The sequence below is a fragment of the Streptomyces sp. NBC_00483 genome (assembly GCF_036013745.1).
In the GTDB taxonomy this organism is placed as follows: Bacteria; Actinomycetota; Actinomycetes; order Streptomycetales; family Streptomycetaceae; genus Streptomyces.
The window spans coordinates 334,331-795,703 of sequence record NZ_CP107880.1; the positions used below are offsets into that span (position 1 = coordinate 334,331).

Genomic DNA, 461,373 nt, shown 5'->3' on the forward strand with positions numbered 1-461,373 from the left:
TTCCAGTTTCCGTTTGAGTGCCAGGCTCGCGAAGACGTCGTCCAGCAAGGAATCGGCGCTGAGTACGTAGACCCATTCCTCGCTGGGCAGGTGTTGCCCGTTTACGTAGGACGAATAGTTTCGGTACATGCTGGCGAGCATGGCAAGGGTCACTGAAATCCAGCTGAGAATCCACTGAGACCGCGACGTCAGCCAACTCCGGTGACCTTCGGATAAGTTGACCCAAAATAGCGTCCGCCTGATGGAGGGTGTGCGACAAATGAGCCGACTGCCGAACATATTGCAAGAGCGCGCAGAGGACCCCGAGACGACGGAGCTGGCGCTGACTGCCGTTCAGAAGTACGCGGACAACCCCAGCGCATTTCTGGCAATGAACGTCGGCAACAAGATGTTCATCGGCGACGGAGGCACACTCGTCGCCTACCGGGAGGCGGGGCGCTTCTTCGTCCAGTTCGGCGGCGTATTCGGGCCTCCGGGGCAACAGGCGGCGGCACTCCAGGATTTCAAGGAATATGCGCGTGCGCGAAAACGCCTGATCGTCAGTATTCAACTGCAGCGCGCCGACGCTGCATTATATGCGGCTGCGGGGTTCGTCCTCAATCAGGTGGGGGCCTCCTACGCGGTCCGGCTGCCCGAATTCACGCTGCGCGGCACACGGTTCATGAAGCTGCGTAACAAGATCTCGCGGGCCAGGCGTGACGGACTTGACGTCCAGGAGGTCTCGTTCGCGGAACACCAGGACAGTGTCGAGCGGATCGACGAGGCGTGGCTGCGCGGGAAGGGCAGGCACGTCAAGGAGATCGAGTTCCTGGTCGGGGAGACCGGCGGGCCGGTGCAGCGGCATCGGCGGTTGTTCCTGGGGACGCTCGACGGCAGGCCGCTGGCCTATATTTCCTACGCTCCCGCGTTCGGATCCCGCCCCGGCTGGCTGCACGATCTCAGCCGGCGTCTGCCGGAATCCGGGCCCGGGGTGATGGAGGCCATCAACGCCACCGCCCTGGAGACGTTCACGCGTGAGCACGCCGAGTGGCTGCACTTCGGGTTCACGCCCTTCACCGGCCTGGACGCGGCGCATGAACTGACGCCGAGCAGCGCCCTGACGGGAAAGCTCCTGCGATTCCTCGCGGAAAAGGGGGAGCACGTCTACCCGGCTGCCAGTCAGCTCGCGTACAAGAGCAAGTGGGGTCCGCAGTTGGTACTGCCCGAGTATCTGGCCTTCGAGGGTGGCGCCAGTCTGCGCGCCGTATGGTGCATCCTCCGGCTGACCAAGTCCATCTGAGTCACTGTCACATCCGAGCTCGCCCCTCAAGCACCGCGCAGCAGAGCCCCCTCCTGATGAAGGATCTGCCTGAACCTCCGTCGCATTCCCGGGCCCGGCTCGATCCCCAGTTCCGCGTCCAGGTTGTGCTGGACCCTGCGGTAGGCACTGAGGGCGTCCGCCTGCCTGCCGGAGTGGTACAGGGCAGTCATGAGCTGTTCGCAGAAGCGCTCGCGCAAGGGGTGCTGGGTCAGCAACTGCTCGAGTTCCGGGATCACTTGCCAGTACCTGCCGAGCCTCAGGTGCGCCTCGACGAACAACTCCCGGCCCATCAACCTGGTTTCCTCGAGCCGGGTATATGCGATGCGGCAGATCAAGCCGTCCCCTGTATCGATAAGGGCCGGCCCCCGCCATTCGGAGAACGCATCGGCGAGCAGCTTGATGGCGAGTTCGCAATCTGCGTTCAGGCGTCGACCGGCCGCCTCCACGGCATGCGAGAAGCGCAACGCGTCGACGTCCGCCGGGTCGACATCGAGTAGATATCCGGAGCGGGTCGTACGGATGACATGACGGGCTTTTTGCTTGCCGGTCTGTTCGGTGAGGACACGGCGCAACCGTGCGACATGTGATTGCAGGGAGTTGTCCGCGGTTTTCGGAGGTTGATCTCCCCAGAGTTCGTCAAGCAGATCAAGTGCCGGTACCGGCGTGCCAGGTGTGAGAGCCAGTGCCGCCATAATCGTTCTGAGCTTCTCTCCCGGCAGCTGGATGGGAATGTCTTCCTCGATCACATGGAGCGGCCCAAGTAGCCTTACCTGCATGCGAACCCCCGGTTTTTTGCCACGTGAGAAGTGACTGACGTGTGTTCTCGACCATACTTCGTAGTGCGGGCGCACCCGGATTGGTATGGGACACACTTCGGTTCGGTCCGATAGGGCTGCGGTCGGGCCGGTGGGTTCGAATACTGGGCTTGAACTCATGAAGCCTCAGTAACGGGCGTTTCGGGTCGCGTCGAGGTGGTCCGCCAGGCGGTGGATGACCGCGGCGGCCACACTCCGGCCGCCGGCCGTGGCGGCCCGCGTCGGTACGTCGACGTACAGCGCGCCGTGCCGCAGAGCGAGGTCGCGGGTGCGCTCCGCCAGGATCCGCCGCCGTCGCCGCGGTCCGCTCCGCTGCTCCTCGGCCGACGTGGCGGACAGGCCCGGTCCGTACGGTCCGAGGGTGAGCACATCGGCCCCGGAGCTCCGGAGCGGGCCCACGATCCTGCTCAACTCCGCCTCGACGGCGTCGATGTCGAAGGGCTCGCGCGCTGCCTCCCGGCCGCTGGCGACGACCGCGGCCAGGTCTCCTCGGAACGCCAGCGCACGGGCCAGTTGGCCGGCCCGGACCTGGGCCGTCGAGGGTTCGTGCCGACCCAGGTTGAGATAGGCGAGGTCCGGCCGGACCGACCTCAGCGCCTCGGCCACATGGTCCGCCCAGTGCGGGTCGCCGCAACCGCGGGCGGGCCCGGGGCCCTCGGCGCCGCCGTCGCCCAGCACGATGAAGCGCCGCCAGGGCATGCGGGCGAGGGAGGCCGACTTGCAGTACTGCGGGTCGTGGTCGGAGACCGTCACGGCTGTGGTTCCTTGCCACCGACGGCATCAACTTCGAGCGCGGACGCGGCAGTTCGCACGGCATGCGGCGCGGGGCGGCCGCGGCGCCGGGCGAGGCCAAGGCCCAGCAGACCCGCGACGGCAGCCGCGGCACAGCAGAAGAGCACCACATGTCGGTACGGGGCAGGGTCGGACGAGGTCGCCACGGGCAGGATGGCGGCCACCGCCGCGATGCCCAGGGCGCCACCGATCTGCCGTACCGCCAGGTTGAGTCCGGTGGCACCGGCGAAGTCCGCCGGCTCCACGGACAGTGCCGCCACGCTGGACACCCCGGTGCTGACGGCGCCGATGCCGGCTCCGGCCAGCAGGCCGACCGGGATCCACATGCTCCACAGGGCGGGCTGCGAGGAGAGCGTCAGGCCCAGCCACAGTCCGGCCGCCACCAGCGTCAGCGCGCCGCAGAACACCACCAGGTGCGGGCGGCTTCGGCTCAGGGAGCGTCCCACCATCGCCGCGACCCCCGCGGACAGCAGCGCCCCCGGCGTCATCGACAGACCGGCCGAGATCCACGGGTAGTGCCAGACGTTCACCAACAAGAGCGCCCCGACCAGGAGCCAGGCGTACAGCGCCGCGCCGAAGAACAGAGAGACGAGGTTGGCCAGCGCGAACGGCCTGCTGCGCCACAGCCTGGTCTGCAGGGCGGGCCGCGGGTGTCGCCTGGCGCGCAGCAGGGCCCATGCCGACAGGACGAGGCCCCCGACGAGGGAGCCCAGCGTGCGCGGGTCGTCCCAGTGCCACTCCCGCCCCTGGGTGACACCGAGCACGAGGAGCCCGGTGCCGGCCGTGAGAAACAGCGTGCCGAACAGGTCGGGAAGCCGCTGCCCGCTGCGTGCCGGTGCGCGAACCGCCCTGATCCCCGCGAGCAGGGCGAGGCCCAGGGGGACGTTGACGAGGAACACCGAGCGCCAGCCGGCCGTGTCGATGAGGATGCCGCCGAGGCTGGGCCCCGCCGCGGCCGCGGCGGAGGCCGCGGCGCTCCACAGCCCGATCGCCGCCCCTCGGCGCCACGGGGCCACATCGGCGAGGAGCACGGCGAGGGAGGCCGGGATCATGGCCGCCGCCCCCAGTCCCTGCAGCCCCCGTGCGACAAGGAGCGCCGGCAGAGCGGGGGCCGCGGCACACAGCAGCGAGGCGAAGGTGAACAGGCCCATGCCGCAGACGTACAGACGGCGCCGCCCCAGCACGTCGGCGAGGCGTCCCGCGGGGGCGAGGCACGCGGCGAACACGATGGCGTACAACGAGATGACCCAGGTCAGGTCGGTCACCGAGGCGCCGGGAAAGCTGCTGTGCAGGTCCGTCATCGCGAGGTTGACCACGGTGGCGTCCAGGATCGACAGGAAGATCGCGCCCGCCGCGAGCGTCACCACGACCGGGTAACTCGGCTGCCGGGCAGCCGAATCCGGGTTCCGGCTCATGCGTCTCCACTCCTTCGTCGTACGTCCCTCGATGTACGTCCCTCGATCGACGGCCGCTGTTCGCCCCAATCTCGCAAGCTCCGGGGGCCGGCGCTGGCAGGAATTCGCCGCCACCCGTACTCCTTGGCACACCGGGCCAGAAGCGGATCCGCGCCCACCACCACCGGATGGCCCACGGCACGCAGCATCGCCAGGTCGGAGGCATGGTCGCCGTAGGCATGACAGCGGTCCGCACGGACCCCGCGCGCACGGAGCAGGGCGCGCACCGCGGCGGCCTTCTCCTCGCCGAGCATCGCGAGGTCAAGACCCCCGGTCAGGACGCCCCCGATCGACTCGGGTCGGGCGCAGAACACCTCGTCGGCGCCGAGCCACTCCGCGAGGGGATCCAGGCAGGGCGCGAAGGACCCCGAGACGAGGACGACCGTCTCACCGCGGCGCCGGTGCTCCCGCAACGCCGCCACGGTGGCGGTCAGGAACAGGCCGCCGGCGCGGGTTTCCTCGGCGAACCAGGCACGGCCCTGGGCGGCGAGCTCCCGGGCATCGCAGCCCGCGTAGAGGCGGTAGTACGCGCGCGTCAGCTCGGGCCGGGACGCACCGCGCGCCGCGAGGGTCCGCAAGCCGCGCACCGCCTCGTCGAGGGCGGGGCGCGACCGTCCGGCGACCCGCAAGTGGTGGCGCAGGAAGCGGGACATGCTGTTGACCGAGATCAGCGTCTCGTCGACGTCGAAGAACGCGACGGCGGGCGGAGCCGAGGACATGGACGGGGACGAGGATGGGGACGGGGACGGGGACGGGTGCGCGTCCGGGGGCGCGGTCATCGCGTGATCAATCCCAGGCCACGGGCATTTCTTCCACACCCCCGAGGAGCGCGAAGTCCTTCCAGCGCAGCTGCTGGGCCGGCACCGCCAGCCGCAGCCGCGGGAACCGCTCGAACAGGGCGCGCAGGCCGACGGAGAGTTCGAGGCGGGCGAGACCTGCGCCGATGCAGAAGTGCGGGCCCTGCCCGAAGGCCATCTGGGTGCGCTTCTCGCGCTCGATGATGCAGCGGTCGGGCTCCGGGTAGACCTCGGGGTCCCGGCTGGCGACGCCGACCGAGGCGAGCACCGCCGAGCCCTCGGGGATGACCGTGCCGCCCAGCTTCACGTCGCTCGTCGTGATCCGGATGGCGGTCCCGCCGCCGGGGACGTTGAGCCGCGCCAGCTCTTCCACGGCGTGCGGGTAGAGCGCGGGATCCGCGCGCAGCAGCGCGAGTTGGTCGGGATTGCCGAGCAGGGTCGCCGTCCCGGCGCAGAACACGGTCACCGTGGTGTCATGCCCCGCGAGCAGCAGCAGCGCGCCAAGGCTGACGATCTCTTGCTCGGACGGCTCGCCCTCCTCGTCGAGGATGTGCACCAGGGCGCTGATCAGATCGTCGCCGGGTTCCTCGCGCCGGTGGCCGATCAGCCGGGCGAAGTAGGCCCGCATGTCGTCGTTGGCCCGCTGGATCTCCTCGGGCGGGTACTTGGTGAGCGACATGAACCGGTCGCACCAGGCCCCGAACTTGTCGTAGTCCTCGAACGGGACGCCGAGGATGCGGCAGATGACGCGCAGCGCGAGCGGGCGGGCGTACAACTCGAGGAGGTCGCCCGCGGGCGGGCCGGCCTCCATGGCGTCGAGCAGCTCCGCGGTGACCTCCTCCACGTACGGCCGCATCCGCCGCACGCGCTGCGGGCTGAAGGCCCGGTTGGCGAGTTTGCGGATCCGGGTGTGCCGCGGGGGATCCATGGTGATCATGCTGTCCGGGTCGGGCTCGACCACCTGCGCGCGGGCGGCGCCGGGGCGGAACAGCGCCTCCCTGCTGAACCGAGGGTCCGACAGCGCGGTCCGTACGTCCTGATGGCGGGCCACGAACCAGGCGGGGTCGCCGGTCGCAAGGGTGATCGGGCACACCGGCTCCTCGCGCAGCGCCTGTAAGTATGCGTCGGGCGGCACGAGGGGGTCGGTCCGCTTCGTGGGATAGGCGAACCTGGGTATGGGGCGGGAAGTTGTGTGGTCGTCAGGTACGTAATCGTCGTTAGGCGCGTGGTCGCACATCGTGCGATTCCCCCTTCTGGCGTTCTGGAGCTCTGGCGCTCTGGCGCTCAGCGGATCGAGGCCGGATTGGCTTCGGCTGTGGGCAGCGGTTCGGACAGTGTTCTGGTCACTAGCGCGTCGACCTGGCGTGCGGTCAGCGAGGCGAGCCGGTCCAGGCCATTGATCACCTCGGTGGAGGTTCCGGACGACGCGAGCTTGGACCGGACCAGTTCACGGTGGACGTGCCTCGTCTCGGGGCCGGCCGCCCCTTTCGGCCGCCCGCACGAGGCGGTGAGCACCCGGCCGTCGCGCAGGGTGATCCGCAGCCGGGCGCCCACCGCCTTGTCGGCCTTCTGGAAGGTGGTGCTCGGCGGTCCCGCGATGTCGGCGGTGGCCGTGATGCCCTCCCCCATGACCGCCACGAGCCACCGTCTGCCGTTCTCTCCCGCCTGCCGCAGCGCCTCGCCCAACGGGGCGGTCCCGCGGAGCACTTCGCGGCTCAGCCCGGGGTCGTACTCCAGCCGCACCCGGTCCGCGAGGGACCAGCGCAGACGGTCCGCGGTCGCCGGCTCCGCGAGGTCCGCCGGTACGACGGCGCCGGTGGTGAGGGCGGTTGCCACGTTGTAGGCGACGGAGACGTTGAGCGCCATGATCGCCGACCGGTCGCGGTCCACATACGGGGCTCCGTCCTGGTCCATGGCGATGGTCAGCCGGGCCGCCGAGACCACGATCTCCTCGATGTCGTGGAGGTCTTCCCGGGAGAGCCGGGCGTGCAGCTGGGAGGCGCAGTCGACGGCCGCGTCCACGTACGCCCCCGCCGGATTGAGCTTGAAGGTGAGCGTCTCGGTGTGCCAGCGCGTGCCGAGTCCGGCCGTGACCGCCTCCGGCGACGGCACGTCCGAGAACTTGGCGAGCAGGCCGCCAGGGTGCTCCAGGATGTCCTCCGCGCCCCGCAGCCCCGCGGCCGCCGCGTCGCAGGCATCCAGCGCGGTCCGCACCGGCGTCGCCGCCGAGAGAACCTTCGCCTCACTGCCGAGCAGCGCTCTGCGCAGCGGCCATGGCGGCATCGCGAGGGCCAGGCCCCAGGCGTTGGTCCACATCCCGGCCGGGGCCCGGGCGCCGTGCAGGCGGGCCGCCACGGCACCTACGAGCTGGGTGTACGAGGTCCCCTGCCCCCGCAGCGGACCCAACGCGCAGGCGGCGGTGACCCGGGCGGCGCACTCGTTCGCGGCGACGACCGCCGTGAGCAGGGTCCGCCCGTTGAGCCGTTGCACCCGCCGGAAGGCCAGCGGGACGCCGACGGAGGCGTGGGTGACATGGCCCGCGTACATGCTGTCCTCGTAGTAGAGGCACGAGGACAGCGCGGCCATGACCTGCGCCGCCTGGCAGGGGTCGGCCATGAGCGGGGTACCGAAGGCCCGTACCAGCTTGTGCCCCAGGGGGTGCGCCAGGCTTGCCCGCAGCACCGCGAGATGCGACATGACCTGGCTGGTGGCGTACTCCTCGATCCGCCCGGGCAGATCCGCGTGGCGCAGGCCGGCGGACCACTCGGCGAGCTGCCGGGTGAGGGAGGGTACGCCGGGCGCCTGGCCGGGGCCCTGGCCGAGGTCGGTTGTGCCCGGCGTGCCCGTCGCGGTCACGACCGGCTCCAGGACAGGCCGCGCCGCGGATGTGTCGTGCGGGTGAGGTAGCAGGCGACCGTGTCGACGTCGTCGTGACTCAGGAAGCTGTGTCGGTCTGTCCCGGCCGTTTTGTACACACCTCGCTCCTTCCGAGAGCTGGGAACGCACCGGCGGTGCGACGGAGTGCTGTCTCATCGTTCAGGCCCCGGGTGGTAGCGCCCTGAAATTCCGCTGACACGGACAGCTCAGGCCCACTCCTGCCGGCGAGACCGACACTGCCTGGGACACGGCACCGCGTGATGGCGCTTTTCCGCCAGCGGGCACGGACACCGGATGCCACCGTCGATGACGTCGTCGTCGACGACGACCAGGGCACCGGGCTCAGGAGGGGATGGGGACGTGGAAACGATCCAGATGACGGAGAGGAACGACCCGCATGTGGTGTCATCGGCCGAGGGAGCGGCACTGCTCCGGGGCGCCCCGTGGTCCCGGCTGGTGATCGTCGGAGACAGCGTCGCCCGGGGCGTCAGCGAGTCGCGCCCCGGCTACCGCACCGGCCCCTGGTCGAGCCTGGTGATCGCCGCTCTCCGCGAAGTGCGGCCGGAACTGGAACACCTCAACCTGGGTCGGCGTGAACTGGTGACCGCGCAGGTACGCGAGACTCAGCTGAAGTCCGCGCTGGCTTTCGGACCCGACCTGGTGATCGCGCTGTGCGGGGGGAACGACGGCCTGCGCAAAACCTTCGACCCGGATGCCGCGGAGGGCGAACTCGAAGCCCTCTTCACCCCGTTGCGTACCGCCGGCACGCTGGTGACCGCCGGCTTCTTCGACATCATCGGCAACCCGTACTTCGACGCGCGATACCGGGACGTGGCCCGTGAGCGCCTGGCCGTCCTGTCGCGGAGGATCCGATCGGTGTCGCAGCGCCTGGACGCCGTCCACGTCGACCTGCACAGCCACCCGACCGAGCGCGACGAGTCGATCTGGAGCACCGACGGCATCCACCTCAACGCCCGAGGCCAGGCCGTCCTCGGCACCGAGATCATCCGCGCCCTGGGCACCCGCCTGGGCAACGCCTGAGCCCTGTTGACGGGCGGCGGAGTCCTGTTGGACGACGACCTGCCCATTGGGCTGCTTGACCACCGCCGCCCACAGCGTGTTCGCCGCCGGCCCGGATGAGCGCGGCGACGAGCGCGGCTGCGGTGCTGAAGTACAGCCGGAGACATTGATGCCGTCGCGGACGCTTCGAAACAGTCGGAGCGCTCACCCCGACGGCACGAACGTTTTCGGTGTGCGGCTCCCCCAGGATCCGTCAGCACCCCGGGGCGTCGACGTCCGACATCGTCAACCTGCTGCGGGCCGAGGCGGAGGAGGCGGGGGACGTCACCTCGATCTGCCGGCCGGCCTTCGCCCCGTACTGGGCGAAGGCCGGTGTCGGCGCGGAGGTCCTGCCCGTCCCCGCCGGACTGCCGTGCACCGGGCTGTGGGCCACGCTGTCGGAGCACTGCGCGAGAACCCCGCGGACGTCGGACCGGAAGGTCGTCCTCGCCGACTACGACCCTCGCCTGGGGTATCTGAGCGTGTGCCGGCTCGACACGGCAGCGGCCTGAACCGGGCGCTACCTATGGTCATTCATCGGTGAATGTCGATAGCGTCCCGCGACTTCTCCCCCCTCCTTCTCGCTCCTTCCCGCTCCTTCACGCCCAGCCGTCGCACCCCCGGAGGTCCGTATGTTTTCCCTGGCCACGCAGGAAAGAAGGGGCGTGTGGCGCACCATCTCGGGCCTCGCCGTCCCGCTGTTCGTGGCCGAGTCCCTCAATTTCGCCGTCCAGCTCGGCATCGTCGCCATCCTGGGGCGTATAGGGGGCGACGCCATTTACGTTCGCTCCCTGTATCAGCCTGTCAGCCTCGTCGTCCTCGCCGTGACCGTGGGCTTCGCGGTCTCCAACCAGGTCGCCGCCGCGATCGGCAAGGGGGCGGGGCGTCCCCGGGACGTCATGGCGAACGCCGCCAGCCTGGCCAGGGTCTGGCTCGGGCTCGGCGCGGTCCTGTACCTGGCTCTCACGATCGCGGCTCCCCTGCTGACCGGGCTCTTCCATGTCGACGCCGAGCAGCGGGACACGTTCGTCTCCTTCCTGCGCTGGACCAGTGCCGCCAGTCTGCTGACCATCGGGGCGGAGCTCTGCGCGTCCAGCCTGCGCGGCTACGGGTACGTGCGGCACGCCACCCTGCTGGTCGTCTGGACGGCGGGCGTACGGATCGGCCTCGTGGCCGGCCTCGGGCTCGGCACCGACATCGGGATCGCGGCGGTGCCCATCGCCGAGGCGACAGCGGGTCTGACCGGTCTGGCCATGGGCCTGGTGCTGCTGCGCCGCACCGAGCTGTGGCATCCGCAGGCCGCCCTGGTGTGGCGGCGCGAAGTCTTCACCGACCTGCGCCGCATCGGCGTGCCCATCGCGATGTCGCTCCTGGTGATCTCCGCGTACAACCTCGCGGTCATCGGCGTCCTCGGGAACTACGGCCCGGACGCCGTGGCCGGGTTCACGGTCGCGTCCACCGTGCAGAACGTCGTGCTGCTGCCGGGAATAGTACTGGGCACGGCCACGGCGATCACCATCAACCAGCAGCGCGGGTCGGGCGATTGGCAGCGCATGCGTGCGTCGATGCGCGGCGGCATCGAGGTCACCGTCATGGCCTACGTGGCGATCGCGTTGCTGGTGTGGTCGGTGCACGACCCCCTGGCGCGGCTGATCGGCGGCGACGCCGGGGTGGCCGCGGCCGCCGGCAACTACCTGGGCGCCGTGGCGCTCACCTACGCCGTCCAGGGCCCCGTCCTCACTTCACTGACCGTCATGGAGGAGACCGGCGGCGGCTTCCGGGCCATCGTGCTCAACACCATCTACTTCGGCCTGATCGTCGCGGTCAGCAGCGCGGCGGCACACGCCACCGGCAGCGCGGACGGCTTCTACGCCGCGGTGGCGTACTGCAATCTGATCGGGGTGAGCGTGCCGTTCATCGCTGTACGGCACATTCGAAAACTGTCGGCCGAGGGCAACGCCCGGGCCGCTGCCACGACGGGCTGAGTCTCGGCGAGGCCCGCCGGGGTCAGAGTTCGGACGGAGCGAGGACGATCTTGAAGGCCTCGCGGCGGTCGAACAGGTCGTAGGCGTCGGCGGCCGCGGACAGCGGCAGCCGGTGGCTGATCAACTCGGCCGGGTCAAGCCGCTTGTGACGCAGCAGCGCGAGCACCGGCTCGCGGACGTCGATCGGGTCGCCCACGACGAAGCGCACCGTCAGCTCCCGGGCGAAGGCCGTGCCCGCGGGGAAGGCGGCTTCGGCATGGTGCACGCCGACCGCGGCGACGGTGGCCCGAGGAGCCGCGGCACCGACGGCGGTGGACAGGGCAGTGGGCGACCCCACAGCCTCGATCACGGAATGCGCTCCCCACCCTCGCGTCAACTCGGCTACCGTGTCGGCGAGTTGCTCCGGGGCGACGATCCGTCCGGCACCGGTGAAGCCTTCGCGCCGCCCGGCGTCGCTGTCGGCGAGGACGACTTCGGCGGCCCCCGCGAGCCGGGCGCAGGCGGCCGCGAGCACGCCGACCGGGCCCGCCCCGACCACCGCGACGACGTCGCCGGGCCGCACCCGCGCGCCAGGACGAGGAAGGCGATCCACCGCAAGGGCTCGGAGAACGGCTGGATCACCGTGGCCACTGCCGCTCCTCCCACGACAGCGGTCACCGCGTAGAACGCATCCGCCGTCGTGGCTCCGATCGCTGCCGCGGCTCCGACCCGGAAGGAGGTCCGGGCCGTCAGATTGATCATCAGTACGGCCACGGCTCCCACCGGGATCGCCAGGCCACATGATCGATCCCCGGCTGCAGGCGTTGCGCGTTCTGCGTGCAGCCCGACCACCATGCACTGGCCGACCGTGAAACCGTACGTCTGCCGGATACCGCCCAGGAGACCTGGATCCAGGCCGGGGACCCCAGGGACCAACACCCGGTCCTCCTGCATGCCGCAGCCGCCGCGGGGTTCACCCCGCGAGTGACACACAGCGCGATCGACTGGACTGCCGTGGCCGCCCTTGTCGCCCACGGCCACGGAATTTGTCTCGTCCCCCGACAGGCACCGCTCCCTCAGGGACTGCCCCTCCGACGCGTGCCCTTGGCAGGCCCGACGACCCCCGTCCGTCGGCTCCTGGCCTGCGTCCGGCCCGGTAGCAGGAAACAGATCGCCATCGCGCGCGGCCTTGACGCGCTCCAGGACGCTGCCCTGAGGGCTGCCCCGTAACGGGTGCGGTGCCGTCTCAAGACCACTGATGAACTGACCCTCGTGGAGCCGTGGTCGGCGCCGAGAACGATTCTCGACGGCGCCTGAACCCGAGGCATTACATAGAGTTCGCAAAGAAGCGACTCAGCTGCGGAATCCGACCCCTGCCGACTGGCACAAGTCCAGTAGCGTCACCTCCGCATTCGACCATGCATGCGGACGTCGGGGGAGACAGTCATGGGTAATCTGCTGTTCAACGTGACCACGGCAGCGCTCATGGTGCTGATGTTCAAGGCGGGACTGGCACTGCTCGGCCCGGATTCGATCCCGCAGCGGCGCCTGCCCTGGGCCGCCATCGCGGTGTTCGCGGTGGCGCTCGCCGGTGTGGTGACCCAGCTCTGCTGGGCGGGGGCCATGGACGCCTTCGACGCGGATCCGGGCAAGTCCGGCTGGTGGCGCGTGGTCACGTCTGTGTTCATGCAGAACGGCGGCTTCCTGGGCGGGGCTTGGAACATCGCGACCCTCGCCGTGGTCGCTGCCCTCGCACAGTGGTTCTGGGGCGGGCCCTTGATGATCGGCCTGTTCGTGGCCGGGATCCTCCTTCCGCAGCACATCGACTCGCTGTTCATGGAAGCGAGCCGCAGCACCGATCCCCGTAACTTCGCGGGCAGTTCGGGAGCCACCTACTTCCTCGCGGCGACCCTGGCCGCCGGTCTGCTGCTGCGCGCCAAGGACCGCAAGGACCGGCTGCTCGCTGTTGCGGCACCCGTGCTCGGGCTGGTGATGTGGTTCGCCCAGGAGAACGGACACGGACTGGTCGTGGTGTACGGGTTCGCACTGGGCGCCCTGGTGTGGGGAGTTGGGCACCGGATGATCCAACCCGACCTCGATTCGCGGAAGACGCCGCGCCTCACCATGGGTTCCCTGGCGGCGACGATCCGACGCTAGCCCGACGGGACGCCGGCCGGGTGCGACCTGTGCCCGCCGCCACGAACCGCTTCCTGTTGCCCGATGAACGAAGGACTCAAGTGAATCCGCCCCTTGCCCGGACGGGCCCCGGCACGTCCACGAGCAGCGTTGCCCGTGCAGTGACCGACATCCTGCAGCCGCGCAACGTACTCGTGGCCGGCATGCTCGGGATCGGAGCGGTCGCGGGTGGCCTCGCCGGCATGGCATGGGGACTTCTCGGCGCGCTCTGTGCGGGAGTGGTGCCCGCCGCCTATATCGAGTTCGAACGGAAACGCGGAACATGGGGCGACCGCCATGTGGTGGACCGCAAGAAGCGGGCGCCCATTTTCCTCGTGATTCTGGCGTCCGTCGGGACCGGCGCGCTCCTGATGACGCTGGGGCAGGCGCCGTCGGACGTCATCAGGGCCATGGTCGGGTTGTGGCTGATGACCGTTGTCCTGTTGAGCGTCAACACCGTCTGGAAGATCTCCGTCGACTCGGCGGTCGCATCGGCCGTGGTCGCCCTGCTCGCCGTCGTGCACAGCCCTTGGTGGCTGGCGGGGTACGCCGTGACGGTGTTGGTGTGCTGGTCCCGAGTGGCTCTGCGCTATCACACGGCGTTGCAGACTGTGGCAGGTGCGGCCCTGGGTGCGCTGACCACGGCCGCGTGGATCGGAGCCTGACCCGCTTCCGGGGGCGCGGCCTGCGTCCGGAGCGGTCCGGCGCGCGTCCCGTCCCGCTCCCCCACAGTTTGGTACCTTTCACTGGACACACAAATCGATCGGATGTTCGTTTACTGGGATCTCCGAGACGTCCGGTGTCGGCAGTAGGCGCTCACGTCTTCCGACGTGCGGCGTGCCACACAATCGGACCGGGTGAAAGCTCATGGCGGGAACCGACCACGAAAAGGCGCTGGACACCGCGCTCGCACAGATCGAGCGGAAATACGGCAGGGGTGCGGTCATGCGCCTCGGCGAGCGGCCCAATGAGCCCATCGAGGTGATCCCTACCGGATCGACCGCGCTGGACGTGGCGCTCGGTGTGGGCGGTCTGCCGCGTGGCCGTGTGGTGGAGGTGTACGGGCCGGAGTCCTCCGGCAAGACGACCCTGACCCTGCACGCCGTGGCCAACGCGCAGAAGGCCGGCGGCCAAGTGGCCTTCATCGACGCCGAGCACGCGCTCGACCCCGAGTACGCCAAGAAGCTCGGCGTCGACACCGACAACCTCATCCTGTCCCAGCCGGACAACGGTGAACAGGCTCTCGAGATCGTCGACATCCTGATCCGCTCCGGCGCGATCGACCTGATCGTGATCGACTCCGTCGCGGCCCTGGTGCCACGCGCCGAGATCGAGGGCGAGATGGGCGACTCCCACATGGGCCTGCAGGCCCGTCTGATGAGCCAGGCCCTCCGAAAGATCACCAGCGCGCTCAGCCAGACGAGGACGACGGTCATCTTCATCAACCAGCTGCGCGAGAAGATCGGCGTGATGTTCGGCTCGCCCGAGACCACGACCGGTGGTCGCGCGCTGAAGTTCTACGCCTCGGTGCGGCTCGACATCCGTCGTATCGAGACCCTGAAGGACGGCACGGACGCGGTCGGCAACCGCACCCGCGTCAAGGTCGTCAAGAACAAGGTCGCGCCGCCCTTCAAGCAGGCCGAGTTCGACATCCTCTACGGGCAGGGCATCTCCCGCGAGGGCGGCCTGATCGACATGGGCGTGGATCACGGCTTCGTCCGCAAGGCCGGCGCCTGGTACACGTACGAGGGCGACCAGCTCGGCCAGGGCAAGGAGAACGCCCGCAACTTCCTGAAGGACAACCCCGATCTCGCCGGCGAGATCGAGAAGAAGATCCTCGAGAAGCTCGGAATCGGGGTACCGGCGAAGGCCGCAGTCGCCGAGGGCACGGGCGCCGTTCCGGTCCCTGATGCCGCACGGACCTCGGCGGGAAACCCCGCCTGACAGGCAAGAGCGCGGCCCGGCCGGGGCCTCGACGACCGCGTCAGGATCCGATATCCGGTGTGTCCGGGCAGGCAGGCCTCAGGTCACCTGCGGCGTTCGCGGTCCCGTCGGTCCTGGCGCAGTTTGCGGCCTCGGCGCTGGCGCCGGTATCGGCGGTCCCAGCGGTCCTCGCGGTCCCGGTGGTCCCGGTACTCCCCGTAGCCCTCGTACCGGGAATCGTTCCGACGGCCCCAACTCACGTCGCTGTCCCGGCCGTAGTGGACGTACGCGATGACCAGAACGACCGCGGCCACCCACCACAGAGAGTTGAGGAAGCCGAGCCCGAACAGGACCACGAGGAGGACGAGCAGCAGGACCAACATGGTGGGCCTCCCGGGCGTGGAAATTCGGGTCATCGCTGCCGGGGACCGGGGCCTCACTCAACAGCGTAGCCCCGCCCGCGGGTTGCGGATACGGCGTGCCGTCACCACGTATCCGTACGACGTAGATGGCCACTTGACACCTGGTCAGGGAATGTGGAGCGGGCTAGCGTACGTCGTGCCGCCCCAGCCCCCGGCAGCACCGAACAGCTCTCGCGCCCTCGCTCTGGGGGCGCACCGTGCGCATCGCTGCCGGAACCCGCCGCGTCACGAGCGTGGCCGTTCCCGTTGCCCGCACTCACCGGGTGATCCCGGCACGGCCTCGATGCGCTCCAAGCGGGCACCGTTGCGCTGCCCGCCGCATGCACGCATCTGACCAGGCGGTACGCATGATGTACACGCTGATCGTTCCAGCCGTGACCCCCTTTGTCCTGCTCGCCACCGTCATGGGCCTGTCCTGGTGGGAGGACCGCGTCCTGCCGTCGGCCGAACCTGCGGAACCTCCCGTTGAGCCTCCGATTGCCCCTGCGGCCCCGGCTTCACTCCCCCGGCCCGCCGGCCTCAACAAGCCGTTGACAGGGGAAGTTGCCAGGCGTTGACTGACAGCACGGCGTAGGGCCATGCCACTCCGGATCCACCGGGCGACGCATTCCACCTCCCCCGCTTCGCCCGGACCCCGCGGAAACACGGACCACTCCCGCGATCTGGAGGCCCGGCGATGTTATGGATCCTTCTCCTTCTGCTGATCCTGGTGGTCTTTGGGTTCGGCTTCATGATGCAGATCCTGTGGTACGTCGCGGTGGTACTTCTGGTCGTCTGGCTCGTCGGCCTCCTGATGCGCGGGCGTGGGCACAGCGGTGACCGACGCCGGTTCGGCCGCGGCCGCAGCCGCGTCTGATCCGTCCCAACACCCCGCCCTGCCCGCCGAATCGGCGGACGGGAGACGCCTTCCGACGCTGACCGACAGGGATTGTTGGGCATGCAGCAGAGCGGCCAACGGATCAAGAGCCAAAGAGGGCAGCCATGTCCACCTTCGTAGTCATCGCCGTACTCGTCATCGCGGCGGCAGCCCTGGTCGTCATCGGGCACGGCCGAGCCCGCGGCGGCGGACGCGGCCTGAAGCATCGTTTCGGACCCGAGTACGACCGCTCCGTCGCCCTCCACGACGGCTACGTCCCCGCGGCCGAGCGGGAGCTCGCCGAGCGGGTGAAGCAATACGGCCCCCTCAAGGCGAAGCCGCTGGCACCTGAGGCACGCGAGCGCTACCAAGCTCAATGGGCGGAAATTCAGTCACAGTTCGTCGAGTCGCCGCAGACGGCTGCCACCAAGGCCGACGCGCTGCTGTCGCACCTGGCCGAGGAGCGGGGCTTCCCTGGCGGTGAGCAGTTCGAGGAGCAGATGGCTGCGCTCTCCGTCCATCACGCCCACTGTGCCCACGGCTACCGCAGCATGCACACAGCAGCCCGCAGCCGGGCCGGCACCGAGGAAATACGCGAAGCCATGCTCGAAGCCCGCAGCCTCTTCGAGGCCCTGGTCTCCGAACAGCCGACGGACCCGCCCCGGAGCCGTCCGCAATCTCCCGACCGCGGCCACGCGCCGTGGGCACAGGGCCGGCGCCAGGCGAAGGGAAGCGGCACAGGATGATGTACGACCAGGAACGCGCACGACAGCCCCAGAGCAAGAGCCCGGATCCCGCGAAGCGATACGCCCCGCAACCGCCCCGAACCGAACCGGCTCACGCACCCCATGAGCCGCCCACCAGCGCCGACGACCTCACCACGCCCGGCACCCCCGACCCCGCACTGCTTCCTCGGGACCAACGGGACGAGCTCGCCATGCGGCTCCGGCAGGCCCTCAACACCTTCGTGGACAGCCCGCACCGGGCGGTGGAAGAGGCCGACAGCGTCTTCGCCGAAGCCATCACGCACCTGACCGAAACCCTCGCGGAGCGGCGCCGCGTCCTACGCGCAGGCTGGCAGGACCAGGACACCGAGGCGCAAACAGAGGAACTACGGCTCGCACTACGGCAGTACAGGAAGATCACCGAGCTATTGCTGCGCATGTAGCGCCCGCCGGCCAGAGCGCGGAACCCGCTCGACTGCGCTGCCGTCTCCCTGCGCCGCGGCGCGAGCCCCCCTGTCGTTCGCGAAGTTCAGCCGTGTGGCGTGCCTGCTACCGGTTGGCCGCGAGGAAGTCCTCCAAGATCTCGACGAACCGCGCCGGCTGCTCCTCGGCCGGGTAATGGCCGCAGTCGTCGAGAACGACCTCCGTGACGTCGCCGGCCGCCAGCCGCATCGTCTGGGCGGCATTCGCACCGCTCCACAGCGCGCCGCCGAGAGCGAGCACCGGCAGCGTCAGCCGGGTCTTGCTGCGTTGCTCGTTCTGCGCGATCGTCTCGTCCAGCGCTCGGTAGTACGCGAAGCTCGCCCGCAGCGCGCGAGGATCCGCGGCGATCGCGTCGACGTAGACATCGACGGCGTACGCGGGGATCGCGGTCGGCGTGGCGGCCTTGGTGGCGAACTGCCAGCCGAAGAAGAGCCGCTCCCGCCCCCGGACCAGTTCCTCGTTGAGGCCGGTGAGCCGATTGAAGCCGAACTGCCAGAGCCTCAGGTTGGCCGCGTCCGGGCCGAAGAACGGCGGGGACGGCGTGAGGCCGGGGATCACTGCTTCGAGGATGGCGAGCCGGCCCACCCGCTCGGGGTGATCGGCGGCGAGGGCGTATCCGGTCCACGTACCGATGTCGTGGCCGACCACGTCGAACCGGTCGTGCCCGAGCGCGGCCATCAACGCGACCAGATCGGCGGCCAGCGTGCCCGCGTCGTACCCGTCGTCGGGCTTGTCGGAGAGCCCGGCCCCGCGCGAGTCGACAGCGACGACGGTGTGCCGGCGGGCGAGCGCGGGCATCACCTCCCGCCAGGCGTACCAGGTCTGGGGCCACCCGCCGACCAGCAGCAGCGCCGGGCCGTCCCCACCGGTGACCGCGTGCAGCCGCAGCCCGTTCACCTCCACGAGCCGGCTGGTGAAGACGTCGAGGAATCCGTCAGGCAGTCGCAGCGAACCTAAGGTCGTCATGCCGGCGACCCTACCCATCTTTGAACGATCGGTACAAGATGTGTAGGCTGACGAACCATGGCAGGCCGCAAACAATTCGACGTGGACGAGGCGCTACGACGCGCGATGCACGTCTTCTGGCGCTGGGGCTATTCAGAGGCCTCGATCGATCGCCTGACCGAGGGCACGGGCCTGGGCCGGGGCTCGCTCTACGGCACCTTCGGCGACAAGAGCGCCCTCTTCCGGAAAAGCCTTCAACGGTACGGGCAGACGTACCACCCGCTGTACGAGCAGGCACTGTCCGGCCCCCACCCGAACCCGAGCGCCGTTGTGGCCGCCTACCTGCGGGTCACCCTGAACCGCATCGCCGACCAGGCGGTCCCTGACGGCTGCCTGCTCACGGTGTCGGCAACGCAGCTCCCGGCCCTCGACGCGGAGGGCCGGGCGATGGTCCGCGCCATGATCGACGGTTTGCGGGCGATGCTGGAGCAGGCGTTGCTGGCGGCGGGGGCCGGCGAGCAGGAGGCGGCAGAGCTGGCGTTGTGCACGCTGGCGACGAACAAGTCCCTGGCGGTGCTGAGCCGCGCCGGTTTCTCGGGCGAAGACCTGGCAACCGTCGCGGCGGCCGCGGCCAAGAATGCCAAGGCTCTGCCGAATCGACCGGCCGATCCGTCGGGGCCGCGATAGGCAGGAACGGCTCCGTCGCCGATGGACCTGCAGAGACCTTGGGGCAGCCGGCAGCCCGGCAGGAAGTGCCTCGGCACAGCCTTCATGGGGGCCGCAGGAAGTCGCATGTCCACGTCTCCGGTATCACCCCTCGCGACGGGTCGATCAGTCCTGCGCCACGTTCGCCGCGGCCACATTCTCGATCACGCGGCCGAGTTTGGTCTGGGCCCGGGTCAGGTCCTGGATGCGTGCGGCGATGCGGTCGCGTTCGACGATGAGCTGGTCGAGCATGGCGGGGGTCGCGACGCCGGTGCTCACGCACGGCAGGAGTTCGACGACGGTACGGCTGGAGAGGCCGGCCGCGAAGAGGTCCCGGATGAGCTGGACCCGCTCCAGGGCTTCGTCGGGATAGTCACGCTGCCCACCAGCCGTCCGCGCCGATTCCAGGAGCCGCTGCTCCTCGTAGTAGCGCAGGGCCCGCACGCTGACCCCCGACCGCCTGGCGAGCTGTCCGATGCGCATGACGCAGGTCGCCCCCTTCCCGCTCGTACCTCACGTTGACGTCAGGTCAAGGCTAGCAATACCGGCTCCGGGGGCACTGATGCAGGCACTACGCCCGACTCTGCCCCCTCTACAGCCGGGCGGCAGTTTCGGGTTGCACCTCACGTCAACGTCAGGTTCTAGAGTGGCGAACGCCGGACGAACACGTCGTTCCGGCCCGTCAAAGTGAGGCAGACCATCATGCGCGCAGCCCGGTTCCACGCATACGGCGGAGCGGAGATCCTGGTGATCGAGCAGGCCCCCGATCCCCACCCCGGACCCGGTGAGATTCGCGTCCGCGTCGCGGCGGCCGGCGTCAATCCCATCGACTGGAAGCTGCGCTCCGGCGCCCTGCACCAGATCTTCCCCCTGGATCTGCCCGGCATTCCCGGGCGCGACGCCGCCGGTGTGGTCGACGAAATCGGTGACGGGGTGCAGGGGGTGAGCATCGGCGACCGGGTCTTCGGGCTGGGCGGTGTCACCGGCGCGACCGCGGAGCTGCTCATCCTTTCGGCCTGGGCGCACACCCCCGCCACGTGGAACGACGAGCAGGCCGCGGGCGCCGGTCTCGCGTCCGTGACCGCGATGGGTGGCTTGAACGCGCTCGGCTCCCTCGCGGGGCGCACCCTCCTCGTCGAGGGCGCCGCCGGAGGCGTGGGCAGCGCGGCGGTCGAGATCGCGGTAGCGCAGGGTGCTGCCACCGTGATCGGGACAGCCAGCGAACGCAACCACGAGTTCCTCACCTCTCTCGGCGCCGTTCCCACCACCTACGGCCCCGGCCTCGCACAGCGCCTCACCACCCTCGCTCCGCACGGTGTCGACCTCGTGCTCGACACCGCGGCCTCCGGCTCCCTGGACGACCTCGTCGTGATCGCGGGCGACCCGAAGCGCGTCGCGACGGTCGCCGACCAGGCGGGCGGGCAGCGCCTGGGCACGCATGTGGCCCACGCGGTGAACGACTCCACTCTTCTGTCCGCGGCGGCGGAACTGGGCGGGCAGGGCCGCTACACACCCCGTATCGAACAGGCCTACCCCCTGGAGCGGATCGCCGACGCCCACGCGCACGCCGAGCGCGGACGCACCCGAGGAAAGATCGTGATCCGCATCTGAACAGGGCCGTCAGCATCTGCATCCGAACAGGGCCGTCAGCCCGGCTTGACCGCCAGCGTCGCGAAATAGTTCGACATGTATTGAGCCGATGCGTTGGATTGGTGCGGCGCTTCCGCGAAGCCGGTGAGGACGAACCCCGCGGCGAGTTGTCCGCCGATCTGGTCGGTGAGGGTGTGGCTGTATTCAAGAGGGGCGTCCGCGCCGAACTTCGTGGCGCGTTCCTCGGCGGAGTACTGCGTGACGTCGCTGTAGGGCAGTTTGTGCACGACGAACAGCTCGCCGCGCTCGTCGAGCGCCTCGTGGTCGAACAAGTACGCATCAGGGTTGAGGAAGCCCACGAGCAGGGTTCCGCCCGGCCGCAGGACGCGGAAGCACTCACGCCACACCGGCGCCACGTCCGGTACGAACAGGTTGGAGACCGGATGGAACACGACGTCGAATGTCGCGTCGCCGAAGGCGTTGAGGTCACGCATGTCGCCCAGGACTGTGCGCAGTTCGAGTCCGTCGCGCGCCGCCACCATCCGGTCCTGGCCGAGCTGGCGGGGTGAGTTGTCGAATACGGTGACCCGCGCTCCTGCGGCGGCGAGGATCGGACCTTGCTGACCGCCGCCGGAGGCCAGGCACAACACGTCCTTGCCGGTCAGGTCCGTCGGCAGCCAGGAGCGGTCCACCGGCTCGCGCCCGATGAGAACAATCGACCAGTCGCCCGTGCGGGCGCGCTCGACATCCTCGGCACTCACCGGCCTCGACCACTCGTTGCCCTCTTCGACACACTTGTCCCAGGCTGCCCGATTGTGGGCAACGGGGTCGACATCCATGTCCTGCACGTTCAACTCCCCCTACAGCCAAGCGAACACCTGCGGCACTGACAATTCGGTGCCGCCGGCCAACACGATCGCAGGGTGCGGGCTCAACGCGCCGGTGTTGCGGAGCATCTGCTGGAGCGACGAGGTGCGCAACAGCAACCTCAGCCCGTCGTCCAGTGACGGAGCTTCTCGGGGTTGCGCACGACCCAGATGCGCTTGATCTTCTCGTCTGTGACCTCGAACGCGAACACCGTCACGATGACGCCGTTCTGTTCGGCCACCACACCGGGCGTGCCATTGACCGTGCGTTCCAGGAACGTCATGTCGTCGGACCTGCGGCGGGCGATTTCGATCCAGGCGTGCGCGATCTGCTCGCCGCCTTCGATGGGGTCCAGGAAGGTGGTGGCGAGGCCGCCGCCGTCGCCGACCGCCACGGCGTCGGGGTCGAGCAGGCCGATCAGGGTGTCGATGTCCTTGGCCTCCCACGCCTGCTTGAAGTCCCGGATGATGCCGGCCTGTTGGGTCGCCGTGGTCGCGGAAGGCTGTGCGGCCCTGATCCGGCGGCGGGCGGAGGAGGCCAGCTGTCGGCAGGCCGCCGGGGTGCGGCCGACGATCTCGGCCACTTCCGCGAAGGAGTAGCGGAAGACGTCGTGCAGGATGAACGCGACGCGTTCGGCCGGGGTCATCGCTTCAAGTACGACCAGGAAGGCCAGGTTGATCGACTCGTCCAGGGTGATCCGGTCGGCCGGGTCGGCGGCCGCGCCGCTGTCGGTGTGCCCGGGGAGCGGCTCGGGGAGCCATTCGCCCACGTAGGTCTCGCGCCTGGCTCGGGCCGAGTCGAGCACGTTGAGACAGATGCGACTGGCGACGGTCGTCAGCCAGGCGCCGGGCGACTCGATGGCGGCCTGCTGCCGCGGCGACATGGCGTACCAGCGGGTGCAGGTCTCTTGCACGGCGTCCTCGGCCTCGGCGAGGGAGCCAAGGAGACGATAGGCAAGATTGAGCAACTGGCGCCGCTCGCTCAAGATCGCGTCGAGTCCTGGGGTGGTCATCGTGACGGCTCCCTCGGTCGTGTCTGCCTTCACCTGAACGACAAGACAGCGCGCCGGAATGTGAGGCCGCGGTGTCACCTCACATTCCGCGGGGCTGTGCTGTCGAACTGTCCGGACGAACTCGCGAGCCAGACGGCCACGTTGTCGCGGCAGCACCCCAGGGAGACACTATGAGCCTGTTCCGGCTTGACGCCAGCATCCTTCCCGGCACCTCGGCCGGCGCCGAACTGGCCGACATCGTGGAAGCGGAGTGGACCGCAGCCCACCCGGACGAGCCGGTGGTGCGCCGCCACCTGGGCACCGATCCGCTGCCCGCCGGCGCCTGGGTGCAGGCCCACACCGGCGCTCTGACACCTGAGCCCGACCGCACGCCCGCCCAACGTGACGCCCGCCTGCTCGCCGAGTCGCTCGTCGCGGAACTGGAGGCCGCCGAGGCGGTGGTGCTGGCCGTTCCGCTGTACAACTTCGGCGTCTCGCAGCACTTCAAGACCTGGGTCGACCTGGTCATCTCCGGGGCGCCCCTGGCCTGCCCGGTACTCAAGGACAAGCCGACCGTCCTGGCCACAGTGCGCGGTGGCGGCTACGCCCCCGGCACTCCGCGCGAGGGCTGGGACCACTCCACCCCGTACCTCAGGCGCATCCTCGCCGACGTGTGGCAGGCCGACCTCACCGTCGTGGAACGCGAGCTCACCATCGCCGCCTCCCCCGGTATGGAACCCCTCGGAGACCTCGCCGCGGACCTCCACGCCAAAGCCCTGAACGCCGCTGGAGAAGCCGGCCGCGACATCGCCACCACGAGCACCTTCCGGTGAGCTGCTCGGCGCAGAAGCCGGGCTTCTTCCAGGGGACTTGGAAGGGCGCCTGACCCGCTGCCTCTACGTCGTGAAGAAGTCGGTCAGCGCGCGGCCGATCCGGTCGATCTGCACGGGGGCCTTCGTCCTCGCCCGGGCCGGACTGCTCGACGGCCGCCGCGCCGCCACCCACTGGCGCGAATCCGCCCGGCTCGCCGCCGCCTTCCCCGAGGTGCAGGTGGACCACGACGTGCTCTTCGTGGACCACGGCGACGTAGCGACCAGCGCGGGGACCGACGCGGGAATCGACCTGTGCCTGCACCTCGTGCGGTCCGATCACGGCGCGGCCTACGCCACCGAGGTCGCCCGGAACATGGTCCTGCCGCCGCACCGGGAGGGCAGCCAACTCCAGTACGCAGCAGGGCCCGCACCGGCCAAGGCGGACGAGTCCCTGGCGCCACTGTTGGAGTGGGCCGCCTCCCGGCTCGACACCCGACTCACCCTCGACCGCCTCGCCGAACACGCCGGGCTGTCCAGCCGGACCCCCGCCCGACGGTTCACGGAACAGCTCGGTACCAGCCCCGGACACTGGCTGCTCGGCCAACGCATCGACGCGGCACGGGCGTTGCTTGAGCAGACCGACCTGCCCGTCGAAGCCGTCGCCACCCGTGTCGGACTCACCTCGGCGGTCAACCTGCGCCGTCACTTCCGAGCGCAACTGGGCACCACGCCCGGCGCCTACCGACGCACCTTCAGGCAGACCTGACGGTGGGGCACCCCTGCCACAACCTCTGGGAGGCGCATCCATGCACGCCCTGATCAGAGGAGAGCCGTCGGCCGCCGTCCTTCTGTGAGTTGCGGCCATTTCCGATCGCTTTCCCCTTCGTCGTCACGCCGTGTGGCACGAGCCGTCAGACTGTCCGCCATTTCCTGGTGACGGGTGGGCAAGGGCCGAGGGGACGATGTGACCACGCGGAAGCAGCACACGGGGAATCTGCCCGCGGCGACGCCGGAGCTGATCGGGCGGCGGCCCGAACTGACGGAGATCCGACGGCTGTTCACGGATGCGCGCCTGGTGACCCTGACGGGGGTCGGTGGGGTGGGCAAGACGCGGCTGGCGCTGCAGTCCGCGCACGAGGCGCAGCCGGCCTACCGGGACGGCGCGTGGTGGGTGGAGCTGTCCCCCGTGCGATACGGATCCGTGCTGGCGCTCGCCATCGCCGAGGAGTTGCCGCTGGCGGATCAGACGACACGTCCGATGATCGATGTGCTGGTCGACTATCTGGCCGAACGCGAGATGCTGCTGGTACTGGACACTTGCGAGCATCTGGTGGGTCCCTGCGCGCTTGCGGTCGAGGCATTGCTACGCGGGGCGCCTGCGCTGCGGGTTCTGGTCACGAGCCGCCGCCCGCTGGGCATGGTCCAGGAGCAGACGTTGACCGTCGCGCCGCTGGCCGTGCCGGAGAGCGACAAGGATGTGGCCGGGGCGGCGACGGACGCGGCCGTCCTGCTGGCTGCCCGCGCGGCCGAAGTGGCGCCCGGTTTCGCCGTCACCGATGCCAACCGGCCGGACCTGGTACGGCTGTGCCGGCGCCTGGACGGCCTGCCGCTCGCCATCGAGCTGGCGGCCGCACGACTGCGCGAACTGTCCCTGGCGGAACTGACCGAACGCCTGGAGGACCGTTACGCGGTGCTGAGCAGCGCCGAGAAGGTGGCGCGCGACGCCGCCCCGCCGTGGCACCAGGCGCTGCGCACCGCGATCGGCTGGAGTCACGAACTGTGCACCCCGGCGGAGCGACTGCTGTGGGCACGCCTTTCCGTCTTCGCGGGCGGCTTCGACGCCGAGTCGGCCCGGCAGGTGTGTGCCGACGCGCATCTGCCGGGCACCAAGATCCAGGTCCTCCTGGACGCGCTCATCGACAAGTCCATCCTGAATTGGCAGCCGTCCGGGAGCACCGAGCGATACCGGATGCTCGACACCATCCGTGAGTACGGTGCCTGGTGGCTGGAGGCCATCGGCGAGCGCGACGACGGTCGCCGCCGCCACGTCGGCCACTACACGTCGCTGATCCGCCACTTCGCCGACCGCTTTCTCACCTCCGAACAGGTGCCGTTGTACTGGGGACTTGTCCCCGATCGGGAGAATCTCCGCGCCGCCCTCGGCCATGCCCTCGACGACGGCGGCAACGAGGCCGTGGCGGTGACAGCGGCGATGTGGGCGTACTGGGTGTGTGCCGGGCAGCCCCGCGAGGCGGGCCACTGGATGGACCTGGCCCTCGAGCACGCCTCCCGGCCGTCGGTCGACCGGTTCACGACACTGGTGTGGAGCTGCACCTTCGCGACGTACCGGGGCGAGCACACGGCGGCACTGCGGTTCGCGGATGCGGCGCAAGAGGACGCCGACCGGCTCGCCGACCGGCGACTTGGCGGATACGCCGCCATGAGCCGCGGGATTGCGCTGGCCTACTCCGGCGAACCCGGCTCGGGCCTGGATCTGCTGCATCGGGCGACGGAGATCTTCCGCGAGGTCGACGACGCCTCCGGCACATGTCTGGCTGCCATCCGCCGTGGGATCGCCCATACGATGGGCGGCAACCCCGGCGCCGCGCTCGCCGACTTCGACGAAGCACTCGACCTGTTCGGCGAAGGCAGTGAGGAGAGCTACTTCACGGCGTTCATCCTCACCGCCAGCGGCATCGCCCACATTCTCTTCGGGGACACCACCGCTGCCGACCGGGCGGGGCGCCGGGCCCTTGAACTTCAGTACGCGCGCGACGACTTGCTCGGCCAGGCGGCCTCGCTCAGCGTGTTGGCATGGGTCGCCGCCCAGGACGGACGACACCCCCGCTCGGCCTGGCTGTTCGGCGCGGTGTGCGCGGTGGAGGAGCTGGCGGGCTCGGCCCCGTTCGTCGGCAACCCGAAACTGGGAGCATTGCACGCCCAGTTCCATGCCGCTGCGCGGCAGGCACTCGGCGACCAGCGCTACGAGGCGCTGCACCGCCAGGGCGCTGAGCAACCGCGGCCGGCCGCGGTGCACTTCGCTCTGAGCAACCACGACGCGCCTCCCGCACCCTGACGGAACGGTCGGTCCGCTTCGAGGTACTCGACCGCCGCGAACGACCACGCTGAGCAATCACCTGCGCATGCAGACCCGCCGGACGCGGGCCGCTCTTCTGTGCGTCTTGTGTTGATCCATTACCCCGTCAGCCGATGTTCGTTGGGCTTGGTGACCGTTGCCCTACTACGAGGAGTCACCTGCTCATGCCTGAGGAATTCGTACGTCGGATGCACTTCAAAGGGTTCGACTATGACTGCCGCATCGTCGAGAACCCCGCTCCTCGGACAGAGCCCATCGTGCTGCTGGGCGGTTCCTTCCAGGACATGTACGCCTTCCGGCGGTTGGAGAAGCCCTGGACGGAGGTCGCGACGGTCATCACCGTCGACCTCCCGGGGTCGGGCAAGGCCGACGACCTGCCGGCGGAGTACGGCTTCGACTTCCTCGCCGAGGTGCTGGGCGATCTGCTCGGGCAGCTGGAGTTGGACGCCGTGAATCTGTTCGCCGCTTCGTACGGCGTTCCCATCGCGTACCGGCTGGTCCAACGGCGGCCCGAGCGCGTCAAGCGCCTGATGCTCGCCGGGGCTTCCATGGAGTACCCGGCGGAGTGCCGGACCGCGCTTCGCGCCATGGTCGACAGCCTCGCCTCCGGAGACATTTCGAGTGCCTATGGCCGGGTGACGGTCGAGGCGCTCATGGCGCACCCGGACCGTCCCGTCCGCAAGCGTGCCGTGACGGCCCGGCTGCTGGCCTGCACGATGAGCGCCATCACCGAGGCCGATGTGCCCCGGCACGTCGCCATCCTGGAGCGCGTCCTGGCCACTCCCGGCCTTCCGCCCGGTGGGATCCCCGACGTACCGGCCCTGTGCTTCACCGGTGAGTACGACGAGTTCTCCACCCCGGACCGCGTACGCGAAGTAGCCGCAACGATTCAGCAGGGGCAGTTCGCCCTGATCCGCGAGTCCGACCATCTGCCCAATCTCGAACGGGGCAAGGAGTTCTCGCGGCTCATCGCGGACTACTTCACCGACCAGCCGATCGACACGCTCGACTTTCTGACGTCGATCGAGCGTCCGGCTCTGGAAAGGGTGCCTGTCGGCGCCGCGTCGTAGCGTGGGGCTTCGTACGGCGGCGCGGCGAGATGGGAAAGGCTTGCTGCGCCATCTCCCTTTGTTCTCAGTGCAGTTCGGGAACGTTTGAGACGCTCAAGGTGTGAGGATCGCCCGGCCTCGGATGCGGCCGGCTTCCAGGTCGTCCAGCGCGTCCTGGAAGCGGTCCAGGGGGTACTTGGCGGTGTGCAGGCGGACGCGGTCCTGTGCGGCCAGGACCATCAGTTCGCACAGGTCGTTGTACGAGCCGACCAGGTTGCCGACGAAGTTGATCTCGGCGGAGATGATGTCGATCGTCGGGACGTCGATGTTCTCGCCGTAGCCGACCACGTGGTAGTCGCCGGCCGGGCGCAGCATGCCGACGCCGTCCTTGGTGGAGCCGCCCTCGCCGACGAAGTCGATGACCGCCTCCACCCCTTGCCCGCCGGTCAGTTCGCGCACCCGGTCGACGTGGCCGCCGTCGGCGACGATGCCGTGGTCGGCCCCGATGGACGTGGCCAGGGCCACCGCGTCGGGATTGCGGTCGACGACGAGGAGCTCGGCGGCGGTGAGGGCCTTGAGCACCTGTACGCCGATGTGCCCGAGCCCGCCCGCGCCGATCACCACGCAGCGGTCCCCCGGCCGCAGCCTGCGGGCCGCCTTGGCCGCCGCGTGGTACGCCGTGAGCCCCGCGTCGGCGAGCGCCGCGACGTCGGCCGGTTCGAGGGAGTCGTCGATCCGCACCACGCTGCGCGCGGAGGTCTTCAGGTACTCGGCGTAGCCACCGGCCGTATCGATGCCGGGGAATTGGTTGTTCTCGCAGTGCACGTCGTCGCCGGCCCGGCAGGCGCGGCAAAGACCGCAGGTGATCAGCGGGTGCACGATGACCTTGTCGCCCTCGGCGACGTTGGTGACGGCGCTGCCGACGGCGTGCACCCAGCCGGCGTTCTCATGGCCGATCGTGTAGGGCAGTGTCACGCCGGACTTCTGCGCCCACTGCCCCTCCAGAATGTGGATGTCGGTGCGGCACACGCCGGCGCCGCCGATCCTGACGATCACGTCGAACGGGCCGGTTGCCTCGGGGGCCGGGACCTCGGCCATCTCGAGGTTCTTGCCGTAGCCCACGACCTGGACTGCCTTCACGAGACGTTCTCCTTCGATTGGTCGTCCGTGGCTTGCGGATAGCGGGTGCGCAGCAGCCCCCGGCAGAAGTGCGCGTTGCCGTCGATCGACACCCGGACCGCGCGGGCAAAGCGCAGCCGGAGCGGGATCTCGCCCGGCGGGACGCGTCGCCCCTCCTCGTCCACCAGTACCGGGTCGGACGGTGCCACGCCAAGGCCGAGCGCCTCCCGACGCCGCAGCAGCGCACCGGATGTCGGCGCCTCGGGGAGGTCCCCGAGGACCACGTCGTGCAGGTCCTCCTCGGTGAGGTCGGGGTTCTCGCGGAGCAGGCGCGTCAACGCCCGCTCCATCGCGGCGACATGGGCCTTGCGGCGGAATGTCAGCCGGAGCGCTTCGAGATCCTTCTCCGCCTCGGCGCCGAACGTGCCGCGGTAGCCCGCGTCCTCGGCGAGCCCGCCGTTGATCAGATCCGAGTCGTGGTGGTCGTCGAGCAGCACGACGACGTCCCGCGTCCAGGGCAGTGCCGTCAGCGCGTCCTTGGAGTCCGAGGCCATCAGGTACGCGAAGTTGGGCGAGCAGAACGAGGTGGGGAGCCTGAGGCGGACGGTGAGCGCCCCGTCGGGGGTCAGTGTCACGGAGCGTACGAAGCCCAGGTCGGTGATCGGCTCGTCCAGCTCCGGGTCGAGGACCGTGTCCAGCGCGGCGCGGGCGGAGCGTTCCCGTGCGTCGACGGTCATGTCAGGCCACCGCCGGTTCGGTGACGCCCAGTCCGGCCGGGACCTCGATGTCGTACATGGCCGCCGCGTTCAGCCCGAGGATCTTCTTCTTCTGCGCCAACGTGATCGGCGCGTATTCGGGCGTCATGTCCTCGGGGATCTGGAAGTCGACGAACCGCTCGATGAGCCAACGGGGCGTCCAGAGCGCGTAGTCGCTGGAGAACTGGATGCGGTCCTCGTCCAGCCAGTAGAGCAGTTCGCCGATGATCTGCGCGAAGTACCGGGGCCTGGTGTGGATGAAGGGGATCGCTACGGCGAGGCCGGCGTGCACGTTGGGTTCCTGCGTGGCGATCCAGCAGAAGTCCTCGAGGCGGGGCAGTCCGCAGTGCTCGACGACGAAGTTCATCTCGGGGAACTGCGTGGCCACCTTGTCGACGTCCGCCACGTCGAAGGCGTCCCGGTCGAGCGGACGGATCGTCGGCCCCTTGTGGACGTGCACGTTGTTGATGCCGAGTTCCTGGCACACCTCGAGATAGCGGTACGTCCACGGATCGTCGAGCTTGTATCCGCGGCTGTCCCCCTTCCACTCGGCGGTGTACAGCTTCACGCCCTTGAGCTGGAACCGCTCGGCGTCGCGCCGCAGTTGGTCGAGCCCCTTCTGCTCGTACCGGGGGTCCCAGGAGTGGTTGTACGTCAGCTTGTCGGGGTGCTTCTGGGTGAGCGCGAAGGCTTCCTCCGTCTGCCCGAAGCCGCCTCGGTAGAACGCTCCCAGGCGCGCGGGCTGGAAGATGGCGTGGTCGACGTACCCGTCGACGAAGAGGTCCTTCATCAGGCGCTCGCCGCCGTAGTAGAGGTACTCCTCGTACGTCCAGAGTTCCGATTCCGGGCTCAGGTTGCGGTGGTAGTCGTAGAAGCAGTCGATGAACTGCTTGCCGTGGATGTTGAGTTGGTTCTCGGGGCGCGCGTCCCAGAGCGCGATGTGCGCGTCGACGATGAAGTAGTTCTCGCCGTCCTTGGAATACATCTGTCCTCCTCGGGTCCTCGGGTCGGGTTCCTCGGGTCGGGCCCTCGGTTCCTTGGTTCCTTGGTTCCTTGGTGCGCGTCAGGAGAACTGGATGCCGCCGTCGATCATGACGGACTGTCCTGTCATGTAGTCCGAGTCCCGCGAGGCCAGGTACGAGACGAAGGACGCGACGTCCGAGGGCTCCTCGACGCGGCCGAGCGCGATCGCCTCCGCGTACTTCTTGATGGCCCGGCCCTTCTGCAGGCCCTCCTCCTGCGCGAGACGCTCGTCGATCAGGTCCCACATGTCGGTGCCGACGATGCCCGGGCAGTACGCGTTGACGGTGATGCCGTGCTGCGCCCACTCCATGGCGGCGGCCTGGGTCAGTCCGCGTACGCCCCACTTCGACGCCGAGTAGGTGCCGAGCAGCGCGAACGGGCGGTACGCGACGATCGAGGCGGCGCCGATGATCTTTCCGCCGCCGCCCTGGGCGATCATCTGCCGTGCGGCGGCCTGGTAGGAGAGGAAGACGCCGCGCAGGTTCACGGCCATGATCTGCTCGAACTCGTCGAGCCCGGTGTCGAGGAGCGGAGTGACCCTGGCGATACCGGCGTTGGCGACGTAGACGTCGACCCTGCCGAAGCGGGCGGCGACCTCCTCGACGAGCGCGTCGGTCTGTTCCTTGCTGGACACGTCGGCGTGCACGGCGAGGGAACGGCGGCCGGTCTTCTCGATGCCGGCGGCCACCTCGTTCAGTTCCTCGCTCATGCCGGGGAGGTCGGCGACGGCGACATCGAGTCCGTCCGCGGCCAGCCGCTCCGCGATGCTGCGGCCGATGCCGCGGGCGGCGCCGGTGACGATCGCGGTACGGGGTGCGTTGTCGGCGGAGGTCGCGGAAGTCATAGGAGGCTCCTGTGCTCGACGGCGGGCGACCGCACCGGTTGTGCGGCGCCGACCATCAGCGTGGGGGCCGGGGGCTCCGTCGAGTTTTTCAATGTGGAACACAACGGGCCCGGCTCCTGTAGCAGTGCACGGAAAACGCACAGGGAGTCTTGGCGAACAGCCGGTTGTCGGGTACAAACACGTTCGTAATATGGCGGAAACACGCCCATCGGAGACGCCATGCTCAGTGACAGCACGGAGCGGGACCGGACCATCGCGCGAGCGCGCCTGCAATTCCTCACGCATGCGGAACCGCCTGCGCAGATCGTGCCCGAGGGCATCCGCAACTCCTGGCAGCGTTCCAAGTACCTGGGGGTCGGCACGGACGAGGTGGTCGTCCCCTACCAGCCCGATTACGACCGGGAGAGCCGCCTTGTCCGCGCCGCCGCGCCCGTCCTCGACCGGTTGGAACGGACGTTGGCGGGTTCGGACGCCTCGGTGATCGTGACGGACCGCAAGGGCTGGGTGCGCGACCGCCGCGTCGGAGAGAAGCGGCTCTCGACGCATCTGGACCGGGTCCATCTGGCCCCCGGCTTCAACTACGCCGAACAGTTCGTCGGCACGAACGGCATCGGGGTCGCCCTGGAGGAGCGCCGGCCCAACGTGGTCCTCGGCACCGAGCACTTCAACGAACGCCTGCAGAGCGTCTCTTGCGCGGCTGCCCCGATCCGCAACTCGGTCACCGGGCGAGTAGAGGGGGCCATGAACCTGACGTGCTGGAACGGCCCGGCGCGCACGCTCATGGCGGCCCTGGTGCAGGAGGCCGCGGGCGACATCGCGCGCGTGATGTACGAGTTCAGCAGCTCGCACCAGCGTGCGCTCCTGGAGGCGTTCCAGCAGGTGAGCCACTACGGTGACCGACCGGTGCTCTGTCTCGGCCACGATCTCGTACTCGCCAACTCCGCCGCCTCCGCGCGGCTCACGGGCGACGACCACCGCCTGCTGCACGAGGCCGCCGCCGAACTGGGACACGCGCCGCGCACCCGCCAGGAGGTGCAACTGACCGGCGGGGAGACCGTGTTGATGCGCTGCCGCCAGGTCGACAGCTCGGCGGGCGCGGCCGGGTACCTGCTGGAGCTGGCCTTCGCTGACGTCCCGTCCGGCGGCCGACCCCGTTCCGGCTCCCGTACGCGGACGGAGCAGGACGCGACCCGGCCGTGGCCACTACCGGGCCTGGCCGGGACGGACCCGGCATGGAACACGGTCTCCCGTACGACGTCCCGCTGCGCCCGCGAACGGACGCCGCTCCTCCTCCACGGCGAGGCAGGAACGGGCAAGTCCGCGCTGGTCGGCGCCGCGCACGCGTTGACCGGCGCGACGTCGGCCCCCGTCGTCGTGGATGCCACGGCCACCGGGGCGACCGACACCGGAACCGACCTGCCGACCGCGCTGCGACAGGCACCCACGGGCCCGGGCCGCGCCCTGGTCCTCCGGAACGTCGACGCCGTGTCCCCCGAACAGGGACCCGCCGTCGCCCAGGCCCTGGAGGCCGCGGCGGCCCAGGGCACGTGGATCGTGGGCACGCTCCACCGGGCACAAGGCGTACCCGAGCCCCTGAGGCGCTGCTTCGTCGAAGCGGCGGCCGTTCCCGCCCTGCGACACCGCCTCGCAGACCTCCCCGCCCTGGTCGACCGTCTGCTGCTGCGCATCGGCGCGGACGTCGAGTGCGCACCGGAGGTGCTGCCGCTGCTGCGTCGGCACGACTGGCCCGGCAACATCCGGCAACTGGACGCCGCCCTGCGCGAGGCCGCGGCGGGCCGCCGCACCTACCGGATCGAACTCCGCGACCTGCCGCCGTCCCTGCACAGCGCGGGCGGCCGCTCGCTCAGCGCCTGGGAGGCGTCCGAACGCGACACCCTGGTCCAGGCCCTGCTGGCGGCGGACGGCAACAAACTGCTGGCGGCGCAGCGGCTCGGCATCTCGCGCACAACGATCTACCGGAAGATGCGGGCCTACGGGATCACGCTTCCGGCAGGCGGCTGAAGCGGGCCCTGGTTGCGGGTCAGCCCCCGCGCCGAACCCGCGCCGCCTTCCGAGCCTCGGCGAGCTTGCGGGCCTCGTTGGTCTTGCGGGAGCCGCGGGTGCCGGAGCCGGTGGTGGAGCCTGCCCCGGAGCCGGTACCAGAGCCGGAGGTGCTCTTCGGGTTCTTGGTGCTGCCGAGGCCGCGGAACGGGGTGTTCTGGTTCTTGGGGCGCTGGGCGGGGCCGCCGTCGAGGGGCTTGCCGGAGGGGGCCTTGGCGCCGGTGATGCGGCTCAGCTCCGCCTCGCCGGACCGTACCTTGGTGACCTTCGCGGTGACGTCGGCGTCCGCCATGACCTGGCTCGTCTCGCGGCGCTGGCCCGACAGGACCAGGGACACGACGGTGCCGGAGCGGCCGGCGCGGGCCGTGCGTCCCGCGCGGTGGAGGTAGTCCTTGGGGTCGGTCGCCGGGTCCACGTTGACGATGAGGTCGAGGTCGTCGATGTGCAGGCCGCGCGCGGCGACGTTCGTCGCCACCAGGGCGGTGACCTCGCCGTTCTTGAACTGGGCCAGGGTCCGGGTGCGCTGCGGCTGCGCCTTGCCGCTGTGCAGCGCGGCCGCGGCCACTCCGCTGCCCCGCAGGTGCTTGGTGAGCTGGTCGACGCCGTGCTTGGTGTCGAGGAAGAGCAGGACGCGGCCGTCCCGTGCGGCGATCTCCGTGGCGACGGACCACCGGTCCGGGCCGTGCACGACGAGGACGTGGTGCTCGATCGTGGAGACGGAGCTCGACGAGGGGTCCACGGAGTGCTCGGCCGGGTCGCGCAGGTAGCGCTGCACCAGCTGGTCGACGTCGGCGTCGAGGGTGGCGGAGAACAGCATCCGCTGCCCGTCGGTCCGCACCTGGTCCAGGATCTCGGTGACCTGCGGCAGGAATCCCATGTCGCACATCTGGTCGGCCTCGTCCACAACCGTGATGCCCACCCGGCCGAGGCGGCAGCCCTTGCGCTCGATCAGGTCGTGCAGCCGGCCGGGCGTCGCGACGACGACCTCGGCGCCGTCCCGCAGCGCGGCGGACTGCCGACCGATGGACACGCCGCCCACCACGGTCGCCATCCGCAGCCGCAGCGCCTCGGCGTACGGGGTGAGCGCCTCGGTGACCTGCTGCGCCAGCTCCCGGGTGGGGACCAGCACGAGGGCGATGGGTTCCTTGGGCTGTGCGCGCCGCCCGGCGATGCGGGCGAGCAGCCCCAGGCCGAAGGCGAGCGTCTTGCCGGATCCGGTGCGACCACGGCCGAGGACGTCCCGTCCCGCAAGCGCGTTCGGCAGCGCCGCCGCCTGGATGGGGAAGGGCTTCGTCACACCCTGCTCGTCGAGCGTGCGCAGCACCGCGGCCGGAAGACCGAGCTCCGCGAAGGACGTCACGGGAACGGGAGCGGTGCCCGGCGCCTCGTCCTGCCGCCGGTCGTCGTCGGCACGTGCTGATTCGCTCACAGAGAGCCTTCCTGGCGAAGATGGGGCCGTACCGAGGAAGGCGCGGCGGGGACGCGGCGGCCGGCCGACGGCACCCGACGGGACACCGGCACAGCTGCGCTGCAAACGCTCAACGCTAGCACGGGCCACCGGGCGACCTTCACCCGTCGCCCTGGCACCCCTCCGCTGCCCCGTTTCAACTCCGGTACCCACTTGGCGAGTTGAAGCGGTGCCACGTACACGCGCCGGATAGGGTCACCGAAGGTGGGTGGGACACGACGGGGGGCTCGCGTTGGATCGCCTGACAGAAGCAGGTCCGGGCCGTGGTGGCCGCGACGGGACCGTCGCCGAGCCGGCCCGGGTACTGCCCATGGCGCTGCGCGTCTGGCTCTGGCCGATCGCGTCCCTCGCCGCGCTGGTGGTCGTCGCGCTCGGAGTCCTGTACGCCGGGGACAGCGCGCCCGGCAGGGTGGACAGCTGGATCGTCGCCCCGACGGCGGACAGCGTGGGGCAGCCGTGGCGGGGCATCGCGCTGGTCATCGACTTCCTGGGTGGATTCGTGGGATCGGCGGTGCTGGTCGCGGCCGCGGTGACGGGTTGCCTGCTACTGCGGCGTCCTCGCGCGGCGGTGCTGGTCGTCGCGGGCGTCGCGCTGACCGTGGGGACGGGGACGCTGATCAAGCCCCTTGTGGGGCGCACCATCCACGGCCCGGAGAACCTGTCCTATCCGAGCGGGCACACCGCGTTCCTCACCGCGCTCGCCCTTGTGCTCGCCCTGCTCGCGGTCGGCCGACTCGGTCTCGGCGGAGCGGCGGGCACGGGGCTGGTGCTGGCGGCGGCGCTGGTCGCGGGCGCCGTCATGGGCTGGGCGCAGGTCGCCCTGAGCGCGCACTACGCGACGGATGTCCTCGGCGGCTGGTGCACCGCGCTCGCGGTGGTACCGGTGACCGCGTGGCTGGTCGACCGGGCGGCGGACGCGACCCGGCGCGACCGCCGCTGAGACATCACGTCACACCACGCCAGATCACGTCACATCACGCCACACCACTTCACGCCAGGGGCCGGAACACCGGCTTCACCGGCCGCCCGCCCAGCCACGGTGTGGGGTCACCCGCATCAAGTGCCTTGCGGTACACCGCACATGCCTGCGCCACCACGTCGACCGTGCGGTCGATGTCGGCGTCGTCGAGTGCGCTGCTCACCACGAACGACGGCGCCAGCACCCCGCCCGCGAGGAGTTGGCGCAGGAACAGGGTGCGGTACTCCTGCGAGGGCTGCCCGTACTCGTCGAGGGTGGCGAAGACGAGGTTGCTGGCCCGGCCCCGGACGACGACGTGCTCACCGACGCCCGCGCCCGACGCGGCCCCGCGCACACCGGCGGCCAGCCGCTCGCCGAGGGCGTGCAGCCGCGCGGTGATGCCCTCCTCGACGTAGGTGCTCTGCACGGCCATCGCGGCGGCCAGGGAGTGCGTTTCCGCGCCGTGCGTGGTGGACAGCAGGAACACCCGCTCGTGCGGATGACGCAGCCCGCCCCGCTCCATGAGCGCCCGGCGCCCGCCGAGCGCCGACACGGCGAACCCGTTGCCCAGCGCCTTGCCGAACGTGGAGAGGTCGGGGACCACCCCGTACAGGCCCTGGGCGCCCGCCTCGGACCAGCGGAAGCCGCTGATCATCTCGTCGAAGACGAGTACGCAGCCGTGCCGGTCGGCCAGTTCGCGCAGGCCCGCGAGGTAGCCGGGCGGGGGCTCGATGTGGCCGGCGGGTTCGAGGATCAGGCAGGCGATCTCGTCCTGGTACCGCGTCAGCAGCTCCTCCGTGGCGGCCAGGTCCCCGTAGGGGAACGACACGGTGAGCTCGGTGGTCGCCGCCGGAATGCCGGCGGGCATCGGTGTGGTGCCGATGAACCAGTCGTCGACAGAGAAGAACGGCTGGTCACCACAGATCGCCACCCGCGGGCGCCCGGTGACGGCGCGGGCGAGCCGCACCGCCGCCGTGGTGACATCTGAGCCGTTCTTCGCGAACTTCACCATCTCGGCGGTCGGCACGGTGGCGAGGAAGCGCTCCGCGGCCTCGGCCTCCACCATGGACGGCCGGACGAAGTTGCCGCCGCGGTCGATCTCCCGCCGCGCCGCCTCGTTCACGCGGGGGTGGGCGTGGCCGAGGCTGACCGACCGCAGCCCGGAGCCGTACTCGATGTAGCGGTTGCCGTCGATGTCCCACACATGGGCGCCCCGGCCGTGGCTGATGACCGGGGCCAGGTGTTCGGGGTACTGGTCGTCGCCCTTGGCGTAGGTGTGCGCACCGCCGGGGATGAGGGCGTGCAGCCGCTCGTTGGCCACCCGCGAGCGGGGCAGCTGGAACTCCTTGGTGTCTGCCGTCTCTTCGGTGGTCACGTCGGTCTCACCTCCCTTTGTGCTCGAGGATTTCGGCGAGGCGTGGCGCCTCCCGGTCCCGCTGGGACATCGATGTGACCGGCAGCGGCCAGGGGATGGCGAACTCCGGGTCGTCGAAGGCGATCGTCACGTCCTCCGAGGGATCGTGCGGACGGTCGATCCGGTACGAGGTGTCGGCGGTCTCGGTCAGCGCCTGGAAGCCGTGTGCACACCCCGACGGGATGTACAGGGTCACCTGCGTGTCGCCGGACAGCTCGAAGAAGGCCCGATTTCGGTACGTCGGCGAATCGGGCCGCAGGTCCACGACGACGTCGAAGATCTTCCCGTACGAGCAGCGCACCAGCTTGGCCTCGCCGGCGCCGGAGCGCAGGTGCAGCCCGCGCAGCACGCCCCGGACCGAGCGGGACACGCTGTCCTGGACGAAGGCGCCCGGGTCGAGGCCCACCGAGCGGAGCACGTCGACGTCGAAGGTGCGGCAGAAGAAGCCGCGCTCGTCGGCGTACGGCGTCGGCTCGAACAGGCACGCGCCGGCAATCTCCGGGACTGCGCTCACCTTCATGACGTCTCCCGTGTGGTGTGGGTACGGCCCGTCGGCCGGAACAGGGCCGCGGTCAAGGCGGCGAACTGGCCCTCGACGCGGCGGGCGGCGTCCTGGTTCCGCTCGGCGAGCGTCTTCCGCACCTCCGTCGATCGCCGCTCCAGCTCCCGGAACTGCTCGAGCAGCCGGTCGGCGTCGATGCCGCGAGCCGGGTGGCAGTACGCGCCGACTCCCATCAGCTCCATGAGATCGTCGCTCTTCGTCGAATAGCTGACGGCGAGCGTCGGTGTGCCGACCTTCAGCGCGCTGACCAGGTTGTGGTAGCGGGCGGCCACCACCGTGTCGGCAGCCGCCACCTCTTTCATCAGCTCGCCCAGCGAGGCCGCCTCGGCGACGGTGACCAGCGGCGAGTCCACGGCGTCGAGGATCGCGAAGGCCACCGGCCGGTCGAGTTCGTCCCCGGTGAGCAGCCGGACCGGCCTGCCGTCCTCGACCAGGGCGCGGACGAACCGGGTCGTCCCGTCGAGGTAGCGGCGGTGGATCTCCTCGGCCCGGTCGCGCTCGTCGTTGCTGCCGTGGAAGGCCATGACGCCGACGCAGACCGTGCCCGGGGAGTCCGAAGGCGTGCTCGGCGGCGTCGGCAGCGCGAAGGTGAGGTCCGGGTAGACCCCGTCGCGCTTGGTGTCCACGCCCATCGCCTGCATGGCGTCGCGGGACACGGTGCCCCGGAACGACCGGTATCCGGCCAGCCGGGCCGACCAGCGCACCAGGGTCCGGGTCGCCCGGTGGCCGATCTCGGAGGAGCCGACGCTGACCAGCGCGACCCGGGTACGGAACAGCCGGCCGCCGGCGCAGAGCAGGAACAGCGAGTACGGGAGGCCCCACGGCCGCAGGGGCAGCGTGGTCTCCAGGACGCCCGTGCCCGGGACGATCACCACGTCGTGCCGGCGCACCCAGGCAGCGGTGCGGACGACGTCGACGAGTTTGCCGAGGCCCTTCCCCGCGATCGCGCCCGCGCTGGACGCGGTCCGGTACTCGCCGCGGTACCAGTTCAGCCGCGTCGCCGGGATCCCGTACCGGCTCGCGACGACATCGGGGACACCGCACATCGCGTCCACGGTCGCGTCCGGATGCTCGGTGCGCAGAAACCCGAGGATGGCTTCGAGCGACGCGTCGTTGCCGTGGTTGCCGGAGCCGAAGAGGCCGAACAGCCCTACGCGCACCGGGGTTTTGGCTACGGACATCAGGACTGCCTCTCTTCACGACCGGCGACGACTGCGTCCACGGAGACCTCGGACTGGTCCGGGTCGACCGGAGTGCGGTCCTCGACGCGCTCACCGGTGCCCGGCCGGGTCCGGTTGGACATCCACGCGGCCAAGTGGCCGTAGCACGCGCGCCGGTCGGCCGCGGACAGCGGCGCCCGCCGGATCGCCGATACGAAGCCCAGGACGTACTCGGCGAGCAGCCGTGGTGTCGGGTGCAGTGGGCCTGCCCTGCGCGGGTCCAGGTTGACGCACCGGGAGCGCTTGGAAGGGTTCGCCCGTTCGGCACGGGTGGGGTGGTCGCGGCGGAAGTACAGCAGCTCCGGCACCTGGTGGAAGGGCCCGTTCAGGGCGATCTCGGCGACGAAGGTGCGGTCCGCGTGGTGGTAGCTGTCGAGCGGCTTCACCCGGCGCAGCGCGTCGGCCCGCAGCACCCCGTAGAAGTCGTCGCCGCCGGGCTCGAACAGCAGGCTGCGGAAGCGCTCCGGTGGGCGCGGTGAGTCGGTGGCGAGCGTGTACTCGTAGGGGACCTTGATCTTGCCGTCGCCGTCGATGACCGCCTGGTCGGCGTGCGCGAGAATCATTTCGGGATGCTCGTCCAGCGCCTCCACACAGCGCCGCAGCAGGTCACGGGCGTAGAGGTCGTCGTGCGAGGCCCACTTGAACAGCTCGCCGCGGGACTCGGTGAACACATAGTTGTGGTTCGGCGTGGCACCGACGTTCCGCGGCAGCCGGATGTAGCGGATCCGGGAGTCCTGAGCGGCGTACTTGCGGCAGATGTCCTGCGTCGCGTCCGTCGAGGCGTTGTCGGAGATGACCAGCTCGAAGTCCTCGTAGGTCTGGCCGAGCAGCGCGTCCAGCGACTCGGCGAGGTACTCCTCGCCGTTGTACACGGGCAGGCCGATGCTCAATCGGGGATGGGCGGTCATGTGGTCCTCACTTCACTGATGGTGTTCTGGTGGCGCTCGCGCAGGGCTGACCGCAGTTGCAGCCACCACACGGCCGAGGCGACGAGGTTCGCGGCGGCGACGCCCCAGGCCGAGCCGGTCGTGCCGGCCAGGGCCGCTCCGCCGAGACCGCCACCGACATAGCAGGCGGAGGCGAAGATCTGGCAGCGCAGGCTGCGCCGGGCCGCGGCGAGCGCGCGCAGCCCGGCTGCCGCGCCGACGCCGAGGCCCGCGCCCGCGACGCCGAGCGAGATCGGCATGATGAGCTCGGAGGACCCATACCAGACGGCCCCGAGCACGTGTTCGCCGAGATGGTCGGGCACCAGCAGCAGCGCCCCGCCCCACAGCAGCGCGGCGGCGGCCAGCCCGCCGCCGAGCAGGAAACAGAACCTGGCCAGCCGGTCCGGCGCCTGCCGCAGCACCCGTGCCGCCTCGGGGACGGTGACCAGCGAAAGGCCCATCAGCACGGCGAGGAACGGGCCCATCAGAAGCTCCGCGCCCCTGACCACGCCCACCGCGCTGACCGCGACGATCAGGCCGAGTCCGTACGCCCGCAGCAGGCTCGCGCCGCTGACGCCTACGTTCTCGAGCAGGTACCGGTAACCGAGGTCGCGCTGCTCGCGAAGCCACGCGCGCGCCCGGGCGGGCCGGGGCAGGATGCCGGCCTGGACGCAGCCGTACGCCCCGGCGACCACGGCCGCCCCGCCCCAGGCGAGTACGAAGCCGGCCACGCTGCCCGCGCGCGCCGCCAGCACCAGGGCCGGGATGAGCGCGACGCCCCACACCACGTCGTTGACGAACGCCTTCCGCCCGGTGCCCGCGGCGAAGAACGAGAACCGCCACGCGTCCTGCAGCAGCAGCCCGGGCAGCACCACGCCGAGTGCCACGAACGCGGCCCCCACGCTGCCGCCGAGAGCAAGGCCGACCACTACGGACCCCACGCCGATGGCACCGCCGACGCCGAGCGCGGTACCCGTCGAGCGTGCGGTCGCCGCGCGCCAGGACGCCTCCGGCACTCCGCTGAAGCGCACGACGAGCGGGTCGGTGGCGAGCCCGCGGGAGACGTTGAGCACCACGCCGTAGGTCACCCAGACCAGGCTGAACGCGCCGAACGCGGACAGCCCGAGCGAGCGGGCCACGTACATCCCCACCAGGAAGTTCGACATGCTGGAGGCGGCCTGGTCGGCGAGTCCCCAGGACAGCCGTCCGACGATGGCCCGCCTGGCGCTCGGCCGGTCCTGCCCGGCTCGGGCCGCCGTTGCCGCCATCTTCTCCCCCTTGGTGGTCATCGGAGTCATGCCTTGACCAGTCCGGCAGCGCCCAGGGCACCGGCCGCGGCGGCGACGGTGTCGAACGGCAGCCCGGACCGCTCGGCGACGTCGAGCAGGCTGTGCTCACCGTCGGAGAGGTTGAGCACCCAGAGCATGGCCAGCTGCGCCTGCTGGGTGTCGCTGCGCCCGCCGAGCGCTCCGTACAGCCCGCGGCGGCCCAACTGCGGTTCGCCGTACGGGCTGAGGTTGAGGTAGCTCCGGTTGCGGTCCAGGAGGTGGAACGCCTCGCGGCAGACGTCGAGCGTGTCCGCCATCGCCTTCGGGGAGACGAAGTCCAGGTTGTCCGCCGAGGTGTGGTACTCGGGGTATCCGGCGTACGGGGTCCTGGTGAGCGAGCCCACGCCGAGGTTGAACCCGGGCGAGCAGTACTGCCTCTCGTCGTAGCCGTACGGCGTGAACTCGGTGACCCGGTGGGGTCGTTCGGAGTCGGCGAGCACGTGCCGCATCACGCGGTCGATCTCCGAGTCGCCGCGCCTGCTCTGCTTGTACGTGAGCCCGCCCCGGTCCCCCGCACAGGCGAGCACGAGCCCGTGCTTGACCCGGTCCACCCGCTCCTTGTTGCGGGCGAGCCAGGTGATCGCGCCGATGGTGCCGGGCGCGAAGATGAACCGGTAGGTGTAGTACGGAGTCTGCTCCGCCAGCGCGCGGGCCAGGAACGTCGCCACCGCGATGCCGGCCAGGTTGTCGTTGGCCAGCGACGGGTGGCAGACGTGACAGGAGACGATCACCTCGTCGGTGACCTGCCCGGGGACCACGTGCTCGGCGTAGGTGAGATGGCCGTCCTCCAGCGTGGAGTCGACGCACACCTCGTAGTCGCCGTCGGGCATCGCGTCCAGGGTGTCCTGCGCCAGGCAGAAACCCCATTCCGGCTTGTAGTAACTGGTGCGGTACGGCACCCAGTTGGGGTGGTCCGGCAGGGTGTGCAGGTGCTCGCGCAGCTCCGCCAGCGGCAGGGTCTGCGACACCGGAACGCTGTAGCCGAGTACGTGCAGGCTGGACGCGGCGAAGTCGACGACCCGGTGCCCGGAGCTGTCGGCGATGTACGCGTCGCGGATGTTCCACTCCTGCGGCACCGTCCAGTCGAGCACCTGGGTTCCGGTCGGCACCTCGTGCACCTGGAGCGGGATGTACTCGCCGACGATGTCCAGGGTGGCGCGCACGCCGTCACCCGTGATGCTCCGGCAGAGCGGGTAGAGCCGCTCCACCAGCTCGTACATCTCGGCGCCGGCCGGACCGGCGTCGGCCGCGGTCATCCGCGCCACCGCAGGGTGTCGTCCACGGCGCCGGACTCGGACGCGGCACGCAGCACGGCCAGGCGGGTGAAGCGGCGGTCGAAGTCGTCCTTGGTGAGCCCGAAGTTCCGGTAGGCGTCGCAGAGTTCGAGTGCGCCCCGCTTCACGTTCCACTCGCAGTCGAAGCCGGGTATCGCGGCGCGGAAGCGGGCGAAGTCGACCCGGTAGGAGCGCGGGTCGGCGCCGTTCTCCCCGGTGATGCGCACCTTCGACCCGGACACCGCCTCGGCGACCTGCTCGGCGATCTCGGCGACGGTGACGTTGTTGGTCTCGCTGCCGATGTTGAACGCCCGGTCGTGCACCGCCTCGCGGGGCGCGTCCAGCACGGCGGTGAAGGCGCGGGCGATGTCGGCGGCGTGCACCAGCGGGCGCCACGGGGTGCCGTCGGAGAGCACCAACACCTCGCCGGACAGCAGGGCGTGGCCGACCAGGTTGTTCAGCACGATGTCGGCGCGCAGCCGGGGCGAGAAGCCGAAGGCGGTGGCGTTGCGCATGAAGACCGGGGTGAAGTCGTCGTCGGCCAGCGCGTGCAGGTCGTCCTCCACCCGCACCTTGGACTCCGCGTACGGGGTCACGGGGCGCAACGGGGCGTCCTCGCCGACGAGTTCGTCGCCGCCCGCGGCTCCGTACACCGAGCACGTCGACGCGTAGAGGAAGCGCTTGACTCCGGCCTCGCGGGCGAGGCGGGCCAGGTGGACGGAGGCGTGGTGGTTGATGTCGTAGGTGAGCTCGGGTGCCAGCGAGCCCAGCGGGTCGTTCGAGAGCGCGGCCAGGTGGATCACGGCGTCCACCCCGGCCACGTGTTCGGCGGTGACGTCCCGCAGGTCCACCCGGTGGCCCGACGGGTCGTCGGGTGCCGGGCCGAGGACGCAGTCGGCGAACAGGCCGGAGTCGAGGCCGACGACGTCGTGTCCGGCGTCCTTGAGGACCGGGGCCATGACGGTGCCCAAGTAGCCCTGGTGTCCGGTCAGTAGTACGCGCAAGGTTCAATCCCCCAGAGTGAGAGCGCCCGGTGTGGGGGCGCCCAGGTCGAGCGTGAGCTTGGTGACGGCGAACGCCTCGGCGTAGCGCTCGTGGCATTCGATGCCGCGGATCCGGGCGAGGCCGAGGAAGGCCTCGCGGTCGTACCAGGGCCGGTGCCGCTGCGAGGCATAGTGCTCCTGCAGCAGCCGCACCTTCTGTTCGGCGATCTCCGGTGTGAGCGGCTGGTACGCGGTCATCCGGCCGAGATCGCCGTCCCACTTGACGATCTCGTAGCCGAGCACGAGATGGTCGCGGAACGCGGTGGGTATCAGCTGCGCGAGGCCCCGGTGGTCCTGGTGCGCGTCGTCGGTGCGCGGGGCCAGGACGAGGTCCGGGTCGGTCCCCAGGCGCAGTTCCTCGACCGCGGCCTTGGCCTCTTCCCAGTGGGCGGGAAGTCGGCCGTCCGGCAGCTTGTGCACGGTCAGGCGCAGATCGGCACCCGGGCAGAAGGCGGCGAGCGCGGCCTGCTCCTCCTGCTCGCGCTCGCTGCCGCCGCCGGAGAGCACCAGCGCGTCGACGCGGATGCCGGGCCGTGCGCGGCACAGCGCGAGGAGTGTGCCGCCGGCTCCGATGGCGATGTCGTCGCAGTGCGCGCCCACCGCGACGATCCGGTCCAGGGGCCCGCCCCCGAATCCGATCACGCGCTCACCCCCATGGCGTCGCGTTCCCAGATGGCCCACGGGCGCTCGCCCCGCGCGTAGCCGTCGTCGAGCGCGGCCCGCTCCTTCACGGTGTCGGTCGGCTTCCAGAAGCCGCGGTGCTGGTGCGCCACGAGGCGGCCCTGCTTGGCGAGTTGGGCGCAGCCGTCGGCGACCAGGTCCCCGTTCTCCGGTATGTGGTCGAAGACCTCCTGGCGGAGCACGAAGTAGCCGCCGTTCTCCCACAGCGGCATGTCGCTGACCGCGGTGATGCCGCCGACCAGGCCGTCCTCGCCCAGGTCCACGCAGTGGAACGAGGACTGCGGCGGCACCACCATCATCGACGCGCCCGCGTCGCGTACGGCGAAGTTCTCGATCATCTCGGGCAGCGGGGCGTCGGTGAGCACGTCGGCGTAGTTGGCGAGGAACATGTCGTCGCCGTCCAGGTGGTGGCGCACCCGGCGAAGCCGCTCACCGATCGGTGACTCGATACCGGTCTGCGCGAACGTGATCGTCCAGTCGGCGATGTCGTTCGACAGCAGCTCCGTGTGCCCCTTGCGCAGCACGAAGTCGTTGGACGTCGTCTCCTCGTAGTTGAGGAAGTAGTTCTTGATGTGGTGCGCCCCGTAGCCGAGGCACAGGATGAACTCCTTGTGCCCGTAGTGCGCGTAGTAGCGCATGACGTGCCAGATCAGCGGGCGAGGGCCGACCATCGCCATCGGCTTGGGCACGTCGTCGGCGGCGCCGCTGCGCATCCGCATCCCGTAGCCGCCGCAGAACAGAACGACCTTCATACGGCTACCTCTTTCGTGGGCTCCTCGACAACGCTCAGTTCCGGGACGGGAAAGACGAGCCGGCCGCCCCAGTCGTGCACGTAGGACAGCTGCTCGACCAGCTCGGCCCGCAGGTTCCACGGGAGGACGAGGACGTAGTCCGGCTTGTCGACGACGATCTGCTCGGGCGACAGGATCGGGATGCGGGTGCCCGGCGTGAACCTGCCGTGCTTGTAGGGGTTGCGGTCGACCGTGTACGCGAGCAGGTCGGGGCGGATGCCGCAGTGATTGAGCAGCGTGTTGCCCTTGCCCGGCGCGCCGTAGCCGACGACGGTCTTGCCCTGCTCGGCCGCCTCGATGAGGAACTTGAGGAGGTCGCGGCGCACCTTGGCCACCCGGGCGGAGAACTCGGTGTATCCGGACAGCTCCTGGAGTCCGGCGGCCTTCTCGCGGGCCAGCACGTCGATCACCCGCTGACTCCGTGCGCCCGCCACCTCGGCCGGCCGGGCCCACAGCCGGATGGAGCCGCCGTGGGTGGGCAGCAACTCGACGTCCACGAGGGCGAGTCCGCCGCTCGCGAGCGCCCGGATCGCGGAGGCGACCGTGTAGTACTGGAAGTGCTCGTGGTAGATCGTGTCGTACTGGTTCTCCTCGATCAGGGTCAGCAGGTGCTGCACCTCGATGGAGACCCAGCCGTCATCCGCGACCAGGGCGCGCAGGCCCTGCGTGAACCCGACGACGTCGGGGATGTGCGCGTACACGTTGTTGGCCACGACCAGGTTCGCCGGGCCGTGTTCGGCGCGGACGGCCGAGCCGGTCTCCGGGCTCAGGAACTCCGTGAGCGTCGGCACACCCCCGTCGCGCGCCACGGCGCCGACGTTCACCGACGGCTCGATGCCCAGGCAGCGGATCCCCCGGTCCACCACGTGCTTCAGCAGATACCCGTCGTTGCTCGCGACCTCGACCACGAAGGCGTCGGAGTCCAGTCCCACCCGTGCCGCGGCGTCGGCGACGAAGGTGCGCGCGTGCTCCACCCAGGACGTCGAGAAGGAGGAGAAGTACGCGTACTCCTTGAACGTCTCCTCCGGCGTGATCAGCGGCGGGATCTGCGCCAGCCAGCACTCCGTGCAGACCCGCAGGTGCAGCGGGAACGTGGGCTCCGCCACGTCAAGTTGGTCCGCGGCGAGAAAGCTCTCACACGGTGGCGTGGCCCCGAGATCGACGACGCTCGCCAGCGTCTCCGAGCCGCAGAGTCGGCATCGTGTCATTTACTGCCCCCCATTGTTTCCGTCCCCCATTGACTGCTACCGACCCGCGATCGCGGTGCGGTACTCCTCTTCCAGGTGCTCCAGGCCGACGGCCGGGCTGAAGTACTTCTCGTAACGGCGCCTGGCCGCCTGGCCCATCTCCCGGCCCAGGTCCGGGTCGTCCGCGATCCGGCGGATGCAGGCCGCGAGCGAGGTGTGCTCGTCCGGCCGGTGCAGCAGCCCGGTCGCCCCCTCCTCGACGAGTTCGACGAAGGCGCCGTGACCGGCGGCGACGGCCGGGACCCCCGCCGCCATCGCCTCCACGACCACCAGGCCGAACGCCTCCAGCCACGTCGAGGGAGCCACCACGGCGACCGACCGCGCGACGACCTTCCGGCACTCCGCCGGATCCAGCAGGCCGGCGTAGTGCACGTCGTCCCGGCCCGCCGCCCAGGCGGTCACCTCTGCTTCCAGCGGCCCCGCCCCGGCGATCACGAGCGGCACACCCACCCCGCCGCTCGCCGCGACCTCGTCCCACGCGGCCATGAGCAGCCGTATGCCCTTGGCCTCCGCGAGGCGGCCGAGGTAGAGCAGATGCTCGCCTTCGCCCACTCGGTAGACACCCGGGTCCGGCACGAAGTTGTGCTTCAGCGCCAGCCGTTCGGCCGGCATGCCGGCCCTCACCAGGACGTCGCGCTGCGCATCGGAGATGCAGAAGAACCGCTGCACGCCGGACCACCACCGCCGCCGGTTGACCGACAGGCTGAGCGCGAGCGGCACCGTCGCGAGGCGGGAGCCCCGATAGCAGCCGTGCCGGACGGCAGGCAGCGGTGTCGAGCCGACACACTCGGTGCACGGCCGGCCGTCCCGCTGCAGCGTGCCCGGCGGGCAGACCTGCGTGTAGTTGTGCAGGGTGGCGACGACGGGCACCCCGGCGTCGCCGCAGGCGGCGATGACCGCGGGCGACAGCAGCGGGAACACGTTGTGGACATGGACCACGTCGGGGCGCGAGGCGCGCAACCGGGCGGTGAGCTCCTTGCGGACCGACGGATTCCACGGCACGAGGAGCGGCACCGCGGCCTTCTCGAGCAGGGGCATCGCGGCGATGTCGTCGCTGCGCCGCTCGAACACCTCGACCCGGTGGCCGGCCGAGCGCAGCAGGTCCACCTCCCAGTCGACGACCCTGTTCTCCCCGCTCGGCTGTCCCGAGGAGTAGCGGTTGTGCACCACGAGGATGTGCATGCTCAGCTCACCTCCGATCCGCGGGCCCAGCGCGGGACGCGCCGTCGGGGTACCGCGGGCGTCGAGAGTCGAGGGGCTTCGGGCAAGGACGGCTCCGTGGTCTCGGTGGGTGCCGCCAACAGCGCGGCGGCCAGGGCCAGATGCAGCAGATACGGCGAGGCGTCGCCGAGGCCCGCCTCGGTGTACGACGCGATCAGGCAGTAGCTGATGAGGAAGATCGCGCAGGCCCTCTGCAGCGACGGCGGCCGAAGCAGCGCGACGCCGCCGAGGACGAGGACGAGCACCGCGACGAGGATGACGCCCATCAGTCCCTGCTCGTGGTAGGCGGCCAGCCAGCTGTTGTCGATCGGCAGCCCGCCGAACGACTTGTCGCCCAGGCCCACTCCGAAGAACTGCTCCGACTTCGTCCGGGGCGCCGCCAGCAGGGCGTCCCAGACCTTGGCCCGACCGGTGAGGCTGGTGAAGTACTCCTGGGTCTGTCCGCGCAGGAACCACGCCTGGAGCGCGGAGGCGAAGCCCACCGCGGCCACCACGCCGCACAGCACCGCCCAGGCGAAGAACCGGCGCGCGGCGGCGCTGGTCAGGAAGAGCGAGCCGATCGCCAGCGTCAGCCCGATGACCAGGCCGAGCATGGCCGTTCGGGTGTGGGTCATCGCGAGCAGCACGAACGACGGCACGATGACCACCGCCGCACTGGCCCGGTCGGTGCGGCGGCCCACCAGGAGCAGCACGGTGAGCCCGATGATCACCGCGGAGTACTGCCCGATCTGCGGCGGCGTGAGCGGCCACAACGCGCCGACGAGACGTCCGCCGTACACGTCCGGCATCGCCGCACCCGGCGAGACGACCAGGCCGACGGCCACCGTGCCGAGCACCACGGAGTAGGTCCGGATGTGGTGCCGGACGAACGTCAGGCTTCCGTCCCACCAGCGGCTGAGCAGCCACAGCGTGGCGACGAACAGAGCGAACCGGGCGCAGCGGAACAGCGCACCGAAGCCGGACTCCAGGTGCAGGCTGGAGATCAGACTCGGCACCAGGAGCAGGGTGAGCAGGAGCACGTAGGCGCTGGCGCGGATGCGCAGCCGGAGATTGACCGCGAGTGCCAGCGCGAACGCGGCGACCAGCGCGCCCATGGTGACCATCTGGACGAGGGAGCGGGGCAGCGGGATGACGGTCTCCGCTCCGGTGGAGCCGAGCGTGTTGAGGACCAGCAGTCCCCAGGCGACGCCGACGGCTTTCGGCGTGCCGGCTCGGCGCGGGTCGGCGCCGGGCCGGGTGACCGCCTTGTCCGGCACGTCCGGCGGCGCGGCGTGCCGCAGGTTCCCGGACATCTCAACCACCGGCCCGTTGCTCGAAGGTGCTGCCCACGTCCTGCTCGGAGGACGTGCCCTGCCACCGCCTGAAGTCGAACACCCGGCTCACGTCTTCGGAGACGAATTTCCACGGTCCGACGTAGACGTTGTCGTGCCATCGGTTGTGCTGGTCGCGGGTGACCGCCCGGGCCACCTTCGAGCCCTTGTACGGCGACCAGTCGGGATAGGTGCCGTAGTTGGCGAGCACGGCCATGCGGTCGCACTTCTCCTTGCACTTCATGACGGACTTCTCCAGGACGAAGCGGTTGTCGTGGATGTCCACCCGCTGGGTCTTCCAGCGGCAGTCGGCGTAGAGCGGCGCCTTGGTGATCGCCGGCCTCGCGCAGCTCTTGGTCTTCTTCACGAGCAGCGTGCAGCCACCGGACGAGGTGTTGGCCGGGCTGTTGCAGAACCGGTCGGCGTTCTCCCACAGGGTGATCCCCGACCAGTTGTTCTCCAGCACGTTCCCGTAGATCTCGAGCTTGTCGGTGCGGGCCTTGATCCGTGGTTCGCCGCCGGACTCGGACACGTAGACGGTCGCGAACGGGAAGCTGTCGCCGCCCTTCGACTGTTCGCGACCCTCGACCCAGTTGTTCCGCCGGATGGTGTTCTTCTTGATGATCGCGTTGTAGCTGGTCTCATAGATCAGCGCGGCGCCGTCGTTGTCCTCGATCACGTTGTTCTCGAGGAGGAAGTCGTTGTTGTTGGTGTCGGCCCACAACCCGGTTCCGCGGTTGTCGTGCACCCAATTGCCGCGTATGTCAGCGCCGTTGACGGCCCAGAACTTGACGCCTCCGGTGCAGCCGCAGCCCTCCCGCCGGCTCTCCCAGTCGCCGGTGTTGTTGCCCACGATCTCGTTGCCCTCGAGCACCAGGCCGGTGATCCGGCCGGTGGGCTTGTACGCGTTCATTCCGTACTGGCCGTTGTCGCGCAGGCAGTTGTCGCGGACCCGTTGGCGGATGCCCGCCATCAGTCCGGCGCCGTCGTTCTTCTGGATCGTCGAGTGCTCGATCACCCACCCGTCGGCCGAGTCGTGGTTGACCACGCCCTGGTCCTGCGGTGCCACGAAGCGCTGCACGGTCAGGTAGCGGATGGTGACGTCGCGGGCGTTGCCGCCGAACGCGTACTGGTTCTTCTTCCCGCCGTCGAGCACCGCGCCCGGCGCGCCGAGGTAGCGGTTACCCGCCTTGGGGATGACCTGGGAGTAGCGGTCGGGGTCGAGCCTGTGCTTGCCCGGACGCAGCCAGAACGTGGTGTGCGCGGGGTTGCTCTTGGTCTTCGCCGTCAGGTCGCCGACGACCGAGGGGTCGACCGTCACCGCGCCCGCCGGCGCCTTCGCGGCCCCGGCCGGGGGCTTGGCGCACACCCGGGCCACGGTCGACGGGGCCACGGCCCCGGCGCCGGTCGGCGAGACGCTCGGCTTGTCCTCCGTGTCCGGCGTGCCGGTACAGCCGGTCGCCGCCAGCAGGGCCAGCGTCACCGGCACCGCCGGTAACGCCCAGTGCCGCCACGTCATCCTCATGTGTCCCCTCCTCCCTCGTCGCGGAACCTCAGCACGGTGGTGAACTCGCCTCTGTCCTCGGCGAATCCGGTGCCCACCAGCGCGGTGGTGGCTTCCTTGCGGCCGAATCCGGCGGAGTACCACCCCAACGGCGGGGCACTCTCGCCGCGGTGCGCCCGCCAGGACAGCTCCCCGGGCAGCTCGAGCACCGCGGAGCGCCCCTCCCCGTCCCGGATCCAGGTGAGCACGGCCCGGTTTCCCACCAGGTCCGCGGCGATCGCCGGGCCGAGGTGGAAGGCCAGGCGCACGTCACGGCGCGGGCCGCGCACCTCGTCGACCACCGTCAACTCCCGGCTATTGGCACCCAGTTCCACGCTGCGACGGTGCACGGAGGGCCGGTAGCCGTCGTGTTCGGCGGACCAGCGGGTCGCGCCCGCCTCCAGCACGCGGCTGCGCGCATGCCGGATCCACAGGAACGGCCCGCCGGAGACGGACTGGTCGGCGTCGTCGATCTGCACGGTGTTGTGGCCGAGCGTCGACCGGAAGTACCGGCGCCACTCGGGCTGCCCGTGGTAGCAGTACGTCCCCGGGTCGGCCAGCACATCGACCCCGTCGTGCCTGACCTCGACGGACAGCGCGTCGGCGTGGGCGTGCGCGGCGATGGACAGGAAACCGTGCGGGCCCGCGTCGCAGCGGCACCAGACCTCCCCCGCGGGCCCTTCGCCGCGCAGGACGGTGAGCCCCGCGTCGGCGAAGTGCGCCGGACGGACCGCCGGTCGGCGCACGGACCACGCGGAGGGCTTGATGAGCGCGGCGAGCAGCGGGGTACGCACGTCGGACCCGGTCACCGCGGGCCACCAGTCGAGCCGGCCGAACACGGCCTCGCCGGTGGCCAGGAGCGAGGCCCAGCGGTCGGTGCCCGCGCCGTCCACGATCAGACCGTGTCCGTCGTCGGCGTCGCCCTGGCGCGGGGGCCGCAACCGGCTGTCCACGACGGCGGCGAGCGCGTCGGTCATCCGCAGCAGCACGAGGCGTACGGTCGCGGGGACCGGCACGTTCGCGGCGTCGGCCTCGGCCAGCGCGGCCAGACCCAACTCCAGTACGAGCCCGTGGTATTCGGTGGCCAGCTCGCGGTTGAGGCCGGAGAGGAACGTGTTGCTGCGCAGGTGCCGCTCAAGGGATCGCAGCGCACCGGTCCGCCAACTCGCGGACGTGGGGAACCAGTCGAACGCGCAGGACGCGGCGAACTGTCCGGCGGCCTCGGCGATGACGTGATTGTTCGCCGAGGAGCCCCGGCTGGGGAAGGCGGCGAGCCAGCGCTGGTGGTGCCAGATCTGGTTCAGCGCCATCGGGTTGTCCTCGAACAGACCGGCGGCGCCCTGCCATCCGTCGAGCAGCCGGCGGATCCACACCCACGAAAGGAGTCGGATGCCCAGCTCGATCCCGCTGACCCAATGCACGCCGCGCAGCGGCGGGTTGGCCGCCCACCACGACCGCAGGTGGCCGGCCACGCGCTCGGCGTACCGCTCGTCCCCGGTCATCGCATAGGCGGCGGCGAGCACGGTGAGGTACTGGTGCCGGGACGGCTCCCAGATCTGCTTGATGTCCCCCACCGCGTCCTCGTTGCGGTACGGCACGTCGAAGGCGTAGCCCCACGGGGCACGGCGCCCGGTCTTCGGGTCGTACCACCAGTCCGGGTCGACGAGGTCGTCGCGGACCACGCCGAAGTACTCGATGTGCCCGGCCATCAGCCGGTCGGCCTCGGCGATCAGGCGCTTCGCGGCGTCCGGCGGCACGGCGGCGGTCGCCCCGGTGGGCAGCACCGCGGTGAACCGGGCGCCGGTCACGCTCGGACACTCCGGCCGCGCCGACCGCCACCGCCGCCTGCGCACGGCGTCGGCCGCCCGGCCCGCGACCTCCTGCGGCCCCATCCGGGAAAGACGCCGCAGGTACCAGCCCGCACTCATGGTCATCGCGGCCCCGCCAATGTCACCGGCGCACCACTGGCCAGGCCGGTCCCCACGGCGAGGGTGGCCGCGGTGGTGGCGACGAGCGACTCCAGCGGCACCGGCATCGGCCCGCCGGACCGAACGGCCCTGACGAACGCGGCCAGTTCGGCGTTCTGCCCCTTGTCCCGCGCCTTGGGGAGCCGCGAACTGACCCACCGCTTGCGGCCGTAGACCGAGGCGCGGACGAAGTCGTCGAGCCGCAGCGCCCGCCCGTCGGCGACGAGGTCGAGCGTCTCCTTCGGGAAGGCCGCCGGGCCGGTGGTGACGTAGCTGATGGTGGCGGTGGACCCGTCCGGGTAGCGCAGGACGACCTGAAGGTCCTCGTTGCCGGACGGGGCGACCGTGTAGACGGAGACCGGGTCGGCTTCGAGCAGCCAGCTCGCCGTATCGATGAAGTGCCCGCCCTCACCGGCGAACCGGGAGCCCTGGGTGCCCTGTTGGAGGTACCAGCTGCCGTGGTCGAGGCGGCCCGCGTTGACCAGGTAGCGGAGGTTCGCCGGTCCCGTCCTGGCGCCGAACCGCTCCTTGGCCTCCCGCAGCAGGGGTGCGAACCGGCGGTTGAAGCCGACCTGCAGCCGGTCGTTGCCGGACTCCTCCACAGCGGCCAGCACGTCGGCCAGTTCGCCCTCGGTGAGGGCCAGGGGCTTCTCCACGAACACGGCCTTGCCGGCGAGGAGCGCCTTGCGGGTCAGTTCGGCGTGCGAGCTGTGCCGGGTGACCACGAACACCGCGTCGACGGACTTGTCGCCGAGCACGGCGTCGAGGTCGGTGGTCGCCTCGCCGAAGCCGAACTTCCGCTGCGCGTTGGCCGCGGAGAGCGCCGTCGTGGTGACGACCGTGGACAACTCGACGCCTTCGCGCTGCACGAGGTGCGGCAGCAGCATCGACGTCGCGTAGTTCCCGGCGCCGACGAAGGCGAGGCGCACCGGTGTGTTGGCGGGCCTCGCAGGCGCGGTCCTCTTGGTGGACACGGACACCGCGGGCACGGTCACGGCCGGGGCCTCCGCCTCGGCCTCCACCGTCTGCTCGGGGTACTTGAACAGCACGGCGACGGCCTTGAGTTCGCCGTCCTTCAGGCTCTGGTACGTCTCGACGGCGTCGTCGAAGTCGGCGACGTGGGAGACCAGGGGCTCCACGTCGACGCGGCCGAGAGCCAGGAGGTCGAGGAAGCACGCCAGGTTGCGGCGCTCGGTCCAGCGCACGTAGCCGATCGGGTAGTCGCGCCCCTCCAGCTCGTACGACGGGTCGTAGCGACCGGGGCCGTAGGAGCGGGAGAAGCGGACGTCGAGCTCCTTCTCGTAGTACGCGTTCCACGGCAGGTCGAGGCGGCACTTGCCGATGTCGACGACCCGGCCGCGGTCCCGGCAGAGCCGGGCGGCCAGCTCGACGGGCTGGTTGCTGCCGCCGCCGGCGGCCAGGTACACCTGGTCCACACCGTGCCCGCCGGTGAGTTCGGCGACGGCCGTCTCCACGGCCGGTGACTCCGGATCGCCGCAGGCCGCGGCGCCCACGCGCTCGGCGAGCTCGCAGCGCACCGGGTCGGGGTCGGCGCCGACGACGCGGACTCCGGAGGCGGCGAGGAGCTGCACCACCAGCTGCCCGATCAGGCCGAGGCCGATGACGAGCGCCACCTCGCCGAGTTGCGGCTCGCCCTGGCGGACGCCCTGCAATGCGATCGACCCGACGGTGCCGAAGGCGGCGTGCCGCGGCGCGAGGCCGTCCGGCACCCGTGCGTACAGGTTCTTCGGCACCCAGTTCAGCTCGGCGTGCAGCGCGTGCTCGTTGCCGGCGCAGGCCACGACGTCGCCGACCGCCACGTCGTCGATGCCGGCGCCGACCTGTTCGACCACACCGCACAGCGAGTAGCCGAGCGGCGTGTAGGAGTCCAGCTTGCCCATCACCTTGCGGTAGGTGGCGGGCAGGCCGTTGCTGGCCACGCTCTGCATGACCTTGGCGACCTGGTCCGGGCGGGAGCGGGCCTTGCCCACCATCGACATGCCGGCCTCGGACACCTTCATCAGCTCGGTGCCCGTGGAGATCAGCGAGTAGGAGGTGCGGACCAGTACACCTCCTGGCTTGCACCCCGGTACCGGCACGTCCAGTACCGCCAACTCGCCGCTCTTGTAGTTCTGTACAACCTGCTTCACCCGAACTCCTCTGAATTCCTAAGCCGTTGACCGAGTGCTCTGGCCGGACCCAGAGGTCGCGTCGCGATACCAGTACTCGAGCGTCAGTACGTGCCACAGATGCTTGGAGAAGTCCCGCTGTCCCGAGGCGTCCTCGGCGACCATCCGCCGCAGCGCGTCGCGCCGCAGGAACCCGGAACGGACCAGCTCTCCGTCGTTGATCACTTCGCGCACCAGCGGCGCCAGATCCCGGCTCATCCAGGCCCGCAGCGGGGCGCTGAACAGACCCTTGGGCCGGTACACGATCTCCTTGGGCAGGATCGAGGTGGCCGCCTCCTTGAGCACGGACTTGCCCTGCCTCCCGACGATCTTGCGGTCGCCGGGGAAGGCGAACGCCGCCTTCACGACCTCGACGTCCACGTACGGCACCCGTACCTCGGTCGACGCGGCCATGCTGGAGCGGTCGGTGTACGTGAGGTTGAGGCCCGGCAGGAACATCCGGGCGTCGGCCAGGCACATCCGGTTGACGAAGTCGTCGAGTTCGTTGTCCTCGTACACGTCCGCGTGCTCGGTCAGCACGTCGTCGACCGTTGCGGCCAGGTCCGGATTCAGCAGCGCGAGCAGCTCCTGCTGGTCGTACATCGTGTAGCTGCGCCGGAACGCGGTCTCCTCCGGCAGATCGGCGAAGGACAGGAACCGCTTGGCGAAGCGCACCGACCGGAAACCGCGGCGCGACGTGGCGACCGGCAGCCGGTCCACGGCCGCGGACACACCGCGCCGCAGCGGCCGGGGCACGCGCTGATAGCGCAGCGCGATCATGTTGGCCAGGTGCTTGCGGTATCCGGCGAACAGTTCGTCGGCGCCCATCCCCGAGAGCATCACCTTGACGCCGGCCTCGCGGGCGGCCTGGCAGATCAGGTACGTGTTGATCGCGGCGGGGTCGCCGATCGGCTCGTCCAGGGAGTACGTCATCTGCGGCAGTAGGTCGAGGACGTTGGGCGCGATCTCGATCTCGTGCAGGTCGACGCCGAACCGCGCGGCGACCTGCCGGGCGTAGCGCAGGTCGTCCGGCATCGCCTCGAACTTGGCGTCCTCGGCGCGGAATCCGATCGTGTAGGCGGAGATCCCCGGCTGTTGGCGGGCCGCGATCGCGGTCAGATAGCTGGAGTCGAGGCCGCCGGAGAGGAAGGTCGCCACCGGCACGTCGGAGAGCAGGTGCTGCCGGGTCGAGTCCTCGACGATGGCGGCCAGGTCCGGCAGCTCACCGCTCAGCGCCCGCTCCCGGCCCTCGGAGGCGACGTCCTTCAGGTTCCAGTACCGGCCGCGTTCCACCTGCCCGTCGGGCCGGAACCTCATCCAGCTGCCCGGCGGCAGCTTCTCCGCCTCGCGGAACGCGCACCGCGAGTCCGGCACCCAGTAGTAGAGCAGCGAGGCCACAAGCGCCGCGTCGTCCACCTCCAGCTTGCCGCCGGTCGCGGCGGCGAGCGCCTTCAGCTCGGAGGCGAACACCAGGCCGCCGCCCCGCCGCAGCAGGAACAGCGGCTTGATGCCCAACTGGTCGCGGGCCAGCACCAGTTCACCGGTGCGCTCGTCGAAGACGCCGAACGCGAACATGCCGCGCAGCCGGGGCAGGCAGTCCGTACCCCAGCGCCGCCAGGCCTCGAGCAGCACCTCGGTGTCGGAGGTGCCACGGAAGCGCACGCCGGCGGACTCCAACTCGGCGCGCAGCTCCGGGGCGTTGTACAGCTCGCCGTTGTAGGTCAGGGCGAGCCCGTCCGAGACCATCGGCTGGGCGCCGGTCTCGGACAGGTCGATGATGGCCAACCGACGGTGTCCGAGCTGCACTTCGCCGTCACCGGCGGGGTGGCCGTAGCGGCCCGCCCCGTCGGGACCGCGGTGGGCGAGGATGTCGGTGAGCCGGTCGGTCACGACCTTCCCGTCCGGCCATCTGTACGTACCTGCGATGCCACACACGTGCTACCTCGTCTCCCCGTCGTTGTCCGCACCCTGTCCGGCCCAGACCGGCAGCCGCTCCGAGGGCAGCTGGCCCGTCCCGTTGTGCCGGGCCGGCCGCTCGGTCCTGCCGCGCAGCGCGGTGTGCACCCCGTCCCACAGCGTGCCGTCGGTCCGGTCCCGCGGATCGGGGTCGATCAGCACCACACCGAGCACCGGAATGTGCTGGTCCGCGAGCTGCCGCGCCACCGTGTGCAGCCATGCGGCGCTGCCGCGTCCGGCCCGCACGACGAGCACGGTCCGGGTGCCGAGGTACTGGAGGTCGGTCCACGCGGTGCCGGGCGCCACCGATCCGACGCCGATCCGGCGGTCCTGGGCCGACGCGGCCGCGGCCTGCTCGCCGGTGACCACGGCGGGGTCTCCCGGCCGCGGGTGATGGTTCGCGAGCTCCCGGCCGGGCAGGCCGTCGACGACAAGGACGGGTCCGTCCTCCGTCATCGCCCGCGCGAGGTCCAGGGCGATCGCACTCGCGCCGCGCGCACAGCCCAGTTCGAGCAGCGACACCGGTTCCGCGGAGCCGCGCAGGGTGCGGGCGAGGTGCGCGGTGAGCCGGGTCCGGGTGGCCCGGTTCCGGCGGCGCCGCCACAGCCTGCCCGACCGGCGGGGCAGCTCTGCGATGACCGAGGCACCCAGGTTGGCCGAGATGTCCCGGCGCAGCACGGGGCGGTCCGCCACCACGGCGGTGACCGCGGCGAGCGCGAGCCCGAGCGCGAGCCCGAGGGCAAGACCGATCGCGGCGTTGGTGACGATGGACTTGGGCAGGGAGTGCCGCAGCGCGCGCGGCGCGTCCACGATCTGCGTTCCTGCGGTGACCTTGGGCGTGCCGGTGCGCGCGTCCGCGGCCCGCTCGTCGAAGTCGGCGATCCGCGAGTTGAGTTCGGACCGGCGCGCGAAGAGCGACTCCAGGCTCGCCGACGACTTCGGGTCGGTCACCGCATCCGGAGAGCGGCCTCCGATCTCCTTGTTGACCTCGGCGAGTTCGGTCTGCATGCGGTCGCGCTGGTCGAGCAGGGCTTGGGACTCGGCCTTCGCGCTGTCCCGCATGCGCTGCACGTGATCGGCACGGAACGCGTCGGCCAGCGCCTTGGCCCGGGCCACCGCCTCCGCGTCGCTGTCACCTGTCACATCGATCTGCAGCAGGTTGTTGGTCACGCCGGTGCCCCGGTAGTCCTTCATGAAGTCCTCGGCCTTTACGGAGGACTTGAGGTCCTTCAGGGCCTTGTCGGCGATACGCGTGGTCCGCAGCACCTCGACATCGGTACGGATCAGCGTTCCGGTGTCGTTCGGCTGGTCCTCCGCGTGCGCGACCAGCAGTTTGACCACCGCACTCGGCGGCGGGGGCAGCACGACCGCCATCGCGGCGCCGGCCAACAGCCCGAGCAGGGCCATGGCGCCCCAGAGGCGGCGGCGCCTGCGCACCGCCACTACCAGTGCGTGCAGGTCGAAGAGCGGAGTGGCTGCCGACGACTCCAACGTCTTGCTCGTCGTCACGCTGAACCTCCCGTCACATGGCCGCCCGCCGCGAGCGCCGGAGCGGCCTGGTCGGGCGGTTGCTCGACGGACCGCGCCGGACGGTCCTGGACCGGTCCTGCGACGACGATGCCGACGAGTTCGTGCCTGCCGTCCGCACAGGCCTGGGCGATACCGGCGAGTTCCTCCGCGGTCCAGTTGCCCGCGCTGAGGACGACCACGACACCGGACTCGGTGCCGCGGTCCGGCACGGTCGGCCGATCCATCGGAACCACCACGGTCCGCAGCAGCGGGTCACCCTTCGCCTCGGCGACGAGCTGCCCCGCGGCCCGGAGGGCGAGTTCGTCACCGTCCGGCACAACGGCCAACAGCCCCCGGGAGGAGGCGAGTTGACTCCGGAGACGGGCGCACACCCGCCGGTAGCGGGTCCGCCTGTCGGCCTCGTCACCGGACCTCTGCGGGGTCGGGACGTCCCACCGGTTGTCCATGTCGAGCAACCGGCGGACGCCGGCCAGCGCTCCACCGCCCTGCGACCGGGGCGCCCGTAGTGTGCCGGGCACGTCGACGGTGCCGAGGAGCGTCGAGCCGAGCGCCGCGGCGATCTCCGGTTCGGTGCGCAGTCGGCGATTCATCCGGGCGGCCGTGAGATGGGCGATGACCCCGACCAGCAGGAACAGGAGCGCCCCGCCGACGGCGAGTTGCGTGGTGGTCGGCGGCGCCTCGCCGGTCGGCGGCGCGGAGAGACCCATGACGACCGGTCCTGCCTTGTCCGTCGCCGGGCTGGTCTCGTCCAGCTTCTTCATGGCCTCCTCCAGCGAGGTGCGCATCTTCTCCAGCTCGGTGCGGACCTGCACACCCTCCACCGTCTGTCCCGGGTCGGCCTCGTCGGCCAGCTCGGTGATGCGGCGGTTGGTCTTCTGCACCTCCTTGCGCAGCGCATCGGGTCGCGCGGCCGCTTCGGGGCCTGTTTCGCCGCTGGCGATCCGCGCGGCGAAGGCGACGTACTGCTCGGCCACCCTGTCGGTGAGCCGCTGCGCACGCTCCGGGGTGTCGGCCGCACCCGAGATGGTGACGATGTTCCCGTCGGCGGGCTTGACGGTCACGTCGTCCCGCAGCTCGGCGCCGTCGACGCCCGGCCAGCGGAGCTTGTCGGCCGCGCGGTCGAGCACGGACGAACTGGTCGCGACGTCCACCTGGGTCAGCAGCTCGCGCTCTTCCCACGCCCCGGGCAGCAGGACCGACGCGGACGTCGTGTACTTCGGCGGGAACACGGCCGAGATGCCGTATCCGACGAGCGCGCCGAGCACGGCGAGAGCGGCGAGGAGCCGCCACCGCCGACGGAATATCTGCCCGATCGTGACCAGGCGTATCGTGTCGTCGCTCACCTGCGCCGCCTCCTCCCTGTCCGCACCGGGCCGTCCTGCGACACCGGAGCGCGGTCACGGCAGGCAGCGGCGTAGGCAGCGAGCAGCGACTCTTGCGAATTGCGCCAGGAGAGCGGACCGCTGATCCGCTCCTGGCCGATCTTGCCCATGCGGGCCCGCTGCTCCGGATCGTCCAGCAACAGCGCGATGAGTCCGGCGAATTCGGCCTCGTCGTTGGCACGCGCGTAGACCGCCGCATCACCTGCGGAGACGCGCGCCTCGCGAAGATCGAACGAGACGATCGGCCGGCCCATCGCCATGTACTCCAGGACCTTGTTCATGGTCGACACGTCGTTGAGCGGATTGCGCGGGTCCGGAGAGAGGCACACGTCAGCGGTGGACAGGTAGCGCACCAGGTCCTCGTCCGGAATGCGCCCGGTGAACTCCACCTGGTCGGAAAGGCCGAGCTCCTGGGACAGCTCCACCATCGCGTCGAAGGCGTCGCCCGAGCCGACGAACACCGCGTGCCAGTCGCTCCGCCCGAGTCCGTCGCGCAGCTTCGCGAGGGACCGCAGGGCGTAGTCGACACCGTCCTGCGGGCCCATCACGCCGAGGTAGCACAGCAGATGGGGCTTGCCGCGCTTCAACTCCGGCTCGGGCGGCACCGGTTGGAACCGCTCGATCTGGGGCGCGCTGCGCACCACGAACACGTCGTCGGCGTGCCGGCCGCCGCGGCTCAGCGCGACGTCCCGGTAGCTCTCGTTCGTGGCGAGGACGATGTCCGCGGCCCGGTAGGTGCGCCGCTCCAGCGCGCACACGGCGCGATAGAGCAGGTCCTCGCCGCGGTCGAACCGGGAGAGGTACAGCTCGGGCACCAGGTCGTGCTGGTCGAAGACGAACCGCGAGCCGCGCCGCCTCAGCCACCGTGCCGCCAGGAACAGCAGGTCGGGCGGGTTGCAGGCGTGGACCACGTGGACCGGGCCGACCTTGCGGGCCAGACGGGCCGTGTGCCACAGCGCCGATCCGTACTCCCGCAGGTAACCGGCCGGTCCGCCGGTGGCGGCGCGCAGCGGGTAGCGGTGGATCCGCACCCCGTCGATCACCGCTTCCGGCTCCGTGTCCCGCTTCGTGCCCTGCGGACAGATGACGTGCACGGTCCAGCCGGCGTCGCGCAACGTCGTGCACTCCTGCCACACCCGCCGGTCGAACGGCACCGACAGGTTCTCCACGAGGATCAGTGCGCGCCGGCCGTGCCCGCCGCTTCGGGTCGCGTCACTGATCGGGTCACCAAGCAAGGCCCACGTATCCCGGTTCGGTCCGGCGCGCCTCGGCGTCGGGAAGGCGGACGAGATCGACGACCACCGGGCCATCACCCTGGGGCAGCGCCGCCAGGACGGCCGGATCCCGGGTCCCGACCAGGCACACCTCGGCGTGCTCGAGCACCTCGTCGACGGAGTCCGCGAGCAGCTGCGCGAGGTGCGGCAGCCGGTTCTCGATGTACTCGCGGTTCGCGCCCATCAGCCGGGACAGGCTCACGTTGGCGTCGTAGATCTTCAGGTCGTACCCCTTGCCGAAGAGCCGCTCCGCCAGCTCCACGAGCGGGCTTTCGCGGAGGTCGTCGGTGCCGGGCTTGAAGGACAGGCCGAACAGGCCCACCTTGCGCTTGCCGGTGCGCTCGACGAGCTCCACCGCGCGCTGCAGATGTGCGGAGTTGGAGGCCAGTACGTGGGACAGGATGGGCACCGATACGTCGGCCCGCTGCGCCGCGTGGACCAGGCTGCGCAGGTCCTTGGGCAGGCAGGAGCCGCCGAAGGCGAAGCCGGGCCGCAGATAGGCGGGGCTGATGTTCAGCTTGCGGTCGGCCAGGAACACGTCCATCACCTGGTGCGAGTCCACGCCCAACGCCTGGCACACCGCGCCGAGTTCGTTCGCGAAACCGATCTTGAGGCCGTGGAAGGAGTTGTCCGCGTACTTGATCGCCTCGGCCACCGGGACCGGCACCCGGAACACCTCTCCGGGCAGGCCCTCGTACAGCGCCGCCACGACGTCACCACTGGCCGGGTCGAGCTGGCCGATGACGGTCTTGGGCGGGTCGAAGAAGTCCCGCACACTCGTGCCCTCGCGCAGGAACTCCGGGTTGACGGCGACCCCGAAGTCCACGCCCGCCGTGCCGCCGAGGCTCTTCTCCAGGATCGGCACCAGCAGATTCAGGCAGGTGCCCGGCAGCATGGTGCTGCGGAACACGACCGTGTGCCGCCCGTCCTCCGCCTTGCGCTCGGCCAGCGCGGCGCCGATCTGCTCGGCTACCCGCTCCAAGTACGTCGTGCACAGGCTGCCGTTGGCCTCCGACGGCGTACCCACGCAGATGAGGGACACGTCGCTGCCCAGGATCGCCTCACGGACGTCGCGGGTGGCGCGCAGGGCCCCGGTCCGCACGACCTCGGCGGTGAGTTCGCCGATCCGCTCCTCGACCACAGGCGCTCTGCCGTCGTTGACCAGGTCGACCTTCGCCTGGTTGACGTCCACCCCGATGACCTCGTGGCCCTGGCCCGCCAGGCACGCGGCCGAAACACAGCCGACATAGCCGAGCCCTAAGACGCTGATCCTCATGACCTTTACTCCCCCCAGAGCAGGCCCTTGTGGCCTGCCGTCCATGCGCCGCCGTACGGCGACGCCCCCCTCGTTTCAGTAAGCCCCGTGCCCGTGGAGCACGGCGCGCAGCGTCTTCCACAAGATCACCGTGTCCAGGGCGAGCGACCAGTCCTCGACGTACCGCAGGTCGAGGCGGACCGCCTCCTCCCACGGCAGGTCACTGCGTCCGCTGATCTGCCACAGCCCGGTGAGCCCGGGCTTGACCAGAAGTCGCCGCCGGATGTCCGGGTCGTACGCGGCGGACTCCTCCGGCAGCGGTGGCCGCGGGCCGACGAGCGACATCGACCCGGTGAGTACGTTGAACAGCTGCGGAAGCTCGTCGAGCGAGTACCGGCGCAGCACTTGTCCCACCCGGGTCACCCGCGGGTCCCTGCGGAGCTTGAACAGCAGCCCCGAGCCCTCGTTGCGCTCGGCGAGGCCGGCCCGCTCCCGGTGGGCCCCGACGACCATGGTGCGGAACTTGAGAATGGTGAACTCGCGGCCGTCCTTGCCGACCCTGCGCTGGCGGTAGAACACCGCACCGCGGCTGTCCGCCAGGACGAACAGCCCTATGACCGCCATCAGCGGTGCGAACACCAGGAGCAGGACCGTCGCACCGAGCCGATCGACGACCTCTTTGATCACCCGGCGCCCTCCGGTGAAGGCGGGCATGCTCACGCGCAGCAACGGAATCCCCAGGACCGCGTCGACATGCAGTCGCGGTCCTGCCACCTCCATCAGCACGGGGGCCACGACCATCTCGGCGTCGCTGCCCTCGAGGTTCCAGGACAGTCGTTGCAGCCGGTGCGGTGTCCAGTGCGGGTCCGGGGTGACCGCGACGACCCGGTAGCCGTCGCGGGAGACGTGGCTCGCGACGTCCGTCAGTGGGCCGACGACCGGCACCCCGTCCAGCTGGTCACCCTCGAGCCCGCGGCTCTCCGACAGGCAGATGGCCTCCACCCGCCACCCGATGTGCGGGAACTTGCGGGTCCGGTTGATCAGGTCGCGCACGGTGGCCGGGCTCCCGGCGGCGAGCACCGGTCGCAGGCAGCGTCCTAGCTTGCGCTGTCTGTGCAGCCAGAGGCGGAGCAGATATCGCGCGGTCATGGTGACGAGCGCGATCGCGGGGATCGCGACGAAGATCCAGAGCTTGATGTTGCGCGAGGTGAGGGCTATCCCGCCGAGCGCCAGCACGACGGTCGCCATGAACAGTGAGCGGCCGAGCCGGCGGAATTCCTCGGCACCCTGGCCGAGTACGGCCGGAGCCCACGATCGGCTCACCGCGAGCGCTCCCAGCACCAGTAGTTCGGTGCCGAAGGCGAGGATCTTCCACTTCTCGTGCCAGTTGGCCGCGTCCCGGACTCCGAAGAAGCCTCCGAAGGCCGCCACCACCACGGCCGTGGCCACGGTATCGCTGACGATCACGATACGGCGGTACCGCTGTTCCCAGTCGCTCGCGGGTCGACGGAGTGCCCCGTTCGCCGGGCGCACGCGCCCAGGCGGAAACGGGTTGATCAAGTCCCCCTGCTGTACAGCCCCGTCCGGGTCGCCAGCGGGCTCGACGTGCTCGCTCAACACGGTAACTCCCCCCTCGGAAGGCCCCCCGGCCTCCCGCGCTGTTCCCCTCCTCGGGAGGCCCCCAGCCCCCCGCGCCGCGCCGCTCCTCCCCCACGAGAGGCCCCCGCCTCCCGCACATGACATGCCCGGCTGTTTCAGCGCTACTTGAGCATTCCGCCCATTCGGTTCAGTCTGCGGCGGACTCGCATGCTCTGCTCCACACTCGACGCTCGAGGTACGCGGAAGTCCGCGGCAACCCCGGATGCTCCCCGCACCCAAGGTCCCTCTCGGGCACCAAGAAAATGATCACCCCCCGTTCGGCTCCGGAGACGCGGCTGTCAACTGCCCGTCGAGCCGGACCTATAGATCGCCATTTGTCGCCTGGTGTCCCAGCATGTGAAGCACGGTCAATCTAGACCATTGAACCGGTCCATAGAGAGGGATGTGTGGAATTTGTGGTCACCGTTTGAAGCGGGACATGCGGACCGGCCACGGCCTGCGGATTCCCTGGCGACGGAGACATTCCATGTGACCTGCGACGACGGCCCCACCCCCGGCCACGGGGACCGGCGATTCCAGGACGTTCCGGAACCGCGGATCGCGATCAACTCGACCCTGTTCGGCCGATGTTGGTGGTGCACACGGGGCTGCGGGTGCGAGTACGGACCCCCTGGGTCAATACATACGAAAGCGCCCGCTCCGACCATCCGTCGAAGCGGGCGCCTTCACAGGAGCGTCACATCTGTGGCGCCTGCTCGATGAAGGTGTCCAGCACGCCGTCGGCCACCTTGATCGGTCCCTGCGGCCGGGTGGTGTCGGGGATGGTGGTGATGGCGGCGGCCCGCTTCGCCAGGTCGGCCGCCTCGGCGAAGTCCGACTCCCCACTGCCCGAGCCGAGTTGGGCGCGCAGCCCGTCGAGGGTGGCGTTCAGGGAGTCACCCCACAGGGCGAGGGCGTCGAGCCAGGGCTTCGTCTGCGCCAGGAAGGCCGGATCCTGCACTCCGGCACGGATCTGCTCGGGAGCCCCGGCCAAGAGGTCGGCATAGCCGGCCAGCTTGCGCAGGGCCGCCCGCCGCTCGGCCTTGGACCCGCCGTCCCACGCCTTGCGGAACCCCGCGAGGCGCGCCGCGAGTTCGGGCGCCTGCGGCTGCCAGTTCGTGTCGCCGAAGGTCGGCGCGAGGTGCTGGGTGTCGAAGAAGGCCAGCAGGGCCCGCGCGGTGTCCCGGTCGCCGCCGGCCAGGTAGTCGGCGGACGCGCGCCAGGTGCGGTCGGGGTCGTAGTTCTCGTCGTTCCAGGCGAACGAGGCGCCGCCGAAGAGCGCGACCTTGCTCGGCGCCGCCTGGTTCATCGGGTTGAGCACGATGCCGCTCAACTCCTTGTGCAAGCCGGCTTCCCGCTTGTCGTACGGGGCCATCAGGAGCCGGCCCGCGGTCTGCCCGTAGTCGTTCACCGGGTAGTTGTCCCAAAGGAACACCTTGCGTCCCCACACCGTGGACGCGGCCTTGGCGTCCGCGAGGCTGATGGAGGGCGGCACGACGTCGGTGCCGGTCCACTGCACGACGACCTTCGGGTCCAACTGCTCGCGCAGCACCGACTTGTACGCGGAGTCCGCCGTGTCGGAATACTCGGTGGGCACGAACTGGAGCGGCTTGGCGCCCTCATGCTTGTCGATGAAGTCCTGCTGCACCGCATTGAGCAGATCGGCCTGCGCCTGCCCCGCGGCGGCCCGGCCCGGCGCCCCGTACTTCGCCTGGTCGGCGTCGCAGTTCCACTTGGTGTAGCTGATGTCGTCGAGCGCCACATAGAAGCTGCGGGCCCCCTGCTCATACAGCGAACCCAGCTTCTCCTTCAGGGACTTCACGTCGTCGGGGTCGACGTAACAGACGGACAGACCCGGGGAGACCGCGTACGTGAAGTCGACATGGTGGGCTGCGGCCTGCTTGATCAGTTCGCCCAGATCGGCGAGCTTGTCGGCGGGATAGGGCGTACGCCACTTCTCCCGGAGGTACGTGTCGTCCTTCGGCGTGTAGATGTACGTGTTCGCCTTGACGTCGCCGTAGAACGCGAGTTGGTCGACGCGGTCGCTGTGCGACCAGGGCGCGCCGTAGAAACCCTCGATGCTGCCGCGCAGCGGCATGCTCGGGTAGTCGGTGACCGAGACGGCCGCGATGCGGTGCGCCCCGGTCACCAGCTGACGCAGCGTCTGGGCGGCGTAGTAGACACCGTCGCCGTCGTTGCCCGCGAGGACAACGATGTCAGAACCGGCGGCGCCCCGGGACGCGAGGGAGTAGCCCTCCGGGTTCAGGGTGTCCGGCACGGTGCCGCCCGCGGCCTTGAGCGCGGCGGCCACCGCGGTGTCCTTGATGGAACCGGCCACCACGGTCAACACACCACGTGCCGGAGCCTTCTTGACCGCGTCGCCGGCCTTGACGATGTCGAGGGAACGGGCCCCGGCGGCGGACAGCGCCCGCTTGATCACGTCGATGCTCGACGCGTCGACGCCGTCACCGAGGACGAGCCGCACCCGGTTCGGCACCCGCAGGTCGGCGCCCGCCGATCTCATGTCCTGCGGGGTGGGCGTGACAACGGGCAACCTCGCCGCCGAGCCGGCACCGACCGCGCCCGGCGCACCGTCGAGCGCCTGGGCGGGTACGGCGACCGCCCCCAGGGTCAGCAGGAGCGCGGCGCCAACGAGAGCGGGGCGGGAGACACGAGGGAGACAGGACGAATGACGTTCGGGCATACGGGACACTGCACCTCCACGGAAGCGGACCCTCGCCTTCGGGCGGGGGCACGTGGTCTAAACCACCACCCATCCATGGCGGTGTCAAGATCCCGTAAGCGATGGGGAGTTGCTTCACGGCTCCTCGGGACCGTCCTCGTCCAGTTCGAACCACACCGTCTTTCCCTCCGGCTCCGGGCGGAGGTTCCAGCGGTGGGCCAGGAGGTCGAGGAGGACGAGGCCGCGGCCGGAGGAGGAGAGTTCGCCGGGGGCGCGGCGGCTCGGCACCTCGTCGCTGCGGTCGGAGACCTCCACGCGCAGCCGACGGTGGCCCTCGGCGCCGCTGATGTCGGCGCGCAGGACGGCGGCCTGCTCGGTGTGGATCAGTACGTTGCCGAGGAGTTCGGAGACGAGCAGCAGGGCGGTGTCGACCTGTTCGGGGCGGGCCCAGTCGTGGAGCAGGCCCTGGAATTCGATGCGGGCGTCGGCGATGCCCTGGGCCTGGTCCTGTTCGAGGGTGAACCGCAGATTGCGCCCGGGCCGGTCCGCGTGGTTGCCGAGCGGGTCGCGGCGCAGGAGCAGCAGGGCGATGTCGTCCTCGGTGAAGGAGGTCACGGGACGGTCGCCCGGCTGCGTGGACTGCGGGGCGACGACCGCGTTCAGGAGCCGGTCGGCCATGCCGTCGATGTCGTCGGCGCCGCCAGGTGTCAGCGCGTTACGGACCCGGAGCCAGCCGGAGTACATGTCGTGGCCGCCGGACTCGATCAGGCCGTCCGTGCACAGCATGAGGATCTCGTTCTCCCGCAGCGTGAGAAGGCTGACCGGGTAGTCGTCCTCGCCGAGGTCGAGCCCCAGGGGCAGCCCGCCGCGCACGTGCTTGAGCAGGCAGGTGCCGTCCGGCAGCCGCAGGACCGGGTGCGGGTGCCCGGCGCGGGCGATGCGCAGCGTGCCCGTCGCGGGGTCGGCCTCCAGGTAGATGCAGGTGGCGAAGCGGCCCTCCCCGAGGGATGCCAGGAAGTGGGAGGCGCGGACGAGGACGGCGTCGGGGCCGTGGCCCTCGGCGGCGTAGGCGTGGATGGCGGTGCGCAGTTGCGACATCAGCCCGGCGGCCTGCACATCGTGGCCCTGGACGTCGCCGATCACCAGGCCGAGGCGCCCGTTGGGCAGGGTGATGCTGTCGAACCAGTCGCCGCCGACCATGAGCCCGCCACCGGTGGGTACGTAACGGGCGGTGACGGTGACCCCTTCGGGACCCGGGCCGATGCGGCCCATGCTGCTGCGCAGGCTCTGCGACAGGGTGCGGTCCGCCTGGCCGTCGTAGGTCTGCTCGATGCACTGGCCCAGCAGCCGGGCGAGGGTCACCAGGAAGGTGCCGGTGCCGCCGGTCGTCTCCACCGGGGCGTCGAAGGCGGCCATCCACACGCCGGTGAGCTGGCCGTACGTGGTGAGCGGCAGGAACGCCCACGACTCGTACTGTGCCGGCTCCGCGTACCCACTGGCGGAGGGGAACCGCTCCCGGTAGTCCTGCGGCGAGGGCAGCACCACGGGCCGCCCTGTTCTGGCCACCTGGGCCGCGGGGTGGGCCGTGCGCAGCGGCAGCCGGAACGCGTCGGCCTCGCCGTCGCTCAGGCCGAACTGGCCTACGCAGTGCAGCACTTCACGGTCCGCCCGGAAGACCGCCTGTCCGCGCAGCGGGAACGTGTCGTCGGCCAGCTGGGAGATCAGCGCGAGGGCCTCCCCCAGTGACGCGACGCGGGCCAGCGCGTGTCCGGTGACGAGCAGGTCGGTGTCGTGGTGTCTCGTACCCGTACGCCGCGGAGGCCGGTCCGAGCCCGTGCCCGGCCCCCCGGAGGCCGGTCCGGCCAGCCGGTTGAGCACGTCGACCTGGCGAACCTCGGCGTCGTACGCCTCTGGTTCCTCGTGCTCCTCGGGCTCCTCTTCGGGGATTCCGCGCTCGCGCCCGCCACCCACCTGCGGCACTCCCCTCGGCTCGACGCACTCCGGTTTCACCCCATCGTCCGACGATCGGCCGTGCCGCGCCTGCTCTCGCACGCCATGCGGGCGACCACGCCGGGCGCGCGACCGGGCCGGAGCCCGTCCGGGCGCCCGGACGCGCCTGTGTCACCAGGAGGACTTGGTGACCCCCGGAAGGTGTCCCGCGTGCGCCTCCTCTCGCAGCCGCACGCGGGAGAGGCCGAATTTGCGCAGGTGCCCGCGCGGCCTGCCGTCCACGCTGTCGCGGTTGCGGACCCGCGTCGCGCTGGCGTCGCGCGGCTGCCGGCGCAGTTCGGCCAGGGCCGCGGCGCGCTCGGCCTCCGGGGTGCCCGGGCGCCGGACGATCTCCTTCAGCGCCGCGCGGCGGACGGCGTACCGCTCGACGATCGCCTTCCGCTTCTCGTTCTTCGCGATCTTGCTCTGCTTCGCCATCAGACCTTCCCCCCTCGCGCGCGGATCCGCGCGACCGCGGCCTCGACGCCGATGACGTCGACGGTCTTGACTCCCCTGGCGCTCAGGGTGAGCCGCACGCTGCGGCCCTCGCTGGGCAGCCAGTAGCGCTTGCGCTGGATGTTCGGGTCGAAGCGGCGCGAGGTGCGCCGGTGCGAGTGGGAGATGCGGTTGCCGAAGCGCGGTGCGGCTCCGGTCAGTTGGCAGTGGGCGGACATGCGGTCCCTCTCCGTTCGTCCTGTGTCGTGCGTGACCATGGCCCCGTTATTGAACATGGAAACCATTGCCATATAGTAGCGGCATGGCACGCAACGAACTGCGCCCGATCGTCAAACTCCGCTCCACGGCAGGCACGGGCCACACCTACGTCACCCGCAAGAACCGCAGGAACAACCCGGACCGCCTGGTCCTGCGCAAGTACGACCCCGTGATCGGCCGGCACGTCGACCACCGCGAAGAACGCTGAGCGTCGGCCCCCGCACAACCACTCGAACCACTCGCACCACTTGAAGCACTTGAAGCACTTGAAGCACTTGAATCACCTGGAGTCCGCCATGAAGCCCGGCATCCACCCGACCTACCGGCCCGTTGTCTTCCGCGACAAGGCCGCCGGATTCGCCTTCCTGACCCGTTCCACGCTCACCACCGACCGCACGGTCGAGTGGGGGGACGGCCAGACCTACCCCGTGTACGACGTCGAGGTCTCCTCGGCGAGCCACCCCTTCTACACCGGCACCGCCCGCGTCATGGACACCGCGGGACGGGTCGAGCGCTTCGAGCGCCGCTTCGGCCGCCGAGGGGACCGGTGATGGGCGGCCACGACCGGCTGCCCGTCGTGATCGTCGGCGGCCTGCACAGCGAAGCGCGCCGGGAGGTGGTGCGGGGCCTGCTCGACGCGGTGCCGTCCAGCGTGGCCCTCCACCACGACCTCGGCACCGCCCCGTCGGGGACCGTGACCCGCACGATCCGGGACTCGTCCGGTGAACTCGGCCGCGGGGAGGCGCCGTTGGTCAACGACTGCGCCTGCTGCGCCCTGCGCGAGGACCTCGTGCCGGAGCTCGAACGCCTCGCGGCCGACGGGCTGACCCGCCTCGCCGTCGTGGAACTGTGGGACTCCGTCGAGCCACAGGCCATGGCGGATGTCGTCGCCGCGCACGGTGCGCCGGCGCTGCAGCTGACCGGCGTCGTCACGGCCGTCGACCCCGCGCTCGTCCTCCCCTACCTGGGCAACGGGGACGACCTCGCCGAGGCCGGACTCGCGGCGGCCGCGAGCGATCAGCGTACGGTCGCGGACACCTGGGCCCGGCAGCTGGAGTACGCCTCCGTCGTCGCCGTCACCGAGAGCCCGGAGGCGGACGAGGAGGACCGGGCCCTGCTCGCCCAGCTGCACCCGACGGGGCGGCAGGTGCCGGCCCGGTCGACCGAACTGGCCCGGCTCGTCCTCGCCGGGTTCGACGTCGAGGCGGCGCGCACCGCCCAGCACCCGGCCAGCGCCCGGCTGCCGCAGGAGGCGGAGGAAGCCGGGGTCGGCACCCTCGTATGGCACCGCCACCGGCCGTTCCATCCGCAGCGGCTGTTCGACGCCCTGGAGGACCTGTGCTGCGCCGCGGCCCGCAGCCGGGGGCGGTTCTGGCTCGCCGACCGGCCCGACACCCTGCTGTCCTGGGACGCGGCGGGCGGCGCCCTGGGCGTCGACGACTGCGGGCCCTGGCTGCACTCACTGCCCGACGCCGCCTGGGAGTTGGTGCCGCCCGAGCGGCGCGCGGCGGCGGCCATGGACTGGCACCCGGAGCACGGCGACCGCTGCCAGCACCTCGTGTTCACCTCCCCCGCCCTCGACCGCGAAGGACTGACCGCGCTCCTCGACTCCTGCCTGCTCACCGACGACGAGTACCGCGCTGGCCCAGCCGGTTGGAGCCGGCTCCCCGCCGCCTTCGACCCGCTCCTCGACCCCGCACGCTGACCCTCCGAAAGGAAGAACCGACATGCCCCGTTCCCGTACTCCGCGCAAGCCCGCCAAGCCGCGCCCGAACCCGCTCGACGCGGCCGGCATCACCTACGTCGACTACAAGGACACCGACCTGCTGCGCCAGTTCATCTCCGACCGCGGCAAGATCCGCAGCCGCCGCGTCACCCGCCTCACGGTGCAGCAGCAACGCCAGGTGAGCGCCGCCATCAAGAACGCCCGCGAGATGGCACTGCTGCCGTACGGGAACAGGTGACCGGGGCGGCCGCGGCGCCACTCAGCCCTCCGACGCTGCCAGCCATGCCGGCGTGGCCACGGGATCCGTGCCGCCGATCCCTCAGTACGTGAAGGGAACGCCGAAGCGTCTCGAACTCCGGTGTGCCGGCGGCGGTCTGCGCGGTGGCGGTCGAGGCGTGGGGAAGGCCCGTCGCCTCGGCCACCGGCAGGGCGTCCATGTCGGCGCGGAGCAGCACCGTGGGGCCCTCGCCGCCGCGCAGCACGCGGATCAGGCCGATGCCGCCGACGCCCTCTCCTCAAGTCCCTTGAGGACGGTGTCGGTTGCGCGGGTCACGAAGGGGTCCCTTCACCTGGGGGCGTCCCTTCAGTACAACCCGGCCCCGGCACCGCCGCACGCTCACTCCTTGTAGTCCGGCGCGATCCGCTCCACGAGCCGCAGCAGCGCGCCCCAGGCCAGGTCGTACGCGATGTCGTCCTCGACGTCCGAGGACGCCTCGCCCTCGCCGGTGAGCTGCTGGGCGGTGTACTCGCAGACCTGCTCGGACGGGATGATCAGCTGTCCGCCCGCCTGGGCGGTGACCTGGATCTCGCAGGCCTTCTCCAGGTAGTACATGCGCAGGAACGCCGACTTGGCGCTCTCCCCGACGGTCAGCAGGCCGTGGTTGCGCAGGATCAGCGCCGGGTGGGTGCCGAGGTCCTCGACGAGGCGCTCCTGCTCGGCGAAGTTGAGGGCGACGCCCTCGTAGTCGTGGTAGCCGACGCGGTTGTGGAACTCCATCGACATCTGGTTGACGGGCAGCAGCCCGCCCTGCTGCGCGGCGACGGCACAGCCGGCCTTGGTGTGCGTGTGCAGCACGCAGTGGGCGTCCGGGCGGGCCTTGTGGATCGCGCTGTGGATCATGAAGCCGGCCGGGTTGACGGGGTGCGGGCTCGGCTCGACCGCGTTGCCGTCGAGGTCGATCTTGACGAGGTTCGAGGCGGTGATCTCCTCGAAGAGCAGGCCGTAGGGGTTGATCAGGAAGTGGTTGTCCGGACCCGGGATGCGCTGCGAGATGTGCGTGAAGATCAGGTCGGTCATGCGGAAGTGCGCGACCAGGCGGTAGACGGCGGCCAGTTCGCGGCGCAGGCGCAGCTCCTCCTGGGCGGCGTCGTCGGCCGTGACGGGGGCGGTGAGGGTGTCGGTCACGCGAGTGCTCCTTGCGTACGAGAGGCGTTACGAGGGGTGGGGTCGACGACGGGGGTGTGCGGGCGTCCGTTGGCCCACCAGGCGATGACGTTGCGCGCGGGCTCGGTGACGTAGGCGCGCAGCGAGGCGTCGGAGAGGAAGGCGCTGTGCGGGGAGAGCAGCAGGCGCGGGTGGCTGCGCAACCGGTCGTCCGGCGCGGGCGGTTCGACGGGGAAGACGTCGAGGGCGGCGCCCGCGAGGTGGCCGCCGTCGAGGGCGGCGAGCAGGGCGTCCGGGTCGACGAGGTCGCCTCGCGAGACGTTGACGAGGACGCTGCCGGGGCGCATGCGGGCCAGCAGATCGGCGTCGACCATCCCCCTGGTCTGCGGGGTCGACGGGACGTGCAGCGACAGGACGTCGGCGCGCTCCACGAGCGTGTCCAGGTCGAGGCGTTCGACACCCTCGGGCCAGTCCGTGGCGCGCGGGTCGTGCGCGGCGACCTTGCCGAAGAGGGGCGCGGCGAGGCGGGCGAGGGTGCGGGCGATGCGGCCCATGCCGACCAGACCGAGCGTCAGCTCGCTGGCCCGACGCGGCACTTCGTGCAGTTCGGTGTTCCAGCCGCCGGAGCGGACGACGGCGTCGGCCTGCGGGAGGCGGCGGGTCAGCGCGAGCGCCTGGGCGAGGGCGTGCACGGCGACGTCCTCGGTCGCGGAGTGCGGCAGGTTCGCCAGCCAAAGACCGCGCCGCTCCACCTCCGCGACATCGATCATGTCGTAGCCCGCCGACATGGTGGCGATCATCCGCACCTTGGGCGTGCGGTCGAGCAGGTCCGCGTCCACGCGCGCGTACCCGACGATCAGCGCGTCGGCGTCGTACGCGGCGGCGCCGATCGCCTCCGGGTCCCGGCTGCCGACCACCCGCACCTCCCAGCCGGCATCGACGAGGAGACGGACACCCGGCTCGGGGTCCAGCTCCTCGGTGTCGCTGATCACGACGACGGGTCGCGGCACACCATCCTCCAGGGCACTCATAAATGATTCGATCGACTTACGGGAACGAAACCTACGTTTCGACTGCCACACTTGTCCAGACCGAACGAGACGGTCGCCCATCCGGTGACCGACAATGATCGGGCGCCCGGCCGGTCCACGGCCTGGCCGCAACCGAACCGCCGAGGGGAACAGCACGTGGATCTCGACGAGACCGACCTGCGCATCGTGCGCGAGCTGCAGAGCGACGGCCGCCTCACGTACGAGACGCTGGCGCAGCGGGTGGGCCTGTCCCGGCCCGCGGCACGGATGCGCGTGCAGCGGCTCCAGGAGTCGGGCGCCGTACGGGTCGTCGCGATCGTGCACCCGGCTGTGCGCGACCTTTCGGCCTCCGCACATCTGGCGATCGACACCGAAGGACCCGCGGGCCCGGCCGCCCGCGCGATCGCCGCGCTGCCCGAGGCGCCGTTCGTGACGCTGACGAGCGGGCGGCGCGCCATCATGACGGAGCTGCGCACGGCGGGCTTCGGCGCGCTCGACCGGACCATCGAGGAGATCCGGAGGCTCCCGGGCGTACGCGCGGTGGACGCACTCGTCGCGACCCGCCACGTGAAGGACCCCTACCTCCTCACACAGGAACCGACCGTGAGCGCGCTCGACGCGATGGACGAGCGGATCCTCGCCGAACTGGAGGAGGACGGCCGCCTCGCGTTCGCCGAACTCGCCGCGCGCGTCGGCCTGTCGGCGGGCGCGACCCGCGCGCGCACCCTGCGCCTGTTGGAGGGCGGGGTCGCCAAGGTGGTGGCCCTGGTCCGCCCCGACGTGCTCGGCATGGGCTACCTGTGCGGGTTCAGCCTGCGGGTCGACGGCGCGGCGGCAGACGTCGCCGAACGGGTCGCCGCCTTCGAGCGCGTGACGTTCCTGTCGACGTGCCTGGGCGGCGCCGAGCTGGTCGGCACGATCACCGCGGAGTCGTTCGCGGCGGTGCGCACCACGCTCGAGGAGATGCGTGAACTACCCACCGTGCGGGAGGTGGAGAGCTGGCTCCACCTCGAACTGATCAAGGAGCGCTACGACCTGGGGCCGCGCACGGACTGACCCTGGGGACGGGCCATGCGGACCGATCACACGGATCGACCACAAGGACCGACCACGCGGACCGATCAACGGTCCGTACCGGGACGCACAGTCGATACGTAACCCAACCGGCGATTCGACTTTACAAACATTCTTGGCCGGACCCTCTGGTCAATCAGTCGTTCGCTATCTATGGTTCAGCGAGCCGAATCGTCTGTCGGCACACCCCCGTACGTTCCCGGTCGAAAGCAGGCCTGCCATGCCCCGCTCCCCCGAGCACACGCTCCTCGTCACCGGCGCCGCCGTAGCCGCCGCCGGCACCACCGTCCGGGCCGAGGCCCTCGCCGTCCGCGGCGAGCGCATCGTGCACGTCGGCACCGTCGAGGAGGCCCGCGCCGCGCTCGGCGGCCGGGTCGACGAGGAGCTGACGCTCGACGGCGGCCTCGTCCACCCCGGCTTCGTCGACGCCCACTGCCACCCGGTCATGTACGGGCAGGCGCTCGCGTGGGTCGACCTGCGCCCCGAGCGCGTACCGGACATCGACACGCTCGTCGAGGTGCTGACCGAGGCGGCCCGCGAGCTGCCCGCGGGCGTCCCGGTGCGCGGCTTCGGCTACGAGCACCGGCGCCTCGCCGAGGGCCGCCACCCCAGCTGCCACGACCTGGACCGCGTCGCCGACGACCGCGAGGTCTACGTCATGAACGCCTCCGGACACGGCGGCGTCGTCAACTCCCATACGCTGCGCACCTGCCGGATCACCGCCGGCACGCCGTCGCCCGAGGGCGGCAGCATCGGCCACTTCGAGAACGGGGAGCCCGACGGACAGCTGTGGGACGCCGCCTGCGACCTGCTCACCGGGCCTGCCGGCGTGAAGATCGGCAACCACGGACCGAACTTCCACCTCTCCGAGCCCGAAGACATCATGGCCGACCATCTGCTGCGCGCCCAGGAGGTGTTCCTCGCCGCCGGTGTCACCACGATCGGCGACGCGCAGGTCTCGCGGCGCGAGATGGAGACGTATCTGCGGGCGCGGTCGGACGGTTCGCTGCGCATGCGTGTGTCCGCCTATCTCACCTCGGCGTTGCTCGACACTGCTCTGGAGCTGGGCGCTGTGCGCGGCTTCGGCGACGACCTGTTCCGCATCCAGGGCGTGAAGTTCTACGCCGACGGCACGCTCGGCGGCTGGACCGCGTACTTCCCCGAGGGTTACGCCGCCGACTGCTGCCACCACGGGCAGCTGTACCACTCGTTCGAGGAGTACGCGGAGATCGTCCGCCGTGCCCACGCCGCCGGTCTGCAGACCGCGACGCACGCCCAGTCCCCGTACGCCATCGGCATGGTGCTCGACGCGATCGAGAAGGCGCAGGCCGACCGGCCGCGTAACGACATGCGTCACCGCGTGGAGCACTCCGGTCTGCCGACCGACGAGCAGATCGAGCGGATGGGCGCGCTCGGCGTCGTCCCCGTCATGCAGCCGCAGCACCATCTGCGCACCGGCGACGGCACGTTGACCGCGATCGGTGAGATGGGGCACCGCTACAACCCGGCGGGCCGCTGCCCCGGGGCCGGTGTGCCGGTCGTCTTCTCCTCGGACGCGCCGGTCGCGCCGCCCGCGCCGCTGGAGGCGGTGTCCGCGGCGGCCACGCGGCGGACGGTGCTCGGCACGGTCCTCGGTGACGAGTCGCTGCGGCTGCCGGTCGAGGCCGGTCTGCATGCGCACACTGGGGCGGCGGCGAGTGCGCTGCACCGTGAGCACGAGGTGGGTGCGCTCGCGCCCGGCATGCTCGCCGACTTCTGCGTCCTCGATGCGGATCCGCTGACCGTGGCCGCGGATGAGCTGGCCGGGATCCGGGTGCGGGAGACGTGGATCGGCGGCAGCCGGGTGTGGTCGCTTCGCGGGTAGCCGGGGTTGGGGTCGGGCCGGCCGCGCCGTGGTTGGCCCGGGCCCCATGGCGCGCCACACCGTGGCTGGGGTTGCGCAGTTCCCCGCGCCCCTGAGGGCACCGGCCTGCGCCACCCCGCAACTCTTGGTCGCCCTCACCCCGCATCTCAGGGGCATACCGCCCCACGTTTGAGCACGTCCTGTCCCCGACCGCACTCATTCGCCGGAGGTCCCCTTGACGGACCGCACCACGTCCCGCTCGCCGCAGAGTCCGTTCAGGACGGCGTTCGCCGCTCTGTCCGGTACGTCCATCGAGTGGTACGACTTCTACGCCTTCGCCACCGCCGCGGCGATCGTGTTCAACGACGTCTTCTTCCCCGCCGATATGCCGACGGCACTGAAGACGATCTCGTCCTTCGCGACCTTCGCCGTCGGCTTCCTGCTGCGTCCGCTCGGCGGCATCGTCTTCGGGCACATCGGCGACCGCGTCGGCCGCAAGAAGACGCTCGTCATCACGCTCCTGATGATGGGCATCGCCTCGTTCGCGATCGGCCTGCTGCCGACGTACGACCAGGTCGGCGTCCTCTCCCCCATTCTGCTGATCACGCTGCGCCTCATCCAGGGCATCGCGATCGGCGGCGAGTGGGGCGGCGCCGTGCTCATCGCCGTCGAGAACGCGCCCAAGGGCAAGGCCACCTTCTTCGGCTCGTTCGCCCAACTCGGCTCGTCCGTCGGCGCGTTGCTGTCGACCGGCATGTTCAGCCTCATGAACCTCTTCGGCGACTCCGCGTTCAACAGCTGGGGCTGGCGCGTGCCGTTCCTCGCCTCCGCGGTCCTCGTCGCCATCGGCCTGGTGGTGCGCACCAAGCTGGAGGACTCCCCGGTGATGGACGACATCCACGCCGCCGAGGCCGAGAAGGACACACCGAGCCGGCTGCCCGTCGCCGAGGTGCTGCACAAGGACTGGAAGACGGTCCTGACCGGCGTCTTCGCGCTGGCCACCGCGACCGGCGGCTACTACGTGGTGACCAGCTATCTGCTCTCGTACGGCACCGGCTCGCTGCACCTGTCGGAGTCGATGCTGCTCAACGGCCTCTCGCTGGCCGCGTTCCTGGAACTCGTGGTCACCCCGCTGCTCGCGCTGCTCGGTGACAAGGTGGGCGCGCACAAAGTCGTCGTCGCGGGTCTCGCCGGTGTCGTACTCCTTTCGATCCCGCAGTTCATGGTGCTCGGCGGCGGCAGCGTCGTGCTGATCTATCTGATGATGCTGGCGATGCGCCTGGTGATGTCGGCGCTGTACGGGCCGATGGCCGCGATCCTGGCCGACGGCTTCGCCCCGCACGTGCGCTACACCGGCATCTCGCTCTCCTACCAGGTCTGCAACATGATCTTCGCGGGCTTCGCCCCGGTCGCCGCGGTCTGGCTGTCGTCCCTGGCCGGCGGGGCGTACTGGCCGCCGGCCGCCGCGCTGATGGTGGTCTCCGCCATCGGCATCTGGTGCACGCTGCGGCTGCGGGTCCACTTCGAGCGCCGGGTCGCGGCCGTGGACTCGACCGCGACCCAGGAGAAGGTGCCCGTCTAGTAGCGCTGGGCCTTCGCCACACTCGCCTTGAGATGCGGCTCGGGGGGCTTGGTGCTGATCGCCAGCGGCTGCGCCCTGTCCCCCGCCTTCAGGTCCTCGGCTCCGACGACCTTCGACTCGACCACCTTGCCGTCGGAGTCGCTGAAGTCGACCTGAACCGCGTACGAGGCGGTCTTGTCGGTGGTGTTGGTGATGTGGACGACGACGGCGCGCACGCCCTTCGTGTCCGCGAGGCGCTTGCCGGTGAGCTCGACGTCGCGCACCGCGTTGCCCTGCCCCTCGGCCTTGTCCAGCTGCTTGGTGAACTCCTGCCGCTTGCGCTCCAGGTTGGCCGAGACGGATGCCTCGAACGAACTGGCCCGCGCCGAGGCCGACTTGGCGACCTCGGAGGTGGAGGCCTTGATCGACGCCTTCTTCGAGGCCAGCGCCGAGGGCGGCGTACCGGAGAACCTCGACGCGTCCGGTGAGGTGGGCCGCGCGCTGGCGCTCGCGCCCGTGTCCTGCTCGTTCCCTGAGCCGCATGCCGCGAGCGCCAGCACACCCGCCAGCGCGCAGGCGATCGGCGCGATCGTCGTCCGCCCGCGCATCAGAACCTCAACACCGCGGCGACGCGCCCGGCGTCCGCGAGGGTGTCGTCGGGGACGAACACCACCTCCGCGCCGGTCTCCAGGGCGGACTCGACGACTTCGTCGACGATGTCGTGCACGGCGTCCAGATCGTCGTCTGCGGCCGGTTCCAGGTGGCCGTCGCCGGCCCGCACCGTGATCCGGTAGTTCTCCTCGACGACGAGGCGGCGGATCCGGCCGTCCTGGGCCTCCTGCCACACCTCGTCCACGCCCGCCGCGTACTTCCGCTCGCCGCGCGCCTGCTCCAGTTGATCGAGCGCCTCGGCGACGACCAGCCGCGCCGCTTCGTCCCGGGCCGGGGCCACGGCCTGCGCGACCTCCTCCGGGGTGCCCTGCGCGAGCCCGCCGACCGACACCTCGATCGCACCCTGCGCGGCGCTGCCGACCTCCGTCAAAAGGGTCAGTGCGGCCGACTCGCCGGTGACGTAGAGCGGCCTCGGTTCCTCGCCGAGCACATCGCTCAGCTCGGTGTCTGCGTCCCGGAAGAACTGCCGGGTCTGCTCGTCGCGGAACGTGCTGGGCAGGTCGCCGACGCGCTCCTTGCGTTCGGCGTCCGGGTCCTCGAGGCTGCGGGTCAGCGGGAAGCCGTGCTCCGTGTTCTCGGTGACGCTGTCGCCGCGGCCGTCCCACAGCGTGATCCGGTCGGCGGCCAGGGCCAGCACCCAGTAGGGGCGCCGTGCGGCGTCGGCGGCGACCAGGTTCCGGGTCAGGAAGGTGTCCGCGACCACGACCCGCTCGGGGACCCTGCGGTCGACGACCCAGGCATGGTGCTCGCCCGGCGCCGCGAAGACGATGAGGCCGTCGCGCACCTCGGCGGGATCGACCTCCTGGACCGCGGCCCGCAGCTGCGCGACGACGTCCTCCTGACGCTCCTTGGTCACCGCGGGATCCGCCCCCAGCTGGCGCTCCGCCTCGCTGACGAGGTTGCCGAGCCGGACCGGGTCCTGCTCGTTCTCCGGTCGTCGCCGATGGGTGGGCATCGCCAGGGACACGGCGGGATAGGAGCGCGGCTCGCGCAGCTCCCGAAGGATCACCGGGGTCAATGAGGATTGCATGGCTGCTTGTCCTTCTCCTGAGACGGCTCGCACCATGCTGCCCACAACTCGCACAATCGGCCATTTGGAATGAACACCTTGTGACACCGGAACGCCCCCAAAAGGTGCACCTCTCAACATGTTGGTAGAAAACTGTTCCCCGAGCGTCCCAGCTCCCCCGCACCGCAACCGAAGGGGACGTGATGGAGCAGCAGGTCTCTACGGAGTCCCAGACCTCCCCACCGCCCGCGAAACTGGCCCTGTTCACCCTCACCACCATGGTCATCGGCTCCATGGTCGGCGCCGGGGTGTTCTCCCTCCCTGCCCGTTTCGCCGAGCAGACGGGGGTGGCGGGAGCGCTCATCTCCTGGGCGATCGCCGGTACCGGCATGCTCATGCTCGCCTTCGTCTTCCAGTCCCTCGCCGTGCGCAGGCCCGATCTGGACGCGGGCGTCTACGCCTACGCCAAGGCGGGCTTCGGCGAGTACGTCGGCTTCTTCTCCGCCTTCGGCTACTGGGCCAGCTCGTGCGTGGGCAACGTGACGTACTGGGTGCTGATCATGTCGACGGTCGGCACGATCTGGTCCAGCCTCGGCGAGGGCGACACCGCGCTCGCCGTGATCCTCTCCTCCGTGGGCCTGTGGGCGTTCTTCCTGATGATCCGCCGCGGTGTGAAGGAGGCCGCGGCGATCAACAGGATCGTCACCGTGGCGAAGGTCGTGCCGATCGTCATCTTCGTGATCCTGGCGCTCGTCTTCTTCGATCCGAGCGCGTTCGCCGAGAACTGGGGCGGCGCCGACTACGCCGGCTCCCTGTTCAGCCAGGTCAAGGGCACGATGCTGGCCACCGTCTTCGTCTTCCTCGGCGTGGAGGGCGCCAGCGTCTACTCGCGGCACGCCAAGCGCCGCGAGGACGTCGGCAGGGCCACGATCCTCGGCTTCCTCAGCGTCTTCGCCATCTTCGCCTCCGTCGTGATCGTCAGTTACGGGATCATGCCGATGAGCGAGATCGCCGAGCTGCGCCAGCCGTCCATGGCGGGGGTCCTGGAGGAGGCGGTCGGCACCTGGGGCAAGGTCTTCATCAGCGTCGGCCTCATCGTGTCCGTGCTCGGCGCCTATCTGGCCTGGACGCTGATGGCCGCCGAGGTGCTGTTCGTCGCCGCGAAGGACGACGACATGCCGCGCTTCCTGCGCCGCGCCAACGCCGCGGACGTGCCGGTGCCCGCCCTGCTGATGACCACGATCCTGACCCAGGTCGTGCTCGTCGTCACCGCGTTCTCCGACGACGCCTTCAACTTCGCGCTCGACCTGACCAGCGCCCTGTCCCTGATCCCGTATCTGCTGGCGGCCGCGTTCGCCGCGAAGATCGGCATGCGCGCCGATCCGCTCACCGCGGGCGGCCGCACCTCGAACCGTGAACTGACCATCGCGTGGGTGGCCGTGATCTACACGGCGTTCCTGCTGTACGCGGCGGGGCTGAAGTTCGTCCTCGTCTCGCTGATCTTCTACGCCCCCGCCACCATCCTCTTCGTGATGGCCCGCCGCGAGCAGGGCCGCCGCCTGTTCTCGCCGCGTGAGTTCGTCATCCTCGCCGTCTCCGTCATCGGCGCGGTGATCGGCATCGTCGCCCTGGCCGCCGGCTGGATCAGCCTGTGACCACCCGTCCCACCCCCGCCCCGGGAGGCACCCCGTGACCGACCCCGACAGCTCCGCTCCCGTCCCGTACGGCGTCCACTCCGAGGTGGGCCGGCTGCGCAAGGTCCTCGTCTGCGCGCCGGGGCTCGCGCACCGCAGGCTGACCCCGACCAACGCGGACGACCTGCTCTTCGACGACGTGATGTGGGTGGAGAACGCCCAGCGCGACCACGCCGACTTCGTCAACAAGCTGCGCGGGCGCGGCGTCGAGGTCGTCGAACTGCACGAGCTGCTCGCGGAGACGATGGCGATCCCGGAGGCGAAGTCCTGGCTCCTGGACCGGAAGATCGTCGCCAATCAGGTCGGGCTCGGCCTGATCGACGACACCCGGGCGTTCCTGGAGGACCTCGATCACCGGCAGCTCGCCGAGTACCTCATCGGCGGGCTCGCCACCACCGATCTGCCCGACGACTACCGCTCCCCGTACGTGTCCCTGGCGCGCGAATCCACCGGTGTGCGCGAGTACTTGATGCCGCCGCTGCCCAACACCCTCTACACCCGCGACACCACGTGCTGGCTGTATGGCGGCCTCACCCTCAATCCGCTGTACTGGCCCGCGCGGCACGACGAGACGCTACTGATGAAAGCCGTGTACGAGTTCCACCCGGACTTCGCGGGCTCGACCGTGTGGTGGGGCGATCCCGAACAGGACTGGGGGCAGGCGAGCTTCGAGGGCGGCGACATCATGCCCGTCGGCAAGGGCGTCGTCCTGATGGGCATGAGCGAGCGCACCTCGCGGCAGGCCATCACGCAGGTCGCTGCCTCCCTGTTCGAGCGCGGCGCCGCCGAGCGCGTCATCGTCGCCGGGATGCCGAAGCTGCGCTCCGCCATGCACCTGGACACCGTCTTCACCTTCGCCGACCGCGACATCGTCACGCTCTACCCGAAGATCATGGACGCGGTGCACACGTTCTCGCTGCGCCCCAGCGACAAGGCGCCGGGCCTGGAGATCACCGACGAGGGCTCGGCCGCGTTCACCGACGTCGTCGCGAAGGCCCTGGGCATCGGCGACCTCCAGGTGATCGAGACGGGCGGCGACGTGTACGCGTCCGAGCGCCAGCAGTGGGACAGCGGCAACAACGCGGTCGCCCTCGAACCCGGCGTGGTCTTCACCTACGACCGCAACACCCAGACGAACACGCTGCTGCGCAAGGCGGGTGTCGAGGTCATCACCATCGTCGGCGCCGAACTCGGCCGGGGGCGCGGCGGCGGCCACTGCATGACCTGCCCCATCATCAGGGACCCGCTCGACTACTGAGAAGGACCCGGGACCGGTACCGTCGACGCCATGGAGAAGGGCACGCTCCATACGCTGCTCCGCGCCGTGGCCCTCGTCGTGGCCGCTGCCGCCACGCTGACCGTGTGCGTCACGGCCACCGTCCGCGGCACGCTGCTCGACCCCGGCTTCCACGCCGCGGTCCTCGACGAGCAGCACGCCTACGACCGGCTCTACAACGAGGTCCTGGTGGACCCGGAGGCCTCCCCGGTCACCCGCGACCTGCTGGCCCGGCTCGCGGTGCCGGAGGCCCAGATCACCTCCAACATCAAGCTGGTCCTGCCGCCGGACACGCTGCGCGACCTGACCCGGCAGCAGATCGACGCGGTGGTCGGCTATCTGAACGGCGACCGTGACGACCTGCGCCTCGTCGTCGACCTGCGCCCGGTCCTCGCCAATCTCGACGGCCTCGCGCACACCTACTTCGGCGATCTCGTCGCGGGCGTCCAGAACCGGTCCGAGCCCGACTTCGACCGGTTCCGGGCGACGCTCGCCGACGAGGTGCGAGAACTGGCCGCCGGGCGGGCGCCCGAAGGCCTGCCGCAGCTGCCGCTGACGCCGGACCAGGCGGGCCGCGTCGCCGACACGCTGCTCGCCCTCGTACCGGCCGGGGAGCGCGCGGAACTGCGACCGGAGGTCGAGACGGCGCTCGCGGACGGGGACGTCGGCACCGCGCTCGCCGCCGTCGCCCCGGCCACCGTCACGGACCGCGTCCAGGGCGCCGCGGCCCAGCTCCGGACGCTCGTCGACGGCGGCACCTGGGACCTGACCGACACCCTCGAGGCGTCCGGCAACGATCTCTCGGGCCTGCACGAGGCGCGCCCGTACACGGCGGTCGGCCTCGGGGTGCTCGAAGTCGTCGCGGCGGTACTGCTGTTGCTGTCCCTCACGGCGCTGTGGCTGCTCGGTCCGCAGCAGCCGGGGCGCCGGCTGATCCTGCTCGGGATTCCCTTGGTGGCGGGCGGGGTGCTCGCCGCGCTGGCCGCCTGGGTGACGCGCCTGGTCACGGACGGGCAGCTCGTGGCGCCTCCCGACTCGTGGCCGCCGAGCCTCACCCGCCTCGTCGACGACGTGCAGCGCGCCGCCGTCGGTCACCTCACCAGCACGGCGCTGTGGGCCGCACTCGTCCCGGTACTCGCCGGAGCGCTGCTCGCCGGGGTCGGCCTACTCGCCCGCTCGGAGCGGGTGGGCCGGGTCCCGCGGGTGGCGCGGGAGCGGCTCGGGTCGCCGCGGCGGGCGGTCGGCCTGGGGTTCGGGGCGACGTGCCTGGCGGTCGCGGGGATGGTGCTGATGCCGCTGGCCGCCTCCCCCGCGGCGGCCCGCGAGTGCGAGGGCAGCACCGAGCTGTGCGACCGCCCCTATGACGAGGTCGCGTATCTGACCTCGCACAATGCGATGTCGACGACCGCCGACCACTTCATCGGGCCGCTGCAGGACCCGCCCATCAGCACGCAGCTGGACCACGGGGTGCGCGCGATGCAGCTGGACACCTACCGCTGGGAGACTCCCGAGGAGATCACCGAGCGTCTGGACAACTCCGACTTCACGGCCGAGCAGCAGGCGCTGGTGAGGTCCGCGGTCAACCGGATCAATCCGCCGCGCAAGGGGCTGTGGCTGTGCCACGCGGTGTGCAGGGCCGGGGCGATCTCCCTGGTGCCGACGCTGCGCGAGATCGGCGACTGGATGAAGGACCACCCGAACGAAGTGGTCACCCTGATCGTCCAGGACGCGATCTCCGCCGAGGACACCCGAAAGGCCTTCCACCAGGCCGGGTTGGACAAGCTGGTCCACCGTCCCGACGCCGATCCGGCGAAGCCCTGGCCGACGCTCGGCGAGATGATCGACAGCGGCCGCCGCCTGGTCGTCTTCGCCGAGAAGGCGGACACCCCGGCCTCCTGGTACCGCAACTTCTACCGCTACGGCATGGAGACGCCGTTCTCCTTCCGCTCCCCGGACCAGATGAGCTGCGTCCCCCACCGCGGCGGCGACGACAAACGGCTGTTCCTCCTCAACCACTTCATCACCAACAACGGCGGCAGCCGCATCGACGCGGGCGAGGTCAACGCCCGCCGCTACGTCCTCGACCGGGCGCACCGCTGCGAACGCGAGCGCGGCAGGCCGGTGAACTTCGTCGCCGTGGACTACGCGACGATCGGGGACGCGCAGGGCGCGGTGGACGCGCTCAACGAGGGCCGCTGACCGGCTCCGGCACCGCCGCCGGGACCACGATCGCCTCCGCGTGATAGTTTCGCCGAGCCAGTCGTACCTTTGTGTGTTTTTCTACGCACACGGGTCAGGGAATCCGGTGCGAACCCGGAACTGACGCGCAGCGGTGAGGGTGACGGGCGGAGCCACTGCCACTGGGTCGGCACATCGACCCGGGAAGGCGCTTCGCGCGGACGACCCCGAGTCCGAAGACCTGCTGGCGGCCTCCAGTGCCGCGTGGCACGGGGGCGGACCGTAGGCCGGCTCCGCGTATGAGCCCTGGACGCGAAGGAACTTCCGTGCTGTTCGCACGTCAACTCCGCCGATGCGCACCCCTGTTGGCGGGCGCCCTGCTGCTCACCGGGTGCGGCACGACCGCCGCCACCGAGGACGGCGCCGACAAGGGCGGCGGTGTCACGCTCGACAACTGCGGCAAGAAGGTGCGGGTCGAGCACGCCCCGCGTCGCGCCGTCGCCCTCGACCAGGGCTCCGCCGAGATCATGCTCTCGCTCGGCCTCGAGGACCGGATGGTCGGCACCGGCACCTGGACCGACCCGGTCCCCAAGGACCTGGCGAAGGCCAACGCGAAGGTGCCGCGCCTGGCCGACCGCTACCCGTCGTTCGAGAAGGTCCTCGGCACCGAACCGGACTTCGCCGCGGCCTCGTTCACGTACACCCTCGGCAAGGGCGGTGTGGCGCCGCGCGAGGAGTTCGAGAAGCTCGGCGTGCCCACGTACCTCTCCCCCAGCGACTGTGCGGGCAAGGACAACGGCGGCGACGGTGACGGGGTGCGGACCAAGGCCCTCGGGCTCGACGTCGTGTACGGCGAGATCCGCGATCTGGCGCGCGTCTTCGACGTCGAGGAGCGCGGCGACAAGCTGATCGACAAGCTCAAGTCACGAGTCCGCACCGCCACTTCGGGGGTCGACGCGCACGGCGTGGACGTCCTGTACTGGTTCGCGAACTCCGACTCGCCCTACATGGCGGGCTGTTGCGGCGCCCCCGGCGTCGTCACCAAGGAGCTCGGGGCGCGCAATGTCTTCGACGACACGCGTGCGGAGTGGCCGCAGGTCAACTGGGAGACGGTCGCGGACCGGGATCCTGACGTGCTGGTGATCGGCGATCTGACGCGCCGCTCGCAGTCGGCGGAGTCGGCCGCACAGAAGATCAAGTTCCTGGAGTCCAACCCGGTCACCAAGCACATGACCGCCGTGAAGAAGAAGCGGTACGTGCGCCTGAGTGGGCAGGCGATGAACCCGACCATCCGCACAGTCGACGGCGTGGAGAAGGTCGCCGCGGGGCTGCGCGAGTTCGGCCTCGCCCAGTGACGGCTCGCACGGTTCCGGCTCCTGCGGTGACGGCGGCGCCCCCGAAGGCTTCTTCGCGGGTCTCTCTTCGCGCCACGCTCGCCTGGGCGGCCGGTATCGCCGCGCTGTGCGCCTCCGTCGCCTTCGCCATCACCCTCGGTCCCGCGCAGATCCAGGTCGGTGACGTGTGGGCTGCGGTGGGCGACCGGATGGGTCTGGCGACCTCGGATCTCTCGCCGATCCGGGACGGCATCGTATGGAATCTGCGGCTGCCGCGGACGCTGCTCGCGGCGGTGTGCGGGGCGGGGCTCGCGGTGTGCGGCACGGTGCTTCAGGCGCTGCTGCGCAATCCGCTGGCCGATCCGTTCGTGCTCGGCGTCTCGTCGGGCGCTTCGACCGGGGCCGTGCTCGTCGTGGTGCTCGGGCTCGGCGGGGGCGCCGTCTCGGTGTCCGGTGGCGCGTTCGTCGGCGCCGTCTGTTCGTTCGCGCTGGTCCTGGTACTCAGTCACACGCTGGGCGGCAGCACGGACCGGGTGGTGCTGTGCGGGGTCGCCGCGATGCAGCTGTTCTCGGCGCTGACCTCGTTCGTCGTACTGACTTCTGCGGACGCGGAGACGACGCGCGGCGTGCTGTTCTGGCTGCTCGGCTCGCTCAGCGGAGTCGGCTGGACCGAGGTGTGGATGTGCCTGGCCGTGCTCGCCGTCACGCTCGTGGTGTGCCTGGCCTACGGGCGCACCCTCGACGCGTTCGCCTTCGGCGCGGAGGCGGCGGCCTCTCTCGGCGTGCGGGTGGCCCGCACCCGGATCGTGCTGCTGTGCGTGACGGCACTCCTTACGGCGGCCCTGGTCAGCGCGGCGGGGGCGATCGGCTTCGTCGGCCTGGTGCTGCCGCACGCGGCGCGCGCCCTGGTCGGTCCGGGGCACACCCGGCTGCTGCCGGTGACGGCGCTCGCGGGAGCGGTGTTCCTGGTGTGGGTGGACACGGTGGCGCGGACGGTCCTCGAACCTCAGGAGGTTCCGGTGGGTGTGGTGACCTCGTTGATCGGTGTGCCGGCGTTCGTGCTGGTGCTGTACCGCGGGCGGGGTGTGCGGTGACGGCGGGGCTGCGCGCGGAGCGCGTGTCGTGGTCGCCGGGTGGCGCGCTGGTGCTCGACGGGGTGTCGGTGGCGCCGGAGCCCGGGACCGTCACCGGCGTCCTCGGCCCCAACGGCTCGGGCAAGTCGACCCTGTTGCGCCTGCTGTCCGGGGTGCTCGCCCCGGCCAGCGGCGTCGTCACGCTCGACGGTGACCCGCTCGCCTCGGTGGGCCGCAGGCAGGCCGCGCGGCGCATCGCCATGGTGCAGCAACAGTCCGACGCCCAGGTCGAGTTGACCGTCGCCGACGTCGTACGCCTGGGCCGGGTCCCGCACCGCCGCGCCTGGCAGCCCGCGTCGGCGGCGGACGAGGCCGCCGTGCGCTCCGCCCTGGAGCGCAGCGGGCTCGCCGACCGGGCGCACCGCCTGTGGCACACGCTGTCCGGCGGCGAACGCCAGCGGGTGCAGATCGCGCGGGCGCTCGCGCAGGAGCCGCGCGAGCTGCTGCTCGACGAGCCGACGAACCACCTCGACATCCAGCACCAGCTCGAACTCCTCGACCTGATCGGCACGCTGGGCATCACGTCCGTCGTCGCCCTGCACGATCTGAACCTCGCCGCCACCTACTGCGCGCGGGTCGTCGTGCTGTGCGAGGGCCGGGTGGTGGCGGCCGGGGAGCCGGGCGACGTGCTGACCGAGGAACTGATCGCCGACGTGTACGGGGTGCGCGCCGAGGTCACCCGCCCCGGCGCCCGCCCGCACATCCGCTATCTGGGCACGACGTCGCCGGACTGAGTCACCCGGACCGCCTCACCCTCACTCGACCCGCGTCACTCGAAGCGCTCGGTGTCCCCGGCCCCGCGCCGTACGATCTCGGCCTCCCCGCCGGAGAAGTCGATGACCGTGGTGGGCACGGTGCCGCAGTCGCCGGAGTCCACGACGGCGTCCACCTGGTGGTCGAGCTGCTCCTTGATCTCCCAGCCCTGGGTGAGCGGCTCCTCCTCGCCGGGCAGCAGCAGCGTGCTGGACAGCAGCGGCTCGCCGAGCTCGGCGAGCAGGGCCTGCGTCACCACGTGGTCGGGGATGCGCACGCCCACGGTCTTCTTCTTCGGGTGCTGCAGCTGCCGCGGCACCTCGCGCGTCGCGGGCAGGATGAAGGTGTAACTGCCGGGCGTGGCCGCCTTGATGGCGCGGAACACGTCGTTGTCGATCTGGACGAACCTGCCGAGCTGGGCGAAATCCTGACAGACCAGTGTGAAGTGGTGCCGATCGTCGAGCTGCCGGATGGTGCGGATCCGGTCGACTCCCGCCCGGTTGCCGAGCCGGCAGCCGAGCGCGTAGCAGGAGTCCGTGGGGTAGGCGACAAGCGCGCTGTCGCGGATGCCGTCGGCGATCGCGGAGATCAGGCGCGCTTGCGGGTTTGCTGGGTGCACGTCGTAGTACCTGGCCATTCGGCGAGCGTACGTGATCGGACGCGCCACGCCGGGGTACACGAGGGGCGAATCGGGCGCGTACGCGCGACAATCCCGACACCGGACCACCCTGCCCTGGCCCTCGCGCGCCCACGGACCCATACTGGTCGCGCCCCGATCACTCACAGAACGACTCCATGGCGAAGAAGAACTCACTCCCGACACCCGTCCCCGACACCGCCTGGCTCGGACGCGGACGCCACCTCGGGCCCGATCCCGAGCGCGACGTCCGGCGCAACCTGATCGCCCTCAAGGCGGCGGGTGTGCTCGACGACTTCCTCGACCTCGATCCCGAGGACGCGGCGCGGTCCACCGTGCTGCACCCGCGCGCGGAGGAGGCCGGTCCAGGACCCGGCGCCCGCCGGGTGTTCGAGGCGCGCTGGCGCGTCGCCGAGAACGTCACCGTGCGCGGCCAGCTCACGACGTACGACCCCGACACCCGCGCCAAGGACTCCGAAGGCGTCACCTGGATTCTCGCCGCGGAGGCGGAGCGGGCCTGGGAGCTGGCCTGGCCGTCGCCCGCGCCGATGTTCTGGCCGGACAGCGACCGGGTGCCCTGGGACCACGACACGGTGGCGGGGCTGCGCCTGCGGGCCCCGAACCACCTCCCCAAGGACGACGACGCGCTGCGCCGCCTCCTCAAGGACTGCTCGCGCTCCAGCTGGTACGTGCATGTCGTCATCCACGAGGCGATGACGCCGGACGCCCGCGGCCAGCAGTCGATCACGCAGCATCTGCCGCCGAGCCTGCAGCACCGGGTGATCGAGCACCGGGCGACGCCCGACCAGGCGCAGATCGTGGACTTCGGGCTGCGCAAGGACTTCAAGGCCGGGATGCCGCGCGGCGGCGGCATCGTGCTGCCGACCACGCCGCCGCACCCGGACTATGCGGCGGACCGTTTCACCGTGCGCAGCGTGTTCCTCGACGGCAGCGAGCCGACCGAACTGATCGACCGGATCCGGGAGTTCACCGCGTTCCCGCGGCCGCTGACCGACGAGGCGCAGCAGGCCCTCACACGTCTGCGCGACGGCTGGCATCTGCTCACGCCCGACGAGGAGCTGACGCACGCGCAGGACATGGTCACGAAGTACGCCGAGGCGCTCGACGCGATGACCAGGTCCCGGGACAGCTACCGCGAGGCGGCCGAGGCGGCACGCGCCGCGCTCGCCGAGGTGCCGCGCGGCGACGCCCCGGCGCAGGCGCCGACGGACCCGGACGCCAAGGACGCCTCACCGTTCGGCACCCTCGGCAAGGCGTTCGGACGCTTCCGGGGGCCGCAGAAGTAGGTCCCCGACGGCATTGATGGCCAGTCGGTCGGGCGCCCGCACGGGGCGGGCGCCCGCTCCCCTCACTCCTCCTCTGCCTCCGCCGCGCCCGGATCGGACATCCGCAGCGCGATCTCCTGCAGCAGCTCACTGGAGTTGACGTCGATGCGGCCCTCGTCGTGGACCTTGGCGAGCTGCGTGAAGAGGAACGCGAACGCCTCCACGAGCGACACGCTCGCCGGCATCAGCGCGGCGATGGCCAGTTCGGCCGCCTCCTCCGCAGTGGCCCCCGACGGGATCTCGATGGTCGGGAACACCTCCGACACGAGCCGCCCCAGTTGCGTCAAGTCGGTGTCGAGTGCCTCGCCGTCGCTGAGCCTGCGCACCATCTCGTGCGTCTCGGTGAGCACGCCGATGGCCCGCAGAATGATCTCCCTCTGTTCCATGTGGGGAGCTTATGCCGGGGTCCGTGTCGCGCGTGCAACGTGGTCGCAACGTCCCACCCCTTTGACTGGGTGACATGACCGACGTACCCCGCGTGGAGCTGACGGACGCGGCCGCCGAGCTGGTGCGGCGGCTGCACGAGGCCCACGGTCCGCTGATGTTCCACCAGTCCGGTGGCTGCTGCGACGGCAGTGCACCGATGTGCTATTTGGCGGGCGAGTTCCGCACGGGAGCCTCCGATGTGCTGCTCGCCGATCTCGTGGTGGAGGGGGTGGCGGAGCCGGTCTCGTTCTGGATGTCCAAGAGCCAGTACGAGGTGTGGAGCCATACGCGGCTCATCGTCGACGTCGTCGAGGGACGCGGCAGCGGCTTCTCCCTCGAAGCACCCGAAGGCGTACGTTTCTTGATCCGTTCCCGGTTGGTCGGTACCTAGCCATCGACGTGCGACCCCGCGTCTGCTGAACTCCCCGCATGCAGACGAGAGTTGGCAAGCGAGGCAGAAGAGTCCTTGCGGCCCTCGGGGTCGCTTCGATGCTGGCCGGTGCCGCCCTGACGGGTGCGGCGCCGGCCGGCGCCGCTTCGGGCGAGCGGGTCGCTCCGGGCGTCACGTACACGGAGTTCGACGTTCCCGCCGCCAAGGGCACCGCACACGCCCATGTCCTCACCGTCGATCTGACCGACCCGCGCGTGCGGGTCGACCTCCTGCACCCCGGCGCGGTCGGGGCCCGCGCCACCGTCTCCTCGATGTCCGACACGGCCGGCGCCGTCGGCGGGGTCAACGGGGACTTCTTCAACATCTCGGAGACCCAGCATCCGGGCGTCGAGGTCACCGGCGCCTCCGTCGGCCCGGCCATCACCCGCGGGCACACGCTCAAGGCGGCCGTGCCGGACGGGCAGCGCTTCGGCCCGGCCCTGCCGCCCGGCACCTCCACCCGGGACGTCCTCGGCGTCGGGGTCGACCGGCGGGCCCGCCTCGACAGCCTGGAGCTCGACGGCTCGATACGTACCCGGGACGACCGCATGCCGCTGGGCGGGCTGAACCAGTACGCGCTGCCGGTCGGCTCGGTCGGGGCGTTCACGTCCGACTGGGGCAGCGTGTCGCGGGTGCGTGCCACCTGCGGCACCGACACCCAGCGGGCGGCTCCCTGCACCACGGACACGTACGAGGTGACGGTGCGGCACGGGCGCGTCGTGTCGTCGGCCGACACACCCGGCAGCGGTCCCATAGCGGCCGACACCACGGTCCTGGTCGGCAGGGAGGCCGGGGCGCAGTGGCTGCGCAAGCTGTCACCGGGTGAGCCGGTCGCGGTCCACCACCGGCTCGTCGCCGCGCGCTCGCACATCCCGTACCGCTTCGCGATCGGCGGGTATCCCGTGCTGCGGGACGGCGCACCACTGCCTGGCCTGGACGCGACGACGTCGGCGGTGCGCACGGCGGCGGGCATCGGGGACGGCGGCCATGAGCTGATCCTGCTGGCCCTGGACGGCGCGCCCGCCTACCGCACCGGCATGTCGATGACCGAAGTGGCCGCCACGATGCGGTCCTTGGGCTCGGACGACGCGTTCAGCCTGGACGGCGGCGGTTCGTCGACCCTCGTGGCACGCGCACCCGGCGCGCCCACGGTGTCGGTCCGCAACCACCCAAGCGACCCGCCGGAGCGGGCGGTCGCGAACGGGATAGGGGTATTCTCGGCCAGGAAGTAGCCCACAACGGACGGTCGCCCGGACGGAACCGCTGAGGTTCGTCCGGGCGACCGGGGGGGGGCGCAGAACACCACTGTCCGGTCGTTCGTCATACCGGACTCCGACTGCACCAGCTTCGGGTTGTCTTCAATTGCCCGGCATGCTGAGCCGGTTGCCTCACGGGCTGAGGCTGCTGACCAGCCCCGCGGTGGAATTGATGCCGTCGTGGATGGTCGGCGCCGCGTCGGTGCCCGCGAGCAGGAAGCCGAGCAGGACGCAGACGAGCGCGTGCGAGAACTTCATCGCTCCGTTGCGCAGGAAGATCACCGCGACGATGAGCAGCAACAGCACCACGGAAATGGACAGAGACATCGCCGAACCTCCTCCGCCACGTCAACACCGTGGCTATCGGCCGCAAGTGTGACGCAGCGGAGGGCGCCGACCGGGGCATGACCTGTCCCCCGAACGGGTGTTAACCCGGGGTCACCGGCCGGAACCCTTGCCGTGAGCTGCGGCGTGCACCTTGTCGTGCGCCTCCAGGAACGCCCGCAGCCCCGCGAGATCGTCCGTGTTGAGGTGGTCGACGTCGGCGGCGATCAATTCGGCCCAGACGGCGTCGCGTTCGGGCCCGGCGACATCGGGTGTCTCCCAGAAGCGGACGCGCTGGCCGCGCGCGTGGGCGGCGCCGACGATCCCGCGCAGCTTGTCGCGTTCGGCGGCGGGCATCGGCCCGCTCCCTCGCCAGGCGAAGTTGTTGGCCCAGTTGTCGCTGATGAGCGGGATGAGCGAGGCGGGCGCCGCGCTGCCGAGGTCGGTGAGGCGGCCGTCGTAGAAGGCGCTGCGCCTGGCCTGCGCCTCCATCGGCGGGCGGGCGGCCCGGTCGCCGGAGACGACGACGGTGACGGCTCCGCTCCGCACGCGCCCGCGGTCGTACGTGGTGAAGAGGCGGCCGTAGCGGCGCAATTGGCGGTCGAGTTCCTGGTACGTCGCCGCGCCGTCGGTCTTGATGTCGACGAGGAGCTGCAGCGGGGTGCGCCAACCCCGGTACACCGAACCGTGGTTGGACTTCACGCGGGCGGCGAGCGGGGCGAGGTAGAGGGAGTCGAGGGTGCGCGCGGGGTCGAGGTCGACGGGGTCGTGGGCGACGAGGAGGTCGCCGTTCACGAGGTAGATGTCGGCCTCGACGCTGTTGAACCGCTGGTCGAGCGCGTCGAACAGGGGTCTCGGGTGCTCGTAGTCGTTGTGGGCGTGGGCGCGCCGCAGGGGCGCGGGGCCGCGCTTGGCCGCGGCGGCCTGGGCCAGGTTGGGGGTGGTGACACCGACGGCGAGCGCGGCGGCGAGGGTACCGAGGGCTCTGCGGCGGGTGGTCGGGGCCATGCGTGCCTCCCGTGGTGGGCCGGTGGGACACGGTGAGTATGCGGGGCGCGGGTCATCAAGGGGCAGAGGTGTGACGGGAGTTGGCGCGACTGGCACCCCCGGTTCACCGCGGGGCCACCACAACCCACTGGTCACGGGCGTGCATGATGACGGGGGCGGGCGAAGGATCGACGGAAAGCGAAGGGAGTCGGCCGTGCGCCAGGTGGAGTGCGTGGTGGAGGTGCTGCGGGAGGTGCTCGGGCCGGATCTGGTGGCCGCATACCTCTACGGCTCGGCGGTCTCCGGCGGCCTGCGCCCCCACAGCGACGTGGACGTGCTCGCCGTGACGGGCGCTTCCACGACCCCCGACCAGCGCGCGCATCTCGTCGGCGGGCTGATGAACCTGTCCGGTGCGGGTGCGGCACACGGCCCGGACCGTCCGGTGGAGTTGACGCTCGTACAGCTCGCCGATGTGCGGCCCTGGCGGTTTCCGCCGGTGCGGGAGTTCCAGTACGGCGAATGGCTCCGGGACGCGTACGAGCGCGGAGATACGCCGCGGCCCGAGGCGGACGAGGACCTGGCGCTGCTGGTCACGATGGTGCGACAGCGCGGTGTCGCCCTGTTCGGGCCGCCCGCCACCGAACTGCTCGATCCGGTTCCGGAATCCGATGTGCGCCGCGCGACCGTGGCCGGGATCCCGGCGCTCCTCGAGGAGTTGGAGACGGACACCCGCAATGTGGTCCTGACACTGGCCCGCGTCTGGGCCACCCTCGCGACCGGCGAGATCCTCTCGAAGGACGCGGCGGCGGACTGGGCCCTGGCTCGACTCCCGGAGGAGAACCGCGCGGTGCTGGCGCATGCCCGCGCGGTGTATCTGGGCGAGGCGGAGGAGTCGTGGGCGCGGCTACGGACCCGGCTGCGGCGCGACGCGGAGGTACTGGTCGCCGAGGCCGAGCGAGTCACGTAGCCGCCGCCCGCCTCGTCACGAACGGCTCATGCGCCGGCGTCGTCTCGGAGCGTCAGCTGCTGAGTGCCAGCCTGATACCGAAGACGCCGATGACGGTGCCGGTGATCCGGTCAAGCGGCCGGCGTGCCTGGGGGATGAACTGAGGCAGGACGGCGACGTAGAAGACGCCCATCTTCGGGTTCAGGAGGCCGTCGCTGCTGCTGTCACCGCCACAGACAGGCGAACCCGCCTACGCCCCCACCAGCTCCCCCCACTCCACCGTCCGCCCGCACCACCGCTCCAGGAGCACCCGGTCGTGCCCCACGGCCAGCAGCCCCGCCCCGGTCTCCCGCCGGTAGTCCTCCACCACGCCCACCAGCGCGGCCGTGGTCGACGCGTCGAGCATGGCGGTCATCTCGTCGCAGATCAGCCAACGGGGGCGCAGGGTGAGGGCGCGGGCGAGGCAGGCGCGTTGGAGTTGACCGTCGCTGACCTCGTGGGGGCGGCGGGTCAGGAGGTCGGTGGACAGGCCGACCGTGTCCGCCAGTTCGCTCACCCGCGCCGCGTGGTCGGCGCCGTTCGCGCGCAGGGGTTCCGCGATCAGGTCGGAAAGGCGCAGGCGCGGGTCGGCGGACAGGCGTGGTTGTTGGAAGACGACGCCGAACGCGGTGCGTTGTGCGCGTGGGGCTCGGTGGCGCCAACCTTGGGCCGGTTCGCCGTCGATGACGACGTGCCCATCGTCCGGGGCGTGCAGCAGCGCCGCGACGCGGGCGAGGGTCGACTTGCCGCAGCCGCTGGGGCCGAGGAGTCCGACGCTCTCGCCGGGGCGGACGGTCAGGGTCACGTCGCGGACGACCGGGGCTCGTCGGTCGTAGCCCGCGGTGATGGCGTGCAGTTCAAGCACGGGTGGCCTCCTGGTGGGCCGGTACGGGGTGGTGGCAGGCCACGCCGTCCGTGACCGCCGGCATCGCCGCGCACAGGCCGTCGGCGCCCGTGCAGCGCGCGGCGAACGCGCAGCCCTCCCCCAGCGCGCTCAGTTCCGGTGGCATCCCGGGGATCGGGGTGAACTCGCGGTCGGGCAGGGCGTTCAGGAGGCCCCGTGCATACGGGTGGCGGGGGCCGCGCGCCCCGAAGAAGGCGTCCGCGTCGGCCAGTTCGACGATGCTGCTCGCGTACATCACCGCCACCCGGTCCGCGATCCGCTCCGCCGCCGCGAGGTCGTGCGTGATCAGCAGCAGCGCCCGGTCGGTGCCGATGTGGCGGCGCAGTTCCTCGACGGTCCGCTCGACGAGGTCGCGGTCGAGGCCGGTGGTCGGCTCGTCGGCGAGGAGCAGCGGAGCGTCCCCCACGAGGGCGAGCGCGGTCGCGGCGCGCTGCGCGAGTCCGCCGGAGAGTTCGTGGGGGTAGCGGTCGAGATGGTCCAGCGGGAAGGCGGCACGCTCGGCTGCCTGCCGGACGGCTTCCTGCAGCCGCGGGCCGCGACGCGGCACGCCCGCCAACTGCCTCAGTACCTCGCCCAGTTGTGAGCGCACCGTGCGGACCGGGGTGAGGTGCGCGGCCGGGCTCTGCGGCACCAGGCCGATCCGGCGGCCCCGCACCGTGCGCGCGAGCGTCGCCTCGTCGGCCGCCATCAGGTCGAGGTCGCCGAGGCGCGCCGAGCCCGCCGTCTCCGCGTTCTGCGGCAGCAGGCCGAGGAGCGCGGAGGCCAGCACCGATTTTCCGCAGCCGCTCTCGCCCACGAGGGCCAGGCACTCCCCCGCCCCGAGGTCGAAGGAGGCGTCGCCGACGGCCCGTACGTACGCGCCGTCGCGCATCCGGAACCGTACGGACAGGGAGTCCACCGAAAGCACCGTGGTCACAGGGTCAGCTCCGATCGGCGGCGGGGGTTCAGGCGTTCGCGCCAGGCACCCGCGAGGCCCGCGATGGCCAGCGTCGGCACGATGATGAACAGGCCGGGGAAGAGGGTCGGCCACCAGTCGCCCGCGAGCAGCGAGCCGCGCGCCGTCTGGACGAGCGTGCCGAGGCTGGCCTGGTGGGTGGGCAGGCCCAACCCGAGGAAGGACAGGGCGGATTCGTGCCAGATCGCGTGCGGGACCATCAGCACCGCGGCGAGCGCCGCCTGCGGCAGGACGCCGGGCAGGAGGTGTCGGGCCGTCACCCGCCACCGTGACGATCCGCCGGAGATCGCCGCGTCGACGTAGGGCCGTGAGCGCAGCGACAGGACTTCGGCGCGCACGATGCGGGCCGTCGACAGCCAGTGCGTCAGGCCCACCGAGATCACGACCGGCCAGACCCCCGGCCGGAACATCGCCACGATGAAGACGCCGAGCAGCAGGTGCGGCACCGACGAGAAGGTGTCCACCACGCGCATCACGCCCCGGTCCACCCAGCCGCCGAGCGCGCCCGCGAGCGCCCCGACGGCGGTGCCGATGACGGTCGCCACGACCGCGGCCACCACACCGACGAGCAGCGAGACCCGCAGCCCGTACACGCTGCGCAGCAACAGGTCGCGGCCGACGTCGTCGGTACCGAACGGGTGCGCCCAGGACGGTGGTTGGAGCTTCGCGGCGAGGTCGACGGCCTGCTGGTCCAGTTGAGTCAGCGGCGGCACAAGCAGCACGGCGAGGACGACCACGGACACGATCACCGCGGACGTACGTATCCGCCACGCGCGCGTGGAGCGGCGCCGCACTCCGTGCGTGCGCCATTGCGGGGCCTGTCCTGCCACTGCTCGGGCAGCGCCAACTGCTTGCTCAGCCATCGAAGCCCACTCTCGGATCGGCGATGCCGTACAGCAGGTCGGCGGCCCAGTTGCCGGCGAGCACGGCGAGGGTCGCGAGGACGGTGACGGCGGCGAGCAGCGGGAAGTCCACGGACGTGGCCGCCTGCACGGTCGCGGCGGCGATGCCCGGCCAGCTGAACACGGTCTCCACGAGCAGCGCCCCCGTGATGAGTTCGGGCACCCGTGACCCGATGAGCGTGAGCACGGGCAGCATGCCGGAGCGCAGCGCGTGCCCGAACAGGACGGTGCGCGGCGCGAGTCCGCGCGCCCTGGCCCCGCGCACGGGGTCCTCGTCGAGCGCGTCGCCGACGCCCTGACGGACGTACAGGACGAACCACGGCAGCTGCGAGACCGCCAACACACCAGCGGGCAGCGCGAGATGGGACAGCACCTGCCCGGCGGTGATCGTCGAGGAGCCCGTGTCGGTGAGCCCGCCGGCCGGCAGTACGCCGAGTTTCAGCGCGAACAGCCACACGGCGAGCAGGCCGAGCCAGAACGGGGGCGCGGCCTCCAGCGTGTACGCGAGCGAGGTGACGGCCCGGTCGAGCCAGCCGCCCTGCCGGCGCGCGGCCAGGACGCCGAGGAGCGTGCCGAGGACGACCGCGACGAGGAACGCGGTGGCTGCCAGCAGGACCGACCAGCCGAGCCGCTCGCCGATCACCTGGGCGACCGGCTGCCGCATGACGGCCGAGTCGCCGAGGTCGCCGGTGACCGCGGACGTGAGCCAGTCCCACCAGCGGGCGAACAGCGGCTGGTCGACGCCGAGATTTGCCCGCAGCTGGTCGAGGTTCTCCTGTGACGCGGTGAGCCCGGCCGTGCCCGCGTACGCCTTGACCGGATCGAAGGGGGAGGCCGCGGCGATCGCGAAGACGCCGAAGGTGACGGCGGCGAGGACGGGCACGGCGAACGCGATCCGCCGGCCCGTCAGGCGCGCCATCGGCCCCCAGGGGAGCCGCCTGCTCATGCCTTCCAGTCCTCCACGTTCCACCACGGCCCAGAGGCAAGACCGTGGTCGTGCGGCTCGACCTGCGTGGAGAGGTCGCCGAACTTCTTGTCGACTACGTAGAGGTGGTCGATGTGGGTGAGGAAGGTGTAGCCGGGGTCGTTCACGAGTGCGCGCTGGACGGTGTCGTACGCGGCCTGCCGCTTCGCCTTGTCGTCGGTGCGGCGGGCGTCCTCCAGGGCGGCGTCGACCTTCTTGTTGTCGTAGTGCGCCATGTTGTTGAAGCCGTTGCCCGCGAGGGAGGACTTGAGCAGCGAGTACTGGTCGAAGTCGGGGTCGGCGGGCGCGCCGCCGCCCGCGAGGACCGCGTCCTTGGGCATGCGGGGCATGATGACTTCCCAGGTGCCGCTCTCGACCTTGACGTCGATGCCGAGCTTCTTGGCGTCGGAGGCGTAGGCGAGGGCGTGGTCCTGGCGGAGCTTGTCGCCGGCGAGGTACCAGAGCGGGAAGGCGGCGCGGACGCCGTCCTTCTTACGGATGCCGTCGGCTCCGGTCTTCCAACCCGCCTGGTCGAGGAGCTTCTTGGCCTTCGCGAGGTCGTGCTCGCGCTCGGTGCCCTTGGTGAACCACGGGCTGTCGGTGGGCACGGGCCCGTAGGCCGCCTTGCCCGCGCCCTCCAGGATCTGGTCGACCATGGCCTTGCGGTCCACGCCGATGTCGAGGGCGCGGCGGATGTCGGTGTCACCGGCCACCTTGTTGCCGGTCGGCAGGGTGACGACGCGGTAGTCGAAGGAGTTCGCCGCGTAGGTCTTCTTGGCGGTGTCGGCCTTGAAGGTCTTGGCCAGGTTGGGCGGCAGGATGGCGCCGTCGAGGTCGCCGGAGCGCAGCCGGGTGGCGCGCACGTCGTCGTCCTTGATGATCGCCATGGTGAAGTTCTTGATCTTCGGTGCGCCGCCCCAGTAGTCGGGGTTGGCCTTGAAGACGAGCTTCTCACCCTTCGACCACTTCACCAGCTTGTACGGGCCCGTGCCGATCGGCCTGGTGGTGAACCTGCCGTTGTTCACATCCTGTTGACCCGCAACGTGCTGGGGCGCGATGGGCAGGACGGTGCGCTCGGCGAACGGCGCGTAGGGGTACTTGAGGTGGAAGACGACGGTGTCGTCGCCCTTCGCCTCGACGTCCCGCACGGCGTCCAGCTCGGCCTTGGAAGCGTTGTTGGTCTTCTTGTCGAGGATCGTGTCGTAGGTGAAGACGACGTCCTTCGACGTGAACGGCTTGCCGTCGCTGAACTTCACGCCGTCGCGCAGCTTGTACGTGTAGGTGCGGCCGTCGTCGGTGACCTTCGGCAGCTCGGCCGCGAGCGCGGGCTTGAGCTTCATGTCGGCGTCGTGCGTGAGCAGTCCGTCGAAGATCTTCGAGTTGCCGTCCTTGCCGTAGCCGAGGAGCGGGCTGAGGCTGTCGGGCTCGTAGGCGATGCCGACGACGGCGCTGTCAGTGCCGCCACTCTTGGCGTCGTCGTTCGGCGCCGCGCAGGCCGCAGCGGCCACCGCCAGTGCGGTGACCGCTGCCCCTGCTGTCGCGCTCCGTGCCGGCCTGGCCACGTGACCCACCCCTATTCAAGATCAGCCGTTATTGCGAACGAGTCGCAATAATGCCATCTCGTCAAGGAGAGGTAAAACCCCGGCTGTGAAGTTGTGTGCGTAGCGGCTTCCCTCAGGGAGCGCGCAGGTCGACCAGTTCGGCCAGCTCCTCCCGGTGCCGGCCCGCCGTGCCGAGCGCGATCGAGTCGGCCTTGGCGCGCTTGAGGTATAGGTGGATCGGGTGCTCCCACGTCATGCCGATGCCGCCGTGCAGCTGCAGCGCCTCCTCGGCGGCGTGCACCGCGACGGGTGCCGCGTACGCCTGGGCGACGGCGACCGCGATGTCCGCGTCCTCGCTGTTCGCGGCGAGAGCGTCGGCCGCATTGCGCGCGGCGGCGCGGCTATTGACCGTTTCCAGCCACAGCTGGGCGAGGCGGTGCTTGAGTGACTGGAAGGAGCCGACGGGCCGGTTGAACTGGTTGCGCTCCTTCGTGTAACGCACGGTCTCCGTCAACAGCCAGTCCGCGAGCCCCAGTTGCTCGGACACGAGCATCCCTGCACCGGCCCGCAGCGCCCGCCGCACCGCCGTCGCCGCACTGTCGGTCAGCTTTCGCCCGGCGGCCCCCGCGAACGTCACGGCGGCCAGCGGACGCGTACGGTCCAGCGAGACCTGCGGCTCGACGGTGACACCCTCGGCGCCCGCGTCGACCGCGAACAGGCCGCTCGCGGTGGGCACGAGGAACACGTCGGCGGCGCCCGCGTCCGCGACACCGGTGACGCGGCCGGTCAGGGCCCCGCCCTGTTCTCGTACGTCCCTGAAGTCCTGCCCGGGCGCGGCCGACAGCGGCACGGTGAGCACGCCGATGGAGCGGCCGGAGGCGAGCGCGGCGAGGACGGTGGCCGCCTCGTCGCCCTCGCAGGCGAGCAGCGCCTCCGTGGCGATGACGGCGCTGGTCAGGTACGGCACCGGGGCGACGGCGCGGCCCAACTCCTCCAGGACGACGGCCGCTTCGCGGTGCGAGGCGCCCTGGCCGCCCTTGTCCTCCGGGACGAGGAGCCCGGCGAGACCCATCGTCTCGGCGAGGTTCTTCCACAGCTCGCGGTCGTGCGGCGCGTCCGTGTCGACGCGGGCGAGGACCTCGGTGGCGTCGCAGTGGTCGCTGAGCAGGTCGCGGACCGCAGAGCGGAGCGCTTCCTCCTCCTCGGAGTAGAGGAGGTCGGGTTCGGTGTTCGTGGTGGTCGTCGTGGTCATCGGGCGAGGTCCTTCCAGGCGACGTCCTTGTCGGTGCGCGGCTCGGACGGCAGGCCCAGGACGCGCTCGGCGACGATGTTCAGCAGGATCTCGCTCGTCCCGCCCTCGATGCTGTTCCCCTTGGCGCGCAGATACCGGTAACCGGCATCGCGGCCCGCGAAGTCGACGATCTCGGGCCTGCGCAGGGTCCAGTCGTCGTACAACAGCCCTTCCTCGCCGAGGAGTTCGACTTCCAGGCCGCTGATCTCCTGGTTGAGGCGGGCGAAGCCGAGCTTCATGCCGGCGCCCTCGGGCCCGGGGTGCCCGGCGACGAGCTGCTGACGCAGCCGCTCGCTCGTGAGGCGGGCGACCTCGGCCTCGACCCACAGCTTGACGAGGCGCTGGTGCAGGTCCTGGGTGCGCAGTTCGGGGCGCTCGCGCCAGGTCTTGGCGACGATGCCGACGAGCCCGCCCTCGCGCGGCACGCGCATACCGCCGATGGAGACGCGCTCGTTGTTGAGGGTGGTCTGGGCGACCCGCCAGCCGTCGCCGACCTCGCCGAGCCGGTGGGCGTCGGGAATCCGGACGTCGGAGAGGAACACCTCGTTGAACTCGGCCTCGCCGGTGATCTGGCGCAGCGGCCGGACCTCGACGCCGGGGTCGGTCATGTCGCACACGAAGTACGTCATGCCCTTGTGCTTGGGCACGTCCGGGTCGGTGCGGGTGACGAGGATCGCGAAGCGGGCGTTGTGCGCGTTGGACGTCCACACCTTCTGGCCGTTGACGACCCAGGTGTCTCCGTCACGGACGGCGCGGGTGCCCAGTGCGGCCAGGTCGGAGCCGGCGCCCGGCTCGCTGAACAGCTGGCACCAGACCTCCTCACCGACCCAGAGCGGCTTGAGGAAGCGCTGCTTCTGCTCTTCGGTGCCGTAGCGCAGGATGGTGGGGGCGGCCATGCCGAGCCCGATGCCGTTGCGCCGCGGGTTGTTGTCGGGCGCGCCCGCGGCCGTCAGCTCGGCCTCGACGACGGCCTGGAGGGCGCGCGGCGCGTCGAGACCGCCGAGGCCCTCGGGGTAGTGCACCCAGGCGAGTCCGGCGTCGAAGCGGGCGCTGAGGAAGTCCTCGCGGGACGTGCTCGCGGGCGGATGCGCGGTGAGGAACTCCTTTGTGCGGTCCCTCAGTTGGGCGGCGTCGAGGCTCATGCGACGGCTCCTTCCTGCTGGCGGGCGTTCAGACCCGGCACCACCACGACGCGGCCCGTCGTGACGCCGTCGGCGACGCGCTGGACGGCGGACGCGGCGTCGCTCAGGTCGACGCGCTCGCTGACGAGGGGCTTGATGGCGCCGCTCGCGGCCAGCTCGGTGAGCTTCTGGTGGCAGTGCGGGATGAGCTTCGGGTTCTTGGTGGCGTACAGGCCCCAGTGCAGCCCGAGGATCGAGTAGTTCTTCACGAGCGCGTGGTTGAGCGCGGCGGTCGGGATGGCGCCGGAGGCGAAGCCGACGACGACGATGCGGCCCTCGAAGGCGACGACCTTCGTGGACTGCCGGTACGCGTCGCCACCCACCGGGTCGTAGATCACGTCGGCGCCGTGGCCGCCGGTGGCCTCCTTCACGGCGGCGATGACGTCCTCGGAACGCCGGTCGATCACGACGTCGCAGCCGAGCTCGGCCGCGACCTTCGCCTTCTCGGGGCCGCCGGCGACGCCGATGACCCGGGCGCCCGCGGCCTTGCCGAGCTGTACGGCGGCGCTGCCGACCCCGCCCGCGGCGGCGTGCACGAGGAGCGTCTCGCCCGCCTGGAGGTGGGCGCGCTGGTGCAGGCCGAACCAGCCGGTCTGGTAGCCGATGTGCAGGGCGGCGACCTCGGCGTCGTCGAGCGAATCGGGCGCGGGCAGCAGGGACTTCGCGTCGGCAACCGTGTACTCGGCGAGGCCGCCGCGCGGCAGCGTCGGGTTCGCGATGACGCGGCGGCCGTCCTCGGTCTCACCGCAAATCTCCACGCCCGGCGTGAACGGCAGCGGCGGTGTCACCTGGTACTGCCCCTTGCACAGCAGGGCGTCCGGGAAGTTGATGTTGGCGGCGCGCACCTTGAGCAGAACCTGCCCCTCACCGGGCTCGGGACGCTCCACCTCTTCGAGGCGCATCACCTCGCTCGGCTCGCCGTTCTCGTGCACTTGCCATGCCTGCATGCGGAGCCTCCACGGGACTGCTTCGTCAAACCGGGTTCGGCCGCATACTAAGCGGTCGCTTGCCGATCTGTGAATCCCCTGCGAGGGTCACTGGTCCCTCTTCCGCGCGGGCCGCGCACGTACGTGCATCCGCTCCCCCTGCGGCCCGAACAGCACGAGGAACTCGGCGGGCCCCTCCCCCGTCGACCCGAACCAGTGGGGCACGCGCGTGTCGAACTCGACGACCTCCCCGGGCTCCAGCACCACGTCGTGCTCGCCGAGCACCAGCCGCAGCTTGCCCGAGAGCATGTACATCCACTCGTAGCCCTCGTGCGTCTTCTGTTCCGGCTCCAGCCGACGCTGCGGCTCGATCACCTTGTACGCCTGGAGCCCGCCCGGCTTCCGCGTCAACGGGATCATGGTCCGACCGCCCCGAATGATCGGCTTCGCCTGCACCCGTGGGTCCTCCACGGGCGGGGCGCCGACCAGCTCGTCCAACGGCACCTTGTGCGCGCGGGCGATGGGCAGCAGCAGCTCCAGGCTGGGCTTGCGCAGGCCCGACTCCAGGCGGGACAGCGTGCTCACGGAGATGCCGGTGGTCTCGGAGAGACCGGACAGGGTGGCGCCGCGGTCCTTGCGCAGCGCGCGCAGTCTGGACCCCACGCCGGACAGGACGGCGTCCATGCTCGCGTCGGACTGCTCGTCTTCGTGGTGCTGATGGCCTTGCCGATTCATGAATCCATTGCAGTTTCGGCAAGCTTGTTTGTCAATACGGCGAGAGCGGGTGCACCGTCGAGAACAAGGCATTCCACGGTTGTGAGGCGGTCACCATGCAGGCACAGGTCAAGCAGGACACACAGGACACCTACGAGGTCGTGATCGTCGGCGGCGGAACGGCGGGCCTGACCGCCGCGCTGATCCTGGGCCGCTCGCGCCGCTCGGTCCTCGTGGTCGACGCGGGCGAGCCGCGCAACGCGCCGGCCGCGCACATGCACGGCTTTCCGTCGCGGGACGGCATGCCGCCCGCCGAGTTCCTGGCGGAGGTGCGGCGGGAGGTCACCGAGTACGGCGTCGAGCTGGTACGGGACCGGGTGACGGCGGCCGAGCCGGACGGGGCGGGCGAGTTCGAGGTGACGCTGGCGGACGGCGGCCGGGTGCACGCACGACGCCTCGTCATCGCCACCGGCCTGGTGGACGAACTCCCCGACATCCCCGGCCTCGCCGAACGCTGGGGCGACGATGTGATCCACTGCCCGTTCTGCCACGGCTACGAGGTGCGCGACCGGCCCATCGCCGTCCTCTACCGCAAGGCGACGGGCATCCACCAGGCCCTCCTCTTCAGCGGCCTCTCCTCCGACGTGACGCTGTTCCTGAACGGCGCGGACGAGGACGACCTCCCGGACGAGCACTGGCAGACGCTGGCGGCGGCCGGGGTGAGCGTGGTGAGCGGCAAGGTCCACGGCATCGAGGTGACGAACGACCGGCTGACCGGGGTGCGCCTCGAAGGCGGCCGGGTGTTCCCGCGCTCGGTCCTCGTCGTCCCGACGGTGATGGTGCCGCGCGACTCCCTGCTGAACGCGCTCGGCGCCCGCACGAAGGACACCCCGGCAGGCCCGTTCGTCGAGGTGGACCCCACCGGCCTGACCAGCGTCCCGGGCGTCTGGGCCGTCGGAAACGCAACCGGCCCCGCGGAACAGGTCGTCAACGCGGCAAGCGCGGGCTACCGCGCCGGCGTCACACTCCACGCCCAGCTCCTCCACGCGGACCTGGAGCGTGAGGTCGCGCGACGCCGCGCCGGGGTGTTCTCACCGGAGGGCGAGCGCGCGGTGGCGCGGGCACGGCGGGAGGCGGTGGGGGCGTGAGCTCCCCACGACTGCCCGCACGGCGCCGTTCAGAAGCAGCCGGGTCTCACGGACTCGGCTGCTTCTCCGAGGTCACCTCAGTGTGGGTCGGCCGTTGTGTGAACGCCCGCAGCGACAGCCACACCGCGACAAGGAGGCTCGCGATACAGAGTCCGAGGGCGACGTGGTAGCCCACCTCGAACGCGTTTCGAGCCGTGGCCTGCATACGCGAGGGGACTTCGTGGAGGTCTCCCGTGGCGATGGAGCGGGATTCATCGTGGGTGTGTCCGAAGCGCGACGCGGCCCAGTCGTGGTGAGTCGCTGTCACTCCGATCGCGGCTACGAGCGCGAGTCCTACGGCGGTACCGAGCTGGCGGGAAGAGTTCAGCACGGCCGAGGCGGCGCCGGCGACGGACGCGGAGACGTCACGCATCGCCACGTGGGTGATCCCGGGAACGAGCAGTCCGAATCCGACTCCGGCGACCAGGTAGCCCATGCCGGCCACCCCGAAGGGCGTGGTTGACGTCAAGGTGCTCAGCACTGCCACACCGAGCGCCCCCGCCGCGCAGCCCGTGGTGACGAGGGCCCGTGACGTGAAGCGTTGACCGAGTTTGCCGGCCAGTTGCGCGGCGATCAGGAACGGGACGTTCATCAGCAGCCACGACAGGCCGGTGTGAAGTGCGGACCAGCCGCGCAGGTTCTGGAACATCAAGGTGACGTAGTAGAGCGTGCCGCTGAAGGCAACGTAGCCGGCGAAGTAGATGACACAGGCGGCGATGAACCCAGGGTTGCCGCGCACGGCTCTCGGCACCAAAGGATCGTCGGCCCGGCGTTGCCAGAACACGAACGCCCCGAGAACGAGCCCTCCGGTGGCAAGCGGCACCAGCGTTCGCGCGGGCTCCCAGGGGACATCGGTCGTGGTGATCAGTCCGTACGTCACAGCCGCCAGGCCCACCGACGCGAGCACGACGCCTCGCACGTCAAGCGGTCTCGGCTCGGAGGTCACGGCGGCTCGCGGGACCGTCAGCAGAATCAGGACGACCGTCACGACGATGATCGGGAGGTTGACCCAGAAGATCGTTGACCAGCCCAGTACCGACAGCAGCAGGCCGCCGACGATTGGGCCCGCCCCGAAGCCGATGCCGCCGATCGCAGCCCACCAGCCGATCGCGCGACCGCGCCGTTCCGGCGGGTAGATGTCTGTCAGCACGGCGAGGGTGAGCGCCAGGATGGCCGCTCCGCCGGCTCCCTGACCGACCCGCGCCCACACCAGCGCCACGGGACTGGGGGCCAGCGCCGCTCCCGTGCAGCAGAGGCCGAAGACGACGAGACCTGCCAACAGAACGGGCCGGTGGCCGAGCCTGTCACCGAGTGCGCCCATCAAAGGGATCAACGTCGCCAGGCCGAGGGCGTAACCGCTGATGATCCACTCCAACGCGCCGGGGGCGGCCCCGAGCTCGCGCTGGATCGTCGGGAGGGCGACATTGACGATGGTGACATCGAGCTGGATCACGAACCCGGCCAGGCACAACGCCAGCAGCGCCATCCGTTGTCGTTGTCGTTGTCGGGCATCTAGCGTCGGGACTGATTGGTTCGGGGCCATCACATCGTGCTCCTGTCACGTTCTCGCTCGTACGCGTGTCAAAGGCACTGACACCCCGCAACACGAGGACGTGACCGATGGACCCTGTGGAACAGCTCAGCCGACACTTCGAGGACAACCGTCAACGCCTGACTGCCCTGGCCCACCGGATCCTCGGCAACAGCGCTGACGCGGAAGACGCGCTCCAGGACGCCTGGGTCCGCCTCAGCCGCCCCGGTGCCACCGATCTGTCCGCCGTCGCCAACCTCGACGGGTGGATGACCACGGTCGTCTCACGCACCTGCGTCAACAAGCTCAGGGCCCGAGCCGCGCGCCCCGAAAGCCCGACCGACTCCATCGGGCCCGTGCTCCACGTGCGCCCCGACCACGAACCGGGCCCAGAGGATCGGGCTCTCCTCACCGAGCAGGTGACCCTGGCGCTTCATGTCGTCCTGGAGAGCCTGACGCCGCCCGAGCGCCTCGCGTTCGTGCTGCACGACTCCTTCGGGACGCCGTTCAGCGAGATCGCCGCCATCCTCGGCAAGTCGACAGAGGCCACCCGCAAGCTCGCCAGCCGCGCGCGTCAAAGAGTGCACGCCGTGGATCCGACCGATATCGAGACCGACCCGGCACGTCAACGCGGTGTGGTCGACGCCTTCTTCTCCGCATCCCGCGACGGCGACCTCGACACGCTCCTCGGCCTGCTGCACCCCGAGATCACATTCCACGCCGACGGCCGGGCCACCAGGCCTGCCGCGACCGCCACGATCCGCGGCCCGGAGAACGTGACACGGCGCGCAGCGGCGTTCGCCGTCCCGGAGGCCACCTTCAGGCCCGTCACGGTGAACGGCAGCGCCGCGGTCGTCGTCCACACCGGCGACCGGCCCGTTTCGGTCATGGCCTTCGTGGTTTCGGGCGCCCGGATCGTCCAGATCTACTCACTGCTCGATCAGCCACGCATCGACCAGCTGGTCAACAACCTCAGGTAGGCCCACGCGGCTGCGCCTGGTACGTCAGCCGACCGCGCCGACCTCCCCCTCCCACCTCAGCAGGTCCCCCGGCTGGCAGTCGAGGACCTCGCAGAGGGCGGCGAGGGTTGTGAAGCGGACTGCCTTGGCGCGGCCGTTCTTCAGGACCGCGAGGTTGGCGGGGGTGATGCCCACGCGGTCGGCCAGTTCACCGACGGACATCTTGCGTTTGGCCAGCATCACGTCGACGTCGACGACGATCGGCATCAGATGACCTCGTCCAGCTCGGCCCGCAGCCCCGTCGCCTCGACGTCGCGCGCGACCGCCTGGGCGAGCAGCACGCGCAGCACGAGCACGATGAGCGCGACCCCGAGGATGGCCAGGCCGATGCCGCCCATGATGAGGGTGACGCCAGGGTCCTCCCGCTGGCCGGGGGCGTTGACGGCGGTGACCGTGAACCAGAGGACGGCTGCCGACACGATGGCGCCGATCACGCCGTCGACGTAGCGGAACGCCGCATCGGAGAACACGGTTCCGCGACGCACCATCGCCACCAGCCGCCATACGCAGACCAGGGCGACCTGGGCCGTCACCATGCCCAGGATCGTGATCACGCGCAGCGCGGTCAGCGGGAGTGTCCCGTCCTCCGGGTCGTTCCCGCTGATCAGCACCCACGCCATCGACGCCTGGACGAACACGGTGCCGGCGAGCACCACCACGAGTACGGCGCGCAGCGCACGCACGGTCAGCTTTCCCATGACCCACCATTCCATCGAGTTGCGATGGGAATCTATCGATTTTCGATAGATGGAGCAAGGGGGTGGAGCGCGGCGGATCCGTCAGGAATCGAGAAGCGCGGAACGGGGGGTTCGGATCTAGCCTGCTCGTCATGGACCTCACCATTCACACGAGCTTTCTGCCGCACGTCGACCCGGACGCCTCGCTCGCCTTCTACCGCGACGTCCTGGACTTCGAGATTCGCAGCGACGTCGGGCAGGGGAAGATGCGCTGGATCACGGTCGGCCCGGCAGGTCAGCCCGGCACCTCCATCCTGTTGGCGCCGCCGGCCGCCGACCCGGGAATCACCGAGGACGAGCGCCGCACCGTCGCCGAAATGATGGCCAAGGGCACCTACGGCTGGATCCTGCTGGCCACCCCGGACCTCGACGCCACGTTCGAGAAGGTGCAGGCGGGTGACACCGAGGTCGTCCAGGAGCCGACCGAGCAGCCGTACGGCATGCGTGACTGCGCCGTCCGCGACCCGGCGGGCAACCTGGTCCGCATCCAAGAAGTGCGCTGAGCCGCGAGGAGAGAGGAGGGAGCGCCCTATGTGTCAGCCCGAGTGGCGACGTGCGCGGGTCGAGGCGCAGCGCCTGGCCGATCTCGCGCGGCTGCGCCGCGTTCGTGACCGGATCGACAGGGAGTACGCACAGCCGCTGAACGTGGAGGCGCTCGCCCGCGGTGTGCACATGTCCGCCGGACACCTCAGCCGCGAGTTCCGGGCGGCGTACGGCGAATCGCCGTACAGCTACTTGATGACGCGGCGCATCGAGCGCGCGACGGCACTGCTGCGGCGCGGCGACCTCAGCGTCACCGAGGTCTGCTTCACGGTCGGCTGCGCGTCGTTGGGTACGTTCACGACTCGTTTCACGGAGCTGGTCGGCATGCCGCCCGGGGCGTTCCGGCGCCGCGCGGCGGACGGCCCTGCCGGCACAGCCGTCGATCCCGCGAGTACGGCCGGGGACGCGGGGCCCGCGGTCACCGTGGAGGGGATGCCGGCGTGCGTCGCGAAGCAGGTGACCAGACCGGTCAGGAATCGAGAAGCCCCGGACAAGGCCCGGCGCCTAGCGTGAAGGACATGGCAAACACCGCTTCCACCGCAACCGACACGTCCCTCGCGTCCGTCACCCTTGAGGTGGCCGACCTCGAGGCGGCCCGTAGCTTCTACCGCGCCTTCGGCGTGGACACGTACATCCGCCTGCGGGCGTCCGAGGCGCAGAGCGACGGATTCCGCGGCTTCACCCTGGCGCTCACGGTGTCCGGACCCGCCACCGTCGACGGCTTCATCGCCGCCGCCGTCGACGCCGGCGCCACGCTGCTCAAGCCCGCCACGAAGTCGCTGTGGGGCTACGGCGGCTTCGTCCAAGCACCGGACGGGACGCCCTGGAAGGTCGCGACCTCGGAGAAGAAGGACACAGGCCCGGCCACCCGCGAGATCGACCAGGTCGTCCTGCTGCTCGGCGTCGAGGACGTGAAGGCCACCAAGGAGTTCTACGTCGACCGGGGCCTGAGCGTGGCCAGGAGCTTCGGCGGCAAGTACGCCGAGTTCACCTCCGGCGGCTCCAACCCCGTCACGCTGGCCCTGTACAAGCACCGGGCCCTCGCCAAGGACCTCGGCGTCCCCGCCGACGGCACCGGCTCGCACCGCATCGTCCTCGGTGGCGCCCCCGGCCCCTGCACCGACCCGGACGGATACGTCTGGGAGGCGGCCGCGGAGTCCACGGCGTCCTGACGCCCGGCCCCGAACTCCCGCCCCGGCCAACCCCTTTGCTGCTCCATTCCTGTACGAGAGGACATCCGACATGCCGCACACGAAGTCGCCTGCCGAGAACTCCGCCACGACCGCCGAGCAGTACAACGGGTTCACGGCCGAGGAGCGGGCCGCGATGAAGGAGCATGCCCGGGAGCAGAAGCAGGCGGCGGCGCGGCGCGGCTCCTCCCGGGCGGACAAGGAGGCGGCCGCGGAGCAGGACGTCCTCGCGAAGATCGCCGAAATGCCGGAGGAGGACCGGCTCCTCGCCGAGCGGATCCACGCCATCGTCCGGACCGCCGCTCCGGACCTCGCACCCAAGCTCTGGTACGGGATGCCCGCCTACGCCAGGGACGGCAAGGTCGTCTGCCACTTCCAGAGCGCGCACAAGTTCAAGTCGCGGTACGCCACGCTCGGATTCAGCGACCAGGCGGCGCTGGACGACGGCGCCATGTGGCCGGCCGCCTACGCCCTCACGACGCGACTGACCGCCGCGGACGAGAAGCACATCGGCGAGCTCATCAAGAAGGCAGTGGGCTGAACCCGCTGCCCTCCACCGGCATCCGCCCCGTCGCCGGCCGCCGGCATCCGCCCCGCCCGCGGGCGTCCCGCAGACCAACACCTGCGCGGCCATGGAAGGTTGAGCGTTCAGGGGGTATCCATGTGCGCCATGACGCACTCCTCGCCCGCCCCGCGCGGCCTCCCCGCCCCTCCCCCGCTCGGCACATCCGCACTGCCCCCGGGCACGTACGACGACCGGCTCGTGCTGGTGACCGGGGGTGGTACGGGGCTCGGGCGGGCCGTTGCCGCGGAGTTCGCGCGGCTCGGCGCCGGAGTGATGATCGTCAGCCGGAAGGCGGAGCATCTGGCGCCCGCGCGCGAGGAGTTGCAGGCGATCGAGGGCGCGGGGCTGATCACTGCGGCGACCTGCGACATCCGGGACGCGGCCCGGATCACGGAGGTCTTCGACGCGGCATTCGCGGCGCACGGCCGGATGCCGGACGTCCTGGTGAACAACGCGGCCGCCAACTTCCCCGTTCCGGCAGAGGAGTTGTCGCCGAACGGCTGGCGCTCGGTCATCGACATCACGCTCAACGGAACGTACTTCATGACCCGCGAGTTCGGACGCCGGCACCTGGCGGCGGGCACACCCGGTTCGGTGATCGCCGTCGGCGCGTCGTACGCGTGGACGGGCGGGCCCGGCTACGCGCACAGTTCGGCGGCGAAGGCGGGCGTGAAGAACCTGGTGGAGACGCTCGCCGTGGAGTGGGGACCGTACGGGATCCAGGTCAACGGCCTGGTGCCGGGCCTCATGCCGCACGAGGACATGACGCCCGACATCCGCGACAACCTCGACCGCGCCGAGGACCCCGCCGCCCGCCAGCCCGCGCTCCGGGTGGGCGCGCCACGGGAGTTGGGGTGGGCGGCGACGTTCCTCGCCTCGCCGTACGCCCGTTTCGTCAGCGGCCACACACTGGTGGTGGACGGCGCGAACTGGCAGCGACGCGGTCTGGTCAACGCGCCGGTGACGCCGGTGCGGGAGCAGATGGGTCGCGGCCCGTTCGAGGCCGGTTGACGGGCCAGGCGCGCCGTGCGGGACTCAGCCGATCCGCTGCCCGTACACGTGGTCCACGGCCATCACCATCAGGACCCGACGGTCGGACACCATCACCGACCGGTACTCGTCCCAGTCCGGGTGCTCGCCGGCCGCCTTGCGGTAGTACTCGACGAGCGCCTCGACCTCGGGCCCCTTGGGGTCGGTGCCTGGACCCACGAGTGTCACGGCGCCCTCTGCGGTGGCCCAGGCCCGGCCGTCGGAGGCCGTCACCTCCAGCGCGGCACGGGGGTCACGGCGCAGGTTCACGGTCTTGGCGCGGCCCTCGGTCATCGACACGCACAACGTCTCGGTGTCGGGGTCGAAGAACGGCTGGACCGGCGAGAGTTGGGGCCTGCCGTCGGCCTTGATCGTGGCGAGGACACCGAGCCTGCTCTCGGCGAGGAGGGTGCGGGGGTCGAAGGGCGCGGATGTCATGGTCACCTTTCGGGCGGGTGGACGGACGCTATGGCGTCGACGCGATCCGCCGACACCCTTGCGAACATCTCACGCGCCCCGGTATTCCGGCGGCCTGCGCCGCGCCTTCGCCGTGAATCCTTCGGTCGCGTCCTCGGAGGTGAGCGTCAGCGCCGCGCTCATGGCGACGCGGTCGAGCGCCGCGTCGAGCCCGGCATCCGCGTACGCGTCGATGTCGCGCTTGACGGACTGCACGGCGAGCGGCGCGTTACCGGCGATCTCGGCGGCCACGTCGCGTGCGGAGCGCTCCAACTCATCGACCGGCACGACCTGTTGGAGGAGGTTCAGCCGGTGGGCGGTCTCCGCGTCGATCCGCCGCCCGGTCAGCGCGAGGAACTTCGCCCACCCGGCCCCCGCCTCGCGCGCGATCCGCAGATCCCCGCCCGCGTCGACGGCGACCCCCAACTGCGCCTCCGGCAGCGCGAAAACGGCGTCGTCGGCCGCGATCCGCACATCCGCCATGAGCGCCAGCTCGAACCCGAAGCCCAGGCAGTACCCCTGCACGGCCGCGACCACGGGCTGCGGCAGCCGCGCGAACGCGGCGAACCGCTCGTGCACCCACCGGATGCCTTCGTAGTACGCCCGGTGCCGCGCGGAACCGCTCTCCCCCTCGATGCCCCCGCCGGGCGCGGTCACATCGATCCCCGCACAGAAGGCCCGCCCCTCGGCGCGCAAAAGCACGACACGTATCCGCTCGTCGAACCGGATCCGGTCGGCCATGACGCCCAGCTGCCGACTGGACTCCCAGCTCCAGGCGTTGAGCTTGGCCGGACGACACAGCGTGAGCACACCGACGCCGCCCTTCTCGACGTCGAGGCGCATCCGCCGCTCGTCCCCTTCGGGGATACGGGTGTCGGTCGTGTCGATCATCCGCGCAGGGTAGCGGCGCGGGGGCACATCCTGAAGACCCGTCAGCTCCCCAACTCCCGCAACCGGCCGGGGCGTTGCTTGCAAAGAAACCCTTGCAAGGCTTTCTTTGCAACGTTACCTTTGCATGCATGACCGAGCCCGAGCCCGCACCAGCACCAGCACCAGCACAGCCGAAGGTCCGCAATCTCGACGCCCGCTCCCTGCGCGGGCTCGCCCATCCGCTCCGTATCCGCCTGCTGGACGCGCTGCGCTTCGGCGGCCCCGCCACCGCGTCCCAACTCGGCGAGAAACTGGGCGAGTCCAGCGGCGCCACCAGCTACCACCTGCGCCAACTCGCCGCTCACGGGTTCATCGAGGACGCGCCGGAGCACGGCAAGGGGCGGGAGCGCTGGTGGAAGTCGGCCTACCAGGGCCTGCGCTTCGACGACGCCCTGCTGACGGACGAGAACCCCGAAGTGCGCGGCGCGGCCGATCTCTACCTCCACGAACTGCTGACCACACACAACCGCGACCTGTCGACCTGGCTGGGCAACCGTCACGCCTGGCCCGAGGCGTGGAACAGCACCTGGGACCTGAGCAGCGCCACGCTGAACCTCACCCCCGAGCTGACCCGTGAGCTCGTGGAGAAGCTGCACGCAGTCATCGACACCTTCCGCGACCGGGCCGCACCCGAGGGCACCGATGAGGCGGCGCAGGTACGCATCCACACCCATACGTTCCCGCTGACCACAGAGTGAGAGGTCGCAAGCCGATGCACACCGACCCGCACATGTATCTGTTCCTGTACCACACGCGCACCTGCGAACTCCGCGCCCAGGCCGACACCCACCGTCACCCACGCACGACCGGTCGATCTTCCCGAGGCCTGCGTACGCGGGTGGGTTGGACGCTGGTCGAGGTGGGCCTGAAGCTCGCCGCACCGGCAAGGTCGGCGAGCGCCACACCATAAGCCCGGCATAGCCCGGCATAGCTCGGCGTCGAAGCGTCAGGCGCGGAGCAGGTCGGTCGAGACGGCCCAGAGGCGCTCGGCGGCCGCGGGATCGAGTGCCCATTCCTTGACGCCGTGCGGGTGCTGCGCGAGTTCGGCGTCGTTCGGCACGGTGTACGCCTCTTGCCCATCGTCGAGGTAGTGACCCCCGGTGTGGGCGAACTGCGGAGCGACCGCCGCGACGATGCTGGTGGCGGCCCCCTGCCCGACAGTCTTGTACGTGAAGGTACCGGCGGCCTCGGCCGCGTCGAGCGACGCTTTCTGCTCGGGCGTGAAGTTCCGCTGCAGCCCCGTCGCGACGCCCCCTGGGTTCACCGCGTTGGCCACGATGCCGTCGGATGCCCAGCGGCGGGTCACCTCGACGGCGAAGAGCGAGTTCGCCGTCTTGGACCGGGCGTAGGCGAGTTGCGGATCGTACGCGCGGCGCTCGAAGTGAAGGTCGCCGAAGTCGACTCCGGCACGCATGTGCGCCGTGGAACTGACCGAGACGATCCGCGCCCCGTCGCGCTCGACCGCTCCCCGCGCGAGGGCGCTACGCAGCCCTGTGGCCAGCGCGAAGTGACCGAGATGGTTCGTCGCGAACTGCAACTCCCAGCCCTCAAGCGTGCGTTCGAGCCCACCAGTGACCACACCGGCGTTGTTGATCAGCAGATGAAGCGGGCCGTCCCAACTGTCGACGAAGCGCGCGACAGAGACCCCGTCCGCAAGGTCCAGCCGGACCACGCGCGACCGAACGCCAACCGTCGACTTCGCGAACCTCTCGGCGACGGCCTCACCCGCGGCCTTGTCGCGGACGGCGAGCGTCACCTCCGCCCCGGCGGCGGCCAGCACACGCGCTGTCTCCGCACCGAGTCCAGAGGAAGCCCCTGTCACGACCGCGCGGACACCGGCGAGGTCGACACCGCGCAGCACCTCTTCCGCGGTGCTCGAGGCGTTGAAGGGAGTGGTGATGAGGACGGGAGCATCCATGCGACCGACTATACGCACTGGACTGGATTTGTATAGTTCGCTTACCGCTCCTACGCTCACCCCATGAGCACCCCCGACGCCGACCGCCGCACACTGGTCCTGGACTCCGCCATGGCCACGTTCGCGCGCTTCGGATACCGGAAGACCTCGATGGACGAGGTGGCACGCACCGCGCATATCTCCCGGCCCGGCCTGTACTTCCTCTTCTCCTCGAAGGAGACCCTGTTCCGCGCCGCGGCCACCCAGACCCTTGAGCGGGACATCGCCGCGATCGAACACGTCCTGGCCGACACCGACCGCCCCCTCGCCGACCGACTCGTGGACGCGTTCGACCGGTGGGCCGGCCGGTACGTCGGCCCGATGTCGCGCGACGTAACAGCGGTCATCGAAGACAACCCCGGGCTCCTCGGCGAGATCACCGTCACCGCGCCGCGACGCTTCGAGGAACTGATCACCGACGCGATCACCCTCGCGTCACCACAAGGGGCCGCCACCCCCATCGCCCAGACCTTGATCAGCACGTCGATCGGCCTCAAGTACCAGGCAGCGTCACGGGAGTTCTACGTGGACCGGATGAGGACCGCCGTCGCGCTTCTGGTGCGCTAGACACTCCGCTAGGCGCCCCGTCAGCGACCCACGCACACACCAGAGTAGACACTGTCTACCCACATCGGGTAGACAGTGTCTATGCAGCCGAACGACACCGCCTCCGGCGGCCTCCGCGAGCGCCTCATCGACACCGGCGTGACACTCGTCGACGCGGAGGGCGCGGCCGCGTTGTCGCTGCGCGAGATCGCCCGCAGGGCGGGGGTCTCGCACGGCGCGCCCCGCCGCTACTTCCCCACCCACCTCGAACTGCTGTCGGCGATCGCCCGACGCGGCTTCACCGACCTCGGCGAACACGCCACGCGGGCGCTCGCCGATGCCGGGCAGGACCCGCGCGCCCAGGTGACCGCCCTGTCGCGCACCTATCTCGACTTCGCGGCGCGGCACCGCGGCATGTACGAGCTGATGTTCCGTCACGATCTGTTGGAAAGCGGCGAGTTGGGGCTGCGCGAGACCAGCCTTCCGCTCTTCAAGGTGTTCGCCGACCTGGTGGCGGCGGCTCGCCCGGACGCGGAACCGGCCCTCGTGGCGGGCGCGTTGTGGGCGAATCTGCACGGTGTCGCCCAGCTGTGGGGCTGGGGCAGTCTCCAACTGGCCGTCGCCGTCGTGGACATCGAGCCGCTCCTGGCCTCGGTCCTCGACGCCCACCTGGGCCCGGCGCCCCGGTGAACGGCCATACGCGACGGCGCGTCACGCTCGCGGGCAGCGTCGTCGGCGCGGTCCTCGTCGCACTCGACGGCACGGTCCTGACCATCGCCCAGCCCGCGCTTCAGGACGACCTCGGCGCCTCCCTCGCGCAGGTCCAGTGGACCAGCACCGGCTATCTGATCGCGGTGGCGAGCCTGCTGGTGTTCGCCGGGCGGCTCGGCGACCGCTACGGGCACGCCCGGCTCTTCGGATACGGGATGCTCGGGTTCGCGGCGGCCTCCGCGGGGATCGGTTTCGCGCCGGACATCCGCTGGGTGATCGCGCTGCGCGTGCTCCAGGGAGTGTGCGGCGCGCTGCTGCAGCCTGCGACGCTCGGCATGCTGCGGGCCGCGTACGACGCCGATTCGCTCGGTATGCCGATCGCTCTGCGCACCAGCGCGATCGGCGTCGCGGCGGCCGCGGGCCCGCTGGTCGGCGGGGTACTCACGGCGCAGCTGGGCTGGCGCTCGGTGTTCTTCCTCGGCGTGCTGCCGGCGGTGGCGATCGCGGTGCTCGTCCTGGTGGTACGCGACCGGGCCGCGGAGGCCGGAACACGCGCCGTCGGGCTCGACCCGGGCGGTGCGCTGCTGCTCGCGGTGGCGCTGGGCTGCCTGGTGGCGGCGCTGGCCGCCCTCCCGGGAACCGGTTGGTCGGCGGGCACGGTGTTGCTCGCGGCCGGTGCGGGGACGGCGGTGGTGGCCTTCGTCGTGCACGAACGCCGCGCGACGGACCCGCTGTTGTCCCCCGCGCTGCTCGCGTCCCCGGCCGTCGCGCCGGCGCTCGGCATCCTGTTGACGGCTTCGGCGGCCCTGTTCGGCACGCTGTTCGTGGCCACGTACTTCTTGCAGGACGTGCTCGGCCTCGACCCGCTCGGCACGGCGCTGCGGATGCTGCCCGCCGCCCTGTGCATGGTGCTCGCGGCGCCGCTCACACCAGTGCTGCTGCGCCGCTACGGGTCCCGGGCGACGACGTCTGCCGGGATGCTGGTCCTCGCGGCGGGGGTGTTCGGCTTCGGTCGCCTCGACACGTCGGCGTCTCAACTGGCCATCGGGGCTTGCGCGTTGGCGATGGGCACGGGTTTCGGCACGGTGATGGTCGCCGCGACGGAGTCCCTCGTCCGCCGGGCCGACCTCGGCGCGGCCGGCGTGGCGGGCGGCCTCCAGCAGACGGCGATGAACGTGGGCCCGACGCTCGGCGTGGCGACGGCGACGACGCTGCTCGCCTCCGGCGCGGACTTCGTGGCGTCGATGGGCGTGACGCTGACGGCGCTCGCGGTCCTGGTGCTCGCGGCCGGTGCCGCGGCGGTGCGACTCCCCGACAGGGCGCCGCGGGCAGCGGCCCGGGCCCGCACACCAACGCCGTAGGAGAAGCGGGGGCTTGGCTCAGCCGGAGACAGGCGTACGGGACAGCGCGGTGCGCAGCGCGAAGACGCCGAGCAGGCCGCCTGCCGTGAACCGCTGGGCGGTCATGGCGCGGGGGCGGGCGGCCAGGAATCCCGACACCCGGGCGGCGCCCAGCATGATCAGGGCGTTCACGGTCATCCCCACGATGATCTGTACGCCGCCGAGTTGGAGCAGCTGCCCCCAGGCAGGACCGGCGTGCGGGTCGAGGAACTGGGGCAGCAGCGCGGCGTACATGAGCGCGATCTTGGGGTTGAGCAGGTTGGTCAGCAGCCCCATCGAGAACAGCCGGGCGTCGGAGACCGGGGGCAGGTCCGCCGCCGGAGCGAACGGCGAGCGGCCGCCGGGCTTGAGCATGCTCCAGGCGAGGTAGGCCAGGTAGGCGGCTCCGGCAAGCTTGACCACCAGGAACGCCACCGGCACGGCGGCGAACAATGCGGACAGGCCCGCGGCCGCGGCCAGCAGATAGGCCACGAATCCCACGGCCGTCCCGCTGAGGCTGACCAGGCCCGCCCTGCGCCCTTGGGTGATCGCGCGGGAGGCGAGGTGGATCATGTTCGGTCCCGGCGTGAGGGCCATGCCCAGTTCGATCAGGGCCACTCCCCCGACTGCGGTCGCACTGATCACCGGTCACCCTCCTGGTCGCTCGTCGGGCACCGGACGTGGATCGGGGCACCCGGGTGCCGGGGACGGCTGGGACGCATGGCCGGCAAGCCACCCGAACACCCGTGCCATAGGTTACGCGACCAGGCGAACCCGCCGGTCAGACCCTCAGGGCGAGATCCCGCCGGTCAGGCCGTCAGCGCGGAATCCCGCCGGTCGGACCCTCAGGGCAAGGTCCCGCCGGTCAGACCCTCAGTGCGGAATCCCGTCGATCAGTTCCCGCGCCCCCTGCCGCAGCAGCGCCACCGCCACCGACATCCCCAGCGTCGCCGGGTCCAGCGGGCCCGCCCACTCCTGCGCGTTGAGCACCCGCTTGCCGTCGGGGGTGAACACACAGCCCCGCAGCGACAGGTCGCCGGAGCGCTCGGCGCGGGCGTAACCGGCGATCGGTGAATTGCAGTGGCCCTGCAGGACGTGCAGGAACATGCGCTCGGCCGTCGCCTCACGCCAGGTGTCGCGGTCGCCGAGACCGGTCACCGCCTCCAGCGTCGACTCGTCGTCCTCGCGGCACTGCAACGCCAGGATCCCGGCGCCGATCGGCGGACACATCGTCTCCGGCGAAAGGGTCTCCGTGATGACGTCGGTGCGCCCGATGCGTTCGAGTCCCGACAACGCGAGCAGGAGCACGTCCGCGTCGCCCGCCGCCATCTTCTCCATGCGGCGATTCGCGTTCCCGCGCATCGGGACGCATTCCAAGTGCGGGTGGGAAGCGGCGAGTTGGGCCACACGGCGGACCGAGGACGTGCCGACGCGAGTCCCTTCGGGCAGCTCGTCGAGGGTGCGGCCCGCCGGGTCGATCAGCGCGTCCCGTACGTCGTCCCGCTTCAGGTACGCGCCGAACGTGCAGCCCTCGGGCAGCGGCCGGTCCGCCGGGATGTCCTTGAGGCAGTGCACCGCGAGGTCGGCCTGCCCGTCGAGCAGCGCCCGGTCGACCTCCTTGGTGAAGGCACCCTTGCCGCCGAGCTTCGACAGATCGCCCATCCACTTGTCGCCGCTGGTCGTGACCGGCACGACCTCGGTCCGGATTCCGGGGTGCAGCGCGGCGAGCTCGGCGCGGACACGCTCCACCTGGGCCAGCGCCATCGGCGACGAACGGGAGACGATACGGATCAACTCGGCTGACATGCCGACACGATAGCCCCTTTGGTGATGCGGGGATCGCCACCCCCGCTTGTCGCGAGCCGCACTCAGCGGGGCTCGGCACGCCGCGACCAGCCGCGCTCCTCGCCCTCGTCGATGAGCCGTCGCCCGGCCTGCCACAGGGACGCGGACGCCTCCCCGATCACCGCTTTACGCGCGCGGACGTCGTCGGCGGTGACGCCCGGGGTGCGCCATGTACCGCCACGCGCCATCCAGTTGAGAAGGAGGGGCTGCAGCCGGTCCATCGCCTTGGCGAATGCCGCCTCAGGGGTGCGCCGTTCCTCGAACTCGTCCCACAGTGCCCTCATCCGCCTCCCCTGGTCCGCCGGAAGCAGGCCGAACAGCTCATCGGCCGCGGCGCTCTCCCGCTCCTGTTGATCGGCGCCCGCGGCACTGTCGTACAGAGGTGTGTCGCCGGCGTAGATCTCCACCAGGTCGTGCAGGAGCACCAGCTGGACGGTGTGCCCGACGTCGATGGGCCGGTCGGAGTGCTCGGCGAGGACGACCACCATCATCGCCAAGTGCCACGAGTGCTCCGCGTCGTTCTCCCGGCGGTCCCGCCGCGGCCAGCGGTGACTGCCGGAGGACGGTCTTGAGCTGATCGACCTCTACGAGAAAGGTGAGTTGGTCCCGCAGCCGTTCGTCGAGGCCTTCGGGAAAGGGCGTCTTGTCGGCAAGCAGGCTGCGGCGCTCATCACTCATGCCTTCATCGTGGCATGCACGGCCCGGCCCGCGGCGCCCCGCCGCTCGCCCGCGGCCGCTTGGTGGACTACCGGCCGAACACCTCGAACGGCACCGCCGGCTTCCCGCCGAACCGCTCCGCCGTCGCCTGCGCGTTCCCTGTCAGGAAGGTGCGGCAGTACGTCTCCGGGTCCTCGTCCGTCAACACCTCGATGTACGTACGGTGTTCGAGGAGGGAGCTGATGGAGCGCTCGAGCCCAGCCGTGGCGTCGACGGCGTGCGTGGGCTGTGCGGAGCCGGCGATGGCCACCCACCGCACACCGTTCCACGGCTCGAGGCCCTGCTCGGTCAGCTCGGGGAAGATCCACCGGTTGCCCGCGTCCCCGGCCGCGTCGAGCGTGGCCCGGCCGACGGCGACGTGGTCGGGCGTGTTCCAGGCGACGCCGCCCCACGTGTCACGGTGGTTGAGGGTGATGACGAGTTCCGGGCGGTGGCGGCGGATCGCGGCGGCGACGTCGCGGCGCAGCGCCGTGCCGTACTCGATGACGCCGTCCCGGTGGTCGAGGAACTCGACCGTCTCGACGCCGACGACCGCCGCGCTCGCCCGCTGCTCCTGCTCGCGCAGCGGACCGCACTTGGCGGGTTCGAGGGTGTCGATGCCGGCCTCACCCCGAGTGGCGAGTACGTAGGTGACCTCACGGCCCGCGTCCGTCCAGGCCGCGACGGCGGCGGAGCAGCCGTACTCCAGGTCGTCCGGGTGGGCGACGACGGCGAGGGCGCGCTGCCAGTCCTCCGGCATGGGCTGCAGCGGGGCTTCGGTGCTGGATCCGGGCAGGGTCATACGGGCATCGTATGGCCCTGCCGGAAGTATGGCCCTGCCCGACGCCAGGGCAGGCCCTACGCCTCGCCGCGCGCCATCGCCAGCAACCGGTCGAGCACCCGCGGCCCGCCCGCGCGCAGCCCGTCGTGCTCGAACTCGTTCGTCACCCACGGCCGAAGGCCCCGGATGGTGCGGGCCGTGCGCAGGGCGTGCTCCGTGTCCACGTACATGTCGTCGTGGTAGACGGCGGCGACCGCCGGGACCTCGTTCGCGGCGAGCCGCGTCGGGTCGTACAGCGGCGCCCAGTCGGTGCGGGCCGCGACCCGCTCCGCGACCTCGCGCAGCGGCCGCAGTGCCGGGTCGGAGTCGAACTGCCACGGGTGGATGGTCTCGCCGGTGAACAGCAGCGGACCGCCGCCCGCGAGGGCCTTCTCCCCGTCGAACTGCGGGAATTCACCGCGTACGCGCTCCGCGGACCAGTCGGTGGCCCGGCCGCCCTGCGCGTAGATCGCCTCGTGCAGCACGGCGTACAGCGGGTGGGAGCGGTAGGACAGGGCGCCCGCGACCTGTTCGCAGAACGCGTCCGACAGCTCGCGCCCACCCGGAGTCCGCACGAACGCGTCCTCCAGCAGGTAGTGCAGCCGGTCGCTGCCGTCGCCCGCGCCGAGCCAGATGCCGAGGGACTGGAAGGCGGGCAGAGTCAGCCGGTAGCCGTTCGGCAGGACGGGCTCGTGCTCGAGGACGTACGCGGCGATGTCCCGCGCCCGTTCGACGTCCATCGGGTAACGGGCGTAGTGCGCCCGGACCTTGCGCTCGACGCGGGGGTACGCGGCCCGGTAGACGTCGTCCGCGTGGCCGTCGAGGGTGGGCAGGCCGCCCGTGACGATCGCGGTCTCGAGGCCCTCCGGCGCGGACGACAGATAGCGGACGGCGCAGAAGCCGCCGAAGCTCTGCCCGAGGATCGTCCAGGGCGCGCCGCCGGTGACCTCCCGGCGGATGAACTCGCAGTCGCGCACGATCGAATCGGCACGGAAGTGCCCCACGTAGGCCGCCTGCCGCTCGACGTCGCCGCGCAGCGGGAGGGTCTGGCGGTTGACGGTGGCGGAGGCTCCGGTGCCGCGCTGGTCGAGGAGGAGGACCCGGTAGTCCTTCAGTGCGCGGCCGAGCCAGGCCGCGGGGCCGGAGAAGCGGTTGGCGCCGAAGCCGGGACCGCCCTGGAGGTACAGCAGCCACGGCAGGTTCTCGTGCGCGCGCCCCGGTGCGACGGCCTCACGCGCGAAGAGCTCGATGCGCTCCCCGTCGGGAAGATCGTGATCCAGGGGTACGGAGAACCGGCGGTCGGTCAGGACGACCCCGGCCTGTCGATAGCTGGCGGCGCTCAATGCGGCTCCTGTGCGGCGGTGCGGACGGTACGTCCGCCCAGTTCAGCACATGCCGATGGTGCAGGTGGGCGCTACCCCCACAAGGCGTGCCCGCACGGTGTGCATGCGGTCGGGTGTCCTGAGTCGGGTGTGCCTGACACGTACGGCACGGGTCACGCCGAAGCGTCGGGCGACCCGCCGTGAGGCGTGCCGGACAGCGGCTCCAGGACGACCACCGTGGTCTCGAACGACCGCTTCGCCGCATGGGCATCCAGGTTCTTCTCGGTCTCGCGCCAGCGGTCCCACAACCGCGCCCGCTCGTCGCCCGTCGCGGCGCGCCCTCGTACGACCCGCCGGCCGTTGACCGTGTGGACGATCGCCTCCGGGTGTGCCCGCAGGTTGAGCCACCAGGCGGGCTCGCCCTCGCCCCATCCGTTCATCGCCAGCGTGACCAGGCGTGGACCGTCCTCCACGTAGGCGACGATGACGCCTCGCAGGCGGCCGGTGCGGCGGCCCGTGGTGGTCAGCCGCAGAGTGCCCCACTTGTTGAGGCGTGGCTTCCACAGCCCGACCCTGCCGCCGGAGGCCCGGTAGGCACCCCGGTGCACCGACCAGGCCAGGCGGATGAACCAGCGCGGCGGGAGCCACGGCGCTTTCGTACGGCCCTGGGCCGGCATGTCGGCCTCCCCACGCACGGTTGGCGGCGGTTCCGAAGCACGCTAGCCACGGCCATCGGAAGCGGATAGAGCCGAACGGCCCACAGGCCCTAGCGCGCGCCCAGGCTCGATCCGCGCACCACCAACTCCGGCTGCAGCACCACCCGTCGGTGCTCGTGCGCACGCTCCGGGTCGTCCGCCGCCTCGATCTCCTCCAGGAGGAGGTCCGCAGCCAGGGCGCCCATGTGGACCGCGGGCTGTCGCACCGATGTGAGCGGGACCGCGGCCGCCGCCGCGAACTCGATGTCGTCGTAGCCGACGATCGCGATGTCGTCGGGCACCCGGACCCCGGCCGCGTACAGGGACTGCAGGACGCCGAGGGCGAGGAGGTCGTTGGCGCAGAAGACGGCGGTGGGGCGCTCGGTGAGGCCGAGGAGGCGGGCGCCCGCGTCGCGGCCCGCTGCCACGTCGAGCCGTTCCGTCGGGAGTTCCCGCAACGCGGAGGACGGGAGGCCGGCTTCCTTCAGGGCGCGCTGGGCGCCCTGGCGGCGGTCCTGGACCTGGTTGAGCGTGCGGGGGCCGCTGACGTAGGCGATGCTGCGGTGTCCCGCGTCGATGAGGTGGCGCACGGCGAGCGCGCCGCCGTTGACGTCGTCGACCGAGACCGAGCACTCGGTGGCGCCCTCGGCGACCCGGTCGACCAGGACGAACGGGATGTCGTGCCGGCGGAAGGCCTCCACGGTGGGGCCTGTCGCCTCGGCGGGCGTCAGGAGGACTCCGCGCACCCGCTGCTCGGCGAAGAGCGACAGGTACTCGGCCTCTTCGGCGGGACTCTGCGCGCTGTTGCACACCATCACCCCGAGCCCGGCGTCGCGCGCGGCACGCTCGGCGCCGCGCGCGACATCCACGAAGAACGGGTTGCCCATGTCGAGGACGAGCAGGCCGATGATGCGGCTGCGTCCGGCGCGCAACTGCCGCGCCGACTCGCTGCGGACATAGCCGAGCCGCTCGATGGCGGCCTGCACGCGGGCACGCGTCGCGTCGGCCACGGCCTCGGGCCGGTTGATCACGTTCGAGACCGTGCCCACGGACACCCCCGCTTCGCGGGCGACGTCCTTGATCCCCACGGGCTGTCCCATCGGGTGTGGTCCTCCTGGTGAGCTGGTGCGGCAGTCGGAGTGTACGTGGCGGGGCCCGTCCGGTGTTCGACACATCGGACGAGTGGGTGAATCGTTTCGGACTCGACTACCTCCCCAACAGGCGCGACGTCCCTCCCCCTGCCTCCATTCACCCAGCATGTCGCACCAGTAGGCCAGATACGCCTCATACATACCTCATGCACGCCCCTTGCCTCTCGCGGCGCGGACCTGAATCGTTTGAACCGGAACGCCTTCACCGACGAAGGGACACCCCGAGATGCGCAGCGACATACGTCGCAGAACCGTCCTCGCCGCGAGCGCGGGCGCGGTGCCCGTCATCGCGGCCGCGGCCCCCACCGCCGCCGCGGCCCCCACCGGACCCGCCGCGCTCCCCGCTCCACCCGCTCTCCCGAACGGCGCGGTCACAGGACTCACCACCGAGCACCGCACCGACCCGCTCGGCACCGACGCCACCCGCCCCCGCTTCGGCTGGCGGCTCGGTTCGCGGAAGCGGGGCCTGACCCAGGGCGCGTACCGGATCCGGGTGGCGTCGAGCGCCGCGCGGCTCGCCCGCGCCGACGTGTGGGACAGCGGCCGCGTGACGTCGTCCGACTCGGTGGCCGTGCGCTACGACGGTCCCGGACTCAAGCCGTCCACCGGGTACTTCTGGTCCGTGACGGTGTGGGACGCGGACGGCCGGGAGGTCGGCGCCTCCCCCGCCGCCCGGTTCGAGACCGCCCTGCTGAGCAGCGACGGCACCACCCGCTGGGACGGCGCGCAGTGGATCGGCATGAAGGGCAAGAAGCCCAACTCGGCGGGCGCGCCGCTGCTGCGGAGCGAGACCGCACTGCGCGGCAAGGGTCAGGTGCGCGAGGCGCGCCTGTACGTGTCGGCGCTCGGTGTCTACGAGGCGTACGTCAACGGCGAGCACGTCACGGTCCCCGAGGGCGAAGGCCGCACGGCCGAACTGCTCACCCCGGGCTGGACCAACTACGACACGAGCGTCAACTACATGACGTACGACGTCACGGAGTCGGTCACCCGCGGCGGCGGCCGTGCCGTGACGCTCGCCGCCGTGCTCGGCAACGGCTGGTACAACGCGCGCGTCTCCGAGGGCAGCAAGTACTACTCCAAGGACGGCAATCCGCTCGCCCTCAAGGCCAAGCTCCTGATCCGCTTCGCCGACGGCAGCACGCAGAGCGTCGTCACGAAGCCGGGCGCGGGCTGGAAGGCCACCGACACCGGCCCCTACCGCGCCGACGACATCTACGACGGTCAGACCTACGACGCCCGCAAGGAGCTCACCGGCTGGACGGCGAGCGGCTTCGACGCCTCGAAGTGGTCGGACGTGGAGGAGGTCGGTTACGCCGCGAAGTACCCGGACGCCAAGCTGACCGCCTACCCCGGCGAGACGGCCCGTCTGATGGAGAAGTGGGACCGCACCCCTCAGTCGCTGACGGTCTACTCCGAGGTCACGGGCGAGGAGTCGAGCGCCAACGGCAAGGGCCGCATCGTCCCCGACCCCGCCCGCTCCACCGACGGCAAGCCGGGCCCGGTCCCCCTGCGCCCCGGTGACACCGCCGTCTTCGACCTCGGCCAGAACATGGTCGGCGTCCCCCGCTACACGCTGCGCGGCACCGCCGGAGCCGAAGTCGTCGTCAGATTCGGCGAGATGCTCAACGACGACAGCAAGGGCGCCGACGGCCCCGAGGGCTCGCTGTACCGGGCCAATCTGCGCTCGGCGAAGGCCACGAGCACATACGTCCTCAAGGGCGCGGGCAGCGGCGAGACACACCAGGACTCGCTCACCTTCTACGGCTTCCGCTACGTGTCGGTGGAGGTGACCACGAAGGACGCCGAGGTCACGGTCTCGGACGTGACCGGCAAGGTCGCCACTTCCGCGATCCGTGAGACCGGCAGCATCACGACCAACGACGAAGACATCAACCAGCTGATCAGCAACGTCCATTGGGGTCAGCGCGGCAACTATCTGTGGGTGCCCACCGACTGCCCGCAACGCGACGAGCGGCTCGGCTGGACCGGCGACACGCAGGTGTTCTCCAGCACCGGCCTCTACAACACGGACTCGGTCGCCTTCCTCAGCCACTTCGAGGACATCCTGATCGAGTCGCAGAAGACGTACGGCGTCGACGGCGCGCAGTTCACGGCGGTCGCGCCCGGCAACCGGTACAACGCGGCGGAGCCGTGCAGCGGTTGGGCGGACTGCGGGGTCGTCGTGCCGTGGACCGTATGGCAGATGAGCGGCGACCGGACCATCATCGACCGCAGCTGGGACGCGATGGTCCGCTACATCGACTGGATCAAGAAGAAGGGCGGCGACAGCTACGCAGGACAGGGCGCGATCTTCGCCGACTGGCTCGCCTTCCAGAACACCGGCACCCAGCTGATGAGCGACGTCTACTACGCGTACAGCGTCCGCCTGATGGCACAGATGGCGAAGGCCACCGACCGCGCCGCGGAGTCGAAGGCGTACGAGGACCTCTTCACCCGCGTCCGCCGCGCCTTCATGGCCAAGTACATCGTCGTCGACGGCGACAAGATCACCGTACGGTCCAGCCTCGGCGGCAAGCCGGTCATGGGCGGCGACCCTGAGGACAACAGCCAGTCGGCCCTCCTCTGGGTCCTCAAGCTCGGCTTCTACGACACCCAGGCCCAACGCCGGGCGCTGGTCGGCCTGTTGGCGGACAACATCGGCAACGACGCGGCGTACAAGGCCGCCCACCCCGACAGCGCCCGCGTCGACTACGCGGAGAACACCCTGTCGGTCGGCTTCCTCGGGGTGAATGTGCTGGCGCCGGTCCTCACCGACGAGGGCCGCCCCGACCTCGCGTACAAGCTGCTGCACCAGGACGCCATGCCCTCATGGCTGTACTCGGTGAAGAACGGCGCGACGACGATCTGGGAACGCTGGAACTCCTACTCCAAGGACGACGGTTTCGGCCCGGTGGAGATGAACTCCTTCAACCACTACTCGTACGGCGCGATCATGGAGTGGATGTACGCGTACATGGCGGGCATCGCCGTCGACCCCGACCACCCCGGCTTCCAGCGCTTCCGGCTCCAGCCGCACGTCGACCCGACGGGCGCCATCACCCAGGTGTCGGCGCGGCACATGTCGCCCTACGGCGAGATCACCAGCGAGTGGGAGCTGGCCAAGGACGGGACGTTGACGTTCGAGGCCACCGTGCCCGCCAACACGGAGGCGACGCTGAGCCTGCCCAGCGTGTCGGCGTCGTCGGTGCGCGCGGGGCGTACGCCGCTCGCGCAGGTCGAGGGCGTGCGGGCGGCGGGCTTCGCCGACGGAAGGGCGACGTTCCGGCTGCCTGCGGGGCGGTATCAGCTGACGAGTTCGGTGCGCTGACGCGGTCGGGTTCGGTGCGCTGACGCGGTCGGGCTCGGTCCGCTGACGCGAGAGGGCGGGCTCTCCTCATCCTCCGTGGGCACTCGGTGGAGGACGCCAGGAGGGCTCGCCCCGCCGCGACCGCCTTCGCCATTCGCCGGGAGTGGTGCCGTAGGCCTCGCGGAAGCGGCGCGAGAAGAAGGCGGGATTGCCGAAGCCCCAGCTCCGGGCAACCGCCTCGATCGTGCGGTGCGCATGCGAGGGCGCCGCGAGGTCACTGCGGGCGCCCTCCAGTCGTCGGCGGACGATCCACTTCTCGAGACTGAGCCCGCCGTCCGCGCACAGTCGGTACAGCGTCCGCACGGACGTGTTGTGCGCCCACGCGATCCGTTGCGGGGTGAGATCGGGTTCCCTCAGATGGACGCGGGCGTAGGCCAGGACCCGGGTCAGGAGGGTTTCCGTGGCGACGGCGCGGCGGGTGGCGTCGTCGCCCGCGACGGACACCACCCAGGCCCGGACGAGTTCCAGGGTGGCCGAGGCCAGGGCGTCGGCTTCGGGGCCCGTGGCGACGCGGTCGGCGATGCCGTGCAGGCCGTGCACGTGGTTGATCAACAACTGGCCGACGGGGCTGTGTTCGAGCGTCGGGATCGCGGCGCGGATCGCCTCTTCGGGCAGCCCCAGGCGTTCGGTGTCGAACATCAGGGCAAGCGTGCTGCCGAGGCCCGACCACCAGTACTCGTACCCGGCGGGCATGTGTTGCAGGGTCGCGCTGTTCGGGCCGATGCGCTGGTGATGGTCGGTCCAGGAGAAGCCGCCGGATCCCTGGCGATGAATGTTGATCGCGACGGTGTCCAGAGCATCGCGTCGCGCCTGCCGGGGTGAGCGGGAGACGCGCATCCCGGTGCCCTGGGTGTGGAAGAGCGTCAGTGGGCCGAGGGGCCAGAGTTCGAGGCGTTGCCAGACCGTTCCCTCGGGCTCCTCCACCTCGACGGAGGAGACACCGCCCGCACCGGCGGCCACCGCTTCGAAGGCCCCGATCCGGTCGCCGACCGGAAGGTCGCTTGTGTCGAGGACGAGCACAACGCCTCCCCTGCCGGCAGCGGCCCGTCGCCGCCCGAGGCGCCAGTGTCCGCCGCGTGCGTCTTGCCGGGCAAAGGTGAATGTACGCAGCACAGGCCTGCGCTCACGCCTCCTGTGGCGCACGGTGCGCCAGGTGCGGAGGTCGCGTGCGGACAGGGTCGTGGCACGCAGAGGACAGGCGCCGGCAGGCAGGGGCAAGCCGACGGACGACACCCGTGGCACGCTCCCACACAAGTCCTTCACAACTGCGGGGTGCGGCGAGAGGTGCTGGGTATGACCTTCCACGGCCGGTCCGATGAGCGCGGACAACTCGACCTCCTGGTCGCGGACTTGCGTCAGGGGCTGAGCGGCGTCCTCTTCCTGCAAGGTGACGCGGGGATCGGCAAGAGCGCACTGATCGACCACGTGGTCACGGAGGCGGCGGACCTTCGGGTGCTGCGGCTGGCGGGGATCGAGGCGGAGGCGGGGTTCGCGTTCGCCGCGCTGCAACGGCTGCTCGTCCCGTTCCAGGACGAACTCAAGGAAGGTGGGGCGTTGTTGCCGCTCCAGCAGGAGGCGCTGAAGGTCGCCTGCGGGCTGGCCGACGGGCCTCCGGCGGACCGGTTCCTGGTGGGGCTCGCCCTGCTGGCCTTTCTCGCGGACAAGGCCAAGCTGCGTCCGGTGCTGTGCTGTGTCGACGACGCCTGCCTCCTCGACCGGGACTCCCTGGAGGTGTTCGCCTTCGTGGGCCGTCGGCTGCACGCCGAGGGAGTCGGCTTCGTCTTCGCCGCCAGGTCCGGTTTCGACATCCCGCCCGGTCTGCCCGTCGTCCCGGTCCCCGGCCTGGTGGAGCCGGATGCGCTGGAGCTGCTGCGGTCCGTGGCGGACGGTCCTCTCGACCCCGTGGTCGGGGCCCGCATCGTGGCGGCGACCGGCGGCAACCCCCGGGCGCTGAGCGACCTCGGCCGGGAACTCTCCGCCGAACACCTCGCCGGTTCGCTGGCCCTGCCCGAGCCATTGCCCGTGGGGAGCCGACTGGAGGAGCACTACCGGCAGCAGGTACGCGGGCTGCCCGACGCCACGCGCATGTGGCTGGTGCTCGCCGCCGCCGAGCCCAGCGGTGACCTTCACTATCTTGCGCGCGCGGCGCACCTGTTGGGTATCGCGGCGGACGCGTCGGGGCCCGCCGAGGACGCGGGGATGGTGGTGTTGCGCGCCGCCGTGGAGTTCCGGCATCCGCTGGTGCGCCCGGCCGTGTACGGGGGTGCCACGAGCGTGCAACGGCGTGCTGCGCACCGCGCGTTGGCGAATGTCACGGACCGTCCGGACGACCGGGATCTGCGGGCCTGGCATCTCGCTGCCACCGTGCCCGGCCGTGATGCCGCCGTGGCGGACGAGGTGGAGCGTGCCGCCGACCGGGCCGCGACACGCGGTGGGCATGCGGCACGGGTGACGTTCATGGCTCGGGCGGCGGAGCTCTCGCCGGACGGCGGTGCCCGGGCCGGGCGGTTTCTCGCCGCCGCCGAGGCCGCCGTCGCCGCCGGAGCGCCGCTGCAGGCCGATGTGCTGCTGGGGGCGGTCGACGTCGGTCTGTTGAGCGAGGCGGGGCGATCCGGCGCGCTGCTGGTGCGGGCCGGTGTCGTCGACGGCCTGGGCGGGCCCGATGCCCATGCGCGGGCGTCGGCGCTGTGCCTCGCCGCCGCGTCCGCGTTCGGGGATCAGGAGCCGGGTCGCAAACGCCAAGCACTGCTGCACGCCGCCGAGTTGACGTTCACCGCACGGCACCGTGCCCCCGCCACGACGGCTGCCGAGATCGCGCGCGCGGTGGACTCCCTGGCGGCATCCGGGCCGCTAACGGGCATCGACGAACTGCTGCGCGGCTTCACCGTCCTGGCCGGTGACAGCTACGAACAGGCCGTCCCCCAACTGCGCAAGGCTCTGACGTCGCTGCTCGCACCGGACACTCCGGACGACGTGGTACTGGGCGGCTACGGGCTCGGCGCCTGGTTCTCCACCCTGTTGTGGGACCACGACGCCCGTACCGCCCTGTTGGAGCGCGCCGATGGCATCGCCCGCCGGCGCGGAGCCCTGGGACACCTCGACGCGATTCTCTCCTGCTCCGCCATGGCCGAGACCACGCTGGGACATCTGGCGGCCGCCGAGGCACTGGAGGCCGACGGCCGCCAACTCCGGGCGGCGATGGGCAGACCCGCCGCCCAGCCACAGCCTGACCGGAATGCCGAACTGCTGGCCTGGCGTGCCGCCGACAACGGCCCGCGGGAAGTACTGCACCGGGCACTCGAGGACGCGCGCACGCGCGGCGACGGAGCGCTGGAGTCCCTCGCGCACGGCGGCGTACTGATCCTCGCGCTGGGAAGCGGGGACTACGCCACGGCCCGCCCCGTGGCAGAAGAACTCGTCCGGCCCGATGCGCTCGGGCTGTACTCCCGGCACCTGCCGGCGGTCGTCGAGGTGGGCGTGCGCTGCGGGGACCGCACGCTGGCGACCGCGGCCCTGCGCATCCTGGCCGGCCGGGCCACAGCCGCGGGCACGCCGTGGGCGCTGGGGCTGCTGGCGCGCTCCCGGGCCCTGCTCGCCGGGGCGGGGGACGCCGAACCGCTGTACCGCGAGGCCGTCGATCTGCTGTCCCGGACGAACGCCGAGGCCGACCTTGCCGTCGCCCACCTGTTGTACGGCGAATGGCTGCGCCGGCGAAGGCGCCGCAAGGACGCACGGGCGCCCCTGCGGACCGCCCTGACCATGTTCCGCACCATGGACGCGGGCGCCTTCGCACAGCGTGCCGCACGCGAACTGGCCGCCACCGGCGCGCACTTGACCAAGGTTCCCGAAGGGGCACGGGAGCCTCTGACCTCCCAGGAGTTGAAGATCGCCCACCTGGCGGCGCAGGGCGCGACCAACGCCGAGATCGCCACCCAGATGATCATCAGCGCCAGCACGGTCGACTACCACCTGCGCAAGGTGTTCCGGAAGTTGGACGTGCCCTCCCGGCGCCGGCTCGCCGAGGCCCTACGCGCGTGACCGCGCCCACTACGCGGCGCACGTGATGCGGCGACCGCCCGGACCGGCGAACCATCGAAGCGTCACAGCCAACCCCTCCTCGGTCGGGAGCAGTTCATGCCCTACGTCGCCACATCCGACGGTGCGCAGATCTTCTACAAAGACTGGGGTACGGGCCGCCCCGTCGTCCTCAGCCACGGCTGGCCCCTGAGCTCCGACAGCTGGGAGGCCCAGCAGCTGTTCCTGGCCACTCACGGCTACCGCGTCATCGCCCACGACAGGCGCGGCCACGGCCGCTCCACGCAGACGTGGAGCGGCAACGAGATGAACACCTACGCCGACGACCTGGCCACGCTCATCGACACCCTGGACCTGCGCGATGTCACCCTGGTCGGCTTCTCCACCGGCGGCGGCGAGGTCGCCCGTTACGTCGGCCGCCACAGCACCGCCCGCGTCGCCCAGGTCGTCCTCGTTTCGGCGGTGCCGCCGTTCATGCTGAAGACGGCCGACAACCCCGGCGGCGTTCCCATCGAGACCTTCGACGCCATCCGGGCCGGTTCGCTCGCCGACCGCTCGCAGCTCTACCGCGACCTGGCCGACGGCCCGTTCTTCGGCAACAACCGGCCCGGCGCCGATGTCTCCCAGGGCATCCGGGAGGCGTTCTGGCGCCAGGGCCTGCAGGCCGGGCACCGGAGCGCCTACGAGTGCATCGCGGCGTTCTCCGCGACCGACTTCCGCGCCGACCTGGACGCCATCGACGTGCCCACGCTGGTCATCCACGGCGACGACGACCAGGTCGTGCCCTTCGAGGTCGGCGGCAAGGCGTCGGCCGCCCGCATCAAGAACGCGACGCTGAAGGTCTACCCGGGCGCTCCGCACGGCATCACCGACACGCACAAGGACCAACTCGGCGCGGATCTGCTGGAGTTCCTGAACTCCTGAAGCGGCTCCCGAGCCGCCGCCGCACCGAGCCCGGCACACGGTTTCTGCACGGCCCTTCCCTGCCTGCCCGCTTCAGAAGGAGTCACCCATGAACCCCGGTCATCCTCCGCGCCGCCGTGTCCTCGGCGGCGCGCTCGCGGCCGGCGCCGCGAGTCCCGTCGGCGCCGCCGGCACCGCATCTGCCACGTCCGCCGGAAAGGCCGCCGGCACCAAACCGACGGTCGTCCTCGTGCACGGAGCGTTCGCCGACGCCTCCGGCTTCAACGCCGCCATCGGGCTGCTGCACAAGAGCGGCTTCCCGGTGATCGCGCCGGCCAACCCGCTGCGGGACAGCGCGGGCGACGCCGCGTACATCTCCAGCGTGCTGGACACCCTCACGGGACCGGTGATCCTGGCCGCCCACTCCTACGGCGGCATCGTCATCACCAACGCCGCCCGCGGGCACGCGAACGTCAAGGCCCTGGTGTACCTGGGGGCGTTCGCGCCCGACGAGGGCGAGAGCGCGCTGCAACTGGCGCAGCAGTTCCCCGGCAGCGAATTGGGGGCCGCGCTCGTTCCGCGCCCCTATCCGCTGCCCGGCGGCGGCGAGGGTACCGACGGCTACATCGCGGCCGAGAAGTTCCAGGCGGTGTTCGCGGCCGATCTGCCCGCGGCCGAGACGCGTCTCATGGCTGTCACGCAGCGCCCCGGTTCGGTCGAAGGGCTCAGCGGCCCGAGCGGCGCGCCCGCCTGGAGAACCATCCCTTCCTGGTACCTGATCCCGACCCAGGACAAGGTCATCCCACCCGCCGCCCACCGGTTCATGTCCAAGCGCGCCGGCAGCAAGGTGACCGAGATCCGCTCCTCGCACGTCGTCATGACCTCCCACCCGCAGGCCACCGCCGACATCATCAAGTCCGCCTACGCCGCGACTCGTTGAAGGGCCACTCGTGAAACCCGACACGATCGTCCTCATCCACGGCTTCTGGGTCACACCCCGAAGCTGGGAACACTGGATCACCCACTACCAGACCAAGGGCTTCCGGGTCCTCGCGCCCGGCTACCCGGGCTTCGGGGTGGAGGTGGAGGCCCTCAACGCCGACCCGGCCCCCATCGAACAGCTCTCCGTCCCCGCGATCATCGCGTCGCTGGAGAAGCTGATCGACGGCCTCGACACCCAGCCGATCCTCATGGGGCATTCCGCGGGCGGGGTGTTCACCCAGATCCTGCTTGACCACGGCTACGGCGCCTGCGGCGTCGCGATGAACTCCGCCCCCACCGAGGGCGTCGCGGTCATCCCCCTGGCGCAGGCCAAGGCGACGTTCCCGGTGCTGAAGAACCCCGCCAACCGGCACAAGGCCGTCGGTTTCACCTACGACCAGTGGCGCTACGCCTTCACCAACACCTTCCCCGAGGACCAGGCGCGGGCGGCGTACGAGCGCTACCACATCCCCGCCTCCGGCCATGTGTTCTGGGGCAGCGCGCTGGCCAACATCCACCCCGGCCACGCCGACTCGTACGTCGACTACCACAACGACAAGCGGGCGCCCCTGCTGTTCATCTCCGGCGAGAACGACCACTTGATGCCTCCGAAGATCCAGCGCTCCAACGCCAAGCACTACAAGTCGGGGGCCCTGACCGAGATCATCGAATACCCGGGCCGTTCCCACCTGATGCCGGCGCAGGACGGCTGGGAGGAGATCGCCGACCACGCCCTCGAGTGGGCACTGGGGCACTCCTGACCGCGAGGCGCGGGTCCGGCAGCCCCCATCAGCGCGGCACCTTGCAGGACCCCCGCACGACCAACTCCGGCTTCAGCACGACGTGTTGATGCCGATGGACGGGTGCCTGTTCCCCCGTCTCCTCCAGGAGCAGCCGCGCCGCCGTCGCGCCGAGGGTGACGGCGGGCTGGCGGACCGAGGTGAGGGGGACCGTCGCCGCCGAGGCGAATTCGATGTCGTCGTATCCGATCAGTGACATGTCGTCGGGGACCCGGACCCCGGCCGCGTAGAGGGACTGGAGGACGCCGAGGGCGAGCAGGTCGTTGGCGCAGAAGACGGCTGTGGGGCGGTGGGCGAGGCCTAGGAGGCGGGCGCCCGCGTCGCGGCCCGCCGCCACGTCGAGGCGGTCCGTGGGGAGCTCGTAGAGGTGGGTGGCGGGGAGGCCCGCTTCGGCGAGGGCCTTGTGGGCGCCCTCGCGGCGGTCCTGGACCTGTTTGAGCTGGGGCGGTCCGCTGACGTAGGCGATGGAGCGGTGGCCCGCGTCGACGAGGTGGCGGAGGGCGAGCGCGCCGCCCGTCACGTCGTCGACCGCCACCGAGCAGCCCGGTTCGTCGCCGGCGACGCGGTCCACGACGACGTACGGGATGCCGTGGCGGCGGAAGTCGCGGAGCGTGGCGCCGCTGGGGTCGGCCGGGGTGATGAGGGCGCCGCGGACCCGCTGTTCGGCGAACATCGACAGGTACTCGGCCTCCACGGCCGGGCTCTGCGCGCTGTTGCACACCATCACCCCGAGCCCCGCCTCGCGCGCGGCACGTTCGGCGCCGCGCGCGAGGTCCACGAAGAACGGGTTGCCCATGTCGAGGACGAGCAGCGACACGATCCGGCTGTGCCCGGCCCGCAGTTGGCGGGCGTACTCGCTGCGTACGTAGCCGAGCCGGGCGATGACCTGCTGAACGTGGCGGCGGGTGGGCCCGGAGACCCGGTCGGGCTGGTTCAGGACGTTGGAGACGGTGCCGACGGAGACCGCCGCCTCCCGGGCGACGTCCTTGATGCCGACCGTCGCCCGGCCCGGGGCGCGTTCACGCAAGGTGGAAGACCTCGGTGAGCGGGCGCATCGCGGCGTCGGGCGCCTGCCCGTCCAACGCCTCGAAGAACTCGCCCATTTCGGCCTGCCACCGGGCGTTCACGTCGGTGGCGTCCATCGCGGCGCGCGCCTTGTCGAAGTCCTCGGTCTCCAGGTAGCCGACGAGCAGTCCGTCCTCGCGCAGGAAGAGCGAGTAGTTGTGCCAGCCGGTGGCGGTCAGGGCCTCGCGCATCTCCTGCCACACGTCCGCGTGTCGGGCGCGGTACTCGTCGATGCGGTCGGCCTTGACCTTGAGCAGGAAGCAGACCCGTTGCATGTCACTCATGTCCCTTGCCCCGCTCAGAACTTGTAGTCGTCGATGTTCTTCTTGTTGAAGACGGTCGGCTTGCCGAGGGTGACGACGCCGTCCTTCTCGATCGTGTACTCACCCATGTCCCCGGCCTTGAACTTCTCCCCCGCCTTGCCGGTGATCTGCCCGGACTCCAGGGCGACCGCGGTGTGCGCGGCGAGCGCGCCGAGCTTCGCCGGGTCCCACAGCTCGAAGGCCTCGACGGTGCCGTTCTTGACGTAGGCGCGCATGTCGTTGGGGGTGCCGAGGCCGGTCAGCTTGACCTTGCCCTTGTACTTCGAGCCGGACAGGTACTGTGCGGCCGCCTTGATGCCGACCGTGGTCGGGGAGATGATCCCCTTCAGCTTCGGGTGCTCCTGGAGGAGGCCCTGGGTCTGCTGGAACGACTTCTGCGCGTCGTCGTCCCCGTAGGCGGTCGTGACGAGCTTGATGTCCTTGTAGGCGGGCTTCTTCAGCTCGTCCTTCATGTACTTGATCCACGTGTTCTGGTTGGTGGCCGTCTGGGCCGCCGAGAGGATCGCGATCTCGCCCTTGTTGCCGATCTGCTTGGCCATCTCCTGGACCTGGGTGCGGCCGAGGTCCTCGGCGCTGGCCTGGGAGACGAACACGTTGCGGCAGTCGACCTTGGTGTCGGAGTCGTACGTGACGATGCTGACGCCGTTCTTCATGGCCTGCTTGAGCGCGGTGCACAGGGCGCCCGGGTCCTGCGCGGACACCGCGATGGCGTCGGCCTGCTGCTGGGTCAGGGTGTTGACGTAGGAGACCTGTCCGGAGGTGTCGGTGCCGGAGCTGGTGCCGACCTCCTTGTACTTCGAGCCGAGGTCCGCGAGAGCCTTCTTGCCGCCGTTGTCGGAGGTGGTGAAGTACGGGTTGTTGACCTGCTTGGGCAGGAAGGCGACCGTGAGGCCCTTCTTGGTCTTCGCGTTGGGGTCGGCCTTGCCCGCGGCGGCGGACTTGGCGTCGCCCTTGTCGGAGTCCGACTTGGTGGTGCCGCCGCAGGCGGAGGCGCCGAGGACGAGGGCGGTGGTCACGGCGAGGGCCGCGGTGAGCCGGCGCGTCTTCTGGGACATGGCGGTTCCTTACGTGGGGTGGGCGGGAGTGAGTGGTACGGGTGGGCACCTCAAGTGACCGCGGTGACCGTCCTCTTGCGGGACCTCGCCTGCGCGATCTGACGGCCGACGCGCGGCGCGAGCACCGAGATCACGAGCAGCACACCCGTGACGACGATCTGCGACTGCGCGGAGACGTTGAGCAGGCTCATCACGTTCTGCAGCGTGCCGAGCAGGAACACACCGGCGATGGCGCCACCGAGCGTGCCCTTGCCGCCGTCGAAGTCGATGCCGCCGAGCAACACGGCCGCGATGACGGAGAGTTCGAGCCCGGTGGCGTTGTCGTAGCGGGCGCTGGCGTAGTGCAGCGCCCAGAAGACTCCGGTAAGTGCGGAGAGCAGTCCGGTCGTCACGAACATCGACAGCTTGAGCCGCTTCACGCGCACACCGGCGAACCGGGCGGCCTCCTCGTTCGCGCCGGTCGCGAAGAGGGAGCGGCCCATCCGGGTGGCGTGCAGCACGACGATCGCGATGGCGAGGAGGACGACGAAGGGCAGGGCGGCGTACGGGATGAACGTGTCGCCGATCCGGTTCGCACCGAAGTCCAGGTACTGGGAGGGGAAGTCGGTGACCGAGTCCGAGCCGAGGACGATCTGCGCGATGCCCCGGTAGGCGGCCATGGTGCCGATGGTGACGGCGAGCGACGGCAGGCCGAGGCGGGTGACGAGCAACCCGTTGATGAGGCCGCAGACCACGCCGAGCAGCAGGCACAGCGGGATGATCGTCTCGATGGCCATGCCGTTGTTCCACAGCGCGCCCATCACGGCGCCCGACAGGCCGACCGTGGAGCCCACCGACAGGTCGACCTCGCCGGAGATGACGAGCATCGTCATCGGCAGCGCGATGATCGCGATGGGCAGTGTGTTGCCGATCAGGAACGACAGGTTCAGCGCGTTGCCGAAGTTGTCGACGAACGCGAACGAGCAGAGCAGCAGCACGATCAGCAGGGCGCCGACGGCGGTGTCCCAGCGCACCGAGTGTTTCAGGGAGTCAGGCATGGCGGGCGCTCCTCATCTGTGCGGCCTGCTTGCGCAGCACTGCGGCGACGCGCAGCGCGACGATCCGGTCGACGGCGATGGCGAGCAGCAGCAGGATTCCGTTGATGGCGGTGACCCAGACGGAGCTGACGCCGATGGCGGGCAGCACGCTGTTGATGGAGGTCAGCAGCAGAGCGCCGAGCGCGGCGCCGTAGACGGTGCCGGCGCCGCCGGTGAAGGCGACGCCGCCGACCACGACGGCGCTGACGACGGTGAGTTCGTAGCCGTTGCCGGTGCCGGAGTCGACGTTGCCGAAGCGCGCCAGGTACAGGGCGCCCGCGAGTCCGGCGAGCGCGCCGCACAGCACGTAGGCGGTCATGATGCGCTTGCGGACGGGGATGCCGGCGAGGTTCGCGGCCTCGGGGCTGGAGCCGAGCGCGTACATCTCGCGTCCGCTGCGGTAGCTGCGCAGGTAGTAGCCGACGCAGACCAGGACGGCCAGGGCGAGCAGCGCCAGATAGGGCACGACCCAGATGCCGTCGTGGCCGAAGTCGACGAAGCCGTCGGGCAGGTCGGCGGCGACGATCTGCTGCGAGCCGACCCAGATGGAGTCGATGCCGCGCACCACGTACAGCGTGCCGAGGGTGACGACGAGGGCGGGCACCTTGCCGAGGCTGACGAGCGCGCCGTTCAGGACGCCGAAGACGGTGCCGATGGCGACGGCGTACACGACGGCGATCAGCGAACTGCCGCCGCCCTGAAGGTAGTCACCGGCGGCGAAGGCCGAGATGCCGAGCACGGAGCCGACGGACAGGTCGACGTTGCGGGTGATGACGACGATCGCCTGACCGGTGGCGACGAGGACCAGGATGGTGGCGTTCAGGAGGAGGTCCTTGACGCCCTGCTGCGACAGGAACTCGGTGTTGGAGACCTGCGTGGCGAGCAGCATCACCACGAGCACGGCGGCGACGGCGAGTTCGCGCGCCTTGAACACCTTGTCGAGGAGGCGACGGCCCGCGGTGGGCGGTGGCGCCGCGTCCTCGCGTACGGGTGGTGCGGTGATGGTCATGTCGTGCTCCTTGCGGTGCGGGCGGCGTGTGCGGGTACGGACGTCACGCGGCCCTCCCCGTGGCCGCCGCCATCACGGACTCCTCGCTCGCCTCGGCGCGCGGCAGCTCGGCGGAGAGCCGTCCCTCGTGCATCACGAGCACCCGGTCGGCCATGCCGAGGATCTCGGGCAGGTCGGACGAGATCATCAGGACAGCGACGCCTTCGGCCGCGAGCGAGGACAGCAGCCGGTGCACCTCAGCCTTCGTGCCGACGTCGATGCCGCGCGTGGGCTCGTCCACGATGAGCACCTGCGGCCCTGTGGCGAGCCACTTGGCGAGGACGACCTTCTGCTGGTTGCCGCCGGAGAGCGTGCCGACGACATCGGCGAGGCGTGCGTACTTGACCTGCAGCTTCACCGACCAGTCCAGGGACCGGCTGCGCTCCGCCTTGCGGTTCATGAGGCCCGCGCGGGAGGTGTCGGCGAAGCCGGTGAGCCCGATGTTGCGCTCGATGGACATGTCCATCACGAGGCCCTGGGCCCGCCGGTCCTCCGGCACGAGGGCCAGGCCCGCGTGCATCGCGAGGCTGGGCGCGCCGGGCTTGAGCTTCTGCCCGAGCACCTCCACCTCACCGCCGTCGAAGCGGTCGACGCCGAACACGGCGCGGGCCACCTCGCTGCGGCCGGCGCCGACGAGCCCGGCGAGGCCGACGATCTCGCCGCGCCGCACCTCGAAGGACACGTCGGTGAACACACCCTCGCGGGTCAACCGGCTGACCTTCAGGGCCACTTCGCCGAGTTCGGTGTCCTGCTTGGGGTACAACTCGTCGAGGTCGCGGCCGACCATGCGGCGCACCAGCTCGTCCTCGGTGAGTCCTTCGACCGGCTCGCTCGCCACCCACGCCCCGTCGCGCAGCGTCGTCACCCGCTGGCACAGCTCGAAGATCTCCTCCAGGCGGTGCGAGATGAAGAGGACCGCCGCGCCCTGCTCGCGCAGCGTCCGTACGACGCCGAACAGGCGGGCCACCTCGCTGCCGGTGAGCGCGGCGGTCGGCTCGTCCATGATCAGCACGCGGGCGTCGAAGGACAGCGCCTTGGCGATCTCGACGAGCTGCTGGTCGGCGATGGACAGGCCGCGGGCCGGCTGGTCCGGGTCGAGCTCCACACCGAGCCGCTTGAACAGGGCCGCGGTGGCCTCCTTGACCGTGGTGTGGTCGACGCGGCCGAGGGAGCGGCGCGGCTGGCGGCCCATGAAGATGTTCTCGGCGATGGACAGGTCGGGGAAGAGCGTCGGCTCCTGGTAGATGACGGCGACACCGGCGTCGCGGGCGTCGGCGGGGCCGTGGAACTCGACCGGGGAGCCGTCGAGCAGAACCGTCCCGGTGTCCGGGCGGTGCACCCCGGCGAGGGCCTTGATGAGCGTCGACTTTCCCGCGCCGTTCTCACCGGCGAGGGCGTGCGCCTCGCCCGCGTGCAGGCTCAGTGACACACCTCGCAGGGCGCGCACGGCACCGAAGGACTTGCTCACCCCCTCCAGGGCGAGCACCGGAGTGGTCTCCGGCTCAGGTGGCGTCATGACAGTTCTCCAGGGGTCGAAGGGCACCCGACGTGAAATGTTTCAGTGAAACGTTCCGGAAGCTAGCCACGCCCCGGCGCCCTGGTCAAGGGGTCTGAACGGCCGGAATACATCGACGTACGAAACGATTCCGTAACGCGCTCGAGTTGTCGCACACCCCCTTGACGCACCCCACCAGGGGGACTAGCTTCGCTGCACAATGAATCGATTCACACTCGGTCGATTCAGAGACGATTCAGCAGACGGCTCGCAGACCCGTGTACTCAGAGGTGGACATGCCTGACATCGCTGCCGTGAAGGCCGCACTCGCCAACCAGCGGATCGAGACGCCGTCCTGGGGCTACGGCAACTCCGGCACCCGGTTCAAGGTGTTCGCCCAGGCCGGTGTGCCCCGCACGCCCCGCGAGAAGCTCGACGACGCCGCGAAGGTGCACGAGTTCACCGGCATCGCCCCGAAGGTCGCCCTGCACATCCCGTGGGACAAGGTCGACGACTACGCGACCCTGTCCGCGTACGCCAAGGAGCGCGGTGTCGAGCTCGGCACCATCAACTCCAACACCTTCCAGGACGACGACTACAAGCTCGGCAGTGTCTGTCACCCGGACCCGGCGGTGCGCCGCAAGGCGGTCGACCACCTCCTGGAGTGCGTCGACATCATGGACGCGACGGGTTCCCAGGACCTGAAGATCTGGCTCGCCGACGGCACCAACTACCCCGGCCAGGACGACATCGTGGCCCGCCAGGACCGCCTCGCCGAGTCCCTCGCCACCGTCTACGAGCGGCTCGGCGACGACCAGCGCATCCTGCTGGAGTACAAGTTCTTCGAGCCGGCCTTCTACACCACGGACGTGCCGGACTGGGGCACCTCGTACATGCAGTGCATGAACCTGGGTGACAAGGCGCAGGTCGTGGTCGACACCGGCCACCACGCGCCGGGCACGAACATCGAGTTCATCGTGGCGCTGCTGCTGCGCGCGAAGAAGCTCGGCGGCTTCGACTTCAACTCCCGCTTCTACGCGGACGACGACCTGATGGTGGGCTCCGCCGACCCGTTCCAGCTGTTCCGCATCCTGCACGAGGTCGCGAAGAACGGCGGCTTCGACCCCGAGACCAACGTGGCGTTCATGCTCGACCAGTGCCACAACATCGAGGCGAAGATCCCGGCGGTCATCCGCTCCGTGATGAACGTGCAGGAGGCCACCGCGAAGGCACTGCTCGTGGACCGCGAGGCGCTGGGCGCCGCGCAGGCCTCGGGCGACGTCCTGACCGCGAACGCCGTGATCATGGACGCGTACAACACCGACGTGCGGCCGCTCCTTGCCTCGTGGCGCGAGGAGCAGGGGCTCGCGGCGAATCCCGTCACCGCGTACGCCGCCTCCGGGTGGCAGGAGCGGATCGCGGCCGAGCGGGTCGGCGGGGAGCAGGCGGGGTGGGGCGCGTAACCACCTCCCCGCAGTTCACCGCAGTCAACTCCTCAGGAATTTAGGACCTTTCATGGCTACGCACCCGCAGGTCGCCGCCCTCCTCGACCGCTCGAACCGGCTCGGCGCCGACCCCCGCAACACCAACTACGCCGGCGGCAACACCTCCGCCAAGGCCACCGAGACGGACCCGGTCACCGGCGGAGACGTCGAACTGATGTGGGTCAAGGGCTCCGGCGGCGACCTGGGCACGCTCAAGGAGGCCGGCCTGGCCGCGCTGCGCGTGGACCGGCTCAAGGCGCTCACCGAGGTGTACCCGGGCGTGGAGCGCGAGGACGAGATGGTCGCCGCGTTCGACTACTGCCTGCACGGCAAGGGCGGCGCGGCGCCGTCCATCGACACGGCCATGCACGGTCTGGTGGACGCGGCGCACGTCGACCATCTGCACCCGGACTCCGGCATCGCGCTGGCCTGCGCGGCCGACGGGGAGAAGCTGACCGCCGAGTGCTTCGGCGAGAAGGTCGTGTGGGTGCCCTGGCGGCGCCCTGGCTTCCAGCTCGGCCTGGACATCGCCGCGATCAAGGCCGCCAACCCGGAGGCGATCGGCTGCGTCCTCGGCGGCCACGGCATCACGGCGTGGGGTGACACGGCCGAGGAGTGCGAGGCCAACTCGCTGTACATGATCCGCACCGCGGAGACGTTCCTCGCCGGGCGCGGCAAGGAGGAGCCGTTCGGCCCGGTCATCGAGGGCTACGCGGCGCTCGGCGCGGCCGGACGCCGTGCACGGGCCGCAGAACTCGCCCCGCTCATCCGGGGGTTGGCGTCCACGGACCGCCCGCAGGTCGGCCACTTCGACGACTCGGGTCCCGTCCTCGACTTCCTGGCGTCCGCCGAGCACCCGCGCCTCGCCGCGCTCGGCACCTCCTGCCCGGACCACTTCCTTCGTACGAAGGTCCGCCCGCTCGTCCTCGACCTGCCGCCCACGGCCGAACTCGACGCCGTGGCGGAGCGGTTGAAGGAGCTGCACGCCGACTACCGCACCGAGTACGCCGCTTACTACGAGCGGCACGCGACGCCCGACTCCCCCGCGATGCGCGGCGCGGACCCGGCGATCGTGCTCGTGCCCGGTGTCGGCATGTTCTCGTTCGGCAAGGACAAGCAGACGGCGCGCGTGGCGGGCGAGTTCTACCTCAACGCGATCAACGTGATGCGCGGCGCGGAGGCGGTCTCCACGTACGCGCCGATCGAGGAGTCGGAGAAGTTCCGCATCGAGTACTGGGCGCTGGAGGAGGCCAAGCTCCAGCGGATGCCGAAGCCGAAGCCGCTCGCCACGCGGGTGGCCCTGGTGACGGGCGCGGGCTCCGGCATCGGCAAGGCCATCGCGCACCGGCTCGTCGCCGAGGGCGCGTGCGTGGTCGTCGCCGACCTCAACGCGGACGGTGCGGCGGCGGTGGCCGAGGAGTTGGGCGGCCCCGACAAGGCGGTCGCCGTGACGGTCGACGTCACGTCCGAGCAGCAGATCGCGGACGCCTTCAAGGCCGCGGCGCTGGCCTTCGGCGGTGTCGACCTGGTCGTCAACAACGCCGGCATCTCCATCTCGAAGCCGCTCCTGGAGACCACGGCCAAGGACTGGGACCTCCAGCACGACATCATGGCGCGCGGTTCGTTCCTCGTCTCGCGCGAGGCGGCGCGGGTGATGCGGGCGCAGGAGATGGGCGGCGACATCGTCTACATCGCCTCCAAGAACGCGGTGTTCGCCGGCCCGAACAATGTGGCGTACTCGGCGACGAAGGCGGACCAGGCCCACCAAGTGCGGCTGCTCGCTGCCGAGTTGGGCGGGGACGGCATCCGGGTCAACGGGGTCAACCCGGACGGCGTGGTGCGCGGGTCCGGGATCTTCGCCGGGGGCTGGGGCGCGAAGCGCGCCGCGGTGTACGGGGTGGAGGAGGAGAAGCTGGGCGAGTACTACGCGCAGCGGACGCTTTTGAAGCGGGAGGTGTTGCCGGAGCACGTGGCGAACGCGGTCTTCGCGCTGACCGGCGGCGACCTCACGCACACGACCGGATTGCACGTCCCGGTCGACGCCGGAGTCGCGGCAGCGTTCCTCCGCTGAACCCGGGGGTTTGGGGGCGCGGGGAACTGCGCACGCAACCACGTTGGGCACGCCATGTTCCGACGACGCCCGCATCCCCGGGGTCCGGGGGCCCGCCCCCGGTTTCGGGACGGGAAGGGGAGGCGGGGGCGACTTCGCCTCCCCGCCACCCACCACACCGCACACTCGCAAAGGCAACCTCATGCCCACCACTCCCTACGCCGCGATAGACCTGGGCGCCTCGAGCGGCCGGATCATGACGGCCCACGTCGCCCCGGACACCCTGACCCTGACGGAGTCCCACCGGTTCCCGAACACCCCGGTCCGCACCCCCGACGGCCTGCACTGGGACATCCTCGGCCTCTACGCGGGCATCCTGGAAGGCCTCCGCAAGACCGGCCGGGTCCGCTCCGTCGGCATCGACAGCTGGGCCGTCGACTACGGCCTCCTCGACGCGGACAACGTCCTCCTCGGCAACCCGTACCACTATCGGGACACCCGCACGGACCACACCGCCGAGAAACTGTGGGCGACGATCCCCCCGCAGGAGCTGTACGCGGCCACCGGCCTCCAGTACGTCCCGTTCAACACGATCTACCAGCTCACGGCGGCCCGCGACACCGCACAACTCAACGCGGCCCACCGCCTGTTGATGATCCCCGACCTCCTCACGTACTGGCTGACGGGCCGCCAGGGCACCGAGCTGACCAACGCCTCCACCACCCAGCTCATCGACCCCCGCACCGGCGACTGGGCCCACGACATCGCCGCCCGCGCCGGCATCGACGTGAACCTCTTCGCCCCGATCCGCCGCCCCGGCGACCCCGCGGGCGAACTCCTCCCCCACGTCCTCGAAGAGACGGGCCTCACCGGCCCCGTCCCGGTGACGACGGTCGCCTCGCACGACACCGCGTCGGCCGTGGCCGCGGTCCCGGCGACCGAGGAGAACTTCGCGTACATCTGCACCGGCACCTGGTCCCTCGCCGGCCTCGAACTGGACGCGCCCGTCCTCACGGAGGAGAGCCGCGCCGCGAACTTCACGAACGAGCTCGGCATCGACGGCACGGTCCGCTACCTCCGCAACATCATGGGCCTGTGGCTGCTCCAGGAGTGTCAACGCACCTGGAACCAGCCGGACTTGACCGCACTGCTCGACGATGCCGCGAAGGCGACCCCGCTGCGCTCGGTAGTCGACGCCGGCGACCCCACGTTCCTGCCGCCCGGCGGCATGCCGGACCGGATCGCCGCCGCCTGCCGCGCCACCGGCCAGCCGGAGCCCCGCACCCGCGCCGAGATCACCCGCTGCATCCTCGACTCGCTCGCCCTCGCCCACCGCCGCGCCATCGAGGACGCGGCCCGCCTCGCTGATCGCCCGGTCGACGTCGTGCACATCGTCGGCGGCGGCGCCCGGGGCGCCCTGCTGTGCCAACTCACCGCGGACGCCTGCGGGTTGCCGGTCGTGGCGGGTCCGGCCGAGGGCGCCGCGCTGGGCAACGCACTCGTTCAGGCGCGGGCCGACGGCGTCGTGGGCGACCGGGTCGCGATGCGCCGGCTCGTCGCCGACACCCAGCCGCTCGCGCGCTACGAGCCGAGCGGCGACCGCAGCGCGTGGGACGCGGCAGCGGCTCGCGTCCGCACCCCGTGACCAGCCCCCGCTGACGACGTACGCTGCACCCGTCCGATGATCACCCGCAGTCCAGCCGCGCCAACCGAATCCGACCGACCGAAGGGGCCCCGATGCGTGTCGCGCTCTTCCTGACCTGTGTCAACGACACGCTCTACCCGGATACGGGCCGCGCCGTCGTCAAGCTCCTCAACCGGCTCGGTGTGGAGGTCGACTTCCCCGCCGCGCAAACCTGCTGCGGCCAGCCGCACTACAACACCGGTTACCGCCGCGAGGCCGAGCCGCTGGCCACCCACTACGCCGACACCTTCGGCCCCGGTCTCGCCTCGGGTGATTACGACGCAATCATCACGCCGTCCGGATCGTGCGCGGCGATGGTGCGCGAGCTGTACCCGCGGATGGGCGAACGGGCCCGCTCGGAGGGCCGCGGCGGCCGCCTCGCGACCACGCTCGCGCCGGTGATCCCGAAGACGTACGAGCTGACCGAGTTCCTGGTCGACGTGCTGAAGGTGACCGACGTCGGCGCGTACTACCCGCACAAGGTGACGTACCACCCCACCTGTCATGGCCTGCGCTCCCTCGGTCTCGGCGATCGGCCCACTCAACTGCTCAGCGAGGTCAAGGGACTTGAGCTCGCCGAGCTGCCGGGCGCGGCCGAGTGCTGCGGCTTCGGCGGCACCTTCGCGGTGAAGAACGCGGACGTGTCCTCGGCGATGGGCACGGACAAGGTCCGCAACGCCGAGTCGACGGGCGCGGACGTGCTGTGCGCCGCCGACAATTCCTGCCTGATGCACATCGGCGGCACGATGTCCCGCCTCAAGGTCGGCATGCGCCCCGTCCACATCGCCGAGATCCTGGCCAGCACCGAAGAGGAGCCCCTGGCATGAGCGGCACTTTCGTCGGGATGCCGGCCTTCCCGAAGGCCGCGCACGACGCCGTACGCAACACCACCCTGCGCGCCAACCTGAAGCACGCCACGCACACCATCCGTGACAAGCGCGAGCGCGCGGTCTCCGAACTCGACGACTGGGCACGCCTTCGCCAGGCGGGCAAGGAGATCAAGGACCACACGCTGCACCACCTGGAGCACTATCTGGTGCAGCTGGAGGAGTCGGTCACGGCGGCGGGCGGCACCGTGCACTGGGCGCGCGACGCCGACGAGGCCAACCGGATCGTGGCCGGGCTCGTCAAGGAGACCGGCGAGTCGGAGGTCGTCAAGGTCAAGTCGATGGCCACCCAGGAGATCGGCCTCAACGAACACCTCGAGACCGAGGGCATCCACGCCTACGAGACCGACCTCGCCGAGCTCATCGTCCAGCTCGGCAACGACCGGCCCTCGCACATCCTGGTCCCCGCCATCCACCGCAACCGCGGCGAGATCCGCGACATCTTCCGCAAGGAGATGGGCAGTTGGGGCCGCCCGGCCCCGGAAGGACTCACCGACACCCCCGCCGAACTCGCCGAGGCGGCCCGCCTGCACCTGCGCGAGAAGTTCCTGCGCGCCAAGGTCGGCATCTCGGGGGCCAACTTCATGGTCGCCGAGACCGGCACCCTCGTCGTGGTCGAGTCCGAGGGCAACGGCCGCATGTGCCTGACCCTGCCCGAGACACTCATCTCGGTCGTCGGCATTGAAAAAATTGTGCCGACGTGGCAGGACCTGGAGGTCTTTCTCCAGACACTGCCGCGTTCCTCGACCGCCGAGCGCATGAACCCGTACACCTCCACCTGGACGGGCACCACCGACTCCGACGGCCCCCAGAACTTCCACCTGGTCCTCATCGACAACGGCCGCACCGACACCCTCGCCGACGAGGTCGGCCGCCAGGCCCTGCGCTGCATCCGCTGCTCCGCCTGCCTCAACGTCTGCCCCGTCTACGAGCGGGCCGGCGGCCACGCCTACGGCTCGGTCTATCCCGGCCCCATCGGCGCCATCCTCAGCCCCCAACTCCGGGGCACCGGCAGTGAGATCGACGCCTCGCTCCCCTACGCGTCGTCCCTGTGCGGCGCCTGCTACGAGGTGTGCCCGGTCGCCATCGACATCCCCGAGGTCCTCGTCCACCTGCGCGAGCGGGTCGTGGCCGGCGGCCCCGCCACCCGCAACGGCAACAAGGTCATGCTCCGCCCGGCCAAGGGCCACGCCGCCGAACGCGCCGCGATGCGCGCCGCCACCTGGGCCTTCACCCACCCGGCGGCACTCGCCACCGGCCAGCGCCTCGCCTCGCGCACCCGCCGCTTCCACCCGCGTACGGCGCCCGGCCCCGGCAAGGCCTGGACGGCGACCCGCGACCTGCCCAAGGTGCCCGCGGAACCCTTCCGCGACTGGTGGAAGCGGACGAACGGCGGCAAGGAGACGAACAAGTGAGCAGCAGAGACGTCATCCTCGGCCGGGTGCGCCGCGCCCTCGGCGGCCCGGTCGAGGCCCCGGATTCGTACGCCAAGGACATCGACCGCAGCTATCTGCGCGAACACGGCAACCGGACGACGCAGCAGACGGTGGAACTCCTCGCGGAGAACCTCGCCGACTACCGGGCGATCGTGCACCGGGCCACCAGTGAGGAGCTGCCGGCCACCATCGTGCGGCTGCTCGCCGGGCACGGGTCGCGGGCCGTGGCGGTGCCGCCCGGGCTGCCGGACGGCTGGCTGGCCGAGGCCGATGCCACGCAGGTCCATGACCGCGCCGAGAACACCCCGGCCGAGCTCGACGAGGTCGACAGCGTCGTCACCGCCTGCGCGGTCGCGATCGCCGAGACCGGCACCATCGTCCTCGACGGCTCCCCCGACCAGGGCCGCCGCCGCATCACCCTCGTCCCCGACCACCACATCTGCGTCGTACGCGTCCCGGACCAGGTGGTCTCCTCGGTCCCGCAGGCCCTCGAACGGCTGGACCCGACGCGCCCGCTGACCTGGATCTCGGGCCCGTCCGCGACCAGTGACATCGAACTCGACCGCGTCGAGGGCGTGCACGGACCGCGCACTCTGGAGGTCGTCCTGGTGAGCGGTGGCTGAAGGGCGCGGCTAGCGTTGGTGACATGATCCGGTTCGACCATGTCACCAAGCGGTACGCGGACGGCACGACGGCGGTGGACGACCTCTCGTTCGAGGTGAACGAGGGCGAACTGGTCACGCTCGTCGGCCCTTCCGGCTGCGGCAAGACCACCACGATGATGATGGTGAACCGGCTGATCGAGCCGACGTCGGGTCACATCCACGTCGAGGGCGAGGACATCTCCGGCGTCGACCCGGTGCAACTGCGCCGCCGCATCGGCTACGTCATCCAGCAGGTCGGCCTCTTCCCGCACCGCACGATCCTCGACAACACGGCGACCGTGCCCGCGCTCATCGGCTGGAAGAAGGCGAAGGCCAGGGCGCGCGCCGCCGAGCTGCTCGATCTGGTGGGCCTGGACCCGAGCACGTACGGGAGCCGCTATCCGGAGCAGCTCTCCGGCGGCCAGCGCCAGCGCGTGGGCGTCGCCCGCGCCCTCGCGGCCGACCCGCCGGTCCTCCTGATGGACGAGCCGTTCGGCGCGGTCGACCCGGTGGTGCGCGAGCAGCTGCAGGACGAGTTCCTGAAGATGCAGGCCGCCGTCCGCAAGACGGTCCTCCTCGTCACGCACGACATCGAGGAGGCGGTACGGCTCGGCGACCGCATCGCGGTGTACGGGCAGGGCCGCATCGAGCAGTACGACACACCGGGCGCGGTGCTCGGCTCGCCCGCCACCCCGTACGTCGCCGAGTTCGTCGGCGCGGACCGGGGCCTGAAGCGCCTGTCGGTCACCGAGATCGAGCCGGACGACCTGGAGCAGCCCTCGGTGGCCCGCTTCGAGGAGTCGCCCGCCCGGGCGGCCGCCCGGATGCGCGAGGACGGGGCGCGGTGGGCGGTGGTGCTCGATGAGGGCGGTGACCTGCACGGTTGGGTCGGTGTCGACGAGGCGTCACTGGCCGGTCCCGACGGCCGGGTCGGCGATCTGGCCCACCGGATGCGGGCGTGGGTGCCGGTCGGCGCGCCGCTCAAGCAGGCGTTCGGTGTGATGCTCCAGCACGACGCGGGCTGGGTCGCGGTCCTCGACGGCGCCCGTTTCCTCGGCGTCCTGACCCCGGCGAAGCTGCACGAGGCGCTGCGCCGGTCGGTGGACGCGGACGCGCAGGGCGTGGGGCGGGACGAGGTGGAGTTCGACTCAGTGGCGGACGCGTGACCAGGCGTCACGGACAGGGGTCGGCACAGACGCGGGCGCATACGCAGGGACAGAGGCAGACGTAACCCTAAGGTTGAGGTTGAGACTCCCGCCCGCGGCGGTTCATCGCCCGCAGATTTTCGTCCTGTACGTCGCCGTTGATCGCCCGGCCGGGGCGGTACGCGTCCAGTTCCTCGGCCGCCCGCCCGCTCGTGATCTCCTGCGCGGCGAGCCTGCCGAGCACCGGGGCGAGCGTCACCGCGCTGTGCGACACCAGGTGGTACAGGCCGGGCGCCGCATCCGCCTCGCCGACCAGCGGCAGCCCGTCCAGCGGCACGGGTCGTACACCGATGCGCGCGTCGGCGATCCGGGCCCCGCCCAGGCCCGGCACGACGGTGCTCGCGCGCCGGTGCAGCTCCGAGGGCAGGCCGTCGGCGGCCATCCCGTCCAGGCGCGCGTCGACCTCCCACGACAGGGCGAGCACGCCGCCGTCCGCCGTGGGCCGCAGGTCGATGCCGGGCGCCGAGAGGATCGCGGTCAGCGGCTCCTCGGCCAGCGGGGCGCTCTCGGCGACGAGTCCGGGCACGTGCCGCAGCGGCAGCCGCGCCCCGGCGAGCGCGGCGATCTGGTCGGCGGCGGGCCCAGCACAGTTCACGACGACGTCCGCGCCCCAGCTGCGCTCTCCCGCCTCCGCGCCGACGACCCGCGCGCCGTCGCGGAGCAGTCCGGTGACGCGGGTTCCGTAGTGCGCTTCGGCGCCGGCCCGTACGGCGGCGTCGAGCAGGGCGTTCACCAGGCGCGGGGCGTCGAACCAGGCGGTGCCGGTGTGCACGACGATCTCGTCGACGGTGCAGGCGGCCGGGTCGACGGCGGGCGCGAGCTCGCGCAGTGCGGATGCCGGGGCGTTGCGGCAGTCGTGGCCCCATTCCCGTACGCGTAACGCCTGTTCGAGCAGTGTGCGCTGTGCGTCGTCGCTGTCGGCCCACTGGACGAGCGGCACCGGGTGCCGCCAGGTGGGTCCGTCGAGTTCCTCGGCGAGGGCGCGGTGGCCGTCGGAGCCCTGGCGGTTCAGCCGGTAGTAGGTGTGCGGGGTTTTCAGGTGGGTGACGTCGGCGGCGAAGGTGGCGCTGGAGGTGCCGGACGCGGGCCCCGCCTCCTCCAGCACGACGACTTCGACGCCCGCGCGGGCGAGGTGATAGGCGACGCAGGCGCCCAGCACGCCCGCCCCGACGACGACGGCTCGATTCATACGGCTTCCTGTACGTGTCCCGGTTGCGGTCGGTCGGTCAGTCAGTCAGTCAACTCCCCGACTGCCCGCCGGACCGCGGCACACACCTCTCAACCGCCCTGCCGCAGCAGTCCCTTGTCCTCCAGGTAGGTCCGCGCGACGTCCTCGGGCAGTCGGCGCCAGCTGTCGACCTGCTGGTTCATGGAGGCGAGGTCGTCGGTGGTGAGGACGGAGTTGAGCTTGCCGAGCGCCTCCGCGACCTTCCTATTGCCGGCCCGCGAGCGATTGACGACGGGCACGAGGTAGTCGGCGTTCTGCAGCTTCTTGTCGTCGTCGAGCAGCACGAGTCCAAAGTCGCCGAGAGTGGCGTCGGTGGTCGTCGTGAGCACCATCTGGTCCTGCCCGTTCTGCACGGCGTTCTTGGCCTGCGTGGTGCCGACGCCCTTGGGGTCGATCCCGGTGACGTCGATGCCGTAGACCTTCTCCAGTCCCGGCTGGCAGTACGGCCGTTGCACGCACTCGTCCCCGGCGGCGACCCGCACCTTGAGGGCGGAGGCCCCGAGGTCGCTGAGCGTCTTGAGGTCGTGCTTCTTCGCGTAGGCCTCGGTCACCGCGAACGCGTTCTGGTCGACGGCCTTCCCCGCGTCCAGCACATCGAGCCCGCGCGGCGCGGCGAGGGACCGCAGGGACTTCATGGTGGCGTCGAGATCCGGCGAGCCGACGGGTTTCGCGTCGGGCCCATGGGCCTTGGCGTTGAGCCAGTCGGCGAAGGTGGCGGCGTACTCGGGCACGACATCGATCTGCCCGGACTCCAGGGCGGGCTCGTACAGCTCGCGGTTACCCACGGACAGCAGCTCGGTCTCGTACCCCGCCTGCTTGAGCAGCAGCGCATACATATTGGCGAGCAGATCGCTCTCGGTGAATCCGGCGGATCCGATGACGAGGTGCTTGCTGTCACCGGGCGGCGCGGTCACCTCACCGCGATCCTCCAGCGAGGGCCCCGTGGCACACCCCCCGACGAACAACACAATCCCGAACAGGAGAGCCACTCGACGCAACAACACGCTCATCAGGCCCTCCTCCCCCGCAGCCACCCGGGCCCGAACCGCTCGACGAGCTCGAACAACGCCTCGACCACGAGCGCGAAGACGGCCACGAGCACGGCTCCCGCCACCACCTGCGGCGTACTGGCGAGGTTGAACCCGGCGGTGATGATCCGCCCGAGCCCGCCGCCACCGGCGATGGCGGCGATGGTGGCGGTGGCGACCAGCTGCACAGCCGCAATGCGCACACCATTCATAATCATCGGCAGCGCGAGCGGCACCTCGACCCGGAACAGCATCTGCCGCCCCGTCATCCCCATGCCCCGCGCGGCCCTCACGACCTCCCGGTCGACGCCGCGCATCCCGACGTACGCGTTGGTGAGCAGCGGCGGCACCGCGAACAGCACGAGGGCGACGACGGTGGGCCCCTCGCTGTACTGCCCGAGCGGTGTGAGCAGCAACAGCACGAGCACGGCGAAGGTGGGCACGGCGCGCCCCACGTTGGCGATGTTGACGGCGAGCGCCCCACCCTTCCCGAGATGCCCGAGCACCAGCGCGACCGGCAGAGCAATAAGACAACTGATGACGAGACAGACGACGGTCAAGGTCACGTGCTGGGCGAGCCGGTGCCAGACGCCGTTGTCGCCGGCCCAATGGGCGGAGTCGGCGAGCCAGTTCCAGGAGTCGGAGAGGAGATTCACGCGCGACTCGCTCTCGTCCAGGGGGTGAGCAGCCGCCCGATGGCAAGCAGCACCACATCGGCGACGAGCGCGATGACGACGCACAGCACGGAGGCGGTGAGCACCTGGGCCTTGAAGTACGTGTTCATGCCGCTGTAGATCAGATTCCCAAGCCCTCCGTAGCCGACGATGGCGCCGACGGTCACGAGCGAGACGGCGGACACGGTGGCGATACGCAGCCCGGCGAGCGCCGCGGGCAGTGCGAGCGGCAGCTCGACGGTCAGCAGCAGCCGGATCGGCCCGTACCCCATGCCGCGCGCGGCCTGCCGGGTGTCCTCGGGCACGGACCTCAGCCCGGCGAGAATGTTCCGTACGAGGAGGGTGAGCGAGTAGAGCACGAGCCCGGCGATCACCAGCGTGGCGGACAGCCCGTACACGGGCAGCAGCAACGAGAACATCGCGAGCGACGGGATCGTGTAGAGCACGGTCGTCAGGGCGAGCACGGGCCCGGCGGCCCACCCCCACCGCCGCGCCAGGAGCGCCAACGGCACGGCGATCACCACGGCGATGGCGACAGCCACGACGGTGATCTCCAGATGCTGCACGGTGGCATCCACCAGCATGTGCCGACGCGTGCTCAGATACTCGCCGCAGATCCAGTCGTTGCGGGCGAGACAGTCGTCGGGCGGCGAAGTGCCGGACCCACCGTTCACAAGGCGCACCCGACCATTCCAGTGCCTTGCCCGCGGCTCGGCGCGCCGGGTGACCCGTACGGGCGGCGCTCCGCTTTCCCCGGGCCGCACACCTGACGCGGCGCGGCCCCGGGGCTAGGGTCTGCGTCATGAGCAATCTTGACCGCGAGCCAGTGCCCTCGGTGTGCGGCGGACGCGGCTTCGTCGTCGCGGAACCGGTACGCGAACTCCTCAGCCCGCGCCGCGTCCGGCTCGGCGGGTCCACGGAGGTGCGCAGGCTGCTGCCGAACCTGGGCCGCCGCATGGTCGGGGCGTGGGCCTTCGTCGACCACTACGGACCGGACGACATCGCGGACGAGCCCGGCATGCAGGTGCCGCCGCACCCGCACATGGGTCTGCAGACGGTGAGCTGGCTGCACGACGGCGAGGTCCTCCACCGGGACTCGACCGGCAGCCTCCAGACGATCCGCCCCCGCGAACTGGGCCTCATGACCTCGGGCCGAGCGATCTCCCACTCCGAGGAGAGCCCGCACGCCCACGCCCGCTTCCTGCACGGGGCCCAACTCTGGGTGGCGCTCCCCGACTCCCACCGCCACGTGGACCCGCACTTCGAGCACCACGGGACGCTGCCGACGGTGACGGCGCCCGGCCTGACGGCCACGGTCATCCTCGGTTCACTGGACGGCGCGGCATCCCCCGGCACGACATACACCCCCATCGTGGGCGCGGACCTCTCCCTCACCCACGGCACGGAAACGCGCCTCCCCTTGAACCCCGACTTCGAGTACGCGGTCCTGTCGATGTCCGGCGAGGCCCACGTCGACGACGTCCCCCTGCTCCCCGGCTCGATGCTCTACCTCGGCTGCGGCCGCACCGAACTCCCGCTCCGCGCAGCCTCGGACGCGGGCCTGATGCTGCTCGGCGGGGAGCCGTTCGAGGAGGAGCTGGTGATGTGGTGGAACTTCATCGGCCGCAACCAGGACGAGATCACGCAGGCGCGGGAGGACTGGATGACAGGGTCCCGGTTCGGTGAGGTGAAGGGGTACGACGGGGAGCGACTGGATGCGCCCGAGCTGCCACCTGCGCCGCTCAAGCCGCGGGGGCGGGTGCGCTGAGCTGCGCTTTTATTGCGTGATCCGCGCATGCCCGGTGGGCTCCGGGGTGGCCCACCAGCTGACGCTCCACAGCCAACGCCATGGTGGAACCTCAGCTCGTCCTCTCGACCTTGGTGCTGTGCGGCGGATTGAATACGCAGAATTCGTTGCCCTCCGGGTCGGCGACGACGATCCAGCGAAAGCCGTGCTCCTCGAGCTCTTCAGAGAGCCTCGCAGCACCGAGCCGTTCGAGGCGATTGACCTCGGAAGCCAGATCCGCTGTGCCAAAGTCGAGGTCAAGGTGCATGCGGTTCTTGCCCTGCTTTGACTCTGGGACACGCTGCAGGAGAAGGGTTGGTGCAGGAGCGGGCCCGACCAGGCTCAGGTAGGGAGGCCCGTGGAAGCCGCGCCGGTAGTCCAGCGGCGCGAGTGCGGCGAGCCAGAAGTCCGCTTGAGCTTCGGTGTCGACACAGTCCAGCGTCACAACAATCTGCATGGCGGAACCGTAGGAGGCCTGGTCCGCCCTGACGATCCATTTTTCGGCAGCACCACACCACCCGAGCGCTGAGTGCCCACGCGCAGAAGGGCCCAGGCGGTTACACGGCGGGCGCTGGTCCAGCCTCGGGAGCGGGCTCAAGGGCGCGTCGAAACAGGGTTCCCACGGCCCAAAGGCCTGCGGTCCAGCAGGCGTTGAGCATAGATGCCTGTCGGTGCCCGAGGCTCTCCGTGATGGCCCCGCCGACCGCATTGCCCAACGCGCCACCCACCAGAGATACGCCGACCATCATCGTGTACGACCTGGTCAGCGCGGCCCGGGAAGCCAGCCTGTCCAGCAGCGCAGAGGAAGCGATGGCGACCATGCCGGCCGAGAGCCCGGTCCCTCCCGCGATCAACAGCAAGACGGCCAGACCGGCGTTTTTACGGACGACGTCATGCCGACGGGGAGCGCACCGAGCACCATGGCAAGAAGCGGGACACGAAGGCCAGGAGTTCTCAGGACGTCGAGGTAGCCCTGCATGGGGACATGCCCTTCCAGCATGCCCACCCACCCGGGAGCCGGACTCCCAACGACCCACCATCGCTTCACGACGGAACGGCTGACACCCCGGGACTCTACGGTCGTTGCCGGAGCGAGCTCAATGGTGCGCGAGGACCGACAGAGCACGGTGCCTCACCGCCCCTGACGGAGTGGGGACGACGATCCCGCAGCCGGCGAGCCCTTGCCGTTCGCGGTCCTCGACCCACCGCTCCTTTAGGACGAGAGCACCCTTCAGGCCGACGCCCGTGAGCTGCGGGCGCTCCTCGGCGAGTGCTGACTACCAGTTCATGCGGCTGGGCATGCCGCACTTCTCGGCGGCATCCGTCGTGGGGCTGTCGCCCCAAGCTCAGGGCAGTGTCAGAACACCGTGTGAGATCAAGAGGTTTCGCACCTCCGACAAGGACGTGGCACACATGTGCGCCTGCCAGAGCGACTCCTCCTGGTGGGTCGTCGTCAAGCCGATCACAGTGCAGCCGGCAGCCACCGCCGCGCGTATGCCCGCGGGTGCGTCCTCCACGACCAGACATGACGAGGGGGAGACGCCAAGTCGGTATGCAGCCAAGGCGAAGCAGTCCGGCGCGGGCTTGGCGTTTTCAACATCGCTGCCGTAGACCCGAATGGCGGGTAGAGGAAGCCCCGCTGCCGCAAAACGGGATTCGACGAAGGCTCGGTCGCCGGACGTCACGATCGCCCATGGGCTGTGGGACAGATCCTGTAGCAGATCAAGAGCGCCATCGACCGGCAAGACGCTGTCTCGTTCCTGGGTCAACAGGTCGTCGAGCACCTGCCGTTCGACGACTGGGGCGAGATGGGCGCCAGCGTCCTTGACCGTGTCCTCGGGGCGCCGCCCGAAGGTGAGCTGCCACACCTTCTCAGGATCCAGGCCTCGCAGCAGCGACCAAGAGTTCCAGACTCTCCGGTGAGCGGCTGCTGAGTCCAGCAGGACTCCGTCCACGTCGAAGAGCACGGCAGAGATGGTCATCCCGGCATGCTCCCAGGTGCGAGAGCGCCAAGACCGAGTGTTGCAATCACCGGGCGACGTGGCGTTCGTGACGCCCCGTCAAGTCGAACTGTGTCGGGCGCCGGCAGCCGGAGCGCATCGGACGCAGGTCACTCGGGCTTGCCGGCGATGACGAGTTCGTTGCGGATTTGGGTGATGACGGCCGAGACGAGCTGGTGGAACTGCTCGTCCGCGGTGGGGAGTCGCAGTGTCGCCGCCTGGCGGAGGGTCGGGATGTCGAGGTCGGCGTGGTCCTCGAGCCAGGTGTCGGGGACGAGTGTGGTGCGGTCGGCTCCGGACCGGTCGGCGGGTTGCTCGACCAGGAGGGCGAAGGAGAGGACGAGCAGGGAGAGGTGGCGGTGGGCCGCGAGCGCCGCCGGGAGGTCGAGGCCGATGTCCTGCAGGAGTCGTAGGAAGCGGTCCAGGTTGAGCAGGCGGTTGGGGTGCACCGAGGTCGGGGGCGTGTCCTCGTCGAGGGAGACGAGCAGGGCGCGTGGCCAGCGGCGGTACAGCTCGCGCAGTGAGCCGGCGTAGTCGGCGACGGACGTTTCCCAGGCCTCGGGGTGGAGCGGCGGCGGGTTCCAGGAGCTCAGCACGAGGTCGACGACGAGGTTGACGACCTCCTGGCGATCCTCGACGTAGTTGTACAACGCCCGCACGGTGACGCCCAGTTCGGCGGCCAGGGCGCGCATCGTGACGGACGGGAACCCCTGCGCGCCGGCCATCTCCAGAGCCTTGGCGGCGATGAGCTCGCGGGTGAGGACCGGGCGGCCCTTGCGCGTGGTGGGGCGGCGGCGGGAGGTGGCGGGCATGGTGCCAGCCTACGACCCCGGCTTGAACTTCACACACGTTGACTTTTAGCGGCGGACCCCTTCAGGCTGGCCTGGTCACACCCGCCCACGCCCGGAGGTCGAATCCCATGCCGGCTCAGAAATCCCGCCGCTTACCGCCGTTGAGCGGGGTGCTGGTGCTCGTGATGGCTTCCACGGGGCTGGTGGTCGTCGACCTCACGATCGTGGCCATCGGACTTCCGCTGATCAGCGCGGAACTCGCGGACGGGGCCTCTGCCGAGTCCGTGGTGGTGACGTACATGGTCGCCATGGGCGCCCTCACCCAGGTCGTCGGAAGCCTGTCGGACCGGTGGGGCCGACGACCCCTGTTCCTCGCCGGAATCGCCGTGTTCACGGTGGCCTCGCTGGCCGCGACCGCGGCGCCCGATCTGCTGTGGCTCAACGTCGCCCGCGTGGTCCAGGGCGCGGGGGCGGCGGCCATCATGGTGAACGGCATCCCTCTGCTCTCCGACCGCTACTCCGGCGAAGAGCGCAACCTCGCCATCGGCGCCTGGGGCTCGTTCGCGACCGCGGCCGGACTGCTCGCCCCGACCCTCGGCGGGGTACTGGCCGACACCTTCGGATGGCGGGCGGTATTCGCGATCAATCTGCCTCTCGGGGCGGCCGCCTGGGTACTGGCTGCCCGCGTGCTGCCACGCTCACCGGCCGCGCCGGAGGCGGGGCGGTCGGACTGGCTCGGCAGCCTGCTGCTCATGGTCGGCCTCGGCACGGCGACCCTCCTGATGCTCCGCACCGGCGACGCGCCGTGGTCAGGCCGGGACACCATGACGCTACTCATCGCCTGCCTGGCGCTGGCCGCCTTCCTCGCCGTCCAACTCCGCGTGCCCGCGCCGACGCTGCACCTGCGGATGTTCGGCCGGCCCGCGTTCTCCGGCGCGATGCTTGCCATCTTCCTCTCGCGCGTCCTGACCATCGGCGGCTCGGTCTACCTGGTGCTGTACTTCTCCGACGGCCTCGACTTGAGCCCGACAGCGGCGGGCCTGCTGATGACCCCGATCTTCCTCGCCCAGATCGCCATGGGCATGGTCGCCTCCAAGCTGCTCAGTCACTGGGCTCCCGGCCTGGTGATCGGCTCCGGTTACGCACTCAAAGGCGCCGGCCTCGCCGCACTGGCGTTGCTGATCACACCTCATACCCCGTGGTGGGCGCTGCTCTTGCCGCTGCTCGCCTGGGGAGCCGGCGGCGGGGTCGCCGGCGCACCCGTCATGGCCGTCGCGGTGCGGGTCACGGCTCCTGAACGCGTGGGCATGGTCGCCGGGACCGTCTCCACCCTCGCCTCTCTCGGTGCCGGCGTCGGCACCGCGGCGCTCGGCGCGATCTTCACCCTCCATGGCGGCCACGACAGCCAGGCCGTCACCGACGGGGCCCAGGCCGTACTGGGCGCGTCCGCCGCCCTGGCGGTCGTCGCCGTGCTCACCACCGTCACGCTCATCGACCCGCGCCGCGTCCCACGCCCCGATCGCAGCCAGGCACCCGCAACATGAGGCGGGGCCGAGGCCGCAGGACGGAGAAGGTCAGGACTTGGCGGTGAGGTGCTCGGCCAGCTGGGCCAGCACCTCTCGGGCCGCCTCAGGGCCGGTGTTGAGGTAGAAGACGTCATCGTCGACGGCGATCGCCTGCTTGGCGCTGACGGCGCCGAGAGTCGGCCACAGAGCGGCCTTGGTCAGGGCGTTCGCCTTCGATGTGCCGCCTTGGACGCCGTAGAAGATCCAGTCGGCGTCGGCGCGGTCCAGCTTCTCGCTGCTGATGTCCTGGGAGGTTTCCTGGAAGGTCTGGCTGTCGGGGCGGGCGAGGCCCGCGTCCTCGGCGATGCTGCCGGTGAACGACGGGATTCCGAAGACCCGCAGCCGGTTTCCGTTCATACGCAGGAAGGAGACACTGGCCGGCTTCTTCAACTGGTGCCCCAGGGCGGCCGCGTCGGCGTGGAACTTCTTGAGGTGGGCCTGGGCCTGTTCGGTCTTGCCGACGGCGTCGGCCAGGAGGAGGAAGTCCTGCTTCCAGTACAGGCCCGTTCCTTGGGTGGCGACGGTCGGTGCGAGCTTGCTCAGGGACTTGTAGAGCCCCTTGGCGTCCTTGCCGGCGGTGTTCATGAGGATCAGGTCGGGCTTGATGTTGCCGATGGCTTCGAGGTTGGGCTCGATCCGTGACCCGACGTCGGCCACCTTGTCGAGCTGCTTGGCCTTCTTGGGGAAGGCCGACTTGAGGTAGGCGGGTACGAGGTCGGCGCCCTCCCCCCCGGGTGGAGCCGGTGGGGACGATGCCGAGGGTGACCAGTGCGTCGGCCTGCCCCGTGGAGATGACCACGATCTTCCTGGGTGCCGTCTTGAGCGTGGTCTTTCCTGCGAAGTGGGCAACGGTGCGGGGGAAGGCGCCGTCCTTCGCGCCGCTGCCCATGCCGCTGGGCATCGTTCGAGGTGCAGTGTGCACACCCGATGCCGGCGCCTTGGCCGACGTACCGGAGCCCGCGGAGTCCGTGGTGCCGCCGGAGCAGCCGGTCAGTGCGACGAGTCCCGCGAGCACGAGACCTGCTGTCAGGCGGAGGGGGAGGTGGTTGAATCTTGCCATACCGGATAGCTTAGGCTTACCTAACCGAACGGGGCGCCAGTGGGTCCCTCCGGACACACACCCCACCGCTCCCGCCCCTTCGGATCCATGGAGACCTCGACAGTCATGACGATGTCCCCACCTGCGCCCGCCCGGCCGTCCACGCCCGCACCGCCGCGCGCTCGGCGTGCCTCGCGGCGGGCGTGGGGCTGGTTCGCCTGCCTGGCGGTCGCGGCTCTGCTCTTCCTGGTCAGCCTGGGGGCGGGATCACGCGGCATCCCGCTGGACGGGGTCTGGCGCGCGCTCGTCCACCGGGACGGCACGGCCGAGAGCGTCATCGTGTGGCAACTGCGGATGCCTCGCTCCCTGTTGGCCTGTGTCGTGGGCAGCGCGCTGGGGGTCGCCGGGGTGGTCATGCAGGCAGTCACCCGTAACCCGCTCGCCGAACCCGGACTCGTCGGGGTCAACGCGGGGGCGTCGTTCGCCGTCGTGGTGGCGATCTCGGCGTTCGGGATCACTCGGGCCTCCGGCTACGTGTGGTTCGCGTTCGTGGGCGCGCTGGCCGCCGCGTCGGCCGTCTACGGGCTGACCGCGCGCAACTCCCGTACGGGACAGCACATTCGGCTGGTGCTGGCCGGCGCCGCCATGTCGGCCACACTGGGCGCCTGCACCGGCGTTCTGACCATGTTCAACAGCCAGGCCTTCGACTCGTACCGGTTCTGGGTCGTGGGCTCGCTCGAAGACCGCGGGACGGCCGCGCTGGTCGCCTCCGCTCCCTTCGTCGCCCTCGGGATCGCCATCGCGCTGCCCCTGGGCCCCTCGCTCAACGCACTGGCGCTGGGCGAGGAGACGTCCACCGCTCTGGGGCTTCGCACCAGGACTGTGCGCATCGCGGGGTTCACGGCAGTCATGCTGCTGTGCGGCGCTGCCACCGCGGCGGCGGGGCCGATCGCCTTCGTCGGTCTGGTCGTTCCGCACGCACTGCGCATGTTGCTCGGACCGGATGTCCGCTGGCTCCTGGTCTACGCGATTCCGGTCGGTGCCGCATTGGTGCTTGTCAGCGACGTCGTCGGCCGACTGATCGCTCCGCCCGGGGAGATCGAGGCAGGCATCGTGACCGCGTTCATCGGCGCTCCCGTCCTGATGTGGCTGGTCAACCGCCGCAAGGGAGTTCGTCTGTGAGCACATTGAGCACCGTGAGCACTGCGAGCCGACAGCGCAGCCGTCACCTGGTCCTATCCCTCCCCCGTGGCGGGTCGCTGCGCGGGACGCGGCGCCCCCTCTGGGCGGGGGCCATCACCGCTCTGAGCTGCCTCGTCCTGCTCGCGCTCGGCGTGTTCACCGGCACGTACCACATCGGCACAGCCGAGGTGTTCGACGTACTGGGCGGTGGTGGCAGCGCGATGGACCGGTTCATCGTCGTGGGGCAGCGGATGCCTCGTGTCTGCGCGGCACTGCTGGTCGGGGCCGGGTTGGGACTGGCCGGGTCGCTGTTCCAGAGCCTGTCCCGCAATCCGCTGGGCAGCCCGGACATCATCGGGTTCACCACCGGCTCGACCACGGGCGCCCTGGCCGCGCTGCTGATCGGCGGCGGAACGTCCCTCGGCGCGGGCGGCGGCGCCCTGTTGGGCGGTCTGGCCACGGCGCTGTTGGTTCACGTGCTGTCCGCGATGCGCGGTGCCGTCGGCGGCCGGCTCATCGTGACGGGTATCGCCGTGGGAGCCATGCTCGCCTCGGTGAACGATTTCCTGATCACCCGCGCCGACATCGAGTCGGCCGAGAGTGCCAAGGCATGGACGTTCGGCAGCCTGAACGCGATCACCTGGCCGCACGTCGTCCCCGCCGCGGCCGCCTTCCCCTTGCTGCTGGCAGCGACCGTGGTACTGGCCCGTCCGCTGCAGATGATGTCCATGGGCGATGACACCGCGGCGGCACTGGGGGTACGTGTGGATCGGATCCGCGCGCTCACCCTGCTGGTCGGTGTGGCCTGGACCGCTGTGGCCATCGCGGTGGCGGGCCCCATCGGCTTCCTCGCCCTCGCCGCCCCGCAGTTGGCGCGCCGCCTGGCCCGGTCCGGCGGTGTGCCGGTGTTCACAGCGGCCCTGATGGGTGCGCTCCTGTTGGCCTGCGCCGATTTCGCGGGCCAGCGCCTGCTCGCTCCGTTTCAGATTCCGGTGGGTCTGGTTACTGGGGCGCTCGGGGGCCTGTACTTGATGTGGCTCCTGTATCGCAAGGTGTAGCGGCGACGGCCGACGGGCGTGAGGCGCGCTGGAACGATCCGGGCCTGACCGGCCTGCCGCGGGACATTGCGCCGGCGGACCTGCATTGCGCCAGCGGTCCGGCGACCGGCTCGACTTCTGGGAGTCACGCGGCTACCACCCCATCGGCGAGGCCCGGTCCGGGCTTCGCTACGCCCACGAAGAGACGCCCGCGCCGCGCGGGGACGCGGCCCGGGCTTGACGCCGGAGCAGGTGGCGGTGCCGGTGCGCCCTACTGGTCGGACTTCTTGGTGTTGACGGCGTAGGAGTGGGCGCCGGCTCCGGCCAGGTTCCCACCGGAGACGATCAGGTACTCGTCACGGACGGGCGTGCCGTCGAGCCAGGCCTCCAGGATCTCGCGGCTGCCGGCGGCGTAGCGGGCCTGGGCGGAGAGGGTGGAGCCGGAGATGTGCGGGGTCATGCCGTGGTGGGGCATGGTGCGCCAGGGGTGATCGGCGGGCGCCGGCTGCGGGAACCACACGTCGCCCGCGTACCCGGCCAACTGGCCGCTCTCCAGGGCGTTCTGGACGGCGGCCTGGTCGGCGATCCTCGCGCGCGCGGTGTTGATGAGGTAGGCGCCGCGCTTCATGGTGGCGAGCAGCTTCGCGTCGAAGAGGTGCTCCGTCTCGGGGTGGAGCGGTGCGTTGATGGTCACGACGTCGCAGTGCGGGACCATGTCGGCGGCCGACTCGTGGAAGGTCAGGCCGAGTTCGTCCTCGACGCCCTTGGGCAGGCGGTGACGGTCGGTGTAGTGCAGCTTCACGTCGAAGGGGGCGAGGCGGCGCAGCACCGCGGTGCCGATGCGGCCCGCGGCGACGGTTCCGACGTGCATGCCTTCCAGGTCGTAGGAGCGGGCGACGCAGTCGGCGATATTCCAGCCGCCGTCCAGGACCACTTGGTGCGAGGGGAGGTAGTTGCGCACGAGGGAGAGCGTCATCATCACCACGTGTTCGGCGACGCTGATGCTGTTGGAGTACGTCACCTCGGCGACGGTCACGCCGTGCGCGATGGCCGCATCGAGGTCGACGTGGTCGGAGCCGATGCCGGCGGTGACGGCGAGCTTGAGGTTCTTGGCTGCCGCGATGCGCTCGGCACTCAAGTAGGCCGGCCAGAAGGGCTGGGAGATGACCACGTCCGCGTCGGGCAGTTCCCGGTCGAAGACCGAGTCGGCGCCGTCCTTGTCGGAGGTGACCACCAGGATGTGGCCGCGGCTCTCCAGGAAGCTGCGCAGGCCCAGTTCGCCCGACACGCTGCCCAGCAGGTGGCCGGGGGTGAAGTCGGCGCCCTGGGGCGTGGGCGCCGACTGGCCGCCGGGGTAGGAGTCGATGCGGGGCAGGTCATCCCGTGCGTAACACGTCGGGTGTCCGTCGGTGGGGTCGTCGTACAGGACGCAGAGCACCTTGGCCATGATCACGGCTCCTCGCGGGGAGGGTGGACGTGCGGGGTCGTTCCTCACAGTCCGCGTCCGGCGCCTGTGCGGTCAAAGTGAACTCTTCTATCTCCGGTGAGCCGTTGGCTATCAGTCCAGGTGGGTGTGGAGCAGGGCATCCAGCGCGTCGCGCACGCCGGCCTCCCGGGCGACCGCGAACAGGGCGCGGACCATGGGCGGTTGGGGGTTCTGCGCGACGACGGCGAGGCCGACGCGCGGGCCGCGGGCCGGTCCTGCCAGGCGCACCACGCGCATGCCGGGCGGGGTGCCGAACATGTGCAGCCAGGAGTGCGAAATGACGCTGGACCACCGGCCGGTGGCGAGGTGCGCGTACAGCCCGGCGACCGTGTCCGATTCCACGGCGGGGGCGGCGTGCGCGCCGTCGGCGGCGAAGTTCTCGTCCAGGATGCGGCGGTTGCGCATGCGGGGCGCGAGCAGACACAGGGGCAGGGTGGCCGCCTGCGACCAGCGCACCTCGGCGCGTGCGCCGTAGGGGCCGGCGGACGGGGTGAGCAGTACGTACCGCTCCTCGTACAGCGGCAGTCGGTGCATGTCGCGCAGCGCGTCGTCGTCCAGGTAGGTGAGTGCGGCGTCGATCTCGAAGTCGGTGAGGCGGCGGCTGATGTCGCGCGAGGACAGGGACTCCAGGCTCACCTTCGCGTCCGGGTGCCGTTCGCAGAACGGCGCGCTGAGCAGCGAGGTGACCGTGAGGGCGGTCGGGATGGCCCCCAGCCGCAGCGTTCCGGTCAACTCGCCGCGCAGGGCCGCAAGTTCCTGTACCAGCGCCTCACGTTCGGCGAGCACGCGGTGCGCCCAGACGAGGACGTGTTCGCCTTCCGGTGTGAGGCCCTGGTAGCGGTTTCCGCGCCGGATGACGGGCACCCCGAGTTCGGCCTCCAGTTTCCGGATGCCGGCGGAGAGCGAGGGCTGCGAGACGAAGCAGGCGGCGGCCGCCCGCGCGAAGTGCCGCTCCCGGGCCAGCGCGACCAGGTATTCCAGTTGTCGCAGCACGGTTCCCCCTACGCCCGGACGTCGGACCCTGTGCCTCCTCAGCGGCTCAGGAGCGCGGCGTGCAGGTCGAGTTTGTGGTCGAGGCGGGACAGGTCCCGTCCGGTGAGCGCCTCGACGCGGCCGATGCGGTAGTGGACGGTGTTGACGTGCAGGTGCAGCGCTTCGGCCGTGCGCGCCCAGGAGCAGTTGTGGGCGAGGAAGACCTTCAGGGTCTCCAGCAGCATGGCATGTGAAGCTGTGCCGCCGTCGGCGAGCGGCCCGAGTGCCTGCGCGTTGAAGACGGTGCGTACGTCGGCGGGGACACCGGCGAGCAGCGCCTCCAGGGACGTCAGGCTCTCGGCCAGGGACACGTGACCGACGTCAGGGGATCGGTGCCGGGCCGCTACCAGGGAGAACCTGGCCTGGGTGAGCGCGGCGTGCAGGGCCGTGGGCCGGGTGGTGAGGGTGCTGACTCCTGCGTACAGCGGGGTGTCGGGGCGGCAGCCGTGCAGCAGGGCCCAGGGCTCGCTCAGCGAGAAGGGTTCGTCGCCACCGTGTCGTACGACAGCGACCGCCTCCCCGTTCGCACTCGTTCCGGTCGCGAAGTCGGTGGACGGCAGATGCAGCAGGGCCTCCCGCAGGGCCTGTTCGGCGTCGTGGGCCGCGAGTCGGTCGCCGGCGCTCGCGGCGATGACCCGCCAGGGTCCGTCGGCGAGCGGCCCATGGGAGGCCAGAGCGCTCGTGGGCTCTCCGGTGACGAGGTCGGCCCGGTCGACCAGACCGATGAGCTCCTGCTCGCTCCCGCGCGTGGACGCGTCCCTGCGGGCACGATCGTGACGGTGCTGTCCGAGTACCTCGGCCGTCTCGCGCAGCGCACGGGGTGGCGCTCCGTCGGCCTGTGGGAGGTGGAGGTACCAGGTGTCGTAGGGCGTGCTCTCTACGGGGATGCTCAGCGTCTCGCCGTCCGGGCCGCGCAGGCTCCGGACCGCCTGTGCGGCGGGTAGTTCGGGCGCCGACGGGGTGCGGGCGATCGTGCGGCCGGTGGCGGTGAGGACGTAGGCCGGCGGGGAGCCGAACGGGGCGAGCGCGCAGGCCAGGAGGTCACTGGCCGAGGAACCGGCGGAGAGGAGACGGGTGAGGGCGGCCCGTACGTGCTCGGGCAGGGCGAAGTGAGGCGCGGGGCGGCGGCTGAGGTCGCTCCACTTGCGACGGTAGACGGCCTCGGTGATGGCCCGGAAGTTGGTGTGCGCCGGCACGGCGAGGAGCGCTATGCCGTGCACCTCACAGGAGTTGACCACGTCGACCGGGACGGACCCGTGGGTCTCCTCCCCCGCGAGCAGCGCCGTTGCCCCGGACCGGGCGAGCGCGGAGACGAAGCGTTCGGTGCGGGCCCGGGAGTCCGACGCGTTCCACCACACCAGGCCGCTGAGCACGACGTCCCCGCGCTGGAGGAAACGCGTGGGGTCGTCCAGATCGGTCGCGGTGACTCCGCTGATCTCGCGACCGAGCAGCTCGTGGCCGCCCCGGAGGAGGGTGAGGTCGAGATCGTCGATCTCGAGGAGGTCTCCGACGTGCATGTGCTGGCTCCTAGTGCGGCCGCCGGGCCCGTTCTCCCGACATCTTGCATTCGCTAGGCGAATGCGACCTGAGTCATCGTAAATGCGAGGTCCCAAAAGGAGAAAGCCTCTTGGTTGATTCACCAAATCACGGGAGGTTCCGGCGGTGGTTTTCGTGCCGCGCACCAGTCGTTTTCGCAGGCCGCACCAACTTCACTGGAGCGCGGAACACAGGCCGACGCTGGTGGGGACATGGATCTGAACACGGTTCTCGACGTGCGCGACGCACGTCTGCGCGAGCCCTGGCGGCCGGGCGACGCCTGGCTCGGCGGCGGGACGTACCTCTTCTCGGAGCCGCAACCACACCTGCGGCGCCTGATCGACCTGGGCCGGATGGGCTGGGAGCCACTACAGACGCCGCCCGACGGCTCGTTGGAGATCGCGGCCACGTGCACGATCGCGCGCCTGTCCCGGTTCGGGCGCTCGCTCGACGCTCCGGCCGCACCCCTTTTCGAGCAGTGCTGCCGCGCCTTCCTCGCCTCGTTCAAGATCTGGAACATGGCGACCGTCGGCGGCAACCTGTGCAACGCCCTGCCCGCAGGACCGATGATCTCCTTGACCGCGGCGCTCGACGGCGCGTGCCTGCTCCAGGCGCAGGACGGGTCTCGGCGGCGGGTGCGGACCGCCGACTTCGTCACCGGAGCAGGCCAAAAGGTGCTCGCCGAGGGCGAGTTGCTGCGCTCGGTGACGATTCCCGGCCGCTCGCTGCGCTGCCGCACCGCGTTCCGACAGGCGTCGCTCTACGGCCTCGGGCGCTCGGGAGCCCTCGTGATCGGCGCACTGGATCCGGTGGACGGTTCGCTGGCGGTGACCGTCACCGCCGCCACCGTACGGCCGTTCCGGCTCTGGTTCGCGCTGCCGCCCGGCCGGCGTGAGCTGCGCGAGGCCCTCACGTCGGCGATCGGCGACGCCGACTGGTTCGACGACATCCACGGACTGCCCGAATGGCGCCGCCACATGGCCTTCCACCTGGCCGAACAGATCCGCCAGGAACTCACGCAAGGCATCACGCGGGACGGTGTGCGATGAGCTACAGCATCAACGTCAACGACCAGCCCTTCGATGCCGAGCCACGACCCGGCCAGTGCCTGCGTACCTACCTGCGCGAGCGCGGCTGGTTCGGAGTGAAGAAGGGCTGCGACGCCGGGGACTGCGGCGCCTGCACCGTCCATGTCGACGGTGAACCCGTGCACAGCTGCCTGTACCCCGCCGTCCGCGCGGAGGGCCGATCCGTCACCACGGTGGAGGGCCTCGCCCGGTCCGACGGCGAACTCCACCCCGTACAGCAGAAGTTCCTCGATGCGCAGGGCTTCCAGTGCGGTTTCTGCACCGCCGGATTCCTGATGACCACGGCTGCCCTCGAACAGGAGCGGGGATCAGCACACGACGACGGCAAACTGGACGATCTACCCAGGGCCTTCAAGGGCAACATCTGCCGCTGCACGGGTTATCGGGCCATCGAGGACGCCGTACGCGGGGTGCGGCACACCGAACGCCCGTGTGCCGGCGAGGCGGTGGGCAAGAGCCTCGGCGCTCCGGCCGGCCCCCAGATCGTCACGGGCACCGCCCGCTACACCTTCGACGTCGAGGTCCCCGGGCTTCTCCACATGAAGCTGCTGCGCTCCCCGCATCCGCACGCCCGCATCCTCGCCGTCGACACCTCCGACGCCCTCCGCGTCCCCGGCGTGCGCGCCGTCCTCACGCACGAGGACGCGCCCGCCACCCTGTACTCCAGCGCCCGGCACGAGCGCCCCACCGAGGACCCCGACGACACCCGCGTCCTGGACGACACGGTCCGCTACGTCGGCCAGCGCGTCGCCGCCGTCGTCGCCGACAGCGAACAGGCGGCCGAGGAAGGCTGCCGCCGCATCGAGGTGACGTACGAGCAACTCCCGTACGTCACCGACCCCGAGGACGCCATGCGTGACGGCGCACCGGTCATCCACGCCGGCAAGGGCCCCGAGGCACGGATCGCCCGTGTCGAGAACAACGTGGCCGGTGAGGTGCACGGCGAGATCGGCTCGGTGGCGGACGGATTCGCCGAGGCCGCGGTCGTCTACGAGGACACCTTCCGCACCCAGCGCGTCCAGCACGCCAGCCTCGAAACCCACGGCTGCGTCGCCTACTTCGAGCCGAAGGACGACGGCACCGGCGAACGGCTCACCGTACGCTCCAGCACCCAGACCCCGTTCCTGACCCGCCGCGCGCTCTGCGCCCTCTACGGGCTTCCGGAGGACGAGGTCCGTGTCGTCGCCGGCCGGGTCGGCGGTGGTTTCGGCGGCAAGCAGGAGATGCTGACCGAGGACATCGTCACCCTCGCCGCGCTCAAGCTGCGCCGCCCCGTCAAGCTCGAGTACACACGCGCCGAGCAGTTCTACGGTGCCACCACCCGCCACCCCTTCACCATCGCCGTCAAGGCCGGAGCCCGCGCCGACGGCACGCTCACCGCGCTCCAGATGCGCGTCGTCTCCAACACCGGCGCCTACGGCAACCACGGCCCCGCCGTCATGTTCCACAGCGTCGGCGAGTCCTTCGCCGTCTACCGCGCCCCGCACAAGAAGGTCGACGCCTACTCCGTCTACACCAACGGCGTGCCCGCGGGCGCCTTCCGTGGCTATGGACTCGGGCAGGTCACCTTCGCCGTCGAGTCCGCCATGGACGAGCTGGCCCGGCAACTGGACATGGATCCCCTCGCCTTCCGCGAGAAGAACATCATCGGCCCCGGCGACCGCATGATCACCCCGATCGGCGAGGAGGAGGACCTGCACATCGCCTCCTACGGCCTCACCCAGTGCCTGGGCATCGTGCGCAGGGCCATCGCGGAGGACACCAGCGGCGAGGAGGCACCGCCGGGCTGGCTCACCGGTCAGGGCACGGCCATGGCGATGATCGCCACCACCCCGCCCGGCGGCCACTACGCCGACGCGACCGTCGGTCTCCTCGCGGACGGCACGTACGACATCGCCGTCGGCACCGCCGAGTTCGGCAACGGCACCACCACCGTCCACAAGCAGATCACCGCGGGCGCCCTCAACACCACGGTCGACCGCCTGGCGATCCGCCAGTCCGACACCGACGTGGTCCGCCACGACACCGGCGCCTTCGGCTCGGCCGGCACCGTCGTGGCCGGCAAGGCGGTCATGCTCGCCGCGGAGTCCCTCGCCGGGCGCCTGCAGACGCTCGCGGCCCGGCACACAGGAGTGGCCCGGCACCTGTGCACGCTCGGCGCGGAGGCGGTCGACTGCGCGGGCCGCACCGTCACGTTGAAGGAACTGTACGAGGCGGCCCTTGCCACCGGGACGCAGAGCGAGATCACGGCCGACGGCCACTGGGGCGGCACCCCGCGGTCCGTCGCGTTCAACGCCCAGTGGTTCAAGGTCGCCGTGGACCCGAACACCGGCGAGATGAAGATCCTGCGCAGCGTGCACGCCGCCGACGCCGGCAAGGTCATGAACCCGTTGCAGTGCCGCGGCCAGATCGAGGGCGGAGTCGCCCAGGCGCTCGGCGCCACCCTCTTCGAGACCGTACGCCTCGACGAACACGGCAAGGTGACCACCGCCGCCTTCCGCCGCTACCGCCTTCCGCAGTACGCCGACGTGCCACGCACCGAGGTCCACTTCATGGAGACGACCGACGCCATCGGCCCGCTCGGAGCGAAGTCGATGAGCGAGAGCCCCTTCAACCCGGTGGCCCCTGCCTTCGCCAACGCACTGCGCGATGCCACGGGTGTCCGCGTCACCGAGACACCGATGACCCGCGACTGCGTCTGGCTGGCGATGGACCGGCAGGCGGGACCCTGAATCGGCTCACGCCTTCGATGGAGCAGCCACGCTCAGCCGAACGGCCCGTCGCTCGCGAAGACATGGTCGGCGAAGTGCTTGCCCATCCGGCGGTATGCGGCAGCTGTGGGGTGGAGGCCGTCGGCCAGGTCGTCCACCTCGTCCGGGCCGAGCAGTTCGCGGCCGTCGAGGTAGTAGAGGTGGGGGTCGTGTGACCTGCGGGCCTCCACGATCCGGGCCAGCTCGGCGCGGACCACGGTCAGGGACAGCGCACCGGTGGCGACATCTCCCGGGTCGCCCAGGGCTTTGATCTTCCCGTCCGGTCCCATCGTGGTCGGGCCGGGGGTCTCTTCGAAGGCGGGGCAGCTCACCGGGGACATCAGCAGGAGCGGGGTGTCCGGGTGGCCGTCGCGGATCGTGTCCAGGAATCCGTGGACCGCCGGGCCGAACGTCCGCGTTCGGAAGGCTGCCTGGCTCACGATGTTGATGCCGACCTTGAGGCTGATCAGGTCGGCGGGTATGTCGCGGATCGTCCGGGCGACGTACGGGTCGAGCATCGCGTTGCCCGCCTGGCTGAGGTTGATCACCTCCACCCCGCCGAGCGCGGCCGCCACCACCGGCCAGGTGCCGGTCGGGCCGTCGGCCTCGATGCAGTGGCTGATGGAACTGCCGTGGTGCACCCACCGGCGGCGTCCGTCCGGCAGCGGCGCCAGCACCTCACCGTCGGCGCGCAGTGCCACCAGTTCCGTGGGGGTCTGCTGCGGCAGCCACAGCTCGACGTTCTTCATGCCGGCCGCCAGCCCGGTGAACCGTACGGTCCCCGGCTCGCCCGCGATCAGTTGCTGCTCGGCCCCGGGGCCCGCCATCCGCATCACATTGCCCACCGGGGTCTGACGGCGTCCGGCCGGGGCGCCGTCCACCACGAGATCCAGCATCCCGGTCGGGCGCGGCTCGGGATCGGTCTCGAGCTGTCCTGTCGAGGTGAGTACCTCGAGCTCCAGCTCAGTGGCATCGGTGCGGAACACCAGCCGCACCCCCGAAGGCATCACGGTCACTCCATAGACCGTTGGGTCCTGGTACTGCTCCGTGGTCCAGGCGGGCAACCGGCGCGGCATCAGCCCCGCCTTCGTGGTCTCCAGATCCAGCGCACCCCGGAATTCCACCGGCCCACCCACCAGAGGCACCGCCCGCACCGCCACCGTCACCGCTCCTGCCTCAGGTCGAACATCCCAGGTCCGGATTGCCGACATGAACCTACTGATCATCGACGTTCGATGACAACCGGTCGGCCTTCTTCACTGATGACCGCCGTTGTCACTCAGGCGTCGGCGGCCTCGCGCAGGACATCGCAGGTGTTCTGCAACTCCTCCATCAGTCGCGTGGCTTCGACGATGAGGACGCCGTACGGGCGGGAGACGTCGGCCAGTGGCAGGTCGTATCGGTCCGCCGTGTCCATGACCTGTTGCAGTGCCTCTTGCGCCACGCCGGCCGCATCCAGCATCTCCTGGGCCTGTTCGGTGAGCGTGTCGATGTCGAGTTCGGTGATGACATGGGCGATGTCTCGCAGGCGGAGGGCGAAGTCGGCGTACGCCTTGAAGGCCGGGGCGTAGGTGTAGGTGTTCTCCGTCTCACGCCACTGGTCCAGGCTCCGGGTGAGCGAGGCAAGTTGGTGGACAGCCCGTTCCATCGCGCTCAGGACCTGGCGAAAGCAGCCGAAATCCAGGTAGCTGCGATGGGCCGGCAGCAACCGCCGCGGGTTGAAGGGCAGACTGTTCTCCGCCGTGTGCAGCCCTGCCCGGGCCTGGCCCACCGCATCCTGCGCCCGCTCCCCCGCCCGACGCCACTGCGCCGCCCGATCGGCGTCCACGTCACCCTCGCTGAGGCCGTCGGCCAGATCACCCAGCAACGACTCCATCTCGGCCGCCAGGACGTGCAGCCCCTGCTCGGCGCTGCGGTAGCGCAGCGGCGGCGCGATGCACAGGTTCACGACCAGACCCACCCCACAGCCGATCAGGACCAGGACGATGATCTGCCCCAACTGACGCGCCCCGTCGGTGCTCGTCGTGGCCGCCGCGTAGGTGGAGAACGCGAAGAACGCCGCTGTGGAGACCTGGGACCGCTGTTCACCCAGCGCCGGCCACTGGCTCAGAACCAGCGCAATGATGGCGACGACCGCGAAAGCGAGCAGGTCCGGTCCGGCCGTGAACCCGATCGCCGCCTGTACGGCCACTCCCACGACGACCGCCGCCACGTACCGCAGCGTCTGCCACACCGACGTGTGCAGCGTGACGTTCATCGTCAGCACCGCGGAGAAGGGTGCGAACGCCGGCGACGTCGCGTTCATCAGGTCGTACGCGATCCACCACGCCAGGGTCGCCGCCACCACACGCTTGACGACCAGAAGGACGGTGTGGCGTTCATGCCCCGCCGACCCCCACGCCCGTCCCAGCCACGCTCCGACATTCCGCATTCGACCCACCACACACTCCAGCTTCCCCTCGGTTTCCGAGCCCCGCACGCGGTGGGCGGGGCCCAAGATCAGGTAACCCGCAATGGCACCTATGAATCACCGTGCACTGGTTAGGTGAATCACTGTGCACCCGGTCAGGCCAGGCGGATGCCCGGCCACCGGCCCGTGTCGGCCAGTTCCCTGGTGACCTCGACGATGCCGCGGCGGACCGCCACCACGGTGTCTCGTGGCTCATAGCTGTCGGTGGCCGTGCGTACCGCGATGTGGCGGCGCAGCGCGGGGTCGATGATGCGGCGGACGCCGATGCGGTGCTGGGCGCCGTGGACCGCGACCACCGAGCGCGGCAGGATCGTGCAGGCCTCGCCGCTCTCCGCGATACGGATCAGCGTGCCGAGGGATTCCACGTCGCCGACGTTCCTGGGCACCAGCCCGTGGGCGGCGAACGCCCGGTCCACCAGGGCCCGCAGGTTGCTGCGCGCGCCCGGCGTCACCAGCGGCACCTGCCGCAGGTCGTGCAGGGACACCTCGTCCGGTCTTTCCGGAGCGGGGTCAGGGTGACCGATCAGGTACAACTCCTCCGAGTAGAGCGGGAGTTCGGCCGAGCGTGGCGCGTCGTCCTCGCGGAACACCGCTGCCAGATCGAGGCGGCCTGCGAGCAGCAGCTCGTGGACGTAGCCGCTCATCGACTCGAAGAGCTGCAGGTGGATGCCCGGGTAGTGGGCGCGCACCCAGGAGAACAGGGCGGGGGCGAGCGGCGCGGTCACCGTGGTGGGCAGGCCGATCGCGACCGGGCCGTGGACCGGCTGCCGGCCGCCGGTGATGTCCTGCGCGAGGCGGTCGAACTGCCGCACCAGTTGCTGCGCGTCCCGGTAGAGCGTCCGGCCCTGGGACGTCGGCCGTACGCCGCGCGGGCCGCGGTCGAGGAGCCGGACGCCAAGGTGTGCTTCGAGTTGGGCCATGCGCTGGCTGATCGCGGGCTGCGACACATGCAGCACGCCGGCGGCCCGGGACAGGCTACCGGCGTCGACGACGGCGATGAAGTCGCGTAGCTGGGCGATGTCCACGGTGGGGTTCGCGGCCGCCTTCCTGCTCTGATTCCCGCTCGGGTTCCGGCTCGGGTTCCTGCCCTGATTCCCGCTCGGGTTCCCGCTCTGGGGTGCTGGCCTATGACGTTGCGTGCCGTGCGGCGGGCTCGACCTGGTGGAGGATGCGGCGGGCTCGTTCGACGACAGGCCGGTCGATCATCTCACCGTCCACGGTCGTCGCCGCGTCGTGGCCTGCGTCGAGCACGCGCCGGGCCCAGTTCAGCTCGTCCTCGGTGGGCGCGAAGGCCGCCCGCACGTGCGGGAGTTGCGCAGGGTGGATGCAGAGTTTTCCGCCGAAGCCCCAGGCTCGGGCGCGAGCGGCCGCCCGGGTGACGGCATCCGCGTCACGGACGGCCGTGGTGACTCCGTCCACGGGTGCGGGCCGTCCGTCCGCCGCCGACCAGCGGACGAGGTCGGCTCGGGCCGTGTCCAGCGCCCGGTCGTCGGACACGCCCAGGTCGAGGGCGAGGTCGATGCTGCCGAAGAGCAGCCTCACGGAGGCGGGTTCGGCGGTGATGCCGTCGAGGTTGACCAGCCCTCGCGCGGTCTCGATCAACGGGAGTACGCGGACTCCGCTAGCTGCGGCCGCCTCACGCACCTGCGCCGCCGACTCGGTCTTGGGCAGCACGACAGCCGCGGGCGACAGGGTCCGGCAGGCGGCGAGGTCGTCCGCGAACTCGGCGGTTCGGGGGCCGTTGACCCGTACCGCCACCGGCACGTCGGCGTCCCGAGGCCAGGCTGCGCGCAAGTGGTCACGGGCGGTCGCCTTGTCGTCCGCAGCGACGGCGTCCTCCAGGTCGATGATGACGGCGTCGGCGCCGCTGGCGGCCGCCTTCGCGAACCGGTCAGGGCGGGAGGCCGGCACGAACAGCCAACTCACCGCCGTTTCCAGTGGGTTCACCGAGTCGGCGGTCATGCGGCACCCCGGCTGGTGAGTTCGTCGATCTCGGCGTCCGTCAGGCCCGCTTCGGCGAGGATGGCCCGGGTGTGCTCGCCGACGCCGGGCACCGGGTCCATGCGTGGGGTGTCGTCGACCAGTCCCGGCGGGGCCAGCGCGGGGATCGGTCCTGCCGGGGTCTCCACCTGGTGCCAGCGGCCGCGGGCGGTCAGCTGCGGGTGCTCCCACACCTCGGCCAGCGAGTTGACCCGGGCGTGTGCCACCGGGACGGCGGCCAGCAGCTCGACGGCCTCGGCGGCAGTGAGCTCCGCGAACCGTGCCGCGATGATCGCGCCCAGTGCCTCGCGGTGTGCGTTGCGGGCGGCGTTGCCTGCGTAGTCCGGGTGCGTCGTCAGCTCCGGGCGCAGCAGGAAGCGCTCGCAGAAGGCCGCCCACTCGCGCTCGTTCTGGATGCACATCATGACGACCTTGCCGTCCCCTGCGGTGAAGGGACCGTACGGATAGATGGTCGCGTGCGCCGCGCCCGCGCGCGGCGGCGGCTCGGCGCCGTCGTACGCGTAGTACAGAGGGAAGCCCAGCCACTCCACCGTGGCTTCAAGCATCGATACGTCGACATGGACACCCTCGCCGGTGCGGCCACGCTCCAACAGGGCGGCGAGGATCGCGCTGTAGGCGTACATCCCGGCGGCGATGTCGGACACGGAGATGCCGACCTTCGCCATCTCCTCGGCGGTACCGGTCACCGACAGCAGCCCGGATTCGCTCTGCACCATCAGGTCGTACGCCTTCGCCGTGGCGTACGGGCCGGGAGTGCCGTAGCCGGAGATGTCGCAGACGATCAACTCCGGGTGGGCGGCGTGCAGTTCGTCCCAGCCGAGGCCGGCCCGCTCGGCCGCGCCGGGCGCCAGGTTCTGCACGAAGACGTCGGCGTCGGCGAGGAGTCGGCGCAGGGCGTCCATCCCCCGGGGGTCCTTGATGTCGAGGGTGAGCGACTCCTTGTTGCGGTTGACCCACACGAAGTGGGAGCTGAGTCCGCGCACACGGGTGTCGTAGGCGCGGGCGAAGTCGCCGGTGCCGGGACGCTCCACCTTGATCACGCGGGCGCCGAGGTCGGCGAGCTGTCGGGTGGCGTACGGAGCGGCGATGGCCTGCTCGAGCGAGACGACGGTGATGTCGCGGAGGGGTTGCATGTGCGTCTTTCTCTTGGGGTTCTCTTGGGGGTGCTGCCGGCTTCTCTCGGGCTTGCTGCCGGGTCGGGGCAGCGGTCTCACACCACGAAGCTCACGGCGATGACCAGTACCAGCGAGACGACCGATGCCATCGCGGTCACGAAGGTGAGTGCTTTGAGCGCGCCTCGGGTGGTCACTCCGAGGAGCGGTTGGAACATCCAGAAGAAGTTGCTGTTGACCTGGAGGGCGAAGAGCGAGCCCGAACCGATCGCCAGCGCCAGCACCGCGGGCGGCACGGCGAGGTCGCCCATGATCGGGGCGATGATCCCGGCGGCCGCGATGGCGGCGACACCGATGGAGCCGATGGCCAGGTGCAGCAGCGCCGCGACCAGCCACACGAGCAGGATCGTCACCACGGTGGACATGCCCGCGTCGGCGGAGAAGATCCCGGAGAGCACCTTGTCGAGGCCGGTCTTGCCGATGACGGCCCCGAGCGATCCGCCCACGCCGGTGACGAGCAGGATCTGCCCGGTGCTGTGGAAGCCCTCGGTCACCGCCTGGTCCACCCGCTCGTTGGTGAGCACCCGCTTCGCCAAGGTGTACGCACCGACCAGGCCTGCGAACAGCGCGAACGCCGGGTTGCCGAGGAAGGCGAGCAGATCCGACTCCACGCCCGCGGCGTCGGCGATGGCGCCGGTGGCGATGAGCAGCAGCGGGACGACGATCGGCAGCAGCGAGAGGTACAGCGGCGGCAACGGGCGGCGGGCGCCGGGGTGTTCGTCCTCGGGCGCGGGCACGGCCGCGGTGGCGGTGGCGGCGACATCGGCCGGTTCGTCCCGCGCGTCCTCGTTGTCGGGCGCGTCCTCGTTGACGGGCACTTCGTCGGTGTCCGCGTTCCACAAGCCGAGGCGCAGCAGCCGACCGTAGAGGAACGTGGTCAGCAGCGCCGCGAGCGGGCCGAGGACGAAGCCGTACACCAGCATCGTGCTGAGCGGCACATGCAGCAGTCCGGCGACCGCCAAGGTGCCGAGGCCGGGCACCACGAACACGTAGCCGACCAGGATTCCCGCGCTCAGTGCGCCGCCCATCATGGGCAGGCCGTAGCGTCCCATGCGCGGCGCGGCGGACTTGGCCAGCGGGGCGGCGAGGACGAGTTGGACGTCCACGTAGATCGACGGGAAGACGGCGCTGAGGGCTCCGGCGAGCGCGTAGGGAAGCTTTCCCGGGCCGAGGATGCGCATCAGCTTCTCGACCAGTTTCTGCAGCGCCCCCATGGAGTTCAGCAGTGAACCGAGCAGCACGCCGAAGCCGATCAGCAGCCCCACCTCGGCCATGATGTCGCCGAAGCCGTCGACGATCGTGTTGATGGTGCCCTCGAAGCCGAGGCCGGTCGCGATGCCGAGATAGAGCGAGCCGATGACCAGGGCGATCACCGGTTCCACTTTCGGCACCAGAATCAGTAGGACAACCACGAGGATGGCTATCGCGGTATGCAGAGCTGTCACGGGGGTTCCTCTCACCACGTCGTGAGTACATGTGAGGGAAACACGGTGATCACGGTGGCGGAAGGCAGGAATCCGCGATGGGGGTATCAGGCGTCCTTATGGCGTTCGTGCAAGTCACCAAGCGCCTGCGCCACCAGCTCCGGAGTCTCGTACATCGGGCTGTGGCCGGCGTCCACGAGCGACAACCGGGCGCCGGGCACGGCCGCGGTCATCGCCTCCGCGTCGTCGACGGTCCGTACGGCGTCGAAGCGCCCGTGCACAACCGACACCGGCATCCGCAACTGCCCCATCCGCGGGGCGAAGTCGGTGGCATGCTGGCTGCTCAGCGCGTCGAGCGCCGCTTGGACCGGGACACCGTGCCCGTACTCGAGCAAGCGCTCGCGCACCTCGGGCGACGGCCTCCGGTGGAACGAGCGGTCCATGACCGCCCGTACGACGTCCGCGGTCCCGTCCCTCCGCATCGAGGCGATCAAGGACGTGACATCACCGTGGTGGTGCATGTTCGGCCCCGTGTTGATCAGCATCAGTGCGCCGACCAGATCGGGCCGGGTCAGGGCGAGTTGCAGCGCGATGGCGCCGCCGGTGGAGTGCCCGACGAGGAGGACGGGATCCTGCCCTGCGTGGCAGATCGATCCGGCGACCCACTCCGCCACTTCCTCGATGCGGTGCGAGGGCGCGTCGGTCATCCACGACAGGGCGTGCATCTCGAAGCGCTCGTCGAGCAGCTCAGCCAGCCGTTCGAAGATCAACGGTGAGCCGAAGGTGCCCGGAAGCGCGATCACCTCCCGGGCCCCGACCCGCCTCACGGCGCCCGACCCGTCCGAACCCGCGGTCTGCTGAGAGGGGATCATGTTCTGCTCCATCGTTGGACAGCGGACCGCACGGTGGACAGCGGACCGCACCGGGACGGCGGCGCCGGCGAGCCGACCCTACGAAGATCGGCTCGACCGGACAAGGGGCGGTTGCCACCCCGGTTGGCCGCCGTCCACCGCCGTCCACCGCTCAGACGGTCGCGATACCCGGGTCGCTCACCGCCGGCGTGCCGTTCTCCACGTGCCCGGCCAGACGGCGCAGCCAGCCGGTGACACCCTCGGCGCGCACCGTCAGGTCGTACCAGCGCCGGGTGCTCTTCAGGTCGACGGTCTGCCGGACCGTGCCACCGGCGGGCACGGTGTACGTCTGCACGCCGCCGCCGTACGCGTTGGTGACGGTGAGTCGGACGGCCGCGGACGTCGGGTTCGTCAGGGTGAGGGCGAGGTTGCCCGTGCCCGCGTCGTGGCGCGCGGTCACCTCGGGGCCCGCGGTCTTGTTGTCACCCTGGAAGGCGCGCAGGAAGCCGTTCGGGCCGTGCGCGGTGAGGTCGTAACGGCCCTCGGAGTAGGTCGAGTTCCAGCTGTCCGCGATCGACTTCCCGGCCTCGGCCGTGTACGTCCAGGGGCCGTCGCCGCGGCTGAGCGAGCGCACCTGGAAGGCGGCACCGGACCGGTCGCCGCCGCTGAGGGTGAGCCGGTACTTGCCGGTCGCGATGTCGGCCGCGCCGTCGACGTACGGGGCGTAGGCGAGCGGGCGGCTGGGGCGCGAGCCGGCCTCCTGACGGGGCAACGCGCCCTGTGCGGGCGGCTTCGGTACGTAGCTGGGGTGGCGGTCGCGGTCCGGCGGGGTGTAGCCGGTGGTGTCGGGCAGCTCGGCCGGGTCGGTCACCTTCATGGAGAAGTCGAAGGCCGAGGTGAGGTCGCCGCAGATGGCGCGGCGCCAGGGCGAGATGTTGGTCTCCTGCACCCCGAACCGCCGCTCCATGAACCGCAGGATCGAGGTGTGGTCGAAGGTCTCCGAGCACACGTAGCCGCCGGTGGACCAGGGCGACACGACGACCATGGGGACGCGCTGGCCAAGACCGTAGGGGCCGGCGGCACGCGTTCCACCGGGGTAGTAGTCGAGCTCAGTGTCGACGGTGGACAGGCCCTGGTCCGCGGACGCCGGCGGGTAGGGCGGCACGACGTGGTCGAAGTAGCCGTCGTTCTCGTCGTACGTGATGAACAGGGCGGTCTTGCTCCACACTTCGGGGTTCGAGGTGAGGGCGTCGATGACCTGGGAGATGTACCAGGCGCCGTAGTTCGCGGGCCAGTTGGGGTGCTCGCAGAACGCTTCGGGCGCGGCGATCCAGGAGATCTGCGGCAGCTTGCCGGCCTTTACGTCGGCCTTGAGGAGGTCGAAGTAGCCGTCCCCCGCCTTGGCGTTCGTGCCGGTGCGCGCCTTGTCGTAGAGCGGGTCGCCGGGCTTGGCGTTGCGGAAGTTGTTGAAGTAGAGGAGCGAGTTGTCCCCGTAGTTGCCCCGGTAGGCGTCGTCTATCCAGCCCCAGCCGCCGTCGGCGTCGAGGCCGTCGCCGATGTCCTGGTAGACCTTCCAGGAGACACCGGCCTTCTCCAGGCGCTCGGCGTACGTCGTCCAGCCGTAGCCCGCCTCCTCGTTGCCGAGGACGGGGCCGCCGCCCGTGCCGTCGTTGCCGACGTATCCGCTCAGCATGTAGTAGCGGTTGGGGTCGGTCGCGCCCATGAATGAGGAGTGGTAGTCGTCGCAGACCGTGAACCGGTCGGCGAGGGCGTGGTGGAAGGGGATGTCCTCCCGGGTCAGGTACGCCATCGTTCCGGTGCTCTTGGCGGCGATCCAGTTGTCGTACCTGCCGTTGGCGAAGGCGCTGTGGCCACCGGCCCAGTCGTGGTCGAGCCCGGCGATGAACTGCATGCCGAGGTCGTCCGCGTCCGGGTGGTACGGCAGGGTCTCCTTGCCGCCGCTGGACTGGTGCCAGACCGGCTTGCCGCTCGGCAGGGTGACCGGGCGCGGGTCACCGAATCCGCGGACGCCCTTCAGGGTGCCGAAGTAGTGGTCGAAGGACCGGTTCTCCTGCATGAGCACCACGATGTGCTCGACGTCCTGGACGGTGCCGCTGCGGCGGGAGGCGGGGATGGCGGCGGCGCGGTCGATGGAGCCGTTGAGCGCCGTGAGAGCGGCGGTGGCTCCGGCGATCTGCAGGAAGCGACGCCGGTTGAGTTCGGTCATGTGTGGGGGGTTCTCCTGTTTCTTCAGTGGTGACGCGTCAGAGGCTGTTGTGCCCAGAGACTTGTCAGGCAAGGAGCACGGGCAGCGCAGCACTCATTACGTCACCGCCGACCGACAGTTCGGAGACATCAAGTCGAACTCGTTCTTACGCGAATCGACACAGATGATCAAGACACTGCACCAGGCGGTCACATGCCCATCACTGGCCGACTCACGCCCCCCAACAGCCGACGATCCACTGACGCAGGGTCAGGCCTGAGGCCCGCCACCGTCCGCCGCCAAGCGGGTCAGCCACTCCCGCAGCAGGCCCTGCTCGGCCTCGCTGAGGACATCCACCTTGTCGGGCAGCGCCGCGCGCAGTGCCCGGGCCGCCGGGGCGGGGCCGGACTCCGCGGCGGAGAAGGCGGGTTCGGCGCGGGTGATGGCGGCGACCATGGACTCGCGGAGCACGGTCAGCAGCGCCGGGTCGCGGCGTTCCGCCGGGGTGGCCTGCCAGGTGATGACGGCGCCCTGGCCGGTGGCCTGGATGATCTGCGCCGCCAACTCCTCGTCGACCCGCAACCAGCCTGCCGCCGCGAGTCGGCGCACCCGGCCATGAAGGATCTCCAGGCCCGCATGGTGTGCCACGTCCGCCTCGCGGCCGGTGGCCCTGTTCATCACCGCGAAGAGCCCGGGGCGCGAGACACCGAACTCCACCACCATGTCCCAGCCACGGCGCAGCTCCTCCACCGGATCCTGCGGCGCGGGGTCGAGCTGGGCGCGCTTGCTCTCCAGGAACTGCGCGTAGCCGTGCTCGGCGACCGCCTCCAGGAGTCCGTCCTTGTCGCCGAAGAGCCGGTAGATCGCCGGTGGCTGCAGCCCGGCGGCGGCGGCGACCGCGCGGGTGCTGACCGCGTCCGGCCCCCCGCTCTCCAGCAGCTCGACGGCCGCTTCGACGATGCGGTTCCGGGGGCTGTCTGCGGCGTCACGGGTAGGCATGTATCGATGATACCGAGATATTGCTTCCATCGTTAGTTCCAGTGTTACCGTTGCAGTGATTCCACTGGAAACACGGTAGGGAGAACCCCGTGATCATCGTGACCGGAGCCACCGGAAAGCTCGGCCGTCGCGTCGTCGAACGCCTGCTGGAGCGCGTCCCCGCCGAGCGTGTCGGCGTCAGCGTCCGCGACCCCCAAAAGGCCCAGGACCTCGCCGACCGCGGAGTCCGCGTGCGGCAGGGCAGCTTCGACGACCCCGCCTCACTCGTGCACGCCTTCGAGCACGCCGAGCAGCTGCTCCTCGTCTCCTTGGACCGCACCGGCGAGGAGTGCGTCGCGGGCCACCGCACCGCCATCGACGCCGCCGTGAAGGCCGGCGTCGGCCGCATTCTCTACACCAGCCAGATGGGCGCCGCCCACGACTCGCTCTTCCAGCCGTGCCGCGACCACGCGAGGACCGAGGACCTGCTGCGCGCCACCGGCCTGCCCTGGACCGCGCTGCGCAACGGCTTCTACGCCGCGAGCGCCCTGCAGTTCCTGGAGCCCTCCCGCCACAGCGGCGACATAGCTCTGCCCGCGGACGGCCCCGTCGCCTGGACCGGCCACGACGACCTCGCCGAGGCCACCGCCGCGATCCTCACCGACGAGGGCCGCTACGAGGGGCCCACTCCTCCGCTCACCGGTCCTGCGGCGCTCGACTTCGACGCCGTGGCCGAGCTCGCCGCTCAAGCCGCCGGGCGGCCCTTCACCCGCACCGTCGTCCCCGACGACACCTTCCGCGAGCAGGCCGTGGCGCACGGTGTGCCCGCCCCGATGGCCGACCTGATGCTGAGCATCTTCGCGGCGGCGCGAGGTGGCGAGTTCAGCGCCGTCGACCCGACGCTGACCGAGCTGATCGGCCGTGAGCCCGCCGGCTTCCGAGCCCTGCTGGACGGCTCCTGGAACGAGGTGGTTGAGGAGGTTCCAGGGCGATGACGTGAGGCGCTCAACTCCCGGTGCTCTCCCGCACGATGAGCTCGTGGCCGACGACATGATCCCGCGGTGGGGCCCCGCCCGGATCGTCGATGCGGTCGAGCAGGAGTGCCACCGCGGCCCGGGCGATCTCCTGCTTGTCCGGGGCCACCGTCGTCAGGCTCGGCACACTGAAGCGCGAGGCCTCGATGTCGTCGAAGCCCACCACGTCGAGGCTTCCCGGCACGCTCACCCGCCGCTCGTGCAGGGCCCGCAGCGCGCCCAGAGCGAGGTGGTCGTTGAGGCAGAGCAGGGCGTCGGGGCGCGGATCCGTGTCGAGGAGGGCGGTCGCGGCCCGCGCGCCGTCCCGCCACTGGAAGGCGTCCACCGGGATCACGAGGTCGCCGTCGAAGGGGACCCCGGCCTCCTTCAGCGCCTTGCGGTAGCCGTCGGTGCGCAGCCGGTCCGTGCCCTGCCGACCACGCGCCCTGCCGCCGACGACAGCGATACGACGCCGGCCCCGGGACAGCAGGTGTGCGGTGGCCTCGCGCGCCGCCGCCACGTTGTCGATGGCGACATGGTCCGTGCCGCCCTCGGCGGGCCGCTCGCCGAGCAGGACCACGGGGAGGTCCCGGTCGCGGGTGGCCAGGTCACGCGGGTGCAGCGCGAGCGGACTGAGGATGACGCCGTCGGTGAACTGGGCGTCGAAGCCGTGCAGCGCGGCCAGTTCACGCTCGCGCACCCCGTTCGTCCGGTGCAGGAGCACGGTCCGGCCGCGCCGGTCCGCCTCGGCCATCACGAGCCCGGCCAGTTCGGCGAAGTACGCGACGTCGAGCTCGGGCACGGCCAGGGTGATCATGCCGGTGCGGCCCTGGCGCAGCTGTCGGCCCGCGATGTTGACCCGGTAGCCGAGCGCGTCGATCGCCTCTTTGACGGCCTCGCGGGTCCGGTCCGACACATGCTCGAAGTCGTTGATCACGTTGGAGACGGTCTTGGGCGAGACACCCGCGTACTCCGCCACGTCCTTGAGCCTTGGCCTGCCCGCCACGCCGCTCACCCCTTCCGCTCACCCCGTCCACTCCGTCCGCCGCCAGTGAGCGTATCCACCCGGCTGCACCTCTTGGCCGGATCGCCGTTGGTGGCCGACCCGCCGTCCCAGCCGCCGCGTTGACACGCCTCTGCCCCTTCCCTACCGTCCAGAAGCCTCGAGGCTTACATCGATGTAAGGAGAAGCTCATGCGCGCACGACACCGTGCCGCCCTGGTCGCCGGTCTGGCAGCCGCGTTGATCGCCCTGTTCGCCGGCCTGGTCAGCGCGACGCAGGCCACCGCGGAGAAGGCCGCGCCGACCTCCGCGCAGAAGTCGGCATCGGCCGCGGCCGCATCGAGCACCTTCCGCAATCCGCTCAATACCGGTCCTGACCCGTTTCTTTCCTACGCGAACGGGGCCTACCACCTCACCACCACCCAGGGCGACAGCATCAAGATGTGGAGCTCGCCCTCCCTGGCCACGCTGCTCGACGCCGACCCGAAGACGGTGTGGACGGACAGCGACGCCTCGCGCAACCAGCACATCTGGGCGCCGGAGTTCTACCGCTCCGGCGGGCACTGGTACATGTACTACACGGCCGACGACGGCACGGACGACCACCACCGCCTCTACGTCCTGGAGTCGGACGGCGACGACCCGACCGGCCCGTACCACTTCAAGGCGAAGCTCACGCCGCCCAACCACGCCAACGACTTCGCGATCGACCCGGGCATCCTCCAGCACAACGGCAAGCTCTACCTGGCGTACAGCGGCATCAACCAGTACCAGCACAACGGCCTCAACATCGCGCCGATGTCGAACCCGTACACCGTCTCGGGCGACGCGGTCGCCATCGACGGCGCCGGCGGCTGCCCCGAGGTCCGCGAGGGCCCGGAGTTCCTGAACCGCAACGGCCGTACGTGGATGACGTATTCGGCCTGCGACACGGGCAAGCCCGACTACCAGGTGTGGATGATGTCGCTTGCGGACGGCGCCGACCCGCTCGTGGCCGGCAACTGGAAGCAGCACGACGGACCGGTCTTCAAGCGCGCCGACGACCGCGGCGTGTTCGGCCCCGGCCACCACGCCTTCTTCAAGTCCCCGGACGGCAAGGAGGATTGGCTGATCTACCACGCCAAGACCACGTCGACGAACACCTACAGCAACCGTACGACCCGCGCCCAGAAGATCAGTTGGAACGCCGACGGCAGCCCGAACCTCGGCACACCGCTCGCCATGGGCGCCACCCAGAACCTGCCCTCCGGCGACCCCGGATCGGGCAACCACTGGATCAACGACGACGGCCGCTCCAGCGGGTCCGGCTCCGTCAAGTACACCGGCACGTGGAACTCCGGTACGGGCTGCGCGGCGCAGTGCTTCTGGAGCGACGACCACTGGAGCGACAAGGCGGGCAACACCGCGACGTACTCCTTCACCGGCACCCGGATCGCCCTGCTGTCCGTCAAGGACACCGGTAACGGCATCGCCGCGATCAGCGTCGACGGCGGGCCCGAGCAGCGCGTCGACTTCTACGGCGCGATCCGCACCGGCGAGACCCTCCAGTACCTCAGCCCACGCCTCACGAACGGCCCGCACACGGTGCGGGTCCGGGTGACGGGCGACAAGAACGCGTCCTCCTCCGGCGCGTTCGTGAGCGTGGACCGGGCGGAGGCCTACACGGACTGAGCGGCGGCGGCGACGTCGTCCGGCCGCCGCGGAGGTGGGCCCTGCGTCCACACCACCCGCAGCGTCGACGCGGAGATCCGCCAGCCGTCGGCCGTCCTGACGAGTCCGGTGTCGGCATAACCGGCGGAGATGAAGACGCTGCCCGAGCCGTCGGCCAGCACGTGGGTGCTCAACTGGGCCCGGACGGTTCGGTCGTCAGGCGCCCGCGCCCGACGACACCACAGGTGAATCGGTCCGGTCGCCCACCGAGCCCTGCGTCGCCTTCTTCGGGACCGGCTGGTCGTGGCGGAGGGCCTTCCATACGCGGTGCGAGGCCTTTTCGAGGGGGAGGACGCGGCCCGCGTCCTGCGCGTCGTAGGTGACCGGCAGGGTGACCATGGTCGTCCGGTCGGGGCTGATGCCCTTCAACTCCTTGGCGAGGCCGAGGAGTTTGTCGGCGGAGGCCAGCTCGGAGTCCGCGCTGATGCTCTTGGTGGCCGTGTCCGCCAGGGCGTAGGACTTGCTCGGGCTGCCCAGCGGGTCGACGGTGTCGGCGCGGTGGATCAGGGCCTTGATGAACGCCTGCTGGAGCTGGATGCGGCCGAGGTCACTGCCGTCGCCCACGCCGTGCCGGGTGCGGACGAGTGCGAGTGCGTCCTTGCCCTTCAGGCGGTGCTTTCCGGAGTCCAGGGAGAGGCCGCTGTTGCTGTCGTGGATGGCGTTGCGCGTGGTGATGTCCACGCCGCCGAGCTCGTCGATCATCTTCTGGAAGCCCTTGAAGTCGACCTCGAGATAGTGGTCCATGCGGACGCCGGACATCTTCTCGACCGTCTTCACGGTGCAGGCGGGCCCGCCCAGCGCGTACGAGGAGTTGAACACGGCCTTGTGCTCCGCCTGGACGTCGCCGTGCGAGGTCTTGCAGGTGGGCCGGTCGACCTCGGTGTCGCGCGGAATGCTGACGACCGAGGCCTTCTTGTGGGTCTTGTCGACGTGCAGGACCATCGCCGTGTCCGCGCGGGCGCCCATGACGCCGCTGCCGTACTCGCCGTGGGTTCCCGCCCGGGAGTCGGACCCGAGCAGGAGGATGTTCATCGCGCCGTCGTGCTGTTCGTCGGGCCGGTCGGAGCCGAGGGCGGCGTCCACGTCCGTGCCCTTGATGTTTCCGTTGAGGTGCTGCCAGGCGTAGGCCACGCCGCCGCCACCGACCAGGGTCAGCCCCAGGGCGCCGCCCGCGATCCAGCGCAGGGCGCGCTTGCGCTTGCGGTGCTTGGAGCGGCGCAACCGGGCGGGGCCGTAGGCGGGCACTCCGGGCGCCGCGGGTTCATCGGCCGGGTGCGCCTGGTGCTCGTTCCCGCTCTCGTGCGGCATGGGGTCTTCCTCACTGCTCAGTGCTACGTACTGCTCGGTGCTGGCCGTCCGGCGGCTCAGTACGCCGAGTCGACGTTGTCGATGGAGCCGTAGCGGTCGGCGGCGTAATTCGCGGCCGCGGTGATGTTGGCGACCGGGTCCGTCAGATCGTTCGCCGTGCCGGAGACGTGGTACGTGTCGAAGGTGGGCTGGATCACCTGGAGCAGGCCCTTGGACGGGGTGCCGTTCTGGGCGTTGACGTCCCAGCCGTTCTCGGCGTTCGGGTTGCCGGCGGACTCGCGCATGATGTTGCGGTGCAGGCCCTCGTACGTGCCGGGGATGCCCTTCGACTTCATGATGTCGAGGGACTCACGGATCCAGCCGTCGAGGTTGTTGGAGTAGGTCTTGGCGGACGCCGCGGTCTTCGTGGACGTGGCGGCCGTGGCGGTCTTGGCGGCCGTGCCGGTGTGCTCGGCGGCGTGCGCCTGCGTGGGGACCAGGGTGAGGGCCGCGGCGATCGCGCCGGCCGCGGCGATGCCGGAGACGGAGATCTTGCGGGTACGGGCGGTGCGGTCGGCGTTCGCCGGCGTCTGGACAAACTGCATGAGGGGTGACTCTCCATCGGTTCTACGGGGGACGGCACGGAGTGCGTCGTGAGCGGATGTCCGGTGCCGGTGCTTTCCGGAGGCTTCCGGCTGGTCCCGGCTACTCGGAACTCAGTCAGGGTTAGCGGCGCGCGACGGCGGGACGCAAAGATGTGACGTACTACCCGGGTACGAAGAACCGGCGGATCGGGCACTTCGGACAGGCTCCGGAGGGGACGCCCGCGGCGACTCTCCCGGTCGGCCGCGGCTACTACCGCGCCTAGCATGTGCCGTGGCTCATATGGGTGGGCTCACAGCCGGAGGGGTCCGCGAGGGGTTTGACCGGCTTCGCCGGAAGAGCGATTCCCGGCCGTTCACATCTCCTCCACCCCGGCGTGGGCAACCGGTCACCTGCCCCAGAGGTCTGCTGTGATGTCGATGCGCCGGACTCCGCAAGGGATCCGCTCGGGAATCCCTTCGGAAATCCCCGCGCACCGGCAGCTCAGCCACAGGACAACCGGGAGTGTGTGTGAACGGCATGAGACGGCAACGGATGCTCGCAGCGTGCGCGACGGCGCTGGCGGTGACGGGAGGCGCGCTGCTGGTGGGGCCCGCGCAGGCGCAGGCCGAGCCCCGGGCCGCGGGCTCCCCCGCGGGTGACTTCGACGGCGACGGCTTCGGCGACCTCGCGGTCGGGGCGCCGGAGGGGACGATCGCCGGGTTCGCGAAGGCCGGCTACGTCTCGGTGGCGTACGGCACCGCACAGGGCGTGCGCACCACCCGCCACAAGGGCATCACCCAGCGCACCGCGGGCATCCCCGGCACCCCGGAGGCAGGTGACCGGTTCGGTTCGGCGACGGCCGTCGGGGACGTGGACGGCGACGGGTACGCGGATCTGGTCATCGGAGCCGGCGGGGAGGCCATCGGCTCCGTCAAGGGGGCCGGTTCGGTCACCGTCGTCTTCGGCGCGAAGGGCGGGCTGAGCGCGGACGCGATCGCCTTCCACGCCCCGACACCGACGGCCCGTCAGGCCTTCGGCGACAAGCTGGCCGTCGGCGACTTCGACCACGACGGGCGCGCCGACATCGCGGTCGCGGCCGGGACGAAGGTGCAGGTGGTGAAGGGGGCCGCCCATCTCCGCGACACCCCGAAGCCGGCCATGAAGGCCCTCACGCCTCCCGGCGGCGGTGCCGGGACCGGACAGATCGCGTCGGCCGACGTCAACGGCGACGGCTACACCGACCTCGCCACCGTCGCCTACGAAGACGACGCGGCGGACGAGGGCACCCTCGGCGTTCTGGCCGGGTCGGCCACGGGCCTCACGGGCACGACACTGGGCAAGACCGGCCTGCCGTTCGCGGGCTACAGCATCGTCGCCGGTGACGTCACCGGCGACGGCAAGGACGACATCGTCGTGGACACCAGCTTCTCGGACGGCCCGGACGACTTCCTCATGCGCATGTTCCCGGGCACCGCTTCGGGGATGGGCGCGGGTGTCGCCTACGAGGGTGCGGCGCAGCCCGGCCGGGCCGGCGTCCTCGCCGACCTCGACGGCGACGGCCACGCCGACCTCGTCACCGCCGACACCACCGCCACGGACCCGGACGGGTTCAACAACGCGGGGGCGGTGACGGTCGTGCCGGGCGCGGATTCCGGCCTCGACGCGCAGGGCGCGCACACCATCACCCTGGCCACGCCCGGCGTGGTCGGCTCCAGCGAGGGCAACGACCTCTTCGGCTCGGCGGTGGCCGCCGGCGACTACGACGCGGACGGCACGGCCGACCTCACCGTCGGCGCACCCGGCAAGTACCTCGGCACCGGCGCGGTCAGCGTCATCCCCGGCTCGGCGGACGGCCCGACCGGCACGGGTTCGATCCTCTTCACCCCGCAGGACCTGGACCACCCGACGACCAAGGCCCGCTTCGGCTCGTCCCTGGGCGCAACGACCCGCCACTGACGCCACGAGGGTTCGGGGGGGGGCGCTACCCACTGGGCGCACGGCCGCCCAAGCCCCCCGGGCCTTCGTCGGTCCGACCTGGTATCGCGCTCGAAGGCGGTAGACCAGCGGTCACCCGCTCACCAGACTGGGCGGGTGACGACACCACCAGGTTCTCCCGACACACTCCAGGCCGTTCTCCTCGACTCCGGCGGCGTGCTCATGCAGCCGATCGGTGGCCGCTGGAACCCGCGAGCGGACTTCGAGCAGACGGTCCTGGCCCACGCCCCCTCGATCACGCCGCAGCAGTTCACCGCGGCCATCAGCGCGGGCGACCGCTTCTTCGCCGCCTCGTCATCGACGCCCGACTACGAGGACTACCACCGGCTGATGCTCCACCACCTCGGTGTGAAGCCGACCTCGCGGCTCTTGGCCGACTTGCGCCGCGAGGTGCCACCGTCCGTGTTCCTGGAGACGTACCCGGACGTCGAGGAGACCCTGGAGGAGCTGAGCCGGCGGGGCGTACGGATGGCCGTGGTCTCGGATGCCTGGCCCGGTTTGCCCGACCTCCACGCCGGACTCGGGATCGACCGGTTCTTCGAGGCGTACGCGATCTCCGCCGTCCTCGGCTGCAACAAGCCGGACCCTCGCATGTACCACCACGCCAGCGCCGCACTGGAACTCGAGCCTTCGCAGTGCCTGTTCGTGGATGACGATCCGGACCTGGTCGCCGCGGCCATCGAACTCGGCTACGCAGGACGTGCGTTGTGCCGTGACACGGCCGCATCGAACGTATCGGACGTGCCTTCCATCGCCTCACTGACCGAACTCCTGCAATTCTTCTGATGGCGCACGCACACGGGTCGCCTGCGGGTCACTCGCCGGCCCGCACCGCAGCACCCTGCCGACGACACAGCACAGCCCCCACCGTCGTCAGTGCCAGAAAGGCGCCCATCACCAATGCCATGGGGGCGGCGCTCCGTGTGCCGAACAAGCCGACCAGCGGCGATGCCGCGGCACCGAACGCGAACTGCGCCGCACCGAGGAGCGCCGACATTGCGCCCGGCGCCTCCCGCCCTCGGCTCTGCCCCACTGTGGTCAGCGCGGGGAAAAGGAATCCGAAAGACGCCACCGACACCAGCAGGCACAGCCAGATCGGCCACAGGCCGACGCCCACCGTTCCGGCGAGCAACAGCAGTACGACCTGACCTGCCAGGCCGACTGCCGCGCCCGCCACCATCAGCGATTCCGGGGCGAATCGACGGGCCAGTCGCCCGTAGAGCAGCGAGGCTCCCAGGTTCCCGAGCGCGTTCACCCCGTACACGATGCTGCTCACCGCGGGCGACAGCCGCAGCAGGTCGTGCAGCACGAACGTGGCCCCTGCCACGTAGGCGAAGACCGCCGCGCCCATGCAGCCCATGGTCAACACCGGTGCCAGCACAGTGGGTCGCGCCACGAGGCGCCCCGTCGCGCGCAGAGCCCCGCCGGCCCCGCCCCCGATGCGTCGCTGCGGCGGCAGGGACTCGGGGACGCCGCGCGCCAGCCCCACCACCAAGACGGCACCGACGAAAGCGAGCGCCACGAACACGTACCGCCACGGCGCCAACGCCAACAGCGCCCCGCCCAACACTGGAGCGAGCACAGGCCCCAGCGCGCCGACCCCCGCCAACGTCCCGTACACGCGGGCGAGTTCGACCCCGTGGAACAGGTCGACGACGACAGCCCGCCCCACCACCAGGCCCGCGGCCCCCGACACACCCTGCCCGAAACGGAGCACCGTCATCGCTTCGATCGTCGGCGCGAACGCGCACCCCAATCCGAACAGGGCGAACACCGAGGTACCCAGCAGCAGAACGGGCCTGCGCCCCACCATGTCGCTCAGCGGCCCCAGGACGAGCTGCCCGACGATGACGCCGAGCAGGAACGCGGTGAGTGTCACCTGCGTCCCCGCGCTGCTCGTGTCCAACGACCGTGCCATGTCCGGAAGTCCGGGGACATACATGTCCGTGGCCAGCGGACTGGCCGCCCCCAGCCCGGCCAGCACCGCCAAGAGCAGCACCCGTGAGCCGTCACCGGCCCCCGTCCCGACCTTCCGTCGGATCGCTCGCGCCCGATCGGCGATCACCGCGGCCGCCCCCGCGTGTCCGAGCGCCGCGTCTCGTCGCCGGATTCGTCTCCGCTCTCCAACTCCACGTCGATGAGTGCCAGTTGCTCCATCAGCTCACCGGCCAGTCGCAACAGTCCACGCTCGGCCGGCGAAAGGCTTCGCGCCAGCGCGGAGGCCAACCAGGCGTTGCCGTCACGGACGTGCTCCCGCAGCGCCTCCACGCCCACCTCGGTGACCACGATGTCCTGACGCCGCTTGTCGACGGCGCTCCGACTGCGCGTCACTCTCCCCTGCCGCTCCAGCTCCTGCACCACGCGGGTCAGCGACTGCGCCTGGACCCCCTCGATGGACGCCAACTCACTGATGGCCAGCGGGCCCCGGTGCTTGAGGTTCGCCAGCACCGAGGCCGACAGCCGGGTCAACGGCTCGGCGCTTCCCAGGTGTTCCGCCCTTAGCCGGGACGCCAGGCGTGAGACGCCCCAGCGCAGTTGCTCAGCGGTGGCCAGGTCCTCGTCGTTCGCAACCATGAAACCAAGCTAGGGCTTCTCACTTCAGGAGAGAAGACCGCGTGCGGACTCAGAAATACCAAGCCAATGCGTCCTACTCAATGCCTCGCGCCGAGGACCTCGTCCAGGACGCTCAGCAAATGGTCCGCATCGTTCGTGTCGAAGACCAGTGGTGGACGGATCTTCAGGACGTTGCCGTGCGTTCCCGTCGCCGAGATCAGGACCCTGCGTTCGCGCAGGCCGTTGACCACCGCGGTGGTCAGGTCCGGGTCCGGGGTCCTGATGTCGCGGTCGGTGACGAGTTCCACGCCCACGTACAGGCCCGCCCCGCGGACGTCCCCGATGGCCGGGTGGCGTTCGCTCAGGTCGTCGAGGCCCGCGCGCAGGACTTCGCCGACCCTGCGGGAGTTGTCGAGCAGGTTCTCGTCACGGATGACGTCGAAGGTCGCCTGGGCCGCGGCGATGGCGACCGTATTGCCGCCGAAAGTGTTGAAGTACCGCATGTCGTGGCCGAATTCGGCGACGGCGTCATGGGTGACGGCGAGGCCCGCGACGGGGTAGCCGTTACCCATGGGCTTGCCCATCGTGACGATGTCGGGGTGCACGTCGTGGCGCTGGTAGCCCCACATCCGCTCCCCCGAGCGCGCGAACCCGCACTGCACCTCGTCGGCGATGAACAGCCCGCCGGCCTCCTGCACCGCCTTGACGGCCGGGCCGAGGAGGTCCGTCGGGTGGGCGTACAGGCCGTCGGAGCTGAAGAGGGAGTCGACGACGAACGCGGCCACGCCCACTCCGTGGCGTTCGAGCTCGCGTATCTGCTCGCGCACATGGTCGGCGAACCATTCCGCCATGCCCTCCCGGGGAATGCGGTACGAGTCCGGGCTCGGCACGCGGCGCACCCAGGTGCCCAGCACGGCGTTCTCCCCCATGGCCGGCGAGATCCCCGCCACCTGGTCGGAATTGCCGTGGTACGCCTCGGAGGTGATGATGACGCCCTGGTTGCCGGTGCGGTACTTGGCGATGCGCAGCGCGAGGTCGTTGGCCTCCGAGCCGGTGCAGGTGAACATCGCGTGGCCGTCCGCGACCGGCCCGGTGAGGGTGGCCAGCAGATCCTCGGCGTAGTCCAGGACGCCTTCCTGGAGGTAGCGGGTGTGGGTGCACAGCGTCTGCATCTGCTGGTGCACGGCCTCGACGACGTGCGGGTGGGCGTGCCCGACGGAGACCACGTTGTTGTAGGCGTCGAGGTACTCGTTCCCCTCGTCGTCCCACAGCCGACAGCCTTTGGCGCGCACGATGTGCAGTGGTTGCTGGTAGAAGAGGCGGTAGGCGGGTCCCAGCAACTTCTCGCGACGTTCGATCAGTTGGCGGGAGGACTGGGACAGTCCCTCCGCCGCGTTCGGGTCGAACGCGTTGTTCATCTTTCCGCGGGCCTTGGTCCTGGTCTCAGGGGTGCTCATGCTCGTCCTTGGTGTGTGCGACGGGCCGGTCGTCCGCCGGCTGCTCGGTCAGAGGAACGTCGAGGAACGTCGAGGAGATCTCGTCGGGCGTACGGTCGAGGAACCACGCCAACTGACCCCATCCCGGCGCGGTGTTGCGCAGGATGTACGTGGTGTTCCCGGGGATCAGTGACGCGCGGTGCAGGGTGATGAGCGCCCGGGCAACCACTCGACCCATGACGAGGTGCGGGAGCAGCGCCAGTTCGGCCTCGGTGAGGTCGGCCGAACGCAGGTATCCGCGCAGCACGTCGCGGGCCTCGGCGAACAGGTCCGGCACCGGTCGCGACGCGGCGTCCCGTGGCAGTTGATTGAGCAGTGCGGTGGCGACATCCACCGCGATCGCGGTGCGCACGGCGTCGCCGAAGTCGATGACACCGGTGATGAATTCGGCGGTGTCGTGGTCGACGAGGAGGTTGGACGTGCTGAAGTCGTTGTGCAGCACCTGGTAGCGCAGGGCCGGCAGTTGGGGCACAACCACGTCCACGTAGCGGTCCAACCCCTGGACCAGGGCCCGGCGTTGCCCGGCGTCCGGGACTTCGTCGAGCAGTGGGTGCAGCGCCGGGAGGTGGCGGACGTCCCAGGCGCACACCCTGTCGTCCGCCGGGTGCCGGAAGTCGGCAGTGGCGTGCCGCAGTTGGGCCAGCATCTCCCCCACGCGTTCCCGTTCCGGCGCGGACGTCGCCCCGGCCGTGTCGAGCGGTGTGCCCACGGCGTAGGTCATGACGCGTGCCAGGCGGTGCCGACCCGCCCCGTCCCTCACCGGTTCGAGCAACCGGCCGTCGGCAGAGGGCAGCAGCTCGGGGACCGGCACTCCGTACCCAGACTCGTGCACGTGCCGCATCAGCTCGGTCTCGAAGGCGACTTCGTCGTCGTCCTCGTCCGGGTGGGAGACCTTGACGACGAACCGGCCGCCATCTGAGGTGTCGAGCCGGAACGTGTCGTCCTTCTCGGTCGCCAGCCGGGTCGCCGCGACGGCATCCAGGGACCACCGCGCGCGGGCCAGGGCGATCGCCTCGGCCTCGTCCATGACCGCGTGGGCCGCGGCCAGCCGTCCGCTCCCGAGGCCGAGTTGGCCGAGCGTCACGCCAGGTTCCACACCCTCGACCTGCCGGGCAACAGCGTCCGTCATGCCACCGTCCTCCCCCGGCGCGCCGGTCACCGGTGATGTCCGTAACGACGTACTCGACGTTGGTGCGCTCCTCGTACCGCTCTTACTCCTCGTACTCCTCGTACTCCTCGAAGGAATACGCCGACACGCCCTCGCCAAAACCTGAGCCAGGCAACCGCCTTGGGACAGGCCCTTGCTCGCGGCTCCGCGTCTACCGGAAGCCGAGGTCCGGATCGGTGCCGGTCAACTCTCCGCTGGCGGCCCACAGGCGAGCGGCCACGTCCGCGTCGGCCATGTGCGCGGGGACGGGCTCACTCCGCGGTGTGCCGCGCAGTCCGAAGACGCGCGGCCCCCACAGCTGTCCTCCCTGCACCTCCGGGTCGAGGACAGCCCGTACGACGGGCTGCGCTCCGGCCTCCTTGCCCTGCACCAGGAGCGCCGCGGGCAGGGCGCGCAGTCGCTGGCCAGTCGTGGTCACGGACACCGGTGGACGGGACGGCGTGAGGGAGTCCAGCGCCCCGCCGGGGTGGGCCACCACGCTGAGCGCCGTGCTGTTGATGGCACGCAGCCTGCGATCGAGCTCGAAACCGAAAGACATCTGCGCGAGCTTCGAGCGGCCGTAGGTGCGCTTGGGCAGGTACTCGTGGGTCGATTGCAGATCGCCGAGGTCCAGCCGTTCGGAGCGCGCCGCGAAGCTTCCCACCGTCACGACGCGGCCCGCGGGCGCCGCGGAGAGCAGCGGGGCCAGCCACTGGGTCAGTGCGAAGTGGCCGAGGTGGTTGGTGCCGAACATGAGCTCGTGGCCGTCGCCGGTCTCCCGCCGGGGCGGGTCGTCGAGCGCGACCCCGGCGTTGTGGACCACCGCGTCGAGACGGTCGAGTTCCAGCCTGCCCACGGCCGCCTTCAGGGACGTCAGGTCGGCGAGGTCCAGCGGAAGGTGGCTCACGTGCGCTTCGGGGACGCGCGAGCGGATCGAGGCCATGGCGGCGTCGGCCTTGGCGCGGTCCCGGCTGCCGAGGACGACGTGGGCGCCGGTGGCGGCGAGTTGCTCCGAGGTGAAATAGCCGATCCCGGCGTTTCCCCCGGTGACCAGGAAGGTGCTGCCCGAGGCGGCGGGCAGCCGGTGAACGTCCCACGGTCGGTGCTGGGATGCGGAAGACACGGTGTCGGGCTCCTTGCGGTCCGGGGCGGCGTGCTCATGGGAAGCACTCATGTACCCAGCATGCCTGGCGCTACCGACATATCGCCGACAGGTCTCCGACACACTGCGGCCCGGACTGCGACGGCAGGTGCACGGCAGGTGCACGGTCGACGTCCCAGTCCGGGCCGCTGGAGTTCCCGGCAGGTCAGCCCGAGACTTCGGCCCGCTCCTGCGAGGTCGTACCGGCCTCGGCCCCGGCCGGTACGGACTGCGGGTCCGTACCGGTCCGATGGCGCACCCACAGGACGTAGACCACGGTGAGCAGCACCAGCCAGACCGCGCCGACCTCGAGCGCCACGCGCGTGCTCTCGTGGAAGCCGAGCAGGACCAGCACGGCGACCATGAACAGGAGCGTGATGATCTGGCCGTAGGGCCAGAACGGGGCCGGGAACTTCAGGGCCGCGGACTCCTCGGCCGACATCGAGCTGCGGGCCTTCATGTGGGTGAGCACGATCATCACCCAGACGAAGACGGTGGCGAACGTGGCGATCGAGGAGATGATCAGGAAGATCTCGCCGGGGACGACGGCGTTCATCACGACGCCGAAGAGCAGGGCGCCGATCATGACGAGGGTGGTCACCCACGGCACGCCGTTGCCGGTCGTCCGACGCATGGCGGCGGGGCCGTGGCCGCGCTCGGCGAGACCGTACATCGTGCGGCCCGCGGCGAAGATGTCGCTGTTGATGGCCGACAGGGCGGCGGTCAGGACGACCACGTTGAGGACGGCGGCCGCGGACTTGAGGCCGACCCCGGCGAAGATCTGCACGAACGGGCTGCCCGAGTCGTCGATCTGCTGCCAGGGAGTGATCGACATGATCACGGCGAGGGTCAGGACGTAGAACAGGATGATGCGCAGCGGGATGGAGTTGACCGCGCCCGGGATCGTCTTCTCCGGGGACTGCGCCTCGCCCGCCGTGACACCGATGATCTCGGTGCCGCCGAAGGCGAACATGACGATGGCGAAGGAGATCACGAAGCCGTCGATGCCGCCCGCGAAGAAGCCTCCGTGGCTCCAGAGGTTGTCCAGGCCGACGTGGACGTGGCCGCTGCCGAGGCCGAAGGCGATGACCGCGACACCGACGAGGATCATCGCGACGATGGCGACGATCTTCACGAGGGAGAGCCAGAACTCCAGCTCGCCGAAGACCTTGACGCTGACGAGGTTGAGCGCGCCAACGATGACGACGGCGGCCAGCACCCAGATCCAGCGGGGCACGTCGGGAAACCAGAAGCCCATGTAGACGCCGATGGCGGTGACATCGGCGACGGCCACGATGACCATCTCGAAGGCGTACGTCCAGCCGGTGAGGAAGCCGGCCAGCGGTCCGAGGTGCCGGTTCGCGTACTCGCCGAAGGAGCCGGCGGTGGGCGAAGCCACGGCCATCTCACCCAGGGACCTGAGGACGAGGAAGACGGCGGCGCCGCCGATCAGATAGGCGAGCAGGACGGCCGGGCCGCCCGCCTGTATGGACTCGGAGGAGCCGTAGAACAGCCCCGTGCCGATCGCGGAGCCCAGCGCGATGAAGCGGATGTGCCGCGAGTTGAGCCCACGGCTCAGGCCGGCCTTTTCGGTACGCAAACGAGTGTCTCCCTCTTCGGGGTGGGGCCGGCGGACGGACTGCGGGACCTGCGGTCCGGGCCCCGATGACGCGAACGCCAGCCTGTATATGCCTGTCTATACAGGTGCGTCAAGAGGTAGTCCGGAGAGTGAGCGCACGAACAGCCCTGAGCGGTCCCGACACACGTCGGGCGCGTCCCTCGCAAGGGGACGCGCCCTGGAGTGCTGCTGTACCTCACCGGCCGACTGGGCCTGGTGCAGGCGCTATTTTAGCCTGTGACCTGGGCGTACCGTGCCCGCCCGCCGACCGCGTCAGTGCGTGGCGAACGCGCCCTCGAGGCGGTAGCGGGTACCGGGGTGGAGCAGCCGCGCGATGCTCACGAGGGCGTCCCTCGACCAGGTGCGGCGCTGGATCAGCAGACACGGCTCGGCCGGGCCCACGTCGAGGATCGCGGCCTCCTCCGGCGAGGCCAGGACCGCCTCCACGATGTGCTCGCCACGGCCGAGCGGCGCGACCTTCGACAGGAACGTGAACGGTGTTTGCAGTGTGAAGTCCTGCTGCAGGTAGCCGGGCGCGAAGGCCGGGTTGACGTACCGGTCCTCCAGTTGGAGCGGCACCCCGTCCTCGTAGTGCACGACCTGTGAGCGGAAGACCGGCTGCCCCTTGCCGAGGCCGAGGTGCGCGCCGGTCCGCTCGTCGGCCTGCTCCTCGCCGAGGGACAGCACGCGGGCCGAGTAGCGGTGGCCGCGGCTCTGCACCTCGTCGGCGATGTTGTGGACCTCCAGGAGCGCGGAGCTGGCCTTGCGCTCGGCGACGAAGCTGCCGACGCCCATGACGCGCCGGATGAGCCCGTCCGCGGCGAGCTCGCGCAGCGCGCGGTTGACGGTCATCCGGGACAGCCCGAGCGCGTCGACGAACTGGCTCTCCGAGGGCAGGGCGTCGTCCTCCTGCCAGTGGCCGTCCCTGATCTGCCGCTCGACGAGCTCCTTGACGCGCTGGTAGGCGGGCACGGCGCTGCGCCCGCCCTCTTCGTACCAACGGGCCAGCTCGGCCTGGTCCACCGTCACATCGCCCACTGTCCTCGCCATCCGCTCCCCCGCTACCGGCCCCTGCTGACTACAGGGAATCCTATGGGGGCGGTGGGGGCGTGACCGGCTGGGACCGACGTCCCCTCGCCTAGACGGACACCGCGCCCCGCACGAATCGCCGAAGGTGTGCGCGCACGGCGTCGGGCCGCTCCAGCCAGGGTTCGTGCCCGGCGCCCTCGATCCGCGTCAGTGGGAGGTCGAGCCGGAGCCCGAGTGCTACGAGGGCCTCGATGGGGCGGGGATCATCGGCGCCGCCGAGGAGTTCCGTGCGCGTCGGCAGGCACGCGCGCAGTTCGTCCAGGCGCGCGTCGAGCGGGTCCGCGCGTCCGTCCGTGCCGAGTTCGGCGTTCATGGCCCAGTTGACGGGGCGACGCCGCCGGGCGTCCTCGGCGGCCCGTTCCCACCCGCGTTCGGGATCGGCGTGGTCGGTGAACCAGGACAGCGTGAGCAGCTCGGCCTCCTGTTCCTCCGTGCGCTCCGGCACCTCTTCCAATGCTTGGCTCCGCGCCTGCTGTGCCGCGGACATCCGGCGGACTCGCTCCGCCCGGTACCCGGTGCGCCAATCACCCACGAACGGCCCGCACATCAGCAGCATCCCGGCCACGCGGTCGGGGTGCGCCAGGCAGAACCTGCTCGCCAGGTCGGTGCCGTAGGAGTGCCCGATCAGGACGGCCCGGGGCGCGTCCCACGTGTCGAGCAGCTCAGCGAGATCGTCGACGTGCCGGGCGAGCGAATGCCGCCCCTGCCACGGGGACCGGCCCGTGCCCCGCTGGTCGTACCGGTACACGGGCGCGAGGTCGCCGAGCATGGCGGCGACTTCGCCCAGATAGTCGGGCAGACCCGGGCCGCCGTGCAGCAGGACGACGGGCGGCTGCCGGGTCCTGTCCCCCAGCGCTGTCCAGCTCAGTTGGGCCTCGTCGGTCATCGACGCGAGGCCGTGCGTCTCCATCAAGGTCACCGCGGAGAACCTACCGATCCCGCTGACGCTCCGCCAAAGGTTAAAGCCCTCAGCGGACCTCGGTGAGGGACACGACCGCCAGCACCCCGTCGACGGCGATGTCGGCCTGGTCCTCGTCGTCCTGGAGCAGGACCGCGTCCAGCCGGTCGAGGCGGACGGAGTCCCGGTCCAGGGTCGCGGTGCCGTCCAGGACGAGCGCCAGGACGCGGGTGCCGGGGGCCGGTTCGAGCCGCGTCGGGCCGCGTTCGATGCGTACGTCGCCCTTCGCGTCGGTGCGGCGGAGCATGACGTTGAAGTCGACCAGGGGACCGCCGAGGAGCCGGCAGTCCGTGGTGGCGTCGCCGGAGAAGGCGAAGGGCGCGTAGCGAGTGTCCACGACGTGCTCCGTGCCGTCGACGGTGAGGGCCATGCCCGGGCCCTCGACGACGGTGATGATCCGGTCGACGCCCTCGAACGCGGAGAAGGGGCCGCTGCCCGCGACGTCGGCGAGGCTGATCCGCCACGCGAAGTCCTCCGTGCCGGACCCCTCGGGGTGGGCCAGGACCTCGGTGGTGACACCTCCGCCGTTCTTCCACGGTGCGGGGGTGCGTTCGTGTGCACGCAGGATCTGGGGTGCCATGAAGGTGAGTTGTCCTTGTCTTCGTACGGGCGGCCGGCCGGGCCAGAGCCTGAGGCCCTTCTGACGGACCCTAGCTCGCCGTACTCGGCGCTCGGGTGGCGGTGGTGTCACACCTCCGGGGTCCCGCGGGACCCCGGAGGTGTGAGGGCGAGCGACCGGGTCAGGACAGGGACCCGGTGACCGACTCGGCGGCGGCCAAGGCGCGGCCGGAGGCGACGTACTGGACGGCCTCCTCGATCTCGGGGGCGAGCCAGCGGTCGGTGCCGGGGCCCTCGACGGTCTTGCGCAGCCCGTCGCGCACGGCCGCGGTGGCCGGGGCGGGGGTGAGCGGGGCGCGCAGGTCCAGGGCGCGGGCGGCGGTGTAGAGCTCGACGGCGAGGACGCGGCCGAGGCCGTCGATGGCGCGGCGCAGCTTGCGGGCGGCCGACCAGCCCATGGACACGTGGTCCTCCTGCATGGCGCTGGAGGGGATCGAGTCGACGGAGGCCGGGGTGGCGAGCCGCTTGAGCTCGGAGACGATCGCGGCCTGCGTGTACTGGGCGATCATGTGGCCGGAGTCGACGCCCGGGTCGTCGGCCAGGAAGGCGTTCAGACCGCGGTTGCGGGCCGGGTCGAGGAAGCGGTCGGTGCGGCGCTCGGAGATCGAGGCGACGTCGGCGACGGTGATGGCGAGGAAGTCGAGCACGGCGGCGACGGGCGCGCCGTGGAAGTTGCCGTTGCTCTCGACGCGGCCGTCGAGGGTGACGACCGGGTTGTCGACGGCGCTGGCGAGCTCGCGGGAGGCGACGAGTTCGGCGTGGCCGAGGGTGTCACGGGCGCTGCCGTGGACCTGCGGGGTGCAGCGCAGCGAGTAGGCGTCCTGCACGTACGTGCAGTCCGGACCCGCGTGGCTGGCGATGATGGCCGAATCGGCAAGCAGGGAGCGCAGGTTGCCCGCGCTGTCGCCCTGGCCCGGGTGCGGGCGCATGGCCTGGAGGTCGGCGGCGAACACGGCGTCGGTGCCGAGCTGGCCCTCGACGCTCATGGCTGCGGAGATGTCGGCGGTGCTCAGCAGGCGGCGCAGGTCGTGGGCGGCGAGGACGAGCATGCCGAGCATGCCGTCGGTGCCGTTGATGAGGGCGAGGCCCTCCTTCTCCTCCAGGACGACCGGGGTGATGCCCGCGGCGGCGAGGGCCTCCCCTGCCGGCTTCTGCTCACCGTCGGCGGTGCGCACGACACCCTCGCCCATGACGGCGAGCGCGCAGTGCGCGAGGGGGGCCAGGTCGCCGGAGCAGCCGAGCGAGCCGTACTCGTGGACGACCGGGGTGATGTCGGCGTTCAGGAGGGCGGCGTACGCCTCGGCGGTCTCGGTGCGCACGCCGGTGCGGCCGGTGGCGAGGGTGGAGAGACGCAGCAGCATGAGGGCGCGCACGACCTCGCGCTCGACCTCCGGTCCCGAGCCCGCCGCGTGGGAACGCACGAGGCTGCGCTGGAGCTGGGCGCGCAGCTCGGTGGGGATGTGACGGGTGGCCAGAGCGCCGAAGCCCGTGGAGACGCCGTAGTGGGGCTTGACGTCGTCGGCGAGGGCCTTGATGACCTCGCGACTGCGGGCGATCTCCTGGAGGGCCTCGGGGGCGAGGCTCACCTGGGCGCCGTGACGGGCAACGGAAACAACTTCGTCGGCTGCGAGGGCGCCGACACCAACAACAACGGTCATGACCCAATGAAGCCGCAGGCAGGCAGGGGTTCGCGAGTCGTGCGACACGTCTAGTGTCTGGGATCCAAGACACTTGATCTGGGATCCCAGACAGATGGTTTGCGACATCTCTGGTCTACGCTCGCCCCATGAGCATCGTCCCGGCCGCCGCCCAGGTCCTGGCGGTCCTGCGCTATCTCGCCCGCCAGGCCGCGCCCGTCCCCGCGGCCGCCATCAGCCGCGACGTGGGGCTGCCGCGCTCGACGACGTACCACCTGCTCGACACCCTGGCGGCGGACGGCTTCGTGGTCCATCTGCCGGAGGAGCGGCGCTACGGACTCGGGGTCAGCGCCTTCGAACTCGCCTCGGGCTACGAGCGCCAGGCCCCGTTCCAGCGCCTGGCCCGGGCGCCGCTCGCCGCGCTCGTCGACCGCACGGGACACAACGCGAACCTCGCCGTGCTGCACGGCCGCGAGGTCATCTACGTCATCGAGGAACGCGCCCCCGGCCGGCCGCCGCTGATCAGCGAGGTCGGCGTCCGGCTTCCCGCCCATCTGACGGCGAGCGGGCGGGCGGTGCTCGCTCTCCTCCCACCCGCGCAGGTACGGGCGCTGTTCCCCGACCGCTCGGCGTTCGTGCAGCGGCACGGAGCGGGTCCGGCGACGCTCACCGCGCTGCGCACCCTGCTCACCCAGGCGCGGCGCCGCGGCTACGCGACGGAGGAGGGCGAGGTCACCCCGGGCCTGTCCTCGGTGGCCGCACCCGTTCTCGACCACCACGCCCACCCGATCGCCGGGATCGCGGTGACGTTCCCCGACGAGACGGTCGACGAGGCGGAGCAGCGGCGGATAGCGGGGCATGTGGCGCAGACGGCACGGGAGTTGACGCGACGAGTGGGCGGGGCGACGCGGGGGCCGGGGACGCCGTCGGCGTAGGGCCGGGGCGGGGCATGTGGCACCGTCGCGACGACTTTCACCGCTGGTGCACCCCCAGGCCGTCACGGCCCGGCGCGAGTTCGGGGCGCAGGACGAGTTCCTCGTCGTAGTCACCGCCCGCCTCGGACCGGTACGCCAGCGGTTCCTCGTCGGGCAGCGTCCGCAGCCGCTCCCGCAAAGCGGCGGACGTACGGGCGTAGTCAGCCGCGTCGTGCCGGTCCGCGCCGTACGCCACGAACGGCTCGAGGGGCGCCATCCCCGTGTACCAGAACGTGCCGTGCAGCAGCGGGAACAGCACCTGGTCCAGCTGTCCGTGGATGCCGCGCGGCCCGAATCCGGACGGCCGGGCCCCCACCGATGTGACGATGAGGGCCCGCTTGCCGGCCAGACCGCCGTCGCCGTACCGGCGGGCGTGTCCGTCCGACGCCTTCACACCGAAGCCGAGCCCCTGCACCAGGACCCGGTCGAACCAGCCCTTGAGGATCGCCGGAGGCCCGAACCACCACAGCGGGAAGTGCAGAACCACGACATCGGCCCAGGCCAGCTTCTCGATCTCGGCACGGATGTCGGCGCTCAACTCACCCGTCGTGTACGCGCGTTCCTGCTCGGCGCCGACCAACAGCCGCTCGCCGTCGGGCGGCCCGCCGCCGAAGTCGTCGGCGTCGACGACGGCCTTCCACTTCATCGCGTAGAGGTCGGACACCTGGTACGCGTGCCCGAGCCCGTCGAGGGCACCGAGCGCGTCGGCCATCAGGGAGCCGTTGAGGGAGCGCTGTTCGGGATGGGCGAAGACCCAGAGGATGTTCATGCCTTCGAGCGTGCGCCCTCACCCTCGTACGACATCAGTGGCCAGACGGCCATGGGGTGAAAGAATCTGGCCACCGCGGGCAGGGGTTACGCGGCCGGCTCGTCCGCCAGATACGGCGGCGCCGGCTCGTACTGCATGGCACGGCGCACCGCACGGGCGTGGTCGCGGCCGTGCAGCCGCCCGACGAGCCAGAGCGCGCTGTCGATGCCGGCCGAGACGCCCTGGCTGGTCAGCAGATCGCCGTCGACGACATAGCGGGCGTCGCGCACGACGGTGATGTCACCGAGCTCCTCCAGTCGCTCCTCGTGCTGCCAGTGCGTGGCGACACGGCGCCCGCGGGTGAGTCCGGCGGCGTGCAGCAGGAAGGCTCCCGTGCACACACTGTGCACCCACGACGCCCGCTCGGCGGTCTTGGCGATCCATCCGGTGACCGCGGGGTTGTCCACCTGGACAGTGCGCGCGCCGACACCGCCCGGCACCGTCACCACATCCAACGGCGGGTGGTCGTCGAGCGTGTGGTCGGGCAGCACGCGCAGGCCCTTCGCGAAGCGCACCGGGCACGGCCCCTCGGCGACGAGCACCGCGCGGTCGATGTCACCGCGCAGCCGCGCGGAGGTCGTGAACACCTGCCACGGCCCCACGACATCCAGATCCTCGGCATCATCGAAGACGAGCAGACCGTACACAGTCATCCTGAACTCCATCTCACAGTGCGGTAGTTGAACGAAAGCGGGCCCGGTACTCCGACGGCGCGACGCCGAGCCTGCGATGAAACGTGCGGCGAAGCGTCTCCGCCGTGCAGAAGCCGTGCCGCCGGGCGATCGCCTCCAACGGCTCGTCCCCTTCGGCGAGGGACCGCTGCGCCGCCTCCACCCGCACCTGCTCCACGTACCCGGCGGGCGTCACGCCCGTCTCCGCGGTGAAGCGGCGCTGCAGATGACGCGGGCTGAGGGCGGCATACGTGGCGAGGTCGAGGACGCTGTGTCGGGCGCCCGGGTCGGCCTGGATCGCGGCGACGGCGGCCCGGATCGGGTCGGTGGCCGGCGGCCGCGTCGCCATGGCCACGCTGAACTGCGCCTGGTTGCCCGGCCGGCGCAGGAAAAGGACCAGCTCGCGGGCGACGGCGTGCGCGGTGTCCCGGCCCAGGTCGTCCTCGACCAGCGCCAGGGCGAGGTCCATGCCCGCGGTGACCCCGGCCGAGGTCCAGACGTGTCCGTCGCGGATGAAGATGGGACCGCAGTCCGCGGCGATCTCCGGGTGCTCCGCGGCGAGTTGACGCTCGCGGGCCCAGTGCGTGGTGACCCGCCGCCCCTCGAGCAGGCCCGCCGCCGCCAGGAGGAAGACCCCGCTGCACACGGAGGCGACGCGCCGGGCCCCGGCCGCCGCCTCGCGGACCCAGCCGACCAGCTCCGGATCCTCGCGGGCCCGGTCGACACCCCGGCCGCCGGCCACCACGAGCGTGTCCACACCCGCCGGGTCCCGCTCGGCCAGGGAGTGCTCGGCGTGCAGCACCAGCCCGCTGCGCGAGCGCACCGCGCCGCCCGTGGGGGCGACGATCTCGCACGCGTACCGGCCACCGAGCCGGTCGCCGTGCTGGAACACCTCGTACGGGCCGACGAGGTCGAGCGACTGGAACCCGTCGAAGATCACGAAAACGATGCGGCGCTTTGTCACACCTCAACGTTCAGCGACCCCACCCCATGGCGTCAACGACACGCACCCCACAGATCGCGCCATGAGGGCAGTGACGCTCGGAGACGTGCCGGGCACGTCTACTCCATCAGGGAAACCGCGAACGCCACGACGATCAGCCCACTCGCCAACCCGACGAGAACGAGGCGCAGAGCGGCCTCCCGGTTCCGAGGTGGTCGGGAGCCATCACATTCGCGGGGAGGTGGCCCCTGCCCGAGCACGGGTGGATCGAGCCGGTTCGCATCGGTCGGCTCGGACTGTTCCTCTTCCTCGGCGCGCACGGTGTTGCTCATACCGGGGAAACGACACTGCACCGTGCACGGGCGCGGACCTGCCCGAACCGTTATGCCGCCCTCACCGAATCGGCACAGCCACCCGGCCCCCGCGCGACTCCGCGTAACGATCGCGGCACTTCGGCGGCGAGTGGTCCCGCGGCACTGCACGGTGTGGTGCATGTCCGATGCCACTGACCGCCGAGAAGGCGCACACGCGACGCAACACGGTGTCATCGCCGTGGAGCGCATGGACGGGGCTGCCGCGGTGCAGGCCGCAGGCGCGTTCGAGCTGGTCTATGCCGAGGCGTTCGCCGGTCCCCCGTACGACGAGTCCGAGGACGACGTCGACGCCGCCTTCCGCCGCTTCCCCGTCCAGGCCCGCAAGCGCGGCTTCCGTTCCGTCCTGGCCCGTACCGAGGACGGCGAGCCGATCGGCATGGCCTACGGCCACCCCCTCGGGCCCGACACGGTGTGGTGGGACGAGTTCACCGAGCCCGTGTCCGACGACATGCGGCGCGAGGACGGGCAGCGCACCTTCGGGCTCATGGAACTCGCGGTGCGCCGCGCATGGCGTGGACGGGGTGTCGCTCGGCGTCTGCACACGTTGCTGCTCGACGGCGTCGGAGCCGAGCGGGTGCTGTTGAACGTCCACCCGGCGAGCGGGGCGGCTCCGGCCGCCTACCGGTCGTGGGGATACCGCAAGATCGGCCAGGGTCGGCCGGGAGGCCAGGCAGCCGTGGACCTCCATGACGTGATGCTGCTCGACCTGCGCTGAACTCGACCTGCATTGAACTCGACCTGCGTTGAAGCGGATCCGTCACCTCACCGTGCGGGAGCGGCCGTTCGCTCCGGCCGCCGTTCTTCACACTCGCACCAGATCCGCGCTGACGGTCAGCTTCTCGTTCGCGTCGACCTCGTCACGCATGCGCTCGATACGGGCCCGGGTGCCGGCCAGCGCGTCCGAGCCGAGCAGGAGCCGCAACGGCGGCTGTTCGGTGTCCACGACGGTGGCGATCGCGGCGGCGGCACGGGCGGGGTCACCGGGCTGGCGACCGGAGACCGCCAGGGTGGAGGCCCGGCGCCTGCCCGCGGTCTCCGCGTAGTCCGCGAGGTGTGTCCCGGACTCCCGCATCGAGGACCCGGCCCACTGGGTGCGCAGGCCACCGGGCTCGACGAGGGTGACCGCGATGCCGAGGGGAGCCACTTCCGCGGCCAGCGACTCCGACAGCCCTTCGAGGGCGAACTTCGTGGCGTGGTAGTACCCGGTCCCGGCGAAGGCGGCGAGGCCCCCGAACGAGGACACGTTCACGATCCGCCCCGACCGGCGGGCCCGCATGCCCGGCAGCACCGCCTTGAGAACGGTGACGACGCCGTGCACGTTGGTGTCGTACAGCGCCCGGACCGCGGCGTCCTCGCCCTCCTCCACGGCGGCGAGGTACCCGTAGCCGGCGTTGTTGACCAGGACGTCGATGCGCCCGTACTCCTTCTCGCACGCCTCGACGGCGACGGCGACAGAGACCGCGTCGGTGACATCCAGCGACAGGGCGAGCGCGCGGTCGCCGTGTGCGGCGGCGAGAGCGGTCACGCTTGCCACGTCGCGGGCGGTGACGGCCACCCGGTCCCCGCGCCCGAGGGCGTGCTCGGCGAGGGCCCGCCCCAGTCCGCTGGAGCAACCGGTGATCAGCCACACGGGCGCACCCTGGCCGTCCGCAGTGGAGGTCAAGTCGGCCAACTCATCAAATGCTGCTGTGTCTTGGTTCGTCATGCCTTCAGTGCAACAGGGCTTCGGTGTGCGTGCCACGCCCCCTTGAGGGTGGCCCTCGGAGGGTCAGGCTCAAGGAGCGGCGTCGTCGTTCGCCGCCGACGGTAAAGTCCCACCTGATGACTCGCGACGACGGCAACCAGGACGACAATCGGCTCGGTTCCTTCCTGCGCAGTCGGCGGGAGCGGATCGACGCCGCTTCAGCCGGCGTCGTCGACAACACCCGGCGGCGGGTCAAGGGCCTGCGCCGCGAGGAGTTGGCGCTGCTCGCCGGCGTCAGCCCCTCGTACTACACGCGCATCGAACAGGGCCGCGACCGGCACCCCTCCCGCGAGATCCTCGAGGCCCTGGCCGGGGTGCTGCGCCTGGACGACACCGAACGCGGCTACCTCTGGAGCCTCGTGGCCCCGGCGCTCGCGTCCGCCGACGGCCAGGAGGCGGCGGATCCGGTCCGCACCGTGCGGCCAGGAGTGCTGGTGCTCCTCGAGCGCTGGGCCGACCTGCCCGCCCTCGTCGTCGGGCCCGGCCGCGACGTACTGGCCGCGACCGCCCTCGCGACCCGCGTCAACCCGGCGTGGAGCGCGGGGCACAACCTGATCGAGTTCACCTTCCTCGACCCGCGCGCCCGCGAGGTGTACCCCGACTGGGAGAACATCGCCGTCCAGGCCGTCGCGGGCCTGCGCACCACCGCGGCGGCCCGACCCGGCCAACTCGACGGATTCGTGGCGGACATGCGGGAACGCAGCGAGACATTCCGCGCCCTGTGGGACTCCCATGAGGTGTACGACCGGGTGACCGGCGAGAAGCGGCTCGCGGTCGACGGCCTCGGCGAAGACGGCGTCCTCACCCTCGACTTCGAGACGTTCGCCCTCGCCGGGCCCGAAGGGCATGTGCTGTACGTGTACTTCCCGCGCCCCGGCAGCAAGGACGACGCCGCGCTTCAGCGGCTCGCCCGACGGTTGGAGCGAGGATTCAGGCCACCGGGATGAGCGGGGTGTCGAGGAGACTCCGGTCGCCGTCGGTGCCGTGGGCCAGCGCGGCGGCGACATCCTCGTGCGGGGCGCCGAGCCGGATCGCGCTGACCTCGTCCAGCTTCTGGTAGTGGTACGGGGCGAGTTCGACGTTCAGGGCGTCGAGGTAGCCCTCCAGGTGGGCCGGCGTGCGGGGCCCCACGATGGGGATCAGCGAGGTACCGGCCCGCGCCGCACGCTGACGGAGCCAGGCGAGGGCGACCTGGACCGGGCCGGTGCCCAGCTCTTCCGCCACGGCGAGGACGGCGTCGAGTACGGCGGTGCGCTGGTCACCACCCTCGCCGACCGTGCCGTCGGCCGCGGCCCGCGCGCTGAGTCGTCCCTGCTCGCCCTGACGGTACTTCCCGGTCAACAGGCCGCCGGCCAGCGGTGAATAGAGGACGACGCCAAGACCGTGCGCTTCGGCCATCGGCAGGAGTTCACGTTCCGCGGAGCGTTCGGCCAGGCTGTACTCGGTCTGGACGCCGACCAACGGCATCCGTCCGCTCAGCTCCGACCCGACGGCGGCGCCCGCCACCCGCCAGGCCGGGAAGTTCGACAGGCCGCCGTAGCGGATCTTGCCCGCCCGGATGAGGTCCTCGAAGGCGGCCAGGATCTCCGGCATCGGGGTGACCCCGTCGGGAAAGTGCGGCATGAAGACATCGACGTAGTCGGTCCCCAGCCGCCGCAGGCTCGCCTCCAGGGACCGGATCATGGTCTTGCGGCTGTTGCCCGTGGTGCCGGGGCGGACCTCGGCACTCCTGGACCCGGTGTACTTGGTGATCACGACGTAGTCGTCGCGCTCGCGGCCCAGGAGCCCGCCCAGGACGGTCTCGGCCTCGCCGTTCTGGTAGATGTTCGAGACGTCGAAGGTGGTCCCGCCGGCCGCCACGAACGACTCGAAAATCTTCCGCGCCCCGTCCGGGCCCGCCGCTGCCGGGGCCGAGCCGAAGTTGGCCGTGCCCAGCACATACTCCGACACCCGTAGGCCGCTGTGTCGTCCGAAAGTCTGGTAGCGCATGGGATCCTCCTCGGATTCTGCGGTACGGTCGACGACACTAACACGTAAAACGAACGGTCATTCTCTTATGCCGAAGGTCAGCCAGGACCACCTCGACGCCCGGCGTCAGCAGATCATCGACGCCGCCCGCGCCCGCTTCGCCGAGCACGGCTTCGCACGCACCTCCATGCCCGACATCGTCAGGGCCTCCGGGCTCTCCACCGGGGCGATCTACCGGTACTTCAAGGGCAAGGACGAGATCGTCGCCGCGATTTGCGAACAGTCGAGCCGGGCGCTCCCCACGGAGCTGACCGCCGAGTCCATCCACGAATTCCTCGAGCACATTCGCACCCTGGCGCGCGAGGAGGGCCACGCCCGGCTGGTCGCCCAGATCTACGCCGAGGCCGCCGTCTCGCCGAGCCTCGCCGCGCTCGTCGACCGCCAACTCGAGGAACTCCGCGGGGCAGTCGTCGCGCTGCTGCCCGGCCACGAGCCGGCGCGCGCGGACCGGATCGCCGAGGCCTTCGTGGCTCTGTGCCAGGCCTACAGTCAGCAGCTTGCCGTGCGGGGCGACGTCGATCCCGCCCCCTTCACCGATGCTCTGGTCGCGATCACCCAGTCGTAGGCGAGGAGTTGGTACGCCTTCTTTCCGATCGCTCTGCTGCTGTAGCGCCCGTTGCGGCAGCGGTCACGCTACTCCTTGCATCGGCCGCACGCCTGGTCGGCCGTCCCAGTGCGATACCGACCAGGACCAGGGCCATGCCCGCGGCCTGGCGCACGGTGAGCGGTTCCCCTCCGAGCGCGACGCCGAGGGCCACGCCGGTGACCGGGTTGAGCAGGCCGATGAGGCCGACCGTGGCGGCGGGCAGGTGGCGCAGACCGGTGAACCAGGCGACGAACGCGAGAGCCGTGGCGATCACGGCCGTGTAGGCGAGTGCCGCCACACCGGGGGCGGCGAGCGGTAGGGGTCCGCCCTCGAAGACGAGGGCCGCGACGAGCAACAGCACACCCCCGAAGGTGAGTTGCCAGGCCGTGGTGGCCAGGACCCCGGCACCGGAATCCCAGCGCTTGGACAGGGCGTAGCCGATCGAGGACGAGGCGAGAGCGCCCGCCGAGGCGAGCAGACCGGAGAGGCTGGGCGACCCGGCCTGGCCGGCCAGCATCAGCACCACACCGCCGAGCCCGATCGCGGCCCCGGCCAGCGGCGCCAGCCGCGGCCGTTCGGACAGCAGGGCCCACGCGCTGAGCATCAGGGCCGCCGGAGACAGCGCCATCAGCGTCGAGGCGGTCGCCGTGGTCAGCTGGTGGGCGGCGACGTAGACGAGCAGGAAGAACACGCTGGTGTTGAGCAGCCCGAGCACCGCGGACCGCCACCACCAGGCGCCACGCGGAAGCTTGCAGGACAGGGCCAGCAGCAGACATCCGGCCGGCAGGGCCCGCAGCGCGGCGCCCCACCACGGACTGTCGGCCGGGAGGTACTGATGGGTGACAAAGTAGTTGGCACCCCAGGCCACCGGGGCGAGCGCCGCGACGGCACCCCACCGGTAAGTAGTTTCCATGGAAGCTAATATAGCTTCCATGGAAGACAACGCGTCCGGTGCGGACATGCCTCACCCGGACATGACTCCCCCGGATACCGCTCACACCGCTCACCCGGATCCCGCTCCCAAGGATCACGTCGCCCGCATCCAGGCCGCCTGGCGACAGGAACGCCCCGACCTCGACGTCGCACCGCAGGGCGTCATCGGCCGCCTGCACCGGATCGCGACGCTGCTCACGCAGGAGCTGTGCACGGTCTACGGCCGATACGACCTCAGCGAGGGCGAGTTCGACGTGCTGGCCGCCCTGCGCCGCGCCGGCGCCCCCTTCGAACGCGCCCCCGGCGAACTGGCCGCTCACACCATGGTCACCACCGGTGCCATCACCAAGCGCATCGACCGTCTGGAGCGCGGGGGCCTGGTCGCGCGGCGCCGCGCCACGGGGGACGGACGCGGCCGGGTCGTCGCCCTCACCGACGCGGGCCGCGCCCTCTTCGACCGGGCGTTCACCGACCACATCCGCAACGAACACCGGCTCCTCGCCGCGCTGCCGCCGTCCGAGGCCGCGACCCTGGAACACCTGCTGACCTCGTGGCTCGCCCAACTGGAGCCGCCCGTACCGGCGCCGGAGCGCAACCGGCCATAGGTGCCGGGCGCGCTCCGGGGCGGGTAGGGGCAGAGCATGTCGACGGCGATGGGTGCTGGGTAGTCAGCCCAAGAGGCGTCGGACTGGCGGTGTCTCGGACGTCTACCGCGCGCGCATGGGCCGCAGCTGCGGCCTGGTCTGCTGTGCGTCGTCGGCCCGGGTCGCCAGCCAGGCGGCGAGGGCGGCGGGGGTGGGCTTGTCGAACAGCTCGTGGATGGGGAGTTCCTCGCCCAGCACCACCCGCACCCGGCTGACCAGCTGAGTCGCGAGCAGCGAATGCCCACCGAGGACGAAGAAGTCGTCCTGCACGCCGACCACGGGGAGACCGAGGATCTCCGCGAACGCCCCGCACAGTGCCTCCTCCCGCTCGTTGGCCGGTTGCGGTCCGGCGCCCGCGGCCGCCGCCGGGTCCGGCTCCGGCAACGCACCGCGATCGAGCTTTCCGTTGCCGGTCAGTGGGAGGGAAACCAGCGGTACCACCGCGTCGGGCACCATGTGCCGAGGCAGGTTCTCCTGGGCGAACCGCCGCACTGCCTCGGTGCGGGCACCGGAGTCGTCGGCACTCCGGTCCTCCAGCACGACGTACGCGGCCAGGCGTGTGTCCCCCCGCGAATCCTCTCGGGCGATCACCGCGGCCTGCGTCACAGCGGGGTGTCGCGCCAGCACGGCCTGGACCTCGCCGGGTTCCACCCGGAACCCGCGAATCTTGACCTGTTCGTCCGCCCGCCCCAGGTACTCCAGGAATCCGCCGTCGGACCAGCGGGCGCGGTCCCCTGTGCGGTACATCCGCGCCCCGTCGTCGAACGGGCTGGCCACGAAGCGTTCGGCGGTCAGACCGGGTCGGCCCACATAACCGTGTGCCACCTGCGCCCCGGCCACGTACAACTCCCCCGCCACCCCCGTGGGCACCGGCCGCAGCGCGTCGTCGAGCACGTGCACCGCCGTGTTGGCGACGGGCGTCCCGATCGGTACCGTGCCGGCGATCACGGGCGCACGGTCGAGCCGTGCCGTCACGACCCCGATCGTGGCCTCCGTGGGGCCGTAGTGATTGAACACCGGCAGGTCCCCGGCCGCCTTGAGCAGCTGCTCGACCCAGCTGGGGGCGGCAGCCTCGCCGCCCAGCACCAGCGCGCACCGCGGCAGGAGCCAGCTCAGGTCGCCGGTGGCGCCCAGCGCCGCCAGATGCGAGGGCACCACCTTCATGAAGTCGATCCCGTGCCTGGCCAGATAGCCGGCCACCGCGACCGGATCGGTCGCCGCCTCGGCGTCCAGCACATGCAGCTCACCGCCGGTGGTCAGACTGGCGAACATCACAGTGTTCCCCAGGTCCGTCACGGCGGGCTGTAGCAGCGCATACCGGGCGCCGACGGATCCGAACCCCACGCGCCGCGGCGCGTGGAGCACATAGTTGGCCAGGTTCCCGTGAGTGACCACGACCCCTTTCGGCCGCCCGGTGGACCCGGAAGTGTAGATCACGTACGCCGGCCGCCCGGGCTGCGTGCCGGTCTCGAGGGCCGTCGTGGGCTGCGCCGCCAGTGCCGACACCACCACCGGGTCGTCCAGGGCGACCATGCGAGCCCTCCCCGCCGCCGGCATGTCGTCGAGGATCTCGGCGGTGCCGACCACCACCGATGCCCGGCTGTCCGCGAGCATGTAAGCAGTTCTGGCCACTGGTTGGGCCGGGTCCAGCGGCAGGTAGGCGCCCCCGGCCTGCCACACGGCGAGGATCGCGGTCACCATCTCGACGCCGCGCGGCAGGCACAGACCCACCACCGACTCGGCTGCGACACCGATGTCGCGCAGCTGGCGGGCCAGTCGGGCGGATCGCGCCTGCAGCTCCCGGTAACTGATCTCGACGCCCGAGCAGACCAGGGCGACGTGCTCCGGAGTGCGCGCCGCTTGTGCCTCGAACAGCCCCGGCACCGACAGGCCCGACGCCGCCTGGTCCGACACCGGCGCCGCGGTCCGGTTCAACTCGTCGAGGAGCTGCTGGCGTTCGGCGGGGTCGAGGACGTCCACGGCGACGAACGGAGTGCCGGGGGCGTCGGCCAGGGCCGTGACCAGGTTGTCCAGACAGGTGTTCAGCAGCGCGCAGATCCTGGTGGCATCGGCGGGCGCCAGCGCGTCGACCGTGACGTCGAAGGCGGACCCGGTGTCCCGGATGATCAGTGTCACCGGGTAGTTGGTGCGTTCCCTGGCGGAGCGCAGCCTGACTCCTTCGAGACCGAGATCGGACTCGTCGGCGGACGGATCGCGCCGGTAGTTGACGATGGAGGTGAACAGCGGCCTACGGGGTGGCACGGCACTCGCCTTCTGGACAAGCGCCAGCGGCGCCTGCTCATGCTCCAGGAGCTCGGCCAGTTGATGGCGCAGCCCGGCCAGCGCATCGGCCACACCACGCCCATCGACACCCAGGCGCAGCGGCAGGGTGTTGAGGAACAGGCCGGGCACCCGGTCGGCACCGGCCCCCGCGTTCATCCGGCCGGCCAGCACCGTGCCGAACACGACGTCGTCGCTTCCCGACTCGGCCGCGAGCACGCGGGCCCAGGCCAGGTGGAAGATCGTCGCCGGGCTCACCGCGCACGTCGACGCCAGGTCGCGTATCCGCCCGTTGAGCCGATCGTCGACCGGTCCGCCCGCGCGTTCCACCCCGGCGCCGTCACCGTGCACGTCCAGCAGCCCGAAAGGAGCGGTGGTCTCCGCGACGTCACCGAGCAGGCCGGCGAAGTAGCGTTCGTGCTCCGCGGCGGGCGTGCCCAGTCGCGCCTGAGCCACGAAGTTCCGGTACGGCAGCGGCGCCGGCAGCCGTTCGCCCCGCCCCGCCATGAACGCGCGGATCTCCTGGATGAGCACCCGCAGCGTCGTGAGGTCCTGCACCAGGTGATGGATGCGCAGCACGGCCGGCCAGCACCCGTCGCTCGGTTCGGTGAAGACGTGCGCCCTCAGCAACGGGGCCCGATCCAGCTCCATCCACGACCCGGCCGCGGCCAGCAACTGCTCCGCCGGGTCCTGGCGAGGGTCTCGCACGACCTTCTCGACCGGAAGCCCGACCCGGCGTGAGACCACTTGGACCGGCTCGCGCAGACCGTCCGAGACGAACGCGGTGCGGTAGATGTCGTGGCGGTCCATCACTTGCTGCAACGCGGCGAAGAACCCGTCACGTCGCTCCTGTGAGTCGAACTCCAGCACCGCTGACCGCAGGTAGATGTCGGGGTCGCCCTCGGCCCGCGCCAGATGGTGGAAGAGGATGCCTTCCTGCAAGGGCGCCAGGGGGTACACGTCCGCGACGTTGGCCGCCCCGCCCTCGACATGGGCGAGGACATGCGCGAGCTCCGCCTCGTCCAGCTCGACGAGCGGCAGCATGCCGGGGGTGATCTCGGTCGCGTTCTCGGGTATCCGGTTCGCCGGCACCGCCACCTGCTCCGGGCCGGAGACCGTGGCCAGGCTCGCCGGGGTCGGGGTGAGGAACAGGGCGCGTACCGACAGGGAAACCCCGCGCGTCCGCAGTTCCTCCACCAGGGTCACGGCCAGGAGCGAGTTGCCGCCGAGAGCGAAGAAGTCCTCGTCCGCTCCGACCACTTCCCGGCCGAGCACGCGGGCGAACGCATCGCAGAGGAGCTCCTCCTGCGCACTCACCGGTGCACGGCCCACGCCCGGCAACCGGCCCGGCGCCGGCAGGGCCTTGCGGTCCAGCTTCCCGTTCCCAGTCAGCGGCAGTTCGCCGAGCACGACGACAGCGGCGGGGACCATGTGGCCGGGCAGCCGGCCCACCAGGTGTTCCCGCAGCCGGTCCACGAGACCGTCCTCGGCCATCGGGTCGTGAGGGACGACGTAGGCGACCAGCTCCGCCCGTCCGGGCTCGCCCTGCGCGCCGCCCGGCCCGTGCTGACGGACGACGACGACCGCCCGGTCCACTTCGGGGTGGGTGGCGAGCGTGCCCTCGATCTCGCCGGGTTCGATCCGGAAGCCCCGGATCTTGACCTGGTCGTCCACGCGTCCCGCGAACACCAGCCGCCCGTCGCCGACCCAGCGGGCGCGGTCACCGGTCCGGTACATCCGCGTGCCGTCCTCGAACGGGCACGCCACGAACCGCTCGGCGGTCAGCCCGGGCCGGTTCACGTAGCCGCGTGCCAGTACGTCGCCCGCGACGTACAGCTCACCGGTCACTCCCACCGGTACCGGGCGCAGCGAACCGTCGAGGACGTAGAGCCGTGCGCCGTCGATGGGCGCACCGATCGGGACGTCGCCGTCCGCGAGGTCGTCGACGGACAGCCGAGTGGTGGCGACTCCGATGGTGGTCTCGGTGGGGCCGTAGTGGTTGTAGACCCCTCGCTCCCCGGCCGCGTCCAGCACCGCGCGGAGCCAGTCCGGCGACGCCGCCTCGCCGCCGAGCACCAGGGAGCGCGCCGGCACCACGCCCTCGGGTCCCGCCGTCGCCGAGAGCGCCGCCAGATGCGACGGAACGGCCTTGAGGTGATCGATCCGGTGGTCGGTGAGGTAGCCGGAGACCGCGGCCGGTTCGAGCACGGTGTCGGGGTCGAGGACGTGCAGTTCGCCGCCGAGGGCCAGAGAGCAGAGGACCATCGTGTATCCGAGGTCGGTCACCTGCGGTTGCAGCACCGCATACCGGGCGCCTTCGCCGCCGAGGTCGAGCCGCTCCCGCACCGATGCCACGTAGTTCGCCAAGGAGCGGTGCGTCACGGCGACGCCCTTGGGGGTACCGGTCGAGCCCGAGGTATAGATGACGTACGCCAGCCCGCCCGGTTCCGGCACGGTCGCGGGACCTGGTGCGCCGGGGGCGGGCAGGTCGTCGACCGAGACGGTGCGCACCCGACCTGCCGGCAGGTCCTCCAGGAGCTCGTCGGTGGACACGAGCAGGGCGGCACGGGCGTCGGCGAGCTCGAACGCGGTCCGCTCGACCGGCTGTTGCGGATCGATGGGCAGGTAGGCGGCGCCTGCCCGCCAGACGCCCAGCATCGCCGCGATCATCTCCGGGCCCGGCGGCAGGCAGAGTCCGATCACCGACTCGGGCCCCATCCCCGACCGGGCCAGGTACCGAGCGAGCCGTTCGGCGCGGGCGTCCAGGTCCGCGTACGTCATCGCACCGCCGGCCGAGACGATCGCGATGTCACCCGGTGTACGTGCCGCCTGCGCGTCGATCAGCTGCGGCACGCTCACCCGCGGCAGGTCGGCCGCGGTGTCGTTCCAGCCGCGCACGACCTGGACCCACTCGTCCTCGTCGAGGATTTCCGCGGCGCCGACCGGGGTCCGCGGCGCGGCCGTCACCATCCAGTCCATGATCCGGCGCAAGCGGCGCAGCAGATCGTCGGCAGCCTTCGGCCCGTTCCGGCCGCGGTCGACGTCCACGTCGATCTGCATCGGCGCCCGGGGCGAGCGGTCGTAGACCGCCAACCGCCGGTCCGTGGTCGGTCCTTGCGTGAGGTTGCGGACGGTCGCCTCCGCGGCACCGAACCGCGCCGGATAGCCGAAGCTCATGACGTCGACGATCAGCCCGCACAACGAGGCGCCGTCGCCGATATGGAGGTCCCGGATCATGTCCGCGTAGCGGTACCGGTGGTGCCGCAGCCCTCGGCCGACCGCGCGGCCGGCGCGGCGGACGATCTCGGCGACCGTGGTCTCGGGCGTGACGTCCAGCCGCACCGGCATGACGTTCGCGGTCATGCCCGGGGCCAGCTGTTCACGCCGTCCGGCGCGGCCCGGCACGGACACCCCGAGAACGATGTCGCGGGCCCCGGTGGTCCGATGCTCGTGGACGGCCGCCGCCGCGATGACGAGGACGGCGAAGCTCGTCTTCAAGTGGCGGGCAGCGTCCCTGAGTTCGGCGCCGTGCTCCAGGTCGAGTTCGGCGCTCGCGCGCGCCGGCCTCCCCGACCTCGCCCCACCGTCCCGTCCGGCCGGGTCGGCCCGATCCTGCAGGCCGTCCAGCGCGTCGAGCCAGAACGACCGGTCCGCGTCGAGGGCCGCGGACATCCGGTAGTCCCGGTCCGCCTCCACCAACGCCGAGAACGGCTCGAACCCACCGGCCCCGCGAGGGTCCGCACCCGCCGACAGCGCAGAGTACGCGGCGGCCACCCGGGTGGCGATCAGCGCGCCGCTGTGCGCGTCCATGATCAGGTGGTGGGCGCGGTGATACCAGAGCAGGTGCCCCTCTCCCAGGGAGAGGACGGCGCAGGCGAACAAGGGGGCCTGGCCCGTCAGATCAACCGGCCGACGCAGCTCCGCCTGCATCCATCGTTCCGCGGCGGCCCTCGGGTCGGGCTCGGCACTGACATCGACAACGGTGACGGGGAGATCGGCGGTGAAGTCGACGTAGCACCGCGGCTGCCCGTCCACCGTCCGGAAACGGAGCCGGTACGCGTCGACGTCGGCCAGCACCTGCCGCACGGCGCGGACGAAGACGTCCGGATCCACGTCTCCGTCGACCTCAAGGCATTCAGCGATGTTGTACGGGGCATCATCCGGTGCAATCTGCTGGGCGTACCAGATGCCGAGCTGAGCCGATGTCAACTCTCCAAGCACGACGTCTCCATCGGAATCTCCGCCGGAACCGACTAGCGCAATTGACACGGTCCGTTCCCTTTCGGAGGATGAATGAGCCTCGGCCACAGCGGTGTTCCGGATCATTTCAGTTCGCCATCCTGACCAGTCGCCGTTTGGGCGTCAAATGACTGTCCGTACTGTTCAGTTGCGACCCCCTCTGTTCAACTGCGGAATTCAGCAGTTGAACGCCGACACACGTTATTCCCGAGTTTCCGGCGCACGGGTACTGTCGGCGATCGTCGACTTCGATGAGAATGGATTCTGTGATGGTCGGAACCGCCGGTGGAAATGGGGATTCGGCACAGCCGGGCCGGCCTCCGCTGCCGGGGGAGATCGCCGACCTGACCGATCCGGGCAACCGGGAGGATCCGTACCCCTCCTTGGAGAAGCTGCGCCGGCGATCGCCCTATACGCCCTTCGACGGTCTCCTCGTCGTGGGGCGGCACAACCAGTGCTCGGCTCTGCTCCGTGACCAGACGATGAGCGCGGCCCGGGACCGGGCTCCGCTCTCCCCCACTCCGCGAGGGCCGCGGACACGGAACTTCCTCCACCTCGACCCGCCGGACCACACCCGCTACCGGCGGCTGGTGACCGGCGCGTTCACGCGGCGGAAGGTCGACGGCATGGCGCCGTGGATCCGCGAGATCGCGACCGACCTGTTCCGGGCCGCCGCCGAGGCCGGCACGCTCGAAGTCATCGACGACCTCGCCTATCCGCTGCCACTGCGGGTCATCTGCGAGCTGCTGGGCGTCCCGTTCGAGGATCGTCAGCTCCTGCAGGACTGGTCGTCCGAGCTGGCGACGGCGCTGGATCCGCCGCTGGGCACCACCGGACGAATGACGCCGGAGGCCGGGCGGGCCCGCGCCGGATTCGTCCACTACTTCCGGCGCCTGATCGAGGAGCGCCGGAGCGCTCCCCGGCAGGACCTCATCTCGCACCTGCTGCAGGTCGAGGAGGACGGGCACCGTCTCGATGACGACGACGTCCTGGCAACCTGCGTACTCCTGCTCAACGCGGGTCACGAGACGACCGTGAACCTGATCGGCAACGCGATCCTCGCCCTGCTGCGCCATCCCGGGCAGCTCGACCGGCTGCGGGCCGACACCACGCTGGCGCCGGCCGTCGTCGAAGAAGTTCTGCGCTATGACGCGCCGGTGCAGATGACCACTCGGGTGGCCCGTCGGCACGGCACGCTCGGCGACGCCGAGGTCCGACCGGGGGACACGGTGCTGTTCCTGCTCGGGGCCGCCAACCGGGACCCCGACGTGTATCGCGACCCGGACAGGTTCGACATCGAACGTCCCTCGCCCCCCGCCCATCTGGCGTTCTCGGCAGGCGCGCACTTCTGCCTCGGTGCCGGCCTGGCCCGCCTGGAAGTCGCCATCGCCCTCGAACTCTTCAGCACCTTCCTGATCCGGCCGCGGCTTCGGGACGACGGCGTCAGCTACAAACGCAACCTGAACCTGCGCGGTCCTTCACGCCTCCTGGTCGACTTCGACGGCGTCCACGCCGGTTGAGGATCCGATCACGCACGTCAAGAACCGCACCCAGAACCCTCTCGAGCCCCCTCGAGAGCCTGTCCGTCACGGTCCACACCCCAGTCAGTCGCGGAGGACGATCCCATGTGGCAAGCCCTGGCCGACGCACCCGATTTGGTGACGCTGTTCCGTGAGCAGGTGGCGGCCCGGCCGACCGCCGAGGCGGTCGCGTTCCTCGCCGACCCCGACGACCTCACCGGCGGCCTGGTGCGTTGGTCGTACGCCCGGCTCGACGAGGAGGCGCGCAGCCGCGCCGCATGGCTGCAGGAGAACGTCCCCGCAGGATCCCGCGTGCTCCTGCTCCACCCCAACGGACTCGAGTTCGCCGCGGCCTTCTTCGGCTGCCTCTACGCGGGGATGATCGCTGTCCCGGCACCGCTTCCGGGCCGCCATCCGCACCACCGCAAGCGGCTCGCCGCAGTCGCTGCCGACTCCGGCGCCGCCGCGGCGCTGACCACGTCCCGGGACCTGGAAGAGGTCCACACGTGGATGAAGGACATGGGGGTCACCACGATCCGCACCGCCGCCGGCGACGAGCCCGGATTCGGTGATCCACAGGCCTGGGCGCCCCCACGGCTGGACCGGTCGACGACGGCCCTGCTGCAGTACACCTCCGGATCGACCGGCACCCCCAAGGGCGCGGTCATCCACCACGACCATTTGCTGTACAACGGCGGCGAGGGCATGCGAGCGCTCCGGTGGCGCGGGCCTTCGGGCGGCTGGCTGCCGCTGTACCACGACATGGGGCTCAACGTCTTCCTCTGGCCGCTGCTGCGCGGCGACAGAAGCGTGCTGATGGAACCGCTGGCGTTCATCCGCCGTCCCCTGCGCTGGTTGCAGCTGATCGAGCGCGAGAACATGACGGTCTCGTTCGCTCCCAACTTCGCCTTCGAGCTGTGCACACGAAAGGTCAGCGAGGAGCAAGCGGCCGAACTGGACCTGTCTCGCTGGGACCTGGCCGGGTGCGCCTCGGAGCCCATCGCTCCGGACATCCTCTCCGGCTTCATCACCAAGTTCGCGGCCTCTGGATTCCGCCCGGAGACGATGGTTCCCGTCTACGGCCTTGCCGAGGCGACGGTGTTCGTCTCCGGGCACCCGGGCCGGCCACCCGTGACCCGAAAGGTGGACCTCGACGCGCTCGCGCAAGGCACGTTCACCCCTGCCGACGGAGCGGCCCAGGCGCGCGAGATCGTCAGTTGCGGCATCCCCACCGCCGCAGCGGAGGTCCGCGTGGTCGACCCGACGTCCCGGGAGGTGCTCCCGGAGAGCTCCCTGGGAGAGATCTGGTTGCGCGGTCGCAGCATCTCCCCCGGCTACTGGCAGCGGGACGACAACGCGGAGACTTTCGACGCCGTCACCGCGAACGGCGACGGCGGCTACCTCCGCACCGGCGACATCGGCGTGTTGCACGACGGTGAGCTCTACGTGCACGGACGGCTCAAGGATGTGATCATCGCGCACGGACGCAACATCTACCCGCAGGACGTGGAGCAGGAACTGCGCGCTCAGCACCCCGAGTTGGGCAACGTCGGCGTCGTGTTCGGCGGTCCTGGCTACGCGCAGGGCGACGATTCCATGGTCGTCGTCACGCACGAGGTGCGCAGCGTGCAGCACGAGGGACTGGTCGCCCTGGCGGCCGGCATCCGGCACACCGTGGGGCGCGAGTTCGGCATCAGCGTCGACAGCGTGGCTCTGCTCAAGCCCGGCAGCGTCCTGCGCACCACGAGCGGCAAGGTTCGCCGCGCGGCGATGCGGGACCTCTTCCACCAGGGTCTGCTGACCCCCCTCTACCAGGACCCTCGTTAGCGTCCCGCGGCCTTGCTCGCGACGCCCACGGGGCCACGACGCACTGGTTCACTCACCCGAAGGACTCACATGCGCGATGCCAGAGCCGACGAGCTCTACACCGAACTCCAGGGGTGGCTCTGCGGCCGGCTGGCCGAGGAGCTGGGGCTGCCGCAGGCAGCCGTCGACCCGACCGAACCCATGTCCTCCTACGGCCTGGATTCCATCAAGGCCATCACTCTTCTCGCCACGGTCGAGGACCACGTGGGATTTGAGATCGACCCCAACGCCCTCTGGGAGTTTCCCACTGCGGCCTCCCTTGCCGAGTCGCTGGTCGACCAGTTGGCCGCCCGCCCGCAATAGGGTGTGGCGCCGCGCGCAAACGCCAAACGGCCCTGCCCCGGATTCAATCCCGGGTCAGGGCCGTCTTGGCAATGCAGCCGGCCTGATTCCGCAATCACGGCCCCAAGGCCGAAATCACCTCGGCGCCTTCCCTATTGACGTTGCTGACGTGCCGGACGCGCCCCGGGCGGAGAAACGGCCGACCTTGCCGATCACATCCGCGCTGTGCGTGCGCATCGACTGCTCCAGCGCGAACTCCGCCATATAGCGCCGGAACACGTCGATGTCCTCTTCGGCGGCGTTCAGCATCTTCCGGTTCGCAGCGACAGCCGGCCCGCGCAGTCGGTCGAGGCTGTCTTCGACAGCACGGTCCAGCTCGTTCGGTGCGTGTATCTCGTCCACGAGGAGCCGGGCCTCCGGGTCGGCCGCCTGAATCCTGCGGCCCTCCAGGATGATCTGGCGAGCCAGGCGCGGCCCCGTGTACCGGGGCAGCCGCAGGTTGGCGACTCCGGGGACGATGCCCTCCTGGGCCGCGGGCAGGCTGAGGTAGGCGTCGGAGGCGGCGAGGACATGGTCCACGACCAGCAGCAGCTGCATGCCACCGCCGATGGCGAAGGAGTCGACGGCCGCGACCCACGGCTTGGCCCGGGCGGGCGAGTGCCAGGATGCGCCGTCGTCGACGCGGATGCCACGCCAGATCTTGTGCAGATACCCGAGCTCGCGGCGCAGCAGGAAGTTGTCGAGCGAGATGTCCCCGGCGTGCAGGCTCTTGAGGTTGATCCCGGAGCTGAACACCCGCTTGCCCGCATAGCGGGGATGGGTCATCTCTCCCCCACGCAGCAGGCAGATTTCGACCCCGGGGTCGAGCAGGGCCAGGTCGACCGCGGTCTCCATGTCGTCGACCTGCCGGTCGTCCTCGGCGTTCAGGCAGTCGTCGCGGCACATCGTCAGCCGGGCGGCCCCTTCGCGGCGTTCCAGCCGTACGGAGCCGAGGTCCGCCTGCCCGGTGGCGGTGAACTCGGGCAGCAGTTCCAGGGCCCGTGCCGTGGGGTGCAGTAGGGCGTCCACCAAGTGACCGCCGGAGCGCGGTGAGCGCAGGATCCGGCAGAAGAAGATGCCCAGGTCGATCTCGTGACCCACCTTCTGCGCCTGCGCCCGCGCGCGGTCCGCGGCCAGCTCGGCAGCGGTGGGGACGAGCCCGGGGAACGCGTCTGCCGCCGCGGCGGCGAGCTCGCTCAGCCGCAGGCGGCGGGTGCGGCCCGCGGTGAGCTCGGCGTAGACGGCGTCGGCATGCGTGTCGAGGAAGGCACTGCGCAGCGCCCTCATCCGCTCCGGGGGCTGCGCCGCCGACTGCTGTGCCGCGCGCGCGAGCGCCGCGCGCGCACCGGGCAGGTTCGTCCGCATCTCCCCCGTACGCGCCGGCTGCACCGGCGCCGGGACGGTGCCGGTCATGTCGCCGCCTCGGTCGAGGTCCGCCGCAACTCCCGGTCGCAGGCCGCCAGATGGGCCCCCAGCGCCTCCTCGAACGGGACGGTGTGGGCATCGAGCAGCAGCTGTCGCCTGATGGCCAGCTCCGTTCCGGCGAACCCCGCGGCGAGTTCGGCGGCCGCCGACACCGCGGCCGCGGTGTCGAGCGTCACCTCGTCGACGAGGTGCAGCTCCAGCGCCCGCACGGCATCGAGCGGGGTGCCGAACAGCACCGTACGGCGGACGGCCGCAGCGCCTGTCACCTGCTGGACGAGCCGGTGCAGCGCCATTCCGGGCCAGGTGGCTCCGTCGGCCATGACCGGCACCAACCGCAGCGAGGGGGTGGCGATACGGATGTCGGTGGCCAGCAGGGCGTCGAGAGCGAGGCCGCCGCAGTCGCCGTCGGCAACCGCGATCGTCGTCGTGGGCAGCCGCTCCAGCCGGCGCAGGGCCCTCTCCCACTTGCTGACCAGCCCCACTGTCAGCTCACCGGTCCACCCGCGGCCCGGGGTGCCGGCCAACTCGACGATCACCGGGCTGCTCCCGCCGGTGTCCTCGGCGCGGTCGCAAACGGCATTGACCGCGGCGACGGCCTCGGGCGACGGCGGTCGTCCGCCGTCGAGCCGAAGTCTCGTCGCCTCCGGCACCTGCTCCGCCCTCACCATTGGACCAGCGCCGTCTCGATCGTGGACCCCGGTCCCATGGTCATCAGCACGCCGAAATCACCCGCCCTGACGCGGCCTTCTCGAAGCAGCCGCTCGTAGGAGAACAGAAACGAACCGCTCGACAGGTTGCCGTAGTCGCGCAGCACCCCGGTGGTGTGCCGCAGATCCTGGCGGGTGAGGCCGAGGTTCATGCGGACCGCGTCGATGACCTTCTTGCCTCCGGAGTGCACGAGCCAGTGGGCGATGCTGCTGCGGCGCAGGCCCGTGTCCTCCAGGAGCCGGTCCACCACGCGTTCCACATGGGCCCCGACCACGTACGGGATGTCCGGGTCCAGGTAGAAACTGAACTTGTGCTCGGCGTCGTCCCAGTCGTATCGCATGGCATCGACCGCCTCGTGAATGAGGTGGCTGGCGAAGCCCAGCAGGCGCGGTCCTGCCGAGGAGCCTGCGCGGTCCGCCGGCAGTTCCCCGGGCATGGGTCCGGCGGCGTCGGGTGTATCGGCGAATAGGGCGATGGCGGCGGCTCCGTCACCGAAGAGGCTGTTGACGACCGCGGTGCGCATGGTCGAATCCATGACGTATGCGGCGGAGCATGCTTCGACGCAGAGCTGGACGGCGACCTGTCCGGGGTGTGCCATGGACCAGGCCGCCGTGGCGTTGAGGGCGTTCAGACCCGCGTTGCAGCCCATTCCGACCACGTCGACGCGGCTGCATCCGGCACCGATGCCCATGTCCTTGATGAGCAGCGCGCTGAGGCCGGGCGTGAGGAATCCCGTGGTGGTCACGCAGCAGAGGTAGTCGACGTCGGCGAGGTCGATGCCCGCGTCCGCAAGACACGCGCGCACGGCCCGCGCACCCATGTCGCGGCAGAGCTGCTTGTGCTTGCCGAGCAACTCGCCCTGGGATTCCTGGAGGAAGGGCTCGGCCGTACCGGAGGGCGGGAGGGTGAGGTGTCGCCGCTCGATGGCGCTGTTGAGAAACACGGAGCGGATCCTGGGATCCGTTATCCGGAAGCGGTCGAGCAGCTCGCGCTGCGAGTAGGAGGACTCGGTCACGGCGGTGCCGACACCGATGATGCGGCTGAAGTTGCCGAGGGGCTTCGGCTGGGGCTCCACAGGAGCCGGCAGGTCTCCACCGGCCGGGTGGACGATCGTGGCGGTCATCGGAAGGTCCACCCCCACATGCGGGGTTTGCTGAGCAGACGTTGTACGGGAGTGAGCACTTGTCGTCCTTTCAGTGCGAGGCCGCCGTCCTGATGAACCGCGCAAGGCGAGCGGTTCCCTCATGGATGTCGGCGTGGGAGAGGTAGCTCACGGACAGCCGGAGCGTGCGCTCCCCACCGCCCTGCGGATAGAAGTACGACATGGGCGTCCAGATGACGCCGAACTCCTCGGCCGAGCGCGCGAGTGCGGCGTTGTCGGCGAGGAAGGGGACGGTGACGGTGAGGAAGAAGCCGCCGCTGGGACGGTTCCAGCTCACGCCCAGTTCCTGCCGTTCGGCTTCGGTGATCGAGGCCTCGAGTGCTCGGAGGGTGGCCTTCATGGCTTCTCCGTAGTGGCACGCCGTGTCGACGTTGAGCTTGGTGACGCCGCCCTCGCCGGCGAGGAGCATTCCGCCGATCACGGCCTGACTGAGCGCCGAGGTGTTAACCGTCACCATGCTCTTGATCCGGCTGAGCTCGTCGGCGAGCAGGCAGGTGCTGCCCGAGGGATCCGTGACGAGCTGGTCCGCGACCGCGTAGCCCACCCGGGCACCGGGCAGGAGCGTCTTGGCGAAGGAGCCCAGCTGGACCACGCGCCGGTCGCGATCGAGCGACTTGAGTGTCGGCAGTTGCCGCCCCGGGCTCACCAGCCGGTAGGGGCTGTCCTCGAGGATCAGCAGGTCCTCGCGGGCGGCGAGCTTCAGCAGTTCGTGCCGCTCGTCCACCGTCATGACGCTGCCCGACGGGTTGGAGTGGTCGGGGATGACGTAGAAGGCGCGGGGGCGGCGGCCGCGGCCGCGTTCGGTCATGATGGCCGCTTCGAGAGCCGTGCAGCAAAACCCGTCGGCGCCTTCTTCGACCGCGGTCGGCTCGATGTCGAGCAGGCGTGCGGCACCGGTGATCCCCACATAGCAGGGGCTGGAGACGAGCAGGGCGTCGTCCGGGCCGGCGATCAGGGCACGCAGAGCGAGCAGCATCGCCTCCTGGCAGCCCACGGTGACGACGATGGACTCGGCCGGCACATCGATGCTCTCGTCCAAGCGCAGCGAATCGGCGATGAGCCCGCGGATCAGCCCGCTGGTGGGGCCGTACTGGAAGAGTGTGTCGCGGACCTGAGCTGGAGAACTGCCGGTGGCGGCCAGGTGGTCCATGTAGCGACGGATGTGCGTGAAGAGCTGCTCGGAGTCGAAGAAGCCGTCGTACGGACGGCCGGGGGCGAAGGAGATCGCGTCGGGGTAGCGGTGTGTGATCTCGTTGAGGAAGTTCATCGTGTCCAGCACCGGGTCGGAGACGCTTCCGTGCAGCTCCTCCCTCAGCAGCCCGGAGACATGCGGACGCGATCGCTCGGTGGCGGCGGAACGCCCACCAATCTCCGGGGCGGACACAGCGCTTCCCGAGACCAGTTCGGGGCCGGCGTCGGCGACCGAGGGGCAGCCGGCGAGTGTCATCGCTTCCGCCAGCTCCTCCGTCACGATGCCGAGCACGTCCGCGACACCGTCCCGCCCCGCCGCTGCCAGGCCGTGCAGCACGGGGCGGCCCATCAGCACCGCGTCCGCCCCGAGTGCGAGAGCTGCCAGGACATCGCCGCCACGCCGGACGCCGCCGTCCAGCAGCACGGCGCAGCGGCCGGCGACCTCCGCGGAGACTTCGGGCAGGACGTCCAGTGTGGCCGCGGCTCCGTCCAGTTGGCGGCCGCCGTGGTTGGAGACGATGATCCCGTCCACGCCCGACTCCGTTGCCAGGCGGGCGTCATCGGCGGTCAGGATGCCCTTGAGCAGGACGGGCAGCGGGCTGACGGCGCGCAGCCACTCGACGACGGTCCAGTCGAGAGCCGGGTCGAACGCCTCCCGTGCGTGCTCGCCAGGTGCGGAGTAGCCGGTACCGGAGAGATTGGCCGGTTCGATCCCGGGCGGCAGCCGGAAGCCGTTGCGCTCGTCCCGCAGCCGACGGCCGAGGCGGGGGGTGTCGACGGTGAGAACCAGCGCCTCGAAGCCCGCCTCCACTGCGCGTTCGATGAGGGCGCGGGTCACGCCACGGTCGCGGAAGCAGTAGAGCTGCAGCCAGAGGGGGGCCGTGGTGACGGCCGCGATGTCGTGGAAGGCACGTCCGGCGAAGGTGCTGACGACGAGTGGGACTGCGGCTGCCCCGGTCGCCGCGGCCGTGGCCACCTCCCCGTCGGAGTGGGCCAGCGTGTGGTAGGCGACGGGCGCGACTCCCAGCGGCGCAGCCCAGGTGCGGCCGAGGATCCGGGTGCTGAGGGCGGGCCGCGTCACCGCGGAGAGCACCCGCGGGCGGAGCCGGACCCGGTCGAAGGCCGCCGTGTTGTCGGCGAGCGTCCGCTCGTCGCCCGCTCCGCCGGTGACGAAGTCCCACACTTCCGGGTCCAGGCGCCGCTGGGCCAGCTCGGCGTAGTCGGCCAGGGTCAACGTGCCGTCCGCTCCGTTGCCACCATCGTTCATTCGGCGGCCAGCCGGTCGCGCTCAACCGCTTCGTACAGGGCGCGGATGTTGCCGCCGCCGAAGCCGCGGGAGCCGCGGCGCTGAATCAGCTCGTAGAACAGCGTGTTGCGCTCGTGCGGTGAGCGGCTGAACAGTTGCAGTAGATCGCCCCATTCATCGCGGTCCGCCAGCACTTGAGCCGAGCGCAGCACGTCGATCTCCGCCCGCAGCCCCGGAAGGCGTTCGGCCAGGCCGTCGTAGTAGCTGTCCGGAACGTCCAGGAACTCCACGCCCCGGTCCCCGAACTCGTGGACCGCGTGAACGATGCTTTCCACCAGGAACGCCAGGTGTTGCACCCCTGGGCCGCTGTTCCGCTCGAGGAAGGCGTCGAGTTGGCCCGTGCCCTTCTGCTGGTCGGGTGCGACGAGCGTGAAGGTGACCCGGCCCGACGAACTGCGCACCACGACGGAGTCCATGGCGTGCTCGCCGACGTCCACGTACTCGGAGGAGTAGCGGGACAGCCCGAAGGCGTCGCTGTAGAAGTCGGCGTAGCCGGCGAGCGAGCGGCCCTCCACACAGATCGCAATGTGGTCGAGCAACTGGATTCGGCCGGTGCCCGGACTGCTCGACCCGTCCGGCAGCGCGGCCCAGTCGGGCCCGCCGAACAGGCCCGAGCCGTGCGTGCGGGAAACGAGGGTGTGCACGACGCCGCCGAATCCGGAGACCGTCCGGGTGTCCTTCGTGGAAGCAGTCATCGAGGCTCCCGCAGCCACCGCCGACCGCGCGCTCTGGTCGACGTCGTCACAGGCCAGCGCGATATCGGCAATACCGTCCCCGTGCGTGCCGAGGAACTCCCAAGTGGCCGGCCCCGTGGTGACCACGAGTTTCACGCTGCCCTGCTGCAGCAGCGCGGAACTCCGGTCGACGCCCACCGACTCCGCGGTCTGCCTGAACCCCATCGATGAGACGAAATAGTCGACGACCGATTTCTTCTTGCTCGTATACAGCTCAACGTATGCGACGTCATGCACAGCCATGTATTGCCTCCCGGGCGGGCTCAATACCGATTTGGCGCGTCACCAGCGCCATTCCTGCTGACCCAAGGCCCGACGCACTATGACGTGTCACGTTTCCGAAGAACAAGGCCGTACAACTGCACAACCGTGTCCAACTGACGCGGTACGCACTTGAACACCCCCCGGTGACCTTTCGGGGATTGATGGTCACGGCAGCCGCACGCCTTGATCCTTAATGCGCCTCGGCAGGTCAGGAGGTGGCTGCGGAAACGAGGACGGCCACCGCAATCATGATCGCCCCTACGGACGACAGACGCGGTGGCCGTGGCAGCCAATGATCAACTCGCTGTGAGCGCCATTGGGTTCACCATTCGATCCATCCGTGACTCTCGCTGAATTTCACCAATTCTTGGCGGAGCTGCAAAACCTGATCCGCCGTCAGAGACGGTCCCGCCTTCAGCAGCAATTCGGTGATCTCCCTGGTGTACTCCACACCCGTGAGCACGTCACACATCGAATCGTCGCCGTCCTCCGACGTGACCGTCCCGCCTTTCCCGCTGGGCACCGACAGCGTCGGCGCCGCGGAAGCGTCGGCCCCGTCGGCGGTTTGAGCAAGCCTGATACCCGAGGCCTTCAGCCCTCGCCCACCGTCCTCGACCTCGAATTCGACCGCCAGCCCCGAGCGCAGAGACGCCTCGGGAATCAGCAGGTCGTTCACGTGCAGGAAGATGTCCTCCCCAGCACCGTCCGGAGCGATGAAGCCGTAACCCCGCGAGCTGTCGAACCGCACCACACGTCCAGAAGCCACACGTACCCCCCAACACATCTGGGCCCCTTGCCCAGCCACCATGTGCGGGGATCGTAGCTCTTGCACCGGCCCGGCACAGAAGTGCTCAACCACAGCCCGACGCGGGCCCCCTCGTTCAACACGCTTCAGCGCCGTCGCCATTCGCCGTTGCGGAGTTCCGTCGTGAGCACGTCCATCAGATCCCGGGCCACGCTCAGATGGACCAGCCCGGCCGGCTGGCCGGCCGAGTGCTCGAGGCGTACGTCCTCGACGTTGACGCCGGCGCGCGAGGCATCGGTGAAGAGCCGGGCCAACTCGCCCGGCTGGTCGCCGATCTCGATCGTCACCGTCTCGTACTGCTCCGGCAGAATGCCGCGTTTTGCGGGGATCCGGGCGCGGCCCGACCGGCCGCGACGCAGCAGGTCCTCGACCGTACGCGCGCCGCCTTCACGCTTCTCCTCGTCCGTGGCCGCCATGGCGCGCAGACCCGCGACGGCGTCGTCCATTCCGCCCGACAGCTCCTCGAGAAGGTCGGCCACCACCAGTGCGTTGGCGCCGAGGATGTCCACCCACAATCCCGGGTCCGCAGCCGCGATGCGGGTGAGGTCCTGGACGCCCGAGCCCGCGAGGCGCACTGCCCGCTCCTCGGCCCGCTCCAGGAGAGCTGCGACCAGGCTCGCCACAACGTGCGGAGCGTGCGAGACGAGGCCGACCGCCCGGTCATGCACGTCTGCCTCCATGACCACGGGCACGGCCCCGCACAGGGCCACGAGTTCGAGCGTGGTGTTCAGCGTCTCGGTGTCGGCGTCGGGCGTCGGGGTGAGGACCCAGTTGCACCCGACGAAGAGGTCCGCACGGGCGGCGAGGGGGCCGCTGCGCTCACTGCCCGCCATCGGGTGGCCACCGACATAGCGTGCGGTGTCGCAGTCCCGGGCGAGAGCTTCCTGCTGCGGGCCGGACTTCACGCTGGCCACATCGGTGTAGTGCCGCGCGACGCCGTCGGCCTGCAGACCGACGAGGACGTCGGTCACCAGCGCCGGGGGCACGGCCACGACGGCCAGATCCACGGATTGCCGCGGGGCCTCCACCGTGCCGGCGCCGAGCGAGGACGCGATCCTCACTGCGGCAGGATCCGCGTCCCGCAGATGCACAGCCACGCCGCGGGCCTTCAGAGCGAGCGCGGCCGAGGTCCCTATCAGACCCGTACCGACCACGAGAGCACTTTCCATGGTGACCGCATCCATTTCCTTGGCAGTAAACGGCTGAGGATGCTGCGGACAAGGCGCGGGGGCACTCAACATCCAATGTCCGGGCAACTGCCCTGGTGACGTGTTTCGCACCGGTTCGGACACTGGAGCGGATGATGATATTCCATTTCCTGCCGGAATCACAGGGTCCACACATTGTGATCTGTTTTCCCGCTGGCCGCATATCTCACTTGGTTGACATCGCAACACCACAAGCTAGCCTATGAAGGACGAAACAGGGGCGGGAGCGAACGGGGGTAACCGCGCTGTGGTGAGAGGTTTTCACTGGGTTGCGAGAAGCGGTCGGCCGCATTCTTTCAGTGCGTGCTGCAGGTTCCGCTAGCCACGGCCTTTCTTTTTTGGCACAACCTCTCCATTCCGGCATTCACGCGAATCCGCCGCCTACGTACATCACGTACGGGCGGCCAGTAGCTGTGTCGGCTCGCGGGTGCCTACCCCTGTCAGCTCAAACTTCACTACCGGGGGATGGTTTGAGTAGCCTTGAGCACGGAACGAACGGGATTAACCTCGAGTCGGCAAACTTATCGGCAGATGCCGAGGGGGATCTGGAGCTTCTACCAGAAGAAGTTTCGGAACTACCCATAGCGCTACTGCAGTTCAGCGAATCACCTCGCCTGGTGGGGCAGAGCAAGAAATACACCGAGCAACTCGCGCAGAGCGAGACACCATTTCCGCCCATACTGGTGAACGGGCGGAATATGCAGGTGATCGACGGCGTGCATCGCGTCCTGGCGACCATCCTCAAAGGCCGGAAAACCATCGAGGCACGCGTCGTGAATTTATCACGGAACGACGCCTTTCTGCTCGCCATCAAATCAAATACACAACACGGCCTGCCGCTGTCGCTGGCCGACCGACGTGCGGCGGCAGCGCGACTCAGCGCCTCCCATCCCCACTTGTCCGATCGCATGATCGGAGAGGCGTCCGGGCTGAGCGCCAAGAGCGTGGCCGTCATCCGGCGTTCAACTGCGTCCGGGGCGGAGTTGAACGTCCGCGTCGGCAGGGACGGCAGAGCCCGGGCAGTGGACCGGGCGGCAGGCCGGCACCGGGCCGCAGAGGTGATCGCCCTGAACCCGCAGGCCTCCTTGCGGGAAGTGGCACGCCGTGCCGGGATCTCGCCGGCGACGGCGAGTGACGTGCGCAAGCGGGTCCTCGCCGGCGAGGACGTCGTCGGCGAGTCGCCGAGGACGACCGCCATCGCCCTGGAGTCGTCGCCGGAGTCGGCCCCCGAGCCTCCGCAGATCCAGGTGCAGGAGAAGCAGGAGAAGCAGGAGAAGCAGCAGAAGCAGCAGAAGCAGCAGAAGCAGCAGAAGCCGATATCCCTGCTGAAACCGTTGCTGCACGATCCCGCCATCCTCGACGCGGACCTGGGCAGACGGCTGGTGAGCACGCTGCGGAAGAACCTCGTGGGGCACTACCAGTGGCTCGAACTGGCCGACGCCGTGCCGTCGCACTGCGGTGCCCTGGTCATCGCGCTGGCGCAGCAGAACGCGGACAAGTGGCAGGCATTCGCGCAGGCACTGGACGAGCGGGCGCTCCCCTCACCTCAACTCGCCGCAGACCAGGACGACTGCGCAGCGCCGGCGAGTTGAACCGGTACCGACGCCGCAGGACGACGCCGGTCCCCCGCTCGCCTACCGCTGAACGTGCCCGCATTTCCGTGTCCCGCCGCGGACCACCATCACCGGAAAACCAGCCAACCGCTTGCCGGTCGCGTCACCCTTTCCGCACCCCCACGCGAAATGGCAGCCGCCCACACGCGAGGTGATCGCATTGCAGCAGTTCGACACCAGCATCGTTTCCCCTGTTCCGCGCCGGTCGTCCGACGACCTCGAGGAACAGGAACATGAGCATTCCGCAGAACACGAACAGGAAATCGTCACGGTCGCGATTTCAGCGTTACGTCCGGGTGATTCACCGCGCATCGAGGGCGAGGACCGGGAGCATATCATTCGCTTGGCAGAAACCGAAGGTCCGCTGCCTCCGATAATCGTCAACAGGCACACCATGCAGGTGGTTGACGGGGTGCATCGCGTCTTCGCCGCGGTCCTGCGAGGCGATACCAAGATCGCAGCAGTATTCTTCGACGGTAGCAGAGAAGACGCCTTCTTATTTGCCGTCCGGGCCAATTCCACTCACGGTCTTCCGCTGTCACTTGCGGATCGCCGCACCGCGGCGGATCGGATCCTCGTCTCTCATGGACACATGTCGGATCGGGCGATCGCACGTGCCACCGGTCTGGGGGCCAAGACGATCGCCACCCTCCGCGGCCGCCTCGCGCCTGCCGCGCCGCAGGTGCGCGTCGGAATCGACGGCAAGGTCCGCCCGTTGAGCAGCGTCGAGGGCCGCCGGCGAGCCGCCCAGGTGCTGGCCGAACGTCCAGACGCCTCCTTGCGCGAGGTGGCCAGGTTCGCCGGCATCTCACCCGCTACGGTCACCGACGTCAAGAGGCGGCTCGCGGCCGGCGAACCTCCGGCAGGAACGCTGCACTCCGTACCCGGGGCCGACCCCCCGGTCCGGCCGGCCCCGGAGCAGGCGGCGCCGTCACGCAGCCAACGCCGGGAAGCCCCGGTGAAGATCGACCCCGGACGCGCACTGCAGATGCTGATGCGTGATCCCTCGTTGCGCCACAAACAGGTCGGCCGCGAGCTGCTGCGCCTCCTTCACCACAACATGAACGTGATGAGCGAGTGGCCGGAGCTGCTGGACACAGTGCCGGAGCACTGCACCCGGACGACGGCCGACCTGGCCCGGCAGTACGCCGAGAACTGGATGAAGTTCGCCGAACATCTCGGAAAACGTGGCTGTTCAGCAGTTCCCGCAACCTGACACGAAGGGAAAGCAATGGCACTGCAGGCGAATACGGAGACGCATGAATTTCAGGCCGAGGCCGCGCAGATTCTGGACCTCATGGCCCATTCGCTCTACAGCAACAAGGACATTTTTCTACGCGAGTTGATTTCGAATGCGTCGGACGCCATCGACCGGCTCCGGTTCGAACGGAACTCCCACCCGGAACCGGCCGGTGACGAGCAGGACGAAGCGCCGCGGATCCGGGTCACGTTCGACAAGGACGCGGGCACGATCACCATCGCCGACAACGGCATCGGCATGAGCCGCCGGGAAGTGATGGCCAACATCGGCACCATCGCCCGCTCAGGCACCGCCGAGTTCATCCGGACGCTCACCGGGGACCAGCGCCGCGACTCCGAGCTGATCGGCAAATTCGGCGTCGGCTTCTATTCCGCGTTCATCGTCGCGGAAAGAGTGGTGCTCACCTCGCGGCGGGCCGGGCTGCCCGCGTCCGACGGCGTGCGCTGGTCGTCGGACGGCAAGGGCGAGTACACGCTGGAGGCCGTCGAGCGCGCCGAGCGCGGCACCACCATCGTGCTCGAGCTGCGCGAGGGCGAGGACGAGCTGCTGAACGAACACCGGCTTCGCTCGATCATCGAGCGGTACTCGGACCACATCAGCCAGCCGATCGTGATGGATCAGGACGAGGCCCCGGTGAACCAGGCGTCGGCCCTGTGGGCGCGCCCGAAGAGCGAGTTGAGCGAGCAGGACTACCACTCCTACTACCGGCACCTCACGAACGACTTCTCCGATCCGCTCGCCCATCTGCACACGAAGGTCGAAGGACGGTACGAGTACACGCTGCTCCTGTTCATCCCGTCCCGCGCGCCGCACAACCTTTGGGTCCCGCAGGCGCGCGACGGCATACGTCTGCACATCCGGCGCGTGTTCATCCTCGAGGACTCCGGACAGCTGCTGCCGAATTACCTGCGATTCCTGCGCGGGGTCATCGACTCGGCCGACCTTCCACTGAATGTCTCCCGGGAGATTCTCCAGGGGAGCCAGGCTGTCGCCCATATCCGTTCCAGTGCGGTCAAGAGGGTCCTGAAGCTGCTGAAGGAACTGGCGGACAACCAGCCGGAGAAGTACGCCGACTTCTGGGCGCAGTTCGGCAGCGTATTCAAGCAGGGCATCGCCGACGACCCTCCCCACAGGGAGGACATCACCGAGCTCCTTCGCTTCACCTCCACCCGCTCGGAGACGCAAGCCGCCGACGTCTCGCTCAGCGACTACGTGGCCCGGATGAAGGAGGGCCAGGACAGGATCTACTACCTGCTTGCCCCCAGCCCGGCCGCCGCCGCGACCAGCCCGCACCTTGAGGCATTCCGCGCCAAGGGTATCGAGGTGCTCCTGCTGGGTGAGGCGGTGGACGGCTTCGTCGTCTCCGGCCCGCTGCGCGAGTACCAGGGGAAGCATCTGCAGTCCGTGGCCCAGGGGCCGCCCGACTTCGGCGACTTGGCGGACGAGGCCGAGAAGGAGGCCGCCGACCAGGCGGACTCCGACTACGCCGCGCTCCTTGGCCGACTCAAGGCGCACCTCGCGGGCAAGGCATGGGACGTACGCCTGACCAGCCGCCTGACGACCTCCCCCGCATGCATCGTCACCGACGGAGCGGAGACCGATTTCACCGCAGTGCAGCGGCTGCGCGGCTCAGGGCTGCCCAACCAGCCGATCCTCGAAATCAACCCCCGGCACGTCCTGGTCGAGCGGCTCAACCGCGGGCTGGACGACCCGCACCTGCCCGCCTGGGCACACGTCCTGTTCGACCAGGCGGTCCTTGCCACGGGCGCCCGGATCGAGACGCCAGCCACGTTCGTCACCCAGCTCAACGACCTGCTGATGTCGCTGGCGGCGGACGCCTCCGAACCTCCGACCGCACAGCCGTCGGACGAATCCTGACGGGTCTTGCACACTGCCGCGGCAACGCAGATCTGTGCCAATCTTGAGCATGCGAATTCTGGTGGCCGAGGACGAGCGTTTCCTGGCGGACCTGGTGGTCGAGGGACTGCACGATGAGGCAATGGCGGTCGATGTCGCCTATGACGGGGCTACGGCGCTGGAGCGCCTCGCCGTCAACGACTATGACGTACTGGTACTGGACCGCGACCTGCCCCGGGTGCACGGCGACGAGATCTGCCGCACCGTGGCCCAGCTCGGGTCGCGGGTACGCATCCTGATGCTGACCGCCTCCGGCGCGGTGCACGACCGGGTCACGGGACTGAATCTGGGGGCCGACGACTACCTGGCCAAGCCCTTCGCCTTCGACGAACTGGTGGCGCGGGTCCGCGCGCTCGGGCGCCGCGCCGGGCCGCCGCTGCCCCCGGTGTTGGAGTGCGGCGACATCAGCATGGACACGGCGCGCCGACAGGCGTCCCGCGATGGGCGCTACCTGGCGCTGTCCCGCAAGGAGTACGCGGTGCTTGAGGTGTTGATGCGGGCGAGGGGCGCGGTCGTCAGCACCGAGGAACTGCTGGAGCGGGCCTGGGACGAGTACACGGACCCGTTCACCACGGTCGTCAAGGTGACGATGAGCAAACTCCGCTCCAAGCTCGGCGATCCGCCCGTCATCGTCACCGTGCCGGGAAGCGGCTACAGGCTTTGAGCCCACATGAGCCGGTGCCAGAACGCTCGTTGGCGGGTCGGCACCACTGCGTCGCCGGCCCGCCAACTGCATGGCTCATGGGTCAGTACTTGTCGAAGAACTCCACAATCGCCTCGTTGACCGGCTCCGGGCGCTCCAGATGTCCAAGGTGCCCGCAGCCCGGAATCTCCACCAAGTCGCAGTTCGGGATGGCGGCTGCCACTTCCGCGCCGAGGTGCGGCGGTGTGACGGCGTCATCGCCGAAGGTGATGACGCGGCAGGGAGCAGTGATCCTGCCGAGCGCCGATCGGCGGTCCTGGTTGGTGTCGATCCACTGCTGGCCTGCGGCGACAGTTTCCCCGTCACCGCCGGCCAGTTCGAAGATCTCCAGCCACGAAGCCACCGTCGCCTCATCGTTGAGGGTGTCCGGCGAGAGCATGTGGAGCACCGAGCTGACCGCTCGGTACTTCGGTGGCAGCGTGACGCCGCTCTCCAGCAGGGCCCGGTCCGCCGCGGACTGCGCCCGGCGCAGCACATCCGACCGGGCGCGGGTGGCCAGGAGCACCGCGGAGCGGACCAGGTGAGGTTCGCTGATGGCGAGTTCCTGGGCGATCAGCGAGCCCAGCGAGGTGCCGAGAATCCGGCACGGTGCCAGGTCCAGCGCCTCGATCAGCCCCTTGGTGTCGGCGATCAGGTCCGCCAGCGCGTACTTGCCCGGCGGGGCGTCCGACGGCGCGATCCCGCGATTGTCGAAGGTGACGGTCGCATAACCGGCCCGGTGCAGCGCCGGCGTCTGGTACATGTCCCATGCGTGGCCGGCCGCGGCCGACCCCATGATGAGCAGGACCGTCTCGTCGCCCCGCCCCGACCGCTGGTAGGCGAGCCGAATCCCGTTGGACTTCAGAAATGGCATCGTCGCGCCCCTTTACCAGCGCCACTCGCGCTTGTTGAACAGGTGTTCCGCGTGGACGTCCTGCGCCTTGCACCAGGTGAGGAACTCCTCGATCTGCTGGATCTGGAAGGTGTCGGGCGTGTACGTCGTCGCCATGACGTGGCCCTGCCAGCTCTCCTCGCCCATGGCGTACACGTACGCCTCTCCGGCTCCGAGCTCCGTCATGATCGCGGCTGCCTGCTCGGCGTTCGAACCCGACAACTTGCGCGAGTCGCTCATCTTCTTGGTCACCGGCCGTGTCAGCAGTCCCTGGTAGAGCCAGGTCAGCGGGGCGCCGTCACACTCCATGCCCAGGAACGCCTTGTCGACGCCGCCCAGGTGCGAGCGGATGTACTGATACAGCACCGGGTCGATGCCCGAGGAGTCCGCGCCGATGAACGCCGACAGGCCGGCCAGCTGCACGAAGTAGGTCGACTTGGAGCGAATGTCGAGGTCGGAGTGCTCGCCCAGGAACGGCGTGGCCACCACCCGGGCGCCGCCCGGCAGCGGTACCTCGTCGAAGTCGTCGACCTCGATCACCGTGAAGCCCATGGACTTGAGGTAGAGACCGATCGACGGGTCGCACAGGTTGCCCCGCGACGAGCGGGGGACCACGACCGCGTCGGTGCGCGCGCGCAACTGCAGCAGGGTCTCCAGCACGATGTGGTCCTGGTGCCCGTGCGTGATCAGCGCCAGATCGATGTGATCCGGCAGGTCGTCGAGGGTGTAGCGGTCGCCGTGACGGTTGTCCGTGCTGATGAAGGGATCGACCACGACGGCGGCCTCCGGGCTCTGCAGCACCAGGCATGCGTGTCCGAAGTAGCGGATCCGGCCGCCGTTTTCGATGTGCCGGTCAGGTGCGAGGCTCGGCTCGGGGGCGAGCAGCCGGTCCAGCTGGGCGGCCTGGTCGCCGTCGAGCTCGAGCGCCTCGTGCAGGTGGGCGGCGGTCGTGCCCTCGATCCGCGCCCTCATCAGCTCGTCCAGACCGGGGTGGTCGAAGGGGATCTGCAGATCCAACACGTCGGGCGAGGGCAGCCGGGGGGTGCTGAGGATGAACGGCCGCTCCACGCCCTCGTCGAGGGAGAGTTGGACGGACTGGCGGCGCCGGTCAAAGGCCTTGCTGTGGTAGAGCAGCGGCTCGATGAGGTGCACGGACGCCTGATTGCTGGTGTCGTAGGCCAGCTCCACCAACCCGTTCAGCGCCGCCGGCAGCTTCGGGTACAGCGGTGTGAGATCGAAGCCGGTGGCGTTCTGCCGCAGCAGCTCGTCCGCCTCCGCCACGGCGGCAGCGAACGCGAGCATGTCCGCCCGCTCGCGCTTGATCGTGTCCAGCAGCTCGGCGACCTCCGTCGCACGCGACTCCTCGACGTTGACGAAGTATCCGCCGCGCAGAGCGGGGTTGCTGCTGGCCGCGATGTGCACTTGCGGGGACTGGAGGTACGACTCGAGCAGCGGCACCTGCACATTCGCCAGGTTCATGGAGGCCTGAGCGGGCGCAACGATGTGCATCCACGCATAGAACCTGTCCACCAGCGGTTCGATGATCGCATTCGATCGAAGAAATACTCGGTCTCGGCTGTCAGGCATCTGAGCCCCCCTGTACGGAATTTACGCTGCCGTTTTGCAGGCACCCGGCTCGCTGCGAACTGATTCCGCGCATACGCCTGCGCCGCACCTGGCTACTAACGCACCACAGCACCCCAGCTGCGTCAACGCCGACCGGCCTCCGTTCAACGTGCGAAACGCCGCAGTTGAACGGCTACAAGGCCGGCGCTACGGGTGGGTGAACGCCACCTGTACCGTCGGCTCTTGATGCGTCGCGAATACCTGTGCCACAGTGGATCCGCTCGTCGCTGTGGTCCCTTTTCGTCGAGGAATAAGGACAGCCTGGTGCCCAATCCATTCGAGGATCCCGACGCAAGCTATCTGGTCCTGGTCAACGATGAAGGCCAGCATTCACTGTGGCCCGTCTTCGTGGATGTACCCGACGGTTGGGAGACCGTATTCGGCGAGGCGCCCCGGGAAGATTGCCTCGAGTACATCGAGAAATCGTGGACCGACATGCGGCCCAAGAGCCTGATCGAAGCCATGAAAGCCACCGACTAGAGCGCGCCCACGGCGCCCTCGGCGTCGCACGCAAGGCCGTTCGTGATCGGCCGTCAGGTTCGCCTGGCGGCCGATTCGCGTTCCGGTCGGTTGCGAGGAGAGGGACAGGAGTACCGATGCACGCAGCAGTCGATGCCCCAAGCCTGTCGCACGATGCCCGACTGGCCACATACAGCACCGTTTCCACGGCTCTTGACCTGCACAGTGATCGAGGACTGCGCGAACTCGTGGACACCGCCGAACCACTCGGGCTCGTCGGCGGAGGGCGGCCGGCCCGGCTGGAGGTCTCCGGCACACCGGTCTTCGTGAAGCGGGTACCCCTCACCGAGATGGAACGGCTGCCGGAGCACACCCGGTCCACGGCGAACGTGTTCGGACTCCCCGCCTACTGCCACTACGGCATCGGCACTCCCGGTTTCGGGGTGTGGCGGGAGGTCACCACCCACACCATGACCACGAACTGGGTGCTGGCAGGGCAGTACCAGGGCTTTCCCCTGATGTATCACTGGCGCATCCTGCCGGACACGGGACTCAACCTTTCACGGGAGCGCGTCGAACGGGCCATCGCCTACTGGGGAGGCGGGCCCGAGGTACGCCGTCGCATCGAGGCCCTTCAACAGTCCTCGGCAAGCCTGGTGCTGTTCCTCGAATTCATCCCGCAGACACTGCAGGAGTGGCTCACCGAACAGATTCGAGCCGGTGACGAGACCGCCGACCTTGCCTGCTCTCTCGTGGAACGGGAACTCGAGGCCGGCACATACTTCATGAACGACCGCGGCCTCCTGCACTTCGATGCCCACTTCCAGAACATCCTGACCGACGGCCGGCGCCTGTACTTCGCCGACTTCGGCTTGGCTCTCTCCTCCCGCTTCGACCTGTCGCCCGCCGAGTACGACTTCTTCAACACACACAGAACGTACGATCGCGCGTACTCAATCAGTTACTTGGTGAACTGGCTGACCACGGCACTTTACGGACACAAGGGGAGTGAACGGGAGCTGCTGATACGCGCATGCGCCGAAGGGAAGCCCCCTCCGGCGGGCCCGCCGAAGGCCACGGCGATCCTGACCCGCCATGCGCCGCTTGCCACAGTCGTGACCGACTTCTACCGCAAACTGCAGAACGAGAGCCGGCAGACCCCGTACCCGCTGGAGGAGATCCGCAGAGCCCTCACGGCACGCCACGGTTGAGGATTCACCGCCTCCTTACCAGCGATCTGCACCAATGGAACCTCGGATACTGGTGACCGAGTCACCGTCCCAGGAAGCAGGTACAGGGTATGAGGCCGGTACGGGTCATGCGGCGCTTCGCCTCTGTGATCAGCGGCTCGGTGCAGGCCAAGATCACGCTGCTCTACGGCGGTGTGTTCACGATCATCACCCTCGCGGTGCTCAGCAGCGTGCAATGGCTCCAACAGCGGTTCGTCGACGCCAAGTTGAACGACTTCGTATTCACCGGACCGGTCTCCGCGATCCCCTGTCCACCGCGACGCCCGGACGTTGCCTGTTCGACCGGTCCCTACCAGCCGTCCAAGGCCAGTCCCGTCGACGCGGCGGCCGGCCCGAGCCGCAGCATCTTCGACGGGAACGAGGAACTCCACAAGGACGTGGCAAGCACCCAGCAGATCTTCGCCCTGATCGCCATCGCCGCGATGATAGTGCTGGCGTTCGCGGTGTGCTGGTGGCTCACCAGACGGATCCTGCGCCCGCTGCACCGCGTCACCGCCACCGCCCAGCGCCTGTCGCTGTCCACCCTGCACGAACGCATCGGGCTGACCGGACCACAGGATGAGCTGAAGGACCTCGCCGACACCTTCGACGCGATGCTCGATCGGCTGGATCGCGCCGTGGCGAGCCAGCGCCGCTTCGTCGCCAATGCCTCCCACGAGCTGCGCACTCCCCTGGCCATCCAGCGAACCGCGATCGAGGTCGGGCTGACCAAACCCTCTGCCGAGCGGGTCTCGCGGATCCGCGACGAACTGCTGCGCGCCACCGAGAGGTCCGAGCGGCTCATCGAGGGCCTGCTCGTTCTCGCGCAGGGGGAACAGGAACTCCTCGACCGGGACCCGGTGGATCTCGCCGCCGTAGTCACTCAGGTCGTCGGAGAGCATCTCCCCTTCGCCGAGCGGCGCGGCATCACCCTCACCACCTCCACTCAGCCGGTCGTCGTCGCAGGCGACGACACGCTGCTCACCCGCCTGGTCGCCAACCTGGTACAGAACGCGATCCGGCACAACAACGCGGGCGGTTACGTCATCGTCGACCTGTCCGCCGACGGCGGCCTGGTGGTCTGCAACTCCGGCCCGCACGTCCCTGAGGACAAGGTGGACGGGCTGTTCGAGCCGTTCCGGCGGCTGCCCGCAGACCGGACCACATCGTCCGAGGGCGCGGGCCTGGGGCTGTCCATCGTCTCCGCCATCACGCACGCCCACGACGGCACCGTGCGCGCGACGGCCAACTCCGAGGGCGGGCTCTGGGTCACCGTGACCCTACCGGCCCACGCTCCGGCGCCGTCCGCCTGAGCCTCGACTCCGCCTGCGGCCGCAGGCGGAGTCGAGGCCGGGCCTCAGGCTCCCGGTTCCGTGCGACGCGTCTCCATCCATTCGGCTATCGCCTGCCATGCCCGGCTCAGCATCTCGGGCAGCATCAGGTTGGTGTGCCGGCAAGGCAGGCCGACCGCCGCGATGGAACCGCGGACGTAGGGCTCCCAGAGCCGCAGCCGTTCGTCCGGCGTGGCGTTCTCGCCGCCGTCCTCGGCGACGACGAGCAGTAGGTCGCCGTCGAAGACACCGAGCTCGTGCCGTCGTCGCATCTCCGTGTTGTTGCGGAAGATCTTCGCGATGAGGAGCAGTTCATCCTCCGAGATACCGTCGATGACCTCGCCGATCTCCTCCCTGAACCGAGCCGCCATCTCCCGCAGCCGCAGCTCCGGGTCGTGCTCTTCGAGGGCCGGCCGCGTGGCGTTCTCGTCCTCCGTGACGCCGACGGACTCCCCGGCCCCGACCGCCTCGACAGGTCGGACCGGCTCATCATCCCGAGCCTGCGCCGGGTAGGCGTCCATGACGACCAGGGCGGCGACGGTCTCACCCGCCTCCTGCAGGCGCACGGCCATCTCATGTACGGGGATGCCACCGAACGAGAAGCCCACGAGGTGGTAGGGGCCGTCGGGCTGGACGGCACGGATCTGCTCGATGTACTCCGCCGCCAATTCCTCGATGCTGCCCGGTAGCGTCCCGTTGCCGTCCATCCCGGCGGCCTGCAGCCCGTACAGCGGGATGCCGTCCGGGACAAACCGTGCCAGCGGCCGGTAGCACCAGCTCAGGCCGGATGCGGGATGGACGAAGAAGAACGGCGGCTGGTCACCTTCGGTCCGTATCGGCAGGACCCTGCCGAGTGAGTCACCCATGGACGCCAGGTCCAGCTGGCGGACGATTCCGGCGACGGTCGGCGCCGCGAACACATTGCGCACCGTGGTGGAGATCCCCTTCTCCCGCAGCCGCGCGGCGAGCGTGACCGCCAACAGGGAATGCCCGCCGAGCTGGAAGAAGTCGTCGTCGAAGCCGACCTCGTCAACCCCGAGGACCTCGGCGAACACCTCGCTCACGACGTACTCCAGGCTCGTAGCGAGATTCCTCGTCGTGGCCGTCCCGGTGGTCCCGGCGGTGTAGTCGGGGGTGGGCAGGGCCTTGCGGTCCAGCTTGCCGTTGGCGGTCAACGGCAGCGCGTCCAGCGTGACGAACGCGGCCGGGACCATGTGATCGGGCAGCCGACCCGCCACGAAGCCGCGCAGTTCGCCGGTGGCCAAGCCGGCGTCCGCGCCCGCGGGTACCACGTAGGCGACCAGGCGCTTGTCACCCGGGGTGTCCTCCCGCGCGATCACCGCAGCCTGAGACACCTCCGGATGCGCCGACAGGGCAGCCTCGATCTCGCCGGGCTCGATGCGGAAGCCGCGGATCTTCACCTGCTCATCGGCCCGCCCGGCGAAGACGAGTTGACCGTCCACCGTCCACTTGGCCAGGTCCCCGGTCCGGTACATCCGCTCCCCGGAAACGGTCCCGAAGGGGCACGCCACGAACCGCTCACCCGTCAGACCGGGCCGGCCCACGTACCCACGTGCAAGTGAGGCACCGGCAACGTAGAGCTCGCCCGCCACCCCGACCGGCACCGGCCGCAGCGCGTCATCGAGTACGAACAGACGGGTGTTGGCGATCGGCGTACCGATCGGCACCACCCCGCCATCCACCACCTCAGCGGTCAGCTCACCGGTCGCCACCCCGACTGTGGTCTCCGTCGGCCCGTAGTGGTTGAACACCCGCCGACCACCAGCAGTCGCCACCTGGACCAATTCCCTGACCCAGCCGGCCTGCGCCGCCTCACCGCCCAGCACCACCGACCCCGCCGGCAGCAACGCCTCGACACCCACCACAGCCGTCAACGCCGCCAGATGCGACGGCACCACCTTGACGTGGTCGATCCGCTCCTCGGCCACATACCGCGCCACCGCTTCCGGATCCGTCACCAACTCCGCATCCAGTACGTGCAGTTGTCCACCCGTGACCAGACTCGCGAACACCACCGTGTTCCCTAGGTCCGTCACCTGCGCCTGCAACAACGCATACCGCGCCCCCGGCACATCCCAACCCAACCGCCCCGACACCGACACCGACACCACATAATTGGCCAGCGACCCATGCGTCACCGCCACACCCTTCGGCACCCCCGACGACCCCGACGTATACATCACATACGCCAACCCAGCCACATCCATAGCCACACCAGGCGACGCATCCCCATAACCGTCGAGGAGCGCGGTGGTTGTCGGATCGTCTACGGCAACTGTCCGGAGCTGCCCGGCCGACAGACCACTCAGCGCGTCCTGGGTGCCCAGCACAAGTTGCGCCCGGCTGTCGGCCAGCATGAACGCCACCCGCTCCGCCGGCAGTTCCCCATCAACCGGCAGATACGCCGCGCCTGCCTTCCACACCGCCAGGATCGCCGTCACCATCTCCACGCCACGCGGCAGGCACAACCCCACCACCGACTCCGGGCCCACACCCAGATCACGCAAATAGCACGCCAGACGACCCGCCCGCGCATCAAGCTCCCGATACGTGACCTGGGCACCATCAGCCACCAGCGCCACAGCACCCGGAACCGCCCGCACCCGCTCCTCGAACAAGCCGACCACGGACGAACCCGTCACCCCCGCCGCGGTGTCGTTCCACCGCACCAGCACACGGTCCCGCTCACCGGCATCAAGAACATCCACCGCGGCCAGCCGCACCTCCGGGGCCGCCGTCACCGTGTTCAGCACCCGAACGAACCAGTCCGCCATGCGCCCGGCCGTGTCCTCGTCGAACAGGTCCGCCGCCACAGTGACGGTTCCGCGCAGCCCCGCCGGACGATTCTCGTCGTCGAACATCTCGGCGATCCCGACGTTCAGGTCGTACTTCGCCGACGCCGATGCCGCCGCTCCGCCGGGCGAATCAGCGCCCGTGCCGGTGCGCGCGCCCGGTAGCTCCAGCGACGCCTCGTCGGTGTTCTGGAGGGTGAGGAACACCTGGAACAGCGGGTGGCGTGCCATCGACCGGGTCGGTGCCAGTTCTTCCACCAGGCGTTCGAACGGCATGTCCTGGTGCGCGAACGCTCCCAGGCCGGCCTCCCGCACCCGGGCCAGCACCTGACGGAACTCCGGGTCACCCGACAAGTCCGTACGGATCACGAGGCTGTTGACGAAGAACCCGACCAGGCCGTCCAGCGCCTCATCATTGCGGCCCGCTGTCGGAGACCCGATGGGAATGTCAGTACCGGCCCCCAGGCGCGACAGCGTCACCGCCAGCGCGGCCTGCAGCACCATGAACACCGTCACGCCCTCGGCCCGCGAGAGCTCCGCCAGCCTCTGGTGCACCTCGGTCGGCACCCGCAGCGGCACCCGGTGTCCCCGGTGGCCGGCCTCCGCCGGTCGCGGGCGATCCACCGGCAGCGCCAGCTCCTCCGGCGCTCCCGCCAACGTGTTCCGCCAGTACGCGGTCTGGGTCGACAGCAGGCTGTCGGGATCGGACTCCTCGCCCAGCAACTCCCGCTGCCAGAGCGTGTAGTCGGCGTACTGCACCGGCAGCGGCTCCCAGTCGGGGGCGCGACCCTGCAGCCGGGCCGCGTACGCCGTTGAGAGATCCCGGCTCAGCGGCGCCATCGACCAGCCGTCGCCGGCGATGTGATGCATCACGACCACCAGGAGCTGCTCGCCACCCGAGTCGAACAGCCAGGCCCGGATCGGCAGTTCCGCCGACAGATCGAACGCGTACCGCATCGCCTCCGCGACGGCTTCCGCCCGTTCGCCGCGCTCCACTTGGGAGACCCGCAGTTCCCATTCCAGGTCCCGAGGGTCGAGGATCTGCTGGTACGGCGTGCCGTCCACCGCGGGGAAAACCGTCCGGAGCGACTCGTGCCGGCCGATGACATCCCGCAGTGCCGCACCCAGCGCGGCCACATCCACATCGCCGCTCAGCCGGATCGTCGTGGGCAGGTTGTACGTCGGGCTCGGGCCTTCGAGCTGCGCGAGGAACCACAGCCGTTGCTGCGCGAACGACAACGGCACCCGCTCGGGCCGCGTTCCCGCCGCACGCAACGGCGTTCGGACCTGCCGCTCGCTCCCGGCCCGATGGGCGGCGAGACCGGCCACCGTCGGAAACTCGAACAGGGTCCTGACCTCGACCTCCACGCCCAGCACCGCGCGGATCCGCGACACGAGCCGCACCGCCAGCAGCGAATGCCCGCCCAGCTGGAAGAAGTTGTCGTCCACGCCCACCGACTCAAGACCCAGCACGTCGGCGAACGCCACACACAGGATCTCCTCCCGCACCGTCGAGGGCCCACGGCCCGCTCCTGAGGCGTACTCGGGGGCAGGCAGCGCCTTGCGGTCCAGCTTGCCGTTCACCGTCAACGGCAGCACCGGCAGCGGGACGACAGCGGCCGGAACCATGTAGTCCGGCAGCTGCCCGGCCACGAACTCCCGCAGACCGGCAAGGTCCATGTCGTCATCGCCATCGTCCGCGGGGACGACGTAGGCGACCAGCCGCTTGTCCCCGGGGGCGTCCTCGCGGGCCACCACGACCGCCTGCCGGACCTCCGGGTGGGTCGACAGCACGGCCTCGATCTCGCCGGGCTCGATCCGGAAGCCGCGCACCTTCACCTGTTCGTCGGCCCGCCCGACGAACACCAACCGGCCGTCCGGGGCCCACTTGACCACGTCTCCGGTGCGATACATCCGCTCACCGACGGAGTCGAACGGGCACGCCACGAACCGCTCGCCCGTCAGCCCGGGACGGCCCACGTATCCGCGTGCCACACCGGCACCAGCGACATAGAGTTCGCCTGCGACCCCCACCGGGGCGGGGCTGAGCGTGTCGTCCAGCACAAACAGACGGACGTTGGCGATCGGCGTACCGATCAACGGCTCATCACCGGGCGAGAGCGGCAGCGACATCGACGCACACACCGTGATCTCCGTCGGACCGTAGGCGTTGATCAGACGACGGCCTGGCGCCCACCGCTCGACAAGATCCGCGTCCAGGGCCTCGCCGGCGGATACCAGCGTGGTCACCGAGTCCAGGTCGGCGGCGCCGAGAGCCCTCAGGACCGCCGGGGGCAGCGTCGTATGCGTGATGCCGTGACCGGCGACCAGATCGACCAACCCGCCACCGGGCAGCAACTCGTCCACCGGCGCCATCACCAATGCCGCACCCGAGCACAGTGTCACCAGCACTTCCGACACCGCCGCATCGAAACCGGCCGAGGCGAACTGCAGCACCCGCGAGCCTTGTTCCACCGCGAACCGCCCGCCCTGGGCGGCCACCAGGTTCACGATCCCGGCGTGCTCGATCGCCACACCCTTCGGGGCCCCCGTCGACCCCGACGTATAGATCACATACGCCAGAGCGGCCGGGTCGATCGACACGTCCGGCGCGGCCTCCGGCTGAGCGTCCACAAGCGCGGACGTCGTGCGGTCGTCGAGGGCGACCAACGGCACACGGCCGACCGGAAGATCGTCCAGTAGATCCTGCGTGCCCAGGACGAGCTGCGCACGGCTGTCCGCCAGCATGAACGCCACCCGGTCCACCGGCAGCCGCCCGTCGATCGGCAGGTACGCCGCACCCGCCTTCAACACGGCCAGAATCGCGGTCACAAGGCCGGCGCCGCGCGGCAGGCACAGACCCACCACCGACTCAGGCCCCACGCCCATGCCGCGCAGATGACGGGCCAGCCGGTTCGCCGCCGCGGCCAGCTCCCGATACGTCACCTCCACGCCGTCAGCCACCACCGCGACCGCACCCGGCGCAGCCTTCACCTGCCGCTCGAACACCTCCACCACCGACGGGCCCACCACATTCGTGGCCGTGTCATTCCACCCGCCGACCAGCAGCTCGCGCTCCTGCGCATCGAGAATGTCCACCGCTGCGAGCCGCACATCAGGCGTCGTGGTCACCATGTCGAGCACCCGCGCGAACCAGCCGGCGAACCTGGCGGCCGCCGGTTCGTCGAACAGGTCCGCCGCCACCGTCACCATGCCGTGCCAACCAGCCGGCCGGCGCCGGTCATCGAGCTGCTCCACCATCGTCACGTCGAGATCGAACTTCGCGGGCACCGGCACCGAGCCGTCCACCTCAAGGGCTCCACGGCCGGTCCGCCGCCCCGGCATTTCGAGCGAGGCGCGCTCCATGGTCTGCACGGTCAGCGTGACCTGAAACAGCGGATGGCGGGACATCGACCGCTCCGGCGCCAGCTCCTCGACCAGCCGCTCGAACGGCACGTCCTGGTGCGCGAACGCGCCCAGGCTGGCCTCCCGCACCCGTGCCAGCACCTGACGGAACTCCGGGTCACCCGACAGGTCCGTGCGGATCACCAGGCTGTTGAGGAAGAACCCGACCAGGTCGTCCAGCGCCTCATCATTGCGGCCCGCTATCGGAGACCCGATGGGAATGTCGGTGCCGGCCCCGACGCGCGACAGCGTCACCGCCAAGGCGGCCTGCACCACCATGAACGGTGTCACGCCCTCGGCCCGCGCCAGCTCCGTCGCCCGCTGGTGCACCTCGGCCGACACCCGGAACGGCACGGCGTGACCGCGGTGGGTGGCCACCACCGGCCGCGGCCGGTCCACCGGCAGCGCCAGCTCCTCCGGCGCGCCGGCCAACGTCGCCCGCCAGTACCGCACCTGCTGCGACAGCCGGCTGTCCGGATCGGACTCCTCGCCCAGCAACTCCCGCTGCCACAGGGCGTAGTCGGAGTACTGCACCGGCAGCGGCTCCCACTCCGGGGTCCGGCCCCGCAGCCGCGCCGCGTACGCCGCCGACACATCCCGGCTGAGCGGACCCATCGACCAGCCGTCGCTGGCGATGTGGTGCATGACCACCACCAGCACCTGCTCCTCGGGGCCGGCCTCGAACAGCCACGCCCGGACCGGAAGCTCCGCCGACAGATCGAACGCGTACTCCGATGCCTGCCGCACGGCCGCAGGCAGTTCGCCAGGCGTCACCTGGGTGACCTGGACAGCCCAGTCGAGCTCCCCGGGGGCAAGGATGCGCTGGTAGGGCTCGCCGTTCACTGCCGGGAAGAGCGTGCGCAGCGACTCATGACGTTCGATCACATCCCGCAACGCCGCGCCCAGCACCGCGGCGTCCACCCCGCCGAGCGACACCACCACGGGAATGTTGTACGTCGGGTTCGGCCCCTCCAACTGCCCCAGGAACCACAGCCGCCGCTGCGCGAACGACAACGGCACCCGCTCCGGACGCGTCCTCGCCCGCAGCGGCGTACGCGCCTGCCCCGCTCCCTCGGCCATCCAGGCCGCCAGGCCGGCCACCGTCGGGGCCTCGAACAGCGTCCGGACCTCGATCTCTACGCCGAGTACGACACGGATCCGCGACACCAGCCTGACCGCGAGCAGCGAATGGCCACCCAGCTCGAAGAAGCCGTCGTCCACGCCCACCGACTCCACCCCGAGGATGTCGGCAAACGCCGCGCACAGGATCTCCTCCGCAGGCGTGGCCGGGCCCCGACCCACGCCAGTGGCGTATTCCGGCGCCGGCAGGGCCTTGCGGTCCAGCTTGCCGTTGGCAGTCAGCGGCAGCGCGTCCAGCGTGACGAACGCGGCCGGGACCATGTGATCGGGCAGCCGCTGCGCGAGGAACTCCCCTATGCCACCGCTGTCCACGTCTTCGGCGTCGGTGTCGGAGGGCGTCACGTAGGCGACCAGGCGCCGGTCGCCCGGGGTGTCCTCACGCGCGATCACCGCGGCCTGAGACACCTCCGGATGCGCCGACAGGACGGCCTCGATCTCGCCCGGCTCGATGCGGAACCCGCGGATCTTCACCTGCGCGTCGGCCCGGCCGAGGAACACCAACTGCCCGTCGGGCGTCCACTTGGCCAGATCGCCGGTGCGGTACATGCGCTCACCGGAACCGGCCGGGAAGGGGCACGCCACGAACCGCTCACCGGTCAGACCCGCACGGCCCACGTACCCGCGCGCAAGCCCGGCACCGGCCACATACAGCTCGCCCGCCACTCCGACCGGCACCGGCCGCAGCGTCCCATCGAGCACGAACAGCCGGGTGTTGGCGATCGGCGTGCCGATCGGCACCACTCCACCAGCCACCCCTTCCGCGGTCAGCTCAGCGGTAGCCACTCCGACCGTGGTCTCCGTCGGTCCGTAGTGGTTGAACACCTTCCGGTCACCGGCCGCCGCGATCAGTTCCGCCGTCCAGTCGACCTGCGCCGCCTCGCCACCGAGCACCACGGACCCGGCCGGCAGCAACGCCTCGACACCCGCAGCGGCCGTCAACGCCGCCAGATGCGAAGGCACCACCTTCATCGCGTCGATCCGCTGCTCGCGCAGATACCCGGACACGGCAACCGGATCCGTCACCAACTCCGCGTCCAGTACGTGCAGTTGTCCGCCAGAGACCAGGCTCGCGAACACCACCGTGTTGCCCAGGTCCGTCACCTGCGCCTGCAACAACGCATACCGCGCCCCCGGCACATCCCAGCCCAACCGCCCCGACACCGACGACACATAATTGGCCAGCGACCCATGCGTCACCGCCACACCCTTCGGCACCCCGGACGAGCCCGACGTATAGATCACGTACGCCAACCCGGCCGCGTCCACCACCACATCGGGCGAGGTCTCCCTGTACCCATCGAGGAGCGCGGCGGTCATCGGGTCGTCAACGGCGACCATCCGCACCCGGCCGACCGGGAGGTCGTCCAGTGTCTCCTGGGTGCCGAGCACGAGCTGCGCCCGGCTGTCGGTCAGCATGAACGCGACCCGTTCCGCGGGGAGTTGGGCGTCAATCGGCAGGTACGCCGCGCCCGCCTTCCACACCGCCAGGATCGCCGTCACCATCTCCACGCCACGCGGCAGACTCAAGCCCACCACCGACTCCGGGCCCACACCCAGATCACGCAGATAGCACGCCAGACGACCCGCCCGCGCATCAAGCTCCCGATACGTGACCTGGGCACCATCAGCCACCAGCGCCACAGCACCCGGAACCGCCCGCACCCGCTCCTCGAACAAGCCGACCACGGACGAACCCGTCACCCCCGCCGCGGTGTCGTTCCACCGCACCAGCACACGGTCCCGCTCATCCGCATCGAGCACCTCGATCGCACGCACCGCGATGTCAGGGGCAGCCACCACCGCCTGGAGCACCCGGGTGAACCACTGCGCGAACCGGTCGGCAGCCGGCTTGTCGAACATGTCCGCCGCCACCGTTATCCCGCCACGAAGCCCCGCCGGTGCCCCCGCGGCGTCATGCACCTCGCCGAGCGCGACCCATACGTCGAACTTCACCGAGGCCGTGGCTTCACCGCTCTGCTGCGTGTTTCCGCCGGCGGTACGGGCGCCGGACAGTTCCAGGGCCGCGTCTCCGGTGGTCTGCATGGTCAGCACGACCTGCGCCAACGGATGCCGAGCCATCGACCGCTCGGGCGCCAACTCCTCCACCAGCCGCTCGAACGGCACATCCTGATGTGCGAACGCGCCGAGGCTGGCCTCCCGCACCCGCCTCAACACCTCGCGGAACTCCGGCTCACCCGACAGATCAGTCCGGACCACCAGCGTGTTCAGGAAGAGCCCGACCAGGTTCTCCAACGCCTCATCGTTGCGCCCCGCAATCGGCGACCCGATCGGAATGTCCGTCCCTGCCCCCACCCGCGAGACAGTCACCGCCAGCGCGGCCTGCAGGATCATGAACACCGTCACACCCTCGGCACGCGCCAGCTCCACCAGACGCCGATGCACCTCCGCCGACACCCGCAGCGGCGCGACATGCCCACGATGGCTGGCCACCGCCGGACGTGCCCGGTCCACCGGTAGCGCCAGTTCCTCCGGCGCGCCGGCCAACGTGCCCCGCCAGTACTCCAGTTGCGCCGACAGCAGACTGCCCGGATCGGACTCCTCGCCCAGCAACTCCCGCTGCCACAAGGCGTAATCCGCATACTGCACCGCCAGCGGCTCCCAGCCGGGTGACTCACCCCGCAGCCGCGCCGCGTACGCCGCCGACAGATCCCGACTCAGCGGACCCATCGACCAACCGTCGCCTGCGATGTGGTGCACGACCACCACCAGCATCTGCTCACCGGAACCGGCCTGGAAGAGCCACGCCCGGATCGGCAGCTCCGCCGACAGGTCGAACGCATGCTGCGACGCCCGCACCACGGCATCGCTCAACTCGCCGGTCTCCACCTGGGTGACCCGCAGTTCCCACTCCAGATCCTGTGGATCGAGGATCCGCTGGTACGGCTCGCCGTCCACGGCCGGGAACACCGTGCGCAGCGACTCGTGCCTGTCGATCACATCCCGCAGCGCCGCGCTCAGCGCCGCGGCGTCGACACCGCTCAGCCGGATCGGCACCGCGATGTTGTAGGCCGGGTTCGGGCCTTCGAGCTGCGCCAGGAACCACAGCCGCCGTTGCGCGAACGACAACGGCACCAGCTCCGGACGCGGCCTCGCCCGCAGCGGCAGCTGAGCTTGCGCCGCGCCCTCGCCCAGGCGGGCCGCGAGCCCGGCCACCGTCGGCGCCTCGAACAACGCCCTGAGCCCGACCTCCACCCCCAACACCGTGCGGGCCCGGGCGATCAAGCGCGCCGCCAGCAGCGAATGGCCCCCCAGCTTGAAGAAGTTGTCATCGACCCCGACCGACGCGAGCCCCAGCACCTCGGCGAACACCCCGCACAGGATCTCCTCCTGCACGGTGACCGGGGCACGGCTCGTCCCGGTGTCGTATTCCGGCGCGGGCAGGGACTTGCGGTCCAGCTTGCCGTTGACGGTCAGCGGCAGCTCGTCCAGCGTGACGAACGCGGCCGGCACCATGTACTCCGGCAGCCGGGAGGCCACGAACCTCCGCACACCCTCCCCATCGATCGCGGTGGCGTCGGCGCCATCGGCAGGGACGATGTAGGCGACCAGACGCTTGTCACCCGGAGTGTCCTCACGTGCCAGCACCGCGGTCCGGGCCACATCGGGATGCGCGCCCAACACGGCCTCGATCTCGCCGAGTTCGATCCGGAAGCCGCGTATCTTCACCTGCTCATCGGCGCGCCCGACGAACATCAGCCGGCCGTCCGTCGTCCACTTGGCCAGGTCCCCGGTCCGGTACATTCGCTCGCCGGCAGATCCGAACGGGCAGGCCACGAACCGCTCGCCCGTCAACCCGGGGCGGCCCACATACCCGCGTGCCACCCCCGCACCGGCCACGTACAGCTCGCCCGCGACCCCTGACGGCACCGGCTGCAGCGCAGCATCCAGCACGAACAAGCGGCCGTTGGCGATCGGCGTGCCGATCGACGGCACATCCCCCGGCGCCAGCGGCTGCGACATCGACGCACACACCGTGATCTCCGTCGGACCATAGGCATTGATCAGTCGACGACCCGAAGCCCACCGCTCCACCAACCCCGCATCCAGCGCCTCACCAGCCGATACGAGCGTGGTCACGGATCCCAGGTCGTCGGCGCCGAGAGCCCCCAGCACCACCGGGGGCAATGTCGCGTGCGTCACCCCATGACGGGCCACCACCTCGGCCAGCCCACCCCCTGGAGTCAACTCTTCCGCCGACGCCACCACCAAGGCGGCCCCGGCGCCCAGCGCCATCAGCACCTCCCACGTCGCGGCGTCGAATCCGATCGACGCGAACTGCAGCACTCGCGCATCGCGCTCGACCGCGAACCGCTCGATCTGCGCGGTCGCCAGGTTCACCGTTCCGCCATGGGTGAGCGCAACCCCCTTGGGGCGGCCCGTCGACCCCGACGTATAGATCACATACGCCAGTCCGGTGGTGCCAATCGTGAAGTCAGGTGCGGTCTGCGGGCAGGCGTCGATCCGGTCTCGCACACGTCGGGCATCCAGCGGCGCCACGGTCACCCCGTTCAGCGCATCCGCCGGCACCGCCTCCGAACCGCCGGTCAGCACGACCGAAGCGCCGCTGTCGGCGATCATGAACCGGATTCGCTCGGCAGGCTGCCGTGCGTCGATCGGCAGATACGCCGCCCCCGCCTTCCACACAGCCAGGATCGCGGTCACCAACTCTTCCCCACGCGGGAGGCAGAGACCCACTACGGACTCCGGGCCGACACCGATCCCGCGCAGATAGTGCGCCATACGGTTGGCCGCAACGTCCACCTGCGCATACGACAACTCGACACCGTCGCCGACCACCGCCGCGGCGCCCGGAGCCGCAGCCACCTGAGCCTCGAACAGCTCCACCATCGACGAACCCACCACCTCGACCGGCGAGGCATTCCCTCCGCGCAGCAGCTGTTCGCGCTCATCGGGCCGCAGCACGTCCACGGCACTCAGCCGGGTGTCGGGCGCCGCGGTCACCAGCTCAAGGACCCCGCTCCACCGCTCGGCAAGAGCCTCCACCGAACCGGCGTCGAACAGGTCCACCGCCCCGATGACGGACCCGCGCAGTCCGGCCGGACGGCCGTCCTCGTCGTAGACCTCCCCGACCATCACATCCACGTCGCACTTCACCGACGCCGTCATGGCGCCTTCGACGCCGGCGCCCCCACCGGTCCGCACACCGGGCATCTCCAGCCCGGCCCGCTCGACGTTCTGCAGGGTCAGCGACACCTGGAAGAGCGGATGCCTGGCCATCGACCGCTGCGGTGCCAGCTCCTCCACCAGCCGCTCGAACGGCACATCCTGATGCGCGAACGCCCCGAGACTTGCCTCCCGCACCCGGGCCAGCACCTGACGGAACTCCGGATCACCCGTCAGATCCGTCCGAACCACCAACGTGTTGATGAAGAAGCCGACCAGGTCGTCCAGCGCCTCGTCGGCGCGACCGGCCACACCGGATCCGATCGGGACATCAGTGCCTGCGCCGAGCCGCGACAGGGTCACCGCGAGGGCTGCCTGCACCACCATGAACATCGTGACGCCCTCGGCCCGTGCCAGCTCCACCAGGCGCTGATGCACCTCGGCGGACACCCGCACCGGCACCGGGTGCCCCACATGGCTCGCCACCGCCGGGCGTGCCCGGTCCACCGGCAGCGCCAGCTCCTCCGGCGCATCGGCCAGCGCCTGCCGCCAGTAGCCGACCTGTGCCGCGACAAGGCTGTCGGGGTCGGACTCCTCGCCCAGCAGCTCCCGCTGCCACAGGCTGTAGTCGGCATACTGCACCGGTAGCGGCTCCCACTCCGGAGCCTCGCCACGCAGCCGCGCCGCGTACGCCGCCGACAGATCCCGGCCCAGCGGGCCACGGGACCAGCCATCGCCGGCGATGTGGTGCATGACCACCAGCAGCACCTGCTCCTCGGGGCCGGCCTCGAACAGCCACGCCCGGATCGGCAGTTCCCTCGACAGATCGAACGCGTACTGCGACGCCTGCCCCACCGCGTCCGCCAGGTCCTCGGGCGCGACCTGGGAAACCTCGAGCCCCCAAGCCAGGTCCGCCGGATGGAGGATCCGCTGGTACGGCTCACCGTCCACGGCGGGGAAGACCGTCCGCAACGACTCGTGCCGTCCGATCACGTCCCGCAAGGCGGCACCCAGCGCCGCGGTGTCCGCACCGCTCATGCGCAGCGGCACCGGAATGTTGTACGTCGGGCTCGGGCCCTCCAGCTGGTCCAGGAACCACAGCCGCCGCTGGGCGAACGACAACGGCACCCGCTCGGGCCGCGTCTCCACCACCGTCAACGCCTTGCGGGCCCGCCCCGCGCCCTCGGCCAGCCGCGCCGCGAGCCCGGCCGCGGTCGGCGCCTCGAACAACGCCCGTACCTCGACCTCCACGCCGAGAACCACACGGACCCGTGACGTCAGGCGCACCGCCAGCAGCGAATGCCCGCCCAGCTCGAAGAAGTTGTCGTCAACGCCGACCGACTCGAGACCGAGCACCTCGGCGAACACTGCGCAGAGGATCTCCTCCTGAACGGTGGCCGGGGCACGGCCCGCGCCCGTGGCGTACTCCGGCGCCGGCAGGGACTTGCGGTCCAGCTTGCCGTTGACGGTCAGCGGCAGCTCGTCCAGCGTGACGAACGCGGCCGGCACCATGTACTCCGGCAACCGCGACGCAGCCGCTGCTCGCAACCGGTCTCCGTCAAGGGCGTCGGTGTCCTGGTCCGTCGGCACCACGTAGGCGACGAGGCGCTTGTCGCCCGGGGTGTCCTCACGCGCGATCACCGCGGCCTGAGACACCTCCGGATGAGCCGACAGGACCGCCTCGATCTCACCCGGCTCGATCCGGAAACCACGCACCTTGACCTGCTCGTCGGCCCGGCCGCCGAAGACGAGTTGACCGTCCGCCGTCCACTTGGCCAGGTCTCCGGTCCGGTACATCCGCGCCCCGGACGCTCCGAACGGGCAGGCCACGAACCGCTCACCCGTCAGCCCCGCACGGCCCACATAGCCGCGCGCCACACCGGCACCCGCCACATACAGCTCACCCGCAACACCCACCGGCACCGGCTTCAGCGCCTCATCCAGCACGAACAAGCGGCCGTTGGCGATCGGTGTGCCGATCGTCGGCTTATCCCCCGGCGTCAGCGGTTGCGACATCGACGCACACACGGTGATCTCCGTCGGACCGTAGGCGTTGATCAGCCGACGACCCGAAGCCCACCGCTCCACCAGACCCGCGTCCAGGGCCTCACCCGCAGACACGAGCGTGGTCAGCGAGTCCAGGTCGGTGTCGGCGTCGAGAGCACCCAGCACCGCCGGCGGCAACGTCGCATGCGTGACGGAGTGCCGCGCCACGACCTCCACCAACCCACCACCCGGCAGCAGTTCATCGGCCGAAGCCACCACCAAAGCCGCACCGGAGCACAGCGCCATCAGCACCTCGGACACCGCCGCATCGAAACCGATCGACGCGAACTGCAACACCCGCGAGTCACGTTCCACCGCGAACCGCTCGATCTGCGCAGTCGCCAGGTTCAGCGCCCCGCCGTGGGTCGCCGCCACACCCTTCGGCACACCCGTCGAACCCGACGTATAGATCACATACGCCAGCCCTGCGGGACCCGTCACCGTCTTCGGTCGCACGTCCGAGCAGTTGTCGACCAGCATGGTGGTCATCGGGTCGTCGACCGCGATCATCCGCACTCGCCCGGCCGGCAGGTCATCGAGGGCCTCCTGCGTACCCAATACGAGCTGCGCCCGGCTGTCCGCCAGTATGTGCGCCACCCGCTCCACCGGCAGCGCCCCGTCAACCGGCACGAACGCCGCTCCTGCCTTCCACGCCCCCAGGACCGCGGTCACCAACTCCGCGCCGCGCGGCAGGCACACACCCACCACGGACTCCGGTCCCACACCCATCCCACGCAGATGGTGCGCCAGCCGGTTCGCCGCCGCATCCAACTCGCCGTAGGACAGCTCCATGCCATCACCCACGACCGCCGTCGCACCGGGCGTCCGCGCGGCCTGGGCCTCGAACAACTCCACTGCCGACGTGTCCGCGATCGGGGCGGTGGTGTCGTTCCACACGTGCAGCAGTTGCTCGCGTTCGTCGTCGCGCAGCACGTCCACCGCGCCCAGCCGGGTCTCGGGTGCCGCGGTCACGAGTTCAAGGACCCGGTTCCAGCGCTCGGCAAGAGCCTGCACCGAACCGGCATCGAACAGATCCACCGCACCGGTCACCGACCCACGCAACCCCGCCGGAGCCCCCTCCTCATCGAAAGCCTCCCCCACCATCACGTCCACATCGCACTTCACCGACACCGACACCGCCGCCGACACACCACCCGCCGACCGCGACCGCACACCGGGCATCTCCAACCCCGCACGCTCCACGTTCTGCAAGGTCAAAACCACCTGCGCCAACGGATGCCGGGACAGCGAACGCTCCGGCGCCAGCTCCTCCACCAGCCGCTCGAACGGCACATCCTGATGCGCCAGAGCGCCCAGGCCCGCTTCCCGCACCCGCGCCAGCACCTGACGGAACTCCGGATCACCCGACAGATCCGTCCGGATCACCAGCGTGTCCACGAAGAAGCCCACCAGGTCGTCCAACGCTTCATCGGAACGGCCCGCCACACCACTGGCGACCGGGATGTCCCACCCGGCACCGAGACGGGAGAGTGTCACCGCCAGCGACGCCTGAAGGACCATGAACACCGTCACACCCTCGGCACGCGCCAGCCCCACCAGCCGCCGATGCACCTCGGCCGACACCCGCAACGGCACCGAATGACCCCGGTGACTGGCCACCGCCGGACGCGCCCGATCCACCGGCAACGCCAACTCCTCCGGCGCCCCGGCCAACGCCTGCCGCCAGTACTCCACCTGCTGCGAAAGGAGGCTCTCCGGGTCCGACTCCGAACCCAGCAACTCCCGCTGCCACAGCGCATAGTCGGCGTACTGCACCGGCAACGGCTCCCAATCAGGGGCCTCACCCCGCAGCCGCGCCGCATACGCCGTCGACAGATCCCGCGCCAACGGAGCAGTCGACCACCCATCGCTCGCAATGTGGTGCATCACCACCACCAGCACCTGCTCCTCCGGACCCGCCTCGAACAGCCACGCCCGAATCGGCACCTCCACCGCCAGATCGAACGCATACCCCGCGGCCCGACCCACAGCCTCAGCCAGCTCATCACGGCCGACCTGGGAGACCTCCAACCCCCAGTTCAGATCGCGCATGTTGTGGATCTGTTGGTACGGCTCGCCGTCGACCGCCGGGAACACCGTGCGCAGCGACTCGTGCCGCCCGATCACATCGCGGAACGCCTGCTCCAACACCGCGACATCGACGCCACTGATCCGCAACGGCACCGGAATGTTGTACGCCGAACTCGGCCCCTCCAACTGATCGATGAACCACAACCGGCGCTGCGCGAACGACAACGGCACCCGCACCGGACGCGTCCCCGCAGCCCGCAACGGCATCCGCGCCGCCCGCACACCCTCCGACAACCGAGCCGCGAGCCCGGCCACCGTCGGCGCCTCGAACAACGCCCGCAGGGGCAACTCCGCACCCAGCACCGTACGGATCCGCGAAACCAGTCGTACTGCCAGGAGGGAGTGCCCGCCGAGCTGGAAGAAGTTGTCGTCGACGCCAACGGACTCAAGACCCAGTACGTCGGCGAACGCCGCACAGAGAATCTCCTCCTGCACCGTGGCCGGGGCACGGCCCGCGCCCGTGACGTATTCCGGCGCGGGCAAGGCCTTGCGGTCGAGCTTGCCGTTGACCGTCAGCGGCAACTCGTCCAGCGTCACAAATGCGGCCGGGACCATGTACTCCGGCAGCCGCGACGCCACCACGTCCCGCAGGGCGCTTGTGTCCAGGCCGGCATCGGTTTCCGTGGCCACTACGTAGGCGACCAGGCGCTTGTCCCCAGGCGTGTCCTCACGCGCGATCACGGCCGCCTGCGCCACCTCCGGACGCGCCGACAGCACGGCCTCGATCTCGCCGGGCTCGATGCGGAACCCACGGACCTTGACCTGCTCGTCGGCCCGGCCGCCGAAGACGAGCTGCCCGTCCGCAGTCCACTTGGCCACGTCCCCGGTCCGGTACATCCGCTCACCGGCAGAACCGAACGGGCACGCCACGAACCGCTCACCCGTCAGACCCGCACGACCCACATAGCCGCGCGCCACACCGGCACCGGCCACATACAGCTCACCCGCAACTCCGACCGGCACCGGCTGGAGCGTCTCGTCGAGGACGTACAGGCGCGTGTTCGCGATCGGCGTGCCGATCGTCGGCACCTCTCCTGGTGTCAGCGGCTGAGACATCGACGCACACACGGTGATCTCCGTCGGACCGTAGGCGTTGATCAGCCGACGACCCGAAGCCCACCGCTCCACCAGACCCGCGTCCAGGGCCTCACCCGCAGATACGAGCGTGGTCACCGAGCCCAAGTCGGAGTCGGCGTCGAGAGCACCCAGCACCGCCGGCGGCAACGTCGCATGCGTGATCCCGTTACCGGCAACCAGATCGACCAGCCCACCACCCGGCAACAGCTCGTCGGCCGACGCCATCACCAGAGCCGCACCCGAGCACAGCGTCACCAGCACCTCGGACACCGCCGCATCGAAACCGATCGACGCGAACTGCAGCACCCGCGAGTCCGGCCCCACCGCGAACCGCTCACCCTGCTCCGCCACCAGATTCACCACACCGGCATGCGCGACCGCCACACCCTTCGGCACACCCGTCGAACCCGACGTGTAGATCACATACGCCAGCCCAGTCGGCGACACTGTCAACTGCGGTGCGGTACTCGGCAGTTCGGCCAGCTGCGCCTGCACTTCCGGCTCATCGAGCCACACGACCGGCATGCCGGTCAGCACCGCCGCCAGGTTCTCGGCTGCCGTGTAGTCCGCCACCACCAGCTGCACACCAATGTCGCCGAGCATGAACTCGATGCGTTCGCGCGGCAGTTGTCCATCAATCGGCAGATACGCCGCACCCGCCTTCCACACGCCCAGGATGGCGGCGACCAGCTCCGGCCCACGCGGCAGGCACAGCCCGACCACCGACTCCGGGCCCACGCCGCGGTCACGCAGGCAGTGCGCCAGCCGGTTGGCGCGTGCATCCAGCTCGACGTACGACCACTCGTCGCCGTCGGCCACCACTGCCACCGCATCCGGTGCGGCGTGCACCCGCTGGGCGAAGAGCTCGATGACGGTGTCCTCCGGGCCTGCGACCTCGGTGTCGTTCCACCGGTGGAGGAGGTCCTCGCGGTCCTGGGTGGCGAGGACATCGATGCTGCGCAGCGTGGCGTCGGGCGTATCGATGAGGGAGGTGACGGTGTTCTCCACCGCGGTACGCAGCAACCGCGCCACCAACTGCGGGTCGACCGAGTCGGCCACCTCCACCGTCAGCGTCAGAGCGCCACCACTGCGATCGTTGACCGACACCGCCATCGGATAGTTCGTCCGCTCCCGTACGAACACATTGCGGATCCCGGCCATCGACTCCGGGTGCCCCGCCTCCGACTCCGCCTGGCTCGATTCCCCTGCGATATGCCGGTAGTTGAAGATGGAGGTGAACAGGGGTGCGCTGTCCGTCAGGCCGCTGGCCTGCTGTGCCACCGCCAGCGGCGCATGCTCATGCTCCAGCAGCCCGGCCAGCTGCACCTGCATGTCCTCCACGGCCTCCTGCACACCCACGTCTCCTATGCGCAACCGCACCGGGAGAGTGTTGATGAACGGGCCGATCACCCGGTCGGAGCCCTCGCCGGCATTCATCCGGCCGAACAGCACGGTGCCGAACACCACGTCGTCCTGCCCGGCCACCACCGCAAGCATCCGTGCCCAGGCCACGTGCAGCACTGTCGCCGCACTCACCCCGAGCCGCTGCGCCACATCCCGTAGCCCCGCTACGACATCCGCGTCCAGGGGAACCATCTCGGAGACCACATCAGAACCGTCGCCGCGCACATCCAGGAGCCCGAACGGGGCGGTCGTCCCGCTCACATCCGCCAACAGCTCACTGAAGAACCGCTCATGCTCGGACCGTGGCACGGCACGGCTCTGCGCCACGAAGTTCCGGAACGGCATCGCCGGTGCGAGCTCGTCCTCCCGGCCGGCCAGCACCGCCCGCAGTTCCTGCAGCAGCACGTCCATGCCCAAGTGGTCCTGCACCATGTGATGCATCCGCACTGCACCGAGCCATCGGCCCTCCGGGACCTCGGCCACGTGCAGATCCATCAGCGAAGCCCGGTCCAGGCCCATCACGGAACCGGCCATGGTCAGCAAGGCTTCGACCGCAGCCGACGGGTCCGCCGAATCGATCTCCAGCGCATGCTCGACCACTAGCAGTGCGGCCTGCCGCCACACCACCTGCACCGGCTCACGCAGCCCCTCCCACACCACTGCCGTGCGGTAGATGTCGTGCCGGTCCACCACGCGCTGCAGCGCGTGCGCAAAGTCGTCGAGGTGCTCCCGCGAAGCGAACTCCACTACCCGTACGGAGACATACGCGTCCACGCCGCCGTCCGCCATCAGATGGTGGAAGAGCAGGCCCTCCTGCAGTGGTGCCAGCGGATAGATGTCCGCCACGTTCGCCGCTCCGCCGTCGACCGCCGCGGCCACCCGGTCGATCTCCGCCTGCGACAGCTCGACCAGCGGCAACATCTCCGGCGTGATCCGCTCCGCACCCACCGGGATCAGGTTCTCGGGCACCTCCACCGATCCGATGCCCGTGGCCCCGGCCAAGTCGGCCGGAGTGGGGGCTTCGAACAGGGCCCGCACCGACACCGACACGCCCCGCACACGGAGCCGTTCGACCAGAGTCACCGCCAGCAGGGAGTGCCCGCCCAGCTGGAAGAAGTTGTCGTCGACGCCGACCGACTCGAGACCGAGCACCTCGGCAAACACTGCGCAGAGGATCTCCTCCTGAACGGTGGCCGGGGCCCGGCCCCCACCCGTGGCGTACTCCGGCGCGGGCAGCGCCTTGCGGTCGAGCTTGCCGTTGACGGTCAGCGGCAGCTCCGCCAGTGCCACGAACGCGGCCGGCACCATGTAGTCGGGCAACCGGGATGCCACGAGGTCACGCAGACCATCCGTGTCGATGTCGCTCTCACCGGGGTCGGTGTCCTGCTCCGTCGGCACCACGTAGGCGACGAGGCGTTTGTCGCCCGGGGTGTCCTCACGCGCGATCACCGCAGCCTGAGACACCTCGGCGTGGCCTTCGAGCAGGGCCTCGATCTCACCCGGCTCGATCCGGAAACCACGCACCTTCACCTGCTCGTCGGCCCGGCCGGCGAAGACGAGTTGGCCGTCCGCGGTCCACTTGGCCAAGTCACCGGTCCGGTACATCCGCTCCCCGGTCCCGAAGGGGCACGCCACGAATCGTTCACCGGTCAGCCCCGCACGACCGACGTAGCCGCGCGCCACACCGGCACCGGCCACATACAGCTCCCCCGCCACACCCGCGGGAACGGGCGTGAGCGTCTCGTCCAGCACGTACAGGCGCGCGTTCGCGATCGGCGTGCCGATCGACGGCACATCCCCCGGTGTCAGCGGCTGCGACATCGACGCACACACCGTGATCTCCGTCGGCCCGTACGCATTGATCAGCCGACGCCCCGAAGCCCACCGCTCCACCAACCCCGCATCCAGCGCCTCACCCGCCGATACGAGCGTGGTCACCGAGCCCAGGTCGCCGGCGTCAAGAGCGCCCAACACCGCGGGGGGCAACGTCGCATGCGTGATGCCATTGCCGGCGACCAGATCGACCAGCCCGCCACCCGGCAGCAGTTCCTCCGCCGACGCCATCACCAAAGCCGCACCGGAGCAGAGCGTCACCAGCACCTCGGACACCGCCGCATCGAAACCGATCGACGCGAACTGCAGCACCCGCGAGTCCGGCCCCACCGCGAACCGCTCAACCTGCGCCGCCACCAGATTCACCACACCGGCATGCGCAACCCCCACCCCCTTCGGCACACCCGTCGAACCCGACGTATAGATCACATACGCCAGCCCATCCGCATCGATCGCGACCGCCGGCGCGGTGTCCGGCTGGGCCTCGAGCAGCGCAGCCGTCATCGGGTCGTCGACGGCGACCATTCGTACCCGCCCGGCAGGCAGATCGTCCAAGGCCTCCTGCGTCCCCAATACGAGCTGCGCCCGGCTGTCCGCCAACATGAACGCCACCCGCTCCACCGGCAGCCGCCCGTCGATCGGCAGATACGCCGCGCCTGCCTTCAACACACCCAGAATCCCGGTCACCAACTCCACGCCGCGTGGCAGACACACTCCCACCACCGACTCCGGGCCCACACCCATCCCACGCAGATAGTGCGCCAGCCGATTCGCCGCCGCATCCAACTCCGCATACATCAGCTCGATGTTGTCCGCCACCACGGCCACCACGTCCGGAGCGGCAGCCACCTGCTGTCCGAATGCCTCTACGACGGACGCGTCCGCTGTCGGGACGGCGGTGTCGTTCCATCCGCGCAGCAGCTGTTCGCGCTCGCCGTCCCGCAACACATCCACAGCACCCAACCGGGTCCCGGGCGCCCACGTGACCAGCTCAAGGACCCGGCTCCAGCGCTCGGCAAGAGCCTCCACCGAACCGGCATCGAACAGATCCACCGCACCGGTCACCGACCCACGCAACCCCGCCGGAGCCCCCTCCTCATCGAAAGCCTCCCCCACCATCACATCCACATCACACTTCACCGACACCGACACCCCCGCCGACACACCACCCGCCGACCGCGACCGCACACCAGGCATCTCCAACCCCGCACGCTCCACGTTCTGCAAGGTCAAAACCACCTGCGCCAACGGATGCCGGGACAGCGAACGCTCCGGCGCCAGCTCCTCCACCAGCCGCTCGAACGGCACATCCTGATGCGCCAGAGCGCCCAGGCCCGCTTCCCGCACCCGCCCCAACACCTCACGGAACTCCGGATCACCCGACAAATCCGTCCGAATCACCAACGTGTCCACGAAGAAGCCCACCAGGTCGTCCAACGCTTCATCGGAACGGCCCGCCACACCACTGGCGACCGGGATGTCCCACCCGGCACCGAGACGGGAGAGTGTCACCGCCAGCGACGCCTGAAGGACCATGAACACCGTCACACCCTCGGCACGCGCCAGCCCCACCAGCCGCCGATGCACCTCCGCCGACACCCGCAACGGCACCGAATGACCCACATGACTCGCCACCGCAGGACGCACCCGATCCACAGGCAACGCCAACTCCTCCGGCGCCCCGGCCAACACCTGCCGCCAGTACTCCACCTGCTGCGAAAGGAGGCTCTCCGGATCAGACTCCGAACCCAGCAACTCCCGCTGCCACAACGCATAATCCGCATACTGCACCGGCAACGGCTCCCAATCAGGGGCCTCACCCCGCAACCGCGCCGCATACGCCATCGACAGATCCCGCGCCAACGGAGCAGTCGACCAACCATCACCGGCGATGTGGTGCATGACCACCACCAGCACCTGCTCCTCCGGACCCGCCTCGAACAGCCACGCCCGAATCGGCACCTCCACCGCCAGATCGAACGCATACCCCGCGGCCCGACCCACAGCCTCAGCCAGCTCATCACGGCCGACCTGGGAGACCTCCAACCCCCAGTTCAGATCGCGCATGTTGTGGATCTGTTGGTACGGCTCGCCGTCGACCGCCGGGAACACCGTGCGCAGCGACTCGTGCCGCCCGATCACATCGCGGAACGCCTGCTCCAACACCCCGACATCGACGCCACTCACCCGCAGAGGCACCGGAATGTTGTACGCCGAACTCGGCCCCTCCAACTGATCGATGAACCACAACCGCCGCTGCGCGAACGAGAGCGGAAGCCGCTCGGGCCGGGACTCCGCCGCCCGCAACGGCATCCGCGCCGCCCGCACACCCTCCGACAACCGAGCCGCAAGACGGGCCACCGTCGGCGCCTCGAACAACACCCGGACCTGGACCTCCACCCCCAACGCCACACGGATCCGCGAGATCACCCGTACCGCCAACAGTGAATGCCCACCGAGCTCAAAGAAGTCGTCGTCGACGCCGACCGACTCCACACCCAGGACGTCGGCGAACGCCCCGCACAGGATCTCCTCCTGCACGGTGGCCGGACCCCGACCAGCGCCCGCGGCGTACTCCGGCACCGGCAGCGCCCTGCGGTCCAGCTTGCCGTTGACCGTCAGCGGCAGCTCGTCCAGCGTCACGAACGCAGTCGGGACCATGTACTCCGGCAACCGCGACGCCACCACGCCCCGCAGCACGCCCACATCGATACCGATCTCGCTATCGGCAGGCACCACATAGGCGACCAGGCGCTTGTCTCCTGGGGTGTCCTCTCGCGCGATCAACGCGGCCTGAGCCACCTCCGGATGCGCCGACAGGGCAGTCTCGATCTCGCCGGGCTCGATCCGGAACCCGCGGATCTTCACCTGCTCATCCGCCCTGCCGGCGAACAGCAGCTGCCCGTCCTCCGTCCACTTGGCCAGGTCCCCGGTCCGATACATCCGCTCACCGGAACCTGTCCCGAACGGGCACGCCACGAACCGCTCACCCGTCAGACCAGGCCGCCCCACATACCCGCGCGCAAGCTGCGCACCCGCCACATACAGCTCCCCGGCCACACCCACCGGCACCGGCATGAGCGCATCGTCCAGCGCATACAGACGGGTATTCGCGACCGGCCGCCCGAACGGCACCGGACCCGGACGATCCCCGTCCACCGCACCAATCGCGACAATCACCGTCGCCTCGGTCGGCCCATACGCATGCACCAACCGACGCCCCGCAGACCACGCCCGCGCCACCGACTCACTGACCGCCTCGGCACCCACCACCATCGCCTCGACCCGCGACAGATCCTCCGGGTCCAACACCTCCAGCAGGGACGGCACCACACTCGCCGCCTGTACCCCGGTCAACTCCGCAAGCCGCCGCGGCTCCTCCCGCTGCTCCTCCGACGCCACCCACAACGTCGCACCCGACGACAACGCCACCGCCACATCCAGCACCGACGCATCAAAACTGAACGACGCGAACTGCAACACACCCACACCCGGACCCGCACCCATCACCGGCCCAAACACCGACACCAAATTCACCAACGAACCATGCGAGACCGCCACACCCTTCGGCACCCCCGTCGACCCCGACGTATAAATCACATACGCCAACCCCGACGGAACCAGCCGCACTACGGGCGCGGTACCGGGGTAATCCGCCAGCTCGTCCAGGACATTCGCGTCCACCACCACACCCACACCGGCATCCGCAAACATGAACTCCACACGCTCGACCGGCAGTTCAGAATCCACCGGGACATACGCAGCCCCCGCCTTCCACACACCAAGAATCCCGGCAACCATCTCCACACCACGCGGCAGACGAAGACCCACCACCGACTCCGCACCCACACCCCGGCCACGCAACCAATGCGCCAACCGATTCGCCCACACATCCAACTCGCCAAACGACACCTCAACGCCGTCCGACACCACCGCCACCGCACCCGGAGCCCGCGCCACGTGCGCCTCGAACAGCTCCACCACCGACGAACCAGCCACACCCGACGCCGTGTCATTCCACTCAGACAGGAGCCGATCCCGCTCTCCCGCGTCGAGGATGTCCACCGCGGCCAGTCGCGTGTCCGGGCCGCCGTCGAGCACAGTCGCCAACGCGTCGACCACGTTCGCCAGCGCAATACTCACCGAATGACCGACGCCCTCAGGATCGATGCCATCGGCAGTCGCCAGACTCACGCTCATCCCAGCGGCGCCCCGGTCGTTGACCGACACGGTCACGGGATAGTTGTTCCGCTCCTCGGCGAAGACGGTCTGGATGCCCTCAACAGGCCTCCGCTCATCGAGTTCCCCGCCGGTCGGGCCCTCGCCGGCACCGGTGATGTGCCGGTAGTTGAACAGCGAGGTGAACAGCGGCGTATTGGCCGCGACACCACTCGCCTGCTGCGCCACCGCCAACGGAGCGTGCTCGTGCTCCAGCAGCCCCGCCAGCTGATCCCGCATGGCCTCGACAGCAGCACGTACTCCCACCTGACCGGTCCACGCCCGTACCGGCAGGGTGTTGATGAACGGGCCCAGCACCCGGTCGGCGCCCTCACCGGCATTCATCCGGCCGAACAGCACCGTGCCGAACACCACGTCACCCCGGCCCGACAAGGCCGACAGCACGCGTGCCCACGTCACATGCAGCACCGTCGCCGTACTGACCCCCAACTCCCGCGCCACCCGCCGCAATCCGTCGGCGACTTCGGCTGCGATGGACACTACGGCCTCGGAGGTCCTGCTCCCGTCGCCGTGCACGTCGAGCACCCCGTACGGGGCGGTCGGCTCCGTCACATCACCGAGCAACTCGGCGAAGTACCGCTCATGCTCGGCCCGGGACACCGCCCGCGTCTGCGCCACGAAGTTCCGGAACGGCATCGCCGGCGCCAACTCGTCCGCCTGGCCCGTGAGTACCGACCTGAGCTCGCCCAGCAGCACGTCCATACCCAGGTGGTCCTGGAGCAGATGATGCATCCGCACGACAGCCAGCCACCGACCCCCGGGCACCTCCGCGGCATGCACATCCATCAGCGGCGCACGGTCAAGGTTCATCACCGACCCCGCTAAGGCCAGCAGGACATCCGCCGGGTCCGCGGACCCGCCGTCGATCTCGTGCTCGACGAACGGCAGTTGTGCCTGCCGCCACACCACCTGCACCGGCTCACGCAGGCCCTCCCACACCACACCCGTGCGGTAAATGTCATGCCGGTCCATCACCTGCTGCAACGCCCCGGTGAACGTCTCGAGCCGCTCCCGGGAGTCGAACTCCACCACCCGCGCCGTCAGATAGACGTCACCACCTTCGTCCGCCATCAGGTGATGGAAGAACATCCCCTCCTGCAACGGAGCCAACGGATACACATCCGCAACGTTCACCGCCCCGCCGTCGACCGCCGCGACCACCCGGTCGATCTCCGCCTGCGACAGCTCCACCAGCGGCAACATCTCCGGCGTGATCCGCCCTGCACCCACCGGAATCAGGTTGTCCGGCACGTCCACTGATCCGATGCCTGTGGCCCTGGCCAACCCGGCCGGCGTCGACGCCTCGAACAACGCCCGCACCGACACCGACACGCCCCGCGCCCGCAGCCGCTCCACCAACGACACCGCCAACAGCGAATGCCCACCGAGTTGGAAGAAGTTGTCGTCGACGCCGACCGACTCAAGACCGAGCACCTCGGCGAACACCGAGCAGAGGATCTCCTCCTGCACGGTGGCCGGGGCACGGCCGGCCCCACTGGTGTATTCCGGTGCGGGCAGGACCTTGCGGTCCAGCTTGCCGTTGACGGTCAGCGGCAGCTCGTCCAGCGTCACGAACGCAGCCGGGACCATGTACTCCGGCAGACGCGACACCACCACATCCCGCAGCACACCCACATCGATACCGATCTCACTGTCGGCAGGCACCACGTAGGCGACCAGACGCCTGTCGCCCGAGGCATCCTCCCGCGCCAACACCGCGGCCTGCCCGACGTCCGGCTGCGACAGCAGCACGGCCTCGATCTCGCCGGGCTCGATCCGGAACCCGCGCACCTTGACCTGCTCATCCGCCCGCCCGACGAAGACCAGTTGCCCGTCGTCCGTCCACTTGGCCAGGTCCCCGGTCCGGTACATCCGCTCACCGGTCCCGAAGGGGCACGCCACAAACCGCTCACCCGTCAGACCAGGCCGCCCCACATACCCGCGCGCAAGCTGCGCACCCGCCACATACAGCTCCCCTGCCACACCCACCGGCACCGGCATGAGCGCATCGTCCAGCGCATACAGACGGGTGTTGGCGACCGGCCGCCCGAACGGCACGGGGCCAGACCGATCCGCGTCGACCACTTCGGCCGCCACCATCACCGTGGCCTCGGTCGGCCCGTACGTGTTCACGAGCCGACGCCCCGCAGACCACGCCCGCGCCGCCGACTCACCAATCGCCTCGGCACCCACCAGCAGGGTCTCCACCCCCGACAGATCCTCCGGGTCCAACACCTCCAGCAGGGACGGCACCACGCTCGCCGCCTGTACCCCGGTCAACTCCGCCAGCCGCCGCGGCTCCTCCCGCTGCTCCTCCGACGCCACCCACAACGTCGCACCCGACGACAACGCCACCGCCACATCCAACACCGACGCATCAAAACTGAACGACGCGAACTGCAACACACCCACACCCGGACCCGCACCCATCACCGGCCCAAACACCGACACCAAATTCACCAACGAACCATGAGACACCGCCACACCCTTCGGCCGCCCCGTCGAACCCGACGTATAAATCACATACGCCAACCCCGCCCCAACCAGCCGCACTACGGGCGCGGTGTCTGGGTACTCCGCCAGCTCACCGAAGACACCCGCGTCCACCACCACACCCACACCGGCATCCGCCAGCATGAACTCCACCCGCTCAACCGGCAGTTCAACGTCCACCGGCACATACGCGGCCCCCGCCTTCCACACACCCACAATCCCGGCAATCATCTCCACACCACGCCGGAGACGAAGACCCACCACCGACTCCGCACCCACACCCCGGCCACGCAACCAATGCGCCAACCGATTCGCCCACACATCCAACTCGCCATACGACACCTCAATGCCGTCCGACACCACCGCCACCGCACCCGGAGCCCGCGCCACGTGCGCCTCGAACAGGGTCGGAATCGTCCTCCCGCCCCCCTCGACCGCGGTGTCATTCCACTCGGTGAGAACCCGATCACGCTCATCGGCGCCCAGCACATCCACCGCATGCAGACGGACCTCGGGCGCCGCAGTCACCGAGTCCAACACCCGGCCGAACCAGCCCATCAACCGCTCAGCAGTCTCCGCCTCGAACAGATCCGCCGACGCAGTCAGGCCACCCCGCAACCCACCAGGACGCCCCTCCTCGTCCAACACCTCCGACAACGACACATCGAGATCGAACCTCGCCGAAACGGTGGCCACACCGCCCGCCGTCACCTCGTCAACACCCGTGCCGACCCCGGGCAGTTCCAGGGAGGCACTGTCGATGTTCTGCACGGTGAGCATCACCTGGAACAGCGGATGCCGGGACAGCGACCGCTGCGGCGCGAGCTCCTCCACCAACCGCTCGAACGGCACATCCTGATGCGCCAACGCCCCAAGGCTCGCCTCCCGCACCCGGCCCAACACCTGCCGGAACTCCGGATCACCCGACAGATCCGCCCGAACCACCAACGTATTCACAAAGAACCCGACCAGGTCATCCAGCGCCTCGTCCGTACGCCCCGCGATCGGCGACCCGACCGGGACATCCGTTCCCGCACCGAGCCGTGACAGCGTCACCGCCAAGACCGCCTGCAGCACCATGAACACCGTCACGCCCTCGGCACGCGCCAGCTCCACCACCCGCCGATGCACCTCCGCCGACACCCGCAACGGCACCCGATACCCCACATGACCGGACACCGCAGGACGCACCCGATCCACCGGCAACGCCAACTCCTCCGGCGCTCCGGCCAACACCTGCCGCCAGTACTCCACCTGCTGCGACAGCACACTCCCCGGATCCGACTCCGAACCCAGCAACTCCCGCTGCCACAACGCATAATCCGCATACTGCACCGGCAACACCTCGAACACCGGAGCCTCACCACGCAGCCTCGCCGCATAGGCCACCGACACGTCCCGTGCCAGTGCGCCGCGGGACCAGCCATCGCTGGCGATGTGGTGCGTCACAACCACGAGCACCTGCTCATCGGGGCCGGCCTCGAACAGCCACGCCCGAATCGGCAGCTCCACCGACAGATCGAACGCATATTGCGTGGCCTGCCGCCCAGCAGCATCCAGGTCATCGGTCCGCACACGGGTGACCTGCAACGACCAGTCGAGTTCCGCCGGGTCAAGGATGTGCTGGTAGGGCTCACCGTCGACAACGGGGAACACCGTACGCAGCGACTCGTGCCGACCGATCACATCCCGAAGTGCCGCGTCCAGCACCGCGGTGTCCACGCCACTGACCCTGACCGGCATCGGGATGTTGTACGTCGAACTCGGCCCCTCCAACTGGGCCAGGAACCACAACCGCCGCTGTGCGAACGAGAGCGGAAGCCGCTCCGGTCGGGACTCCGCAGCCCGCAACGGGATCCGAGCCTGCCCCGCCTCGGTCAGGCGCGCCGCGAGACCGGCCACCGTCGGCGCCTCGAACAGCACCCGCAGCGCCAGCTCGACCCCGAGCACCGCACGAATCCGCGACACCAACCGCACCGCCAGCAGCGAATGGCCACCCAACCGGAAGAAGTCGTCGTCCACCCCGACGGCCGTCTCGAGCCCGAGGACGTCGGCGAAGGCCGTGCAGAGGATCTCCTCCTGCACGGTGGCCGGGGCACGGCCGGCCCCACTGGTGTATTCCGGTGCGGGCAGGACCTTGCGGTCCAGCTTGCCGTTGACGGTCAGCGGCAGCTCGTCCAGCGTCACGAACGCAGCCGGGACCATGTACTCCGGCAACCGCGACACCACCACATCCCGCAGCACACCCACGTCAAGGCCGATCTGGCTGTCGGCAGGCACCACGTAGGCGACCAGGCGCTTGTCGCCCGACGCATCCTCCCGCGCGATCACCGCAGCCTGAGCCACCTCCGGATGCGCCGACAGGGCAGCCTCGATCTCACCCGGCTCGATCCGGAAACCACGCACCTTCACCTGCTCATCCGCCCGCCCGGCGAACAGAAGTTGCCCGTCGTCCGTCCACTTGGCCAGGTCCCCGGTCCGGTACATCCGCTCACCGGTCCCGAAGGGGCACGCCACGAACCGCTCACCCGTCAGACCAGGCCGACCCACATACCCGCGCGCCAACTGCGCACCCGCCACATACAACTCGCCGGCCACACCCACCGGCACCGGCATGAGCGCATCGTCCAGCGCATACAGACGGGTGTTGGCGACCGGCCGGCCGAACGGCACCGGACCCGGACGATCCCCGTCGACCACCTCGGCCGCCACCATCACCGTGGCCTCGGTCGGCCCATACGTGTTCACCAGCCGACGCCCCGCCGACCACGCCCGCGCCACCGACTCACCAATCGCCTCGGCACCCACCAGCAGGGTCTCCACCCCCGACAGATCCTCCGGGTCCAACACCTCCAGCAGGGACGGCACCACGCTCGCCGCCTGTACCCCGGTCAACTCCGCCAGCCGCCGCGGCTCCTCCCGCTGCTCCTCCGACGCCACCCACAACGTCGCACCCGACGACAACGCCACCGCCACATCCAACACCGACGCATCAAAACTGAACGACGCGAACTGCAACACACCCACACCCGGACCCGCACCCATCACCGGCCCAAACACCGACACCAAATTCACCAACGAACCATGAGACACCGCCACACCCTTCGGCCGCCCCGTCGAACCCGACGTATAAATCACATACGCCAACCCCGCCCCAACCAGCCGCACTACGGGCGCGGTGTCTGGGTACTCCGCCAGCTCGTCGAGGACATTCGCGTCCACCACGACACCCACACCGGCATCCGCCAGGACGAACTCCACCCGCTCAACCGGCAGTTCAACGTCCACCGGCATATACGCGGCCCCCGCCTTCCACACACCAAGAATCGCGGCGACCATCTCCGCGCCACGTCGGAGACGAAGACCCACCACCGACTCCGCACCCACACCACGGCCACGCAACCAATGCGCCAACCGATTCGCCCACACATCCAACTCGCCATACGACACCTCGACGCCGTCCGACACCACCGCCACCGCACCCGGAACAGCCGCCGCCTGCGCCTCGAACAGCTCCACCACCGACGAACCAGCCACACCCGACGCCGTGTCATTCCACTGCTGCAGCAGGTCACGCTCGTCGCCATCCAACACATCCACCGCATGCAGACGGACCTCGGGCGCCGCAGTCACCGAGTCCAACACCCGGCCGAACCAGCCCATCAACCGCTCAGCGGTTTCCGCCTCGAACAGATCCGCCGACGCAGTCAGAGCACCCCGCAACCCGCCAGGACGCCCCTCCTCGTCCAGCACCTCCGACAACGACACATCGAGATCGAACTTCGCCGAGTTGGTGGTCGACCGATCCAGGCTCTGCGAACCCCCTCCCGCAGGCTCGATGTTCTGCACGGTGAGCATCACCTGGAACAGCGGATGCCGAGACAGCGAACGCTCCGGCGCGAGCTCCTCCACCAGACGCTCGAACGGCACATCCTGATGCGCCAACGCCCCCAAACTCGCCTCCCGCACCCGCCCCAACACCTGCCGGAACTCCGGATCACCCGACAGATCCGTCCGAACCACCAACGTATTCACAAAGAACCCGACGAGATCGTCCAACGCCTCGTCCGTACGCCCCGCAATCGGCGACCCGACCGGGACATCCGTCCCCGCACCGAGCCGCGACAGCGTCACCGCCAAGACCGCCTGCAGGACCATGAACACCGTCACGCCCTCGGCACGCGCCAGCTCCACCACCCGCCGATGCACCTCCGCCGACACCCGCAACGGCACCCGATACCCCACATGACCGGCCACCGCAGGACGCACCCGATCTACCGGCAACGCCAACTCCTCCGGCGCCCCGGCCAACACCTGCCGCCAGTACTCCACCTGCTGCGACAGCACACTCCCAGGATCCGACTCCGAACCCAGCAACTCCCGCTGCCACAACGCATAATCCGCATACTGCACCGGCAACACCTCGAACACCGGAACCTCACCACGCAGCCGCGCCGCATACGCTTCCGAGACATCACGCCGCAGCGCACCCATCGACCACGCGTCGCCGGCGATGTGATGCACCACCACCACGAGCACCTGCTCGTCGGAACCGGCCTCGAACAGCCACGCCCGAATCGGCACCTCGGCCGACAGATCGAACGCATACAGTGACGCCTGGCTCACAGCAGCGCCCAGCTCATCGGCCTCCACGCTGCGCACCTTGAGTCGCCACTCGAGCTCTCGCGCATCCAGAATCCGCTGATACGGCTCACCGTCCACGGCCGGGAACATCGTGCGCAGCGTCTCGTGGCGTCCGATCACGTCTCGCAGTGCGTCGTTCAACGCAGCCGTGTCCACCTCGCCGCTCAGTCGCACCTGCAGCGGGATGTTGTAGGTCGGGCTCGGGCCCTCCAACTGGGCCAGGAACCACAACCGCCGCTGCGCGAACGACAACGGCACCCGCTCCGGCCGGGACTCCGCAGCCCGCAACGGCATCCGAGCCACCCGCATGCCCTCCGTCAGCCGGGCCGCGAGTCCGGCCACCGTCGGCGCCTCGAACAACGCCCGGACCTCGACCTCCGCCCCCAGCACGACCCGGATCCGCGAGATCAACCGCACCGCCAACAGCGAATGCCCACCCAACCGGAAGAAATCGTCGTCCACACCGACTGTGTCGAGCCCGAGGACGTCGGCGAACACCCCGCACAGGATCTCCTCCTGCACGGTGGCCGGGGCACGGCCACTACCCGCGACATACTCCGGCGCCGGCAGTGCGTTGCGGTCCAGCTTCCCGTTCACCGTCAACGGCAACCCCTCCAACATGACGAACGCGGCCGGCACCATGTGCTCCGGCAACCGCGACGCCGCGAACTCCCGCAGACCACCAGCCTCCTGGCCGACGGGGACCACATAGGCAACCAGCCGCAGATCCCCCGGCACATCCTCCCGCGCCAACACCGCGACCTGAGCCACCTCCGGATGCGTCAGCAGGACGGCCTCGATCTCGCCCGGCTCGATCCGGAACCCACGCACCTTCACCTGCTCGTCGGACCGCCCGACGAACACCAACTGCCCGTCCTCCGACCACTTGGCCAGATCCCCGGTCCGGTACATCCGCTCACCGGCAGAACCGAACGGGCACGCCACAAACCGCTCCGCGGTCAGACCGGGACGTCCGACATACCCGCGCGCCACCCCCGTACCCGCGACATACATCTCCCCCGCAACCCCCACCGGCACCGGACGCAACGCAGCATCCAGCACGAACACCGACACCCCCGGCAACCCCTGACCCACCACACTGCCCAACACCCCATCCCCCACACCCACCCGACGATGCGTCACATGCACCGTCGTCTCCGTAATCCCATACATATTCACCAACACCACCCCACCAGCACCCTCACGCCCCCACCACCCCGCCAACCGGCCCACATCCAACGCCTCACCACCAAACACCACCAACCGCAACGCCCCCACCACAAACTCATCCACCGCCAACAGCTGATACATCGCCGACGGCGTCTGACTCAGCACCGTCACCCCCTCCCGCACCAACAACTCCGCAAACCGCCCCGGCGAACGAGACACCTCAAAGCCCACCACCACCACACGCGCCCCATGCACCAACGCACCCCACAACTCCCACACCGAAAAATCGAACGCCACCGAGTGGAAGCAACTCCACACATCCCCCGGCCCCAGACCCAACAGCCCACCCGCCGACCCCAGCAACGCCACCACATTCCCGTGACTGACCACCACACCCTTCGGACGGCCCGTCGACCCCGACGTATAGATCACATACGCCGCCTCATCCGGCGACACCACACACCCCACCGCCGAAGCGTCCAGCCCCGCCAGCTCCGCTGCCACCGACGGCTCATCCACCACCACCAACACCGCACCCTCCGGCACACACCCCTCAACCACCGCACCACACGCAACAGACGTCACCACACCCACCACACCCGCATCCCGCAGAACAAACCCCACCCGCTCCACCGGATACCGCGGATCCACCGGCACATAACCAGCCCCCGCCTTCAACACCCCCAACAACGCCACCACCACATCCACACCACGCTCCAACACCACACCCACCAACGACCCCACACCCACACCACGACCCCGCAAATACCGCGCCAAACGATTCGCCCGCACATCCAACTCGGCAAACGTCAACGCAACACCATCCCCCACCACCGCCACCGCACCCGGAGCAGCCACCACCCGCTCCTCGAACAACCCCACCAACGAACCACCCACAACACCAGCCGCCGGTTCGTTCCACCCCAACACCCGAACCCACTCATCAACCCCCACCACATCCACAACACCAAGACCCACATCCGTACCCCCGTCAAGCGTGTCGACCACGCGCTCCAGAGCGGTACGCAGCAACTGGACGATCGCTTCCGGGTCGAGCGCATCCACGGTCTGCACGCTCAGGCTGAGCCCGCCCGCCCCCCAGTCGTTGACCGACACGGTCACCGGGTAGTTGGTCCGGTCCTGGACCATGACGCGCTGGATGCCCTCGATCGACCGCTGCCCGTTCCGCTCCTCATCGACCGGGCTTTCGGCAACGACAGTCACGTGCCGGTAGTTGAACAGCGAGGTGAACAGCGGCGTGTTGTCAGTGATCCCACTGACCTGCTGCGCCACCGACAGCGGAGCGTGCTCGTGCTCCAGCAGTCCCGCCAGCTGATCCCGCATGGCCTCGACAGCGGCGCGTACGCCCACCTGGCCGGTACGCACCCGCACGGGCAGGGTGTTGAGGAACGGGCCCAGCACCCGCTCTGCTCCCTCACCGGCGTTCATCCGGCCGAACAGCACGGTCCCGAAGACGACGTCGTCGCGCCCGGACAGCACCGCCAGCACACGCGCCCACACCACATGCAGCACCGTCGCCGTGCTGACCCCCAACTCCCGCGCCACCCGCCGCAACCCGTCGGTGACCTCAGCGGCGACGGGCATGGCTACCGAGGCCACTCCACCGTCGCCACCACGTATGTCGAGCAGCCCGTACGGGGCGGTCGGCTCGGTCACATCACCGAGCAGCTCGGCGAAGTACCGCTCATGCTCGGCCCGGGGCACTGCACGCGTCTGCGCCACGAAGTTCCGGAACGGCATCGCCGGCGCCAACTCGTCCGCGTGGCCCGTGAGTACCGACCTGAGCTCGTCCAGCAGCACGTCCATACCCATGTGGTCATGCAGCATGTGATGCATACGCACCACGGCCAGCCATCGACCTTCGGGCAGCTCGGCCGCATGCACATCCAGTAGCGGCGCACGGCCCAGGTCCATCACCGGCCCCGCGAGGGAGATCAAGCGCTCCACCCGCCGCGCAGGCTCGTCCGCGTCAGCCTCAAAGTCGTGTTCTACGAACGGCAGTTGTGCCTGCCGCCACACCACCTGAACCGGCTCACGCAGACCCTCCCACACCACACCCGTGCGATAGATGTCATGCCGGTCCATCACCTGCTGCAACGCCCCGGTGAACGTCTCCAACCGGGCCCGGGAGTCGAACTCCACCACCCGCGCCGTCAGATAGACATCCCCACCCTCACCCGCCATCAGGTGATGGAAGAACATCCCCTCCTGCAACGGCGCCAACGGATAGACGTCCGCAACGTTCGCCGCTCCGCCGTCGACCGCGGCGACCACCCGGTCGATCTCCGCCTGGGACAGCTCCACCAGCGGCAACATCTCCGGCGTGATCCGCTCCGCACCCACCGGAATCAGGTTGTCCGGCACGTCCACCGAACCGACACCACTGGCCCTGGCCAACCCGGCCGGCGTCGGTGTCTCGAACAACGCCCTGATCTTGATTTCCGTGCCCAGCCTGGACCGGATCCGCGAGAGCAGCCGGATCGCGAGCAGCGAATGTCCGCCCAGCTCGAAGAAGCTGTCGTCCACTCCGACCGTGTCCAGGCCGAGGACCTGAGCGAAGATCTCGCAGAGCGCGGCCTCGGTCGCGTCCACCGGCTCCCGGCGGCGGGCACCTTCCGTGGCGTCGTCGGGGGTAGGCAGGGCCTTGCGGTCCAGCTTGCCGTTGACGGTCAACGGCAGCGCGCCCAGCGCGACGAACGCGCCCGGAACCATGTGATCGGGCAACCGACCCGCCACAAAGTCCCGCAGTTCACCGGTGACCAGGCCGCCATCGGCGTCCGCGGGTACCACGTAGGCAACCAGGCGCTTGTCACCCGGGGTGTCCTCCCGCGCGATCACCGCGGCCTGAGACACCTCCGGATGCGCCGACAGGGCAGCCTCGATCTCGCCGGGCTCGATGCGGAAGCCGCGGATCTTCACCTGCTCATCGGCCCGCCCGCCGAAGACGAGTTGACCGTCCACCGTCCACTTGGCCAGGTCCCCGGTCCGATACATCCGCTCACCGGCACCGAAGGGGCACGCCACGAACCGCTCACCCGTCAGACCGGGCCGACCCACATACCCGCGCGCCAGCCCAGCCCCCGCCACATACAACTCGCCCGCCACACCCACCGGCACCGGCCGCAGCGCCTCATCGAGTACGAACAAACGGGTGTTGGCGATCGGCCTACCGACCGGGACCACCCCGCCACCCACCACCTCAGCGGTCAGCTCAGCGGTCGCCACGCCGACCGTGGTCTCCGTCGGCCCGTAGTGGTTGAACACCCGCCGACCACCAGCAGCCGCCACCTGGACCAATTCCCTGACCCAGCCGGCCTGCGCCACCTCACCACCCAGCACCACCGACCCCGCCGGCAGCAACGACTCCACACCCACCGCAGCCGTCAACGCCGCCAAATGCGACGGCACCACCTTCATCGCATCGATCCGCTGCTCACGCAGATACCCGGACACGGCAACCGGATCCGTCACCAACTCCGCATCCAGTACGTGCAGTTGTCCACCCGTGACCAGACTCGCGAACACCACCGTGTTCCCCAGGTCCGTCACCTGCGCCTGCAACAACGCATACCGCGCCCCCGGCACATCCCAACCCAACCGCCCCGACACCGACACCACATAATTGGCCAGCGACCCATGCGTCACCGCCACACCCTTCGGCACCCCCGACGACCCCGACGTATACATCACATACGCCAACCCAGCCGCATCCACGACGGGCAACACCACATCCGGCGACGCATCCCCATAACCGTCGAGCCGTAAAGCAGTCGTCGGGTCGTCGAGGACGAGTGTCCGCGCCTCTCCGACCGACAGACCACCGAGCGCGTCCTGGGTGCCCAGCACCAGCCGCACACCGCTGTCGGCCAGCATGAACGCCACCCGCTCCGCCGGCAGTTCCCCATCAACCGGCAGATACGCCGCCCCCGCCTTCCACACCGCCAGGATCGCCGTCACCATCTCCACGCCACGCGGCAGGCACAACCCCACCACCGACTCGCGACCCACACCCAGATCACGCAGATGGCACGCCAGACGACCCGCCCGCGCATCGAGCTCACCGAAGGTCAGGCGGACATCGCCGGACACCACTGCCACAGCACCCGGAACCGCCCGCGCCCGCTCCTCGAACGCCTCCACCACGGAGACACCCACCGGCTCCACCGCAGTGTCATTCCACTGCACCAACAGCCGGTCCCGTTCCTCGGCATCGAGCACCTCGACCGTGTGCACCGCGACGTCCGGGGCAGCCGCGACTGCCTCGAGCACCCTCATCAAACGGCCGGCGATCGCCTCCGCCGAAGCGGCGTCGAAGAGATCCGTGGAAGCCATGACCGACCCGCGAACGCCCGCGGGCCGTCCCTCCGCGTCGAACTGCTCCCCCACAGCCAGATGTAGATCGAACCTGACCGGAACGGTGACCGTCTCGTTGGAGGGCTGCGTGGTCACGGGCGGCCCGCCCCTGCTGGTCTGCACGTCGGTCAGGTCCAGCGCGGAACGACGGGTGTTCTGCATGGTGAACATGACCTGGAACAGCGGATTGCGGCTCTGCGACCGTTCGGGGGCGGTTTCCTCCACCAGCCGTTCGAACGGCACATCCTGATGTGCCAGCGCGTCCAGGCTCGCTTCGCGGACGCGCCTCAGCACCTGCCGGAAGTCCGGGTCGCCCGACAGGTCGGTACGGATCACGAGCGTGTTGACGAAGAACCCGACCAGGCTCTCGAGCGCCTCGTCGTTGCGGCCCGCGATCGGGGACCCGATGGGAATGTCGGTGCCGGCGCCGAGCCGGGACAGCGTCACCGCCAGCGCGGCCTGGAGCACCATGTACAGCGTGGCGTTCTCGGTCCGGGCCAGTTCCGACAACTGCCGGTGGACGTCGGCCGGAACACGGAGCGGCACCCGGTGCCCGCGGTGTCCGGCCACCGCCGGGCGCGGCCGGTCCACCGGCAACGACAGTTCTTCCGGTGCCCCGGCCAGCGTCCGCCGCCAGTACGCCACCTGCTGCGACAACAGGCTTTCCGGGTCCGCTGCGTCGCCCAGCAACTCGCGCTGCCACAAGGTGTAGTCGGCGTACTGCACCGACAACGGCTCCCAGTCGGGGGCCTGCCCGCGCTGCCGCGCCGCGTACGCCGTCGACACATCGCGGGCCAGCGGTGCCATCGACCAGCCGTCGCCGGCGATGTGGTGGACCAGGACAACCAGAAGGGACTGCTGCGTGTCCGTGCGGAAGAGCCAGGCACGGATCGGCATGTCGGTGGCCAGGTCAAAGGTGCCCCAGGCGACCTCATCCATCGCCGCCGTCAGTTCTTCGGTGGCGACGTGCCGCACCTGCAGTGCCCAGTCGAGGTCCTCCGGAGCAAGGATGTGCTGATACGGCTCGCCGTCGGAGACCTTGCAGAGCGTACGCAACGACTCGTGGCGGATGATCACGTCGCGCAGGGCCGCGTCCAGCGCATCGACGTCCAGGTCTCCGCTGAGCGAGACGGCCAGCGGCACGTTGTAGGTCGGGCTGGGGCCCTCGAGCTGGCTCAGGAACCACAGCCGGCGCTGTGCGAACGACAGCGGAATCATCACTGATTCTCCTCACGCATTGGACGAAGTGCCGGTCGAGTCGTCTTCTCGCTGCCCAGCTTCGCTGCGAGCGCCGCCGGAGTCGGTGCTTCGAATAGGGTCCTGATCTTGACTTCCATGCCGAGCCTGGCGCGGATGCGGGACAGCAGACTGATCGCGAGCAGCGAGTGCCCGCCCAGTTCGAAGAAGCTGTCGTCCACCCGGACCGAGGCCCGTTCGAGTACCTCTGCGAACACCTCGCAGAGGACCGCTTCCTTCTCGTTCGCAGGCTCTCGTTCAGTTGCCCGGGCCGCCGTGTGCTCCGGCGTCGGCAAGGCTGTTCGGTCGAGCTTCCCGCTGCTGGTCAGCGGCAGTTCCGTCAGCTCCACGACCGCAGCGGGCACCATGTACTCCGGCAGCAGCCGTGCGAGGTGCCGACGGATGCCGACGCCGCCTTCCTCGTCGTCGTCGCCGTCGTGAGCGGCAACGATGTAGGCGACCAGCCGGGGATCGCCCGGAACATCCTCGCGTGCCATCACAGCGGCCCGGGAGACACCGGGGTGACTGCGCAGCGCCGTTTCGATCTCGGCGGGCTCGATGCGGAATCCCCGGATCTTGACCTGGTCGTCGGCGCGCCCGACGAAAACCAGTCGGCCGTCGGACGTCCACTTCACCAGGTCCCCGGTCCGGTACATCCGCTCGCCCCCGGATCCGAACGGGCAGGCCACGAACCGCTCACCGGTCAGGCCGGGCCTGCCGACGTAGCCGCGGGCCAGCTGGGCGCCGGCGGCGTACAGCTCACCGACCACTCCGACCGGCACCGGCGCCAGTTGGTCGTCCAGGACGAACACCCGGGTGCCTTCGAGCGGTGTGCCGATCGGCACCACACCGCCGGCGAGTGTCTCGGTGGTCAGCCGGGCGGTGGCGATGCCGACCGTGGTCTCCGTCGGCCCGTAGTGGTTGTGGATCTGCCGGTCCCCGGCCTCCCGCACCAGCTCGCTGACCCATGCGGCGGTGGATGCCTCCCCACCGAGCACCAACGACCGGGCCGGCAGCAGCTCCCGCGCACCGGCCGCGGCGGCCAATGCGGCCAGGTGTGAGGGCACCGCCTTGACGAAGTCGATGCGCTGCTCGTCCAGGTACCCCGCGACCGCATCGGCGTCCATCACCGCGGCATCGTCCAGCACATGCAGCTGACCACCGGTGACCAGGCTGATGAAGACGACCGTGTTCCCCAAGTCCGTCACCTGTGGCTGCAGCAGCGCGTACCGCGCTCCCGGACCGGACCATCCGAGACGGGCCGACGCCGACGCCACATAGCCGGCCAGCCCGCCCTGGGTGACCGCCACGCCCTTGGCTGTGCCCGTCGATCCCGAGGTGTAGATCACGTATGCCAGTTGTTCGGGGGCGGACGTCACCGGCGGCGCGTCCTCGGGACATGCGGCGGCCGTCAGCCCCGGCTCGTCCAGCGAGACGGTCGTGACACCGGACGGCGCCTCGAGCGATTCCCCGGTTTCCGTGGCAGCGGTGAGTACCAGGTGTGCTCCGCTGTCGGCGAGCATGAAGGCGATCCGCTCGGCGGGCAGCTTGGGGTCGATCGGCAGGTAGGCCGCGCCGGCCTTCCAGACCGCCAGGATCGCGGTGATCGTCTGGAGACCGCGGGGCAGGCACAGCCCGACCACACTCTCAGGGCCCGCACCCAGGCCACGCAGATGGTGGGCGAGCCGGTTCGCCTCCGCGTCCAGCCTGCCGTACGGCACCGGGGCGCCGTCGGCCACCACCGCTGTCGCCTCGGGATCCGCCACCACCCGCTGCTGGAACTGTTCGACGACCATCGACTCCGGGGGGGCCTTCGTGGTGCCGCTCCAACGGTTCACCAGCAGGTCCCGTTCGTGCCCGTCCAGGATGTCCACCGCGTGCAGCGGCAGGCCCGGTGCCGTGGTGACGGTCTCCAGTACCCGGAGGAACCGCTCGGCCATCCGGCTCGCGGCCGGTGTGTCGAACAGGTCGGCGGTGAGGGTCAGTCCACCGCGCAGCCCGGCGGGTCGGCCGTTCTCGTCCAGCACCTCCGTCAGCGACACGAAGAAGTCGTATCGACCTGGTGCCGCGGCGGACTCGTCGAGCACGGCCCCTCCGCGGCCGGTGTGCAGACCGGGCAGGTCGAGAGAGGCGCGTTCGTTGTTGTGCAGTGTCAGCATCACCTGGAACAGCGGGTGCCGTCCCAGTACCCGCGAGGGCGCGAGTTCCTCCACGAGCCGCTCGAAGGGGACGTCCTGGTGAGCGAGTGCCTCGAGGCTCGTTTCCCGTACTCGGCCCACCAGTTCCCGGAATCCCGGATCGCCGGACAGGTCGGTCCTGATCACCAGGGTGTTGAGGAAGAATCCGACCAGGTCGTCCAACGCCTCATCGGTGCGGCCCGCGATCGGGGACCCGATCGGTATGTCCGTCCCGGCTCCCAGCCGCGACAGGGTCACGGCAAGGGCGGCCTGCACCACCATGAACGTCGTCGCGCCCTCGGCGCGAGCGAGGTCGAGCAGCCTTCGATGGACGTCGGCCGGCACCTCCACGGGAGCCCGGTGCGCCCGGCGCCCGGCCACGGCCGGGCGAGCACGGTCGACCGGCAACGCGATCTCTTCCGGTGCCCCGGCCAGCGTCCGCCGCCAGTAGCCGATCTGCTCGGACAGCGGACTGTCGGGGTCGGACTCCCCGCCCAGTACGTCGCGTTGCCAGAGGGTGTAGTCGGCGTACTGCACCGGCAGGGGCTGCCAGTCCGGGGCCTCGCCGCGGAGCCGTTCCGCGTACGCCGTCGACACATCGCGGGCCAGCGGCGCCATCGACCAGCCGTCGCCGGCGATATGATGCACCACGACCACGAGGATGCGGTCATCCGGTCCGGCCTCGAACAGCCATGCCCGGATGGGCAATTCGGCAGCCAGGTCGAATGTGTGCTGCGAGGCCTGCGCCACCGCCTCGCCCAGGTCCTCGGGCGCCACCGGTGATACCTGAAGGTTCCAGTCCAGGTTCTGCGGGTCGAGGATCCGCTGGTACGGCTCGTCGTCCACCGCCGGGAAGAGCGTGCGCAGCGACTCATGCCGAGCGATCACATCGCGCAGTGCGGCGTCCAGCGCGGCGACGTCCGCCTCACCACTCAGCCTGATCGACACCGGGATGTTGTAGGTCGGGCTCGGGCCTTCCAACTGGTCCAGGAACCACAGCCGCCGCTGCGCGAACGAGAGCGGCACCCGCTCCGGCCTGCTCTCCGCAGCCCGCAAAGGTATCCGCGCCTGCCCCGCCTCGGTCAGGCGCGCCGCGAGACCGGCCACCGTCGGTGCCTCGAACAGCACCCGCAGTGCCAGCTCGACCCCGAGCACCGCACGGATCCGCGACACCAACCGCACCGCCAGCAGTGAATGTCCGCCGAGCCTGAAGAAATCGTCGTCCACGCCGACTGTGCCGAGCCCGAGGACGTCGGCGAACACCCCGCACAGGATCTCTTCCTGCACCGTAGCCGGGCCCCGGCTGCCCCCACCCATCTCGTACTCCGGCGCCGGCAGTGCTTTGCGGTCCAGCTTTCCGTTCACCGTCAACGGCAACTCATCGAGCGTCACGAACGCGGCCGGGACCATGTACTCCGGCAACCGCGACGCGGCGAACTCCCGCAGCCCGTCAGCCTCCTGACCATCGGAAACCACATAGGCGACCAGCCGCCTGTCGCCCGGAGCGTCCTCCCGCGCCACGACCGCGACCTGGGCCACCTCGGCGTGGGCTACGAGCACAGCCTCGATCTCACCCGGCTCGATCCGGAAACCGCGGACCTTCACCTGATCGTCCGCCCGGCCGAGGAACACCAACTGCCCGTCCACCGTCCACCGCACCACATCCCCCGTGCGATACATCCGCTCACCACCCACCCCGAACGGGCACGCCACGAACCGCTCACCCGTCAACGACGGACGACCCACATACCCGCGCGCCAACTGCACCCCCGCCAGATACAACTCCCCTGCCACACCCGGCGCCACCGGCACCAAGAACTCATCCAGCACAAACACCCGGGTATTCGCCACCGGCGACCCGATCGGCACCGGACCCTCCACCTGACCCGGAACACACGCCCACGCCGTGACATCGACCGCCGCCTCCGTCGGCCCGTACAGGTTGTGCAACTCCGCACCATCGAACGCCTCGAAGAACCGCACCTGCGTCTGCAACGACAACGCCTCACCACTGCACACCACCAGCCGCACACCCGACAGCCCACCCGGACCCGACACCAAAAACGCATCCAGCATCGACGGCACAAAATGCAGCACACTCACACCCTGCTCACGCACCAGCTGCGCCACATACCCCGGATCCCGATGCCCCCCAGGACGCGCCACCACCAACGTCGCACCCCACACCAACGTGCCAAGCAACTCCCACACCGACACATCAAAAACAACCGGCGTCTTCTGCAACACCCGGTCACCCGCACCGATACGGTAGCGATCCCCCATCCACACCAGCCGGTTCACAATGCTCCGATGCGACACCACCACACCCTTCGGACGCCCCGTCGAACCCGACGTATAAATCACATACGCCGCCTCCCCTGCATCCAGCGAAACAGCATCAAACGTGTCACCCTGCCCGTCAGCAGCCGACAACCGGGCCACCACCCCCGCGTCATCCAGCACCACCACCGGCGCCGCATCCTCCAATAGCAACGCCACCCGCTCCGCCGGATACCCCGGATCCACCGGCACATACGCCGCCCCAGCCTTCAACACCCCCAACAACGCAACCACCAACTCCACCCCACGCTCCAACACCACCCCCACCCTCGACCCCACACCCACACCCCGCGCAACCAGATGACGCGCCAACCGATTCGCCCGCACATCCAACTCGCCATACGACAACTCCACACCCTCAAACACCACCGCCACCGCACCCGGAGCCCGCGCCACCTGCGCCTCAAACAACTCCGGCAACGTCACCGAATCAACAGCAACCACCGTGTCATTCCACTGCCGCAACACCACGTCACGCTCATCGGCACCCACCACGTCCACCGCATGCAGACGCGTGTCAGGCGTCGCCGTAACCGATTCCAGCACCCGCACATACCGCTCAACCATCACTGCGGCCGAGCCCACATCGAACAGATCCGCCGACGCGATCAACGACCCACGCAACCCGGCCGGACGTCCCCGATCATCGAAGGCCTCCTCCAGCATCACATCAAGGTCGAACCGAGCCACCGACGCAGTCCCCGGCCCCTCCGGCCTGACGGCACCCGAGTCCACGTCGGCGAGCTGCACCGCATCGCGCTCTGTGTTCTGCACGGTGAGCATCACCTGGAACAGTGGATGCCGGGACAGCGAGCGCTCCGGCGCCAGCTCCTCCACCAACCGCTCGAACGGCACATCCTGATGCGCCAACGCCCCCAAGCTCGCCTCACGCACCCGGCCCAACACCTGCCGGAACTCCGGATCACCCGACAGATCCGTCCGCACCACCAACGTATTCACAAAGAACCCGACGAGATCGTCCAACGCCTCGTCCGTACGCCCCGCAATCGGCGACCCGACCGGGACATCCGTTCCCGCACCGAGCCGTGACAGCGTCACCGCCAAGACCGCCTGCAGCACCATGAACACCGTCACACCCTCGGCACGCGCCAGCTCCACCACCCGCTGATGCACCTCGCCCGAGACGCGCAACGGCACCCGACGCCCCACATGACTCGCCACCGCAGGACGCACCCGATCTGCGGGCAACGCGATCTCTTCCGGTGCCCCGGACAACTCCCGCCGCCAGTACTCCACTTGCTCCGACAACAGGCTGCCCGGATCCGACTCCTCCCCCAGCAACTCCCGCTGCCACAAGGCATAATCCGCGTACTGCACCGGCAACGGCTCCCACACCGGAACCTCGCCCCGCAGCCGCGCCTCGTACGCCACCGACAGATCCCGCGCCAACGGGCCGCGGGACCACCCGTCGCTCGCGATGTGATGCGCCACCACGACCAGCACCCGCTCATCCGACCCGGCCTCGAACAGCCATGCCCGGATGGGCAACTCCGCAGCCAGGTCGAACGCGTACCCCGAGGCCTGTGCCACCGCCTCGCCCAGGTCCCCGGGCGCCACCTGCGACACATCGAGGTTCCAGTCCAGGTTCTGCGGGTCGAGGATCCGCTGATACGGCTCGCCGTCCACCGCCGGGAACACCGTGCGCAGCGACTCATGCCGAGCGATCACATCACGTAGTGCCACACCCAGCGCTGAGGCATCCACGTCGCCACCCAGCCGTATCGTCGTCGGCAAGTTGTACGTCGCGCTCGGGCCCTCCAACTGGGCCAGGAACCACAACCGCCGCTGCGCGAACGACAACGGCACCCGCTCAGGACGCGTCCCCGCCGCCCGCAAAGGCTGCCGTGTCGGCTCCGTCCCCAGGCCCGCAATACGCGCGGCCAACCCGGCCACGGTCGGCGCCTCGAACAGCGCGCGCAGCGGCAGCTCCACACCGAGTACGACACGGATCCGCGAGATCAGCCGTACCGCGAGCAGCGAATGGCCACCGAGCTCGAAGAAGCCGTCGTCCACCCCGACCGACTCCAGGCCCAGGACCTGCGCGAAGGCGGTGCACAGGAGCTCTTCCTGCACGGTCGCCGGCGCCCTTCCGGCCCCGGCGGTGTAGTCGGGGGCGGGCAGGGCCTTGCGGTCCAGCTTGCCGTTGACGGTCAGCGGCAGCGCGTCCAGCGTGACGAACGCGGCCGGGACCATGTGCTCGGGCAGCCGACCCGCCACGAAACCGCGCAGGCGACCGGTTACTAAGCCGCCATCGGTGTCCACGGGTACCACGTAGGCGACCAGGCTCTTGTCCCCCGGGGTGTCCTCACGGGCGACCACCGCGACCCGGGACACCTCCGGATGCGCCGACAGGACGGCCTCGATCTCACCGGGCTCGATCCGGAAACCACGCACCTTCACCTGATCGTCCGCCCGGCCGGCGAACACCAACTGCCCGTCCACCGTCCACTTGGCCAGGTCCCCGGTCCGGTACATCCGCTCCCCGGCAGATCCGAACGGGCAGGCCACGAACCGCTCACCGGTCAGACCCGCACGGCCCACGTACCCGCGCGCAAGCCCGGCACCGGCCACATACAGCTCGCCCGCCACTCCGACCGGCACCGGCCGCAGCGTCCCATCGAGCACGAACAGCCGGGTGTTGGCGATCGGCGTACCGATCGGCACCACTCCACCAGCCACCACCTGCGGCGACAGCTCACCGGTCGCCACCCCGACCGTGGTCTCCGTCGGCCCGTAGTGGTTGAACACCTGCCGACCACCAGCGGCAGCGGCCCGCACCAGCTCCGTCGTCCACTCGACCGGCGCCGCCTCGCCACCGAGCACCACGGACCCGGCCGGCAGCAACGACTCCACACCCGCAGCGGCCGTCAACGCCGCCAGATGCGAAGGCACCACCTTCATCGCATCAATCCGCTGCTCACGCAGATACCCGGACACGGCGACCGGATCCGTCACCAACTCCGCATCCAGTACGTGCAGTTGTCCACCCGTGACCAGACTCGCGAACACCACCGTGTTCCCCAGGTCCGTCACCTGCGCCTGCAACAACGCATACCGCGCCCCCGGCACATCCCAACCCAACCGCCCCGACACCGACACCACATAATTGGCCAGCGACCCATGCGTCACCGCCACACCCTTCGGCACCCCCGACGACCCCGACGTATACATCACATACGCCAACCCGGCGGCATCCACGACGGGCGGTGTCACCGTCTCCGTGTCCGGGGCGTTCCACCATTCGTCGATCCACGCCACCGGCACACCCGCCGCCTCGAACGGCAGATCCGCACCGATCTCACGATCCACGAGGACGATCCGCACAGCGCAATCGGTGAGCATGAACTGCAAGCGTTCCAGCGGGAGTTGCGCGTCAATCGGCAGATACGCCGCCCCTGCACGCCAGACGGCCAGAATCGCGGTGATCATCTGGGCGCCCTGTGGCAGGCACAGCCCCACCACCGACTCCGGGCCCACGTTCACGTCGCGCAGTCGGCCCGCGAGCCTGTCGACGTTCGCGTTCAGTTGCGCATAGGTGAGTGCGGCCCCGTCGGCGACCATGGCCACCGCGTCCGGGGAGAGCTCCACGCGTCGCAGGAAGAGCTCCAGAACACTTCGGTCCGGCATCGCTTCTGTCGTGGCATTCCACTGCTGGAGCACCAGGTCGCGCTCGTCGTCGGCGAGCAGCTCCACCATGCGCACCTGAACGTCAGGTGTCTCGGTGACCGCCTCCAGCACCCGGACGAACCAGCCGGCCATCCGTTGCGCCGTCTCGGCGTGGAACAGGTCCGCCGACGCGTTCAACGCACCCCGCAGCCCCGCGGGACGTCCATGCTCGTCGAGCATCTCCGACAACGACAGATCGAGGTCGAACCTCGCCGACGCCGTCGCGACGTCACCCGTTGCCGATCCTCCGGAACTGGCGACCGCCCCGGGCAACGCCAGCGTCGCCCGATCGACGTTCTGCACGGTCAGCATCACCTGGAACAGCGGGTGCCGGGCCAGCGACCGCGACGGTGCCAGCTCCTCCACCAGACGCTCGAACGGCACGTCCTGATGGGTCAGCGCGTCCAGGTTCACCTCCCGTACCCGCCCCAGCACCTGCCGGAACTCCGGGTCCCCCGACAGGTCCGTACGGATCACCAACGTGTTCACGAAGAACCCGACCAGGTCGTTGAGCGCCTCGTCGGTGCGACCCGCCACCGCCGACCCCACCGGAATGTCCGTCCCCGCTCCCAGCCGCGACAGCATCACCGCGAGCGCCGCCTGCAGCACCATGAACACCGTGGTGCCCTCGGCCCGTGCCAGCTCCACCACCCGCCGGTGCGCCGCTGCCGACACCTCCAACGGCATCTGGTGACCTGTGTGGCCGGCCACTGCCGGGCGCGGCCGGTCCGCAGGCAATGCCAGCTCCTCCGGCGCTCCTGCCAGCGCCGACCTCCAGTACTCCACCTGCTCCGACAGGAGACTGCCGGGATCGGACTCCTCGCCCAGCAACTCCCGGTGCCACGAAGCGTAATCCGCGTACTGCACCGGCAGCGGCTCCCAGTCAGGGGCCTGCCCCGTCAGCCGGGCCGCGTACGCCGCGGAGAGGTCCCGGCCCAGCGGTGCCATCGACCAGCCGTCACCGGCGATATGGTGCACCACCACCACGAGCACATGCTCGTCCCCCGACGCGAACAGCCACGCACGGATGGGCACTTCCACCGACAGGTCGAACACATACCGCGTCGCCTGCTCCACGGCCTCGGCCAGCCGCCCGGGCTCCACCTGGAGCACGTCGAGTTCCCAGTCCAGGCCCTGCGGGTCGAGGATCCGCTGGTACGGCTCACCATCGACGGCCGGGAAGACCGTTCGCAGCGACTCGTGCCGCCCGATCACATCCCGCAGCGCCGCACCCAGCGCAGCGGGTTCCACGTCCCCCGCCAGCCGGACGACCGCAGGGAGGTTGTAGGTCGGGCTCGGCCCTTCCAACTGGGCCAGGAACCACAGCCGCCGCTGCGCGAACGACAACGGCACTCGATCGGGGCGCACCCCCGCCGTCTGCAGCGGTGTCCGAGCCTGCCCCGCGTCGGCCAGGCGGGTGGCAAGACCGGCCACGGTCGGGACCTCGAACAAAGTCCTGACCTCGACCTCCACGCCGAGTACGACACGGATCCGCGAGATCAGCCGTACCGCGAGCAGCGAGTGGCCGCCCAGGTCGAAGAAGCCGTCCTCGACGCCGACCGACTCCAGGCCCAGTACCTCGGCGAACACCCCGCACAGGATCTCTTCCTGCGCGGTCGAGGGTCCCCGCCCGGCCCCGGCCGCGCCGGCGTACGCGGGGGCCGGCAGGGCCTTGTGGTCGAGCTTGCCGTTGACTGTCAGCGGCAGCTCGGTCAGGGTGACGAACGCGGCGGGGAGCATGTACTCGGGCAACCGCGACGCGGCGAAGTCCCGTATGCCGTCGCCGATCGCTTCCGTGTCACCGTCGGCGGGGACGACGTAGGCGACCAGCCGCTTGTCACCGGGGATGTCCTCCCGTGCCAGCACCGCGGCCTGCGCCACCTCCGAGTGCGCCGACAGGACGGCCTCGATCTCACCGGGCTCGATGCGGAACCCGCGGATCTTGACCTGTTCGTCGGTGCGCCCGACGAACACCAACTGCCCATCGGCCGTCCACCGCACCACGTCCCCAGTCCGGTACATCCGCGCCCCGGACGCTCCGAACGGGCAGGCCACGAACCGCTCACCCGTCAGACCGGGCCGGCCGACGTAGCCACGTGCAACACCGGCTCCGGCCACGTACAGCTCGCCCGTCACACCCGCCGGAACAGGCGTGAGCATCTCATCGAGAACGTACAGGTGTGTGTTGGCAGTCGGCGTACCGATCGTCGGCACGCCTCCCGGTGTCAGCGGCTGAGACATCGACGCACACACGGTGATCTCCGTCGGACCGTAGGCGTTGATCAGCCGACGACCCGAAGCCCACCGCTCCACCAGGCCTGTATCCAGGGCCTCACCCGCAGATACGAGCGTGGTCAGCGAGTCCAGGTCGGTGTCGGCGTCGAGAGCGCCCAGCACCGCCGGCGGCAACGTCGCATGCGTGACGGAGTGCCGCGCCACGACCTCCACCAACCCACCACCCGGCAGCAGTTCATCGGCCGAAGCCACCACCAAAGCCGCACCGGAGCACAGCGCCATCAGCACCTCGGACACCGCCGCATCGAAACCGATCGACGCGAACTGCAACACCCGAGAACCCGGCTCCACCACAAACCGCTCGATCTGCGCGGTCGCCAGGTTCAGCGCCCCGCCGTGGGTCGCCGCCACACCCTTCGGCACACCCGTCGAACCCGACGTATAGATCACATACGCCACCCCGGCCGCATCCACGAACACACCAGGAGCAGTCTCCGGCATGGCCGCCATCTGCGCCTCGACGTGCCGGCCGTCCAACGCCACCGGCATGACGCCGCGCAACGGCAGTTCGTCCAGCACATCCTCGACACCGAGCAGGACCGGTATGCGGCTGTCGGCCACCATGAACCCGATCCGCTCCGCCGGATGCGCCACGTCCATCGGCAGATAGGCCGCTCCGGCCTTGAGGATTCCCAGCACCGCGGTGACCATCCGCGCGCCGCGCGGCAGGCAGAGCCCGACCACCACCTCCGGCCCCACGCCCAGACCGCGCAGGAAGTGCGCCAAGCGATTCGACGCGACGTCCAGCTCGCGGTACGTGAGGACATCCTGGCCTGCGATGACGGCAGGAGCGTCAGGGACGGCGGCCACCTGCCGTCCGAACACCTCCACGACGGTGCCGTCCTGGTCACCGGCGGCGGTGTCGTTCCAGCCCACGAGCATCCGTTCGCGCGCTAGCTGATCGAGCACGCTCACGGCAGCGAGCGGTACGTCGGGTCCGCCGTGCACCGTGCCTGCCAGTGCGCCGACCGCGTTCTCGATCGCGGTGCACCACAGACGGCAGACCTCAAGCGAATCGATGGGGTCGACGGCCAGCACACTGACGCGCATACCAGCCGCACCGTTGTCATTGACGGCAACGGCCAACGGGTAGTTGGTCTTGTCCCGTTCGAAGACGTACCGGACGCCGTCGATCGATCGCTGCTCCCCGGCGTCCGATTCCTGGTCGGCGGGGCGGTAGTTGAAGAGCGAGGTGAACAGCGGGGTGTCGCCCGCGATCCCGCTGGCCTGCTGGGCCAGCGCCAGCGGGGCGTGCTCGTGCTCCAGCAGCGCCGCCAACTGGTCCCGCATGTCCTCGACCGCGGCCCGCACCCCCGCCCGGCGGGTCCGCACCCGCACCGGGAGGCTGTTGATGAACGGGCCCACGACGCGGTCGGCTCCCGCGCCTGCCGTCATGCGTCCGAGCAGCACCGTGCCGAAAACCACGTCGTCGCGGCCCGACAGCACGGCCAGCACGCGCGCCCACACCACGTGCATCACGGTGGCAGGGCTCACCCCCATCTGCCGTGTCACCTGCCGGAGCGTGTCCACGACCTCGTCGGAGATCGGCAGGCTCTCGACCGCCACGTCGCTGCCGTCGCCGCGCACGTCGAGCACCCCGTACGGGGCGGTCGGCTCGGTCACATCACCGAGCAGCTCGGCGAAGTACCGCTCGTGCTCGGCCCGGGGCACCGACCGCATCTGCGCCACGAAGTTCCGGAACGGCAGTGCGGGCCTCAGCTCCTCGGGACGCCCGGCCAGGATCTCCCGCAGCTCCTGCAGCATCATGTCCACGCCCAGGTGGTCCTGCAGCAGATGATGCATCCGCATCACACCCAGCCAACGGCCTTCCTCGACCTCGGCCACATGCAGGTCCGTCAGCGGCGCACGGTCGAGGTTCATCACCGATCCCGCCAGGGCGGTCAGGCCCTCCATCCATCCTTCGGGTCCCGCGGCAGCCACGTCCTCCTCGAAGACGTGCTCGAAGACCGGCAGTTGAGCCTGCCGCCACACCACCTGAACCGGCTCGCGCAGGCCCTCCCACACCACACCCGTGCGATAGATGTCGTGCCGGTCCACGACCTGCTGCAAGGCACCGACGAATGTGTCCAGCCGGGCCCGGGAGTCGAACTCCACCACCCGCGCCGTCAGATAGACGTCGCCGCCCTCACCCGCCATCAGGTGGTGGAAGAACATCCCCTCCTGCAACGGCGCCAGCGGATAGATGTCCGCCACGTTCGACGCTCCACCGTCGACCGCCGCGACCACCCGGTCGATCTCCTGCTGCGACAGCTCGACCAGCGGCAACATCTCCGGCGTGATCCGCTCCGCGCCGACCGGGATCAGGTTCTCGGGCACCTCAACCGCTTCGGCACCGGACGCCCTCGCCAGCCCGGCCGGTGTCGACGCCTCGAACAGCGCCCGCACCGACACCGACACACCCCGCGCCCGCAGCCGCTCCACCAACGACACCGCCAACAGCGAATGCCCGCCCAGCCGGAAGAAGTTGTCGTCGACGCCGACCGACTCCACGCCGAGCACCTCGGCGAACACCGCGCAGAGGATCTCCTCCTGCACGGTGGCCGGGGCACGGCCCGCACCCGTGACGTACTCCGGCGCGGGCAGGGCCCTGCGGTCGAGCTTGCCGTTGACCGTCAGCGGCAACTCGTCCAGCGTCACGAACGCGGCCGGGACCATGTACTCCGGCAGCCGCGACGCCACCACGTCCCGCAGGGCATCCGTGTCGAGCCCTGCGTCCGCGGCCACCACGTAGGCGACCAGGCGCTTGTCGCCCGGAGCGTCCTCGCGTGCGATCACCGCGGCCTGTCCGACGTCCGGCCGCGACAGCAGCACGGCCTCGATCTCGCCCGGCTCGATCCGGAACCCGCGCACCTTGACCTGCTCATCGGCCCGGCCGCCGAAGACCAGCTGACCGTCCGCAGTCCACTTCGCCACGTCCCCGGTCCGATACATCCGCTCACCCGGCGACCCGAACGGGCAGGCCACGAACCGCTCACCCGTCAGCCCCGCACGGCCCACATAGCCACGTGCCACACCGGCACCCGCCACATACAGCTCACCCGCAACACCCACCGGCACCGGCTTCAGCGCCTCATCCAGCACGAACAAGCGGCCGTTGGCGATCGGTGTGCCGATCGTCGGCTTATCCCCCGGCGTCAGTGGTTGCGACATCGACGCACACACGGTGATCTCCGTCGGACCGTAGGCGTTGATCAGCCGACGACCCGAAGCCCACCGCTCCACCAGGCCTGTATCCAGGGCCTCACCCGCAGATACGAGCGTGGTCAGCGAGTCCAGGTCGGTGTCGGCGTCGAGAGCGCCCAGCACCGCCGGCGGCAACGTCGCATGCGTGACGGAGTGCCGCGCCACGACCTCCACCAACCCACCACCCGGCAGCAGTTCATCGGCCGAAGCCACCACCAAAGCCGCACCGGAGCACAGCGCCATCAGCACCTCGGACACCGCCGCATCGAAACCGATCGACGCGAACTGCAACACCCGCGAGTCACGTTCCACCGCGAACCGCTCGATCTGCGCGGTCGCCAGGTTCAGCGCCCCGCCGTGGGTCGCCGCCACACCCTTCGGCACACCCGTCGAACCCGACGTATAGATCACATACGCCACTTCCATCGGTGTCACCGTCACCGTCGGCGGGCTCGTCGGCAGCTCTTCCAACTGTGCCTGCAGCTGCGAATCGTCGAGCCACACAACCGGCACGCCGCTCAGCGCTTCGGCCAGGCCCTCGGTCGCCGAGTGGTCCGCCACCACGAGCTGCACACCGCCGTCGCCGAGCATGAACTCCACACGCTCGCCGGGCAGTTGACGGTCAATCGGCAGGTACGCCGCTCCCGCCTTCCACACCCCGAGGATCGCCGTCACCAACTCGGCCCCGCGCGGCAGGCACACGCCCACCACGGTCTGCGGGCCCACACCCATCCCACGCAGCCAGTGCGCCAGCCGATTCGCTGCCGCGTCCAATTCGCCGTAGGACAGCTCGACCCCGTCGGCCACCACTGCCACCGCATCCGGTGCGGCGTCCGCCCGTTGGCCGAAGAGCTCGATGACGGTGTCCGCCGGGCCTGCGGCCGCGGTGTCATTCCATCCGACGAGCACCTGGTCCCGTTCAGCCGCATCAATGACGTCGACCGCATGCAGCCGCACGTCGGGCGCCGCCGTCACGTGTTCCAACACCCGGGCGAACCAGCTCGTCAGGCGTTCGGCGGTCTCCACCTCGGACAGGTCCGCCGACGCGATGAGCGACCCCCGCAGCCCGGCCGGACGGCCTTCCTCGTCCAGCACCTCAACCAGCGACACATCGAAATCGAACTTCACCGACGCCGTGGACACACCGGCCGCCGGCGCCCCGGCACCGACACGGGCACCGGCCAGCTCCAGCCTGGCGCCGTCGGTGTTCTGCAGGGTCAGCATCACCTGGAACAGCGGGTGCCGGGACAGCGACCGCTCCGGCGCGAGCTCCTCCACCAGCCGCTCGAACGGCACATCCTGATGCGCCAGAGCACCCAGACTCGCCTCACGCACCCGAGCCAGCACCTCACGGAACTCCGGATCACCCGACAGATCCGTCCGCACCACCAACGTATTCACGAAGAACCCGACGAGATCGTCCAGCGCCTCGTCAGTACGTCCCGCGATCGCGGAGCCGATCGGCACATCGGTCCCCGCACCGAGCCGTGACAGCGTCACCGCCAACGCCGCCTGAAGAACCATGAACACCGTCACACCCTCGGCACGCGCCAGTTCCACCACCCGCTGATGCACCTCGGCCGACACCCGCAACGGCACCCGATGCCCCACATGACTCGCCACCGCAGGACGCGTCCGGTCCACCGGCAGCGCGATCTCCTCCGGCACCCCGGCCAACGCGTGGCGCCAGTACTCCACCTGCTCCGACAGTAGACCGCCCGGCTCCGACTCCTCACCCAGCAACTCCCGCTGCCACAGGGTGTAGTCGGCGTACTGCACTGGCAACGGCTCCCACACCGGAGCCTCGCCCTGCGACCGCGCGGCATACGCGACCGACAGGTCCCGCGCCAACGGAGCGGTCGACCAACCGTCGCTGGCGATGTGATGCACCACCACGACGAGCACCCGCTCATCCGGCCCGGCCTCGAACAGCCACGCCCGGATCGGCAGCTCCGCCGACAGATCGAACGTGTGCTGCGTGGCCTGCCGCACGGCCGCGTCCAGTCCCGCGGGTGCCACCGGCTCGACTCGCAGGTCCCCGTGCGGTTCCCGGGCATCGAGGATCCGCTGGTAGGGCTCGCCGTTCACCGCCGGGAACAGTGTGCGCAGCGACTCATGCCGGGCGATCACATCACGCAGTGCCGCACCCAGCGCGGCGACGTCCACCTCGCCGGTCAGTGACACGACCGTGGGGATGTTGTACGTCGGGCTCGGTCCCTCCAATTGAGCCAGGAACCACAACCGCCGCTGCGCGAACGACAACGGCACCCGCTCCGGACGCGTCTCCACCGCCCGCAACGGCGTCCGAGCCTGCGCCGCCTCGGCCAACCGCGTCGCGAGACCGGCCACCGTCGGTGCCTCGAACAGCGCCCGCAGCGGCAGCTCGACACCCAGAATCGTGCGGATCCGCGACACCAGCCGGGCGGCCAGCAGCGAGTGTCCGCCCAACCGGAAGAAGTCGTCGTCGACCCCCACCGACTCCAGCGCCAGCACATCCGCGAACACCCCGCACAGGATCTCCTCCTGCACCGTGGCCGGCGCGCGGCGCTCGGACACACCCATGGCCGCATAGTCGGGAGCGGGCAGGGCCGAGCGGTCCACCTTTCCGTTCACGGTCAGCGGGAAGCGTTCGAGCAGCACCACCGTCGAGGGCACCAGATGGGCGGGCAGCGTCTCGGCCAACGACTCCAGCAGGGACTCCGCCGATATGTCCGCGTCCTCGGTGAGCGCCGCGTAGGCCACCAGCCTCTTGTCGCCCGGGACGTCCTCGCGGACGATCACCTCGGCCCGGCCCACTGCCGGATGCCCGGCGAGCGCGCTCTGGACCTCGCCCAGCTCGATCCGCATTCCGCGGATCTTCACCTGCTGATCCACCCGGCCCACGAACGACAGCACGCCGTCCTGGCGCCACACGGCCTGGTCGCCGGTCCGGTACATCCGCTCCCCGGGCTCGAACGGGCAGGCGACGAAGCGCTCGGCGGTGAATCCCGGCCGTCCCACATACCCGCGGGCCAGCCCGGCCCCGGCCGTGTAGAGCTCCCCGGGCACACCCACCGGCACCGGGTTCAGCGACGCGTCCAGAACGTAGACCCGGCTGGCCGCCACGGGACTCCCGATGGGCACACCCCGCCCGTCTCCCGGGCCGGCCACCGGGTGCGTCGTGGTGAACACCGTGCACTCGGTCGGGCCGTACACGTTCGTCAGCGCGGTCCGCGGCAGTTCGCCCGTCACACGGTCGCAGTGCGCGGGAGAGAGCACGTCACCGCCGGCCCACACCTCACGCAGACCGGCGAGAACCTGGATGTCGGCGTCCACCACCTCGTGGAACAGCCCGGCCGTCAGCCACGCGGTGGTCACCCGGTGAGCGGACACGAAGTCGCCCAGCTCCGCCACCGACAGCTCGCCCTGCTCAGGAAGCGCCAGTGTCGCGCCGTTCAGCAGCGCACCCCAGACCTCCAAGGTGCTCGCGTCGAACGACACCGAGGCCAGCTGGCTCACCACGTCCCCCGCGGTCACCCCCACATGCCGCGCCACCCGGTCGACGCCTTGGTGCAGGATGACCACGCCCTTGGGCACACCGGTGGACCCGGAGGTGTAGATGATCTGCACCGGATGCTCGGGGCGCAGCTGACGCGGCAGCGGGCCACCGTCAAGACCGGCGAGTTCGCGGGCCGTGGCGGGATCGTCCAGCTCCACCACCGGCACGTCGAGTCCCTCGAAGGCGGCGCGCGCGGATCCGGTGGCCACCACCGCGACGGCCGCGGAGTCGGACAGCATGAACGAGATCCGCTCGGCCGGATATTCGGTGTTGACCGGTACGTACGCGCCGCCCGCCTTGAGAATCCCCAGCCACGCCACGATCAGCTCGGCGCCGCCGTCCACGGCCACAGCGACCGCCGCCTCCGGTCCCACTCCCCGGCCGGACAGATACCGCCCGAGGCGATTGGCACGCTCGTCCAGCTCCGCGAAGCTCAGTGTGAACCCGGACCCCACCAGCGCCGGCGCGTCCGGCGTCCGCGCCACCTGCGCCTCGAACAGATCCGGGACCGACCTCAGGGCTCCTTCGACCGCGGTGTCGTTCCACTCGACGAGCGCCTGGTCCCGCTCCCCCGAATCCAGGACGGCCACCGCGGTCAGCAGGGTGTCCGGGCCACCGTCCAGCGCCGTCGCGAGTTCGTCGACCACGTTCGCCAGTGCGGTGCGGAGCGAACGGCCCACCACCTGTGGGTCGATGCCATCGGCCGCCAGCAGGCTCACGCTCATTCCGGCGCCGCCGAAGTCGTTGACCGAGACCGTCACCGGGTAGTTGGTGCGCTCCCGGACGAGAACGTTGCGGATGCCTTCCATCGGCCGGCGGCCGGTCTGTTCCCCACCGGTCGGGTCTTCGGAAGTGCCGGTGATGTGCCGGTAGTTGAACAGCGAGGTGAACAGCGGGGTGTCTCCCGCGATCCCGCTGGCCTGCTGCGCCACCGCCAGTGGAGCGTGCTCATGCTCCAGCAGTCCCGCCAGCTGCTCCCGCATCCCCTCGACCGTGGCCCGCACTCCGACCCTGCCGGTCCGTACCCGTACCGGCAGGGTGTTCATGAACGGGCCCAGCACCCGGTCAGCTCCTGCGCCGGCATTCATCCGGCCGAACAGCACCGTGCCGAACACCACGTCGTCACGCCCCGACAGCACCCCGAGCACGCGCGCCCACACCACATGCAGCACCGTCGCCGTGCTGACCCCCAACTCCCGTGCCACGCGCCGCAGTCCGTCGGTGACATCGGCGGCGATGGGCACGACTGCCTCGGTCACCCCGCTGCCGTCACCGTGTACGTCGAGCACTCCGTACGGGACGGTCGGCTCGGTGACATCACCGAGCAGCTCGGCGAAGTACCGCTCATGCTCGGCCCGGGGCACGGCACGTGTCTGCGCCACGAAGTTCCGGAACGGCATCGCCGGCGCCAGCTCGTGCGCGTTGCCCGTGAGTACCGCCCGCAGTTCTTGCAGCAGTACGTCCATGCCCAGGTGGTCCTGGAGCAGGTGATGCATCCGTACGACAGCCAGCCAGCGGCCCTCGGGCACCTCCGCCGCATGCACATCCATCAGCGGCGCACGGTCAAGGTTCAGCATCGCCCCTGCCAGTGCGATCAAGCGCTCCGACGCGCCGGCAGACTCGTCCGCGTCGGCATCCAAGGTGTGTTCTACGAACGGCAGTTGAGCCTGGCGCCACACCACCTGAACCGGCTCACGCAGCCCCTCCCACACCACACCCGTGCGGTAGATGTCGTGCCGGTCCACGACCTGCTGCAACGCTCCGACGAAAGCGTCCAGACGGGCCCGGGAGTCGAACTCCACCACCCGCGCCGTCAGATAGACGTCGCCCCCTTCGTCGGCCATCAGGTGATGGAAGAGCAGGCCTTCTTGCAGTGGTGCCAGCGGATAGATGTCCGCCACGTTCGCCGCTCCGCCGTCGACGGCCGCGACCACCCGGTCGATCTCCTGCTGCGACAGCTCGACCAGCGGCAACATCTCCGGCGTGATCCGCTCCGCACCGACCGGGATCGGATTGTCCGGCACGTCCACTGTTCCGATGCCCGTGGCCCTGGCCAGCCCGGCCGGCGTCGACGCCTCGAACAGCGCCCGCACCGACACCGACACACCACGGGCCCGCAGCCGCTCCACCAACGACACCGCCAACAGCGAATGCCCGCCCAGCCCGAAGAAGTCGTCGTCGACGCCCACCGATTCCAGACCCAGGACATCCGCGAAGGCCGCGCAGAGGATCTCCTCCTGCACCGTAGCCGGCCCGCGGCCGCCATTCGCGGCATACTCCGGCACCGGCAGGACCTTGCGGTCGAGCTTGCCGTTGGCGGTCAGCGGCAGCTCGTCCAGCGTCACGAACGCAGCCGGGACCATGTACTCCGGCAGCCTCGACGCCACCACATCCCGCAGCACGCCGGCGTCGAGGCCTGTCTCGCTGTCGGCAGGCACCGCGTACGCGACCAGGCGCTTGTCGCCCGGAACGTCCTCCCGCGCGATCACCGCGGCCTGCGCCACCTCGGCACGGGCTTCCAACACGGCCACGATCTCGCCCGGCTCGATCCGGAACCCGCGCACCTTGACCTGCTCATCGGAGCGGCCGGCGAAGACCAGTTGACCGTCCGCGGTCCACTTGGCCACGTCCCCGGTCCGGTACATCCGCTCACCGGCGGAACCGAACGGGCAGGCCACGAATCGCTCCCCGGTCAGCCCCGCGCGACCCACATACCCGCGCGCAAGCTGCGTCCCGCCGATATACAGCTCCCCGGCCACTCCGACGGGCACCGGCTGCAATGTCTCGTCCAGCGCGTACAGACGGGTGTTGGCGACCGGCCGCCCGAACGGCACGGGGCCAGACCGATCCGCGTCGACCACTTCGGCCGCCACCATCACCGTGGCCTCGGTCGGCCCGTACGTGTTCACGAGCCGACGCCCCGCAGACCACGCCCGCGCCGCCGACTCACCGATCGCCTCGGCACCCACCAGCAGGGTCTCCACCTGCGACAGATCCTGCGGCTCCAGAACTCCCAACAGGGACGGCACCACACTCGCCGCCTGTACCCCGGTCAACTCCACCAGCCGCCCGGGCTCTTCACGCTGCTCCTCCGACGCCACCCACAACGTCGCACCCGACGACAACGCCACCGCCACATCCAACACCGACGCATCAAAACTGAACGACGCGAACTGCAACACACCCACACCCGGACCCGCACCCATCACCGGCCCAAACACCGACACCAGATTCACCAACGAACCATGCGAGACAGCCACACCCTTCGGCGTTCCGGTCGACCCGGACGTATAGATCACATACGCCAACCCCGACGGAACCGGGGGCGCTCCGGGCGCGGTGTCTGGGTACTCCGCCAGCTCGTCGAGGACATTCGCGTCCACCACCACACCCACACCGGCATCCGCCAGGACGAACTCCGCCCGTTCAAGCGGCAGTTCCCCATCTACGGGCACGTAAGCCGCCCCCGCCTTCCACACACCAAGAATCGCGGCGACCATCTCCGCGCCACGCGGCAGACGAAGCCCCACCACCGACTCCGCACCCACACCCCGGCCACGCAACCAATGCGCCAGCCGATTCGCCCACACATCCAACTCGCCATACGACACCTCAATGCCGTCCGACACCACCGCCACCGCACTGGGAATCGCAAGCGCCTGCGCCTCGAACAGTTCAGGCACGGTCAGCGAATCAATGGCGGTCGCCGTGTCGTTCCACTGCCGCAACACCACGTCACGCTCATCGGCACCCACCACATCCACCGCGTGCAGCCGGATGTCAGGCGTCGCCGTCACCGACTCCAGCACCCGCACGTACCTCTCGACCATCACCTCGGCCGAGCCCACATCGAACAGATCCGCAGACGCGATCAACGACCCACGCAACCCGGCCGGACGCCCCTCCTCGTCCAACACCTCCGACAACGACACGTCGAGGTCGAACCTCGCCGCTCCCGTCGTCGGTCCGTCCGCGGCCCGCGACTCCCCTGCCGTACGCCCGCTGTCCTCTACCGTCAACATCACCTGGAACAGCGGATGCCTGGACAACGAACGCTCCGGCGCCAACTCCTCCACCAGCCGCTCGAACGGCACATCCTGATGCGCCAGAGCACCCAGACTCGCCTCACGCACCCGCCCCAGCACCTCACGGAACTCCGGATCACCCGACAGATCCGTCCGCACCACCAACGTATTCACGAAGAACCCGACCAGGTCATCCAGCGCCTCGTCCGTACGCCCAGCGATCGGCGACCCGACCGGGACATCCGTCCCCGCACCAAGACGAGACAGTGCAACCGCCAACGCCGCCTGAGCCACCATGAACACCGTCACACCCTCGGCGCGCGCCAGCTCCACCACCCGCTGATGCACCTCGCCCGACACCCGCAACGGCACCCGACGCCCCACATGGCTCGCCACCGCAGGACGCGCCCGATCCACCGGCAGCACCAGTTCCTCCGGCGCACCAGCCAACTCCTGCCGCCAGTAATTCACTTGCTCCGACAACAGGCTGCCCGGGTCCGACTCCTCCCCCAGCAACTCCCGCTGCCACAACGCGTAATCCGCGTACTGCACCGGCAACGGCTCCCACGTGGGGGCCTCGCCACGCAGCCGCCGCGCCTCATACGCCTCCGAGAACTCACGCCGCAGCACACCCAACGACCAGCCGTCGCCGGCGATGTGATGCACCACCACGACCAGCGTCCGATCATCCGCCCCGGCCTCGAACAACCACGCCCGGATGGGCAGTTCGGAAGCCAGCGCGAACGTGTACCGCGAGGCCTGCGCCACCGCCTCGCCCAGGCCCTCGGACGCCACTCGCGACACGTCGAGGTTCCAGTCCAGGTTCCGCGGGTCGAGGATGCGTTGGCAGGGCTCACCATCGATGGCCGGGAAGAGCGTGCGCAGCGACTCGTGCCGACCGATCACGTCACGCAGCGCGGCATCCAGCGCGGCGACATCCACCTCGCCGCCCAGCGACACCACCATGGGGATGTTGTACGTCGGGCTCGGGCCCTCCAGTTGATCCAGGAACCACAGCCGGCGCTGAGCGAACGAGAGCGGCACCCGCTCCGGCCTGCTCTCCGCAGCCCGCAACGGCGTCCGAGCCTGCCCCGCCTCGGTCAGGCGAGCGGCGAGAGCGGCCACCGTCGGCGCCTCGAACAGCGTGCGCAGCGGCAGCTCGACCCCGAGCACGGCACGGATCCGCGACACCAACCGCACCGCGAGGAGTGAGTGCCCGCCGAGCCGGAAGAAGTCGTCGTCGACGCCGACGGCCGTCTCCAGCCCAAGGACGTCGGCGAAGGCCCCGCACAGGATTTCTTCCTGCACGGTCGCCGGCCCCCGGCCACCACCCGCTACATATTCCGGCGCGGGTAGTGCTTTGCGGTCCAGCTTTCCGTTCACCGTCAACGGGAGCTCGTCGAGCGGGACGAACGCGGCCGGCACCATGTACTCCGGCAGCCGTGACGAGACGAACTCCCGCAACCCGCCCACCTCCTGGCCGGCAGCGACCACATAGGCGACCAGCCGCAGATCCCCCGGAACGTCCTCGCGCGCCAACACCGCGACCTGAGCCACCTCCGGATGCGCCGACAGCACTGCCTCGATCTCACCCGGCTCGATCCGGAAACCGCGGACCTTCACCTGATCGTCCGCCCGGCCCAGGAACACCAACTGCCCACCCGGAGACCACTTGACCACGTCCCCGGTGCGATACATCCGCTCACCGCAACCCGCCCCGAACGGGCACGCCACGAACCGCTCACCCGTCAACGACGGACGACCCACATACCCCTGCGCCAGCTGCACCCCCGCCAGATACAACTCCCCTGCCACACCCGGCGCCACCGGCACCATGAACTCGTCCAGAACGAACACCCGGGTATTGGCCACCGGCGACCCGATCGGGACCGGCCCGTCCACCTGACCCCGATCACACGCCCACGCGGTGACATCGACCGCCGCCTCCGTCGGCCCGTACAGGTTGTGCAACTCCGCACCATCGAACGCCTCGAAGAACCGCACCTGCGTCTGCAACGGCAACGCCTCACCACTGCACACCACAAGCCGCACACCCGACAGCCCACCCGCACCCGACACCAAAAACGCATCCAGCATCGACGGCACAAAATGCAGCACACTCACACCCTGCTCACGCACCAGCTGCGCCACATACCCCGGATCCCGATGCCCCCCGGGACGCGCCACCACCAACGTCGCACCCCACACCAACGTGCCAAGCAACTCCCACACCGACACATCAAAAACAACCGGCGTCTTCTGCAGCACCCGGTCACCCGCACCAAGACCGAAGTGATCACGCATCCACACCAGCCGGTTCACGATGCTCCGATGCGAAACCGCCACACCCTTCGGACGCCCCGTCGACCCCGACGTATAAATCACATACGCCGGCTGCCGCACATCCAGCGAAGCAGCCCTATACGTGTCGCCCGAGGCATCAGCGGTCGACAGCCGCGCCACCACCCCGGCATCATCCAGCACCACCACCGGCGCCGCATCCTCCAACAACAACGCCACCCGCTCCGCCGGATACCCCGGATCCACCGGCACATACGCCGCCCCCGCCTTCAACACCCCCACCAGCGCAACCACTAACTCGACACCACGCTCCAACACCACCGCCACCGTCGACCCCGCACCCACACCCCGCGACCTCAGATACCGCGCCAACCGCCCCGCCCGCACATCCAACTCCGCATACGACAACTCCACCCCCTCAAACACCACCGCCACCGCACCCGGAGCCCGCGCCACCTGCACCTCAAACAACTCCGGCAACGTCACCGAATCAACAGCAACCGCCGTGTCATTCCACTCACCCAGAACCCGATCCCGCTCACCCCCACCCAACACATCCACCGCATGCAGACGGACATCAGGCACCGCCGTCACCGACTCCAGCACCCTTCCGAACCGGCCCGCCAACCGCTCAGCGGTCTCCGCCTCGAACAGGTCCGCCGACGCGATCAACGACCCACGCAACCCGGCCGGTCGCCCCTCCTCGTCCAACACCTCCGACAACGACACGTCGAGGTCGAACCTCGCCGCTCCCGTCGTCGGTCCGTCCGCGGCCCGCGACTCCCCTGCCGTACGCCCGCTGTCCTCTACCGTCAACATCACCTGGAACAGCGGATGCCTGGACAACGAACGCTCCGGCGCCAGCTCCTCCACCAGCCGCTCGAACGGCACATCCTGATGCGCCAACGCCCCAAGGCTCGCCTCCCGCACCCGCGCCAGCACCTCACGGAACTCCGGATCACCCGACAGATCCGTCCGCACCACCAACGTATTCACAAAGAACCCGACCAGGTCATCCAGCGCCTCGTCCGTACGCCCAGCGATCGCAGACCCGATCGGCACATCGGTCCCCGCACCGAGCCGTGACAGCGTCACCGCCAACGCCGCCTGAAGGACCATGAACACCGTCACGCCCTCGGCACGCGCCAGCTCCACCACCCGCTGATGCACCTCGCCCGACACGCGCAACGGCTCCCGATGTCCCACATGACCGGCCACCGCAGGGCGGGGCCAATCAGCGGGCAGCGCGATCTCTTGCGGTGCTCCGGCCAACGCCTGCCGCCAGTAGCCGACTTGCTTGGACAACAGGCTGTCCGGGTCGGCCTCCGCACCCAGCAACTTCCTCTGCCACAACGCGTAATCCGCGTACTGCACCGGCAACGGCTCCCACACCGGAGCCTCACCCCTGAGCCGCGCCGCATACGCCTGCGAGAACTCACGCCGCAGCACACCCAACGACCAACCATCGCCGGCGATGTGATGCACCACCACCACGAGTACCTGCTCGTCCGGCCCGGCCTCGAACAGCCACGCCCGAATCGGCACCTCCGCCGACAGATCAAACGCGTACTGCGACGCGTGGCTGACGGCAGCGCCCAGCTCGTCGGCCTCCACGCTGCGCACTTCGAGTCGCCACTCGAGCTCTCGCGCATCCAGAATCCGCTGATACGGCTCACCGTCCACGGCCGGGAACACCGTGCGCAGTGACTCATGCCGGGCGATCACGTCTCGCAGCGCATCGTTCAACGCGGTGACATCCACCTCGCCGGTCAACGGCACGGCCAGGGGGATGTTGTACGTCGGGCTCGGCCCCTCCAACTGGGCCAGGAACCACAACCGCCGCTGCGCGAACGACAACGGCACCCGCTCCGGACGCGTCTCCACCGCCCGCAACGGCGTCCGAGCCACCCCAGCCCCATCAGCGAGACGGGCCGCGAGAGCGGCCACCGTCGGCGCCTCGAACAACGCCCGGACCTCGACCTCCGCCCCCAGCACGACCCGGATCCGCGAGATCAACCGCACCGCCAATAGCGAATGCCCACCCAGCCCGAAGAAGTCATCATCGACCCCTACCGACTGCACACCCAGCACGTCGGCGAACACCCCGCACAGGATCTCCTCCTGCACGGTGGCCGGGGCACGGCCACTACCCGCGACATACTCCGGCGCCGGCAGTGCGTTGCGGTCCAGCTTCCCGTTCACCGTCAACGGCAGCCCGTCCAACATGACGAACGCGGCCGGCACCATGTGCTCCGGCAACCGCGACACGGCGAACTCCCGCAGGCCACCGACATCGACACCGATCCCGCCGTCGGCAGGCACCACGTACGTCACCAGGCGCTTGTCCCCCGGAACATCCTCACGCGCCACGACCGCGGTCTGCGCCACCTCGGCGTGCTCCTCGAGTACGGCCTCGATCTCGCCCGGCTCGATCCGGAACCCACGCACCTTCACCTGCTCATCCGCCCGACCGGCGAACACCAACTGCCCGTCCTCCGACCACTTGGCCAGATCCCCGGTCCGGTACATCCGCTCACCAGACGCCCCGAACGGGCACGCCACAAACCGCTCCGCGGTCAACCCCGCGCGCCCTACATAACCGCGCGCCACCCCCGTACCCGCCACATACAACTCCCCGGCCACACCCACCGGCACCGGGCCAAGCGCCCCGTCCAGCACGAACACCGACACCCCCGGCAACCCCCGACCCACCACACTGCCCAACACCCCATCCCCCACACCCACCCGACGATGCGTCACATGCACCGTCGTCTCCGTAATCCCATACATATTCACCAACACCACCCCCGCAGCACCCTCACGCCCCCACCACCCCGCCAACCGGCCCACATCCAAGGCCTCACCACCAAACACCACCAACCGCAACGCACCCACCACAAACTCATCCACCGCCAACAGCTGATACATCGCCGACGGCGTCTGACTCAGCACCGTCACCCCCTCCCGCACCAACAACTCCGCAAACCGCCCCGGCGAACGAGACACCTCAAAGCCCACCACCACCACACGCGCCCCATGCACCAACGCACCCCACAACTCCCACACCGAAAAATCGAACGCCACCGAGTGGAAGCAACTCCACACATCCCCCGGCCCCAGACCGAAAAGCCCACCCGCCGACCCCAGCAGCGCCGCCACATTCCCGTGACTGACCACCACACCCTTCGGACGGCCCGTCGACCCCGACGTATAAATCACATACGCCGCCTCATCCGGCGACACCACACACCCCACCGCCGAAGCGTCCAGCCCCGCCAGCTCCGCTGCCACCGACGGCTCATCCACCACCACCAACACCGCACCCTCCGGCACACACCCCTCAACCACCGCACCACACGCAACAGACGTCACCACACCCACCACACCCGCATCCCCCAACACAAACCCCACCCGCTCCACCGGATAACGCGGATCCACCGGCACATAACCAGCCCCCGCCTTCAACACCCCCAACAACGCCACCACCACATCCACACCACGCTCCAACACCACCCCCACCAACGACCCCACACCCACACCACGACCCCGCAAATACCGCGCCAAACGATTCGCCGCCCCATCCAACTCGGCAAACGTCAACGCAACACCATCCCCCACCACCGCCACCGCACCCGGAGCAGCCACCACCCGCTCCTCGAACAACCCCACCAACGAACCACCCACAACACCAGCCGCCGGCTCGTTCCACCCCAACAAGCGAACCCACTCATCAACCCCCACCACATCCACAACACTCAACGCCACATCCGCACCATCACCGGACCGGTCCACCACACTCTCGAGGGCGCTCACTGCGCTCTCTGTCGCGGTGTGGAACAGGCGAACCACTGCACCAGCGTCGACCGGCGCTACGGCTTCCACGGTCAGGCTCAGTCCGGCGGCCCCTCGATCGCTGACGGACACCGTCACCGGGTAGTTGGTCCGCTCGCGGAGGGAGACCTGCTGGATGCCGTCGACGTGCCGTTCCCCGGCTGTCTCCTCGGCCTGATCGACGTGCCGGTAGTTGAACAGAGAGGTGAACAGCGGCGTATTGGCCGCGACACCACTCGCCTGCTGTGCCACGGCCAAAGGCGCGTGCTCGTGCTCCAGCAGCCCGGCCAGCTGATCCCGCATCCCCTCAACAGCCGCACGTACACCCACCCGGCCGGTCCCCACGCGCACCGGCAGGGTGTTGATGAACGGGCCCAGCACCCGGTCAGCACCTGCGCCGGCATTCATCCGACCGAACAACACCGTGCCGAACACCACGTCGTCACGCCCCGACAGCACCCCGAGCACGCGCGCCCACACCACATGCAGCACCGTCGCCGTGCTGACCCCCAACTCCCGCGCCACCCGCCGCAGTCCGTCAGTGACATCGGCAGCGAAGGGCACGACTGCCTCGGAGGTCGTGCTGCCGTCGCCGTGCACGTCGAGCACCCCGTACGGAGCGGTCGGCTCGGTCACATCACCGAGCAGCTCGGCGAAGTACCGCTCATGCTCGACTCGGGACACGGCACGTGTCTGCGCCACGAAGTTCCGGAACGGCATCGCCGGCGCCAACCGTTCCGCCTGCCCGGTCAGCACCGCCCGCAGCTCCTGCAGCAGCACGTCCATACCCAGGTGGTCCTGGAGCAGGTGATGCATCCGCACCACAGCCAGCCACCGGCCCCCGGACACCTCCGCCGCATGCACATCCATCAACGGCGCACGCCCCAGATCCATCACGGACCCAACCACGGCCAACAGGGCATCCGCCGGGTTCGCAGACCCGCCGTCGATCTCGCGCTCCACGAACGGCAGTTGAGCCTGCCGCCACACCACCTGAACCGGCTCACGCAGACCCTCCCACACCACACCCGTGCGATAGATGTCATGCCGGTCCATCACCTGCTGCAACGCCCCGGTGAACCTCTCCAACCGGGCCCGGGAGTCGAACTCCACCACCCGCGCCGTCAGATAGACATCCCCACCCTCACCCGCCATCAAGTGGTGGAAGAACATCCCCTCCTGCAACGGCGCCAACGGATAGACATCCGCGACATTCCCCGCGCCACCAGCGACGGCCGCGACCACCCGATCGATCTCCGCCTGCGACAACTCCACCAGCGGCAACATCTCCGGCGTAATCCGCCCTGCACCCACCGGGATCAGGTTCTCGGGCACCTCCGCCGAGCCGATGCCCGTGGCCCTGGCCAATCCGGCCGGAGTGGGGGCTTCGAACAGGGCCCGTACCGACACCGACACACCGCGCACGCGGAGCCGTTCGACGAGGGTCACCGCCAGCAGGGAGTGTCCGCCGAGCTGGAAGAAGTTGTCGTCGACGCCGACCGACTCAAGACCCAGTACGTCGGCGAACACTGCGCAGAGGATCTCCTCCTGCACCGTGGCCGGCGCACGGCCCGCGCCCGCGGCGTATTCCGGTGCGGGCAGGGCCTTGCGGTCGAGCTTGCCGTTGACCGTCAGCGGCAGCTCAGGCAGCACAACGAACGCGGCCGGGACCATGTACTCCGGCAACCGCGACGCCACCACGTCCCGCAGCACGCCCGCGTCGATTCCGATCCCGTCATCGGCAGGCACCACATACGCGACCAGACGCTTGTCGCCAGGGCCGTCCGCCCGTGCCAGGACCGCTGCCTGCGCCACCTCCGCACGGGCCTCGAGCACAGTCTCGATCTCACCCGGCTCGATCCGGAACCCACGGATCTTCACCTGCTCATCCGCCCGACCCGCGAACAACAGCTGCCCGTCCTCCGACCACCTGGCCAGGTCCCCGGTCCGATACATCCGCTCACCAGACGCCCCGAACGGGCACGCCACGAACCGCTCACCCGTCAGACCAGGCCGACCCACATACCCACGCGCCAACTGCGCACCCGCCACATACAACTCCCCGGCCACACCCACCGGCACCGGCATGAGCGCATCGTCCAGCACATACAGACGGGTATTCGCGACCGGCCGGCCAAACGGCACCTGCCCCGGACGATCCCCGTCCACCGCACCAATCGCGACAATCACCGTCGCCTCGGTCGGCCCATACGCATGCACCAACCGACGCCCCGCCGACCACGCCCGCGCCACCGACTCACTGACCGCCTCGGCACCCACCACCATCGCCTCGACCCGCGACAGATCCCCCGGCTCCAACACCTCCAGCAGCGACGGCACCACACTCGCCGCCCGCACCCCGGTCAACTCCGCCAACCGCCGCGGCTCCTCCCGCTGCCCCTCCGACGCCACCCACAACGTCGCACCCGACGACAACGCCACCGCCACATCCAACACCGACGCATCAAAACTGAACGACGCGAACTGCAACACACCCACACCCGGACCCGCACCCATCACCGGCCCAAACACCGACACCAAATTCACCAACGAACCATGCGAGACCGCAACGCCCTTCGGCACCCCCGTCGACCCCGACGTATAAATCACATACGCCAACCCCGACGGAACCAGCCGCACTACGGGCGCGGTACCGGGGTAATCCGCCAGCTCGTCCAGGACATTCGCGTCCACCACCACACCCACACCGGCATCCGCAAACATGAACTCCACACGCTCGACCGGCAGTTCAGAATCCACCGGGACATACGCCGCCCCCGCCTTCCACACACCCACAATCCCGGCAACCATCTCCACACCACGCGGCAGACGAAGACCCACCACCGACTCCGCACCCACACCCCGGCCACGCAACCAATGCGCCAACCGATTCGCCCACACATCCAACTCGCCAAACGACACCTCAACACCATCCACGACCACCGCCACCGCACCCGGAGCCCGCGCCACGTGCGCCTCGAACAACTCCACCACCGACGAACCAGCCACACCCGACGCCGTGTCATTCCACTCAGACAGGAGCCGATCCCGATCTCCCGCGTCGAGGACGTCCACCTCCCGCAGAGCGATCTCCGGAGCGGCGCCGTCTAGTGTCCCGGCGAGGGCGGTGACCGTGTTCTCCACGGCCGTGCGCATCAGGCGGCCTACCGCGCCCGGGTCGATGGAGCCGTACGACTGGACGCTGATGATCATCTGCTCGCGGGCGATGTCGTCCACCGACACGGCGAGGGGGTAGTTGGTCCGTTCTTGGACGAGCACACTGCGGACGCCCTCGAACCCCTGGCGGCCGGCGTTGTCCGCACCTCGCCACAGATGCCGGTAGTTGAACAGCGAGGTGAACAGGGGCGCGTCGCCCACGATCCCGCTGGCGTGCTGGGCGATGGCCAGCGGCGCGTGCTCGTGTTCCAGAAGTGCCGCCAGTTGGCCGCGCATGTCCTCGACCGCCGTCCGAACGCCCAGTCGGCCGGTCTGGACGCGTACGGGCAGGGTGTTGATGAACGGGCCCAGCACGCGGTCGGTTCCCTCGCCGGCGTTCATCCGACCGAGCAGCACCGTCCCGAAGACCACGTCGTCGCGACCGGACAACACGCCGAGGACCCGCGCCCAGGCCACGTGCAGCACCGTGGCCGGGCTGACTCCGAGGCGTTGCGCGACGTCCCGCAGTCGAAGGACGACCTCGCCGTCCACAGGCGCCAGTTCAGTGATCGCGTCGGTGCCGCTGCTCCGCACATCGAGCTGCCCGTACGGCGCCGTCGGCTCCGTGACGTCGCTGAGCAATTCGGCGAAGAAGCGCTCGTGTTCGCCCCGGGGGATGCTCCGGGTCCTGGCGACGACGTCGCGGAAGGGCAGCGGCGCGGCGAGCCGGTCGGCACGTCCGGCCAGCATCGCCCGCAGTTCCTGGAGCAACACATCCAGGCTCAGCCGATCCTGAGCGAGGTGATGCATCCGCACAAGGCCCAGCCACCGGCCGTCCGCCACCTCGGCCACATGCAGGTCCATCAACGGAGCACGTCCCAGGCTCAGCACCGAGCCGGCCGCGGCGAGCAGAGCGGCGGCCGGGTCGCGGTCGCCAGGATCCAGTTCATGCTCGACGACAGGCATGACCGCGCGGCGCGACACCACCTGGACGGGCTCCCGCAGACCTTCCCACACCACCGCCGTGCGATAGATGTCATGGCGGTCCACGATCTGCTGCAAGGCACGCGCGACCGCGTCCAGCCGGTCGCGGGTGTCGAACTCGACCACCTGAGCGGTGACGTACACGTCGACGCCGTCGTCGGCCAGCAGGTGGTGGAACAACATGCCTTCCTGCAACGGCGTCAGCGGGTATACGTCCGCGACGTTGACCGCGCCTCCCTCCACCGCCGTGACCACCCGGTCGATCTCCTCCTGGGTGAGCTCGACCAGCGACAGCATGTCGGGCGTGATCCGCTCGGCGCCGGCAGGGACGAGGTTCTCCGGCGTCAGGAACACCTCGGCATCGGCCGCGCCCGCCAGGCCGGCCGGGCTCGGCGTCTCGAACAACGCGCGCACCGGTACGGTCACGCCCCGCGCCCGCAGCCGCTCGACCAGCCGTATCGCCAGGAGTGAGTGTCCGCCGAGCCGGAAGAAGTCGTCGTCCATGCCTACCGCGTCCAGCCCCAGCACCTGAGCGAAGACCTCGCAGAGGATCTCCTCTCGTACGGTCGCCGGGCCCCGGCCGGCGCCCGCGACATACTCCGGCGCCGGCAGTGCTTTGCGGTCCAGCTTTCCGTTCACCGTCAACGGCAACTCATCGAGCGTCACGAACGCGGCCGGGACCATGTACTCCGGCAACCGCGACGCGGCGAACTCCCACAGCCCGTCAGCCTCCTGACCATCGGAAACCACATAGGCGACCAGCCGCAGACCCACATCCCCCGGAGCGTCCTCACGCGCCAACACCGCTACCTGAGCCACCTCCGGATGCGACAGCAGGACCGCCTCGATCTCACCCGGCTCGATCCGGAAACCACGCACCTTCACCTGCTCATCCGCCCGGCCGAGGAACACCAACTGCCCATCCGCCGTCCACCGCACCACATCCCCGGTGCGATACATCCGCTCACCCGCCGACCCGAACGGGCACGCCACAAACCGCTCACCCGTCAACGACGGACGACCCACATACCCGCGCGCCAACTGCACCCCCGCCAGATACAACTCCCCTGCCACACCCGGCGCCACCGGCACCAAAAACTCATCCAGCACAAACACCCGGGTATTGGCCACCGGCGACCCGATCGGCACCGGACCCTCCACCTGACCCGGAACACACGCCCACGCCGTGACATCGACCGCCGCCTCCGTCGGCCCGTACAGGTTGTGCAACTCCGCACCATCGAACGCCTCGAAGAACCGCACCTGCGTCTGCAACGACAACGCCTCACCACTGCACACCACCAGCCGCACACCCGACAGCCCACCCGGACCCGACACCAAAAACGCATCCAACATCGACGGCACAAAATGCAGCACACTCACACCCTGCTCACGCACCAACCCCGCCACATACCCCGGATCCCGATGCCCCCCAGGACGCGCCACCACCAACGTCGCACCCCACACCAACGTCCCAAGCAACTCCCACACCGACACATCAAAAACAACCGGCGTCTTCTGCAGCACCCGATCACCCACACCGATCCGGTAGCGATCCCCCATCCACACCAGCCGGTTCACAATGCTCCGATGCGACACCACCACACCCTTCGGCACCCCCGTCGACCCCGACGTATAAATCACATACGCCGCCTCCCCCGGATCCAACGAAACAGCATCAAACGTGTCACCCTGCCCGTCAGCAGCCGACAACCGGGCCACCACCCCCGCGTCATCAAGCACCACCACCGGCGCCGCATCCTCCAACAACAACGCCACCCGCTCCGCCGGATATCCCGGATCCACCGGCACATACGCAGCCCCCGCCTTCAACACCCCCAACAACGCAACCACCAACTCCACCCCACGCTCCAACACCACCCCCACCCTCGACCCCACACCCACACCCCGCGCAATCAGATGACGCGCCAACCGATTCGCCCGCACATCCAACTCGCCATACGACAACTCCACACCCTCAAACACCACCGCCACCGCACCCGGAGCCCGCGCCACCTGCACCTCAAACAACCCCGACAACGTCACCGAATCAACAGCAACCGCCGTGTCATTCCACTCACCCAGAACCCGATCCCGCTCACCCGCATCCAACACATCCACCGCATGCAGACGGACATCAGGCACCGCCGTCACACACTCCAGCACCCGCTCCAGCCGCTGTGCGATCGCCTCGACCGAAGGTGCGTCGAAGAGGTCCACCGACCCGTTCAGCGACCCTTCGAACCCGTTCGGGCGACCCTGGTCGTCGAGGGTCTCGCGCAGGTGGAATTCCAGGTCGAACCTTGCCGCGTTCCCTGACCCATCGAGCCCCTCGGCTTGGAGGCCGGGCAGGTCGAGGGTGGCGCTCTGCAGGTTTCGCAGCGTCAGCATCACCTGGAACAGCGGGTGCCGGGACAGCGACCGCTCCGGCGCGAGCTCCTCCACCAACCGCTCGAACGGCACATCCTGATGCGCCAACGCCCCCAAACTCGCCTCACGCACCCGACCCAACACCTGCCGGAACTCCGGATCACCCGACAGATCCGCCCGAACCACCAACGTATTCACAAAGAACCCGACGAGATCGTCCAACGCCTCGTCCGTACGCCCGGCAACCGCCGAACCCACCGGGACATCCGTCCCCGCACCGAGGCGCGAGAGAGTGACCGCCAAGGCTGCCTGCAGGACCATGAACGCGGTCGCGCCCTCGGCGCGCGCGAGATCGACGACGCGCTGATGCACCTCCGCCGGCACCCGCAACGGCACCTGGTGACCTACCTGCCCCGCCACCGCAGGACGCGGCCGGTCCACCGGCAGCACCAGTTCCTCCGGTGCCCCGGCCAACTCCCGCCGCCAGTACTCCACTTGCTCCGACAACAGGCTGCCCGGATCCGACTCCTCCCCCAGCAACTCCCGCTGCCACAAGGCATAATCCGCGTACTGCACCGGCAACGGCTCCCACACCGGAACCTCACCCCGGAGCCGCGCCGCATACGCCATCGACAGGTCCCGGCCCAGCGGGGCATGGGACCAGCCGTCGGTGGCTATGTGGTGCACGACCAGCACCAGGGCCCGCTCGTCCGCTCCCAGGTCGAACAGCCACGCACGGATCGGCAGCTCCGCCGACAGGTCGAACGCGTAGCTCGCGGTCTGCGCGATGGCGTCGGCCAGAGCGTCGGGCTGTACGTCGGTCACCGTGAGGCGCCAGTCGAATCCGTCCGGATCGAGGATCTGCTGGTAGGGCTCGCCGTCGGTGGAGCGGTAGACGGTGCGCAGCGGCTCGTGGCGGGCGATGACGTCTCGCAGCGCCGCCGCCAGCGCGGGAACGTCCAGCGCGCCCGTCAATCGGATGGCAAGGGGGATGTTGTAGGTCGGGCTGGGGCCGACCAACCGGCCCAGGAACCACAGGCGTTGTTGCGCGAACGACAACGGAACGCGCTCCGGACGTGTCCCCGCCCTGAGCGGGAGTCGGGACCGGTCGCGGCGGGGCCCTTCGACTCGTGCCGCAAGGTCCGCCACCGAGGGTGCCTCGAACAGCGTTCGGATCTTGACTTCTGCGCCCAGCCTTGAGCGGATCCGGGACAGCAGTCGGATCGCGAGCAAGGAGTGCCCGCCCAGGTCGAAGAAGCTGTCGTGCACTCCGACGTGGTCCAGGCCGAGGACCTCGGCGAAGATCTCGCAGAGCGCGGCCTCGGTGGCCCCCGCCGGTTCCCGGCCGGGGTTGACGGCCGTGCCTTCGTCAGGGTCGGGCAGCGCCGCGCGGTCCAGTTTGCCGTTTGCGGTCAGCGGCAGCTCGGCGAGCACCACTTCAGCCGCGGGCACCATGTATTCCGGCAGTCGCGCCGCCACGAACTCCCGCAGGTCTCGGGTGCTGGATGCGCCTTCGGCGAGCACGACGTAGGCGACGAGCCGGTCGCTGCTCGCGCCGTCCTCGCGGGCGACCACTGCGGCGCGGGAGACGGCGGGGTGCTCCACCAGGACGGCCTCGACCTCGCCGGGTTCGACGCGGTAGCCGCGGATCTTCACCTGGGCGTCGGCGCGGCCGACGAACACCAGGTCGCCTCCGGCGGTCCGCTTGACCAGGTCCCCGGTGCGGTACATCCGCTCGCCGAGGCCGTACGGGCACGCCACGAAGCGTTCTGCGGTCAGCGCGCGCCGTCCCACATAGCCGCGCGCCAGCGCGGCACCGGCGACGTACAGCTCACCGATGACGCCGGCCGGCACCGCGGCCAGCACGTCGTCGAGCACGAACAGGCGGGTGTTGGCGATGGGCGTGCCGATCGGGACCACACCCTCGGCAAGGGCCGCGGGTGACAACTCGGCGGTGGCCACTCCGATGGTGGTCTCCGTCGGCCCGTAGTGGTTGAACACGCGTCGGTCCGCGGCCGCCGCGACCAGGTCACGCGTCCAGGCGGCGGGGGCCGCCTCGCCGCCGAGCACCAGGGAGCGGGCGGGCAGCACGGCGCCCGTCCCCAAGTCCGCTGCCAGCGCGGCCAGGTGTGATGGCACCGCCTTTACGTGGTCGATCCGCCGCTCACGCAGATACTCGGATACGGCGACCGGGTCGGTCACCGCCTCGGAGTCCAGGACGTGCAGCTGCCCTCCGGTGGCCAAGCTGATGAAGACCACCGTGTTGCCCAGGTCGGTCACCTGCGGCTGCAGCAGCCCGTATCGCGCGCCCTCGCCGGTCCAGCCGAGTCGCTCGGAGACCGAGGCCACGTAGTTGGCCAGCGCTCCGTGGGTGACCGCGACGCCCTTCGGTGTGCCCGTCGAGCCCGAGGTGTACATCACGTAGGCGAGGCCCGCGGGTGCCGCCACGACCGGGACGGTCGGCTCGAGCCCAGCGGGATCCGCGGCGTGAAGTGCCTCGTCGATCGTCGCTACGGGTACCCCCGCCGATCCTGCGAAGTTCGCGGAATCCGAGTCCTGACCCACGAGCACCACGTGCGCACCACTGTCGGCGACCATGAACGTGATTCGCTCGGACGGCAGTTGGCCGTCGATGGGCAGGTATGCCGCGCCGGCCTTCCACACGCCCAGAATCGCCGTGATCATCTGGACGCCGCGCGGCAGGCACAATCCCACGACGGATTCGCCGCCCACGCCCAGGTCACGCAGGTATCGGGCGAGTCGGTCGGCGGACGCGTCCAGCTCGCGATAGGTGATCTCGGCGCCGTCGGCCACGAGGGCCGTCGCGTCCGGTGTCGCGGCCACCTGGTCCAGGAACAGGCGGGTGAGGGCCGGGCGCGGCCCGGGCGCCTCGGTGTCGTTCCACTGGTGGATCATCCGGTGCCGCTCGTCGGCGTCGAGTACCTGGATCGCGTGCAGCGGCGTGTTCCCGGTCTCGGTCACCGTCTCCAGGACCCGGACGTACCAGGCGGCCATCCGGTGCGCCGTCTCGGCGTGGAACAGGTCCTCGGCCAGGGTCACCAGTGCGCGCAGTCCCGCGGGGCGCCCTTGGTCGTCGAAGGTCTCACCGACGGTGAAGTGCAGGTCGTAACGCGCCGCAGGTGCTGCCGCGGCGTCCACGTCGCTCGTGCCTGCGCTCGCCATGTGCACACCGGGCAGGTCCAGTTCGGCGCGTTCGACGTTCTGCACGGTGAGCATCACTTGGAACAGCGGGTGCCGGGCGAGCGACCGTGTTCCGACCAGTTCCTCGACCAGCCGCTCGAACGGCACGTCCTGATGCGCGAGGGCCCCGAGGCTCGTCTCCCGGACTTGTGCCAGGATCTCCCGGAACTCCGGGTCCCCGGACAGATCGGTGCGGATCACGAGGGTGTTGACGAAGCTTCCCACCAAGTCGTGCAGCGTCGCGTCGGCACGTCCGGCGACCGGGATGCCGATCGGGACGTCGTGGCCGGCGCCGAGCCGGGACAGCAGCACCGCCAACGCGGACTGCAGGGCCATGAACGAGGTGACGCCCTCGGCACGGGCCAGATCAACCAACCGCTGGTGGACCTCGGCCCCCACCTGGAACGGCACCCGGTGCCCGCGGCGGCTCGGCACCGCCGGGCGCGGCCGGTCCGTGGGCAGCATCAGCTCTTGTGGAGCTCCGGCGAGGGTGCGCCGCCAGTACTCGATCTGCGTCGCCAGCAGGCTGTCCGGGTCGGACTCGTCTCCCAGCAGTTCCCGCTGCCACAGCGCGTAGTCGACGTACTGCACGGGCAGCGGGGTCCACGCGGGCACCTCGCCCCGCGCCCGTGCCGCGTACGCCGCCGACACGTCACGTCCGAGTGGTGCCAGCGACCATCCGTCACTGGCGATGTGGTGGAGGACGAGCACCAGTACGTGATCGTCTTCGGCGACCCGCACCAGCGAGGCCCGGAACGGCACCTCCTCGGCCAGGTCGAACGCGTGCCGGGTGGCCCGCGTCACCGCCTCGGTGACACCGGCCGCGTCGACCTGACGCACCATCAGTTCCCAGGATTCCAGGTCCGTCATGTCGAGGATGCGCTGGTACGGCTCGCCGTCGGCCGTCGGGTACACGGTGCGCAGCGGCTCGTGGCGCGCGATGACGTCCCGCAGCGCCGCCGCGAGCACGAGGATGTCGAGGTCACCCGTGAGGCGGATCGCGGCGGTGGTGTTGTACGTCGGGCTGGGGCCTTCGAGCTGGGCGAGAAACCACAACCGGCGCTGCGCGAACGACAGCGGCGGCCGTTCGGGACGGGGCCCGGCCGTCAACTCCAGCCGTACCGGGGCCGCGTCGGCCCCGGCGAGACATTCTGCGATCCCGGCGGCCGTGGGGCGTTCGAACAACACCGACAGCGGAAGCTCCGCGCCCAGCACGACGCGGATGCGCGACAACAGTCGTACGCCGAGCAGGGAGTGCCCGCCGAGCTCGAAGAAGCTGTCGTCCGGCCCCACCGCCTCAAGCCCCAGTACCTCGGCGAACGCCCCGCAGAGGATCTCCTCCTGGACGGTCGTCGTCGTACGCCCCGCGCCTGCGCCACTCGCGTAGTCGGGGGCCGGAAGCGCCTTGCGGTCGAGCTTGCCGTTGCCGGTCAGCGGCAGTTCATGCAGGGACACCACGGCCGCCGGGACCATGTAGTCCGGCAGCCGCCGCGCCACCAGTTCCCGCAGAGCGTCGCCGTCGAGCGGGTCGCCGTCGTCGTCGGGGACGACGTAGGCCACCATCCGTACGTCCCCCGGGACATCCTCCCGCGCGACGACCGCGGCCCGCGCCACCGCGGGATGGGTGTGCAGGACCGCTTCCACCTCGCCGGGCTCGATGCGGAACCCGCGGATCTTCATCTGGTCGTCGGCGCGGCCCAGGAACACCAAGTCGCCGTCCGAGGTCCACTTGGCCAGATCGCCGGTCCGGTACATCCGCTCACCGACCACGAACGGACAGGCCACGAACCGCTCACTCGTCAGCCCCGGTCGGCCCACATAGCCACGTGCCAGGCCCGCCCCCGCGACGTAGAGCTCTCCTGGTACCCCGACCGGAACCGGGGCGAGCCCGTCGTCCAGCACGTACAGGCGCGTGTTGGCGATCGGGCGCCCGATCGGCACCGCGCCCTCGATTCGCTGACCGGCCCGCACCTCGTGGATCGAGCAGCCGACCACCGTCTCGGTCGGACCGTACTCGTTCACCACCACGGCATCCGGCGCCGCTTCCAGCCAGGACGACACCGCCTGCCACGGTAGGGCCTCACCGCCGACCACCCAACGCCGCGCCGCACGCGCCAGCTGTTCGGCAGGCAGCAGCTGCGCCAGCATCGGAAGGTGCGCCGGGACGACCTTCACCAGGTCGAACCCGCCGCCCGAGCGCAGCACTTCGGCCAGCCCCTCGACACCGCCGTCCTCGCTGACCGAGATCGCCGCACCGGCGACCAGGGGCACCAGCAGGCTCGTCACCGTCAGGTCGAACGCGGGCGACGAGTACAGAACGGCGCCGCCGTGTCCCACGTCGTAGGCCTCGGCCGCCCAGTTCACGTAGTTGGCGAGTCCACCGTGTGTGACCGCGACGCCCTTCGGCCGGCCGGTCGACCCCGACGTGTACATCACGTACGCCAGTTCCGCGACATCAGGCGATGCGGGCCCGACGTCGGCGACGACCGCGGTGTCGAGGGCGTCGACGGCGATCACGGGCACGCGCACCACCGGCAGGGTGTCGAGAATGTCCTCGGTGGTCACCAACGCGACCGCCCGGCTGTCGGCCAGCACGAAGCCGACCCGCTCGGCCGGGTTCGCCGGGTCGATCGGCAGGTAGGCGGCGCCCACCTTCCACACCGCCAGGACACCCGCCACCGCATCGACGCTCCGCGGCAGACACAGCCCCACCACCGCGCCGGCGCCTACACCGAGCCCGGCGAGCACGCCCGCCAACTGCTCGGCACGCGCTGCGAGTTCCGCGTAGCCGACCGTGCGGTCGCCGTCGAGGACGGCGACGGCGGTGGGTGTTTGCGCGACCCGCCTCTCGAACGACGCGAGGACCGAGTCGCGCGGCAGGTCCGTCGCAGTGTCGTTCCACTCGACGAGAAGGCGGTCGCGTTCCGCGGTGTCCAGGACGTCCACCGCGTGCAGCGGAATGTCGGGGTCGGCGGCCACCGTCTCCAGTACCCGCAGGAGCCGCTCCGCGATGCCGGCCACCGTGGGCGCATCGAACAGGGCGTCGGCTCCGATGACGACGCCCGCGAGGCCGTCCGGGCGGCCGCGCTCGTCGAACACCTCCTCGATCATCACATCGAGGTCGAACCTGGCCACCGACATGTTCGACGGCAGCAGCTCGACGGCGAGCCCGGGCAGATCCAGCACCGCGCCGGCCGTGTTCTGCACGGTCAACATGACCTGGAACAGGGGGTGTCGGGACAGCGACCGCTCGGGGGCCAGTTCCTCCACCAGCCGCTCGAACGGCACGTCCTGATGCGCGAACGCGTCCAGGCTCGTCCGGCGGACCCGGGCCAGCACCTGCCGGAAGTCCGGGTCTCCCGACAGATCCGTGCGCATGACCAGGCTGTTGACGAAGAATCCGACCAGATCGTTCAGCGCCTCGTCGGTGCGCCCCGCCACCGCCGCGCCCATGGGAATGTCGTATCCGGCGCCCAGCCGGGACAGTGTCACCGCCAGAGCGGCCTGCAGCACCATGAACGCCGTCACGCCCTCGGCGCGTGCGAGGTCCGCCAGCCGTGCGTGCGTGTGCGCCGGGACCCGCAGCGGGATCCGGTGGCCCGCCTGGCCCCGCGCCGCCGAACGCGGCCGGTCCACGGGCAATGCCAGTTCCTCCGGCGCTCCCGCCAGGGTGCGCCGCCAGTGGTCCAGCTGGACGGAGAGGCGGCTGCTCGGGTCGGCGCTCTCCCCCAGCAACTCCTGCTGCCACACGGCGTAGTCGGCGTACTGCACCGGCAGCGGCTCCCACGACGGTGCCTCGCCGCGCGCCCGCGCCGCGTACGCCGTGGACAGGTCGCGCCCCAGCGGGCGATGGGACGAGGCATCGGTGGCGATGTGGTGCACGACCAGGATCAACACATGCTCGTCGGGCGCCGTGGCGAGCAATGACGCGCGGATGGGGACTTCCGATGCCAGGTCGAAGGCGGAATTGGCCGCTTCCGCCCTGGCTTCGTCCACGTCTTCGGGCGCCGCCCGGCGCACGACCAACTCCCAGTCGAGCTTCCCCGGATCGAGTATTCGCTGATAAGGTTCGCCGGCCACAGTGGGAAAGACGGTGCGCAGCGATTCATGACGCACCAGCAAATCCCGTAGAGCCGCGCTCAGTGCCGCGACATCCAACGGGCCGTGCATTGCCAAGGCAATGACGTTGTTATAGGTGAGACCCGAATTCTCCAGCTTGGCCAAGAACCAGAGCCGACGCTGCGCGAACGACAACGGGATCATCGATGTCTCTCCCCAGGAGCTCGAATGCGACGCCGTAACAGCACCCAGGCGTACGCACCGCCCCAGCCGGCTCGGCCATTCCAGCCCATGCGGGGAATATGAGCAAGCAGTGTCTGAATAGGGTCGACGACCCGTGTTCAACTGCGCGGATGGCTCAGTTGAACGGCGCGCGCTCCGCCCCATCGGCGAGGGCGGAGCGGTGGCCGACGGTCGTCAGCCCTCGTCGGCGCCGATCTGCTTGTTGCAGGCGCTGAAGGCCTTCACCAGCTTGTCGTTGTCCGCGGTGCCTTCGATGGTGACGTCCAGCGTCCCGGGCTTGGGATCCTTGGCATTGACGCCTTTGTTGCGCAGGCACTCGGCCTTCTTCAGCGCCAGGTCCTTGTCGGCTTCCGTGATGTCCTCGTTGATGTCGTCGCTGGGGGCGTACTTCGCGCAGGCCGCCCGTGCCGCTTCGGCTTTCGCCTTGGAACCGCCGTCGGGCTTCTCGATATTGCTGTCCTTGTCCCCACCCTGGTCCGCGGCGGGTTCCGGAACGTCGACCCCTTGCTTGGCCATGCACTTGATGAACTGCTGCATGCGGTCGTAATCGGCGTCTCCCTGCGAGGGCGCGCTCTTCTTCGGGGATGAATCGTCGCCACACGCGGTCAGTCCGAACATGGCGGTGGCCGTCAAAGTCACCGCGACGATAGTGAGTTTCTTCATGCTCACCAGCATGGCAACCGCCAGGTTTCGCCCCGGTGACCGTCAGCGTTAACCGAACTCTTACAGAGATCGCGGAGCCGGAGCAGCACACGGAAAACGGATGCCTCCGCGCCCATGAGCGGACGCGGAGGCACCCTGACGGCCGGCCGGGGGTTGTCGGCCGTCGGTCAGGTGGTAGCGAGGGCCTCCGTGGGAGTGAGGCCGGCGGCGCGGCGGGCGGGGTAGATACCAGCGACGGCGCCGATCGCGACGGCGGCCAGGGCGCCGCCCGCGATGGCCTGGCCTGGCAGGGTCAGGGGCCAGTCGCGGTAGAGGGCGTAGCCGAGGCAGGCGCCCAGTCCGATGACCACGCCGGCGGCCCCGCCGAGTGCCGACAGGCTCACCGACTCGGTGAGGAACTGCATCCGGATCTGTCCTCGGGTCGCTCCCAGCGACCGTCGCAACCCGATCTCCTGCCGGCGCTCCAGCACCGAGATCACCATGATGTTGGCGATGCCGACGCCTCCGGCCAGCAGCGCGATGGCACCGAGGCCGAAGAACAGCGCGTTGAAGGTCTCCTCCGCGGCGGCCTGGGCGGTGAGCGCGTCGGAGGGGCGGCTGACCTGAACTTCCTCCGGGTTCTTGGGGTTGATGGTGCGCCCCAGCACGTCGCGCACCGACGACACCGTCGCGTCCGTGGACCGCTCGTACAGGGAGGTGACGTGTCCGTCGAACCCGAGACGGGCGGCGTAGGGCCAGCCGATCAGGGCCGAGCGGTCGATCTCGGGGGCGAGCGGGAGCTCGTCGAGGATGCCGACGACCAGGAACCACTGGCCGCCGATGAACACGTTCGCGTCGGCGCGGTCGATGCCGAGCCGGTCGGCGGCATCGGCGCCGAGCACCACCGACGGATACCGGCTGGTGGCGGAGTTGAGGAAGGCGCCTGAGCGTACCGTGCCGCTGAGCGTTTTCAGCAGGTTGGTCCGGGTGGCCTGTACCGCGACGCCGCTGGTCTTGGCCGAGGAGATCTTGTCCGTGCGTCGGACGGTCGCATCCTCCACCAGGCCGATCCCGGACACGCCGGTCACGCCGGGGATCCGGGAGACCATGCCCTCCGCGTCCGTGGGGAGCTTCGCGGCATCGCCGCTCAGCGTCGTACCGGGTTTGGCGGTGAGCAGATTGGTGCCCATTTCCTCGATCTCGGCCATCAGCCCGGCCCTGCTGGCGCTGCTGAGGCCGACCAGCGCGACCATGGCGGCCACCCCGATGGCGATGCCCAGCGCGGACAGCACGGCTCGCAGCGGCCGGCCACGCAGTCCGTCCAGGCCTACCGCGACCAGGTCCCTTCCGCGAAGTCGGGATGTCTCGGGCAGTTCTTTCATGTCAACACCCCTGTATCGGCCTGAACTTGACCGTCGCGGATCTCCAGTCGCCGCGGCAGCGCGGCCGCAACGTCCAGGTCATGGGTGATCACCACGATCGCGGTGCCATCCCGGTTCAGCTCGCTCAGCAGCTGAAGCACCCCCGCGCCGGACGCCGAGTCGAGGTTGCCGGTCGGCTCGTCGGCGAGCAGCAGCGGCGGATTTCCCACCACCGCCCGGGCGATCGCGGCCCGTTGCTTCTCTCCGCCCGACATCTGCTGCGGACGATGGTGCAAACGGTGACCGAGGCCCACACGCTCCAGCGCCGCCTTCGCCCGCAGCCGGCGCTCCCGGAGCGACAGGCCGTGGTACAGCAGGCCGGTCGCGACGTTGTCCAGGGCGGACAGGTGCGCGGTCAGGAAGAACTGCTGGAAGACGAACCCGATCCAGTGCGCCCGTACCGCGGACAGCCGCCGGTCGGGCAACGTGGCCACGTCGTGTCCGTGGATCAGGACCCGTCCCGAGCTCGGCCGATCCAGCGTCCCCATCAGGTTCAGCAGCGTCGACTTGCCCGACCCCGAAGGGCCGACGATCGCAACCAGCTCACCGGCCCTGATGGTGAGCGATGCCCGGTACAGGGCCCGCACATTGCCGCCGTAGACCTTGCTCGCCTCCTCCACGGCGATGACCGCGGCCGGTTCCTCCGCCGCCTCGACCCCTGCGGTCATGAGCGCGGCACCTGCACCTTCATGCCCTCGCGGAGGTCGCCCTTCACCTCGACGTTGTTCCCGTCGAAGATGCCGAGTTCGACCCGCACCGAGCGCACCTTCCCCCGAGGACTCACCACCTTCACCCGGTAGCCGCTGCCGGCGGCCAGCAGCGAGTTGATCGGCACCGCCAGTACGCCCTTGTGCTCGGTACTGGTGAACCCGACCGTCGCCGGAGCACGGTCCAGGTTCCCCGCGCTGTTCTGCTTGTCCAGCTCGACGTAGACCGGGATGGTGGCATCCTGCGTGCCCTGCCCGGTCTGGGACTGGGAGTTGCTGCTGCCCGCGGTCGCCACCTTGCCGACCGACACGATGTGCCCCTGGGTGGTCTTCTTTCCCGGCAGTGTCACCCGGACCTTCGCCCCCTTCTTGGCGATGTCCTGATCACTGACCGGCACGTCCACCGTGATCCAGCGCTCGGTGCTGCTGGCGGTGAACAGGTTGCCCTTGGCCGGGGCACCCGGCAGCGCCTTCACCTCGGTCACCCGGATCGCATCCTTCTGCACCGCCACTTCACCCGGCTTGACCACTCCGTTCTCGGTGACCCCGAGAGCCTTCTGCCACTCCTTCACGGCCGACTTGGTGGCCGAGCTGAACTCCTCGTTCACGGCCAGGTAGCCGCCGTAGCCGAGCGCCTGCAGATTGCGTTCGAGCTCCAGCACGTCGCGTCCGTCGGACATCCCGACCTTCAGATCCCGCCACAGCGGCACCGACCCGTAGATGAGCGGGACGGCACGGCCGTTCGCCTCGAAGACCCGCTCGCCCCGCTTGATCACATCGCCATTTCCGGGCAGCCACGTGAGCCGTCCGGAACCCTCGGCGAGCACCGTGTAACTGCCTCGATAGCCCAACGTCCCGTCTATCTCACTGGTGTTGACCATGTTCGTGCGGAGCACCTGCTTCGTCGGCAGCGATGACAGTTGCTGCTTGGGCGCACTGTCGTCATCGCGCCCCACCACATACACCGCGGCCGTGGCACCCATCGCCAGCACCACGGCCACGCTCAGCGTCTTCCAGGGCACGCGCCGGCGCCCGGCCGGCGGCGGCTCCTCCTCGTACTCCTGGTGCAGCTTCTGTTCCAGCTCCAGCTCCTGTTCCTGTTCCGGAACCCGCGCCTGGGCCGTGGTCTCAGACTCGAACATGATTCAGCCTCCACGTGTGCCGCTCGGCACGGCACGTCGGGCCGAGGGCGAGGACGACGGCCTTCATGGCCCCGGGACTTGAAATTACCTGCATGACTCAGAGAGTGGATTGCGGCAGGTTTCCCGACGGTGAGCGGGAACCTTAACCGCCGCCTTATCCCGAAGCGTTCGCCGTCGGCCGCGCTGTTCAACTGTGGCCGCGCCGAAGTTGAACAGCGCAGGCTTTCACACGCTTCGACTCCGCCGGTACGGTCACTGACGCATCGGCCACCCGTGCCGCTTGGGACCGCGACAAGAGGAGGATTCCGTGGCCATGATGGGCGGCCCGCGCATGGGTCTGATGCCGCTCGGCGCAGACAAGTCGATCACCAAACAGAAGATCAAGCCGGGCACGGTGCGACGCATCGTTCCCTATGCCCTGCGATATCGCTGGTCATTGGCGGTGGTCATGCTGACGACGGTCGCCGGTGCGGCCATCACGGCGACGAGCCCGCTGCTGCTGAAGATAATCATCGATGACGGGATAGCGCAGCGCCGGGAGGGCTTCGTGGTGGGCTTCGCCCTGCTCGTCGCCGCCCTGTCGCTGGTGGAAGTGCTTGCCGCTTTCACCCAGACCTGGTTTTCCGGGCGGGTCGGCCAGGGCGTCATCTGCGACCTGCGCTGCCAGGTGTTCGAGCATGTCCAGCGGCAGCCACTGGCCTTCTTCACCCGCACCCAGACAGGGGCCCTGGTCAGCAGGCTCAACACCGATGTGGTCGGCGCACAGCGAGCGATCACGACGCTGCTGTCGCAGACGTTGTCGACCCTGCTGACCCTGGTGCTCGTGCTGATCACGATGTTCTACCTGTCGTGGCAGATCACACTCGCGGCGCTCGTGATGATCCCGTTCTTCCTGGCACCGGCCATGCTCGTCGGCCGCAGGCTGCAGCGGCTCACCCGCGAGGGCATGCGCCAGAACGCCGACATGGGCTCGCTGATGAACGAGCGATTCAATGTGTCGGGCGCGATGCTGGCGAAGCTCTACGGCCGGCCCGAGGACGAGTCCGAGGGCTTTGCCCAGAAGGCGGTCGAGGTCCGTGACGTCGCGATCAGGACAGCCGTCTGGGGGCGCGTTCTCGTCCTCATCGCCACTTTGATCGCCGGGGTGACCACCGCGCTGGTCTACGGCCTCGGCGGCGTGCTGACCATCAACGGCTCGCTCCAGATCGGCACCCTCGTCGCCATGGTCGCGCTGCTGCTGCGGCTGTACGGGCCGATCAACCAGCTGTCCAACATGCAGGTCAACATCATGATCGCGCTCGTCAGCTTCGACCGCGTCTTCGAGGTGCTGGATCTCAAACCGCTCGTCGACGAACGTCCCACCGCCCGACCGCTCCCGCTCGACGACGGCCTCGCCCCGGACATCGAGTTCGACGAGGTCTCCTTCCGCTACCCGGCCGCCGACGAGGTGTCCCTGGCCTCCCTCGAGTCGATCGCGCTGCGCACGCCGTCGCGTGGTGGCGACGCCATGGTCCTGAACGAGGTGAGTTTCCATGCACCGGCCGGCAAGCTCACCGCGCTGGTGGGCCCTTCGGGAGCAGGCAAGACCACGGTCACCAGCCTGGTTCCCCGGCTGTACGACACCACCTCCGGGACGGTACGCGTCGGCGATCACGACGTACGCGATCTGACCATGCGTTCCCTGCACGACACGGTCGGCGTCGTCACTCAGGACGCGCACCTGTTCCACGACACGATCCGGATGAACCTGCTGTACGCCAGGCCGGACGCCAGTGAGAAGGAGCTCGTCGAGGCATGCGAGGCGGCCCGGATCTGGGAGATGGTCTCGTCCCTGCCCGACGGTCTCGACACCGTGGTCGGCGACCGCGGTTACCGCCTCTCCGGTGGCGAGAAGCAACGCATCAGCCTCGCCCGGCTCCTGCTCAAGTCACCGCCGGTCGTCATCCTCGACGAGGCCACCGCGCACCTGGACTCCGAGTCCGAGGCGGCGATCCAGCGGGCGCTCAACGTCGCGCTGGCGGGCCGCACGTCCCTGGTCATCGCTCATCGGCTGTCGACCATCCTGGAGGCCGACCAGATTCTCGTTCTCGACGGCGGCCGGATCCGCGAACGCGGAACCCACACGGACCTGCTCGCCGCCGGCGGGCTCTACAGCGAGCTCTACCGCACTCAATTCGCAGGACAGCACTCGAACGGCACACCCAAGAATGTCGCGAACAAGGCGGGCATCTAACCCGGCCTGCCGCCAAGAGAAGAGGTCAGTAAGGTGCCAAATCCCTTTGAGGATCCTGACGCAAGCTATGTGGTCCTGGTCAACGACGAAAATCAGCACTCGCTGTGGCCGGTCTTCGTGGAGGTGCCGGACGGCTGGCAGACCGTATTCGGCGAGGCCGCTCGGGAAGAGTGCCTCGCGTACATCGAGAAGTCGTGGACCGATATGCGGCCCAAGAGTCTGATCGAGGCCATGAAAGCGAATTGACCGCGGTCACGCCCGAAAGACACCACGCGCTTTTGGAGGACGTGTTGGACACCGTTGAGTCAGGCAGTGGCGCCTGGCGGCCATACGAGATAGGCGCTGACGAGGTCGGCGCGTCCGCCCTCGCCGACCGGCTCGACGAGCTGGGCGCAGACGCTCTTGCCGACCTGCTCACCGAGCGCAAAGCGCTCATCTTCAGGGGCTTCGGCGTCTCGCCCGAGGCGATCGAGCCGGTGCTCTCCCGCCTGGTGCCGGATCGCCTGCCGTACGTGCACGGAAACTCGCCGCGCACCAAAGTGGGCGGCAATCTCTACACCTCGACCGAGTACCCGCAAAAATACACCATCTCCATGCACAACGAGCTCAGTTACGCCCACCGCTGGCCGACCCGGCTCACCTTCTACTGCGAGAAGGCGGCGGAGACGGGCGGCGCCACTCCGGTGCTCGACGGTCAGCTCTGGCTGGACTCGCTCGACGCCGAGGTGCGCGAGGCGTTCGCCGGCGGCATCCGCTACGTCCAGAACCTGCACGACGGGTTCGGCTTCGGAAAGAGCTGGCAGGACACGTTCGAAACCGACGACCGCGCGGCGGTCGAGGAGTTCCTCAGGCAGTCGCGGGCCGATTGGGAGTGGGGCCCGGACGGCCTGCGCGTCACCCAGCTCCGCCCCTCGACCACCAAGCACCCTGCCACCGGCGCCGAGGTCTGGTTCAACCAGGCCGACCAGTGGCATCCGGCCGGCCTGGGCGACGAAGCCTCGGCCGAGCTGTACGACATCCTCACGACCGACGAGTTCCCGCAGTACGTGACGTTCGCCGACGGAACCGCGATCCCTGACGCGTACATCGAGCAGATCATCGATCGTGGGCTGGAGAGCGCCGTCGACGTCGATTGGCGCAGCGGCGACGTACTGCTCATCGACAACGTCCTGCTCGCCCACGGCCGACGCCCGTTCGAGGGGACCCGGCGCGTCCTGGTGGCGATGTCGGACACCTGACGGCAGTTCGTCGAACCGGGCGGGAGAGGTCAGGGGGTCTGCCTGCCGCGACCGCACTGGTCAGCGGTTCTTCCAGGAAAACGTTCGTCACACCTCGGATCAGGTCCTCGCGCCGGTCGCCGCAGCCCCCGCGGCCGCCGTCGTGCCACGTTCCTCGGCGACCAGGGCGTGTACGCGCTCGCGCTCCGCACGCCCCCAGGTCTCCTTCGTGATCAGGATGCCGACGAGGCCGATGATGGCCGCGCCGAGGTAGAGCAGCGCGGCGCCCGGCCAGCCGAAGGCACCGACCAGGGCGGCGGCGAGCAGCGGGGCGAAGCCGCCGATGGCCGCCGCGACCTGATAGCCGAGCGAGGCGCCCGACGTGCGGGTCGCCGTGCGGAACTGCTCGGTGAGCAAGGAGCCCTGGGTGCCGGTGAGCGAGGCGTGGATGAGGCCGATGCCGATGATGAACACCGCGACGACCAGGGCGGGTTGAGCGGAGTTGGCGAGCAGGTACATGGGGAACGCGAAGAGGATGGCCGCCGTGCACCCGGCGATGTAGATGGGTCGGCGTCCGATGCGGTCGGTGAGCGCGCCGGCCAGGAAGGTGACACCGATGGCCAGGACGCTGGCGACGGTGATCGCTCCCAGGGCGACGGGCCGCAGGTCGGGGTGGTGGTCGGTGATGTAGCTGAGCAGGTAGGTCGCGGTGGAGTAGTAGGCGAAGGACTCGACGACGCGCAGCGCGATGACCCGCAGGATGCCGCGCCAGTCCCCCTTCAGCGTCGCCAGGAAGGGATTCTTCTCCGTCCTGCCGTCGGCCCTCGCCTCCTGGAACTCCGGGGATTCCGAGAGCCGCGAGCGCACGATCAGCGCGGCGACCACGAGGACGGCGCTCGCCAGGAACGGGGTCCGCCACTGCCAACTGCCCTCCAACGTGGAGCTCCAGGCGAACACACCGCTGGCCAGGGCGATGCCCAGTGGGTTGCCCGACTGGGGTATCGCGGCGAACATGCCGCGCCGGTGCCAGGGCGCGTGCTCGTACGCCATGGTGATCGCCCCGCCCCATTCGGCGCCGAACGCGAGGCCCTGGATCATTCGGATCACGGTGAGCAGGATCGGGGCGAGCGCGCCCACCTGTCCGTATGTGGGGAGCGCGCCGATGAGGAACGTGGCCGCGCCCATGACGATCATCGCGGCCACGAGGACGGGCTTGCGGCCGAACTTGTCGGCGAAGTAGCCGCCGACGGCGCCGCCGAGCGGGCGCATGACGAAGCCGACCGCGAGCGTCGCGAAGGAGAGCAGGGTGCCGACGAAGCGGTCGCTGTCGGGGAAGAAGACCGCGCCGAAGTAGAGGGCGGACGCAGTGCCGTAGGCGATGAAGTCGTAGTTCTCGACGCTGGTTCCGAAGGCGGCGGCGATCGCGGTTTTCACGCGGTCCTTGGAGCCGAGCACGCTTGGCTGTCCGGCGGGGGTGCGGGTGGACATGAGGATCTCCTGCGGGTTCGGGGCACGTGCGGGTACGCCGAGGGGACGCCTGGCGCGGTGGGTGTGCGCGGGCGTGGGGAGGGGGCGGTGCGAGGGAGAGCGGGGGTGGTGCGGCGGGGGTGTGTCAGGCGGTGGTGGGCGTCAGGTCGTCGAGGGCGTTGAGTTTCGCGACGCGGCGGCGGGTCTCCGCGTCGTCGTCGAAGGTGGCGCCCAGGAACTCGCGCACGATGTCGGGCACCAGCGCGTGCGGCACGAGCCAGGCACCCATGGCGATCGCGTTGGCGTCGTCGTGCTCGACCGACTGATGGGCGGAGTACGGCTCGTGGGCGAGGCCGCAGCGGATGCCGGGCAGCTTGTTGGCGGCCATGACGGCGCCCTGGCCGGTGCCGCACACGAGCACGGCGCGGTCGGCGGCGCCGCTGAGCACCGGCTCGCAGGTGGCGCGGGTGATGTCGGGGAAGTCGACGGCTTCGCTGCTGTGGGTGCCGCAGTCCACCACGTCGTGCCCGAGCGCCTCGATGGCCTGTCGGACGGCGTCCTTGAGTGCGAAACCGGCATGGTCCGCGCCGAGGGCGACCCTCATGTGTTGTCCTGCCTTTCGGATTTCTGTGACCGCAAGTGCCGTGCGGAAACTCACTGTTGGGCCTTGGGAGACCGGTCGACGAAGGATGTGGGGACGCGTTCGCCTGCGGCCGCGCGCCCGGCGATGAGGTCCACGACCCCGCGTACGCCGAGGCGTCCGATCTCCGCCGCGTCCTGGCGGACCGCGCTGATGGGTGGCGAGGCGAACTCGAACCAGTCGAGGTCGTCGACGGACACGACCTCGATCCGGGCCGCCTGTTCGACGCCGAGCCGCTCGCGCAGCGCACGTACGGCGCCGAGGGTGGTCAGGCCGTTCGCACCGAAGACCGCCGTGAACGGGACGCCGCGGTCGAGGATGCGGTGCATGGCCTTGGCCGCTCCGTCGGCGAGGAAGTCACCTGCCTCCAACAGCCCTTGGTCGGTACTGATGCCGTGCCGCTCGCGCCCGGCGAGGTAGGCGGCGCGGCGCTCGGCGCCGGTGGAGATGGTGTCGGGGCCCCCGATGAAGGCGACGTCGCGATGCCCGCGCCGCTGCAGCCAGTCGAGCACCTGCCCGACGCCCTGCGCGTTGTCCGTGCCGTACATCGGCGCGTCGATGCCGTCGATGGTGCGGTTGAGGAAGACGAGCGGAAGGCCGGAGGCGACGGTGGCGGCGAGCTGCGGCGAGACGGTGCTCTGCGGCGCGAACAGCAGGCCGTCGATGCGCTGGGAGGCGAAGGTCTGCAGGTAGGCGTCGGCCTGGTCGGCGTCCTCGTTGGCGTTGGCCAGCAGGACGGTGTAGCCGTGCCGGCGGGCCTCCTGCTCGGCGGCGTGCGCCAGTTCGGAGAAGAACGGGTTGCGGATGTCCGAGACGAGCAGTCCCAGTACGTCGGTCCGGGCCCGCCGCAGCGCACGGGCGGGCCCGTTGGCGATGTAGCCCAACTCGGCGGCGGCCGCCAGCACTCGGGCGCGGGAGTCGACCGAGGTCTGACTGCTCCCACTGAGCACCCGGGATGCGGTCCCCAGCGCGACCCCGGCCCGCGCCGCGACGTCCTTGATCGTGGCCATCCGTTGCTCCACCTCCTCGTGGATTCCATGGAAACGTTTCCATAGCATGGATGACTTTAAGATCGCATACGGGGCGGGGCGCGGGCAAGAGGTTGGGGTGACCGGGCCGGTCAGTCAGGTACCCCGCTCTGGTCCGACCCACCACGCGGCGACGCGTCCTGGGCCGGCACGGACGGGGCATCAGGTGTCGAGCGCCGAGCGGCGGTGTACGGGACGCTTCTGCGGTGGATCGCCTTGAAGGTGTCGTTCAGCGCGGTCGCACTGTGGTCGTAGCAACGCTGCGCCACCCCCACGAAGAGGCAGTCCACGACGGCGAGTTGGGCGGTTCGGCTGACGGTCGCCCCTGAGCGCAGCGGCATCTCCCGGACCGACGTGGTGAGTACGAGATCGGCGCTTTCGGCCAGCGGCGAGCGCGGGAAGTTCGTCAGGGCCACGGTCGTCGCCCCGCGTTCGGCCGCCGCCTGCAGCGGGTCGAGGGTGTCCGCCGTGGTGCCGGAGTGCGAGATGCCCAGGGCGACATCCCCCGGCCGAAGCAGCGCGGTGGCGGTCAGCGCGGCGTGGGCGTCCGTCCACACGAAGGCCATCAGGCCGATCCGGTGCAGCTTTTGATGGAGATCCGCCGCCACGAACCCACTGGCCCCCACGCCGAAGATGTCGATGCGCCGGGCACCGCCTACGGCCTCGACGACGCGTTTCAGTACGTCGATGTCGAGTTGCGCACGGGTCTCTTCGAGCCCTCGCGCCTCATGGAAGACGATCTTGTCCGCGATCTCGTCGAGGGTGTCCGTCTCGCTGATGTCGGTGTGACTGTGCGTCCGCGGCTGGCTCTGCGCGTTCTCCAACGCGACGGCCCCTGCGAGCGCGAGGCGCAATTCGGGGTAGCTCCGCAGGCCGTTGGTCCGACAGAAGCGCATCACGGTGGTGACCGAGGTCCGGGCCCGGTCCGCGAGCACACCGATGCTCCAACGCGAGGCCTGGGCAGGGTCTTCGATGATGGCTTCGGCCACCCGCTGTTCGGCGGGCGCGAGGGCGGGGAGCGCCGAGCGGATGCGCACCAGGATGTCTCCGGACGGCTCTCCGGCACTCTCGTTCGAGTCGGTGCGTGTGGTCGGACGACCCATGTGAAGCCTCCCCGTGTGTGGGGACCAGCGTAGGCGCAACCTCGCACACGTCAATAAGTAACCCCGAGACGAACTCCCCCGAAACTTATTGACATTGACCTCTGACCGTTCCGATACTGGCCCGCGTCACGACGACCTTCACCGGCCGTTCGGACGAGGTCCTGCCCGGCACCACCAGCCCTTGCCACGCGGCTGTTCGACCTCACGAATCCATGGAGCGACCGACCCCCAGCTGCTCCCTGGCTTCGGCACACGCACGTAATCCACTGGTTCCCTTCTGCCTCTGTGAGGTGAGCGCCCTGACTGCCGTCCTGGCTGTAGATGTAGGCAAAACCGGCTGCCGAGCCGCTCTTTGGACGCACACGTCCGCCACCACACCGCCCGAGATCCGTGAGGCTTCCGGAGCACCCGGTCTGGCAGGCCCCGATGGTGTGACGCTCACCGAGAAGGCCGTGCTCACCGCGGGGCGCACCGTCCTCGACCAGGCCGGCGTCCCGGCACCCACCGCGGTGTGCGTCGGGGCCGCAGGGGCGGCCACCGCCCCGCAAGCCGCCGACGAACTGGCACGGCGACTGCGGTCCAGCCTTGCCGCGGACGAGGTCGCGGTCACCAGTGACGCGATCACCTCGCATGCCGGTGCCCTTGGTGGCTCGGCGGGCATCGTGCTCGCGGCGGGGACCGGAACGGTCGCCGTGGGCTTCGGACATGACGGTTCGTTCGCACGGGCCGACGGCTGGGGCCCGTGGCTGGGCGACGAGGGCAGCGGTTCGTGGATCGGGCGGGCCGGGCTGCGCGCCGCCCTCAGGGCCCACGACGGCCGAGGTCCGGAGAGTCTCCTCGCGCAGGCCGCCCGACAGCAGTACGGCCCGCTGGAACAGCTGCCCGCCGCGCTGGACCAGGGCGGCAACACCGCCCGGGCGACCGCGGCCTTCGCGCCCGCCGTCGCGAAGGCGGCCGCCGCGGGCGACTCGGTCGCGGACGCCATCCTGCGCGAGGCCGCGACCGCATGGTGCGAGACGGTCATCGCCGTGGCACGCCGGCTCGGTGACACATCACCGCTGCCGGTGACGGTGACGGGAGGGCTCGCCCACTTGGAGGGCGCACTGCCGACCGAGTTCGACACCCTCCTTCTCACATCCGGGCGCGAACTGCCGCGCGTACAGCCTCTGGGCGGTTCCCTTGAGGGGGCCCGTCTGCTCGCCTCGCGGCGCGATGCCCCTCACGAGGCCTTTGTCACCAGGGTCGGCCTGTCATCCGTGTGAGCCGCTCCAGCCGCATCGGAGCGGTTCGGTTCCGTCGGCGTCCCTGCTCGGTTCCGCCGGCGTCCCTGCTCGTTTCCGCCGGAGTCTCCGCTCGCCCCCACGCATCACCTCGCCCGTGTTCATGAGCTTCGCCAACCCACTGGACAGAAAGGCTCGTTGTGAGACTCCCCATGCGTTCGTCGGAGCGGACATCAGGAGCGGGCAGGCCGCCCCTCGCCATCGTCGGCAGCGCCGCCGCCGTCGGTGTCATCTACGGCTATGACGTGGGCGCCAGCGCGGGTGCGCTGCTGTTCCTCCCCGGCGACTTCGATCTCACCATGGCCCAGGCCGCCTCGATCGTGACGATCCTCGGCGTCGGCCAGTTGATCGGCGCCCTGGTCGCGGGCCGCCTCATCAACGCGATCGGGCGCAGGGGCGGCATGCTGGTCGTCACCGCCGGCTTCGCGGTCTTCGCCCTCACCTGCGCCGCGGCCCCGAACCTGCTGGTCCTCGACGCGTCCCGGCTCCTGCTCGGCGTCGCCATCGGGATATCCACCGTCGCCGCACCGGTGTACGTCGCCGAGTCCTCACCGGCCACGAACCGCGGTGGGCTGGTCATCATCTACCAACTCGCCAACTGCATCGGCATCATGCTGGCCTACGCCGTCGCGTACCTCCTGGCTCCCACCGAGTCCTGGCGATGGATTCTGGGCGTGGCCGCCGTTCCGGCGGTCGCCGTCTTCTGGGTGCTGTGCACGCGCATGGACACACCACGCTGGTACGTGATGAAGGGGCGGCACCGCCAGGCGGAGGAAGCGCTGCGCAAGCTCGGCCGTGACGTCGACACGGTCCGGGCACTCGCCGACCTCCGAGCCACGCTCGCCACCCAGGAGGCGGGCCCCCGCCGTCGCGGTGAGACCGTGCGCACACTCCTGCGTCCGCCCTATCTCCGGGCCCTTGTCTTCCTGGTGGGTCTGGGCGCCATCATGAAGCTGACCGGCATCAACGCACTCGTCTACTACAAGCCTCTGATCCTGCAGTCCATGGGGTTCAGCGGCTACACCTCGCTCCTGCTGATCCCCGCGGCCATCCAGGTGGTCACCGCGGTCGCCACCACGTTCTCGGCGCTCCGGGTCGACCGGATCGGACGGCGTCCACTGATGCTGACCGGCCTCGCGGTCATGGCGGTCGCGCACGGTCTGATCGCGCTCACGTACGTCACCGGCGTGCGGACCACCACGACGCAGGTGCTGGCCATCCTCGGGTTCGTGCTCTTCCAGGCCGGATTCGGGCTGGGTCTCGGCGCGTTGATCTGGGTGTACGCCTCGGAGAGTCTCCCGGGATCACTGCGCGCGGCGGGCGCGTCCATCACGCTGACCGTCGACTACGGCATCAACCTGTTCATCGCGCAGTTCTTCCTCACGATCCTCAACGCCGTCGGCGGCGAGGTCGTCTTCATCGGATTCGTCGTCATCACCCTCGCCTCGTGGGCCTTCATGTGGAAGCTGGCGCCCGAGACCAAGGGGCGTCCGCTCGAAAGCATCAAGCAGTACTGGGAGAACGGCGGCAAATGGCCCGAGACCGCCCCGGTGAAGCACCCCGCTCCCCCACAGCCCGAAACCATCTGACCGGCCGACAGCACGTGAAAGAGACCTCCGCATGACCGACCGCATGACCGACAAGCCCAACATCCTCTTCCTGATGACCGATCAGCACCGGATCGACACCCTCGGCTGCTACGGGAACGACGTCGTCCGCACCCCGAACCTCGACCGGATCGCCGGCGACGGAGCCAGGCTGGACCGCTGCTACACCCCGACCGCCATCTGCACGCCCGCCCGCGCAAGCCTTCTCACCGGCCTGCACCCGTTCCGGCACCAGCTGCTCGCCAACTACGAGTGGAACAGCGGGGGCCGCGAAGAGCTGCCGGACGGGCTCCCCATCCTGTCCCGTGAGCTCAGGTCGGCCGGCTACAACGTCGGACACGTCGGCAAGTGGCATGTCGGGCGCGACCGCGGACCCGAGTACTACGGACACGACGCCGAGCACCTGCCCGGCGCTCTCAACGGCACCAACCTTCCGGGCTACCTCGACTGGCTGGACCGTACGGGCCAAGTGAAGCCACAGGTCAGGGACGCCACGCACGGCGTCCTGCCCGACGGATCACCCGGCCATCTCATCGCCGGCCGGCTCGACCAGCCGACGGAGGCCTCCTTCGAGCAGTTCCTCACCGACAGGGCGCTCGACACCCTGCGCGGCTACGTCACCGACCACCAGGCCGACGGCAAGCCGTTCTACCTCGCCTGCCAGTACTTCGGCCCGCACCTTCCCTACCTGGTGCCGGACAAGTACTTCGACATGTACGACCCCGCGGACGTGGTGCTCCCCGCCTCGATGGCGGAGACCTTCGCGGGCAAGCCCGCGGTGCAGGAGCGGTACAAGGACTACTGGTCCGCCGACCACTTCAGCCCCGACCAATGGCGCAAGCTGATCGCCGTGTACTGGGGTTACGTCACGATGATCGACGACCAGATCGGCAGGCTGCTCGACGTTCTGGACGACGCCGGGCTCTACGACAGCACGGCCATCATGTTCACCGCCGACCACGGCGAATTCACCGGAGCCCACCGCCTCAACGACAAGGGCCCCGCGATGTACGAGGACATCTACCGCATCCCCGGGCTCGTCCGCGTGCCGGGGGCGGAGCCGACGCGGGTCCGGCAGTTCACCTCGCTCATCGACTTCACCGCCACCATCCGCGAACTCGCCGGCATCACTCCGGACATCCCGGGCGACGGGCAGAGCCTGCTCCCGCTGATCCGCGGCGAGGAGCCGTCGGACTGGCGCCCGCACATCCTTGCCGAGTTCCACGGACACCACTTCCCCTACCCGCAGCGCATGATCCGGACCGACCGCTACAAGCTCGTCTGGAACCCCGAGAGCGTCAACGAGCTGTACGACCTGGAAGAGGACCCGCACGAACTGCTCAACGTGTACACCTCCCCCGCCCATCGCACCGTGCGACGGGAGTTGAGCGACAAGCTGTACACGGAGCTCCGCGCCCGCGGCGACATGTTCTACCGCTGGATGCACTTCATGGCGGACCTCGACCGCACCGACCGCGACACCACGGACACGGGCGCACAGCCCCAGCGCCGCCCCGTGGTGTCGTGAGAGCAGCACGACGGATCCGCCGGATCGCCTGCGGCGCCTGATGTCTTTACCCCGCCCACGCTCCGGCGGCATCATGATCCTTCGCGTCGCCGCACCGGACCGTCCTCGCCGCCTACGAAAGGTCGTTTCCAGTGGATGGGCGAATTCAGCAGGTCGAGGCCGTGCTGTTCGACACCTTCGGCACCGTCGTCGACTGGCGGACCGGAGTCGCGGCCGCCGTCGACGACTTCGCCGCACGGCACGGCCTGACACTCGACGGGACCGCGTTCGCGATGCGCTGGCGGGAGCTCTACCAGCCGGCGATGGAACCCGTACGCACCGGTCAACGGGGATTCGTGCCGCTCGACGTGCTCCACGCGGAGAACCTGCGGACCGTGCTGGACGAGCACGGCGTCGACCCCACGGCGTTCGACGAGACCGAGTTGAGGTGGCTCAACGAGGCGTGGCATCGGCTGCCGGCGTGGGCCGATTCCGTTCCCGGTCTCGAACGACTGGCCCGGAGCGTGACGACGGGAGCACTGTCGAACGGCAACCTCGCGCTCCTGTCCCGCCTGGCCAAGCACGCGGGCCTCCCCTGGGACGTGATCGTCGCCTCCGACATCACCCGCGCGTACAAACCCCAACGCCAGGCCTACGAACGGGCCGCCGCCTTCCTGGGGCTGCGCCCCGAACAGGTCATGCTCGCGGCAGCACACAACGAAGACCTGCGCGCCGCCCGCGACGTGGGCCTTCGAACCGCCTTCGTCGCCCGCCCGACCGAGTACGGACCCACGCAGACGAAGGACGTGACACCCGACGCGGACTGGGACCTGGTGGCGGGAGACCTGGTCCAGCTGGCGACGCTGGTGGGTGACAGGCCCTGGACTGCGGACCGGCATCTCGCGCCGTTCTGGGGGCGCGAATAGCGGTCTCACATGTGGTGCGGCGTTCCGAGCTGGTCCGCGGCGGCCTTCACTGTCTGCTCGAGCAGCACCGCGATGGTCATCGGCCCGACGCCACCGGGAACCGGGGTGATCAGACCGGCTCGGGTGAGGGCGGTGTCATGGTCCACGTCGCCGACGTTGCCGGGGTTGTAGCCGGCGTCGATCACGACCGCACCCGGTTTGATGTCCGCACCGTGGATCAGCCGGGGCCGCCCCACGGCTGCCACCACGATGTCCGCTTCCCTCAGGATCGCCGACAGGTCGGTGGTGCGGGAGTGGCAGTAGGTCACCGTCGCGTCCTTTGCGAGCAGGAGCATCCCGACCGGCTTGCCGAGAATCGCGCTGCGTCCCACCACCACGGCCCGCTTGCCGGCGAGTTCGACGTTGTACGCCTCGAGCAACCGCATGATTCCGCCCGGCGTGCACGACACGAAGCCGGGCCGCGCGAAGCTCATCGCGGCGAAGGAATGCATCGTGACCCCGTCGACGTCCTTCTCCGGCGCGATGGCCTCGAACGCGGCTCGCTCGTCGATGTGCGGGCCGCAAGGGTGCTGCAGCAGGATGCCGTGCACGTCCGGATCGCCGGACAACTCCGTGAGGGTGCGCACCAGTTCGGCGGTCGTGGTGGTGGCGGGCAGGCCGATGTGCCGGGAGGTGATGCCTGCCTTCGCGCACCGTGCCCGCTTCATGCGGACGTAGGTGGCGGACGCGGGGTCCTCGCCCACCAGTACCGTCGCCAGACAGGGACTGCCCCCCGTACGTCCGGTGATCTCCGCCGCCCTGGCGGCGGTCTCCGCGACGATCCGATTGGCGAGGCCGGAGCCGTCCATGAGGTGAGCCGTGCGAGTCTCGGACATCGTTGCCCTCCAGGCGTTGCTGACCACTCGCCCAGGCGCACGGCAACGACATCTTGTCGGACCGCTCCCCGGTGGTACTCCACCTCAGCGCCAGTCACGGCCCACGAGGAACTGTAATGGACACCGCAGCCGCACGGAGCGCGCCGACGAGAAGATCCGATTCGGTGAAAGTCCGCCGAAACGCTCGTAGGATGCCGGGGTGCCGAGACTCATACCGACGAGCCGCCGCGCGTGGGTTGTCACGTGGGCGGTGCTGTGCGCGGCCGGCCTCGCCGTCACCTTCGGCATCAACGCCTCCTCGGAGCCAGACCCGCAACCCGAGAAGCCCGTCAGCGCCCCGTGCGCCGAGCTGATCGCGGGCATCGAGAGGCAGTTGGCCAAGAACGAGGAGGACGGCAGGAAGGACGGGGTGGTGGCGTTCTCGCGCGTCCGGAGCTCCGGCGAGGACGACTGCCACGAGGCGCTCCGCGACCACTTCGGCGGTGAATGACGATCCGCTTCGTCATGCTGGTCGCCGTCCTGGTCATGCTTGTCGCCGCCGGCGTCGGGTTGGCCGTCGCAATGAATGCCACATCAGGACCTGAGCCACAGCCCACGCCGACGCGCGTGTATTCCTCCTGCCTGGCGGCTGACACCCGGCCACTGGCCTCCGGCGACGACCCGTGCGAGGGCCCCGGGGACTGAACAACTCCGCCTCCCCCGCTACGCGTTGTCTCTCGGCCCGTGCAGTCGGCCCGCCGCGATCACCGTCTCCACGGACCGCAGCGCCCCAAGCTCTGCGAGCGGGTCGCCCGCCACCACGAGGATGTCCGCGCTGTAGCCGGGAGTGAGCTGGCCGGTCGTCTCGTTCAGGCCCAGCGCGCGAGCGGCTTCCGTCGTGGCCATCGCGAGGATGCGGTCGTTGGGCAGGCCCAGGTGCTCGTAGAACGTGAGGCTGGCGGGCAGGCCGTCGAACCCGGCGCGCTGGACGCCCGCGTCGGTGCCCGCGATCAGCCGCGCACCGGCCTCGGCCATCCGACGCACCGCGCCGAACATGGCCTCGGCGCGCTCGGCGCCGAAGAACTTCGGCAGCATCCGCCAGTTCGGGCTGACCGTGGGGCAGACGTAGATGTTCCGCTGGACGATCTGGTCGAGCACGTCCTGGCGGACCTCGAATCCGTCGGCCGTCATCCACGTGCAGTGCTCGATGCTGTCGACCCCCGCCGCGGCCGCTGCGGCGATACCGTCCGCGCCGTGCGCGTGCGCGGCGACCGGCAGTCCGGCGCGGTGTGCCTCGTCGACGAGCGCCGCCAACTCCTCCTCGGAGAACTGGGTTTCCCAGCTCTTGGCCCCACCTTTGGTGAGCCCGCCGCCCGTCTCCATGACCTTGATGACCTGGGCGCCCGCCTCCACGTTGCGCCGCACCAGACGCCGGATCTCATCGGGGCCGGAGACCTCACCGCCGAGGAACCAGCAATGGCCACCGGGCGGAGTGACGGGCACCGTCGCCGGGACGACACGCGGGCCGACGACCGAGCCCTCCCTGATGCCCCGGGCGAGACGCACCGCGAGGCCGCCCCGGTCACCGAGATCACGGACCGTCGTGACGCCGACGTTCAGCAGCTGCTGCGCTCGACCGGTCATGGCGGCGAACAGCGCCTCGTCGCCCTGTTCCTGGAGCGTGGCGACGGGGTCGGGGCCCGCGTCGAAGCAGAGGTGCACGTGGGCATCGATCAGGCCCGGGAGCACGGTCCCGGCAGGAAAGGCGAGCCGAGGATCGTCGGGCCGCGCCTGGCGCTCGACCTCTTCGCGCGGGCCGGCGCAGGCGATGACGCCCTCGCGTACGAGCACCGCGCCGTCGGCGACAGCGTCACGATCGGGTCCGGCCAGTACTTGCGCGGCGGTGATCAACATGAGGCGCGGCTCTCTTTCGCGTGCGAGGACGTCGGCTACTGGAGGTACTGGAGGCAGAACATCAGACAGGACATCAGACAGAGCGAGGAGTTGGTGGATGTCGGTCCCCCCGGCGCTGATGTGTCTTGTGTGTCTTGTCGTCATCGCCGCACCATCAGCGCACCATCGCCGTCCCGTCAGCGCGCCAAACAGCAGTCTCCGCACTTGCCGCCGCCAGGAGCGCGGTAGAAGAGGCAGCAGCTGCGCCGCCGGAACGCGAGATCGGCTCCGGTGATCCGGCCCGTGCCCCGCAGTCGGCCCGTCTCCAGCAGTTCGTGCGTCAGGCGGGTGAGATCCGTGCGCAACTCGGGCCGGGACCTGAGTAGTTGCGCCGCCGATCCGACGAGCGCCGACGCGGAATTGCCGGCCAGCAGGCGCGGCGCCACCTTGGTGGTGAAGCCGCTCTCGACCGCCGCCAGGACGCCGTCCACCTCCGAGTGGACCGCGTCGGCGAGTGACGGGAACTCTGCCGCGCGTCGGCCCTCGGGCCGGGGCAGCCGGAGAGCCGAGCCCTCGCCCGACCACTCCACCGTGGTCATCGTCGGCACGATCCCGTGGACGAGCGTGCAGGCGAGGACCGGTGACCAAAGGCGGGCCGCAAGACCCAGGTGTGCGATGGAGACGCCGATGCGGGGTTCGGGCGTGTTGTAGCGGTCGTTGACCGCCTGGGCGCGTTCGCCGAAACTGGCGCGCGCGAGCCGTGCGTCGGACGGCCGTCTCCAGTCCGTGTCGAGGGCGAAGAATCCGCCGATTCTCGACACGTCGCGCAGCGCCTCGGTGACCTGTTCCGGCGTCACGTCGGTCGACTTCATGAGGTCTTGGCCCTGCCCGGCGCGTCGATGAGGTAGAGGTCCAGGATCTCGGGGCGGGGCGCCACACCCGGTCCGCCGGCCCGCACCCAGTCCGCTATGTCCTCGGTGGCGTCACGGTCGTTGACCAGACCGTGCCACACCGGCCGCGCTCCGGCCGCCCGCCCGGCGGCGGAGGGCTGTACGACGATCACGTTGGCCTGTTCGCAGACGTCCAGGCACTCGGAGATCCGCGTCGGGGCAATCTGGCGCAGTCGCGCCGTCTGCGCCGCGTGATCCCCTGTGACCTTGACCGTGCCGCAACAGCAGTCGCGGCACACCACCACGCGGCACGGAACCGCCCGGTCCGCCGCGGGTGCCGGTACTTCGGCGAGCCGTTCGGGCATGCCGTTTCCTCCCTCTCGCCGGGGAGTTCCGCCCCGGGTTGCTTCGAGGTGGCGACGGCGTGAGTCTCCTGGCTCTCGGGTCCGTGCTCGTCCCGGCCTTCCCGCCCTCGCGGGGCAGTGGCTCTCCGGGATCCGCTCGCCGATCACAGTGGCGGTACCGCACCGGATTCGCACCGGTTTCCTCGGGCCGCCGTCGCCCGTGTTCACGGTCATCATGCCATCCGGCGCGGAGCGGCCGACGGGCCGGACGTTGTAGCGCCTGCCGGGCGCGGACCCGTAGGGTGAACGACGCAGCTGGTTCGCCCCGCCCGCCAGACGGGGCGTCGCAAGAGGGAACCCGGTGGGAATCCGGGACTGCCCCGCAGCGGTGAGTGGGAACGACCGCCGTCATACGCACTGGACTCCGGAAGAGGGGTTTGGGAAGCGACGGTCACTAGGTGTCCGCCCTTTCGGGTGGGCGTGCCCGCGAGTCCGAAGACCTGCCGACTGCCCGCGCACGGACGACTCGTGCGCGGAGATCTCGGTGACCTCGAGGGCGGGTCGGCGTACACATACCGGCGAAAGCCCGTGCCTCGCGGCGCGCGGTCGCCGCCACGGTGGTGTCACTCCTTCATGCCGCAGAAGTCCTCCGGGATCTCAGGGATACGTCTCTCGAAGGAGATTTCCGTGACCACCAGGACCGCGACCACAAAGACCGCAGCCGCACGGGCCACCGTGTACGGCTACCCCCGCCAGGGCCCGAACCGGGAACTGAAGAAGGCGATCGAGGGCTACTGGAAGGGCCGCGTCGACGCCGACGCCCTCCACTCCACCGCCGCCGAACTGCGCCGCACCGCCTGGCAGGACCTGGCCGCGTCCGGCATCGACGAGGTGCCGACCGGCGACTTCTCGTACTACGACCACGTCCTGGACACGACCGTGATGGTCGGGGCGGTGCCCGAGCGCCACCGGGCCGCCGTCGCGGCGGACGCCCTGGACGGGTATTTCGCCATGGCCCGCGGCACCCAGGATGCCGCTCCGCTGGAGATGACCAAGTGGTTCGACACCAACTACCACTATTTGGTCCCGGAGTTGGGGCCGGACACAGTGTTCTCCGCCGATTCCGGCAAGCAGGTCGCAGAGCTGCGAGAAGCCCTCGCTCTCGGTCTGGACGGCCGTCCTGTGCTGGTCGGACCGGTCACCTATCTCCTGCTGTCGAAGCCCGCTCCGGGCGTGGCCGACGACTTCGATCCGCTCACCCTGCTGGACCGGCTGCTGCCCGTCTACGCCGAGGTTCTCACCGACCTGCGCACCTCGGGGGCCGCCTGGGTGCAGCTCGACGAGCCCGCGCTGGTGCAGGACCGCACCCCGGCCGAGTTGAACGCCGCCGCCCGCGCCTACCGTGACCTCGGCGCCCTCCTCGACCGACCGAAGCTCCTGGTCGCCTCGTACTTCGACCGGCTCGGCGAGGCCCTGCCGGTGCTCGCCAAGGCCCCCGTCGACGGCCTCGCCCTCGACTTCACCGGCTCCGCCGCCGCCAACCTCGACGAACTCGCCGCCGTCGGCGGCCTGCCCGGCAAGCGTCTCGTCGCCGGTGTGGTGGACGGCCGCAACGTCTGGGTCAACGACCTGGAGCGGTCCCTCGCCACGCTCGGCACCCTGCTCGGGCTCGCCGAGCGCGTCGACGTGGCCGCTTCCTGCTCGCTGCTGCACGTCCCCCTGGACGCGTCCGTGGAGCGGGACATCGAGCCGCAGATCCGGCGCTGGCTCGCCTTCGCCCGCCAGAAGACCACCGAGGTCGCCACTCTCGCCAAGGGCCTGACCCGGGGAACCGGCGTGGTCGCGGCCGAACTCGCGGCCAACCGTGCCGCGTTGAACTCCCGCGCCACCTCGCCCATCACGCGCGATCCGGCGGTGCGGAGCCGCGCCGCCGCCGTCACCGAGGACGACGGGCGCCGCTCGCAGCCGTACGCCGAGCGGACCGCCGCCCAGCGCGCCCTCCTGAACCTGCCGCTGCTGCCGACCACGACCATCGGCTCGTTCCCGCAGACCGGCGAACTCCGCTCCGCCCGCGCCGACTTGAGGGCCGGTCGCATCGACACCACAGGGTACGAGGACCGCATCAGGAACGAGATCCGTGAGGTCGTCTCCTTCCAGGAGAAGGCCGGCATCGACGTGCTCGTGCACGGCGAGCCCGAGCGCAATGACATGGTCCAGTACTTCGCCGAGCAGCTCAACGGCTACCTGGCGACCCAGCACGGCTGGGTCCAGTCCTACGGCACCCGCTACGTCCGCCCGCCGGTCCTCGCGGGCGACATCTCCCGGCCCGAGCCGATGACCGTGCGCTGGACGACGTACGCCCAGTCGCTCTCCGACCGCCCCGTCAAGGGCATGCTCACCGGCCCTGTCACCATGCTCGCCTGGTCCTTCGTCCGCGACGACCAGCCACTGGGCGACACCGCCCGGCAGGTGGCGCTCGCTCTGCGCGACGAGGTCAACGACCTGGAGACGAACGGCACTTCGGTCATCCAGGTCGACGAACCCGCGCTGCGCGAGACCCTCCCGTTGCGCGCCACCGACCACGCGGCCTACCTCGCCTGGGCCACCGAGGCGTTCCGCCTCACCACCAGCGGCGTCCGACCGGACACGCAGATCCACACGCACATGTGCTACGCCGAGTTCGGCGACATCGTGCAGGCCATCGACGACCTCGACGCCGACGTCATCAGCCTGGAGGCCGCCCGCTCCCACATGCAGGTCGCCCACGAGCTCGCCGCTCACGGCTACCCGCGCGAAGCCGGTCCGGGCGTGTACGACATCCACTCGCCGCGCGTTCCGAGCGTCGACGAGGCAGCCGCCCTGCTGCGTACGGGACTTGAGGCCATCCCCTCCGAGCGGCTGTGGGTCAACCCGGACTGCGGGCTGAAGACCCGCGGCTGGCCGGAGACCCGCGCCTCCCTGGAACACCTCGTCGCCGCCGCACGCACGGTCCGTGAGGAGCTCGGGAGGAGCGCGTCCTGACGGGCTGCTCCGCGGGCCTTGCCCCTGATGCCTGCGTCGGCATCAGGGGCAAGGCGCGCACCGCGGCCTACATCAGGTCGTCGGCGCGTACGTGCGCTTCCCCCGCCGGTACGCGATCTCGCCGAGCGTGATGTCGCAGAGCATGAACACGGCGAGCGGGATGCCGAGCAGCGGCACGAAGTAGCCGAGCAGCGCGATCACCACCATCAACGGCACCAGGACGTACGGCGGCACGTGCTGCCAGGCTCCGCGCGGGACGGGCCGGCCGAAGGCGGAGCCGCGCCCGCGCTGCCACCACATGCGGTACCCCCACACGATGAGGAGCGCCACCGCCAGGGCGAGGGCGGCGAGGGCGATCTGGTTGACGAGGCCGAACAGGTTGCCGGTGTGCAGGTCGATGCCCCAGCGGGACAGCTTGGCGAGCACCGGGTAGTCCGCGAACCGCACCTCGTCCGTGACCTCGCCGCTCGCCGGGTCGACGGCGACGACGTCCTGCTTCTCCGGCCAGCTCCGCTGGATCTGCTGGACGACGTACGCCGAGGAGGAGTCGGCGGGCGGGACGATCTCCACGGGGTTCGAGAGGCCTTCGGCGCGGGCCGCCTTCAGCACCGCGTTCAGGCCGACGTCACCACCGCCCTTCTCGGCGCCGGCCCCGCCCTTGTCCATGCCCTCCATGCCTTCCATGCCTTCCATGCCCTCCATACCGGCCATGTCGTGGCCGGCGTGTTCACCGCCTGGAGTCACGGTCGCGGAGACGGTCGGAGTCGTCTGGCCTAGCGCGGCACGCAGGTCGGTGATGTTCGCCCCTGCGTACGTCGACCAGGTCAGGCCCGTCACGGACAGGAAGAAGAGGCCGAGCGCCGCCCAGACACCCACCGATCCGTGCAGCGACAGGGTGCGCCTGCGGCCGGTCGCGCCGCGGATCGCGCGACGGGAACGGCGCCGGGAGAACCAGAGGACGAGGCCACCGCCCGCGATCACCCACATCCAGCTCGCCGCGAACTCACTGTAGAGGCGGCCCACTTGGCCGAGGTGGAGGTCTCGGTGGAGCTCGTCGATCCAGGTGCGCAGCGGCAGCGCGCCCGTCGAACCGTACTGTTCGAGGGCGCCGCGCACCTCCCCGTTGTACGGGTTCACGAACACCGCGAGCGTGTAGTCGGCGTCGACTCCGGCGACACCGGAGAGCATGACTCGTGTCGTCGACCCGGCTTCCGGGGAAGGCCGTACGGCGCTGACGTCTCCTTCGGGATGGGCCTTGCGGGCGGCGGCGACCTGATCGGCGATCGGCAGCTCGGACTTGCCCACGGGAACGTTCAGCTCATGGGCGTACACGATCTTCTCGGCCTGGAACGAGCCCGCATAGAGCAGGCCCGTGACCGCGGCGACGAACAGGAACGGGGCGACGAACACCCCTGCGTAGAAGTGCAGTCGCAGGACCAGCCGGCGCAGCGAGGCCCAGGTCGACCGGCCGGCGGGCGGCGACGGCGGTGCGTGCCGGCTCTCTTCCGCAAGGCGCGGTTCAGAGGTGTCGGAGGTTTCGGAGGTGAGGGACAACGTGGTCCTCCAGTTTCGGGCAGCACGGAGTCCGGGCGCGGGCCGCTCGGCCCTGGGCACATCCGGATCCGGTGCGTTGCATGGGGACTCGACCGCGCGGGCCCGCTCGGGGTGTGCGCACGGCCGGATGCCCGAGGGTGCGGCGCAGCCTCGGGTGAATCGGCTGTCGTCAGGCGACAGCGTCCCCTGCGGGCGGGCCCCTGGAGGTGATCGTGTCCGCGAGGAGGAGGTCACGGAGCGGGCGGTGGCGCCGCATGCGGCGGACCTGGACACGCGGCCGGTGCGGCGGAGTCGGAAGGCGGAACGGGAGCCTCAAGGGCGCGACGAGCCGACCGACGACGGACCTCGCGATGCGGAACGCGGCCTGCTCGCCGTACGCGAGCCAGAGGCCGCTCAGCACGGCGGCCAGCAGGTGGGCCACGAGCATGCCGGACGGTGACATGCCGCCCATGTCATGCCCGTGCGACTCCATCTCGGGCATGTCTGCCATGCCGCCCATGCCATGCATGCCGCTCATGCCGCCCATGGGGTCGGCCGGCATGGACGCCGTGGGCACACGGCACAGCACCTGGTCCAGCCACCGGCCGGCGACAGAACCGCCCGACACCGCCGGGTGCGCGAGGACCTGCGCCCCCGAGAAGAAGACGTGAAGTGCCGCCTGCGCGGCCACGGTAAGACCCACGACCGGCAGGAGTCCACGCTCACGCCCGGCCGGCACACAGGCCGCTCCACCGATGACCACGAAGCCGGCGGCGGGCGCCCACCAAGGCACGGTGTCACCGGACATCAGCGTGTGCGCGAGCGCTGTGAGCAGCACGCAGACGGCCGCGAACACCGCGGCCCGTCCGGCGCGGGCATCCCAGCCTGTAGTCATGGCGGCCCATCTTGGCATCCGCCGCCCAGTGATCACCGGCAGGTGGTCAACTCCCCCACCGTTCGCCCGCTTTTGCTTCACCTTTGCCTTTCGCCCACCACTGCGTACTATCGCCAGGTCATCGCCGCGACGGGAGACAGGAAGCCGGTGCGAATCCGGCACGGTCCCGCCACTGTGACCGGGCAGCGCGAGCCAGCACTGCCCGGGAGTCAGGTCACTGACCCGTCGCGGGCTTATTCCGAGGAGCGCGGACTCCGTAGGAGGCTTCACGTGTACGACGGTCCATGCCGTCCCCATGCCCTTTCCCTTTCCCGTGCGGGACGACGGCGTTTCGTCGTGCGCGTCGGGGCCACCGTCGCCGCGCTGTCGGCGACGGTGCTCGCCGCCGGCTGCGGCCCGTCCGGGTCGGCCGCCGAGCGCGCCGGTGGCCCGCAGTCGTCCACCACCAAGGGCTTTCCCGTCACCATCGACAACTGCGGCGTCAGGACGACGTACGAGAAGCCGCCGTCGCGCGTGGTGACCGTCCATCAGCACCCCGCCGAACTCATGCTCTCGCTCGGCCTGAAGGACCGCATGGTCGGCACGGCGTTCCCCGACTCCGCCGTCCTGCCGAGCCTGCGCAAGGACTACGGGTCGGTTCCGAAGCTGTCCGCGAGGGCGCCCTCGTTCGAGAAGGTCCTCGAAGCCGAACCCGACTTCGTCTACGGCGGCTACTCCAGCGCGTTCGACGAGAAGGAGGGCCGCTCCCGAAAGGCGTTCGCCGACGCGGGCATCGACACGTACCTCAACCGCGAGTACTGCGGCGAGAAGAACGTGACCATGCGGGACACCTACGCCGAGATACGCACCATCGGCAAGATCTTCGGGGTCTCCGACCGCGCCGACGCCCTCGTCTCCGACCTCCGCGGCCGGGTCGAGAAGGCGAGCGCTGCCGTCCGGGACGAGCCGGACGTCCCCGTGTTCGTGTACGACAGCGGCGACAAGTCCGCCTTCACCGCGGGCGGCAAGAGCCTGGGCACGCAGCTGATCCACCAGGCGGGCGGCCGCAATGTCTTCGCCGACCTGGACGACGTGTTCGGCGACGTCTCCTGGGAGCAGGTGGTCGACCGCGGGCCCGAGGTCATTGCGATCTACGACTACGCGGGCGACAAGAGCGTGGAGCAGAAGAAGCAGTACCTGCTCTCGCAGCCCGCGCTCGCGGACGTACCCGCCATCAAGCACAAGCGGTTCGTCGTACTGCCGTTGACCGCGACGCTGGTCGGTGTCCGGTCGGCGTACGCGGTGGAGGGTCTGGCGCGCGGACTGCACCCGGAGAGCTTCAGGTGACGGCGTCCGTCGTGGGTGACGAGACCCCGGTCGACAAACAACCAGGCGACAAGCAACCAACAGACAAGCAACCAACTGGCGTGCGGCAACGGCACATTGGGCAGGGGGCGAGGCTCACCGCCACCCTGGTCCTGCTCACCGTGCTGCTCGTCGTCTCCCTCACGGCCGGACTCGCCATCGGCTCGGTGCATGTGCCGCCCGGTGAGGTGTGGGGCATCGTGACGCACGCGCTCGGCGCCGACTGGTGGGGTGACGCGGACTGGTCGCGGGCGCGGGAGACGATCGTGCTCGACGTGCGGGCGCCGCGTGTCCTGCTCGGCGCGACGACAGGCGCCGGGCTCGCGGTCGTCGGCACCGCTCTGCAGGCGCTGGTACGCAATCCGCTCGCCGAGCCGTACCTCCTCGGTGTCTCCTCCGGCGCCTCGCTCGGCGCGGTCGCGGTCCTCGTGTTCGGGGTCGGTGTGTTCGGGGCGATGTCGCTGTCGGCGGCGGCGTTCGCGGGCGCGCTCGGCGCACTCGTCCTCGTCTACGCCACCGCGCGCACCGGCGGCCGCATCACGTCCAGTCGCCTGATCCTGTCCGGTGTGGCGGTCGCGTCGATCCTCAGCGCGCTGCTCAACCTGCTGCTGCTCACCACGGACCGCGGCAACGAGGCACGTACGGTCCTCGCCTGGACGCTGGGCGGACTTGGCGGGGTGTCCTGGAACTCGCTGTGGCTGCCGGGTCTTGCCCTGCTCCTCGGGATCGGCGTCCTCATGGTGCAGGCGCCGAACCTGAACCTCCTGCTCGCGGGCGAAGAGGCCGCCACGACGATGGGCCTGGACGTGGCCCGCTTCCGCGCCCGCATGTTCATTCTGGTCTCGCTCGTCACCGGTGTGCTGGTCGCGGCGGCCGGGCCGATCGGCTTCGTCGGCCTGATGCTGCCGCACATCGTGCGCCTGCTCGTCGGCGGCGACCACCGGCGCGTGCTGCCGACGGCCGCCCTTGGCGGGGCGGTGTTCCTCGTATGGGCGGACATCGCGGCGCGGACGGTCGCCGCGCCCATGGAGATCCCGGTCGGCGTGCTGACGGCGCTGTGCGGCGGCCCGTTCTTCCTCTGGCTGATGCGACGGGACGCCCGGCGCAGGAACGCGGGAGGTGTCGGATGACGGCGGCCGATCTCGACGTCGAGGGTGTCACCCTCACCGCGGGCGCCCGGCGGCTCGTCGACGACGTCTCGCTGACCGCCCGCCCGGGCGAGACGATCGGCCTCGTCGGCCCCAACGGCAGCGGCAAGTCCACGCTGCTGCGGGCCGTGTACCGCGTACTGCGCCCGGACGCGGGGACGGTGCGTGTGGACGGCGCCGACGCGTGGTCGCTGCCCGTACGTCAACTCGCCCGAACCGTCGCCGCCGTCGTGCAGGACGCCGGAGCCGACGTGGACCTGACGGTGGGCGAGGTCGTCGCGATGGGGCGCGCCCCGCACAAGCGCCTGCTGGCGGGCGACACGGCCGAGGACGCCGACCTGATCGAAGCGGCGCTCGCCTCCGTCGACGCCGCCGACCTCGCCCACCGCCCCTTCGACCACCTCTCCGGCGGCGAACGCCAACGCGTCCTCATCGCCCGGGCCCTCGCCCAGCAGCCGTCCCTTCTCGTCCTGGACGAACCCACCAACCACCTCGACATCCGCCACCAGTTGGAGATCCTCTCGGCCCTGCGCCGCCTGCCCACCACGGTCCTGGTGGCCCTCCACGACCTCAACCTGGCCGCCCACTACTGCGACCGCCTGTACGTACTCCGCGCCGGCGAGGTCGTGGCCGCGGGCCCACCGGGCGACGTGCTCACACCACGGCTCCTCTCCGAGGTCTACGAGGTGACGGCCGAGGTCGCCGTCCACCCGCGTACGCGTCGGCCGCAGGTGACGTATCTGCCGAATGACGAAGGAGGCCCTCGATAGGGCGGTTCGTAGGGCAGTCCGGAGGACAGACCGTGCGATTCGGGAATCCAGGGGGTTGCCGGCGGCGTTCGGTCAATAGCCGGTACCTCGCCCCTGCTTCGTCCGGGAGACCCTCGCCCATGTCGGATCTCATGTCAGAGCCACAGATCGACGCCCTCGTGTTCGACGTGCTGGGCACGCTCGTCGACGAGCCCGCCGGAATCCGCGCCGGCATTCGTCGACTCGCCCCAGCACTCGACGACACCGACGTCGAGAAGCTCTTGGCGCTGTGGCAACAGCACATCGAGCGCGAGCAGCAGCGCGTACTCGACGGCGGGCGGCCCTACCTCGCGAGCGATGCCCTCGATCTGGAGGCCGCCCGGCTCGTCGCCGATGCCGCCGGGGTCGAGGATCCGGCCGCGGTGGCGGAGTTGGCCCTGGCGGGGCGCAGACTCCCGCCGTGGCCGGACACGGTGGCAGGGCTCGCACGGCTCGCCGAGCGGCACCCGTTGATCGGGCTGTCCAACGCGAGCCGGACGGCGCTCCTCGGCCTCAACGCCCACGCCGGACTGCGCTGGCACCAGGCGCTGTCCGCCGAGGACGCCCGGTCCTACAAGCCGGACCCGGCGGTCTACCGGCTGGCCGTCGCCGTCTCAGGACGACCGCCGGAGCGGCTCCTGATGGTCGCCACCCACGCCTGGGACCTGCGCGCGGCGCAGGCTCTCGGCCTGCGCACCGCCTACGTCTCCCGTCCCGTCGGTGACCCACCCGCCTCCTCGGACCGGTTCGACCTGTACGCCGACGACCTGGCCGGGCTCGCCGCTCGGATCGGGGCGTGAGCGGCCGGAACTCAGGTGTGCGGCAGGAAGTCGGCGATCTGCGCCGCCACGACGTCGGGGACAAGTGACGGAGCGAAGTGCATCTGGCCGGGGAGCGTCGTGTACGTGACCTGAGGCAGGGCCGTCGCGAGCCGGTCGAGGGTCTCCGGCATCGGGTGCCAGGTGTCGGCGCCCCGCATCAGCAGGGTCGGGACGGTGACATCGGACCAGCGCTCCACGTCCGCCGAGTCAGCGATCAGCGATTCGAGGTCGCGGCACCAGCCGGGCGCCTCGTCGGGCTCGGCGTCGCGTTCGGTGTCTCGTTCAGTGCCCGGCTCCGTGTCGTCGGAGTCGCCCGCGTCCATCATGTCCAGGAGTGCGGCCGGGATGCGGGCCACCTTCTCGGCGAGCAGCCGGTCGGCGCGCCGCTGCTCACCCTTCGCGGTCAGCTCCTGGAACTCCTCGAGTACGGGGGCCAGTTCGTCGCCCACCGCGAACAACGGCGGCTCCCACAACACCAGTGAGCGAACCGGCAGGCCGGCCACCGCCGCGTGCAGGGCGACGTTGGCGCCGTAGGACATGCCGACCACGTGCACGGGACGGCCGATCTTGCTGATGAGTGCGTCGAGATCCGCCACTTCGTCGGCGAAGCTCTTGGGTGAGCGGCCCGGTCCGCTCGGGGCGTAGCCGCGGCGCACGGGCGTCCACACCTCGTAGCGGTCCGCGAGGAGTTCGGCCACCGGCTCCCAGGAGTGCAGCCCGCCGCCGGAGCAGTGGACCATGACCACCGGCGGTCCTGAGCCGAACTGCCGGTAGGCGATCGCCGTACCGTCCATGGACTCGATTGACGCAACAGGCCCGAAGAAGGACTCGGGTGACTCGAACTCGCTCGGCATGGCAGGACCGTCGCACGGTCCGTCGGGAACGGTCCACTCAATTTCGCCGCTCACGAGACGGGCGGCGGCAGGTGCACGCAGCGACACGGCCCGGCGGCTCGCTCTCCCACCGCCCCTGTAGGTGACACTGAACCGACCATACGGAGCAGAGAGGTTGGATCATGACTCACGCGGTTGTCGCAGGGCTCGAGAAGATTCGGGGCGACCTGGCCGATCTCTACCGGGACCTGCACGAACACCCGGAGCTGTCGCTTCAGGAGACGCGGTCGGCCGAGCTGCTCGCGGGGCGTCTGCGGGCCGCCGGTGTCGACGAGGTCGTCGAACACGTCGGCACGACCGGCGTGGTCGGGGTGGTGCGCAACGGCGACGGCCCCGTGGTCATGCTGCGCGCCGACTTCGACGCGCTGCCGGTGGAGGAGAAGACCGGGCTGCCCTACGCCAGCGTCGCCCGCGCGGTGGACCGCGAGGGCAAGGACGTGCCGGTGATGCACGCGTGCGGGCACGACATGCACGCGGCCTGTCTGGTCGGGGCGGCGACGCTGCTGGCCGGGACGCGCGACCAGTGGAGCGGCACACTGCTGCTGGTCTTCCAGCCCGCGGAGGAACTCGGGTGCGGCGCCCGCGGCATGGTCGACGACGGGCTGTTCGAGCGCTTTCCAACGCCTGAGGTCGTGCTGGGCCAGCATGTGGGGCCGCTGCCCGCCGGGTTCATCGGTCACGGCAGCGGTCCCGTGATGGCCGCTTCGGACTCCCTCGATGTCACGCTGCACGGTCGCGGCGGGCACGGCTCCCGCCCGGAGGCCGCCATCGACCCGGTCCTGATGGCCGCCCATGTGGTGACCCGGCTGCAAGGTGTCGTCGCCCGCGAGGTGCCTCCGTCCGAGACGGCGGTCGTCACGGTGGGCCGCATGCAGGCCGGCACCAAGGACAACATCATTCCCGACGACGCGGAGCTGGGCATCAACATCCGCTCCACCACGGCGTCCACCCGCGAGCTCCTCCGCTCGGCGACCGAGCGCGTCGTCCGGGCCGAGGCCGCGGCCGGAGGCGCCACGCGCGAACCCGACCTCGTCTGGACCGGGAGCGTTCCCGCCCTCGTCAGCGACCCGGATGCCACCGCCACCACGCTGGCCGCGTTCGCCGGACACTTCGGTGACCAGCGCATCATCCCCATGCCGCCGGTCAACGCCAGCGAGGACGTGGGTGTGTTCGGCGATGCGATCGGAGTGCCGACCGTCTTCTGGTTCTGGGGCGGCCTCGACACCGAGACCGTCGTGGCCGCACTGCGGGACGGCACGCTCGACGACCTGCCGGCCAACCACTCCCCGCACTTCGCCCCCGAGATCGAGCCGACCCTGAGCACCGGCGTGGAGGCGCTCACCGTCGCCGCGCTGACCTGGCTGGGCACCAGGGACGGTCAGTAGTACCCCTTCGACCCGTCGATCAGTTCCCGCACGATGTCCGCGTGGCCTGCGTGCCGACCGGTCTCCTCGATGAGGTGGATGAGCATCCAGCGGAGGTCGATCTTGCCGTCGCCGTACTTGGGGTGGCGGCCGGTGTCGTCGAGGGAGGCCGTGGCCACGATCTCGTTGCTGCGGGCGCACTGGGACTCGTAGTCGACCAGCAGTTGCTGGAGGGGGACACCGTCGGTGCGCCAGTCGTCATCCTCGTCCGACTCGCCGAAGGACGGGTTCACCGACTCGTCGCCGCCGAGGAACAACACCTCCAGCCAGGTGTGTTCGACCCAGCGCATATGGCCGATGAGACCGGCCATCGTCATCGCAGGCGAGGTCGGGACGACGCTGCGGCGCGCGTCCTCCTCGCTCAGTCCTTCGCACTTCCACCGCAGGATCTGCCGCTGGAGGTCCAGCCATCCGATGAGCGCCGTGCGCTCGTCGGCCTGGAACGGAGGACGTTCGAGTGAGGGGGCCATGTCCAGAGACGCTAGCGTGCCCGGTCCTCGGATGTCTGCGGGTTTTCGGCGGGGGCGGGTGAGCACCGCGTGCATGTAACACCTACTGGTCTCTCGGCGCTGTCCCAAAGAGGGGTTCCTCGGCAGTCGGCGGCCGAGGAACCCCTTTCGGCGTCACAGGCTCTGATGCTCCTTCTGCCTCAGCAGGTCCGGCGAACTGTTCGCCGGTGGCGCCCGGTTGGGCTCCGGCTGCGGGGTCTGTGCGGCGCCGGAGTCGATGGCCCAGCGGGCGATCACGAACGACAGCGGCGTGGCCAGTACGCCCGCGGCCAGCGCCGTGAGGTTCTTCTCCGTCCCCAGGGAGTGCACGCCGAGGTAGAGGAGAGCACCGCTGAACACCATGTTCACGAGGCTCGACAAGGGGAAGCGGATGAATCCTTGCCAGGTCGGCCTCGTGCGGCAGGTGACGTAGCTGTTCAGCAGGAACGAGCCGACGACGCTGACCATGAAGCCGATGACGTGCGCGATCAGGTAGGGGATCCAACGGTTGAGCGACACGTACACGGCCATGTACACGGCGGTGTTGACGATCCCGATCAGTCCGAAGACGAGGAACTGCCGCAGGGTGCGCAGTCCGGCCGTTGACCGAACCGGCGTCTTCGGCCGGACGATCGCGTCCACGGTGAGCGAAGGCTCGGTGCCGGGGGCGGGCACTGTACCGACCCGGCGCGGGTTCTCCTCGGTCTCTCGCACCACATAGGGCGGGCGGCGTTTTGTCTCGCTGTAGATCCGGCCGACGTATTCACCGATGACGCCGAGCGTGGCGAGTTGGATTCCACCAAGCGCCACAATGGCGATCAGTAGCGTGGCGAATCCTGGTACGTCCACTCCGCGCCTGATGACATTGGCGGCGATCCAGAGCGCATAGGCGAACGCCGCGAAAGCGAGCCCCAACCCGACGTAGATGACCAGCCGCAGCGGACGACTGTTGAAGGAGATCAGGCCGTCGATCCCGTAGTTGAGGAGGCGCCGGCCGCCCCATTTCGACCGGCCCGCGGCGCGGTTGACATTCTGATAGGTAAAACTGACGGTCTCGAAGCCGATCCAGGAAAAGATTCCTTTCGAGAACCGGTTGGCCTCCGGAAGGGCGAGCACCGCGTCGACAGCGCGCCGCGACAGCAGCCGGAAGTCCCCCTCGCCGTCGACGACATCCACGTCCATGCAGCGCCCCATGGCCTGGTAGTACGCCGAGCTGACGGTCCTTCGCAGCAGTCCCTCGCCGGAGCGGTCCCGGCGGGCGACTACCTGGTCGTAGCCGTGTCGGCGCAGTTCCAACATCCGGTACAGAAGCCCGGGAGGGTGCTGCAGGTCGGCGTCCATCAGGGCCACGGCCGCGCCGCGGGACATGCGCAGGCCCGCGAGCATGGCCGCTTCCTTGCCGAAATTCCGGCTGAAGGACGTATAACGAATGCGCTTGTCCTCGGCGGCCAGGGCGCGGAGTTGGCCACGGGTGCTGTCGCGGCTCCCGTCGTCGACGTAACAGATCTCGAAGGAGCGTCCCGTCCCTTCCAGGACTTCCATCAACGCACAGTGAAATGTGTTGATCACTTCTTCCTCATTGAAGCACGGCACAACAACTGAGATCTGACACGCTTCCATTCGCCACTCCGGCAGGTGTGAGTCCAGCATTTGCGACTACGGCCACCACCATGACGCATCAGGTCAGGACAACGGTAAGAAGGCACGGCCGAACGCGCCGGGACAAACCCCTGCCGCGTTATCTTTCGATCAGGCCGACCGGCGACACTCAAAGAGTAAGGAGGCAGCCTGTGGTGCGTGCACCGGAGAAGGCTGTTGAGGACCAACGCACCGATGTCCCTCCGCAGTCGCGGACGTCGTGGTCGCGGAGGACGTGGTCGCCGAGGGCATGGTCGCGGACGGCCGCACCGCTGGGGCTGCTCTCCCTGCTGCCGCTCGCCGTGTTCGTCTTCGCCGCATGGAACGCACGCCTGGTGCGTACCGGTGGGGACGACTGGTGCTTCCTGCCGGTGGTCCACGACGGCGGACTGGCCGCGATGGTCGGGAAGTTCTACCTCCACGACAACGGACGGATCGTCAACGCCGTGCTGGTGTGGGCGTATGCGCGTTTCGGTGAGACGGGTCAGCAGTGGTTCGCGCCGGTCAGTGGCGTGCTCGTCCTCGCGCTCTTGTGGGCCTTCGTCGGCGCCGTCCTGCACGCTGCACGAGCACGGGTCCCCCGGGGTGTTCCGCTTCTGGTGGCGTCCATGGTGACGGCCCTGTTCCTCTTCGGATCGCCCAACACCTACAAGACGTTCTACTGGCCGGCCGCCTCCGTCTCCCACACCCTGCCTCCGGTGTTCGCCTGCGCGGCTGCCGTCCCGGCGCTGCGGGCGACGTCACGGCGCGGCAGGTTCCTCGCGCTCGGCGCCGTCGTCCTCGCGGGGGTGTCCCTGGGGCTCGTCTCGGAGGAGACGAGCGTCGTCGCCGCGACCGTCCTGGCGTGCGCGCTGCTGATCAGCGGACGCGTCTTCCCCGAAGCACGACGGCGGTTCCTCCGCCTGTGCTGCACGGCCGGCATCGCGAGCATCATGATCGGCACGCTGATCCTCTACACCTCCCCCGGCGCTTCGCGCCGCCGCGAGCGCAAGCACGCGTCGACGATGTTCACCCCCGACTCGCTGCTGGGCGCGCTGCACGGATTCGCCGAGATCGCCGCCACGGTGCTCACGACCTGGTGGTACCTGGGAGCCGTCGTGGTGGGTGTCATCGTCGGGGTGACATCCCCGGGCGTCGTGGGCCGCGTCCCGGCTGCAAGGAAGTATGTGCCGGTCCTGGTCGCGGGTGTCGGCGCGCTGCTCGTCTCCGGCTACGTGTGCACGGTCATCACATACCCCGTGTTCAAGCACCACGTGGTGTCGTCGACCCGCCTGTGGAACGACTACCTGCTGCTCTACCTCCTGCTGCTGGTGTTCGTCGGCGTTCTCGCCGGGCACGCCGCGCAGGACCGGGTGCGGCGGACGACCCCCGTCCTCGCCGCCGGGGGCCTGTTGTACGCCGTCGTCTGCGTCGCCCTGACGGCGTCACTCGCGGGCCTCGCGACCACCATGCAGACGCATGCCCGCGACTGGGACCGGCAGGATCGCTGGATGCGCGGTCAGGCCGCGGCCGGCGCCCAGGTACTGCCGTACAAACGGCTCCCCCAGAGCAGGATGACCGAGCCGTTCCGTCATGGTGGGAAGGCGAAGTGGCCCGCTTCCTGCATTGCCACCTATTACGGCGTCCAACATATCGAGCAGGCTCACAAACTGCCGTGACTCAGCCCGTCCGCCCGGCCTGGGCGAGGAGGCGTCGGGCCCGGTCCAGTACGGGCTTGTCGACCATCTGGCCGTCGATGGTGGTGACGGTGTCACCCGCGGCAAGTACGGATTGCGCCCAGGCCAGTTCGGCTTCGGTGGGCGTGAATCCCGCCTCCACCGCCGGGAGTTGAGCCGGATGGATGCACAACTTGCCCGCGAATCCGAGGCGGCGGCCGTGCGTGACATCGGCGTCGAGGGTGTCCGCGTCCCGTACGGCCGTGGTGACACCGTCGACCGGCGGGCACAGGCCGGCGGCCGCGGCCGCGAGCACCACTTGGGAGCGGGCGTGCGCCAGAGCGAGGTGGTCGTCGTGCGCGACGCCGAGGTCGGCGGCGAGGTCCACATTGCCGAAGGCGAGGCGCACCACGCCCGGCGCCTCGGCCACCTCGTGGGCGCGCAGCACTCCGCGCGCGGTCTCGATGAGGGCGACGAGCGGGCAGCGGCCGGCCGTCCGCGCCGCGATCTCCGAAAGAGCCGCCGGATCCTCGGACTTGGGCACCATCACCGGGCAGCCGTGTTCCGCCACCATGGCCAGATCGGCCTCGGACCAGGGGGTGCCCGGGGCGTTGACGCGCACGACCGGCCGGTGCCCCGCGGCCAGCCAGGCGGCGACATGCGTACGGGCCTCGTCCTTGTCGGCCGGGGCGACCGCGTCCTCCAGGTCGATGATGACGAGATCGGCGCCGGAGGCGTGCGCCTTGGCGTAGCGGTCGGGGCGGTCGCCGGGGACAAAGAGGAAGCTGCGCGCGGCCGCGATCGACTCGCGAGCATCGTGTACCTCGTGTGCATCGGTCATACGAAGGTCACCTCCGCGGAGGCGTGCCGCGCCTCCCGGTGCGTGGCGACGCCCAGTTGGGCGTCCCGGCCGTCCTCCGTCGGTGTCCCGGTGGCCAGCAGGTGTTCCCCGGCGAAGACGGGGCGGTGCAAGCGGTAGGAGAGCGAACCCACCTGTCGGTTAGGCGAGTTGCGGCGCACGAGATCCAGCATCAGCAGCGCGAGCAGCGGTCCGTGCACGACGAGGCCGGGGTATCCCTCGACGTCACGGCAGTACGGGGCGTCGTAGTGGATGCGGTGGGCGTTCGCGGTCAGCGCGCTCACCCGGAACAGCTCGCGCTCGTCGGGCTGTGCCCGAAGCTGCCAGGGGGCCTCGGAGTGCGGGACGGTCGTGCTGTCGACCGTGGTGGGGTGGCCGGCCGCCGCGCTGCGGCCGGAGCGGTAGACGATGTCCTGTTCCTCGACGAGGCAGGTGCGGCCCGCCTGGCGGAACTCGCGGCGTTCGGTGACGAAGAGCAGCTCGCCGCTGCGGCCGCTCTTGGGTGTGACGGAGGCGAGGCTGCAGACACGTTCGGCCGGTTCACCGAGGCGCAGCGGCTCCTCGACGCTCACACGGCCACCCGCGAACATGCGCTGCCGGTCGGGGATCGGCGGCAGGAAACGGGCGTCGCTGAGGTGTCCGTCGGGGCCGAGTTCGCTCTGCGCGGGCCACTCCAGGAAGTACAGCCACTGCCACAGCGGGGGCAGAGCGTCTCCCGCCTTCGCGGCCGGTTCGGGCAGGTCGAGGACGGCCGAGAGGGCGGCGGCCGGGCCCGGGGGCAGGGCGTCCTCGTCGGTCGTCGCGGAGGGCGCCCAGGACTCCACGTAGGAGCCGAGGGTAGGTGTGGAGGCGGCGGGTTCCATGGTGGGGCTTGCCTTCCGTTGAGGGGCGGGTGTCACGCGGGGGTCGTGGCGGAGGGCTCGGCGGGGGCGGCCGCGGTGCCGGGTCCGGTCTCCAGGTGGGAATCGCGGGACGGCTCGCGCACGAGGAGCGTGGCCAGCAGTGTGAGGGCGACGCACCCGGTCACGTACCAGAAGAACACGGTCTCGTGCCCGTTCTGCTTGAGGGCCAGCGCGATCGGCTCGGTCAGTCCGCCGAAGGTGGCGGTGACGAGGGCGTGCGGGAGGCCGACACCCAGGGCGCGCACCTTGGTGGGGAACATCTCGGCCTTGACGATGGCGGCGAGGGCCGAGTATCCGGTGACGAACGCGAGGGCGAGCGTCATCAGGAGGAAGGCGACCCACGGGTTGCTGGTGTGTCCCAGGAAGGTCATCACCGGGACCGTGAGCACCATGCAGCCGATCGAGAAGCCGAACATGACGGGGCGGCGGCCCACCCGGTCGGACAGCGCGCCGACCAGCGGCTGCAGCAGCATGTACACGAAGAGGGCCGCGAAGCCGATGACCGTCACGGTCGACTTGGGGATGCCCGCGGTGTTCACGAGGTACTTCTGCAGATAGGTGGTGTACGTGTAGAAGGCGACGGTGCCGCCGATGGCGAGGCCGAACACGGCGAGCAGCTGGCGCGGGTACTCCTTGAACAGGGCGACGAGCCCCTTGCGTTCGCCGTCGGTGGCGCGTGCCTGCTCCTTCTGGAAGTGCTCGGACTCCTCCATGGTGCGCCGCAGGTACATGACGGTGAGACCGGCCAACGCGCCGACGACGAACGGGATGCGCCAGCCCCAGCTCGCCAGTTGGGCCTCGGTGAGCGCGTTCTGCAGGACGATCGCCACGAGCAGCGCGGAGAGCTGGCCGAGCACGATGGACACGTACTGGAAGCTGGAGTAGAAGCCGCGCCGCCCGGGCGGTGCCACCTCGGAGAGATAGGAGGCGCTGGAGCCGAACTCGCCGCCGACGGACAGGCCTTGGGCCAGGCGCGCCACGACGAGCAGGGCCGGCGCCCACAGGCCGATGACGTCATGTCCCGGGGACAGGGCGATGACGAGTGATCCGGCGCTCATCAGCAGCACGGAGAGGGTCAGCGCGCGCCGTCGGCCGAACCGGTCCGCGTAGGCGCCGAGCAGCCAGCCGCCGAGCGGCCGCATCAGGAAGCCGACCGCGAACACCACGGCCGTGGACAGAAGTTGGGCGGTCTGGCTGCCTTCCGGGAAGAACACCGGCGCGAAGTAGACGCTGAAGGTGGCGTAGGCGAACCAGTCATACCACTCGATGAGGTTGCCCAGACAGCCGCGCACGACGTTCGCGGTGACGCGGGAGGGCGGGCTGGGGGCCGGTGTCTTACTCATCGGTGGCGTCTCCGTACTCAGTGCTCGATACGAGGTGGTCGGGCGGCTCAAAACGCCACTCATCATGAGCGCTGATGCGGGATGCGGAACAATAGAAAATCGTGATGCGCCCATGCGTCGGGAGCATGGGAGTCCGCAGGCGCAGCATCCCCGCGGACCGGCTTACCTCGACGCCCCGTCGAGGAAGTCGAGAACCGCCTCCCCGGCCTCCGTCCGGCACTCCTCGAAGTAGGCATGGCGCGCGCCGGGGAACAGCCGCGTCGTGGCATCGGGGATGCGGGCGGCGACCAGCGGCAGATTGTCCGGCGGGGTGAGCCGGTCCTGGTCGCCGTGAAGGATGAGCGTGGGCGCGGTGATGTGCGGCAGCGCGTCCCATGCGTCGTGCCGGTTGCTGGCGCGCAGGTGGCCGCGGCGGGCGTGCGGCGGCATGTCCGGGTCGCCGAGTGTGCCGTACGGGCCGGGGTGGGCGGCGCGCCAGGCAGGTGTGTACATGAGGTCGGTCAGCGCCTCCTCGGCGGCGCCCGGTTCGGGACTGACCAGCGCGCGGCGCACTTCGGCGGCGCGCTCCACCGCGTGCGGCCCGCCGGGTGAGGTGCAGCCGAGGACGAGCCGCCGGACCCTGTCGGGGTGCCGCGCGGCGACCCATTGCGCGACCCGCCCGCCCATGGAGGTGCCGTACAGGTCGGTGCGCTCGATCCCGAGGGCGTCGAGCACGGCGATCACGTCGTCCGCGAACTGACGGGTGGAGTAACCCTCTTGAGCCTCGGGCTTGTCACTGGCGCCCGTACCCCGGTAGTCGAGCGTGATCGTCCGGTGGGTCGGGTGGAAGTCGTCGCGTACGGCGTCCCACCAGTGGTGGTGGTTGGCCTGTCCGGCGAGGAGGACGAGGGGGTGGCCGGTGCCGCGGGTCTGGTAGGCGATCGTGGTGCCGTCGGCCGCGGGCGCGGTGGCTTCGAGGTGGTGGGTGTCAGGCATGGTTCTCCTGGGGCGCTGTTCGTGGAAGGTGTCGTGATCGTCGGGTGTCACTGCTGGTGTCACTGCTCCCCCGCCGCCCGGTCCTCCGTCTCGGGGAGCCGCGCCGAGGGCCATCTGCCGCTCTCCACGGCGGCGTTGACCTGGCGCACCAGTTCCTGCGCGACGACGTTCACGGCGGGCGGTGTGCGACCGGTGCGGGGCGTGCCCAGCACGATGGAGCGCCACGCGGCGGGCTCGCACAGGGGCGCGGCGCTGAGCTCGCCGGCCGCGACGTCCTCGGCGATGCCCACGCCGGGCAGGATCGTCCAGCCGTGCCCGGCCCGGGCGAGTTGCTTCTGTACGGGCATCGAGTTGGTCTGCGCCGCGACCTCGATGTGGGCGCCCGCGCGGGCCGCCGCCGATTCGATGAGCGCGCGCAGCGCGTGTCCGGACGTCGGCATCACCAGCGGGCGCGCCGCCGCATCGGCGAACGGAACGGGGCGCTCGGCGCGGAGCCCGGCCGCCGGCGGGGCCGCCACCCACAGCCGCTCGCGCACCAGGGGCCGTACGTTCAGGGAGGGCGCCCTGTCGAGGTTGTAGAGCAGCGACAGATCGAGGTCACCGTCGTCGAGCCACTGTTGCAGATGGCCCGAGTACGCGGTCATCACCCGCAGCTGCACGCCCGGGTGGGCCTCGCGCATGGCCGTCACCAGTGGTTCCGCGAGCAGTCCGAGGGTGCTCTCCAGCAGGCCGACGGTCACGATGCCGGACACCTCGCCGGGCGTGGGCCGCACCTCCGCGCGGGCGCGCTCCAGCTCGTGCAGCGCCCGCCGGGCCCGCTCCACGACGGCCGCTCCGGCCTCGGTCGGCCGCATGCCCTGCCGGGTCCGCTCGAAGAGCGGCACGCCCAACTCCTCCTCCAGGGTGCGGATCTGGCGGGTGACGGCGGGCTGCACGAGGTGCAGGACCGTCGCGGCCCGCGTGACGCTGCCGACCTCGGCCACTGTCACCAGCGCCTTGAGCTGTTTGATGTCCATCGCGTCCCGCCCCTCGCCTGCCATCCGCGCCGCGCATGGTGGCATCACGATTTGCTATTTCCCGAGCATTGCCATGAAGACCCATGATGTTAGTCGTCACGGAGCGGCCGCCTGCCGGCCACCCCGTGCACCCCACATGACCACCCCCGCTCCTGGAGGTCACCGCATGACCGGGACGACCGACCGTGCCGCCGCACCGCCGCAGCACCCGCTGTCCGGGATCACCGTCGTCAGCCTCGAACAGGCCGTGGCCGCCCCCTTCGCCACGCGCCAACTCGCCGACCTCGGCGCCCGCGTCATCAAGGTGGAGCGGCCCGACGGCGGCGACTTCGCCCGCCGCTACGACTCCACGGTGCACGGCGAGTCGAGCTATTTCGTCTGGCTGAACCGCGGCAAGGAGTCGCTGACGCTGGACGTGAAGTCGCCGGCCGGGCGCGAGCTCCTCGACGAACTCCTCGCGGACGCCGATGTGTTCGTGCAGAACCTCGGCCCTGGCGCCGCCGCCCGCCTCGGCCTCGACGCGGCCACGCTGGCCGCGAAGTACCCGCGCCTGATCCCGTGCACCGTCTCCGGCTACGGCACCAGCGGGCCCTGGGCCGACCGCAAGGCGTACGACATGCTGGTGCAGTGCCAGACCGGTCTGGTCTCGCTCACCGGCACGGCGCGCGAGGCCGCGCGGGCGGGCGTGTCGATCGCCGACATCGCCGCCGGGATGTACGCCTACACCGGAATCCTCACCGCCCTGTTCACCCGCGCGACCACGGGTGTCGCCCGCGCGGTGGAGGTGTCACTCTTCGAAGCGCTCGCGGAGTGGATGGGCCAGCCCGCCAACTACACCCGCTACGGCGGCACCCAGCCGCCGCGCATCGGCACCCAGCACGCCACCATCGCCCCGTACGGCGCCTACACCGCACGCGACGGCAAGCAGATCCTGATCTCCGTACAGAACGAACGCGAGTGGCGCGCGCTGTGCGAACAGTTCCTCAAGCGGCCCGAGTTGACCGCGGACCCGCGCTTCGCCACCGGCTCCGACCGCGTCGCCCACCGTGACGAGCTGAACGTCCTCATCGCCGAGCGCTTCCAGGAGTGCGAAGGCGCCGACGCCGCCGAGGCGCTCGACACGGCGGGCATCGCGAACGCGGGCGTCAACGACGTCGCCGAGTTCCTCGACCACCCGGTGCTCGCAGGACGCGGGCGCTGGCACGAGGTCGGCACGCCCGGCGGCCCCGTCCAGGCGCTGCGGCCCCCGGCGGATCTGGCCGGAATCGACCCCCGGATGGACCCGGTCCCCGCCCTCGGCGAGCACACCGAACGACTTCTGGCCGAGCGGGGACGCACCGCCGAGCAGATCGCGGACCTGCGCGCAGCGGGCGCGATCTGACACTCCCCTCCCCCGGACACGGCAACACAGCGACACAGCGACACAGCGACACAGCGACAAGACAGCAAGCAGAGGAGAAGGCCCGTGAGCACCCTGGACGCCCTGGACAGCGACGAGCGGTTCGTCGTCGAGACCGTGCACGACTTCGTCGACAAGCAGGTCAAGCCGGTCGCACAGGAGTTGGAGCACGCCAACACCTACCCCGAAGCCCTCATCGAACAGATGAAGGAGATGGGCATCTACGGGCTCGCCGTCCCGGAGGAGTTCGGCGGCACCCCCGTCTCGATGCCCGCCTATGTCCTGATCACCGAGGAGCTCGCGCGCGGCTGGATGAGCCTCGCGGGCGCCATGGGCGGGCACACCGTCGTCGCCAAGCTGCTCACCCTCTACGGGACCGAGGAGCAGAAGGCGGCGTATCTGCCCCGCATGGCGACCGGCGAGATGCGCGCGACGATGGCGCTGACCGAACCGGGCGGCGGCAGCGACCTCCAGGCGATGCGCACCACGGCCCGCCGCCAGGACGACGGCACGTATGTCGTGAGCGGCTCGAAGACGTGGATCACCAACTCCCGCCGCTCCGGCCTCATCGCACTGCTGTGCAAGACCGACCCGGACGCGACGCCCACCCACCGGGGCATCTCGATCCTGCTCGTCGAGCACGGTCCCGGCCTCACCGTCTCCCGCGACCTGCCCAAGCTGGGCTACAAGGGGGTCGAGAGCTGCGAGCTGTCCTTCGACGGGTACGTCGCCGCCGCCGGCAGCGTCCTCGGCGGGGCGGAGGGCAAGGGGTTCGGCCAGATGATGAAGGGCCTGGAGACCGGCCGTCTGCAGGTCGCCTCGCGCGCCCTCGGCGTCGGCCGTGCCGCCCTGGAGGACTCGCTCGCCTACGCGCAGGAGCGGGAGTCGTTCGGCAAGCCGATCTGGCAGCACCAGGCGATCGGCCACTACCTCGCCGACATGGCCACCAAGCTCACCGCGGCCCGCCAGCTGACCCTGCACGCGGCCCGGGAGTACGACGCGGGCCGGCGGGTCGACATGGAGGCGGGGATGGCGAAGCTGTACGCGTCCGAAGCGGCGATGGAGATCGCCCTCAACGCCGTGCGCATTCACGGCGGTTACGGCTACTCCACCGAGTACGACGTCGAACGCTACTTCCGCGACGCGCCGCTGATGATCGTCGGCGAGGGGACGAACGAGATCCAGCGGAACGTGATCGCGGCTCAGCTCGTCAAGCGAGGGGGCCTGGACGCGTGAGCGGCGCCCAGGTGTAGCGGACGCGCACACCATGGTCCCGGAGCCAGCTGGTCTCTCTGTGCCGGAGTTCGTGCGCGGACTCCGGGGCGATGGCGCAGGGCCAGCGGACGAGGACCGAGGTGACATCGCCGGTCTGGACCAGCTGCCGCACCCGCCGCCAGCCCGTGCGCCGGGCCGGGTCGGGCTCGCCGTAGGTGTCGGTGACGACCTCGGCGATCGTCAGTCCGCGCTCCCGGGCGAACGCGCGGCCTTCCGTCTGCGCGCACTCCGTGGCCGTCCCGGACGCCTCCGGGGACCGGTCGGCACATACGTACAGCACGGCGGGTGAAGCTGTTTCGCAGTGCGGGGTCATGGGCGCCTCCTGTGGATGGCTCGAGGAGAATGGATTCCTCGCCGCGCGAGGGTGAAAGGGCGGGGCCGCTCGGCCCCTACCGGTCTCCATGGACTCAGGAGAAGGCCGTCAACTCGGCCCAGACGACCTTGCCTTCGGCCCGCGTCGAGCGTGCGGAGCCCCAACGGTTTGCGAGCTGCTGGACGAGGAACAGACCGCGCCCGCCCTCCTCGCCGGGGCCTGCGCGGTGCTCGGGTGGCTGCACCGGATGGGGGCAGTCGTCGTGAAGTTCGATGCGCAGACTCCGCTCGTCGCCGGTCAGCCTGAGGCCGCACAGGACGTGATCGCTGTCCGTGTGCAGCAGCGCGTTCGTGGTCAGCTCCGAGATCAGCAGCACCGCGTCGCAGCAGGTGTCGCCGGGCACCCCCCAGGATCGGAGCCGCTCGCGCACGGTGTCGCGGGCGGCTCTCGCGCTCGTGCGCAGCGCGGGCAGACCGAACCAGTACTCCCGGCCGGGCGCGGTGGCGACTAAAGCGGGGGACGACGCCGGGGTCAGGGGCGTGGGGAGAGTCACGAATGTCGCCTTCCAGTGCCTTCCGCGGGGCGGGCGCGGTGTGGGGGTGCGGGCTACAGCTCGAGCTGTGAGAGGCGCGGGCCCAGGCAGACGCCCGGCGTTGGCATGCCGACGACGACGGCAGCACCGCGCGCCCCCTCCGGGCCGGATGCTGCGTCAGAGCCGTGCCGTGACCGCTCACAGTGCAACTATGCGCGTGATCGTGCTCACGCTGCAACCGACTCCCTGATAATTTCAGCAAGCGGGGTATCACTCTGGCGTCATCATCAAGTCACTGCAAGAATGGTCTTGTTGATGAAGCTTCAGGGAGGTAGGGCGTGAGTGAGGCCCGTGCTGGCACCAGCGCGCCGACAGTGCTGCGCATGATCCTCGGCCGTCGGCTGCAGGACATGCGCTTGGCTGCCGGTGCTTCGCTGGAGGACGCGGCAAGGGCACTGCGCGTGAAGACCCTGACGATCCGCCGGCTGGAAAAGGCCGAAGTAGCGCTGAAGCCTCTCTATGTGGAGAAGCTCCTGGAGACCTTCGGCGCGGACCGCCAGGAGATAGACGAGTTCGTCGACCTGGCCGAGCAGGCCAACGAGCCGGGCTGGTGGCACTCCTACCGGGACGCCGTCCCCAGCTGGTTCACCGCCTACGTCAGCCTGGAGACCGACGCCAAGACCCTGCGCACCTACGAACCCCAGTACGTCACAGGCCTCTTGCAGACCCCTAACTACGCGCGCGCCGTACTGCGCGGCGGTTTGCCGAACGGCACCGAGGAGGACCTAGAGCGCCGCGTCGCGCTGCGGCTGCGCCGCCAGGGGCTGCTGGAGAAGGAGGACGCGCCCACGTTGTGGGTGGTCATGGAGGAGGCCGTCCTGCACAAGGAGGTGGGCAGCCCCGACGTGATGCGGGAGCAGATCGAGCGCCTCCTGGACGTGTCCGAGCTCGCGCACATCAGCCTGGACATCGTGCCCTTCTCCGCGGGAGCACATGTCGGGGCGTGCGCGCCGTTCACGTACTTCCGGTTCGAAGAACCCGAGCTGCCCGACATCGTGTACAGCGAACTCCTGTCCGCATCCGTCTATTTGGACCAGCGCGCGGACGTGGTCGCCCACCTTGAGGCGCATTCGCGTTTGTCACTGCTGACGTCGTCGGATGACAGCAGGGCGCTCTTGAACCGTATGCGCAAGGAGTACTCAACATGACGGTCGTCGAAGAGGGCGTCTACAACGGGATGCCGGCCCGCAACCTCGGGGAGCAGGGCTGGGAGCGTCCCTGGAGCGGGCCCAACGGTGGTCAGTGCGTCGAGACGAAACTGCTCGCCGACGGCCGTGTGGCCGTACGGCAGTCGACCGACCCGGCAGGACCGGCGCTGATCTACACGCCGGAGGAGATCGCCGCGTTCGTCCGCGGCGTCAAGCAGGGCATGGCCGATCACTTGGCCTCCGGATGAACCGGCGGCCTGCGGGAGGGACGCCGACACCGATACGGTTCCCGGCCTCAGGACCGACAGTCACACCTACGAAGGGGAGCACATGACCACCAGGCAGTCCGGCCGGGACCTCGACACGAGCAAGGCCCACTCGGCCCGGATGTACGACTACTTCCTCGGTGGCAAGGACCACTTCGAGGTCGACAAGGAGGCGGCCATGGTCGCCGCCAAGGCCCACCCCGGCCTGCCTGTCACCGCCCGCGAGAACCGCGCGTTCATGCACCGGGCCACCCGCGTCCTGGCGCAGGAGCACGGCATCCGCCAGTGGCTCGACATCGGCACCGGCATCCCCACCGAGCCCAACCTGCACCAGGTCGCCCAGTCCCTGGTGCCCGAGGCCCGCGTCGTGTACGCCGACAACGACCCGCTCGTCCTCAAGTACGCCGAGCGCCTCATGCGCAGCACGACCCAGGGGCGCACGGCCTACATCGAGGCCAGCGTCACCGACCCCGACTCGCTGATGGACGCCGTGCAGGACGCCGAGGTCCTGGACTTCGACAAGCCCATCGCGCTGTCCCTGAACGCGCTGATGCACTTCGTCACCGACCCGCACGACCCGTACGCCATCGTGCGCCGGCTGCTCGAACCGCTCCCGGCGGGCAGCGCCCTCGCCATGAACCACTGCACGCCCGACTTCGACCCCGAGACGTGGAACGGGGTGGCGGAGGCGTACACCAACTCCGGGACCCCGGTGCAGTTCCGTTCGCACAGCGACGTGCGCCGCTTCTTCGACGGTCTCGACCTGATCGACCCGGGCATCATCTGCTGCCACCGCTGGCGCCGCGACAACCCCGAGGACGGCACGGAGATCGCGGACGCCGAGATCAGCCTGCTGGCGGGCGTGGGCATCAAGCACTGAGCGGGGACGGGCCGGTGCGGACCGGCCCGGCGTGGATCGTACGCGCGGCTCTCAGGCGCGCCGGTTCCTCCGGTACCGGCGTGCCAGCACCAGACCTCCCACCACGACCACGGCACCACCCGCGGCCGCCCCGCCGATGACGAGCGGGGAGGTTCGCTCGCGGGCGTCGATGTCGGTCGGCAGCGCGGCGCTGTCGTTGCCATGGGTGCGGTCGTACTTGCCGATGACGCGGACCGTGCCGCGCGCACCGGGCACGTCGTCGTCGATGCGGAGGCGGACGGTCACGGTGGTGCGCGCGCCCTTGCGGCCGTCGATCTGCTCGAACGCGTCACTGCCCAGGCCGCAGCGCCACGCGCGGGAGCCCTTGGCCGGGCGCTTGCACGCGTTCGTCATGGGGTCGCCGTCCACCGTGTACGGCGTGCCGGTGATCGTGGTGCCCTCGGGCGGGACGATCTCGAAGCGGTCCGGGTTGACGCCGGGCAGCTTGCCCCCGTTGACGTTGCGCGCGCCGATGCGCACCGTCACGGTCTCTCCGACCCTTCCGCGGACGGGTCCCTCGACGACCGGCGCGTAGTCGACCTGCGCGGTGCCGCGCACGATCAGTGAGCCCCAGGCGTTCTTGTTGTCACCGGTCTTGATGTCACTGGTGGGAACGCGTTCGAGCGTCAGCTCCGGGCCGCTCCCCCGGTGCGGATAGACCGCCTTGTCCCGTTCTTCGTAGAGCAGTTGATAGCGGGCGCTCTCCGCGGGCATGTCCGCGTCCAGGTGGCCGGTCATGGGCCGGGCGATCCGCCAGGCGCTGTGCGGCGGCAGTGGTGTGTCGAACTCGCACCAGACGAGTTCGGTCCCGGCCAGCCCCGCGTCCGAGGCGTCGTCCCCGTCCTCGGGATACCAGCAGTTGCGGTACTTCTGGTCCACTGTCAGATGGCGGCCGTAGGCGCTCATGCGCAGCGCGAACCGCTCGACCGGCCAGCGGCTCTCGTTGGCGAGGCCCGGCCGCAGCACGACCGGCTCTCCCGGCTCGACCAGGCCGGGCACCCGCTCCGCCCCGGCCGAGGTCAGATCCGGTGGCCGGATCTCCATCCGCATGTCCGCGCGCACCGTCGCAGCGTTGTCGGCGCGCGCGGTGATGTGCACGGTCCCGCCGTCCCCAGGAGCGGCGCCGTCCTCGCCACGCAGGTAGAACGGGCTGAAGTGCGTCGCGTAACGCAGGGAGCGGGGGTCGAAGCGGCAGCGGAACACATCGTCGCCTCCCGTGCAGCGATGCCCGGGAGTCATCGTGCCGACGTCCTTCAACTCCCGGGCGTCCACGGTGATCTCGACATTGCGGGCCACCCCGCCGTGCGGATGCACGAGCATTCTGGGGGCCTCGAACCGCGCTTCGCCACCCTCATCGGGGTCGTACAGCCCGGACTCCTCGGGCACGTCGAGCGTGAGCCGGACCTGTCCGTCCGGGCCCTCCGCGGCGAGGACCGGCGCCGCCGCCCCGGTCATGGCCAGCAGCGCCCCGGTCACCAGTGCCGCGGCCCGCTCCCCGAAGCGCCGGCCCTGTCCGCGTATCCGCAATGCCACTCCCCCGTGCTCGGTCCTTCACCGGCCCCGTTGACCGTCGGGGCCTCCAATGCACCCTACGAGAGACCTTCCGGGCCACTGCGAGCCGGTCGGTGCGACCGATGACTTTTGGCGCCCCGGACAGTCCCCCCTGCGAACGGCCAAACAGCGCGCAAGCGCCCCACCGTCCGGAGGCCCCATGTCCACCACCGGCAACGCCCTGCCGCCCGTCGTCGACCGCGCCACGTGGGAGAAGGAACTGGCGGCGCTGCGGGTCCGTGAGAAGGCAGCCACGCGGGAGCTCGACGCCATCGCCGCGCAGCGGCGCCGGCTGCCGATGGTCGAGCTGCCCGACTACGTACTGGAGGGCGAGGACGGGCCGGTGCGGCTCGCCGACGTCTTCGGCGAGCAACCGCAGTTGATCGTCTATCACCACATGTGGAACGAGGGCGCGGAGTGGCAGTGCGGCGGCTGCACCGGCTTCACGTCGCAGTTCACGCGGCTCGCGGGGCTCGAGAAGTTCGACGCCCGCTTCGTGATCGTCACGCAGGGGCCGATCGACGAGGCGCTCGCGTACCGGCACAAGGTCGGCAACACGATGACCTGGTACTCCACCGCGAACAGCGAGTTCGGCGCCGACCTCGGCGCGCCGCCGAACGCCGGGTTCGCGGTCAATGTGTTCCTGCGCGACGGCGACACCGTGTATCGCACCTGGCACACCGAAGGCCGCGGTACCGAGCAACTGAGCTATCTGTTCGGCCTGGTCGACCTGCTGCCGTACGGCCGGCAGGAGGAATGGCAGGACTCCCCCGCGGGTTGGCCCAAGTCGCCGACCTACAGCCGGTGGGCGTCACCGCAGGAGATCGCCGCGGCGTACGGCGAGCGCGGCTGAGGTCAGGCGTCCTCGACGCCGAGCACGCGGTGCACGGTCTGCTGGGCTTCGTAGAAGTCGGTGTCGGAGACGTCCGGGTCGTCCTCGGTCTGCTCGAGCCAGTCCGACATGTCGTCGGGCGACCAGCGGTCGAAGTCCTTGGGGATGTCCAGTGTCGTGGTGTTCATGCGCAGCCGGGCGACGGCTGTCGCTTCCTCGACGCTGATCGTGTTCACTTCGGTCATCGCGCCCCTCCCATCGGGTCTTCACGGGATCGGACCGGCGACCTTGCCAGACGCGCCCTGCGAGTGTCCAACCGCGACGTCACGGACAGTGAGGAGCGGTCACCAAGTCCTGGCCCCGAGTGCCCGGTTGACCTCCGGAAACGGTCAGGCGTGACCCTTCGCGGCGCCCCGTACGACGGCATCCCATTGCCTCGGGCGAACCAGTGGTGTCACCATTGGTTCATAAATCGGTTCGAGCCCTCGGGAGCACACGTATGGCACGCACTGCGCGATGGATGGTGGGCGGAACGGCGGTCGCGGCCGCCGGGGCCGGGATGGCCTGGCTGTGGCGGCACCAGGAGGAGGTCGCGTTCCGGCGGCCCGTGAACGAGTGGACGTTCACGCACATGTCGACGGTGCTGCCGGTGGCGGCCGTGCCCGCCGCCGCGCAGGTGCGCCCGCTGCCACCGGGTGACATGCCGACCGGATTCACGTACGAGTTCCGCGGCACGCGCCGCACCCTGGAGGAGCTGCACGCGCGGACGCACACCACGGGGTTCGCCGTCCTGCACCGCGGGCGGCTCGTGCACGAGAGCTATCCGGGCCGGTTCGGCGGGCCCGCTCGCCGCTTCCAGCTCTTCTCCCTCACCAAGTCCGTGACGTCGGTGCTGCTCGGTATCGCCCTGTCGGAGGGCACGGTGGGCTCGCTCGACGACAAGGTGGTGACGTACTGCCCCGAACTGGCCGGGTCGGCCTTCGACGGGCCGACGATCGCGGATCTGCTCGACATGACGAGCGGGGCCGGCGGCGTCGAGGACTACGAGGACCCGCAGGCACCCGTCAACCGTCTGATGCGGGCCGTGACCGGGCGGGGCTCGATACTCGACGTGGTCCGTTCCGTCGACACCGGAGCGGCCCCCGGCACGTTCTTCAACTACTCGACCCTCGATACGCAGGTCCTCGGCTGGGTGGTCGAGGCCGCCACCGGCATGCCGCTTGCGCAGTACGCCTCCGAGCGGCTGTGGAGCAGGATCGGCGCGGAGACGGCCGCGTACTACGGGCTCTCGCGCAGCCGCCCGCGGACCGCCGTCGGCGGCGGATCGTTCAATGCGACGGTGCGGGACATGGCCCGGGTGGGGCTGCTCATGGCGCGCGGCGGGGCCGTCGACGGGGAGCAGGTCGTCCCGGAGGAGTGGATCGAGCGTGGGCGCGGGAGCGGGAAGGAGTTCCTGCGGCCGGGAGCGCTCAGCGAGCTGTACCCCGCGCACTACGGCTACGCGAACCAGTGGTGGACGCTCGGCGGCGAGCACCGCGCCTTCACCGGGCTCGGCATCTACGGGCAGTTCCTGTGGGTGGATCCGGTGGCGGACGTCGTCGTGGTGAAGACGAGCGCCTGGCCCGTGGCCGAGGATCCGGACCGGGACGCCGAGACCGTGGCGGCGCTCTCGGCCCTGGTCACCCACCTCGCCACGGCGGAGTGACGGGGCGGGCCGGTGCATAGGATTGGCGCCATGACAGACCACGGCGGCAGCACGCCGGCGCCGGCCGCCCGAACCGCCCGGCGCGGTCGGCCACCGTCCACCGCCCTCAACCGGGACCGGATCCTGGACGCCGCCCGCGCCCTCCTCGCACGCGAGGGCCCGGACGCCCTCACCCTGCGCCGCCTCGGAGCCGAGCTCGGCTCCAATCACACCGCCGTGCTGCGCCACTTCTCCGGCAAGGAGGAGATCCTCCTCGGGCTCGCCGAGCAGCTGATCGAGGAGGCGGTCACGGGGTACGAGCCGACCGACTCCTGGCGCGAGACCCTGGCCGGCCTCGCCCGTCGCGTACGCGGTGCCTGCCTCACCCACCCGCAGGTCGCCGCCGCCGTGGCCGGCCGGGTCTCCCGCCGCGACGCCGAGTTCCGGGGCGCGGATCTCGTCATCGGCGCGCTGCGGCAGGCCGGTTTCGGCGACCGTGACGCCGCCCGCTACTACCGCGCGCTCGCCGACACCGCCCTCGCCATGGGCGCCCAGGAGGCGGCCGTCGCCGCGCTGGACAGCACGGCCCGGGAGGGCGACCGGCTGGCCTGGCGGCGCGAGTACCTGGCCGTGTCGCCGACCGCCTATCCGCACCTCGCGTCGGTCGCCCCGCATCTGGCCGACGCGGACGAGGACGACCAGTTCGAGACCGTACTCGGGCTGCTGCTCGACGCGGTGGAGATGCGGGCGCCGCAGAAGCCCTGATGAGGCAATGCGGCCCCGCGCCCGCCGAACATCCACGACGATGGGGCGCGGAGACGATGGGGCGCGGGCCATCGTCGCGTCGGGTGAAGGAGACCGGACCGTGTTCGGATTGCTGTCCAAGCTCGCGGAGTTGCTCGCCCAGTTCAGCACGGGCCTCGTCACGCTCCGGCGCACCGCGCAGGACACCGATGTGGCGGCCGCGCTGCTGCGCTGCGCGGTGGAGCTGCAGGATCTGTGCGTACGCGGAGACCGGCTGCTGGCCCTCGCCGACGACCTGCTCGACGGTTCCGAAGGACCGGGTACGGCGCAGGAGTTCGTGCGCCTAGTGAACGTGCAGGCGGAGGCGGTCGGCGCGCTGCGCGGCACCCTCGTCGAGTGTCAGGCGCTGATGGCAACCGTCGACGCGGAGGTCTACGTGCAGCTCGCGCCGCTCCTCGACGCGAAGTCCGGCCTGCTGGCGCGGTGGCAGCACCAGGCCACGATGAGCGCGCTGTCGACGACGACCCTGTTCTTCCTGCCGAGGGCGGCGCTGGACGAGGTCCTCGCCGTCGGCAGGGTCCACGCGGCCCCGGACGGGCTGGCCGACGATCGTACGGACTACCTCCTGGCCGTCGGCGAAGGCATGCGCGCCGCACGCGCCCGCGAGGTGCGCGACCTCAGCCGCGCCGCGGCGACGGGCCACGCTGCCGCCGTCAGGGACGAGTTGGCCGACGCCAAGGACGAACTGGCGCGCGCCGGTGCCCTGTGCCGACAACTCGTGGACTCCGTGCAGGAGGCCGTGGGGCCCGACGCGATGGCGCGACTGCGGCGGCAGTTGGTGCCGAAGCAGGGGGTGGCTAGGCCCGGCCGGACCCCTGCCCAGTAGCCGGCTTGTTCACCTTCTCGTACAGCTCGCGGTCCCGTGGGAAGCCCGCCTTGGCGAAGGCGAGGCTGCCCACGCCCGTGGCCAGGATCCGGATCGCGTCGAGGCCGAGGGCTCCGGCGAGCCGCTCGGTGTTGAACTGCAGGCGCTGGAACAGTCCGCTCCCCCGCGCGTCCGCCGCGATGCGGACCTCGTCCATGGTGATGTCCTTCGTCCGGAAGTCGAACCGGAGTTGCAGCACGGCCCGGTTCTCCCCACCGTCCCGCAGCACCAGGTCGACACTGCCGGCGCCGTCCGGGTAGAGAACGACCTCCGCCTGCGCCCCGGTCAGCCGGTCCAGGAGCAGATCGGTGAACATCGCCGGGGTGATCGGCACCAGCGACTTCCAGATCTCGACGAACTCCTCGTCCAGCCGGCCGACGAGCAGCCTCGGCTCCAACGACCGGAACTCCGCGACCGTGAGAACAGCCACCAACTGCCGTTCAGCTTCCCGGTCTTGGGCGTCCGGTGCCGCGACGGCCGATTCCAGGGTGAGGCCGGACCCGCAGCGCACCAGATGGTCCCAGACCGGGTCCTTCGGGAAGGGCGGCAGACTCCAGTCGTCCGCGCACGCCTCCCAGCCCCGCTGCCACCACGCGACGGCCTTCAGCGAGCGCAGACCGAACCGGAGCGCGCCCGCGATCTCGCAGCGCACCAACAGGCCCCTCGCCGAGACGGTGTCGAGGTTCGCGCCCGGCTCCCCGGCGGCCGTCGCGAAGCGCTCCGCCGCGGCGACGGTCTCGGCATGACTGATCAGCCACGGCGCGTCCGAGATCACCACCGGAATCGGCGACTGGAGCACCCGCACCGGGTCCTCGGGGGCGAACACCACGTCGTCGGCGAGGACGATCAGCGGCCTGACGTCGTCGCCGTCGATCATCACGAACTCGAGCGCCGCGTCACCCATCGGCGTGTGGCTCCTCGTGACGCGCTTGACGTCACAGACGGGCAGGCCGAGCGTCTCGCCGATCGCCGGTATCTCCACGCTCACCCGACCGCCATCCACGGTGGCACGAAGGCCCAGTACCTCGGTGAACGCCGTCGCGATCTCACGGGTCAGCCCGCTCTCGTCCCGCTCACGCCTGGTCGGCAGGGCCTTGAGGGAGTCGAGGTTGGCGCGCACCGTCCCGGTCAGCGCGTGGCCCTCGCCGAGCACGCGCAGGCAGTCGGCGAGGGTGTGCTCGAAGTCCGCGGCGGCACGCTCGGCCCGACCGGACGTCAGGTACGCGGTGGCGAGGTCGTTGCGCGCGGAGAGGGTGCCGGGATCGTCGGCCCCGCTGACCCGTCGCCGCTCCGCCACGGCCAACTCATAGAGCGGCACGGCCTGTTCGGGCCGATCATCTGCGAGCCATCCGGCGAACCAGATGGAGGCGAGGTTCGCGAGCGTGGAAACGGTGACGTGGTCGTCCACCCCCACGACCCGTACCACACCGGCGAGGAGCCTCTCCTGCACTCCGAACGCCTCTACGTAGCTCCGTTCCCGGTAGTACGCGTGGGCCAGTTCTCCGCAGGCGGCGAGCGTACGCGGATGATCCTCGCCCAACGTGCGGACGTTGTCGTCGTACTGCCGCCTCAGACCGTCGATCCCCATGCCACCGATGATCCCTCAACGACCCCCGGGACCGGGAGGAGGCGATGGCAAAGGCGAAAAGGAAGGATGCGAAGGTGGATGCGGACTCCCGGGCCTTCCGTAACTGGGAGCCGCCAGGTGTGCACACCGCATTCGAGGAGGAGACAAGAGTTCATGGGGCCAGTGGAGGCGGCGGTATCTCTCATGGCATTCGGTGCCGTGTTCGGGATCGCGGGCGCCGGGAGCCTGTTCAAGAGGCGATGGCTGCGGCGCAACGGCGCGCGAACGTCAGGCACCGTCGTCCGGTTGGACAGGAGCTCCGGCAGCGACGGGGCGTCCTACCATCCGATCGTGCAGTACCGGGCCGGCGACGGCAGCCTGGTGGAGTCCCGGTCCTCGTTCGGGAAGGGCCGGTCCTCAACGCTGCAACCCGGCACACCGGTCACGGTCTTCTACGATCCGGCCAAGCCGCGGCGGATGGCCATCGACGGCTACGCCACCGGCGGCCAGTTCCTCTTCTCCCTCGTCGGAGCCGTCATCTTCGCGGGCGGCGTATTCATGCTCGGCCGAGGGTGACCTGCTCCGCCCGGCACTGACGCGCGGCACCTCCCTCCCGGCACTGCCGGGGCACATGGGGTTTTATGGATGAATGCCCCGTGGAGTGGTGAATCGCCGTTCCTTCTCCGCCCTGATGGCGGCATGCGCCGCGGGAGGGGTCCTCGGCCCACTCCTCGGCTGCTCCCGGTCCGACGGCCTGGACACCGGGGGCGGCGACAAGATCCACGCCAGCCTGCACACCGGCACTACGGCCTGGTTCACCTTGGCGGCCCGACGGGCCAATCCGCTCGTGGTGACCCGATGAGCCGGGGGAAAATTCCGGTGGCGCGGTGGCGTCGATGGGATACGCCGCCGGGGATTTCGCGCGGCAGGTTCTCTGCCGCCCCGTTCGGCGCGCTCGGCGTCGACACGCATCGCGTGCCCTGCCCGGAAGGAGGCGAGAGACATGGACCGTGCTGAATGCGTTGCGGCCATAGTTGCCTCCGGCCGTGTGCCCTCCCTCCTCTGCGGCGCGCGGTAACTCTTCCCCCCTTCTTGTTTCTTGTCTTCGGCATCTTCCTGAGATGCCGCGTCACGAGATTTCCTGGCCTGCACGGTTCGTCGCCGCTCGGGCCGCGGGGGCGCGCGCCCGAAGACGGGCCCTTCTCCTGCTGGTCACCGTGATCTCGGCACTCTCCGCCTCACGACCGGCCAGAGCGCCGGCGTGAGTTGACACGCAGCTGGTGAGGCAGGTCCCGGGTGCTGTCCGCGGTTCCCGCTGCCCTGTCGCCATGCCGTGTCCCGTGCTGCGTACACCGGACCATCGTCGCCGAGCCCTTGTGATGCCCCAGGTGTGCCGGCGGTACCGCGAGCAGGCTCTCGACTTTGAGAAGCAGGCGGCGGACATGGAGCCGGACCAGGACGGACCTCCGGGGGAAAGGTGGGGCGTACACTCCGAACATGGGTTGCACATACGCGGTGAGGGAGTGCCTTCGAGCGGCACCTCGCGCGCTGTGCGCCGCCGGTCCCGGAGTTCGCTGCCGTGCCCTGCACGGCCACGGCTGACCTGCGCGACGAGGCCCGCTCCTCACCCACCCTCTTTCCCCCCTTCCCGCGTTCCCGTCCTCGGGGCCGCGTTCCTGTCTGCTCAACACCACCCCCGCGACCCCTCGGCGTGCCGTAGGTGTCGCCTTCGGCGGCGGGCCCGGACCATCGGGCCCGCCGCACTCCGAGAGGACCCCTGTGAAGTTGAGCGAGTTGCTGGCCGGGCACGACCATGAAGTTCTCCTCGGCGACTCGGAGACGCGGATCACCGCGGGCACGTGCTTCGATGCCCACCGCGTATCGCCCGGCTCCCTGTTCATCGCGGTGCCGGGCCACGTCGAGGGCGGTCCCGAACTCGTCGGCCCCGCCCTGGCGCGCGGCGCCGTCGCGGTGCTCGTCGACCGGGCGGCGCCCGAACTCCCGGCGGGCGTGCGGGCGTCGGCCGCCGGAGTGTGTGTGGTGCGGGTCCCCGACACCCGTAAGGCGGCCGCGGTGGTCACCTCGCGCTACTACAGCGAACCCGGACGGGACATGGACATGGTGGCCGTCACCGGCACCAACGGGAAGACCTCCGTGTCGTACATGGTCGAGTCCGTGCTCCGGCTCGCCGAGGGCGCACGGGTGGGGGTCATCGGGACGGCCGGCAGCCGGATCGGCGACGAACTGATCCCGATGCCGAGGTCGGTGCTGAGCACCCCGGAGTCACCGGACTTCCAGTACCTGCTCGCCTGCATGCGCGACCGCGAGGTCACCACCGTGGTCCTGGAGGCCACGTCCATGGGCCTGTTGAACCACCGGGTGGACCGCGCGTTCCTCGACGTCGGCATCTTCACCAACCTCACGCAGGACCACCTGGACGACCACGGCACCATGGAGAACTACCGGGACGCCAAGCTGCGCCTGTTCCAGGGGCTGTGCCGGCGCGCGGTGGTCAACGTGGACGACCCGGTGGGAGCCCGGATCCCGGCGATGATGCCCGGCGCTGTCACGACGTACGCGCTCGACACTGAGGCGGACTTCCGGGCCACCGACCTCAGCATGGACGCGCTCGGCACGCGCTTCACCCTCCACCACGCCGGACGCAAGTACCCCGCGGCGATCCCCGTCCCCGGACGCTTCTCGGTGTCCAACGCGCTGGCCGCGGTGGCCGCTTGCCACCTGCTGGGCCACGATCTGAACGGGCTGGCTGCCGCGCTCGACGGGATGCCGCCGGTCCCGGGGCGCTTCGAACGCTTCGAGACGCCCCGCGGCACTTCCGTGATCGTGGACTACGCGCACTCTCCCGACTCCCTGGACAAGGTGCTCACCGCCATCCGCGACTTCGCCACCGGCCGAGTCATCACCGTCTTCGGCTGCGGGGGAGACCGGGACGTCACCAAGCGCGCGCGGATGGGGGAGATAGCCGGAACCCACTCCGACCTGTGCGTCCTCACCTCCGACAATCCGCGCACCGAGGACCCCGAGCGGATCCTGGACCAGATCGCACCCGGACTCAGGGCGACGGGGACCCGGTTCGAGCGGGTCACCGACCGCCGCCGGGCCATCGACTTCGCGCTGTCCGCCGCGGAAAAGGGAGACATCGTCCTGGTCGCGGGCAAGGGCAGCGAGCCGTACCAGACCATCGGCGAACGGCTGCTGCCCTTCAGCGACATGGCGACGGTGCGGGAACTCGCTGCGATGCAGAGCTAGGTCTTTGGACCTCCTCCGGTCGGTCCGCGTCAATCATTCACGGGCCCGATGCCGCGCCCGGCCACTCCGGGGCAGTGTTGTGGCGAACCTGCCGACAAGGAGCGCACGATGTCGTACTTCGAGAACATGCAGTACCCCGAGCCCCGCTACCACGGCGACAAGGGTGAGGTGAGCGCGTCGTTCCGCTCGGCCGACACCCCGCCGGAGGTGTCCTCGCCCGGCGGGTCCACCAGTTACCTCGCCACACAGGAGTCGACCGGCGGCGAATTCGGGCTCTACAAAGGCGTGTTGGGGCCGCGGTCCGCCGGGGCGAAGGAGCACTTCCACCGGGCGATGTCGGAGTCCTTCTACGTCCTGTCCGGCGAACTCGAGCTCTATGACGGCAAGAAGTGGGTGACGGGCCGGGAAGGAGACTTCCTGTACGTGCCGGCCGGCGGTCTGCACGCCTTCAAGAACACGACCGACGACCCCGTGTCCATGCTCATGCTCTTCGCCCCCGGCGCCCCGCGCGAGGACTACTTCGAGCGGGTCGCGGAGATGTCGCAGCGCGGCCCCGACGAGCTCAAGGAGTTCCGCGTCCGGCACGACAGCTACTTCGTGGAGGACTTCGACTTCGGGGCGGGGCCCGCACAGTAGCCGGCGCCCACCGGCTTCAGAGCAGCCACAGCCACCGCGCCACCAACACTCCCGCGACCAGCAGCACCGCGACCAACTCCAGCCAGAACAACCGGTGATCGCTCCGGCGGTCCTCGCGCGTCAGGTCCCGCACGCGCTGTGCGAGCCGCTCCGGGGCGTGGCCGTCGTTCGTCATCGGCCCGCCGCCACCTTTCCGGTCTTCTCGGTCTTGTCCCACGTCATTTGCTTGTTGCGGAGTTCCTGGACGAAGGAGGCGACCAGGCAGGCCGCCAGCAGCGAGCCGTAACCGGCCAGGTGCAGCAGGGGCGGGGCCAGCCACCGGAGCCGGGTCCCGGTCAGGAGTTCGGCGAGCCAGGCGATCGGCATCGAGAGGGCCGGCCATGCGTAGACGGCGAGCATCACCGGGTGGATCGAGTCGTCCTGCGGGAGCAGCCCCGAGCGCTCCAGCAGCGGCATGAAGATGCCGGGCAGCGCTGTGATCACGAGGATCGCCGTGGCGATCGCGCCGGAGTAGATCAGGGCCTCGAACCAGCTGCGGCGGAAGGTATCCGGGTCGATGACGGCCGACATGAACGTGATCAGGAGGTAGCAGATCAGGTTCGTCACCCAGAGGAGGTGGAACAGGGGCCAGGCGCGGTCGGGGTCGGTGAGGTAGAGGAAGAGCAGCGACGCCGAGCACAGCACGAGCAGGACGGGCGTGATCAGGAGGGAGAACCAGATCAGGCCGAAGAAGAAGGACCCGAGCCGGTGGTGGTGGTCGCCGCGCGCGGTGCGGCCCCGGAACCAGACGTCCTTGTAGCGGCGGGTGACCTGGACGTTGCCGCGGGCCCAGCGCAGGCGCTGCTTCCACAGGCCGGCCAGGTCGCCGGGTTCCTCCGCGAGGACGGTGGCGAAGCCGTCGAAGACGACGCGGCGGCGCGCGAGTTGGGTCTCGAACGTGGTGACCGTGTCCTCGGTGAGCGCGGACAGTTCGGGGTCGTGCAGGACGCTGCCCGCGACGACGATCCCGGAGTCCGTCTTATCGCGGGCGCGCGGCACCGCGGCCACCACCCGTCCGTCGGCGTTGGTGAGCACGTTCACGGAGTATTCGGTGCCCGGCAACATCTCCTGGAGCAGATACGTGCCGTCCTGCGGGAGCCGGGCGAGGTCCTCGGGGCGCTCGACGACGGTCACGCCGCGGGAGCCGGAGCCGGTGCGCGGCTTGGCGATCGCGGGGAAGCCGCCCTCGAAGTCGGCGCCCGGGACGCCGGCGGGGCCGATGAGGCGGGTGACCGGCTGGCGCACCCTGCCCTCGCACGCCTCGGCGAGACGCCACTTGTCGAGGCAGGTCTCCAGGCCTTCGGCGGACGGGACGAGCACGCGCACCCCGGCCTCGGCGAAGGAGTCGGCGGCGCGGGCCAGAGCCACGAGCTCGCTGCCCACCGTCGGGACGACGACGTCGACGGCGTAGCGGCGGCACATGGTCAGCACGGCCTCGGCGAAGTGCGGGGCGTGGCAGGCAGGCAGGCAGGCAGGCAGGCAGGCAGGCAGGCAACAGCAGCCGGTAGGCGCGCGGCACCAGGTACAGGCCCGCGCCGTTGGGGTCGATGTCGGCGGCGTACCGCTCCGCGGAGCCTTCGAGGGCCCGCAGGAAGCACACGCCGGAGGGCCCGCCCGCCGCCGGTCACCAGCACGCGGGGCGGCCGCCCGAGGGAGGCGGCGAGGTCCGGGACGGGCGTGGTGTGCGGCTCGGACATGGCCTGCGAGAAATCAGGCACGGTCTGCGGGACATCAGACCCGGTCCGCGGGAGATCAGTCATGGTCTGCGGGGAAGTAGCCGATCGGAGTGGCATCGCGGATGACCTCCAGAGGTTCTGCGTAGCGGGCCTGTGAGAAGCGGCCCCAGTAACGGGCGGTGGAGCGCAGCAGGTCCTCTTCGAGGTACCAGCGGCTCGCGGCCTGGGAGTGGTGTTCGTTGATCGCGGAGAGTTTCGCCTCGAGGTCGCTCGCGCGCAGGCCGACGAAGCGGTTGGGCCGGTAGGCGACGGTGGCGGAGGGCGACTGGTAGCACGCCACGCGCGGCACACGGCGGCAGGCCACGGGGGTGGCCCGGTGGACGGCCCGGTGGTCCTGGTGGGTGTCGCTGTCGGAGTGGACGAGGACGACGTCGGGCCGGGTCTCGGCCACGGTGCGTTCGATGGTCCTGACGGTGTGGCTGTCGTCGGAGATGGAGCCGTCGGACAGGTCCTCCATGACCAGGCGGGCGCCCATGGCCCGTGCCGCCCTGTACGCCTCCCCGCGGCGCTCGTCGGGGTCGCCGCCGCCGGCGCCGTGGGACAGCGTCAGGATGGTGACGTCCCAGCCCTCGTCGGCCCGCCGGTGGATGGTTCCGCCGGCCCCGATCTCCACGTCGTCGGGATGGGCGTCGACGACCAGCATGTGGATGCGGCTGCGCGGCTCGACGGTCTCGGCCGGGTCGGGCCGTTCGCGCAGGGCGCGGGTCACGGCCGCCACCAGACCGTCGTCGCTTCCGGTGAGTCCGGTGTCCCATACGGCGACGTCCCAGTCCGGCGCGGACGGCGGTGGCTGCTCCCCCACCTCGAAGAACGCCTCCGGCGACCCGACGGTGTGGACGCAGGCCGCCCCCTGGGCGCGCAGCGCGTCCGCGGCGGCCGTCCCGGCACCCTCGTCGTCACGGTCCGCCAGCAGGATGTGGGCCCCGGAAAGCCCGGAGGGGTCGCCCCGGGCGGGTGGGTGCAATCCGCCTTCCCCCTCATTCGAAGCGCGGGACTTTGGTCCCGGTTTGCCCGTCTCGTGCCGGGCAGGACGACCTTTGCTCACGGCCCGCCGCCGGTCCGTGCACCGAACCGTCCGACCGAACCGTCCAGTGGAAGCGACAGAGCATGCTCGCCAGCAATCCGAACCCCTCCGCCGACCGTCTCGCCGATCTCGCCGTCGCCGCCTTCACCCGCGAGGTGTTCCTGACGCCGAAGCCGGGACTACCGGATTGCCGGACCGCGCAGACCCCGTCCAACACCGTGTTCTCCTCGCTCGTCGACGCCGGTGTCGGCCTGCACGGCTCGTTCCGCGCCGCCGCCGAAGCGGGGGCCGGGGCCGACCTGGACCGGCTCGCGGCGGCCTGCGCCGACGCGCAGCAACAGGTGCCCTACGTCGCCTCTCTCAACGGCCTCGACGTCGCCGCCCGCTCGCTCTGCCTGCTGTCGGCCGCGTGGGCGCAGGGTGCACAGAGCGCCGACGAAGCCTGCCGCCTCGCTCTGGATCTCGACGCGCGGGTCGAACCCACCGGGGACTTCCGCGACGGCTACCGGGCCATGTCGGCCGAGGACAAGGAGCACCACCTGGCCACCGCGCCCACCGTCCTGCCGGAGCTGCGCGCGGCGCGGGAGCGGGGAGTCCCCGAGGAGACCGCGCAGCTCGACGCGCTCCTCACGATCATCGCGTCCATCGACGACGTCCGGGTGGCACAGGACAAGGGCCCGTTGGCGGTCCGCCTGATCCGGCAGGACGCCGCCGCCGTGCTCGCCGCGGGCGGCTCCGGCACCGAGGAAGGGAGCCGGCTGCTGTCCGAGCTCGACGAGGAGATGCTCCGCTACGGGATCTGCCCGGCGGCCGGCGGCGCCCTGCACACGGTGCTGCTCTTCCTGGACTCCGTCGTCGAGCGCCCGCTGGCGGCCGCGGCCTGACCCACGGTCCCGGCCCCCGAGCGACAGCACCGCATGGCGTACGCGGACTGGCCCGCCCCGGCCCTGGCACCGAGGCTGATGGGCACCGGCCACGTCGCGTACAGGAGGCACTCCCCCCGCATGGACGCCACCTCACCGGTGCCCGACGCCCGCACCCACCTGGCGCTCCAGTCGATCAGGGAACTCTTGGCAGCCCAGCGACGGCGGATCAGGAAGTACGCCGAGTCGTACCAGGACGAGGACGAAATCCCGGGGCGGGACCGGGACCAGGACCAAAATGCGGCCGAATCGACGGCCGCCGTCTCGTCCACTCCCCTGCCGCCTGCGCCCTCCGCCCGTGAGGTGCTCGAAGCCCTGTCCGTTCCTGCGCTCCTGGTGGCTCCACTCCTGGACGACGACGGCCGGATCCAGGACGCCCTCTACGTCGCCCGGAACGCGGCGGCCCTCGAGTACGTCGCCGAGCGCCTCCCGCAGGGCGGTGTCCCCCAGTGGAGTCGCCCCGCCTCGCTGTTCGAGCGGTTTCCGTCCCTGGCCGGGTCGCCGCTTCCCGACATGCTGACCGAGGCCCTGCGCCGGGGCGCCCCGCAGGGGCCCACCTTGGTCGAGTGGGTGATGACCACGACGCACGGCCCGGTGCGGATCAACGATCAGGTACGGGTGGCCCCTTGCGGCGAGCACCTCCTGATCACCTGGGAGCGCGGCCACCGGCTGCACATGGCGACGGCCGCCCAACAGCTGGTGCGCACCTGCTGGGCGGAGTGGAACCTGGGCGACGGCGGGGTCGATCCGTCGCGCGGGTTCCGCCGGGTCCTTGGCCTCGCCGGCCACGCGCACATCCCCACGCTGTCCGAGCTGGCGGCGACCGTGACCCCGGAGAGCCTGCCCGACCTCTACCGGACGCTGTACGACGTCATCCTGCGCAAACGCACGAGCGTCTGCGAACTGCGCATGAACGGAGCCGGTTCCCGGGTGATCCGGATGACCGCGGAGCCGGTTCGGATCGCCCCCGGCAGCCTGGTGTGGGCGCTGCGGGCCGTGCTCACGGACGTGACCGCCGAGCGGCGCCGTCGCGCGACCGCCGAGCGCGCGGAGCGCGAGGCACGGCGCCAGCGCGAGCGCGCCGAGGCCGTCGCCGAGGTCGCCGGCGTCCTGCGCGAGGCGGTCCTCCCGCACTTCCAGGACGAGCCGGCCGCCTACGGGCTCGAGGCCACCACCGTGTACCGGCCCGACGCCCGGGAGGCCGGGGTCGGCGGCGACTGGTACAAGGCGCGCAGGCTCCCCGGCGGGAGTCTCCTCGTCGCGCTCGGCGACGCCCGCGGGCACGGCCTGGCCGCGGTCACCCTCATGGCGAAACTCCGTTACGCGCTCGCGGGTCTCGCCTACACCGAGCAGCGGGTCGAGCAACTCACGCAGTGGCTCAACGAGTTGGCCTGCGCCGACGGCGCCGAGTCCACCGCGACCGCGATCATCGCCCGCTACCACCCGGAGCGGGGCCTGCTGCGCTGGACCTGCGCGGGCCATCCGCGCCCGGTCCTGCTGCGCGACGGTGCGGCCCGCCAACTCCCGGACCCCGAGGGCGGACCCGGCCTGCCCCTGGGTGTTCTGCCGGGTACGCCGTACACCGCGGTGGAGGTGTCCTTGCGGGTGGGCGACATCGTCCTGATGTACTCCGACGGGCTGACCGAGCGCCGCGACAGCGACCCCGACCTCGATACGCGGCGCTTCCTCGACGCGGCACAGGAGTGCCTGGGCGGTGCCGCCCCCGGCGCGGGGCACGAGGCGCTCAACGAGTATGCCGAGCGCATCGTCGGCGAGCTCGACGGTCCGCACCGCTCCGACGACGCGACGCTCCTGGTCCTGCGGCGCACCGCGATGTCCGCCTCGGCGCCTTAACGGTCCACCTCGGCGCCTTAACGACCGCTCAGCACCCTCCCCCGTGACGCCGGTGGACCTGGCCGGAACAACCGCGTTTCGCGCCGCGGGGGTTGTCGAAGGACCGCGCGCCTCTTAACGTTCGATCAGTCCTGGATCGGGTCCCCGCAGGCCGCCGCGGCCGGGGTGGCCCGGGCCGCCCGGCAGCCGTCGACGGGAGCCCCGCGTGTCCTCCGTGTCCGCCGCAACCGAAGCCACTGACGCAACCGACACATCAGGTCCCACCGCACCGCCCGGCCCCTCGCCCGACGCCTCCCTGCGGGCCGGTCGCCGTCTCTCGCTCGCCCACCAACTGGCGCGCCAGGCGCGGCGTACGCCCACCGCCCCTGCCCTGCGCCACCGGGACCGGGAGATCAACTACGCCGCCCTCGACGCGCGGGTGAACCGGCTCGCGCGCGCCTACGCGGCGCGTGGTGTCGGGCCGGGCCACCGGGTCGCCGCGCTGACCACCAACCGGATGGAGACGGTGGAGGTCTGGTTCGCCGCGCTGCGGCTCGGCGCGATCGCCGTGCCGATCAACTTCCGCCTGGTTCCCGCCGAGGTGGCCCATGTTCTCGGCGACTGCACGCCGACCGTGTTCGTGGTCGACGAGCCGCTGAGGGAACTGGGCCTGGAGGCACGGCGCCTGGCCGGTTCCGACTGCCGGGTACTGCACCTCGGAGAGGACGTGAGCAGCCCACCGGAGGGCACGGAGAGCCTCACCTCGGTGCGCGAGGCGTACGGCGAAGGGCCCGTCGAGGTCGACGTCGACGAGAACGATCCGGCGTTCCTGATGTACACCTCGGGAACCACAGGTCGCTCCAAGGGAGCCGTGCTCAGCCACCTCAACCTGGTCGTGAACACCCTGCACATGGCGGAGGTCCAGGCGCCCAGGCCCACCGACCGGGGCCTGTTGAACATCCCGATGTTCCACATCGCGGGCGTCGACTCGGTCGTCGCCTCCATGCTCTACGGCACCTGCACCGTCATCGGCGCCACCGTCGGCTTCGACGCCGCCGAGACGGTCGACCTGCTGGAGCGGGAGCGGATCACCGGCTGCTTCCTCGTGCCCAGCCAGTGGAAGGCGATCTGCGAGGTGCCGGGCATCCGGGACCGCAAGCTCGTGTTGAACAGCCTGAGTTGGGGCGCGTCCGTCGCGCCGCCCTCCGTCCTGGAGGCGATGAACGACACGTTCCCCGGTGTCGTCATCAGGAGCGCCTTCGGCCAGACCGAGATGGCCTCGGTGACCTGCTACCTCGACGGCGAGGACGCGGTGCGCAAGCTCGGCTCCGTCGGCAAGCCGGTGCGCCATGTGGACGCGCGGATCGTGGACGAGGACATGCGGGACGTGCCCGTGGGCGAGGTCGGCGAGATCGTCTACCGCGGCGGCAACCTGATGCTGGGCTATTGGAACAACCCCGAGGCCACCGCGGAGGCGTTCGAGGGCGGTTGGTTCCACTCCGGTGACCTGTGCCGGATGGACGACGAGGGCTACATCTACGTCGTCGACCGCAAGAAGGACATGATCATCTCGGGTGGCGAGAACATCTACTCCGCCGAGGTCGAGGCCGTCATCGACCAGCATCCCAAGGTCGCCGAGGTGGCCGTCGTGGGCGTGCCGCACCCCGAGTGGGTGGAGACCCCGCGCGCGTACGTCGTGCCGAAGGACCCGGCCGACCCGCCCACCGAGGCGGACATCACCGACCACTGCCGCGAACGGCTCGCCTCGTACAAGAAGCCGACCTCGGTCGTCCTCATCGAGGCGCTGCCGCGCAATGCCGCCGGGAAGGTGCTCAAGGTGCGGCTGCGCGAGTCCGCCCGCGACTGACCGGACTCCCCCGACGCCCGCACCCCAGACTGGACGGATCCGCATGCCTGACCTGACACACGAAGAGTTGACGGAACTGCGCGCCCGGATGGCCGCCTTCATCGACGACGAGGTGATCCCCGCCGAGAAGGCGCTCGCCGGCCGCACCCCCGAGGCCCGCGCCACGCTCACGGCCCTGCAGGAGCGGGCGAAGAAGCTGGACCTGTGGATCCTCGGCCATCCGGCCGAACTCGGCGGCAAGGGATTGCCGTTGTACGAGTTCGCGCTCGTCAACGAGATCATCGGGCGTTCCGAGTACGGCCAGTTGGCGGTCGGCACGTACACCATGCAGGACTCCATCATGCTCGACCTGTACGCCTCACGGGCGCAGCGCGAGCGCTGGTTGAAGCCGCTCGTCAATGCCGAGATCAGCCCGAGCGTCGGGCTCACCGAGCCGGAGGTGGCCGGCTCCGACCCCACCCGGATCGCGACGACGGCCGTGCTCGACGGCGACGAGTGGGTGATCAACGGCCACAAGTGGTTCACCACCGGGGCCAGCCGGGCCGCCTTCACCACGGTCTTCGCCCGCACCGACGAGGACGCCGCGAGTCCGCACGGCGCCGTCTCCGCGATCATCGTCCCGGCCGGCACACCGGGCCTGGAGATCTCCCGCGTCCTGGAGACGATGGGCGACACCGAGGGCGACCACTGCGAACTGCGCCTCACCGACGTACGGGTCCCCGCCGACCATCTCCTCGGCGAGCGCGGCGAGGGGTTCACCATCGCGCAGCGCCGGCTCGGCCCCGGCCGTATCTTCCACTGCATGCGCTGGCTCGGACAGGCGCAGCGCGCCTTCGAGTTGATGGTCGAGCGGGCCAACACCCGTTACGCGCATGGTTCGTTGCTCGCCGAGAAGGGTGAGATCCGGCGCTACGTCGCCGAGTCGGCCGCAGAGATCCACGCCGCCCGCCTGATGACGCTGGACGCGGCGCGCCGCTACGACCAGGACGGGCAGGCCCGCCTGGAGATCAGCATGGTGAAGTTCTGGGGCGCGCAGGTCCTGCACAACGTCGTCGACCGCGCCATCCAGGTGCACGGCGCGCTGGGCGTCACCGCGGACACCCCGCTGGAGGCCATGTACCGGCGCGCCCGCTACGCGCGCATCTACGACGGCCCCGACGAGGTGCACCGGATGGTCGTCGCGCGCAAGCTGCTCGCCGATGTCAGCAAGGCGCCGTGGGCGGGACTGCCCGCGTGAGTGAAGCGTTGCGGGAGGAACTACGGGCCCGGCTGGCCGAGTTGTGGGGCGGCCCCGTGGCCGTCGAGGGCTGGCGGCGACTGTCCGGTGGCGCCAGCCGGGACACCTTCTCCCTCGACGCCACGGCGGCCGACGGCATCGCGCACCCCCTGATCCTGCGCTGCGACCCGCCGGTGAAGCCGAGTCCCGAGGTGATGGCGCGGGAGGCCGCGGTCCTGGCCGCGGCGGCCGAGGCCGGGGTGCCCGTGCCCCGGCTCGTCGACCATGGCACCGTTCTCGGCCGCGCCCACCTGCTCATGGAGCACGTCGAGGGTGAGACGATCCCGCGCCGTCTGCTGCGGGACGAGCGGTTCGCGGCCGTGCGCCCGAAGCTGGCGCGCGAACTCGGCCGCATCCTCGCGCGCATCCACACGATCCCCGTCGCGTCCGTCCCGGACCTGCCCGAGGTGGACCCGCTCCATCAACTGGCCGACCTCTACCGCCAGTTCGACGACCCGCGTCCGGCGCTCGAAGTCGGTCTTCGATGGCTCGCCGATCACCAACCGCCGACCGTCCGCCCGGCCTGCGTCGTGCACGGCGACTTCCGCAACGGCAATCTCATGATCGACGAGACGGGCGTGCGCGCCGTCCTCGACTGGGAGCTCACCCACGTCGGAGATCCCGTCGAGGACCTGGGCTGGCTGTGCGTCAAGGCATGGCGGTTCGGGTCGCCGGAGCCGGTGGGCGGCTTCGGCCCGCGCGAGGAACTGCTCGCCGGGTACGCCGAGATCGCCGGTACCCGCCCGGGCGAGAACGAGCTGCACTGGTGGGAGGTGTACGGCACGCTCCGCTGGGCGGTGCTGTGCCGCATGCAGGCCGAGCGCTTCCTGTCCGGCGCCGAACAGGCCGTCGAGTACGCCGTGTTGGGGCGCAAGGTCTGCGAGCAGGAGTACGACGTGCTGCTCGCGCTCGGCGCCGCCGAACCCGGCCCCGTGCCCGACGTCCTCGCCGGCCGCGACGACACCACCGCCGCTCCCCCGCACGACCGGCCCGGTGCCGACGCGCTGCTGCGTTCCGTCCAGACCTTCCTGACCGAGGAGACGGCGGGCGATCCCCGGCTGCGCTTCCTGTCGAAGGTGGCGGCCAACGCCGTCGCCATCGCCCGCCGCGAGGCGCTGCTCGCGCCCGCCCAGGCCGAGACCCACGCCCGCCGCCTGGCCCTGCTCGGCCTCGCCGACGACCGCGCCCTCGCGGAGGCGATCCGCGACGGGGCCGTGCCGGCGGACGACGCGGCGGTCCTGGAAGCCGTACGAGGAGGCGTCACGGACAAGCTGGCGGTCGCCAACCCGGCGTACGCGGCACAGGTCGCCCGGTGACCGCCGCCCCGAACCCGTAGGAACGAGAACCGAGGAGCACACGCATGACCAGCACAAGGACCGCCCCCGAAACGGCTCAGCGGGTGACGGTCACCGTGACCGACGGCGTCGCCGACGTACGGCTCAACCGGCCCGAGAAGCGCAACGCGCTCGACCCGGCCATGTTCGAGGCGCTCGTCGCCACGGGCGAGCGGCTGAAGACCGAAGAGGGCGTCAGGGCCGTGGTGTTGTCCGGTGCGGGGCCCGACTTCTGTGCCGGGCTCGACTTCACCTCCTTCCAGGCGATGCGGGACGGGGAGCGCCTTTCGGGGCTCGCCGCGCTGCCGCCGTCGGACGGGCCCGCGCAGGCGGCCGGGCAGCGCGCCGCGTACGTCTGGGCCGAGCTGCCGGTGCCGGTGATCGCCGCGCTGCGCGGCAACGCACTCGGCGGCGGGCTGCAGATCGCACTCGGCGCCGACATCCGCATCGTCGCGCCGGATGCCCGGCTGAGTGTGTTCGAAGTGGCGTGGGGCCTGGTGCCCGACATGACGGGAACGCAGTTGCTGCCCGAGCTCGTCGGCCGCGACGTGGCGAAGGAACTGACCTTCACCGCCCGGACCGTGGGCGGCGAGGAGGCCGCACGCATCGGCCTTGCCACCTACACGGCGGACGACCCGGTGGCCGCCGCGCTGGAGACCGCGGGCCGGATCGCGGCGCAGAGCCCGCACGCCGTACGCGCCTCCAAGCGGCTCCTCGACCTCGCGGGCCGCACCGACCTCGCGACCGGCTTCGCCGAGGAACAGAAGGAGATCGGCGCGCTCATCGGCAGCCCGAACCAGGTCGAGGCGGTGGCCGCCCGCTTCGAGAAACGGGCACCCCGCTTCACCGACAGCTGACTCCCTTTACGCACTACGGACTTGAGGACTTGAGGACTTGAGGACAACGACATGACTGACGCTCAGCGGGCCACCGAAGCCACCGACGTGGGCACCGACTTCACGCAGATCCAGCTGCGGATCGCCGACCACGTCGCCACCATCACCCTGCACCGGCCCGAGCGGCTGAACGCCTTCACGCACATCATGGCCGAGGAGCTGATCGCCGCGTTCGACGTGACCGACGCCGACGACACGGTCAGGGCCGTGGTCGTGACCGGCGCGGGGCGTGGGTTCTGCGCGGGCGCCGACCTGGCGGGCGGCGCGTCCACGTTCGACCACCGGGCGGCCGGACGGGAGGGCGGGCGTACGGACTTCGGCACCATCGACGGCGCGCCGCGCGACGGTGGCGGGTGCGTGGCGCTGCGCATCGCCGCCAGCGTGAAACCGGTCATCGTGGCGGTCAACGGGCCCGCGGTGGGCGTCGGTTCGACGATGACGCTGCCTGCCGACATCCGGATCGCCGGGGAGTCGGCCCGCTTCGGCTTCGTGTTCGCCCGCCGCGGTCTGGTCCCGGAGGCGGCGTCCAGCTGGTTCCTGCCGCGGGTCGTGGGCATCTCGCAGGCGATGGAGTGGGTGGCCACCGGCCGGCTCTTCGACGCGACCGAGGCGCTCGCCGGGCGTCTCGTCTCGCGGGTCGTCCCGGACGACGAACTCCTGCCGACCGCGTACGCGCTGGCCGCCGAGATCGCCGAGAACACCTCCGCGGTCTCGGTCGCCCACGCGCGCCGCCTGATGTGGTCGATGCTCGGCGCGGCCTCACCGTGGGACGCGCACCGCCTCGACTCGGCGGCCATGGTCCGCCTGGGCCAGGGGCCCGACGCAGCCGAGGGCGTCACATCGTTCCTGGAGAAGCGCCCGCCGAAGTTCCCGGCGACGCTCGCCGACCACGCGGACACCCTGCCCGCGTGGCCGGAGCCGCCGGAGGACGTGCGATGAGCACACCTCTGGTGCCGCGTTCGCTACGCCGCTTCGGACAGCACGTCGAGTCGGTCGCGCTGCTCCCGGGTCAGCTGGAGGGATTCCGCGGCGACGTTCTCCTCCAGGTGGTCCAGGCGGGCGGTGCCGGGGATAGGGAGGACGACCGGTGAGTGGCCGAGGAGCCACGCCAGAGCCACCTGGGTGGGAGTGGTGTCGAGTTCCGCCGCCACGGCAACGCTAACAGGGAGGTTGACCTCAACATCGGTGCCCCGATCGGTGTCCAGCGCCGTCAAAGCCGTCCGAGGTCGCCCACCGCCTCGTACGCGGCCTCGCTCTGGCGCAGTACCTGACGTTCCAGCTCCTGGACGGGCAGTTCGTTCTCGCCCATCACGCCCGCCGCGAAGCGGGCCGCGACCCCGGCTCCGATGCACGCTGAGCGCCAGCGGGAGAACGCGACGTAGTACGGCAGTTGGGACACGTCGACGCCGGAGGCCTTCGCGTAGGCGTCGATCAGGTCGGTGCGACTACAGAAGCCGGGGACGGCGCTCGGTCCGGCCGTCGTCGGCGGGACCATGTCGCCCGGCTGCTCCCAGGTCGAGACGAGCCAGCCGAGGTCGGCCAACGGGTCGCCCAGCGTGGCCAGTTCCCAGTCGAACACGGCGATCACCGTGCCGTCGGGCGCGAAGGAGAGGTTCCCCGGGCGGAAGTCGCCGTGCACGATTCCCGTGTGCTGCGCCGGCACCCGGGCGAGCAGCGCGTCGTGCACCGTGTCGAGGAGCTTCAGGTCGGGTGCGCCCGAGCGGTGCACCTGCCGCTGCCAGCGGTGCAGTTGGCGTTCGACGTAGCCGCGGGGGCGTGCCATGTCACCCAGGCCGACCTCGGCGGGATCGAGCTCGTGCAGCGCGGCGAGGACCTCGACGAGGCTCGTACCGGCCCGGCGACGGGCCCGCTCCGGCCAGTCGCGTACGGCGTCCTGGTCGGCGCCCACCGTGCCGTCGACGAAGTCCATGACGTAGAACTCCGCCCCGGTGACCGAGGCGTCCGCACAGTAGGCGAGCGGGGTGGGCACCGGTACCGCGGTGGGGGCCAGGGCGGTCTGGAAGCGCCACTCGCGGCTCATGTCGTGCGCGGTGCTCAGGACGCCGCCCGTCGGCGGCCTGCGCAGCGCCCGCACCGTGCCGCTCGCGTCGGTCACCCGGTAGGTGAGGTTCGAGCGGCCGCCGGACACGAGGTCGAAGGTGAGCGGAGGGACGACGCCGGGGACGTGTGCGGCCACCCACTCGGCCACCGCGGGCTCGACGCCTGCCGTCGTCATGCCCGGCCCTGTCGCTCGGCCGGCTGCGCGTAGCGTGCCTTGAGTTTTCCCTTGACCAGCTTGCCCGTTGGTGTGCGCGGCAGTTCGTCCACGAAGTCGACGCTGCGCGGTGCCTTGTAGTGCGCGATCCGTTCCCGTACGTACGCGATCAGGCGCTCCTCCAGGCCGGGGCCCGGTGTCACGCCCGGCGCGGGCTGCGCCACCGCCTTGACCGCCTCGCCCATCTCCGGGTCGGGGACACCGATCACCGCGACATCGGTGATGTCGGGGTGCAGGGCGAGGATGTTCTCGATCTCCTGCGGGTAGATGTTCACCCCACCCGAGATGATCATGAAGGTCTTGCGGTCGGTGAGGAAGAGGTAGCCGTCCTCGTCGAGATGGCCCACGTCTCCGAGCGTCACCCAGTCCGTGTGCTCCGGGTGTTGGGCGCCCTTGGTCTTGTCGGCGTCGCCGAGGTACTCGAAAGTGCCGTCACCCTCCCGCGCGAAGTAGACCGTGCCGGTCTCCCCCGCGGCCAGCACCCGCCCCTCGTCGTCGCAGATCCGCGGCTGCCCGAGGATGGGCCGGCCCACCGAACCCGGCTTGGTCAGCCACTCCTCGGAGGTGATCAGCGTCATGCCGATGCCCTCGGTGGCGGAGTAATACTCGTACAGCTTCGGCCCCCACCAGTCGATCATCGCGCGCTTGACGTCCGGCGGGCAGGGCGCGGCGGCGTGCACGACGATCTTGTGGCTGGAGAGGTCGTAGGCGGTGCGGACCTTCTCGGGCAGCCGCAGCAGGCGGATGAAGTGGGTCGGCACCCATTGGCTGTGCGTGATGCGGTAGCGCTCGATGGCGCGCAGCGCGTCCTCGGGGTCGAAGCGCTCCATCATGACGACCGTCCCGCCGAGCGCGTGCACGGAGGCGCCGTAGCGCAGCGGCGCCGCGTGGTAGACGGGCGCGGGCGACAGGTACACCGCGTCCTTGTCGAAGCCGTAGAACAGGCGCAGCAGTTCGACGAGCGTGTCGCCCGGCTCGCCGACCTGGCGGTCCGGCAGCTCGGGGCGGATGCCCTTGGGGCGGCCGGTGGTCCCGGAGGAGTAGAGCAGGTCGGCGCCGCGCGGCTGGTCGGCCGGCGGCTCGGCGGACGCCCCCGCGAGCGCGGCCGCGTAGTCCTCGTACCCGTCGACGCTCCCGCCGTAGGCGAGCCGTACACGCACGGTGGCGGGGATCAGGCCCGCGACGTCCCGCGCCAGATCGGCCAGGGCGTCCGAGACGACCAGCGCGGCGGCGCCGGAGTCGCCCACGATGTACGCGATCTCGGGCGCGGACAGATGGTGGTTGACGAGGGTGATGTAGAGGCCGGAGCGGACCGCCGCCCAGTAGACCTCGTACGCGTGGATCGAGTTGTCGGTCAGCAGGGCGACCACGTCGCCGCGGCGCAGGCCCGCCTCCCGGAACACATGGGCGAGCCGGACGGAGCGTTCGTCCAGCTCCCCGTACGTCAGCTGTTCGCCGGTCGACGCCATGATGACGGCGGGGCGCTGCGGATCGGTCTGGGCATGGGCACCTGGATACACGGGACGCCTTTCGCATGGACGTGGACGCCGGTGGCCGTGGACTCTTTCTAAGTCACCCCGCGAGGCGGCAGCAAGACGTACGACGGAATGAATTGATCGTTCGTTCAGGGCGGGCGGGCACGGCTCAACTTCCCTCGGACCGGCCGGAGTCGGCGGCCGTCCAGCGGCGGAAGGCCCGCATGAAGCTCGACGGCTCCGAGTAGCCGAGCCGGTGCGCCAGCTCGGCCGCGGACAGCCGCTCGTCCCGCAGACCGTCCTGTACGAGGGTGAGCCGTACGTCGTCGAGCAGGCGCCGGTAGGTGGTGCCCTCGGCCGCGAGCCTGCGGCGCAGGGTGCGCGAGGTGATGTTCATCCGGCGCGCGATGTGCTCGATGCCGGGGTCGGGGCCGCCGCCCGCCAGCAGCTGCCTGCGCACCGTGCGGGCCGCGCCGCTCGCGCCCGCCCGCTGCGCCACGAGGCGTTCGCACAGCTCCCGGCAGATCTGCGCGGTGTGCGGATTCCCGTGCGGCAGCGGGCTGTCGAGGATGCCGTTGTCGTAGACGAGGGCGGTCGTCGCGGCGCCGTAGCGGACCGGCGCGTCGAGCACCGTGGGCCGCGCGGCGCCCGGCGGCTCGGGGAAGGCGAGGTCGACGCGGCGCAGCGGGACGGGCGGGCCGCCGGCGAACACCTGGCGGCCGAGGACGATGTTGGCGGCGCAGTCCCGTTCGACGAGGAAGCGCCGTACGTCGGCGGGGATCCGGCCGCCGTCCATGCGGTGCAGGACGTCGCCCGCCGCGTCCACGACGGCGCTGTGCCGGGCGAAGCCGAAGGTGAGCGCCGAGTACCGCAGCCCGTACCGGAACACCTCGCGCATCGTCGGGGCGCTGAGCAGCGCGTAGCCGAACAGGCCGAACGTGGTGACGTGGTAGCGGGCACCGACCTCGATGCCGAGACCCGGGCGGTCGCCGAGCCCGTGCAGCAGATTGCGGACGACGGCGATCTCCTGCGAGGCCTCGACGAGGTGGTGCGGGTCGCCGAGCGAGGCCGCGTCGATGCCCGTACCCCCGAGGCAGTCGGCCGAGCCCAGACCCTGTTCCGCGGCGAAGTCGAGCAGCAGGACGACGCCCGAGGCGGCGCGCGGAAAGTCCCAGTCGGTGAATCCCTCGGCGATGACCTCCGGCTGCGCGGCAGCCGTGTCCACCGGCACGGTCATGACCGGCCCTCCGTTTCCCGCTGTCACACGGCCAACGCCCGTACCCGTCAGGGGAGTTCATGACAGCACGGCGCTCTCGGCGGCCACAACCCGGCTGCGTGTCCGAATCTGTCCCGGCCTTGTCCGCTTTGGTCATGGAGGCGCTCGGGCGTGCCGCCCTAGCGTGAGGCAAGTGTGTCCGGCCCTGTCCGGCCGTCCGGTGGTTCGTGACGAGGGCGCGGTCGGGCGCGGCAATGTTGCCGAAGCAGGGAGGATGCGCATGCAGACCAAGGGAGCCCTGCTCCACAAGCCCGGCGAGGACTGGACGGTCGAGCCGATCGAGGTCGGCGACCCGGTCGCGGGCGAGGTGCAACTGCGCCTGGCCGCCTCGGGCTTGTGCCACTCCGACGAGCACTTCCGGGGCGGGGCGAACCTCGCCGCCTCCTACCCGCTTCTCGGCGGGCACGAGGGCGCGGGTGTCGTGACGAAGGTCGGCCCCGGTGTCGCCGGCGTCGAGGTGGGCGACCACGCCGTCCTCGGCTTCATCCCGGCCTGCGGTGTCTGTCGCCCCTGTTCGCAGGGTCTGCAGAACCTGTGCGACCAGGGCGCCAACCTGCTCACCGGGCAGTCCATCGCCGACAACACGTTCCGCACGCGCACCGCGGGCGGCGCCCCGGTCACGCCGATGTGTCTGCTGGGCACGTTCGCCCCGTACGTCACCGTCAGCCAGTCCTCCGTCATCAAGATCGAGAAGGACGTGCCGCTGGAGGCGGCCGCACTGCTGGGCTGCGGCGTCTCCACGGGCTGGGGCTCCGCCGTCTCCATCGGCAACACCCGGCCGGGCGACACGGTCGTGATCGTGGGTGTCGGCGGCGTCGGCATCAACGCGGTGCAGGGCGCGGCGGCGGCCGGCGCGCGGTTCGTGATCGCGGTGGACCCGGTCGAGTTCAAGCGGGACAAGGCACGGGAGTTCGGCGCCACGCACACCTTCGCCTCCATGGAGGAGGCCGCGGGTCCTGTCGCGGAGCTGACCTGGGGCGCGCAGGCCCACACCGTCATCCTGACCGTCGGCGAACTGCAGGGCGACCAGCTGGCCCCGGCGCTCGCGATGACCGCCAAGGGCGGCCAGGTCGTCGTGACGGCCATCGCGGACATGACGCAGATCGACGCCAAGGTCGGCCTCTTCGACCTGGCGCTGATGCAGAAGCGGATCCAGGGCGCCATCTTCGGCGGCATCAGCCCGCGCACCCAGATCCCCCGCCTCCTCGAGCAGTACCGCACCGGGCAGCTCAAACTCGACGAACTCACCACGCGCACCTACCGCCTGGAGGAGATCAACCAGGGCTACCAGGACATGCGGGACGGCAAGAACCTGCGCGGCGTGGTCCGTTACACCGACGCGGATTACTGAGCCAGGACCGGCCGACGAGGGGCGGGTCCCTGGAGAGTCACAGGCCGCCCCGTTCGCTCACCTGGCGGGCCACGTCGCGGAGCTTGACGTTGTTCTCCTGCGAGTAGCGGCGCAGCGTGGCGAACGCCTCCGCTTCGGTCAGGTCGTGGCCGGCCATGAGGATGCCCATGGCCTCACCGATGATGTGTCGGGTCTCCACGGCGCGGTACAGGGAGGCATGTTCGCGGGCGCTGGCGAAGGCCACGGCGGCGTGCGAGGCGAGGAGCCAGCCGGCGGTCTCACTGGCCTCCGTGAACGCTCCCGGCTTCTTGGAGTAGATGTTGAGAGCCCCGAGGTCGCCCTCGTTCTCGGTGTAGAGCAGGAAGCCCATCATGCTGCCGATACCGAGCTCGTGGGCGCGCGGGGCGTACTCGCGCCAGCGTGTCGTCTCGGTCGAGAGGTCCTTGAGGCGGAACACGGGGTGTCCGGTGCGGGCCGCGTCGAAGCACGGCCCCTCGCGAAGGCGGCCCTGGAGCCGGTCGCTGTCGACGACGAGTTGATCGGTGGCGGCCAGCGTTTCGACCTCGCCCTTGCGCAGGACGAGGATGCCCGCCGAGTCGCAGCCCTCGACCTGGTCGACGGCCCATGTGGTGATCTTGTGCAGCGTCGCGTCCACGGACTCCTGTGCCAGGAGCTCGCGCGCCATGGACGCCATATTCAGGGCGAAATCACGCCATTCCATGCCGTGCTCCTCGGCTTCGGGGTACGTACGTTCCTTGCGACGGGCCAAGCCTGCCACGTCCGCCCCGACCGGAACCTGTCGCGGTCCGGGGCGGACGTGGCAGGCTTGGCCCCACCACACACCGAATGGTCGGTCGGCAATTGAGCGGGAGGGGAAGCCGGCGTGAGGGAAGACAGCGTGACGGAATCCGGCGAACCGGGCCCCGCGGAGCGCATGTTCGCTGCGGACCTCGCCTCCCAGCTCCTCGGCATCGAACTCCTGGAGCACGGCACGGGACATGCCGCGCTCCGGATGAAGGTGACGGCGTCGATGGTCAACGGCCACGGCATCGCCCACGGCGGCTACATGTTCCTCTTCGCCGACACGGCCTTCGCCTGCGCCTGCAACAGCGAGGGCCCCGTCACCGTGGCCTCCGGAGCCGACATCACCTTCGTCGCGCCCGCACACGAGGGCGACGTGCTGGTGGCCACCGCCCACGAGGTCACCCGCTTCGGCCGCAGCGGCCTCTACGACGTGCGCGTGACGCGCGAGGAGTCGGTGATCGCCGAGTTCCGGGGGCGCAGCCGCAGGGTTGCTAGAGACCCAGGTCGCTGAGGCCCGGGTGGTCGTCGGGGCGACGGCCGAGCGGCCAGTGGAAGGCGCGGTCCTTCTCGGCGATCGGCAGGTCGTTGATGGAGGCGTGGCGCCTGCGCATCAACCCGTTCTCGTCGAACTCCCAGTTCTCATTGCCGTACGCGCGCTTCCAGTTGCCCGCGTCGTCGTGACACTCGTACGCGAAACGGACCGCGATGCGGTGGCCGTCGAACGCCCACAGCTCCTTGATCAACCGGTAGTCGAGCTCCTGGTTCCACTTGCGCGTGAGGAAGGCGACGATGTCGGCGCGCCCGGCCGGGAATTCGGCGCGATTGCGCCACTGGCTGTCCGGCGTGTACGCGAGCGAGACGCGCTGCGGGTCACGGGTGTTCCAGGCGTCCTCCGCCAGACGCACCTTCTGCACGGCCGTCTCGCGCGTGAACGGCGGAAGCGGCGGGCGGGCGGTGGCGGAGTCGTCCGGCGTGGCGGCGTGGTCGGTCAAACTCTGCTCACTCCTTCTGTCGTGGCCAGGACGCGCCCGCACCGCCCCCGGTCTCAGAGCAGTTCGAGCACCGTCGCGTTGGCCATGCCGCCGCCCTCGCACATGGACTGCAGACCGTAGCGGATGCCGTTGTCCTTCATGTGGTGCACCAGCGTGGTCATCAGGCGGGCGCCGGAGCCGCCGAGGGGGTGGCCGAGGGCCATCGCGCCGCCGTTGGGGTTCAGGCGGGCGTAGTCGGCGCCGGTCTGGCGCTGCCAGCCGAGGGAGACGGAGGCGAAGGCCTCGTTGATCTCGTACGTGCCGATCTCGTCGAGCGAGAGGCCCGCGCGCTCCAGGACCTTGGCGGTGGCCGGGATCGGGCCCTTGAGCATGGTGATCGGGTCGACGCCGGTGACGGTGCCCGTGTGGAAACGGGCCAGCGGCGTCCAGCCGTTGCGCGCGGCCACCTCGGACGTGGTGACGAGGAGGGCGGCGGCGCCGTCGGAGATCTGCGAGGCGTTGCCCGCCGAGATGACCCCGTCCTCCTTGAACGGCGTCTTCAGCCCGGCCAGCTTCTCGACCGTCGTGCCGCGCCGTACGCCCTCGTCGGTGTCGAAGAGCGTGCCGTCGGCGAGGGTGACCGGGGTGATCTGGTTCTTGAAGCGGCCCTCGTCGATGGCGCGGGCGGCTTTCTCGTGCGAGTCGGCGGCGTGCTGGTCGAGCTCGGCGCGGGTGAGTCCGAACTCCTCGGCGATCATCTCGGCGCCGACGCCCTGGTTGAAGACGACGTGGTCGTAGCGCTCGCCGACGAGCGGGCCGAACGGCTTGCCGGCCTGGCCGCCCGCGCGCGAGGAGCCCATCGGGACGCGGGACATGGACTCGACGCCGCCCGCGATGGCGATGTCGTACTGCCCGGCGATGACCCCGGCGGCGGCCTGGTGCACGGACTGCTGCGAGGAGCCGCACTGGCGGTCGATGGTCAGTCCCGGCACGGACTCGGGCCAGCCGGCGGCGAGCACCGCGAACCGGCCGACGCCACCCGCCTGCTCGCCGACCTGGGACACGCAGCCCCAGATGACGTCGTCGACGGTGGCCGGGTCGAGGCCGTTGCGCTCGGCGAGGGCCTTCAGGACATGGGCGGAGAGGTCGACGGGGTGGACGTCGGAGAGCGCGCCGCCCGGCTTGCCCTTGCCGACGGGGGTCCGTACGGCGTCGACTATGACTGCGTCACGCATGGTGAACTCCTCAACGTAATAAGGGGGTTGGCGCGGTTTGCGGGCGGCCTACTTGGGTGCCATGCGGATGGCGCCGTCGAGGCGGATGGTCTCGCCGTTGAGCATCGGGTTGGTGACGATCGACTCGACCATGTGCGCGTACTCGGCCGGCTGCCCGAGGCGGGCCGGGTGCGGCACCTGCGCGCCGAGCGAGTCCTTGGCCTCCTGCGGCAGCCGGCCGAGCAGCGGCGTCTCGAACAGGCCGGGCGCGATGGTCATCACGCGGATGTTCATGCGGGCGAGGTCGCGGGCGATGGGCAGCGTCATGCCGACGATGCCGCCCTTGGACGCCGAGTACGCGCACTGGCCGATCTGCCCGTCGAACGCGGCCACGGAGGCGGTGTTGACGATGACGCCGCGCTCGCCCTCGACCGGTTCGTTGCCGGTCATGGCCTGGGCGGCGAGGCGGATGACGTTGAAGGTGCCGATCAGGTTGATCTCGACGACCTTGCGGAAGGTGTCGAGGACGTACGGGCCCTCCTTGCCGACCGTGCGCCCGGCGGAGCCGATGCCCGCGCAGTTGACGGTGACGCGCAGGGGGGCGAGCGCGACGGCTGCCTCGACCGCGGCGGTGGCGTCGGCCTCGCTGGTGACGTCGCCGGCGACGAAGGTGGCGCCGATCTCCTTGGCGACGTTCTCCCCGTCGGAGGTGGGCAGGTCGAAGATGACGACCTTGGCACCCGTGGCGAGGAGCCGCTCGGCGGTGGCGCGCCCGAGGCCGGAGGCGCCACCGGTGATCAGGGCGGAGGACTGGGCGTCGATCTGCATGGCAGGTCCCTTGTTCGTCGTGGCGGTGGAGAAGGGGAGAAGGGTCAGAGGCCGAGCGACTTGGCGATGATGGTCTTCATCACCTCGTTGGTGCCGCCGTAGATGCGCGAGACGCGGGTGTCGGCGTACAGGCGGGCGATCGGGTACTCGGTGACGTAGCCGTAACCGCCGTGCAGCTGAAGGCACTTGTCGATGACACGGCCCGCGACCTCGGTGCAGAACAGCTTCGCCTTCGCGGCGTCGGCGACGGACAGCTCGCCCTCGTCGTGCAGTTCGAGGGCGCGGTCGGCCATCAGCTGCGCGGCCTCGACCTCGGTGGCGCACTCGGCGAGCACGAACTTGGTGTTCTGGAAGTGGGCGACCGGCTTGCCGAAGACCGTGCGCTCCTTCACGTAGTCGGTGGCGAAGCGCAGCGCCGCAGCGGCCGTCCCCGAACCGCCCAGGGCGATCATCAGGCGTTCCTGGGCGAGATTGTGGGACAGGTAGGAGAATCCCTTGCCCGCCTCGCCCAGCAGGTTCTCGGCCGGCACCTTGACGTCCACGAAGGCGAGTTCGGCGGTATCGGAGGCCTTGAGCCCGATCTTCTGGAGCTTGCGGCCGACGGAGAAGCCCTCGCTCGCGGACTCCACGACGAGGATCGACAGGCCGCCACGGCGGTCCTCGGGATCGTAGGGCGCGGTGCGCGCGACGACGAGGACCAGGTCGGCGAGGGCGCCGCCGGTGATGAACGTCTTGGCGCCGTTGAGGACGTAGTGCGTGCCGTCGGCGGAGAGTTCGGCCCTGGTCTGGATGTTGGCGAGGTCGGATCCGGTGCCGGGCTCGGTCATGGCGATCGCCGTCATGAGGTCACCTGAGGCGAAGCCGGGCAGCCAGCGCTCCTTCTGCTCCTGCGTGGCGTACGTCAGCAGGTACGGCAGGATCAGATTCGAGTGCACCGAGTAGTTGCCGAAGGTGACACCGGCGCGTGTCGTCTCCTCGACGGCGACGGCCGCGAACTTGAGGCTGGCCTCGCCCGCGCCGCCGAACTCCTCGGGCACCTGGATGCCGAGCACGCCCAGCTCGCCGAGCCTGCGGTAGAAGTCGCGCGGCGGGTGCCCCTGTTCCTCCCACTCCTGGTGGACGGGGGTGACTTCCTTGGCGATGAAGTCCCGCAGCATCCGGCGGAACGCCTCATGGTCCTCGTTGAACAGCGTACGGCGCACAGCGGCCCCTTCTGCCTGTGTAGAACGATCGTTAAGTTACGTCGGCCCGACGGGCCCTGACAACCCGTCCCCGTGGACCTTTCACCCGCGCGTCACGAGACTCCGCGCGGCACATGGAGGAGCGCCTCCTGGGTGACCGAGGCGACCAACTCCCCTTCCCTGGTCCAGAATTGGCCCTGCGCCAGGGTCCTGCCGTCACCGGCGACGACGCTGTGGCACGCGAACAGCAGCCACTCGTCGACGCGCACCGGGCGGTGGAACCACATGGCGTGGTCGAGCGAGGCCAGCGCGATGCCGCGGGGTCGTGGCTCGCCGTAAGCCACCAGGGCGGTGGGGGCGAGCGGAGCGTCGCAGATGTAGGCGAGGACACAGGCGTGCAGGCCCGGGTCGTCGGGCATGGCGCCGACCGTGCGCAACCAGACGTAGCGGTCGATGCGTCCGGCGTCGGGGTCCCGCTCCAGCGGCACTTCGCGGTACGCGGTCGAGGTGTACAGCGGATGGTCGTGCGGGCGGTGCGTCCAGCCTTCGGGCAGCCCTTCGGGTCCCGGCACGTCGGGCATGCCGGGCTGGCGCCAACTGCCGCCCGGCTGCGGCTGCTTGAACGACACACTCATGGCAAGGGACTCCTTGCCGTCCTGGACGCCAGTCACCTGCCGCATCGAGTAGCTGCGCCCGTCGCGCACCACCTCGGGCGTGAACCGCACCGGCCGCTCGGGCGACAGGGCGCGCAGGAAGTAGGCGTGCAGCGAGTGCACGACCCGGTCCTCGTCCACGCTGCGCCGGGCGGCGTCCAGGGCCTGGGCGAGGACGGCGCCGCCGTAACTGCGGGCGGCCGCGCGGCCGGAGTGGCAGTACCCCTCGTAGGCGCCGTCGCCGACCGCCTCGACCTGGACGTGTCTGCCCTTCCCGAGCTCGCCGAGGGCGGCCGGGGCCGCGATGTCCGTACCCTCGGACGCGTCCCGGGCCGTCGCCTCGTCGACCATGCCGCTGCTCACGCTTGTGTCACTCCCGCTCCGTCGGCGGCCGCGTACCGCTGCCGCAGGTCCGTCTTGAGGATCTTCCCGGCGGCCGAGACCGGAAGGGCGTCCAGGAAGTGGATCTCCCGCAGCCGCTGGTACGGGGCGACGTGCTCGGCCACGAACGCCATGAGTTTCCCGGCCAGTTCGGGGCCCGCCCGATGCCCGGAGCGCAGCACGACGTACGCGACGGGGATCTCGCCGACCCCGGACCGCGGCGCGCCGATGACGCTGGCGCCCGCGACGGCGGGGTGCCGGTGGAGCAGGTCCTCCAGCGGCGTCGGATAGACGTTGTACCCCTTGTAGATCAGCATGTCCTTGGCCCGCCCGACCAGGTACAGCCAGCCGTCCTCGTCGACGCGCCCCAGGTCGCCGGTGCGCAGCCAGCCGTCCTGGAACTGCTCGGCCGTCAGGTCGGGGTGACCCTGGTAGCCGTCGGTGATCTGCGGGCCGCGCGCCCACACCTCGCCGGTCCCGCCGACGGGCAGGGCGGGGCCGCAGCCGAGTTCCCTGATCTCGACCTCGGTGTCGAAGACCGGGGCGCCGACGCTGCCCTCGGGCACCGGGTTGTCGTCCACCAGCGGGTGCGCGGCGAGCGCCATGGTGGCCTCGGTGAGCCCGTATCCCTCGACGATCGTGGCGTTCGGGAAGAGCGTGGCGAGGCGGTGCATGGTGTCCGTGTCGACGGGCGCGGCGCCGGAGTTGACGCTGCGCACCGAGGAGAGGTCGAGCTTCTCGACGCCGGGCAGGGCGAGCAGCGCGTGGAAGAGGGCGGGCGAGCCGGGCACGGTGGTGACACCGTGCTCCTCGATGAGCCGCGCGAACCGGCGGGGTTCGAAGCGGCCCGCCATCACGACCGTGCTGGCCACCGCCACGCTGACGGACTGGCCGACGAGTCCCATGGCGTGGAAGAGCGGGGCGAGCGCCACGGCGGTGGCCTCGCCCAGGTTCAGCGTGTGTGCGGTCCGGGCCGCGGGCACGGATGCGAGCGCCACCCGGCCCGCGCCGTCGGTGCCGGGCACGGCGGCGCCGCGCCAGCAGGCCATCTGCAGGGCGTTCGCCAGGACGTTGCGGTGCAGCACGCGGACCGCCTTGGAGCGCCCTGTCGTGCCTCCGGTGAAGGCCAGGTGTGCCAGATCGTCCCCGCCGACGGCCACCCGCTCCCCCGGCTCGGCCGCCAGCAGCTCTTCAAGTGGTACGTCGCCGGGCTCGGCGCCCCCGTCGGCGGCGGGCGCGGTGGCCGTCGCCGGGACGAGGACGGTCAGGCGGAGGCCCGGCGCGGCGGCCTTCGTGAGCGCGGGCGCGGTCACCGGGTGGGTGAACGCGGCGACGGCCCGCGCCTCGTCGAGCTGCTCGCGCAATGCCGCGGGCGGCAGGGCCGGGTTGAGGGGGACGACGACCGCACCGGCCAGCAGGACGGCATAGTACGAGACGGTGAACCAGGCCGAGTTGGGCTGGTGCAGCGCGACGGCGTCGCCGTGCCCGACACCCCGTGCGCGCAGCCCGGCGGCCAGCCGTAGCGCGGTGTCGTACATCTCGCTGTAGGTGAAGGTGAGTTCGCCGTCGCGCAGGGCGGTGCGGTCGGGGTGGCGGTGGGCGGTTCCGGCGAGCAGGTCGCCGACGGCGGCGTCGGGGTAGCTGAGGCTCTGGGGCATGCCCGGGGGCACGTAGCGCGTCGTCAACCGACGATTCCCTTCTCGCGGAGTGTGTCGATGTCGTCGGGGTCGAGCCCGGCCAGCGTGGTGAGGACCTCCGTGGTGTCGGCGCCGACGCACGGGGCGGGGGCGGGCTCGCCGGGCGGTGTGGTGGTGAAGCGCGGCGCGGGCGAGGGTTCGGGACCGCCGTGGGGGCCGCGCCGGTAGGTCGAGCGGGCGCTGTTGTGGGGGTGCTCGGGCGCCTCGTTCAGCGACAGGACCGGGGACACGCAGGCGCCCTGCCCGTCGAAGGCGCGGGCCCATTCGTCGCGGGTGCGTGTGGCGAAGAGGTGCGCCAACTCGTCCTTCATCAAAGCCCAGTTGGCACGGTCGTGCTGGCGCGCGAACCGCTCGTCGTCTACGAGGTCCAGGACGCGCAGCAGCGCCGCGTAGAACTGCGGCTCGATGGCGCCGACGGCGACGTGCCGGTCGTCGGCGCAGCGGTACACGGCGTAGAAGGGGGCGCCGCCGTCGAGCATGTTGACGCCGCGCCGGTCCTGCCAGCCGCCCTTGGCCAGGAACCCGTACGTCATGGCGAGCAGCAGCGCGGTGCCGTCGGTCATGGCGGCGTCGACGACCTGTCCCACGCCGCTGGTGCGGGCGTGCAGCAGCGCGCTTACGAGGCCGAGCGCGAGCAGCATGCCGCCCCCGCCGAAGTCGCCCACGAGGTTGAGCGGCGGCACGGGGTCCCCGTCGGCGGGCCCCATGGTGTGCAACGCCCCTGCTACGGCTATGTAGTTGATGTCGTGCCCGGGCTCCTGGGCGAGCGGACCGTCCTGCCCCCAGCCGGTCATCCGCCCGTACACGAGCTTCGGGTTCGCGGCGAGCAGGACGTCGGGGCCGAGGCCGAGGCGTTCGGCGACGCCGGGCCGGAACCCCTCGATGACGGCGTCGGAGCGCCCGATCAACTGCCTTACGAGGGCGGCACCTTCGGCGTCCTTGAGGTTGACGGCGACGGAGCTGCGGCCCCGCAGGATGACGGGGTGGGGGCTGTCCTTCCCGGCCTCTGCGGGGCGGTCGACCCTGATGACCTCGGCGCCGAGGTCGGCGAGCAGCATTCCGCAGAACGGGGCGGGCCCGATGCCGCCCAGCTCCACGATCCGTATCCCGGCGAGCGGTCCGGCGCTCACCGGCCGGTCCAGCGCGGGGCGCGCTTCTCGGCGAAGGCGCGGGCCCCTTCACGCGCGTCGTCGGATTCCATCACCGGTCCCGCGATCTCCCGCATGCGCTGCCACTCCTCGTCGGCGGGCCAGTTGGGCGCGTTCGCGACGATCTCCTTGGTGGCGCGGACGGCGAGCGGTCCGTTGGCTGCGATGGCGCGGGCGAGTGCGAGCGCGCCGTCGAGCGCGGCGCCGGGTTCGGTGACCCGGTTGACGAGGCCGTAGGTGTGGGCGCGGGCGGCGTCCAGGAAGTCGCCGGTCAGGGCGATCTCCAGGGCGACGGAGTACGGGATGCGCCGCGGCAGCCGCAACAGCCCGCCCGCCGCGGCGACGAGCCCCCGCTTGACCTCGGGTATCCCGAACTTGGCGTCGCTCGCCGCCACGACCATGTCGCAGGCGAGCGCGATCTCGCAGCCGCCGGCCAGGGCGTATCCCTCGACGGCGGCGACGATCGGCTTGCGCGGCGGCGCCTCGGTGATGCCGGCGAGGCCGCGTCCCTCGATGCTCGGGGTCTCGCCCGTGAGGAACGCCTTGAGGTCCATCCCGGAGCAGAAGCTGCCGCCCGCGCCGGTGATCACGCCGACCACCTGGTCGTCCCTGCGGTCGAGTTCGTCGAGCGCGGCGGCCACGCCTTCGGCGACGACACGGTTGACCGCGTTGCGGGCCTCGGGGCGGTTGAGCGTGATGACGGTGATCCCGTCGGCACGGAATTCGCTGAGCACGGCGTCGGTCATTGCGGGGCTCCCGGAGTGGGTCGCGGACTGCGTACGCTGCGACGGAGCGGCCGACGACCGCTCCGCCCGGCACGGCTCGGCCTCACCCACCCCGCATTGAACATTCGTTAAGCTACGAGGGTGGGTGCCGGGCTGTCCAGACCCGTGATCAATTCCGGGGGACGGCAGGGGTGTTCGCGCCGCGCGGCCGCCTGGAGGGAACTGTCGGCCCGTCAGCGGCGCGTGACGAGGACCGGGCAGTCCGCGTGGTGCAGCAGCGCCTGGCTGACCGAGCCGAGCAGCAGCCCCTGGAAGCCGCCCCGGCCGCGCGCGCCGACCACGAGGAGGCTCGCCTCCTGCGAGGTCTCGATCAGGCTCGGGCGCACCCGGCCGTGCACGGAGCGCGCCTCCACCTCGACATCGGGGTGGCGGATCCGGCCGGCGGCCAGCGCCCCGGACAGCGTCTGCTCGCTGTCCTCGCGCAGCTTGTCCGTGTCGTACCAGAGCGGCGCGGGGGCGCCGGGGCCCGCGGGGCCCGTGCCGCTCCAGGTGTTCCACACGTGCACGGCGAGCAGCTCCGCCCCGCGGTGCGCGGCCTCGTCGAAGGCCTCCTCGACCGCCGTCTTCGCAGCGTCCGAGCCGTCGACGGCGACCGCGACGGGGCCCTCCGGCCGGGCTCGGCCGCGTACGACGAGGACCGGGCAGTCCGCGTGCGCGGCGAGGTGCACGGCGACCGAGCCGATCAGCAGGCCGGAGAAGGCGCCCAGGCCGCGGCTGCCGACGACGATCAGGTCGGCGTCGCGCGAGCGGGCGGCCAGGACGGTGAGCGCTTCGCCCGTGACGACTTCGCCCTCGACCGGGGCGAGGCCGGGCTCCTCGGTGCGGACCCGCTCGACCGCCGCCGCCACGATCTCCTCGGCCCGACGGCGCAGGGCCGGCTCCGCCGTCTCCTCGGACGACGAGCCGTGCCGAAACTTCAGCATCGGCCAGGTGAACGCGTTCAGGACGCGCACACCGAGCCCGCGCCGCCGCGCCTCGTGAGCGGCGACCGCGACCGCCTCCAGGCTCGAATCCGATCCATCGGCCCCGACCAGCACGTGGCCCGCCATGTGTGCGCTCCCTCGTCGGCTCTGCCGTCCTGCCTGCGTGGCTCCGCTCTCCAGACTGACCCGGGGAGCGGTCGCTCGCACGGCGGGGCGGCCGGGAGCCCTGCGCGTGCGGCGGCGTTCGGACCCGGCATCCAGGCCCGAACGCCGCCGTCAACCGCTCACTCGTGAACCGCTCACTCGTGGTCCTCGATCTCGATGTCGCCCGATCGCGTCGGCACCGCGTCCAGCTCGGCCAGCGTCGCCGCGTCGAGGGCGAGCGCGCCCGCTTCGACGTTCGCCGCGAGGTGGTCGGCGTTCGCGGTGCCCGGGATCAGCAGGACGTTCGGGGCGTGGTGCAGCAGCCAGGCGAGGCCGACCTGGGCCGGGGACGCGCCCAGCTTCTCGGCGGCCGCGGTGACGGCGGGCTCGTCCGTGACCTTGGGCATGCCGGGGAAGGCGCTGCCCAGCGGGAAGTAGGGCACCCAGGCGATGCCCTCGTCGAGGCAGAGCCGCAGCATCTCCTCGTCGCCGCGGGCCACGAGGCTGTAGGCGTTCTGTACGCAGGCGATCCCGGCGGGCAGGCCCCGGCGCAGTTCGTCGATGCCCACATTGCTGAGCCCGATGGCGCCGATCTTGCCCTCGTCGCGCAGGGCGGTCATGACGGCGAGCTGGTCGTCGATGTCGACGATCTGATCGCCCTCGGCCCGCAGTCCGGGGCCTGTCTCGGCGCGGCGCAGGTTGACCAGCGGGACCTGGTCGACGCCGAGGCTCTTGAGGTTGTCCTCGACGCCGGCCCGCAGTTCCTCGGGCCGTTGGGCGAGCCGCAGCGGCAGCGGTCCTTCGGAGTCGGGGGTGGCGCCGACCTTGCTGACGACGAGGACGTCGTCCTCGGGCCGCAGCGCCTCGCGGATGATCTCGTTGGAGAAGCCGTGCCCGTAGAACTGGGCGGTGTCGATGTGGTCGACGCCCAGCTCGACGGCGCGGCGCAGCAGCGCGACGGCCGCGGCGCGGTCCGGGTCCAGGCGGGGCATCTGCATCGCGCCGAATCCGACGCGCGAGACGTCCCGGCCGAAGAGCCGTCCGGCGCCGCCGGGGCGCGGGGTGCCGTTCGCGGTGACGGCGGAGGGTGAGGAAGTGGAGGGAGAGGAAGCAGAAGAAGACGCGGAAGAGGTCATGGGAATCCCGCCTCGTGCGAAGATAGAGGAAACGGAGGAACCTCCGTTACGTCGAAGGTAGCACAACCGGAGGAGCCTCCGCTTTGCCTGCGTCCACGAATGACCCGAACCCGGCGCCCAGCGGGGGCAAGGCCGACCGCCCCGCCCGCGCGGACGCGCGCCGCAACCGGGAGAGACTTCTCGCCGCCGCCCGTACTGCCTTCACCCGGGACGACACGACGGTGGCGCTGGAGGCGATCGCCCGGGAGGCGGGGGTCGGCATCGGCACCCTCTACCGGCACTTCCCCACCCGTGAGGCCCTCGTCGAGGCCGTCTACTCCGCCGAGCTGGACGCCGTGACCGACGCCGTCGAACCCCTGCTCGGCGAGCTGCCGCCGCAGGACGCGCTGCGGGCGTGGATGAACCGGTACGCGGACCTCGTCACGACGAAGCGCGCGATGGCCGGCAGCCTCGCTCTCGCCCCGGCCTCCGGGCGTGGCGTCACGGCGAACACCCGGGAGCGGCTGACCGCCGCGGTCACCTCGTTCCTGGACGCCGGCTCGCGCGTGGGCACGCTGCGCGGCGACGTGCCCGCCGACGACGTGATCACCATGCTGCTCGGTGTGTTCCTGTCCACGACGGCGGGCGACCGCGCGGACCGCGTGGGTCCGTTGCTCGACCTCGTGGTGGACGCGCTGCGCCCGTGCGAGGAGACGGACACCGGGGCCGCGTCCGCGTAGCTCCACCCCTACCCCCGGCCGCGTGGCTGATCAGCACCGCATGTGTATCCCGCACACGTTTCGCATCGCACACGTCGGCAAGGCACCCCATGGACGATGATCACTACGTGGGGAGGCCAGATGCGGACAGTCGGTCACAGCGCCGGCCGGGACGACAGCACGGACCCCGGGGTGGGAGGTTCGCGGCGGCGGGTGCTGCTCGCCGCGGGGGCGACCTCCGCGGCCGCGCTCATCGGCGGATGCGGCACGTCCGGGGCCGACGACCGGCCCTCCGGTACCGAGAAGGCGGCACGCGGACCCTCGAAGCCCTCGCGGTCCCCCTCACCCAGCCCCACCCACCACCGCCCCGAACTGCCGCGCGGCGGGCGCCGGTTGTTCCCCGAGCACCGGCTCGTCGGCTACTGCGGGCTGCCGGGCGCGACCGCGCTCGGCCGGCTCGGCACGGGTGACCTCGACGACCGTGTCGCGGAGCTCGAACGGCGCGGGCGCGCGTACGCCGACGGCCGCCGCGTGCTGCCCGTCCTCGAACTGCTCGCCACCGTCGCCAACCCCGGCGCGGGCCCCGACGGCACGTACCGCACGCGCACCCCCGACAAGACGATCAGCACCTTCTACGAGGCCGCACGCCGGCACAAGGCGCTGCTGCTGCTCAACATCCAGCCGGGCCGCGCGGACGCCCTCGGTGAGGTGAAGGCCCTGGAGAAGTGGCTCGTCCGGCCGGACGTGGGCATCGCACTCGACCCCGAGTGGGAGATGGATACCGGCCAGATCCCCGGCGACACGTACGGACACACCAGCGGGTCCGAACTCACCCGGATCGCCGACCATCTCGCCTCGCTCGTGGACCACCACGACCTGCCGGAGAAGGCGTTCGTCTACCACCAGGTCGCGGAGTCGGTCGTCCACGACGAAGCGGCGCTCGACGTCCCCGACGGAGTAGCCGTGATCAAGAGTGCCGACGGCATAGGCAGCCCCCAGCTCAAGCGGCACACCTGGGACCGCCTGGTCGACAAGATGCCCGACCGGCTCCGCACCGGTTTCAAGCTGTTCCTCGAGGAGGACACCGAGGGCGGCACCCACCTGATGACCCCCGACCAGGTCCTCGGCCTGCGCCCGCGCCCGTCGTACGTGATGTACGAGTGAGGCCGGTCTTCTGGGTGGCGCCCAGCTCGATCATCCTGCGCCCCTCCCCCGAGGCCGGCCCGGGGGCTATTGATATCGCGGACCTCTCAATACCCTGCAACAAGATATTTGTGGGGTATGGGGTCCGCTCCCTACGCTGAAGCGCAACGAGGGCCCCGCCGAACCGCAACAAAGGGGCAGTCGGATGGAATTGAGGCACCTGCGCTACTTCGCGGCCGTCGCCGAGACACGTCACTTCGGCAAGGCCGCGCAGGCGCTGCACATGGCTCAGCCGCCGCTCTCCCAGGCGATCCGTCGCCTGGAGACGGAACTGGGTGTGGAGCTGTTCACCCGCACCACCCGGCAGGTGTCCCTGACCGGCGCGGGCGAGGTGTTCCGCACCGATGTGGAGCGCATCCTCAAATCCGTCGACGAGGCGGTGGCCCGAGTGGGTCGGTTCGCCACCGGCGTCGAGGGTGTGCTCCGGGTCGGTCTGACCGGGTCCGCCTCGTACCGCCAACTGCCGTCCCTGGCACGGCTGGTGAAGCAGGAGATGCCGCACGTACGGATGGAGGTGCACACGGAGATGCTGACGCCCGCCCAGGAGCTCGGCCTCATCGAGCGGCGCCTCGACGTCGGCGTGCTGCGCCCGCCCATCCGCCAGGAGGGCATCGCGCACCGGCTGATCGCCGACGAGCCGCTCATCGCGGCCGTACCGGAAGGTCACCGGCTCGCCGACGCCCAGGGCATCCGCATCGAGCAGCTGCGCCACGAGGACTTCATCATGTACGGCGCGACGCTCGGCTCCGTCGTCAACGACGCCGTCGTCCGCTCCTGCCTGGCCTCGGGCTTCTATCCGCACCGCGCGTACGAGGTCACCGAGACCTCGGCCGCGCTCGCCCTGGTCGCCGCCGGTCTGGGGGTGGCGGTGCTGCCCGCCTCGATCCGCTCCGCGCCCCGCGAGGGCGTGGTGTGCCGGGCGATCGAGGACGCGCTGACCGTGCCGCTGGCGCTGGCCTGGCGCAGCGAGGACGAGACACCACTGATCCGGCAGCTCCTTGACGTCCTGGAGCGGCACGACCTGTTTGCGAGAGAGACCGAGGAAACCCTATGAGGACCGAGGGAATGCCATGAAGATCGTCAAGGTGGAGGCCATTCCCTTTGCCATTCCCTACGTCAAGCCGCTGCGGTTCGCGAGCGGCGAGGTGCACACCGCCGACCACGTACTGGTCCGCGTGCACACCGACGAGGGCCTGGTGGGAACCGCCGAGGCGCCGCCGCGCCCCTACACGTACGGCGAGACGCAGGAGTCCGTCGTCGCCGTGATCGAGAAGATCTTCACACCGCAGATCCTCGGACTCACCGTCCTGGAACGGGAGATGGTGCACGCCCGCCTCGACCGGACCGTGGGCAACCCGGCCGCCAAGGCCGCCATCGACATGGCCCTGTGGGACCTGCTCGGCCAGCACGCGGGACTTCCGGTGTCCGGGCTGCTCGGCGGCTTCGGCGACCGGATGCGCGTCAGCCACATGGTCGGCTTCGCCCCGGCCGACACGATGGTCGCCGAGGCCGAACGGATCCGGGACACGTACGGCATCACCACCTTCAAGGTGAAGGTCGGCCGCAACCCGTACTCCGAGGACGTCGCCGCCTGCCGGGCGCTGCGCACGGCACTCGGACCGGACGTGGAGCTCTACGTCGACGGCAACCGCGGCTGGTCGCCGTCCGACGCGGCCCGCGCCCTGCGCGAGATGGCCGACCTGGACCTGACGTTCGCGGAGGAACTCTGCCCCGCCGACGACGTGTTGGGGCGGCGGTGGCTCGTCGCGCAGAGCCAGGTCCCCTTCATCGCCGACGAGAGCGCGACCCGGGCAGCCGAGGTCACCCGCGAGCTGCTCGGTGGCTCGGCGACCGCCATCAGCATCAAGACCGCCCGCACCGGTTTCACCGCCTCCCAGCGGGTGCTGCACCAGTGCGAGGGCCTCGGCGTCGAGGTGGTGATGGGCAATCAGATCGACGGGCAGATCGGCACGTTGTGCTCCGTCGCGTTCGGCGCCGCCCACCGCACTTCCTCGCTGCACGCCGGTGAACTCTCCAACTTCCTCGACATGTCCGACGACCTGCTCACCGAGCCGCTCACCATCGCGGACGGGACGCTGCGCGTCCGCGAGGGCGCGGGCCTCGGGATCGACATCGACCCCGAGAAGCTGGCCCGCTACCGCCAGGACGTCTGACACACCCGACGCACCTCCACCCCATCAAGGACGGGACACATCATGACCGACACCGCCACAGAGCAGGCCACGGCCGCCGCATCGGGCAACGCGGCCACCGACCAGTTCCGCAGCAAGCAGCGCGCCGGGGCCCCGGCCGCCGACACCGCGCGGGTGAACACCCTCGTCTCCGAACTCCTGGGCGCCACCCACGACATCATCCGCCGCCACAAGGTGACCTACGCCGAGTACGACGCGCTCAAGTCGTGGCTGATCCAGGTCGGCGAGGACGGCGAGTGGCCGCTGTTCCTCGACGTGTGGGTCGAGCACGTCGTCGAGGAGGTCGCGAACGAGGACCGGGAGGGCAGCAAGGGCACCATCGAGGGCCCGTACTACGTCCCCGACGCGCCGGAGCTGCCCGCCGAGGCCACCCTGCCGATGCGCGAGGACGAGGGCGGCACACCCCTGCTGTTCCAGGGCCAGGTGCGCACCGTCGACGGCACCCCCCTTTCCGGCGCCACCGTCGAGATGTGGCACGCCGACGACGACGGCTTCTACTCCCAGTACGCTCCCGGCCTGCCGGAGTGGAACCTGCGCGGCACGGTCGCCGCCGACGAGCAGGGCAACTTCAAGATCCACACGGTGCAGCCGGCCCCGTACCAGATCCCCACCGACGGCTCCTGCGGCCAGCTCATCTCGGCCGCGGGCTGGCACGCCTGGCGCCCGGCCCATCTGCACCTCAAGGTGTCGGCTCCCGGCCACCAACTCATCACCACCCAGCTGTACTTCAAGGGCGGCGAGCACGTGTCCGACGACATCGCCGACGCCGTCAAGCCCGAGCTGATCCTCGATCCGACGCCGGTCGCCGCGGGCGACGGGCGCGAGGTGACGTACGACTTCGTTCTCGACAAGGCGTGATGCACGATGCTGTTCGCTGTACGCATGGACGTCGACATCCCGCGCGACCTCGCGCCGGACGACCGCGCCGACCTGGTGGCCCGCGAGAAGGCCTACTGCCATGAGCTGCAGAAGTCCGGTGAGTGGGTGCACATCTGGCGATGTGTCGGCCAGTACTCCAACCTCAGCGTCTTCGACGTCGCCGACAACGAGGCACTGCACCGCATCCTGTGGAACCTCCCACTGTTCCCCTTCATGTCCATCGAGGTGACACCGCTCGCCCAGCATCCGTCGGACCTCGCCGCCGGGGCCCGGCCCACTGAAATATGATCACGCCATGCCCGACACCACCGCGAAAACGCCCGGACGGCCCGCCCTGACCAGCTGGAGCAGCTCCGAGCTCCCGGCCGCGATCGTGACGGAGGTCGCGGCATGAAGATCTCGCAACGCGCGCGGAACGTCGCCCCGTTCTACGCGATGGAGTTCGGCAAGCAGGCCGCGGCGCTGGAGGCCGAGGGCCACCACGTCGTCAAACTCAGCATCGGGGAACCGGACTTCGGGGCGCCCCCTGCGGTGCGGGAGGCGATGCGCGAGGCCATGGACGGGCGGCCGCTGCCCTACACGGCGGCGCTGGGCCTGCCCGCGCTGAGGGAGGCGATCGCCGGTTTCTACCGGGAACGGCACCACGTCGAGGTCGACCCGTCGCGCGTCGTCGTGACCGCCGGCGCCTCCGCCGCCCTGGTGCTGGCGACCGCGGCCCTCGTCGACGCCGGCGACGAGGTGCTGATCGGGGACCCCTCGTACCCGTGCAACCGGCAGATCGTCGAGAGCTTCGGCGCGCACGTCGCCCTCGTACCGACGGCCGCGGAGACCCGCTTCCAGCTGGACGCGGCATCGGTGCGGAAGCACTGGACGGACCGGACGTCGGGCGTCATGGTCGCCACGCCCTCGAACCCGACCGGGACCTCCGCGCCGATCGAGGAACTCGACGCGATCTGCCGGTTCGCACGCGAGCGCGACGCGTGGCGGATCGTCGACGAGATCTACCTCGACCTCAGCGACCACGACGAGCACGGCCGGCCGCCGCGCAGCGCGCTGTCGGTCGACCCCGACGCCCTCGTCATCAACAGCTTCTCGAAGTACTTCGGCATGACCGGCTGGCGGCTCGGCTGGTGCATCGCGCCGAAGGAGCTGGTCCCCGCGCTGGAGCGGCTCGCCCAGAACTACTTCCTGTGCGCCTCGGCCCCCGCCCAGCAGGCCGCTCTGGCGTGCTTCACCCCGGCGTCCCTCGCGGTCTGCGAGGAGCGCCGCACCGAGTTCGGCGAGCGCCGCGCGCTCGTCCTCGACGGCCTGCGGCGGATCGGCCTGCCCGTCCCGGTCCCGCCCGACGGCGCCTTCTACGTCTACTTCGACGTCGGCGGCACCGGTCTCACCTCGTGGGAGTTCTGCGAGCGGGCCCTGCAGGAGGCGCACGTGGCGCTCACCCCGGGCCGCGACTTCGGAACGCACACGGCCGACACACACGTACGGCTGTCGTACGCGGCGTCGGCCGATGAACTGCGCGAGGGCATCGAGCGGTTGGGCAGGTTCGTGGCCACCCTGCGGTGAACCTGAACAGCGGCGCCCTCAGAGCGGGTAGGTGATGACCTCCGAGAAGCTCACGGTGACCCCGCCCGGCGCGACGAAGTTGGCGATGTCGTCGGCGCCCGCCTTACCGGCCGGTGTGGCGAGCGCGGCGAGCGCGTCCTCCTTGGAGTCCCAGTCGAGCGCCGCCACCACGAAGTGCGGCGGCCGCGAGCCGTCGGGCATCTCCGACACGCTCCACTGGAAGGACCGCAGCCCCTGCGTCCCCGAAGCCAGCGGCGCGTGCACCTCCCGGTAGTACTTCAGGAACTTCTCGGGGTCGGCGGGGTGATCGTAGATGACGGTCATCCGGTACATCGGTCGGCCTCCTCGTGGCACGGTCCGCTCAAGTAGAGGGCCGTGTCGACACGGCCCTCCCGCACCACTGTCACCTTCCCCGGCCGGGACGGAGCAGTCCGGCTACTTCTGCGACTCGTCCTGCCCCTTGCCCTTGTCCGCTCCCAGATACTTCTTGGCCTGGTCCTGGGCGGAGTCGACCTGGGAGCTGTACTTGTTCCCGGTCTTCTTGTCCACGGCGTCGCCCGCCATGTCGATGCCCTTGCCGGCCTGGGACTCGCGCCCCTTGATCATCTGTTTGATCTTGTCCATCGCAGACATTGCAACCTCCTCGTGGACCTCTCCTGTCATCCAGGATCACCCCTGTGGGCGTTGCTCGCATGCGCGCGCAGCTGCGTGGCGGGAAGGAGCGCCCGGGGGCCCCGCGGGCCGGGGTCCCGGGCGCGCTACAGGTCACAGCACGCGCAGCGTCCCGTACGCGCGCGTCGTCGAGCTGGTCCCCGCGTACACGTCGAACCGTCCCCGCTCGACGCGGAAGGTGCCCGCCGGGTCGTTGGTCCAGAAGCCCAGGTCCTCCTCGCCGAGGGGGAAGGTGGCCGTGGTGGTGGCGCCGGGGGCGAGGGTGACGCGTCGGAAGCCGCGGAGCTTGCGGACGGGCTGGGCGATGCTGGCCGCGACGTCGTGGACGTACAGCTGGACGGTCTCGTCTCCGATGCGGTCGCCGGTGTTGGTGACCGTGACGGTGACCTCGACCGTGGCGCCGTCGCTCAGCTCGTCCCGGGTGAGGGACTCGCGGGTCAGTGTCGGGGCCGATGTCGTGAACGTCGTATAGCTCAGGCCGTGGCCGAAGGGCAGGCGCGGGCCGTCCTCAAGGTCGAGGTACTTGGAGGTGTACTTCTCGTCGGGGTCGTAGGGGCGGCCCGTGCTTTCGTGGTTGTAGTAGACGGGGATCTGGCCCACCGCGCGCGGGAACGTCACCGGCAGTTTGCCGCCCGGGTTCACCGCGCCGAACAGGGCGTCGGCGACGGCGCTTCCCGCCTCGATGCCGCCGTGCCAGGCCTCGAGGACGGCGGGCGCCGCGTCGTACCAGTCGCCGAGGACCAGCGGCCTGCCGTTGACGAGGACCACCACGTACGGCTTGCCGGTCGCGGCGACCGCGGCGATCAGCTCCTCCTGGCCCGCGGGCAGTCCGATGTCGGCGCGGGCCGCGGCCTCGCCGCTGAGCGCCGGGTCCTCCCCCACGACGACCACGGTGACGTCCGCCTCGCGGGCCGCGTCGGCCGCCTCCGACGGGTCCGTGCCCGCATGCGTCACCAAAGCCGACGGGGCCGCGTCGCGCACCGCGTCCACGACGCTCACGGACGGGAAGCGGCGGCAGCCGGGTCCTGCCCAGGTGCCGTGCAGGTCGGTCGAGTCGGCGAAGGGGCCGACGACGGCGACCGATCCGACGTCCGGCGCGAGCGGCAGCGCCGACGCCTCGTTCTTGAGCAGCACCATGCAGCGCGCGGCCGCCGCACGGGCGGCCGTGCGGGCGGCGGGGCCCGGTTCGGTGATCTCGGCGGACTCGTCGCAGTACGGGGTGTCGAACAGGCCGAGCGCGTACTTCAGGCGCAGGACGCGGGCGACGGCGTCGTCCAGGCGGCCGAGCGGCAGCGCACCCGACGCGACCAGGCTCTCGCCGTGTTCGGTGATGTCCGTGGAGACCATCTCCATGTCCATGCCCGCGGTGAAGGCGAGGGCGGCCGCGTCCGCGCCGTCCTCCGCGAAGCCGTGCGCGATCAGCTCCTGGACGCCCGTGTAGTCGCTGACCACGAAGCCGTCGAAGTCCCACTCGTCCTTGAGGATCGCCTGCATCGTGTGCGCGTTGCCGTGCGCGGGGACGCCGCCGACCGTGTTGAACGCGGCCATCACGGTGGCCGCGCCCGCGTCGACCGCGGCCTTGAAGGGCGGCAAGTAGTGGTTGCGCAGCCGCTGTTCGGACATGTCGACCGTGTTGTAGTCGCGACCGCCCTCCGCACCCCCGTACGCGACGAAGTGCTTGGCGCAGGCGGCGAGCCGGTCGTCGTGCGCGAGCTCGCTGCCGTCGGCCGCGCCCTGGTGGGCCCGGATCTTGGCGACGGCGTAGACCGCGTTGAGGTAAGGGTCCTCCCCGGAGCCCTCGGCGATCCGGCCCCAGCGCGGCTCGTGCGTCACGTCCATCATCGGGGCGAACGTCCAGCGCACCCCGTTCGTCCTGGTCTCGGCGTTCGCCACCTCGGCGTCGCTCCGGGACACCTCGGGGTCGAAGGCCGCGGCCTGGGCGAGCGGGATCGGGAACGTGGTCCAGAAGCCGTGGATCACGTCGAGGCCGAAGAGGAGCGGGATGCCGAGCCTGGACTCCTCGACGGCGATCCGCTGCAGCGCGTTGGTGTGCGCCGCGCCGTGGATGTTCAGGACGGAGCCGAGCCGTCCCGCCCGCGCCGCCTCCTCCGTCTCGGCGGTCTGCCCGCCGCCGGGTCCTGTCTCGCCGGTCCACGTCAGCTGCTGGAGCTGCCCCAGTTTCTCCTGGACCGTCATCCGGTCCAGCAGTTCCTTGACTTGTGGTTCGTACGCTCGCAGCACGGGGTGACCTCGAAGCCTTCTCTGCCTGTTGCCGTATCGATGTCCGCGAAGTTAACGTTCTCGCGCGGCATGAATGTAAGCGCATTCAATTGGTGGCGACAAGGCCCCCCACCGGGCCTTCCCGGAGGTTTCCCATGACGGACGACGAATCGGGACTGCTCCGGGTCATGACGCTCAACCTGCATGTGGACTGGCCCGGTTCACCCCGTCCGTGGCGCGGGCGCCGCCCGCTCGTCGCGGAGCTGCTGCGCGCTGCGCGGCCGCATCTGCTCGGTACGCAGGAGGGGCTGCGGGAGCCACTGCGCGAGCTCGCCGACGATCTCGGGAGCGAGCGCTACGCGTGGGTGGGGCAGGGCAGGGAGGGCGGCGAGAGCGGCGAGTTCATGGCCGTCGGCTACGACCGCGAGCGCTTCGAGGCCCTGGAGCACGGCGACTTCTGGCTGTCCGACACACCGGAGGTGGCGGGTTCGGAGACCTGGGGCGGGGGCTGCCCGCGCATGGTGACGTGGCTGCGGCTGCGCGACCTCGTGACCGGCGCCGAACTCCTCGCCGCGAACACGCACTTCGACCACGCGAGCGCGCACGCGCGTACCCGCGCCGCCCACCTCCTGGCCGACCGTCTGGGCGCCCTCGCCCCGGGTCTCCCCCGCATCGTGACCGGCGACTTCAACACCGCCGCGGGAGGCGACGTGCACGCGGCGCTGCTCGACGCGGCGGACCTGGTGGACGCCTGGGAGGTGGCCGAGCGGCGCGGGCCGGCCCTCGGCACATTCCACGACTACGGCACTCCGGAGCCGGACGGCGAGCGCATCGACTGGATCCTCGTGTCACCGGGCACGCGGGTCCGCGAGGTCGTGCTCGACGAGTTCACCCGGGACGGCCTGCGTCCGACGGACCACCTGCCGGTGCGTGCGGAGATTCGAGTCCCGCGCACGCCCGCCCGCTGACCACAACCACCCGCATCCCAAAGGACGTTCACCGTGTCGCTGTCCGACCGACGCCCCGCCACCGAGTGGCTCGCCGACGCCGTGCTCTACCAGATCTATCCGCAGAGCTTCGCCGACTCCGACGGGGACGGCATCGGCGACTTCGCAGGGATCGAATCGCGGCTCGACCATCTGTCCTGGCTCGGCGTGAACACTGTGTGGCTCAACCCCTGCTTCGCGTCCCCGTTCCTCGACGCCGGATACGACGTCAGCGACTACTTCTCCGTCGCGCCCCGCTACGGAACCAACGACGACCTGGCCCGCCTCGTCGAGGCCGCCCGGAGCCGCGGCATCCGCGTCCTGCTCGACCTGGTGGCCGGGCACACCTCCGACGCGCACCCCTGGTTCACGACGTCCGCGAACGACCCCGCCGACCAGCGCTACATCTGGGCGAACCCCGAGGACCCGGCCACGCTCCCCGACGGCTTCGTCGCCTCCCCCGGCAGCCGCCCCGGCTTCTACCTGCCGAACTTCTTCGAGTCGCAGCCCGCCCTCAACTTCGGCTACGCGCGCCAGGATCCGGCCGAACCGTGGCGCCTCCCGGTGGACGCCGAGGGGCCGCGCGCCAACCGGCAGGCGCTGCGCGACGTGATGGACCACTGGCTGTCGCTCGGCCTGTCCGGCTTCCGCGTCGACATGGCGGCGTCGCTGGTCAAGGACGACCCCGACCAGTCGGCGACCTCGGCGCTGTGGCGGGAGCTGCGCGGCTGGCTGGACTCCACGCACCCGCACGCCGCGCTGCTCTCCGAGTGGGGAGACCCGGCGACCTCGGTCCCCGCCGGTTTCCACGGCGACTTCTTCCTCCAGTTCGGCCCCGTCCAGGACGGCATCGCCCTGCGGTCCCTCTGGAACAACTTCGAGGGCACGGTCAGCGAGCCCTGGGAGCCCCTGGAGCCGTATTTCGGGGCGGAGGCGCAGGGCTCCCCGCGGACGTTCCTCGACATCTGGCGCTCGACGACCGACACCATCGGCGACGCCGGGTTCGCCTGCCTGCCCACCGCCAACCACGACTTCTCCCGCCTGTGCTGCGGCCCACGCACGCCGGAGCAACTCCCCACCGCGCTCGCCTTCCAGCTGACCTGGCCGACGCTGCCGGCGATCTACTACGGCGACGAGATCGGCATGCGCTACGTCCCCGGCCTGCCCGACCACGAGGGCAGCCGGCTCGGCCCGCGCTACAACCGGGCCGGTTCGCGTACGCCGATGCAGTGGGACGGCACCGAGAACGCGGGCTTCTCCACCGCCCCGGCCGACAAGCTGTACCTGCCGCTCGACCAGGCCTCGGACCGGCCGAACGTCGCGGACCAGCAGGCCGACCCCGACTCACTCCTGCACCTGGTCCGACGCCTGATCGAACTGCGCACGTCGCGCCCGGAGTTGGGCTCGCGTGGCGCGACCCGTGTGCTGCACGACGGGTATCCGCTGGTGTACGTACGGGGTGAGCACCACCTGGTCATCGTCAACCCGGGCCGCGCCGCCACCACGTTCGACCTGCCGTACGAGTACGCGGGCCGGGCCGCGACGCCGCTGCTCGCGCAGCGTGTCGAGGTGACCGAAGGAGCGGTGCGGGCGGCCGGGTTCGGCTTCGGGATCTTCGAGGTCTGAGCCGGGCCGCTCCTACGACGTGGGCGGGGCGCCGAAGAGGCGGAGGACGCTCAGGCGGAAGGCGGCCTCGGCGTCGGCGTGTGTCATGCGGCCCGAGGTCGCCTCGTCGCCCGCGGCGTGGCCGAGGGCGACCGTCGAGGCGACCAGCCAGTGCGTGGGGAGGTCCGGGGTGAACTCGCCTGCCTGTTGCCCCCGTTCGACGAGCCGGGCGAGACGTTCCGTGACGGGTTCATGGAGTTCGCGGTCCCGGTCTTCTTCACGACCCCGACCCCTTTCGCGACCCCGATCCTCTTCGCGGTCCCGGCCCTCTTCGCGGTCCCGCCCGGCTCGGTCGCCGGGCTGCGGGGGCGGGGCGGCGGCCTGGAGGAGCGGGGCATTCTCCTCGAACGACCGCCAGGACGCGTCGAGGAACCTCAACAACGCCGCCGTGGCCGATCCCTCGTCGAGCATCGCGGCTTCGAGCGCGGTGACGGACTCCGCCGTCATCCGGTCGACCGCGGCCCTGACCAGACCCTCGCGCGAGGAGAAGTGGGCGTAGACCGTCTGCCGGGTGACACCTGCGGCCTGCGCGATGGCCGCCATTCCCGCGTCGGGCTGCTGCCGGAGCAGTCGGGCCGCCGCGTCGAGCACCTGGGTCCTGCTGCGCTCTGCATCGGCCCGACGGCGCGGGCGGCGTTCCTCGGAGGCAACCATCTCTTACACCCTTGTCAGAATTACCGGATCGGGGATATCTTACAGACCTGTAAGAGATCGTAGCCGACCAGGGCTCGCCGACTCGTGGCGCCGGCGTGCACATCGAGAATCCACGGAATCCACGGGGAGCAGCCATGCCGCCTTTCGCCGACGCCGATCCCGCGACGTTCATCGGCGCCTTCTTTGATTCCCTCACCTCCTCGACCGTCCGGGGCGACGCTCCGGACGAGGTGATGGAGCGCCACTTCACCCCGGACATCGTGCAGTTCAGCGACGGTATCCGGCTCGATCACCAGCGCCTCCGCGATCACTTGCGGCCGGTCTCCAGGAACGTGACGGACTGGCACTTCGAGGTCCACGAGGCATTCGCGGACGGCACGCACATAGCCGCCCGCCTCACCATCCACGCCGGCACCCGCAAGGGCGGCCCCGCCAGCACCGACGTCCTCCTCTTCGCGGACTTCACGGACGACGGACGCATGCACCGCGCGCACCAGCTCACCCGCACTCTTCCCGAGCCGGGCGTCCAGGCGGAGGCGGAGGCGGCCACGTGAACGCATCCCGCTCCGCGCGGATCCGGCTCGTCCACGGGATCGCGTTGCTCGCCACGGGCCTGTTGGCCGGCGCGTTCGGGTACGGCGCCGCCAACCTCGCTCCCACCTTCGACGCCGTGCCTCAGAACATGCGGTTCGACTTCCACACCGAGCTGATGAAGGTCAACGGGATCACGATGCAGGCCGCGATGGCCGTGTCGGCGCTGAGCTCCCTCGCTCTCGCCGTCCTCACGCGCGGTCACCACCGGGCCGTGGCCGCGGTGGCGTGCGCGTTCACTATCACGTCCTTCCTTGTCACCCGCTTCGGGAACGTCCCGATCAACGGCAGAATCAAACAGTGGGCGGTGCACGGGGCTTCGGCGGACACGGCGGAACTCCTGCGGCGCTGGGAGCTGTTCAACATCACCCGGACCCTCACCGCCGTCGTCGCGTTCACCCTCCTGATAGGTCTCGCCCTGCGGCCGCGCGTGGCGGAGGTGGACCGGGCCGCCGCTCTCAGCCCTTCCGCACGGTGAACTCCGACCGCTTCACCCGCAGCAGCGTCCGCCCACCCTCCGACGAAGACTTGGCACCTTCGCAGCGGGCCGGGCCGTCGACGGCGACCACGGCCTCGGAGCCCAGCGCGCGGAATGTGACCTGCCCGTCGCCGACACTCGTGATCTCGGCGGTGGCGTAGGCGAGGCGCAGGCCGCCCGCCGTCACCCCCAGCGGCAGGATCGCCGCGCTGCGGCCGGGGATGTGGAGGCGTTCGCCGCCGAAGAGGGCCTTGCCCTTCTCGGTGACGGAGACGTTCTCCGCGTATCCGGAGGTGACGTTGAAGGCGTGCAGCAGGCGGCCGCCGTCGGCGTCGCGCGTGGTGAGCAGGAAGACGCCGGGGCGGGTGGCGGAGTGCCGCACGGCAGGTGTCGCGCCGAGTTCACGGAACGCGCCCAGCCAGAAGTCGAGGTCGCAGCGGTAGTCCGTGGCGACGACGGCGGCCCGGCCCTTGCCGACGGGGATGTCGAAGCCGCAGCCCTTGCCGGTGGTGAGTTCGCGCAGGATCGTCGTCCCGCGGCTCGACGCGCACAATTGGGCCTTGCCGACGCGGATTTCGGCGATGCCCTCGGCCCAGCCGTGTGCGGACACCGACAGCCAGAACCGGTCGGCGTCGGTCATGGTCTTCTCGGGCTTCAGGCCGAGCGCCTCCTGGAGGACCGTGCAGCTCTCGCCCGCCATGTCCTTGCCGGGCACCTTTCCCGAGAGGAGCAGCTTGCCGCCCGCTTCCAGGTAGCGCACCAGCCGCTTCTGCAGGGCGGCCGCGAGGTACTCGCCGGTGGCGAGCGCGAGGACCGGCACGTCCTTCGGATCGACGTCCCCCGCTTGGAGGTTGATGCTTCGGTAGCGGAAGCCGCCGAGGAGCATGGCTCGGGTCAGCGCCCCGCCGGGCCCGTAGCCGCGGGTGCTCTGCACATCGGCGAGGACCGCGTCGGCCGTGTCCCGCCCGGGCGGGTGGTACTCGGTCAGGTAGTGGTCGGGTACGAAGGCCAGGGCCACGTCGTCGTACTCGGGGCGGGCCGTCGCAAGGAGCGGGGCGAGCGCGCGGACCGAGCGGGCGCTGCGCCGGGTCGGCTCGAAGCTGACGCCGCGCTGGCCCTCGGGGTCGACGGGCGCGGCGAAGCCGTGGCGTTCGCCGGTGATGCCGATGCGGTCGTTGCCGTCGCCCGTCGGCTCGTCGAGCTTGGGATTGAATCCGCCCGCGAACAAGTAGTAGTTGAGCATTTTGTTGCCCTGGGCGAGGCAGAGGCGGGTCTTGAGCCAGGTGCTCTCGGCGTCGCTCTGGTCCGACAGGGTGTTGCCGTAGTCGGCGTGCCCGGCGTCGAACTCAAGGGCCGACAGGGGCTGGTCGTCGTCGGCGACCGCGTCCATGAAGGCGTTGATCAGGTAGAGGTCGGTGACGTTGTGGAGGTCGAGATCGCCGAGGTAGAAGTCGGCGCCGGCGATCATGCCGGGCCTGCCCGCGTACGTCTCCATGAGCTGGCTGATGCCGATGGGGAAGTTCTCTGCGGTGCCGCCGCCGGTGCCGTGGATGTTGATGAGGAAGGGGATGCCGGACACACCGCCGTCGTGCGCGTAGCGCTTCAACTCGTCGACGTAGCGGGCGAATCGGCCGCGCATGAACGTGCCGAGGTCGTGCATGAGCGCGGCGGCGTACGCGTCCCTGGGGGCGCGGATCGCCTTGTCGCGCTCGTCGGCGGAGGCGCCCGCGAAGGGGTAGCGGTCCTTGAGACCGTCGCCGTATGTCGCATCGAGCCAGTCGTTGAAGTCGGCCAGGAGGCCCGTGGTGAGGTTCGGGCCGTTGCTGACCCACGCCAGCATGCCGATCTCGTTGTCGAGTTGGCAGGCGATGACTCCGGGCCGCCCCTTGCGGTGCAGGCGCTCGGCGAGCACCGGCATGACGGCCGCGTACCAGCGCTCGACCTCTTTGAGGTAGGCCGGGGCGAGGTAGTCGAGGGCGGCGGTGGTGGCCTCGGCACCGTCCCAGCCGGTGCCGACGATCTCGGGATGGTCCTTGCCGACACGGAGCGGCACGCCCTCGCCCTTGAGCTCCGCCATGGTGAAGGGGCCCGGCCGGGCGATGACCTTGAAGCCGTTGTCGCGGCAGAGGTCGAGGAAGGCACCGAGATCGCGTTCGGGACGGGTGCGTCCTGTGACGTCGAGGCTGCCGTCGCCGGTCTCGTGCCACATCCAGGGGATGTACGTGGCGATGGTGTCGAGCCCGGCCTCCTTCCCGCGGTCCAGGCGGGACTGCCAGTCCGCGCGCTTCAGCAACCTGCTGAACTGGAGGTACGGGACGGGGAGTCGGAGGGGTGGGCGCGGCACACCGAAAACCGGGTGACCGGCGCGCGGCGGGGCATGCTGGGCCGGGTACCGCCGCGGCTGAGTCCGCGCCCCGGACCTGCGCCTGGCCCGGCCGGGCTGTACCCCGGACCTGCGCCTGACTCGGCCGGGCTCCGCCCCGGACCGCACCTGGCCCCGCCGGGCCGCGCCCCGGCCCCGCGAAGGCGCCAGCCTTGCTCCGCCCCGCTCCCCCACCTATGGTGAATGCGCTTTCATCCGTCGGAGGGCCGGTCACGCCCCCGCAGCAGACTCGGGGGCCGCCCACATGACCACCACCCCCACGGTGTACGACGTCGCCGAACGCTCCGGCGTCTCGATCGCCACCGTGTCGCGGGTCTACCGCAACCCCGACTCCGTACGCGCACAGACCCGCGAGAGGGTGCTCGCCGCCGCCCGCGAGCTCGGCTACGTCCCGAGTGGCAACGCCCGGGGCCTGGCGAGCCGTTCGACCGGCGTGCTCGGCCTGTGCTTTCCCGACTACTCGGATCCGGACGCCGAGTCGGAGGCGGAGGCCGGGGTCGGCGACGAACCGGACGACAACGCCGCGATGCTCTACTCCGACCAGATCATCCGCGGCATGGAGCGGGCCGCCCGCCGGCACGGCTACGCGCTGCTGATCGCGGCATCGCTGAAGAGCGGCCCCGAGACCCTGGTCGCGAAGGTGGCGGGGCGTGTCGACGGATTCGCGGTGCTCGCCCGCACCGTCCCGACGGAGGAGCTGGAGCTCATATCGCGTCGGCAGCCCGTCGTGATGCTGGCGGGCCCGCGCGAACCCGGCGAGCAGGACCGGCCGGTGCGGCTCGACCACATCCAGGTCGCCAACGCCGACGGACAGCGCGAGTTGACCCGCCATCTCATCGAGGACCACGACCTGCGCCGCCTGGCCTACGTGGGCTCGGCGGAGGACTCCCCGGACGTGGAGGCCCGGTTCCACGGCTACACCGAGGCCTGCCGCGCCGCCGGCATCGACGTGGCCGACGTACCCGATGTGCGCGTCGGCATGATGACGCAGGCGGAGGGCGCGCAGGCCACCGACACCCTGCTCGACCGCCCCGGCGAGCACCCCGAGGCACTGCTCTTCGCCAACGACCAGATGGCGGTCGGCGCCCTGCACACTCTGGAGCGGCGAGGTCTGCGCGTGCCGCAGGACGTGACGGTCACCGGCTTCGACGGCATCCCGCTCGGCCGCATGGCACGCCCCGCGCTCACCACGGTCCGTCAGCCGATGCGCCGCATGGGCGAGGAGGCGGTGGAGCTGCTGGTGCGGCGCCTCGGCGGCCAGGGGAACAAGGAACCCGAGTCGCTGACGCTGCCGGTTTCGCTGGTACGCAGGGCGAGTTGCGGCTGCTGAGGCCCGGCCCCTTTCGCTGGACAGCTGGATAGGCTGAGCCCCCGTCCACACCTCCTGGGGGAGCAAATGGCCAGTAGATTCACCGAGTTGGTCGTCGACTGTCACGATCCGGAGCGGCTCGCCGCCTTCTGGTGCGAGGTCCTCGACTTCAAGGTGCTCGAACGGAGCGAGGACAAGGTCGAGATCGGCTCCTGGGAGCCGACCGTCGAGGAGGTCCGGGCCCGCCAGATGCCGCCCACCTTGGTGTTCATCCGCGTACCCGAGGGCAAGAGCGTGAAGAACCGGCTCCACCTGGACGTCAGCCCGGTCGACCGCAGCACCGACGACGAGGCGACGAGGCTGCTCGCCCTCGGCGCCACCAAGGTCGACGTGGGCCAGGGCCCCGGCCGCAACTGGGTGGTCATGGCCGACCCCGAGGGCAACGAGTTCGACGTTCTACGCACGCTGGCGCCGTCCGACTAGCCACGCGGCGCACCCCGCCCTCATCGTCATCCCCATATCGGTCATACTCGATGAAACATGCACAACGTCTCAGATCGAGGAGTCCGTCATCACCATCACAGGACCCGCGCCCCGAGCAGTCGTTGACCGAGCCTCCGGCCCCTCCCGGCTGTGGCACGGCGTGTTGGCCGTCGTCGTCGCGGCGGCGCTCGTCGCGCAGTTCGTGCTCGTGTTCAGCGGTGGGTCCTCCGCCGGGGCCGGGGACACGACAGGGGACGAGGCCGGCACGTGGACCCGGCTGGTGCGCATGCTCAGCTACTTCACCATCCAGAGCAACATCCTCGTCCTGGCCTGCGCCGTGATCCTGGTGCTGCGCCCGGGCCGGGACGGCGCCGGGTGGCGGGTGCTGCGGCTCGACGCGCTGCTCGGCATCACGATCACCGGTCTGGTGTTCGCGATCGTCCTCGCGCCGCAGATCCACGCCGAAGGTGTCTCGCTGTGGATCACGGTGGGGCTGCACTACGTCGCGCCGCCGATGACGCTCCTCGGCTGGCTGCTGTTCGGGCCGCGCGGGCGGATCGACGGCGCGACCGTGGGGTGGGCGTTCGTGTGGCCGACGCTGTGGATCGCGTACACGCTCGTGCACGGCGCGGTCACGGACTGGTACCCGTATCCGTTCCTCGACGCGCACGCGCGCGGCTACGGCCTCGCGCTGCGGAACATCGTCGGGGTGCTCGTGGTCGCGGCCCTGCTGGCCTGGTTGTTCGGGTGGATCGACCGGCGCCTCGGTCGCCGACTCAAGCGGCCGCTGCCACTTCCCGATCACTTCTGACACGGCAGCGCACCACCGTGCGCTCCGAGTCGGCGCCGTCGGCGTTCAGGGCCAGGACCTTGACGACGTGTTCGCCGTCGGCCATCGGGGTGCGGGGCGTCCAGGACCAGGCCCCGTCCTCCGCGACCTGCGCCCTGCCCAGGAACCGGGCGTTCTCCCAGCGTGTCCCGGTAGTGGTCGAGGTCGTACGTGAAGAAGAGCATCGGCCGGCCGGTGTTGGCGAAGTCGAACATCAGGGACGAGTAGTCGGTGACCAGGACGTCCGTGACGAGCATGAGGTCGGCCATGTCGTTGTACGTGGAAACGTCGAAGACGAATCCGTCGCCCGCGCCCGGCACCGGGTCCACGACATTGGGGTGGCGGCGCACCAACAGGACGTGGTCGTCGCCGAGTCGGGCCCGCGCGTCGTCGAGGTCGATGCGGAAGTCGAGCGTGTACTTGCCCGCCGCGTGGTACTGGTCGTCGCGCCAGGTCGGCGCGTACAGGACGACCTTCTTGCCCTCGGGCAGACCGATCCGCTCCCGGACGAGCGCCGCGCGCCGGGCCTGCTCCTGTTCCGTGTGGTGGTGCACGTCGTTGCGGGGATACCCGGTCTCCAGCATCTCGCCCTCGAAGCCGAAGGCGCGGCGCAGGATCGGGGTGCTGAAGGAGTTCGGCGAGACGAGCATGTTCCACTGGCCGACCTCGGTGGAGAGCCGGTCCAGGTAGCCCTGGTCGGAGAAGTGCACCGACTCGATGTCGTGGCCGATCTTCTTCAACGGGGTGCCGTGCCAGGTCTGGACGACGGTCTGCCCTTCGCGGCGCCGGAACCAGGCCGGGAAGTGGTTGTTGTAGACGAGGTACCGGGAGCGGGCCAGGGCCTCGTACCACTCGGGTGACCACATGCGGACGGCGCGGGCGTGCTCCGGAACCTCGACCTGGTCGTCGCGGACGACCCAGAGCAGCTCCAACTCCATTCCCCGGCGCACCAGTTCGTCGAAGACGGCGCGCGGGCTGTCGGCGATCTGCGCGCCGCGGAAGCTGTCGAAGAGGACCGCAGGGCGCACCGGGCGCTTGCGGCAGTGCGGGTAGTGGCGGGTGCGCAACTGGCGCTGTGCGTACGGTCCGCGCGCGGCGGCCGGGATGCCGGAGTGGGAGCGCAGGGTGAACCGGTCGTGCTGCTGGGCCTGCACCTCGAAGCGGCGCCCGGCCAGGGTGCGTTCGCTGGGCAGTCCGGCGACGAGGTCACGACGGGCCTTGAGCACGAGGTCGCGGGTGCGGCCCGGCACGCGGAACGCGAAGTCCCAGCGGCCCGCGGCGAGCGGCACCGCGCCGTTCAGCCCGTCGACGCGCGAGGGGTCGATCGCGAACCGGAAGCGACCGGCCAGGCACTCCACGGGGAAGTCCCGCTCCTCGCCCTTGGCACGGGAGCGCACGACGAGGCGCAGGCCCGCCCGCTCCTCGGCCGACAGGTGCTCCTGGCCGGGGAAGGCGCCCTCGACGGTCAGGCGGCCGTCGTCGGCCCAGGCGCACCGGTCGGCGACCGGCAGTTCGTCGCGGACGAAGAGCACCAGGTAGCCGGGGGCGTTGCGCAGGACGACGACCTCGCGGTCGGCGGCCACCCGGTCGGGCAGCGGGTAGGCGCCGTCGGCGGTGTCGGGGGCGACGACCGGGTACAGCAGGCGCTCGCGGCCGGGGATGTGCAGCGAGGTCTTCCAGCCGTTGCTGCCCACGCGCCATGCCTCGGGGGTGTCCTCACCGCCCGCAGGCGCGAGTGCGTGCAGCGGGATCCGTGTGCGGAACGTGCACCAGCCCTCGCCGCCGTCCTTGAAGTCGACCGGCGCGTCGTGCTCGGCGGCCCCCGTGAGCGCGCGGACCCGCAGCGTGGCGGCCGGCGGCGTCTCAGGAGCCAGGAGCACGCCGCGCAGCTCCAGGTGCTCGCCGCTCACGCGGTGTCCGATGATGCGGGCGCGGACGATCTCCACACGGAGCTTGAGCGCGCCGTCGACGAAGAGCGGGACGACGCGGACGTTCTTGTCGACGTAGAAGTCCCGCGGGTGCGAGGCGCTGCCCGCGTCACCGGCGATGAGCGACTTGTACCGGAACAGACCGCGGCTGAACGCGCCGACCGCGACGTCCCAAGTGCCCTCCACCCACCGGCCCTTGTGCTTGAGGCGCTCGGGGTCGATGGTGGCCTCGAAGCCGGACCAGTCGTAGGAGTAGCGCTGCTGGCCCGAGTGCTCGGTGGCCTCCGGCGCGTAGGTGGTGCGCGCGGGCAGCGCGAGGAACCGGCCCTGCTTCTTCTGCCGCAGCGCGACCGCCTTGAGCGAGTGGCGGCGCTTGCCGACGTCGAGGTTGCGGATGTAGGCGCGGCCGGCGATCCGCAGCTTGCCGCCCTCCCACTCCGCGCTGACCAGCGAGCCCCGCAGGGTGAACTCGGGGCCCAGGCGGTACGCGCTCTTGGGTACGCCGGCGCCGCGGTCGCCCAGGTGCGGGTACGCGAGGTGGCGGCGCAGCCGGCGGCGGACGGGCAACGAGCCGCGGTTGCCACGCTCGAATGCGAGAACGGACAGCAGCTCGTCCAGCTTGCCCGCGCACACCAGGCCCCACTTCACGCGGTCGACGGCGCCCAGCTCCTCGACGATGCCCTCGGCCGCCGCGTCGACGAACGCGGCCGCGTGCCGCATGAAGTGCGCGCGGGTCTCGTCGTCGGCGTCCGACAGTGCGTTGAGGTGGATCATGAGGTCGGACTCGAGGCAGGACCGGTCGTAGCGCCGCTTGTGCTCGACGTACTCCCCGGTCTCCCGCGCCCGCTCGGCGAGATAGCGGCTCACCGAGCCGACCGCGGTGATGCGGTCGCGGATGTTGCCCAGGGCGTGGTTCGTCTGCGTGATCGACGGGGCGGCGCCCCGGTCCCTGCGCCGCCAGTGATAGACGGGCGTACCGACGACGTCGACGCGCTCGGCGCTGTAGTGGGCGACGAGGTTGACCCACACGTCCTCGTACAGGATGCCCTCGGGGTACGTGATGCCGACGCGGTCCCAGAAGGAGCGACGGAACACCTTGTTCCACACGGTGCGGTCGAAGATCAGGCCGTGGTGCCGGGTGATGTGGGTGCGGCGCCGGTCCCGGGCCAGGTGCTTGTGGTGCAGGGTGGAGGGCCAGGACGTGCGGGAGTTCATCATGCGCACGTTGCCGGAGACGAAGTCGGAGCCGCTCTTCGCGAGCGTGCCGATCAGCAGCTCGTACGCGTAGTCCGGGATGACGTCGTCGCCGTCCACGAAGGCGAGGAACTCGGCGTCCGGGTGGATGGCCCGCAGACCGGTGTTCCGGGCGTGGCCGGGGCCGTGCGCCTCCTGCCGGACGAGGCGGAAGCGCGGGTCGGCGGCGCAGTGCCGGGCGGCGAGCTCGCCGGAGCCGTCGGTGGACCCGTCGTCGACGAGGACGACCTCGAAGTCCGTGAAGGTCTGGAGCGAGATCGAGCGCAGACACTCCTCGAGATAGGTGTCCACGTTCTGGAACGGTACGACGACGCTGAGTCGCGGCGCGGCCTCGGGCATGATCCCTCCGGGTTCGACGGATGCCGGTCGCGGGCAGGAGCCGAAGCTCCACGACCAGCCATTTCCATCAAAGCGGGGCAATCCGTGACCGCTGTGGGAGATGCCGGGGCGGCCCCCGGGAGTTCTCCGGGAATCGGGAATCGGGATGCGGGGATCGGGACAGGGATTCGGGGATCGAGGGGCTTCAGCGCGCCGGAATCTCGGCCCACACGCAGTGCCCGCCCGCGAGCCTCCGGCTGCCCCACGCCCCGCCGGCGAGCCGGTCCACCAGCAGCAGACCGCGGCCCCGCTCGACGGAGTCGGTCGCGACAGGGGTGCGCCGCAGGACGGCGGCGGGCAGGCCGGGGCCGCGGTCGAGGACCTCGACGCACAAGGTGCGGCTCACGCTGAGGCGCAACTGGTAGGGGCCGCGGGCGTGTTGGCAGGCGTTGGCGACGAGTTCGCTGGCGACGACGACGGCCGCGTCGACGGCGCGCGGTTCGACGGCGTAGGCGCCGAGCGCCTGCCGCACCCGCTCGCGGGCCTGCGCGGCGGCGAGTTCGACGGACTGGTTCCAGGTCAGCAACGGGCGGGAGCGTTCCGCGTATTCGGGCAGCGACTGCCGACCGTCCGCTGCGCTCGGCTCGCTCGATTCATTCGCGCGGTAGACGTACATGACGGTTCCTCCGGATCGGGACGTGGGGGTGGCACCCTTCCCATGACATTCGGCGCAGCCGTGAAAGCAGCTAGGAATACGGCGTGCGACCGCCGGGCGTTCAGCGGGAGTTCTCGGGGAGCCGCCCCCGGCGCCGTGCCGCGCCGCGCCGCGCCGCGCGCAACGGTGCGGGTCAGGCCTCGCGCTCGGGGTCGAACACGTAGCCGTAGCCGCGCTTGGTGTGGATCGCGGGTGGGCCCAGCGGGTCGAGCTTGCGGCGCAGATACCGGATGTAGGTGTCGACGGCGTCCCTGCCCTGGTGGTGCGGGCCCCACACCGCGCCGAGGATCTGCTGCCGCGACAGCACCTGCCGGGGATGGGCCATGAGGAATTCGAGCAGCCCGTACTCGGTGGGGGTCATCTCCACGGGGGTTCCGGCACGGGTGACGGTGCGGGTTTCGTCGACCAGCACGATGTCACCGACCCGTACGCCGCCCGTGAGATCGGGCTCCTCCGGCTGCGGCTCCGCCTCCGGCGCGGCGGTCTCGCGCTCCCAGACGCAGCGCCGGATCAGCGCCCTGATGCGCATCTGGATCTCGGTGGCGTCCGCGGGCACGACGATGTACTCGTCCGCGCCCGCCGCGAACGCGGCCACGCGCCGGTTGGACTCGGTGTGCCGGGTGAGGAGCACGACGGGCACGGTGTCACCGCCGCCGCGCAGCTCCCGCACCGCGTCGATCGCACTGCCGTCCGGCAGGTCGGTCACGCTGATCACCAGGTCGGGGGCGGCGTCCGCGGCCCGCTCGACGAGCTCGACGGCGGTTGTGGCCGTCACGGCGTCCAGGCCGAGGATTTCCTTGCACAGCATGGCCGCCCGCTCGGCCGGGATGCTCTCCCCGCACCCCAGGAGAGCCTTGCGGAACTTTCCGTTATAGGCGGAATGCACGGATTCAGTCTATGCAGAACGCCGCACAGAACGCCGCGGTGCAGCGGCCGGACCGGCGCGCGGCCGGGCCCCTAACCACCCCCGCGCACCCCCTGTCATCACGGCCCCGTCGCGTGAAAGGATGCGCGGGCACAACTCCGACACAGCACCGCCGCAGGAGGCCCGCATGCGTAGGAGGACGGGCGGGCTGATCACGACCGGTGACGGAACCGTGGTGATGCTCGCCGAACAGCGCCCCGGCGCCGACGGCCAGTGGCGGATCTCCGCCCGCACCCAGGCCGGCCGGCAGATCGCCGAGGTCCGGTTCCGGCTGTGCGAGGACTGCGCGGTCGGTCGGATCCAGGGGATCTGGGTCGACGAGTTGTGGCGCCGCGAGGGGATAGGCCACGAGTTGTTACGCGGCGCGATCGCCGTCGGTGACGGCTTTCGCTGGACCACCACGCTGCAGTCGTCCATGGGCCGCCGCTTCTTCGTCGCCACGGGTGCGACGGAGGGCGTGGAGCTGCTGCACGGCCGGCCGCTGTGCGCGCACATGATGGGGCGGTGGGGCCGCGCCTGGGCGAGACGGGCGGCGGCCTGAGCCGGTCGCCGTCGCTACGGTCTCTGCTGCATGGACCGGTGTCCCTTGGGTACGCGGGGGCGCCACCCACCATCCACCAGAGGCTTGATCATGGATTCGAACGCAACCCCGCAGAACGGCTCCTCCCCCGCACAGCAGGCGCTCAGCGCTCTCAGCATGAATACAGAGGACCAGGGCGCGCTCGACGCGCTCGCCGAGTGCGAGGTCCTCGTGCCCGTGCCCGACGAGGTGGGCGCGGAACAGGACGCGGCCTCCCCCGGGCTGTCCCTGCCGGTCATCGAACAGCCCGGCGGCGAGCAGCTGGTCCCGCTCTTCACGTCCGAGCTGCGCATGTCGGAACTGCTTCCGTTCATCTCGCGCTGCACGCCGGTGCCGCTGGGCGCGCTCGCCGCGAGCTGGCCGACGGAGCTGTCGATGACGATCGACGCGGGTTCACCGGACGCCCTGACGCTCAACGGCGCAGGCGTACGGGAGTTGCTCGGCCACCGGACCTGAGCAGGACCCTCCGTACCGCACCCCCCACCGAGGACCACTGACGACCACAGAGGAGGCCCCGTGCCCTTCCGTGACCGTACGCACGCCGGTGAAGAACTCGCCCTGCGGATGCTGGAGTGGGCCGACTCCAGCGATCTCGTCGATCCGGTCGTGCTCGCGCTGCCACGCGGCGGCGTCCCCGTGGCGGCGCCCGTCGCGCACGCGCTGCACGCGCCCCTCGACGTCCTGGTCGCCCGCAAGATCGGCGTGCCGGGCCGGCGCGAGACCGCGATCGGCGCCGTCGTCGGCGAGGAGCCGCCCCTGTTCGACCGGGTGGCCCTGGAACTCCTGGGCCTGAGCGAGGAAGGGCTCGGCTCCGATGTCGCCGAGGCCCGCGCCGAACTGCACCGCCGCGCCCACGTGTACCGCACCGACCGCCCCGCGCCCCCGGTCGAGAACCGGACGGTGATCGTGGTCGACGACGGGCTCGCCACCGGCCTCACCGCCACCGCGGCCCTCCTCTCGCTACGCCGCCGGGGCGCGGACCGCCTCGTCCTCGCCGCGCCCGTCGGCAGCCCGCAGACCGTGGCGGACCTGCGAGGACACACGGGCGACGTGATCTGCCTCGAACAGCCGGCGGACTTCCACGCCGTGAGCGAGGGCTACGACCGGTTCCCGCAGGTCTCGGACGCGGAGGTGATGGACGTACTGAACGCGTTCCACGCCCGGGAGGACCGTCACGAGAGAAGCGGCCGCGGCGGCTGACCCTTAGGCCCTGTCACCACCCGGTGAGCACCAGGTGGTTCACGAGCAGGGCGAGCGCCACCTGCGCGGCGAGCCACGGTCTCGCCCGGGGGAGGAACGCGCAGGCGGGGACGAGCCACATCGCGAAGGGCAGCCAGATGCGTTCGGTCTCCGCCTTGCTCATGCCGGACAGGTCGGCGGCGAGCAGGGCGATGAGCGCGGCCCCGGCGAGGAGCGCGAGCCGGGCCTGCCCGCCTCCCCTGCCGTCCGGCCGGACCAGCTGCCCGACCGTCCGCCGCAGCCCCGCCACCGTCGCCACGCCGACGACCAGGACCGTGCACGCGAGATTGGCCCACACCCAGTAGCCGTACGGCCGGATGCCGCCGGCGCCCTGGTCGTAACGGGTCATCAGCAGGTGGTACGCCTCCCACCAGTTGAACCCGGCGAGCGTGAACACCACCGGCACGACCGCGAGCCCGGCGCAGAACAGCGCCGCGAGTGCCACCGGCCGATCCCGCACCCTCCCCCGCCCGAGGAAGAGGACCGCAAGCCCGATCAGCGCGAACAGCGTGAGCCCGTACGAGAGGTAGCAGGTCAGGCCGAACAGCAGCCCGGCCCCGGCCGCCCACCAGACCGAACGCCCGCTCACCGCCAGCGCGAGCAGGGCCACCGCCCACGCGGCGACGGCTGCGAAGTACGCATCGGCGGAGGCCCCCATCCACACCGCGCCGGGCACGACGACCATGAACGGGGCGGCGCGGCGCGCCAGTTCCTCCCCGGCGAGCGCGCGCACGGCGACGAGCACGGCCACGCACGCCGTCGCGCCGACGATGACGCACCACAGGCCCGCCCATCCCCCGCCACCGAGCCCGATGCGGTCGAGGAGGACGAAGGTGAGCGGGGCGGCGGGCGGGTGGCCCGCCGTGTGGGCCGGCCAGTGGTCCGGTGAGTCGATGAGGATGTGCCGCGTGTAGTCGCGCAGGGTGGCCGGGATGTCGTGGAAGCGGTCGATGACCTGCAGATACTCGTACTTGGTGGTGAGCCGTTCCGCGACGCCGCGGTGCCAGCCGTCGATCAGGGCGAGGGAGAGGATCCATGCGGTGGCCGTGGCCCAGGCCGAGGCAAGCAGCGCGCGCCAGCGGAGCCGGGCCGCGAGGGCGGGCCCGTACGCGACGACGGCGACGGCCACCGCGAGGGCGGCGGGTGTGCCGGGGCCGAGGTGCGGGAGCCACCTTCCGTACAGCGGGGGCGCGCCGACGTGCAGGGTGCCGTAGGTGTCCTCCATGTGGCGGCCGACGAGCGCGGCGGTCAGTACGAGGAGCAGCGCGGCCGCGGCGGCGTACAGGTCGCGGCGCGTGCCGCGCGGTTCGGTGCGGGGATCCGTGCGAGGGTCGGTGCGGGGGTTCACACCGGAACGCTAGGCCGAGAGGCGTCCCGCACTGCGCCGACCGGCCCTGATGTCAGCGTTTCGTCATGAGTCGCACACCCCGACGGGCGGTACTCGCGGCCTACGGTCGAGACATGCGCGACACCCCCGCCTCGCCCTCCTTCTGGCGCAGCCCGCTGCGCGGCCCCTGGCTCACCTCCGTGCTGGGCCTCGTGCTGCTCGTCGGCATCACCGCCCTGTTCGTGACCGGCCTCGTCTCGTACGCGGCGTACAACCCGGGCCTGGCCCCGGTCAACGACAAGACCCCGGACAAGGGGATCCTCGGCTTCTACCTCTTCGCCTGGCCGACGGACCCGCACTGGCTGTACCGGCTCACGCAGGGCGTGCATGTCACGCTCGGCATCGCGCTGATCCCCGTACTGCTGGCAAAGCTGTGGTCGGTGGTGCCGAAGCTGTTCGCGCTGCCGCCGGCCCGTTCACTGACGCACGCGCTCGAACGTGTCTCGCTGTTGCTGCTGGTCGGCGGCGGGCTCTTCGAGTTCGTCACGGGGGTGATGAACGTGCAGCTCGACTATCTCTTCCCCGGCTCGTTCTATCCGCTGCACTTCTACGGGGCGTGGGTGTTCTTCGCCGCGTTCGTGGCGCACGCGGTGCTGAAGGTTCCGGCGGCGGTGCGCAATGTGCGTCGTGCGCGCGAGGAGGGGGAGTTGGTGGCTCCGCGACCGGATCCGCCGACGGTGTCCCGGCGGGGCGCGCTGTGGTTCGTCGGGGGCGGCTCGCTGCTGTTGTTCGGTACGACGGCCGGGCAGAGCTTCGACGGCCCGCTGCGCCGCACCGCGCTGCTCGCCCCGCACGGCGGCGCGGACCCGGGGACCGGCCCCAACGGCTTCCAGATCAACAAGACCGCCGCCTACGCGGGGATCGACCGCGCGGAGACGGCCGAGGACGCGTGGCGCCTGGTCGTGGTCGGACGTTCGGGCCGCACGGTCCGCCTCAGTCGCATCGAACTGTCCCAACTCCCCCTTCACAGCTCGGCGTTGCCCATCGCCTGCGTGGAGGGCTGGTCGACGTCCGACCAGTGGTGGCGCGGCGTACGGCTGCGGGACCTGGCGGCGCTCGTGGGACACGACGGCGATCCGCCGGATGTGCTCGTCGAGTCGCTGCAGCGGCGCGGCGCCTTCCGGCACGCCGCGCTGCGCGCCAACCAGGTCGCCGATCCACGGTCGTTGCTCGCCCTGTACGTCAACGGGGAAGCGCTCTCCGCCGATCACGGCTACCCGGCGCGCGTGATCGTGCCCGCCGCACCGGGGGTGCTCAACACCAAGTGGGTGGCCCGACTCACCTTCGGAAAGGTGTGACCACGATGTCACTCTTGCGTCGCATCCCTCTGGGAAGCCCGCTTCAACTCCTTTTGCTGCTCTGCTCGTTCGCGCTCGCCGGGTACGCGGGGGTGCGGATGCTCGCCGACGACTGGTTCGGGGTGGCGCTGTGGTTCGTGGGCGCGGCCCTCGTGCACGATCTCGTGCTGGTGCCGTTGTACGCGGGCGTGGACCGGCTACTGGTGCGCGGGGCCGCGACGGCCGGGCGCCGGGAGCGGGTGGGGTACGTCCGGGTTCCGGCCGCGCTCTCGGCGCTGCTGCTGCTCGTCTGGTTCCCGCTGATCAGCGGGGCGCAGGAGGAGCGCTACCGGTCGGCGACCGGCCGCTCCGCCGATGTGTACCTCGGCCACTGGCTGCTGCTCACGGCGGCGCTGTTCGCGGGTTCGGCGCTGGTGCTCGCCGTGCGGGTGCGCAGCGCGGCGAAGCAGCGGCCGCCCACGGACCACTGATCGACGGGGCGCAGACCCGCCCCGGCCGCGTACCGGAGCAGGGCGGGGGTGCCGAGCCGCGCCCACGGGAAGGGGTGACCTCCGGACTGCCCCGGTGAGTCGGTGACCTGCACGCTCGCCCGCTCGTCGACGTCGACGGGCGCGGCTTCGACTATCAACATCCCGCCGGGGGCGAGGAGTTGGACGACGCGGGCGAGCAGGGCGGCCGGTTCGCCGCCGATGCCGATGTTGCCGTCCATCAGCAGCACGGTGTCCCAGCGGCCCTCGCCGGGCAGCGGATCGAACACCGAGCGGCACAGCGCCTGGCCGCCGAAAGCGCGGCTGTGGGCGACGGCGGCATCGCTGACATCCACGCCGAGCGCGGTACGCCCCTGCCCGGCGAGCTCCGCGACGAGCCGTCCGGGCCCGCAGCCGACGTCGAGCACGGCGCCCTCGCAGCGTTCCAGCACCTGCCGGTCGACGGCGTCGGCCCGCGCACACCATCGCTCCACCTCGAGGGGCAGCAGCCACCCGTCGGCGCGCCGCAGGAACAGCGGCCCGCGCCCGGTGCGCAGGGCGGCGGAGTACGGGTCGGCGCCGGCCCAGGGGGCGGCGGGTGGGGCGCTCATCGATCGGCCCCTGCCGTACAGAGCGCCAGTCGTGCGGCGAACCGGCCGTGCGGTGCCTCGGCGGCCACGGCCGCGGCGTCCTCGGCGGTGTCCACGTCACGCAGGGGCGGCAGATCGCGTACCCGCAGGCCCGCCTCGACGAGCCGGGCGCGCTGTGCGGCGCCGGTGTGCGCCGTGGACATGGGCACACCGCGCAGCAGTCCCGGTTCGGGGTCGGCCAGGCCGAGGGCCCAGAAGCCGCCGTCGAGGGCCGGGCCGAACCAGGCATCGCAGTCGGCGAAGTCCACGGTGAGGAGCTCGGGCCGGACCTGCGGGGTGTCCATGCCGATGAGGAGCGCGGGCCCCGTGCACCCGGCGAACGCGGCCGCGAGGCGTTCGTCGAGGCCGCCCGCGCACTGCGGCACGACCTCGAAGCCGGGCGGCAGCCAGGGGCCGGGCGCGCCGTCGAGGACGAGGACGCGGCGGGCGGCCGGGGCCTGGGCGACCGCCTCCAGGGTGTCGGCGAGCGCGGCCTCGGCGAGCTCCGCCGCCTCCTGCGGCGTGAAGGGCGGCGTGAGGCGGGTCTTGACCCGGCCGGGGCGCGGCTCCTTGGCGATGACCAGGAGGTCGACCGGCGATTGACGGCGTGTGCTCACCGCGTGCTTCCTTCCCGTACGGGCGTCTCGTTCAGCACCCGGCTCATGTCGCGCACCGCGTGCCAGGTGCCGCGCCAGGTGCCGGTCACCTTGGAGGCGCCGGTGCGCGGCAGGTACGGCACGTCGTGCTCGGCGATCCGCCAGCCGGCGTCGGCCGCGCGCACCACCATCTGCAGGGGGTAGCCGCTGCGCCGGTCGGTGAGGTCGAGTCCGAGCAGCGCCTCGCGGCGCCCGGCGCGCAGCGGCCCGAGGTCGTGCAGGCGCAGGCCGGTCCTGCGGCGCAGCATGCGGGCGAGCGCGAGGTTGCCGGCGCGGGCGTGCACGGGCCAGGCGCCGCGCACCGTCGGGCGGCGCCGTCCGAGGACCAGGTCGGCCTCGCCGTCCGCCACTTCGCGGACGAAGGGGACGAGCAGCCCCGGGTCGAGCGAGGCGTCGCAGTCGCAGAAGCACACGATGTCGGCGTCGGACGCGGTCAGGCCCGCGTGGCAGGCGGCGCCGAATCCGCGCCGCTCCTCGCGCACGACCTCGGCGCCCAGCGAGCGGGCGATCCCGGCGGAGCCGTCGGTGGATCCGTTGTCGACGACGAGGGCGCGCCAGTGCGGCGGGATCCGGTCGAGGACCCAGGGCAGGGCCTCGGCCTCGTTGAGGCAGGGAAGGACCACGTCGACGGTGGTGGGTGGGCTTGTCACGGGTCTCACCCTACGAGCCTGATTCCGACATTTCGGGCGCGAGATCCTTACGAAACACGGACGTCGACCGCTCGGCCCCGGCCGGGACGTCGCGGAGGCCCGGCGCGGTGCGAGGCTGGTGGCATGCAGCAGTCATACGAGCCCACGGGGCCGGCCCCCGACGGCGGCGCGGCCCGCGTCCTGGTCGTCGACGATGATCCGACCGTCGCCGAGGTGGTGGCGGGATACCTGGACCGCGCCGGCTACCGCGTGGACCGCGCGGACGACGGCCCAGCCGCCCTCGCGCGGGCCGCCGCGCACCGACCGGACCTGGTGGTCCTCGACCTGATGTTGCCCGGCATGGACGGCCTGGAGGTGTGCCGCCGAATGCGTGAACGCGGCCCCGTCCCGGTCATCATGCTCACCGCGCGCGGCGACGAGGACGACCGGATCCTCGGCCTGGAGGTCGGCGCGGACGACTACGTGACGAAGCCGTTCAGCCCGCGCGAGCTGGTGCTGCGCGTGGAGTCGGTGCTGCGCCGCGCCCGCCCCGCCACCGCACGGCAAAGCCCGCTGCGCGCGGCGGGCCTCACGGTCGACCCGGCGGCGCGCCGGGTCACACGGGACGGCACCGAACTCGCCCTGACCTTGCGCGAGTTCGACCTCCTGGCCTACTTCCTGCGCAATCCCGGGCGGGCGTACAGCCGGGAGGACCTGATGCGCGAGGTGTGGGGCTGGGAGTTCGGCGACCTGTCGACAGTCACGGTCCACATCCGCCGGCTGCGCGGCAAGGTCGAGGACGATCCGGCCCGCCCGCGCCTGATCCAGACGGTGTGGGGCGTGGGCTACCGCTTCGAGCCGACGCCGGCGGCCGCAGACCTGGAGGCCTGACCGTGCCCCTTCACGACATCCTTCTCATCGCCCTGTACGCCTTCGTCGGCGCCGCCGCCACGGGCCTCGCCGGGGCGGCCGCGCTGCGGCTGCTGCGGCGCCGTTCGCTCACCACGTCGATCGCCGTGGTCGCCACCGTCGGCGTGGTCGCGATGCTGGCGGGCACCCTCGCCGTGGCGTGGGCCATGTTCCTGTCGCCGCACGACCTGAGCGTGGTGACGCTGGTGGCGGCGATGGCTGCTGCCGTCTCGCTGGCGACGGCGCTCGTCCTCGGCCGGTGGGTGGTGGCGCGCAGCCGTGAACTGGCCGACGCAGCCCGCTCGTTCGGCGACGGCGGCGACTTCGCCGCGCCCGACGCCCCGGCCACCGCCGAACTGGAGGAGCTCAGCCGGGAGCTGGCGGCGACCAGCGCCAAGCTCGCCGCCTCCCGTGAGCGTGAGCGCGCCCTGGAGACCTCGCGGCGCGAGCTGGTCGCCTGGATCTCGCACGATCTGCGCACCCCGCTCGCGGGTCTGCGCGCCATGGCGGAGGCGCTGGAGGACGGCGTCGCCGCCGACCCGGACCGCTATCTGCGCCAGATGCGCACCGACGTCGAGCGGCTCAACGACATGGTGGGCGATCTCTTCGAGTTGTCCCGCATCCACGCGGGCGCGCTGCCGCTGGCCCCGGCAAGGATGTCCCTGTACGACCTGGTCAGCGACGCGCTGGCGGGCGCCGACCCGCTGGCGCGCGAGCACGGGGTACGGCTCGTCGGCGAGCAGGTGGAGCCGGTGCCGGTGGAGGTCGACGGCAAGGAGATGAGCCGGGTCCTGGGCAATCTCCTCGTCAACGCGATCCGCCGCACGCCGGCGGACGGCACGGTCGCCGTCGCCGCGCACCGCTCGCCGGAGGGCGTGGTGGTGTCGGTCTCGGACGCCTGCGGCGGCATCCCCGAGGAGGACCTCCCGCGCGTCTTCGACACCGGCTGGCGCGGCACCCACGCCCGTACTCCCCCGGCAGGCGCGGGTCTCGGTCTCGCGATCGTGCGCGGCATCGTGGAGGCGCACGCGGGCCGGGCCACGGTCAGCAACATCCCCGGCGGCTGCCGCTTCGAGGTCACGCTGCCGAACGCCGCCGCGAGCACCGCCGCACCGTAATGGCCGCCGTACGGCATGGCTTGGAACCCTCCTTCGCACCCAGCAGGGCATCAAGGACCTCACCGACGCCGAGGCCCTCGTCGGCAAGGACCGCGAGTCGCACCAGCGCGACCTCTCCGACTCGATCGAGAACGGCGACTCCACCAGATCCCGGTCAACGCGCCGAAGAACCCGGTGAACTCCTACCACCGCGACGGCGCCATGCGCGTCGACGGCAACCAGGGGGCCACGCCCGGCACCGAGCCGAACTCGTACGGCCGCTGGCGCGAGCAGCCCGCCTACCGCGAGCCGAGCCAGGCCGTGGGCGCCGTAGCCGACCGGTTCGACTTCCGCGAGGACGACGACAACTACTTCGAGCAGCCAGGCAACCTGTTCCGGCTGATGAGCGCCGAGCAGCAGCAGGCGCTGTTCGCTGGAGGCGGGCCCCGATCTCGACTCGGGCACTCCGACGGCGCGGGCCGCGGCGACGATGTTCGGGCGCGAGCACCTGCTGACCCACTGACCGGGGCTCACCTGTCCATCGCGGCGTGCGCGAACTCCCGTACCCCGTCGTCGAATTGCACCTCGGGCTTCCACCCGAGCTCGGCGCGGAGTCGCGCGGAGTCCGCGGTGATGTGCCGGACGTCGCCGAGCCGGTACTCCCCCGTCACGACGGGATCGGGCCCGCCGTACGCCGCCGCGAGCGCCGACGCCATCTCGCCGACGGTGTGCGGCGTGCCGCTGCCCGTGTTGTAGGCGCGCAGCACGCCCGGCTCGGCGTCCGCCTCCAGCGCCACCGCGTTGGCCTCGGCCACGTCCCGTACGTGCACGAAGTCGCGCCGCTGGCGGCCGTCCTCGAAGACACGCGGCGCCTCGCCGCGGGCGAGCGCGGAGCGGAAGAAGGAGGCGACACCGGCGTACGGGGTGTCGCGGGGCATCCGCGGCCCGTACACGTTGTGGTAGCGCAGCGAGAGCGCCGTCCCACCGCTCGCGCGCGCCCAGGCGGCGGCGAGGTGTTCCTGCGCGAGCTTGGTCGCGGCGTACACATTGCGCGGGTCGACGGGGGCGTCCTCACCCACGAGGCCGGGCGCCAACTCGGCGCCGCAGTCGGGGCACTTGGGCTCGAACCGCCCCGCGTCCAGATCGGCGGCGGCGCGCGGACCGGGCCGGACGACGCCGTGCCGCGGGCAGGCGTAGCGCCCCTCCCCGTAGACGACCATGGACCCCGCGAGCACGAGCCGCGGCACACCGGCCTCGGCCATGGCGGCGAGCAGCACCGCCGTGCCGAGGTCGTTGCGCGAGACGTACTCGGCGGCGTCGGCGACCCCGTTGCCGAGCCCGACCCGCGCCGCCTGATGACACACGGCGTCGACGCCGACCAGCGCGCGGGCGACCGCGTCGGGGTCGCGCACATCGGCGCCGGGATCCTCCCGCACGTCGAACACGACGGGCTCGTGCCCGCGCGCGGTCAGCGCCTCGACGACATGGGACCCGATGAACCCGGCACCGCCGGTGACCAGTACTCGCATGCCGCCACGCTAGATCCCCCGGCCCCGCGCACCACGGCAACGGGCCGATGCGTCACCACTCCGTAAGACCCGGCCGCACGGCCCCTTGACACGTTTTGCATAATGCAAAGGTCGGTATTTTGCATGGTGCAAACGTGAGGCAGGGAAAAGAGTGAGCGGCACAGGAGGCGGCCTGCGGGCACTACGCCCGATGCTCGGCGGCCGGGGTTCGACGATGGTTCTCGCGGTGCTCGTGGGTGCGGGAGCGGGGCTCGGCTCGATCGTCTTCCGCTGGTGCATCCAGACGTTCACGCGCCTGTTCTCCGGGCACGGCGACTACGCGGCGGACCCCGGCAGCGCCAACCCGCACGTGCCCTGGCTCGGCCCCTTCTTCGTCCTCGTCACCCCCGTCATCGGCGGCCTCCTCTACGGCCCGCTGGTCAACCGCTTCGCCAAGGAGGCGCGCGGGCACGGCGTGCCGGAGGTGATGCTCGCGGTCGCCAAGCGCGGCGGCCGGATCAGCCCGAAGGTGGCCGTCGTGAAGACACTCGCTTCGGCGCTGACCATCGGCTCGGGCGGTTCGGTGGGGCGCGAGGGGCCGATCGTGCAGATCGGCTCGGCGCTCGGTTCGACGCTCGGCCGCATCACCGGACTCTCGGAGGAGCGGTTGAAGCTGCTCGTCGCGTGCGGCGCGGCGGGCGGCATCGCGGCGACGTTCAACGCGCCGCTGGCCGGTGTGTTCTTCGCGATGGAGCTGATCCTGCGGACCTTCACCGTCGAGGCGTTCGGCGCGACGGTCCTGGCCAGCGTCACCGCGAGCGTGATCGGCCGGGCCGCCTTCGGTGACGTGGCATTCCTGAGCCTGCCCGACTTCCCGGTCCAACACCTCGGCCAGTACGCCCTGTTCGCCGTGCTCGGCGTCGTCGCGGGCGCGGTCGGCGTCGGCTTCTCGCGCGTCCTGTACGCGATCGAGGACGCCTGCGACTGGCTGTGGCGCGGCCCCGAGTGGCTGCGCCCCGCGGTCGGCGGGCTCGCGCTCGGCCTGGTCCTGCTCGCGCTTCCCGAGATGTACGGGGTCGGGTACCCGGTCCTGGAGAAGGCGACGGAGGGCGGGTACGCCATCGGCTTCCTGCTGCTCCTGCTCGTCGGCAAGATGATCGCCACGAGCCTGACCATCGGCATCGGCGGCTCGGGCGGGGTGTTCGCGCCGAGCCTGTTCATCGGGGCGATGCTGGGCGCCGCGTTCGGCGCGGTCGCGCACGGCCTGCTGCCCGGCACGGCGGGAGCCGTCGGCGCGTACGCGCTGGTGGGCATGGGCGCCGTCTTCGCGGGCTCGTCCCGCGCGCCGATCACCGCCGTGGTGATCCTCTTCGAGCTGACCGGCGAGTACTCGATCATCCTGCCGCTGATGCTGGCGATCGTCCTCGCCACCGCCACCAGCCGCCTGCTCACGCGCGACACCATCTACACGCTCAAGCTGCGCCGCCGCGGCATCGACCTGGACGGCCCCGCGCCGGACGCGCCGCTCGGCGGGCAGCGGGTGGCCACCGTCCTGGAACCGCTGCCGACTCCCCTGCCCGCGTCGCTCCAACTGGCCGACGCCGCCGAGCTGTTGAGCCGCTCGGGCCACGGCGCCCTGCCCGTGCGCGACGACCGTGGCGCGCATCTCGGCGTCGTCACGGCGCAGGCGGTGGCCGAGACGCTGGCGGAGCAGCCGGACGGGGCGCCGTCCACCGTGGGCGAACTCGCCCTGCACACGCCCCGCGTCACCGCGGACCAGCCGCTCGCCGCGGCACTGCACACGCTCCTCGCGGCGCCCGGCACGGGACTTCCGGTGATGCACACCGACAAGGATGAGCCGGTGGGCTGGCTCAGCCACCAAGGGGCGCTGCGGGCGCTGCACCGGCCTGCGCCCGCGCAGGGCGTGTCCGCGTAGGACGTGTCCGCATAGGACGCGCAGGCCGCGCCCGCGTAGGTTCAGCCGGCGGAGCCCGTCGGCAGATCGGCCCAGCCCAGCGGGTGCAGGGTCGGGTCCGGGTTGTCGGGCGCCGAGGGCTCGCCGCCGGCCTCGTTGAACGCGTCCAGCGCGCCGATCAGCGACGCGCGCTGCTCCGGGTCGAGGCGCTCCACGATCCCCGCGATGTCCTCGCGGCGCCGCGTGGTCACGTTCTCGACGGTGCGGCGCCCCTCGTCGGTCAACTGCAGGAGCGTCTCCCGGCGGTTGGCGGGGTTCGCGCGGCGGTCCGCGAGTCCCGCCGCGATCAGCCGGTCCACCATCCGCATCGCGGTGGACGGCGCCACGTGCAACTGCTCGGCGAGCATGACGAGTTTGGTGGCGCCGCGCGTCGAGAGCACCACCAGCATCCGGAACTGGGCCAGCGTCACCCGGTCCTCGACCTCCGCGAGGGACCGGGCCGACACGGCGACGAGCAGCCGCGACGCGGTGAGCACTGCTCGGGTCACCGCGTCCACGTCGTCCCGGCCCTCGGCCCGGGGCCCGCTCCCGCTCTCAGCCATGCGCCCTCCTCGCGGTGTCGATACCCGCCAGTATGAGGTCGATGCCGGCCAGGAACTGCGCCCGGTCGTCATGTTCGGGCAGTTCCGCGGCCACCTGCCGCAGGAACGGGTAGCGAGTGGCGTCAAGTTCCTTCCACCGGGCGGCGATTCCGCCGAGGAACGCCGAGCGGTCGGTCGCGCCCGGGAGTACGAGGCCGGCGTTCGCGGCGTTCTGAGCTGCGGCTCCGAGTACGTAATTCAGCAGCGCGGAGGCGGAGTTGAACTGCTCCGCGCGCGCGACGCCCAGCTCCTGGAGCCGGCCACCGAGGCCCTCGAAGATCTGCAACAGCGCGACTCCCCAAGGCTCGCGCGAGAGCTGGGTCCCCACCCACGGGTGCACGTCGATCGCATCGAAGACGCCGAGCGCCAGGACACGGATCCCCTCCCGCGGATCCTCGTCACGGGCCACGTCCGCCATGACGCGCGTGACGACGCCGTCGGTGGCCGCGGCGAGCAGCTCGTCCTTGTTCGCGACGTGCCAGTAGATCGCCCCGGCGCCGGTCGCCAGACGCGCCGCGAGGGCACGGAAGGTCAGCCCCTTCTCGCCCTCGGTGTCGAGGATCTCGATCGCCGCCTCGACGATCCGCTCCTTGGAGAGCGCGTCGGTGCGCTGTGCCCTGGTCGCCATGGGTCCCATTTTGACACGGCTGGAACATTGTTCCAAACTGGTACTGGAACAACGTTCCACGCTCATCGCTTCCCGAAATCTCGGACTCTCGAAACGGAGCAAGATCATGAACACGACTACGCACACGACTGCGACCACGACCACGCACACGACCACCCCGATCACGATCGTCGGCGCGGGCCTCGGCGGCCTCGTCCTCGCCCGGGTCCTGCACGTCCACGGCATCCCCGCGACGGTCTACGAAGCCGACCCCTCGCCGGACTCCCGCACCCAGGGCGGCCAGCTCGACATACACGAGGCCGACGGGCAGGCGGCCCTCGCGGCGGCCGGGCTCACCGAGGAGTTCCGCGCGATCATCCACGAGGGCGCCGAGGCGCTGCGCGTGCTCGACCAGCACGGCAAGGTGCTGATGGACGAGCCCGACGACGGCAGCGCGAAGCGCCCCGAGGTGCTCCGCGGCGACCTGCGCCGGATCCTGCTCGACTCGCTGCCCGAGGGCACGGTCCAGTGGGGACACAAGATCACCGGTGTCAGGCCGCTCGGCGACGGCCGCCACGAGCTGACCTTCGCCGACGGTTCGACCGTCACCACCAGCCTCCTCGTCGGGGCCGACGGCGCCTGGTCGAAGGTCCGCCCCCTCGTCTCGGACGCCACGCCCGCCTACACCGGCACGACGTTCGTCGAGACCTACCTGTACGACGTGGACGAGCGCCACGCGGCGGCCGCCGATGCGGTCGGCGCCGGCGCCCTGCTCGCCCCTTCCCCCGGCAAGGGCATCAACGCGCACCGCGAGGCCGGCGGAATCATCCACACCTACGTCCAACTGACCCGCCCCGCCTCCTGGTTCGCCGACATCGACTTCACGGACGTGGCCGCGGCGAAGGCCCGGATCGCGGCCGAGTTCGAGGGCTGGGCCCCGGAGCTCACCGCCCTGATCACGGACGGCGAGTCGGCCCCGGTCGCGCGCATGATCCACACGCTGCCCGACGGACACCACTGGGACCGCGTGCCGGGCGTGACGCTGCTGGGCGACGCCGCGCACCTGATGCCGCCGTCCGGCGACGGCGCCAACCTGGCCATGTTCGACGGCGCCGAACTCGGCCGGGCGATCGCCGCACACCCCGGCGACATCGAGGCGGCCCTCGCGGACTACGAAGCGGTGATGTTCGCCCGCACCTCCGGCTTCTACGACGACGCGCGCGAGATCTTGGACCTCTGCCTCGGCGACGGTGCACCGCACTCACTCGTCGACTTCTTCACCGCGGCTGGTGAGTCCGTCGCTGGCGAGTCGGCTGCCGGCGAGTCCGTCACTGGTGAGCGCGTCGCCGGCGAGACGGCGACGGAGTCCGACGCCGCGCGAGCCTGACCCGACGAAGCCCACCGAAAGGCACCGGCGCACCCACCCGCACCATGGTGCGGCGCCGACCCTGGCGGGACAATGTGCCGGATCCGCCCCTCGCCGGGACGGCCCCGCACACTCGTCGAAGGTGGCACCCGTGAATATCGACGGCAGCGACGGCTATTACGACCTGGGATCCTTCCACCGCGAGGTCACCACCGGCTCACCCGAGGCCCAACTGTGGTTCGACCGCGGCCTGTTGTGGGTGTACGGCTTCCACCACGAGGAGGCGGCCCGCTGCTTCAAGCGGGCCATCGAGGCCGACGAGCAGTGCGCCATGGCCCACTGGGGCCTCGCCTACGCGCTGGGTCCGAACTACAACAAGCCGTGGGAGGCGTTCGACGAGCGCGAGCTGACGTCGAGCGTCGAACGGACCCACCACGCCGTCCAGCGGGCCACGCTCGCCGCCGCCCGCGCGACACCGGTCGAGCAGGCGCTGGTCGACGCCCTCCGGCACCGCTATCCGTCCCCCGGTCCCGCCCCCGACCAGTCGGTGTGGAACGAGGAGTACGCGCAGGCCATGGGCAAGGTCTACGCGAACCACCGGGACGACCCGGATGTCGCGACGCTGTACGCCGACGCCCTGATGAACCTCACGCCCTGGCAGCTGTGGGATCTGCCCACCGGCCGTCCCGCCGAGGGCGCCCGCACCGTCGAGGCACGGGAGGCGCTCGAACACGCGCTCGCGCGGCCCGACGGCCGCGACCACCCCGGCCTGCTGCACCTCTACATCCACCTCATGGAGATGTCGCCGACGCCCGAACAGGCGTTGCCGGTCGCCGACCGACTCCGGGGCCTGGTGCCCGACTCGGGCCATCTGCACCACATGCCCACGCACATCGACGTACTGTGCGGCGACTACCGGCGCACCATCGAGGCCAACACCCGCGCCATCGAGGCGGACGAGCCGGCACTGGCCCGCGACGGCGCCATGAACTTCTACACGCTCTACCGCTGCCACAACATCCACTTCCGGCTCTACGCCGCGATGTTCGCGGGCCGGGCGGAGGTGGCGTTCGACTCCGTGAACCGGCTCGAGGCGGCGGTCCCCGAGGAGCTGCTGCGCGTCGAGTCCCCGCCCATGGCCGACTGGCTGGAGGGCTTCGTGGGCATGCGGGTGCACGCCCTGGTCCGCTTCGGCCGCTGGCAGGACCTCATCGACCTGCCGCTGCCCCGCGACCCGGAGCTGTACTGCGTGACGACGGCGATGACCCACTACGGCAGGGGCGTGGCCCTCGCCGCGACCGGCCGCACACAGGAGGCCGCGGCGGAACGCGCGCGCTTCACCACCGCCGTGGAACGGGTACCGCGGTCCCGCACCCTCTTCAACAACACGTGCCTCGACCTCCTCGCCCTGGCCGGAGCGATGCTCGACGGCGAACTCGCCTACCGGACGGGCGACTTCGACCAGGCCTTCACCGACCTTCGCCGCGCCATCCACCTCGACGACACCCTCCCCTACGACGAGCCGTGGGGCTGGATGCAGCCGACCCGGCACGCGTACGGGGCGCTGCTCCTGGAGCAGGGCAGGGTGGCGGAGGCCGCCGACGTCTACGCCGCCGACCTGGGCCTCGACGACACCCTCCCCCGCCCCCTGCGCCACCCCAACAACGTGTGGGCGCTGCACGGCTACCACGAGTGCCTGCTCCGCCTCGGCCGCGACGCCGAGGCCCGGATCATCGCCCCGCAGCTGACGACGGCACTGGCGGTGGCGGACGTCCCGATCCGCTCGTCGTGCTACTGCCGCCTGGACTCGGGGACACCTGAGGAGGAGAACGACTGCTGTTGACGGCTGCCGTTCGGGCCCTGCCCAGCAACCTGGGTCAACTCCCCCGTTCACCTCTCATGCCTGGCCCCTCAGTCCTCACCCCTGACTCCTCACTCCTGCTCCTCCAGCAGGCAGAATCCGCCGCCACGGCAATCCCCGCACACCTCCCCCTCGCGCTGCCCGCTCCCGTGGCAGGCCCCGCACAACCCGTCGTGCCACGTCGTCCCGTCCAGCGCGTGGTGCGGGTGCGGATAGTGCGTGTCGGGGAGCACGCACTCCACCTGTGTGTCCGGATGCCGTCGGACACACAGGTCCCGGCCGGGCTGCCGACGCCGAGCTTCCTCTGTCATGACTCCTGCTTCCCCTTCCGCTACGACTCCAGGGAAGCATCCACCACTGACAATCGGGCCGACAGCGCCCCGCCGGGCCGCGCCGCAGGCCCCGGTGTCAGGCTTCGGCGCGCTCCGCGGTGACCACCACCGCCGTGTACGGCAGGGTGAATTCGCCGCCCATCGCGTCGATCGCGGCGCCCGTGCGCGCCAGCAGGTCCGCCAACTGCTCCGGCCGGTACGTGCCCGCCTCCCCGCTGGTGCGCAGCTGTTCCAACCACGCGTCGCGCGTGTACGTGGCCTCCCAGTCGAAGTGCCACTCCTCGGGCTCGCCGAACAGAGCGGTGTCGCGCAGCCCGTCGGCGACCTTCGCGAAGACCGCCCCGTACGCGTCGAGGGTGGGGCGGGCCCAGGGGTTGCGCGGCGAGTCGGGCAGGGCCTCGCGGTGGGCGGCGGCGAAGGCGGCCGCGAGCTCGGGCCCTGGACGGAAGACGTTCCAGAAGAGGGCGAGGCGCCCACCCGGGCGCAGCACCTCGGCCGCCTTCATGGCTCCTGCGACCGGGTCGACCCAGTGCCAGGTCTGTCCCGCGACGACCGCGTCGAAGGTGCGGCCCGCCGCGTCCCAGGTCTCGAACTTGCCGACTTCCACGTCGAGTTCGTGACCGCGGGCGTACTCCGCCATACGCGCGTCGACGTCGATACCGAGGACGGTGCAGCCCGCCGCCCGGAACTGGCGGGACGCGATGCCGGTGCCGCAGCCGACGTCGAGGACGTCAGGGCCCGGCGCGGCGGCGGTGATCCGGGCGACCAGGGCATCCGGGTAGCGGGGCCGGGTGCGGTCGTAGCGCTCGGGGTCGGCCCCGAAGGACTCCGCCATGGCGCGGGCCTTGTGCGGTTGGTTCGCAGCGGCCTCAGAGGGCTTCACATCACGAGTGGGCATGCGCCCACCATAGTGGGCACTCGCCCACTCTTCTACCCTGAGCCGAGTCGAACGAAGGAGAAGCGCAGGTGCCGACCGGTGTGGCCATACGCGATGTGCGGGAGCAGCTCTTCGACGCGGCCGAGCGCGTCCTCATGCGGGACGGGGCCGCCGCGCTCACCAGCCGGGCGGTCACCACGGAGGCGGGCTGCGCCAAGGGCGTGCTGCACCGTCACTTCGCCGATTTCGACGCCTTCCTGGCCGACCTCGTCATCGACCGCGCGGGCCGCATGGAGGAACGGGCCGCCGCGCTCGTCGCTACCGCCGGCACCCGTACCGTCGTCGACCTCCTCACCGACGCCCTGACGGACCTGTTCACGCCGGTCGTCGTCGCCATGGTCGGCCTGCTCACCTTCCGCGACGGCCTGCGCGCGCGACTGCGGGCGGCCGGGCGGCCCGGTGTCACGGTCCTGTCGGACGCCACCGCCATGCTCCGCTCGTACCTCGAAGCGGAGCGGCAGGCCGGCCGGTTGACGCCCGACACGGACATCGACTCCCTGGGCCTGACCCTCATCGGCTCGGGCCACCTGCTGTACGCGAACCGGGAGGACGGTCCGCCCGCGGAGGCGGACGTCCGCCGGGTCGTCACGTCCGCCGTCGCGGGAGCGCTGCCCCGCTAGCAACTGGACAGGTCGTCAGGCTCCGGCGTGCACGCCGATGCCGCCGGAGACGGCGAGGTTCTCGCCGGTGATGTAACCGGCGGCGTCCGAGGCAAGAAAGGCCACGGTCTCGGCAACGTCCGAGGGTGTGCCGACGCGGCCCAGCGGGACGCCCTCACCCCACGAGTCGACCATTTCCCGGGAGACGCCCAACTTGCTGTAGGCGGGGGTGTCGATCAGCCCTGGGCTGACGGCGTTGACGCGGATGCGGCGTGGGGCGAGTTCGAGCGCGAGGGACCGCACGAGAGGCAGCAGGGCCCCCTTGGCGGCCGTCATGGCGGCCCCGATCCCTTCGCCGGCCCCGACGGTGAACACGACCGACGCCCCCTCCTTGAGGTGCGGGAGCGCCTTTTGCAGGGTGAAGAAGTTGCCCTTGACGTTGATGTCGAAGAGGTCGTCGAAGGCGTCCTCGTCGGTCGACTCGATCGGGCCCGGCCGGGAAATGCCGGCGTTGAGGAACAGCAGGTCGAGGGAGCCGAATTCACGGCGCACCTGGCCCATCAACTCGTCGACGTCGGACAGGGACCGCGCGTCGGCCCGGACGACCTTGACGTCCTCGGGAAGTCCGGCCTCGGTGACGTTACTGACGCCGGTGACCATGACGCGGTAACCGCGTGAGCGGAGCAGTTCAGCGGTGGCCTTGCCGATACCGCTGGTTCCACCGGTGATCAAAGCTGCAGGTGCAGACATGGTGCGCCCCTTTGCGTGCTGCCGGAGGTAGGAATTGACAGCCTACGTCTACCTGTCAGCGACTGCCAAACTTCGCGTGAGTGCCACCCTGGCAGTGCCGGGATAGCCTGAGGGCATGAAGCAGGAAGCCAAGACGGCGGCAGGCGCGCCGGCCACACTGTGGGACCGGACGCGGCAACTGGCCTCCAAGGAGATCCTCGAGACGGCCCTGCGCCTGTTCACCGAGCAGGGTTACGACGAGACGACCACCGCCCAGATCGCCCGCGAGGCCGGCGTCTCCCAGCGCACCCTCTTCCGCTACTTCGGCACCAAGGAGGACCTCCTCGGCGGAGGTCAGGAGCAGTTCGGGCAGGTCCTGACGGACGCGATCAACGAGCAGCCCGCCGGGGCCGACATCTGGGACACCCTGCGCGCGGGACTCGCCGCCGTACTGGCGCTGCACGACAGCCGCGAGCAGGCCCTGGAGCGGTTCCGTCTCCTGCACAACACCGCCTCGCTGCGCGCCGGTTGGCTCGAAAAGCGCATGCGCCTCCAGGAGGCCGTACTGCCGCTCGTCGAGGCGCGCATGAGCATCGCTCCCGGAAGTGCGGACCCGAGGGCCCGCGCGGTGATCGCGACGGCGTTCGCGTGCCTGGATGCCGCATCGATGACGTGGGTCGACAACGGCGGCAAGGGCGACATCATCGACCTGTACGACGCATGCCTGGCCGCGGTGCGCGGCTGACCGCAGCGCACGACCGGCCACAGCATTGCGACCGCCGCCCACTCGTGCCGGAGCGCCACCTTCGCCTACCTGAGCACCTCCTGAGAATGTCTCCCAAATTGTTGACACTTACGTTGACAGTTGATGCCGTAGGTCCGGGGACGGGACTCGCTCGCCCCAAGAGCCACACGGGAGCCACGAGTTGAAGCACAGGGCCATCAAGCGCAGAAACGTCATGATCGGGATCGGGGCGACCGCGGGCGCCGCGGTCGCAGGCGGCCTCACCCTGTCCGCGCAGGCGTCGACCGGAACCGCGTCCGACGAGCCTTCCGGCGCCCTCACGTTCGACACGGACGCCTACAAGGAGCTGACCGCGACCGTCACCACCGACGACGGCGACAAGGAGGTGAAGTACCGCTTCTGGAAGGCGATCACCTATGTCGCCAAGCCGGTCGACGAGACGTACCAGAGCCTCAACGTGAGCGTGCCGGTGGAGATCGACGGCAAGGCGATCGACGCCTCCGACGCGCCCATCCTGTTCGCCAACTCCGTCGGCGGCTATATGCCGTCCTCCGTCGCGGACGCGGACGGCGTAGGGGGCGGCGGCATGCCCGGTGGCGGCGGTGGCGGTGGCGGCGGCATGCCGGGCGGTGGCGGCGCGATGAACGCCAACCAACTGCTCGCCCTCGCCGCCGGATACGTCGTCGTGGAACCGGGAGCACGCGGCCGCACCCTCAAGGACGACGACGGCACGTACTACGGCACCGCGCCCGCCGCGATCGTCGACCTGAAGGCCGCCGTGCGCTACGTCCGCGCCAACAAGGGCCGCATACCCGGCAACACCGACCGCATCGTGTCCGCGGGCACCAGTGCGGGCGGCGCCCTGTCCTCGCTGCTCGGCGCCTCCGGCGACAGCAGGATCTACGCGAAGTACCTGTCCGACCTGGGCGCGGCCGACGCCTCCGACGCGATCTTCGCGACCAGCGCCTGGTGCCCCATCGCCGACCTGGAACACGCCGACGGCGCGTACGAGTGGAACTGGGGCGCCAACAAGCAGAGCAACGGCGAGCAGGTCGACCAGGCGACCTCCAAGCAGCTGCGGGCCCAATTCGCCGAGTACCAGGCCTCGTTGAGGCTGCGCAGGATCGACGGCCACGGACTGCTGACCGCCCGGAACTACGACGACTATCTACTGACGCACTATCTGCAGCCGTCGGCCGCCCGCTACTTGAAGGGTCTGTCGGACAGCGACCGCGCCGCGTACCTCGCCGACAACACCTTCATCACGTGGCACGGCGGGCGGGCCACGTTCACGTGGGAGGACTTCCTCACGCACGTGGGCGCGCGCAAGAAGGACACGCCCGCCTTCGACCCGTTCGACCTGTCCGCCCCGGAGAACAACGAGTTCGGCGCGGGCACGACCGAGGCGCGGCACTTCACCGCGTACGGCGCGCGGCACGACACGTCCGGTCTGGACAGCAAGCGCGTGGCGTCGGACATCCCCGAGAAGCTCGACCTGATGAACCCGATGTACCACCTGGAGCGCCGCAACCCCGGTCGCTCCAAGCACTGGTGGATCCGGCTCGGCACCAAGGACAGCGACACGTCGCTGACCGTCTCCGCCAATATCGCGGCGAGTGCGGCCGGGCTCGGTGACAAGGTCGACCACCTCTACTACTGGGACCAGGGGCACGGGGCCAACACCGATCCGGCGGACTTCATCGCGTGGATCGCCCAGGTGACGGGCCACAAGAGGAAGTAGGCGCGACGCACGCGAGCCACTGTGGCCCGGCCCCCGCGAAGGGGCCGGGCCACAGTGCCGTACGCACGGATCAACCGGCCATCGCCGGCGCTCCCTTCCTGTCCCCGCTCCCCCGGTTCGCCCGGACCCTGATGGTGAGCGCGGCCAGCGCCATCATCACCGCGCCGAACACGGCCGCCACGGCGAACATCGAGAAGCCCAGGTCCGCGTGGCCCGCCGCGAGCAGCTGACCGCCCATCCACGGGCCGAAGACGGCGCCGAAGCGGCCAATGCCGGAGACCCAGCTGAGCGCGGTGGGCCGGTCCTCCTCGACGTGGTGCGAGCCGACCGTCGCGTACACCATCGTCTGGCCGCTGAACAGGAGCAGCCCGGCGAGGAAGACGACGCCGTACAGCACGACCACCGACATGTGTACGCCCATCAGGTAGACGAAGACCGCGGTCAGCGCGAACCAGATGATGACGATGCGGCGCGGGCCCACACGGTCGGCGAGGCGGCCCGCGACCAGCATGCCGACGATGCCGCCGACGTTGAGGAACGTCGAGAAGAGCAGCGAGTCACCGGTGTCGTAGCCGAGGTCGCCCATGATCTTCGGCAGCCACTGGCCGACCCCGTAGACGAGCAGCAGGCCGGCGAACGACGTCAGCCAGAAGCACAGCGTCGTCAGCCACTGGCGGCCACGGAACAGGGCCTTGATGCTCTCCAGCTTGTCGGCGGCGTGCCCCTTGGGCTCGGGCAGTTCGAGGCCGTACGTGCCCGCGAGGGCCTGCGCGTCGCCGGTACGGCCGCGGGTGAGCAGGTTGGTCGGCGACTCGGGCAGCAGCTTCAGGGCCAGCGGCAGGAAGATCAGCGCGGGTATCGCGCCGACGAGGAAGGCCGAGCGCCAGCCGAAGTCGTCGATCAGCCACAGCGCGAGCAGCGGCGCGACGGCGCCGCCGGTCTGGTGGGCGGTCATGATGACACCGGTCGCGAGCGCCTTGCGGGCGCCGGTGGTGAACTCCATCCCGTACGAGATGGCGATCGGCAGCAGCGCGCCGAGACCGAAGCCGCACACCAGGCGGAAGAAGCCGAACACCCCGGCGCTCTGGGCGAATCCGCAGCCGACGGTGGCGATGGTGAAGACGACGACCGAGGTGAAGACGGTCTTGCGGCGGCCCACCCAGTTGCTGACGGTGCCGGAGAGGATCGTGCCGACCAGCATGCCGAAGGTGGTGTAGCTGCCGATGTCACCGGCGGAGGCGTCGGTCAGGCCGAGTGCCTTCGAACCGAGCATGTGCGGCAGCGCGGAGCCGTAGATGAACGTGTCGATGCCGTCGATGAACACCAGCGCCCAGCACAGGGCGATGACGATGGTGCGGCTGCGGCGGGACGGGTCCGCGGCGACGGCGGAGGCCGCGTTTTTGGGCAGGGCGGAGCGGTAACGCGAGGACATCGTTGTTCCTCTCGTCCGGGCGGTCCGGTGGCGGCCCGGTAAGGGTGGAGTGGGATACGCGGGGTCAGGGCTGAATCGGCGGGGTTCCGTGCGTGTGGAAGGACTCGATGGTCTTCAGGCCCCAGGCCTGCCCCTTCTTGCGCTCTTCCTCGGTCCAGGTGATGAGCGGCCAGTCGGGGGCGAGGACGAGGCGGGTGAGCGGGTTGCACAGCTCGATGCGGTTGCCGCCGGGCTCGTAGACGTAGAGGAAGAACGTCTGCTGGATGGCGTGCTTGTGCGGGCCGGTCTCGATGAACACGCCGGTGTCGATGGCGAGATCGGCGGCGCGCAGGATGTCCTCGCGGTTGTCGGTCGCGAAGGCGATGTGGTGCAGGCGGCCGTTGGCGCCGGTCCAGTCCTCGGTGTAGACGACGTCGTACGACTTGTTGGTGAAGGTCAGCCACTTGCCGGCGATGCGCCCGGTGTCGAGCTGGATCTGCTCGGTGGGGCGGGCGCCGAGGACGTCCGACTGGAAGTCGGCGTTGAGCGCGACGTCCGAGGCGAGGAAGTTGACGTGGTCGAGGCGGCGGACGCCGACGCCGCGGTTGGGCTTGGCCTGCGGCTGGTTCTTGAGGGCCGGCTTCAGCTCGTCGGGGGCCCGGTAGTGCTCGCTGTCCCAGTAGAGGGCGAGTTCGTGGCCGTCCGGGTCGGTGGTGACGAACAGCTTCCCGATGCCGGGCTCGTCCTCCGCCCAGTGCCCGGTGCCGCCGGACTCCTCGACCGCCTTGATGCGGCGCTGGAGCGCTTCCTCGCTGGAGGTGCGCAGCGCGATCCGGCCGAGTCCCGGCTGGTCGCGGGCGGTGAGGACGAGGCTGTGGTGCTCGTAGTCGTCGAAGGTGCGCAGGTAGACGCTGTCGCCGTCCTGGCCGCAGACGGTCAGGCCCAGGAAGTCCGTGAAGAAGCCGACGCTGGCGTCCAGGTCCGGGGTGAACAGCTGGGCGTGGCCGATGTGCGCGATGTCGCCGAGGGGCGGAGTCATCGGGGACCTCCTGAGTTCTGTGCGGGGAGGGATGCGGTGTCGACGGTGCGCGGGAAGACCGTGCCGTCGAAGAGTTTTCGGGCCGTGCGGACGACGGCGGTGCGCCGCGGGGCGGGAAGTCCGTCGGGGCCCGTGGTGAGGCCGGCTTCGATGTCGGTGAAGCCGGTGGGGTGCTCGATGCGCAACCGGTCTGCTCCCGTGGGTGGTTGGGCGATGCCGTCCGCCACACTGCCGTCCATCCACAGCCCCGCCGCCACGCTCGCCGCGCCGAGCACGCCGATGGAGGTGTGGCAGCGCACGGGGATGAACGTACGGGTGGTGACGGCGCCGCCGTGCCGGGGCGGGGCGAGCAGCGTCAGCTTGGGGACGGTGGCGTCGGAGACGTCACCAAGACCCATCAACTCACCGGCTTCCAGACGGATTTCACGGAGCCGTCGAGCCAGCCCCTGGTCCGCCTCCAGCTCCTTCGGGTCCTCGTAGCCGGTGACCTTCAGGGAGTCGGCAGGGATGAGCACAGTCGGCATGCCGTTGTCGACGCAGGTCACCTCGGTGCCGGCGACCGTGTCGCGGAGGTGCCCCGTCGGCAGCAACGCGCCCTCGCCCGGCGGGAATTCGATGACCACGGCGGCCGCGGTCCCCGGTACGCCGGATATCTCCGCGTCGCCCGTGTAGTCGACCCGGCCGCCCGGCGTAGGGAACGTGGCCGTGGCCCGGTCACCGGAGTTGACCATGCGGATACGGACCGAGGTCTCCCCCTCCCCCGCGGACACCAGGCCCCGCTCGACCGCGAACGGGCCGATACCGGCGAGGATGTTGCCGCAGTTCTGACGGTCCGACACCACGGGTTCGTCGACGTTCACTTGGAGAAAGAGGTAGTCGACGTCGGCGTCCGGCTCGGCCGAAGGTGACACCACCGCGACCTTGCTGGTCAGCGGGTGGCCACCTCCAATGCCGTCGATCTGGCGCGGGTCGGGGCTGCCCATCACCCGCAGCAGCAGTTCGGCGCGGGCGGCCGGTTCGGCGGGCAGGTCCTCGGCCAGGAAGTAGGCACCCTTGGAGGTGCCGCCGCGCATCAGCAGACAGCGCACCTCATCGAACCGGGCCTCTTCCGACCCGGCCCCCTCCGCCCCGGTCACGAGGTGTGTTCCTCGTACGTGCGGTACTCGACGCCGAGCCGCTTGAGGGTGTCGCGCAACCCGTAGCGGTCCAGGCCGAGTTGGCCCTCCAGGAAGGCGGCGCGGGTGGCGGCCTCCTTCTCCTCGCGGGCCTGGGACTTCTCCGCGGCCTCGGCGGCCCGTTCACGCGGCACGACCACCACACCGTCGTCGTCCGCGACGATGACATCACCGGGACGGACGGTCTCACCCCCGATGACGACCGGGACGTTGACGCTGCCGCCGGTCGCCTTCACGGTGCCCTGCGCGGACACGGCGGCGGACCAGGCGTGGAAGCCCATCTCGCGCAGCTCGGACGTGTCACGGATCCCGGCGTTGGTGACGATGCCGCGCACCCCGCGCTTCTGCAGCGCCGTGGCGAACAGCTCGCCGAACATGCCGTCGGTGGACGGAGATGTGGTGGTGACGACGAGGATGTCGCCCTCGCCGCACTGCTCCACGGCCGCGTGGATCATGAGGTTGTCGCCGGGCCAGGACAGCACGGTCACGGCGGTGCCGGCGATGCGCGTGTCCTGCTGGTTGGGGCGCAGGTGGTGGCCGAGGAGGCCGGTGCGGCCCATCGCCTCGTGGACGGTGGCGACGCCGTACCCGGCGAGCGCCTCGACGTCCTTGGGCTCGGCCTTGGGCGGGTTGGTGACGATGACGCCGGGCATCAGGCGAGCTCCTTCGCGATCTGCGGGTACGGGCGCATGTACGCCTCGGCCATGGTCTTGTGGGCGAGCCCCAGGTTGGGCCCCGCGTTGCGCTTGAGCTGCACACCTCGGCGTACGGCCAGGTCGGTGTAGTACTCCCACAGGTGCTGCTGGGCGCCCAGGCACTCCATGGCCTTGCGCTTGGTGTCCCAGACCTCGGTGATGTCGAGGAGGACCTCGGGCTTGAAGCCGCTCATCTCGGGCTGGTGCGGCTCGAAGTAGAAGACGGGCGGGGCGCCGATGATCTCGCCCTCGCCGGGGTAGCCGATGGCCTGCGCGAGGACGCGGGCCTGCAGGGCCATGCGGTTGGCGGCCGGGTGGTCGCCGTTGTACGGGTCCTCGACCGGGTGCGTGAGCACGACGTCGGGCTGGGTGTCGCGGTAGACCGTGACGAGCCGGTCGGTCAGCTCGGCGGTCTCGACGAGGGGGTAGTCACCGGCGTCAAAGAAGTGCACGTCGGCGCCGAGCGCGGCGGCGGCCCGCTCCGCCTCGTCGCGGCGCAGCGCCTTGATCTCGTCGAGCTTCTTGCCCTCCCGCCAGGCCTTGGCGGACTCGCCGCGCTCCCCGAACGTCAGGCACGCGATGCTCACCTTCTCGCCGCGGGCGGCGGCGAGCGCGATGGCACCGCCGGCCCGCCACACGAAGTCCCCGGCGTGCGCGGTGACCACGAGGATCGATCGTGGCGGGGTGGCGGGCACGTGGCCGTTGGTCATTGCTGCATCTCCTAGGTGACAGGTGTGCGGCCCGCCCCCGGTGCAACGTCAGTCGGCGCTCAACACGTCGATCACACTGCGGAGGTGGGCGCGGACGGCCGTCTCGGCCGCCTGCGGGTCCCTGGCGCGGATCGCCTCGATCATCGCCAGATGCTCGCTCAGGGACTGCTGCGAACGCCCCGGACGCAGCGCCAACTGGAAGCGGTGACGCACCAGTTGGGCGTTGAGCCGCTCCAGGAGCCCGACGGCCGTGTGCTGGCCGGAGATCTCCCGGATGCGGGCGTGCAGCTCGTGGTTGAGGTCGGAGTAGGTGAGCGGATCACCGTCCGCGACCGCCTTGGACATGGCGTCACCGAGCCCAGTGAGCTCGTCGAGCTGCGCGTCGGTGGCCTCCTCTGCCGCCTTGGCCGCGCACAGCCCTTCGAGTGCCATCCGGCACTCGGTGATCTCCACGGCCTCCTCGACCGTGACGACCCGCACCCGCGAGCCGCGGTTACGGATCCGCTCGACCAGGCCTTCCGCGGCCAGCTCGAGCAGCGCGGCACGGATACTCGCCCGCGTCACGTCGTACTGCTCGGCGAGTTCGTTCTCCACCAGCCGCTGAGCCGGTGACATCTCGCCGCGCAGAATCGCCTTCCGCAGCTGATCGAGCGCGTACTGCTTGGCCTGCTCTCCGGAGCCCGGACGGGCTTCCTCCGGCATCTGCCCTCCCTGAGTGAGTGCGTGTCGACGCTAAATCTAGGCGAACAGAATTGTCAACGATTTTGTTCGCAACCTGTCCGCACGCTTCGACCGGTCGCCGGCGACCCGCACGACGGCAGCACGTCTCAACTTCCCTTCCCACACCACGAGTTCACCCCTTGTACGCTTCCGCTTCGGGCACCACCCCCTTCCCCCTCACACCAAGATCACAGAATGCATCCGCCATGCTCACGCCATGAAGGAGCTTTCACGTGGCCACTCCACGGACGTCCCTGCTGGTCCTCGCCACCACCGTCGCCGCGCTCGCCGTGACCACGACGGGCCCGGCCCAGGCCACCCCACGGGCTCTGCCCGCCGTCGCGCCGCGCGCCGAGACCGCCGCCCTGCACGACGACGCCGCGGGCGGTGACGCGGACGCCGACGACCCGGCGATCTGGCGCAACCCCGCGGACCCGGACCGCAGCCTCGTCGTCGCCACGGCCAAGCAGGGCGGCCTGCGCGTCTACGACCTCGACGCGCACGAGGTGCAGTCGCTGCCGGCCCCCGCGGGACCCGGCGCCGACGACGCGCCCGGCCGGTTCAACAACGTCGACCTGGTCCACAGCGCCGGCCTCGGCGACCTGGCGGTGACCTCGGACCGCGGCAACGACCGGCTGCGCTTCTACCGCATCGACCGCGACCACGCCGGCGGCCCGCTCACCGACGTCACCGACCCCAAGGCGACCCCGATCTACTCCGGCTCCCAGGACGAGATCAACGAGCAGCGCACGGCGTACGGCCTGGCCACCTGGACGGACAAGGCGAGCGGCCGCTCGTACGCCCTGGTCAGTCAGCGTGAGCGCACCCGCCTCGCCCTCCTGGAGCTCAAGGGCAACGCCGACGGCACGGTCGGCTACACCAAGGTCCGCACCCTCGACCTGCCGTCCTCCTTCCGACTCCCGAACGGCGCCACCTGGTCACCCTGCGGCGAGCCCGGCGAACTTCCGCAGGTCGAGGGCATGGTGGTGGACCCGGCGACCGGCACGCTCTACGCCGGCCAGGAGGACGTCGGCATCTGGCGGCTGCGCGCCGACCTCACCGGTGCACCGAAGCTGATCG

At 70.5% G+C, this 461,373-nt stretch carries 348 protein-coding genes, 3 pseudogenes and 5 riboswitches (2 of these 356 only partly in view); of the genes and pseudogenes, 150 read left to right on the forward strand and 201 right to left on the reverse strand.

Translation table 11 applies throughout. The features are described from left to right. A protein-coding gene (locus tag OHA73_RS01630; protein ID WP_327653896.1) for an aldehyde dehydrogenase family protein crosses the window boundary here: on the reverse strand, window positions 1–129 show its 5' portion. The gene continues 1,545 nt to the left of window position 1, outside the view; 129 of the gene's 1,674 nt are visible here — the first part of the coding sequence; it begins with the start codon at window positions 127–129; the stop codon falls past the left edge of the window. 112 nt (window positions 130–241) lie between these two features. Between OHA73_RS01630 and OHA73_RS01635 the strand changes: the two genes are divergently transcribed. Next, window positions 242–1,279 carry a DUF2156 domain-containing protein gene (locus OHA73_RS01635; protein ID WP_327653897.1) on the forward strand — a complete coding sequence of 346 codons (1,038 nt, stop codon included), beginning with the start codon at window positions 242–244 and terminating at the stop codon, window positions 1,277–1,279. A 26-nt stretch (window positions 1,280–1,305) separates the two neighbouring features. Here the strand turns inward: OHA73_RS01635 and OHA73_RS01640 are convergent, their stop codons facing one another. The 6 genes from OHA73_RS01640 to OHA73_RS01665 all read right to left on the reverse strand — a co-directional run bounded on the left by OHA73_RS01640 (window position 1,306) and on the right by OHA73_RS01665 (window position 8,014). Beyond that, the gene (locus tag OHA73_RS01640) at window positions 1,306–2,046 is read right to left on the reverse strand and encodes an AfsR/SARP family transcriptional regulator (RefSeq protein ID WP_327653898.1); all 741 of its coding nucleotides are present in this window, start codon (window positions 2,044–2,046) and stop codon (window positions 1,306–1,308) included. Window positions 2,047–2,241: 195 nt separating this feature from the next. After that, complete coding sequence (locus tag OHA73_RS01645; RefSeq protein WP_327653899.1) at window positions 2,242–2,868, reverse strand: GDSL-type esterase/lipase family protein; 627 nt, start codon at window positions 2,866–2,868, stop codon at window positions 2,242–2,244. After that, window positions 2,865–4,322 carry an MFS transporter gene (locus tag OHA73_RS01650; protein ID WP_266718104.1) on the reverse strand — a complete coding sequence of 486 codons (1,458 nt, stop codon included), beginning with the start codon at window positions 4,320–4,322 and terminating at the stop codon, window positions 2,865–2,867. The genes OHA73_RS01645 and OHA73_RS01650 overlap by 4 nt, the downstream gene beginning before the upstream one ends. Beyond that, window positions 4,319–5,080, reverse strand: coding sequence for an HAD family hydrolase (locus OHA73_RS01655; protein WP_266718102.1), 762 nt, complete (start codon window positions 5,078–5,080; stop codon window positions 4,319–4,321). The genes OHA73_RS01650 and OHA73_RS01655 overlap by 4 nt, the downstream gene beginning before the upstream one ends. A gap of 67 nt (window positions 5,081–5,147) precedes the next feature. Beyond that, complete coding sequence (locus tag OHA73_RS01660; protein ID WP_266718100.1) at window positions 5,148–6,293, reverse strand: cytochrome P450; 1,146 nt, start codon at window positions 6,291–6,293, stop codon at window positions 5,148–5,150. 149 nt (window positions 6,294–6,442) lie between these two features. Beyond that, the gene (locus OHA73_RS01665; RefSeq protein WP_266718098.1) at window positions 6,443–8,014 is read right to left on the reverse strand and encodes an MmgE/PrpD family protein; all 1,572 of its coding nucleotides are present in this window, start codon (window positions 8,012–8,014) and stop codon (window positions 6,443–6,445) included. Between the two features lie 381 nt (window positions 8,015–8,395). Between OHA73_RS01665 and OHA73_RS01670 the strand changes: the two genes are divergently transcribed. The 3 genes from OHA73_RS01670 to OHA73_RS01680 all read left to right on the forward strand — a co-directional run bounded on the left by OHA73_RS01670 (window position 8,396) and on the right by OHA73_RS01680 (window position 11,079). Next, window positions 8,396–9,076 carry an SGNH/GDSL hydrolase family protein gene (locus tag OHA73_RS01670; protein ID WP_327653900.1) on the forward strand — a complete coding sequence of 227 codons (681 nt, stop codon included), beginning with the start codon at window positions 8,396–8,398 and terminating at the stop codon, window positions 9,074–9,076. Window positions 9,077–9,285: 209 nt separating this feature from the next. Beyond that, window positions 9,286–9,606 (forward strand): hypothetical protein, encoded by a 321-nt coding sequence (locus OHA73_RS01675; RefSeq protein ID WP_327653901.1) that lies wholly within the window; start codon window positions 9,286–9,288, stop codon window positions 9,604–9,606. 153 nt (window positions 9,607–9,759) lie between these two features. Next, a complete protein-coding gene (locus OHA73_RS01680) occupies window positions 9,760–11,079 on the forward strand; it encodes an MATE family efflux transporter (RefSeq protein WP_327653902.1) in 1,320 nt (439 codons plus the stop codon). 22 nt (window positions 11,080–11,101) lie between these two features. Here the strand turns inward: OHA73_RS01680 and OHA73_RS01685 are convergent, their stop codons facing one another. After that, window positions 11,102–11,860: a zinc-binding dehydrogenase gene (locus OHA73_RS01685; protein ID WP_327653903.1), complete on the reverse strand. Its 759-nt coding sequence runs from the start codon at window positions 11,858–11,860 to the stop codon at window positions 11,102–11,104. Window positions 11,861–11,895: 35 nt separating this feature from the next. Here OHA73_RS01685 and OHA73_RS01690 point away from each other — a divergent pair, with 35 nt between their 5' ends. From OHA73_RS01690 to recA, 4 genes are all read left to right on the forward strand, one after another. Next, complete coding sequence (locus OHA73_RS01690) at window positions 11,896–12,288, forward strand: LysR substrate-binding domain-containing protein (RefSeq protein ID WP_327653904.1); 393 nt, start codon at window positions 11,896–11,898, stop codon at window positions 12,286–12,288. A gap of 216 nt (window positions 12,289–12,504) precedes the next feature. Continuing rightward, window positions 12,505–13,215, forward strand: a complete 711-nt coding sequence (locus OHA73_RS01695) for a hypothetical protein (protein WP_267072463.1) — start codon at window positions 12,505–12,507, stop codon at window positions 13,213–13,215. Between the two features lie 80 nt (window positions 13,216–13,295). After that, on the forward strand, window positions 13,296–13,898 hold the full coding sequence (locus OHA73_RS01700; RefSeq protein ID WP_327653905.1) for a hypothetical protein: 603 nt from the start codon (window positions 13,296–13,298) through the stop codon (window positions 13,896–13,898). A gap of 202 nt (window positions 13,899–14,100) precedes the next feature. Next, window positions 14,101–15,177, forward strand: a complete 1,077-nt coding sequence (gene recA / locus OHA73_RS01705) for a recombinase RecA (RefSeq protein ID WP_327653906.1) — start codon at window positions 14,101–14,103, stop codon at window positions 15,175–15,177. 83 nt (window positions 15,178–15,260) lie between these two features. Here the strand turns inward: recA and OHA73_RS01710 are convergent, their stop codons facing one another. After that, window positions 15,261–15,539, reverse strand: a complete 279-nt coding sequence (locus OHA73_RS01710; protein WP_266718085.1) for a hypothetical protein — start codon at window positions 15,537–15,539, stop codon at window positions 15,261–15,263. A 715-nt stretch (window positions 15,540–16,254) separates the two neighbouring features. Here OHA73_RS01710 and OHA73_RS01715 point away from each other — a divergent pair. From OHA73_RS01715 to OHA73_RS01725, 3 genes are all read left to right on the forward strand, one after another. Further along, entirely contained in the window at window positions 16,255–16,434 is a 180-nt protein-coding gene (locus OHA73_RS01715; protein ID WP_267072461.1) for a hydrophobic protein, read from the forward strand. 125 nt (window positions 16,435–16,559) lie between these two features. After that, on the forward strand, window positions 16,560–17,180 hold the full coding sequence (locus OHA73_RS01720) for a hypothetical protein (protein ID WP_327653907.1): 621 nt from the start codon (window positions 16,560–16,562) through the stop codon (window positions 17,178–17,180). Next, on the forward strand, window positions 17,177–17,602 hold the full coding sequence (locus OHA73_RS01725) for a hypothetical protein (protein WP_327653908.1): 426 nt from the start codon (window positions 17,177–17,179) through the stop codon (window positions 17,600–17,602). The genes OHA73_RS01720 and OHA73_RS01725 overlap by 4 nt, the downstream gene beginning before the upstream one ends. Window positions 17,603–17,708: 106 nt before the next feature. Here OHA73_RS01725 and OHA73_RS01730 read toward each other — a convergent pair whose 3' ends face one another. Continuing rightward, window positions 17,709–18,608, reverse strand: coding sequence for an alpha/beta fold hydrolase (locus tag OHA73_RS01730; RefSeq protein WP_267072458.1), 900 nt, complete (start codon window positions 18,606–18,608; stop codon window positions 17,709–17,711). Between the two features lie 57 nt (window positions 18,609–18,665). On the opposite strand from OHA73_RS01730, the gene OHA73_RS01735 reads away from it, so the two are divergent. Continuing rightward, a complete protein-coding gene (locus tag OHA73_RS01735) occupies window positions 18,666–19,274 on the forward strand; it encodes a TetR/AcrR family transcriptional regulator (protein WP_327653909.1) in 609 nt (202 codons plus the stop codon). Between the two features lie 144 nt (window positions 19,275–19,418). Here OHA73_RS01735 and OHA73_RS01740 read toward each other — a convergent pair whose 3' ends face one another. Further along, window positions 19,419–19,775 (reverse strand): MerR family transcriptional regulator, encoded by a 357-nt coding sequence (locus tag OHA73_RS01740; RefSeq protein WP_327653910.1) that lies wholly within the window; start codon window positions 19,773–19,775, stop codon window positions 19,419–19,421. A 219-nt stretch (window positions 19,776–19,994) separates the two neighbouring features. On the opposite strand from OHA73_RS01740, the gene OHA73_RS01745 reads away from it, so the two are divergent. After that, entirely contained in the window at window positions 19,995–20,903 is a 909-nt protein-coding gene (locus OHA73_RS01745; protein ID WP_327653911.1) for an NADP-dependent oxidoreductase, read from the forward strand. A 35-nt stretch (window positions 20,904–20,938) separates the two neighbouring features. Here OHA73_RS01745 and OHA73_RS01750 read toward each other — a convergent pair whose 3' ends face one another. Next, window positions 20,939–21,730: a class I SAM-dependent methyltransferase gene (locus OHA73_RS01750; protein WP_327653912.1), complete on the reverse strand. Its 792-nt coding sequence runs from the start codon at window positions 21,728–21,730 to the stop codon at window positions 20,939–20,941. Window positions 21,731–21,870: 140 nt separating this feature from the next. Further along, window positions 21,871–22,761: an RNA polymerase sigma factor SigJ gene (gene sigJ / locus OHA73_RS01755; RefSeq protein WP_327653913.1), complete on the reverse strand. Its 891-nt coding sequence runs from the start codon at window positions 22,759–22,761 to the stop codon at window positions 21,871–21,873. A gap of 170 nt (window positions 22,762–22,931) precedes the next feature. On the opposite strand from sigJ, the gene OHA73_RS01760 reads away from it, so the two are divergent. The 4 genes and pseudogenes from OHA73_RS01760 to OHA73_RS01775 all read left to right on the forward strand — a co-directional run bounded on the left by OHA73_RS01760 (window position 22,932) and on the right by OHA73_RS01775 (window position 27,719). Continuing rightward, window positions 22,932–23,573 (forward strand): FMN-dependent NADH-azoreductase, encoded by a 642-nt coding sequence (locus OHA73_RS01760; RefSeq protein ID WP_327653914.1) that lies wholly within the window; start codon window positions 22,932–22,934, stop codon window positions 23,571–23,573. Between the two features lies 1 nt (window position 23,574). Then, window positions 23,575–24,318 (forward strand): annotated as a pseudogene (locus OHA73_RS01765) (GlxA family transcriptional regulator); the annotation flags it as partial. A 198-nt stretch (window positions 24,319–24,516) separates the two neighbouring features. Further along, complete coding sequence (locus OHA73_RS01770) at window positions 24,517–26,628, forward strand: ATP-binding protein (protein ID WP_327653915.1); 2,112 nt, start codon at window positions 24,517–24,519, stop codon at window positions 26,626–26,628. A 185-nt stretch (window positions 26,629–26,813) separates the two neighbouring features. Then, window positions 26,814–27,719 carry an alpha/beta fold hydrolase gene (locus OHA73_RS01775; protein ID WP_266718059.1) on the forward strand — a complete coding sequence of 302 codons (906 nt, stop codon included), beginning with the start codon at window positions 26,814–26,816 and terminating at the stop codon, window positions 27,717–27,719. A gap of 93 nt (window positions 27,720–27,812) precedes the next feature. Here the strand turns inward: OHA73_RS01775 and OHA73_RS01780 are convergent, their stop codons facing one another. The 4 genes from OHA73_RS01780 to OHA73_RS01795 all read right to left on the reverse strand — a co-directional run bounded on the left by OHA73_RS01780 (window position 27,813) and on the right by OHA73_RS01795 (window position 31,439). Continuing rightward, window positions 27,813–28,838 carry an NAD(P)-dependent alcohol dehydrogenase gene (locus OHA73_RS01780; RefSeq protein WP_327653916.1) on the reverse strand — a complete coding sequence of 342 codons (1,026 nt, stop codon included), beginning with the start codon at window positions 28,836–28,838 and terminating at the stop codon, window positions 27,813–27,815. Then, window positions 28,835–29,554 (reverse strand): iron-sulfur cluster assembly protein, encoded by a 720-nt coding sequence (locus OHA73_RS01785; protein ID WP_327653917.1) that lies wholly within the window; start codon window positions 29,552–29,554, stop codon window positions 28,835–28,837. The genes OHA73_RS01780 and OHA73_RS01785 overlap by 4 nt, the downstream gene beginning before the upstream one ends. A gap of 1 nt (window position 29,555) precedes the next feature. Beyond that, window positions 29,556–30,557 carry an amidohydrolase family protein gene (locus OHA73_RS01790; RefSeq protein ID WP_327653918.1) on the reverse strand — a complete coding sequence of 334 codons (1,002 nt, stop codon included), beginning with the start codon at window positions 30,555–30,557 and terminating at the stop codon, window positions 29,556–29,558. Between the two features lie 78 nt (window positions 30,558–30,635). Next, entirely contained in the window at window positions 30,636–31,439 is an 804-nt protein-coding gene (locus OHA73_RS01795) for an acetoin reductase (protein ID WP_327653919.1), read from the reverse strand. Window positions 31,440–31,658: 219 nt separating this feature from the next. Between OHA73_RS01795 and OHA73_RS01800 the strand changes: the two genes are divergently transcribed. Continuing rightward, entirely contained in the window at window positions 31,659–33,461 is a 1,803-nt protein-coding gene (locus OHA73_RS01800) for a sigma-54-dependent Fis family transcriptional regulator (RefSeq protein WP_327653920.1), read from the forward strand. Between the two features lie 19 nt (window positions 33,462–33,480). Here the strand turns inward: OHA73_RS01800 and OHA73_RS01805 are convergent, their stop codons facing one another. After that, window positions 33,481–34,929, reverse strand: coding sequence for a DEAD/DEAH box helicase (locus tag OHA73_RS01805; RefSeq protein ID WP_443063017.1), 1,449 nt, complete (start codon window positions 34,927–34,929; stop codon window positions 33,481–33,483). A gap of 349 nt (window positions 34,930–35,278) precedes the next feature. Here OHA73_RS01805 and OHA73_RS01810 point away from each other — a divergent pair, with 349 nt between their 5' ends. Continuing rightward, entirely contained in the window at window positions 35,279–35,908 is a 630-nt protein-coding gene (locus tag OHA73_RS01810) for a phosphatase PAP2 family protein (protein WP_327658381.1), read from the forward strand. A 49-nt stretch (window positions 35,909–35,957) separates the two neighbouring features. Here OHA73_RS01810 and OHA73_RS01815 read toward each other — a convergent pair whose 3' ends face one another. From OHA73_RS01815 to rpmB, 25 genes are all read right to left on the reverse strand, one after another. Next, on the reverse strand, window positions 35,958–37,301 hold the full coding sequence (locus OHA73_RS01815) for a glutamate-1-semialdehyde 2,1-aminomutase (protein ID WP_267072445.1): 1,344 nt from the start codon (window positions 37,299–37,301) through the stop codon (window positions 35,958–35,960). Between the two features lie 7 nt (window positions 37,302–37,308). After that, a complete protein-coding gene (locus OHA73_RS01820; RefSeq protein ID WP_327653921.1) occupies window positions 37,309–37,860 on the reverse strand; it encodes a dTDP-4-dehydrorhamnose 3,5-epimerase family protein in 552 nt (183 codons plus the stop codon). Next, the gene (locus tag OHA73_RS01825) at window positions 37,857–39,083 is read right to left on the reverse strand and encodes a polysaccharide pyruvyl transferase family protein (protein ID WP_327653922.1); all 1,227 of its coding nucleotides are present in this window, start codon (window positions 39,081–39,083) and stop codon (window positions 37,857–37,859) included. The genes OHA73_RS01820 and OHA73_RS01825 overlap by 4 nt, the downstream gene beginning before the upstream one ends. Next, on the reverse strand, window positions 39,083–40,030 hold the full coding sequence (locus tag OHA73_RS01830; protein WP_266718040.1) for a glycosyltransferase family 2 protein: 948 nt from the start codon (window positions 40,028–40,030) through the stop codon (window positions 39,083–39,085). Before OHA73_RS01830 ends, OHA73_RS01825 begins: the two co-directional genes overlap by 1 nt. Then, the gene (locus OHA73_RS01835; protein WP_327653923.1) at window positions 40,027–41,337 is read right to left on the reverse strand and encodes a hypothetical protein; all 1,311 of its coding nucleotides are present in this window, start codon (window positions 41,335–41,337) and stop codon (window positions 40,027–40,029) included. Before OHA73_RS01835 ends, OHA73_RS01830 begins: the two co-directional genes overlap by 4 nt. 5 nt (window positions 41,338–41,342) lie before the next feature. Continuing rightward, window positions 41,343–42,632 carry a DUF4910 domain-containing protein gene (locus OHA73_RS01840; protein WP_327653924.1) on the reverse strand — a complete coding sequence of 430 codons (1,290 nt, stop codon included), beginning with the start codon at window positions 42,630–42,632 and terminating at the stop codon, window positions 41,343–41,345. Continuing rightward, window positions 42,629–43,654 (reverse strand): NAD-dependent epimerase/dehydratase family protein, encoded by a 1,026-nt coding sequence (locus OHA73_RS01845; RefSeq protein ID WP_267072440.1) that lies wholly within the window; start codon window positions 43,652–43,654, stop codon window positions 42,629–42,631. Before OHA73_RS01845 ends, OHA73_RS01840 begins: the two co-directional genes overlap by 4 nt. A gap of 3 nt (window positions 43,655–43,657) precedes the next feature. Then, window positions 43,658–44,335, reverse strand: coding sequence for a PIG-L deacetylase family protein (locus OHA73_RS01850; RefSeq protein WP_267072439.1), 678 nt, complete (start codon window positions 44,333–44,335; stop codon window positions 43,658–43,660). Further along, window positions 44,332–45,126 (reverse strand): glucose-1-phosphate cytidylyltransferase, encoded by a 795-nt coding sequence (locus tag OHA73_RS01855; RefSeq protein ID WP_266718030.1) that lies wholly within the window; start codon window positions 45,124–45,126, stop codon window positions 44,332–44,334. The genes OHA73_RS01850 and OHA73_RS01855 overlap by 4 nt, the downstream gene beginning before the upstream one ends. After that, window positions 45,123–46,373, reverse strand: coding sequence for a class I SAM-dependent methyltransferase (locus OHA73_RS01860; protein ID WP_267072438.1), 1,251 nt, complete (start codon window positions 46,371–46,373; stop codon window positions 45,123–45,125). Before OHA73_RS01860 ends, OHA73_RS01855 begins: the two co-directional genes overlap by 4 nt. Before the next feature lie 36 nt (window positions 46,374–46,409). Further along, a complete protein-coding gene (locus OHA73_RS01865; protein ID WP_327653925.1) occupies window positions 46,410–47,594 on the reverse strand; it encodes a glycosyltransferase in 1,185 nt (394 codons plus the stop codon). Window positions 47,595–47,596: 2 nt separating this feature from the next. Further along, window positions 47,597–48,925, reverse strand: coding sequence for an O-antigen ligase family protein (locus OHA73_RS01870; protein WP_327658382.1), 1,329 nt, complete (start codon window positions 48,923–48,925; stop codon window positions 47,597–47,599). Window position 48,926: 1 nt separating this feature from the next. Then, window positions 48,927–50,468, reverse strand: coding sequence for a right-handed parallel beta-helix repeat-containing protein (locus OHA73_RS01875; protein WP_327653926.1), 1,542 nt, complete (start codon window positions 50,466–50,468; stop codon window positions 48,927–48,929). Then, the gene (locus OHA73_RS01880) at window positions 50,465–52,420 is read right to left on the reverse strand and encodes an alginate lyase family protein (RefSeq protein ID WP_266718021.1); all 1,956 of its coding nucleotides are present in this window, start codon (window positions 52,418–52,420) and stop codon (window positions 50,465–50,467) included. The genes OHA73_RS01875 and OHA73_RS01880 overlap by 4 nt, the downstream gene beginning before the upstream one ends. Further along, window positions 52,417–54,603 carry a bi-domain-containing oxidoreductase gene (locus OHA73_RS01885; RefSeq protein WP_327653927.1) on the reverse strand — a complete coding sequence of 729 codons (2,187 nt, stop codon included), beginning with the start codon at window positions 54,601–54,603 and terminating at the stop codon, window positions 52,417–52,419. Before OHA73_RS01885 ends, OHA73_RS01880 begins: the two co-directional genes overlap by 4 nt. A gap of 18 nt (window positions 54,604–54,621) precedes the next feature. Further along, entirely contained in the window at window positions 54,622–56,556 is a 1,935-nt protein-coding gene (asnB, locus tag OHA73_RS01890; RefSeq protein ID WP_267072433.1) for an asparagine synthase (glutamine-hydrolyzing), read from the reverse strand. Between the two features lie 3 nt (window positions 56,557–56,559). Beyond that, entirely contained in the window at window positions 56,560–58,086 is a 1,527-nt protein-coding gene (locus OHA73_RS01895) for a Wzz/FepE/Etk N-terminal domain-containing protein (RefSeq protein ID WP_327653928.1), read from the reverse strand. Continuing rightward, window positions 58,083–59,450, reverse strand: a complete 1,368-nt coding sequence (locus OHA73_RS01900) for a Wzz/FepE/Etk N-terminal domain-containing protein (protein ID WP_267072431.1) — start codon at window positions 59,448–59,450, stop codon at window positions 58,083–58,085. The genes OHA73_RS01895 and OHA73_RS01900 overlap by 4 nt, the downstream gene beginning before the upstream one ends. Next, entirely contained in the window at window positions 59,447–60,724 is a 1,278-nt protein-coding gene (locus OHA73_RS01905) for a glycosyltransferase family 4 protein (RefSeq protein ID WP_443063018.1), read from the reverse strand. Before OHA73_RS01905 ends, OHA73_RS01900 begins: the two co-directional genes overlap by 4 nt. Then, the gene (locus OHA73_RS01910; protein WP_266718012.1) at window positions 60,714–62,039 is read right to left on the reverse strand and encodes a nucleotide sugar dehydrogenase; all 1,326 of its coding nucleotides are present in this window, start codon (window positions 62,037–62,039) and stop codon (window positions 60,714–60,716) included. Before OHA73_RS01910 ends, OHA73_RS01905 begins: the two co-directional genes overlap by 11 nt. Window positions 62,040–62,114: 75 nt before the next feature. Continuing rightward, complete coding sequence (locus OHA73_RS01915) at window positions 62,115–63,638, reverse strand: sugar transferase (protein WP_443063019.1); 1,524 nt, start codon at window positions 63,636–63,638, stop codon at window positions 62,115–62,117. Between the two features lie 715 nt (window positions 63,639–64,353). Further along, complete coding sequence (locus OHA73_RS01920) at window positions 64,354–66,360, reverse strand: beta-N-acetylhexosaminidase family protein (RefSeq protein WP_327653929.1); 2,007 nt, start codon at window positions 66,358–66,360, stop codon at window positions 64,354–64,356. Between the two features lie 114 nt (window positions 66,361–66,474). Continuing rightward, window positions 66,475–68,310 carry an ATP-binding SpoIIE family protein phosphatase gene (locus OHA73_RS01925; RefSeq protein WP_327653930.1) on the reverse strand — a complete coding sequence of 612 codons (1,836 nt, stop codon included), beginning with the start codon at window positions 68,308–68,310 and terminating at the stop codon, window positions 66,475–66,477. 150 nt (window positions 68,311–68,460) lie between these two features. Then, on the reverse strand, window positions 68,461–68,766 hold the full coding sequence (gene rpsN, locus OHA73_RS01930; protein ID WP_327653931.1) for a 30S ribosomal protein S14: 306 nt from the start codon (window positions 68,764–68,766) through the stop codon (window positions 68,461–68,463). Further along, window positions 68,766–69,002 (reverse strand): 50S ribosomal protein L28, encoded by a 237-nt coding sequence (rpmB, locus tag OHA73_RS01935; protein WP_266718003.1) that lies wholly within the window; start codon window positions 69,000–69,002, stop codon window positions 68,766–68,768. Before rpmB ends, rpsN begins: the two co-directional genes overlap by 1 nt. Window positions 69,003–69,085: 83 nt before the next feature. On the opposite strand from rpmB, the gene rpmG reads away from it, so the two are divergent. From rpmG to rpsR, 4 genes are all read left to right on the forward strand, one after another. Further along, window positions 69,086–69,250 (forward strand): 50S ribosomal protein L33, encoded by a 165-nt coding sequence (gene rpmG, locus OHA73_RS01940; RefSeq protein WP_266718001.1) that lies wholly within the window; start codon window positions 69,086–69,088, stop codon window positions 69,248–69,250. Between the two features lie 88 nt (window positions 69,251–69,338). Further along, window positions 69,339–69,593 carry a type B 50S ribosomal protein L31 gene (locus OHA73_RS01945; RefSeq protein ID WP_327653932.1) on the forward strand — a complete coding sequence of 85 codons (255 nt, stop codon included), beginning with the start codon at window positions 69,339–69,341 and terminating at the stop codon, window positions 69,591–69,593. After that, on the forward strand, window positions 69,593–70,747 hold the full coding sequence (locus OHA73_RS01950) for a CobW family GTP-binding protein (RefSeq protein WP_327653933.1): 1,155 nt from the start codon (window positions 69,593–69,595) through the stop codon (window positions 70,745–70,747). Before OHA73_RS01945 ends, OHA73_RS01950 begins: the two co-directional genes overlap by 1 nt. A 22-nt stretch (window positions 70,748–70,769) precedes the next feature. Then, entirely contained in the window at window positions 70,770–71,006 is a 237-nt protein-coding gene (rpsR, locus tag OHA73_RS01955) for a 30S ribosomal protein S18 (protein ID WP_327653934.1), read from the forward strand. Between the two features lie 378 nt (window positions 71,007–71,384). On the opposite strand, the gene OHA73_RS01960 is transcribed toward rpsR, so the two are convergent. Further along, window positions 71,385–72,173: a class II aldolase/adducin family protein gene (locus OHA73_RS01960; RefSeq protein WP_327653935.1), complete on the reverse strand. Its 789-nt coding sequence runs from the start codon at window positions 72,171–72,173 to the stop codon at window positions 71,385–71,387. Beyond that, on the reverse strand, window positions 72,170–73,183 hold the full coding sequence (locus tag OHA73_RS01965) for a C-terminal binding protein (protein WP_327653936.1): 1,014 nt from the start codon (window positions 73,181–73,183) through the stop codon (window positions 72,170–72,172). Before OHA73_RS01965 ends, OHA73_RS01960 begins: the two co-directional genes overlap by 4 nt. A 156-nt stretch (window positions 73,184–73,339) precedes the next feature. Here OHA73_RS01965 and OHA73_RS01970 point away from each other — a divergent pair, with 156 nt between their 5' ends. The 3 genes from OHA73_RS01970 (at window position 73,340) to OHA73_RS01980 (ending at window position 77,682) form a co-directional block, all read left to right on the forward strand. Continuing rightward, entirely contained in the window at window positions 73,340–74,239 is a 900-nt protein-coding gene (locus OHA73_RS01970; protein WP_327653937.1) for an Lrp/AsnC family transcriptional regulator, read from the forward strand. 238 nt (window positions 74,240–74,477) lie between these two features. Next, entirely contained in the window at window positions 74,478–76,121 is a 1,644-nt protein-coding gene (locus tag OHA73_RS01975; RefSeq protein WP_327653938.1) for an amidohydrolase, read from the forward strand. Window positions 76,122–76,335: 214 nt separating this feature from the next. Continuing rightward, complete coding sequence (locus tag OHA73_RS01980) at window positions 76,336–77,682, forward strand: MFS transporter (protein WP_327653939.1); 1,347 nt, start codon at window positions 76,336–76,338, stop codon at window positions 77,680–77,682. Here the strand turns inward: OHA73_RS01980 and OHA73_RS01985 are convergent. Together OHA73_RS01985 and OHA73_RS01990 are read right to left on the reverse strand one after the other, a co-directional pair. After that, entirely contained in the window at window positions 77,679–78,269 is a 591-nt protein-coding gene (locus OHA73_RS01985) for a hypothetical protein (protein WP_266717977.1), read from the reverse strand. The two genes, OHA73_RS01980 and OHA73_RS01985, sit on opposite strands and share 4 nt — an antisense overlap. Next, entirely contained in the window at window positions 78,269–79,363 is a 1,095-nt protein-coding gene (locus OHA73_RS01990; RefSeq protein WP_327653940.1) for a baeRF3 domain-containing protein, read from the reverse strand. The genes OHA73_RS01985 and OHA73_RS01990 overlap by 1 nt, the downstream gene beginning before the upstream one ends. Window positions 79,364–79,545: 182 nt before the next feature. Between OHA73_RS01990 and OHA73_RS01995 the strand changes: the two genes are divergently transcribed. The 6 genes from OHA73_RS01995 (at window position 79,546) to OHA73_RS02020 (ending at window position 87,691) form a co-directional block, all read left to right on the forward strand. Further along, entirely contained in the window at window positions 79,546–80,997 is a 1,452-nt protein-coding gene (locus tag OHA73_RS01995; protein WP_267072418.1) for a basic amino acid/polyamine antiporter, read from the forward strand. 34 nt (window positions 80,998–81,031) lie between these two features. Continuing rightward, window positions 81,032–82,294, forward strand: coding sequence for an arginine deiminase (locus OHA73_RS02000; RefSeq protein ID WP_327653941.1), 1,263 nt, complete (start codon window positions 81,032–81,034; stop codon window positions 82,292–82,294). A 30-nt stretch (window positions 82,295–82,324) separates the two neighbouring features. Then, entirely contained in the window at window positions 82,325–84,511 is a 2,187-nt protein-coding gene (locus tag OHA73_RS02005; protein WP_327653942.1) for a hypothetical protein, read from the forward strand. A gap of 52 nt (window positions 84,512–84,563) precedes the next feature. Then, window positions 84,564–84,753: riboswitch (cobalamin riboswitch) on the forward strand. A gap of 36 nt (window positions 84,754–84,789) precedes the next feature. After that, on the forward strand, window positions 84,790–85,845 hold the full coding sequence (locus OHA73_RS02010) for an ABC transporter substrate-binding protein (RefSeq protein ID WP_327653943.1): 1,056 nt from the start codon (window positions 84,790–84,792) through the stop codon (window positions 85,843–85,845). 26 nt (window positions 85,846–85,871) lie between these two features. Further along, the gene (locus tag OHA73_RS02015) at window positions 85,872–86,918 is read left to right on the forward strand and encodes a FecCD family ABC transporter permease (protein ID WP_443063194.1); all 1,047 of its coding nucleotides are present in this window, start codon (window positions 85,872–85,874) and stop codon (window positions 86,916–86,918) included. Next, on the forward strand, window positions 86,915–87,691 hold the full coding sequence (locus OHA73_RS02020) for an ABC transporter ATP-binding protein (RefSeq protein ID WP_327653944.1): 777 nt from the start codon (window positions 86,915–86,917) through the stop codon (window positions 87,689–87,691). Before OHA73_RS02015 ends, OHA73_RS02020 begins: the two co-directional genes overlap by 4 nt. Before the next feature lie 35 nt (window positions 87,692–87,726). On the opposite strand, the gene OHA73_RS02025 is transcribed toward OHA73_RS02020, so the two are convergent. Beyond that, complete coding sequence (locus OHA73_RS02025) at window positions 87,727–88,347, reverse strand: L-threonylcarbamoyladenylate synthase (RefSeq protein ID WP_266717964.1); 621 nt, start codon at window positions 88,345–88,347, stop codon at window positions 87,727–87,729. A 158-nt stretch (window positions 88,348–88,505) separates the two neighbouring features. On the opposite strand from OHA73_RS02025, the gene OHA73_RS02030 reads away from it, so the two are divergent. Further along, on the forward strand, window positions 88,506–89,654 hold the full coding sequence (locus OHA73_RS02030; RefSeq protein ID WP_266717962.1) for a hypothetical protein: 1,149 nt from the start codon (window positions 88,506–88,508) through the stop codon (window positions 89,652–89,654). 62 nt (window positions 89,655–89,716) lie between these two features. Here the strand turns inward: OHA73_RS02030 and OHA73_RS02035 are convergent, their stop codons facing one another. After that, window positions 89,717–90,079: a hypothetical protein gene (locus OHA73_RS02035; protein WP_266717960.1), complete on the reverse strand. Its 363-nt coding sequence runs from the start codon at window positions 90,077–90,079 to the stop codon at window positions 89,717–89,719. 74 nt (window positions 90,080–90,153) lie between these two features. On the opposite strand from OHA73_RS02035, the gene OHA73_RS02040 reads away from it, so the two are divergent. Continuing rightward, window positions 90,154–90,510: a DUF779 domain-containing protein gene (locus OHA73_RS02040; protein WP_266717959.1), complete on the forward strand. Its 357-nt coding sequence runs from the start codon at window positions 90,154–90,156 to the stop codon at window positions 90,508–90,510. A 38-nt stretch (window positions 90,511–90,548) separates the two neighbouring features. Then, window positions 90,549–91,781, forward strand: coding sequence for a phosphodiester glycosidase family protein (locus OHA73_RS02045; RefSeq protein ID WP_443063020.1), 1,233 nt, complete (start codon window positions 90,549–90,551; stop codon window positions 91,779–91,781). Between the two features lie 156 nt (window positions 91,782–91,937). On the opposite strand, the gene OHA73_RS02050 is transcribed toward OHA73_RS02045, so the two are convergent. After that, entirely contained in the window at window positions 91,938–92,132 is a 195-nt protein-coding gene (locus tag OHA73_RS02050; RefSeq protein WP_266717957.1) for a hypothetical protein, read from the reverse strand. 111 nt (window positions 92,133–92,243) lie between these two features. After that, window positions 92,244–93,137, reverse strand: a complete 894-nt coding sequence (locus OHA73_RS02055; protein WP_327653945.1) for a phosphatidylinositol-specific phospholipase C/glycerophosphodiester phosphodiesterase family protein — start codon at window positions 93,135–93,137, stop codon at window positions 92,244–92,246. A 193-nt stretch (window positions 93,138–93,330) separates the two neighbouring features. Here OHA73_RS02055 and OHA73_RS02060 point away from each other — a divergent pair, with 193 nt between their 5' ends. Next, window positions 93,331–94,083: an aminoglycoside adenylyltransferase family protein gene (locus OHA73_RS02060; RefSeq protein WP_327653946.1), complete on the forward strand. Its 753-nt coding sequence runs from the start codon at window positions 93,331–93,333 to the stop codon at window positions 94,081–94,083. A 229-nt stretch (window positions 94,084–94,312) separates the two neighbouring features. Here the strand turns inward: OHA73_RS02060 and OHA73_RS02070 are convergent, their stop codons facing one another. The 9 genes from OHA73_RS02070 to OHA73_RS02110 form a co-directional block, all read right to left on the reverse strand. Then, complete coding sequence (locus OHA73_RS02070) at window positions 94,313–94,966, reverse strand: ABC transporter ATP-binding protein (protein ID WP_327653947.1); 654 nt, start codon at window positions 94,964–94,966, stop codon at window positions 94,313–94,315. Beyond that, window positions 94,959–95,876: an ABC transporter ATP-binding protein gene (locus OHA73_RS02075; protein WP_327658384.1), complete on the reverse strand. Its 918-nt coding sequence runs from the start codon at window positions 95,874–95,876 to the stop codon at window positions 94,959–94,961. Before OHA73_RS02075 ends, OHA73_RS02070 begins: the two co-directional genes overlap by 8 nt. Before the next feature lie 41 nt (window positions 95,877–95,917). Further along, window positions 95,918–96,823, reverse strand: a complete 906-nt coding sequence (locus OHA73_RS02080; protein WP_327653948.1) for an ABC transporter permease — start codon at window positions 96,821–96,823, stop codon at window positions 95,918–95,920. Beyond that, entirely contained in the window at window positions 96,816–97,808 is a 993-nt protein-coding gene (locus OHA73_RS02085; protein ID WP_267072408.1) for an ABC transporter permease, read from the reverse strand. The genes OHA73_RS02080 and OHA73_RS02085 overlap by 8 nt, the downstream gene beginning before the upstream one ends. Next, complete coding sequence (locus OHA73_RS02090; protein ID WP_327653949.1) at window positions 97,805–99,388, reverse strand: ABC transporter substrate-binding protein; 1,584 nt, start codon at window positions 99,386–99,388, stop codon at window positions 97,805–97,807. The genes OHA73_RS02085 and OHA73_RS02090 overlap by 4 nt, the downstream gene beginning before the upstream one ends. 112 nt (window positions 99,389–99,500) lie before the next feature. Continuing rightward, a complete protein-coding gene (locus OHA73_RS02095) occupies window positions 99,501–100,619 on the reverse strand; it encodes an acyl-CoA dehydrogenase family protein (protein ID WP_327653950.1) in 1,119 nt (372 codons plus the stop codon). Then, the gene (locus tag OHA73_RS02100) at window positions 100,616–101,800 is read right to left on the reverse strand and encodes an acyl-CoA dehydrogenase family protein (protein WP_327653951.1); all 1,185 of its coding nucleotides are present in this window, start codon (window positions 101,798–101,800) and stop codon (window positions 100,616–100,618) included. The genes OHA73_RS02095 and OHA73_RS02100 overlap by 4 nt, the downstream gene beginning before the upstream one ends. Then, complete coding sequence (locus OHA73_RS02105; protein ID WP_327653952.1) at window positions 101,797–102,786, reverse strand: NADPH:quinone oxidoreductase family protein; 990 nt, start codon at window positions 102,784–102,786, stop codon at window positions 101,797–101,799. Before OHA73_RS02105 ends, OHA73_RS02100 begins: the two co-directional genes overlap by 4 nt. 87 nt (window positions 102,787–102,873) lie before the next feature. Then, window positions 102,874–103,500 (reverse strand): helix-turn-helix domain-containing protein, encoded by a 627-nt coding sequence (locus OHA73_RS02110; RefSeq protein WP_327653953.1) that lies wholly within the window; start codon window positions 103,498–103,500, stop codon window positions 102,874–102,876. A gap of 95 nt (window positions 103,501–103,595) precedes the next feature. On the opposite strand from OHA73_RS02110, the gene OHA73_RS02115 reads away from it, so the two are divergent. After that, window positions 103,596–104,627, forward strand: a complete 1,032-nt coding sequence (locus OHA73_RS02115) for an NAD(P)/FAD-dependent oxidoreductase (RefSeq protein ID WP_327653954.1) — start codon at window positions 103,596–103,598, stop codon at window positions 104,625–104,627. 46 nt (window positions 104,628–104,673) lie between these two features. Here OHA73_RS02115 and OHA73_RS02120 read toward each other — a convergent pair whose 3' ends face one another. Further along, on the reverse strand, window positions 104,674–106,209 hold the full coding sequence (locus OHA73_RS02120; protein ID WP_327653955.1) for an MFS transporter: 1,536 nt from the start codon (window positions 106,207–106,209) through the stop codon (window positions 104,674–104,676). Window positions 106,210–106,286: 77 nt separating this feature from the next. Here OHA73_RS02120 and OHA73_RS02125 point away from each other — a divergent pair, with 77 nt between their 5' ends. Next, window positions 106,287–107,177: a sigma-70 family RNA polymerase sigma factor gene (locus OHA73_RS02125; protein ID WP_327653956.1), complete on the forward strand. Its 891-nt coding sequence runs from the start codon at window positions 106,287–106,289 to the stop codon at window positions 107,175–107,177. A gap of 24 nt (window positions 107,178–107,201) precedes the next feature. Here the strand turns inward: OHA73_RS02125 and OHA73_RS02130 are convergent, their stop codons facing one another. Both OHA73_RS02130 and OHA73_RS02135 read right to left on the reverse strand, forming a co-directional pair. Then, entirely contained in the window at window positions 107,202–107,423 is a 222-nt protein-coding gene (locus OHA73_RS02130) for a helix-turn-helix domain-containing protein (RefSeq protein ID WP_327653957.1), read from the reverse strand. Then, window positions 107,423–107,914 (reverse strand): DUF2975 domain-containing protein, encoded by a 492-nt coding sequence (locus OHA73_RS02135; protein ID WP_327653958.1) that lies wholly within the window; start codon window positions 107,912–107,914, stop codon window positions 107,423–107,425. The genes OHA73_RS02130 and OHA73_RS02135 overlap by 1 nt, the downstream gene beginning before the upstream one ends. A 131-nt stretch (window positions 107,915–108,045) precedes the next feature. Between OHA73_RS02135 and OHA73_RS02140 the strand changes: the two genes are divergently transcribed. The 5 genes from OHA73_RS02140 (at window position 108,046) to OHA73_RS02160 (ending at window position 111,262) form a co-directional block, all read left to right on the forward strand. Beyond that, on the forward strand, window positions 108,046–108,456 hold the full coding sequence (locus OHA73_RS02140; RefSeq protein WP_266717930.1) for a VOC family protein: 411 nt from the start codon (window positions 108,046–108,048) through the stop codon (window positions 108,454–108,456). Between the two features lie 28 nt (window positions 108,457–108,484). After that, entirely contained in the window at window positions 108,485–109,009 is a 525-nt protein-coding gene (locus OHA73_RS02145) for a helix-turn-helix transcriptional regulator (RefSeq protein ID WP_327653959.1), read from the forward strand. Window positions 109,010–109,014: 5 nt separating this feature from the next. Beyond that, window positions 109,015–109,668, forward strand: coding sequence for a glyoxalase (locus OHA73_RS02150; RefSeq protein WP_266717926.1), 654 nt, complete (start codon window positions 109,015–109,017; stop codon window positions 109,666–109,668). Between the two features lie 70 nt (window positions 109,669–109,738). Continuing rightward, the gene (locus OHA73_RS02155) at window positions 109,739–110,227 is read left to right on the forward strand and encodes an iron chaperone (RefSeq protein WP_327653960.1); all 489 of its coding nucleotides are present in this window, start codon (window positions 109,739–109,741) and stop codon (window positions 110,225–110,227) included. Between the two features lie 129 nt (window positions 110,228–110,356). Further along, on the forward strand, window positions 110,357–111,262 hold the full coding sequence (locus OHA73_RS02160; protein WP_266717922.1) for an SDR family oxidoreductase: 906 nt from the start codon (window positions 110,357–110,359) through the stop codon (window positions 111,260–111,262). 24 nt (window positions 111,263–111,286) lie between these two features. On the opposite strand, the gene OHA73_RS02165 is transcribed toward OHA73_RS02160, so the two are convergent. Further along, window positions 111,287–111,718 (reverse strand): PPOX class F420-dependent oxidoreductase, encoded by a 432-nt coding sequence (locus tag OHA73_RS02165; RefSeq protein WP_327653961.1) that lies wholly within the window; start codon window positions 111,716–111,718, stop codon window positions 111,287–111,289. A 69-nt stretch (window positions 111,719–111,787) separates the two neighbouring features. Continuing rightward, entirely contained in the window at window positions 111,788–112,627 is an 840-nt protein-coding gene (locus OHA73_RS02170; protein WP_327653962.1) for an enoyl-CoA hydratase/isomerase family protein, read from the reverse strand. Window positions 112,628–112,755: 128 nt separating this feature from the next. Between OHA73_RS02170 and OHA73_RS02175 the strand changes: the two genes are divergently transcribed. Beyond that, window positions 112,756–113,364, forward strand: coding sequence for an ArsR/SmtB family transcription factor (locus OHA73_RS02175; protein WP_327653963.1), 609 nt, complete (start codon window positions 112,756–112,758; stop codon window positions 113,362–113,364). A 248-nt stretch (window positions 113,365–113,612) separates the two neighbouring features. On the opposite strand, the gene OHA73_RS02180 is transcribed toward OHA73_RS02175, so the two are convergent. Next, on the reverse strand, window positions 113,613–114,584 hold the full coding sequence (locus OHA73_RS02180; protein ID WP_327653964.1) for an SDR family NAD(P)-dependent oxidoreductase: 972 nt from the start codon (window positions 114,582–114,584) through the stop codon (window positions 113,613–113,615). A gap of 63 nt (window positions 114,585–114,647) precedes the next feature. Between OHA73_RS02180 and OHA73_RS02185 the strand changes: the two genes are divergently transcribed. The 3 genes from OHA73_RS02185 to OHA73_RS02195 all read left to right on the forward strand — a co-directional run bounded on the left by OHA73_RS02185 (window position 114,648) and on the right by OHA73_RS02195 (window position 117,241). Beyond that, window positions 114,648–115,190, forward strand: a complete 543-nt coding sequence (locus OHA73_RS02185; RefSeq protein WP_327653965.1) for a TetR/AcrR family transcriptional regulator — start codon at window positions 114,648–114,650, stop codon at window positions 115,188–115,190. Between the two features lie 81 nt (window positions 115,191–115,271). Continuing rightward, the gene (locus OHA73_RS02190; protein ID WP_327653966.1) at window positions 115,272–115,859 is read left to right on the forward strand and encodes a TetR/AcrR family transcriptional regulator; all 588 of its coding nucleotides are present in this window, start codon (window positions 115,272–115,274) and stop codon (window positions 115,857–115,859) included. Then, the gene (locus OHA73_RS02195; RefSeq protein ID WP_327653967.1) at window positions 115,856–117,241 is read left to right on the forward strand and encodes an MFS transporter; all 1,386 of its coding nucleotides are present in this window, start codon (window positions 115,856–115,858) and stop codon (window positions 117,239–117,241) included. The genes OHA73_RS02190 and OHA73_RS02195 overlap by 4 nt, the downstream gene beginning before the upstream one ends. An 18-nt stretch (window positions 117,242–117,259) precedes the next feature. On the opposite strand, the gene OHA73_RS02200 is transcribed toward OHA73_RS02195, so the two are convergent. From OHA73_RS02200 to OHA73_RS02230, 7 genes are all read right to left on the reverse strand, one after another. Continuing rightward, window positions 117,260–117,904 carry a LysE family translocator gene (locus OHA73_RS02200; RefSeq protein ID WP_267072387.1) on the reverse strand — a complete coding sequence of 215 codons (645 nt, stop codon included), beginning with the start codon at window positions 117,902–117,904 and terminating at the stop codon, window positions 117,260–117,262. A gap of 228 nt (window positions 117,905–118,132) precedes the next feature. After that, a complete protein-coding gene (hemC, locus tag OHA73_RS02205; RefSeq protein WP_267072386.1) occupies window positions 118,133–119,065 on the reverse strand; it encodes a hydroxymethylbilane synthase in 933 nt (310 codons plus the stop codon). 62 nt (window positions 119,066–119,127) lie between these two features. Next, the gene (locus OHA73_RS02210) at window positions 119,128–119,595 is read right to left on the reverse strand and encodes an HD domain-containing protein (protein WP_327658385.1); all 468 of its coding nucleotides are present in this window, start codon (window positions 119,593–119,595) and stop codon (window positions 119,128–119,130) included. 254 nt (window positions 119,596–119,849) lie between these two features. Then, the gene (locus tag OHA73_RS02215; RefSeq protein WP_327653968.1) at window positions 119,850–120,602 is read right to left on the reverse strand and encodes a PIG-L deacetylase family protein; all 753 of its coding nucleotides are present in this window, start codon (window positions 120,600–120,602) and stop codon (window positions 119,850–119,852) included. A 56-nt stretch (window positions 120,603–120,658) separates the two neighbouring features. Further along, window positions 120,659–121,963 carry an alpha/beta fold hydrolase gene (locus tag OHA73_RS02220; protein WP_327653969.1) on the reverse strand — a complete coding sequence of 435 codons (1,305 nt, stop codon included), beginning with the start codon at window positions 121,961–121,963 and terminating at the stop codon, window positions 120,659–120,661. A gap of 152 nt (window positions 121,964–122,115) precedes the next feature. Further along, window positions 122,116–122,619, reverse strand: coding sequence for a nitroreductase/quinone reductase family protein (locus OHA73_RS02225; protein ID WP_327653970.1), 504 nt, complete (start codon window positions 122,617–122,619; stop codon window positions 122,116–122,118). An 89-nt stretch (window positions 122,620–122,708) separates the two neighbouring features. Further along, window positions 122,709–123,737 (reverse strand): LacI family DNA-binding transcriptional regulator, encoded by a 1,029-nt coding sequence (locus OHA73_RS02230; RefSeq protein ID WP_327653971.1) that lies wholly within the window; start codon window positions 123,735–123,737, stop codon window positions 122,709–122,711. A gap of 277 nt (window positions 123,738–124,014) precedes the next feature. On the opposite strand from OHA73_RS02230, the gene OHA73_RS02235 reads away from it, so the two are divergent. Further along, entirely contained in the window at window positions 124,015–127,119 is a 3,105-nt protein-coding gene (locus OHA73_RS02235; RefSeq protein ID WP_327653972.1) for a family 78 glycoside hydrolase catalytic domain, read from the forward strand. Between the two features lie 66 nt (window positions 127,120–127,185). Here the strand turns inward: OHA73_RS02235 and OHA73_RS02240 are convergent, their stop codons facing one another. Next, the gene (locus tag OHA73_RS02240) at window positions 127,186–128,178 is read right to left on the reverse strand and encodes a helix-turn-helix domain-containing protein (protein ID WP_327653973.1); all 993 of its coding nucleotides are present in this window, start codon (window positions 128,176–128,178) and stop codon (window positions 127,186–127,188) included. Window positions 128,179–128,451: 273 nt separating this feature from the next. On the opposite strand from OHA73_RS02240, the gene OHA73_RS02245 reads away from it, so the two are divergent. The 4 genes from OHA73_RS02245 to OHA73_RS02260 all read left to right on the forward strand — a co-directional run bounded on the left by OHA73_RS02245 (window position 128,452) and on the right by OHA73_RS02260 (window position 133,838). Next, complete coding sequence (locus OHA73_RS02245) at window positions 128,452–131,196, forward strand: LuxR family transcriptional regulator (RefSeq protein ID WP_327653974.1); 2,745 nt, start codon at window positions 128,452–128,454, stop codon at window positions 131,194–131,196. 96 nt (window positions 131,197–131,292) lie between these two features. After that, complete coding sequence (locus tag OHA73_RS02250; RefSeq protein WP_327653975.1) at window positions 131,293–132,117, forward strand: alpha/beta fold hydrolase; 825 nt, start codon at window positions 131,293–131,295, stop codon at window positions 132,115–132,117. Window positions 132,118–132,205: 88 nt separating this feature from the next. Then, window positions 132,206–133,036 carry an alpha/beta fold hydrolase gene (locus tag OHA73_RS02255; protein WP_327653976.1) on the forward strand — a complete coding sequence of 277 codons (831 nt, stop codon included), beginning with the start codon at window positions 132,206–132,208 and terminating at the stop codon, window positions 133,034–133,036. Window positions 133,037–133,046: 10 nt separating this feature from the next. Beyond that, window positions 133,047–133,838, forward strand: coding sequence for an alpha/beta hydrolase (locus tag OHA73_RS02260; protein ID WP_327653977.1), 792 nt, complete (start codon window positions 133,047–133,049; stop codon window positions 133,836–133,838). A gap of 28 nt (window positions 133,839–133,866) precedes the next feature. Here OHA73_RS02260 and OHA73_RS02265 read toward each other — a convergent pair whose 3' ends face one another. From OHA73_RS02265 to OHA73_RS02290, 6 genes are read right to left on the reverse strand one after another with little or no spacing between them, the layout of a single operon-like run. Beyond that, window positions 133,867–134,904 carry a LacI family DNA-binding transcriptional regulator gene (locus tag OHA73_RS02265; RefSeq protein WP_327653978.1) on the reverse strand — a complete coding sequence of 346 codons (1,038 nt, stop codon included), beginning with the start codon at window positions 134,902–134,904 and terminating at the stop codon, window positions 133,867–133,869. Then, window positions 134,897–135,217 (reverse strand): L-rhamnose mutarotase, encoded by a 321-nt coding sequence (locus OHA73_RS02270; protein WP_266719174.1) that lies wholly within the window; start codon window positions 135,215–135,217, stop codon window positions 134,897–134,899. Before OHA73_RS02270 ends, OHA73_RS02265 begins: the two co-directional genes overlap by 8 nt. A 23-nt stretch (window positions 135,218–135,240) precedes the next feature. After that, complete coding sequence (gene rhaS / locus OHA73_RS02275) at window positions 135,241–136,320, reverse strand: rhamnose ABC transporter substrate-binding protein (protein WP_327653979.1); 1,080 nt, start codon at window positions 136,318–136,320, stop codon at window positions 135,241–135,243. A gap of 50 nt (window positions 136,321–136,370) precedes the next feature. Next, window positions 136,371–137,357: an ABC transporter permease gene (locus OHA73_RS02280; protein WP_327653980.1), complete on the reverse strand. Its 987-nt coding sequence runs from the start codon at window positions 137,355–137,357 to the stop codon at window positions 136,371–136,373. Further along, complete coding sequence (locus OHA73_RS02285; protein ID WP_327653981.1) at window positions 137,350–138,405, reverse strand: ABC transporter permease; 1,056 nt, start codon at window positions 138,403–138,405, stop codon at window positions 137,350–137,352. The genes OHA73_RS02280 and OHA73_RS02285 overlap by 8 nt, the downstream gene beginning before the upstream one ends. 43 nt (window positions 138,406–138,448) lie before the next feature. Next, complete coding sequence (locus OHA73_RS02290; protein ID WP_327653982.1) at window positions 138,449–139,960, reverse strand: sugar ABC transporter ATP-binding protein; 1,512 nt, start codon at window positions 139,958–139,960, stop codon at window positions 138,449–138,451. A 275-nt stretch (window positions 139,961–140,235) separates the two neighbouring features. Here OHA73_RS02290 and rhaI point away from each other — a divergent pair, with 275 nt between their 5' ends. The 7 genes from rhaI to OHA73_RS02325 all read left to right on the forward strand — a co-directional run bounded on the left by rhaI (window position 140,236) and on the right by OHA73_RS02325 (window position 149,290). Further along, window positions 140,236–141,402 carry an L-rhamnose isomerase gene (gene rhaI / locus OHA73_RS02295; RefSeq protein WP_266717872.1) on the forward strand — a complete coding sequence of 389 codons (1,167 nt, stop codon included), beginning with the start codon at window positions 140,236–140,238 and terminating at the stop codon, window positions 141,400–141,402. 52 nt (window positions 141,403–141,454) lie between these two features. Next, window positions 141,455–143,494 carry a bifunctional aldolase/short-chain dehydrogenase gene (locus OHA73_RS02300; protein ID WP_327653983.1) on the forward strand — a complete coding sequence of 680 codons (2,040 nt, stop codon included), beginning with the start codon at window positions 141,455–141,457 and terminating at the stop codon, window positions 143,492–143,494. Between the two features lie 181 nt (window positions 143,495–143,675). Beyond that, complete coding sequence (locus tag OHA73_RS02305; RefSeq protein ID WP_327653984.1) at window positions 143,676–145,118, forward strand: rhamnulokinase; 1,443 nt, start codon at window positions 143,676–143,678, stop codon at window positions 145,116–145,118. A gap of 92 nt (window positions 145,119–145,210) precedes the next feature. Continuing rightward, window positions 145,211–145,984, forward strand: a complete 774-nt coding sequence (locus OHA73_RS02310; RefSeq protein ID WP_327653985.1) for a (Fe-S)-binding protein — start codon at window positions 145,211–145,213, stop codon at window positions 145,982–145,984. After that, on the forward strand, window positions 145,981–147,459 hold the full coding sequence (locus OHA73_RS02315; protein WP_327653986.1) for a LutB/LldF family L-lactate oxidation iron-sulfur protein: 1,479 nt from the start codon (window positions 145,981–145,983) through the stop codon (window positions 147,457–147,459). Before OHA73_RS02310 ends, OHA73_RS02315 begins: the two co-directional genes overlap by 4 nt. Continuing rightward, window positions 147,456–148,103, forward strand: coding sequence for a LutC/YkgG family protein (locus OHA73_RS02320; RefSeq protein WP_267072368.1), 648 nt, complete (start codon window positions 147,456–147,458; stop codon window positions 148,101–148,103). The genes OHA73_RS02315 and OHA73_RS02320 overlap by 4 nt, the downstream gene beginning before the upstream one ends. A 23-nt stretch (window positions 148,104–148,126) precedes the next feature. Continuing rightward, window positions 148,127–149,290 carry an ABC transporter ATP-binding protein gene (locus OHA73_RS02325; protein WP_327653987.1) on the forward strand — a complete coding sequence of 388 codons (1,164 nt, stop codon included), beginning with the start codon at window positions 148,127–148,129 and terminating at the stop codon, window positions 149,288–149,290. A gap of 67 nt (window positions 149,291–149,357) precedes the next feature. On the opposite strand, the gene OHA73_RS02330 is transcribed toward OHA73_RS02325, so the two are convergent. The 4 genes from OHA73_RS02330 to OHA73_RS02345 form a co-directional block, all read right to left on the reverse strand. Beyond that, window positions 149,358–150,518 carry an NAD(P)/FAD-dependent oxidoreductase gene (locus tag OHA73_RS02330; RefSeq protein ID WP_327653988.1) on the reverse strand — a complete coding sequence of 387 codons (1,161 nt, stop codon included), beginning with the start codon at window positions 150,516–150,518 and terminating at the stop codon, window positions 149,358–149,360. Between the two features lie 89 nt (window positions 150,519–150,607). Further along, a complete protein-coding gene (locus tag OHA73_RS02335; RefSeq protein ID WP_327653989.1) occupies window positions 150,608–151,567 on the reverse strand; it encodes an ABC transporter substrate-binding protein in 960 nt (319 codons plus the stop codon). Continuing rightward, window positions 151,567–152,241, reverse strand: a complete 675-nt coding sequence (locus OHA73_RS02340; protein ID WP_327653990.1) for an ABC transporter permease — start codon at window positions 152,239–152,241, stop codon at window positions 151,567–151,569. Before OHA73_RS02340 ends, OHA73_RS02335 begins: the two co-directional genes overlap by 1 nt. Then, window positions 152,238–152,942, reverse strand: coding sequence for an ABC transporter permease (locus tag OHA73_RS02345; RefSeq protein WP_267072363.1), 705 nt, complete (start codon window positions 152,940–152,942; stop codon window positions 152,238–152,240). The genes OHA73_RS02340 and OHA73_RS02345 overlap by 4 nt, the downstream gene beginning before the upstream one ends. Before the next feature lie 119 nt (window positions 152,943–153,061). Between OHA73_RS02345 and OHA73_RS02350 the strand changes: the two genes are divergently transcribed. After that, window positions 153,062–154,027, forward strand: coding sequence for a pirin family protein (locus OHA73_RS02350; protein ID WP_327653991.1), 966 nt, complete (start codon window positions 153,062–153,064; stop codon window positions 154,025–154,027). A gap of 91 nt (window positions 154,028–154,118) precedes the next feature. On the opposite strand, the gene OHA73_RS02355 is transcribed toward OHA73_RS02350, so the two are convergent. From OHA73_RS02355 to OHA73_RS02365, 3 genes are all read right to left on the reverse strand, one after another. Continuing rightward, the gene (locus tag OHA73_RS02355) at window positions 154,119–154,502 is read right to left on the reverse strand and encodes a VOC family protein (protein ID WP_267072361.1); all 384 of its coding nucleotides are present in this window, start codon (window positions 154,500–154,502) and stop codon (window positions 154,119–154,121) included. Window positions 154,503–155,391: 889 nt separating this feature from the next. After that, window positions 155,392–156,027 (reverse strand): HAD family hydrolase, encoded by a 636-nt coding sequence (locus OHA73_RS02360; protein WP_267072360.1) that lies wholly within the window; start codon window positions 156,025–156,027, stop codon window positions 155,392–155,394. Window positions 156,028–156,155: 128 nt separating this feature from the next. Continuing rightward, window positions 156,156–156,857: a TetR/AcrR family transcriptional regulator gene (locus OHA73_RS02365; RefSeq protein WP_267072359.1), complete on the reverse strand. Its 702-nt coding sequence runs from the start codon at window positions 156,855–156,857 to the stop codon at window positions 156,156–156,158. Between the two features lie 107 nt (window positions 156,858–156,964). On the opposite strand from OHA73_RS02365, the gene OHA73_RS02370 reads away from it, so the two are divergent. Next, window positions 156,965–158,380 (forward strand): MFS transporter, encoded by a 1,416-nt coding sequence (locus OHA73_RS02370; protein ID WP_267072358.1) that lies wholly within the window; start codon window positions 156,965–156,967, stop codon window positions 158,378–158,380. A gap of 30 nt (window positions 158,381–158,410) precedes the next feature. Here OHA73_RS02370 and OHA73_RS02375 read toward each other — a convergent pair whose 3' ends face one another. Continuing rightward, a complete protein-coding gene (locus OHA73_RS02375; protein WP_327653992.1) occupies window positions 158,411–159,325 on the reverse strand; it encodes an iron-siderophore ABC transporter substrate-binding protein in 915 nt (304 codons plus the stop codon). A gap of 247 nt (window positions 159,326–159,572) precedes the next feature. Between OHA73_RS02375 and OHA73_RS02380 the strand changes: the two genes are divergently transcribed. From OHA73_RS02380 to OHA73_RS02390, 3 genes are all read left to right on the forward strand, one after another. Then, the gene (locus OHA73_RS02380) at window positions 159,573–160,622 is read left to right on the forward strand and encodes a FecCD family ABC transporter permease (protein ID WP_267072356.1); all 1,050 of its coding nucleotides are present in this window, start codon (window positions 159,573–159,575) and stop codon (window positions 160,620–160,622) included. A 14-nt stretch (window positions 160,623–160,636) separates the two neighbouring features. Then, a complete protein-coding gene (locus tag OHA73_RS02385) occupies window positions 160,637–161,680 on the forward strand; it encodes a FecCD family ABC transporter permease (protein ID WP_267072355.1) in 1,044 nt (347 codons plus the stop codon). A gap of 85 nt (window positions 161,681–161,765) precedes the next feature. Then, entirely contained in the window at window positions 161,766–161,900 is a 135-nt protein-coding gene (locus tag OHA73_RS02390; RefSeq protein ID WP_267072354.1) for a hypothetical protein, read from the forward strand. A 30-nt stretch (window positions 161,901–161,930) separates the two neighbouring features. On the opposite strand, the gene OHA73_RS02395 is transcribed toward OHA73_RS02390, so the two are convergent. From OHA73_RS02395 to OHA73_RS02405, 3 genes are all read right to left on the reverse strand, one after another. Then, window positions 161,931–163,106 (reverse strand): NAD-dependent formate dehydrogenase, encoded by a 1,176-nt coding sequence (locus tag OHA73_RS02395; protein ID WP_267072353.1) that lies wholly within the window; start codon window positions 163,104–163,106, stop codon window positions 161,931–161,933. A 111-nt stretch (window positions 163,107–163,217) separates the two neighbouring features. After that, complete coding sequence (locus OHA73_RS02400; protein WP_267072352.1) at window positions 163,218–164,138, reverse strand: LysR family transcriptional regulator; 921 nt, start codon at window positions 164,136–164,138, stop codon at window positions 163,218–163,220. 38 nt (window positions 164,139–164,176) lie between these two features. Continuing rightward, window positions 164,177–165,694 (reverse strand): PucR family transcriptional regulator, encoded by a 1,518-nt coding sequence (locus OHA73_RS02405; protein WP_267072351.1) that lies wholly within the window; start codon window positions 165,692–165,694, stop codon window positions 164,177–164,179. Between the two features lie 231 nt (window positions 165,695–165,925). Here OHA73_RS02405 and OHA73_RS02410 point away from each other — a divergent pair, with 231 nt between their 5' ends. Both OHA73_RS02410 and OHA73_RS02415 read left to right on the forward strand, forming a co-directional pair. Then, window positions 165,926–166,762 (forward strand): FAD binding domain-containing protein, encoded by an 837-nt coding sequence (locus tag OHA73_RS02410; protein ID WP_267072350.1) that lies wholly within the window; start codon window positions 165,926–165,928, stop codon window positions 166,760–166,762. After that, window positions 166,759–169,533, forward strand: a complete 2,775-nt coding sequence (locus tag OHA73_RS02415) for a molybdopterin-dependent oxidoreductase (RefSeq protein ID WP_267072349.1) — start codon at window positions 166,759–166,761, stop codon at window positions 169,531–169,533. The genes OHA73_RS02410 and OHA73_RS02415 overlap by 4 nt, the downstream gene beginning before the upstream one ends. 32 nt (window positions 169,534–169,565) lie before the next feature. Here OHA73_RS02415 and OHA73_RS02420 read toward each other — a convergent pair whose 3' ends face one another. The 9 genes from OHA73_RS02420 to OHA73_RS02460 all read right to left on the reverse strand — a co-directional run bounded on the left by OHA73_RS02420 (window position 169,566) and on the right by OHA73_RS02460 (window position 180,674). Then, on the reverse strand, window positions 169,566–170,675 hold the full coding sequence (locus tag OHA73_RS02420) for a GDSL-type esterase/lipase family protein (protein ID WP_327653993.1): 1,110 nt from the start codon (window positions 170,673–170,675) through the stop codon (window positions 169,566–169,568). Window positions 170,676–170,830: 155 nt separating this feature from the next. Beyond that, entirely contained in the window at window positions 170,831–171,982 is a 1,152-nt protein-coding gene (locus OHA73_RS02425) for an FUSC family protein (RefSeq protein WP_327653994.1), read from the reverse strand. Between the two features lie 134 nt (window positions 171,983–172,116). Then, window positions 172,117–173,046, reverse strand: a complete 930-nt coding sequence (locus OHA73_RS02430) for a LysR substrate-binding domain-containing protein (RefSeq protein WP_266717817.1) — start codon at window positions 173,044–173,046, stop codon at window positions 172,117–172,119. Between the two features lie 100 nt (window positions 173,047–173,146). Then, a complete protein-coding gene (locus tag OHA73_RS02435) occupies window positions 173,147–173,983 on the reverse strand; it encodes an HpcH/HpaI aldolase/citrate lyase family protein (protein ID WP_327653995.1) in 837 nt (278 codons plus the stop codon). Then, entirely contained in the window at window positions 173,980–175,155 is a 1,176-nt protein-coding gene (locus OHA73_RS02440; protein ID WP_327653996.1) for a CaiB/BaiF CoA transferase family protein, read from the reverse strand. The genes OHA73_RS02435 and OHA73_RS02440 overlap by 4 nt, the downstream gene beginning before the upstream one ends. A 77-nt stretch (window positions 175,156–175,232) precedes the next feature. Beyond that, on the reverse strand, window positions 175,233–176,639 hold the full coding sequence (locus tag OHA73_RS02445; RefSeq protein WP_267072344.1) for a GntP family permease: 1,407 nt from the start codon (window positions 176,637–176,639) through the stop codon (window positions 175,233–175,235). Between the two features lie 86 nt (window positions 176,640–176,725). After that, a complete protein-coding gene (locus OHA73_RS02450; RefSeq protein WP_327653997.1) occupies window positions 176,726–177,490 on the reverse strand; it encodes an alpha/beta fold hydrolase in 765 nt (254 codons plus the stop codon). Window positions 177,491–177,641: 151 nt separating this feature from the next. After that, window positions 177,642–179,696 (reverse strand): phosphocholine-specific phospholipase C, encoded by a 2,055-nt coding sequence (locus OHA73_RS02455; RefSeq protein WP_327653998.1) that lies wholly within the window; start codon window positions 179,694–179,696, stop codon window positions 177,642–177,644. 249 nt (window positions 179,697–179,945) lie between these two features. Continuing rightward, complete coding sequence (locus OHA73_RS02460) at window positions 179,946–180,674, reverse strand: TetR/AcrR family transcriptional regulator (RefSeq protein ID WP_327653999.1); 729 nt, start codon at window positions 180,672–180,674, stop codon at window positions 179,946–179,948. A gap of 89 nt (window positions 180,675–180,763) precedes the next feature. Between OHA73_RS02460 and OHA73_RS02465 the strand changes: the two genes are divergently transcribed. Next, window positions 180,764–181,648, forward strand: coding sequence for an SDR family oxidoreductase (locus tag OHA73_RS02465; protein ID WP_327654000.1), 885 nt, complete (start codon window positions 180,764–180,766; stop codon window positions 181,646–181,648). 10 nt (window positions 181,649–181,658) lie between these two features. On the opposite strand, the gene OHA73_RS02470 is transcribed toward OHA73_RS02465, so the two are convergent. Next, window positions 181,659–182,672: a LacI family DNA-binding transcriptional regulator gene (locus OHA73_RS02470; protein ID WP_327654001.1), complete on the reverse strand. Its 1,014-nt coding sequence runs from the start codon at window positions 182,670–182,672 to the stop codon at window positions 181,659–181,661. Between the two features lie 188 nt (window positions 182,673–182,860). Here OHA73_RS02470 and OHA73_RS02475 point away from each other — a divergent pair, with 188 nt between their 5' ends. After that, the gene (locus OHA73_RS02475; RefSeq protein ID WP_327654002.1) at window positions 182,861–184,339 is read left to right on the forward strand and encodes a glycoside hydrolase family 43 protein; all 1,479 of its coding nucleotides are present in this window, start codon (window positions 182,861–182,863) and stop codon (window positions 184,337–184,339) included. On the opposite strand, the gene OHA73_RS02480 is transcribed toward OHA73_RS02475, so the two are convergent. The 3 genes from OHA73_RS02480 to OHA73_RS02490 are packed head-to-tail and all read right to left on the reverse strand — an operon-like array spanning window position 184,327 to window position 186,270. Further along, window positions 184,327–184,512: a hypothetical protein gene (locus OHA73_RS02480; RefSeq protein ID WP_327654003.1), complete on the reverse strand. Its 186-nt coding sequence runs from the start codon at window positions 184,510–184,512 to the stop codon at window positions 184,327–184,329. The two genes, OHA73_RS02475 and OHA73_RS02480, sit on opposite strands and share 13 nt — an antisense overlap. A 22-nt stretch (window positions 184,513–184,534) precedes the next feature. Next, window positions 184,535–185,686: an LCP family protein gene (locus tag OHA73_RS02485; RefSeq protein WP_327654004.1), complete on the reverse strand. Its 1,152-nt coding sequence runs from the start codon at window positions 185,684–185,686 to the stop codon at window positions 184,535–184,537. 56 nt (window positions 185,687–185,742) lie between these two features. Continuing rightward, entirely contained in the window at window positions 185,743–186,270 is a 528-nt protein-coding gene (locus tag OHA73_RS02490; protein ID WP_267072335.1) for a transglycosylase SLT domain-containing protein, read from the reverse strand. 532 nt (window positions 186,271–186,802) lie between these two features. On the opposite strand from OHA73_RS02490, the gene OHA73_RS02495 reads away from it, so the two are divergent. Together OHA73_RS02495 and OHA73_RS02500 are read left to right on the forward strand one after the other, a co-directional pair. Further along, the gene (locus OHA73_RS02495; protein ID WP_327654005.1) at window positions 186,803–188,206 is read left to right on the forward strand and encodes an FG-GAP-like repeat-containing protein; all 1,404 of its coding nucleotides are present in this window, start codon (window positions 186,803–186,805) and stop codon (window positions 188,204–188,206) included. 135 nt (window positions 188,207–188,341) lie between these two features. Continuing rightward, the gene (locus OHA73_RS02500; RefSeq protein WP_267072334.1) at window positions 188,342–189,031 is read left to right on the forward strand and encodes an HAD family hydrolase; all 690 of its coding nucleotides are present in this window, start codon (window positions 188,342–188,344) and stop codon (window positions 189,029–189,031) included. Between the two features lie 28 nt (window positions 189,032–189,059). On the opposite strand, the gene OHA73_RS02505 is transcribed toward OHA73_RS02500, so the two are convergent. The 10 genes from OHA73_RS02505 to hutH form a co-directional block, all read right to left on the reverse strand. Beyond that, window positions 189,060–190,310: a multidrug effflux MFS transporter gene (locus OHA73_RS02505; protein WP_327654006.1), complete on the reverse strand. Its 1,251-nt coding sequence runs from the start codon at window positions 190,308–190,310 to the stop codon at window positions 189,060–189,062. Beyond that, on the reverse strand, window positions 190,307–190,819 hold the full coding sequence (locus tag OHA73_RS02510; RefSeq protein WP_267072332.1) for a MarR family winged helix-turn-helix transcriptional regulator: 513 nt from the start codon (window positions 190,817–190,819) through the stop codon (window positions 190,307–190,309). Before OHA73_RS02510 ends, OHA73_RS02505 begins: the two co-directional genes overlap by 4 nt. A gap of 77 nt (window positions 190,820–190,896) precedes the next feature. Beyond that, window positions 190,897–192,255 carry an aspartate aminotransferase family protein gene (locus tag OHA73_RS02515; RefSeq protein ID WP_267072331.1) on the reverse strand — a complete coding sequence of 453 codons (1,359 nt, stop codon included), beginning with the start codon at window positions 192,253–192,255 and terminating at the stop codon, window positions 190,897–190,899. After that, complete coding sequence (locus OHA73_RS02520; protein WP_267072330.1) at window positions 192,242–193,423, reverse strand: phosphotransferase; 1,182 nt, start codon at window positions 193,421–193,423, stop codon at window positions 192,242–192,244. Before OHA73_RS02520 ends, OHA73_RS02515 begins: the two co-directional genes overlap by 14 nt. A gap of 190 nt (window positions 193,424–193,613) precedes the next feature. Continuing rightward, window positions 193,614–194,564, reverse strand: a complete 951-nt coding sequence (locus tag OHA73_RS02525; RefSeq protein ID WP_267073025.1) for an SDR family NAD(P)-dependent oxidoreductase — start codon at window positions 194,562–194,564, stop codon at window positions 193,614–193,616. 184 nt (window positions 194,565–194,748) lie between these two features. Beyond that, window positions 194,749–196,182 (reverse strand): amino acid permease, encoded by a 1,434-nt coding sequence (locus OHA73_RS02530; protein ID WP_267072328.1) that lies wholly within the window; start codon window positions 196,180–196,182, stop codon window positions 194,749–194,751. 291 nt (window positions 196,183–196,473) lie between these two features. Continuing rightward, entirely contained in the window at window positions 196,474–197,250 is a 777-nt protein-coding gene (gene hutC, locus OHA73_RS02535; RefSeq protein WP_267072327.1) for a histidine utilization repressor, read from the reverse strand. 88 nt (window positions 197,251–197,338) lie between these two features. Then, window positions 197,339–198,199, reverse strand: a complete 861-nt coding sequence (locus OHA73_RS02540; protein WP_267073024.1) for an alpha/beta fold hydrolase — start codon at window positions 198,197–198,199, stop codon at window positions 197,339–197,341. Between the two features lie 58 nt (window positions 198,200–198,257). After that, on the reverse strand, window positions 198,258–198,827 hold the full coding sequence (locus tag OHA73_RS02545) for a HutD/Ves family protein (protein ID WP_267072326.1): 570 nt from the start codon (window positions 198,825–198,827) through the stop codon (window positions 198,258–198,260). A gap of 160 nt (window positions 198,828–198,987) precedes the next feature. Further along, entirely contained in the window at window positions 198,988–200,523 is a 1,536-nt protein-coding gene (gene hutH / locus OHA73_RS02550; RefSeq protein WP_267072325.1) for a histidine ammonia-lyase, read from the reverse strand. 128 nt (window positions 200,524–200,651) lie between these two features. On the opposite strand from hutH, the gene OHA73_RS02555 reads away from it, so the two are divergent. Then, the gene (locus OHA73_RS02555) at window positions 200,652–201,437 is read left to right on the forward strand and encodes an IclR family transcriptional regulator (RefSeq protein ID WP_266717779.1); all 786 of its coding nucleotides are present in this window, start codon (window positions 200,652–200,654) and stop codon (window positions 201,435–201,437) included. Between the two features lie 37 nt (window positions 201,438–201,474). On the opposite strand, the gene OHA73_RS02560 is transcribed toward OHA73_RS02555, so the two are convergent. The 3 genes from OHA73_RS02560 to OHA73_RS02570 all read right to left on the reverse strand — a co-directional run bounded on the left by OHA73_RS02560 (window position 201,475) and on the right by OHA73_RS02570 (window position 203,919). After that, on the reverse strand, window positions 201,475–202,245 hold the full coding sequence (locus OHA73_RS02560) for an NAD(P)H-dependent oxidoreductase (RefSeq protein ID WP_267072324.1): 771 nt from the start codon (window positions 202,243–202,245) through the stop codon (window positions 201,475–201,477). Between the two features lie 86 nt (window positions 202,246–202,331). Next, complete coding sequence (locus OHA73_RS02565; protein WP_267072323.1) at window positions 202,332–202,937, reverse strand: DJ-1/PfpI family protein; 606 nt, start codon at window positions 202,935–202,937, stop codon at window positions 202,332–202,334. A gap of 13 nt (window positions 202,938–202,950) precedes the next feature. Then, entirely contained in the window at window positions 202,951–203,919 is a 969-nt protein-coding gene (locus OHA73_RS02570) for a GlxA family transcriptional regulator (protein WP_327654007.1), read from the reverse strand. Window positions 203,920–204,459: 540 nt separating this feature from the next. On the opposite strand from OHA73_RS02570, the gene OHA73_RS02575 reads away from it, so the two are divergent. Beyond that, window positions 204,460–204,987 (forward strand): GNAT family N-acetyltransferase, encoded by a 528-nt coding sequence (locus OHA73_RS02575; protein WP_327658386.1) that lies wholly within the window; start codon window positions 204,460–204,462, stop codon window positions 204,985–204,987. An 87-nt stretch (window positions 204,988–205,074) separates the two neighbouring features. Here the strand turns inward: OHA73_RS02575 and OHA73_RS02580 are convergent, their stop codons facing one another. Beyond that, window positions 205,075–205,977, reverse strand: a complete 903-nt coding sequence (locus tag OHA73_RS02580) for an oxidoreductase (protein ID WP_327654008.1) — start codon at window positions 205,975–205,977, stop codon at window positions 205,075–205,077. Window positions 205,978–206,093: 116 nt separating this feature from the next. Here OHA73_RS02580 and OHA73_RS02585 point away from each other — a divergent pair, with 116 nt between their 5' ends. After that, on the forward strand, window positions 206,094–206,963 hold the full coding sequence (locus OHA73_RS02585; protein WP_327654009.1) for a helix-turn-helix domain-containing protein: 870 nt from the start codon (window positions 206,094–206,096) through the stop codon (window positions 206,961–206,963). Here OHA73_RS02585 and OHA73_RS02590 read toward each other — a convergent pair. After that, a complete protein-coding gene (locus OHA73_RS02590) occupies window positions 206,947–208,005 on the reverse strand; it encodes an aldo/keto reductase (protein ID WP_327654010.1) in 1,059 nt (352 codons plus the stop codon). The genes OHA73_RS02585 and OHA73_RS02590 overlap by 17 nt on opposite strands. 67 nt (window positions 208,006–208,072) lie before the next feature. Here OHA73_RS02590 and OHA73_RS02595 point away from each other — a divergent pair, with 67 nt between their 5' ends. Further along, window positions 208,073–208,609, forward strand: a complete 537-nt coding sequence (locus OHA73_RS02595) for a TetR/AcrR family transcriptional regulator (RefSeq protein WP_267072318.1) — start codon at window positions 208,073–208,075, stop codon at window positions 208,607–208,609. On the opposite strand, the gene OHA73_RS02600 is transcribed toward OHA73_RS02595, so the two are convergent. Next, a complete protein-coding gene (locus tag OHA73_RS02600) occupies window positions 208,596–209,543 on the reverse strand; it encodes a DMT family transporter (protein ID WP_267072317.1) in 948 nt (315 codons plus the stop codon). The genes OHA73_RS02595 and OHA73_RS02600 overlap by 14 nt on opposite strands. Before the next feature lie 61 nt (window positions 209,544–209,604). On the opposite strand from OHA73_RS02600, the gene OHA73_RS02605 reads away from it, so the two are divergent. Continuing rightward, window positions 209,605–210,168, forward strand: coding sequence for a MarR family winged helix-turn-helix transcriptional regulator (locus OHA73_RS02605; RefSeq protein WP_327658387.1), 564 nt, complete (start codon window positions 209,605–209,607; stop codon window positions 210,166–210,168). Between the two features lie 102 nt (window positions 210,169–210,270). On the opposite strand, the gene OHA73_RS02610 is transcribed toward OHA73_RS02605, so the two are convergent. Continuing rightward, a complete protein-coding gene (locus OHA73_RS02610; RefSeq protein WP_327654011.1) occupies window positions 210,271–216,708 on the reverse strand; it encodes a non-ribosomal peptide synthetase in 6,438 nt (2,145 codons plus the stop codon). Between the two features lie 287 nt (window positions 216,709–216,995). On the opposite strand from OHA73_RS02610, the gene OHA73_RS02615 reads away from it, so the two are divergent. The 3 genes from OHA73_RS02615 to OHA73_RS02625 all read left to right on the forward strand — a co-directional run bounded on the left by OHA73_RS02615 (window position 216,996) and on the right by OHA73_RS02625 (window position 220,415). After that, window positions 216,996–218,246: a cytochrome P450 gene (locus tag OHA73_RS02615; RefSeq protein ID WP_327654012.1), complete on the forward strand. Its 1,251-nt coding sequence runs from the start codon at window positions 216,996–216,998 to the stop codon at window positions 218,244–218,246. Window positions 218,247–218,351: 105 nt separating this feature from the next. Then, window positions 218,352–220,073 (forward strand): fatty acyl-AMP ligase, encoded by a 1,722-nt coding sequence (locus OHA73_RS02620; protein ID WP_327654013.1) that lies wholly within the window; start codon window positions 218,352–218,354, stop codon window positions 220,071–220,073. A gap of 69 nt (window positions 220,074–220,142) precedes the next feature. Next, a complete protein-coding gene (locus tag OHA73_RS02625; protein ID WP_267072313.1) occupies window positions 220,143–220,415 on the forward strand; it encodes an acyl carrier protein in 273 nt (90 codons plus the stop codon). A 114-nt stretch (window positions 220,416–220,529) separates the two neighbouring features. Here the strand turns inward: OHA73_RS02625 and dpgC are convergent, their stop codons facing one another. The 7 genes from dpgC to OHA73_RS02660 all read right to left on the reverse strand — a co-directional run bounded on the left by dpgC (window position 220,530) and on the right by OHA73_RS02660 (window position 229,212). Next, entirely contained in the window at window positions 220,530–221,846 is a 1,317-nt protein-coding gene (dpgC, locus tag OHA73_RS02630; protein ID WP_327654014.1) for a (3,5-dihydroxyphenyl)acetyl-CoA 1,2-dioxygenase DpgC, read from the reverse strand. After that, window positions 221,843–222,526 carry an enoyl-CoA-hydratase DpgB gene (gene dpgB / locus OHA73_RS02635; protein ID WP_327654015.1) on the reverse strand — a complete coding sequence of 228 codons (684 nt, stop codon included), beginning with the start codon at window positions 222,524–222,526 and terminating at the stop codon, window positions 221,843–221,845. The genes dpgC and dpgB overlap by 4 nt, the downstream gene beginning before the upstream one ends. Then, the gene (gene dpgA / locus OHA73_RS02640) at window positions 222,520–223,689 is read right to left on the reverse strand and encodes a 3,5-dihydroxyphenylacetyl-CoA synthase DpgA (RefSeq protein ID WP_267072310.1); all 1,170 of its coding nucleotides are present in this window, start codon (window positions 223,687–223,689) and stop codon (window positions 222,520–222,522) included. Before dpgA ends, dpgB begins: the two co-directional genes overlap by 7 nt. A 70-nt stretch (window positions 223,690–223,759) precedes the next feature. Then, a complete protein-coding gene (locus OHA73_RS02645) occupies window positions 223,760–226,153 on the reverse strand; it encodes an aminotransferase class I/II-fold pyridoxal phosphate-dependent enzyme (RefSeq protein WP_327654016.1) in 2,394 nt (797 codons plus the stop codon). Between the two features lie 29 nt (window positions 226,154–226,182). Continuing rightward, window positions 226,183–227,202 (reverse strand): 4-hydroxyphenylpyruvate dioxygenase, encoded by a 1,020-nt coding sequence (gene hppD / locus OHA73_RS02650; protein WP_267072308.1) that lies wholly within the window; start codon window positions 227,200–227,202, stop codon window positions 226,183–226,185. A gap of 343 nt (window positions 227,203–227,545) precedes the next feature. Further along, entirely contained in the window at window positions 227,546–228,007 is a 462-nt protein-coding gene (locus tag OHA73_RS02655) for a cold-shock protein (RefSeq protein WP_267073021.1), read from the reverse strand. 107 nt (window positions 228,008–228,114) lie between these two features. Beyond that, window positions 228,115–229,212, reverse strand: coding sequence for a prephenate dehydrogenase (locus OHA73_RS02660; protein WP_267072307.1), 1,098 nt, complete (start codon window positions 229,210–229,212; stop codon window positions 228,115–228,117). Between the two features lie 641 nt (window positions 229,213–229,853). Here OHA73_RS02660 and OHA73_RS02665 point away from each other — a divergent pair. The 4 genes from OHA73_RS02665 (at window position 229,854) to OHA73_RS02680 (ending at window position 234,691) form a co-directional block, all read left to right on the forward strand. Then, a complete protein-coding gene (locus OHA73_RS02665; protein WP_327654017.1) occupies window positions 229,854–230,828 on the forward strand; it encodes a ParB N-terminal domain-containing protein in 975 nt (324 codons plus the stop codon). 181 nt (window positions 230,829–231,009) lie between these two features. Continuing rightward, entirely contained in the window at window positions 231,010–232,065 is a 1,056-nt protein-coding gene (locus OHA73_RS02670; protein WP_327654018.1) for a ParB/RepB/Spo0J family partition protein, read from the forward strand. Window positions 232,066–232,080: 15 nt separating this feature from the next. Continuing rightward, window positions 232,081–233,988, forward strand: a complete 1,908-nt coding sequence (htpG, locus tag OHA73_RS02675) for a molecular chaperone HtpG (RefSeq protein WP_327654019.1) — start codon at window positions 232,081–232,083, stop codon at window positions 233,986–233,988. 49 nt (window positions 233,989–234,037) lie between these two features. Beyond that, on the forward strand, window positions 234,038–234,691 hold the full coding sequence (locus OHA73_RS02680; RefSeq protein ID WP_266717759.1) for a response regulator transcription factor: 654 nt from the start codon (window positions 234,038–234,040) through the stop codon (window positions 234,689–234,691). Window positions 234,692–234,773: 82 nt separating this feature from the next. Here the strand turns inward: OHA73_RS02680 and OHA73_RS02685 are convergent, their stop codons facing one another. After that, window positions 234,774–235,583, reverse strand: coding sequence for an alpha/beta fold hydrolase (locus OHA73_RS02685; protein ID WP_327654020.1), 810 nt, complete (start codon window positions 235,581–235,583; stop codon window positions 234,774–234,776). A 12-nt stretch (window positions 235,584–235,595) separates the two neighbouring features. After that, window positions 235,596–237,188 carry an MBL fold metallo-hydrolase gene (locus tag OHA73_RS02690; protein WP_267072302.1) on the reverse strand — a complete coding sequence of 531 codons (1,593 nt, stop codon included), beginning with the start codon at window positions 237,186–237,188 and terminating at the stop codon, window positions 235,596–235,598. 303 nt (window positions 237,189–237,491) lie between these two features. On the opposite strand from OHA73_RS02690, the gene OHA73_RS02695 reads away from it, so the two are divergent. The 3 genes from OHA73_RS02695 (at window position 237,492) to OHA73_RS02705 (ending at window position 240,228) form a co-directional block, all read left to right on the forward strand. Further along, the gene (locus OHA73_RS02695) at window positions 237,492–237,707 is read left to right on the forward strand and encodes an MbtH family protein (RefSeq protein ID WP_323187306.1); all 216 of its coding nucleotides are present in this window, start codon (window positions 237,492–237,494) and stop codon (window positions 237,705–237,707) included. Window positions 237,708–237,823: 116 nt separating this feature from the next. Beyond that, the gene (locus OHA73_RS02700) at window positions 237,824–238,897 is read left to right on the forward strand and encodes a serine/threonine-protein kinase (RefSeq protein WP_267072301.1); all 1,074 of its coding nucleotides are present in this window, start codon (window positions 237,824–237,826) and stop codon (window positions 238,895–238,897) included. Between the two features lie 89 nt (window positions 238,898–238,986). Beyond that, complete coding sequence (locus OHA73_RS02705; RefSeq protein ID WP_267072300.1) at window positions 238,987–240,228, forward strand: sensor histidine kinase; 1,242 nt, start codon at window positions 238,987–238,989, stop codon at window positions 240,226–240,228. Window positions 240,229–240,272: 44 nt separating this feature from the next. Here OHA73_RS02705 and OHA73_RS02710 read toward each other — a convergent pair whose 3' ends face one another. The 6 genes from OHA73_RS02710 to OHA73_RS02735 form a co-directional block, all read right to left on the reverse strand. Next, window positions 240,273–279,338 carry a non-ribosomal peptide synthase/polyketide synthase gene (locus tag OHA73_RS02710; RefSeq protein WP_327658388.1) on the reverse strand — a complete coding sequence of 13,022 codons (39,066 nt, stop codon included), beginning with the start codon at window positions 279,336–279,338 and terminating at the stop codon, window positions 240,273–240,275. Further along, complete coding sequence (locus OHA73_RS02715; RefSeq protein ID WP_327654021.1) at window positions 279,338–320,911, reverse strand: non-ribosomal peptide synthase/polyketide synthase; 41,574 nt, start codon at window positions 320,909–320,911, stop codon at window positions 279,338–279,340. The genes OHA73_RS02710 and OHA73_RS02715 overlap by 1 nt, the downstream gene beginning before the upstream one ends. Before the next feature lie 30 nt (window positions 320,912–320,941). Beyond that, window positions 320,942–321,442, reverse strand: a complete 501-nt coding sequence (locus OHA73_RS02720) for a hypothetical protein (protein ID WP_266717753.1) — start codon at window positions 321,440–321,442, stop codon at window positions 320,942–320,944. Between the two features lie 155 nt (window positions 321,443–321,597). Continuing rightward, on the reverse strand, window positions 321,598–322,791 hold the full coding sequence (locus OHA73_RS02725; protein WP_266717751.1) for an ABC transporter permease: 1,194 nt from the start codon (window positions 322,789–322,791) through the stop codon (window positions 321,598–321,600). Beyond that, entirely contained in the window at window positions 322,788–323,498 is a 711-nt protein-coding gene (locus tag OHA73_RS02730; RefSeq protein WP_266717749.1) for an ABC transporter ATP-binding protein, read from the reverse strand. Before OHA73_RS02730 ends, OHA73_RS02725 begins: the two co-directional genes overlap by 4 nt. After that, window positions 323,495–324,679, reverse strand: a complete 1,185-nt coding sequence (locus OHA73_RS02735) for a peptidoglycan-binding protein (RefSeq protein ID WP_266717747.1) — start codon at window positions 324,677–324,679, stop codon at window positions 323,495–323,497. Before OHA73_RS02735 ends, OHA73_RS02730 begins: the two co-directional genes overlap by 4 nt. A 313-nt stretch (window positions 324,680–324,992) precedes the next feature. Between OHA73_RS02735 and OHA73_RS02740 the strand changes: the two genes are divergently transcribed. The 3 genes from OHA73_RS02740 to OHA73_RS02750 are packed head-to-tail and all read left to right on the forward strand — an operon-like array spanning window position 324,993 to window position 328,150. Beyond that, entirely contained in the window at window positions 324,993–326,912 is a 1,920-nt protein-coding gene (locus OHA73_RS02740) for an ABC transporter ATP-binding protein (protein ID WP_267073018.1), read from the forward strand. Between the two features lie 33 nt (window positions 326,913–326,945). Further along, complete coding sequence (locus OHA73_RS02745; protein ID WP_267072297.1) at window positions 326,946–327,158, forward strand: MbtH family protein; 213 nt, start codon at window positions 326,946–326,948, stop codon at window positions 327,156–327,158. Between the two features lie 41 nt (window positions 327,159–327,199). After that, a complete protein-coding gene (locus tag OHA73_RS02750; protein WP_443063021.1) occupies window positions 327,200–328,150 on the forward strand; it encodes a TauD/TfdA family dioxygenase in 951 nt (316 codons plus the stop codon). A gap of 99 nt (window positions 328,151–328,249) precedes the next feature. On the opposite strand, the gene OHA73_RS02755 is transcribed toward OHA73_RS02750, so the two are convergent. From OHA73_RS02755 to OHA73_RS02770, 4 genes are all read right to left on the reverse strand, one after another. Beyond that, on the reverse strand, window positions 328,250–329,617 hold the full coding sequence (locus tag OHA73_RS02755) for an MFS transporter (RefSeq protein ID WP_327654022.1): 1,368 nt from the start codon (window positions 329,615–329,617) through the stop codon (window positions 328,250–328,252). A gap of 124 nt (window positions 329,618–329,741) precedes the next feature. After that, entirely contained in the window at window positions 329,742–330,200 is a 459-nt protein-coding gene (locus tag OHA73_RS02760) for an RpiB/LacA/LacB family sugar-phosphate isomerase (RefSeq protein ID WP_327654023.1), read from the reverse strand. A 50-nt stretch (window positions 330,201–330,250) separates the two neighbouring features. After that, entirely contained in the window at window positions 330,251–331,246 is a 996-nt protein-coding gene (locus tag OHA73_RS02765; protein WP_327654024.1) for a LacI family DNA-binding transcriptional regulator, read from the reverse strand. A gap of 110 nt (window positions 331,247–331,356) precedes the next feature. Further along, entirely contained in the window at window positions 331,357–332,367 is a 1,011-nt protein-coding gene (locus OHA73_RS02770) for a MurR/RpiR family transcriptional regulator (RefSeq protein WP_267072294.1), read from the reverse strand. Between the two features lie 290 nt (window positions 332,368–332,657). Between OHA73_RS02770 and OHA73_RS02775 the strand changes: the two genes are divergently transcribed. The 4 genes from OHA73_RS02775 to OHA73_RS02790 all read left to right on the forward strand — a co-directional run bounded on the left by OHA73_RS02775 (window position 332,658) and on the right by OHA73_RS02790 (window position 337,687). Further along, the gene (locus OHA73_RS02775) at window positions 332,658–333,629 is read left to right on the forward strand and encodes an N-acetylglucosamine kinase (RefSeq protein ID WP_327654025.1); all 972 of its coding nucleotides are present in this window, start codon (window positions 332,658–332,660) and stop codon (window positions 333,627–333,629) included. Between the two features lie 170 nt (window positions 333,630–333,799). Next, window positions 333,800–335,236 (forward strand): sugar porter family MFS transporter, encoded by a 1,437-nt coding sequence (locus OHA73_RS02780; protein ID WP_327654026.1) that lies wholly within the window; start codon window positions 333,800–333,802, stop codon window positions 335,234–335,236. A 31-nt stretch (window positions 335,237–335,267) separates the two neighbouring features. Then, a complete protein-coding gene (locus OHA73_RS02785; RefSeq protein WP_327654027.1) occupies window positions 335,268–336,782 on the forward strand; it encodes a sulfatase-like hydrolase/transferase in 1,515 nt (504 codons plus the stop codon). A 131-nt stretch (window positions 336,783–336,913) separates the two neighbouring features. Then, the gene (locus OHA73_RS02790; RefSeq protein WP_327654028.1) at window positions 336,914–337,687 is read left to right on the forward strand and encodes a haloacid dehalogenase type II; all 774 of its coding nucleotides are present in this window, start codon (window positions 336,914–336,916) and stop codon (window positions 337,685–337,687) included. Between the two features lie 5 nt (window positions 337,688–337,692). Here OHA73_RS02790 and OHA73_RS02795 read toward each other — a convergent pair whose 3' ends face one another. Then, the gene (locus OHA73_RS02795; protein WP_327654029.1) at window positions 337,693–338,562 is read right to left on the reverse strand and encodes a bifunctional 5,10-methylenetetrahydrofolate dehydrogenase/5,10-methenyltetrahydrofolate cyclohydrolase; all 870 of its coding nucleotides are present in this window, start codon (window positions 338,560–338,562) and stop codon (window positions 337,693–337,695) included. Between the two features lie 22 nt (window positions 338,563–338,584). After that, window positions 338,585–338,670, reverse strand: a riboswitch (ZMP/ZTP riboswitch). A gap of 91 nt (window positions 338,671–338,761) precedes the next feature. On the opposite strand from OHA73_RS02795, the gene OHA73_RS02800 reads away from it, so the two are divergent. Next, window positions 338,762–339,052: a hypothetical protein gene (locus tag OHA73_RS02800; protein WP_327654030.1), complete on the forward strand. Its 291-nt coding sequence runs from the start codon at window positions 338,762–338,764 to the stop codon at window positions 339,050–339,052. 212 nt (window positions 339,053–339,264) lie between these two features. Here OHA73_RS02800 and OHA73_RS02805 read toward each other — a convergent pair whose 3' ends face one another. The 3 genes from OHA73_RS02805 to OHA73_RS02815 all read right to left on the reverse strand — a co-directional run bounded on the left by OHA73_RS02805 (window position 339,265) and on the right by OHA73_RS02815 (window position 341,689). After that, the gene (locus OHA73_RS02805; protein WP_327654031.1) at window positions 339,265–340,455 is read right to left on the reverse strand and encodes an amidohydrolase family protein; all 1,191 of its coding nucleotides are present in this window, start codon (window positions 340,453–340,455) and stop codon (window positions 339,265–339,267) included. A gap of 176 nt (window positions 340,456–340,631) precedes the next feature. Then, window positions 340,632–341,306, reverse strand: a complete 675-nt coding sequence (locus tag OHA73_RS02810; protein WP_327654032.1) for a (2Fe-2S)-binding protein — start codon at window positions 341,304–341,306, stop codon at window positions 340,632–340,634. Then, the gene (locus OHA73_RS02815) at window positions 341,303–341,689 is read right to left on the reverse strand and encodes a (2Fe-2S) ferredoxin domain-containing protein (RefSeq protein WP_327654033.1); all 387 of its coding nucleotides are present in this window, start codon (window positions 341,687–341,689) and stop codon (window positions 341,303–341,305) included. Before OHA73_RS02815 ends, OHA73_RS02810 begins: the two co-directional genes overlap by 4 nt. A 61-nt stretch (window positions 341,690–341,750) precedes the next feature. Next, a riboswitch (cobalamin riboswitch) is annotated at window positions 341,751–341,873 on the reverse strand. A gap of 107 nt (window positions 341,874–341,980) precedes the next feature. After that, window positions 341,981–342,178: riboswitch (cobalamin riboswitch) on the forward strand. 177 nt (window positions 342,179–342,355) lie between these two features. Here OHA73_RS02815 and metE point away from each other — a divergent pair. Next, window positions 342,356–344,689 carry a 5-methyltetrahydropteroyltriglutamate--homocysteine S-methyltransferase gene (gene metE, locus OHA73_RS02820; RefSeq protein WP_327654034.1) on the forward strand — a complete coding sequence of 778 codons (2,334 nt, stop codon included), beginning with the start codon at window positions 342,356–342,358 and terminating at the stop codon, window positions 344,687–344,689. 72 nt (window positions 344,690–344,761) lie between these two features. On the opposite strand, the gene OHA73_RS02825 is transcribed toward metE, so the two are convergent. Further along, a complete protein-coding gene (locus OHA73_RS02825; RefSeq protein WP_327654035.1) occupies window positions 344,762–346,243 on the reverse strand; it encodes a PepSY-associated TM helix domain-containing protein in 1,482 nt (493 codons plus the stop codon). Between the two features lie 169 nt (window positions 346,244–346,412). Next, window positions 346,413–347,117: a hypothetical protein gene (locus OHA73_RS02830; RefSeq protein ID WP_327654036.1), complete on the reverse strand. Its 705-nt coding sequence runs from the start codon at window positions 347,115–347,117 to the stop codon at window positions 346,413–346,415. Between the two features lie 98 nt (window positions 347,118–347,215). After that, window positions 347,216–347,357, forward strand: a riboswitch (cobalamin riboswitch). Between the two features lie 30 nt (window positions 347,358–347,387). Between OHA73_RS02830 and OHA73_RS02835 the strand changes: the two genes are divergently transcribed. From OHA73_RS02835 to OHA73_RS02850, 4 genes are all read left to right on the forward strand, one after another. Beyond that, window positions 347,388–348,443, forward strand: a complete 1,056-nt coding sequence (locus tag OHA73_RS02835) for an ABC transporter substrate-binding protein (protein WP_443063022.1) — start codon at window positions 347,388–347,390, stop codon at window positions 348,441–348,443. An 80-nt stretch (window positions 348,444–348,523) separates the two neighbouring features. Continuing rightward, window positions 348,524–349,591 (forward strand): FecCD family ABC transporter permease, encoded by a 1,068-nt coding sequence (locus OHA73_RS02840; RefSeq protein WP_327654038.1) that lies wholly within the window; start codon window positions 348,524–348,526, stop codon window positions 349,589–349,591. After that, a complete protein-coding gene (locus OHA73_RS02845) occupies window positions 349,588–350,379 on the forward strand; it encodes an ABC transporter ATP-binding protein (RefSeq protein WP_327654039.1) in 792 nt (263 codons plus the stop codon). The genes OHA73_RS02840 and OHA73_RS02845 overlap by 4 nt, the downstream gene beginning before the upstream one ends. A 131-nt stretch (window positions 350,380–350,510) precedes the next feature. Continuing rightward, window positions 350,511–351,197: a haloacid dehalogenase type II gene (locus tag OHA73_RS02850; RefSeq protein ID WP_327654040.1), complete on the forward strand. Its 687-nt coding sequence runs from the start codon at window positions 350,511–350,513 to the stop codon at window positions 351,195–351,197. A gap of 11 nt (window positions 351,198–351,208) precedes the next feature. Here the strand turns inward: OHA73_RS02850 and OHA73_RS02855 are convergent, their stop codons facing one another. After that, on the reverse strand, window positions 351,209–352,072 hold the full coding sequence (locus tag OHA73_RS02855) for an alpha/beta fold hydrolase (RefSeq protein WP_327654041.1): 864 nt from the start codon (window positions 352,070–352,072) through the stop codon (window positions 351,209–351,211). Window positions 352,073–352,233: 161 nt separating this feature from the next. Between OHA73_RS02855 and OHA73_RS02860 the strand changes: the two genes are divergently transcribed. Continuing rightward, window positions 352,234–353,496, forward strand: a complete 1,263-nt coding sequence (locus OHA73_RS02860) for an amidohydrolase (protein ID WP_327654042.1) — start codon at window positions 352,234–352,236, stop codon at window positions 353,494–353,496. Here OHA73_RS02860 and OHA73_RS02865 read toward each other — a convergent pair. Beyond that, on the reverse strand, window positions 353,490–354,005 hold the full coding sequence (locus OHA73_RS02865; protein ID WP_327654043.1) for a DinB family protein: 516 nt from the start codon (window positions 354,003–354,005) through the stop codon (window positions 353,490–353,492). The genes OHA73_RS02860 and OHA73_RS02865 overlap by 7 nt on opposite strands. A gap of 153 nt (window positions 354,006–354,158) precedes the next feature. Next, window positions 354,159–355,643, reverse strand: coding sequence for a glycosyltransferase (locus OHA73_RS02870; protein ID WP_327658390.1), 1,485 nt, complete (start codon window positions 355,641–355,643; stop codon window positions 354,159–354,161). 170 nt (window positions 355,644–355,813) lie between these two features. On the opposite strand from OHA73_RS02870, the gene OHA73_RS02875 reads away from it, so the two are divergent. Next, on the forward strand, window positions 355,814–357,319 hold the full coding sequence (locus OHA73_RS02875; protein ID WP_327654044.1) for a DUF6056 family protein: 1,506 nt from the start codon (window positions 355,814–355,816) through the stop codon (window positions 357,317–357,319). A 1-nt stretch (window position 357,320) separates the two neighbouring features. Here OHA73_RS02875 and OHA73_RS02880 read toward each other — a convergent pair whose 3' ends face one another. The 5 genes from OHA73_RS02880 to OHA73_RS02900 all read right to left on the reverse strand — a co-directional run bounded on the left by OHA73_RS02880 (window position 357,321) and on the right by OHA73_RS02900 (window position 362,456). Continuing rightward, window positions 357,321–358,157, reverse strand: coding sequence for an HpcH/HpaI aldolase/citrate lyase family protein (locus OHA73_RS02880; RefSeq protein ID WP_327654045.1), 837 nt, complete (start codon window positions 358,155–358,157; stop codon window positions 357,321–357,323). Further along, entirely contained in the window at window positions 358,154–359,038 is an 885-nt protein-coding gene (locus OHA73_RS02885; RefSeq protein WP_327654046.1) for a hypothetical protein, read from the reverse strand. Before OHA73_RS02885 ends, OHA73_RS02880 begins: the two co-directional genes overlap by 4 nt. A gap of 32 nt (window positions 359,039–359,070) precedes the next feature. Next, window positions 359,071–360,420, reverse strand: coding sequence for an MFS transporter (locus OHA73_RS02890; RefSeq protein WP_327654047.1), 1,350 nt, complete (start codon window positions 360,418–360,420; stop codon window positions 359,071–359,073). 162 nt (window positions 360,421–360,582) lie between these two features. Then, window positions 360,583–361,395 (reverse strand): alpha/beta fold hydrolase, encoded by an 813-nt coding sequence (locus OHA73_RS02895; RefSeq protein WP_327654048.1) that lies wholly within the window; start codon window positions 361,393–361,395, stop codon window positions 360,583–360,585. Between the two features lie 59 nt (window positions 361,396–361,454). Further along, window positions 361,455–362,456, reverse strand: a complete 1,002-nt coding sequence (locus OHA73_RS02900) for a LysR family transcriptional regulator (protein ID WP_327654049.1) — start codon at window positions 362,454–362,456, stop codon at window positions 361,455–361,457. 121 nt (window positions 362,457–362,577) lie between these two features. Between OHA73_RS02900 and OHA73_RS02905 the strand changes: the two genes are divergently transcribed. Together OHA73_RS02905 and OHA73_RS02910 are read left to right on the forward strand one after the other, a co-directional pair. Continuing rightward, window positions 362,578–363,792 carry a CaiB/BaiF CoA transferase family protein gene (locus OHA73_RS02905; RefSeq protein ID WP_327654050.1) on the forward strand — a complete coding sequence of 405 codons (1,215 nt, stop codon included), beginning with the start codon at window positions 362,578–362,580 and terminating at the stop codon, window positions 363,790–363,792. Window positions 363,793–363,876: 84 nt separating this feature from the next. Beyond that, the gene (locus OHA73_RS02910; protein ID WP_267072268.1) at window positions 363,877–365,046 is read left to right on the forward strand and encodes an acyl-CoA dehydrogenase family protein; all 1,170 of its coding nucleotides are present in this window, start codon (window positions 363,877–363,879) and stop codon (window positions 365,044–365,046) included. Here the strand turns inward: OHA73_RS02910 and OHA73_RS02915 are convergent. Continuing rightward, on the reverse strand, window positions 365,021–365,398 hold the full coding sequence (locus OHA73_RS02915) for a recombinase family protein (protein ID WP_327654051.1): 378 nt from the start codon (window positions 365,396–365,398) through the stop codon (window positions 365,021–365,023). The genes OHA73_RS02910 and OHA73_RS02915 overlap by 26 nt on opposite strands. A 94-nt stretch (window positions 365,399–365,492) precedes the next feature. Next, the gene (locus tag OHA73_RS02920; protein WP_327658391.1) at window positions 365,493–365,870 is read right to left on the reverse strand and encodes an ATP-binding protein; all 378 of its coding nucleotides are present in this window, start codon (window positions 365,868–365,870) and stop codon (window positions 365,493–365,495) included. 398 nt (window positions 365,871–366,268) lie between these two features. Between OHA73_RS02920 and OHA73_RS02925 the strand changes: the two genes are divergently transcribed. From OHA73_RS02925 to OHA73_RS02935, 3 genes are all read left to right on the forward strand, one after another. Continuing rightward, on the forward strand, window positions 366,269–367,138 hold the full coding sequence (locus OHA73_RS02925; protein ID WP_266717690.1) for a helix-turn-helix domain-containing protein: 870 nt from the start codon (window positions 366,269–366,271) through the stop codon (window positions 367,136–367,138). Further along, the gene (locus OHA73_RS02930) at window positions 367,135–367,386 is read left to right on the forward strand and encodes a DUF397 domain-containing protein (RefSeq protein ID WP_266717689.1); all 252 of its coding nucleotides are present in this window, start codon (window positions 367,135–367,137) and stop codon (window positions 367,384–367,386) included. The genes OHA73_RS02925 and OHA73_RS02930 overlap by 4 nt, the downstream gene beginning before the upstream one ends. Before the next feature lie 82 nt (window positions 367,387–367,468). Then, window positions 367,469–368,284, forward strand: a complete 816-nt coding sequence (locus tag OHA73_RS02935; RefSeq protein WP_266717687.1) for an SAM-dependent methyltransferase — start codon at window positions 367,469–367,471, stop codon at window positions 368,282–368,284. A 51-nt stretch (window positions 368,285–368,335) separates the two neighbouring features. Here the strand turns inward: OHA73_RS02935 and OHA73_RS02940 are convergent, their stop codons facing one another. Beyond that, window positions 368,336–369,850, reverse strand: a complete 1,515-nt coding sequence (locus OHA73_RS02940; RefSeq protein ID WP_327654052.1) for a hypothetical protein — start codon at window positions 369,848–369,850, stop codon at window positions 368,336–368,338. A 184-nt stretch (window positions 369,851–370,034) separates the two neighbouring features. Here OHA73_RS02940 and OHA73_RS02945 point away from each other — a divergent pair, with 184 nt between their 5' ends. After that, window positions 370,035–370,727 (forward strand): DUF899 domain-containing protein, encoded by a 693-nt coding sequence (locus OHA73_RS02945; RefSeq protein ID WP_266717683.1) that lies wholly within the window; start codon window positions 370,035–370,037, stop codon window positions 370,725–370,727. 2 nt (window positions 370,728–370,729) lie between these two features. On the opposite strand, the gene OHA73_RS02950 is transcribed toward OHA73_RS02945, so the two are convergent. Continuing rightward, window positions 370,730–370,951: a hypothetical protein gene (locus OHA73_RS02950; RefSeq protein ID WP_266717681.1), complete on the reverse strand. Its 222-nt coding sequence runs from the start codon at window positions 370,949–370,951 to the stop codon at window positions 370,730–370,732. Window positions 370,952–371,205: 254 nt separating this feature from the next. Here OHA73_RS02950 and OHA73_RS02955 point away from each other — a divergent pair, with 254 nt between their 5' ends. The 3 genes from OHA73_RS02955 (at window position 371,206) to OHA73_RS02965 (ending at window position 374,020) form a co-directional block, all read left to right on the forward strand. Further along, window positions 371,206–372,411, forward strand: a complete 1,206-nt coding sequence (locus OHA73_RS02955) for a serine hydrolase domain-containing protein (protein ID WP_266717679.1) — start codon at window positions 371,206–371,208, stop codon at window positions 372,409–372,411. A 30-nt stretch (window positions 372,412–372,441) separates the two neighbouring features. Next, window positions 372,442–373,155, forward strand: coding sequence for a TetR/AcrR family transcriptional regulator (locus tag OHA73_RS02960; RefSeq protein ID WP_266717677.1), 714 nt, complete (start codon window positions 372,442–372,444; stop codon window positions 373,153–373,155). Window positions 373,156–373,255: 100 nt separating this feature from the next. Next, complete coding sequence (locus OHA73_RS02965; RefSeq protein ID WP_266717675.1) at window positions 373,256–374,020, forward strand: hypothetical protein; 765 nt, start codon at window positions 373,256–373,258, stop codon at window positions 374,018–374,020. Here the strand turns inward: OHA73_RS02965 and OHA73_RS02970 are convergent. Beyond that, the gene (locus tag OHA73_RS02970; protein WP_327654053.1) at window positions 373,992–375,647 is read right to left on the reverse strand and encodes a tetratricopeptide repeat protein; all 1,656 of its coding nucleotides are present in this window, start codon (window positions 375,645–375,647) and stop codon (window positions 373,992–373,994) included. The genes OHA73_RS02965 and OHA73_RS02970 overlap by 29 nt on opposite strands. Before the next feature lie 183 nt (window positions 375,648–375,830). Here OHA73_RS02970 and OHA73_RS02975 point away from each other — a divergent pair, with 183 nt between their 5' ends. The 4 genes from OHA73_RS02975 to OHA73_RS02990 all read left to right on the forward strand — a co-directional run bounded on the left by OHA73_RS02975 (window position 375,831) and on the right by OHA73_RS02990 (window position 379,532). Then, on the forward strand, window positions 375,831–376,202 hold the full coding sequence (locus tag OHA73_RS02975; protein WP_443063023.1) for a DUF3592 domain-containing protein: 372 nt from the start codon (window positions 375,831–375,833) through the stop codon (window positions 376,200–376,202). Between the two features lie 88 nt (window positions 376,203–376,290). Beyond that, the gene (locus OHA73_RS02980; RefSeq protein ID WP_267072261.1) at window positions 376,291–376,488 is read left to right on the forward strand and encodes a hypothetical protein; all 198 of its coding nucleotides are present in this window, start codon (window positions 376,291–376,293) and stop codon (window positions 376,486–376,488) included. A gap of 917 nt (window positions 376,489–377,405) precedes the next feature. Beyond that, window positions 377,406–378,896 (forward strand): UDP-N-acetylmuramoyl-L-alanyl-D-glutamate--2,6-diaminopimelate ligase, encoded by a 1,491-nt coding sequence (locus tag OHA73_RS02985; RefSeq protein WP_266719154.1) that lies wholly within the window; start codon window positions 377,406–377,408, stop codon window positions 378,894–378,896. A gap of 108 nt (window positions 378,897–379,004) precedes the next feature. Beyond that, complete coding sequence (locus OHA73_RS02990; protein WP_267072260.1) at window positions 379,005–379,532, forward strand: cupin domain-containing protein; 528 nt, start codon at window positions 379,005–379,007, stop codon at window positions 379,530–379,532. Between the two features lie 16 nt (window positions 379,533–379,548). On the opposite strand, the gene OHA73_RS02995 is transcribed toward OHA73_RS02990, so the two are convergent. From OHA73_RS02995 to OHA73_RS03005, 3 genes are all read right to left on the reverse strand, one after another. After that, window positions 379,549–379,707 (reverse strand): hypothetical protein, encoded by a 159-nt coding sequence (locus OHA73_RS02995; RefSeq protein WP_267072259.1) that lies wholly within the window; start codon window positions 379,705–379,707, stop codon window positions 379,549–379,551. Further along, window positions 379,704–381,062 (reverse strand): ATP-grasp domain-containing protein, encoded by a 1,359-nt coding sequence (locus tag OHA73_RS03000; RefSeq protein ID WP_327658392.1) that lies wholly within the window; start codon window positions 381,060–381,062, stop codon window positions 379,704–379,706. The genes OHA73_RS02995 and OHA73_RS03000 overlap by 4 nt, the downstream gene beginning before the upstream one ends. Window positions 381,063–381,323: 261 nt before the next feature. Next, window positions 381,324–382,271, reverse strand: coding sequence for a PIG-L deacetylase family protein (locus OHA73_RS03005; protein ID WP_327654054.1), 948 nt, complete (start codon window positions 382,269–382,271; stop codon window positions 381,324–381,326). A 143-nt stretch (window positions 382,272–382,414) separates the two neighbouring features. Here OHA73_RS03005 and OHA73_RS03010 point away from each other — a divergent pair, with 143 nt between their 5' ends. The 7 genes from OHA73_RS03010 to OHA73_RS03040 all read left to right on the forward strand — a co-directional run bounded on the left by OHA73_RS03010 (window position 382,415) and on the right by OHA73_RS03040 (window position 391,399). Beyond that, window positions 382,415–383,215: a triphosphoribosyl-dephospho-CoA synthase gene (locus OHA73_RS03010; protein ID WP_327654055.1), complete on the forward strand. Its 801-nt coding sequence runs from the start codon at window positions 382,415–382,417 to the stop codon at window positions 383,213–383,215. 120 nt (window positions 383,216–383,335) lie between these two features. Beyond that, window positions 383,336–385,108, forward strand: coding sequence for a PP2C family protein-serine/threonine phosphatase (locus tag OHA73_RS03015; protein ID WP_327654056.1), 1,773 nt, complete (start codon window positions 383,336–383,338; stop codon window positions 385,106–385,108). Between the two features lie 205 nt (window positions 385,109–385,313). Then, window positions 385,314–386,954 (forward strand): AMP-binding protein, encoded by a 1,641-nt coding sequence (locus OHA73_RS03020; RefSeq protein WP_327654057.1) that lies wholly within the window; start codon window positions 385,314–385,316, stop codon window positions 386,952–386,954. Between the two features lie 43 nt (window positions 386,955–386,997). After that, entirely contained in the window at window positions 386,998–388,191 is a 1,194-nt protein-coding gene (locus OHA73_RS03025; RefSeq protein ID WP_327654058.1) for an acyl-CoA dehydrogenase family protein, read from the forward strand. After that, a complete protein-coding gene (locus OHA73_RS03030; RefSeq protein WP_327654059.1) occupies window positions 388,188–389,546 on the forward strand; it encodes a phosphotransferase family protein in 1,359 nt (452 codons plus the stop codon). The genes OHA73_RS03025 and OHA73_RS03030 overlap by 4 nt, the downstream gene beginning before the upstream one ends. Before the next feature lie 44 nt (window positions 389,547–389,590). Then, a complete protein-coding gene (locus tag OHA73_RS03035) occupies window positions 389,591–390,421 on the forward strand; it encodes a crotonase/enoyl-CoA hydratase family protein (protein ID WP_327654060.1) in 831 nt (276 codons plus the stop codon). 51 nt (window positions 390,422–390,472) lie between these two features. After that, window positions 390,473–391,399: an enoyl-CoA hydratase-related protein gene (locus OHA73_RS03040; RefSeq protein WP_327654061.1), complete on the forward strand. Its 927-nt coding sequence runs from the start codon at window positions 390,473–390,475 to the stop codon at window positions 391,397–391,399. A gap of 23 nt (window positions 391,400–391,422) precedes the next feature. On the opposite strand, the pseudogene OHA73_RS03045 reads toward OHA73_RS03040, so the two are convergent. The 4 genes and pseudogenes from OHA73_RS03045 to OHA73_RS03060 form a co-directional block, all read right to left on the reverse strand. Further along, window positions 391,423–391,614: pseudogene (locus OHA73_RS03045) on the reverse strand (aldo/keto reductase); the annotation flags it as partial. Window positions 391,615–391,670: 56 nt separating this feature from the next. Then, window positions 391,671–392,696, reverse strand: a complete 1,026-nt coding sequence (locus OHA73_RS03050; RefSeq protein ID WP_327654062.1) for a phosphotransferase family protein — start codon at window positions 392,694–392,696, stop codon at window positions 391,671–391,673. Continuing rightward, window positions 392,693–394,255 carry an acyl-CoA synthetase gene (locus OHA73_RS03055; protein WP_327654063.1) on the reverse strand — a complete coding sequence of 521 codons (1,563 nt, stop codon included), beginning with the start codon at window positions 394,253–394,255 and terminating at the stop codon, window positions 392,693–392,695. The genes OHA73_RS03050 and OHA73_RS03055 overlap by 4 nt, the downstream gene beginning before the upstream one ends. A 124-nt stretch (window positions 394,256–394,379) precedes the next feature. Then, the gene (locus OHA73_RS03060; protein ID WP_327654064.1) at window positions 394,380–395,447 is read right to left on the reverse strand and encodes an AraC family transcriptional regulator; all 1,068 of its coding nucleotides are present in this window, start codon (window positions 395,445–395,447) and stop codon (window positions 394,380–394,382) included. A gap of 259 nt (window positions 395,448–395,706) precedes the next feature. Between OHA73_RS03060 and OHA73_RS03065 the strand changes: the two genes are divergently transcribed. Further along, the gene (locus OHA73_RS03065; RefSeq protein ID WP_266717644.1) at window positions 395,707–396,837 is read left to right on the forward strand and encodes an NDMA-dependent alcohol dehydrogenase; all 1,131 of its coding nucleotides are present in this window, start codon (window positions 395,707–395,709) and stop codon (window positions 396,835–396,837) included. Window positions 396,838–396,874: 37 nt separating this feature from the next. Here the strand turns inward: OHA73_RS03065 and OHA73_RS03070 are convergent, their stop codons facing one another. After that, window positions 396,875–397,558 carry a GAF and ANTAR domain-containing protein gene (locus OHA73_RS03070; RefSeq protein WP_266717642.1) on the reverse strand — a complete coding sequence of 228 codons (684 nt, stop codon included), beginning with the start codon at window positions 397,556–397,558 and terminating at the stop codon, window positions 396,875–396,877. Window positions 397,559–397,771: 213 nt separating this feature from the next. On the opposite strand from OHA73_RS03070, the gene paaI reads away from it, so the two are divergent. Continuing rightward, window positions 397,772–398,152, forward strand: coding sequence for a hydroxyphenylacetyl-CoA thioesterase PaaI (gene paaI, locus OHA73_RS03075; protein ID WP_443063195.1), 381 nt, complete (start codon window positions 397,772–397,774; stop codon window positions 398,150–398,152). Here the strand turns inward: paaI and OHA73_RS03080 are convergent. The 10 genes from OHA73_RS03080 to OHA73_RS03125 all read right to left on the reverse strand — a co-directional run bounded on the left by OHA73_RS03080 (window position 398,133) and on the right by OHA73_RS03125 (window position 408,702). Beyond that, on the reverse strand, window positions 398,133–398,633 hold the full coding sequence (locus tag OHA73_RS03080) for a nuclear transport factor 2 family protein (RefSeq protein ID WP_327654066.1): 501 nt from the start codon (window positions 398,631–398,633) through the stop codon (window positions 398,133–398,135). The two genes, paaI and OHA73_RS03080, sit on opposite strands and share 20 nt — an antisense overlap. 53 nt (window positions 398,634–398,686) lie before the next feature. Next, window positions 398,687–399,847: a thiolase family protein gene (locus tag OHA73_RS03085; protein ID WP_327654067.1), complete on the reverse strand. Its 1,161-nt coding sequence runs from the start codon at window positions 399,845–399,847 to the stop codon at window positions 398,687–398,689. A 48-nt stretch (window positions 399,848–399,895) separates the two neighbouring features. Next, entirely contained in the window at window positions 399,896–400,654 is a 759-nt protein-coding gene (locus OHA73_RS03090) for a 3-hydroxyacyl-CoA dehydrogenase (RefSeq protein ID WP_266717636.1), read from the reverse strand. Between the two features lie 44 nt (window positions 400,655–400,698). Beyond that, on the reverse strand, window positions 400,699–401,856 hold the full coding sequence (locus OHA73_RS03095) for an acyl-CoA dehydrogenase family protein (RefSeq protein ID WP_327654068.1): 1,158 nt from the start codon (window positions 401,854–401,856) through the stop codon (window positions 400,699–400,701). Between the two features lie 92 nt (window positions 401,857–401,948). Then, on the reverse strand, window positions 401,949–402,851 hold the full coding sequence (locus OHA73_RS03100) for an acyl-CoA thioesterase (protein WP_327654069.1): 903 nt from the start codon (window positions 402,849–402,851) through the stop codon (window positions 401,949–401,951). Continuing rightward, window positions 402,848–404,527, reverse strand: a complete 1,680-nt coding sequence (locus tag OHA73_RS03105) for a class I adenylate-forming enzyme family protein (RefSeq protein ID WP_327654070.1) — start codon at window positions 404,525–404,527, stop codon at window positions 402,848–402,850. Before OHA73_RS03105 ends, OHA73_RS03100 begins: the two co-directional genes overlap by 4 nt. A 23-nt stretch (window positions 404,528–404,550) precedes the next feature. Then, complete coding sequence (locus tag OHA73_RS03110) at window positions 404,551–405,696, reverse strand: CaiB/BaiF CoA transferase family protein (RefSeq protein WP_327654071.1); 1,146 nt, start codon at window positions 405,694–405,696, stop codon at window positions 404,551–404,553. After that, the gene (locus tag OHA73_RS03115) at window positions 405,693–406,460 is read right to left on the reverse strand and encodes a crotonase/enoyl-CoA hydratase family protein (protein WP_266717627.1); all 768 of its coding nucleotides are present in this window, start codon (window positions 406,458–406,460) and stop codon (window positions 405,693–405,695) included. Before OHA73_RS03115 ends, OHA73_RS03110 begins: the two co-directional genes overlap by 4 nt. A 212-nt stretch (window positions 406,461–406,672) precedes the next feature. Beyond that, on the reverse strand, window positions 406,673–407,548 hold the full coding sequence (locus OHA73_RS03120; RefSeq protein WP_327654072.1) for a universal stress protein: 876 nt from the start codon (window positions 407,546–407,548) through the stop codon (window positions 406,673–406,675). Between the two features lie 173 nt (window positions 407,549–407,721). Continuing rightward, window positions 407,722–408,702 carry an aldo/keto reductase gene (locus tag OHA73_RS03125; RefSeq protein WP_267072238.1) on the reverse strand — a complete coding sequence of 327 codons (981 nt, stop codon included), beginning with the start codon at window positions 408,700–408,702 and terminating at the stop codon, window positions 407,722–407,724. Between the two features lie 83 nt (window positions 408,703–408,785). On the opposite strand from OHA73_RS03125, the gene OHA73_RS03130 reads away from it, so the two are divergent. From OHA73_RS03130 to OHA73_RS03160, 7 genes are all read left to right on the forward strand, one after another. Continuing rightward, the gene (locus OHA73_RS03130) at window positions 408,786–409,421 is read left to right on the forward strand and encodes a TetR/AcrR family transcriptional regulator (RefSeq protein ID WP_267072237.1); all 636 of its coding nucleotides are present in this window, start codon (window positions 408,786–408,788) and stop codon (window positions 409,419–409,421) included. Window positions 409,422–409,541: 120 nt separating this feature from the next. Further along, window positions 409,542–410,564 (forward strand): hypothetical protein, encoded by a 1,023-nt coding sequence (locus OHA73_RS03135; protein ID WP_267072236.1) that lies wholly within the window; start codon window positions 409,542–409,544, stop codon window positions 410,562–410,564. 184 nt (window positions 410,565–410,748) lie between these two features. Further along, the gene (locus OHA73_RS03140; RefSeq protein ID WP_327654073.1) at window positions 410,749–411,657 is read left to right on the forward strand and encodes a LysR substrate-binding domain-containing protein; all 909 of its coding nucleotides are present in this window, start codon (window positions 410,749–410,751) and stop codon (window positions 411,655–411,657) included. A gap of 16 nt (window positions 411,658–411,673) precedes the next feature. Further along, the gene (locus OHA73_RS03145; protein WP_267072234.1) at window positions 411,674–412,777 is read left to right on the forward strand and encodes a mandelate racemase/muconate lactonizing enzyme family protein; all 1,104 of its coding nucleotides are present in this window, start codon (window positions 411,674–411,676) and stop codon (window positions 412,775–412,777) included. Window positions 412,778–412,819: 42 nt separating this feature from the next. Beyond that, window positions 412,820–413,674 (forward strand): catechol 1,2-dioxygenase, encoded by an 855-nt coding sequence (catA, locus tag OHA73_RS03150; RefSeq protein WP_267072233.1) that lies wholly within the window; start codon window positions 412,820–412,822, stop codon window positions 413,672–413,674. Window positions 413,675–413,680: 6 nt separating this feature from the next. After that, the gene (catC, locus tag OHA73_RS03155) at window positions 413,681–413,983 is read left to right on the forward strand and encodes a muconolactone Delta-isomerase (RefSeq protein WP_267072232.1); all 303 of its coding nucleotides are present in this window, start codon (window positions 413,681–413,683) and stop codon (window positions 413,981–413,983) included. 102 nt (window positions 413,984–414,085) lie between these two features. Continuing rightward, on the forward strand, window positions 414,086–415,261 hold the full coding sequence (locus OHA73_RS03160; protein ID WP_267072231.1) for a pyridoxal phosphate-dependent aminotransferase: 1,176 nt from the start codon (window positions 414,086–414,088) through the stop codon (window positions 415,259–415,261). Between the two features lie 18 nt (window positions 415,262–415,279). Here OHA73_RS03160 and OHA73_RS03165 read toward each other — a convergent pair whose 3' ends face one another. The 3 genes from OHA73_RS03165 to OHA73_RS03175 all read right to left on the reverse strand — a co-directional run bounded on the left by OHA73_RS03165 (window position 415,280) and on the right by OHA73_RS03175 (window position 418,129). Next, a complete protein-coding gene (locus OHA73_RS03165; RefSeq protein WP_267072230.1) occupies window positions 415,280–415,594 on the reverse strand; it encodes an EthD family reductase in 315 nt (104 codons plus the stop codon). A gap of 102 nt (window positions 415,595–415,696) precedes the next feature. After that, window positions 415,697–415,894 carry an antitoxin gene (locus OHA73_RS03170; protein ID WP_266717607.1) on the reverse strand — a complete coding sequence of 66 codons (198 nt, stop codon included), beginning with the start codon at window positions 415,892–415,894 and terminating at the stop codon, window positions 415,697–415,699. Between the two features lie 132 nt (window positions 415,895–416,026). After that, a complete protein-coding gene (locus OHA73_RS03175) occupies window positions 416,027–418,129 on the reverse strand; it encodes a glycoside hydrolase family 3 N-terminal domain-containing protein (protein WP_327658393.1) in 2,103 nt (700 codons plus the stop codon). A 179-nt stretch (window positions 418,130–418,308) separates the two neighbouring features. On the opposite strand from OHA73_RS03175, the gene OHA73_RS03180 reads away from it, so the two are divergent. Together OHA73_RS03180 and OHA73_RS03185 are read left to right on the forward strand one after the other, a co-directional pair. Beyond that, the gene (locus OHA73_RS03180) at window positions 418,309–419,121 is read left to right on the forward strand and encodes an endonuclease/exonuclease/phosphatase family protein (protein WP_267072229.1); all 813 of its coding nucleotides are present in this window, start codon (window positions 418,309–418,311) and stop codon (window positions 419,119–419,121) included. Window positions 419,122–419,160: 39 nt separating this feature from the next. After that, window positions 419,161–420,765 carry an alpha-amylase family glycosyl hydrolase gene (locus OHA73_RS03185; protein ID WP_327658394.1) on the forward strand — a complete coding sequence of 535 codons (1,605 nt, stop codon included), beginning with the start codon at window positions 419,161–419,163 and terminating at the stop codon, window positions 420,763–420,765. Between the two features lie 12 nt (window positions 420,766–420,777). Here OHA73_RS03185 and OHA73_RS03190 read toward each other — a convergent pair whose 3' ends face one another. Continuing rightward, window positions 420,778–421,458 carry a TetR family transcriptional regulator gene (locus OHA73_RS03190; RefSeq protein ID WP_327654074.1) on the reverse strand — a complete coding sequence of 227 codons (681 nt, stop codon included), beginning with the start codon at window positions 421,456–421,458 and terminating at the stop codon, window positions 420,778–420,780. Window positions 421,459–421,592: 134 nt separating this feature from the next. Between OHA73_RS03190 and OHA73_RS03195 the strand changes: the two genes are divergently transcribed. Continuing rightward, a complete protein-coding gene (locus OHA73_RS03195; RefSeq protein ID WP_327654075.1) occupies window positions 421,593–422,012 on the forward strand; it encodes a nuclear transport factor 2 family protein in 420 nt (139 codons plus the stop codon). After that, window positions 422,009–422,527 carry a DUF1772 domain-containing protein gene (locus tag OHA73_RS03200; protein ID WP_327654076.1) on the forward strand — a complete coding sequence of 173 codons (519 nt, stop codon included), beginning with the start codon at window positions 422,009–422,011 and terminating at the stop codon, window positions 422,525–422,527. The genes OHA73_RS03195 and OHA73_RS03200 overlap by 4 nt, the downstream gene beginning before the upstream one ends. Here OHA73_RS03200 and OHA73_RS03205 read toward each other — a convergent pair. Next, window positions 422,508–424,871, reverse strand: a complete 2,364-nt coding sequence (locus OHA73_RS03205; RefSeq protein WP_327654077.1) for a beta-galactosidase — start codon at window positions 424,869–424,871, stop codon at window positions 422,508–422,510. The two genes, OHA73_RS03200 and OHA73_RS03205, sit on opposite strands and share 20 nt — an antisense overlap. Window positions 424,872–425,154: 283 nt before the next feature. Between OHA73_RS03205 and OHA73_RS03210 the strand changes: the two genes are divergently transcribed. The 3 genes from OHA73_RS03210 to OHA73_RS03220 all read left to right on the forward strand — a co-directional run bounded on the left by OHA73_RS03210 (window position 425,155) and on the right by OHA73_RS03220 (window position 427,513). Then, on the forward strand, window positions 425,155–426,240 hold the full coding sequence (locus OHA73_RS03210; protein WP_327654078.1) for a LacI family DNA-binding transcriptional regulator: 1,086 nt from the start codon (window positions 425,155–425,157) through the stop codon (window positions 426,238–426,240). A gap of 66 nt (window positions 426,241–426,306) precedes the next feature. Beyond that, window positions 426,307–426,702, forward strand: coding sequence for a VOC family protein (locus OHA73_RS03215; RefSeq protein WP_266717588.1), 396 nt, complete (start codon window positions 426,307–426,309; stop codon window positions 426,700–426,702). Window positions 426,703–426,862: 160 nt separating this feature from the next. Next, entirely contained in the window at window positions 426,863–427,513 is a 651-nt protein-coding gene (locus tag OHA73_RS03220; protein ID WP_327654079.1) for a Pr6Pr family membrane protein, read from the forward strand. Here OHA73_RS03220 and OHA73_RS03225 read toward each other — a convergent pair. From OHA73_RS03225 to OHA73_RS03235, 3 genes are all read right to left on the reverse strand, one after another. Beyond that, complete coding sequence (locus OHA73_RS03225) at window positions 427,504–431,052, reverse strand: bifunctional glycosyltransferase/CDP-glycerol:glycerophosphate glycerophosphotransferase (protein ID WP_327654080.1); 3,549 nt, start codon at window positions 431,050–431,052, stop codon at window positions 427,504–427,506. The two genes, OHA73_RS03220 and OHA73_RS03225, sit on opposite strands and share 10 nt — an antisense overlap. A 184-nt stretch (window positions 431,053–431,236) precedes the next feature. After that, window positions 431,237–431,707: an ATP-binding protein gene (locus tag OHA73_RS03230; RefSeq protein ID WP_327654081.1), complete on the reverse strand. Its 471-nt coding sequence runs from the start codon at window positions 431,705–431,707 to the stop codon at window positions 431,237–431,239. Between the two features lie 172 nt (window positions 431,708–431,879). After that, on the reverse strand, window positions 431,880–432,632 hold the full coding sequence (locus OHA73_RS03235; protein ID WP_327654082.1) for a response regulator transcription factor: 753 nt from the start codon (window positions 432,630–432,632) through the stop codon (window positions 431,880–431,882). Between the two features lie 166 nt (window positions 432,633–432,798). Here OHA73_RS03235 and OHA73_RS03240 point away from each other — a divergent pair, with 166 nt between their 5' ends. From OHA73_RS03240 to OHA73_RS03250, 3 genes are all read left to right on the forward strand, one after another. Then, a complete protein-coding gene (locus tag OHA73_RS03240) occupies window positions 432,799–433,212 on the forward strand; it encodes a hypothetical protein (RefSeq protein WP_327654083.1) in 414 nt (137 codons plus the stop codon). A gap of 90 nt (window positions 433,213–433,302) precedes the next feature. After that, window positions 433,303–433,707 (forward strand): SseB family protein, encoded by a 405-nt coding sequence (locus OHA73_RS03245; protein WP_266717583.1) that lies wholly within the window; start codon window positions 433,303–433,305, stop codon window positions 433,705–433,707. Between the two features lie 60 nt (window positions 433,708–433,767). After that, window positions 433,768–434,451: a phosphoribosyltransferase gene (locus tag OHA73_RS03250; RefSeq protein WP_327654084.1), complete on the forward strand. Its 684-nt coding sequence runs from the start codon at window positions 433,768–433,770 to the stop codon at window positions 434,449–434,451. A 13-nt stretch (window positions 434,452–434,464) separates the two neighbouring features. Here the strand turns inward: OHA73_RS03250 and OHA73_RS03255 are convergent, their stop codons facing one another. Then, the gene (locus tag OHA73_RS03255) at window positions 434,465–435,838 is read right to left on the reverse strand and encodes a hypothetical protein (RefSeq protein WP_327654085.1); all 1,374 of its coding nucleotides are present in this window, start codon (window positions 435,836–435,838) and stop codon (window positions 434,465–434,467) included. Between the two features lie 113 nt (window positions 435,839–435,951). Here OHA73_RS03255 and OHA73_RS03260 point away from each other — a divergent pair, with 113 nt between their 5' ends. Continuing rightward, window positions 435,952–437,175, forward strand: coding sequence for a molybdopterin-dependent oxidoreductase (locus tag OHA73_RS03260; protein WP_327654086.1), 1,224 nt, complete (start codon window positions 435,952–435,954; stop codon window positions 437,173–437,175). Window positions 437,176–437,500: 325 nt separating this feature from the next. Here the strand turns inward: OHA73_RS03260 and OHA73_RS03265 are convergent, their stop codons facing one another. From OHA73_RS03265 to OHA73_RS03275, 3 genes are read right to left on the reverse strand one after another with little or no spacing between them, the layout of a single operon-like run. Next, entirely contained in the window at window positions 437,501–438,253 is a 753-nt protein-coding gene (locus OHA73_RS03265) for a class I SAM-dependent methyltransferase (protein WP_327654087.1), read from the reverse strand. Continuing rightward, the gene (locus OHA73_RS03270; RefSeq protein WP_327654088.1) at window positions 438,250–438,888 is read right to left on the reverse strand and encodes a TIGR04282 family arsenosugar biosynthesis glycosyltransferase; all 639 of its coding nucleotides are present in this window, start codon (window positions 438,886–438,888) and stop codon (window positions 438,250–438,252) included. The genes OHA73_RS03265 and OHA73_RS03270 overlap by 4 nt, the downstream gene beginning before the upstream one ends. Further along, window positions 438,885–439,577, reverse strand: coding sequence for a glycosyltransferase family 2 protein (locus tag OHA73_RS03275; protein ID WP_327654089.1), 693 nt, complete (start codon window positions 439,575–439,577; stop codon window positions 438,885–438,887). The genes OHA73_RS03270 and OHA73_RS03275 overlap by 4 nt, the downstream gene beginning before the upstream one ends. 123 nt (window positions 439,578–439,700) lie before the next feature. Here OHA73_RS03275 and OHA73_RS03280 point away from each other — a divergent pair, with 123 nt between their 5' ends. The 3 genes and pseudogenes from OHA73_RS03280 to OHA73_RS03290 form a co-directional block, all read left to right on the forward strand. Next, the gene (locus OHA73_RS03280) at window positions 439,701–440,447 is read left to right on the forward strand and encodes a response regulator transcription factor (protein WP_327654090.1); all 747 of its coding nucleotides are present in this window, start codon (window positions 439,701–439,703) and stop codon (window positions 440,445–440,447) included. A gap of 2 nt (window positions 440,448–440,449) precedes the next feature. Next, window positions 440,450–441,583, forward strand: coding sequence for a sensor histidine kinase (locus OHA73_RS03285; RefSeq protein ID WP_327654091.1), 1,134 nt, complete (start codon window positions 440,450–440,452; stop codon window positions 441,581–441,583). A 16-nt stretch (window positions 441,584–441,599) separates the two neighbouring features. Further along, window positions 441,600–441,994: pseudogene (locus tag OHA73_RS03290) on the forward strand (catalase); the annotation flags it as partial. Window positions 441,995–442,092: 98 nt separating this feature from the next. On the opposite strand, the gene OHA73_RS03295 reads toward OHA73_RS03290, so the two are convergent. Then, window positions 442,093–443,091 carry an NAD-dependent epimerase/dehydratase family protein gene (locus OHA73_RS03295; RefSeq protein WP_327654092.1) on the reverse strand — a complete coding sequence of 333 codons (999 nt, stop codon included), beginning with the start codon at window positions 443,089–443,091 and terminating at the stop codon, window positions 442,093–442,095. A 214-nt stretch (window positions 443,092–443,305) separates the two neighbouring features. On the opposite strand from OHA73_RS03295, the gene OHA73_RS03300 reads away from it, so the two are divergent. Next, window positions 443,306–445,006, forward strand: a complete 1,701-nt coding sequence (locus tag OHA73_RS03300) for a chloride channel protein (RefSeq protein WP_327658395.1) — start codon at window positions 443,306–443,308, stop codon at window positions 445,004–445,006. Between the two features lie 41 nt (window positions 445,007–445,047). Here OHA73_RS03300 and OHA73_RS03305 read toward each other — a convergent pair whose 3' ends face one another. Beyond that, window positions 445,048–445,587, reverse strand: coding sequence for a MarR family winged helix-turn-helix transcriptional regulator (locus OHA73_RS03305; RefSeq protein WP_266717564.1), 540 nt, complete (start codon window positions 445,585–445,587; stop codon window positions 445,048–445,050). After that, a complete protein-coding gene (locus OHA73_RS03310) occupies window positions 445,580–446,254 on the reverse strand; it encodes a TetR/AcrR family transcriptional regulator (RefSeq protein ID WP_327654093.1) in 675 nt (224 codons plus the stop codon). The genes OHA73_RS03305 and OHA73_RS03310 overlap by 8 nt, the downstream gene beginning before the upstream one ends. A gap of 106 nt (window positions 446,255–446,360) precedes the next feature. Here OHA73_RS03310 and OHA73_RS03315 point away from each other — a divergent pair, with 106 nt between their 5' ends. Together OHA73_RS03315 and OHA73_RS03320 are read left to right on the forward strand one after the other, a co-directional pair. Next, a complete protein-coding gene (locus OHA73_RS03315; protein ID WP_327654094.1) occupies window positions 446,361–447,620 on the forward strand; it encodes an FAD-dependent oxidoreductase in 1,260 nt (419 codons plus the stop codon). Between the two features lie 121 nt (window positions 447,621–447,741). Continuing rightward, a complete protein-coding gene (locus OHA73_RS03320; RefSeq protein WP_327654095.1) occupies window positions 447,742–449,442 on the forward strand; it encodes a tetratricopeptide repeat protein in 1,701 nt (566 codons plus the stop codon). A gap of 89 nt (window positions 449,443–449,531) precedes the next feature. Here OHA73_RS03320 and OHA73_RS03325 read toward each other — a convergent pair whose 3' ends face one another. Together OHA73_RS03325 and OHA73_RS03330 are read right to left on the reverse strand one after the other, a co-directional pair. Next, a complete protein-coding gene (locus OHA73_RS03325) occupies window positions 449,532–449,771 on the reverse strand; it encodes a hypothetical protein (protein WP_266717557.1) in 240 nt (79 codons plus the stop codon). A gap of 97 nt (window positions 449,772–449,868) precedes the next feature. Next, window positions 449,869–450,690, reverse strand: coding sequence for a class I SAM-dependent methyltransferase (locus tag OHA73_RS03330; protein ID WP_443063024.1), 822 nt, complete (start codon window positions 450,688–450,690; stop codon window positions 449,869–449,871). Window positions 450,691–450,758: 68 nt separating this feature from the next. Here OHA73_RS03330 and OHA73_RS03335 point away from each other — a divergent pair, with 68 nt between their 5' ends. Then, window positions 450,759–451,349 (forward strand): TetR family transcriptional regulator, encoded by a 591-nt coding sequence (locus OHA73_RS03335; protein WP_327654096.1) that lies wholly within the window; start codon window positions 450,759–450,761, stop codon window positions 451,347–451,349. 15 nt (window positions 451,350–451,364) lie between these two features. Here the strand turns inward: OHA73_RS03335 and OHA73_RS03340 are convergent, their stop codons facing one another. Beyond that, entirely contained in the window at window positions 451,365–452,078 is a 714-nt protein-coding gene (locus OHA73_RS03340; protein ID WP_327654097.1) for an SDR family NAD(P)-dependent oxidoreductase, read from the reverse strand. A 115-nt stretch (window positions 452,079–452,193) separates the two neighbouring features. On the opposite strand from OHA73_RS03340, the gene OHA73_RS03345 reads away from it, so the two are divergent. Then, entirely contained in the window at window positions 452,194–452,802 is a 609-nt protein-coding gene (locus OHA73_RS03345) for a TetR/AcrR family transcriptional regulator (RefSeq protein WP_327654098.1), read from the forward strand. A gap of 181 nt (window positions 452,803–452,983) precedes the next feature. After that, complete coding sequence (locus tag OHA73_RS03350) at window positions 452,984–454,543, forward strand: subtype B tannase (protein WP_443063025.1); 1,560 nt, start codon at window positions 452,984–452,986, stop codon at window positions 454,541–454,543. A 70-nt stretch (window positions 454,544–454,613) separates the two neighbouring features. On the opposite strand, the gene OHA73_RS03355 is transcribed toward OHA73_RS03350, so the two are convergent. From OHA73_RS03355 to OHA73_RS03380, 6 genes are all read right to left on the reverse strand, one after another. Next, on the reverse strand, window positions 454,614–455,975 hold the full coding sequence (locus tag OHA73_RS03355; RefSeq protein ID WP_327654099.1) for an MFS transporter: 1,362 nt from the start codon (window positions 455,973–455,975) through the stop codon (window positions 454,614–454,616). 64 nt (window positions 455,976–456,039) lie between these two features. Further along, window positions 456,040–456,993: a catechol 2,3-dioxygenase gene (locus tag OHA73_RS03360; protein WP_267072195.1), complete on the reverse strand. Its 954-nt coding sequence runs from the start codon at window positions 456,991–456,993 to the stop codon at window positions 456,040–456,042. Then, on the reverse strand, window positions 456,990–458,129 hold the full coding sequence (locus OHA73_RS03365) for a 4-oxalomesaconate tautomerase (RefSeq protein WP_327654100.1): 1,140 nt from the start codon (window positions 458,127–458,129) through the stop codon (window positions 456,990–456,992). Before OHA73_RS03365 ends, OHA73_RS03360 begins: the two co-directional genes overlap by 4 nt. Beyond that, window positions 458,126–458,821 (reverse strand): 4-carboxy-4-hydroxy-2-oxoadipate aldolase/oxaloacetate decarboxylase, encoded by a 696-nt coding sequence (locus OHA73_RS03370; protein WP_327654101.1) that lies wholly within the window; start codon window positions 458,819–458,821, stop codon window positions 458,126–458,128. Before OHA73_RS03370 ends, OHA73_RS03365 begins: the two co-directional genes overlap by 4 nt. Continuing rightward, entirely contained in the window at window positions 458,821–459,573 is a 753-nt protein-coding gene (locus OHA73_RS03375) for a PIG-L deacetylase family protein (RefSeq protein WP_327654102.1), read from the reverse strand. The genes OHA73_RS03370 and OHA73_RS03375 overlap by 1 nt, the downstream gene beginning before the upstream one ends. A 48-nt stretch (window positions 459,574–459,621) precedes the next feature. Beyond that, on the reverse strand, window positions 459,622–460,275 hold the full coding sequence (locus OHA73_RS03380) for a GntR family transcriptional regulator (RefSeq protein ID WP_266717541.1): 654 nt from the start codon (window positions 460,273–460,275) through the stop codon (window positions 459,622–459,624). A gap of 251 nt (window positions 460,276–460,526) precedes the next feature. Here OHA73_RS03380 and OHA73_RS03385 point away from each other — a divergent pair, with 251 nt between their 5' ends. Then, a protein-coding gene (locus tag OHA73_RS03385) for a phytase (protein WP_327654103.1) crosses the window boundary here: on the forward strand, window positions 460,527–461,373 show its 5' portion. 437 nt of this gene lie beyond the right edge of the window; the window shows 847 of its 1,284 coding nt (coding positions 1–847); the start codon lies at window positions 460,527–460,529; its stop codon lies beyond the right edge, outside the window.

Coding starts and splice junctions, on each gene's coding strand:
- OHA73_RS01635 (WP_327653897.1), top strand. CDS start 242: ATGGAGGGTGTGCGACAAATGAGCCGACTGCCGAACATATTGCAAGAG.
- OHA73_RS01650 (WP_266718104.1), bottom strand. CDS start 4,322: ATGAGCCGGAACCCGGATTCGGCTGCCCGGCAGCCGAGTTACCCGGTC.
- OHA73_RS01655 (WP_266718102.1), bottom strand. CDS start 5,080: ATGTCCTCGGCTCCGCCCGCCGTCGCGTTCTTCGACGTCGACGAGACG.
- OHA73_RS01685 (WP_327653903.1), bottom strand. CDS start 11,860: ATGTGGCCTGGCGATCCCGGTGGGAGCCGTGGCCGTACTGATGATCAA.
- OHA73_RS01695 (WP_267072463.1), top strand. CDS start 12,505: ATGGGTAATCTGCTGTTCAACGTGACCACGGCAGCGCTCATGGTGCTG.
- recA (WP_327653906.1), top strand. CDS start 14,101: ATGGCGGGAACCGACCACGAAAAGGCGCTGGACACCGCGCTCGCACAG.
- OHA73_RS01710 (WP_266718085.1), bottom strand. CDS start 15,539: ATGTTGGTCCTGCTGCTCGTCCTCCTCGTGGTCCTGTTCGGGCTCGGC.
- OHA73_RS01715 (WP_267072461.1), top strand. CDS start 16,255: ATGTTATGGATCCTTCTCCTTCTGCTGATCCTGGTGGTCTTTGGGTTC.
- OHA73_RS01720 (WP_327653907.1), top strand. CDS start 16,560: ATGTCCACCTTCGTAGTCATCGCCGTACTCGTCATCGCGGCGGCAGCC.
- OHA73_RS01725 (WP_327653908.1), top strand. CDS start 17,177: ATGATGTACGACCAGGAACGCGCACGACAGCCCCAGAGCAAGAGCCCG.
- OHA73_RS01730 (WP_267072458.1), bottom strand. CDS start 18,608: ATGACGACCTTAGGTTCGCTGCGACTGCCTGACGGATTCCTCGACGTC.
- OHA73_RS01735 (WP_327653909.1), top strand. CDS start 18,666: ATGGCAGGCCGCAAACAATTCGACGTGGACGAGGCGCTACGACGCGCG.
- OHA73_RS01740 (WP_327653910.1), bottom strand. CDS start 19,775: ATGCGCATCGGACAGCTCGCCAGGCGGTCGGGGGTCAGCGTGCGGGCC.
- OHA73_RS01745 (WP_327653911.1), top strand. CDS start 19,995: ATGCGCGCAGCCCGGTTCCACGCATACGGCGGAGCGGAGATCCTGGTG.
- sigJ (WP_327653913.1), bottom strand. CDS start 22,761: ATGACCACCCCAGGACTCGACGCGATCTTGAGCGAGCGGCGCCAGTTG.
- OHA73_RS01760 (WP_327653914.1), top strand. CDS start 22,932: ATGAGCCTGTTCCGGCTTGACGCCAGCATCCTTCCCGGCACCTCGGCC.
- OHA73_RS01775 (WP_266718059.1), top strand. CDS start 26,814: ATGCCTGAGGAATTCGTACGTCGGATGCACTTCAAAGGGTTCGACTAT.
- OHA73_RS01785 (WP_327653917.1), bottom strand. CDS start 29,554: ATGACCGTCGACGCACGGGAACGCTCCGCCCGCGCCGCGCTGGACACG.
- OHA73_RS01790 (WP_327653918.1), bottom strand. CDS start 30,557: ATGTATTCCAAGGACGGCGAGAACTACTTCATCGTCGACGCGCACATC.
- OHA73_RS01795 (WP_327653919.1), bottom strand. CDS start 31,439: ATGACTTCCGCGACCTCCGCCGACAACGCACCCCGTACCGCGATCGTC.
- OHA73_RS01800 (WP_327653920.1), top strand. CDS start 31,659: ATGCTCAGTGACAGCACGGAGCGGGACCGGACCATCGCGCGAGCGCGC.
- OHA73_RS01810 (WP_327658381.1), top strand. CDS start 35,279: ATGGCGCTGCGCGTCTGGCTCTGGCCGATCGCGTCCCTCGCCGCGCTG.
- OHA73_RS01820 (WP_327653921.1), bottom strand. CDS start 37,860: ATGAAGGTGAGCGCAGTCCCGGAGATTGCCGGCGCGTGCCTGTTCGAG.
- OHA73_RS01825 (WP_327653922.1), bottom strand. CDS start 39,083: ATGTCCGTAGCCAAAACCCCGGTGCGCGTAGGGCTGTTCGGCCTCTTC.
- OHA73_RS01830 (WP_266718040.1), bottom strand. CDS start 40,030: ATGACCGCCCATCCCCGATTGAGCATCGGCCTGCCCGTGTACAACGGC.
- OHA73_RS01835 (WP_327653923.1), bottom strand. CDS start 41,337: ATGACCACCAAGGGGGAGAAGATGGCGGCAACGGCGGCCCGAGCCGGG.
- OHA73_RS01840 (WP_327653924.1), bottom strand. CDS start 42,632: ATGACCGCGGCCGACGCCGGTCCGGCCGGCGCCGAGATGTACGAGCTG.
- OHA73_RS01855 (WP_266718030.1), bottom strand. CDS start 45,126: ATGAAGGTCGTTCTGTTCTGCGGCGGCTACGGGATGCGGATGCGCAGC.
- OHA73_RS01860 (WP_267072438.1), bottom strand. CDS start 46,373: ATGACACGATGCCGACTCTGCGGCTCGGAGACGCTGGCGAGCGTCGTC.
- OHA73_RS01865 (WP_327653925.1), bottom strand. CDS start 47,594: ATGCACATCCTCGTGGTGCACAACCGCTACTCCTCGGGACAGCCGAGC.
- OHA73_RS01870 (WP_327658382.1), bottom strand. CDS start 48,925: ATGTCCGGGAACCTGCGGCACGCCGCGCCGCCGGACGTGCCGGACAAG.
- OHA73_RS01875 (WP_327653926.1), bottom strand. CDS start 50,468: ATGAGGATGACGTGGCGGCACTGGGCGTTACCGGCGGTGCCGGTGACG.
- OHA73_RS01880 (WP_266718021.1), bottom strand. CDS start 52,420: ATGACCATGAGTGCGGGCTGGTACCTGCGGCGTCTTTCCCGGATGGGG.
- OHA73_RS01910 (WP_266718012.1), bottom strand. CDS start 62,039: ATGAGGATCAGCGTCTTAGGGCTCGGCTATGTCGGCTGTGTTTCGGCC.
- OHA73_RS01920 (WP_327653929.1), bottom strand. CDS start 66,360: ATGCCCGAACGTCATTCGTCCTGTCTCCCTCGTGTCTCCCGCCCCGCT.
- rpsN (WP_327653931.1), bottom strand. CDS start 68,766: ATGGCGAAGCAGAGCAAGATCGCGAAGAACGAGAAGCGGAAGGCGATC.
- rpmB (WP_266718003.1), bottom strand. CDS start 69,002: ATGTCCGCCCACTGCCAACTGACCGGAGCCGCACCGCGCTTCGGCAAC.
- rpmG (WP_266718001.1), top strand. CDS start 69,086: ATGGCACGCAACGAACTGCGCCCGATCGTCAAACTCCGCTCCACGGCA.
- OHA73_RS01945 (WP_327653932.1), top strand. CDS start 69,339: ATGAAGCCCGGCATCCACCCGACCTACCGGCCCGTTGTCTTCCGCGAC.
- OHA73_RS01950 (WP_327653933.1), top strand. CDS start 69,593: ATGGGCGGCCACGACCGGCTGCCCGTCGTGATCGTCGGCGGCCTGCAC.
- rpsR (WP_327653934.1), top strand. CDS start 70,770: ATGCCCCGTTCCCGTACTCCGCGCAAGCCCGCCAAGCCGCGCCCGAAC.
- OHA73_RS01965 (WP_327653936.1), bottom strand. CDS start 73,183: ATGAGTGCCCTGGAGGATGGTGTGCCGCGACCCGTCGTCGTGATCAGC.
- OHA73_RS01975 (WP_327653938.1), top strand. CDS start 74,478: ATGCCCCGCTCCCCCGAGCACACGCTCCTCGTCACCGGCGCCGCCGTA.
- OHA73_RS01985 (WP_266717977.1), bottom strand. CDS start 78,269: ATGCGCGGGCGGACGACGATCGCGCCGATCGCCTGCGCGCTGGCGGGT.
- OHA73_RS01990 (WP_327653940.1), bottom strand. CDS start 79,363: ATGCAATCCTCATTGACCCCGGTGATCCTTCGGGAGCTGCGCGAGCCG.
- OHA73_RS01995 (WP_267072418.1), top strand. CDS start 79,546: ATGGAGCAGCAGGTCTCTACGGAGTCCCAGACCTCCCCACCGCCCGCG.
- OHA73_RS02005 (WP_327653942.1), top strand. CDS start 82,325: ATGGAGAAGGGCACGCTCCATACGCTGCTCCGCGCCGTGGCCCTCGTC.
- OHA73_RS02010 (WP_327653943.1), top strand. CDS start 84,790: ATGAGCCCTGGACGCGAAGGAACTTCCGTGCTGTTCGCACGTCAACTC.
- OHA73_RS02025 (WP_266717964.1), bottom strand. CDS start 88,347: ATGGCCAGGTACTACGACGTGCACCCAGCAAACCCGCAAGCGCGCCTG.
- OHA73_RS02030 (WP_266717962.1), top strand. CDS start 88,506: ATGGCGAAGAAGAACTCACTCCCGACACCCGTCCCCGACACCGCCTGG.
- OHA73_RS02035 (WP_266717960.1), bottom strand. CDS start 90,079: ATGGAACAGAGGGAGATCATTCTGCGGGCCATCGGCGTGCTCACCGAG.
- OHA73_RS02040 (WP_266717959.1), top strand. CDS start 90,154: ATGACCGACGTACCCCGCGTGGAGCTGACGGACGCGGCCGCCGAGCTG.
- OHA73_RS02045 (WP_443063020.1), top strand. CDS start 90,549: ATGCAGACGAGAGTTGGCAAGCGAGGCAGAAGAGTCCTTGCGGCCCTC.
- OHA73_RS02050 (WP_266717957.1), bottom strand. CDS start 92,132: ATGTCTCTGTCCATTTCCGTGGTGCTGTTGCTGCTCATCGTCGCGGTG.
- OHA73_RS02055 (WP_327653945.1), bottom strand. CDS start 93,137: ATGGCCCCGACCACCCGCCGCAGAGCCCTCGGTACCCTCGCCGCCGCG.
- OHA73_RS02075 (WP_327658384.1), bottom strand. CDS start 95,876: ATGCGCGACGGCGCGTACGTACGGGCCGTCGGCGACGCCTCCTTCGAC.
- OHA73_RS02080 (WP_327653948.1), bottom strand. CDS start 96,823: ATGGCTGAGCAAGCAGTTGGCGCTGCCCGAGCAGTGGCAGGACAGGCC.
- OHA73_RS02085 (WP_267072408.1), bottom strand. CDS start 97,808: ATGAGCAGGCGGCTCCCCTGGGGGCCGATGGCGCGCCTGACGGGCCGG.
- OHA73_RS02095 (WP_327653950.1), bottom strand. CDS start 100,619: ATGACCACGACGACCACCACGAACACCGAACCCGACCTCCTCTACTCC.
- OHA73_RS02100 (WP_327653951.1), bottom strand. CDS start 101,800: ATGAGCCTCGACGCCGCCCAACTGAGGGACCGCACAAAGGAGTTCCTC.
- OHA73_RS02105 (WP_327653952.1), bottom strand. CDS start 102,786: ATGCAGGCATGGCAAGTGCACGAGAACGGCGAGCCGAGCGAGGTGATG.
- OHA73_RS02110 (WP_327653953.1), bottom strand. CDS start 103,500: ATGAATCGGCAAGGCCATCAGCACCACGAAGACGAGCAGTCCGACGCG.
- OHA73_RS02115 (WP_327653954.1), top strand. CDS start 103,596: ATGCAGGCACAGGTCAAGCAGGACACACAGGACACCTACGAGGTCGTG.
- OHA73_RS02120 (WP_327653955.1), bottom strand. CDS start 106,209: ATGGCCCCGAACCAATCAGTCCCGACGCTAGATGCCCGACAACGACAA.
- OHA73_RS02125 (WP_327653956.1), top strand. CDS start 106,287: ATGGACCCTGTGGAACAGCTCAGCCGACACTTCGAGGACAACCGTCAA.
- OHA73_RS02130 (WP_327653957.1), bottom strand. CDS start 107,423: ATGCCGATCGTCGTCGACGTCGACGTGATGCTGGCCAAACGCAAGATG.
- OHA73_RS02135 (WP_327653958.1), bottom strand. CDS start 107,914: ATGGGAAAGCTGACCGTGCGTGCGCTGCGCGCCGTACTCGTGGTGGTG.
- OHA73_RS02140 (WP_266717930.1), top strand. CDS start 108,046: ATGGACCTCACCATTCACACGAGCTTTCTGCCGCACGTCGACCCGGAC.
- OHA73_RS02145 (WP_327653959.1), top strand. CDS start 108,485: ATGTGTCAGCCCGAGTGGCGACGTGCGCGGGTCGAGGCGCAGCGCCTG.
- OHA73_RS02150 (WP_266717926.1), top strand. CDS start 109,015: ATGGCAAACACCGCTTCCACCGCAACCGACACGTCCCTCGCGTCCGTC.
- OHA73_RS02155 (WP_327653960.1), top strand. CDS start 109,739: ATGCCGCACACGAAGTCGCCTGCCGAGAACTCCGCCACGACCGCCGAG.
- OHA73_RS02160 (WP_266717922.1), top strand. CDS start 110,357: ATGACGCACTCCTCGCCCGCCCCGCGCGGCCTCCCCGCCCCTCCCCCG.
- OHA73_RS02165 (WP_327653961.1), bottom strand. CDS start 111,718: ATGACATCCGCGCCCTTCGACCCCCGCACCCTCCTCGCCGAGAGCAGG.
- OHA73_RS02170 (WP_327653962.1), bottom strand. CDS start 112,627: ATGATCGACACGACCGACACCCGTATCCCCGAAGGGGACGAGCGGCGG.
- OHA73_RS02175 (WP_327653963.1), top strand. CDS start 112,756: ATGACCGAGCCCGAGCCCGCACCAGCACCAGCACCAGCACAGCCGAAG.
- OHA73_RS02180 (WP_327653964.1), bottom strand. CDS start 114,584: ATGGATGCTCCCGTCCTCATCACCACTCCCTTCAACGCCTCGAGCACC.
- OHA73_RS02185 (WP_327653965.1), top strand. CDS start 114,648: ATGAGCACCCCCGACGCCGACCGCCGCACACTGGTCCTGGACTCCGCC.
- OHA73_RS02190 (WP_327653966.1), top strand. CDS start 115,272: ATGCAGCCGAACGACACCGCCTCCGGCGGCCTCCGCGAGCGCCTCATC.
- hemC (WP_267072386.1), bottom strand. CDS start 119,065: ATGTCAGCCGAGTTGATCCGTATCGTCTCCCGTTCGTCGCCGATGGCG.
- OHA73_RS02210 (WP_327658385.1), bottom strand. CDS start 119,595: ATGATGGTGGTCGTCCTCGCCGAGCACTCCGACCGGCCCATCGACGTC.
- OHA73_RS02215 (WP_327653968.1), bottom strand. CDS start 120,602: ATGACCCTGCCCGGATCCAGCACCGAAGCCCCGCTGCAGCCCATGCCG.
- OHA73_RS02225 (WP_327653970.1), bottom strand. CDS start 122,619: ATGCCGGCCCAGGGCCGTACGAAAGCGCCGTGGCTCCCGCCGCGCTGG.
- OHA73_RS02230 (WP_327653971.1), bottom strand. CDS start 123,737: ATGGGACAGCCCGTGGGGATCAAGGACGTCGCCCGCGAAGCGGGGGTG.
- OHA73_RS02235 (WP_327653972.1), top strand. CDS start 124,015: ATGCGCAGCGACATACGTCGCAGAACCGTCCTCGCCGCGAGCGCGGGC.
- OHA73_RS02245 (WP_327653974.1), top strand. CDS start 128,452: ATGACCTTCCACGGCCGGTCCGATGAGCGCGGACAACTCGACCTCCTG.
- OHA73_RS02250 (WP_327653975.1), top strand. CDS start 131,293: ATGCCCTACGTCGCCACATCCGACGGTGCGCAGATCTTCTACAAAGAC.
- OHA73_RS02255 (WP_327653976.1), top strand. CDS start 132,206: ATGAACCCCGGTCATCCTCCGCGCCGCCGTGTCCTCGGCGGCGCGCTC.
- OHA73_RS02270 (WP_266719174.1), bottom strand. CDS start 135,217: ATGCAACGGGTCTGCTTCCTGCTCAAGGTCAAGGCCGACCGCATCGAC.
- rhaS (WP_327653979.1), bottom strand. CDS start 136,320: ATGTCCCAGAAGACGCGCCGGCTCACCGCGGCCCTCGCCGTGACCACC.
- OHA73_RS02280 (WP_327653980.1), bottom strand. CDS start 137,357: ATGCCTGACTCCCTGAAACACTCGGTGCGCTGGGACACCGCCGTCGGC.
- OHA73_RS02285 (WP_327653981.1), bottom strand. CDS start 138,405: ATGACCATCACCGCACCACCCGTACGCGAGGACGCGGCGCCACCGCCC.
- OHA73_RS02290 (WP_327653982.1), bottom strand. CDS start 139,960: ATGACGCCACCTGAGCCGGAGACCACTCCGGTGCTCGCCCTGGAGGGG.
- rhaI (WP_266717872.1), top strand. CDS start 140,236: ATGCCTGACATCGCTGCCGTGAAGGCCGCACTCGCCAACCAGCGGATC.
- OHA73_RS02300 (WP_327653983.1), top strand. CDS start 141,455: ATGGCTACGCACCCGCAGGTCGCCGCCCTCCTCGACCGCTCGAACCGG.
- OHA73_RS02305 (WP_327653984.1), top strand. CDS start 143,676: ATGCCCACCACTCCCTACGCCGCGATAGACCTGGGCGCCTCGAGCGGC.
- OHA73_RS02310 (WP_327653985.1), top strand. CDS start 145,211: ATGCGTGTCGCGCTCTTCCTGACCTGTGTCAACGACACGCTCTACCCG.
- OHA73_RS02315 (WP_327653986.1), top strand. CDS start 145,981: ATGAGCGGCACTTTCGTCGGGATGCCGGCCTTCCCGAAGGCCGCGCAC.
- OHA73_RS02325 (WP_327653987.1), top strand. CDS start 148,127: ATGATCCGGTTCGACCATGTCACCAAGCGGTACGCGGACGGCACGACG.
- OHA73_RS02330 (WP_327653988.1), bottom strand. CDS start 150,518: ATGAATCGAGCCGTCGTCGTCGGGGCGGGCGTGCTGGGCGCCTGCGTC.
- OHA73_RS02335 (WP_327653989.1), bottom strand. CDS start 151,567: ATGAGCGTGTTGTTGCGTCGAGTGGCTCTCCTGTTCGGGATTGTGTTG.
- OHA73_RS02350 (WP_327653991.1), top strand. CDS start 153,062: ATGAGCAATCTTGACCGCGAGCCAGTGCCCTCGGTGTGCGGCGGACGC.
- OHA73_RS02355 (WP_267072361.1), bottom strand. CDS start 154,502: ATGCAGATTGTTGTGACGCTGGACTGTGTCGACACCGAAGCTCAAGCG.
- OHA73_RS02360 (WP_267072360.1), bottom strand. CDS start 156,027: ATGACCATCTCTGCCGTGCTCTTCGACGTGGACGGAGTCCTGCTGGAC.
- OHA73_RS02365 (WP_267072359.1), bottom strand. CDS start 156,857: ATGCCCGCCACCTCCCGCCGCCGCCCCACCACGCGCAAGGGCCGCCCG.
- OHA73_RS02370 (WP_267072358.1), top strand. CDS start 156,965: ATGCCGGCTCAGAAATCCCGCCGCTTACCGCCGTTGAGCGGGGTGCTG.
- OHA73_RS02380 (WP_267072356.1), top strand. CDS start 159,573: ATGTCCCCACCTGCGCCCGCCCGGCCGTCCACGCCCGCACCGCCGCGC.
- OHA73_RS02395 (WP_267072353.1), bottom strand. CDS start 163,106: ATGGCCAAGGTGCTCTGCGTCCTGTACGACGACCCCACCGACGGACAC.
- OHA73_RS02405 (WP_267072351.1), bottom strand. CDS start 165,694: ATGCACGTCGGAGACCTCCTCGAGATCGACGATCTCGACCTCACCCTC.
- OHA73_RS02410 (WP_267072350.1), top strand. CDS start 165,926: ATGGATCTGAACACGGTTCTCGACGTGCGCGACGCACGTCTGCGCGAG.
- OHA73_RS02415 (WP_267072349.1), top strand. CDS start 166,759: ATGAGCTACAGCATCAACGTCAACGACCAGCCCTTCGATGCCGAGCCA.
- OHA73_RS02425 (WP_327653994.1), bottom strand. CDS start 171,982: ATGCGGAATGTCGGAGCGTGGCTGGGACGGGCGTGGGGGTCGGCGGGG.
- OHA73_RS02435 (WP_327653995.1), bottom strand. CDS start 173,983: ATGACCGCCGACTCGGTGAACCCACTGGAAACGGCGGTGAGTTGGCTG.
- OHA73_RS02440 (WP_327653996.1), bottom strand. CDS start 175,155: ATGCAACCCCTCCGCGACATCACCGTCGTCTCGCTCGAGCAGGCCATC.
- OHA73_RS02450 (WP_327653997.1), bottom strand. CDS start 177,490: ATGATCCCCTCTCAGCAGACCGCGGGTTCGGACGGGTCGGGCGCCGTG.
- OHA73_RS02455 (WP_327653998.1), bottom strand. CDS start 179,696: ATGACCGAACTCAACCGGCGTCGCTTCCTGCAGATCGCCGGAGCCACC.
- OHA73_RS02460 (WP_327653999.1), bottom strand. CDS start 180,674: ATGCCTACCCGTGACGCCGCAGACAGCCCCCGGAACCGCATCGTCGAA.
- OHA73_RS02475 (WP_327654002.1), top strand. CDS start 182,861: ATGCGCGCACGACACCGTGCCGCCCTGGTCGCCGGTCTGGCAGCCGCG.
- OHA73_RS02485 (WP_327654004.1), bottom strand. CDS start 185,686: ATGCCGCACGAGAGCGGGAACGAGCACCAGGCGCACCCGGCCGATGAA.
- OHA73_RS02490 (WP_267072335.1), bottom strand. CDS start 186,270: ATGCAGTTTGTCCAGACGCCGGCGAACGCCGACCGCACCGCCCGTACC.
- OHA73_RS02495 (WP_327654005.1), top strand. CDS start 186,803: ATGCTCGCAGCGTGCGCGACGGCGCTGGCGGTGACGGGAGGCGCGCTG.
- OHA73_RS02510 (WP_267072332.1), bottom strand. CDS start 190,819: ATGGTTGCGAACGACGAGGACCTGGCCACCGCTGAGCAACTGCGCTGG.
- OHA73_RS02515 (WP_267072331.1), bottom strand. CDS start 192,255: ATGAGCACCCCTGAGACCAGGACCAAGGCCCGCGGAAAGATGAACAAC.
- OHA73_RS02520 (WP_267072330.1), bottom strand. CDS start 193,423: ATGACGGACGCTGTTGCCCGGCAGGTCGAGGGTGTGGAACCTGGCGTG.
- hutC (WP_267072327.1), bottom strand. CDS start 197,250: ATGGCGAGGACAGTGGGCGATGTGACGGTGGACCAGGCCGAGCTGGCC.
- OHA73_RS02540 (WP_267073024.1), bottom strand. CDS start 198,199: ATGGAGACGCACGGCCTCGCGTCGATGACCGACGAGGCCCAACTGAGC.
- OHA73_RS02545 (WP_267072326.1), bottom strand. CDS start 198,827: ATGGCACCCCAGATCCTGCGTGCACACGAACGCACCCCCGCACCGTGG.
- hutH (WP_267072325.1), bottom strand. CDS start 200,523: ATGACCGTTGTTGTTGGTGTCGGCGCCCTCGCAGCCGACGAAGTTGTT.
- OHA73_RS02555 (WP_266717779.1), top strand. CDS start 200,652: ATGAGCATCGTCCCGGCCGCCGCCCAGGTCCTGGCGGTCCTGCGCTAT.
- OHA73_RS02560 (WP_267072324.1), bottom strand. CDS start 202,245: ATGAACATCCTCTGGGTCTTCGCCCATCCCGAACAGCGCTCCCTCAAC.
- OHA73_RS02565 (WP_267072323.1), bottom strand. CDS start 202,937: ATGACTGTGTACGGTCTGCTCGTCTTCGATGATGCCGAGGATCTGGAT.
- OHA73_RS02575 (WP_327658386.1), top strand. CDS start 204,460: ATGGACGGGGCTGCCGCGGTGCAGGCCGCAGGCGCGTTCGAGCTGGTC.
- OHA73_RS02580 (WP_327654008.1), bottom strand. CDS start 205,977: ATGACGAACCAAGACACAGCAGCATTTGATGAGTTGGCCGACTTGACC.
- OHA73_RS02585 (WP_327654009.1), top strand. CDS start 206,094: ATGACTCGCGACGACGGCAACCAGGACGACAATCGGCTCGGTTCCTTC.
- OHA73_RS02590 (WP_327654010.1), bottom strand. CDS start 208,005: ATGCGCTACCAGACTTTCGGACGACACAGCGGCCTACGGGTGTCGGAG.
- OHA73_RS02595 (WP_267072318.1), top strand. CDS start 208,073: ATGCCGAAGGTCAGCCAGGACCACCTCGACGCCCGGCGTCAGCAGATC.
- OHA73_RS02600 (WP_267072317.1), bottom strand. CDS start 209,543: ATGGAAACTACTTACCGGTGGGGTGCCGTCGCGGCGCTCGCCCCGGTG.
- OHA73_RS02605 (WP_327658387.1), top strand. CDS start 209,605: ATGACTCCCCCGGATACCGCTCACACCGCTCACCCGGATCCCGCTCCC.
- OHA73_RS02615 (WP_327654012.1), top strand. CDS start 216,996: ATGGTCGGAACCGCCGGTGGAAATGGGGATTCGGCACAGCCGGGCCGG.
- OHA73_RS02620 (WP_327654013.1), top strand. CDS start 218,352: ATGTGGCAAGCCCTGGCCGACGCACCCGATTTGGTGACGCTGTTCCGT.
- OHA73_RS02625 (WP_267072313.1), top strand. CDS start 220,143: ATGCGCGATGCCAGAGCCGACGAGCTCTACACCGAACTCCAGGGGTGG.
- dpgC (WP_327654014.1), bottom strand. CDS start 221,846: ATGACCGGCACCGTCCCGGCGCCGGTGCAGCCGGCGCGTACGGGGGAG.
- dpgB (WP_327654015.1), bottom strand. CDS start 222,526: ATGGTGAGGGCGGAGCAGGTGCCGGAGGCGACGAGACTTCGGCTCGAC.
- dpgA (WP_267072310.1), bottom strand. CDS start 223,689: ATGACCGCCACGATCGTCCACCCGGCCGGTGGAGACCTGCCGGCTCCT.
- hppD (WP_267072308.1), bottom strand. CDS start 227,202: ATGGCTGTGCATGACGTCGCATACGTTGAGCTGTATACGAGCAAGAAG.
- OHA73_RS02655 (WP_267073021.1), bottom strand. CDS start 228,007: ATGTGTTGGGGGGTACGTGTGGCTTCTGGACGTGTGGTGCGGTTCGAC.
- OHA73_RS02660 (WP_267072307.1), bottom strand. CDS start 229,212: ATGGATGCGGTCACCATGGAAAGTGCTCTCGTGGTCGGTACGGGTCTG.
- htpG (WP_327654019.1), top strand. CDS start 232,081: ATGGCACTGCAGGCGAATACGGAGACGCATGAATTTCAGGCCGAGGCC.
- OHA73_RS02680 (WP_266717759.1), top strand. CDS start 234,038: ATGCGAATTCTGGTGGCCGAGGACGAGCGTTTCCTGGCGGACCTGGTG.
- OHA73_RS02685 (WP_327654020.1), bottom strand. CDS start 235,583: ATGCCATTTCTGAAGTCCAACGGGATTCGGCTCGCCTACCAGCGGTCG.
- OHA73_RS02690 (WP_267072302.1), bottom strand. CDS start 237,188: ATGCCTGACAGCCGAGACCGAGTATTTCTTCGATCGAATGCGATCATC.
- OHA73_RS02700 (WP_267072301.1), top strand. CDS start 237,824: ATGCACGCAGCAGTCGATGCCCCAAGCCTGTCGCACGATGCCCGACTG.
- OHA73_RS02705 (WP_267072300.1), top strand. CDS start 238,987: ATGAGGCCGGTACGGGTCATGCGGCGCTTCGCCTCTGTGATCAGCGGC.
- OHA73_RS02710 (WP_327658388.1), bottom strand. CDS start 279,338: ATGATTCCGCTGTCGTTCGCACAGCGCCGGCTGTGGTTCCTGAGCCAG.
- OHA73_RS02715 (WP_327654021.1), bottom strand. CDS start 320,911: ATGGGGCGGAGCGCGCGCCGTTCAACTGAGCCATCCGCGCAGTTGAAC.
- OHA73_RS02720 (WP_266717753.1), bottom strand. CDS start 321,442: ATGCTGGTGAGCATGAAGAAACTCACTATCGTCGCGGTGACTTTGACG.
- OHA73_RS02725 (WP_266717751.1), bottom strand. CDS start 322,791: ATGAAAGAACTGCCCGAGACATCCCGACTTCGCGGAAGGGACCTGGTC.
- OHA73_RS02730 (WP_266717749.1), bottom strand. CDS start 323,498: ATGACCGCAGGGGTCGAGGCGGCGGAGGAACCGGCCGCGGTCATCGCC.
- OHA73_RS02735 (WP_266717747.1), bottom strand. CDS start 324,679: ATGTTCGAGTCTGAGACCACGGCCCAGGCGCGGGTTCCGGAACAGGAA.
- OHA73_RS02740 (WP_267073018.1), top strand. CDS start 324,993: ATGATGGGCGGCCCGCGCATGGGTCTGATGCCGCTCGGCGCAGACAAG.
- OHA73_RS02755 (WP_327654022.1), bottom strand. CDS start 329,617: ATGTCCACCCGCACCCCCGCCGGACAGCCAAGCGTGCTCGGCTCCAAG.
- OHA73_RS02760 (WP_327654023.1), bottom strand. CDS start 330,200: ATGAGGGTCGCCCTCGGCGCGGACCATGCCGGTTTCGCACTCAAGGAC.
- OHA73_RS02765 (WP_327654024.1), bottom strand. CDS start 331,246: ATGGCCACGATCAAGGACGTCGCGGCGCGGGCCGGGGTCGCGCTGGGG.
- OHA73_RS02770 (WP_267072294.1), bottom strand. CDS start 332,367: ATGGGTCGTCCGACCACACGCACCGACTCGAACGAGAGTGCCGGAGAG.
- OHA73_RS02780 (WP_327654026.1), top strand. CDS start 333,800: ATGCGTTCGTCGGAGCGGACATCAGGAGCGGGCAGGCCGCCCCTCGCC.
- OHA73_RS02785 (WP_327654027.1), top strand. CDS start 335,268: ATGACCGACCGCATGACCGACAAGCCCAACATCCTCTTCCTGATGACC.
- OHA73_RS02795 (WP_327654029.1), bottom strand. CDS start 338,562: ATGTCCGAGACTCGCACGGCTCACCTCATGGACGGCTCCGGCCTCGCC.
- OHA73_RS02805 (WP_327654031.1), bottom strand. CDS start 340,455: ATGTTGATCACCGCCGCGCAAGTACTGGCCGGACCCGATCGTGACGCT.
- OHA73_RS02810 (WP_327654032.1), bottom strand. CDS start 341,306: ATGAAGTCGACCGACGTGACGCCGGAACAGGTCACCGAGGCGCTGCGC.
- OHA73_RS02815 (WP_327654033.1), bottom strand. CDS start 341,689: ATGCCCGAACGGCTCGCCGAAGTACCGGCACCCGCGGCGGACCGGGCG.
- OHA73_RS02830 (WP_327654036.1), bottom strand. CDS start 347,117: ATGACTACAGGCTGGGATGCCCGCGCCGGACGGGCCGCGGTGTTCGCG.
- OHA73_RS02845 (WP_327654039.1), top strand. CDS start 349,588: ATGACGGCGGCCGATCTCGACGTCGAGGGTGTCACCCTCACCGCGGGC.
- OHA73_RS02850 (WP_327654040.1), top strand. CDS start 350,511: ATGTCAGAGCCACAGATCGACGCCCTCGTGTTCGACGTGCTGGGCACG.
- OHA73_RS02855 (WP_327654041.1), bottom strand. CDS start 352,072: ATGCCGAGCGAGTTCGAGTCACCCGAGTCCTTCTTCGGGCCTGTTGCG.
- OHA73_RS02860 (WP_327654042.1), top strand. CDS start 352,234: ATGACTCACGCGGTTGTCGCAGGGCTCGAGAAGATTCGGGGCGACCTG.
- OHA73_RS02865 (WP_327654043.1), bottom strand. CDS start 354,005: ATGGCCCCCTCACTCGAACGTCCTCCGTTCCAGGCCGACGAGCGCACG.
- OHA73_RS02870 (WP_327658390.1), bottom strand. CDS start 355,643: ATGGAAGCGTGTCAGATCTCAGTTGTTGTGCCGTGCTTCAATGAGGAA.
- OHA73_RS02880 (WP_327654045.1), bottom strand. CDS start 358,157: ATGACCGATGCACACGAGGTACACGATGCTCGCGAGTCGATCGCGGCC.
- OHA73_RS02885 (WP_327654046.1), bottom strand. CDS start 359,038: ATGGAACCCGCCGCCTCCACACCTACCCTCGGCTCCTACGTGGAGTCC.
- OHA73_RS02890 (WP_327654047.1), bottom strand. CDS start 360,420: ATGAGTAAGACACCGGCCCCCAGCCCGCCCTCCCGCGTCACCGCGAAC.
- OHA73_RS02895 (WP_327654048.1), bottom strand. CDS start 361,395: ATGCCTGACACCCACCACCTCGAAGCCACCGCGCCCGCGGCCGACGGC.
- OHA73_RS02900 (WP_327654049.1), bottom strand. CDS start 362,456: ATGCCACCATGCGCGGCGCGGATGGCAGGCGAGGGGCGGGACGCGATG.
- OHA73_RS02905 (WP_327654050.1), top strand. CDS start 362,578: ATGACCGGGACGACCGACCGTGCCGCCGCACCGCCGCAGCACCCGCTG.
- OHA73_RS02915 (WP_327654051.1), bottom strand. CDS start 365,398: ATGACCCCGCACTGCGAAACAGCTTCACCCGCCGTGCTGTACGTATGT.
- OHA73_RS02930 (WP_266717689.1), top strand. CDS start 367,135: ATGACGGTCGTCGAAGAGGGCGTCTACAACGGGATGCCGGCCCGCAAC.
- OHA73_RS02935 (WP_266717687.1), top strand. CDS start 367,469: ATGACCACCAGGCAGTCCGGCCGGGACCTCGACACGAGCAAGGCCCAC.
- OHA73_RS02945 (WP_266717683.1), top strand. CDS start 370,035: ATGTCCACCACCGGCAACGCCCTGCCGCCCGTCGTCGACCGCGCCACG.
- OHA73_RS02950 (WP_266717681.1), bottom strand. CDS start 370,951: ATGACCGAAGTGAACACGATCAGCGTCGAGGAAGCGACAGCCGTCGCC.
- OHA73_RS02955 (WP_266717679.1), top strand. CDS start 371,206: ATGGCACGCACTGCGCGATGGATGGTGGGCGGAACGGCGGTCGCGGCC.
- OHA73_RS02960 (WP_266717677.1), top strand. CDS start 372,442: ATGACAGACCACGGCGGCAGCACGCCGGCGCCGGCCGCCCGAACCGCC.
- OHA73_RS02970 (WP_327654053.1), bottom strand. CDS start 375,647: ATGGGGATCGACGGTCTGAGGCGGCAGTACGACGACAACGTCCGCACG.
- OHA73_RS02975 (WP_443063023.1), top strand. CDS start 375,831: ATGGCATTCGGTGCCGTGTTCGGGATCGCGGGCGCCGGGAGCCTGTTC.
- OHA73_RS02990 (WP_267072260.1), top strand. CDS start 379,005: ATGTCGTACTTCGAGAACATGCAGTACCCCGAGCCCCGCTACCACGGC.
- OHA73_RS02995 (WP_267072259.1), bottom strand. CDS start 379,707: ATGACGAACGACGGCCACGCCCCGGAGCGGCTCGCACAGCGCGTGCGG.
- OHA73_RS03010 (WP_327654055.1), top strand. CDS start 382,415: ATGCTCGCCAGCAATCCGAACCCCTCCGCCGACCGTCTCGCCGATCTC.
- OHA73_RS03015 (WP_327654056.1), top strand. CDS start 383,336: ATGGACGCCACCTCACCGGTGCCCGACGCCCGCACCCACCTGGCGCTC.
- OHA73_RS03025 (WP_327654058.1), top strand. CDS start 386,998: ATGCCTGACCTGACACACGAAGAGTTGACGGAACTGCGCGCCCGGATG.
- OHA73_RS03035 (WP_327654060.1), top strand. CDS start 389,591: ATGACCAGCACAAGGACCGCCCCCGAAACGGCTCAGCGGGTGACGGTC.
- OHA73_RS03040 (WP_327654061.1), top strand. CDS start 390,473: ATGACTGACGCTCAGCGGGCCACCGAAGCCACCGACGTGGGCACCGAC.
- OHA73_RS03050 (WP_327654062.1), bottom strand. CDS start 392,696: ATGACGACGGCAGGCGTCGAGCCCGCGGTGGCCGAGTGGGTGGCCGCA.
- OHA73_RS03060 (WP_327654064.1), bottom strand. CDS start 395,447: ATGACCGTGCCGGTGGACACGGCTGCCGCGCAGCCGGAGGTCATCGCC.
- OHA73_RS03065 (WP_266717644.1), top strand. CDS start 395,707: ATGCAGACCAAGGGAGCCCTGCTCCACAAGCCCGGCGAGGACTGGACG.
- OHA73_RS03070 (WP_266717642.1), bottom strand. CDS start 397,558: ATGGAATGGCGTGATTTCGCCCTGAATATGGCGTCCATGGCGCGCGAG.
- paaI (WP_443063195.1), top strand. CDS start 397,772: ATGTTCGCTGCGGACCTCGCCTCCCAGCTCCTCGGCATCGAACTCCTG.
- OHA73_RS03085 (WP_327654067.1), bottom strand. CDS start 399,847: ATGCGTGACGCAGTCATAGTCGACGCCGTACGGACCCCCGTCGGCAAG.
- OHA73_RS03090 (WP_266717636.1), bottom strand. CDS start 400,654: ATGCAGATCGACGCCCAGTCCTCCGCCCTGATCACCGGTGGCGCCTCC.
- OHA73_RS03105 (WP_327654070.1), bottom strand. CDS start 404,527: ATGCCCCAGAGCCTCAGCTACCCCGACGCCGCCGTCGGCGACCTGCTC.
- OHA73_RS03115 (WP_266717627.1), bottom strand. CDS start 406,460: ATGACCGACGCCGTGCTCAGCGAATTCCGTGCCGACGGGATCACCGTC.
- OHA73_RS03120 (WP_327654072.1), bottom strand. CDS start 407,548: ATGGCGGGCCACGTGCTGGTCGGGGCCGATGGATCGGATTCGAGCCTG.
- OHA73_RS03125 (WP_267072238.1), bottom strand. CDS start 408,702: ATGACCTCTTCCGCGTCTTCTTCTGCTTCCTCTCCCTCCACTTCCTCA.
- OHA73_RS03135 (WP_267072236.1), top strand. CDS start 409,542: ATGCGGACAGTCGGTCACAGCGCCGGCCGGGACGACAGCACGGACCCC.
- OHA73_RS03140 (WP_327654073.1), top strand. CDS start 410,749: ATGGAATTGAGGCACCTGCGCTACTTCGCGGCCGTCGCCGAGACACGT.
- OHA73_RS03145 (WP_267072234.1), top strand. CDS start 411,674: ATGAAGATCGTCAAGGTGGAGGCCATTCCCTTTGCCATTCCCTACGTC.
- catA (WP_267072233.1), top strand. CDS start 412,820: ATGACCGACACCGCCACAGAGCAGGCCACGGCCGCCGCATCGGGCAAC.
- catC (WP_267072232.1), top strand. CDS start 413,681: ATGCTGTTCGCTGTACGCATGGACGTCGACATCCCGCGCGACCTCGCG.
- OHA73_RS03160 (WP_267072231.1), top strand. CDS start 414,086: ATGAAGATCTCGCAACGCGCGCGGAACGTCGCCCCGTTCTACGCGATG.
- OHA73_RS03165 (WP_267072230.1), bottom strand. CDS start 415,594: ATGTACCGGATGACCGTCATCTACGATCACCCCGCCGACCCCGAGAAG.
- OHA73_RS03170 (WP_266717607.1), bottom strand. CDS start 415,894: ATGTCTGCGATGGACAAGATCAAACAGATGATCAAGGGGCGCGAGTCC.
- OHA73_RS03175 (WP_327658393.1), bottom strand. CDS start 418,129: ATGACGGTCCAGGAGAAACTGGGGCAGCTCCAGCAGCTGACGTGGACC.
- OHA73_RS03180 (WP_267072229.1), top strand. CDS start 418,309: ATGACGGACGACGAATCGGGACTGCTCCGGGTCATGACGCTCAACCTG.
- OHA73_RS03190 (WP_327654074.1), bottom strand. CDS start 421,458: ATGGTTGCCTCCGAGGAACGCCGCCCGCGCCGTCGGGCCGATGCAGAG.
- OHA73_RS03195 (WP_327654075.1), top strand. CDS start 421,593: ATGCCGCCTTTCGCCGACGCCGATCCCGCGACGTTCATCGGCGCCTTC.
- OHA73_RS03210 (WP_327654078.1), top strand. CDS start 425,155: ATGACCACCACCCCCACGGTGTACGACGTCGCCGAACGCTCCGGCGTC.
- OHA73_RS03215 (WP_266717588.1), top strand. CDS start 426,307: ATGGCCAGTAGATTCACCGAGTTGGTCGTCGACTGTCACGATCCGGAG.
- OHA73_RS03225 (WP_327654080.1), bottom strand. CDS start 431,052: ATGCCCGAGGCCGCGCCGCGACTCAGCGTCGTCGTACCGTTCCAGAAC.
- OHA73_RS03230 (WP_327654081.1), bottom strand. CDS start 431,707: ATGTACGTCTACCGCGCGAATGAATCGAGCGAGCCGAGCGCAGCGGAC.
- OHA73_RS03240 (WP_327654083.1), top strand. CDS start 432,799: ATGCGTAGGAGGACGGGCGGGCTGATCACGACCGGTGACGGAACCGTG.
- OHA73_RS03245 (WP_266717583.1), top strand. CDS start 433,303: ATGGATTCGAACGCAACCCCGCAGAACGGCTCCTCCCCCGCACAGCAG.
- OHA73_RS03260 (WP_327654086.1), top strand. CDS start 435,952: ATGCGCGACACCCCCGCCTCGCCCTCCTTCTGGCGCAGCCCGCTGCGC.
- OHA73_RS03265 (WP_327654087.1), bottom strand. CDS start 438,253: ATGAGCGCCCCACCCGCCGCCCCCTGGGCCGGCGCCGACCCGTACTCC.
- OHA73_RS03280 (WP_327654090.1), top strand. CDS start 439,701: ATGCAGCAGTCATACGAGCCCACGGGGCCGGCCCCCGACGGCGGCGCG.
- OHA73_RS03295 (WP_327654092.1), bottom strand. CDS start 443,091: ATGCGAGTACTGGTCACCGGCGGTGCCGGGTTCATCGGGTCCCATGTC.
- OHA73_RS03300 (WP_327658395.1), top strand. CDS start 443,306: ATGGTTCTCGCGGTGCTCGTGGGTGCGGGAGCGGGGCTCGGCTCGATC.
- OHA73_RS03305 (WP_266717564.1), bottom strand. CDS start 445,587: ATGGCTGAGAGCGGGAGCGGGCCCCGGGCCGAGGGCCGGGACGACGTG.
- OHA73_RS03310 (WP_327654093.1), bottom strand. CDS start 446,254: ATGGCGACCAGGGCACAGCGCACCGACGCGCTCTCCAAGGAGCGGATC.
- OHA73_RS03315 (WP_327654094.1), top strand. CDS start 446,361: ATGAACACGACTACGCACACGACTGCGACCACGACCACGCACACGACC.
- OHA73_RS03325 (WP_266717557.1), bottom strand. CDS start 449,771: ATGACAGAGGAAGCTCGGCGTCGGCAGCCCGGCCGGGACCTGTGTGTC.
- OHA73_RS03330 (WP_443063024.1), bottom strand. CDS start 450,690: ATGCCCACTCGTGATGTGAAGCCCTCTGAGGCCGCTGCGAACCAACCG.
- OHA73_RS03340 (WP_327654097.1), bottom strand. CDS start 452,078: ATGTCTGCACCTGCAGCTTTGATCACCGGTGGAACCAGCGGTATCGGC.
- OHA73_RS03345 (WP_327654098.1), top strand. CDS start 452,194: ATGAAGCAGGAAGCCAAGACGGCGGCAGGCGCGCCGGCCACACTGTGG.
- OHA73_RS03355 (WP_327654099.1), bottom strand. CDS start 455,975: ATGTCCTCGCGTTACCGCTCCGCCCTGCCCAAAAACGCGGCCTCCGCC.
- OHA73_RS03360 (WP_267072195.1), bottom strand. CDS start 456,993: ATGACTCCGCCCCTCGGCGACATCGCGCACATCGGCCACGCCCAGCTG.
- OHA73_RS03370 (WP_327654101.1), bottom strand. CDS start 458,821: ATGCCCGGCGTCATCGTCACCAACCCGCCCAAGGCCGAGCCCAAGGAC.
- OHA73_RS03375 (WP_327654102.1), bottom strand. CDS start 459,573: ATGACCAACGGCCACGTGCCCGCCACCCCGCCACGATCGATCCTCGTG.
- OHA73_RS03380 (WP_266717541.1), bottom strand. CDS start 460,275: ATGCCGGAGGAAGCCCGTCCGGGCTCCGGAGAGCAGGCCAAGCAGTAC.